This is a genomic window from Neisseria dentiae, assembly GCF_014055005.1.
Classification (GTDB): domain Bacteria; phylum Pseudomonadota; class Gammaproteobacteria; order Burkholderiales; family Neisseriaceae; genus Neisseria; species Neisseria dentiae.
In genome coordinates this window covers 1,785,218-2,246,590 of the sequence record NZ_CP059570.1, presented here as the reverse complement: position 1 = coordinate 2,246,590, position 461,373 = coordinate 1,785,218, and the positions used below count along the sequence as shown (strand labels likewise).

Here is a 461,373-nt window from a genome sequence, read left to right as displayed (position 1 = left end):
CGGCGACGGCCAGAAAATCACCGCCGCCGTGGTGAAATACGCGGCCGACATCAGCAACGCTTCGTTGCAGGCCGAAGATTTCGCCGTGGCCGACCGCAAAGTTACCAAAGTGTATGCCAACGATGCCCCCGTTACCGCCGAGCAGCCCAAAAACGGCCGTTATGTGGTGGTCGAGCTTTCCAAAAACGATGAAGACGCCGTTGCCTTCGGCGTGGAAGGGCGCGACATCATCCGCCGCAAACCCGAGCTGAAAGTTACCCAAACCGGCGACATCGCCGACACCGGCGGCAACACCATCGCCCCCACCGGCAACGAATGGCAGAGCAAAACCGCCGTCAATTTAGTGGTGGACGACTTCAAACAAGCCTCGTTCGCCGACCCGCAAACCGGCGTAACCGTTAACTACAACCTGTTTGTGCCGAAAAACTACAACCCGCAGAAAGCCTATCCGCTGGTGCTGTTTATCCACGATGCGGGCGTAACCGGCAGCGAGGTCAAAACCACCCTCCAGCAGGGTTTGGGCGCGGTGGTTTGGGCTTCGCCCGAATCACAGGCCAAAAACGAAGCATTCGTGTTGGCGCCGCAGTTCAACCATAAAACCGTGAACGATAAATCCGAAGCCACCAACGATGCCGATGCCGTGATCAATCTCATCAAACACCTGCAAACCCAATACAACATCGACCCTGCGCGCCGTTACGCCACCGGCCAGTCGGGCGGCGGCATGATGGAAATGGCGATGAACATCAAACACCCCGATTTCTTCGCCGCTTCCTACATCGTGGCCGCGCAATGGGATGCTGCCAAAGTTGCGCCGCTGGCGAAAAGCAAAATGTGGATTGTGGTTTCGGAAGGCGATGAAAAAGCCTATCCCGGCATGAACGCCGTTACCGCCGCCCTCGAAAAACGCGGTGCCAAAGTGGCGCGTAAAACATGGAGCGGCCTCTCCACGCCCGCCGAGTTCGATGCCGAAGCGCGCGCCATGCGCAGCCAAAACGCCAACATCAACTACACCGTTTTGCAGAAAGGCACGGTGGTGCCCGCCGGCCAAACCGACAACAGCGGTGCCAACCACGCCAACACTTGGCGTATCGCCTACAACATCGAAGGCATCCGCGACTGGCTGTTCGAGCAGCGCAAGCCCTAACGAACCGGCTTGTAGTTAACCAACCTGCAACCTAAGAAAAGTAACGTCATACTCGGGCTTGACCCGAGTATAGTGGATTAAAATAAGAATGCCGAAGTAGGGTAAAACGATTCTTTAGCATATCGCCCAATTGCAAGTTTGAATGCAGTTATTTCATTTCGGAGTTTTTATTTGAATTCACTATATCTTGAGTTTTAGCAAGTTTTGAGATACCCGGGCCAAGCCCGGGTATGACGGAATTACTGATGAGTAAGCGGTTTAACTATAACAAACCCAGGCCGTCTGAAACGTTTCAGACGGCCTGAATTTTTCCACGCATCGCGTGCAGAATAACAACACGCTGTGTTCGGAGCTTGACCCGGCTGTTTTTTGTTTGGGAGGGGCAGGCAAAATCAAAACGGCACCACGGCGAGTGTAAACTTCCGAAGTTTGTTTTAAATTAAACGATTTTTCAAAGAAGAGCCATAGAGGAAGGCTATATCGACAATATTCGAAAACCTTTGTGTTTATATAAAGTTACACTAAGAGTTAACAAACGTTATGCAAATTGTAAAGATGTAAATCTTATTGTTAGTTTGTTTGGTTATAATGATAATTTCATTTGTTTAAATTTAAACATAAACTGGAAAATTATCACACACAGTAACAACAGGATTCCGATATGGCTGAAAACAACAACAAAGCCCGCAAAACCGACGGTATGCCGTCTGAAAACCAAGCCGCCCGGCAGGGCGTTTCTTTAGATAACCCGCTTCATGAAGCGGCGCACACCCAAACCGACAACACTTTTAATCAGGAACCGGTATTGTTTTTGGAAAACTTAGACGATGCCGGCCAAGCAGACACCGGCCAAACGGCGGAAGAGGGCGGTGGAGCGCAAAGTGCCGCAACGGAAAGCGGTGCCGTAGCGCCCGGTGGTAGAAAAGCGAAAAAGAAAGCCAGAAGAGCAGCCAAACGCAAAGAAAAAGCAGCGGAAACGGAGCTGACGCCTATTGCCGAATCGGTGGTGCAGATCGGCACCGCCAAAGGCGTGGAAACCATGTTCCGCAACGCCTTCCGCACCGAAATGGAACTGTTGGCGCTGGCGGCCACCAAGGCCAACATCATGATCTCGCTCAACGGCTTTATCGTGTCGGCTCTGATGATTTCGGGTGCGTTTATCTTCTCTACTTCGCCCGAGTTTCTCGTGCCGGCGGGCATTTTTATGGCCACAGCCGCATCTTCCATCGTGTTTGCCTTGTTGTCGGCCTCGCCCGAACGCATGGGTAAATTGCGCGCAACGGCCGAATGGCTGAAAGACGTATTTAAACGCAAAGCCTCGGTTAAAGATTTCAAAGCCCGCGTGTTTGAGCCTGAAGCACACTATGTCGATGAAACGCCGAACATTCTGATTTATGAAGACCGCGTCAAAATCTCGAAAGAGCGCTATTGGGAAATGATGCAGGACATTATGGCCGACCGCGAGCAGGTGTATAAAAAAATGAGCGACGAGCTTTATTGGCTCGGCCAACTCGCCAACAAGCAGTTCAAATATCTGAATATGTCGTATGCCGCCTTCCGTTGGGGGTTGCTGGTTTCGGTGCTGGCCTTTATCGCCATCAAAACCCTGCCCGGTGTGGTGCCTTCCATGCAGGCAAGCAAAGCCGCCGCCGAGTTGAGCAAGGTGGGCATCAATTCTTTCCAGGGGCTGTATGAGCCTTCCGCCGTCCAACAACTGCCCGACGGCCGCCTGCTGGTGGTTGAAGACGAACATTCGCGTGCCGCCAGCATCGTTTCGTTCAAACCCGACGGCTCGCTCGAAGAAAACGAAACGGCCGACACCCGCATCGTTCGCGGCTTCAAACGCAAACTCAGCGATTTGGAGGGCTTGACCATGGATAACGACGGCTACATCTATGCCATCACCTCGCATTCGCGCAACCGCGAAGGCGTGCGCCGCCCCGACCGCGAACACTTTATCCGCTTCAAAATCCGCGGCAACGACGTGGTGGAACTCAGCTCGTTCGACGGTTTGGTGGATATTTTGGAAAATTCCGAGCAGGTGGAGCAGCTTATCCGCAATAAAATCGGCACCATGCTCGATTTCAAAACCGTTAACATCGAAGGCTTGGCTTACGACCCGGTGAAAAACCGCCTGTTGCTCGGCTTCCGCGATCCCGAGTTCAGCGACAAATCCATGGTGCTGTATATCGATAACCCGAAAGAGATGTTTGCCGAAAGCGCACAGCCCAACTTCACCGACGTGGCATTTTTAGATATCAAAGGCGGCGGTATCCGCTCGCTCAACTACGACCCGGTGCAGAAAGCATTCGTGTTAACCAACGAAGTGAAAGACGAGAAGGGCAAGAAATTCCCGCAGTTTTGGGTTTGGAGCGGCGAACCGAATGCAGCGCCCAAATCCATCGACCTGCCCAATATGAACCTGATGACCAACGTGGAAGCCGTGGATTCGGTGAAAATCAACGGCCAAAACCGCCTGATTTTCATGAGCGACGACGGCGACGCCACCAAAAACATCGGCGGCAAATATATGATTGTCGAATACGAGAAATTTTGATCTGCCCCCCCTCCCCCCTGCTTGGGTAAAGGTACTCCGAAGAAAGTACAAGGTGATGTAGTAGAGGGAATAGTTTAGAAATGTTATTTAAATTAAGTTGATTGGCTAAGGTTTAAACCAGTATCTCAGTATTTAAAAGCGGTACGATTTTTTGCAAAAGCCTCCTCCCTTTTGTTATACAATCCGCTTTTCTTTAAACAACTGCAAACCTTTATGAAAGCCATGATTTTAGCGGCCGGGCGCGGCGAGCGTATGCGCCCGCTCACCGACACCTGCCCGAAGCCCTTGTTGAAAGTAGCGGGCGAACCGCTGATAGGCTGGCATTTGCGCCGCCTGCGTGCCGCCGGTATCGGTGAAATCGTGATCAACCATGCCTGGCTAGGCGCGCAAATCGAAGCGGTCTTAGGCTCGGGCGGGGCTTACGGCGTGAATATCCGCTATTCTCCCGAAGGCGAAACCGGCTTGGAAACCGCCGGCGGCATCGCCACCGCGCTGCCTCTGTTGGGTAGCGAGCCGTTTTTGGTGGTAAACGGTGATGTGTTAACCGATATTGATTTTCAGACGGCCTTTGCAGCGGCCGAAACCTTGCGCCGGCAGCGCAAACTGGCCCATTTGTGGCTTGTGCCCAATCCCGAACACAATCCGAAGGGCGATTTCATTTTGCAGGAGAACGGTGCGGTGGCCTCGGCGGATGCGGCCGGCCGGGCGCTCACGTTCAGCGGCATGGGGGTTTACCACCCCGATTTGTTCCGCAACACGCCACCGCGCCAAGCCGCCAAACTCGCTCCGCTGCTGCGCGAAGCCATGTCTGCGGGCTTGGTTTCCGGCGAAAACCACACCGGTTTGTGGTTGGATGTGGGCACGGCGGAGCGGCTGGCCGAAGCGGATAAATTGGCGCAGGGCTGGGTTGGCAACTTTTGAAGAAATTATGGTTAGAAAATACCCTGTAGCTTTTTTAAAGCTATTGTCATACTTGAAAATTGGCCCGATCTTATTGATATAGCTTATAAAATCGTCGTGTTTGTTTACAATTTTCATTTTTTACATGAAAACCCATTTTGGTATTCTTGAGGATTGTCAAGCATATCCAAAGTCACGCAAAGCCGCGTAGTTTTTGAGAATACTCAAAAATCGCAAAATAATCATTTCAACAAAAATAAAAGCTATGGGTATAAAAGTGTAAGCAAACCAAGCTTTCCAACATTTTCTCAGGCCGTCTGAAAACAAGCGCAATGCGGTTTCAGGCGGCCTTAAAACATTTTAAACGCTATTATAGCGAATTCAAATAAAAACCCCGAAATGAAATAACTGCATTCAAACTTGCAATTGGGCGATATGCTAAAGAATCGTTTTACCCTACTTCGGCATTCTTATTTTAATTCACTATATTTAAACCACGATTTGATTTTTTGGAACAACGACATACTTTGTTTCTCAAAGCCGTCGTCCGGCTGCACGGCGGGCGGCGGGGCTTCGCGGTGTACGGGCAGTGCGCCGAAGCTCTGCGCCACCGGCATGATTTCGATGCTGTTCACATTCATATGGGCGGGGCGCTGGTAGAGCCACAAAGCCGTGTCGGCGATATCCTGCGGGCGGATAAACTGCACGTTTTCATACAGTTTGGCCGCGCGTTCGCCGTCGCCCTTGAAACGCACGTTGGAAAACTCGGTATCGCCGCACAAGCCCGGCTCGATGTTGCTCACGCGCACGCCCGTGCCCGCCAAATCGGCGCGCAGGTTGAGGCTGAACTGGCGCACATAGGCTTTGGTGGCGCCATACACATTGCCGCCCGGGTAGGGATAAGTGCCCGCAATCGAGCCGAGGTTGATGATATAGCCGCTTTTGCGCGCCACCATCTGCGGCAGCACTTGGCGGGTTAAATAGCTCAAGCCGATGATATTGGTTTGGATCATGGTTTCCCAATCGTTGAAATCGGCTTTGTCGGCCCCGTCGAGGCCGAGCGCCAAACCGGCGTTGTTGATCAGGCAGTCGATTTCGGCGAAGTTTTCCGGCAGGCTCTGCAAAGCATGATAGATGGATTCGGTGCGCGTCATATCCATTTCCAGCGGGTGGAAACGTTCGCCCAACTCCGCCTGCAAGGCTTCCAGCTTGTGCAGCCGACGCGCGGCACCGATAACTTTATACCCCGCTGCCACAAAGCTGCGGCACATGGCTTCACCGAAACCGGCCGATGCGCCGGTGATTAAAATCGTCATATCCTTCTCCTCAATAAAATGCAAACGGTTTGATGCACGCCGCTTGCGGAACACCCGCCGCCGCGCGGTTTCGGGTATGATAACGGAACCATAACAACCATAGTATAGTGAATCCACTTACTCCGTTACGGCGTTGCTGCGCCTTGCCGTACTATTTGTACTGTCTGCGGCTTGCTGCCTTGTACCGAAGTAATTGAATCCACTATAGCATAAGGAAACACCAGCATGAAAACCAAACTGACTGCGGCTTGGGCGGCCGCCGCCGCATTTGCCCTCTCTGTCTGCGGCGGTGCGCCCGCCGATGCGGCCAAAGGGCCGATATCCGAAGCGCGCACCACCGCTTTCAAAACGATGATGCCCAATTTCAGCAGCATGGGCAAAATGGTGAAAGGCGACGAAGCTTACGACGTTGAGAAATTCAAAGCCGCCGCCGCCACGTTTGCCGAAGAGAGCAAAAAACCGTTTGAATATTTTCAGAAAGACGAACAGGGCGACGGCGACACGCTGCCGGTAACGTGGGAAAAACCCGATGCCTTTAAAGCCGAACAAGAAAAATTCTACGCCGCCGTGGCCGAATTGAACGCGCAGGCGCAAACCGGCAAGCTCGATGCCATCAAAACCGCTTATGACAAAGTGGGCGCGAGCTGCAAATCCTGCCACGACACCTTCCGCCGGCCGAAGTGATTTTCAAGCATTTGCTTTGTTTGTTTATTTTTCACCATGCTCGGGTCTATCCTGAGCATTTTATTGTTTTTGAAAGAAATAGCAGATACTCGGATCAAGCCCGAGTATGACGGTACATAAATTGAAGCCTTTATAAAATCTGTTCGGGCCGTCTGAAAGGCTTAAATCCTGTCATTCCCGCGCAGGCGGGAATCTAGATGGAAATATTAAAGTATTGATTAAACAATCACTTGAATTCCATACACCATATTGAAAAGGCCGTCTGAAAACTTTTCAGACGGCCTTTGCTGCCAATCGGCTAAGGTGGATAACGCTTATTTCTTCAACCGCCCGTGCAGCTCCTGCACGCTGTACACGCCCAGCGCGTTCATGCTTTTGGCGCCTTCGCTCATGGCTTCGCCGCCGGCGATGGTGGTGTATTGCGGCACGCGCTGGGTGAGTGCGGTGCGGCGGATGCTGTGGCTGTCGGCCACCGACTGCGCATCGCTGCTCACGGTGTTCACCACCACCGCGATTTCGCCGTTTTTAATGGCGTCGACAATATGCGGGCGGCCTTCGAGCACTTTGTTGATCACGGCCACGTCTTCCACGCCGTGCTCTTTCAGGTAGGCCGCAGTGCCGCGCGTGGCGACCAGGCTGTAGCCGAGCTGCTGGAAGTTTTTGGCGGTTTTCACCACCAGCGGTTTGTCTTCGTTGCGCACGGCAAGGAACACTTTGCCGCTTTCGGGCAGGCGCTCGCCCGCGCCCAGCTGCGATTTCAGATAGGCTTCGCTAAAGGTGGCGCCCACACCCATCACTTCGCCGGTGGAGCGCATTTCGGGGCCGAGAATGGTGTCCACGCCGGGGAATTTGATAAACGGGAACACGGCTTCTTTCACGGCATAAAAGTCGGGAATCACTTCTTTTTCAACGCCTTGCTCTTTCAGGCTGATGCCAGCCATCGCGCGCGCGCCCACTTTGGCCAGCGGCACGGAAGTGGCTTTCGACACAAACGGCACGGTGCGCGAGGCGCGCGGGTTCACTTCGAGCACGAACACCACGCCGTCCTGTACGGCAAACTGCACGTTCATCAGGCCGACCACGTTCAGCGCGTAGGCCATCGCTTTGGTTTGGCGGCGGATTTCTTCCTGCACTTCTTCGGAGAGCGAATACGGCGGCAGCGAGCAGCCGGAATCGCCGGAGTGGATGCCGGCCTGCTCAACGTGCTGCATGATGCCGCCGATCACTACGTCTTTGCCGTCTGAAACGCAGTCCACATCCACTTCGATGGCATTGTTCAGGAAGAAATCGAGCAACACGGGGCTGTCTTCCGACACCTGCACCGCTTCGCGCATGTATTTCTGCAATTGCTCGGCCGAATGCACCACCTGCATGGCGCGGCCGCCCAACACATACGACGGGCGCACCACCAGCGGGTAGCCGATTTCTTCGGCCAACACCAGCGCTTCTTCTTCGTTGCGGGCGGTGCGGTTGGGCGGCTGGCGCAGGCCGAGGTCGTGCAGCACTTTTTGGAAGCGTTCGCGGTCTTCGGCGGCGTCGATGCTGTCGGCAGACGTGCCGATGATGTTCACGCCGTTTTCCACCAAGGCATTGGCCAGCTTCAGCGGCGTTTGGCCGCCGTAGTGCACAATCACGCCCCACGGGTTTTCGGTGCGCACGATTTCGAGCACGTCTTCCAGCGTGAGTGGCTCGAAATAGAGGCGGTCGCTGGTATCGAAATCGGTGGACACGGTTTCGGGGTTGCAGTTGACCATAATGGTTTCAAAGCCCGATTCGCGCAGCGCCAAAGCCGCGTGCACGCAGCAATAGTCAAATTCGATGCCCTGGCCGATGCGGTTGGGGCCGCCGCCGAGAATCATCACTTTCTTGTTTTCAGACGGCCTTGCTTCGCACTCTTCTTCATAAGTGGAATAGAGATAGGCGGTGTCGGATTGGAACTCGGCCGCGCAGGTGTCCACGCGTTTGTAAACCGGATGCAGTTTCAGCGCATAGCGGTGTTCGCGTACTTCTTTTTCAGACAGGCCTAACAATTGCGCCAAACGCTTGTCTGAAAAACCTTTGCGTTTCAGGCGGCGCAGGGCGGCGTAATCCAAATCGTTCAGACGGCCGTCTGAAACCTTTTGCTCTTCGGCCACGATGTCTTCGATTTGCGCCAAAAACCACGGGTCAATCGCGCAGATTTCATGGATTTCTTCTTTGCTGAAACCGGCGCGGAACGCATCGGCCACATACAGAATGCGGTCGGGGCCGGGGTTGGCCAGCTCGCGGCGGATTTCGGCCTTGTCGTCGGTTTTCGGGTTGAAGCCGCACAAGCCGGTTTCCAAGCCGCGCAGGGCTTTCTGCATCGATTCCTGAATGGTGCGGCCCATCGCCATTACCTCGCCCACCGATTTCATCTGCGTGGTCAGGCGGTCGTCGGCGGCGGGGAATTTTTCAAAGGCGAAACGCGGGATTTTCGTTACCACATAATCGATGCTCGGCTCGAACGATGCCGGCGTGCGGCCGCCGGTGATGTCGTTGCGCAATTCGTCCAAAGTGAAACCCACCGCCAGCTTGGCCGCCACTTTCGCAATCGGGAAACCGGTGGCCTTGGAAGCCAGCGCCGAAGAACGGCTCACGCGCGGGTTCATCTCGATCACAATCATCTCGCCGTTGGCGGGGTTCACGGCAAACTGCACATTGGAGCCGCCGGTGTCCACGCCGATTTCGCGCAACACCGCCAAGCTGGCATTACGCATAATTTGGTATTCCTTATCGGTGAGCGTTTGCGCGGGCGCAACGGTAATCGAATCACCGGTGTGCACACCCATCGGGTCGAAGTTTTCAATCGAGCAGATGATGATGCAGTTGTCGTTTTTATCGCGCACCACCTCCATTTCATACTCTTTCCAGCCCAACACCGACTGCTCGATCAGCAATTCGTGCGTGGGCGAGGCATCGAAACCGCGCTCGCAAATCGCCATAAATTCGTCTTTATTGTAGGCAATGCCGCCGCCCGAGCCGCCCATGGTGAAAGACGGGCGGATCAGCGTGGGAAAGCCCACCTGCTCCTGCGCCGCCAGCGCCTCGTTCATGGTGTGGCAAACGAATGATTTCGGGCAATGCAGGCCGATTTTTTCCATCGCCTCTTTAAAGCGGCCGCGGTCTTCGGCTTTGTCGATGGCGTCTTCCGTGGCGCCGATTAACTCGACGTTATACTTCGCCAGCACACCGTTGCGCGCCAAATCCAGCGCACAGTTCAACGCCGTTTGGCCGCCCATGGTCGGCAGCACCGCATCGGGGCGCTCCTTGGCGATAATCTTTTCCACGGTCTGCCACATAATCGGCTCGATATAGGTTACATCGGCCATATCGGGGTCGGTCATAATCGTGGCGGGGTTGGAATTGACGAGAATGACTTTATAGCCCTCCTCACGCAAAGCCTTGCACGCTTGCGCGCCGGAATAGTCGAACTCGCAGGCCTGGCCGATCACAATGGGGCCAGCGCCGATAATGAGGATGGATTTTAGGTCGGTACGTTTGGGCATGGTAGAGCCTCTATTGGGATTGTTTAATTTAAATTAAGCGAACTTGTGGCAACGCAATTGTCTTGAGATAAGCATTCCCTTTATCTTGAATTTCACCCATAAGTTTCTCATCTGTGTAATCAATAAGATCTTGCAATTGCTCTATTGATTTAATCTTTATAAATTGTTTGTTGGGTGCAAAATAAACCAAGGAAAATTTATTCTGTTTAAGTAATTCAGCAATATTATTTAATGAGCCAATACTTTTACCATTCCACAAGACAAATCCATAATCTGCTATTTCTGCCATTTTTTTATCTTTTTCAGCATGCAACGCCCTGCCTTTTTGATTGGAAAAGATAAAATTTACCTTCCATCTTCCTATATTATTGCGTGGCTCTGCTCCCGAACAAAAAACTTGTACAGAAAGATAACCATGTTCAGCGAATAGTTTTTGAAATGCTTTATCAGCACCGTTAGCATCGCCAACAATAATATTAAATTCATTTTTAAGAATATTATCAATAATTCGATTACGTATTTCTGTACTCAATTTACTGATACTTCTTGAACCTGAAAAAAATACGGTATTCATAGAATTTAACCTTTGGTCTTAGTCATTGCCAAGACAAACACTTGGTTTGCTCTTTTGGCAAGTAGTTTCTCAGTTGAAATTTCTAGAGTAGCCCCGCTATCGAATAAATCATCTACAATTAGGATGTTTTTATTATTTAAATCAATATCATCTACTAAAATGCATTTTCTCAAAATTTCTAGCTTTTCACTTTTATTTTGAATATTTTTTAAAGGCTCATGAGTATGAGATTTCTTTAAAATAGAATAGCACGGAATATTTAGACGGGAACTCAATTCCTGTGCAATTAATTGAACTGGTTGATTAGCACGCTCTAATGTAAAAGGGGCGGGAACAATCAAATTTAAGGACTCCAACCCTTTAAATTGATTTAGAATAAAATCTACCAGCAAAGCAACATTTTGGATTTTATTTCGGTATTTTAACTGGTAAATCCATTCTCCAACCATACTTCTTTGATTATCAAACTGAGGGTGACCAAGCTCATTGTGCCCCAAAAAAATACTTTGTTGCATATGATTATCCAAAGCAAACCCTTTTGTCCAATTTCCATATAATTCAATTGCCATTTATTAATTCCTTTTGATTAAACTCGTTTATTTGTACTAGCAAGCGTAGCCTGCGTGTAGCACGCGTTGCTATTTTTCTGACAAGACCCAACCGCCGCGTGCGTGCCGATGGCACATTTATGCCCTTTAGGGTACACCCTACCACGTATTTGATATTGCTTGTATCGGCAAACCGTTTCATGCCTGCCTGAAACGGTTGGGCTTGCCGGTGTTTCGGTATTTGTCGGATTCGGAAATCCGACCTGCTTGGTGCGGCGCAAACCACGATCGCCGTAGCAACCGTAGGTCGGGCATTTATGCCCGACTGTTACTTGGGTGCGGATTGTGTCGGGCATTAATGCCCGACCTACCAAAAGCGTAGCCTGCGTGCAGAATGTGCGGCGCAGCCACGCACGCGTTGCTATTTTTCTGACAAGACCCAACCGCCGCGTGCGTGCCGTTGGCACATTTATGCCCTTCTGTAGCCGTAGGTCGGCCATTGAAGCCCAACCTTCTATCATTCGTCTTTCCGCCCCAAAGCATTCATCACCCGTTCACGTTCCCATTCGAGCTGCCGTTTTAATTCTTCTTCGCTGGGCAGGTAGGGCAGGTATTTGGCGGCAAACAGTTGTTTTTGTTCGGCCAATACCGAATAGCGTACTACGGCTTCGCTCTTTTCGCTGCACAAAACCAAGCCGATGGTGGGGTTGTCGTCGGTGCTTTTGTATTGCTCGTCATACAGGCGGATATAGGTGTCCATTTGGCCGATGTCTTGGTGTTTCAGACGGCCTAATTTCAAATCGAGCAGTAAAAAGCATTTGAGTTTGAAGTTGTAAAACACCAGGTCAATGTAAAAATCTTCGTCGTCAAAACGAATGTGCTGCTGGCGTTCGACAAAAGCGAAACCTTTGCCAAGTTCGAGTAAAAACTGCTGCAAGTGGCCGATAATGGTGTTTTCGATATCGCTTTCCTGATAGCTTTTGTCCGACAGGTTCAAAAAATCAAGTATATACGGATCGCGCAGGTAATCGTGGATGCTTTCGGCCTGCTCCTGTATTTTCTGCCCGGCTTCGGCGGCAACAGCGGCTTTGTCGCGGCTGCTGAGCAGGCGTTCGTAATAGGGTACGCCGATTTGGCGGTCTAGCGCGCGAACGCTCCAGTTTTGGCTGACGGCTTCTTGTGCATACCATTCCCGTGCGCGGGGATTTTCTACCCGCAGCAGGCGGCGGTAGTGCGTCCAGCTCAATTCGCGACGCACTGCGTCGCGAATTGGAAACAGTAGATAAAACTGGCGCATATTGCGCAAATTGGTTACGTCAAAGCCTTTGCCAAACTGTGCGGTTAACGCTTCTGAAATACTCTGCAACTGCTGTTTGCCGTAAGCCGCGCGCTTTTCGCCCTGTTGCTCGTGCTCGACGATTAAGCGGCCGATTTCCCAATAGCTCTGCACCATTGCGCTGTTAACCGCCGAGCGCACCTGATTGCGCGCTTGTTGAATCACGTCAGCGATGTGTTGCAGCAGGGCGTGGTGGGCAGGCGTATTCATAATATCTTGTATTTTAACGATATATTTATTTGCTGGATAGTTTGCTTCTTTATGCCTGTCTGAAAATCTTTGTTCCGACAGGCATATCCCTACAACCCCGCCGTCCACATTTTTACGGCGAAACCGATAAACAGCACGCCGACGGCGGCCATGGCGGCGGCGGATATTTTGGTGTGCCGTTTAAACGCGCGGGTGAGTGTGTGGCCGGCGAACACCAGCGTGTTTAAATAAAGCAGGCTCACCAGCTGCAAAATCACGGCCAGCGCGAGAAAACTCAGCGCAAGGTGCGGGTAGGCCGGATCGACGAACTGCACGAAAAACGATAAGAAAAACAGTATCGCTTTCGGGTTGGTTAGGCTCAACAGCAGCGCGCGTTTGAAAATGTGCTGCGGTTCGGGCGGGTTGTTTGCGCCGCTCGCCGCGGCCGTTGCGCCCGGCCGGAAGTGCCATTTTTTGGCGGCACCGCGCAGCAGGTTGCAGCCGATATAGGCCAAGTATAACCCGCCGGCAAGCTTGATGCCGTGAAACAGGGCGGGATAGAGCTTGAGCAGGGTGCCGGCGCCCAATACGGTGGCGAGTATCAGCAGGCTGTCGCCCAGCAAGATGCCCGCCACGGCGCGGTAGGCGGCCTTGGCGCCGTGTTGCCCGGCAACGGTGAGGCAATACATGGAATTGGGGCCGGGCAGCAGGATAACGGCGATGGTGCCGATAATATAGGCGGCAAGGTCGGTTATGCCGAACATTTTCAGACGGCCTCAGGGCGGGTTATCAAGTTAAAGAACGGCGGCCTGCGCGTTAAAAGCTGGTGATAAACGTGATCAGGCCGAGAAAAATGCCGGGCGCGTTGGCCAGCGCCACGGGAATATCGCGGTTTTTTTTAAACAGGGCGTAAATCACCCATAAGGTGCAGTTGATCGCGGCCACCAAAGGTTGCAGCCATGCGCCTTTCTGGCCGGCCAGATTCATTTGTATCTGCGGAATATAGGCTACATACATGCCCACCGCCATCATGGTGGCGACGATGGATAAGATGCGGATTTGTTTGTCGGTAAATGCCATGGTTGTTCTCTGTTTTTGAAGCTTTTTGTTGTTTTTTGTTTTTCAGACGGCCTATGTTGAGTTGAGGCCGTCTGAAAATATAGATTCAAATATAACGGCTGATTTCTAATAAATTGCCGTCGGGGTCGCGCAGGTAAACCGATTCGATCGCCCCCACTGCGCCCGTGCGCGGCACGATGCCGCTCAAAGCCCGAATGCCGTGCGCCTCCAGCTCGGCCAGCACCTGCTCCGGCGGGGTGTCGGTGAGCAGGCATAAATCGGCCGTGCCGCAGCCGGCGTTTTGCGCATTGGGCAACACTTCGGCGCCGCGTTGGTGCAGGTTGATTTTCTGGCGTCCGAACAGTAGCGCCTTGCGGCCTTCGCCGAACGTGATTTCCTGCATCCCCAAAACCTGCGTGTAAAACGCGATGCTTTTTTCGATATCGGCAACGGTCAGCACCAAATGGTCGAGCGCGGTAATGTTCATTTCAAGCAGGCCTTTTCAGACAGGCATTTCAGACGGCCTTGGCCGCTTTCATGCTGTCGATAAATTTATCAAACAGGTAAGCCATGTCGTGCGGGCCGGGGCTGGCTTCGGGGTGGCCTTGGAAGCTGAATGCCGCCTGTCCGGTTAACTCGATGCCTTGCAGCGAACCGTCGAACAACGAGCGGTGGGTGACTTTAACGTTTTCGGGCAGGCTGTCGGCATCCACTTCAAAGCCGTGGTTTTGGCTGGTGATCATCACTTTGCCGCTGGCCAAATCCTGCACGGGGTGGTTGGCGCCGTGGTGGCCGAACGCCATTTTGCGGGTTTTGCCGCCCACCGCCAGCCCCAGCAATTGATGGCCCAAACAAATACCGAACAGCGGTATTTTGCTTTCCAGCAGGGTTTTCACGGCGGCGATGGCATAATCGCAAGGCTCGGGGTCGCCCGGGCCGTTGGAAAGGAACACACCGTCGGGGTTCATCGCCAACACTTCTTTGGCAGGCGTTTGCGCCGGCACCACGGTCAGGCGGCAGCCGCGCTCGGCAAGCATACGCAGAATATTGGTTTTCACGCCGAAATCATAAGCCACCACATGATAAGGCTGTTTTTCGGGGCTGCCGAAGCCTTGGCCGAGCCGCCATTCGCCTTCAACCCACTCATAAGATTCACCGCAAGTTACCTCTTTAGCCAAATCCTTGCCTACCATGCTGCCGAACGCGGCAATCAACTCGCGCGCCTTCTCTTCGGTGGCATCCGCACCGGTGAGAATCGCGCCGGCCTGTGCGCCTTTGTCGCGCAGAATACGGGTGAGGCGGCGGGTGTCGATGTCGGCAATCGCCACGGTTTGGTTGCGCACCAGATAGTCCTGCAAACTTTCGCTGCTGCGGAAATTGCTGTGCAACAGCGGCAGGTCGCGGATAATCAGGCCGGCGGCATATACGGCACGGCTTTCCGTGTCTTCGCCGTTGGCGCCGGTGTTGCCGATGTGCGGATAAGTGAGGGTAACGATTTGTTTGCAGTAAGAAGGGTCGGTGAGGATTTCCTGATAACCGGTCATGGAAGTATTGAACACCACTTCGCCGGAAGTCGTGCCGTTAAAACCCACCGAGGTGCCGTGAAACACGCTGCCGTCGGCGAGCACTAAGATTGCGGGTGTGGTCATGATGGGTATCCTGTGTTGGCTGGGTGTGGAACGGCTTTAGAAGGGTTAAGGCCGTCTGAAAAGAATCCGGCTAAAAAAAAACACGCCGCACGGCTTGCTAAAAAACCGTGTTACGTGCTTTTCGGGGCATAACTCTATGCCGTAGAAGCAAGATATTTTAAGCGAAATAGCGCACAGGCTCAAGCAGAAATCAGGTGTTGATTTACAGAAACTGCAACTACCCTTTAAAAAATCAAGTTTCAGCTCTATTTGTGAAAACTGTTGCATTTTAAGAAAACGCTATCTTTATCTGCCTTAAAAAATACAGAAAACTCAATCAGCATGATAAAATTTGAAAAGCTGATTTTACATAAAAATTACATACAACCCGCGAACTTAAAACTGCCAGCGAACAGTTTGCGTGTTTCAAACCATACGAGAGCGACTTATGAAAACTCCTACTCCTTTCTCACGCCCTAAAATTTTAGCCCGCCTAACCGCTGCGATTTTTTCGCTTTATGCCGTTAATGCAAGTGCGACCTCATTCGAACAAAGCCCGATGTTGGGCATCGGAAGCTCATACCCTCCCAATGTGCTGCTGGGGCTCTCGGTGGAGTTTCCTACCGCGGGGGCTGCCTATCAGAAAGTAGGAGTCGGTGGTACTATAAATAATCATATGGTCTTGACTGATAAAGACTTTCAAGAGAATACTTACTTAGGCTATTTTGACCCTGATAAGTGTTACAGTTATAACGCTGGCGGCGGATATTTTACACCGACACGGCTGGCACCTGCCAACCGCTATTGCACCGGGGAATTCAGTGGCAATGCTCTAAACTGGATGACCATGACTACCATCGACATTTTCCGCCAAGCCATGACTGGAGGAAACCGTGCATTAGGCTTAGCTAATACGCCACAAACTTATCAAAGTGGTGATGTGGAAGGCAAGACCGTTCTACGTCGTGCATTTGTAAACAGGGAACAAAATGGAAAAGATGAATATAATTTATGGTTGCGGGCAGTAGAGAGCAGCCTTGCCTCTAAAATTTTCCCGAGTTCAGTATTGCCTGCAAGCGGTAACCTATTGTTACGCAACGAAGGTTTTCAGGTGGCATTCAACCCTTCTACCGGAAGCCAGAGAGTATACAATGTTCAGGTTGAAGTTTGTAATCCCGACATGCCCGAAAAGAACTGCCGAGCCTATAGCGCAACCAATCTGAAACCGGAAGGTTTGATGCAGGAATATCGGCAAAAAATGCGTTTTAGTGTATTTGGTTATCTGAACAACAGTAACTCACAAGCTGGCAATCAAATAAACGGCGGTGTAATGCGCGCCCGCATGAAATCGCTAGCCGGCGAAACAACTGCCGACGGCATAGTATTAGGCAATGAAATCAACACACAAACAGGGCAGTTTGAAACAAACCCTGATCAACAGGACGCCTCCGCCAGCGGGGTAAGCAATAGCGGTGTAATCAACTATCTGAATAAATTCGGAGACAGCGGACAATATCGCGGTTCGGATCCCGCTGCGGAGCTTTATTATGCAGGTTTGCGGTATTTCAGAAATAAAGGCAGCCTATCTGAATATACAAAAGCAATTAAAACCGGCAACACGGCAGCTAACAATACCGCCAAAGATAACTTTCCGGTGATTGAAAACTGGAACGATCCTTTACTGCGCCAAGGGGAAACCGAAGCCAGCAAAGAGGCGGTTTGCCGTCCTAATTTTCTACTCTATATCGGTGATACCTTCACCCATCACGATAACGATCTGCCTAATGCCTATAAGCCGAATGCTAGTGGCCTTCCAACACCGGCCATTCCCAATGACGATGTTGAAACGGAAAAATATCTGCAAAAAGCTGCCAATGCCGAAAGTGCGTTTATCCTAACTGGCTCCGATGGAAGAAAACAATTCGGTGCGTGGGGTGGATATTCGTACGGCAGTATTGTCGGCTTAGCTTATTGGGCGCGCACCAATGATATCCGCACAACCATGCCGGGCAATCAAACCATCCGTACCATCATGGTAGATGTATTGGAAAGAAATAACTATCGAAGTGAAGGTACCTCTTGGAACGACAACGTTTTCTATTGGGCAGCCAAATATGGCGGCTTCAACGATCAAGAAAATGAAGACAAAGGCTTGCTGCCGGTATTGAAACCCAATTCGGATCCCAAGTCGCGTGCACAATGGACCAGCGACCCTGTAGGCAGCACAAGCCTTCCTGCCTTCAAAGACGGCGTGCCGAATACTTACGGTGCGGCAGCAGACCCGGAGAGTCTGACTAATGTATTGAGAAAATCGTTTAAAAATATCGGAGCAAAATCCGACACCCCCACTCAAACCGCATTGGGATTAGATTTAAATGCGGCTGGCGTGATGGATGTATCGGCCAACACTCTGATTATGCAATCGAGCTACAAACAAAATGAATTCGGCTGGCAGGGTGATGTAATTGCCTACCGCTCTTCGGATGTGTTCGGCAATCTCAGTAATAACCCGCCTACACCGGCATGGAAACTAAGCGACCGTTTGACAAACTACCGTTATAACTGGAACAACCGTAATGTTTGGGCGCGTACCACCGGCGGGGTGTATCAATTTTCCCGCGCCAATGCCACAACATTCGCACCAGCTTTGGCACTGGGCAACCAAGGCCGCCCTATCGATGATCCTGCCAACTTAATTGAATATGTTTTGGGATCGGATCAATATGAAGAGGGTGCCGGCGCATCATTTAGAAAGCGCCCCGATAACGGTTTGCTTGGCACCGTTGTCAATTCTGCTATTGCGGTGGTTAAAGCGCCACAGAGTGAAAGTTTGAAAGAGTGCAAATACACTAATTTCAACACCGTTCAAAACAGAAAAACACTTTATGCGTTTGCCGCGAATGACGGTATGCTGCATATCGCCGATCACGACGGCAATGAGCAATTTGCCTATCTGCCTGCCGATACACTACCCAAGTTGAAACAGTTTGCCGAAACAGGGCAGCCTCACTTCTTTATTAACGACGGTTCGCCCGTGGCTGCGGAAGTATGCTTTGCATCCGGCTCTCTTAAAGAGGCTAAATCGGTTATCGTCGGCACAACAGGCCGTGGCGGTAACAGTGTGTATGCCGTTGATGCAACGAATATGGGCGCAAGCACAACGCCCGGTCAAGCAAACGTTATGTGGGAGTTTAACGCTTCTGATGATTCCGGCCTCGGCCTTACCGTACACAAACCGGTTATCACCAATGTGAAGATTGGCGAACAGTCTGTTCCGGTTGCGGTAGTCAGCAGCGGTTATAACGCGGCAGGCGGTGAAGGTTATATTTATATCTTGAGATTGGATAAGAGCAGCAATAATTGGTCTTTAGGTACGAATTATTGGAAAGTGAAACTCGGAACAACCGGCGTAGGTATGCCGAAAGTGGTAGATACCGATAACGACGGTAACCTAGACCGCATTTATGTGGGCGATGAATCGGGTGTAATGTGGCGTATCGATTATGCCAACGGTGCATGGCAAGCGGCAAAAAAACTGTTTAGCGGCACACAACCGATAACCGGCGCACCCGACGTATTTAAAAATGCAGACAATTACACGGTTGTATTCAGCACCGGCAAATATTTCGATGCAAGCGATGCATCGGCAATACAACAAAACTATGCCTATGGCCTTTTTGATAAAGATGGTTCAACAATAAGTGACAGCCAGTTATTGGCGCAATCGGCCACACTGGCAAACCCTGTTGCATCCCTTAGCAGCGCAGGCAACAGTAAAGTATATTATAGCACCACTCAAAACACCTTGACTGCGGGTACACACAAAGGTTGGAAATTGCAAATGCCCGAGGGTTTTATCAGCATTTCCGATGCTTTGATACGCCGCAACAGAACAGCCCAATTTTCTGCCTTCAAAGTAGGCAGCGGCGGCACAATCGATGCCAATGCAACCGGCAACGTGTGTGTAGCCGATTCGGGTGAATCTGCAACCATTGAAGTTGATGTTCGTACAGGTGCGATGTATAAGGATGCCGTTTTCGATACCAACAACGATAAGAAATTTGTTCTTAAAGATGGTGACATGCTTGCCGGCATGGTGGTAGAAAAAGGCAGGATTGCTTTATTTCCTGCTGTTGCTACGGTTAACATAAACGGCAAACAATACGATGTGGTGCTCAAAATGGGCGACGATGGTAAATTCAGCGTTGAGTTTCTGAACCGGTTTGCCAAAGGCGTGCGCCGCATCAGCTGGCGTGAAATTTTTTAAGGGAGCATCTGTTAAACAGTAAATAAAACTGTTGACAACACAATAGAGTTTTCATATTATGCGCACTCTTTCGGGTCGTTAGCTCAGCTGGTAGAGCAGCGGACTTTTAATCCGTTGGTCGAAGGTTCGAATCCTTCACGACCCACCAAAATTTGAAAAGCCAAGTTTATCCGACTTGGCTTTTTTCTTTAACAGTAAAAGTATTCTTGTCTTTAATAAAAAAGAATGCGAGCCTTGTAAGAGGCTAATTCAAAATTTCTTGTCAAGCCCGAGTATGACGTAAGTGTTTTAAAAACCGGTACGGGTGTTGCCAAAATATCAGGCCGTCTGAAAAAATATTTTCAGACGGCCTTTTATGCGGCATAGCCTTACAGGCCGCTATCAACCGCGCACGGTGAAGATTTGCAGCATATTGGTAGAGCCGGCCTCGCGCATACGCGAGCCGCTGGTGATGATGTATTGGTCGCCGGCTTCGAGCACCTTGCGTTCGACCAGCATGGTTTCCACTTCGTTAATCGCCGTATCGTGGTCGGTGCTGGTGGTGATGATCAACGGGCGCACGCCGCGGTACATCGCCATGCGGCGTTGCGCCGACTGGCTGGGGGTGAGCGCGTAAATCGGCAGCTGGATGCTGTGGCGGCTGATTTCAAACGCGGTGGAACCGCTTTCGGTTAAGGCCACGATGGCTTTGGCGTTCACCGCGCGCGCCACTTGAACGGCGCCGCCGGCGATCGCCAGATTGCTGCTCACAGGCGCTTCGATATGCTCTTCGCTCACGCCGTTGAGCGAATCCTGCTCGGCTTCGGCAGAGGCGCAAATCAGAGCCATATAGCGCACGGTTTCAAACGGATAAGCGCCCACGGCGGTTTCGGCGGAACACATCACCGCATCGGTGCCGTCGAGCACGGCGTTGGCCACATCGCTCACTTCGGCGCGGGTGGGCACGGGGTTGGTGATCATGCTTTCCATCATTTGCGTGGCGGTGATGCTGAAACGGCGCAGCTCGCGGGCGCGGCGTATCATGCGTTTTTGCAGGGCGGGCACGGCGGCGTTGCCCACTTCCACGGCCAAATCGCCGCGGGCAACCATGATGCCGTCTGAAGCCAGAATGATTTCGTCGAGGTTGGTAATCGCTTCCACGCGCTCGATTTTCGCCACCAGGCCGGGGCGGACAGCATTGCTGCCCTGCATTTCGCGTTCGACCAGTTCGCGGGCGGTTTTCATGTCTTCGCCCGATTTGACGAAGCTCACGGCCAAATAGTCGCAACCGATGCTAACGGCGGTTTTCAGGTCGCGGAAGTCTTTTTCGGTGAGCGCGCCTGCCGAAAGGCCGCCGCCTTGTTTGTTGATGCCTTTGTTGCTTTTGAGTGTGTGGCTGTTTTGCACGGTGGTGAGGATTTCGCTGCCGTTAACGCTGTCCACAATCAGGGTGAGCAGGCCGTCGTCGAGCAGCAGCACGTCGCCCGCTTTCACGTCTTTGGGCAGATCGCGGTAGTCCAAGCCTACGCGGTCGCGGTTGCCTTCGCCTTCCAGTGCGGCATCGAGCAGCAGTTTTTCGCCTGCTTCGAGCTTGATGCCGCCGCCTTCGAGTTTGCCCACGCGGATTTTGGGGCCTTGCAAATCGGCCATAATCGCCACTTCGCGGCCGGCCAGTTTGGCGGCTTCGCGCACGATGCGGGCGTTTTCCTGATGGAATTCGGGGGTGCCGTGGCTGAAATTGAAGCGCACAACGTTTAATCCGCCGATGGCAATCATGTCTTTGAGCAAATCGACGTTGTTGCTGCCCGGGCCGAGTGTGGCCACGATTTTGGTGTTATGGCGGATACGGGTTAGGTCGCGTTTGGAAGCACTCATGGAGGATATCCTTTCGGTTTTTTGGATATTAAAGCTGATGCCTTTGCAAAGGCACCAAGGTTATGTTGTTGATTTGAATACTTAGCGTGGGATTGTAACCCGAAAGATATATGCTTGTCGGAAAATTACAGTTTTTTATGATTTAGGCCAAAGATTTTCGGCATAGGCGGATGCCCGGCCGGGCGGCGCGTTTGCCGGCTTTTGAAAAATCCGCCGGCAACTGTCTGTTTTTCGGTTAAAACAAATTGTCGGATAACGCATTTGGCCGTCTGAAAGAATATTTCAGACGGCCGAGGCGGATTGTGCGCAAGCCAGGGGCGGGTTCAAGGCAGCAGGCCGGCCAAATCTTCGAGCCTGTTCAGGCTGCCTTGGGCGCGGTATTCGGCGGGGAAGCGGGATTCGTCGGCAGTGTAGATGGCATCGGGCATGCCGGTGATTCTTAAGGTTTTCCAGCCCAAGCGGTTGGGGGTGACGAAATCTTTGGCGGTGTTGTCGGCGATGTAGAGATACTGTTTGCCGGGCCAGGTTGCTTCGATTTGCAGAAAACGTTTGCCGTCGGGCTTGTCGGCGCCGGTGGCTTCGGAAATCAGCACCAAATCAAAGCGTTCGAGCAGGCCCAATGCGGCGAGTTTCAGGCGTTGGGTGAGGCTGCGGCCGTCTGAAATCAGCGCGGTGGCGCTGAAGCGCGCCATCAGGTTTTTCAGTTGTTCCGACGGCATACAGTTTGCCAAATCGGGGGTGTGCAGGCGGTAGTGCCACAGCAGGGTTTGTTTTTCGGAGTCGTTCAGGCCGCATTCGCTGCACAACCGGTCGAGCCATGGGCCGGATGTGTCGAGGTTTTCAAACAGGGTGTCGGCGTTGTATTGCGGATAGAGGGAGGCGATGGTGCGGCAAACCGAGCGGATGCCGGAGATTTTGTAGCAATGTTCGGGATAAATGGTGTCGTCTAAATCCAATACGAGAACGGTGCGTTCGGGTGTGATACTGCTCATATAACATTCTTTCTGTGCTGCGTACCGTAAAACCCTGCCGTGCAGTCTTTGTTTGCCGGGTTTGCGGTGAATAGAAACTGTCAGGCTGCAACGGTTACAGCATAAGCCTGAAAGCTTAAGGCCGTCTGAAAAGGCGGCTAAAACATTTTTTCGGCGCCAAACTGATTTTGTTTTAACGGCAACCGTCAAGCCAACCCGTATGGCTGTTGATTCTGCGGTGCTTCAGGCTCAAAACGGGTTCCGTGCCGGCGCAACGCAGCATTATACGCCTCATGGCTGCGGTGGCGCACTAGGGCAATGGCGGAAATGCCGAACCCGCTACCGAAAAGTTTAGCCGCCCCGAGGTGCGGGTGGCGGGCTGGTGCAGCCGGATATTTCAGACGGCCTGGGCGGATTTTGCAAAAATTTCAAAAGCATCATGCCGTGCCGCAGAGGGAGGGAAAGTGTGCCGATGATATTCTAGGCGGCGAAATTTAGGCTCGGATTAGCCGGGTATTAACGCATGTAAAGATTCATTATATTGATTAAATTTGTTACTTTGGTGAATATCTGCTATTGAAATCAACGCGCAAAATGATTGAGAGCTTTGCAAAACCGCCATCTGCGGCGTATTTCTGCGTTGTGCGTTTATGCCCTTTAGGTTGCTGCCCGCTTAGCCTTGTGTTTGATATGTCTGCACCCGCTGCGCTGCTGCGTCTTGAACTGTATCCACATTTGGGAGCAAAGGTTTCTGATTTTATATAAAAAAGGCCGTCTGAAATTTTCAGACGGCTTTTTCTGCGGTTGGCTAATGCTTATTGTGCAAGTCCGGCGTTACGGACGCTGTTTGCCGTTGCCGCGTTCGTTTTGTTTTTCCAGCCATTTTTGCTGTTGTTCGGGAGTCAGCACTTGGAACACGGCGTGGCGTTTTTTCAATTGCTGCAATTCAAACTCGGCACGCTGGCGGCGTTGCTCTTCCATGCCTTGTTCGCGCTGGGCGATGAGGTTGCGCGCGGCAGCTTCGTCGAAGGCGGGGTTTTTCAGCAGGTTTTGCTCGGCGGCACGGTAATTTTCGATTTGCCGGCGGTGGGCTTCGCGGCGGTTTTCATCGGGTTGTTGTGTGCGGTTGTCGCGGCCTTCTTCCATGATGGCGCGGATTTTGGTTTTTTGTTCTTCAGTGAGGTTCAAATCTTTGAAACCGCGCTCCATGCCGCCCTTGCGGAATTCTTTGCCGGCATGTCCGCGGCCGTCGCGGTCGTGTTTGGGGCCGCGGTCAGACGAGCAGGCAGCCAGGGAAAGGGCGGAAACGCCGATTAAAACGGCGGTGGTTAATGCGGGGGCTTTTTTCATTTTTTATCCTTCAGTCTTGTGGTCAAGAGTAAGCGTGGAAATCCGGGGTTTTCCGGTGTGCGGCGGAAAGATGCTCTGCCGTACAACCGCCGCCATGATAGCGGTTCGGTTTGTTAATGCGGGTGGCAGTTACGTAAATTACATTTTCCGAATGTTGCCGTTTGGGTGGAAACAGCGGCGGATGCGGTATTTAAAGCGGTTTGCGGTAACGATTGTTGAAAAAAGCGGTGGTTTTGCAAAGGCGGCAGCAACGCTCTCGACAACAGACCCTAGCGTGTGCTTTCCCGGGCTATAGTGAATTCACACTTCAGTACAAGGCAGCAAGCCGAAGGCAGTACAAATAGTACGGAACCGATTCTGTTGCCGCTTCAGCGGCTTACAAAATCGTTCTCTTTGAGCTAAGGCGTAGCAACGCCGTAATGGAGTAAGTAGATTCACTATACACCGTTTTTCAAACAGGCGGCAAAGTGGCTGCCGTTGCCCCTCCATTCGGGTTTGGTTTCCGCACAGGCGGCATCGGCCTGCGGGCAGCGGGTGCGGAACACGCAGCCGGAGGGCGGGTTGATGGGGCTGGGCAGGTCGCCGGGCAGAAGCTGTATGGTTTTGCTGCGCTCGGCTTCGGGGTCGGGCAGGGGCACGGCAGACATCAGGGCTTGCGTGTAGGGGTGGGCGGGGCGGTCATATACTTCGTCGTAGCGGCCGAGTTCTACGGCATTGCCCAGATACATTACCAATACGCGGTCGGATATGTGTTTGACCACGGCCAGATCGTGGGCGATGAAAATCAGCGTCAGCCCCATTTCTTTTTGCAGGCTTTTGAGCAGGTTGACCACTTGCGCCTGAATGGATACGTCGAGCGCCGATACGGGTTCGTCGCAAATCACCAGTTTGGGCTTGAGAATCAGGGCGCGGGCGATGCCGATGCGTTGGCATTGGCCGCCTGAAAATTCGTGCGGGTAGCGGTTGATGAGGTTGGGCAGCAGGCCGACTTTCATCATCATTTCTTTAACCTGCGCTTCGATTTCGCTTTTTTTGAGCTTGGGAAAGTAGGTTTTCAGTGGCTCGGCAATGATTTCGCCTATGGTCATGCGCGGGTTGAGCGAGGCGAGCGGGTCTTGGAAGATCATTTGGATTTCGCGCCGTTTGCCGCGCAGGGCTTTGGCGGAAAGGCCGGCCAGTTCGCCGCCCTGCCATAAGATGCTGCCGCCGCTGGTTTTGACCAAACCGATGATGGCGCGGGCGAGGGTGGATTTGCCGCAGCCCGATTCGCCCACGATGCCCAGCGTTTCGCCTTCGGCCAGATCGAACGAGATGCCGTTAACGGCTTTGAGAACGGCGGGTTTCTGCCAGAAGGCGGCGTTGCCGCGCTTGACGTTGAAGCTGACCTGCACGTTGCGTACAGACAATAAGCTCGTCATGGTTGTGCTCCTTGCAGGGTTTCAGACGGCCTGTGGCAGGCGCGGCGGCGGTTGGGGGCGAAGGTTTCCAGCGGCGGCTCGCTGCGGCAGGCTTCGTCGGCGAGGCGGCAGCGTTCCTGAAACGGACAGCCTTGGGGCAGGTTGCTGAGGTTGGGCGGGTTGCCGGGAATGGTGGGCAGGGTTTCGCGGTTGCCGTCCAATCTGGGCACGGCGCCGAGCAGGCCGACGGTGTAGGGGTGGGCGGGGCGGTAGAAAATATCGTTAACGCTGCCGTATTCCATGGTGCGGCCGGCATACATCACCAAAACGTGGTCGCAGATGCCGGCCACCACGCCCAAATCGTGGGTGATGATGATGATGGTGGTGCCGAAATCGCGCTTTAACTCGTTAAGCAGCGCCATAATCTGCGCCTGCACGGTCACGTCGAGCGCGGTGGTGGGTTCGTCGGCAATCAAGAGTTTGGGGCGGCACAGCAAGGCCATGGCAATCATCACGCGCTGGCGCATCCCGCCGGAAAATTCGTGCGGATACATATTGATGCGCTTTTTGGCTTCGGGGATTTTCACGGCTTCGAGCATACGCACCGATTCTGCCCACGCTTCGGCTTTGCCCATGCCTTTGTGCAGGCGCAGCACTTCGGCAAGCTGGCTGCCCACCCGCATATAGGGGTTGAGCGAGGTCATCGGGTCTTGGAAAATCATGGCGATTTGCTCGGCGCGGATTTTGTTTAACTCTTTTTCGGGCAGCCCCAGAATCTCGCGCCCGTTAAACCGGGCGGAGCCGCGGGCTTCGCCGTTTTTCGCCAACAGCCCCATCACGGCAAACGCGGTTTGCGATTTGCCCGAGCCGGATTCGCCCACGATACCCAGCGTTTCGCCTTCGTGCAGGTCGAAATTGAGTTTGTTGACGGCGGTTACCGTGCCGTCTTCGGTGTTAAAGCGCACTTCGAGGTCGCGCACTTGCAGCAGAGGTGTGGTCATTCGGGTTTCCTTTTCAGACGGCCTTTTATACGGACAGGCCGTCTGAAAACGTTTTTTATTTAATGTTTTATAGTGGAACAACACAAAAGGAGACAAGGCAACGCAACGCCGTATCGTTTTGTGTGGTTTCACGATTATCTGTCTTTCGGGTCGAGCGCGTCGCGCAGGCCGTCGCCGATAAAGTTGAAGCAAAAGAGCGTAACCACCAGAAACACGGCGGGCACGAGAAGCTGCCACGGCGCCACCTGCATGGTGTTGGCGCCGTCTTGCAGCATCGCGCCCCAGCTTGTCATCGGTTCCTGCACGCCGAGGCCGAGAAAGCTCAAAAACGATTCGAACAGAATCATGCCCGGCACCAGCAGCGAGGCATACACCACCACCACGCCCAGCACGTTGGGCACGATGTGGCGGAACACGATGCGGGTGTCGGAAACGCCGCCCACATGTGCCGCTTCGATAAACTCTTTGCGCTTCAGGCTCAAGGTTTGGCCGCGCACGATGCGCGCCACGTCGAGCCACGACACCATGCCGATGGCCACGAAGATAAAGCCTAAATTGCGGCCGAAAAACGTAACCAGCAGAATCACGAAAAACATAAACGGAAAGGCATTGAGAATTTCGAGAAAACGCATCATCAGCATATCGGTTTTGCCGCCGAAAAAGCCCGCCACCGCGCCGTAGGCCACGCCGATAACCACCGCCACCAGCGCGCCCGCCGCGCCCACCGTCAGCGAAATGCGCCCGCCGACGGCCACGCGCGCGAGCAAATCGCGCCCCAGCGAATCGGTACCGAAATAGTGTTTGTTTTCAAACGACGGCGCGGTTTGCATGGCGCCCCAGTCGGTGTGGTCGTAGGCAAACGGCGCCAGCATGGGGGCGAACACCACAAACGCGCAAACGGCGAGCAGAATCAGGCCGCCGGCCAGCGCGGCGCGGTTGCGGCGGAAGCGGCGCCAGGCGTTTTGCCACAGGCTGCGGCCTTTAACGTCGGCGGGGGCGAGGGCTGCGGCCAGCGCCGCCGCCGGTTTTTTATTGATGAGCATAAGGCGTGTCTCTTTGCTTAAAGCGTTTCGCTAGAGCCGGCCAACTTAAGAAAAAGTATATCCGTCATACTCGGGCTTAACCCGGGTATCTTGAGTTTCAGCAGATTTTTGGATATTCGGGTCAAGCCCGAGTATGGCGGAACGGTTACTGAATCGGCAGTTCGGCTGTCAACGTTTTCAGACGGCCTGCAACCTTTGCAGGTTGCGCAGGCCGTCTGAAAACATTTTTGAATTTTATAACGGTTTCCGGCCTGCGTTATCGGATAGGGCGTTTCGGTTAATAGCGTATTTTCGGGTCGATAACCGCATAAAGAATATCCACCACGGCGTTGAACACAATGGTTAGCACGCCCACCAGAATCGTGAGGCTCAGCACCATGCCGTAATCGCGGTTGAGTGCGCCGTTCACAAACAGCTGGCCGATGCCTGGCAGGCCGAAGATGGTTTCGATCACAATCGAGCCGGTGATGATGCCCACGAAAGCGGGGCCGAGGTAGGAAACCACCGGCAACAGCGCGGGGCGCAGCGCGTGCTTCCACACGATGTAGCGGGTGGAAAGCCCTTTGGCGCGGGCGGTGAGGATAAACGGGCTGTTCATGGTTTCGATCATCGAGCCGCGCGTAATTCTGGCGATGCTGGAAACATAAGCCATGGCGAGCGCCGCCACCGGTAGGATCATATTGGCGGCGGCGCCGTTGTTCCAGCCGCCGGCGGGCAGCCATTTGAGCCAGATGGCGAACACCAGCACCAGCAGCGGGGCTTTCACAAAACTCGGCACCACCACGCCGGTCATGGCGGTGCCCATGGTGAGGTAGTCGAGCCAGGTGTTTTGCTTCAGCGCCGCCAGCACGCCCAGCGTTACGCCGAGCAGCAGCGCCGCGGCGAAGGCATACAGGCCGATTTCGAGCGACACGGGAAACGCCTGCGCGAGCAGTTCGTTAACCGTGTAGTCTTTGTATTTGAACGAGGGGCCGAAATCGCCCTGCGCCAGTTGTTTGAGATAGTTGAGATATTGCAGCCAGATCGGGTCGTTAAGGTGGTATTTGGCTTCGATGTTGGCCAATACCGCAGGCGGCAGGTTGCGCTCGCCGGTAAACGGGCTGCCCGGTGCGAGCCGCATCATGAAAAACGACACGGTAATCAGCACAAACAGCGTGGGTATGGCTTCGAGCACGCGGCGGAAAATAAATTTGAGCATGGTAGCCCTTTTGGCGGGTGGGGGTTTTAGGGAGCGTAGCCGATCACGTTGCGGCGGTATTTTTTTCAATAAGACAAACGGGTGTCAAGCTGTTTTTATGTTGTTAAATCGGCAGCAATTCCGCACCGCCGCCCGGCGGAAAATAGGCTTGTGCGGGTAAAACGGGGCTTCGGGCGGGGCGGCGTTCCGAGGCCGTCTGAAAAAGTTATCCGGTATTTTTCAGACGGCCGTTTTTCAGGCGGCCGTTTTTCAGGCGGCCTCGAAACGCGCGTCTTCGCCGAACACCTGCCGCCACAGGCTGCGCACGCTTTGGTAGTGGGCGAGCAGCTCGGGGGTGAGGTTGACTTTGCCGGCGTCGCGCAGTTTGGTGTTGTGCTGCTGCTGGCGGTAGAAGCGGTAGGCGGTGCGGCTTTGCCCGGCCAGGGCTTTATCAATCAGGCCGCAGTCGGCGGCGATGTTCAGCAGGGCGATGTTGCCGTAGTTGTCGAGCAGCCCGGGGTGTCGGTGCGAATGCGCCAGAATCAGATACTGCACGATGAATTCCACATCGACCACGCCGCCGCGGGCGTATTTGACGTCGCTGTCGGCAGGTGGGTGGGTGGGGAACATTTTTTCGCGCATGGCGATGATTTCGCGGGCAAGTTCGGCGGTGTCGCGCGGCTGCGTGAGCACTTGTTGGCGCACGCGGTCGAAAAAGGCGCCGATTGCGCTGCTGCCGCAGATGAAGCGGGCGCGGGTGAGGGATTGGTGTTCCCATGTCCACGCGCTTTCGTGCTGGTATTTTTCAAAGGCGGCGGTGCTGTGGGCGAGAAAACCGGCGTCGCCGTTGGGGCGCAGCCGCAAATCAACGTCGTAAAGCGTGCCTGCGCCGGTGGCGGCGGAAAGCCAGTTGGTGAGGCGGCGCACGAAGCGGCCGTAGATGTCGGGTGCGTCGGGGTGGGGGTCGTCGTAGAGATAGACCAAATCGAGGTCTGAAGAATAACCCAGCTCTTTGCCGCCGAGTTTGCCGTAGCCGATAACGGCGATGTTGGGTGTGCCGGTGTGGGTTTTGGGGGTGTCGGCCCACACGGCGGGCAGGGCGGCGGCGAGTATGGTGTCGGCCAGGGCGGAAAGTTGGTCGGATAAGGCTTCAACCGTCCACAATCCGGCCAAATCCTGCACGGCGAGGCGGAACACTTGGGTGTGTTGGAAGTGGCGCAGAATGTCCATCTGCGCTTCGGTGTCGCCGCCGGCATTGGCCAGGCCGTCTGAAAGTTCGGCGGCAAGCGCGGGCCAGTCGTGTTCGGTTTCCATCAACTGCGCGCTTAGGAGTTCGTCGAGCAGTATCGGGTATTTGCACAGGTAGGCGGCCACCCACGAGCTTTGGCTCATGATGCCGGCCAGTTGCCGCAAAGCCTGCGGGTGTTCGTTGAGAAAGGCCAGATAGGCCGAACGGCGGCTGACGGTTTCGAGAAAGTCGAGCAGCCGCAGCAGGGTGGCGGTGGGGTTGGTTTGGGCGGCGGCGGCTTCCGCCAAGGGCGGCATCACGGCATCGAAACGCGGTTGGGCGTGGGCGGAAAGGTGGCGGTATTTGTGGCTGTGCCGCAGCTGCGCGAGCCGTTCGGCCACGGTATCGGCCTCGAAGCCGTGTTCGGCCAGGCGGCTGCGCAGGGTTTCTTCGTCGCCGTTTTCCTGCCACACCCACTGCCAGCTTTCGGCTTTTTGCTGCGGGGTTTCTTCGGGTTCGGCCAGAATTTCGTTGAAGATGGCGTTAACTTGGCTGCGGTGGCGGTTGAGGCCGTCTGAAAAGGCGGGGTAGTCGGCAAAACCCATGCTTTCGGCCAAGAGCTGCTGTTGTTCGGGGTTTTGCGGCAGGGTTTGGGTTTGCTGGTCGTCCCAATATTGCAGGCGGTGTTCGACATCGCGCAAAAAGCGGTAGGCGTCCAGAAGGGTGTTGGCGGTGCGGTGTTCGAGAATGCCGAGGCGGGCGAGTTCGTGCAGGGTTTCCTGCGTGCCTTTCAGTTGCAGGCTGCGGATGCGGCCGCCGCGTATCATCTGGAAAATCTGGGCGATGAATTCGACTTCGCGGATGCCGCCGGCGCCGAGCTTCACGTTGTCGGCCATGCCTTTGCGGCCCACTTCGCTGCGGATTTGGCGGTGCAGGGCGCGCATGGCTTCGTAGGCGTTGAAATCGAGGTATTTGCGGAACACGAAGGGGCGCACCACCGAGGCGATGCCGTTGGGGTAGGGCGTAACCACGCGGCCTTTGCACCAGGCGTAGCGTTCCCATTCGCGCCCCTGCTGGATTAAATATTGCTCGAGTGCGGTTTCGCTCAATACCAGTGCGCCGGAATCGCCGTCGGGGCGCAGGCGCATATCGACGCGGAACACTTGGCCGTCGGCGGTGATGTCGTTCAAAAGCGCAATCAGCTTCTGGCCGGTTTTGGTGAAGAATTCCTGATTGCCGCGCTCGCGTTTGCCGTCAGTGTCGCCCGCTTCGGGGTAAACGAAAATCAGGTCGATGTCGGAGGATACGTTCAATTCGTAGCCACCCGCCTTGCCCATCGCCACCACGCTCAGGTGCTGCGCCTCGCGCGTGTAGCGGCCGATAGGCGTGCCGTACATATCCTGATAATAGGCATAGGCGAAACCGAGCGCGGTGTTGACGGCAAAATCGGCAAACAGCGTGATGGTGCGGGTAACTTCGGCCAAATCGCTGATGCGGTTGATGTCGCGCACGATAATCTGCGCCATCACATAACGGCGCAGCAGGCGCAACTGGCGCGCCAGCTCTTCTTCGTTTTCGTCGGCGCGGATTTTTTCCCAGTCGGCAAAGGCTTGGAAATCGGCGGTGCCGAGCACTTTATCCAGCATGGGGTGCAGGATTTCGGGCTTGAGGTTGCCATTGTCGAGATGGCGGGCGAGATAGTGGGAATGGCGGCGGGCGTTGGCGATGATGGTTTGCATGGCGGATCGGTTTGTTGCGGGGTTGGCAGTCGGTGGGTTACAGGCCGTCTGAAAAAGATTTCAGACGGCCTGTAAATTTATTGAATCAGTTTGGACACGGTTTTAAACGCCGGATGTTTGGCGTCGCCCAACAATTGGAACAGCACGCTTTCCACGTTCGACACCACCGCACCGGCCGCGCGCATCTGCTCCAGCGCATTGGCCTTATTGGCAGGCGCGCGCGAAGCGGTACACTCGAACGGCACATACACGCCCAAGCCCGCCGCGCGCAAATCAAGCACGGTTTGCAGCATGCACACATGCGCTTCGGCGCCGACCAGAACCACGTTTTCGATATTGCGGCTCTGCAAAAACTGCTGCACTTCGGGTATCAGCGCGGAAAAACGCGTTTTTTCAAACACAGGCGCGCCGCCCAGCAGGCTGCCGACATCGGCAACCGTGTGTCCCAAGCCTTTCGGATACTGCTCGGTGGCCGCAACCGGCACATCTAAAGCCTGCAAGCCTTGCAGCAGCGTGCGGCTGTTTTCCACCATCTCTTCGGCCTGATGGAGAGCGGGGTTGAGGCGTTCCTGAATATCAACCACGATGCAGGCGGTGTTGTCGGGGCGGGGGGAAGTCATCGTATTCTCCTGTTCTTTAAAATTATCGGGTTTTCAGACGGCCTATTATTTACCCGAACGGCGGCAGGGGCAAGGGCGAAGATGATTTAATAAAACGGGATAATTCTTCTTTCATTCATATTAAATAGAGTTATTGCCCGAAACGTAACAGTTTTATAGGTTTAGATAAGGCCGCCCATAGCCTGATTTGACCGCTGGGGCAGCTCTTAAGCCATCTTTACAGAAGTTGATATAAGCTGCATCAAAATTTTAAATTGGGTTGATTGTTACGCCCAAATAAATTCTCTTGCATTACTAAAACGCTCTGTTGCTTCTCATCTAAATAAACAACTGCATCATGCTTCCGGTGCAGAAAACCCCGGAATTTCCGAATCATGAGCCGAATTCACAAACTTTCCGTATGCACGGCTGCCGTTTTTGCGTCCGTGCCGTTTGCCGCCGCCCAAGACATACAGGCCGAACGCGAGCGCTGGGCGCTTCATGCGCGCGGCGGCGAGACGCAGCTTGCCGAATCGGTGGCGCAGCTGGGCAATCTGTATGCGCAAAGCGGCGATGCCAAAGTGCGCGCCGATTTGATTGCGCTGCTGATGCGTCAGGGCAAACCGGAAGAAGCATTGGCCGTGTGCGCCGGCTGCGCGCCTGAAACCTATTCCGCCGACGAATTGGAAAACCTCGCCAAAGCCGCGCGCGATACCAAACAATATCCCCAAGCCGCCGCGCTCTACCGCCAATTGCAGCTTGCCGCACCGCAGCACCAAACCGGTTATCTGGGCAGCGCGCTGGTGGCGGTGGACAGCGAAGACTACGCCGCCGCGCAGCAGCAGATCGAAGCCTACCGCAAGCGTTTCGGCGAAGATAAAGGCATCCGCGAAGCCGAAGCCTATCTGAAACAGCGCACGCAGTCGCTCACCGGCCGGCTGGCCGAGCAGCAGCGCCTGCATGAAGCCGACCCCGCTAACCGCGACCATGTTTTGCAGCTTTACCGCACCGCCGCCCAATTGCAGCTTTTTCCGCAGCAGGAGCGGCTGATGGCGCAATATCCCGACCAATTCAACGGGCAAGACCGTTTGTGGCTGCAAGCCGCCAAATCCGCCGCGTTGCTGCGCGGCGCACGCCAAACTGCCAATCCGGCGCAAATCCGCGCGGCTTATGCCGGTTTGAGCGAAGTGGTGGATAAAACGGAAGCGGGCAGCCCGCTGCACACGCAGGCGCTGCGCGACCGCTTGGCCGCCGCCGTGGCTGCGGGCAACGAAAAACAGGCGCTGCGCGACTACCGCGTGCTGGCCGCACAGGGCGAACAGCCCGATTACGTGCAGGACGAATACGCCAAAGCCCTGCTGATGGCCGGCAGCCCGCACCGGGCGCGCAAAGTGCTGCACGGGCGCATGAACCGCCAGATGGCGGCGCAGGGCAAGCTCGATCCGGAGCTGGTGGAACTGTTGGTTGAAAGCGATACCGACCTGATGGAGTTCACACAAACTCAGGAGAAAATGAAGCATTGGAATCCGAAAAAATACACGCCCGATTTCACCCACACCGTTGAAGTGGAAAACCCGTATTACGACACCCAATATTTCTGGAACGCCCGCATCGAAGCCTGGAACGGCAATGTGAAAGGCGCGCACAAGCTGATGAAAAACTGGCTCGACGAACACCCCGCCGACCCGTGGGCGATGATTCTGGCGGGCGAGCTGTCGCAGATGGACGGCCATGAAGACCGCGCCTTAGCCAGATTCGACGGTGCGCGCGAATATTTGGGCGAACCTAACCAGAAATGGGTGGACGGCAAAGCCGCCGCCGCCCATTTGGCGGCAGGCAACTGGCGGGCGGTAGATGATTTATCCAAAGGTTTGAGCCGCGACGATATCAGCCACAGGGGATTCTGGCAGCTTTACGACGAAGAACGCGCCGCGCGCTTGGAAATCGGTGGCACGGTGATGAAAGCCACATCGCCCGAAGACGGCAGCGAATGGGCGCAAACCGCGAAACTCTACAGCCCGCGCAGCAGCAGCGGCCACCGCGCCTATATTGTGCAGCAGCACAATTATGTGCCCAACCACGGCGAGCCGCTGCGCGCCGGCCGCGTGGGGGCGGGCGCCGAAATCAACCTTTATCCGGTGGTGGTGAATGCCGAAGCGGGGCACGGCACGCAGCTGAACGATAAAGCCTACGGCACGCTGGGCGCCGACTGGCGCGTGAACGACTTCGTGGGCTTTACCGCCCGCGCGGCTTTCAACAGCGCCAACACGCCCGTGAAAGCCCTGTGGCAGGAAGTGTATGCCGACGAATACACCTTGGGCGCGGAATACACCCACTCGGCCGCCACCCGTGCGGGCATAGGCGCGGGCGTGATGAAGTTTGACGACGGCAACACCCGCCAAACCGCCAACGCCTGGCTTTCGCACGATATTTTCCAACACAACCGCTGGAAGCTGGGCGGTTCGCTGTGGGCGGATTACAGCCGCAACAAAGATATCCCGTCTGCCTTCTACTACAACCCCGAAAACAGCAAAACCGTGAGCGGCGAGCTGGCGTTTTCCTACACCCTGCCGTTGGACAATAACGTGAAGCTCGTTCAAACCGCCGGCGGCAGCGTAGGGCGCTACTGGCAGGCCGGCCACCAAGCCGAAAACACTTGGCAGATTAAATACAGGCACGACTGGAGCTTCGGCCGCCGCGCCACGCTGGGCTACGAGTTCGGCCGCCGCCAAGCCATGTATGACGGCGACCTCGAATATCAAAACTTCGGCGCAGCCAATTTGAGCGTGAAGTTTTACTGATTGACAGAATGGTTTTCAGACGGCCTCACGCTGCGGCGGAGAGGCCGTCTGAAAACAGCAGACACTTTAAAAAAATACAAGAATGAATGATAGGCAGAAAAACATGAACTGCAAACGCCTGCTCGCCGGCCTCTTCGCCGGCCTCATGCTGCAAAGCGCTTATGCCGCCGACGTGCGCTACGGCGTGATGTGTTACCACAACGTGATCGACGAAACCGCACCCGTTGTCAAAACCAAAGAAGAACAGGAAATGGCGGGCGCAATCCAGCGCCGTTATTTTCCGCAAACCATCACCGTGCAGCGGCTGGCCGCACATTTCAACTGGCTGCGCGACAACGGCTACACCCCCGTGAGTTTCAAGCAGATTCAAGACGCGCGCACCGGCCGCGCCAAGCTGCCGCCCAAGCCCGTATTGCTCACGTTTGACGACGGCTACATGAGCTTCTACACCAAAATCTACCCGCTGTTGAAAGCCTTCAACTATCCGGCGGTGTACGCATTGGTTACCGGCTGGATGGAAACGCCGCAGGGCGGCCGGATCGCCTACGGCAAACAAATGCTGCCGCGTTCGGCCTTCATTACTTGGGAACAGGTGCGCGAAATGCAGAAAAGCGGCTTGGTGGAAATCGCCTCGCACACCCACGACCTGCACCGCAGCATCACGGGCAACCCCACCGGCTCGCAGTTTGCCGCCGTGTTTCCCGAATATAAAAACGGCCGCTACGAAACCCATGCTGCCTACAAACAGCGCGTACACAACGATTTGAAACGCTCGGTGGACATCATCACCGCGCGCACCGGCGTGCGCCCCAACGTGATTGTGTGGCCTTACGGGCAGTTTAACGAAACCGCCCGCGAAATCGCCGCCGGCGTGGGGCTGGACAACGATTTCACCCTGTTCGACGAAACCCTGAACACCACGGAGCAGCGCAGCGTGGGCCGTGCGCTCATCGATAACGAAACCGGCTACCCGCTGATGAAAGCCTACCTCGACGGGCAGATGTTCACCCCGCCGCACCAACGCGCCGTGCACATCGACTTGGACTACCTGCACGACCCCGACCCCGCGCAGGTGGAGCGCAATTTCGACAAACTCATCGAGCGCATCTACAAAATGGGCATCACCACCGTGTATCTGCAAGCCTTTGCCGACGACGACGGCAACGGCGTGGCGGAGGCCGTGTATTTCCCCAACCGCCATCTGAAAGTGAAGGCCGACCTGTTCAGCCGCGTGGCCTGGCAGCTGATTACGCGTTCCAACGTAAAAGTGTATGCGTGGATGCCGATGATGGCTTTCGATTTGGGCAGCGGTTACGACTACGTTACCGACAGCCGCACCGGCAAACCCAGCGCCAACCACTATCTGCGCCTCTCGCCGTATAGCGCCAAGAGCCGCCGCGCCGTGGCCGAAATTTATGAAGACCTCGCCTTCAACAGCCGCTTCAACGGCCTGATTTTCCACGACGACGGCTTCTTAACCGACTACGAAGGCAACACCGCCGCCGGCGCGCGTAGTGCAGAGCAATACCGCAGCGAAGCCGGGCAGAAGGGCGACGATTTAATCGGCTATTCCGATATGCTGAAACAAGCCTCGTTGAAATACAGCTTCAACGGCAAAAACGAAATGAAAACCGCCCGCAACCTTTATGCCGGCGTGATTACCCGCCCCGAATCGCAGCAGTGGTTCGCCCAAAGCCTGCCCAAGTTTGCCGCCGCCTACGACTACACCGCCATCATGGCCATGCCCTATATGGAAAACGAGCAGCCGTTAAGCCGCAAAGAAGCCGCGCGCTGGATGGGCAAACTGGTGGCCGAAGTCAAGCGCAGCAACGTGCCGCTCGATAAAACCGTGTTCGAGCTGCAAGCGGTGAACTGGCGCACCAAACAGCCGGTGCCCGCCGAAGAAATGACGGACTGGATGACTTTGCTGAAAAAAGAGGGCGTGAAAAACCTGGCCTACTACCCCGATAACTTCCTGCAAGACCAGCCGCCGCTGAAAACCATCAAACCGGCATTTTCGGTGCAGCGCTAACCCCGTTTTCAGACGGCCTCTCCGGAGCAGGCCGTCTGAACAACACCAACCACCAAAACAAACGCTTCAAACACAAACAGCAAGGGCAGCAACCCCAATGGACTGGTATGAATATTTAGCCGTATTCGTGATGCTCTATCCGGGCATCATGGCCGTTTATTGGACGGTTTCGGGCATTTTTTATTTTCTGTTTCTCGAGCGGCGGGCGGGCGAACCCGAGTTTATGTATCAGGGCTACGCACCGATGGTGAGCGTGCTGATTCCCTGCTACAACGAAGCAGACAACCTCGACACATCGATACCGCACCTGCTCAATTTAACCTACCCCAACTACGAGCTGATCTTCATCAACGACGGCAGCACCGACAACACGCTCGAAATCATCGAACGCTGGGCGGAAAAAGCCGAAAAAATCGTGGTGGTCGACCAACCCAACGGCGGCAAAGCCTCCGCCATGAACAACGGCGCCCGCCATGCACTGGGCAAATACATCGTCGGCATCGACGGCGACGCCATCCTCGATTACAGCGCCATCGAATACATGATTCAGAATATGGAAAACAACCCCGATTTGGGCGCCGTAACCGGCAACCCGCGCGTGCGCAACCGCAGCACCGTGTTGGGCAAGCTGCAAGTGGCCGAATTCAGCTCGATTATCGGCCTGATCAAACGCTCGCAAAGCGTGGTGGGCACATTGTTTACCGTGTCCGGCGTGATTATGTGCATACGTAAAGACGTGCTGCTGAAAATCGGCGGCTGGAGCGACAACATGATCACCGACGACATCGACGTGAGCTGGAAAACCCAAATCGCCGGTTACAACATCGCCTACGAACCGCGTGCATTGTGTTGGGTATTGATGCCCGAAACCATACGCGGACTCTACCGCCAGCGGCTGCGCTGGGCACAGGGCGGGGCGGAAGTGATTTTGAAATATTTCAAAGACATCTGGCGGCTGCACCATATCCGCCTGTGGCCGCTTTATGCCGAATATTTCATCACCCTGATTTGGGCGTATTCGCTTTTGGGCGTAACCATTGCAGGTCTGGCGGAGCTGGCGCTCGGCCACCCGCATGATTTCACGCTGTTCAAAGTGGCCAGCCTGATTACCTTCATGATGTTTATTTTGCAGTTTTCCGTGAGCATGTTTATCGACAGCCGCTACGAAAGCAACTTATTCCGGTATTTCATCAGCTGCATCTGGTATCCCTATGCCTTCTGGCTGCTCAACAGCATCACACTGATCCACGGTTTCCCCAAGGCGCTTTTGCGCGACAAACGGCGCAAGGCCACCTGGGTCAGCCCCGACAGGGGCGTGCAGTAGCACAGGGCTGCCGCCGACACGGCGTTTTTTATCACCGCAACGAAAGGAGAGGCTTATGTCTGAACAAGTGCAAGACTTGCGCGAACTGATGGTTATCCATAAAGCGCGGAAACCCAATCCGGTTATCAGCACCAAAAGCATATTGATTTTTGCAGTAACCTGGTCGCTGTGGCTGTTAACGGTTTACCTGATTGTCAACGACCACCGCAACCTTTTCTACAACCCCATCGTCGGCACCTGGACGCTGGCCGATCTGGCCAAAGCCGCCGCCGCCGTCGTGCTGGCGCAGCTGAACCTGCTGCTGGTGTGGTCGATATGTATTTCACGCAAACGCAAACACTAACGCCGGCATTATCAAACAGGCCGTCTGAAACCCTTTCAGACGGCCTTTAAACCAACCGCAATCCTGCCCGAGAACTGCAAAAGAAAGTTCCTATTTACACAAATTTGGTTTATGATTTAAAAACTACGCAGCACTACAATGTGCGGTAAACCCAGAAGAAAAACCACTAAAAGGAACAACGAGATGTTAGAAGCCTATCGCAAAGCCGCCGCAGAGCGCGAAGCTCTGGGCATTCCCGCCCTCCCGCTCACCGCCCAGCAAACCGCCGATCTGGTGGAACTGCTGAAAAACCCGCCCGCAGGCGAAGACGGATTCTTGGTAGATTTGCTCGCCAACCGCGTGCCGCCCGGCGTGGACGACGCATCCAAAGTAAAAGCCTCGTTCTTGGCCGCCGTTGCCGAAGGCAGCGTACAAAGCCCGCTGGTATCGCCCGAATACGCCACCGAACTTCTGGGCACCATGCTCGGCGGTTACAACATCCACCCGCTGATTGAGCTTCTCGACAACGACAAACTGGCGCCGATTGCCGCCGAAGGGTTGAAACACACCCTCTTGATGTTCGACTCTTTCCACGACGTGAAAGAAAAAGCCGACAAAGGCAACCCGCACGCCAAAGCCGTGCTCGAATCGTGGGCCAACGCCGAATGGTTTACCTCGCGCGAAAAAGTGCCCGAAAAAATCACCGTTACCGTATTCAAAGTCGACGGCGAAACCAACACCGACGACCTCTCACCCGCGCCCGACGCCTGGAGCCGCCCCGACATCCCGCTGCATGCGCTGGCCATGCTGAAAAACCCGCGCGACGGCATCAACCCCGACAAACCCGGCGAAGTCGGCCCCATCAAACTGTTGGAAGAATTGAAAGCCAAAGGCCACCCCGTTGCCTATGTGGGCGACGTAGTCGGCACCGGCTCTTCGCGCAAATCCGCCACCAACTCGGTAATCTGGCACACCGGCCTGGATATTCCCTTCGTGCCGAACAAACGCTACGGCGGCGTGTGCCTGGGCGGCAAAATCGCCCCGATTTTCTTCAACACCCAAGAAGATTCTGGTGCCCTGCCGATCGAAGTGGACGTTTCCGCGCTGAAAATGGGCGACGTGGTCGATATTCTGCCGTATGAAGGCAAAATCGTGAAAAACGGCGAAACCGTTGCCGAATTCCAACTGAAATCGCAAGTGTTGCTCGACGAAGTGCAGGCCGGCGGCCGCATCAATCTGATTATCGGCCGCGGCTTAACCGCCAAAGCCCGCGAAGCGCTGGGCTTGCCCGCCTCCACCGAATTCCGCCTGCCGCAGGCGCCTGCCGAAAGCAAAGCAGGCTTCTCGCTGGCGCAGAAAATGGTTGGCCGTGCCTGCGGCTTGCCCGAAGGGCAGGGCGTGCGCCCCGGCACTTACTGCGAACCGCGCATGACCACCGTCGGCTCGCAAGACACCACCGGCCCGATGACCCGCGACGAGCTGAAAGACCTCGCCTGCCTGGGCTTCTCTGCCGACTTGGTGATGCAGTCGTTCTGCCACACCGCCGCCTATCCGAAACCGGTGGACGTGAAAACCCACAAAGAGCTGCCTGAGTTTATCTCCACCCGCGGCGGCGTTTCCCTGCGCCCGGGCGACGGCGTGATCCACTCATGGCTGAACCGCCTGCTGCTGCCCGACACCGTCGGCACCGGCGGCGACTCGCACACCCGTTTCCCGCTGGGCATTTCCTTCCCCGCAGGTTCCGGCTTGGTGGCCTTTGCCGCCGCCACCGGCGTGATGCCGCTCGATATGCCCGAATCCGTGCTGGTGCGCTTCAGCGGCAAACTGCAACCGGGCGTAACCCTGCGCGATCTGGTAAACGCCATTCCGCTGTATGCCATCAAGCAAGGCCTGCTCACCGTGGCCAAAGCCGGCAAGAAAAACATTTTCTCGGGCCGTATTCTGGAAATCGAAGGCCTGCCCGACCTGAAAGTGGAACAGGCGTTCGAATTGAGCGACGCTTCCGCCGAGCGTTCCGCCGCCGGCTGTACCGTGAAGCTCAACAAAGAGCCGATTATCGAATACATGAAGTCCAACATCGTGTTGATGAAAAACATGATTGCCGACGGCTATAAAGACCCGCGCACGCTGGAGCGCCGCATCAAAGCGATGGAAGCCTGGCTGGCCGATCCGCAGCTTTTGGAAGCCGATAAAGATGCCGAATACGCCGCCGTTATCGAAATCAACATGGACGACATCAAAGAGCCGATCGTGGCCTGCCCGAACGACCCCGACGATGTGAAATTCATGTCCGAAGTGTCCGGCACGCCGATCGACGAAGTGTTCATCGGTTCGTGCATGACCAACATCGGCCACTTCCGCGCCGCTTCCAAACTGCTGGAAGGCAAGAGCGACATCCCCGTGCGCCTGTGGATGGCGCCGCCCACCAAAATGGACGCGCAAGAGCTGACCAACGAAGGCCACTACGGCGTGCTCGGCCGTGCCGGCGCGCGCATGGAAATGCCCGGCTGCTCGCTGTGTATGGGCAACCAGGCACAAGTGCGCGAAGGGGCAACCGTGATGTCCACTTCCACCCGCAACTTCCCCAACCGTTTGGGCAAAAACACCAATGTGTTCTTGGGTTCTGCGGAACTGGCGGCCATCTGCTCCAAACTGGGCAAAATCCCCACCGTTGAAGAATACCAAGCCAATATCGGCATCATCAACGAGCAGGGCGATCAGATCTACCGCTACATGAACTTCAACGAAATCGACAGCTACAACGAAGTGGCCGAAAAAGTGAACGTGTAATGGTATAAAACTTTTCAGACGGCCTGAGACCTTTTAAGGCCGTCTGAAAAAATAAAAACGGAACAGTTAATGCTGTTCCGTTTTTTGTTTTTTGTTGGAGGCGGCGTTTGCAAAGCTCTCATTCCGTATCCGGCAATGCGGCCGAACCCATGCGGCGCAGGATGATGTTGGTTTTGTTGCGCAGGCTGCGGTCGCGCGGGTTTTCGGCGTAATACAGCGGCCGCGGCACGCGGGCGGCGAGTTTGGCCGCCTGCTGTTTGGTGAGGTTGGCGGCCGGTTTTTTATAGAAGTGCTGCGAGGCCGCTTCGGCGCCGTAAATGCCGTAGCCCCATTCGATTACGTTGAGATAAAGCTCGAAAATGCGGTCTTTATCGGTGGTGGCTTCCATCATGGCGGTGATGGCGGCTTCTTCGGCCTTGCGCCAATAGCTGCGGCTTTCGTTTAAAAACAGGTTTTTCGCCAGCTGCTGGCTGATGGTGGAGCCGCCGCCGCGGATTTTGCCGCTGCGCTCGTTGCGCTTCATGGCGTTGCGGATGCCGCCCCAGTCGAAACCGCCGTGTGCGGCGAAGTTGGCGTCTTCCGAAGCAATCAGGGCTTTTTTGAGGTTGGTGGAGATGCGATCATAGGGCACCCAGCGGTAATCCAGTTCGACTTCTTTGCCTTTGGCACTAAAATCGCTCATGCGCATACTCATAAACGCGGTTTTGTGCGGCGCCACGGCGCGATAGGTGATGATGTTGCCGTACACGTAGGCATTAAACAGGATAAACGCCGCAAAAGGCAGCGCAAGCAGCCATTTAATCATTTCAGACGGCCTCTTTCATATAACGGATAACGGGTTTGATATCGGGCGAAAAACCGCGCCAAAGCCGGTAGGAAAACGCGGCCTGCCCCACCAGCATACCCAAGCCGTCGGCAGTTTTTTTGGCGCCGCTGCGGCGGGCATAATCCAAAAACGCCTGTGCCGCCGCGCCGTACACCATATCGTAGGCCAGCTCACAGATGCCGAACACTTCGGGTGCAACGGCCGGTATTTCGCCGCCCAAACCGCCCGAGGTGCCGTTGATAATAATATCGAAACGGCCGGCGGGCAGGCCGTTTAGCGGTGCCGACCGAACGCCGAAACGCTCCGCCAGCTCCCGCGCTTTGGTTTCGGTGCGGTTGGCGATGGTGATGTCGGCAGGCTGTTGTTGCAGCAGCACGGGCACCACGCCGCGCACTGCGCCGCCCGCACCCAAAATCAGAATGCGTCGGTTTTTCAGGGCGGTTTCCTGCGCTTCGGTGATGTCGCTCACCAGCCCCACGCCGTCGGTGTTGTCGCCGCGGAAGCGGCCGCCGCCCAGCGGGATAATGGTGTTGACTGCGCCGGCGGCTTCGGCCCGCTCGGAATGCTCGCTCACCCAATCATAGGCATCGGTTTTAAACGGCACGGTAACGTTTGCGCCCAACCCGCCTTCGGCAAAAAAACGTTCGGCGGCTTCGGCAAACGCTCCCGGCTCGGCCAAGATGCGTTCGTATTCGATCCGCACCTTTTCCTGCAAGGCGAATTGCCGGTGGATTTGCGGCGATTTGCTGTGGGCAATCGGGTTGCCGAAAACGGCATAACGGGGAAGTGTGGCGGCCATGCGGCAGGCTCCGTAGCAATGCGGTCGGATTAAGGGGCGCGCAAAGGCACCCGCTTGGGTAACAGCGCATTATATATATCTGCTTAAAAATAAAACAATAGGGCAGGCCGTCTGAAAAATTTCAGACGGCCGCTATTCTTTACACATCGGATTGTTGACAATTTTACAAACAAAAACTATATTGGCTTCCATCACGGCGCGGTTTTTATTTGCGCCCCGCCCCCTTTTTCCGACGGTTGTGGCACAATGTTCCGCTGCCGCCTGCGGTGCAGATTTGGTTGTTTTGAAATCGCTTTCCCCTTCACTATCCTCTCAGGAGCAGATTATGTCAGTAAAAGAAGTAGTCAAACTTATCGAAGAAAACGAAGTGCGCTTCGTTGACCTGCGCTTCACCGATACCAAAGGCAAACAGCAGCACGTTACCGTGCCCACCCATGTGGTGCTGGACGACCCGGAAGAGTGGTTTGAAAACGGCCAGGCGTTCGACGGCTCGTCTATCGGCGGCTGGAAAGGCATTCAGGCTTCCGATATGCAGCTGCGCCCCGATTCAAGCTCCGCCTATATCGACCCGTTTTACGACGACGCCACCGTTGTGATTACCTGCGACGTTATCGACCCCGCCAACGGCCAGGGCTACGACCGCGACCCGCGCTCCATCGCCAAACGCGCCGAAGCCTACCTGAAATCTTCAGGCATCGGCGACACCGCCTATTTCGGCCCCGAACCTGAGTTTTTCGTGTTCGACGGCGTAGAATTCGAAACCAGCATGAGCGGCACCCGCTACAAAATCCACAGCGAAGAAGCCGCGTGGAGCAGCGGCAAATCATACGACGGCCAAAACACCGGCCACCGCCCCTTCGTGAAAGGCGGCTATTTCCCCGTTGCCCCCGTTGATTCCGGCCAAGACCTGCGCTCGGCCATGGTAAACCTGCTCGAAGAAATCGGCATTCCCGTCGAAGTGCACCACCACGAGGTGGCCACCGCCGGCCAAATGGAAATCGGCACCAAATTCAGCACCTTGGTGCGCCGCGCCGACTGGACGCAGGATATGAAATACATCATCCACAACGTTGCCCACAACTTCGGCAAAACCGCCACCTTCATGCCCAAGCCGATTATGGGCGACAACGGCAGCGGCATGCACGTTCACCAATCCATCTGGAAAGACGGCCAAAACCTGTTTGCAGGCGACGGCTACGCCGGCCTCTCCGACACCGCCCTTTACTACATCGGCGGTATCATCAAACACGCCAAAGCCCTGAACGCCATCACCAACCCCTCCACCAATTCCTACAAACGTTTGGTGCCGCACTTCGAAGCGCCGACCAAGCTGGCTTATTCGGCCAAAAACCGTTCGGCTTCCATCCGCATTCCTGCGGTGAACAGCGCCAAAGCCCGCCGCATCGAAGCGCGTTTCCCCGATCCGATGGCCAACCCCTATCTGGCTTTCTCCGCCCTGCTGATGGCCGGTTTGGACGGTATCCAAAACAAAATCCATCCGGGCGACCCCGCCGATAAAAATCTTTACGACCTGCCGCCTGAAGAAGACGCATTGGTGCCCACAGTTTGCGTCTCTTTGGAAGAAGCGCTGGAAGCACTGAAAGCCGACCACGAGTTCTTAACCCGCGGCGGTGTGTTCAGCAAAGATTGGATCGAGAGCTACATCGCCTTCAAAGAAGAAGACGTGAAACGCATCCGCATGGCGCCGCACCCGTTGGAATTCGAAATGTATTATTCGCTGTAACCACGGCAACGGCAAAACACCCCGCACAGCAAAATGCGGGGTGTTTTTTATGCCGGCGCCGCTGTTTGCGCCAATCAACCTGAGAAAAAGCACACTCGTCATATTCCGGCTTGCAAAGCTGATGACGATAATCGGATGTTTCAGACGGCGTGAGACCTTTGCAAAATTCTTTTCGATACCTTAAAACACTTGCGTCATGCTCGGGCTTGGTCCGGGCATCTGTTTGTTTTAGAAGAAAAAGAGATACCCGGGGCAAGCCCGAGCATGACGAAATACAAATAAATTCAGGATTAAAACGGCTTTTTGCAAAGGTTTCGGCCTTAAGGTGTTTTTGCAAAAGCCCCGATCTGCTGTTTTCCTTTACAATGCCGTAACTTCCCGCACAAACCGGTTGATTGCCATGCCCCTGCCCAAACCCGCCGCCACCCTGCTGCTTGCGCTGCTGCCGCTCGGCTTTCTTGCCGTGATGGTGGCCGCCCCCCTGTTTGCGCTGGTGCTTTATGAAAACGGGGGAATGGTTTGGCAGATGCTGCAAGACGAATATATCCGGTGGCGCATCGGCTGGACCACGCTTCAGGCGGCGGTTACCTGCGTGTTGGCGCTGCTGGCGGGCGTGCCGGCGGCTTGGGTGTTGGCGCGGCTGGCGTTTCCCGGGCGGCGTTGGATTCTGCGCCTGTTGATGCTGCCGTTTGTGATGCCCACGCTGGTGGCCGGTATGGGCGTGCTGGCGCTGTTCGGCCCGCACGGTCTGTTGTGGGCGGGTTGGGAAGACACGCCCTATCTGCTGCTTTACGGCAATGTGTTTTTCAACCTGCCCGTGCTGGTGCGCGCGGCGTATCAGGGGTTTCTGCAAGTGCCTGCGGCGCGGCTGCATACGGCGCAGACTTTGGGCGCAAACGCGTGGCAGCGCTTTTGGCACGTCGAACGCCCCGTGTTGCAGCCTTGGCTGGCGGGCGGCGTGTGTTTGGTGTTTTTATATTGTTTTTCGGGTTTCGGGTTGGCGCTGCTGCTCGGCGGCAGCCGTTATGCCACGGTGGAAGTGGAAATCTACCAACTGATTGCGTATGAACTCGATATGGCGCAGGCTTCGGTGCTGGTGTGGCTGGTGCTGGCGATTACCGCGCTGGCGGGCGTGCTGTATGCGCATTGGAGCCGCCGCGCCGCTTCGGGCCGCACCATCCGCCCGCTGCCGCCCGAGCCGCCGCGCACATTTGCCGCCAAAGCACTGTTGGCGGGTTCGCTGCTGCTTTTGGCCGCCTGCTGCGCCCTGCCGCTGCTGGCCGTGTTATGGCAGGCGGCGCAGGCAGGGGATTCTTGGGCGGTGTGGCGGGAAGCCGAAACTTTACACGCCGTTTGGAACACCTTGCGTTTCACTTTTTGGGCGATGCTGCTGGCGTTGCTGCTGGGGGTTTTGCACGCCGCTTTGGCCCGCCGTGCCGCATGGGTGCGCGCGCTGACGTTTCTGCCGTTTATGGTGTCGCCCGTGTGCGTGGCGTTCGGCCTGCTGCTGCTTTACCCCGAATGGACGGCATCACTGCCGCTTTTGGTGTCCACTTACGCGCTGTTGGCCTATCCTTTCATCGCCAAAGACCTGCTCGCCGCCTGGGATGCGCTGCCCGCCAATTATGCCGCCGCCGCCCGCAGTTTGGGCGCCACGCCGTTTCAGACGGCCTTAACCGTTACCGTTCCGCTGCTGCTGCCTGCGTTGAGGCGCGGGCTGACTTTGGCCGCCGCTACCTGCGTGGGCGAATTTGCCGCCACCCTGTTTTTGTCGCGCCCCGAATGGCAAACGCTCACCACCCTGATTTACCGCTATCTCGGCACCGCAGGCGCAGAAAACCACGACAGCGCGATGGTGCTCACTGCGGTGCTGATGCTGCTGGCTTTGCTGGTGTTTTTATTGCTGGATGCCGCCGAGAAGCAGGAAAAGGCCGCCTGAAAACCGCGCGGGTAATTAACTTGGCTTGGTTTGTTGATAATCATTCTTATATCGGCTATAATGTTATATTATAACATTCAAGGAAGGATTGGATATGAAACCGAATCTGCACCCCGAAAATTACCGCACCGTTTTGTTTTTCGACAGCGGCGCCAATGAAGGCTGGCTGATACGCTCTTGTGCCGACACACACGGTAAAACCATGGTTTGGCACGACGGCGTTGAATATCCGGTGTTGATGCTCGACACCTCTTCCGCATCACATCCCGTTTATACCGGCAAACAGCGCGAATACCACAACGAAGGCCGCGCCAGCAAGTTCAACCAGCGCTATCAAGCCATGATGAATACTTTTAGAAAGGATAAATAATGCAGGTATTGTCGTCTTTGAAGTCTGCCAAAAAACGCCACCGCGATTGCCAAATTGTGCGCCGCAAAGGCAAAGTTTATGTGATTTGCAAAAGCAATCCTCGTTTTAAAGCGCGGCAGCGCTGATTTTCCCTCGGCAAAACTCCGGCAAACACTTGGGCCGCCTGCTTGGCGGCTCTTTTTTCGTTTGAAAATACGGCAAAAGCCCGAGGCCGTCTGAAAACTTTTTCAGACGGCCTCGGTGTATTTCAAATGTTGTCTCACGCTGCCCCAAGGGCATTATTGAATCCGCGCCCTTTCGCCGCGCACGGCGGCGGCAACGTCCATGCCGAAGAGGGCGTTGATGTCGGTTTCGTCGAACACATATTCGGCGTTGCAGAAATCGCAGTCGATTTTCACGCTGCCTTGTTCTTCCAACACCGAGCCGACTTCTTCTCCGCCCAGCATCAGCAGCATATCGCTAACCTTGCCGCGCGAGCAGGTGCAGGCAAATTCGATGGGTTCGGCATCAAACACGCGCGGCGGGGTTTCGTGGAACAGCCGGTAGAGCAGGTGGTGCGCGTCGAGCTGCACCAGCTCTTCCGCGCCCACGGTTTGCGCGAGCGTGGCAACGTGTTCCCACGCCTCGGGGGCGGGAGCCGATTCGGGCAGACGCTGTACCAGCAGGCCGCCGCACGCTTCGTCGGAAGCGGCCAGCGTGATGTGGGTGTCGAGCTGCTCCGAGCGTTTCATATAGTTCATCAGCATTTGCGCGATGCTTTCGCCCTCGAGCGGCACCACACCCTGCCACGGTTCGCCGTCTTGCGGTTGCAGGGTAATCGCAAAAATACCGTTGTCGCCCAGCAGGCTGCGCAGGTTTTCATCGTCGCCCACGGCCGCCTGCGTGTCCCAGCGGGCGGTGGCGCGGCAGGTGCCGGCGGAAGTGGCTTCCACCACCAGCATTTTCAAACGGCCTTGCCCCTGCACCTGCACAATCAGCGTGCCTTCGGTTTTCAGGTTGCTCGAAAGCAGCGCACCGGCGGCGAGCAGTTCGCCCAATGCACGGCGGATGGCGGCGGGATACTGTTTCTGGCCGGCGATGTGGCGCCACACTTCTTCCAAGCGCACATGCTGGCCGCGCACGGGCATATCGTCGAAAATAAAACGGGTGCGGCAATCGGCGCTGCGGGCGGTTGCGGCGGGTGTTCGGGTTGTCATTTAAGCGTTTCCTGCTCGGTTTTTCAGATGGCCTCAATATGGTTACAGACCGTCTGAAATCAAGAGCGGCGTTTTAAAATGCTTTTTCACTATGTTAAAATAGCGGCCTTTAAAAATAACCGGCCGCAATCAAACGGTTGCGGAAATTGAAAGGAAAATTATGGCCGGCCACAGCAAATGGGCGAATATCCAACACCGTAAAAGCCGTCAGGACGCCAAACGCGGCAAAATCTTCACACGCTTAATCAAAGAAATCACCGTTGCCGCCAGAATGGGCGGCGGCGATCCCGCATCCAACCCGCGCCTGCGCCTGGCGATGGACAAAGCCACCAGCAACAATATGCCCAAAGACAACATCCAGCGCGCCATCGACAAAGGCACCGGCAATCTGGAAGGCGTGGAATACGTAGAACTGCGCTACGAAGGCTACGGCATCGGCGGCGCCGCGCTGATGGTGGACTGCCTCACCGACAACAAAACCCGCACTGTGGCCGATGTGCGCCACGCCTTCAACAAAAACGGCGGCAACCTCGGCACCGACGGCTGCGTGGCGTTTAACTTCGTGCATCAGGGCTACCTGCTGTTTGCGCCGGGCGTGAGCGAAGACGCGCTGATGGAAGCCGCGCTCGAAGCGGGTGCGGAAGACGTGGTTACCAACGACGACGGCTCCATCGAAGTGATTACCGCCCCCAACGACTGGGCGGGCGTGAAAGCCGCACTCGAAGCCGCAGGCTTTCAGTCGGAAGACGGCGACGTAACCATGCGCGCACAAAACGAAACCGAACTGAGCGGCGAAGACGCCGAAAAAATGCAGAAACTCATCGACGCGCTCGAAGATTTGGACGACGTGCAAGACGTTTACACATCGGCCGTGCTGAATTTCGAATAAGCAGGTTAACGGTAAAACAGTTCAGGCCGTCTGAACCTGAACTGTCCCCCAATACTTGGACAAGTTAAGAATCTTTATCAAACAGCCTTTTCAAGCTGGGTTCTGTAGCCGACAGGACTCAGCTTTTTCAAGTTTAAACTAATCCGTTCATGATTGTAGTAATGTATGTAATCATCTATTACCTCTGTCAACTCCGCCACCGACAGCGCACCTTCCTGATAGAAACTCTCCGTTTTCAGTATACCGAAGAAACTCTCCATCGGCGCATTGTCCCAACAATTGCCTTTGCGCGACATACTTTGCACAATCCCTTTCTCAGCCAATTTCGTTCGATAAGCCTCGGTGCGGTAAAGCACACCTTGGTCGGAATGCAGCAGCGGCGTTTGGCCTTTCAGACGGCCGAATGCTTGGTCCAACATTTGCGCCACCATTTTACTGTTTGCTCTGCGGCCTAAAGAATAGGCCACAATCTCCCGATTAAACACATCCAATATCGGCGATAAGTACAGCTTCCCGTCTGTGCATTTGAACTCCGTCACATCGGTCAGCCATTTGTCTGCCGGTTTGCCGGCGGTAAACTCTCGATTGAGAATATTGTCCGAAGCCTCTCCCACTGTTTGCGGACGGTAGGTTTTTTTACTGCGGACTTTGGCTTTCAGTCCCAACAAACCCATAATGCGCTGTACTTTCTTTTTGTTCCACGACAATACGGCGGCAATCCGCCGGTGGCCGTAACGGCCTTTGTGTCGGCGGTAGACTTCGCTCACTGCGGTTTTGGCCGCCGTATCGGGATCGGTTTTGCCGGTGTGGTAGTAGAAACTGCTTTTGGGAATGCCGGCACTGTGCAGCAGGTATTTCAGCGGGTGCTTTGCCCTCAGCGTTTGGACGGTTTCGCAGCTTTGGCGGCGGCCGCTTCCTTTTCGTTGAGGGTTTTCATGTGCTTTAGGTAGTCGTTCTCCGCCCTCATGTATCGCAATTCTTCAATCAGTTCGGCCTGTGTTTTTTCGTGGTCGGGTTTGTCGGCGGTAAACGGGTTTTTGCGTTTGGTCTTCATGGGGTTAGCCTGCGGGTGCCGGAGTGCGGCGATGCCGCCTTGCCGGTAGGCGGCAATCCAACGGCGCAGGTGGGTGCGTGAGACGTTGAAGTGCTCTGCGGTGCGCTGTTGGCTGTGCACTTGGTGGTAATGGAGTACGGCTCGGTATTTGAAGTGTAGGTTATATTTGGACATAAGAAAACTGCACCTTTTAAAGTTGAAGGGGGTGTCCAACTTTTGGGGTGCAGTTCAATCTTTTTCAGACGGCCTGAGATGTAGGAAATGGTCGGGTTGTTTACACAACAGGTTGAGAAAAGGGGTTTTAGGAAGCAAAATCAGCAAAAATGATGGTAAGCTTCTGATATGCCTATTAAAAACAAGTACCAAAAGTTCAGTAAAATTACCGAATCAAAATTCCGTCAAATCCTGCGCTTTTCGCACTTGATTTGACCGCTTCCGATACCGCCAGACTCACCGGCATCAGTACCCGAAGTGTCAATAATCTGTTTCTCAAACTGCGTTGCCGTATGGCCGCTGAATGTGAACGGCAAACTCCCTTTGCCGGTGTGGTCGAACTGGACGAATCCTACTTTGGTGCCAAACGCATCCGAGGTAAACGCGGGCGGGGAGAGGGAGGCAAAACCATTGTTTTCGGCATCTTAAAACGGGACGACAAAGTCTATACCGAAATCGTGCCGGATACCTCGAAAGTATCATCAATACCGACGGCTGGCGCGGCTATCATGGCTTGGTTGATATGGGCTATGAAAAGCACCTCAGGGTACATCATGGTGCAGACGAGTTCGCCCGGGGTGCGCAACACATTAACGGCATCGAATCGTTTTGGGGTTATGCCAAAAACCGCTTGGTTAAATTTAACGGTGTACCGAAAAAGACTTTTTATTTACACTTAAAGGGAACCGAATTTCGCTTCAATCACAGGCATGATGATCTGTATAAAGTCTTGCTTAAAATACTGCGAAATCGACCCTTGGGCTAATTTTGCTTCCTAAGCCCCTATATAAAAATCCCCGTAACCGAACTCACCAGCGTGATAATGCCCGCCACAAACGGCATCATGATTTTGCCCAACAGCCCCGTTACCAGCAGAATCAGGATAATCCAAGTGCCGTAAGGCTCGATTTTCTGAAACTGCATCGACGCACGGGCGGGCAGAAAACTGTCGACGAAGCGGCCGCCGTCGAGCGGCAAAACCGGCAGCATATTGAGCACGAACAGCACGGCGTTAATCAGCACGCCGTATTTGGCCATTTCGCCCAGCGGGTATTGGAACGACTCGGGCACATGGGGCGCCAGCGCAAACACCAAGCCCCAGCCGAACGCCATCACCAGGTTGGACAGCGGCCCGGCCACCGCCACCATGCGCAGCCCCAGGCGCATATTGCGGAAATTGCGCGGCACGATGGGCACAGGCTTGGCCCAGCCGAATAAAAACGGCGTAAGCAAAAACGTTATTATCGGCACCAAAATCGTGCCGATGGGGTCGATATGCGCCAGCGGGTTGAGCGTGAGCCTGCCGAGCTGCTCGGCGGTGCGGTCGCCCCAATAACGCGCGGCGTAACCGTGGGCGGCTTCATGCACGGTTATCGCCAGCAACACCGGCACCAATGCGAGTAAGAAAATGCCTAAATCGAAGTTTTGAAACATGGTTTTCCTTTTGAATTAAATTAATCCCGGCCGTCTGAAACCGGCCGAGCCGTAAAACCGTTGCAGGTTTTCAGACGGCCTTACAACCCGAACAGGCTTTTATCGCCCCTGCCTTCGCGCACAAGTTCCACGCCGTCGGTCATATCAATAACGGTGGTCGGCTCGGTGCCGCACCAGCCGCCGTCAATCACCAAATCGACGCTGTGCTCCAAGCGGTCGCGGATTTCGTAGGGGTCGGTTAAGGGTTCGCTGTCTTCGGGCAGCATCAGGGTGCAGCTCAACAGCGGCTCGCCCAGTTCCGCCAACAGGGCGAGTGCGATTTTGTTGTCGGGCACGCGCAGGCCGATGGTTTTGCGTTTGGGGTGCAGGGTGCGGTTGGGCACTTCTTTGGTGGCCTGCAAAATAAAGGTGTAGCTGCCCGGGGTGGCGGCCTTGAGCTGGCGGAACTGGCTGTTGTCGACTTTGGCGTAAGTGCCAAGCTCGCTCAAATCGGCGCACATCAGCGTGAGGTGGTGTTTCTGGTCGATTTGGCGGATGCGTAAAATGCGCTCCATCGCTTCTTTGTCGCCCAAGTGGCAGCCGAGCGCGTAGCAGGAATCGGTGGGGTAAACCACGATGCCGCCTTGTTTGATGATTTCCGCCGCCTGTTTGATCAGGCGTTCTTGCGGGTTGTCGGGGTGGATGGCGAAAAATTGTGCCATGCTGTGTTCCTTCGTATTTCATGAAAACAAAGGGCATCGGTTTTACCCGATGCCCCAATCACGCAGGTAGGCAGCTTGTCATCGCTTGATGCCTACCTACGGCTGTTCGTTTTTCAGAACAGTCTCACAAGCCCCTTAAAGGGAACACTTGAAGTTTAGTATAGCTTGAGTGCATTGGCAACCGCTGATTTAATCGCCTGAAAATCCTCATAGCTTATTTGTGGCACGCAACGCTGACCGTTGGCGGGTTTATAGCGATCCAATCTGTTTAAACTAACCGTTGCCACCATGTCACATTTTGCCCAGCACTCAATATGTTGCTTATCAGGCAGCGGATTATTACTCATTTTGTGATGGTAATTATCATATATAGACGGTTCTGTGGAACTCAAGGGCACAATACTAACCAATTGACTGTTATGTTTATGTTTTGCAATAACGACTACCGGTCGTTTTTTAATCATTTCAGGTACTTCATAACCCCGAAAGTCGCATATAACCACGCAACGTTCTTGCGGCTGAAATTTTAAGGCCATTCTTTAAAATATATTGGAATAACGATATCGTTATAATAACTCAAGATATATTTATAAATCAATCAGATAATAATCAGGCCGTCTGAAAAAAATCCCACACGGGTTTGCAGTTGCCGGGCAGTTCGGGGCAGGCGCCCAAAATGCCGCCGCTGTAATCGCCCTGCCGGTGGAAATCGCTGCCGGCGCTGGCCAGAAGGCCGTAGCGTTCGGCCAACAGGGCATAGTTTAAGCGGTCGTTTTTATCGCTGTTGCCGCTGTGCACTTCGATGGCCGCGCCGCCCGCCGCTTTGAATTCTTCAAACAGGTTGCGCTTGGCGGTGGCGGAAAAGCCGTAACGCATGGGGTGGGCGATAACGGCCAAACCGCCCGCGCCGTTGACGGCGGCCACGGCTTCGGCCAAGCCCGCCCATTCGTGCGGCACGGAAGCCGGTTTGCCGTCGCCCAGATATTTGGTGAACGCCTGTTGTTTGTTGCGCACATGGCCTGCGTTAATCAGAAACTCGGCCACATGGGTGCGCGACACCATTTCGGGGTTGGCGGCCAGGGCGAGCGCGCCTTCGTATGCGCCTGAAATACCCCTCTTTTCGAGCTTGGCGGCAATCGCTTCCAGCCGTTTCAGACGGCCTTTGCGCACACCGGCCAGCAGCTTTTGCAAATCTTCGTTGCCGTCGTCGAAATCCAGCCCGACGATATGCACGGTGCGCTTGCGCCAGGTAACGGAAATTTCCACGCCGTTAATCAGGCGGATGCCGCATTTTTGCGCTTCGGCGCGTGCTTCGGCCAGCCCGCCGGTATGGTCGTGGTCGGTGAGCGCGATCAGGGTGCAGCCGTTGGCGTGCGCCAGCCGCACCACTTCGGCGGGGCTTAACAAGCCGTCTGAAATATTGGAATGGCAGTGCAGGTCTATCATCATCGCCTTTCAGACGGCCTTATCCGTGCCGCCCGTTTGTGCGGCGGCTTCTTCGGCAAGCTGCGCCTGCCACTGTTTCTGCTGCGCATCGTAGGCGGCTTTTTCGTTCCAATAAATCGTTTGGATACACGCATCTCCGCAATCGCTGCCGCAGCATTCCCACGCTTCGGGGCGCACGGGTTCGGGGAGCAGATCTTCGGATTTAAGTTTCTTCGGGGTCATAACCGTTTTCGATTTCCAGCACCGCGCCGTTAAACTCAATTATTTCGCCGCCGCGTATTTTGGCGGTTTTGCGGGTTTCGGTTTCGCCGTTACGCAACACCAGCCCGCCGGCAATCGCCGCTTTGGCCTGGCCGCCGCTGCCGGTTAAGCCGGCCAGTTTGAGCAGGTCGCATAAGGCGATGTATTCTTTATCTTCCAAATATACGGTTGCGTGCATGATATTTCTGTTTCTTTACGGGCAATATAGTAACCCACTTACTCCGTTACGGCGTTGCTGTGCCTTGCCGTACTATTTGTACTGTCTTCAGCTTGCTGCCTTGTGCCGAAGCAAGTGGATTCACTATAGACAAATGAAGGTCGTATTTTACGCGAAAACAGACTTTGCCGCCGTTAGTTTAACATTGCCTATTAATAATCAATTATTAATTAAAAATATCTAAAATTAATCGCAATCATAGTTTTACCGGTTGCGGAGTTGGCGTATAGTGCAAACACCGCAGCACAAAAAGGTGGCAAACAAGTCCGCCTACACCCAAATACACACTCAAGACCCGCGCCGTTATAAGCGTTTCAACAAACCACCACCAACTAAAAGGAGCACAACCATGAGCAAATGCCCGGTAACCCACCTCACCATGAGCAACGGCGCGCCCGTTGCCGACAACCAGAACAGCCTCACAGCCGGCCCGCGCGGCCCCCTGCTGGCGCAGGATTTGTGGCTGAACGAAAAACTGGCCGACTTCGCCCGCGAAGTGATCCCCGAGCGCCGTATGCACGCCAAAGGATCCGGCGCGTTCGGCACGTTTACCGTCACCAACGACATCACAAAATACACCCGCGCGTCCATCTTCAGCCAAGTGGGTAAGAAAACCGAAATGTTTGCCCGCTTCACCACCGTGGCCGGCGAGCGCGGCGCGGCCGATGCCGAGCGCGACATCCGCGGCTTTGCGCTGAAATTCTACACCGACGAAGGCAACTGGGATATGGTGGGCAACAACACGCCCGTGTTCTTCCTGCGCGACCCGCGCAAGTTCCCCGATTTGAACAAAGCGGTGAAACGCGATCCGCGCACCAATATGCGCAGCGCCACCAACAACTGGGATTTCTGGACGCTGCTGCCCGAAGCCTTCCACCAAGTAACCATCGTGATGAGCGACCGCGGCATTCCGAAATCCTACCGCCACATGCACGGCTTCGGTTCGCACACTTACAGCTTTTGGAACAAAGACGGCGAGCGCTTCTGGGTGAAATTCCACTTCCGCACCCAGCAAGGCATTGAAAACCTGAGCAACGCCGAAGCCGAAGCGGTAATCGGCAAAGACCGCGAAAGCCACCAGAAAGATTTGTATGAAGCCATCGAGCGCGGCGATTTCCCGAAATGGAAAATGTATGTGCAAATCATGCCCGAAGCAGATGCCGAAAAAGTGCCTTATCATCCGTTCGACCTCACCAAAGTGTGGCCGAAAGGCGATTATCCGCTGATTGAAGTGGGCGAGTTCGAGCTGAACAAAAACCCCGAAAACTTCTTTGCCGACGTGGAGCAATCCGCTTTCGCACCGAGCAACCTCGTGCCCGGCATCGGCGTGTCGCCCGACAAAATGCTGCAAGCGCGCCTGTTTAACTATGCCGACGCGCAACGCTACCGCCTGGGTGTGAACCGCAACCAGATTCCGGTCAACGCACCGCGCTGCCCCGTGCACAGCAACGCCCGCGACGGTTACGGCCGCGTCGACGGCAACTACGGCAGCACCCTGCACTACGAACCCAACAGTTTCGGCCAATGGCAGGAGCAGCCGCAATACGCCGAGCCGCCGCTGAAAATCAACGGCGATGCCGCCCATTGGAACTTCCGCGAAGACGATGATGATTATTTCAGCCAGCCGCGCGCGCTGTTTAAGCTGATGAACGCCGAACAGCAACAAGCCCTGTTCGACAACACCGCCGCCGCCATGGGCGATGCGCCGGACTTCATCAAATACCGCCATATCCGCAACTGCGTGAAATGCGACCCGGCCTACGGCGAAGGCGTGGCCAAAGCCTTGGGCTTAACCGTGGCCGATGCCGAAGCCGCCCGCGCGAGCGACCCTGCGCTGGGCCAGCCGGGGCTGCTGTAATGTGGCTTGAAATCGGCGAATTATTGGCCGAAACCGTTAAGCGTTACCGCAAACGTTAAGGTGGCCGTTCCATCTGAAACAGGCCGTCTGAAAACCATGCTGCATAGGTTTTCAGACGGCCTGAGCCTTTTGTAAAAAAGCCGTTTTAGTCCTGAATTTATTTATATTTCGTCATACTCGGGCTTGACTCGAGTATCTCTTTTCTTCTAAAACAACCAGATGATCGGGGCAAGCCCGAGTATGACGACAGGAAGCAGATAAGCCGATTCTGCTTATTCTTCCGGCAGTTTGGTGATGTTCACCCGCTCGATGCGCTGGCCTTCTTTTTCGGTTACTTCAAACCGCCAGCCGTGGAAATCGATATGGTCGCCCACATCGGGAATACTTTGCAGCTCTTCCATAATCAGCCCGGCCACGGTGTGGTAGTCGGCATCTTCCGCAGGCGGCGGCAGATTGAGTTGCGGAGCCAGCTCCACATATTCGAGCGCGCCGTCCACCGTCAGGCTTTCGTCGGGGTTGGCTTGCAGCATAGGCTCTTCTTCGCGCTCGAAGGCTTCGGGAAATTCGCCGGCAATGGTTTCCATCAAATCTTTCATGGTTACCATGCCGAGCACGGCGCCGAATTCGTCCACCACCAGTGCGTAGTCGGCGCTGCTTTTGCGGAACAGCTCGATGGCGTTGAGCGCGCTGGTGCTGTCGGGCAGAACCAGCGGTTGGCGCAAGGCCGCCTGAACGTTCATTTCCCCGTGCTCCAGCAATTGGGTGAGCAGGTCTTTTTTGTTGATGTAGCCCAGCGGTTCGTCCACTCCGGCCTTGCCCACCACCAGCAGGCGGCTGTAGGGGGTGTTTTGCAGTTGGGCGTGCTGCTCTTCTTTGCTTTGCGAAATATCGAGCCGCTCGATGTCGCGGCGCGGAATCATCACGCCGAGTATCGGGCGTTCGGCCAGCATCAGCACGCTGCGTATCATGGATTTTTCGTTTTCTTCAAAATGGCCGCTGTCGTCGGGACTGCCGCCGGCGGTTGCCAGCACGCTTTCGCGTATGCCCATCATGCCCAGCACGTTATCAGCCGTGCGCTGCCGCCACGAGCGGCTGATGTAGTCGTTTTTGCGCACGTTTTTCTGCGAAATCTGGTTGAATATTTCAATCAGAATCGAGAAGCCGATAGCAGCATAGAGGTAGCCTTTGGGGATGTGGAAGTGGAAGGCTTCGGCAATCAGGCTGAAACCGATCATCAGCAAGAAGCCCAAACACAGCATCACCACGGTGGGGTGTTTATCGACAAATTCGGTGAGCGGTTTGCTGGCCAGAATCATCACCGTCATCGCCACCACCACGGCGGCCATCGCCACGACGATGTGGTCGACCATGGCCACGGCGGTAATCACCGAATCGATGGAAAACACCGCGTCCAATATCAGGATTTGCGCCACCACGCCCCAAAACGGCGAATGTTTTTTGTGGGTGTCGGCAATCGTAATCTGGTTATGCCCTTCCAGGCGCTCGTGCAGTTCGGTGGTGGCTTTGTAAAGCAGGAACAGGCCGCCGGCAAACATGATGAGGTCTTTGCCCGACACGGAAAGGCTGCCCCATTCCAAAAACGGTTTGGTGAGCGTGATGATGTGCGCCATAAAGCCGAGCATCACCACGCGCATCGCCACGGCCAGCGCAAGGCCGGTGATGCGGGCTTTGTCGCGCAGCGAGGGTTTGACTTTGTTGGCCAGAATCGCCACAAACACGAGGTTGTCGATGCCGAGCACCACTTCGAGTATCAACAGCGTTGCAAAGCCTATCCACGTTTGCGGCTCGGCCAACCAACTGAAATCCATAATGGGTTAAATCCTTGTTTTTAGAATACAAACAGGCAGGCCGGATGGTTTCTCGGCCTGCCTGTGGAAACGGCGCATACACGAAGGGCGTCGGTATAACTGCTCTGCTCCGCGTCTTTCATAAAAGTGTATGCCTTAAAATAATATGGAATCAGCAGTTTATCATTTTCATACTTTTTAAGGAAGAGAAAGGACGTCTGAAAACCTGCCGCCGGTTTCAGACGGCCTTTGCAAACCGCCGGCAGCGCCCGACGAAAATCGGATTTCCGCCGCACGGCGGCGGCCGGTATCAAGTTATGCCGCTATACCTGCACGGCCGCGCGTTTTTTCGGTTATCATTCACGCTTTATCTACCCTTCTTGCGGCTTTGCGCCCAATATTGATTATGTCTGATATACAACACAACACGCAGGTAAAACGCCGTTTGAAAACGCGGCACTTATCCATGATTGCCATCGGCGGTTCCATCGGCACCGGCCTGTTTATGGCCAGCGGCACCGCCATCAGCGCGGCGGGGCCGGGCGGTGCGCTTTTGGCTTATGCCGCCATCGGCCTGATGGTGTATTTTTTAATGACTTCTCTGGGCGAAATGGCCACCTACCTGCCCACTTCCGGCTCGTTCAGCACCTATGCCTCGCGCTTCGTCGATCCGTCGCTGGGCTTTGCGCTGGGCTGGAACTATTGGTTCAACTGGGTGATTACGGTGGCTGCCGACGTGGTGATTGCCGCGGTGGTCATCACCTATTGGGAGCCGATGCGGTTTATGGCGCCGTGGGCGTGGAGCCTGCTGTTTTTCGCGATGATTTTCCTGCTCAACACCTTGTCGGTGCGCGCCTACGGCGAATCGGAATATTGGTTTGCGCTGATTAAAGTGATTACCGTGATTGTGTTTCTCGGCGTGGGCCTGCTCACCATTTTCGGCATACTCGGCGGCCAATATGTCGGCCTGAGCAATATGACGATGGGCGATGCGCCGTTTTTGGGCGACGGCATCGGCGGGCAGTTTCTCACCGTGTTGGGGGTGTTTCTGATTGCCGGTTTCTCGTTTCAGGGCACCGAGCTTATCGGCATCACCGCCGGCGAATCGGAAAACCCCGAAGAAAGCATTCCCAAAGCCGTGAAGCAGGTTTTCTGGCGGATTCTGATTTTCTACATTCTCGCCATTCTGGTTATCGGCCTGCTGATTCCCTACACCAGCCCGCAGCTGTTGGGCGCCGATGTGAACGAAATCGCCAAGTCGCCGTTTACGTTGGTGTTCGAGCGCGCCGGTTTGGCTTTCGCCGCCGCCGTGATGAACGCCGTAATCCTCACCTCGATTCTGTCGGCGGGCAATTCGGGCATGTATGCCTCCACCCGTATGCTCTACGCCATGGGCAAAGACGGCCTTGCCTACAAAACCTTCGCCCGCACCAACGCCGCCGGCGTGCCGGTGGTTTCGCTGCTGGCCACCGCTGCCGTGGTGCTGCTGGTGTTCACGCTGCAACTGGTGAGCGACAAAATGTATCAATACATTCTGGCCGCTTCGGGCTTAACCGGTTTTATCGCCTGGCTGGGCATCGCCGTGAGCCACTACCGCTTCCGCCGCGCCTATATCGCGCAGGGCAAAGATTTGAACGCCCTCGTTTACCGCGCCAAATGGTTCCCCTTCGGCTCGCTGCTGGCACTGGCCTTGTGCGTGTTGGTGATTATCGGCCAAGACACGGAGCTGGTGCTCAAAGGCAGCTTCGATTGGGACAGACTGGTGATTACCTATATGGGCCTGCCGGTGTTTTTGGGCTTTTATTTCTACCACAAACTACGCTACAAAACGCGCAAGGTTCCGCTGGAACAGGTGGATTTGAGTCAAGACGCGCATTAACGGCACAACTGTAAATCGATCAGGCCGAGACCTTTGCAAAAAAGCTGTTTTAATCCTGAATCTATGATATTTCGTCATACCCGAGCTTGACCCGGGTATCTCTTTTTCTTCTAAAACAAACAGATGCTCGGGTCAAGCCCGAGCATAACGCAAGTGTTTTAAGGTGTCTAAAAGAATTTTGCAAAAATCTCAGGCCGTCTGAAAATATTTTTTCAGACGGCCTGAGATTTTTTCAAATTCAAAAAAGTTATAGTTAAAATCTTTGCAGCATCATTTATTTTATTTCAAACCACGATACGGCTTCGCCCAATCAATGCTTACAGCCGTCTGAAAACTTTTCAGACGGCCTCTTCCTCCGCATTCATCGCTTTAAGCAGTTTTTCCACCTTTTCAGGGTCTTCGTTGCGCATCAGGCGGGCGGTTTCGTTTTCAAGTTCGAGCGTGTTGCTGTGCAGCACGATGTCTTTTACCGCCAAGAGATTGTTGGGGTTCATCGAAAACCGCCGCAAACCCATGCCCAAGAGCAGGCGGGTGAACTGGGTGTCGCCGGCCATTTCGCCGCACACCGACACGGTTTTGCCCATGCGGTTGGCGGTGCGGATAACGTGCTGTATCAGCTTGAGCACGGCGGGATGGCCGGGCTGGTAGAGGTAGCTGACGGCATCGTCGCCGCGGTCGACCGACAGGGTGTATTGGATTAAATCGTTGGTGCCGATAGAAATAAAATCAATGTGTTTGAGCAGGCTGGCCACGGTGAGCGCGGCCGACGGGATTTCTATCATGCAGCCTGCCGACACTTCGCCGAAAGGTTCGTCGCGTTCGGCGAGCTGACGCTTGGCGGTTTCCAAATGCACCAGGCATTGCTTCAGCTCGGTGATGTCGGTAATCATCGGCCACATCATTTTCACCGGCCCGTGCACGGCGGCGCGCAGGATGGCGCGCATCTGGGTGCGGAACATCACCGGCTCGGCCAGGCACAGGCGGATGCCGGTCAGCCCCAGCGCGGGGTTGAGGCTGCCGTTGGGGGTGGCGTTTTGGCCGAACCAGCGCGGGTTTTTGTCCACGCCCAAATCCACGGTGCGGATAGTGAGGTTTTTGCCTTTGAGTTTTTTCACAAATTGGGCATATACGGCGTATTGCTCGTCTTCAGACGGCATGGTGTCGCGGTTGAGATAGAGAAATTCGCTGCGGAACAAGCCCACGCCGTCGGCACCCATATCGTTCAGGCGTTTGATGTCTTCGGCCGATTCGATGTTGGCGAGCAGTTCGATATTCACGCCGTCTTCGGTGGTGGCGGCGGTTTTTTTGATTTTGTTCAGCTCGCGGGCGCGGGCGCGGTATTCGCGGGCGCGGGCGCGGTATTCGTTGAGCACCAGCTCGTCGGGGTTGATGATCAGCACGCCGTTGATGCCGTCCACAATCACCCATTCGTTTTCGCTGATGAGTTTGCGGGCGTTGTGCAGGCCGATAACCGAGGGAATGTTCAGGCTGCGGCCGAGAATGGCGGTGTGGCTGGTGGGGCCTCCGATGTCGGTAACGAAGGCGGCGATGCGCTGTTCTTTGAAATACACCGTGTCGGCGGGCGAGATGTCGTTGGCCACCAGCACGGTGTCGTCGAGCAGGTTGCCGTCGAGGTTCAGTTCGTTGCCCTGCCCGGCCAGGTTGTTGTGGATGCGCTCGACCACTTGCAGCATATCCTGCTTGCGCTCGCGCAGGTAGGCATCGTCGATTTCGTCGAACTGGGCGGCCAGTTTGTCGGTTTGCAGCTTCAGCGCCCATTCTGCGTTGATGTGCTGCTCTTCGATGATATCGACGGGTTCGCGCGACAGGGTTACGTCGGTTAACAGCATCAGGTGCAGCGAGATAAACGCGCCCAGCTCGGTGGGGGCGTTTTCGGGAATCGCGCTGCGCAGTTGCTCGAGTTCGCGGCGCGTGGCTTTAACGGCGGCTTCGTAGCGGGCGGTTTCGCCTGCAATGCCGGATGCGTCCAAATCATATTGCGGCACTTCGTGCATACCGCGCGTAACCAGATGGGCGCGGCCGATGGCTATGCCTTTGCCTGCGCTCACGCCGTGCAATACGATGCTCATGATTATTCGCCTTCGCCGAAATAGTCGTTAATCAGCGCGGTGAGCGCCTGCATGGCGGCGGCTTCGTCGGCGCCGTCGGTTTCCAGTTCGATAACCGTGCCTTTGGCGGCGGCCAGCATCATCAGCCCCATAATGCTTTTGCCGTTAACGCGCCTGCCGTCGCGGCTGACCCACACTTCGCTTTGGAACTGTGCGGCGGTTTGGGTGAATTTGCTTGATGCGCGTGCGTGCAGGCCGAGTTTGTTGATGATTTCGATGGGTTGTTTCATCATACGGGGCATCCTTCGGGCGGGCTGGTGATGTCGATAATGCCGTTAACGGCGGCTTCTTTAACCAGTTGGGTAAAGGCGGCCAGATTGTCGGCGGCGGGGGCGTAGTTGGCGGCTTTCACCATCATGGGTGCGTTCAAGCCGGTAAGCATGGCGGTTTTGCCGCTTTCCACCAGTTGGCGGGCGGCGTTGCAGGGGGTGGCGCCGAAGATGTCGGTCATAATCAGCACGCCAGCGTCGCAGTTCAAGTCTGCCGTCATTTGGCGCGCGCGGGAGATGATGCTGTCGTGGTCTTCGTGGGTGTCCACGCCGAGAATGCGGATATTCTGCGGTGCATCGCCCAAAAAGAAATGCTGTGCCAGGCTGCGGTAGGCTTCGCCTATGGCTTCGTGGGTGATGATCAATAAGCCTATCATGGTGTGTTCCTCATGAAGATATTTTCAGACGGCCTGTTGCGGTTATGTGATAGCCGACACGCTATATATAGATATGGCTGCGGCTTTATTCAAGGCCGTCTGAAACGATGGTTTACTGCCCGCGCAGGGCGTAAACGGCGGCGAGGTTGCGCCATGCGCCGGCGGCATCCATGCCGTAGCCGAACACATAGCGGTTGGGCACGTTGATGCCTATATAGTCGGCGTTAATCGGTTTTTCTTTACCGGTTAATTTGTTGGCGAATACGGCGGTGGCGCAGGAGGCGGCGCCCAAATCCAGCACCTGCCGTTTGATAGCGGCCATGGTGTGGCCTTCGTCGAGTATGTCGTCGAGCACCAGCACATGGCGGCCGGCCACGCTTTCCTGCGGCGCGCGCAGCCAGTTGAAGTTGCCGCCTTGCAGTTTGTCGCCGTAGCGCGAAACGTGAACGTAGTCGAAGTCGAGCGGAAAATGCAGCAGCGGCAGCAGCTGTCCGGTAAACACCACCGCGCCGCCCATCACGGGCAGAATCAGCGGGTATTTATCACCCAAATCGGCGGTGATTTCACCGGCCAGGCGCAAAAGTTCGCGGCGGCAGGCATCTTCGCCGAACAGCAGTTCGGCATCGTCGAGCATGGCTTGGGTGTGCAGCCGTTTGGTTTCGATATCCATCATGTTTGGGGTTTTCTGCAAAATAAAGTGCCATTATATAGGCAAGCCGCGCGCGAATCATACGGGTTTCGATTCGGCCGTCTGAAAACCGCTGCGGCGGTTCTGCCGATGCCTGCCATATCCCGTATAATCCGCCCCTGTTTCCACTTTTCAGACGGCCTCACCGTGAACACCGCCCCGCACGACCCTTATGCTTTTTTAGAAAACCTGCACAGCGCCGAAACGCAGCGTTTCGCCGCCGAAGCCCATGCCGAAACGCAGGCGCGCTTTACCGCGTCGGAGGCGTTCGGGCAAACCGTTGCCGAGATGGTGAAGCAGCTGCAAAACCCGCGCCAGATTGCGTTTTGCCAGGAACACCGCGCGCGCATGTACCACTTCCACCAAGACGACGACTACCCGAAAGGCGTGTATCAGGTGTGCAGCGCGGCTTCTTACCGTTCGGGCTACCCCGAGTGGGAAACGCTGTTTTCGGTGGCCGACTTCGACAATGTGCTGGGCGACGATGTGTATCTCGACGGCGTATCGCACTATGTCGAACAGCCTGAGCGCGTGTTAATCAGCCTCAACCGCGCGGGCGGCGACGCGGCCTACACGCTCGAATTCGACCTTGCCGCGCAAAAACTGGTGGCAGACGGTTTTCATTTTCCCGCCGGCAAAAACCACATCGCCTGGCGCGACGAAAACAGCGTGTGGGTCTGCCCCGCGTGGCACGAAGAGCAAACCACCGCCGCAGGCTACCCGCGCGAAGTGTGGCTGGTGGAGCGCGGCCAAACCTTTGAGGAGGGCACGCCCGTTTACCGCATGGATTCAGACGGCATGATGGTCAACGCCTGGCGTTATCTCGACGCACAAGGCGCACCCGTAGATTTAATCGAAGCCGCCCGCGGTTTCTACACCAAAACCTATCTGCAAGTGCTGCCGGGCGGCGAAGCCCTGCCCCTCAACCTACCCGAAGACTGCGAAATCTCCGGCTACCTCGCCGGCCACCTGCTGCTGCACCTGCACAGCCCGTGGCAGCGCGCCAACCAAAGCTACCCCGCCGGCAGCCTCGTGGCCGTAAAACTCAACAAAGGCGAAACCGGCGCCGCACAGCTGCTGTTCGCCCCCAACGAAACACAGGCGCTCGAAAGCGTGGAAACCACCAAACGCTTCGTCGTCGCCAGCCTGCTTGATAACGTTTCAGGCCGTCTGAAAGCATGGCGGTTTTCAGACGGCCGCTGGCAAGAAGAAACCCTGCCCAAACTGCCGCAGGGCGCGCTCGAACTGACCGACCAGCCGTGGGGCGGTGATGTGCTGTATATCGCCGCCAGCGACTTCACCACCCCGCTGACCCTGTTCGCACTCGATCTCAACGTGATGGAACTCACGGTGATGCGCCGCCAGCCCGTGCAGTTCGACACCGCCGGCATCACCGTGCAGCAGCTTTATGCCGAATCCGCCGACGGCGAACGCATCCCCTATTACCACGTCGGCAAAAACCACACGCCCGACACCCCCGCAATCGTTTACGTTTACGGCGGCTTCGCCGTGCCCGAACTGCCGCACTACATGGGCAGCATCGGCAAATACTGGCTCGAGCAGGGCAAATCGTTCGTACTCGCCAACGTGCGCGGCGGCGGCGAATTCGGCCCGCGCTGGCACCGCGCCGCACAAGGCATACACAAACACAAAAGTGTGGACGACCTGCTTGCCGTTGTTCGCAACCTGCACGAGCGCGGCCTCAGCAGCCCCGCACACACCGCCATACAAGGCGGCAGCAACGGCGGCCTGATCACCGCATCCGCCTTCGTGCGCGAACCGCAGGCAATCGGCGCATTGGTGTGCGAAATGCCGCTCACCGACATGCTGCGCTACCCCTACCTTTCGGCAGGCGCAAGCTGGACCGACGAATACGGCCACCCCGGTCAGCCCGAATTTGCCGCCGCCCTCGCCGAACTTTCCCCCTACCACCGGCTTTCAGACGGCCAAACCTACCCGCCCGCCCTGATTACCACCAGCCTGAGCGACGACCGCGTCCACCCCGCCCACGCGCTCAAGTTTTACGCCAAACTGCGCCGCAGCAGCCCCCGCACCTGGCTCTACGCCCCCGCAAACGGCGGCCACACCGGCAACACCACCCAAGAAGACTCGGTTACCGAATTCACCTGCATCCTGCAATTTCTCAACGAAAGCCTCGGCGCCGCCCCGGGCGCGCAAAGGCCGTCTGAACATGCCGTTCTGCAACAACACCCATAAACGCACCCGAAACACCGGAAAACCGCCCCAAAAAACGCCCCTTCAACAGAATAAAAAAACCTAACAAATTGAAAATAAAATAAAATAAAAAGCCTATTGTGATTCAAAATAAGCCTATGCTAATATGCCGCCTAACCCCGCGCGGTTTAGGCGGCGCGCCCGCCCCGCATTTTTCGATAGAAAACTCTAAAAGGATTCGGTACAATCCGACCGAGTTTATTTTTTAAAACCCGCCTTTCCCGATAAGGCATTTAAGGACCGACCGATATGTCAAACATTGAACAACAAGTTAAAAAAATTGTTGCCGAACAACTGGGCGTTAACGAAGCCGAAGTAAAAAACGAATCTTCCTTCCAAGACGACCTGGGCGCGGACTCTCTCGACACCGTTGAGCTGGTAATGGCTTTGGAAGAAGCTTTCGGCTGCGAAATCCCCGACGAAGAAGCCGAAAAAATCACCACCGTGCAACTGGCTATCGACTATATCCAATCACACTCCGCCTAAGCGCGCAGTGCCTTAAACCATACCGAATCAGCCTCTGCTGCGGGTCTGCCTGCCGACAGAGGCTTTTTGGCTTGCACACCCTTCACAACAAAACCTTTCAGACGGCCTGCCCGCCGCAGACGCAGGCCGCATAAACCGAAAACAGCGAGAACATTATGAGTCAGCGAAGAGTCGTTATCACAGGTTTGGGTCAGGTATCGCCCGTGGGCAACGATACCGCCACCGCTTGGAACAACCTTTTGGCCGGTAAAAGCGGCATCGGCACCATCACCCGCTTCGACGCCTCCGACATCAACAGCCAAATCGCAGGCGAAGTGAAAGATTTCGACATCGGCGCCTACATCAGCCCCAAAGAAGCCCGCCGCATGGACGCATTCATCCACTACGGCATCGCCGCCTCCCTACAAGCCATCGCCGACGCCGGGTTGGACGAAACCGAAAATCTCGATAAAGACCGCGTGGGCGTCAACATCGGCTCCGGCATCGGCGGCCTGCCCAGCATCGAAGCCACCGGCACCGTGGTGCAGGAAAGCGGCGCGCGCAAAATCAACCCGTTTTTCATTCCCGGCTCGCTGATTAATCTGATTGCCGGCCACGTAACCATACTCAAAGGCTACCGCGGCCCCAGCTACGGCATGGTTTCCGCCTGCACCACAGGCGCGCACTCCATCGGCGACTCCGCCCGCCTGATTAAATACGGCGACGCCGACGTGATGATTGCCGGCGGTGCCGAAGGCGCCATCTGCACCTTGGGTGTCGGCGGATTCGCCGCCATGAAGGCACTTTCCACCCGCAACGACGATCCCGCCACCGCCTCCCGCCCGTGGGACAAAGGCCGCGACGGCTTCGTTATCGGCGAAGGCGCCGGCATTCTGGTGCTGGAAGAGCTGGAACACGCCAAAAAACGCGGCGCCAAAATCTATGCCGAAATCGTCGGCTTCGGCATGAGTTCCGATGCCTACCACATCACCGCGCCCAACGTCGAAGGCCCCGCTATCGCCGTTACCCGCGCCCTCAAAGACGCCGGCCTGAACCCCGGCGATGTGGATTACGTCAACGCACACGGCACTTCCACCCCGTTGGGCGACGCCAACGAAACCAACGCTCTGAAACTGGCGCTGGGCGACCATGCCTACAAAGTCGTGGTCAACTCCACCAAATCAATGACCGGCCACCTGCTCGGCGCCGCCGGCGGCGTGGAAGCCGTGTACAGCGTATTGGCCGTGCACCACCAAAAATCGCCGCCCACCATCAACATCTTCGAGCAAGACATCGAATCCGGCTGCGACTTGGACTACTGCGCCAACGAAGCCCGCGATGTGAAAATCAATGTGGCGATTTCCAACTCGTTCGGCTTCGGCGGCACCAACGGCACTTTGGTGTTTAAGAAATTCGAAGGTTGATTTCTAAATATAGAGGCCGTCTGAAAACCGTTGAACTGCTCCCCAAAGGTTGGACACCTTAACCAACTCAGACAGGAGCAGTTTTTTATGACCAAGCTTCCAGAATACCTTTAAAATCGAAGTCGTTTGCCATTATCTTCATAGTAAGCCCCATAGAAATCAGAGAGTATTTATATAAAGCTGCTAGTCTAGAGCCTAAAGTATAGTGGATTAAAATAAGAATGCCGAAGTAGGGTAAAACGATTCTTTAGCATATCGCCCAATTGCAAGTTTGAATGCAGTTATTTCATTTCGGAGTTTTTATTTGAATTCACTATATAAACAACCCGACTTTTTTCAACAGACACTAAATCTATTTCACTTGGAAACGCCCGCGTTTGATTTGCAGGCCGCCTTGCTGCAACTGCGCGGCCAGGCCGTGGTTGCGCAGGGCGTGGGTGAGGGCGACGGCGAGGCCGTCGGCGGCATCGGCCTGCGGCGTACCCGACAGGGCCAGCATCTGCACCACCATATGCTGCACCTGCTCTTTGGCGGCTTTGCCTTTGCCGACCACGGCTTGTTTGACTTGCAGGGCGGTGTATTCGAACGTGGGCAGGTTGTGCATCACCAGCGCCGCCAGCGCCGCGCCGCGCGCTTGGCCGAGCATCAGCGTGGCGGCGGGGTTGACGTTCACAAACACCTGCTCCACCGCCGCCTGTTGCGGGCGGTAGGCGGCGATGATTTCGTCGATATGTTTCACAATCACGGCGATGCGTTCGGCCAGCGGCGCGTTCGGCGGGGTTTTGATGCAGCCCGATGCCACATAGAAATGCTCGCGCCCGCGCACGTCGATAACGCCGAAGCCGGTAACGCGGCTGCCGGGGTCGATGCCGAGGATGCGGGTGGGGCGGGTGTTCATGTTTTCAGACGGCCTGTGGAAAGATGCGGATTATAGCAGGGATAAACGGCAGGCCGAGGCCTTTGCAAAATTCTTTCCGATACCTTAAAACACTTGCGTCATGCTCGGGCTTGACCCGAGCATCTGTTTGTTTGTGAAGAAAAAGAGATACTCGGGTCAAGCCCGAGTATGACGACAGTCGGGTATTCGGCAGTCGGGTATTTCAGACGGCCTGCGCTTTTTTAAAACAGGCGCGGCGCCTAACTCGAACAGCTCACGCAAATGCCGCCTGCCCATTCCGGCGGCCGTTCGGCGAAGTCGGCAAATTCCCGCCGCGCTTCAAACGGGTTCTGCATACAGCGGTGCAGGCGTTCGATTTCGCGGAAGTCGCCGTTTTTGGCTTGTTCGATGGCCTGTTCGAGCAGGTAGTTTCTCAGCACATACAGCGGGTTGACGGCGTTCATGCGTTCGGCGCGCGTTTCGGGGTTGCTGTTTTCGGCGCGCAGTCTGCCGCGGTAGCGCCCGATCCAGTGGACAAAGGCATCGGCTGGGCCTTGGAACAGGGCGGCCAAATCTTGCGGCAGCGGTTCGCCGTGCGTGTTGCCCACATTGGCCAAGTGCCTGAAAAACAGGGTGAAATCTACTTTGCTGCCTTGCAGGGCGGCAAACATATCGCCGATGAGTTCGCCGTCGGTTTTTTCTTCGGTTTGCAGGCCGATTTTGGCGCGCATTTTGGCGGTATAGGCCGTCTGAAATGCTTCGGGAAAGCGTTCCAGCTCGTCGATTAATGCGCCCTCCGGCACCAGCGGCAGCAGGCACGAGGCGAAGCGGCTCAGGTTCCAATGCGCCACATAGGGTTGTTCGTTGTAGGCGTAGCGCCCGCCGGAATCGGAATGGTTGCAGACGTGGCGGCGGTCGTAATGGTCGAGAAAGCCAAACGGGCCGTAATCTATGGTTAAACCGAGCGCCGACATATTGTCGGTGTTCATCACGCCGTGGCAGAAGCCCACGCTCTGCCAGGCGGCTATCAGTTCGGCGGTGCGCTGCGAAACGGTTTGGAAAAATGCCAGATAAGGGTTGTCGGCTTCGCGGCATTCGGGGAAGTGGTGTTCGATTAAAAAGTCGGCCAACACGGGCAGGTTGTGGTGCTGGCCGGTGTGGTAGAGGTATTCGAAGTGGCCGAAGCGGATAAAGCTCGGGGCGATGCGCGTAACCACGGCGGCGGTTTCGGCTTCTTCGCGGTAAACCGCATCGTTGCTGCCGGTGAGCGCCAACGCGCGAGTGGTGGCGATGCCCAGGCCGTGCATGGCTTCGGAGCAGAGGTATTCGCGTATGCTGGAGCGCAGCACCGCACGGCCGTCGGCAAAGCGCGAATAAGGCGTTTTGCCCGCGCCTTTGAGCTGCCATTCCCGGCGCTGCCCGCCGCCGGTGCTGTCGCCCAGCAAAGCCGCGCGCCCGTCGCCGAGCTGGCGCACATACACGCCGAACTGGTGGCCGCTGTACACGGTGGCTATGGGCACGGGGTCGTAGGCGGGCGCACTGCCGGCGAGATAGAGCAGGTTGTCGGGGTTGTCGAAGATTTCAGACGGCCTCAAGCCCATTTCTGCCGCCAACGCGTGGTTTTGCGCCACCCAATAAGGTTGGGCCAGCGGTTCGGGGCGGATGCGGCTGTAAAAGGTTTCGGGCAGGCTGCAAACAGCGGGCGCGGTTAGGGGGAGTGTGTGCGGCATGGTTTTTCCTTTTTTTATCGTTTGAGGCCGTCTGAAAAATATAATGCGGCGTTTGTGCAGGCTCGGCGCTGCGTTTCAGACGGCCTATCCTGAGACCTTTGCAAACCCCCCATCTGCGGCGCATTTCTTCGTTGTGTGCTGCTCGCTCACTTGCCTATCCACTTGATAGGTCTGCGCTCGCTGCGCTGCTACGCCTTGAACTGCATCCACACCTGGAGGTTTTGCAAAGGTCTCATTCTATATATAGCCTTTGCATCATTTCCGCAACCCTGCCGCCTGCGGGCCGAATTCCTATTGAAAACAAAGGCTCTGTCTTAGCCGTTGTGCTATAATCCGCCGCTGTCTTACTCACATTACGGCAGAAAAATATGATGAAAAAACTGTTTACCCTGTTGATTTTATTGTTTTCTTCTCTAACCTGGGCGCAGCGCGCCGTGCCGGCCGATATGGAAGTGGCGGTGTTGAAGCAGGTGGCTTACCCGCAAATCGTGTTGAGCGACGGCGGCCTATCCTGGCTGAAAATCCTCACGTTGGGCTGGCTCGACGGCAACGCCGCCGCATTTGACACCACGCCCGATTTACGCATCAAAGACGAACGCAACCGTTTCATCGTGCGCGGCAAACTCACCGGCCACACCGGCAAAGCCGTGGCCGTGCGCCGCAACGAAGCCGGCAACATCAGCGAAATCTGGGTGCTCACCGATGCCGAAAAGCAGGCTTTCGAGCAGCGCGCCGCCCGCCAATAAACCATTTATCCGTTTGATATGAAAAAAGTATTTATCCGCACCTTCGGCTGTCAGATGAACGAATACGACAGCGAAAAAATGCTTTCCGTGCTCGCGGAAGGCGATGATTTGGTGCAAGTGAGCGAGGCCGAAGAGGCCGACATCATTCTGTTCAACACCTGCTCCGTGCGCGAAAAAGCGCAGGAAAAAGTGTTTTCGGATTTGGGCCGCATCAAGCCCCTGAAAGCCAAAAACCCCAATCTGATTATCGGCGTGGGCGGCTGCGTGGCCTCGCAGGAAGGCGAAGCCATCGTGAAACGCGCGCCCTATGTGGACGTGGTGTTCGGCCCGCAAACCCTGCACCGCCTGCCGAAAATGATTATGGACAAAGAAACCACCGGCCTCTCGCAGGTGGATATTTCCTTTCCCGAAATCGAAAAATTCGACCACCTGCCGCCCGCGCGCGTGGAAGGCGGCTCGGCGTTCGTGTCGATTATGGAAGGCTGTTCCAAATATTGCAGCTTCTGCGTGGTGCCCTACACCCGCGGCGAAGAGTTTTCGCGCCCCTTAAACGACGTGCTCACCGAAATCGCCAACCTTGCCCAGCAGGGCGTGAAAGAAATCAACCTGTTGGGGCAAAACGTGAACGCCTACCGCGGCGAAATGGACAACGGCGAAATCTGCGACTTCGCCACCCTGTTGCGCATCGTGCACGAAATTCCCGGCATCGAGCGTATGCGTTTCACCACCAGCCACCCGCGCGAATTTTCCGATGCCATCATCGAATGCTACCGCGACCTGCCCAAGCTGGTTTCGCACCTGCACCTGCCGATTCAGAGCGGCTCCGACCGCGTGCTCTCGGCGATGAAACGCGGCTATACCGCGCTGGAATACAAATCCATCATCCGCAAACTGCGCGCCATCCGCCCCGATTTGTGTTTGAGTTCCGACTTTATCGTCGGCTTTCCCGGCGAAACCGAGCGCGAGTTCGAGCAAACCTTGAAGCTCGTGAAAGACATCGCCTTCGATTTGAGCTTCGTATTCATTTACAGCCCGCGCCCCGGCACACCGGCGGCCAACCTGCCCGACGACACGCCGCACGAAGAAAAAGTGCGCCGTTTGGAAGCCTTGAACGAAGTGATCGAAGCCGAAACCGCCCGCATCAACCAAACCATGCTCGGCACGGTGCAGCGCTGCCTGGTGGAGGGCATCTCGAAAAAAGACCCCGACCAGTTGCAGGCGCGCACCGCCAACAACCGCGTGGTAAATTTCACCGGCTCCGCCGATCTGATCAACCAAATGGTCGAGCTGGAAATCACGGAAGCCTACACGTTTTCGCTGCGCGGCGAATTGGTTTGAAACCCTCCGCTTATAAAGGCAACAGGCCGTCTGAAAAGGTTTTCAGACGGCCTGTTGCCTTTATCAAAATACTTAAGATCGAGACTTTTGCAAGTTGTTTCGGTGTTTTAAAGGTTTGAGACCTTTGCAAAAATACCCTGAGTGCCGTCTGAAATGCTTAAATTCCGTCATTCCCGCGTAGGCGGGAATCCAGCCTTTAAACCATCAAGTATTTTATTTCAATAGCTTACAAAAAAACGACTGGATTCCCGCCTACGCGGGAATGACGATAATCTGATGTTTCAGACGGCCTAAATGAATTTTGCAAAGGTCTCGGTTTCTCTGCATTATGCTCGGGCTTGACCCGGGCAGCTCATTGTTTGAAAAGAGAGATACTCGGGGCAAGCCCGAGTATGACGCGGGTGCTTTAGCAACCCGTCGGCGCGCTGTTATTTGTTTGCCGAAAAATCATGCCTTGTTTGCGGCTGCCGGTTCGGTTTCGGCGGATTCGGATGCCGCAACCGCCGCATTTTCCTGCCCCTCGGTTTCCGCCTGCCCTGCTTCAGACGGCGCGGCGGAATCGTCGGCCAGCGGCGGCGGGGTGATCACGGGCGCGTCGCTCACGGGGGTTTGTTCGTCTAAATCAACATCAGCCGGCGCGGTGGCAACGGCATCTATGGTTACGGTGGCAGCGGCTTCGGGGGTATGGTCTGCCGCAGCGGCGGTGCCGGCAGCCAGATAGGCCACGGTAACCGAGGCATTGCCGCGTTTGGTGAGCTGCTCCTGCAAGGTTTCTTTGCCCATCAGGGTGTGCGCGCCGCTGCTCAGGTGTTGGATAACTTTCTGATAGCTACGGTTCAGTTCGTCGACGGCGGCGGCGGTTTCAACGAAATGCTCGTCCACTTTGCGGCGGTATTGGCCGAATTCCTGCATCAGCGTTTCGCGCTCTTTTTTATGCTGGTTGGCTTTCGGGCGCATCAGCAGCCACATCAGCAGCAGGCCGGCGGCAAAGCCGATAACGGCGGCTAAAGCGAGTTGTGCTTCCCAGGGTAGCGTATTCATTTTGTTCTCCTTGTGTTCGGCGGCATAACCGGAAAACTGCCGCCCGTATCTTACCAATGAAACGGGTGCGGGAACAATGGCGGGCAGATAAACACAGGCCTGGACCTTTGCAAAAAGCCGGGTTACTCCTGAAAATATTTGTATCCCGTCATACTCGGGCCTGACCCGAGTGTCTGTGTTATTTCTTTTGAAACAAAAAGATGCCCGGATCAAGCCCGGGCATAACGCAGAGGTTTTAAGATGTTGAAAGGAATTTTGCAAAGGTTTCAGGCCGTCTGAAAAACATTTGTTTTCAGACGGCCTGTGTCGCATGGCATGGGCGCCGTTACAAACCTGCGGCGGCTCTCAGCGCGGCGGCTTTGTCGGTGCGCTCCCAGGTGAATTCCGGCTCTTCGCGGCCGAAGTGGCCGTAGGCGGCGGATTTGCCGTAAATCGGGCGCAACAGGTCGAGCATTTGGATGATGCCTTTTGGGCGCAGGTCGAAGTGTTCGCGCACGAGCTTGATCAGTTCGGCTTCGTTCAATTCGCCGGTGCCGAAGGTGTCGATGGCGATGGAGGTCGGCTCGGCGATGCCGATGGCGTAGGAAACCTGAATCTGGCATTGGCGCGCCAAGCCCGCGGCCACGATGTTTTTGGCAACGTAGCGGCAGGCGTAGGCAGCGGAACGGTCGACTTTGGTGGGGTCTTTGCCTGAAAACGCGCCGCCGCCGTGCGGGGCCGCGCCGCCGTAGGTGTCGACGATGATTTTACGGCCGGTCAGGCCGCAGTCGCCCTGCGGGCCGCCGATAACGAAGTTGCCGGTGGGGTTGATCAGGTATTTGGTTTCTTCGGTGAGCATTTCTTTGGGCAGCACGGGGAAGATGATGTGTTCTTTCACGGCGGCAATCAAATCTTCGCGGCTGATGTCGGGATCGTGCTGGGTGGAGAGCACTACGGTGTCGATGCGTTTCACTTTGCCGGTTTCGCTGTCGTAAACGCAGGTTAGCTGGGCTTTGGCATCGGGGCGCAGCCATGGCAGGAGGCCGCTTTTGCGCACTTCGCTCTGGCGCTGCATCAGGCGGTGGCTGTAGTAGATGGCAAACGGCATCAGCACGGGGGTTTCGTCGCAGGCGTAGCCGAACATCAGGCCCTGGTCGCCCGCGCCCTGATTCAAATCTACGCCTTCGCCCTCGTTCACGCCTTGGGCGATGTCGGGCGACTGCTGGCCGTAGTTCAAAACCAGTTTGCAGGAATCGGCCGAAAAGCCCCATTCGGGGTTGTTGTAGCCGATGCGGGCGATGGTTTCGCGGGCAATCTGTTCGTAATCGACTTTTGCGGTGGTGGTGATTTCGCCGGCCAGCACGCACAAATCGGTGGCAACCAGGGTTTCGGCGGCCACGCGGCCTTTAGGGTCTTGCGCCAGAATGGCGTCTAAAACGGCATCGGAAATCTGGTCGGCAACTTTATCGGGGTGGCCTTCTGACACGGATTCAGAAGTAAACACATATTCGCTCATGGTGGTTCTTTCGTAAAAGAAGCAAACCGGCAGCCTGCCGGTTTGCATGGTAGCTAAACGGTCCAAATTATAGCAGAGATGGCGGGCCGCCCCGGCCATACCTGCATGAATAATTCATCAGGCCGTATGAAAAGGGTTAATGGCTTTTGTGGCTGGTGCCGTAGAGAACTTTGTCGGTGTAGGCCATCGCCAGCGCCGAGGCCAGAAAGCCCAAGTGCAGCAAAAGCTGCCACATCATGGTTTTTTCGGGCAGGTTGGCGGCGTTCACAAAGGTTTGCAGCAGGTGGATGGAGGAAATGCTGATAATCGACATCGACAGCTTCACTTTCAACACCGAAGCGTTCACATGGCTGAGCCATTCGGGTTCGTCGGGGTGGCCTTCGGTGCGCAGTTTCGACACGAAAATTTCATAACCGCCCACAATCACCATTACCAAGAGGTTGGCAATCATCACCACGTCGATCAGGTTGAGCACCGCCAGCATGATGGTGTTGGCGTCCATCTGGTTCAGGTTCACAATCAGGTGCCACAGCGATTTGATGAATTTGTAGGCATAAACCGCCTGCACCACAATCAGGCCGAGGTAAATCGGCAGTTGCAGCCAGCGGCTGGCGAAAATCATCTGGGCAATCCAAGAGGGCGGTTGGCCCAGCGGGGCGGGGGATTGGGGTTGGTGTTCCATAGTATTTCAAACAGAAAGTTGGCAAAAGTGCAGAAATTACCCTGTTTCAGCGCCGAATTCAATATTTTCATCCCGGGCCGGCGGTTTTGCCGGGGTTTCGCCCGGCCACCCGCCGGCGCGGTTTTCCATTACAATGCCGCTTTTACCAACACTTACCGCCACCGCCATGCAAACTCTGGTTTTTCTGCTGTTCCGCCTGTTTGCCGCACTGCCGCTGCGCACGCTGCACGCCATAGGCGATGCGTTGGGCAGCTTGGGTTTTTATCTTGCCCGCAAAGACCGCGAAAGGATACGCCGCAATTTGCAGATTGCCGGCCTGAATGCAGACGATGCCGCCGTTAAAGCCGTGCTGCGGGAAACGGCCAAAGGCGGGTTGGAGCTGCCGGTGGCTTTTTTCAGGCGGCCTGAGCAGGTGGCGGGGCTGTTCAGGGCCGCACACGGTTGGGAGCATATCCGGCAGGCGGTGGAAAACGGCGAAGGTTTGCTGCTGATCACGCCGCACATCGGCAGCTACGACATTGCGGGGCGTTATATCAGCGAGCAGTTGCCGTTTCCGCTCACCGCCATGTATAAACCGCCGAAAATCAAAGCGTTCGACCAAGTGATGCAGGCCGGCCGCGTGCGCGGCAAAGGGCGCACCGCCCCCACCAATATCCAAGGCGTGAAGCAGATTATCAAAGCCCTGCGCGCGGGCGAGGCCACCATCGTGCTGCCCGACCATGTGCCCGACCCGCACGAAGGCGGCGAAGGCGTATGGGCCGGTTTTTTCGGCAAACCTGCCTACACCATGACGCTGGCGGGCAAACTCGCCCAAGTGAAAGGCGTGAAAGCCTTGTTTTTCGTGGGCGAACGTCTGCCCGCAGGGCAGGGGTTCGTACTGCATATCGAGCCGTTACAGGGCGAACTCAACGGCGATAAGGCTCACGATGCGCAGGTGATCAACAGCAATGTGGAATATTGGATCAAACGCTTTCCCCACCAATACCTGTTTGCCTACAACCGCTACAAACACCCCGCCGGCGCACCGGAACCGCCGCTTGAAAGCTGAACAAACTTCACGTTTTAAATAACAAACAAACCGCGCCAAAGGCCGTCTGAAACCATGCCGAACCGTTTCAGACGGCCTTTTCCAACAGCGCGAAGCCTTCCGTTTTATTGCGCGGACGGGCGCCTTCCCACAGCAGATGCCAGCCGTCGGGAATGGCGCTGCCTTTTGGCTGCTGCACTAAACGGTAGGCGCACGAAGCATCGTTCACGCGCAGCTTCAGCGTGCCGTATTGCTGCCACACGATGCGTGCGGTAGCGGCGCCGGCATCCACGCTCACGCAGCTTGCGCCCTCGGCCAGGGCGGTTTTCAGACCGGCGGGCAGCGACGCTTCCATCTGCCGCACCACCGGCGCATGGCTTTTAGCGGCATCGAGCCACGGCAGAAACAGCGTCATCATCAACGCCCACACCAGCGTTACCCCCGCCGCCCAATTGGTAACGGCCTGCCGCCCGCGGATGTGTTTGCGCGTAATCGCCCACAGCCACACGGGCGTGAACGACACGGCCACCAGCATGGGCATGATGTTGATGTCGGGAATGTAATACGGGCTGAAATAATAAGAACGCTCGGCCAGTTTCGCCGGCCAGCCGTAGTTCATGGCAAAAAAGCCCAGCCATAAAAACACCGCAAACAGGCCGAAAGCCATAATGCCGAACCAGTTGATAAACGCCGCCGCGCCGCGCCGCAGGCCGTCGAGCTGCGCCGCGCCGAGCAGCGCCAGCGGCGGCAGCAGCCAAACCAGATGGTCTTGGTAGCGGTGCGGGCTGAACGTGAGCAGCACGGTGGCGGCGGCCAGCCAAACCAGCGCAAGCACGCCCCAGCGTTGGCGGGAAAGCTGCATACGGGTGGCTGTCCAGATTGCCAGCGGCCAGGCGGGAAAGGCAAACCACAACAGGTTTTTCAAATAATAAGGCAGCGAAAAGGCCGTCTGAAAACTCTGCGTGCCGCCGAACGCGCCGAACGCATAATGGTGCAGCCAGACTGCAAAAGCCGCCGCATCGGTTTTAAACAGCGCAAACGGATACACCAGCATCATCGGCAGGGCAAACGCAAACGCGCCCACCAGCGTGAGGTAGTAGCGTTTGAACTGCCATTGCGGATGCGCCAGCAAACCCAGTGCCGCCAGCATCAGCGCGGCGGGCAGCAGCAGCCCGGCCGACACCGACAGCAACGCCCAGCCGCCGCCCAGCATCAGCGCGGCCATAATCACGCGCGTCTGCGCCAGCGAGAAACCATACAAACACATGCCCAGCGCGGCAAACACCACCGACTGCCCGCCGAGAAAGTGCGCCATCGTAATCAGCCCCGTGCAGCCGATTAAAATCAGCGCCACGCTGCGCCCCTGATGGCGGCCCAAAAAGCGGAAACCCGCGCTGCCGCAGCACAGCAGGCCGACGGCGGTAAACAGCACGCTGGCGAAACGGGCGGCGGAATAAGCATCGGCCGCCCACGGCGAGAGCAGCCTCTCGAACAGCGCCGCCACCCACACATATACGGGCGATACGTTGAAATAAGGCTGGTCGAGCACGGTGGGCAGCCATGCGGCGGCACCGTTTAAAAACGCTTCTACGGCCGTGAAAACCGCCGGTTCGGCCGGATTCCACAAATCGCGCGAAAAAATGCCCGGCCACAGCCAAGCAAACGCCAGCAACAGCAGCAGCCAAGGTTTTTCGCGGGTGGGCGCGGGCGAACGGGATTCGGGCGGGGTGTAGGTCAGCATGGGGCGGGAAATGAAAAGTCAAACGGGTTTAAGTGTAACAAATAACGGCGCGGGATAGGGAGGCGTTGCGAAGATAATGACAATAGGCCGGGGCCTTTGTAAAAATATCTTGATGCCGTCTGAAATGCTTAACACCGTCATTAGCTTCGCAAGTTCGCTGCGCTACCCCCGCGTAGGCGGGAATCCAGAGGTAAACATTGAAGTATTGGTTAAACAAAAACTTATATGCCAAGCAACTGGATTCCCGCCTACGCGGGAATGACGGGAATCAGGTTTTCAGGTAGTAATTTGAATTTTGCAAAGGTATCAGGCCGTCTGAAAAAAACTGCTTTATCTTTTGGGAGGATAGTTCGGTTTTTCAGACGGCCTCATGGCGATATACTCTAAACCGTTTTGGAATATTGGGCCGTGGTTTCTTTGTGGCGCAGGTGGTAGTCGAACACCATGGCGATATTGCGGATTAAAAACCGCCCTTTCGGCGTAACCTGCAAGCCGTGCGGTTTGAGCACCAGCAGGCCGAGGCCGGCCAGTTGCCGCAAATCCGCCAGCTCGGTTTGGAAATAGTGTGCGAACGAGATGCCGAACACGCTTTCATACACCCGGAAATCCAATGCGAAACGGCACATCAGGTCTTGGATAATGTTGCGCCGCAGCAGGTCGTCCTGGTTGAGGCGGTAGCCGCGCATCACGGGCAGGCGGCCGGCGTCGATGGCGGCGTAGTAGGCATCGATGTCGCGCTCGTTCTGAACATAGACATTGGCGATTTTGCCGATAGACGACACGCCCAAGGCAATCAGATCACAGTCGGCATAAGTGGAATAGCCTTGGAAATTTCGTTGCAGCCAGCCTTCTTTCAACGCCAGCGAGAGTTCGTCGTCGGGTTTGGCGAAATGATCCATGCCGATAAATACATAGCCGCGGGCGGTGAGCGTTTGCACGGCGTATTGCAGAATATCGAGTTTTTCTTCGCTGCCGGGAACGGCGGCGGTGTCGATGCGGCGCTGCGGTTTGAAAATATGCGGCAGATGGGCGTAGTGGTAAAGCGCCAGGCGGTCGGGGTCGAGCGAAAGCACGGTTTCGAGGGTGGGTTTGATGCTTTCGAGCGATTGGTGCGGCAGGCCGTAAATCAGATCCACGCTCACCGATTTGAACCCCGCTTCGCGTGCGGTCTCAATCACTTCGCGCGTTTCTTCAACAGTTTGCACGCGGTTGACTGCTTCCTGCACTTTCGGGTCGAAGTCCTGAATGCCCACGCTCATGCGGTTGAAGCCCAGCCTGCCCAAATGCAGCACGGTTTCGCGGCTGACCTTGCGCGGGTCGATTTCTATCGAATATTCGCCGCCGGGAATCAAATCGAAATAGCGCCGTATCATCGCAAAAACGCGCTCAAGCTGCCCGTCGCTCAAAAACGTGGGTGTGCCGCCGCCGAAATGCAGCTGCGCCAACTGATGGCGGCCGTCCAGATGTGGGGCGAGCAGCGCCATTTCTTTTTCGAGGTATTCGAGGTAGGCATCGGCGCGGGTTTTGTCTTTCGTGATGATTTTGTTGCAGCCGCAGTAATAGCAGATGGTATTGCAGAAAGGAATATGGATATAAAGCGACAAGGGTTTGTTTAAAGCCCCTGCGTGACGCATATTGAGTGATTCCAAATAGTCGGTTTCGCCAAAACCGCTGTGGAAGCGGTCGGCGGTCGGGTAAGAAGTGTAGCGGGGGCCGTTGGAAGGTAGAGAAGCAATCAGCCCGCGGTCGAATTCAGGCTCAGTGTTGTTGTGTATCTTTATGATTTTCATTAAATAATTTTCTTGATTCGGAATGGATAGGCAAACCAAAGGTAGTTTGATAGAATACCTGCACTATCATAAACAAGCCTTGACTGGAGTCAATAGTCCTTAAGTCGCGGCTTAACTATATAAAAGTTGCTCAGAAGAAAAGGTGCCCGCTATGCCCGCACACACTGCCCAACATCAGATGAAAACGCTGTGTTCAACGTGTTCCTTACGCGAACTGTGCCTGCCCGTTGGGCTGATGCCGACCGAGTTCGCCCAACTGGATGCCGTTATCCGCCAAAGCCGGCGTTTGAAAAAAGGCGAATATCTCTTTCGTGCGGGCGAGCCGTTTACCTCACTGTTTGCCATCCGCACGGGTTTCTTCAAAACCACCATCGCCAGCCAGGACGGGCGCGACCAAGTAACCGGCTTTTTCATGTCGGGCGAACTGATCGGCATGGACGGCATCTGCACACACACCCACAGTTGCGATGCCGTGGCCTTGGAAGACAGCGAAGTGTGCGAGCTGCCGTTTTCGCATATGGAAGAGTTGGGAAAGAATATTCCCAGCCTGCAAACCCACTTTTTCCGCCTGATGAGCCGCGAAATCGTGCGCGACCAAGGCGTGATGCTGCTGTTGGGCAATATGCGCGCCGAAGAGCGGTTGGCGGCTTTTCTGCTCAACTTGTCCAACCGCCTGTATGCCCGCGGTTTTGCCGCCAATGATTTTATTTTGCGGATGTCGCGCGAAGAAATCGGCAGCTATCTGGGGTTGAAACTGGAAACCGTCAGCCGAACCTTGTCGAAATTCCATCACGAAGGGCTGATTTTGGTCGAACACAAACACATCAAAATTTTAGAGCCGCAGGCTTTGAAGAAAATGGTTTCCGGCTGCGAACACGCCGTATAACTATTTGAACCCCAAAAGGCCGTCTGAAAAATATTTTTCAGACGGCCTTTAAATATTTCCGTTTAGGATTTTAGATGGAAAAATCTTCCTCAATCGGTTCATATAACATTTTGTCAATCTGCGTGCGGGTGAGTTTGGGTGCAAACAGATTAATAAAGTCATAAGTATAGCCGCGCAGATAGGTATCCGGCCGCAGTGCGATGTAGGTGTGGGAAGGCTCGAACAAATGCGAAGCATCGATCAGGTGCAGATCACTGTCGGTTTTGACATCGTAAGCCATTTTCGCCATCAAACCCACGCCCAGGCCCAGCCTTACATAGGTTTTCAACACATCGGTGTCGGCCGACGACAACGCCACGGTAGGCAAATCCAAGCGGGCTTTCTGAAACGCACGGGCAATATTATTGTTGTGGTTAAGGGCAAATTCGTAAGTTACCAGCGGAAAAGCCGCCAAGTCTTCGATTGCCAACGGATGGCGGCAGTCTAAAAGCGGATGGTCGTCCGGCACAACCACCGCATGTGTCCACGCTTCGCAGGGCAGTTTGCGCAACTCGCCGTTTTCCTCCAGCGCTTCGGTGGCAATTGCAAAGTCGGCTTCGCCGTTAACCACCATTTGCGCCAGCACGTCGGGGCTGCCCTGCTTGATGCTCAGGCGCACTTTGGGGTAGCGCTGCACAAATTCCGCCACAATGGCCGGCAGCGCATAACGTGCCTGCGTGTGGGTGGTGGCGATGGTTAACGAACCGCTGTCGTGTTCGGTAAACTCGCTGCCGATATTCTTAATATTCTGCACATCGCGCAAAATCCTTTCGGCCAGCTCTAAAACCGCCTTGCCCGGTTGCGAAACCGAGACCACGCGTTTGCCGCTGCGGATAAATATCTGTATTCCCAACTCTTCTTCCAGCAGCCTGATTTGTTTGGAAATGCCCGGTTGGGAAGTAAACAGGGCTTCGGCGGCTTCAGATACATTCAGATTGTGGCGGTAAACTTCGAGCGCGTAACGCAATTGCTGTAATTTCATCTTAAAAAACCAAGCGGCGGGAGTTTATGGGTTTTGTAGATTCTGTACGACAAACGCTTGGCAATGTAGCACACTTTGGCAAAATCTGCCCGATTGTCTCGGTGAAAGGGTTAAAGCTTTTGTTTTTTAATAAACAATCTGTTATTGATATTAACTAGTCATGGCTGGCTGGCGGCGTTAACTGTTGCTTCCGTGCAACGGGATTGCCCCGCAAATGTTGATTTGCTTGCTAATACATGACACGGGCTTGATTTTTCGGCATGATTCAGAAACAGGAAGCGGGTCTTTGCCGTTGTGCACGGGCAGTTGTGTATTGACAGTTTGCCCTCCGTTTCTTTATAGTGCAAACTGATATATCCGATTTGCCGCCGTTTACGACAGTGGCCTGTATATTGGTGATTTGCAGCGGTTACGCTCTGCGCCCGTTGTATAACAATCTTTGATGAGGGAATAAAATGACCAAACAGCTGAAATTAAGCGCCTTGTTTGTTGCCTTGGTTGCTTCAGGTACCGCAATGGCCAGCGAGGCGCATACCAAACACGGTTACACCGTTGACCGCGAACAAACCGTAGTACGCAACAACTACGGCGAGTGCTGGAAAAATACCTATTTTGATAAAGAAACCCAAGGCCGTATCGAGTGTGGCGACGCTACTCCTGTAGCTACCGCTCCCCAATACGCCGATGAAACCGTTTCTCTGTCTGCCAACACTCTGTTCGGTTTCGATAAAGACAACCTGCGCCCCGAAGCCACCGAAACCCTGAACGCTTTGGCACAACGTTTGAGCAACACCAATGTTGAAGCCGTTCGCGTTGAAGGTCACACCGACTTCATGGGTTCCGAGCAATACAACCAAGCCCTGTCTGAGCGTCGCGCTAATGTTGTTGCCAACTACTTGGTTGGCCAAGGCGTTGCTTCCAACAAGATTTCTGCCGTTGGTTTGGGCGAATCTCAAGCGCGCATGACCGCTTCTTGCGAAGCTGAAGTTGCCAACTTGGGCAAAAAAGTTTCTAAAGCTAAGAAACGCGCTGCTCTGATCGCTTGTATCGAACCCGACCGCCGTGTAGATGTTAAGATCCGCACTTTGGTAACCAAACAGGTTGCTCCCGGCCAAGTTGAGGGCGAGCGTCCTGCTACTGAAGAAGGTTGGATTCCCGGCCCCGCTTCCAACTACCACGGTTACACCCGTCCTTAATCAACCTAAGGTTGGAGAGCAAACCCCGCTTCGGCGGGGTTTTGTTTTGAAAGGTGTGGTATAGCTTGTTTGGAAACGGTTTATAATCATTAACCGAACCGGTATTAACGGTTGTGATTTTCGAAGAAATAATCTGTTTTTCAGACGGCCTGATCTTATGAAAGAATTTGATTTTATCCGCCGCTATTTATACCGTGCGCAAACCGATGCAGACGTATTGCTCGGTATAGGCGACGACGCGGCCGTTGTCCGCCCGCGTGCAGGGTATGATTTATGTTTCAGTAGCGATATGTTGCTGAAAAACAGGCATTTCTTTGAAAATGTTGCGCCTGCTGATTTGGCATATAAGGTGCTGGCGGTGAATATTTCGGATATGGCGGCGATGGGTGCGGCTCCGCGCTGGGCGTTGTTGAGTGCCGGGCTGCCGCAATTGCAGGAAAGCTGGTTGGCCGAATTCTGCGACAGTTTGTTTGCGCTGGCGCGGCGTTTCGGCGTAACGCTGATCGGCGGCGACACCACCAAGGGTGATTTGGCATTTAATGTTACAATTGTCGGCGAGCTGCCGCAGGGTAGGGCATTGCGGCGGGATGCCGCACAAATAGGCGATGATGTGTGGGTGTCGGGGCGGTTGGGTTTGGCTGCCGCCGCATTGCACCATCATTGGCAAACGTTTGCTTTGCCCGACTCGGTTTTTGATTTATGCGAACGGGTGAGGCTGAGACCGGAGCCGAGAGTGGCTTTGGGGCAGGCTCTGCTGCCGTTTGCCCGGGCGGCACAAGATATTTCAGACGGCTTGGCGCAAGATTTGGGGCATATTTTGCAGGCCTCGGGTGTGGACGCAGAGATTTTTGCCGAAGAAGTACCCACCTTGCCGCAGTTGCGCGATAACTTGGATAAAACGGCTTTATACGGCTGCGTGTTGGCGGGAGGGGACGATTATGAGCTGGTGTTTACCGCCCCCCAATCGTGCCGCGCTGCCGTGCTTGAAGCCGGCAGGGCAAGCGGTACGCCGGTAACGCGTATCGGCAGAATAACGGAAGGTTGCGGCCGTCTGAATATCTCAGATGCTGCCGGCAGGCCGGTTGTGTTGGCTTCTTTAGGATTCGATCATTTTGAGTGATTTCAAACCTACTTTTTCATGGCTGAAATCGCGGCCGTTGTGTTTGCTCGGTTTCGGTTTCGGCAGCGGTTTGGCTCCGGTGGCTCCGGGCACGTTCGGCACGCTGCCTGCGCTGCCGATGGCGTTTGTTTTGTATTTAATCGGCATCACGGGCTGGTGGTTGGCTGCGTTGTGCGTTATCCTTTTTGTGTGGGGCATACGGATTTGCAGCCATACCGAGCGCGAACTCGGTATTCAGGATTACGGCGGCATTGTGTGGGACGAAATCGTTGCCATGCTGCTGGTGCTTGCATTTGTGCCGTTTCATTGGACGTGGTGGCTGGCTGCGTTTGCCGTGTTCCGCCTATTTGATGCGCTCAAGCCCTGGCCGATAAAGTGGTTGGATAAGCGCGTGCACGGCGGTTTGGGCATTATGCTCGACGATGCGGTTGCCGCCGGTTTTACCTTGGTGGTGCTACATATTGCCGCATGGGTGCGGTAACACAAAAAATATAGGCCGAGACCTTTGCAAAACCGCCATCTGCGGCGCATTTCTGCGTTGTGCGGTTATGCCCTTTAGGGCGCTGCCTGCCCGCTTGCCTAACTTTATGTTATGCCTGCGCTCATTGCGCTGCTACGCCTTAAACTGTATCCGCATCTGCCGGTTTCGCAAAGGTCTCAGGCCGTCTGAACGTAACCATACGGAAAGTTGCATTATGAACGAAATCGAAATTATCGTAGAGCCGAGTTTTTCGGCGGAACAAAGCAATATCGCCAAAGATAAATATGTGTTCAGTTACGACATTACCATCCGCAACAACAGCGATGAAGTGATTACCTTGCGCAACCGCCATTGGCGGATTACCGATGCGCACGGCGAAGTGGAAAAAGTGTCGGGCGTGGGCGTGGTGGGTGAGCAGCCCGTGCTGTATCCCGGCGAAGATTATTATTACAGCAGCGGCGCGCATCTCAACACGCCGTGGGGCTGCATGGAAGGCAGTTATGAGTTTGAAGACAGTTACGGCGAACGGTTTTCGGTGCCGATTCCCAAGTTTGATTTAAGGGCGGACGTGGTGGTGCATTAACCGTTTGCCTGCCTGATACCGTTTGTTTGCATTTGAGGCCGTCTGAATATTTTTCAGACGGCCTCGGTGTAAATGGGGCGTTGAAGCGGTTTAACCCCTGCTTGCAATTCTTTACGCCTTGTGCTGAAATGCCGAACATCAGAACAAAATGTCAACAATCAGGAGTTAACATGGAAGCCTTGCATAATTTTTTCGATACCGTAGGCGGCTGGGTTTGGGGGCCGGTGATGCTGGTGTTCCTCGTCGGCACCGGTGTGCTGCTCACCGTGCTGCTCAAGGGTTTGCAATTCAGTATGTTGGGCTATGCGCTCAAACAGGCTTTTATGCCGCATCATAAAAAAGGTGACGGCAGCGACCACGACGGCGATATTTCGCATTTCGGCGCATTGATGACCGCGCTGTCGGCCACTATCGGCACGGGCAATATCGCCGGCGTGGCCACCGCCGTGGTGGCGGGCGGCCCCGGTGCGGTGTTTTGGATGTGGATTACCGCCATTTTCGGTATGGCCACCAAATACGGCGAGGGCGTGTTGGCGGTGAAATACCGCGTGGTCAACAAAAAAGGCGAAATGTCGGGCGGCCCGATGTATTACATCGAACGCGGCTTGGGCAGCAACTGGAAATGGCTGGCCTATGCGTTTGCCTTATTCGGCACGATAGCCTCGTTTGGCATCGGCAGCTCGGTGCAGTCTAACTCTGTGGCGCAGGCCGTTCATGCCAGCTTCAATATCGACACCGTTTACACCGGCGTGGCACTAACCGTGTTAACGGCCATCGTGGTGTTGGGCGGTATCCGCAGCATCGCCAAAGCCTCTTCGCTGATTGTGCCGCTGATGGCCGTGTTTTATGTGGCGGGCGGTTTGGTGATTATTTTGGCCAACCTTGATTTGGTGGTGCCCGCCTTGAAACTGATTCTCACCGATGCCTTTACCGGCCAAGCGGTTGCGGGCGGTGCAATCGGCAGCGTTATCCGCTACGGCGTGGCGCGCGGCGTATTTTCCAACGAAGCCGGTATGGGTTCTGCACCGATTGCGGCGGCGGCTGCCAAAACCGACCACCCCGTGCGTCAGGCACTGGTGTCGATGACCGGTACTTTCCTCGATACCATCATCGTGTGTTCGATTACCGGCATCGTGTTGGTGATGGGTTTGCTCGGTGCGGGCGGTGAGTTTGTGAAGCCTGAAATCACCGGCGCGGCACTCACTACCGCCACTTTCGACCGCCTGTTGCCCGGCCCCGGCGGTTGGGTGGTAACCATCGGCCTGATGTTCTTTGCTTATTCAACCATTTTGGGTTGGTGCTACTACGGTGAAAAATGCGCGGCTTATGTGTTCGGCGACGGTTTTGCCAATATTTACCGCGTGGTTTATGTGGCCTCTGTAATGCTCGGCACCGTGGTCAGCTTGGATTTGGTATGGCTGGCTGCCGACACCTTCAACGGTTTGATGGCTATTCCGAACTTGATTGCTTTGGTTCTGCTTTCCGGCGTGATTGTGAAAGAAACCAAAGATTTCAAAGCCAAACGCAAGAGCGGCGAGCTGCCTTAAACCGCAGAGTATTTTTCAGACGGCCCGAACATTGGTTCGGGCCGTTTTTATTCTTAATCAAAACGAAATCGGGATCAAAACGAAATCGGGTTGCCGGATTGCTGCCTTGAAACGGGCTTGCCATCACATTCAGGGTTGAATTGGTTTTTTTGCAAAGGTTTCAACTTAAGAAAAAGCATGCGCACCATAATCGGGTTTGGCCCGAGCCTGACGGAACTGTTGCTAAGTAAGCAGTTTGACTATAATCACCTTCCGCAATCAAGCAAAGGCCGTCTGAAACCATGCAGCAGCAAGTTTATTTCGTTACCGGCACCGACACTGAAGCAGGCAAAACATTTTGTACCGCCGCGATGCTGCAAGCCGCAGCACGGGCGGGGCGGCGCAGCATCGGTTTCAAGCCCGTGGCTTCGGGGGAGGATGGTTCCGGCATCAACACCGATGTAGCCGCTTTGCAGGCTGCATCCGCCGTGTGCCTGCCTTATACCCTGCACAATATTTACACCTTTGCCGAAGCCACCGCACCGCATCTGGCCGCCGCCGATAGCGGCACGCTTATTGAAACGGCGGCATTGGGTCGCGGGTTGGCCGAAATCAAAAAACATGGTGATTTCGTGTTGGTGGAAGGCGCGGGCGGCTGGCTGACTCCGTTGTGCGGGCAAACCGATTTTGCCGATTGGGTGGCGGCAGAGCGGCTGGCCGTGATATTGGTGGTGGGTTTGAAGCTCGGTTGCATCAATCACGCCCTGCTAACTGCGCAGGCCGTGCGGCAGGCAGGTTTGCCGCTGGCGGGGTGGGTGGCAAACTGTTTGAGCGCACAACCCCACCGTTTTGCAGACTACCTGGCTGCTTTGCAGGCGCGTATTCCCGCGCCGCTGCTCGGTGTGATGCCGTTTCTGCCGCAGGCGTGTGCGGCAGAAGCCGCTGCTTATGTGGACGTGTCGGCTTTATTGTCGGCACCGGCATATGCGGCGGATGGATTAAACGGGTTTGCCCGGTGAGAGGCCGTCTGAAAATGAACATAACCGTACAACGTATTTACGATTACCAAACCGATGCGGCGGGCACGGAAACGGCGGTGTTGGTTGACCGCCTTTACCCGCGCGGCGTACCCAAAGAAAAAATGGCCGGGGTGCAGTGGTTGAAAACTTTGGCGCCCAGCGCAGAACTGCGCCGCTGGTATCACGAAAATCCCGAACAACGGTTCGACGCATTTGCCGCCCGTTATCAGGAAGAATTGCAGGGCAGCGAACAGCAGCAGGCGGCAGGCCGTCTGAAAGCGTGGGCGCAAGAAGGCGGCGTGGTGCTCTTAACGGCGGTGAAAAATCCCGAACGTTCGCATGTTTCAGTGTTGCTGGATGTTTTGGGTGCACCGTTTGTGCGCGCGTGAAAGATGCGGTGCGCCCGCATACTATAACTTGCCTGAATAACGGCAGAGGCGATAAAATACCAACGTTTTTTCAGGATGTTTTTTAGCGGTTGGTTTCCTGAAAAATCAATAACTTCAATATGATACAAGCTCCGATGCGTATGTTTCAGACGGCCTTCGGCCGGGTGCGGAATATTCGGCGGCATCGGGGCGGAACCGGATACGGGTATAGATGAACACTCCGCAAAACACCGGCGGCGCGCCCAACAAGCGTAAATTGTCGCGCCGTAAGCGTAATCTGACGTTGGTTACGCTGTTTTTTATTGTGGTGGCGCTGGCAACCGCCATGGTTTATTTTTTGGTTTGGCAGCACGAAGAAGAAACCGACGATGCTTATGTGGCCGGCCATTTGGTGCAGATTACGCCGCAGGTGGCCGGCACTGTGCGCAAAGTTTTGGTGGACGACACCGACATCGTGAAAAGGGGCGACGTGCTGGTGTCGCTCGACGACAGCGATTTCCAGCTTGCCTACGACCGCGCCCAAAACGAGCTGATCCAAGCCATACGCCAAAACAAACAGCAAACCGCCGTTTCGTCGCAGGCCAAAGCGCAGGTGTTGATGCGTAAAGCCGATTTGGCCAAAGCACAGGCAGATTTGCGCCGCCGTGAAAGTTTGGCGGGCACCGATGCGGTTTCGGGCGAAGAATTGAGCCACGCCCGCGCCGCCGTGGTGCAGGCGCAGGCCGCGTTGAAGGCGGTGGAAGCCGAAGAAACGTCGGCACAGGCTGCATTGGGTAAGAATATCCCCTTGCGCCAGCAGCCTGCCGTTCAAACGGCCGTCAGCCGTATCAAAGATGCCTGGCTGAATTTGCAGCGCACGCAAATCCGCGCGCCGATGGCGGGGCAGGTGGCCAAGCGCAATGTGCAGGTGGGCCAGCGCATTGCGCCCGGCGCACAGATGATGGCGGTGGTGCCGATGCACAATCTATGGGTGGACGCGAATTTTAAAGAAGTGCAGCTGCGCAAAATGCGCATCGGCCAGCCGGTGGAAATGACCGCCGATTTATACGGCAGCCGCGTGGTTTACCGCGGCAAGGTAATGGGTTTGTCGGCCGGCACCGGCAGCGCGTTTTCATTGTTGCCGCCGCAAAACGCCACCGGCAACTGGATCAAAGTGGTGCAGCGCGTTCCGGTGCGTATCAGTTTAGACCAGCAGCAGGTGCGCGCATATCCTTTGCGCGTGGGTTTGTCGATGTCGGTTAAAGTGGATACGTCCGACACCGACGGCAAAACCATGGCCGAAGCGGGCGACAGAAGCGCGGTGGTGGCCGAAACCGATATCGTGGATTGGGCGGCGGCCGATGCGTTGATCGAACAGATTTTTGAGAAATACGCCAAATAACGGGCGCAACGAACAGGCCGTCTGAAACCCTTATTTCAGACGGCCTCAATATCTTCAAGGCCGGTGCTTTTATAAAATCGGCCGAGACTTAACAAAAACGCCGCATACGACTTGAGGCCGTCTGAAAAACATAACCGCCGCTTAGGCAGCGGGCGGATCGAAACTTATGAACCAAGCAAAAACCTACCCGCCTTTAAAAGGCGCCAGCCTGGTGCTGGTTACGCTGGCGCTGAGCCTCGCCGTGTTTATGGAAGTGCTGGACACCACCATTGCCAATGTGGTGGTGCCGGTGATTGCCGGCGATTTGGGCGCGGCCGCCACGCAGGGCACTTGGGTAATCACCGCGTTTGCCGTGGCCAATGCCGTTTCGGTGCCGTTAACCGGATTCGTGGCGCGCCGTTTCGGCGAAGTGAAAGTGTTTTTGGGCGCGGTTATCGGCTTTGTGATTACCTCGTGGCTGTGCGGCCTCGCGCCGAACTTGCAGATGCTGGTGCTGTTCAGGGTGTTGCAGGGCTTGGTGGCGGGGCCGCTGATTCCGTTGTCGCAAAGCCTGCTGATGGCCTCGTATCCGCTCGAAAAGCGCACGCAGGCGCTGGCGTTATGGGCGATGACGGTAGTGGTGGCGCCGGTTTTGGGGCCGATTTTGGGCGGTTGGATTTCCGACAACTGGCATTGGGGTTGGATTTTCTTTATCAATATCCCCGTCGGCATCGCCGCAGCCTGGATAACGTGGAAACAGCTCGGCCACCGCGAAACCGAAATCAAGAAAACGCCGATAGACTATACCGGCCTAGTGCTGATGGTGTTGGGTGTGGGTGCTTTGCAGATGATGCTTGACCGCGGCAAAGAGTTGGATTGGTTTGCCTCGGGCGAAATCATCGCCTTGGCCGTGGTGGCGGTGGTGTGCCTGACCTATTTTGTGGTGTGGGAGCTGGGCGAAGAACACCCCGTGGTGGATTTGTCGCTGTTTAAAGACCGCAACTTCACCGTGGGTGTGATTACCACATCGCTGGGTTTTATGGTGTATATGGGTTCGCTGGTGCTGCTGCCGCTGGTGTTGCAGTCGAATCTGGGCTACACCGCAACCTGGGCGGGCTTGGTGGCCGCACCGGTGGGCATTCTGCCGATTATTCTGTCGCCGGTTATCGGCAAATTCGGCGGACGCCTCGATATGCGTTGGCTGGTAACCGCCAGTTTTTTGGTTTTTGCCTTCACCTTTCATTGGCGCACCAATTTTTATGCCGGTATGGACATGGCCAACGTGGTTTGGCCGCAATTCTGGCAGGGCTTGGGCGTGGCCATGTTCTTTCTGCCGCTCACTGCCGTTACCCTGTCGCGTATGCAGGGCGCGCAAGTTGCCGCCGCCAGCAGCCTGTCGAATTTTCTGCGCGTATTTATGGGCGGGGTGGGCGTATCGGTGGTAACAACCATGTGGGAACGCAGGGAGGCTCTGCATCATGCCCGGCTTGCCGAAGCGGTTACGCCTTATTCGGCAGCAACCCAGCAGGCCGTACAAAATATGGTGCAGGCAGGCATCCGGCCGGAAGAAGGCTTGGCCAATATCGTCAAAAATATTACCCAGCAAGGCTTTATCATCGGGTCGAACGAGATTTTCTGGGCGGGCAGCCTGCTGTTTATCGTGATGATTGCAGTTATCTGGTTTGCCAAGCCACCCTTCGGTTCTTCGGGCGGAGGCGGGCATTAAGGTTAAGTTTAAAGGCCGTCTGAAATATTTTCAGACGGCCTTTAAAATATCTACAACAGTAGTTTATCGGAAACTGAGCAATAAATCCCGAAACGCATTCGGATCTTTGATAAACGTCATTTCACCTTCTTGCGGAAAGTGAAAGTCCAATAAACGCGAAACCCAAAAACGGATACAGCCCGCACGTTTGGCAATCGGATAATAACTGCGCTCGGCTTCGCTTAACGGGCGTATGTTTTCGTATCCGGCTAAAAAAGCGGTTTCCAACCCCGTATTCAATTTATTGTCGGCGGTGCGCGCCCAATCGTTTACGGCAATAGCCAAGTCATACATAAAATTACCGTTGCAGGCATAGTAAAAATCAATAAATCCCGCAACTTGGTCGCCATCGAGCAACACATTATCTTTAAACAGGTCTGCATGAATAATGCCGGAGGGCAGGTGGTCGCCGCTATTGTTGTCTAAAAAAAGAATTTCGCTTTGAAGCAAATCAGCGTCTTCGCCGTCGAGCACCGGCCGTAATTTGATGCTGGCATCGTGCCACCATTGCGTATAACGCGGATTGTTCATTTTTAAAGGGAAATCCTGTCCGGCCAAATGCATTTTGGCCAGCATGGCTCCAGTATGGAAACATTGGTTTTCAGTCGGCCAGCTGGTGTCCGAACCTTTCAAACAAGTAACCAGACAGGCAGGTTTGCCCACCAATACCGAGTCGAACCTTCCGTCCTTACGGGCAATCGGTGCAGGGCAGGCAACCCCGTTTTTGCTCAAATGCTGTTTGAGCATCAGAAAAAAAGGCAGCTCTTTCTGTTTGAGCACCTCGAACACCGTCAGCACAAAACGCCCGGCAGTAGTGGTGAGGAAATAATTACTGTTGGTGATTCCTTGGGCAATGCCTTGTAAAGAAATAAAATCACCCAAATCGTAATCAGTCAGAAACTGGCGCATTTCATCATCGGAAACACTAGTGTAAACAGACATAGCCGAACCTTATTAAAGCGAACTTACTATCATATCAAACAAATGCGCCATCGGGCAGGCGAAGATAAGAAAGAAACGGCCGCAACCAAACAGTAACAACAAACAGCATCCAAGTTGGTAAAGAAAATTTTCAAATAAAACATCAATATGCAATTTTTTGTAAAAAAATGGAGCTCCAAGAGTTGACTGTTTTGTTGTTGGTTGTGTATAGTTCGCCTTCTTCGCTGCTTCGGCGGCAGGAAACGCTCTTTAACAACACAGATTACCGATAAGTGTGAGTGCCTTAGTGCCTCACACTGCGACAAAAAACAGACAAGATGTAGATATATCTATTCTTTGTCGGTTTCTTTGAAGCAGACCAGAAGTTAAAAGTTAGAGATTGAACATAAGAGTTTGATCCTGGCTCAGATTGAACGCTGGCGGCATGCTTTACACATGCAAGTCGGACGGCAGCACAGAGAAGCTTGCTTCTTGGGTGGCGAGTGGCGAACGGGTGAGTAACGCATCGGAACGTACCGAGTAGTGGGGGATAACTGTCCGAAAGGATGGCTAATACCGCATACGCTTTGAGAAGGAAAGCGGGGGCTCTTCGGACCTCGCGCTATTCGAGCGGCCGATGTCTGATTAGCTGGTTGGTGGGGTAAAGGCCTACCAAGGCGACGATCAGTAGCGGGTCTGAGAGGATGATCCGCCACACTGGGACTGAGACACGGCCCAGACTCCTACGGGAGGCAGCAGTGGGGAATTTTGGACAATGGGGGCAACCCTGATCCAGCCATGCCGCGTGTCTGAAGAAGGCCTTCGGGTTGTAAAGGACTTTTGTCAGGGAAGAAAAGCTTCGGGTTAATACCCCGGGGTGATGACGGTACCTGAAGAATAAGCACCGGCTAACTACGTGCCAGCAGCCGCGGTAATACGTAGGGTGCGAGCGTTAATCGGAATTACTGGGCGTAAAGCGGGCGCAGACGGTTACTTAAGCAGGATGTGAAATCCCCGGGCTTAACCTGGGAACTGCGTTCTGAACTGGGTGACTAGAGTATGTCAGAGGGGGGTAGAATTCCACGTGTAGCAGTGAAATGCGTAGAGATGTGGAGGAATACCGATGGCGAAGGCAGCCCCCTGGGATAATACTGACGTTCATGCCCGAAAGCGTGGGTAGCAAACAGGATTAGATACCCTGGTAGTCCACGCCCTAAACGATGTCAATTAGCTGTTGGGGTACTTGATACCTTAGTAGCGTAGCTAACGCGTGAAATTGACCGCCTGGGGAGTACGGTCGCAAGATTAAAACTCAAAGGAATTGACGGGGACCCGCACAAGCGGTGGATGATGTGGATTAATTCGATGCAACGCGAAGAACCTTACCTGGTCTTGACATGTACGGAACCCTCCAGAGACGGAGGGGTGCCTTCGGGAGCCGTAACACAGGTGCTGCATGGCTGTCGTCAGCTCGTGTCGTGAGATGTTGGGTTAAGTCCCGCAACGAGCGCAACCCTTGTCATTAGTTGCCATCATTTGGTTGGGCACTCTAATGAGACTGCCGGTGACAAGCCGGAGGAAGGTGGGGATGACGTCAAGTCCTCATGGCCCTTATGACCAGGGCTTCACACGTCATACAATGGTCGGTACAGAGGGTAGCCAAGCCGCGAGGCGGAGCCAATCCCAAAAAACCGATCGTAGTCCGGATTGCACTCTGCAACTCGAGTGCATGAAGTCGGAATCGCTAGTAATCGCAGGTCAGCATACTGCGGTGAATACGTTCCCGGGTCTTGTACACACCGCCCGTCACACCATGGGAGTGGGGGATACCAGAAGTAGGTAGGCTAACCGCAAGGAGGCCGCTTACCACGGTATGCTTCATGACTGGGGTGAAGTCGTAACAAGGTAGCCGTAGGGGAACCTGCGGCTGGATCACCTCCTTTCTAGAGAAAAGAAGGGGTGCTTGGGCATTCACACTTATCGGTAAACTGTGAGACGAAGATGCGGGCAAGGGTTTCGGATGGCGGATGGAGACATTTGTTGTTCGAGGCACGACCTGGGTTTGTAGCTCAGCTGGTTAGAGCACACGCTTGATAAGCGTGGGGTCGGAGGTTCAAGTCCTCCCAGACCCACCAAGATTGGGGGCATAGCTCAGTTGGTAGAGCACCTGCTTTGCAAGCAGGGGGTCATCGGTTCGATCCCGTTTGCCTCCACCAAAAAACGCTGCAAATGAAAGCGAATTGAAGAGTTTGCTTTGATTTGCGCCGTTAGGAATAAAGCATTCCGAATAACGCATCGATCTTTAACAAATTGGAAAGCCGAAATCAACAAACAAAGACAATGTTGGTCGGATTGGGAAGCGTCAAAGCGCGGCCCGCAGGCGGTTGAAGCCGTCTGAAAAGAATCCGGCCACAGTATTTGGGTGATGATTGTATCGACCGTATCCTGAAAGACAAAAGGCGGGATACGGTACACAACAAAGCAGTAAGCTTTATCAGATTAGGGAATCTAAGCTAGCCGGCTAGTCAACGGTTGGGTTAGCGAAGTCAGAAGGTTCTTCAAATGATAGAGTCAAGTGAATAAGTGCATCAGGTGGATGCCTTGGCGATGATAGGCGACGAAGGACGTGTAAGCCTGCGAAAAGCGCGGGGGAGCCGGCAATAAAGCAATGATCCCGCGATGTCCGAATGGGGAAACCCACCGTATTCTGTACGGTATCCTTATCTGAATACATAGGATAAGAGAAGCGAACCCGGAGAACTGAACCATCTAAGTACCCGGAGGAAAAGAAATCAACCGAGATTCCGCAAGTAGTGGCGAGCGAACGCGGAGGAGCCTGTATACGATAGCCGTTGGGATAGAAGAACAAGCTGGAAAGCTTGGCCATAGTGGGTGATAGCCCCGTATTCGAAATCCGAATGGTGGTACTAGGTATACGACAAGTAGGGCGGGACACGAGAAATCCTGTCTGAAGATGGGGGGACCATCCTCCAAGGCTAAATACTCATCATCGACCGATAGTGAACCAGTACCGTGAGGGAAAGGCGAAAAGAACCCCGGGAGGGGAGTGAAAGAGAACCTGAAACCTGATGCATACAAACAGTGGGAGCCCTAAGGGGTGACTGCGTACCTTTTGTATAATGGGTCAACGACTTACATTCAGTAGCGAGCTTAACCGGATAGGGGAGGCGTAGGGAAACCGAGTCTTAATAGGGCGACAAGTTGCTGGGTGTAGACCCGAAACCGAGTGATCTATCCATGGCCAGGATGAAGGTGCCGTAACAGGTACTGGAGGTCCGAACCCACGCATGTTGCAAAATGCGGGGATGAGCTGTGGATAGGGGTGAAAGGCTAAACAAACTCGGAGATAGCTGGTTCTCCCCGAAAACTATTTAGGTAGTGCCTCATGTATCACTTCCGGGGGTAAAGCACTGTTATGGCTAGGGGGTCATTGCGACTTACCAACCCATGGCAAACTAAGAATACCGGAAAGTGCAATCATGGGAGACAGACAGCGGGTGCTAACGTCCGTTGTCGAGAGGGAAACAACCCAGACCGCCAGCTAAGGTCCCCAATGACAGATTAAGTGGTAAACGAAGTGGGAAGGCCCAGACAGCCAGGATGTTGGCTTAGAAGCAGCCATCATTTAAAGAAAGCGTAATAGCTCACTGGTCGAGTCGTCCTGCGCGGAAGATGTAACGGGGCTCAAATCTGTAACCGAAGCTGCGGATGCGCTTGGCGCATGGTAGGGGAGCGTTCTGTAGGCCGTAGAAGGTGTGTTGTAAAGCATGCTGGAGGTATCAGAAGTGCGAATGTTGACATGAGTAGCGATAAAGCGGGTGAAAAGCCCGCTCGCCGAAAGCCCAAGGTTTCCTACGCAACGTTCATCGGCGTAGGGTGAGTCGGCCCCTAAGGCGAGGCAGAAATGCGTAGTCGATGGGAAACGGGTTAATATTCCCGTACTTTGATTCAATGCGATGTGGGGACGGAGAAGGTTAGGTTAGCAAACTGTTGGAATAGTTTGTTTAAGCCGGTAGGTGGAGTGTTTAGGCAAATCCGGACGCTCATAACACCGAGAAGTGACGACGAGTATCTACGGATACGAAGTAACCGATACCACGCTTCCAGGAAAAGCCACTAAGCTTCAGTTGGATCAGAACCGTACCGCAAACCGACACAGGTGGGCAGGATGAGAATTCTAAGGCGCTTGAGAGAACTCGGGAGAAGGAACTCGGCAAATTGATACCGTAACTTCGGGAGAAGGTATGCCCTTCGATGTTAAGCCCTTGCGGTGTAAGCATTGGAGGGTCGCAGAGAATCGGTGGCTGCGACTGTTTATTAAAAACACAGCACTCTGCTAACACGAAAGTGGACGTATAGGGTGTGACGCCTGCCCGGTGCTGGAAGGTTAATTGAAGATGTTAGCGCATCGGATCGAAGCCCCAGTAAACGGCGGCCGTAACTATAACGGTCCTAAGGTAGCGAAATTCCTTGTCGGGTAAGTTCCGACCCGCACGAATGGCGTAACGATGGCCACACTGTCTCCTCTCGAGACTCAGCGAAGTTGAAATGGTTGTGAAGATGCAATCTCCCCGCTGCTAGACGGAAAGACCCCGTGAACCTTTACTGTAGCTTTGCATTGGACTTTGAAGGCACTTGTGTAGGATAGGTGGGAGGCTGAGAAGCAGAGACGCTAGTCTTTGCGGAGCCGTCCTTGAAATACCACCCTGGTGTCTTTGAGGTTCTAACCCAGGTCCGTGATCCGGATCGGGGACCGTGCATGGTAGGCAGTTTGACTGGGGCGGTCTCCTCCCAAAGCGTAACGGAGGAGTTCGAAGGTTACCTAGGTCCGGTCGGAAATCGGACTGATAGTGCAATGGCAAAAGGTAGCTTAACTGCGAGACCGACAAGTCGAGCAGGTGCGAAAGCAGGACATAGTGATCCGGTGGTTCTGTATGGAAGGGCCATCGCTCAACGGATAAAAGGTACTCCGGGGATAACAGGCTGATTCCGCCCAAGAGTTCATATCGACGGCGGAGTTTGGCACCTCGATGTCGGCTCATCACATCCTGGGGCTGTAGTCGGTCCCAAGGGTATGGCTGTTCGCCATTTAAAGTGGTACGTGAGCTGGGTTTAAAACGTCGTGAGACAGTTTGGTCCCTATCTGCAGTGGGCGTTGGAAGTTTGACGGGGGCTGCTCCTAGTACGAGAGGACCGGAGTGGACGAACCTCTGGTGTACCGGTTGTGACGCCAGTCGCATCGCCGGGTAGCTAAGTTCGGAAGAGATAAGCGCTGAAAGCATCTAAGCGCGAAACTCGCCTGAAGATGAGACTTCCCTTGCGGTTTAACCGCACTGAAGAGTCGTTCGAGACCAGGACGTTGATAGGTGGGGTGTGGAAGCGCGGTAACGCGTGAAGCTAACCCATACTAATTGCTCGTGAGGCTTGACTCTATCATTTGAAGGACTTTGGACGGAAACGTAAACAAAGCATCAAAGAGAAAGCTTACTGATGAAGATACTTCGTCACCGAAAAGTTGATTAAAGAATAAATAAGCGGAGCAAAAGCTCCGTAACGGCTTACCGATTTGTACAGTTTAAGTCTGGCGGCCATAGCGGGTTGGTCCCACGCCTTCCCATCCCGAACAGGACCGTGAAACGACCCAGCGCCGATGATAGTGTGGATACCCATGTGAAAGTAGGTCACTGCCAGACACCCATTCAGAGCCCCCGGTACGGAAGTATCGGGGGCTTGTTCCATGGGAAGTGTTGCCGGGCGGCGACAACGGTTACCATAGTTATTATAGTGAATTAAAATAAGAATTCCGAACTTTACTCCCCCTTACCAGCAGAAAAAAATGGCCTACCCGATAGAACTCCGACAAAAAGCAATCGAATATTACCGGCAATGCCAAAATGCAAGCCAAGTCTGCCGTGTATATGGTATCAGCGACAAAACGCTGAGCAGTTGGCTGCGACTCTATGAACAAACAGGTTCACTGGCGCATCAAGTCAAAGGTGGTAATGCCACAAAAATAGACAGGCAACAGCTTTCAGACTATCTCGAACAGCATCCTGATGCCTACCTGCACGAAATCGCAGAACATTTAGGGTGCAGCGCCCCAAATGTCAGCTACCTGCTCAAAGTCATGGGCATCACACGAAAAAAAAGACCACCACATACAAAGAACAAAAACCCGAACAAGTAGCCGCTTATCAACAAGCATTGAGCCAATATACTGACTATCAAGCAGTTTTTCTTGATGAAACAGGGTTCGACACCTTTTTTTACCGCCCTTACGCTTACTCGAAAAAAGGCGTACCCGTCAAAGCACAAATCAGCGGCAGAAAATACCAACGTATTTCATTGGTTGCGGCACAAATCCAAGGTAAAGGCAGCCTGATTGCCCCCATGACCTATTGCGGCACCATGGACGGCAGCCTGTTCGAAGCATGGTTTGAGCAAATGCTGCTGCCCGAACTGACGGAGAAATCCGTCATCATTATGGACAATGCCCGTTTCCACCGTATGGCGGTTTTGACTGAAATGGCGCAGAAGCAGGGACATAAAGTATTGCCCCTTGCTCCTTATTCACCCGAGCTTAATCCGATTGAAAAGGTATGGGCGAATATTAAAAAGCATTTACGGAAAGTTTTACCTGCCGTGGGAGATTTTATGACTGCACTGCTACGTAGTTCTTATTTTAATTGACTATAATTGAGGGGGTGGAAGTGTTTGAAAAGCGGCAGTCATCGCTTATGATAGACGGCGTGCCGGAAAAGACCGGCACGGTTTAGAGACATTCATTACGGAGGAAAAGCATGAAACTGAAACATTATCTCTTCGGTGCCCTGGCGGCACTGGCGGCACCGCTGCTGCTGGCGGCGGTGAACATCAACACCGCGACGGCGGAGGAGCTGAAGGCGCTGCCGGGGATAGGGCCGTCGAAGGCGGCGGCGATCGTGGCGTACCGTGAGCAGAACGGGCCGTTCAAGAGCGTGGACGATTTGCAGAACGTGAAGGGGATAGGCGCGGGGATACTGGCGAAGCTGCGTGAGGAGGCGACGGTGGGGGCCGGGGCGGCGAAGAAGGCGCAGCCCGCGGTGAAAAAACCGGCTAAGTAGGCCTCGGCCTGATTGTTTGGCGGGCAAGCAATGTGCTTTAGCGTTTCATCTCTGCCTGAATGGCGCGGATGCTGGCTTCGCGGTCGCGGACTTCCTGCTCGAGACGGCTGGTTTTGGCTTTGTCGCCTTTTTTCTTGGCAACGTTTAGCTGCGCCTTGGTGCGTACCAGTGCGGTTTGTTCGTTGCGGATTTCGTTTTGCAGAATCTGATTGCGCGAAAGCTGCTGTTTGGCAGGGGCGGTGGTGATGTGTGGCACGATAATGGGTTTGCGCGGCGCCTGCTTTTTCGCCTTGTTGGCGTTACGGATTTTCACTTGCAGCGAAGGCGAGGCGGCTTCGGCGGTGTTGGTAACGGTGGTGTCGCGTGAAGAAGGGGCGATTTTAATATCGTTTTGTTCTGCTTCCCAGATTTGTCCTGTGCGGTCTGCTTCTGTAGAAGAGTTTGCCAATTTGGCAGCTGCAACATGTTGTTCATCGCTACTACCGTTCATTTGAGAAAGGCGGCAACTTGAATTGATGCGATCTGACGAAAAAACAGCACGGTCATCACTTTGACAGATATAAGTGGAGGCCTTGGTAGGAAGAGTAACGAAACCTACAATTATAACGATAATGAAAAAAATAGTTTTCATGTGTAGAGTGTTTAATACTTCGGGAGAAAAATTATAACTAAAAATAAGTTTGGGTGTTTAGTAGGGAGAAACTCTTGTTAACCCCAATAAAAAAACGACAGGTGAAGTTTCAGGGTACATATTTTACCTGATATTCACCTTTATTCTCCCTCAAAGCGTTTAATCATTAGTCTCTCGACATGCATCAGTTTCTTTTTATATCCAAAATTGATAAATATTTCGTGACTAGAAGTCGCAAACAGTATAAATATAATTAATAAATTTAACTTAAAATGACATTCCCAAGCAACTCATACACATATCATTCTGAGCTTTCGCTGAAGCGTCTTTATCCTGGCCCATTTTTTTCTATCGGATTCAGGTTGGGACTGCCAAGCAGCAGCCATAAAACGGTATGCCCTTTCCTTTCAGCAACGCTCCAGCCTTACCCTTATACAAACCACCATATTGTCCATTACAACCACACTGATGATTAGAAGCTGAGGTATCAGCATTTGCTCCAACCAAGTATCGAATATCCTGCAGTTGAATGCTACATTCAAATAAACCGACTAAGACCTTTGCCCACATAACCATAAGAGCGGAAGGTGGGGGCCTTGGATTCACTTTCATACAGACAGACAATCGGACGGTCTTTCAGATGGAGACAGTGTTTGGGTTTGATAAACGCTTGCTGAGCCTGGCATCGGTTTTGGGATGTTTCTTGGTTTTTATTTTGGCTGATTCTTTATCTTTTCAATGTCTTGTGGATAGCATTGGCTGAGCAGTCGAAGCGTTTAGCTCGCTCGGTACGATAAGCGTCGGGGTATTGTTCTACATCCTGAAGCAATTCTGAAGCAGTACCTGTTTGCTGATTTTGTGAGGCTTTCTATTTTTGGGGATAGCCTTTAGAAGCGGGGTTCTTTTTTCATTTGAACACCGTATCGGTACTGAGCTACTTTGCAGATGGGGATGCATTGTTCAAGTTTTGCAAAGGCGAGTTTGCGGAAGTCTATTGGATAGGTCATGAGCAGATTGTAATTTAAATTAGGGGCTTAGGAAGCAAAATCAGCAAAAATGATGATAAATTTCTGATATGCCTATTAAAAAGCAGGAGGCAAAACCATTGTTTTCGGCATCTTAAAACGGGACGACAAAGTCTATACCGAAATCGTGCCGGATACCTCGAAAGCTACACTGCAACAGGTTATTCGAGGGCGGGTTGCTGTTGAAAGTGTCATCAATACCGACGGCTGGCGCGGCTATCACGGTTTGGTCGATATGGGCTATGAAAAGCACTTCCGGGTACATCATGGCGCAGACGAGTTCGCTCGGGGTGCGCAACACATTAACGGCATCGAATCGTTTTGGGGTTATGCCAAAAACCGCTTGGTTAAATTTAACGGTGTACCGAAACAGACTTTTTATTTACACTTAAAGGGAACCGAATTTCGCTTCAATCACAGGCATGATGATCTGTATAAAGTCTTGCTTAAAATACTGCGAAATCGACCCTTGGGCTAATTTTGCTTCCTAAGCTGTAGGTAATTCTAGCGTTGTTTATACTTTCCGTTTTTTGCATGCAGACCCATTTTGGGATTTTTGAGGGTTGTCAAGAATGCCGAAAGGCACGGCGAAGCCGCATCGTTCTTGAGAATGCTCAAAAATCACGAAACCATCATTCCAGCAAAAAAAACAAAAGTCGTTTGGCATAAAAAATGTAAACAACCCGACCTTTTCCCACACCACCAGCCCCTCGCAAAAAACTCCTCTAAATTCCCTTAAAGAATTCAGAGGAGTTTTTTGATGAGCTGCTTATTCCACCAACAAGCCCAAATCATGATGGGCAAACATATCGACAGCTATCCATTGCTCGGCCAATGGCGCAGCCTCTCCGATCCGGAATTGGAACGCTGTTTAGCCACCCGTCTGGATTTCTACTTCTTCTGCGGGTTTGATGAGGTCTCCTTACCTGACCACAGCACCCTCTGCCGTTTCCGCAATTGGCTGGCACAGGATGACACCTTAGCCCGGCTTCTCGAACTGATTAACTGCCAGCTGACCCAAAAAGGCTTAAAAATAGAGAAAGCCCCGGCGGCAGTGATTGATGCCACCATCATCCAAACCGCCGGAGGCAAACAGCGTCAGGCTATCGAAACCGATGAAAACGGTGTTACCGCCGAAACCTTGCCCAGCAAAGACAAGGATACGCGCTGGGTGAAGAAAGACGGCAAATTCACCTTGGGCTACAAACAACACACCCGCACCGATTCGGAAGGCTATATCGAGAAACTACACATCACTCCGGCCAGCGTCCACGAGTGCAACCATTTCGAACCGCTATTGGCCGGCCTCGCACCCGAAACAACCGTCTATGCCGATAAGGGGTATGACAGTAAAGCCAACCGGGAACATCTGCAAAGCAAACGGCTATCCGACGGCATTATGCGTAGGGCACACTGGGGCAAACCTTTAACGGAGCAGGAGAAACAGCGCAATACGCAGCTATCGAAAGTGCGTTATGTGGTCGAGTAAACCTTCGGTACGCTGCACCGGAAGTTCGGCTGTAAAAGAGCGCATGTGTTGGTTTACGGAAAGTACGGGCGCAAAGCCATTTGAAAGCGGTGTGCCTGAACCTGCTAAAGGCAGCCAACAGGCTTCGTGTGCCTGCTGCTGCCTGAAAGAAAAGGCAATCAGTACCCCGATATGAGGGTTAATTGGGGGCAATATGGACGAAAAACACGTCTTAAAATGAAAAAACGGTTACTTGATTGTTCAGATAACCGCCCGGATGGGGTAGCTGGTATTTCGAAAAGGTCTCAGGCCGTTTGAAAGCTTTCAGACGGCCTTTGCTTTTCTCGTTTGTTAAAAATAAGCAAGTCAATTTTCATATGGCACGCTAATTGCATGTATAGTGTTTATATTTTATAAGAAATGTTAAAAATCAAATGGTATTTGATAATGATGTTTCGATAAACGGCTGATTTGTATCGCAAACGGCAATAATATCAATTTCAATACTATAAATTAAGATATAGATTGAGTGTACATATTTTGCCACCAAGTGACAATAAACGTCAGTTGTAATTTTGTAGATGGGGTGCTGCTTCGGAATTGGCCGGAGGAGTATTGAATAGTTTGAATCCACAGGAATAAAACTTATGAACAAGAATTACCGCAGTATTTGGAACGAGGCATTGGGCGCATGGGTTGCCGTGTCTGAGATTGAAACCGCCAAAGGCAAACCCGTCGGCAGCAGCGTGAAAGCAGCGGGCGGTATCGCCGCGCGCGCAAAACTGGTATTGCGCGTGATTCCGCTGATGTTGGGCATGGTGTTCGGATTGGGCAGTCAGGCGGTTTATGCGGCAGAAGCAACGGTGCTTGTTCCGGGAATCGCCACAACAGCTCCTATTATTGTTAGCACAGTCTCTACCACAAATAATACTGTTACCTCTGAAACGGCAACCTTAATCGGTGCATCAAGAGTGTCTACTTTGGTAATGAACAATAATCCGGCCAACCCGAGACAAGTCGGCTCCACCGTAACAAATGTATGGAGTCCGGACGGGCAAAGCTTGGCTGGCTTGGTGATTGGCCACTCAGCAACCGCCACCAATCACGGCGGAACCGCAGTAGGTGGTGCCGCGGAGGCAACAGGAGATGGCTCTTCTGCTTTCGGTATTTGGGCTAAGGCAACCGGTGGCTATTCAATGGCACTCGGCCCCGGTGCCTTGGCAAGCGGTTATGCCTCTTTTGCCGCACAACGCCAAGCGGCTGCCACAGCCAATCAAACCATCGCTATGGGCACGGTTTCCCGGGCAACCTCGGCAGGAGCCATAGCGATGGGTCAATCTGCAGCTGCTACCGGCCAACAGTCGATTGCAATCGGTGCTGCAGATAATGCAGCATACTCCGACGAACGATATCCTGTTATGAGTTCACATTATGACGAGAGTACTAACACCGAAGCTTCAGGATTAAAGGCAATTGCTATTGGTAGCAGAAGCATCAGCAGTGGCACTCAATCTACAGCCATTGGTAGTGGAAGCAATAGTAGTGGTGCCCAATCTACAGCAATAGGTGAGAGTGCGTTGTCCTCTGCGTTGAAAAGTACAGCCGTAGGCCAAGGTACACAAGCAACTGCCGATGCTACTTTCGCTGCCGGTTCGTCATCATTGGCTTCAGGAGCTGCTGCTTTGGCCATTGGCGATCGTGCCAAAGCAGTTCGTGCGCAAGGCATTGCCATCGGCCAACTTGCTGAATCTTCTAACTCATGGGATATCTCTATCGGTCGTTTTGCGGGTGCTAATCCTGTTGCTCTTGCCATTGAAGGGCGCAATGTTGCCATTGGCGACGGTGCATTAAGATACGGCAGCAATGCAAATAACAACATCGGTTTAGGTACTGATGCGGGTGCCGGTTTGAACGGTGCAGGCAATGTGATTTTAGGTACTTATGCCAATGCCGCTCAAGCGATTGATTCGGCAGTTAGTGCAGGTTCCACAGAATCCCAAATGGGCGTTCAATCCGTTGCTGTTACCTTACCCGGCACAACCAATACGGCGACAGTAAAGGCAGTTTCCGCAAACCACTCGGTAGCAATCGGTTCCCGTGCAATAGCGATTAATTCAGGCTCGGTGGCGCTTGGCCAAATGGCTAAAGGCTTGGGCGCAACAACAGTTGCGGTCGGCAATAGCAGCCGCAGCTTGGGTAGTAATGCTGTTGCTGTGGGTAATACCGCTAATGCGGGAGCAGCCGGCGCAATCGCTATCGGCCAGCAGGCCAATTATCAGCAGGCAACATCAAGTTATAGAATCACCGGACCCAATTCAATTGCCGTTGGTGTAAAAACAAACAGTTCGGCCACGCGTTCGATTGCTATCGGTACTGAAGCGCTTGTGGAAAAAGCCACTGTTACCGGGGGTAAAATTTATGACAAAGCTGGCACTGAATATAATGCATCCGTTACAGGAAGTCTTTTAACAGGTGAAAACTCAATTGCCATCGGCGCATTTAGTGTGGTACGAGGTACCAATGCGGCGGCTATCGGTCAAGCTTCTGAAGCGGTAGGGCAGAACTCTTTTGCGGGGGGTAATGATGTTCATGCAATTGGAAAATCTTCATTAGCCTTGGGGGATGGTGCACGTTCAGAAAATGACAGCACTATTGCCATTGGCTATGTAGCCCGATCTACGCATCAAAATAGCACGGCTATTGGTAATGATGCCCAATCTTCAGCAACAGGTGCTCTAGCTATCGGTAAAGGAACCAGGGCTACAGGGACTGGTAACGTAGTCTTGGGGGTTGACAGCAAAGGTGAGGCGGCCAGCGTTGTGGCTATCGGCAATACCAGCTTGGCCAATCAAGAAAATAGTGTGGCTATCGGCAATAAAGCGACGGCGCAAGGTACGGGCAATGTCGCTATCGGCACTAACTCAGGTAACGTGGATACCAAAACATATAGCGGTACCGTAGGCAGTAATACAGTATTTGTCGGTGTGGATGCAGGTCGTAATGCAACTGGTAACCAAGGACAAGTAGCGGTTGGTTGGCAGGCTGGGCAAGGTTCTATTGGAACCTTTAACGTGGCGTCCGGTTATCAGGCGGGTCAGTTTATCAATGGCTCGAACAATGTTGCTATTGGCAAGCAAGCTGGACAAGGTACGGGTGTGCCACGTGTGAGCGCAAGCGATACAGTAGCTATCGGTACGGAAACCAAAGCAACTGCTAATAATGCCATTGCTATCGGTAAAGGTGCTCAAGCCACTGGCTTGCAATCTATTTCCATCGGTGTGGGCAATATTGTTTCCGGCGCCAACTCCGGTGCACTGGGTGATCCTTCTCATATCACTGGCATCGGAACCTATGCCATCGGTAACGATAACGGATCGGCAGACAATCCTATTGCCGCCGATAATGCAGGTGTGTTCGGTAATTTGAACCGGATGACAGCTGATGCCGACAATAGCCGTGCAATCGGTAACTACAACCACATCACCACCGACAGCACTTATGTATTGGGTAGTGGCATCAACTCCGATCCCGCCGGCAATACATTGGGCGTCACCGTGGCCAATTCGGTATATTTGGGTAATGACAGCCAAGTTGCCGGCGGTGCAGCAAATGCGGCGGGCACATTGTTTAACACCGATATTCTGAATGCGACCGGCAGCACAACCAGTGCTGGTGCCACAGGCACGGTAAGTTCGGCTACGGTTAACAATATAACCTATGAAGGCTTTGCCGGCCAAACAGCTGTTGGCGCCGTAACGGTGGGTGCGGCAGGATCCGAGCGCCGTATCCAGAATGTGGCCGCAGGCGAAATTTCTGAAACCTCAACCGATGCCATCAACGGTAGTCAGTTATATTTCGTGGTAGAAAAGCTTCAAGATGCCCAAACACATTATTACAGTGTGAATGACGGTGGAAGCCAAGGCGCCAACTACGACAATAAAGGCGCAACCGGAACTAACTCACTGGCGGCCGGTGTAGCAGCACAAGCAGTTGCGCTTAATGCTACGGCGGTCGGTCATTTGGCCAATGCTGCGGCAGACAATGCAACCGTATTGGGTAATGAGGCAACGGCCACAGCTAAGGATACCGTAGCCGTCGGCCAAAGTGCCGATGCAACTGCCGACAGCGCGGTTGCCGTGGGTAAAAATGCCCAAGGTGCGGGCAACTTTGCCGTATCTATCGGTTTGGATTCTCAAGCAACCAACGATGGTGCCGTGGCCATGGGTTCGGGTGCGGCTGCAGACAATACCTATACTGTGGCTATTGGTAATGATGCCAAAGCCCTGCAAGATGGTGCAACGGCACTTGGCCGCCTGGCTAAAGCCGAATCGGAGAAAAGCTTGGCGTTAGGCACTGAAAGCCAGGTTACCAGCCTGAAAGGTATTGCCATCGGTGTTAATGCCAAAGCGTTGGGCGGAACTGCCGGAACCACCAAAACAGGTAATATTGCTATCGGTAATGCGGCTCAAACCGAATCCAATGATTCTGTGGTAATCGGCACCAATGCCCAAGCAACGGTTAGCGCTGAAAATGCTATTGTTATCGGTAAGAATGCAGCAGCAAACAATGGTGGCGGCAATAATTCTGTTGCTATCGGTAAAGACGCCGTGGTTACTGCCGACGGCAGTATCGCCTTGGGTGAAGAAGCAAAAGCAACCGCATTCACTACCACAACAGGAGTGAGCGTGCCCGCAGCCGGTATGATTACCGCCATCGGCTATAAAGCATCGGGCAGCGGTATGGGATCTGTAGCGTTGGGCAGCAATGCTTCCACTACCCAAAACGCTGTTTATAGCGTGGCCATCGGTAACGGAGCGACCGCAGGGTCAACCGATGCATCCGGTGCGGCTCTGCGAGGCGGCCGGTATGGTGTGGCAGTAGGTAATGGCGCAAAAGCAATAGCTGATAACTCGGCTGCTTTCGGCCCGAGCGCTCAAGCTCAAAACACCGGTTCTTTGGCACTCGGCCATTCTGCTATAGCAAGCGTGGATAGCGGGGTTGCATTGGGCGCAAACAGTTTGGCCGATGTAGCCGGCGGAATGGTTGGTGCTGATCCTCTGCTCGCAGCAAGCGATAAAAACAACAGCACTTGGACATCCAGCGCATTATATGGTGCGGTTTCCGTAGGTAGCAGCGCGCATGGCATTACCCGCCAAATTACCAATTTGGCAGCCGGTACACAGGATACCGATGCCGTTAACGTTGCCCAATTGAAAGCGGCAGGCTTTAATTTGGCCACTTCCGCTTCAAGCGGCGAACAGGTTGACAATACTGCCTCCACCGCAGATAAAAAGGTTCAAAACGGCGAAACCGTTACCGTTGATGCGGGCAAAAACATCAAGATCACCCAAAATGCCAACACAATCTCAGTGGCTACCAAAGATGATGTCAGCTTCACCACCGTTACCGCGCAAGATGCACAAGGCAATAGAACCGTGTTGGGCGCCAACGGCGTAACCATTACCCTGGATGGCAGCCAAACGCCGGTAAGCCTGACTTCAAGCGGTTTGAACAACGGCGGCAACGTGATTTCCAACGTGGCTAACGGCTCGGTTGCGAAAGGCAGCACAGAGGCGGTTACCGGCGACCAGCTGTATGCCATTCAACAGCAGTTGAGTAACAGTGTCGGTTCAGTCAATCAAGGTTTGAACTTCACCGGCAACAGCGGCAACTTCAACCGCAAGATGGGTGAAAACACTACCATCAAAGGCACATTGGCGAACGACGTAGCCGCATCGAGCAGCAATATCCGCACTGTGGCCGACAGCAGCGGCAATATCGAAATCATGTTAGCCAACGCGCCGACCTTTACAGGCAAAGTAACGGCCCAGGGCCTGGATGCGGGCGGCCAGAAAATCACCAATGTGCAGGCAGGAAGCGATGGTTTAGATGCGGTTAACGTTCAGCAATTGCAAAGTGCCATGAATAATATATCAGTGGCAACACAAAACGTGATTAATGCCAATTCGCCGTTTTCTTATGTGAACAGCCAAGGCGAAATGCTGCACCGTTCTGTTAATCCGGACGGTAGCGTAACATTTACAAAATCTGCCGATAACACTCCCTATACCGGCTCCGATATCAGCATTGCCGCCTTAAATGCACAAGCTCCGCAGTCAACCATACCGACAACGTTGGGCAACATCAAAGCCGGTACGCAGGCCAACGACGCAGTAAACGTTAGCCAGCTGCAAAACACCGTTGCCGCTCTCGGCGGCGGCGCAGCCATCAATAGTGACGGCACATTCAAAGCTCCGGTTTACAACATCACCGGCACCACCGGTGCGGTTGCTACCGTTAACAGCGTGGGCGATGCGTTAACTGCATTAAACACTGAAGTAACCAAAGCGTTAACCTTCTCGGGTGACAACAGCATCGTAAAAGTTGGGCGCAAACTGGGCGAAGAGCTGGCCGTTAAAGGCGGTGCCGCCGGCAATCTCACCGACGGCAACATCGGCGTTACCGGCAGCACAGCCGACAACAGCCTCTTGATCAAGCTGGCCGAGCAAATCAATCTCGGCGCGGCAGGCAGTTTGCAAACCGGTGGTACTACGGTAAATAACGATGGTATTAAAGTTGAAGAGGCGGGCAAACAAACCGTCAGCCTCACTTCAGACGGCCTCAATAACGGCGGCAACAACATTACCAACGTGGCCGCAGGCAAAGCACCTGCCGATGCTGTTAATGTATCTCAGCTGACCCCGATTGCCCAAGCATTGGGCGTAAGCGTGAACAGCGCAGACGGCACGGTAGCAGCCCCGTCGCTGGTGGTAACCAAGGCCGACGGCAGCAAATACGACGGCTCCACTACCATCCAAGGCGCATTGGACAACATCGGCACCGAAATCCAGAAACCGATCAACTTTGCCGGCAACAGCGGCAGTTTGGCCAAAAAGCTGAGCGAAACCTTTACCATTAAAGGCGGCTTGGCCGACGGCGCGTCAGCTTCAAGCGGTAACATCCGCACCAAAGTGGATAACGGCGAAATGGTAATCGAGCTGGCCGAAAGCCCGAAATTCGGCGGCGTAACCATTAACGATAACGGCAAAATTACCGGTGTAACTTCCGGCAATGTGGCCCAAGACAGCAAAGAGGCCGTTAACGGCGGCCAGCTGTATGCCCAAGGCGAAGGTGTGAAAAACATCATCGGCGGCACGACCGTTTATAACCCCGATACCGGCGCCTACACCAACACCGATATCGGCGGCACCGGCCAAGGCAACATCAACGATGCCATCGCCACAGTTAAATCTATTGCCGATGCAGGTTGGAACCTGACTGCCCAAGGAGCAAACAGCAGCAAGGTTGGCGCAGGCGAAACCGTTGATTTGCGTAATGCAGACAACAACATCACCGTAACCAAAGCCGCTGATGCCGACACCGTTACCTTCGATCTGGCCGATGCCATCACAGTAGACAGCGTAACCGCAGGCGGCACCGTGCTGGACGGCAACGGCCTCAAAGCAGGCAGCTTAACCGTAGGCACTAACGGCAAGATCAGCGGTTTGGAAGCCGGCAGCATTGCCGCCGGCAGCAAAGAAGCCGTTAACGGCGGCCAGCTGTACGGCACGGCCGACAGCGTAGCCAACGCCTTGGGCGGCGGTTCGACAGTGAATGCCGACGGCACCGTCAGCGCACCGTCCTACACCATCATCGACCCGGCCACCGGCAACAGCAGCGTTGCCAACAACGTAGGTGATGCCCTAACCAAGCTGAACGGCGCGGTAAACAGCCCGTTAACCTTTGCAGGCGACAGCGGCAGCAATGTCGAGCGCAAACTCGGCACCACCGTTAACCTCAAAGGCGGCGCCACCGGCAGCTTAACCGACAACAATATCGCGATTGTGGCCGACGGCACCGACACGCTGAACATCAAGCTGGCCAAAAACCTGAGCGGTTTGGGCAGCATCCAAACCGTAGATGCAGACGGCAACAGCACTACCGTTAACGGCAAAGGCATCACCGTAACCCCCGCCGACGGCAGCAGCCCCGTCAGTCTGACTTCAGACGGCATCAATGCCGGCGGTAAAACGGTTGCCGGCGTAGGCGAAGGCAAAGCAGACACCGACGCCGTTAACGTAGCCCAACTGAAAGCCGCAGCAGCAGCTTCGGCCAACAAAGTGGCAGCGGGCGACAACATCGAAGTGGCTGAAAAACAGAACGACGACGGCAGCACCACCTACACCGTGGCAACGGCCAAAAACGTCAGCTTCGACAGCGTAACCGCAGGCGGTACCGTGCTGGACGGCAACGGCCTTAAAGCAGGCAGCTTAACCGTAGGCACGAACGGCAAGATCAGCGGTTTGGAAGCCGGCAGCATTGCCGCCGGCAGCAAAGAAGCCGTTAACGGCGGCCAGCTGTATGCCCAAGGCGAAGGTGTGAAAAACATCATCGGCGGCACGACCGTTTATAACCCCGATACCGGCGCCTACACCAACACCGATATCGGCGGCACCGGCCAAAGCAACATCAACGACGCCATTGCCGCAGTTAAATCTACTGCCGATGCAGGTTGGAACCTGACTGCCCAAGGAGCAAACAGCAGCAAGGTTAGCGCGGGCGAAACCGTTGATTTGCGTAATGCAGACAGCAACATTACCGTAACCAAAGCCGCCGATACCGACACCGTTGTCTTCGACCTGGCCGACGCCATCAGCGTAGACAGCGTAAAAGCAGGTAACACCACCGTAAACAACAGCGGTGTGCAAGTAGGCGACAAGGTTGCGTTGGCTTCAGACGGCCTCAAAGCGGGCGACTTAACCGTAGGCAGCAACGGCAAAATCAGCGGACTGGAAGCCGGTAGCGACGACAAAGACGCCGTCAACGTAGCCCAATTGAAAACCGCAGCAGCAGCGTCGGCCAACAAAGTGGCAGCGGGCGACAATATCGAAGTGGCCGAAACGAAGAATAACGACGGCAGCACCACCTACACCGTGGCAACGGCCAAAAACGTCAATTTCAACAGCGTAACCGCAGGCGATACCGTGCTGAACCAAGACGGCGTCAAAGTCGGCAACGATATAGCCCTGGCTTCAGACGGCCTCAAAGCAGGCAGCTTAACCGTAGGCACGAACGGCAAGATCAGCGGTTTGGAAGCCGGCAGCATTGCCGCCGACAGCAAAGAAGCCGTTAACGGCGGCCAGCTGTACGGCACGGCCAACAGCGTAGCCAACGCCTTAGGCGGCGGTTCGACAGTGAATGCCGACGGCACCGTCAGCGCACCGTCCTACACCATCATCGACCCGGCCACCGGCAACAGCAGCGTTGCCAACAACGTAGGCGATGCCGTAACCAAGTTGAACAGCGCGGTGAACAGTCCGTTAACCTTCGCAGGCGACAGCGGCAGCAATGTCGAGCGCAAGCTCGGCACCACCGTTAACCTCAAAGGCGGCGCCACCGGCGATTTAACCGACAACAACATCGCGGTTGTGGCCGACGGCACCGACACGCTGAACATCAAGCTGGCCAAAGAGCTGAGCGGTTTGGGCAGCATCCAAACCGTAGATGATGCCGGCAACAGCACTACCGTTAACGGCAAAGGCATCACCGTAACCCCCGCCGATGGCAGCAGCCCCGTCAGCCTGACTTCAGACGGCATCAATGCCGGCGGTAAAACGGTTGCCGGCGTAGGCGAAGGCAAAGCGGACACCGATGCCGTCAACGTAGCCCAACTGAAAGCCGCAGCAGCAGCGTCGGCCAACAAAGTGGCAGCGGGCGACAACATCGAAGTGGCTGAAAAACAGAATGACGACGGCAGCACCACCTACACCGTGGCAACGGCCAAAAACGTCAGCTTCGACAGCGTAACCGCAGGCGATACCGTGCTGAACCAAGACGGCGTCAAAGTCGGCAACGATGTAGCCCTGGCTTCAGACGGCCTCAAAGCAGGCAGCTTAACCGTAGGCACGAACGGCAAGATCAGCGGTTTGGAAAACGGCAGCATTGCCGCCGACAGCAAAGAAGCCGTTAACGGCGGCCAGCTGTATGCCCAAGGCAAAGGCGTAGAAACCATTATCGGCGGCGCCACCCAATATGATCCGGCCACCGGCACCTACACCAACGCCGATATCGGCGGCACCGGCAAAGGCAACCTCAACGATGCCATCGCCGCAGTGAAAGCCACTGCCGACAAGGGCTGGAACCTGACTGCCCAAGGAGCAAACAGCAGCAATGTCGGTGCGGGCGAGAGCGTTGATTTGAACAACAGCGACGGCAACATCGTTATCAGCAAAACCGCAGCCGACGATAACGTAACCTTCGATCTGGCCGATGCCATCACAGTAGACAGCGTAACCGCAGGCACGGGCGTCAACCGCGTGGTATTGGATGATGCAGGCGTGAGCGTAGGCGGCAACACCTACATCAGCGGCAACGGCATCAACGCCAACAACCAGAAAGTAACCAATGTGGCTTCGGGCAGCGTAGCCGCAGGCAGCACCGATGCGGTTAACGGCGGCCAGCTGTACAACACCGCTGCTTCCGTAGCCAACGCCTTAGGCGGCGGTTCGACAGTGAATGCCGACGGCACCGTCAGCGCACCGTCCTACACCATCATCGACCCGGCCACCGGCAGCAGCAGCGTTGCCAACAACGTAGGCGATGCCTTAACCAAGCTGAACGGCGCGGTAAACAGCCCGTTAACCTTCGCAGGCGACAGCGGCAGCAATGTCGAGCGCAAACTCGGCACCACCGTTAACCTCAAAGGCGGCGCCACCGGCAACTTAACCGACAACAATATCGCGGTTGTCGCCAACGGCACCGACACCTTGAGCATCAAGCTGGCCGAAACCGTCAACCTGGGCAGCAACGGCAGCGTAACCACCGGCCAAACCGTGTTGAACAACGACGGCGTTAAAGTCGGCAACGATGTAGCGCTGACTTCAGGCGGCCTCAAAGCAGGCGATGTGAATATCACATCGGCAGGCATCGACGCCGGCAACAAACAAATCAGCGGAGTGAAAGCCGGTGAGCAAGACACCGATGCCGCCAACGTAGCCCAACTGAAAGCCGCAGCAGCAGCGTCGGCCAACAAAGTGGCAGCAGGCGACAACATCGAAGTGGCCGAAACGAAGAATAACGACGGCAGCACCACCTACACCGTGGCAACGGCCAAAAACGTCAATTTCGACAGCGTAACCGCAGGCACGGGCGCCAACCGCGTGGTATTGGATGACACAGGCGTGAGCGTAGGCGGCAACACCTACATCAGCGGCAACGGCATCAACGCCAACAACCAGAAAGTAACCAATGTGGCTTCGGGCAGCGTAGCCGCAGGCAGCACCGATGCGGTTAACGGCGGCCAGCTGCACAACACCGCAGCTTCCGTAGCCAACGTGTTCGGCGGCAACGCCACGGTTAACACCGACGGCAGCGTGAGCATGAGCAATATCGGCGGCACGGGCGCAAACAATGTGAACGATGCCATCGCAGCGGTGAACCAGGCGGCGGTTGAAGCCAAAACCACCGTAAGCGCAGGCGACAACATTGTGGTGGCGCAAAGCACCAATGCCGACGGCAGCACCAACTACACCGTTTCAACCGCTAAAGATTTGGCGGTGGACAGCGTGAAAGCCGGCGATGCCGTGCTGAACAACAGCGGCCTGAGCATCGCCAACGGCCCGAGCATTACCGCAAGCGGTTTGGATGCGGGCGGCAAGAAAATCACCAACGTAGCCGACGGTGAGATTTCCGCCACCAGCAAAGACGCCATTAACGGCAGCCAGCTGTATCAGGCTTACCAAGTGCTGGGTGGCAATGCCAACGCCATTAATACCATCACGGCTCCGGCTACCGAAAACGCCGACGGCACCACCACTCCGGCCGGCACCGTAGTAACTGTGGTAACCAACCCCGACGGCACGAAGACGACCACCACCGAAACCAACCAAACCGTGGCGGTTTCAACCGATAAGGGCGGCAACCAATACACGCTGACCACTTATAACGTGGAAGGTCAAAACACTTACGTTACCAACGACGTGATTCAGGCCGTGGGCAAGATGAACGAGCAAGGTATCAAGTTCTTCCACACCAACGATGGTGTAGTGGAGCCCGTGGCACAAGGCCATAACACCGAAGACTCCAGTGCTTCGGGCGCATATGCCACAGCCATCGGTTACCAATCGGTAGCCAGCGGCGAAGGTGCGGTGGCGATGGGTAACACCTATACCGCATCCATTCAGGTTGACGGCGCGCAAGTAACCGAAGTGAAAGATGCCGGCGGCAACGTAACCGGTTACGCACAGAGCACTGTAGCCAGCGGCACCCGTGCCATCGCCATGGGCACAGGCTCGCAAGCACTGGCTGAAGACAGCATCGCCATCGGTACCGGCAACGTGGTAACCGGCAAGCAGTCAGGCGCTATCGGCGACCCGACCGTAGTTACCGGCGACAGCGCTTACTCTATCGGTAACAACAACACGGTTTCCGCCGACAATGCCTACGCATTGGGCAGCAATATCAAGGCTACTTTGGCGAATTCCGTGTACTTGGGCGATAACGCTTCGGCAACCGCCGTACACACCACCGCCGGCGGCGGCAACTACACCTTCGCAGGTGCCAATGATGCCAACGTGGCCGGTGTGCAAGATGCGGTCGGTGTGGTAAGTGTGGGCACCGAAGGCGAAACCCGCCAAATCCAAAATGTGGCCGCAGGCGTGGTGTCCGCCACATCAACCGATGCCATCAACGGCAGCCAGTTGTACTACACCAACGAAGCCATCAACAGCGTGGCCAACTACACGGTGAACATGGGCAACCAGCTCAACCAGCGCATCGACGATGTGGAAAACCGCTCGAACGCAGGCGCAGCCACCGCCATGGCCGTAGCCGGCCTGCCGCAGGCTTATATGCCCGGTAAGAGCATGGTGGCCGTAGCAGGCGGCGTATATCGCGGCGAAAGCGGCTATGCCGTGGGTTACTCCAGCATTTCCGACAACGGCAACTGGGTAATCAAAGGCTCCGCCACCGGCAACTCGCGCGGCCATTACGGTGCCACCGCAGGTGTAGGTTATCAATGGTAACAAGGCTTTCAGACGGCCTGTTGGCGCAGGCCGTCTGAAACAACAAGGAAAACGATATGAAAACAAAAACCATCATTCAGGCGGGCGCGAGCCTGCTGCTGGCGGCGGCTTTGTCGGCCTGCGCCACCAAAAGCAACGTGAGCAGGGACGGCACCACCGACAACCCCGTGTGGCCGAAACTGAGCAAAGTGTCCCCTTCGTTTGCCCATAACCGAGGCACCTTCCCCACCGCCGACGAATTGAGCAAAATCAAAGCAGGCATGACCAAAGACGAGTTCTACAAACTTCTCGGCCGCCCGCACTTTAATGAAGGCATGTTCAACGTGCGCGAATGGGATTATGTGTTCCACTTCCACACCCCGGGGCAGGGCACAAACGACGTAACCACCTGCCAGTTCAAAATCATTTACGACAGCAAAAAATACGCCCGCAGCTTCTATTGGAAAGCCGTCGACCCCGAAACCGCTTCCTGCCCCGTTGCGGAGCCGGAACCCGAACCGCAAATCATTGTGCGCGAAGTAGAAACCTCCAACAAGCGCATCCGCCAGTAACCGGGTAAGGCGTTTGAAACGTTAAAGGCCGTCTGAAAAAAATTTTTCAGACGGCCTTAGTATAGTGTAGCCACAATCCACAAAACATGAGACTATCCTGCTCTCATCACCCTAAACAAGCCTTCCATGAAATAGCCTGCTCATCACCGACACGAACTCACCGATCAATAATGGAGCCTTATTGAAACCCACCTGTCAGGGTGAAAAGGCGGCCGAGGTGATCAGGCGGTGGATAACATGCAATTCATCAATACCGTTTTCTGGATACTGTGAGCCGACGCACCATCGCGCGATCTGCCTCCCGATTGCGACGGCTGGAGCAACCCCCACCGCCATTTCATTCGTTGGCACAACAAAGGCATTTGTACGAAACTGGCGTTCATCCTTTCGGGAGAAAAAATAGATATAGTGGTTGATGCCACCCATATCAAAGTTCATCCCTATGCGATGGGAGCTAAAGGCGACAATGAAGGCATGAGTAGTACAAAAGGAGGGTGAATACCAAGTTGCATTTAGTGGTGGATGCCCACGGGATGCCGGTAAAATTCGTATTAAGCGAAGGCAGTGTGGCAGATTGCCTGTATGCCGAAACACTGATTATAGATATGGCAACCAACAAGCGGTTGGCTGATAAAGCTTGAGACCTTTGCCGCGCCTACATCAGCACGATATCGTATTGTTCCTGCGTATAGGCCGTTTCAACTGCCAGCGAAATCGGTTTGCCGATAAAGTCGATCAGCATGGCCAGTGATTGCGATTCTTCGTCGAGAAACAGGTCGATAACATTCGGCGCGGCGAGAATGCGGAATTCTTTGGCATCGTAACGGCGGGCTTCGCGCACGATTTCACGCTGGATTTCATAACACACGGTTTGCGGGGTTTTCAGACGGCCTCTGCCTTGGCACGAGGGGCAGGGTTCGCACAAAACATGGCTGAGGTTTTCGCGGGTGCGCTTGCGGGTCAGCTCCACCAGACCGAGGCTGGTGAAACCGTTGAGGGTAACGCGGGTGCGGTCGAAGCTCAGGGCTTTGGCCAGCTCTTGCAGCACGGCTTCTCGGTGGGTGTCGTGCGCCATGTCGATAAAGTCGATGATGATGATGCCGCCGAGGTTGCGCAGGCGCAGCTCGCGGGCGATGGTGTGGCAGGCTTCGAGGTTGGTGCGGAAAATGGTTTCGTCGAAATTGCGTGCGCCCACGAAACCGCCGGTGTTCACATCGATGGTGGTCATGGCTTCGGTGGCTTCGATAATCAGGTAGCTGCCGAAGTTGAGGTTGACGCGCGGTTGCAGGGCGCGGTTGATTTCCTGCTCGACGTTATGGCTTTCAAACAGCGGCCGCTCGCCTTTGAACAGGCGGATTTTGCCGGCTGCGCCCGGCACATACAGCTCGGCGAATTCCTGCATGCGTTGGTGGTTTTCTTTGGAATCGACCAGGATTTCGCGGGTGTTGTCGCTGAACATATCGCGCAGTACGCGCAGGCTTAAGGGCAGATCTTGATACAGCAGGGTTTCGGGCGGCCGGGTTTTAGCCTGATGCTGGATGTTTTCCCACACTTTGGTGAGGTAGCCGATATCGGCCTGCAATTCGGCATCGCTGGCGTTTTCGGCGCTGGTGCGGATGATATAGCCTTGCCCCGCGCCGTTTTCGGGCAGCAGGTTTTCCAAGCGGCTGCGCAGGCTGTTGCGCTCTTCTTCGTCTTCGATGCGTTGCGAAATGCCGATATGGTCTTCTTGCGGCAGGTGAACGAGAAAGCGCCCGGCCAGCGAAATCTGGGTGGAAAGGCGCGCGCCTTTGGTATTGATGGGGTCTTTGATCACCTGCACCAATACCGACTGGCCTTCAAACAGCATATGTTCGATACGCTGGGTTTCGTCGGGGTTGCGGCGCTGTTCGAGCACATCGACGATGTGCAGGAAGGCGGCGCGCTCCAAGCCGATGTCGATAAACGCGCTCTGCATACCGGGCAGCACGCGGCGCACCACGCCCAGATAGATGTTGCCTACCAGGCCGTGGCCGCTGTTGCGTTCGATGTGCAGCTCGCAGATATTGTTTTCTTCCAACACCGCCACGCGCGTTTCCTGCGGCGTGATGTTGACCAGCACGGTTTCGGGCGGGCGCACCGTGTCTTTGGGCAGGGGGATACCGTTTAACATAAATCACTCGTTAAATATAAAAATACTTTTGCAATCGGCTCTCGGAAAAAGCCGATTGCAAAAGTGTTTTCGGGTTTTGGGGCAGGTGTGAATGATACGCTAAAGGCATGGTTTAAGCAAAAAATCACAGGCCGTCTGAAATATTTTCAGACGGCCTGAAGCATAATGGCTGCGGTTTACAGGGTGCCGTAAGAGTGCAGGCCGCTCAAAAACATATTCACGCCGATAAAGGCGAAGGCGGTGATAAACAGGCCGATAATCGCCCACCATGCCAGCACTTTGCCGCGCCAGCCAGCCACCAGCCGCATATGCAGCCACACGGCGTAGTTCAGCCACACGATAAACGCCCAGGTTTCTTTAGGGTCCCAGCTCCAATAACGCCCCCAGGCATCGGCCGCCCACAGCGCGCCGAGTATGGTGGCGATGGTGAAAAACAGAAAGCCGACGGCGATGGCTTTATACATCACTTCTTCGATGGTTTGGGAATCGGGCAGCCAAGATTTTTTACCGGCATTTTCACTGCGGATGGCCAGCAGTTCGGCAATACCGAGCATGGCGGAAATACAGAATGCGCCGTAGCCGATAAAGTTGGCGGGCACGTGGATTTTCATCCACCACGATTGCAGCGCGGGAATCAGCGGCTGGATGGCATGCGCTTCGCGCGACAGGCTGTACCACAACACAAACACCACCACGGCGGCCATAAACGAGAGCACGAAGCCACCGAGTTTCTGCACGGCGAATTTGCTTTCGTAATAAAGATACATCAAAGCGGTAATCACCAGAAACAGAATAAACACTTCATAAAGGTTGGAAACGGGGATGTGCCCTGCGTCGGGGCGCAGCAGATAGCTTTCGTGCCAGCGCACCAACAGGCCGGTGAAGCCTGCCAGCGCAGAAACCCAGGTGAGCGCGGTGCCGATGCCCAGCAGCGTGTTGGTGGCGGTTTGCCGCCTGTTGGCTGTGAACGCGCCGGCGATGTAGCAAAACAGGGCCAGAAACACGGTGGCGCACTGCCACATGATTGCCGACTGGCTGCTTAAAAAATATTTCAGCAAAAAGCGGTCGGCGCGGGCGATGTCGCCGCCGTAAAGCTGCACGGCGCCGTAGGCCAGCAGCACCGAAACCACGGTAAACCAGCGCAGGGGTTTGAAAAACCAACCCAGCAAAACGGCTGAAGCGGCGCAAAACCACAAAATCACCACTTCATAAATATCCATGTGGTGGCCGACGTGAAACTGTGCGAACACCGCCGTTACCGCCACGGCCAAAGCAAACAGCCAGTCTAAAACGTTGAGGCGGCGCAGAAACGGTTTGTGGGCCAAGAGGGCGTGTTCGGATAATTTTCCGGTGTTGTTGATGGTTTGGTTCATGGTGTAGGGCCTAAATGTGCGTGATTTTTCAGACGGCCTGTTTATAGTGGGTTTACTTAATCAAATTAAGTGCCGGAGGCCGTCTGAAAAAGCAGCCGTATTAATCGGTTTTCTTTAAATCGGCGGCAAGGGTTTCGAGGGCTGCCGCGTGTTTGGGAAACTCTTTCTGCAAATCGCGTTCACTGCGCGACGACGACATCGAAAAGCGAACGCCGTCTTTATCGAATAACACCCATGCGCGTTTTTCGCGGATGTAAAACATAAACACCGTACCCAAAACCAGCAGCACCGAGCCGAGGTAAACCAGCGATGCGCCGGGGGCGCGGGTCATTTGCAGGCCGGAAGAGCGCACTTCTTTGTAGCCGTTCAGTTGCAGCAGCACGGGCGCGGGATATTCGGTAAGGCCGGTGTAGGCGTCCATGCTGTTGAGCAGGAAGCGGTTGCGCGCTTCGCCGGGCTGCCAATCGGGCAGCCGGTAGGTTTTGATGGTGTCGTCGAGCAAAACGTTCATGGCGCCGTAGAGTATCTGGTAGAAAAAGCCCTGCATTTTTTCTTGCTCGGCGGGCGGAATGTTTTTTTCGAGATAGTCGTTCAGCGCCAGATAGCCGCCTTTGGCGAAAATCGCCAGCGTGTTTTCGGCGGCTTGGTTGAACACCGCGCGTATGTTTTCGGGCGCACCGGCGGCGGAAACCGCAATCACGCGTTTGCGCACTTCGGGGTTGCTCAAATGCTCGCGCAAGGCCATGAAGGTGTCGATGCTGCCGCTGCCGTCCATGGGAATGCGCAGCCAGCGGTATTGCTGCTCCAGCCCCGTGCGCGTGCCGGTGATGTAGAAATAGTCTTCTTCCTGCTTCACCGGCAGCATATAGTTTTTATATTCGACGGCCTGCCCGGCCTTATCGCGGATGCGGTACACAATCGAGGGGCCGATGTTGGTGAATTTTTTATCCTGCCGCACGCTGCGCACATCGTTGATGGCCGTCTGAAAGCTCAGTTTGCCTTTTTCTTGCGGTGCGCTCATGTCTTCCACGTTCATCGCCGTGAATTGGTCGAATTCTAGGCGGTATTGCTCGCTGCCCAGGTTGAGGGGGAAGGCGCTCATCGACACCGCATCCATTTCAGCGGGCGTGCGGCCGGGGTTGCCGAGGTTCCAAACCTTGAATTTCAAGCCGGAGCCGCCGTCGGCAAAGCTGGCCTGATAGATGGTGATGCCGTCGACCGTGAGCGGATGGTTGACGCGTATGGTTTTTTCGGTTTTTCTGCCGCTGGCTTTGTCGGTTACAACCAAATCGCTGGCAAAATCTTTGGGCATGCCGGTGTTGTAGAAGTCGATATGGAATTTTTTCAATTCGACGCTAAACGGCAAGTCCTGCACCAGCATTCCTTTGTCGGCATTTAAAAACACCACGTCGGCGCTTTGGCCTTCGGTGATGTTCACGTTGCCGCGAAACGAAATATTGCCGCTGCCCAAAATGCTTTCGGGTTTGAAATCTTTGGCAAACATCGAATCGTTGTCGGGCACGATTCTGCCGGTGAGCATACCCGCTTTGAGCAGCAGGTTGCTGTCTATCAGGCCGCCCAAACAGATAACGATGATGGCGGCGTGGGCGAAAATATAGCCCCATTTGTTCATCGCCCCTTTTTTCGCCGCCACCAGCACCGAGCCGTCTTCACGCTCGACGGTTTTGCTGCTGAAACCCTGCACGTTTAGATAGCGTGCGGCGATTTCTGGGGAAAGGCCGCCGCCGATAAGCGCGGTGTGTTTCATCGCGGCCAGCGATTTTTTGCCCGCATTCACGCGGAACGACTTCATTTCGCGCACAAACGGCGGGATATTGCGCCACAGGCACAGGCCGGTGGAGAGCACCAGAAAAATCATAATCAGCACGAACCAGGCCGAGGCATACACATCGTAGAGGCCCAAAAATCCGAAGATTTCCGACCAAAACGGGCCGAACTTCACCACATAATCGGTGGGCTGCTGGTTTTGCTGCAATACCGTGCCGATAACCGATGCCACGCCCAATAGGCTGAGCAGGGCGACGGCAAAGCGCATGGAACTTAAAAAAGCGAACCACGGGCGGCGGATTAACGGAACGTGAGCTTGGGGTTTTGCCATAAGGTTTATGATTCGGATGCCGGGTAGAAAAGCCGCTGCCGCAAGGTAATGAATTTGTGCGGGCAGAGGCCGTCTGAAACCAGCGTAAACGGGTTTGCTTAAGAAATTCTGAAGTATAGCCTACAACCGTGAAAAATTCACGGCGGCAGATTTGCGGCGGCGCAGGCAAAAGCAGCCGTTTATTGCAGCCGAAGGCCGTCTGAAAAAATGTTTTCAGACGGCCTTCGGAAAAAAACACAATCAATGCAGGCCTTGGATAAAGTTGGCTACTGCGTTCAATTCTTCGTCAGACATACGGCCCGCTATATCGGCCATAATGGTATTGGTGCGCTGGCCCGATTTATATGCCTGCATCTGCGTAATGATGTAATCTTTGTGCTGGCCGCCCAAACGCGGATAGGCCGTAATATCGGTGCCGCCGCCGGGCATACCCGCACCGTTGGGGCCGTGGCAGGCCATGCAGGCGGGGATTTTTTTATCGGCCAGGCCGCCGCGGAAAATCTTGGCACCCAGCTCGGGGTTGTCTTTCGGGTTGGCTTCGCCCTGTTTCGGTGTTTGTTTGGCATAGAAAGCCGCCACGTCGCGCATATCCTGGTCAGACAAAGCCGCCACCATCGGCGCCATTGCAGCCGAAGCGCCGGTTGTGCGTTTGCCTTCTTTGATGGCCTTGGTTTGCACGAACAGATAATGCGCATTTTGCGCCGACAGTTTCGGATACATGGCAATGCCGCTGTTACCGTCGGCCGCGTGGCAGGCCGCGCAGATATTGGTTGCGATTTCTTTGCCTTTGGCAAGATCGGCCTTCGGCGCCGCCGTTACCGCACCCGCTGCCAAAGCCAGCGCCAACAAGGTCAAACGTTTCATGGAGTGCTCCTGAATAATGGCACGGCGGCCTGCGCCGCCCCTGCCCTTTACGATACTCAACACGGGTGTGCAGCCACCCGACTAAACCGATAAATTCTTAATCGTGGTATTCTATACCAAATTCACACAATTTTACCAGTTATGAACCTATTTCAAAACGCAAAATTCTTCACCACGGTCAATCATCTGAAAGATTTGCCCGACACGCCCGCCGAAATCGCTTTCGTGGGGCGCAGCAATGCCGGCAAATCCAGCGCCATCAACACGCTGACCAACCATGTGCGGCTGGCTTATGTGTCGAAAACCCCCGGCCGCACCCAGCATATCAATTTTTTCGAGCTGTCCAACGGCGGCTTTATGGTGGACTTGCCGGGCTACGGTTATGCCCAAGTGCCCGAAGCCGTGCGCGCGCATTGGGTGAAACTGCTCGGCGATTATCTGCAACAGCGCAGGCAGCTTATCGGCCTGGTGCTGATCATGGATGCCCGCCATCCGCTCAAAGCGCTGGATATCCAAATGTTGGACTTTTTCCACGCCACCGGCCGGCCGGTGCATATTTTGCTTTCGAAAGCCGATAAATTATCTAAAAACGACCAAATCAAAACCTTGAGCGCAGTCAAAAAAATGCTCAAGCCATATATGGCGCGCCAGCAAATCAGCGTGCAGCTTTTTTCGAGCCTGAAAAAGCAGGGTATAGACGAAGTGGACAGGGTGGTGGGCGCATGGTTTGCGAAAGAAGCGCAGGCGGAAGGCGGGCACGAAGAAGGTTGATTGAAGAAGGCTGATTATAGAAGCCGGACAATCAAACAGGCCGTCTGAAACATTTCAGACGGCCTGCGGTTTTATCAGCCCAACGGTGTTTATTCGGCCATTTGCACGGCCTGAATGGCGGTGAGGGCGATGGTGTAAACGATGTCGTCAACCAATGCGCCGCGCGACAGGTCGTTTACGGGTTTGCGCAAACCTTGCAGCATCGGGCCTACGCTCAACACGTTGGCGTTGCGCTGTACGGCTTTGTAGGTGCAGTTGCCGGTGTTGAGATCGGGGAACACCAACACGGTGGCCTGGCCGGCCACTTTGCTGTCGGGCGCTTTGGATTTGGCTACGCTGGGCACGGTGGCGGCATCGTATTGCAGCGGGCCGTCCACATCGATATCGGGGCGTTTTTCGCGCACAAGGGCGGTAGCCTGCGCCACTTTTTCCACGGCGGGGCCTGCGCCCGAAGTGCCGGTGGAGTAGGAAATCATCGCCACTTTCGGCTCGATGCCGAAGGCTTTGGCGGAATCGGCGGATTGGATGGCGATGTCGGCCAATTGTTCGGGCGTGGGTTCGGGGTTAACCGCGCAGTCGCCGTAAACCAGCACTTGGTTGGGCAGCAACATGAAGAATACGCTGGATACGAGGCTGGCGCCGGGCGCGGTTTTAATCAGTTGCAGGGCGGGGCGGATGGTGTTGGCGGTGGTGTGCACGGCGCCGGATACCAAGCCGTCCACATGGTTCAGCGCCATCATCATGGTGCCCAGCACCACGGTGTCTTGCAACTGTTCGCGTGCCTGTTCGGGGGTTAGGCCTTTGCTCTTGCGCAGTTCGCACATCGGCTCGACATATTGCTCGATCAGGGTCGCCGGGTCGATGATTTCCAGCGAATCGGGCAGAGTGATGTGGCGTTCTTTGGCGACTGCTTCCACTTCGGCGCGGGGAGCCAGCAACACGCAGCGGGCAATGCCTTTTTCGTGGCAGATGGCGGCCGCCTGAACGGTGCGCGGTTCGGCGCCTTCGGGCAAGACGATGCGTTTGTTGGCTTTGCGGGCAGATTCCATCATGTTGACGCGGAATTGCGCGGGCGACATACGGCCGGTTTTTTTCAGCAAAAGGTCGGTGTTGCCGATGTTTTGCGACGAGCCGAAATAGGCCAGGCCGGTTTTTTCGGCAACGGCGGCACCCAAGCCCGCGTCGGCATTACCGTCGAGAATGAAACCTGCCAGCACGCCCGGCGCGGTGGCGTAGGCTTGTTTGGCGATGTTCAGTTTGTTGGTGAGGTGTTCGACATCTTCGTTGTCGGTAAACACGGAAAACACCACATTGGCATCGAGCGATTGGGCCAACTCGAGGTTGCGGGTGGAAAGGAACAGTTTTTCCGCATCGGGTTTGATGCCTTTGATAACGATATTTTGGGCGTTTATTTTGGCAACGCGGGATACCAGCATGTCGAGCCAGTCGTCGCATTTGCCGGCGCACAGCATTTTTTCGGCTTCGCCGGTTTCGTCGAGCGCGCGGGATGCGGCGGCATCGGGCAGGGCGGCGGCTACGGCTTGGGTTACTGCCCAGCCGTCTGAACGGGTAGATACGGGAACAATCAATACGGTAGCCATGAATAATCCTTTTGTAAACTAAAACCGGAAGGGGAAATCGGGGTCATTCTATCACTTTGGTCGGGCGGTTTATACCTGTAATTTTTGCGCAGCTTAAACTGGCTGCCGGCTTATTGTTTTAAATCAAGCCGCTGCGGCGGGCGCAAAAAGTATATACGTCATACTCGGGCTTGAGCCGAGTATCTTGGATTGCAGTAAGTTTTGAGATACTCGGGTCAGGCCCGAGTATGACGGAACGGTTGCTGAAACTGTTACTAAGTAAGCGGTTTCAGACGGCCTCAAGGCAGCTTTGCAAAGGTCTCGGCCTTTTAAGGTATTTTTGCAAAGGTTTCGATTTTAACCATATTCGCCGCCGCCGGGCGGTTGCAGGTTTTATAGATAGGGTTGCAGGGTTTCGCGCAGGATTGCCATATCGGTGATTTCGGTGATATTGGCTTCGCCCAAGCGGTTGAGTCCCACAAAGCGCATGGTGCCGCTGTCCACTTTTTTATCGTGCCGCATATGTTCTATCCATTTTTCAAATGTGAAACGGGGCGGGGCTGCGGGCAGGGCGGCCTGCTCCAGCAGGTTGGCGATGCGTTGGGTGTCGGCGGGGTTCAGACGGCCTAAAGTTTCCGACAGGCGGCAGGCCAGCACCATGCCTGCGGCCACGGCTTCGCCGTGCAGCCATACGCCGTAGCCCATTTCGGCTTCGATGGCGTGGCCGAAAGTGTGTCCCAAGTTGAGCCATGCGCGGATGCCTTGTTCGGTTTCGTCTTGGGCGACGATGTCGGCTTTCATTTTGCAGCAGTGGTACACGGCTTCGGCCAGCGGGGCAGGCTCCTGCCGCATCAGCTCGGGCATATGGTTTTCGAGCCAATTCAAGAAATCGAGGTCGCCCAGTGCGCCGTATTTGATCACTTCCGCCATACCTGCGGAAAGCTCGCGCGCAGGCAGGGTGGCCAGCGTGCTTAAATCGGCCAGTACGGCGCGGGGCTGGTAAAACGCACCGATCATGTTTTTACCCAGCGGGTGGTTGATGGCGGTTTTGCCGCCCACCGACGAATCTACCTGGCTTAACAGGGTGGTGGGAACTTGGATAAACGGCACGCCGCGCTGGTAGGTGGCGGCGGCAAAGCCGACGATGTCGCCGATAACGCCGCCACCCAGGGCAATCAGCGTGGTTTTGCGGTCGGCGCGGTTCTGCATCAGACCGTCGAAAATCAGGTTGAGGGTTTGCCAGTTTTTGTGTTGTTCGCCGTCGGGCAGCACGATATCGAAATGTTCGATGCCGAGCTTGTTTAAGGCCGTCTGAACAGCAGGCAGGTATAGGGCGGCAACGGTTTCGTTGGTAACGATGGCTGCTTTTTTGCTCAAATAAGGTTTCAGCAGGGTGTCGGCTTGGGCAATCAGGTTTTTACCGATAAAGATGGGATATTGGTGGGAGGGCGTGGCTACGGTTAGGGTGCGCATGGTGGTGTCCGTTTATATCGGGTGGCGGAAAATACAATAACAGGGTTGCGATTATCATAGGCCGGAACCTTTGTAAAACCGCCTTAAGGCCGTCTGAAAACTTAACGCGAACACACGGTTTCAGGTAACATCAGCCGGCCATTGCCGGGTTTGACCCGATAATCCAGTGCCGGATGATTCTGAAATACCCGCCTTTCGCCTGAATGGCAAATACTGGATTATCGGGTCAAGCCCGATAATGACAAAATCAAATATTTCAGACGGCCTTAAGCGGTTTTACAAAGGTTTCGGCCTAAGCAACTTGAAAAATCTACAGGCCGGGAATCCTACAAAGAATTCATTTCAGAATCTTAAAATATCTTCGTCATACTCGGGCTTGATCCGAGTATCTTCTATTTTTTAACAACAAAAAGATGCTCGGGTCAAGCCTGAGCATGACGGTGGTTGGATGTTTCAGACGGCTTGAACGACTTGCAAAGGTTTTAGAGTTTGAGACCTTTGCAAAAATACCTTAAGGCCGTCTGAAATGCTTGGATTCTGTCATTAGCTTCGCAAGTCCGCTGCGCGGGAATGACGAGACACCAACGCTTTCAAGTTCGAATTGTTTTTTGCAAAGGTCTCAGTTTGCAAAAAACAGTAGGGCAACACGGCTATGCCTGTTTTTGCGCCCAAGCTTGCAACAGGTTTTCGGCGGTTTTGTGGCAGTTTTGCCGGTTGGCTTCGATAACGATATGGGCGGCGGAGCGGTAAACGCTGTCGCGCACATTGTATAGCTCTTGCAGTTTGGCCAATGGGTCTGCCACTTGCAGCAGCGGGCGGTTGGTGTCGCAGCGGGTGCGTTCGAGCAGCACGTCGGGGCAGGCGTGCAGATACACCACAGTGCCGCGTTCGCGCAGCCTGCGGTGGTTTTCCTCACGCATCACCGCGCCGCCGCCGGTGGCCAGCACAATGTTATCCAGCGCGGTCAGCTCGTCTATCATCGCGGCTTCGCGGTCGCGGAACCCCTGCTCGCCTTCCAGCTCGAAAATAGTCGGAATCGACACGCCGGTGCGTTTGCAGATTTCTTGATCGCTATCGTAGAAAGGGCGGTTCAGTATTTGGGCGATATGCTTACCCAGCGTGGTTTTGCCCGCCCCCATCAGTCCGATTAAAAATAAATTGCCTGCTATGTTTTCCATAGCAGGCATTGTAAACGAAAATATACGCAAAGTGTTTAAAGTGTATATTTTCCCAAAAGGTTTTTAGACGGCCTTAGTAGCGCAGGTTGCTGCCCACATGATCCATAATGCGCGGGGTGATGAAAATCAGCAGCTCGCGGCGTTTTTCTGAACGGGTGCGTGATTTGAAGAGGTTGCCCACCACGGGAATATCACCCAGCAGGGGAACTTTGGCCACGGTATTGCCGTTTTCTTCTTCATAAATGCCGCCCACGATCAGTGTGCCGCCGTCTTCCACCATCGCTTGGGTTTGCAGCTGTTTGGTGCTGATACATTTGGTGGTTACGCCGCCGGTGATACAGTCTTGCGGGCTGTCTTTATTGATTTTCACGCTCATAATCACTTGGCCGTCGGGCGTGATGTTGGGGGTAACGGTCAAACCCAATACGGCTTTTTTGAACGTGATGGAAGTGGCGCCGCTGGAGGTTGCCTCTTCATAAGGAATTTCCGAACCCGATTCGATTTTGGCTTCTTTGCGGTCTTGGGTTAACACGCGCGGATTGGAAATAATTTTGCCTTTGCTTTGTTCCTGCATGGCTGCCAGTTCCAAACCCAATGCACCGGAAGAGACTGCACGCACCAGCGCAATGCTGGAAGTAGCGGCGGCAACCGGCAGGCTGATGTTCGGACTCATTTCCAACGGGGTGGTGGTGGGAATGGTTGACGAACCGCTGAGAACGGCATTAGCCAGCGTTACACCGTTGTTATAAGCAGTGCCGGAGTTATTAACTGCATTCGTCCAGTTCGAACCCCAAGTAGAACGGCCGTTTACGCCGGTGTAGCCGAATTTGACACCGATATTGCGTGAAAAACCGTCTTCTGCTTCAACAATACGCGCTTCCACCATTACTTGGCGGGTGGGCACATCCAACTCTTCAATCAGTTTTTGGAATTTCTGAATAACGAGACGGTTGTCGGTAATAATCAAGGTGTTGGTGGCAGGGTCGATGAGGGCGCTGCCGCGTCCGCTCAACAAGGTGTTGCGGTCGCTGCTGTTGCCGCTCTCGTCCAAGCGCAGGATTTTGCGGAACTCTTCCACGTTTTTGTATTTTAATTGGAAGGTTTGCGACAACAGAGGGCCGAGATCGTCGATTTCTTTTTGGGCCTGCAAAGTGGCTTTGTCTTTTGCCAGCAATTCTTCGCGGGGCGCAACGTTGATAATGTTGCCTTGGCGGCGCATATCGAGATTACGCGCCTGCATCACCAAATCCAACGCCTGATCCCACGGCACGTCTTTCAGGGAAAGGGTCATTTTGCCGCTAACGGTGTCGCTGGCAACAATGTTCATGCCGGATTCTTTGGCGAGAATCTGCAAAATGGTGCGCACTTCCACGTCTTGGAAGTCTAAAGAAATTTTGCGGCCGTTAAACGATTTGTTGGGTGTGGCGGACAAACCCTGCGAGGCGATATTGGTTTTCTGGCTGATTTCAAAGCTGAAGCGGCCGTTGGCGGATTGCGTGTTCACATCCCAGCTGCCGTGGTTGCGGATAACCAATTGGGTGTCGTTGCCGATGCGTTTCATCGTAACGTTGCGGACAGGCGTGTTGAAGTCGCTTACATCCAAGCTGCGTTGCGCTTGGGCGGGCAGCGGATGGTTTTTCAGGGTAACGGTGATGCGGTCGCTTTGCTTTTTGATATCCGGTTGGCCGGTAAAGCCGGGTGCGCTCAGCTCAATAATGCCTGAGTTGCGTGCACCTTTGCGGAAGTCGATATTGGCAGATGCGGCCGCCTGCTCGCGGCGGGGCGCGGTAACGGCAGCAGGTGCGGCAGGTGCGGCGGCAACAGCCGTATGGTTGCGCTGCTGCGGCGTGCGGGTGGTTTGGTCAGCCGCTTCGCTCACATATACCCATACTTCGTTGCCTTTGATTTCGGTGTTGTATTGGCTGGCTTTGTTCAGGCCGAGCAGAATACGCGCACGGTTGTCGTTTTGGGCGGCGGTAATCTGATTGATCAACGGGTCGGCATATTCCAAAACGGGTTGCGGCAATTGCACGTTGGTGTTGCTGAAGTCCAAGGCAATGCGCGCAGGGGTGGTGGTGATGAAGCCGCGCGGTGTGGCTACATCTTTATCAAATTTGATTTTGATGATTTTTTGGTTGTTGGGCAAAGACGATACGTTGATATCGGTGATATTGCCTGCAAAGGCCGTCTGAACGGCAAAACCGACGCTGATAGCGGCGAATATTTTTTTAATGTTGCGTGAGTTCATGAGTAAAGCCCCTTGTTATTTGTTGTTTTGAGCGGCGTTGTTGTCGGCGCTGCTCAACGGTAGTTCTGCTTTTCGGTAGGTCCAGTTGCCGTAGGTGTCTTCTACAAGCTCCGTAATCGTAATCAGGTCGGGTGTGATGCTTTGAATCCGACCGTAATTTTGGCCGATGTAGTTGCCCGGTTGTACGGTGTAAACGTGGCCGTCGGCTTCTACATAACCGGTAACCCGGTTTCCTTTACTTAAAGTGCCTACATATTTCAGCGTTTCCAAACTAAAGTTTTCCAGCACTTCTTTCGGGCGGTTGGTGTTTGGTGCGTTGGCCCCCTGTTGTGCTGCATTCAAACGTTTGCTGTCGAAGGCATTCAGGCCGCTGTGGTTGGGTGGTGTGTAGGTTTTGGCCTGGCTGACCGAGGGTGCTTCAAAAGGAATCACTTTAGATTTGGCCTGCTGGCGGGTATCGTTCATCCATTGGTTCAAATCTTCGTGGGCCGGTGTGCAGGCGGATAACGCCAATATGCCTGCGAGCAGTATTTTGTTTTTCATGGTGGTTCTCTCAGGGGTTATTGGGGTTTCTGTGCCTCGCTGGCTGCTTTGGCGGCTTCAAGCTCGGCCGCTACTTCTTCGGCAGGGCGGGCTTTATAGGTGTTGGCCGTAGCACTCAGGGTCAGCAGGTTGTTTTTGTCGTCCTTATTGCTGATTTTCAGCGATTCCAAAGTAATAATCCGTGAAAGCGTGCCGACGTCGCGGGCAAACTGGCTGATTTGGCCGTATTTTCCGGTGATGGCGATTTCATACGGCAAAACCTGAATGGGGCCGTCGTTTACCGGTGCGCTAGGGGTAACGCTATCCATACGCAGTCCGTTGGTTGCGCCGGCCTGATGAAGCTCCTGAATCAGATTGGGAATCTCGGCATCTGTGGGCAACTGTTTGAGCAAAACGTTGAATGACGAACGGATGGCGTCTAATTCGGCTTTCAAGTTATCCAAGTTTGCCGCTTCGATGCTTTTTTTCGTGTAGGTTTCTTTCAGTTCGATCTCCTTGGCGTTGGCGGCATCCAGCGTTTCCAATTGGGAGCGGAACAGGGCGATGTAGCCCAAGCCCAAAACGCCTGCAACCAGCAAACCTGCCAAAGCCAGCTTGGCAGGCATGCCCAACAAGTGGAGGGTTTTAATATCTAGGTTTTTCAGTGTGTTCGCGGCCATGTTTTATTTCCCTTGTGCGGCAGTTGCGGTTTGGGCGGGTGCTTGGCCGTTTGCTGCCGGTAATGTGTAGTAAGCCTGGTTTAAAAGCACTTTCAGTGTAAATTCTTGGGCGTTGTCCACTTTTTTGATGTTTAGCAGTTCCGGTTGCATGAAAATACCCGTGCTGGGAATGGAGCGCATGAACATGGCGATTTTGTTGTCGCTGGTGGCTTTGCCGCTTACGGTGTAAGTGGTGGGGTTTTCGGCGTTAATTGCGGTGAGATAGGTGCCTTCGGGAATCAACACGTTAAGCGTGTCGATGATATAGGCCGCCTGAAACCTTTTTTCCTGCAACTCTTCAACCTTTTGCTTTCTGGCAAGAAAATCTTCTTTTTCTTTTTGCAGCTTGTTGATTTCAAGCAGGTCTTCTTCCAGCTTGGTAATTTGCTGGCTGAGAAACTCGTTGCGTTTTTCTTGGCTGCTGACGGCATTGCCGATACCTAAATAGGCCAGCGCCGACAAGCCGATGCCCACGAGCAAGGCGAACAGCATCAGTGTTTTGAACTGCTGCTTTTTCTTTTGTTGGATCTCTTCCCGATAAGGAAGGAGATTGATTTTGGTTAATTCAATCATGTTACAGTCCCCTTAATGCCAAGCCGAAGGCCAGTGTTAAAGTCGGTGCGTCGATTTGTAGTTGTGAAATATCTATTTTGTTGCTGTTGGTTGCATACAGAATCGGATGGACACATTCGGTGGCGGTGTTGGTGTGCGAAAAAATGGTTTCCGCCAAACCGGGCTGCTGCGACGCGGTGCCGGTGAGCAGAATGTGTTTTACGTTGGAATATTGTTCGCTCGACTGTGTGGCGTAGTAAAACTGCAATACCCGTTGTATTTCCTGAGCCACTTGGATGTTGAAGCGGTCGGCTACGGCGCTTTGGTAGTCGGACGGCTTGGTGGCCGCATTCATCATTTGCGCGGCTTTTTCTTCGGTAACCTGATAAGTGCGCTGGATCAGCTGGTTGAGCTGTTCCGTGCTGACCGGGGTTTCCTGTTTATAAAGAATCTGGCCGTTTTGGGCGATTGCTGCATACATTTGTGTGGCATGAATACCGAAAACGGCGATTTTTTCATGCTCCAGTTCGGGCGCATGCTGGTTGATCCAGAAAGAAAAAGCATTATTCTGCGCAAACAGGTCGATATCCATGGCCGCAAGCGGCAAGTCGGCATTTTCAAAGGCTTCGATGCGCGGTTCGACGTCGTCTTTGCGGGCGGCGGTGAGTAAAACGCGTTGGCCGACGGGCACGACTGAGGTGCCGACGGTTTGATAGTCGAAGTTCATTTCTTCAACGGGGGCGATTTGGGAAACTTCGAATTCTGCGAAGCCGTCTAAATCCAAATCGGTTTCTTTTTCGTTGTACACAACGGTTTCGATGGTGGCCAAACTTTGTGGCAGAGCCGCAACGAAATTCTTAGCGGAAGTGTGAAGTTGCGCATAGGAATGTTGCAGATATGTAACAAGTTGTTCGTAGTCTTGTATTTTATTGCCCTTGATAATATTTTTAGGCAGTTTGGTAATAACGTATTTTTCCAACTGGATTTGGTTTAAACTACGCCCTGACAATTGCACCATCTTGATGGCGTGCTGTCCGATATCGATGCCGACCGCCGAGCGGTTGCTGAGGTTGGATGACGTTTTACTATTTGTATTCTTTTGTTTTTTTGCTAATCGCATGATGTAACGTCCCTGTTATGTGGGGTGAGTAACAGTTTTATATTCCGTAACGGATTCCATCTGGGTTTACAAAAACATAACCTTGTATTGATGAATCTTTACCTATTTTACTTTATTTAATGCTTTTGATGGTAAATTTATTAATTAGTCATGATTAAAAAAATTATAACGACCTGTATCGGTTTGATTTTGGGCTTGGTTCTTTTTGTTGTAGGTTTGGTTGCAATAGCTATTTTGGTTACCTATCCGAAGCTGCCCTCATTGGAAGCCGTGCAACACTACCAACCCAAAATGCCGCTGACGGTTTACTCTTCCGACGGTGAAGTCATCGGCGTTTACGGCGAAGAAAGACGCTCGTTCACCAAAATCGGTGATTTTCCGAAAGTGTTGAAAGATGCCGTGTTGGCTGCCGAAGACAAACGTTTTTACGACCACTGGGGCGTGGACGTTATCGGCGTGATGCGTGCGGCGGTGGGCAATCTGACCGGCGGTGTGCAGTCGGGCGCGAGTACGATTACCCAGCAGGTGGCGCGTAACTTCTATTTGAGCAACGAGCGCACTTTCACCCGTAAATTCAACGAAGCGCTGCTGGCTTATAAAATCGAGCAGTCGTTGAGCAAGGATCAGATTCTCGAGCTTTATTTCAACCAAATTTATCTGGGGCAGCGCGCCTATGGCTTTGCCGCTGCTTCACGGATTTATTTCAATAAAGACGTCAAAGATTTGACTTTGGCCGAGGCCACGATTTTGGCCGGTTTGCCGAAGGCGCCCTCTACATTTAACCCGATTGTGAATCCCGAACGCGCCCAGTTGCGTCAGAAATACATTCTCAACAATATGGTTGAGGAAAAGATGATTACGCCGCAGGAGCGCGACGAGGCGTTGGCGGAAGAGCTTCAATACAAGCGCTATGTGCAGAAAATCAACCAAAGCGCCCTGTATGTGGCGGAAATGGTGCGCCAAGAGCTTTACGATAAATATGGCGAAGAGGCTTATACGCAGGGTTTCAGGGTTTATACCACGGTTCATTCCGCCAACCAGCGTGCGGCAACCGAAGCATTGCGCAAAACCCTGCGCGGTTTCGATCGCGGCAGCAGCTACCGTGGTGCGGAACACTATTTGGATTTGAGCAAAACCGACGATGCCGAAGAAATGGCGGGGCAATATCTTTCAACGCTTTATGCGGTTGACGGCATGATGCCTGCGGTGGTGTTGGATACTTCCAAAAAAGGCGTGAGAATCCAATTGCCCAACGGCAACCAAACCACATTGGACAATGCCGAGCTGGGTTTTGCGGCCAAGGCCGTAAACAACAAAAAGATGGGCGATGCGCAGATACGCCGCGGGGCGGTTATCCGGGTGAAGCAAAACGGCAAACGCTGGTCTGTGGGTCAGGAGCCGCTGCTTCAAGGCGCGCTGGTGTCGCTTGATGCCAAAACCGGCGCGGTTCGCGCGCTGGTGGGCGGTTACGATTTCCACAGCAGAACCTTCAACCGTGCCACACAGGCGCAACGCCAGCCGGGTTCGTCGTTCAAACCTTTCGTTTATTCGGCGGGTTTGGCCAAAGGCATGACCATGGCCACGTCGATCAACGATGCGCCGATTAATCTGCCGGGGCAGGGCAAAAACGGCGCGGTTTGGAGCCCCAAAAATGCAGATGGCCGCTACGCCGGTTTCATTACCCTCCGCCAAGCCTTAACGGCTTCGAAAAATATGGTGTCTATCCGCATTCTGATGTCTATCGGAGTGGGCTATGCACAAGAATATATCCAGCGTTTCGGCTTCAAGCCGTCTGAAATCCCCGCAGGGCTTTCGATGGCGCTGGGCACGGGTGAGACGACGCCGATGAAGATGGCCGAAGGCTATACCGTGTTTGCCAACGGCGGGTATAAAGTGTCTTCTTATGTGATCGACCGCATTTACGACGGTCAGGGCCGTCTGCGTGCGCAGATGCAGCCGCTGGAAGCCGGTAAAAACGCTCCGCAGGTAATCGATCCGCGCAACGCCTATATCATGTATAAAATGATGCAGGATGTCGTGCGTTCGGGCACGGCCACGGGTGCCCGCGCATTGGGCCGTTCGGATATCGCCGGCAAAACCGGTACCACCAACGACAACAAAGACGCATGGTTTGTGGGCTTCAACCCCGATGTCGTTACGGCGGTGTATATCGGTTACGACAAACCGAGAAGCATGGGTAACGCAGGCTACGGCGGCAGAATTGCCCTGCCGGTGTGGGTGGAATACATGCGTTTCGCGCTCAAAGGTGTGCCTTCGACAGGTATGAAAGCCCCCGAAGGCTTGGTTACCCGCGGTAACGACTACTTCTTGAAAGAGCGCCAAACCACCAACCCCGATCTGGCTTTGGATAACCGTTCGAGCCGCCCCGTGCGCAGCGAAGAGCGCGATACCGAAGTGGGTGAGGGCAGCAGGCAGCAAAGACCCTCCGCATCGGAATACCGTGCAATAGAAACGCCGGTTGAGCCGCTGAACGCAGGCCCGGAAGGTGGTGAAAGCGGTGAGCAGCAGGCACCGGCAAGACAGCCGGCGCAGCCTTCGCAGTTGGATAATCTATTCTGACAAGCCGTTATACCGAGGCCGTCTGAAATGTTTTCAGACGGCCTTTTGCTATTTTTCTATTTGGTTGACGCCCTAATCTGCGGCTAACTCTGTTTGTGTAAGATGCTTGCAAAACCAATGCGGAACAGCATGTTCCTGTTTAATAACCTTTGTGAAAGGCAAACCATGACAGCTATAGTGAATTCAAATAAAAACTCCGAAATGAAATAACTGCATTCAAACTTGCAATTGGGCGATATGCTAAAGAATCGTTTTACCCTACTTCGGCATTCTTATTTTAATCCACTATAAAAAGATTATCGCCACAATAACCGCATCCGCCATTCTCGCCCTGATTGCCGGCGTTGCGGTTACCGCCTTTTCTTTCGGCTTGTTCGCACCCGTTTCGGGCAAGCAGGCCGCAGCTGCGGCAACAGCCCAAACCGGCGGCTATGCCGATGATGTAGAGTTTGAATACGATTACCACACCGGCAGCCGCTACGAAGTGGATGTGATTGCCGGCGGCCAAAAACATGAAGTGATTGTGGATGCCAATAACGGCAAGGTGTTGGCGGTAAAAAGCAAATATAAAAAACAATATGATAACGCCCGTGATCCCGCACCCGCAGTTCCCGCCCCGAATAACGGCTAAACTGTGTTCGAACGCGTAAAGCGTGTTGTTTTAAGGCCGTCTGAAACTTTCAGGCGGCCTTAAAAGCGCGTACAATCACGCTATTTTTCCCAACGCATTCAACATCATGATTTACCCCAAAACCTACGACGTGATCGTGGTCGGCGGCGGCCATGCCGGCACCGAAGCCGCGCTGGCCGCCGCACGCATGGGCGCGCAAACGCTTTTGCTTACCCACAACATCGAAACCCTCGGCCAAATGTCGTGCAACCCTTCTATCGGCGGCATCGGCAAAGGCCATTTGGTGCGCGAAGTCGATGCGCTCGGCGGCGCGATGGCGCTGGCCACCGATATGTCGGGTATCCAGTTCCGTCGCCTGAACGCCAGCAAAGGCGCGGCGGTGCGCGCCACCCGCGCGCAGGCCGACCGCATTCTTTATAAGGCCGCCATCCGCGAAATGTTGGAAAATCAGGAAAATCTCGAACTCTTCCAACAGGCGGTGGAAGACATCACGTTGGCAGGCGAGTGCGTGTCGGGCGTGAAAACCGCGATGGGGGTGGAATTCAAAGCCCGCGCCGTGGTGCTGACCGCCGGCACGTTTCTGGCGGGCAAAATCCACATCGGTTTGGAAAACTACGCCGGCGGCCGTGCCGGCGACCCGGCCGCGCAAGGTTTGTCGGGCCATCTGAAAGAATTGAATCTGCCGGTGTCGCGCCTGAAAACCGGCACGCCGCCGCGCATTGACGGCCGCACCATCGACTTTTCGCAGCTCACCGAACAACCCGGCGACACGCCCGTGCCGGTGATGTCCGTGCGCGGCAATGCCGCCATGCACCCGCGCCAGGTTTCCTGCTGGATTACCCACACCAATCTGCACACGCACGAGATTATCCGCTCCGGTTTCGACCGCAGCCCGATGTTTACCGGCAAAATCGAAGGCGTGGGGCCGCGCTATTGCCCGTCGATCGAAGACAAAATCAACCGCTTCGCCGATAAAGACAGCCACCAGATTTTTCTCGAGCCGGAAGGCCTGACCACCCACGAATACTACCCCAACGGCATTTCCACCAGCCTGCCGTTCGATATTCAATTGGCGCTCGTGCGCTCGATGAAAGGCTTGGAAAACGCCCACATCCTGCGCCCCGGCTATGCCATCGAATACGACTATTTCGACCCGCGCAACCTCAAAGCCAGTTTGGAAACCAAAACCATCGCCGGCCTCTTTTTCGCCGGCCAAATCAACGGCACCACCGGCTACGAAGAAGCCGCCGCACAAGGCTTGCTGGCCGGTGCCAACGCCGTGCAATATGTGCGCGAACAAGAGCCGCTTCTGTTGCGCCGCGAGCAGGCTTATTTGGGCGTGTTGGTGGACGATTTGATTACTAAAGGCGTGAACGAACCCTACCGCATGTTTACCAGCCGCGCCGAATACCGCCTGCAATTGCGGGAGGACAACGCCGATATGCGCCTCACCGAAGAGGGCCGCAAAATCGGCTTGGTCGGCGAAGCGCAATGGCGTGCGTTCAACGAAAAACGTGAGGCCATTGAGCGCGAAATCCAGCGCCTGAAAACCACTTGGTACACCCCGCAGAAACTGCCGGAGGGCGAACAAGTGCGCGTGTTCGGCCAAAAACTCTCGCGCGAAGCCAACCTGCACGATTTGCTGCGCCGCCCCAATATCGGTTACGCCGAGCTGATGACGCTGGAAGGCGCCATGCCGTCTGAAAACCTGGCCGATGAGGTAACCGAGCAAGTGGAAATCCAAGTGAAATACCAAGGTTATATCGACCGCCAAAACGACGAAATCGAAAGCCGCCGCGACCTCGAAACGCTGAATCTGCCTGCCGACATTGATTATGGCAAGGTCAAGGGCTTGTCGGCGGAGGTGCAGCAGAAACTCAACCAGCACCGCCCCGAAACAGTCGGCCAGGCCAGCCGTATTTCCGGTGTAACGCCCGCTGCGGTGGCTTTGCTGATGGTGCATCTGAAACGCGGGTTTAAAGACGCGAAGTAGGCAGAGACTTTTGCAAAAATATTTTCAGACGGCCTAAACGAATTTTGCAAAGGCCTCCATTTGCTAAAAAGCCGAATCCCGTCATTCACGCCTGTGCGGAAATGACGGGATTCAAGCATTTCAGACGGCCTTGAGGTATTTTTACAAAGCCCGTGGCCGGCGTGTTTTTTATATGCTGGTGTTTTCAGCGGTTTGGTTCCGTTTTTGCACCCACGCCCTCACCCATACGAAAAACACCGGAACAAACAGCAAACCGAGCACGGTCGAAATCACCGTGCCGCCGAGCACCGCCGTGCCGATGGCAACCCGGCTGGCAGCACCCGCGCCGGTACCCAGTGCCAGCGGCAGCACGCCGAAGCCGAAGGCGAGCGAGGTCATCACAATCGGGCGCAGGCGCAGGCGGGCGGCTTCGACGGCGGCGGCAAAGGCGGTTTTGCCCTGCGCTTGCAGCTGCATGGCGAATTCCACAATCAGAATGGCGTTTTTGGCGGCCAAGCCGACGGTGGTGAGCAGACCCACCTGAAAGAACACGTCGTTGTTCAGGCCGCGCAGCGAGGTGGCGGCGAGTGCGCCGAGTACGCCCAATGCGGCGGCCAGAATCACGGCAAACGGCACGCTCCAGCTTTCATACAGCGCCGCCAGGCAGAGAAACACAAACAGTATCGAAATGGCGTATAACAGCGGCGCTTGGCTGCCGGCACGCTGCTCTTGCAGCGAAGCGCCCGTCCATTCGTAATCAAAGCCGTTCGGTAATTGCGCCATGATGTTTTGCACTTCGCGCATGGCGTCGCCGGAGCTGGCGCCGCTTTTCACGCCGGCCTGCATTTCCATGGCGAGGCTGCCGTTGAAGCGGATTAATTGCGGCGGTGCGATGTCCCAACGGATGGTGCTGACGGCGGAAAGCGGAATCATCTGCCCGGCCGTATTGCGCACTTTCCAGTTGCCGATATCCTGCGGCTGCATACGGAACGGCGCATCGGCCTGCACATACACGTGTTTGATGCGGCCGTTGTGAATGAAGTCGTTCACATAAGTGCCGCCGAGTGCGTTGTTGAGCAGCTGGTTGACGGCCGCCGGTTCGATTTGGTGGGCGGCGGCTTTGAAGTTGTCCAAATCCACCTTCAGCTGGGTGCGGGCGTCTTGGTTGTTGGTGCGCACGCTGTCCAGATAAGGGCTGTTGCGCGCCAGCTCGATGAAGCGGTCTTTGGCGGCCACCAGCGCATCGTAGCCTGCGCCGTTCATGTCTTTGATCATAAAACTCACCCCGCCGGCCGAGCCCAAGCCGCGCACCACCGGCGGCAGGCTCACGAAAATGCGCGCATCGGTGCGTTTGCGCATTTCAGCAGCGATACGGCGCGCCAGTGCGGCGGCAGTGTGTTCCCCGCCCGTTCGCTCGTCCCACGGTTTGAGGCGCAAGGTGATTTGGCCGTAGCCTTGGCTGCCGCGTATGCCGGTGAGGGCGTGAACGGTGGCGACTTCGGGCTGCTGCATAAAGTAGTCGGTTAGCTCGGCCACGATTTTCTGGGTGCGCGCATCGGTGGCGCCGGGCGGCAGCGTGATGCTCACCGAGAGAAAGCCTTGGTCTTCTTCGGGCAGAAACGAGGTGGGCAGCCACACAAACAGGGCGGCACACACCGCCAAAATGCCCGCAAACGCCGCCAGCATGATTTTGCCGCGCTGCAAGAGTTTGCCCGCCGTGGCGCCATACCATGCCGACGCACGCTCAAAACCGCGGTTGAATGCCCGCAAAGGCCGTCTGAACAAACCGCCGCCGGGGTTGTTGTGCGCTTTGGCTTTCAAAAACTGCGCGCACATCGCCGGCGAAAGGGTTAGCGCCACCAGCACCGAAAAACCCATGGCGGCGATAATGGTAACGGCAAACTGGCGGTAAATCACACCGGTGGAGCCGGGAAAAAACGCCATCGGCACAAACACCGCCGACAACACCATGCCGATGCCCACCAGCGCCGATGAGATTTCCTGCATGGATTTTTCGGTGGCGGTTTTCGCGTCCAGCCCTTTTTCGTGCATCACGCGCTCCACGTTTTCCACCACCACAATCGCATCGTCCACCAGCAGGCCGATGGCCAGCACCAGCGCAAACATGGTCAGCATATTGATGGAATAGCCCAACAGCGCCAACACGCCGAGCGTGCCCATCAGCACCACCGGCACGGCCACGGCGGGAATCAGTGTGGCGCGCCAGCTCTGCAAAAACACATACATCACAATCACCACCAACACCACCGCTTCCAGCAGCGTTTTGAGCACTTCTTCCAGCGAGGCTTTCACAAACGGCACGCTGTCTTGGCTGGTTTGCGCTTTCATGCCGTAGGGAAAACCCGGTTCCATGGCACGGATACGCGCTTCCACCGCCGCCGCCACATCCAGCGCATTGGCATTGTCGGCCAGAACCACGCCGAACGCGCCGGCTTCTCGCCCGTTGAGCCGGTTTTGCACGTCGGCGCTTTCTGCGCCCAATTCCACCCGCGCCACGTCTTTCAGCGTAACCGCCGCGCCGCCGGCCGTGCTTTTCAAAATAATGTTTTCAAATTCGGCCACGGTGGAAAATTTGCCGCGCGCCTGTATCGGCACGTTGAGCATTTGGTTTGCCGCCGCCGGCAGCTGGCCGAGCTGCCCGGCCGATACCTGCACATTTTGGCTTTGGATCGCCGCCACCACATCGGAGGGAACCAGTTGGTAAGCCTCGAGCTTATCGGGGTTGAGCCACACGCGCATCGCATAGGGGCTGCCGTAGAGCGTGATTTCCGCCACCCCGTCGATGCGCGCCAACACATCCACCAGATTGCTGGCCAGATAATCGGTGATCATCACCCGCGACACATCGGGATCATCGGTGGTGAACATCCAGGTAACCAGATTGTCCTGTCCGCCTTTGGTCACCGTTACCCCGCGCTCCTGCACTTCGTTGGGCAGCCGCGAAAGGGTTTGCTGCAAGGCATTTTGCACCTGCACCTGCGCCACATCGATATCGGTGCCCGGCTCGAAGGTGAGGGTGGAGCGCGACTGCCCCGAAGAGTCGGCGGTAGAGCTCATATACATCAGGTCGTCCAGCCCCTTCATCTGCTGCTCGATAACCTGCGTAACCGAATCGTTGACCGTTTCGGCCGACGCGCCGGTATAGCGCGCCACCACCGAAATCTGCGGCGGCGCAATATTGGGATACTGTTCCAGCGGTAGCGCCAACAGCGACAAAGCGCCGGCAAAGGTGATGAAAATCGCCAATACCCAGGCAAAAACCGGGCGGCGGATAAAAAAGTGAGCCATGATGGGGACGGATAAATTGTGAATGTATTATGGCTTGCATTCTAACGGATATTGAAACCGGCAGGCGGCAAACGCGGGTTGCCGAAAAGTAAAAGGCCGAGACCTTTGCAAAAAAGTCGTTTTAATCCTGAATGTATGATATTTCGTCATACTCGGGCTTGACCCGAGTATCTCTTTGTCTTCTAAAACAAACAGATACTCGGGCCAAGCCAGAGCATGACGGAAGTGTTTTAGGTGCCTAAAAGAATTTTGCAAAGGTCTCAGGCCGAAATTTTTGTAAAGCGCGAGAGCTTTGCAAAAATACCTTAGAGCTAGAAAAGGTCGAGTTGTTTACATAACAGGCTGGGAATGAAGCCTGTTGTGTAAACAACTCGACCTTTTCCTACAACTTACCCAGGCACAAAGGTAGCTGAGGTGGTTAGGCGGTGGATAACAGGCGATACATCAATGCCGTTTTCTGAATACTGTGCACCGGTGCACCATCGCGTGATCTGCCGCCCTATTACGGCGGCTGGAGCAACACCCACCGTCGCTTCATCTTGTTGGTACAACAAAGGTATTTGGACGAAACTGGTACTCATCCTTTCGGGAGAAAAATATGGAGTGATTGATGCCACCCATATCTAAAGTTCATCTCTATGTGGAGGGAGCCAAAGGCGGCAATGCGGGCATGAGCCGCACAAAAGGGTACTGAATACCAAGCTGCATTTAGTGATGAACGACGGGATGTCGGTAAAATTCGTGTTAAGTGAAGGCAGTGTGGCAGATTTCCTGTCTGTCGAAACACTTAATTGTATAGTGAATTCAAATAAAAACTCCGAAATGAAATAACTGCATTCAAACTTGCAATTGGGCGATATGCTAAAGAATCGTTTTACCCTACTTCGGCATTCTTATTTTAATCCACTATAGATACGGAAGCCAACAAGTTGTTGGCTGATAAAGCCTATGATATTGATACGATCAGGAATTTGGCTGTTTTTTGGGAATGGACGCCGTTATCCCGTCAAAGGTTAACCGCAAGGAGTAGCCGTTTTTTGACCGCTATCTTGTACCGTTACCGTCACTTGGTAGAAAACTGCTTTTGGGGTTTTATAGTGAATTCAAATAAAAACTCCGAAATGAAATAACTGCATTCAAACTTGCAATTGGGCGATATGCTAAAGAATCGTTTTACCCTACTTCGGCATTCTTATTTTAATCCACTATAAACGTTGGTGGGGCATTGCCACGCGTTATGAGAAAAGCTTCATTTGCTGCGGCAATAGAAATCCGGATTATTACAATGTGGTTGAAAATATTGTGACTATACTATTTAGGGTTTTCTATACCTCAACCGTTTGCGCCCGTGTGATACACAAACACTTTCGATTTGCGCCCGCTTTCGTGGTATTCGCTCAGGCGTTCGGGGGGGAGGGCTTCGGATGAGGCCGTTTGAAAGCCGCGTTCGAGAAACCATTCGCCGGTGTGGGTGGAAAGGGCGTAGAGGGTGCGGATGTTGCGGCTGCGGGCCTGCCCGAGCAGATGTTCGAGCAACAGTTCGCCGTAGCCGCTGTCTTGCGCTTCAGGGGAAACCACCAGGCAGGCCAGTTCGCCGATGTCGGGGTCGGCAAAGGTTTTGAGGGCGACGCAGCCGTAAATGCGGCGGTCGTGTTCCAACACGGAAAACTCGCCGATGTGGTTTTCAAGGTATTCGCGGCTGCGGCGCAGTAGGATGCCCTGTTCTTCGAGCGGGCGGATAAGGGCGGTGATGTCGGGAATGTCGCCGGTTTGGGCCTGCCGGATGTTCATAAAGGCGTTGCGCGCCACGGAAGTGCCGACGCCGTGGCGGGTAAACAGTTCGGCAATCAGGCTGCCGTTTTGGCGGCCGCTGAGAATCTGGGTGCGCTGCACGCCGTTTTCCACGGCGTTTACGGCCGATTGCAGCAGCCTTTGCTGGTTGCTCTGCACCCGTCCGCCGGCTAGCAGGGCGCGGGCCTCTTGGCCGGAAAGGTTGGGCAAAACCTGCCCGTGCTCGTTTAAAATGCCTTCCTGTTCAACCAGATAAACCAGTTTTTCGGCCTGAAGGGCAACGGCGGCGGCTTCGGCGATGTCGCCCATGCTGAGGTTGAAGGTTTTGCCGCTGAGCGAATGGCCGAGCGGGCTGATTAACACTAAGGCACCGTCGTTGAGGCGTTGGCGCACGGCTTCGGTGTCGATTTTGCGCACGATGCCGGTGTAGCCCATGTCGATGCCGTCGATGATGCCGAGCGGGCGGGCGGAAACGAAATTACCGCCGGCAATGCTCAGGGGCTTGCCGCGCAGCGGGGTTTGGGAGAGGCCGAACGAAAGGGCGGCTTCGATGTCGCTGCGCACCATGCCGCAGGCCTGTTTGGCGTGGGCGAGGGTGGTTTCGTCGGTGATGCGGCGGCCGTTGTGGTATTGCGGGGTAAGGCCGTGCGCTTCTGCCAGAGTGTTGATTTGTGTACGCGAACCGTGCACCACAACCAGGCGCACGCCGAGGCTGGCGAGCAGGTTTAAATCGGCGGCGAGCGTTTGGAGGGTGGAGCCGGAGAGCAGGCTGCCCGCAATGCCGATTACCAGCGTTTTGCCGCGCAGGTAGTGGATATAGGGGGCGGCTTCCCGGAAGTCGCGGATAAAATCAACAGGGGCGGTCATCTCAAAGCATTAATATCAAATAGAAAAGCTGCATGATCAGCACGGTGAGCGCGGTGAGTGCGGCCAAAGTCCAGTTAAAGCCGTCTTTTGCAGGCTCGGCGGTGCCGGTTGCGGCGGCCTGCGCTTTGGCGGAGGGTTTGTTTTTGCTTTCGGCGGGAATCATGCTGTCGAGCAGGTCGGCGATTTCGTTTTTCGACAAGGCCTTGTGGTTGCGCACGGCGGGGCCGATGGAGCGCACCAGTTTGGTGTCGGTGGCGGCGCCGGGCAGCTGCTCGGGCGAGGCTTTGTGCGGGGTGTTGCTGATGTGGTGCTTGGCTTGGAACAGGCCTTCGCATTTGGTGCAGACCACAAAACCTTGCGCCAGGTTCAGTTGGGTATCTTTAACGGCAAGCCGTGCTTTGCAGTGGGGGCAGACGCAGATGGGCATAATAGTGATTTAAGACGTTTATTATAGAAACCGGTATTTTAAGGTTTTTCAGACGGCATGGGAAGTTTGCGCGGGAGTTCGGCGGTTTTTCGGGTTAAACGGAAACAGGCCGTCTGAAACAAATCTTTTCAGACGGCCTGTATGCTTCGTTGATACAATAGCCGTTTTATTTTTATGCAACCGTGTGTTTGCGGTTTAAGTGCTTGATATGCAGCAGACTTCTTCTAAAAATTGGCTGGCTGCGGCGGCTGCCTACACAGACCGCCGCGCCGTTACGCTGTTTTTTCTCGGCTTTTCGGCAGGTGTGCCGATTTTGCTGATTTTCTCGAGCCTGTCGCTGTGGCTGCGCGAAGCGGGGGTAGACCGCAGCACGGTAACTATGTTCAGTTGGGCGGCACTGGCTTATTCGTTCAAATTCGTGTGGGCGCCGCTGATTGATTCGTTGCCGCTGCCGCTGCTGACCCGCCTGCTGGGCAAACGGCGCGGCTGGCTGTTGTTGTCGCAATTGCTGGTGATTGCGGCGGTGTGCAGTATGGCCATGGTCAACCCCGTCAGCGGCACGGCATTGACTTATATGGCCGCAGGTGCGGTGTTGCTGGGTTTTTCGTCGGCCACGCAAGACGTGGTGATTGATGCCTACCGCATCGAAGCGGCGGCAGACGATGTGGCGATGCAGTCGGTAACGGCCGCCACTTATAACGCCGGCTACCGCGTGGGCATGATTGTGGCGGGCGCGGGCGCGCTGTTTCTAGCGGCGAGGTTGGGTTCGCACGAAAACGCTTATGTGTATGCGGCCTGGCAGCAAACCTATTTCATTATGGCCGCCGTGATGGGCGTGGGGGTGGCGACGACGCTGCTGATGCGCGAGCCTGCCGTGTCGGAACGCCACACGGCAGCGCGCTCCACCGCCGACAACCTGCGCCTGCTGTTGTTGTTTTTGGTGTCGGTGGCGGCGTTTGTGGCGGCGTTTTCGCAACTGGGCAAGGTGTTGCCGCAGGGCGGCGGCCCGCTGGCAGCGTTCGGTTGGGAAGCTGTGCGGTTGCTGCTTTCCGCCTCTGCCGCCTCGGCGGTGGGTGCGCTGACCGTGAAAAGCGGTTTGGTGCCCAAACAGCTGGCCGTGGACACTTGGATACACCCCGTTACCGATTTTTTCGAGCGTTACGGCAAATCGGCGCTGCTGCTGTTGGCCTTAATCGGCGTTTACCGTATTTCCGACATTGTGGCGGGCGTGATTTCCAATGTGTTTTATCAGGACATGGGCTTCAGCAAAGAAGAAATCGCCGCGGCGGTGAAAACCTTCGGCGTGGTGATGGCGGTGGCCGGCGGTTTTCTCGGCGGGCTGCTGTCGCAGAAATTCGCCCTGATGAAAATGATGATGACCGGTGCGGTGCTGGCGGCGCTAACCAACCTGCTGTTTGTGGCGCTGGCCTACCGCGGGCACGATGTGGCGTTTATGTATTTGGCGGTGGGGTTCGACAATCTTGCCGCAGGTTTGGCAGGCGCGGTGTTTATCGCCTTTTTGTCGGCGTTGACCAATATCCGCTTCACCGCCGTGCAATATGCGATTTTCAGCTCGCTGATGACACTGCTGCCCAAAACTTTGGGCGGCTATTCGGGCGCGATGGTGGATAAAATCGGCTATCCGGGTTTCTTTACGCTGACCGCGCTCTTGGGCGTGCCGGTGTTGCTGCTGGTGTATCTGGCCGAGAAAAAGCTGTTCGGCAAAAACGGCGGGGCAGGGTAGGGCTGCTGTTTTGTGCGGACATAAACTTTTCCGCTTTATTGGTTTGTTAAAAATTGAGGCCGTCTGAAAACCTGTTTTTAAAACGGGTTTTCAGACGGCCTGTGGTTTTGCCGACGGAATGTTTTAACCAACCTGAAATCTTTGCAAGTCGGTTTAGGCCGTCTGAAACATCCGATTATCGTTATTCCTGCCTACGCGGGGGGTAGCGCCGGGCTTGCGAAGCCAATAACGGAGCCTGAGCATTTCAGACGGCCTCAAGATGGTTTTGCAGAGGTTTCCTGAAATCGGCGGGCTGTTTCCCGGCAACCCCTGCCGTCAGCCGATTAAATTAACCGGTGCGGATTCGTCGGGCTTGGCCGGTGCCGAAGGTGCGGCGTTATACGCATAAGCTGCGGCGGGGGTGTTTTGCGCAGCGGAAGCGGCGGTTGCGGCACCGTTTGTTTTTTCCAGTGCGGCAGCCAGTTTGGCTTCGGAGATTTTCCCTTCGAGCACGTCGTTGCCGAATGTGCCCGAATCGAAAACGAAGCGGGTAACGGCGGCGCTTTTGCCGGTGTTCTGCCGTTCGATAATCAGTTTGTCGCTGCTGCCGCCGATGCTGATTTCCCAGTTGCTTTCGCCTGAAAACCACGGGTGGGCGGTGCGGGTAACGGTTAGGTCTTCGGGGGCGATGCCTGTGCCGAAACGCACCGTATTGCTGCCTTCGGTGTCGGAAACGGTGTCTTGGCCGCTGCCTTTGGCAAACATAAACGTGTCGTTGCCTGCGCCGCCGTGGAGTTTGTCGTTGCCGCTGCCGCCGTCGAGAATGTCGTTGCCTGCGCTGCCGTGCAGGGTGTCGTTGCCGCCGTGGCCGTTGAGGCGGTCGTTACCCGTCCAGCCGTCGATTAAGTCGTTGCCGCTGCCGCCGTTGACGGTGTTGCCGTTGACGTCGCCGAACAGCATACGGCCGCCGTTGCCGGATGTGTCGTGCAAATCGAATTTGATGGTATGGGTGGCGTCGTCGATGCGGCCGCTGCGTGCGGCGGTGCTGCCGTCGAACTTGAATTCTATGGCAGCTTCGGTGGCGCCGCGGTTGGGGATAAACACCAGGCTTTCGGCGTCGGAATAATGGAACTGGCCTTTTTTCACCCATTCGATAACGTGGCCGTCTGAAGAAAGATAGGCCAAACGCCCGCCGGTTACTTTTTCGATATCGAAACGGTATTCGGCCAGTTCGTTGTCCTGCCCTACGCCGAAATCAGCCCTGCTCATGCGGTAGCCGCTTTGGCTGCCGATGGCGATGGTTTTGCTGTTACCGATGATGCCGATACGGTCGGCCAGCTGCCACGGGCTGAGGGTTTCGTTGGCGAACTCGAAGCGGGTGATGGCGAGGTTGTGGTCTTCGTCGGCACTTTGGTTGTGGATGGTGAGTTTGTCGTTGCTGCCTTTGACGGCGATATGCCAAACGTTTTCGATGTTGCCGCCGGCCTCAACGGCGGCGGTGATGGTTAAGTCTTCGGGGCGGATGCCTGCGCCGAAGCGTACGGTGTTGGTGCCTTCGGGGTCGGAAACGGTTTCTACGCCGGGCGTGCGATAGTCGATGATGGTGTCGTGGCCGTAGCCGCGGGCGAAGAAATAGGTGTCGTCGCCGTTGCCGCCCATTAAGATGTCGTTGCCTGCGCCGCCGTCGAGATAGTCGCCGCCGTCGCCGAAGTCGGGGTAATAGAGTTCGCCCAAGCTGTTTTCAATCAGGCCGACGGCTTTGCCGCCGATTAAGCGGTCGTTTCCTACGCCGCCGTAGAGTTTGTCGCTGTCGTTGCCGCCGGTCAGCAGGTCGTTGCCGCCGTGGCCGAACATCGAGTCGTTGCCGTTGTTGCCGGAAAGATGGTTGTTACCGTGGTTGCCGTGCAGGGTGTTGTCGGCATGGTTGCCGCTGCCGTTGGTGTTGCCGCTGCCGGTGAGCGTGAGGTTTTCTACATAGGCCCGCAGGGTGTAGTTCACGCTGCTGAACACGGTGTCGGTGCCGTGGTTTTGCAGTTCGGTTACCGTGTCGCCGGTGTTATCTACATAATACACGTCGTTTCCGTTGCCGCCGTGCATGGCATCGGCGCCGCTGCCGCCGTCGAGCGTGTCGTTGCCGCCGTAGCCGTAAAGGGTGTCGCTGCCGGCCAAACCGCGCAGTTGGTTGCGGTTGTTGTTGCCCGTGAGCACGTTGTTTTGGGCGTTGCCGGTGGCGTTGATGGCATCTCTACCCACCAGTGTGAGGTTTTCCACATAATCGGGCAGGGCGTAGTTCACGCGGCTGTAGGCCGTGTCTGTTCCCTGGTTGGCTTGCTCGATGATGCGCTCTTGCGGGTGGCTGATGTGGAACACGTTGTCGGAACCGTCGCCGTAAAACACGCCGGGCGTGCCGGTTGCGGCGGTTTCCGCCAATGTTGCCGCATTGGCGGCTCCTCCCGTGGTGCCGGATTGTTGGCTGCTCATGATAGCCTCCTTATTTGAATCGATATTAATGATGATATTCGGGTAAGACGCCGGCATGTGGTTTTGCTTTTGGTTGCCGCAGATGGGAATGTATTACAAAAATTGATTATATACAATATTTTAAACTAAATTATTATTAGTGTAAAAACCATAGTCATATTCGCTGCTTTTATTTGTTTCTATTTGAATGGTTGTTGGGATTCCTGCATGATGGCGGCCGTCTGAAAGCCCCTTGCGGCAAACTCTGTTAGAATATCCGGCCAACTTTGAAGGAGCCGACCATGACCTGCCCTTTGTGCGCCCCCGCCGGCGAAGATGTGCTGCTGCAAACCGCCAACCTGCGCGTGATTGCCGTGCACAACGAAGCCAATGCCCCCGCGTTCTGCCGCGTAATCTGGCAGCACCATGTTGCCGAAATGACCGATCTGCAACCGGCAGAACGCCAAGAGCTGATGGATGCGGTTTACCGCGTGGAAGCCGCCATGCGCGAAGTGTTCAAGCCGGCCAAAATCAACTTGGCCAGTTTGGGCAACGTGGTGCCGCACCTGCATTGGCACGTTATTGCCCGCTTCGATAACGATGCCAACTTTCCCGCCCCCGTTTGGGCGCCGGCCGTGCGCGAACTGCAGGCGGTTTTGCCGGAAAACTGGCCGCAGCAGATAAAAGCATTGTTGTAATACACACAATGCAGGCCGTCTGAAAACCGTTTGCTCCTTTCAGACGGCCTGCATTGTGCAATACCGCGCAACACCTTTAAAATACACGCCTTTATCAGGCCGTCTGAAAAGGCGGCGCATATGAGGAAACTTTATGACCTGGCAACCTTCCCGCCGCAATTTCCTGAAAGCCTCTGCCGCAGCCGCCGGTGCCGGTATGCTCGCCGCCTGCGGCAGCGGCACAACCACCCAGCCCGCCACCCAATCCAGCAAAGCCCAAACCGTGCCACCGAAAACCACCCAACCCAGCCGCAGCGGCGACAATATCCTGCGCGTTGTCGCCCCGTCCGGTTTCGCCGACAGTGCCGCCCGTTCCGAAGCCGGCCTCTCCCGCCTTCATCACGCCGGTTTCGCCGTAACCAACCAGCAGGCCGCTTTCCGCCGCTACCAGCGTTTCGCCGGCACCGACAGCGAACGCATCGCCGACTTCCAAGACGTTGCCACCGGCCGCGTCGCCACCCCGAAAGTGCTGATGGGGCTGCGCGGCGGTTACGGTGCCGTGCGCATTCTGCCGCATATCGACTTTGCCAATCTCGGCGCCCGTATGCGCGAACGCGGCACGCTGTTTTTCGGCTTCAGCGACTTGTGCGCCGTGCAACTCGCCCTGTTGGCCAAAGGCAATATGGCCAGCTTCGCCGGGCCGATGGTGTACAGCGAATTCGGCAAACCCGCTCCCAGCACCTACACCATGGAATCGTTTATACGCGGCGCCACCAATGCCGCCAACACCGTCAGCGTGTATAACGTGCAGCGCCGCAGCGTAAACGCCGAAGGCACGTTTTGGGGCGGCAACCTAAGCGTGCTGGCCTCGCTCGCCGGCAGCCCCTATATGCCCGACATTCAGGGCGGCATCCTGTTTCTCGAAGACGTGGGCGAACAGCCCTACCGCATCGAGCGTATGCTGCAAACCCTGCATTTGGCCGGTATTTTGTCGAAACAGCAGGCCGTGGTGCTCGGCGACTTCCGCATGGGCACCATCCGCGACGTGTACGACAGCAGCTACGACTTCAGCGCCGTGGTCAACAACATCAGCCGCATCGCCAAAGTGCCCGTGCTCACCGGTTTTCCGTTCGGCCACATCACCAACAAAGCCACCTTCCCGCTGGGCGCGCACGCCAAAATCACCGGCGAATCCAACGGCGGCTATTCGGTAACATTCAGCGGCTATCCCACCCTCAACGCCGCCGGCCTGATGCTCGATACCCTGCTGCCTCCGCCCGTTCCCGCCTACCAGCCCGTGAATATCGTGGAAGACCCGATGCAGGAATAAATTAAGGCGGTTTAAACCCCTGTTACAAAGGTCTCAGGCCGCCTGAAAAAATTTCAGACGGCCTAAATGATTGAACTTCCCATAAAAGCCGTTGTCCTAAGCCGGAATCACCAAACAGTCACAGGAGCCTTTAAATATGGAACTTTCATTCGGGCGTTCCCAAAGCCTGAGCCAAGAGCAGCAATTACAGCAGCAGATGGAGCGGCAGCAGCAGCGGGAGCAGGAAATAGAACAAAGCATACCGAAGCTGAAACAGGAAGCGGCAGGGCTGTTTAAAAGCAACGAAGAAGTCCGCAGCGCAGTTTCCCGCTATACGCCCGAACAGCAGGAAGCACTGAGCAGCGCGGTTGGAGAGGCCGCGGCCAGGGCAGGTGCCCGCAATCCCCATATCACCGGCATACGGGTAGACGAAGACAACAACATCGTCGGCAGGGTCAACAAACACTACCCGTTCAAAACCAATATAGACCAAGCCGTTGCCACCGCCCGCAGGACAGATATGCCGGAAGAGGTCGTAGAGCTGCCCAGTATCACCGTTGTAGGCAAACGGCGCACGCCCAAAGAGCAGGAACAAAACATATGGGACCAAGCCGGCAGCTGGCTGGACAAAAACCTTGCCGAGCCGGTAGCCGAAGGCTACCGCAACTATATCAAAGAGCCGCTGGCCGAAGCCGTTAAGATAGAAGAAGACGACTGGGAGATTACCCGCAGCTTCAAACGCGGTGCCACCGCAGTAGGCGGAGCCGCACTGAGCGCAGTCGAATCGGTAGGGGAAGGCATAACCGAAACAGGCAGGCTGGCCAAAGAAGGCGCATCGCTGCTGCACGACAAAGCCGCGCTGGGGCTGGACAGGCATATAGACGTACTCGACGATAACGAAGCCCGGGCGGCACAGGAGCGTACCGACAGCCGCGAGCAGGCCATAGCACAGACATGGGAACACACCAAAACCACCGCCCAAGAATATTGGAACAACCCCGAACAACTGAAAACAGACCTTTCAGACGGCCTCGAAAGCATGAAGGCAGGGGCGGAGCGCTGGCAACAGGCAGTGGATGCTACCGATCTGCACCAAGCGGTGGAAGAGAGCAAGCCGGTAACCGATATAGCGGGGATAGCGCTGGGCGGTCTGGGGGTAGCCAAAGGAGCCGGCGCATTGAGCAGGAAGATGGCGCGGGAAGCAGCGGAAGAGGCGGCGGAAAGGGCACGGGCGGAGCTGCATCGTGATAACCTGAAAGACATAGGGGAATGGGGCAGGGACAAAGGGTTGCCGCAGGAAAGCTTTGTATATAAAAACCTGCCCGACTCGCTGACGCGGGAGAACCTGCAATTCGAAGAATTCAAAACCCTGACGCGCACGCATATGGACGATATGACGGAGGAGCAGGTCAGGCAGATGAAGCGGATACGGGACGACGTTCCGCCGATTACCCGCGATACGGTGGTAACGAAGGTGATGCCTTATGAGTATTTGGAGGGGTATCTGAAAGAGGAGAATCCGTATAATACGATAGGCGGTTTTGTTACGCGCAAAGACGATTACGGCCATCTGATGGGGCAGAATCTTGAAAATACCTATAAGCATTTGGCACTGGATTATTCCGGTTCGCCGTATACCGAGGCGTTGGAAAACGGGCAGGACAGGTATTTGGTGTTTGAAGGAAGGCTGACTAAACCGAAACAGTCGGAAATTCCATATGGAGAAAGGTTCGGCGGTATTCATGATGATGCCTTACCATGTACATTAAACGGCTTTATCGCCTGTAGAAGCAATGAGATTATTCCTGAGTTTTATGTTAAGAGTCAGCCAAAATCTCCACAATATCCTGAACACGGTTCAACGATTTGGGTGGTTGAAGACGGGGTGAAGCATAAGGCAGCGGTGTTTGATGATAATGAAATGAAATTTGTTCCCTATGAAGATGCAAATAAATAAAGGAAGTTAAAATGGCAATCAGAAATAATACTTATACGATTTATCAAGGAAAAGAATGCCGTATTAGCAGACGTGAAGGGTATGCAAGGCTGTTTTCTCATGATGCTATGGATTTGGCAAACGGTTTTACGGAATATAAGCCTGAAAAAAACCTGAATCCGAGGATATTTTTCAAAATGGTTTCTCCGGAAGAAGTGGGTGATGTTTATGATATTGGTACATTTTGCATATACCAAGGATATGAATTTCCAATCATTCATGAAGAAGGTGACGGATGCTATATATTACAGTCAGCGTGCACAATTACTATGCCGTTGAGATTATTAAACCAGCTAGGTTTTTCTCAAGTGGACAAAGGTGTTTTTGAAAAAAAAATCAAAAGAGAAGAAGCTGATTTGATTTACGAAAAGAAAGAGTTGGTAACTGATTTTTTTGATTGATACAAATGCCTGTCTGAAAATTTTCAGACAGGCATTTTCATGTGCAATACCATCGGCGGTTTTGTTGCCCGACAAGCTGACACAGGGCATTTAGCCGGACAGAGTTTAAAGCAAACCATCGATAATTTTGCTCTGGATTATAAAAAATGGGACGGTTCGGATTCTAATTTCGTTCAAGCATTAAATCGTGGTGAAAACCGTTATCTGGTTTTTGAAGGCAGATTGACTGAAGTTGAAGACACTGTTGATATTCCCAGAGGACACCGCTTCGGAGGTAATCATGAAGACGAACTTCCTTGTACGTTAAATGGTTTTATAGCGTGCCGATCTGACGAGATATTACCGGAATACAAAATACTGGAGAAAAAGGAACGGTATCCTGAGAACGGTTCGGTAATTTGGGCTGTTGAAGACGGGGCGAAGCGGAAAGCGGCGGTGTATGATGAAGAAAACGAACGGTTTATTCCATATGTTAACAAATAAGGATAGAAATAATGATTAGGTATAATATTTATACAGTGTATCAAGGTAAAGAATACCGTGTTCGGAATAATAATGGTTTGGCAAAATTAATTTCAAATGATGCTGATGATTTGAAAAAAGGCTTTATAGAAAAAATCCCTGATACTAAGAATTTGAAATATACCCCTGAACAGTTGGCAAAGAAAGTCTATACTTTAAACGTATCCCCGTCTGAAATAGGAGATGTTTATGAAATTGCAACCTTTGCACTCTACCAAGGTTATGAGTTCAGGATAAAATATGAAGAAAATGGAAACTATATTTTAGTTGGTGAATATAGCCCGTTGCTTAAAAAATTGGAGTTTGAACGGGTAGATAAATATGGCTATGAAAAATCAGTAAGAAAAGAAGATGTTGACTTGGTGTATGAGAAAAAAACCTTAAGACCTAATTTTTTCAAATAATTTATAGGCCGTCTGAAAAATAATTTTCAGACGGCCTTTATTTATTATCTTGTTATGGATATTTTTTGAATGGTTTTATCGCTTGCCGTTCGGATGAGATTATTCCGGAATTTAAATTTGAAAGAGAGAATGCGCAAACCCCTGAAGACGGGTCGGTAATTTGGGTAATTGAAAACGGTGAGAAGCGTAAGGCAGCGGTGTTTGACGGTGAGAATAAACGTTTTTTCCCATACAATAATGAATAAGGATATTGAAGATGACCATTAGAAATGATACTTATACCATGTACAAAGGTAAGGAATATCGTATTTTATATCATGATGGAATGGCTAAATTAGTTTCCAAAAATGCTGAGGACTTAGAAAAAGGATTTGTTGAAAAAGTTTATGATGCAAAGCAATTCAAATATACTCCTAAACAATTAGCAGAAAAAATTTATACCTTGATAGTTCCTCCTAATGAAGTGGGAGAAGTTTATTCAATCAAACCATATTGCCTGTATCAAGGTTATGAATTTTTCATTCTTAGGGAAGAAAATGGCCATTATATTTTATCTGAAAGCCACACGGTTACAGGTGGGCCGTTAATCGAAAAATTCGATTTTAAGAGGGTGGGGAAATACGAATATGAAAAAGCAGTGAAAAAAGAAGATGTCGATTTGGTTTATGAGAAAAAGACACTGATGCCTAATTTTTTCAAATAACCCAAAATGCCTGTCTGAAAAATTTTCAGACAGGCATTTTGTTCGGTAGACAGCTTCGGTTATTTCGGAAGGTTTGGGAAACGCCAAAGAAGGTTTCGAACGGTGGCATCAGGCAGTCGAAACCGGTGATTTGAACCGCGCGGTGGAAGAAGGCAAACCCGCCGCCGATATTGCCGCCGCGGCGCTGGGCGGGGCGGGACTGGCCAAAGGCGGTATCAGCCTGAGCCGTAAAATGGCGGAAGAAGCCGCCGAGAGGGCACGGGCGGAGACTTACCGCAACAATCTGCAAGACATAGGCGAATGGGGTCGGGACAAAGACCTTGCACCGGAAAGCTTCGTTTACCAAAACCTGCCCGACTCGCTGACGCGGGAGAACCTGCAATTCGAAGAATTCAAAAACCTGACGCGCACGCATATGGACGATATGACGGAGGAGCAGGTCGGACAGATGAAGCGGATACGGGACGACGTTCCGCCGATCACCCGCGATACGGTGGTAACGAAGGTGATGCCTTATGAGTATCTGGAGGGTTATCTGAAAGCAGATAATCCGTACAATACCATCGGCGGTTTTGTTACGCGCAAAGACGATTACGGCCATCTGATGGGGCAGGGTTTGCAGGATACTTATAAGCATTTGGCACTGGATTATCCGGATTCGGCCTATACCAAGGCGTTGGAAAACGGACAGGACAGGTATTTGGTGTTTGAGGGGAAACTGACAGCCCCTTCACAATCTGAAATTCCATATGGCAAGAAATTTGGTGGGACACGTACTGACCCTTGTACTTTAAACGGTTTTATTTCCTGCCGTTCTGACGAAATCTTGCCGGAATTTTTTATTAAAGAAACCGATAAGGTTAAACAATATCCCGAGCATGGTTCGGTGATTTGGGCTGTGGAAGACGGGGTAAGGCGTAAGGCTGCAGTGTTTGACGATGAAAAAATGAAATTTGTGCCAGCAGATGAGCATGACAGAAGGAATTGAAAAAATGAGGGATAATATTTATACAGTATATAACGGAAAGGAATATCGTGTTGTTAGACGTAATGGGTATGCGCGATTGATTTCGAATGATGCAATAGATTTAAAAAATGGTTTTACTGAAAGAGAGCCGGAAGCAAACTTAAACCCTAGGATATTTTTCAAAATGGTTTCACCGGAAGAAGTAGGAGATGTCTATGGAATTGTTACATATTGCATCTATCAAGGTTATGAATTTCCAATTACTCGCGAAGAAAGTAACAGGTTATATGTATTGCAGTCGGGCTGTACAATTACCATGCCGTTAGAATTATTAAATCGGTTAGGCTTTTCCCAGGTTGAAAAAGGGGTTTTTGAGAAGAAAATCAAAAAAGAAGAAGCAGATTTGGTTTATGAAAAGAAAACGCTAATTACAGATTTTTTTGATTGATGCAGATGCCTGTCTGAAAATTTTCAGACAGGCATTTTCATGTGCAATACCATCGGCGGTTTTGTTGCCCGACAAGCTGACACAGGGCATCTAGCCGGACAGGATTTAAAGCAGACCATCGATAATTTTGCTCTGGATTATAAAAAATGGGACGGTTCGGATTCCGATTTTGTTCAGGCATTAGGCAAAGGGGAAAACCGTTATCTCCTGTTTGAAGGTCGACTGACGGAACCCAAACAATCAGAAATTCCGAGAGGCGAAAAATTCGGCGGAGATTACCATACAGCGCCGCCCTGCACTTTAAACGGATTTATTGCCTGCCGCTCCGATGAAATTCTGCCTGAATTTTTTATTAAAGAAACAGAAGATACTAAGCAGTATCCCGAGCACGGTTCAACGATTTGGGTAGTTGAAGACGGAGTGAAGCGGAAAGCGGCGGTATATGATGAAGAAAATGAGCGGTTTATTCCATATGTTAATAAATAAGGATGGAAATAATGATTAGGTATAATATTTATACGGTGTATCAAGATAAAGAATACCGTGTTCGGAATAATAATGGTTTGGCAAAATTAATTTCAAATGATGCTGATGATTTGAAAAAAGGCTTTATAGAAAAAATCCCTGATACTAAGAATTTGAAATATACCCCTGAACAGTTAGCAAAGAAAGTCTATACTTTAAACGTATCCCCGTCTGAAATAGGAGATGTTTATAAGATTTCAACTCACGCGCTTTATCAAGGATATGAATTTTGGATTGAACACGAAACCAATGACGGCTGCTATATTTTATCGGCAAGTACCACAAGGCAGCCATTATTGGACAAATTGGGCTTTACCGAAGTTGAACGCGGGCTTTTTGAGAAAAAAATCAAGAAAGAAGAAGCAGATTTGGTTTATGAAAAGAAAAGGCTGATTACAGATTTTTTTGATTGATACAAAAGGCCGTCTGAAAAATAATTTTCAGACGGCCTTTATTTATTATCTTGTTATGGGTATTTTGAACGGCTTATTGCGTGCCGTTCAGATGAGATTATTCCAGAATTTAAATTTGAAAGAGAGAATGCACAAACCCCTGAAGACGGGTCGGTCATTTGGGTGATTGAAAACGGAGAGAAGCGTAAGGCGGCTGTATTCGACGATGAGAAAATGAAATTTGTGCCAGCAGATAAGTATGACGGAAGGAATTGAAAAAATGAGAAATAGTATTTATACAACATATAACGGCAAAGAATACCGTGTTGTCCGACGTGACGGATATGCCCGATTGATTTCGAATGACGTAATAGATTTGGAAAATGGTTTTACGGAAAGAGAGCCTGAAGAAAACCTGAATCCGAGGATTTTCTTTAAAATGGTTTCTCCGGAAGAAGTGGGGGATGTTTATTCAATCAAACCATTTTGCCTTTATCAAGGCTATGAATTTTTCATTCTTAGGGAAGAAAATGGCCATTATATTTTATCTGAAAGCCACACAGTTACAGGTGGGCCGTTAATCGAAAAATTCGATTTTAAGAGGGTGGGAAAATACGAATATGAAAAAGCAGTAAAAAAAGAAGATGTCGATTTGGTTTATGAGAAAAAGGAATTAATTCCGAATTATTTCAAGTAGCTCAAAAATACCTGTCTGAAAACTTTTCAGACAGGCATTTTCATGTGCAATACCATCGGTGGTTTTGTTACGCGCAAAGACGATTATGGCCATCTGATGGGGCAGGATTTGCAGGATACCTACAAACATTTGGCACTGGATTACTCCGATTCGCCGTATACCAAGGCGTTGGAAAACGGGCAGGACAGGTATTTGGTGTTTGAGGGGCGGTTGGCTAAACCGAAACAGTCGGAAATTCCATATGGGAATCGTTTCGGAGGAACGCATAATGATGGCTTGCCTTGTACATTAAACGGTTTTATCGCGTGCCGTTCGGATGAAGTTTTACCTGAGTTTTATGTTAAGAGTACGCCGGAGTATCCGCAATATCCCGAACACGGGTCGGTGATTTGGGCTGTTGAAGACGGGGTGAAGCGTAAGGCGGCGGTGTATGAATTTAAAGATAAGAGATTTGTTCCGTATACTGAAGAGTAAGGATATTGATATGGCTATCAGATATGATATATATACTATATATAAAGGTAAAGAGTACCGTATAGGCAGAGTAGACGATCATTATGAGATTGTAGGCTATGACCCGAGTGATTTGGATTTAGGGTTCATTGAATACAAACCTGAGAGGAAGAGTAACCCGAGAATTTTTTTCAAAGAAGTTTCCCCGTCTGAAATAGGAGATGTTTATGCAATTGTAACCGTTGCAATTTATCAGGGATATGAATTTCCAATTATTCATGAAGAAAGTAACGGGATGTATGTATTACGGTCAGGCTGCACAATCACAATGCCGTTGAAGCTGTTAAACCAATTAGGTTTTTCCCAAGTAGATAAAGGGGTTTTTGAGAAAAAATCAAACCGGAGGAAGCGGATTTGATATTTGAGAAAAAAACACTAATGACCGATTTTTTTGATTGATGAAAAAGGCCGTCTGAAAAAGTAATTTTCAGACGGCCTATATTTATTATCTTGATTATGGATATTTTTTGAACGGTTTTATCGCGTGCCGATCGGATGAAATCTTGCCGGAATTTGAAGTTGATAGTAATGAGCAATATCCTACGTAAGGTTCGGTGATTTGAGCTGTTGAAGACGGGGGGCGAAGCGGACGGCGGCAGTTTTTAATGGATATAAAAGCCCCATCGACCGTTTCCAAACTACTTTATAAAATCTTAACAGCCATCTAAAAACTAACTGTTACCGGATATCGGAATAATTTTGTAAAAGCCCCGGCCTGAGCGAATGGTATAAAAATATCCGCCACCCCACCCTATGCCTTGCGGCATCTGAAAATGCTGTGCCCCAACCCCAAGCCGTCGAAGGTTTCGGCTACGGTGAGGCCGGCAGCGGCCACGCAACGGGCCATGTCTTCGGAATGGTAGATTTTACTGTTGCCGTTGGCCATAACCGTAAAATAGAGGCTGGTTTGGGTGAGGCAGTAGGCGGCGGTTTCGTATTGCTGTCTGTCCCAAAACGGTTCCATGATGTAGAGGTCGGTATCTGCGCTCATGGCGGCGGCGGCGCGCCTGAGGATGCCGGTAACCTCGGTTTCGGAAAAGCAGTCGAGAAACTGGCTCATCCAAATCGCATCGAAACCTTGTGGAAAAGGCACGTTATCGTCGAGCAGGTTGGCCGGGTGGCCGTGAATGCGCTCTGCACCCGGGCGCCCTTTCACAGCTTCGCGCATCAGGCCGAGCTGTTGCGGCAAATCCATAATGGTTACTTCAACGCCCGGATTATGGGCAACGCACTGCAAGGCCCAACGGCCGGTGTTGCCGCCCACATCGAGCAGTTTTTTCACGGGGCGGGAGAAAACAACGTTTAATGCCTGAGGGAAGGAGCTGTCGGAATAATAATGGTCGAAAGCCAGCCATTTTTCGCGTGCGCTTTCGGGAAGCTGCGAAAGGCCTTCGTAAATCGTGGGCCAGTTGCCGAACACTTTCAGGCCTTCCGGTTTGCCGCTTAACAGGGTGGCTTCCAAATCAAACAAGCCCTGATAGCAGATTTCCTGCACGAAATCCATGTTAACGCGCGCCATTTTGTCTTTCAGCAGAAACCAACCGGCCTTGCTGATGGTGTAGCGGCCGTTTTGAAACAGCACGGTGCCGATGGAAAGCGAAGATTCGAGCAACACTTGGGCGGCATAGCGGCTCAAACCGGCGGCTTCGGCGGCTTCTTCCAAGGTGGCGCCCTCGGGGGTGTTGTTGAGATATTCGAGTATGCCGGTTTTCACCATCAGCCGCGATACTTGGAAAACGACGGGGCCGAAAGCGATTTCTTGCGCCAGCCGTTGGGCTGCACCCGCTGTCAATTGTTCTTGGGTATAACGTTGTGCCAAATCGGGGAATAGGTTCATGGTGTTTCGGAATTAACGTTTGAAATAGGGGGAATGTTAAACGATGTACCGCTCATCGTCATCATTTATCCGGTATAGCACAGTGCGTGGGATATGCTGCTGTCCCAAATGGCCGGAAACTTTGCTGATGTTGTTTAAATCAGTATCTTGTCCACGATTTCGGCAACGTCTTTCGATAAACCACTTTGTGCCCGAATCCGCTGCAATTGCGCCTGCATCAGGTTTTTGCGGTGTGGTTCGAGTTTGTTGCAGAGGTTGAACGCCTGCACCAGCCGGGAGGCCACTTGCGGGTTGAAGCGGTCGATTTCCATCACTTTGCCGGCGATAAAGGCGTAACCCGCGCCGCTTTCGGCGTGGAAATGCGGCACGTTGTGGCTGAATGCGCCCAAAAGCGCGCGGGCTTTGTTGGGGTTTTCGAGGCTGAACGCGGGGTGGTTTAAGGCCGCTTGGACTTGGGCGGGGGTGTCGCTGCGGCGGCTCAGGGCGATCAGGGTGAAGTATTTGTCCATCACCAGCGCATCGTTGCGGAATTTTTCGGCAAACTGTTCCAGCATTTCGTTGCGTTTGTTGCTTTCGTTGTGGTTGACGGCCGACAAAATGCCCCATTCGTGGGTCATGTTTCGTGCCATTTCGGCATATTTTTCGGCAACGGTGTCGATGTGGGCGGGGTCGGCGCGCAATACGAAGGCGCGGCAGGTGTTGCGCAGGGTGCGCCAGCCTGCTGTTTCGGGGCTGTATTCGTAGCGGGTGGCGGGATCGGCCTGTTGCTCGGCTTGGGCGGCTTTTTGGTTGAGCGCCAGAAATTGCGCTTGGAAGCGGGTGGCGATTAAGTCGAGCAGGGCTTCGCGGGCGCGGTGGACTTGCAGTGGGTCGATGTTGTCGCGCTCTGCCCACAGCTCGGCTTCGGCGGGCACGGCCAGCAGCATGGCTTGGAATTCGGCGTCGATGCCGTCTGCGGCCAGCACGTATGCCACGGCTTCGAGCAGCCCTTGGTGTTCGGGTAGCGGCAGGCCTTGCGCGAGCGCGGTTTCGTTGGCGGCGATGGCGCGGCGGTAGAGGGTTTGGCCGGCTTCCCAGCGGGCGAAGGGGTCGGTGTCGGCAGCCAGCAGCACGGCCAGCTCTGCGTCGGTGTAGGGGTAATTGAGGTGCACGGGTGCGGAAAAGCCGCGCAGCAGCGAGGGTACGGCGTTTCGGTGTACGTTTTCCAGCGTGAAGGTTTGCTCGGCTTCGGTGAGCAGCAGCACGGTTTCGGTGGTTTCTTCGCTGCTGCCCGGCCGTCTGAAAGCAACCGGCCGGCCGTTTTCCGCATCGAACAGGGCAACTTTCAACGGCATGGTCATGGGTTGTTTTTCGGCCATGTCGGGTGTGGGCGGCACGGTTTGTTTGACGGTTAATTCGTAGCCGCCGCTGCCGTTCAGACGGCCTTTCACGTCTAACACGGGCGTGCCGGCCTGGCTGTACCACAGGGCGAAGCGGTCGAGGTTGGTGCCGTTGGCATCGGCCATGGCGGCGCGGAAGTCGTCGCAGGTAACGGCTTGGCCGTCGTGGCGTTCGAAATAGAGCTTCATGCCTTTTTGAAAGCCTGCTTCGCCCAATAGGGTGTGATACATCCGCACTACTTCGGCGCCTTTTTCATACACGGTCATGGTGTAGAAGTTGTTCATTTCTTCGTATGAGGCGGGGCGGACGGGGTGGGCGGTGGGGCCGGCGTCTTCGGGAAACTGGAGCGCGCGCAGCATGGCAACGTTTTCGATGCGGCAGGTGGCGTGGCTGATGCGGTCGGCGGAAAACTCTTGATCGCGGAACACGGTGAGGCCTTCTTTGAGCGAAAGCTGGAACCAGTCGCGGCAGGTTACGCGGTTGCCCGTCCAGTTGTGGAAATATTCGTGGGCAATCACGCTTTCGATGGCGGCGAAGTCGGCGTCGGTGGCGGTGCGGCTGTCGGCCAGCACATATTTGGTGTTGAAAATATTGAGGCCTTTGTTTTCCATCGCGCCCATGTTGAAGTCGCCCACGGCCACAACCATGTAGACATCGAGGTCGTATTCGAGGTTGAAGCGGGTTTCGTCCCATTTCATCGCGTGTTTGAGCGATTGGACGGCAAAACCGACTTTGCCGGCATCTTCGGCGCGGGTGTAAAACTCAATGGCCACTTCGCGCCCGCTCATGGTGGTGAAGCTGTCGCGAGTGAGGCTCAAATCGCCCGCCACCAAGGCAAACAGATAGCTGGGTTTGGCAAACGGATCGGCCCATTTCACCCAATGGCGGCCGTCTGAAAGCGTGCCGCTGCCGACTTTGTTGCCGTTGGAAAGCAGCACGGGATAGCGTTCGGCATCGGCGGTGATGGTGGTGGTGAACACCGACATCACGTCGGGGCGGTCGGGGTAGAAGGTGATTTTGCGGAAGCCCTCCGGCTCGCATTGGGTAAACAGGTTGCCGCCGCTTTCATACAAACCCATCAGCGATTTGTTTTCAGACGGACTGATTAAGGTTTCAACCGTTACCGTAAATGGCTCTGCGGGCACGTTTGCCAACACCAGTTTTTCGTCGGCCAGCGTGTAGTCTGCTACCGCTTGGCCGTTAACGGCAACCGACAATAATTGTGCGGAGCCGTTGAGCACCAGCGGTTCGCCCGCCTGCTGCGGTAATACCGATAAATGCGCTTTTACATGGGTGTGCGCATCTTGGATATCGAAATATAGGTCGGTGGCAGAAACAAGGTAGGCCGGGGCTTGGTAGTCTTTCAGATAATGTATGGTTTTGTTCATTGTGGGTTCTTTCGCGAAAGGGCGGCAAAAGCGGCATTATATAACGGCCGCGTGGTTTTTCAGACGGCCTCAACTGTTGCAAAGCCGGGTTCAGGGCGTGGCCGCCGATGCCGCATTCGCTTTGCGCATCATGGCTTTGAGCGGGGCGGCGGTGTTGCGGCGTATGGTTTCGTTTTTCATTTTGCCCGTGTTTTCGCCCCACACCGCCAGCGCGGCGCCGATGATTCTGCCCGTGTCGGCGGTGGCGTTGCTGCGGTTTTCGCCGTCCCACACGCCCAAGTGCCAGCGTTTTTCGATGTCTTGCGCCGAAAAACCGGCATCGTGGGCGAAATCGCGTTTGCCGTTGGGCACCAAATAAAGGTAATACGAATTGTAGTTCAACACCGAAAAACCTTTGGCGGTCAGCTCGGGCAGCGAGGCGCGCATGGCGCGGCGCGTTTGGGCGGCCTGTTTGTCGGCGGGGTTGCCGTCGTAACTCCAATAGGTGATTTCGATGTCGCGGTTCAGTTTGCCGACCGTGCTGTTGATCAGGCCGTCGTTCCACATGCGGGTTTTCAGCCCTTTGGCCGCCAGATGCGCGGCCAGCGTGTTGGCATAATCGATAAATTCATGATTGCTCTCGGCGCTGTAACCGAATTCGTCGCCGCCGATGTGGAAGTGCTTGCTGCGGTTGAACGTTTCGGCCGTTTCGTCAATCAGCGCCTTCACAAAAGCCACGCTCTCGGGGCGGGTGATGTCGATTTCGTCGTCGGCCATTTTCGATTTCAGCGCGCGCACATAATCTTTGCCGTGTTTGTGGGTTAACAGCGTGAAGATGCCGTTCATATGGTTGGGGCTGCCCACTTCGGGCACGATCTCGATATTTTTAGCGGCGGCGTAGCGGATAATCGTGCGCATCTGCCGGCGGCTCAGAAACGGCTTGCCGGTTTTGGGGTTGGTATAAACACCGCTGCGGCTGCGTTTGGCGGTTTCAACCGTTTGGCCGAGCAGGGCGCTTTCGAGCGCGTAGTTTTCATGGTCGGAAAAATGCAGGTGCAGAAACTGCCCGCCCGAAGCGGCCAGCATGTCGATGAATTTTTTGATTTCGCGCTCGGAATAAAAGCGGCGGGCGGTGTCGAGCATCAGGCCGTTTTGCTTGGCTGCCTGCCGGGGTTGTGCCGCGGCGGGCGCAGATTGCGCTTTTTGCGGCTCGGGTTCCGCGCCGTGGCAGGCGGCGGTGGGGAAGATTAGGGCAAACAGCATCAGGCCGGCAGCCAGCCGGCGGGAGCGTGAAAAGGGCAGTTGCGGAAACATCAGTTATCGCTAAACGTTTGGTATGGGGTGAAACTTATAACGCATATTGTTTTTAAATTATGCTAAATTTGTTAATAATTTAATTAGGTGTACGGCATAAACGGCGGTGCAGGCCGTCTGAAAGCCGGTTATGCCCTTATCCGCTGCTTGCCGCATATCGGGCTGATTTCGATAAAAACAATTTAAAAACATATTGTTATAACGATTTTCTTGGCTCGGTTGGCGCAAATCGGCTATAATCCCGCTTATTTTCGATTCTGTAACACACAGGCCGTCTGAAACCGTTCAGGCGGTTTTCAGCCGGAGCAAAACCATTATGATGACACTCTATTCGGGCATCACCTGCCCGTTCAGCCAACGCTGCCGTTTCGTATTGTTTGAAAAAGGCATGGATTTTGAAATCAAAGATGTCGATATCTTCAACAAACCCGAAGATTTGGCGATCATGAACCCCTATAACCAAGTGCCCGTTTTGGTTGAGCGCGACCTGATTCTGCACGAATCCAACATCATTAACGAATACATCGACGAACGCTTTCCCCACCCGCAGCTGATGCCCGGCGATCCGGTGATGCGCGGCCGCGGCCGTTTGGTGCTGTTCCGCATGGAAAAAGAATTGTTCAGCCACGTGAAAGTGCTCGAATCGCCCGAGGCAGGCAGCAAAGAGCAGGCCAAAGCCCGCGAAGCCATTGCCCAAGGGCTTACCATGCTGGCGCCGTCTTTCGCCAAAACCAAATACATCATGGGCGAAGATTTTTCGATGATTGATGTCGCCCTGTCGCCGCTGCTGTGGCGTTTGGATCACTACGACATCAAGCTGGGCAAATCGGCCGCGCCGATTCTGAAATACGCCGAACGCATTTTCCAGCGCGATGCCTTCATCGAGGCGCTCACCCCCGCCGAAAAAGCTATGCGCCGTTAAACCCCGCAGGGGTTGGCCGTCTGAAGCCGCCTTTATCGAAAGGAATGCCGTCATGACCACTACCACCAGCACCAAACCCTACCTGCTGCGCGCGCTTTACGAATGGTGTTTGGATAACAACCAAACCCCGCACATCGTTGCCTGGGTAAACGAACACACCCGCGTGCCCATGCAATATGTGCGCGACAACGAAATCGTGTTGAACATCGGCACCATCGCCAGCCATGCGCTGACGATAGACAACGAATGGATACACTTTTCCGCCCGCTTCGGCGGCGTAGCGCACGAAATTTGGATTCCCGTCGGCCACGTGATCAGCATTTTCGCCCGCGAAAGCGGCGAAGGCATGGGGTTTGAAGTAGAGCCTTATCAAACGGAAAGCGAGAAAAAAGGCGGCGACGCGCTGCATCTGGTGGAAAAAGAACAGCAGGAAACCGAACCTGCCGATCCGTCCGAAAACGGCGGCGGCAAACCCAAAAAAGGGTTGAAGCTGGTGAAATAGATAGTGTAGTCTCAATCCACAAGGCATGAGATTATCCTGCCATCACTAAACATCCCTCATCCCCATAAAACAACCTGCCCACCGCCGCCACGATCTCATCGACCGCCAATAGCACCTTATTGAAAACCACTTACCCGGGAGCAAAGGTAGTCGGAGCAGTCAGGTAAGCAGATAACAGGCGATTCATCAATGCCGTTTTCTGAATACTGCGCACCAGCGCACCTCGAGCGACCTGCTGCCCAATTACAGCGGTTGGAGCAGCATCATTTCAGCAGGTTTTGAGATACTCGGGTCAAGCCTGAGTATGACGTGTGTGCTTTATCCTTAAGTCGATTCACTAACATAACATCGGCGGCCCTGCTCGCTGCCGCCTCTGATGCCGGCGTTTTACCCGCATGGCTCTACATTGCCTGAAAGCTGCGCATTGCAAGAAACTGTTTGCCGCTTCCGTCGGGCTTGTTCGGGCCGTCTGAAAACATTATTCGCTTTATTGGTAAAGGATTTGATATGTTCGACCACCGCGCCATGCTCAAACTCTATTTTATTGCCGGCACGCAAGACTGCCGCCACCTTGCGGGCCGGCCTGCGCAAAACCTGCTGCACATACTCGAGCAAGCTCTGCAAAGCGGCATCACCTGCTTTCAGTTTCGGGAAAAAGGGCAGGGCGCCTTGCAGGGGGCGGTGCAAATCCGCCAAGCTGCCGCCGACTGCCGCGATTTGTGCCGCCAATACCGTGTGCCTTTTTTTATCAACGACGATATCCGGCTGGCGCTTGAATTGGGTGCGGACGGCGTGCATATCGGGCAGCAAGACACCCCGCCCGGGCAGGCGGCCGCGTTATGCAAAGGCAGATTGATGTTGGGCTTGTCGCACAACACATTGGCCGAGCTGGCGGCCAGCCGGCAGAATGAGGCTATGGATTACGCCGCCGTCGGCCCGATTTTTTCCACGCGCTCGAAAGCCGATGCCGAGCCTGTGGTGGGAACGGATTTTATCCGCCGTATCCGCAGCAGCGGTTTTCTGCGCCCGCTGGTTGCCATCGGCGGCATCACCGAAAACAATGCCGCCGCCGTGCGCGCCGCAGGGGCGGACGGCGTGGCGGTGATTTCGGCCATTACGCAGGCGGCGGATATCGGAGCGGCGGTGGACAAATTGTTGGCGGATTAAGGGCAGCGGGCAGCATATGGCTGAGACCTGACTACATATTTCAGACGGCCTTGTGCGAAGCTAATGACGGTAATCGGATGTTTCAGACGCCTGGGACCTTTGCAAAAATATTTTCAGGCTGTCTGAAATGCTTAAATCCCGTCATTCCCGCCTACGCGGGAATGACGGGATTCAGGTTTTTTCAGATAGTAATTTGAATTTTGCAAAGGTCTCGGTCTAAACGACTTGCAAAGGTCTCAGGCCGTCTGAAATATGCAGCCAGACCTTTGCCCGATTTGTTTTGATACTGTTCCCGCCATATTTGTGCCGGCCCCGAACACCGTACCTTTTTAGGAAAGAAAAATACTCGGGCAGGCCCGAGTATGGCAGCAGTTTTAACAAACTGCCGGGATGTTGTTTTGCCGCCAATTGAGTGTTTTTTATTTCAATTTCTTCAACAGCTCTTTGGCCAAGTCTAAATAAGCCAGCGTGCCTTTGGCTTTGGCATCATAGGCTAGGGCGGGCATGCCGTGGCTGGGTGCTTCGGCCAGGCGCACGTTGCGGGGGATGGTAGTGGTGAAAAGCTGTTTGCCGAAATGCGCCTGCAACTGCTCGGAAACCTCTTGGGAAAGGCGGCTGCGGCTGTCGTATAGCGTGCGCACGATGCCGATAATATCCAATTGCGGGTTGATGGCCTGGCGGATTTTGCGCACGGTGGCCACCAAGTCGGAAATGCCCTCGAGCGCATAATATTCGCACACCATCGGCACAATCACACCGTTGGCCGCCACCAGGCCGTTGAGCGTGAGCAGCGTGAGTGTGGGCGGGCAGTCGATTAACACGAAATCATAATCGCCGGCCACTTCGGCCAGCGCATTTTTCAGGCGCATTTCACGGGCGATTTCCTGCACCAGCTCCACCTCGGCACCCGCCAGCGCACGGTTGGCGGCCAATACGTCGTATGCGCCCGATTCGCTGCGGATCAGCGCATCTTTGATTTCGGCCTCGCCCAGCAGCACTTGGTAAATGCCGCTGTGGATATTGCTTTTATCGATGCCGCTGCCGGTGGTGGCGTTGCCCTGCGGGTCGAGGTCGATAACCAAAACCCGTTTTTTTTGCGCCGCCAGCGAAGCGGCAAGGTTGACCACGGTGGTGGTTTTGCCGACGCCGCCTTTTTGGTTGGCGACGGCGATAATCTGTGTGCCCATGTGTGAAACCTGTGAGATTTTGCGGTTGGCCGAATTGTACCGTTATTTTCGGCACAATGGTATGAAGACGGCTTGTCATTGAAACCGCCTGTGTTTTCAAGCAGAATGGCAGTCTTGCAAAGGTATCGGCATACCTGCCCCCTGTTTTCGGCACGATTATGGAACAACTCGAATTCTTCGCCATCCCCAGCCCCTGTATCGGCGTGTGTGAAGCCAACAGCAAAGGCTTCTGCAAAGGTTGCCTGCGCAGTCGCGACGAGCGCCTGTATTGGCTGCAAATGAGCGATACGCAGAAACACCAAGTGATGCGTTTGATTGCCATGCGCCGCCAGAAACTGCAAAAGCTGGCGTGGGAAAAGCAGCAGGCATCGGCGGAATTGCCCGATCAGATGGGGTTTGAGTTTTGACCGCTGCGGGGCGTGTTTTCAGACGGCCTGTGGTGTATTTGCGATAAAAGTGGAACAAGGTTTTACCGTATGGGCAAATCGGTGGCTTTTACGGTTTCAGCCGAATCTGACCACTTGGCTTTCATCTACCCCCAGCGGCCATTCGCTGCCCGGTTGCAGGTTTAAGTTGCCGTATTTTGCCGGATCGAGATAAAGCCGGATGTCGCCGTGCTGCGGGTGGCGGAGCGTAATCAGGCTGCGGTCGGGCAGGCGGGTGTGCGACACGATTTTGCTGGCCGCACCGTGGGGATGGTTGAAACAGAGCGCCTGTTGCGGAATATAGCGCTCGTTGCTAACGTTTTCTGCGCCGATCAAACGTGCCGCGCGGGCATCGGCAGGGGCGGCAATCAGCGCGTCGGGTGCGGCCAGTTGGATAATTTTTCCGTTGTGCATCAGTGCGATGCGGTCGGCCAGAGCAAATGCTTCTTCGGGGTCGTGCGTAACCATCACGGCAGGGATGTTGCGGCGGCGGATATTGTCGGCCGTCAGCTGCCTGAGCTGGCTGCGCAGGCCGGTGTCGAGACTGGAGAAAGGTTCGTCGAGCAGCATCAGCTGCGGTTCGGTAACCAGCGCACGGGCGAGTGCCACGCGTTGCTGTTCTCCGCCGGACAGGCTTTCGGGGCGGCGTTCCGCTTCGTCGGCCAAACCGACTTCGGCCAGCATGGCTTCGGCGTGCCGCTGCGCTTCGGCTTTGCCAACCCCACGCATTTTCAACCCGAAAGCAACGTTTTGCAGCACATTTAAATGCGGCAGCAGGGCATAGTCTTGGAATACGAGCGAAATATGGCGGCGCTCGGGCGGGACGCGGGTGCGGTTTTCACCGTTTATCCACACTTCGCCGCTGTCGGGTTCCACCAAACCTGCGGCGATTTTCAGCAGAGTGGATTTGCCGCAGCCGGAACGGCCGAGAACCGCCAGCAGCATGCCGTCGTTTACTTCGAGGCTGATGTCGTCGGCCACGGTTTTACCGCCGTAGCGTTTGTTGATGTGTTTGAGTTGCAGCATGTATTTCTTTCAGACGGCCTCGGGTTGCAGATAAGCCATTATGTTGAATAAGCTTGTTTGGGGCAAGAGACCTTTGCAGGTTGCCCCGGCCGTCTGAAAACTTAACGCGAATATGCGGCTTCCTGCAATACCCCGCCATTATCGGGTCAGGCCCGGTAATGAAGGGGAATAAATATTTCAGACGGCCTGAGCGGATTTCGCAAAGTTTCAGGCCGGGAGTTTTGCAAAATTCCTTTCGGCATCTTAAACCTTCTGCGTCATGCCCGGGCTTGATCCGGGCATCTTTTTGTTTCAACAGAAATAACAGATACCCGGGTTGAGCACGGGTGTAACGAAATATAAATAAATTCAGGATTAAAACGTATTTTGAAAAGGTTCTTAGCCGTCTGAAAAACTTGATATGGCGGCTTAAATTTAAACCACTATTAAAGTGGCGCCGCAACAAAATACCCGCCTGTGTGGCGGGTATTTGTTTGGGCTGCCGTTGGGCTTAACCTTTGCGGGCGGGCAGTTTTTCTTTGATGCGGGCTGCTTTGCCGGTGAGGCCGCGCAGGTAGTACAGCTTGGCACGGCGCACATCACCGCGGCGTTTTACTTCGATTTTTTCTACGTTGGGCGAATACAGTTGGAAAGTACGCTCAACGCCTTCGCCGCTGGAAATTTTGCGCACGATGAAGTTGCTGTTCAAACCGCGGTTGCGGCGGGCGATAACCACGCCTTCGTAGGCTTGCAGACGGCTGCGGTTGCCCTCTACCACGCGCACGGAAACCACTACGGTGTCGCCGGGGGCGAATTCGGGGATTTGTTTGTTCAAGCGGGCGATTTCTTCCTGCTCTAATTGTTGGATCAGATTCATGTTTTTTCCTAAGTTATGATTGGCTTTCCCGTTGCTCTTGCAGGATTTCGTTTAAGAGGCGGGATTCCTGTGGGATTAAACTGCGCTTTTCGAGTAAATCGGGTCGGCGCGCCAAGGTGCGTCGCAGCGATTCTTTCAACCGCCACTCGGCTATCAGGCCGTGGTTGCCGGAGCGTAATACTTCGGGAACCGTCATGCCCTGAAATTCTAAGGGTTTGGTGTAGTGGGGGCAGTCGAGCAGGCCGTCTGAAAACGAATCCTGTTCGGCGGACTGCATATCGCCCAATACGCCGGGTATCAGCCGTAAAACGGCGTCCATCAGCATCATGGCGGGCAGTTCGCCGCCGGAAACGACAAAGTCGCCGATGCCGATTTCTTCGTCGACGCTGCTTTGCAGCAGGCGTTCGTCTATGCCTTCGTAGCGGCCGCAGAGCAAAATCAGGTTGTCGAGCTTGGCAAGCTCCGCTGCTTTGTTGTGGGTGAGCGGCGTGCCTTGCGGGCTGAGGTAAATCACTTTGCTGCTGCCGCTGCATTGTGCTTCGGCTTCTTCGATGGCGGCCTTAAGCGGCGGCGCCATCATAATCATCCCGGGGCCGCCGCCGAAAGGGCGGTCGTCGATGTAGCCGAGTTTGTTGTCGGCAAAGCGGCGCGGGTTGATGGCGTTGAAGCGCCACAGGTTTTGTTTGAGCGCCCGCCCGGTTACGCCGTAGCCGGTAATGCTTTGGAACATTTCGGGAAACAGGGTGACGGCCTGAATCAGCATCAGTAGTCCAAGCCCCAGTCGGCGGTGATGGTTTTGTTTTCGGTATCAACGGCCAGGATATATTGCGAAACGAAGGGTATCAGTTTCTGGCCGTATCCGCCTTCCACCACCAATACGTCGTGCGCGCCGGTTTCCATCAGGTTTTTAACCGTGCCCAAGGTGATGCCTTCGGTGTTGGCTACGGTCATGCCCACCAAGTCTGCCCAGTAGTATTCGCCTTCTTCGGCGGGAGCGAAGGCTTCGCGGGGGACTTCTATGGTATAGCCGCGCATGGCGAATGCTTCGTCGCGGTCGTCTATGCCTTCGAGTTTTACCAGCAGCTCGCCGTTGGCGGTTTTTCCTGCTTCGGGGATAACGCTGCGGTATTGGCCGTTTTTGTTGAGCCGCCACTCGGGGTAGTCCAACAGGCTGTCGGCGTATTCGGTGCCGGCGGCGATTTTGAGCCAGCCTTTAACGCCGAATACGCCTTTGATGTAGCCCATGGCTACCCATTGCTGAGTGTCGGTCATGGCAGTCGGTGTAGGGGTTAGGCGGCGGCTTTTTGCTCTTTAACCAGCTTGGCTACGGCTTCGCTGACTTGCGCGCCTTGGGCGATCCAGTGGTTCAGGCGCTCGGCGTTCAGGCGCACGCGCTCTTGTTTTTCGTTGGCAACGGGGTTGTAGAAGCCTACGCGCTCGATGAAGCGGCCGTCGCGGCGGTTGCGCGAGTCGGTTACGATAACGTTGAAAAACGGGCGGTGTTTCGAGCCGCCGCGTGCTAAACGGATAACTACCATGAAGAAATTCCTTTTGTAAAAATCGGATGTATAGAAAACCGCTGATTTTAAGGTAAATTAGGATTTTAGTGCAAGTATTTGTTGTTTTAAATTGCGCTTGATGTTGTTTACGGGCGTGTTTTTCGGTTCGGCCAGGTTTAAAACGGCTTCGGCGAGGGCGCTGTCGTGCGGCGAGGGGGTGAGGGCGAAACCGAGTTTTCCGGCCAGTTTCTGCATGGCGGGGTTGCTTTGCAGGATTTCGGCGCTCATTTCGCGGTAGCCTTGCTGTTTGGCCGTCTGAATGATTTGTTCCATCAGATGCACGGCCAGCCCTTGGCCTTGTGCGGCGGGGGCGACGCTGATGCCGAATTCGCAGCGCCCGGCCGTGTCGGTGGGGCCGAAGCGGGCCACGCCCAGCCAAGTGCCGTCTTCAGCTTCGGCGATGATTGCGCCTTCGCAGGCGTAGTCGAGGTTGCAGGCGCGGGCGAGCATGGCGGGGCTGAGTTCGGCAAGGTGCATCATGTAGCGGGTGTAGCGTTGCTCTTCGGGCAGGCTGCGCACGAAATTTTGTTTGGCTTCGGCATCTTCGGGCAGCAGCGGCCTGATGCGGACGGTTTGGCCGTTTTTCAGGGTGAAGGTGTGTGCGGGTTTGGCGGGATAGGGGGCGAGCACGTTTTCGACGGTTTCGGCCTGCGGGTCGGTTTGGATGTCGGAAGCGGTGCCCGCGCTGCCGGCGGAAACGGTGATTCCGGTGATAAACGGCACGACGGTGGCGGTGTTCAGGCTGTGCAGCAGTTGGTGTATGGTTTTTTGGTGGCGTTTCAAATCGGCTTGGCGGATGAGGTATTCGGCGCCAAGCGTGGTAAAGGGCGGCAGCACGGCCAGCGTGCACGCGGGGGTGCGGGCGTAGAGTACGGCGCCGTAACGGGTGTGGCGTTTGAACGAGAGCACAAACTGCGGGTTGGCTTCGGGTGTTTTGTATTCGGGCAGATATAGGGCTTTGGCCAGCTGCGGCAGGTCGGCGGAGTTTTTTTGTATTTCGCGCACCGAAGGTGTTTTCAGATGGCCGGGCAGGGGTTTGGCGGTTTGGTTCTGCTGCTGTTTCAGGCCGGTGTAAACGTTTTGGCAGCGGAACGCCTGCAAGGCTTGCGCGGGGCGGGTAAATTGCAGCAGGCCGTCTGAAAACGGGCTGCTGATGAAGAGGGGTTTGTCGGTTTGGCGTTGCAGGTTGGCCATCAGCCGGGTGATGTTTTCGGCGGTGTGGTCGGCAGTGGGGGCGACAACGGCCAGCAGGGCTTCGGTTTGGCTGTGTTGCAGGCAGCTTTCCGCCAGTGCGCGGTAGCGTGCGGGGGCGGGGTGGCCGCCGATGTGGCCGTAGGGGTTTTCAGACGGCCTGCCGTCGTCGGGCAGCGGGTGTAGTGTGATGCCGAGTTGGTCGGCTTGGGTTTGCAGGCTGCCGCAGGGTTCGTTGGCGATAATGTGCAGCTTGCGGGCGGATTTGTCGGCGGCGGAAAGGGCGTGGAGGGCGGCGGCGGTTTCGTCGGGCGTGAATGCCGGCACGCAGCCGCAGCGGCGCGAGAGTGCCTGCAACACGGCGCGTTCTTCTTCGTCGGCATAATGGCCGACCGACAACAGCACGGGTTTGCGGCGGGCGGCGCGGCGTATGGCGCTGAAGAGCCGGCGCTGGTTTTCGTGCGGGTTGTGCGATACGGCAATCAGCCGCGTGGCCGGGTCGGCGGCGAGCATATCGATAAAGTCGGCCGAAACGGTGGGGCTGAGCGGGTAATGCAGGCCAATATGGCAGGAAACGCCCAGAGAGGCCTGCGCCATTTGGGCCGACAGGCGCGCGCTTTCCGAGGGGTGGCCGCTGATGATGCCCACGCCGCCTGCGGGCAGGTCGGGATAGATGCCGGTGTTCAAGCCCGAAGCGGGCGCCTGCAAGGCGGCGGGGTGGCATACGGTGATGCGCACGTTGGATTTGCGCGCTTTCCGCAACGCCTCCTGCGCCTGCTCCAGCGCTTCGGGGGTGAGTCCGTCCCAATCCTGCACCAAAACGGCATGGGGGATATTCTGTTTGTGGCAGGCTTTCAGCACGGCTTCGTAGCTTGCGGGCGGGGTGAGCACCAGCGCCATGTCGGCCGCGTCGGGCACGCGGGTCAGGTTGGCGTAGGCCTTCATGCCGCCCACGGTTTTGTGGCGCAGGTTAACCGGCGTTATCTGCCCGCCGAAAGGGGTGCGCAACAGCGCGGTCAGCACGCGCTCGCCCAAGCTGTGCGGGCGTTCGCTGGCGCCGATAACAATCAGATGGCGGGGGGTTAAGGAAACGGGCTGGCTGTGCATGGCGTGGCCTCCTTGCGGGTGGGTGGCGGCGGGGCGGCTGTGTGTTGTTTGGTTTGACTGAAGATATTATGCCGAAATTGTTTTTTTAAACAGCCTGCCGTAACAGGCCGTCTGAAAACGGTTGTATTTTTCAGACGGCCTGTAGGGAGTGTAGTCGGCCGCGTTGCGGCGGTGTTTTTGGTCAAAATCTGCATCTGCGGCGTTTAAAATGCTCGCAAGATGTCCAATCTTGCTGCGCTTTTTGCCTGGCATCTGCGGATTTTTCCTCAAAAAACCGCTTCGCAAGCATTCTGACTACACTCCCTATGGCTTGTGTTGCAGAATTGTGGTTTTTTACGGCTGCGTGCTTGTGCCGGTGCGGGGCGGCAGGGTGTCGCGCAGTTTTTTCAGCTCTTCCCATGCCTGTTTTTTCAGTTGCGGCTGCCGCAGCAGGCGGGCGGGGTGGGGAACGGTGAACGCGGGTATGCCGCCGCACAGTTGCGCGATGGTGTCGGCGTAGTGCGGCTGCGCGAACACCTGCCCCAAAAACAGCACCGCCTGCGCCTGCGACGCGGCAAGCTCGGCCTGCATCTGCGGCAGCGCGGCGGCCACTTGTTCGGGCGGCGGCTCGGGGGTGAACGCGGCGGCGGCTTTTACCCAGCTGGTTTTGTGGGCATCGGCCGCTTGCAGGCCGATGGCGGCGAGCATATTGTCGAGCAGCACGCCCGCGCTGCCGCTGAACAGTTTGCCGGTTGCGCTGTCTTCGGGGGCGGGGCAGATGCTGACCACCATCACGGCGGCGGGCTGTATGGCGGCCAGTGCGGCGGGGTCGGCAGCCGTTCGGGCGGCGGCGTTTGTGTTTTCAGACGGCCTTTCGGCAGGCGCGGGCGGAATATTTTCAGACGGCCTGTTGTGTGCGGAATGGCCGTCTGAAACTTTGGCGGCGGGGTTGACGGCAGCCATCGCTGCCAAGCGCGCGGTTGCGGCGGCAGGCGTGCGGGCTGCGGGTTGCAGCGCGGCAGTGGTTTGCGGCGGCGTTTGGGGCGCGGCTTGCGGGGCGTGCGCGGCGGCGGTTTCGGCAGGCAGCACTTTCGCGCCCCGGTTCAGCCACATCGGCCCCAAACCCAGCGCTTCGTGTAAATGCAGATAACGGCTGCTTAACATGATTTCTCCATTAAAACAGCATCTTCCCTGCCGCCGTCGGGCAGCGGGTAATAGGCTTTGCGGCGGCCGCATTCGGTAAAGCCGTGTTTGCGGTAGAGCGCCTGCGCGGCCAGGTTGGTGGCGCGCACTTCTAAAAATAAGCGTTCGGCGCGCTGTGCCGAGGCCGTCTGAAACCATGCCGCCATCAGTTGCGAAGCCAAACCGGCGCGGCGGCGGGCGGGGGCGGTGGCGATCAGGTGCAGCTCCGATTCGCCGCACAGGGTCTGCCACACGGCAAATCCGCCGATGGTGCCGTCGGCTTCGGCCAAAACGGTTACGCTGTCGAAACGGTTGTTTAAGGCCGTCTGAAACTGTGCGGCCGACCACGGCGACGGGTTGCATTGCGCATCAAGCGCGGCCAGCGCGGGGCAGTCTGCGGGCAGGGCGGGGCGGATAATCACGGCGCACCTTTCCGTTCGGCCTGCTCTTTGGCGGTGAGCGCGATTTTGTTGCGTACATACAGCAAACCCGCATGGGCGGCATCGGTGGCGGGGTAGCGCCCGCCGGCGGCCAAATCCAGATAGTTTGCGGCGGCGGGCATCTGCGCCGTGCCGTTAAACGGCGGTTTGTCGCCGAGCGCAAACGCATTGCCTATGCCCTGCGGTTCGGCACAGCCTGCGGGCGGCACGATATCCGCTGCTTGGCCTACTTGGTAATCGCTCAGGCGGCGGTGGTTTTCGGTGTCGAACCAGGCGTAAAACACCTCGCCCATGCGCGCATCGGTGGCCGCCAGCACGCACGGCGCGCTGATTTGGCAGGCCACCGCGTCCAAACACGGCACGCCGACGAGCGGCAGGTTGAACGGAGCCGCCAAACCCTGCGCCACACCCGCGCCGATGCGCAGGCCGGTAAATGCGCCCGGGCCTTGCGCATACACCACCGCGCCCAAGTCGGCCGCCGTGATGCCCGCTTCGGCCAGCATGGCGCCGATTTGCGGCAGAATCAGGGCGGATTGGCGGTTGCCCGCGTCTTCGTGGAAAGCAAACGTTTGCCCGCTCGCGCGCAGGGCCAGCGACAGAAACGACGTGCTGGTGTCGATGGCTAAAACGGGGCGGGAAAAATCGGCTTGCATGGCGGAAAAATCGGGGTTGGTCGGAAGGGCATTATACCCGAGGAGGGCGAAACTTATCGCGGCCTTTGCACAAGGCCGTCTGAAACGCATTGCGGCAGGAATAGGTAATTTTGATACAGAATAATCTTCGTGTTGATTGTTTTTCAGGTGGTAATGTAAGGGTTGTGTAGGGTTGTGTTAAAATGCCGCAGCATCAAACAAGCGCACAGGCCGTCTGAAAACGCTTTCAGACGGCCTGAATTGACCGCAATACTTTTAAAAACATCATAATGAATACCGACATACAACACGCACTGCAACAGCTCAACACGCTGATTTTGGGGAAAGAAAACGTTTTGCAGCAACTGTTTACCGCCGTGCTCGCCGGCGGCCACGTTTTGCTCGAAGACGTGCCGGGCGTGGGCAAAACCACGCTCTCGCACGGCGTGGCGGCGGTGTTGGGGCTGGATTACCGCCGCGTGCAGTTCACCAACGATATGCTGCCTTCCGACCTGTTGGGCATCAACGTTTACCGCCCCAACGAAGGCCGGTTCGAGTTCCACCCCGGCCCCGTGTTCCACGCCTTCTTATTGGCCGACGAAATCAACCGCGCCTCGCCCAAACTGCAATCCGCGCTGCTCGAAGCGATGGAGGAGCGGCAGGTGTCGGTGGACGGGCAAACCTACGCCCTGCCCGAGCCGTTTATCGTGATGGCCACCCAAAATCCCGCCGAGCAGCTCGGCACCTTCCCCCTTCCCGAATCGCAACTCGACCGCTTTATGATGCGCCTGAGTATGGGCTACCCCGCCGCCGACGCCGAAAAACGGCTGTATGCAGAAGGCGGCGGCCGCCGCAACCTGCCCGCTTTGCAGGCCGTTTGCGACGCCGCAACGCTCGCGCAATGGCAGCGGCAGGCCGCGCAGGTGAAATTTTCGCAGGCCGCCGCCGATTATGTTTACCGGCTCGTGCAGGCCACGCGCCAGCCCGGCCGTTTCGTGCTCGGCTTAAGCCCGCGCGCGGGTTTGGCGGTAGTGGCCGCGGCCAAAGCGCGGGCATTTATGCTGGGCAGGCCGCACGTGCTGCCCGAAGACGTGAAAGCCGTGTGGGTGCCGGTGGCCAACCACCGACTGCAACCCGTGCAGCAGGGCTTGACCAGTACGCAGATTCTGGCGGATATGCTCGACCATGTTGCCGTTGCGTAAACGCCGTCTGAATGCCGCGCAGGGCGAAACCGCTTCTGTGGCCGCCCTGCATTGCCGCCCCACCCGTTTGGGCGTGGGGCTGGCGGTAACGGTGGTGCTGCTGTGGCTGGTGGGGCTGAACTATCAGGTGAATCTGGCTTATGCCGCCGCTTTCTGGCTGGCGGGCTTTTTGCTGGTGTCGGTGCTGCTCAACCTGCGCCAGCTCTCGGCTTTGCAGATAACGGCGGATATGCCTGCAGAAGTGTTTGCCGGCGGCTATGCCGTGCTGGAGCTGGCCGCCGCCGGCAACACCCGCGGCCGCTGGCTGTGGCTGTGCAGCGAAAACGATTTTGCTAACCCGCGCACGCCGCCGGCGAAATTGTGGCGGGCGTGGCATATCGGTTCGGACGGCCTGCCTGTTTTCCAATGGCGTATCCCCGCCGTGATGCGCGGTTATCTGCGCATACCGCCGTTGCGCGCCGCTTCGGTGGCGCCGTTCGGCGTGAGCATGGTGCAGTGCGTGTGGCGCTGGCCGGGCGAAGCGGTGGTGTTTCCTGCGCCCGTTCCCCACGATTTGCCCGATATGCCCGCCCGCAGCGGCGAAACCGACCGGCAACGCCCGCCCGCGCAGGGCGGCGATGATTTGGCTTATTTGCAGGCGCACCGGCAGGGCGCGTCGTTGCAGCACGTTGCCTGGAAAACCTATGCCAAAACCGGCGAAATGCTCGACAAACGCTTTGAAGAGCCGCAACACGCCGCCCGCAACACCGTTATTTCTTATGCAGACTACCCCGCCGGCACCGATAAAGACCGTTTGGCGGGCTTGTTGTGTTTCCGCGTGCTCGAAGCCGAACGCCGCGGCCTGCCGTATTCGCTGGAGCTGCCGCAGCGGCTGATTGCACCGCAGCACGGGCAGCGGGAAATCTGTCTGACGGCGCTGGCATTGTGGTAGCGGCAAGCGGTATGAAACCCTTGCAAAACTCATTGAGGCTGAGACCTTTGCAAAGCTGTCTTCAGGCCGTCTGAAATGTTTGATTTCGTCATTCCCGCGCAGGCGGGAATCCAGATAGAAAATTTTAAGTATTGATTAAACAAATACTTGGATGCCAAGCGTCTGGATTCCCGCCTGCGCGGGGTAGCGCAGCGGACTTGCGAAGCTAATGACGGCAAATAAACTTTTTTGGGTCTTGCAAAGGTTTCAGGCCGTCTGAAAAAACTATTCATCCATAACATTATGCTGATTCCCAATCCTTCTTTCCTGCAACAGCCGCCGCCGCGCACGGTGGCGTTTGCCGTGCTGCTGGCTTTGCTGTGGACGGCGCTGCCGTTGGCCGCATCGCTGCCCGCCGCGGTTACGGCGGTGTTCGGCGGCTTGTGGCTGCTGCGGCTGGCCCTGCTGAAAGCCGGCATCGGCCGCGTGCCGAAAGCCGCGCTGCTGTTGCTGGCGGCGGTGGCGGGGCTGCTGGTGTGGCAGCAGCTCGGCACGGTGTTCGGGCGCGAAGGCGGGGTGGCGTTTCTGCTGTTGCTGGTGATGCTCAAAGCGTTCGAAGGCAACAGCCAGCGTGATTGGCAGGTGCTGCTGCTGGCCATGCTGTTTTTAATCGGGTCGTCGGTGCTGCTCAACCAGAGCCTGTTTATCGGCGTGTGGCTGCTGCTGGCGCTGGCGGCCGTCAGCATATGTTTCGCCGTATTGTGCGGATTGGGCGGCAGGGAAGCCTTCAAACGCAGCGCGCAGGCGCTGCTGCTCACCCTGCCGCTGACGGTGGTGCTGTTCGTGGCGGTGCCGCGCCTGAACGAACCCTTGTGGCGGATTCCGCAGCAGACGCAGCAGGCCAAGACAGGCTTGTCAGACACCATGGAGCCGGGCAGCATCAGCAATCTGGTGCAGAGCGACGAATGGGTGGCCAACATAACTTTTTCAGACGGCCTCAAGCCGCAGCGCAGCGATTTATACTGGCGCGCCATCATCATGGGCGAATTCGACGGCACGCGCTGGCAGGCGTTTAACGGCAACTATATCGACGAAGCCCGCACCGCCGCCGCGCCCGAACGCACCGTTGCCTACCAGATGATTATCCGCGACCAAAACGGCGTTTTACCCGCATTGGACTACCCTGCGGCAGAGCTGCCGGCGGGCGTGGAGAAAAGATTGGGGCAGACCATACGCGCAAGCCGCAGCCGCGAAGGTTTGCGCCGCCTCAGCCTGCAAGCGTCGCTGAGCGACACCCTGCCGCATGCCCTTGATGCCGGCGGGCAAAACTTCTACACCCGCCTGCCAGGCGGCAACCCGCAAACCCGCCGCCTGGCCGAAACGCTGGCGCAGCAGTCGGCCACCCCGCGCCAGTTTGTCGGCAAAGTGCTCGAACACTACCGCCGCCAAAACTTCGCCTACACCCTGCAACCGCCGCGCACGGCCGGGCGCGACGGCATCGACGAATTTATGTTCCGCACCCGCCGCGGCTTCTGCGAACATTACGCCCAGAGCTTCGTGGTGATGATGCGCGCCGCCGGCCTGCCCGCGCGGGTGGTAACCGGCTATCTGGGCGCCGACTATAACGAACAGGCCGGTTTTTGGCAGATTCGCGCCAAAGACGCCCACGCCTGGGCCGAAGTGTGGCTGCCGCAGGAGCAGGTTTGGCTGCGCGTCGACCCCACCGCCGCCGTGTCGGCCGTGCGCGCAGCAAGCGGCATCAGCCAAGCCCTCGCCGCCGACGAGCGCGGCATGGTGGCCGACAGCGGCAGCCTGTTTGCCCGCTGGCGCGATACGGGGCAGTTTTACTGGCAGCAATGGGTGGTGAACTACGACCAAACCAAGCAAAACAGCCTGTTTGCCCGAATCGGCCTCGGCGGTTTCAACTGGCAAACCCTGCTGCTGGTGCTGCCCGCCGCCCTCGCCGCCGCCCTGCTGCCGCTGGCGCACTGGTGGTTCCGCGGCCGCAACCGCGAGCGCGATTTTCTCAACGAAGGCTTTGCGCTGGTTAAAAGCGCGGTTTTGGGTAACGACGATGAAACCGCCGCCGCCGTCAGCGCGGGCGAACTCAACCGTATGCTGCACGAAAACGGCATCGCCGATCCGGCCTTGTCGCGCCTGCTGCAACAATACGAACACTGGCTATATGCCGCCGAAAGGCCGCCGCAGCGCACACAGAAACGCTGGTTTGCCGCCGCACGCAGAACGGCGAAACGCTACGGCACCGGCCGGCGGGGGTGATGCTGCGGGTTGAAGCGAAAGGCCGTCTGAAATACCTTCAACTGTAGAGATCCTAGCATTGTTTACACTTTTCGTTTTTTGCCTGAGGACTCTTTATTGAGATTTTTGAGAGCTCTCAAGAATGCTGAAAGTAATGGTGAAGCCACGTAGTTCTTGAGAATACTTAAAGACCACGAAACAATCATTTCAGCAAAAAAAATAAAACCGTTTGGCATATAGAGCACCCCGCCCCACACCACTACCCAACCCTTCCACACCAACCTTTTCCAACATCTTTTAAGTCGTTTTGCTTTAAGTTTGATGAAAGGTCGTCTGAAAAATAGGCTTAATGGACATTTGGGTTGGTTTTCCAACTCTTTTTATCATTCAAATGTCAAAGAAATTGTCTATAAACAATCATTTAGTCTCTTCATTCATGCCTGCATGGCAGCGTTTTTTGGTCTTCAATTCGCCAAATTTCCCTTCCAGCATATTGGTCGTGTTCGGCATACACAATTCCTTATTTTGTTCAGAAGTAAATAAATACGGCAGGTTGCATTTCAAACTGTTATAGGCGTTTCTTAATTTTTTATGGGTGTACCACTTTTGTGTGCCGTCCTCATTGCAGCTGACTTCATTTAAGTATAGTGGATTAAAATAAGAATGCCGAAGTAGGGTAAAACGATTCTTTAGCATATCGCCCAATTGCAAGTTTGAATGCAGTTATTTCATTTCGGAGTTTTTATTTGAATTCACTATAGTTTTTATGGGTGCCATACCAATCGTTTAACTGTGCTTTAAACTCCGCTTCTTCCAATGTAAAATGCTGTCCGCCAGCTTCTTTAACGTGCGCGCAGTGTCGGATTTCGGTTTGCGGGTCAGGTAACGGCGTATGGTTTGCTGCTGGTGGAATTGGCATAGTTGAAAGGGAATATCGGGAAAGAACTGGGCAATGCCTTTGAAGTCGTCGGCGGTAATGCTTTGAATGTGTATGCCTTTTTTCGGCTTAAGGGACATTTTGGTTGGTAAAAATCGCTGCAAGCATTACCATGCAAGGCTTTCAGCGATTTTTTGCCAATGAACATAAAAAATGCCCGTTTTGTCACCAAAACACCCTAATAAAATACGGCCGCAAAAACGGTCGGCAAAGATATAAATGTTCTGCCTGTCAAAAGTTCCTTCCCACTTCCAAACCACTCGATAACGACAATCTGCTGTACGAATACATCCACCTCAAACAAACCTGTGCACAAATCGCAAAACGCTATCAATGCAGTGCCAAAACCATCCGCCGGCGCATCAAACAAGGCAGCTTAATCACCAACAAACCCCTTAAGCCTGTTGCCAATATCATAATGGACGCCACTTATTTCGGCAGATCATTCGGCGTTATGGTTTTCATAAACCAACTGGACGGCAACATCATCCACAAACAATACGTCATCAAAGAAACAGCCGCTCTTTACGAGGCAAGTTTAACCACCATCATGAAAAAAGGGCTTAATGGATATTTGGGTTGGTTCTCCAATCCTTTTTTATCGCTTAAAAACAAAATAAGTTATATATATATGAACAATCGTTTCATACCCTCATAGCAGTGTTTTTTTGGTCTTTTAATTCGCCAAATTTCTATTAAGCCGATAAACAGGGTTCGCCGATAAACAGGGTTCTTTGTTCCATGATATTCATTTCTTGCCATGGTATCGGCAGGCTCCTATATGGATGATACCGTGTTGTGGATGTAAGCGATGTCTTAAGGTTAGAATGTAAGGGATGTTATCAGGTTGTACCGTGCACAGCATACCCATTACCTTGAGAGAGAGGTGGCACATTCTGCTATTTCAGACGGCTGAGATGAGTAGCTGGATTGGGACAAAGAAGAGACTTTCACGCAGATGCACTGGGCTGTATTGCGTGCTTAAGGTTTGGACGATATGGGCTTTATTTAGCCGTTTCTCCTTTTTCTCTGTATTTTGCTGAGGTACATATTCTATTTCTTGGGAAGGCATTCCTGCACGCAGGTATTCGGGCTTGCGAGCTATTTGTTTAGGCGTTGGGGTTTGCTGTCTGGCCTTCTCTACATGAGAATTTGCCATAAAGGTCGGTGGCGGCGTGCTGTTTGGGTTATCGGTGTAAATGAATGTGTGATACACCCGTTAAGGCAACAGTGACTCTATTGTTTCTTACTGTGGAGATAACGGCGAGCGGCTTCAGTTGAAATTTGGTTGTAAAAAACTGCTCCTGTCGGAGTTGGTTAAGGTGTCCAACTTTTGGGGAGCAGATCAGATTTTCATGTGGCCTGCAGCCTTTACCTTGCAACATAATCCGTTATCAGGCGTAGTGGCGCTCTTCGCCTTTGCCGCCGATATTTTCCGCGCAGCGTTTGCAGATGCCGGGGTGGGCGGCAACGGCGCCGATGTCGTCGGTGTAGTGCCAGCAGCGTTCGCATTTTTCGCCGCCGCTCACTTTGGCGGTTACGGCCAGTTCGCTGCCTTTCGCAACCGTGGCTTTAGACACTAGGAGGGCAAAGCGTAATTCGTCGCCAAGCATTTTCAGGTAGCCTGCCAATTCTTCGGGGGCGGTGATTTCCACTTCGGCCTGCAAAGAAGAGCCTACGGTTTTGTCGGCACGCAAAGGCTCGATGGCGGCGGTAACGGCTTCGCGCACTTGGCGCACGGCCTGCCATTTTTCCATCAGGGCGGCTTCGCTCTTTTCGTTGATGGGCGGGAACTCGTGCCAAGTGTGGAACAGCACGCTGTCTTCTTCGCCGCCGCCGATGATGTCCCACGCTTCTTCGGCGGTGAAACACAGTATCGGCGAAATCAGCAGCACCAGGCTGCGGGTGATGTGGTAGAGCGCGGTTTGGGCGCTGCGGCGGGCGTGGCTGTCGGTTTGGGTGGTGTAGAGGCGGTCTTTCAGAATATCGAGATAAAACGCGCCCAAATCTTCCGAGCAGAAGGCGACGATGTCTTTCACGGCGAAGTGGAAGGCGTAGCGCGGGTAGTAGTCGCCCGCCAAACGTTCTTGCAGGCGGCGCGCCAGCACGAGGGCGTAGCGGTCGATTTCCACCATCTGGTCTTGCGGCACGGCGTGTTCGATGGGGCGGAAGTCGCTCAGGTTGGCGAATAAGAAGCTCAGGGTGTTGCGGATGCGGCGGTAGCTTTCGGTAACGCGCTTGAGGATTTCTTTGGATATCGCCAGCTCGCCGCTGTAATCGGTGGAAGCCGTCCACAGGCGCAGGATGTCGGCGCCGAATTCGTTATACACTTCTTGCGGGGCGACAACGTTGCCCAGCGATTTCGACATTTTTCTGCCGTTTTGGTCGACCACGAAGCCGTGGGTGAGCAGTTGTTTGTAGGGCGCGCGCTCCATCGAGGCGCAGCCGGTGAGCATGGACGATTGGAACCAGCCGCGGTGCTGGTCGCTGCCTTCGAGGTAGAGGTCGGCGGGCCAGGCCAATTCTTCGCGCTGTTTGAGCACGGAAAAGTGGGTGCTGCCCGAATCGAACCATACGTCCATGGTGTCTTTCAGTTTTTCGTATTGTGCAGCTTCTGCGCCCAGCAGTTCGGCGGCATCGAGCGCGAACCAGGCTTCGATGCCTTTTTGCTCGATGCGCTGCGCCACTTCTTCCAGCAATTCGGCGGTGCGCGGGTGCAGCTCGCCGGTTTCTTTGTGCACGAAGAAGGTCATCGGGGTGCCCCAATAACGCTGGCGCGACACTACCCAGTCGGGGCGGCCTTCTATCATGGCCTGCAGGCGGGCGCGGCCCCACGAGGGGAAGAATTCGGTGTCGTCCACCGCTTTGAGGGCGTTGTTGCGCAGGGTTTTGCCGTTGGTGCCGGCTTTGTCCATGCCGATAAACCATTGGCCGGTGGCGCGGTAAATCAGCGGGGTTTTGTGGCGCCAGCAGTGGGCGTAGCTGTGTTCGATTTTGTTGTGCGCCAAGAGTTTGCCTGCTTCTTGCAGCCATTCGACGATCACGGGGTTGGCTTCCCACACGGTCAAACCGGCCACGCGCGGCACTTCTGCGGTGTAGCGGCCTTCGCCGTTCACGGGGTTGTAGAGTTTGATGCCGTATTTGAGGCAGACGAAATAGTCTTCCAAACCGTGTGCGGGCGCGCTGTGCACGAGGCCGGTACCGGCATCGGTGGTAACGTGGTCGCCGTTGAGCATCAGAATGTCGCGCTCAATGAACGGATGGGCAAGGTGCAGGTTTTCGAGCCTGCTGCCGGCGGCTTCGGCCAGCACGGTTGTTTGGCCGTCTGAAAAGCCGTAGCGTTCCAATGCGTCTGCGGCCAGCTCTTTGGCCAGCACCAGCTTGCCTTTGGGTGTATCGATGAGTTGGTAGGCCACGTCTGCGCCGGCGGCGATGGCTTGGCTGGCGGGCAGCGTCCACGGAGTGGTCGTCCAAATCACGGCAAAGGCCGGGCCTTCGATTTGCGGCAGGCCGAAAGCGGCGGCCAGTGCGGCGTTGTCTTTAAACAAATAGGCTACGTCGATGGCATCGGAAATTTTGTCTTTGTATTCCACTTCTGCTTCGGCCAGCGACGAGCCGCAGTCCAAACAGAACTGCACGGGTTTTTCGCCACGGTAGAGATAGCCTGCTTTGTAGATTTCGCCCAGCGTGCGCACGGTGTCGGCTTCGGTTTTGAAGTCCATGGTGAGGTAGGGGTTACCCCAGTCGCCCAGCACGCCCAGGCGGATGAAGTCTTTTTTCTGGCGCGCGATCTGCTCGGCGGCGTATTCGCGGCAGAGTTCGCGGAACTTGGCATCGGGCATGTTTTTGCCGTGCAGTTTTTCCACCATCACTTCAATCGGCAGGCCGTGGCAGTCCCAGCCCGGCACATAGGGGGCGTCGAAACCGGCCAGCGTTTTGCTGCGGATGATGATGTCTTTGAGAATTTTGTTGACCGCATGGCCGATATGGATGTCGCCGTTGGCATAGGGCGGGCCGTCGTGCAGCACGAATTTGGGGCGGCCTTTGGCTTTGGCGCGCAGTTTTTGGTAGCGTTGCTGCTCCTGCCAGCTTTTTACCCAGGCCGGTTCGCGCTTGGCCAGGTTGCCGCGCATGGGAAAGGGCGATTCGTAGAGATTGACGGTTTTGCTGTAATCGGTCATGGTTTTCTCGTGGTTGCGGATTTTTCAGACGGCCTCAGAAGCGTTGTGGCTTCTGAGGCCGTCTGAATAAAAATAGAGATTCTTTAGAAATGCTATTGTAGCCTAATTACGTTGTTTTTATAAGGGTAACGGGCTGTTTGGCCGTCTGAACTCCGTTATAGTGAATCCACTTACTCCGTTACGGCGTTGCTGCGCCTTAGCTCAAAGAGAACGATTTTGTAAGCCGCTAAAGCGGCAACAGAATCGGTTCCGTACTATCTGTACTGTCTGCGGCTTGCTGCCTTGTACCGAAGTAAGTGGATTCACTATGGTTTTTGTGCGGCCAGAAACGCTTCCAACTCGGCCGACACGGGCATACCGCCCTGCGCACCCGCTTTGGTTACCGACAATGCGGCGGCGGCGTTGGCCTTGCGCACGGCTGTTTCCATACCTTCGGCACGGAACACGGCGAAGGCGCCGTTAAACGTGTCGCCCGCACCGGTTGTGTCCACGGGGGTAACTTTGAAGCCGCCCTGCCGGTGCAGCGCGCCCTGCCCGTCGTTATACAGCGCACCTTCGCTGCCGCGCGTCATCAGCACCGGGCAAGGGGCGCGGGCGATTAATTCTTCCGCCGGCGTGTTTTCGGGCAAACCCAAGCTGATGGCCAGCTCGTGGGCGTTGGGCGTGAGCAGCGTAACCAAATCGAGCAGTTCGGCGGGCAGCTTCTGTGCGGGCGCGGGGTTGAGCACGAACGGTTTGCCGTGTTTGTGCGCCAGCTTGGCGGCGGCAATCACACATTCCATGGGGATTTCCAATTGCGCCAGCACCACGTCGGCAGCGGCGATTTGCTTTTCGCAGGCTTCGATATGCCCGGGTGTGATGCCGAAATTGGCGCCGGAAACCACGATGATGTGGTTGTCGCCTTCGGCCACGGTGATGTTGGCCATGCCGGTCGGCGCATCTTCCAACACGCGCACGCCCGCAATATCGATGCCTTCCCGCTTCAGGTTTTCCAGCGCCTCGCTGCCGAACCCGTCGTTGCCCACCGCGCCCACCATGCCGACATCAGCACCCAAACGTGCCGCCGCCACCGCCTGGTTGGCGCCTTTGCCGCCCATAAAACGCCGGAACGATGTGCCCAGCAGGGTTTCGCCCGGCTGCGGAAACCGGGGCGACGATGTAACCAAATCCATATTGATGCTGCCGACTACGGCGATTTTCGGTGTTTGCATGGCGGGTTTCCTTTAACGGGTTGATGCATCGGAATCGGGTTGTTTTTTTCAGACGGCCTACGGTTTGAACGGAAAAGCCGAGGCCTTTGCAAGTCGTTTAGGCCGTCTGAAAAAAACCTAAGGCTGCCGTTTGGCCAACACCGCCGCCGCATAATCGCAGCTGGCGGTTAAGGCAACGTTTTGTTCGGCCGCCTCGGCTGCGGCGGCTTCCACCAACAACCGCGCCAGCCCTTTGCCGCGATAGGCCGGGTTAATAACGGTGTGGTCGATATCCCATGCACCGTTTTCGATGCGGTAGGTGAGATAACCTGCTTCGTCGAAATCTTGCAGCAGGGAGAATTTCTGTTGGTCGGGAAAATATTTAACGGTGCTCATTGTGATGCCTGCCTTTTGAAAATGGCGAACGGTGCGGTTTCATTGTACCAGCAAGCGGCGGCCGGCGGTTTTTCAAACGGTTAACCGCCGTGCAGCAGAAACGGGTTGGCGCCGCCGCGTTCGTAGCCGGCTTCGCCCACGGCGATATCCAAGCCCAGCGTGGCCAAATCGTCGGCAACGGGGTCGGCGTATTGCTGTTTGTCGTGGCGGTAGAGTTTGCGGTAGGTGCGGCAGGCTTCGCAGCTTTCGGCATGGGCGCCGCTGAAAACGGGCGGCAGCCCGGGAGCGGATGCGCCGTCAACCTGCTGGATGCGGATGCCGCCGCTGTCGCCGCAGGTGGTGCATTTGGCGCGCAGGGCGTTCCAGCGGCTGTTGCACAACGGGCAGTGCATATAGCGGAAGCCGCTCAAGTCGCTCTGAATCAGCACGACGCTGCCGACGGCTTCGGTGCCGCAGCAAGGGCAATGCACGCGTTCTTCAACGGGCGGCACATCGTCTTCGGCCAACTGCGCGGCCCATGCCGTCCAAACAATTTGCAGCGCAGCCTGCACCCAGATTTCGGCGGGACGGTCGGCTTCTTCTCCGGTTTGGGCAAGCACGCGCCGCGCCAGCGCCTCGGCTTCGGGTTTGCCCAACGCGGCCAGCCGTTGGGTTTCAGCGGCGGCGGTGTGCGTGATGTTGCCGCGCACTTCGTTTAACAAGTCTTGAAACACTTCATAGAAAGCGGCAGGCACTTCCCCTGCCGCCGCTTCGGGCAACACGGTGGCGCCGCTGTGCTTTTCGGGCAGCGGAAAGGTGTGCCTGAGCGCCACCTTATGCTGGGCGGCGCAAACGGCTGCCAGCAGTTCGAGATAAAGGCGCCATTCGCCCGGCTCGGCCGCCGCCAGCTCTTGAAAGCGCACGCTGCGGTTTTCGAAGGTGTTTTTCTCGGGCGCAAGCCAAAACGGGGTGTGGAACAGGCCTTTTTTAATCGGCTCGGCGGTGGTGTTCATTGTGTTTCCTTGTGTGTGTTTTTTCAGACGGCCTCCAGCCAGTTGCGGTGGCTGTATACCGTGAATTGCTGCGGTTTGGCAAAACCGATTAAGGTGATGCCCGCCTGCTCGGCCAGCCGCACGGCCAGCGCGGTGGGGGCGGATACGGCGGCCACCGCGCCGATGCCGAGCATGGCGGCTTTGGCCACCATTTCGTAGCTGGCGCGGCTGGAAATCAACACGAAGCCCTGCTGCGGGTCGGTTTCCTGCCCGGCCATAAAGCCTAATAGTTTGTCCAGCGCGTTATGGCGGCCGACATCTTCAAACAGGCGCACGATACGGCCGTTTTCCACCCAGGCGGCGCCGTGCACCGAGCCGGTGAGGTTGCGCAGGGTTTGGTGTGCTTCCAGCCCGTTTAAGGCCGTCTGAATATCCGTGCTGCGTATGGCCCGGCTTCTGGCCACGGCGGGCAGGTCGGGCTGCACGGCGGCAAGGCTGTCGATGCCGCACAATCCGCAGCCGCTGCGGCCGCCCATATTGCGGCGGCGTGCTTTGAGCGCATGAAAACGGGCGGCGGCGATTTCCAAATGAACTTCTATGCCGTTGCAGGAAGGCTTGGTTTCGATGCCGTAAAGCTCGCCCGCTTTGGTGAGAATGCCTTCGCTCAGGCTGAAGCCCAACGCCAGCGCTTCCAAATCGGCCGGCGTGGCCATTAAAACAACGTGGGAAATGCCGTTATAAACCAATGCGACTGCGGTTTCTTCGGCCAAAACGTCGGCTGTTTCCGCCGCTTCGGCGGCCGCGCCGCTGCGGATGCGGCAAACCGTGTGTGTGATGTGGGTGTTCATTGAATGGATAATCGTTATTGCGGGGCCGTCTGAAAACAGGCGGTAAAGGCGGTTATTATAAACGTTTTGGCCGCCGCCGGCATACCGTTCGGGTTGGAACTTTCAGACGGCCGCATAGGTCTCAAATAAGATTTCCAACCTTCATCCAATCTTGTTTCTAACGGAAAAAACCATGAAAAAAACCACCCCTGCCCTGATTGCCGCTTCGCTTGCCTTCGGCCTGGCCGCCTGCTCTTCGCCCAAAACCGGCACAGCGCAAAACGGCGATTTGGATTTCGCCAAACAAACGTCCACCAAACAAAGCGCCGAAGTTAACGGCCAAACCGTGCGCTACCGCGCTTTCGAAGGCATCGTTTATGTGAAAAACCCGGCCGATGCCAAATACGAAACCATCAATATTTACGTGCCCGAAGCCTATTATGCGGGCGGCAGCATCGAAGGCTACACCGCCGACACCGCGCCGATTTTCTTCCCCAACCAAATCGGCGGCTATATGCCCGCCGAAGCGGGCAAACCCGGCTTGGACAAGCGCAACAACAACCAGCCCAACGCCATGCTGGTGGCTCTGTCTAAAGGTTATGTGGTTGCCTCGGCCGGCGCGCGCGGCCGCACCGCCGCCAACGGCAAAGCGCCTGCCGCAATTGTTGATTTGAAAGCCGCCGTCCGCTACCTGAAAGCCAACGACCGCGCCATGCCGGGCGATGCCGGTAAAATCATCTCCAACGGCACCAGCGCCGGCGGTGCCTTATCTGCCCTGCTCGGCGCCACCGGCAACAGCAAAGATTACGAAGGCCATCTGAAAGCCTTGGGCGCAGCCGACGCCCCCGACGATATTTTCGCCGTTTCCGCCTATTGCCCGATTACCGACCTCGACCACGCCGACATGGCCTATGAGTGGCAGTTCAACGGCGTGAACGACTACAAAAAAATGAACGTTACCATGCTCGACTACAACGTGAAACGCGAGCTGGTGCCCGGCACGCTTACTGCCGCCGAAATCAAACTTTCCAACCAGCTCAAGCCGCTCTACCCCGCCTACATCAACAGCCTCAAGCTCAAAGACGCGCAAGGCCGCCTGCTCACGCTCGATAAAAACGGTAACGGCAGCTTCAAAAACCATGTGGCAGGCCTCTTGGCCGCATCCGCCCAAAAGCAGCTTGATGCAGGCAAAAACCTCAACGACCGCAACTGGCTGACCATTAAAAACGGCAAAGTAACCGCCGTGGATTTCGATAAATACGCCAAAGCCGCCGGCCGCCAGAAAACCCCGCCCGCCTTTGACGCGGTGGATTTAAGCGCCGGCGAAAACCAGCTTTTCGGCACCGCCACCGTCGATAAACAGCACTTCACCGATTTCAGTATGCAGCACAACACCGCCGAAGGCGCCACCTTGGCCGATGCGCAAACCGTGAAAATCATGAACCCGCTCAACTATATCGGCAGCTCTGAAGCCAAAGCGCCGAAGCACTGGCGCATCCGCGTCGGCACCAACGACCGCGACACATCGTTGGCCGTATCCGCCGTTTTGGCGGCCAAACTGCAAAACCACGGCCACAGCGTCGATTATTTCCTGCCGTGGGACGTACCGCACAGCGGCGATTACGACTTGGACGAACTGTTTGCCTGGATGAAGCAGGTTGCCGCCGCCAAATAACGGCGGGCAAATATTTTGCGGTAAAAAGGCAGCAAGCCGGATACCCCGCGCAGATTGATGCAGCACAAACACAGGCCGTCTGAAAACCGTTTTTTCAAACGACCTGTTTATAATCGAACATCTTATAATCGAACATTCCTACCGAAAGGAAAATCATGGAACATTTCCCGAAAGACATCTATACCGAACCCGATCCCGACACCAACACCCTAGCCAATCTCGGCCCGCTCGCGCCGATGGCCGGTATTTGGCAGGGCTCACGCGGCACCGATGTCAACCCCAAAGCCGACGGCCCTGAAACCGATGCCTATATCGAACATTACGAGCTGCAACCGATAGATGCGCAAACCAACGGCCCGCAACTGTTTTACGGCCTGCGTTACCACACCCGCATCGTTCAGCCCGACGAAGTGGAAACGTTTCACGACCAAGTCGGCTATTGGCTGTGGGAACCGGCCACCGGCAACATTATCCTCACCTTAACCATTCCGCGCGGGCAAACCGTGATGGCCGCAGGCAAAGCCGCTCCCGACAGCAAAACCTTCACACTCAAAGCAGAGCGCGGCTCGACGGTAAACGGCATTTTATCGAACCCTTTTCTCGAACACGCCTTCCGCACCGAAAGCTACACCATTACCGTTACCCTCAACGACGACGGCACATGGTCATACGAACAAAACACCGTGCTGGTGATTCCCGGGCAAAAACACCCCTTCCACCACACCGACCGGAACACGCTGCACAAAATCGGCGAAGCCACGCCCAACCCGACTGCCCGGGCGGCGGCCGAACGGGCAAAACAGGGCTGAACAGGGGCGGATTTCCGGCCGGCAACACCGCCGTTATGCCGAATCTCAACGCAGCTTTTAGCAATACCGCCCGAGACCTTTGCAAGTCGTTTAGGCCGTCTGAAATATTCAACCATCGTCATTAGCTTCGCAAGTCCGCTGCGCTACCCCCGCGTAGGCGGGAATCCAGTCATTTTTTATAAGTTATTGAAATAAAATACTTGATAGTTTTAAGGCTGGATTCCCGCCTGCGCAGGAATGACGGAATCTAAGCATTTCAGACGGCTTCAAGGTATTTTTGCAAAGATCTCCACCCGTTAAATATTCCGCCCGAACCACTCCACCCTACCGATAATGGCCACATCGTCGGTCATATTGTTGAGATTGATTTCAAACGTGGGGTAAGCCTCGTTGGCGGAAATCACGTTCACGATTCCGCCCGGCATCAACTGCAACCGCTTGACCAGTAGGTTTTCGTTCAGGCGCAACACATAAAGGCCGTCGCGCGGGGTGGTTTCGCCGTGATTGATTAAAATCGAATCGCCGTCGTTCAACACCCCCTCCATCGAATCGCCTTTTACCGAAATCACCGAAAGGTTTTTGGTGTCGCGGGTTACATAATTTTCTATCCAATAGCGGCGGAAAGCCATGGTAAACACAGGCGTTTCGTCGCCCACCAAACGGCCGTGCCCCGCCGCCGCCTGAATATCGTAACGGGGCACGAACACAAATTCGTCGATGTCCACAGGGTTGCCCAGCGTATCTTCCGCCGTTGCCGCCGAAGGTGCGGCAGCGTTCGGAAACGGCTCGCCCTCGCCCGTTAGCAGCCAATCGATGCTACAACCTTTCAATTGCTTGATTTTTTTCAGTGTTTCAGCCTTCGGCAAACCGCCTTCGTTCCAAATGCGGCTGAAGCCCGCAATCGTCATATCGATATCCGCCGCGATTTTGGCCTGCCTGGCTTCGTTTTTCCAAAGAAAAGCCAATCTGTCTTTAAACGTGTTCATATATTTTCCTTTTTTCAGGTGTGGTTTTGCATACCATCCTGCAATTTGGCTTTATTTTACTTTAGTTTCGTTCAAAAAGTAAGATAAATTTTAAAAATAAATAAGAAAAAGTATTGCAATTTCAGATTTAGATGAGTAATATTCACCCAGGCTTAGATTTTTCATTATCTTTTTTGCTTCAATAAAATATTATCTTACGATTTAAAACAACTGTTCGGTTTTACTTAGCCGCCTTTAGATTGAGCACTCGGATCGGCTAAATAAAATCTTAGCAAACCGGTTAACTGAGAAAGGAAAGAATCATGCAAAGCAAGCAACGCAAAGGATTGGTGTTATTCAGCACATTGGCTGCAATGGCGGTGGTGTTCTCTTCCGGCTATACCGAAGCCCAATCGGCTGAAATGCCGCTGTCGGAATTGGGCTGCGACAAACTGAATACGCTGCGGATAACGCAAATGAACGGCAAACAACAGGCTTTTGCACGCGAATGCTCCGCCGCAGAAGCCGCCCAAGCGTGGGAACAGTCTTACGGCGCATTGGATTCCGAAAGCCTGATTGCCGGCGTGGTCTATGAATAACGTATAAAACCGCCGCGCCACAAACCGTACCCGGCGGTTTCGGCAATTTTTCAAAAACAAAAACCGATGCCTTCGCAAAACCTTCCGGTCGTGCGCGCCGTTCAAGGCATGGCCGGAGACCTTTGCAAAACCCAGAAAAGTTTAAATACCGCCACTCACGCGCAGGCGGGAATGACGGTATTTAAACTTTTCAGACGGCCTCAAGGCGGTTTTGCAAAGGTCTGATACGGTGCTTCAAATACACGGCTTAATAGCGTTTTTTGCAAAAGCATCCGGCTTAGCAAGCCGCCCGATAGGCAGCGGCGGCTACAGTTTTACAATTTATTTAGCGCCAGCCATTTTTCCAAATCTTCGGCGCTGATACCTTTGTTGTCTTCAAAATCCAGCTTGTTGATCTGGCGGCCTTTTGCATATTTAGCCAACACCGGCGTGCCGCTCAAACCGTATTGCTGTTTGAACGCCGCCCAAGCAGGTTTATCTTGGTGCAAACGGTGCACGTTTACAAAATAAATTTTGCCGCCCAGTTTGTGCGAAGCAATATACCGCTTGAACATCGGCTCGAACGCATTGCAGTCGCCGCAACTCGGCCGGCCGATATAGGCGTAAAACGTATCGCCGCCCGCCACTTTGGCTTTAAAATTTTCAACGGTTAAGCTGTTGAGTTCAAAATAAATATCAGAATAGGTGCTTTCCAAACGCTTGCTGTTTTCGGCAGAAAGCCTCACCGCCGTTTCCGCCTCAGCCAGTTTGTTTTGCAACGCTTGCGTTTCACGGTGCGGGCTGCCGCAAGCTGCCAGCAGGCAGACCAATGCAGCGGAAATCAAAATTTTGGCAGACATCGCAAACTCCTTTATTTTAAAGATTGGCAATAATCGGATTATAAAACCACCCGCCCAAACGAAGCAGCCAACCCGCTCTCTATTTGCTTATGCTCAACTATTTATTTAGAGATTGAGCTGCTTCAGCCTCTTTTGATTTTTCAGCAACAGTAGCTATTTGGTACCGACATGTACCATTTCGCAGGGATAGGGTTTATTTGTAACGTACGGCTTGGTATTTGAAGTAAGGTTATATTTGCCATAAGAAAACAGCACCTTGGTTGGGTTGGGGTTTATTCAATGTTTGGGCCACAGCTCAATGTTTTCAGACGGTTTGGTTATTGTGCCAAATAAAATCAGGAAAACTCTTTCATAAATAAACAATAGCATTTTCGGGCAGCCCGAGAGTCAGGCGGAGCAAACGTAACGCAAGGGAAGTTTTGCGTCGGGTAACAGCAAAAATTTATCCCGGAGTGGATTTTTTGTGCTTGAAACAACAAATATTTTATGCTGAATAAATATTTTATTTAAATAAAATCAAAATTACATAAATGCGGAAGGCTTATGCCATATTGCTCATGGCTTCCCTAAAAATACATTGTCATTTCAATAATTTGCGTAAACTTTTGCTTAAGATAACTTTATAAAGGCAAATCTTTCTACATTTTTTGAAAAAGTATAAGATAGTTTCAACGTTAGAAAGTTAACGTTATCCCTGTGATTAATAATGTTTTAATATTAAGGAGAGAAATCATGGATGCCAATACAGTAATCGTGAACGGCACCCCGAACGACGACGTACTTTTCGGCAGTTTGGGCGGCACCGTTATCTACGGCAACGGCGGTAACGACACCATTTACGGTTTTTCGGGCCTGGATACCATGTATGGCGGAGAAGGCAACGACACATTCCATATCGCGGGAAGCGGCGACACCATTATTGAAGAATCCGGCCAAGGTTCCGACACCGTGCACAGCAGCGTCAGCTACACCGCATCGCGCAATGTGGAAAACCTGGTGTTAACCGGCGATGCCCGTATCAACGGCACCGGCAACAACAGCGACAACACCATCACCGGTAATGACAACTACAACCGCTTAAACGGCGGCCGCGGCAACGATACCATCTACGGTAACGGCGGCGAAGACACCATCGACGGCGGCGAAGGCAACGACAAACTCTACGGTGGCGCCGACCGTGACAACATCTTCGGCGGTGCGGGTAACGACCTGCTCGACGGCGGCACCGGCAAAGACGTGATGCGCGGCCAAACCGGCGATGACGTTTACTACGTTGATAACGTTGACGATACCGTTATCGAAGAAGCGGGCGAAGGCACCGACACCATCCACAGCAGCGTCAGCTACACCGCATCGCGCAATGTGGAAAACCTGGTGTTAACCGGCGATGCCCGTATCAACGGCACCGGCAACAACAGCGACAACACCATCACCGGTAACGACAACTACAACCGCTTAAACGGCGGCCGCGGCAACGATACCATCTACGGTAACGGCGGCGAAGACACCATCGACGGCGGCGAAGGCAACGACAAACTCTACGGTGGCGCCGACCGTGACAACATCTTCGGCGGTGCGGGTAACGACCTGCTCGACGGCGGCACCGGCAAAGACGTGATGCGCGGCCAAACCGGCGATGACGTTTACTACGTTGATAACGTTGACGATACCGTTATCGAAGAAGCGGGCGAAGGCACCGACACCATCCACAGCAGCGTCAGCTACACCGCATCGCGCAATGTGGAAAACCTGGTGTTAACCGGCGATGCCCGTATCAACGGCACCGGCAACAACAGCGACAACACCATCACCGGTAATGACAACTACAACCGCTTAAACGGCGGCCGCGGCAACGATACCATCTACGGTAACGGCGGCGAAGACACCATCGACGGCGGCGAAGGCAACGACAAACTCTACGGTGGCGCCGACCGTGACAACATCTTCGGCGGTGCGGGTAACGACCTGCTCGACGGCGGCACCGGCAAAGACGTGATGCGCGGCCAAACCGGCGATGACGTTTACTACGTTGATAACGTTGACGATACCGTTATCGAAGAAGCGGGCGAAGGCACCGACACCATCCACAGCAGCGTCAGCTACACCGCATCGCGCAATGTGGAAAACCTGGTGTTAACCGGCGATGCCCGTATCAACGGCACCGGCAACAACAGCGACAACACCATCACCGGTAACGACAACTACAACCGCTTAAACGGCGGCCGCGGCAACGATACCATCTACGGTAACGGCGGCGAAGACACCATCGACGGCGGCGAAGGTAACGACAAACTCTACGGCGGCGCCGACCGTGACCATATCTTCGGCGGTACCGGTAACGACTTTATCGACGGCGGCACCGGCAACGATTTGTTGCGCGGCCAAGCCGGTAACGACACCTATTATTTCGCCCAAGGCTACGGCCATGACGTGGTGCGCGATACCGAGGGCAGCAACATCGTCCGTTTCGGCAGCGGCATTACGGTTGACGATATTACCGTTCGCGAAGAGGGTGCCAATTGGGTGATTACGCTGAAAGAAACGGGCGACACCTTAACCCTTGAAAACCAAACCCAAGCCGGTGAAGCCGCAGCGGAGTTTGTGTTTGACAGCGGCAGCGTAAGCAGCGCTGCTTTGGCAGAAACATTCGGCCTTGTGCCCGCTGCTTCAGGGTTGGTGTTGAATGACGATTATCTGTCTGTTACGTTTGATTATAACAATGAAGGATTTGCTTATTTTTCTGTGTTGGATAACGACAGCACCTCTTCGGGAAATGGTTTAACGCTGCTTAATGCAGAAGTGGTTTCCGGTAGCGCCGAGATTTACTTTGATGAGAAAGGTATTGGTTATTGGACTAACTTCGAGCAAGCCGGTGATCACGAGGTGGTGATCGAATACACGGCAACCGACGGCATCGAAACCGGCACGGCAAAAGTGTATTTAAGCGCTTTCAATGATTTTGACAGCTTCTATCATCCTGATTACGGCTATCCCGACGCTTATCTGTACAGCGGTGATTTAGGCTCTACCACCATTTTGTCGGCATCTACCGAAGGCAGCGTGTTAACCGTTCACAGTGCCAACCTGCCTGCTGAGGAAGGCAGCACGGCAGCCGTTTCAGACGGCCTGTTGGAAAGCAACGGCGCACAAGTGCTTGAAAACGGCTTGGCCGCCTTGTCCGACGGTTCGCAAGCCGCTGCGGGTGCGGGTGTCGGCATGGCAGATACAGCCGCCTATGCCGCCAACGAAATGGCTTTCTACACCGAAGATACCGTGCAGAATGCTGCTGTTATTTAAGCAGTAAGATTCTGCCTGTAACAGGTTGAAGCAAAGGCCGCCTGAAAATATTTTTCAGACGGCCTTTGCTTTATCTGTTTTGCGTTTGCAACAGGTTAAACCGCCACCACCACGCGCCCGCGGATTTCGCCGTTAATCAGGCGTTCGGCGGTTTGGGGCACTTCTTCCAAACCGATTTCATGGCAGCCTATCGCTTGCAGCAGGCTTGAGCCGCCGAGCAGGGCGGCCAGTTCGCTCCAGGCGGTCAGGCGGTCGGCGGCGGGGCGCATCACGCTGTCGATACCGGCAAGCGTGATGCCGCGCAGGATAAACGGGGCGACCGTGCCGTCAAAATCCATGCCCTGTGCCAAGCCGCAGGCCGCCACGGTGCCGCCGTAGCGGGTGGCGGCGCAGATGTTGGCCAAGGTGTGGCTGCCCAGCGTATCGACGGCGCCCGCCCAGCGTTCTTTGGCCAGCGGTTTGCCTTTGGCGCGGTATTCGCTGCCATCCATTACGGCGGCGGCGCCTAAAACATCGGTTAAATAGGCGGATTCATGGGTGCGGCGGGTCAGCGCGGTAACGGTGTAGCCGAGTTTGGCGAGCAGGGCGGTGGCGAAGCTGCCCACGCCGCCGTTGGCTCCGCTCACCACGATGTCGCCTTTGTCGGGGGTAACGCCGTTTTTCGCCAGCGCCTGCACGCACAGCATGGCGGTGTAGCCTGCGGTGCCTGCGGCCATGCAGTCTTTCAGGCTGAGTCCGTCGGGTTTGGGGGTGAGGTATTGCGCAGGCACACGGGCGAGTTCGGCCAGCCCGCCCCAATGGTTTTCGCCTACGCCCCAGCCGTTGAGAATCACTTCGTCGCCCGCCCGGTAGGCGCTGCTTTGGCTTTCGATCACTTCGCCGGCGAAATCGATGCCGGGCACCATGGGGAAGTTGCGGATAATCAGCCCCTTGCCGGTGATGGCGAGGGCGTCTTTGTAGTTGAGGGTGGAATATTTCACGCGCACGGTTACATCGCCTGCGGGCAGGTCGCCTTCGGAAATGTTGCTGCTGAACACGGCGCGGTAGTCGGGGTCTTTCAGAATCAGAATGCCTTTCATGGCTGGCTCCTTTCGGGGTAGGTTCCGGCACATTGTAGGCAGACGGGGGAGGACGGGCAATGGTTGGTTGGGGAGGAATTGAGAAAAGTCATGTTCAGGCCGTCTGAAACATCCGATTATCGTCATTCCCGCGCAGGAGGGAATGACGGAATTTAAGCATTTCAGACGGCCTCAAAGAATTTTGCAAAGGTTTCGGCTTATTTTGCCAAGTCCACCGCAAACACACCGCGCAGGGCGTTGCTCAGGCGGATTTCTCCGGCATCGCGCAGCATGGCGCGGGTGATGCGGCTTTCGCGCACGGTTGCCGCACCCAGATAGCGTTCGGGGTCGGCCAGCACGGCTTGGCGCATCACGCCGTTGAGTATGTCCAAATCGAGGGCGGGGGTGTGCCATTCGTTGCCGGTTTTCACAAATACGTTGCTGCGGCCGCCTTCGAGCAGGAAGCCGTCGCGGTTGAAAAACAGGCTGTCGAACGCGCCTTGCCGTTCGGCCTGCCGCCAGCCTGTATCGTAAATTTCGCGGCGGGTGGTTTTGAAGCGGCGCAGATAGTCGTGCGCGGGCAAAACCGTTTCGGCCAGGCACACCTTCGGCAACGGCGGCCCGCCGTCCAGCGGCGCGTGGCTGAAGGTGAGGCCGCTTGAGGCGGTTAATTCGGCTTTCACGCGGAAAGCGCCGTTGTCGGGCAGGGTGTTCAGGTAGGCGCGGATATGCGCTTCGGGGTGATCGGGGCAGGGCAGGTTGAGGGCGGCGGCAGACTGTTTCAGACGGCCTGCATGAAGGTGCAGCAGGGTGCATTGTTTGTGTTGCGCGTGCAGGGTTTCAAAAATGCCGAATTCGGGCTGGAGGCGGTTGAGGAAACGGGCTTTCCATTGGCACTCGGTGTATTCGGCCTGCGCCTCGCTGTCGGCCACGATGCCCGAGCCTACGCCGTAAACGCCGTGGTAGAGGCCGTCTGAAAGCGGGGAGAGTTCCAATGTGCGGATCACCACGTTGAGCGTGCCGCGAAAGCCCAGGCCGCCTTCGCAAGGCTCGAGAAAGCCGATGCTGCCGGTGTAAAGCCCGCGCGGCGCGGTTTCGGTTTGGCCGATAATCTGCATGCTCATGCGTTTGGGTGCGCCGGTAATCGAGCCGCAGGGGAAGGCGGCGCGGAAAATATCGGCGGCGCGGGTTTGCGGCTTGGCTTCGGCTTCTATCAGGCTGGTCATCTGCCACACGCTGCCGAAGCGGCTCACTTTAAACGGCTCGGGTACGCGCACACGGCCGGTTCGGGCGATTTTGCCCAAATCATTGCGCAATAAATCCACAATCATCACGTTTTCGGCGCGGTTTTTCGGGTCGGCCTGCAAGCTGCGGGCGCGTTGGCCGTCGAGGCCGTCGTTCAGAATCGGCGCCGTGCCCTTCATTGGTTCGGTGCGGATGAGGCCGTCTGAAGAAATATCGAGAAACAGCTCGGGTGAAAAACACAATATCCAGCGCGGCTTGCCGTGCACGTCGGGCAGGCAGGCGCAGGCGCCGTAGGGAACGGGCTGGCGCAGGCGGCGGTAGAGTTCGGCGGGGTGGCCGTAGGCCGTGAGGTGCAGGCGTGTGGTGTAGTTGATCTGATAGGTGTCGCCGCGCGCAATCGCCGCCTGTATGTCGTGCACGGCCTGTATATAGGCTGTTTGCGGGGTGTCGCTTTGCGGGGCGGAAATGCCGGCCGGCGCGTTTTGCGGGCAATGTGCCGCCAGCCACGAGGCCGCGTCGGTTTCGCGTTTGTGTTTAAACCAATGCAGGGCGAGGCGGGCATCGGCGCGGCCGGGCAGATCGGCCAGCGGCAGGCCGAATTCGTAGTCGGCGCAGATGAAAACGTGCAGGCCGCGCTGCCAGCCTTCGTGCAGGCAGGCATCGAGCGTGCCGAGTTCGGCGGCGGTGAGAAAACGGCTGTGGGCATAGCCTTCGTAACAAACGGCACGGCCGTTTACGGCATCGTCGAGCAGCGCGGAATAAGGCATGGCGGGCAGGGTTAAAAAACCGCCATTATAGCCGACTGCGGGGCGTTTGGCGGCGGCGGGGCGGAAATCTAGTCGCGTGTAGTTTTTTTGTTCGTTTATGTAAAAAGTAGTAGAATAACCCTATAAAGTTTACAGATTCCGATTAACCCTTTCTATATAAGGAGCACACATGTCCGACCACCAATTAAAACCGTTTGAACAAGTGAATCTCGGTGAAAAAAAAGAAGAGCTGCAAGTGTTTGAAAAAGCCGTTTTGGAACACAAAGGCCGCGTAACCAAAGAAGATTCGGGCACCGCGCCGCTGCCGGAAAGCTACCCCTACCGCACCCGCATGAGCCGCAGCGTTTACGAAAAAGAAAAGAAAAAGCTGCAAATCGAGCTTTTGAAAGTGCAAAGCTGGGTGAAAGATTCCGGCCAGCGCATCGTGTGCCTGTTTGAAGGCCGCGACGCGGCAGGCAAGGGCGGCACCATCAAGCGCTTTATGGAACACTTAAACCCGCGCGGCGCGCGCGTGGTGGCTTTGGAAAAACCCACCGAAACCGAAAAAGGCCAATGGTATTTCCAACGCTATATCCAAAACCTGCCCACGGCCGGCGAAATGGTGTTTTTCGACCGCTCTTGGTATAACCGCGCCGGCGTGGAGCGCGTGATGGGCTTTTGCGAGCCGCACGAATACCTGCTGTTTATGCGCCAGACGCCCGAGTTCGAACGTATGTTGGTGGCCAGCGGCATCCATCTGTTTAAATTCTGGTTTTCGGTGAGCCGCGAAGAGCAGCTGCGCCGCTTTATTTCCCGCCGCGACGATCCCCTGAAACATTGGAAACTCTCGCCCGTCGATATCCAGTCGCTCGACCGCTGGGACGACTACACCGATGCCAAAAACGCCATGTTCTTCCACACCCACACGGGCGATGCGCCGTGGACGATTATCAAATCCGACGATAAAAAACGCGCCCGTTTGAACTGTATCCGCGCGTTTCTGCATTCGCTCGACTACCCGGGCAAAGACGTGAAAGCCATCGGCGCGGCCGACCCGCTGCTGGTAAAAGTGCCCGACACCAAATTCTCCGACAACAACTTCGATGTGATTGCCGACTAACCAGGCAAAAGCCGTTGCACAGGCCGTCTGAAAACCTTTGAATGTTTTCAGACGGCCTGTTTTTTGGCAGCCCTGATTTCTTAAAATATGCAGTTAAGATATAATAGCCGCTCCGATAACATAAAAAGCCGAAACATCATGACACGATACGCCCTCTTACTTACCGCCGCCGCTTTTGTGCTTACCGCCTGCGGCACGCAAAAAGCCGTCCGCCCTAATGCGCCCGCTCCCGCAGTGGCCGAATCGCAGGCACAAACCGTTCACTACAAAACCAAAAAAGGCAAACGCTTAACCGCCGTTTACCGTAATGACCACAGCCCGTTAACCGTCGAGTTAAAGCAGGGCAACAGCGTGGAAAAACTGAAACAGGTTCAGTCGTGGGCAAAAGGCGTGGAATACGCCAACGGCACAACCCGCTGGCATGTTCAGGAAGGCCGCGCCACGCTCAAGCGCAAAGGTGTGATCAGCGTTTATTACGAAACGAACTGATGCCGCTTTGTGCGGGTTAAACATAACACAGGCCGTCTGAACACATATTCAGACGGCCTGTGAGCTTTTGGGTTGGCGGGCAGCCATGCCGTGGCGGAAGTTTGCGGGTTAAGGGTTCATAATCCGAGCAATCAACGCGTTTTCTTTGCCCTGCATATGCGGGATTTTCACCTGAATGCCGTTGCCGGGCGCGGCCTCCACCGCTTCGCCTTTGCGCGTGATGGCTTCCAGCACCAGCGTTTGGTTGCCTTGGGGGTGGATGATTTCCAGCGTGTCGCCCACCGCGAAGCGGTTTTTCACTTCTACCGTGGCCCAGCCTTCGGCGTCGATTTCCAGCACTTGGCCGACAAACTGGCTTTGTTTGGCGAGCGAATGGCCGGCCAGATAGTTTTGGTAGTCCTGCGTTTGGTGGCGCTCCAAAAAGCCGGAGGTGTAGCCGCGGTTGGCCAAGCCTTCCAGTTCGGCCAGCAGGCCGTAGTCAAACGGTTTGCCGGCCACGGCATCGTCAATCGCCTTGCGGTAGGCCTGCGCCACGCGGGCGACGTAGTAAACCGATTTGGTGCGGCCTTCCACTTTGAGGCTGTCCACACCGATTTCGGCAAGCTTGGCCACCTGCTCGATGGCGCGCAGGTCTTTGGAATTCATGATATAGGTGCCGTGTTCGTCTTCCATAATCGGCATGTATTCGCCGGGGCGGTTGGCTTCTTCGATTAAAAACACTTTATCCGCGGCGGGGTGGCGCTGCTGGCCGTTGATGCCTTCGAAGGCGGCATCCGCTTCTTCTTGCGCGCGGTTGAAATCGAAGCCTTGCAACAGCTTGGCATCGCCCGCTTCGTCTTCCGTGCTGCCGTGCACTTTGTAATCCCAGCGGCAGGCGTTGGTGCAGGTGCCCTGGTTGGGGTCGCGGTGGTTGAAATAGCCCGACAGCAGGCAGCGGCCGGAATAGGCGATGCACAAGGCGCCGTGTACGAACACTTCCAATTCGATATCGGGGCATTGCTGGCGGATTTCGGCGATTTCTTCCAAACTCAGTTCGCGCGAGAGAATAATGCGCTCCACGCCGATTTTCTGCCAAAACTGCACGCCCCAATAGTTGGTGGTGTTGGCCTGCACCGATAAATGAACCGGCATATGCGGCCATTTTTCGCGCACCTGCATAATCAGGCCGGGGTCGGCCATAATCAGCGCATCGGGCTTCATGGCGATTAAGGGTTCCATATCGGCCATAAAGGTTTTCAGCTTGGCATTGTGCGGCAGGGTGTTGACGGTTAAAAAGAATTTTTTGCCGCGCGCGTGCGCTTCGGCTATGCCTTGCTCGAGCACGGGCAGTTTGGCGAATTCGTTGTTGCGGGCGCGCAGGGAATAGCGCGGGCTGCCGGCATAGACGGCGTCGGCACCGTAGTCGAAAGCCGCGCGCATACGTTCGAGGCCGCCGGCGGGAAGGAGCAATTCGGGTGATTTCATGATGTGTTTTGTTTTGAAAATAAATATATTTCAAACGTTTAGGCCGTCTGAAAAAAGAAACGGGAAAGGGTTGGGATTATCCGCTTTTTCGCAGGAGCGGTCAATTTGGGCGGCGGCCGGCGTTTTCAGACGGCCCGGGCCGGAAAGGTTTGCCGGTGCCGGCAATGCAGCGGTTCGGCCGTCTGAAATAAATCATCTCAACGAATGTGTTTTCTTGTAAAATAGCCCGCTTCACGCTGCGGCCGCACGCCGTTTTTTTGTTTCTTTTTCTGAAAAGCCAGGCATGAATTTCCGTTTCGACATTATCTACGAATACCGCGAGATGTTTTTCTACGGCGCGCTGACCACGCTGGGGCTGACGGTGGCGGCCACTTTGGGCGGCACGGTTTTGGGCTTGTTCGGCGCGCTGGCGCGTTTGACCCGTTTTGAAAAAGGCAACCCGCTGCTGCGCGCGTTGGCGTGGCTGCTGCGCACCGTTTCGCTGGTGTATGTTACGCTGTTTCGCGGCACGCCGTTATATGTGCAGATTTTCATTTGGTATTTCGTGTGGGCGGTGGCCTTAATCCACCCCACAAACGGCTGGCTGATCAGCGGCGATCTGGCCGTGGAACTGCGCCGCAATTACGGCGCCCTGATTGCCGGCACGCTGGCGTTAACCGTGAATGCGGGCGCCTATATCACCGAGATTTTCCGCGCGGGCATCCAGTCTATCGACCGCGGCCAAATCGAAGCCGCGCGCTCGCTGGGGTTAACTTATCCGCAGGCGATGCGTTATGTGATTCTGCCGCAGGCGCTGCGCCGCATGCTGCCGCCGTTGGCCAACGAATTCATCACGCTGCTGAAAGACAGCTCGCTGCTGTCGGCGATTGCCGTTACCGAGCTGGCTTATGTGCAGGCCACCATTTCGGGGCGGTTTTCGATTTATGACACCCCGCTCTACACCGTGGCGCTGATCTATCTGGTGATGACCATGTGTTTGGGCTGGCTGTTTTCGTGGCTGGAAAAACGCTATAACACGGCAGGGCAGCGTTAGCATAAAGGCCGTCTGAAAAGAAAATATTTTCAGACGGCCTTTCACTTGATTTGATTGATAGGGAAGGCTGTTTTAGACATGAGGGCCGTTATCCAAAAAGTTACCCGCGCCGCCGTGGAAGTGGTGGGCGCAAACGGGCGCGAAACCGCCGGAAGTATCGGACACGGCTTCGTGGTGCTGCTCGGCGTGGGGCGGGGCGACACCGAAGCCGACGCCCGCTATATCGCCGATAAAACCGCCAACCTGCGCATTTTTGAAGACGATGCGGGCAAGCTGAACCTGTCGCTGCAAGACACCGGCGGTGCGGTGCTGCTGGTTTCACAGTTCACACTTTACGCCGACGCCCGCAACGGCAGACGGCCGTCGTTTTCGGAAGCCGCCCCGCCGGAAGAGGCCAACGCACTCTACGAACAGGTTGCCGCCATGCTGCGCGGGCACGGCATCACGGTGGAAACCGGCTGCTTCCAAACCCATATGCAGGTGGACTTGTGCAACGACGGGCCGGTTACGCTGCTGCTGGATTCCCGAAAACAGTTTTAAAGTTCTCTTGCCGATAACAAACTTGAAGGCCGTCTGAAAAGTTTTCAGACGGCCTGTTTTATCGCTTGCAGGCATCAATTGCCCAGCAGGCTTTCGTCTAATGTCAAATCTTCGCTTTTGTTCACGCCCACCTTGCGTTCGATGATGTTGCGGGCGATGCCTTGCGCCTCGGCCAGCGAGTGCATCTGATAAGTGCCGCACTGGTATTCGTTCAGCTCGGGGATTTCGTTTTGGTTTTGCACGTTTAACACATCCTGCATCGAAGCGAGCCACGCATCGGCCACGCGGGCTTCGTCGGGCGTGCCGATCAGGCTCATATAAAAGCCGGTGCGGCAGCCCATCGGCGAAATATCGATGATTTCCACATCGGCGCCGTTCAGGTGGTCGCGCATAAAGCCCGCAAACAGATGCTCCAGCGTGTGTATGCCTTTTTCGGGCAGAATTTCCTGATTCGGCACGCAAAAGCGCAAATCGTAAACAGTGATGTCGTCGCCTTTGGGCGTGCGCATGGTTTTGGCCACCCGCACCGCTGGCGCGTGCATACGGGTGTGGTCTACTTTGAAACTGTCGAGCAGCGGCATGATTGTTCCTTTGAGAAATTGTGGCAAAACCGAATCATAGCATTTTCGGCCGCAGGCCGTCTGAAAACAAAGCTTCTGCTGGGTTATGGCCAGTCAAATTAAAAGTATGCGCGTCATGCCCGGGCTTGCCGGGTATCTCAAAACTCGCTGAAACCCAAGATGCCCGAGTTAAGCCGCGATTATGGGGGGTTGGCTATTAAATAATTGTTTTAAAAAATAAAATTAAATAATAGTTTCTGCAAAACCAGAGCAGGTGCAGTTTCAGACGGCATGGCTGCCGTTTGTTACGGTATAAATGTAAAAATCTAAATCTAATAAAAACTATTATCAATATCTATGTTAAACTGGATAACACTAATTTATTCCAGAGTGTGTAGGCGGAAGGTTTGAGAAGCGGATTTTAACCAAAAATACCGCCACAACGCGGCCGGCTACACGCCCCGGTTCAAACATCTTGTTGGAAACATTCGGAAAAAGGAAGAAGCCTGTGCCCCGCATCATCAGCAATCCCCTGTTTACCGTGGCCGTCCTGCCCTTGTCGCTGGCCGCCGCATTTGCCCACGCAGAAGAGCGGCAGGCCGCCCAAACGGCCGAACTCGACACCGTTTATGTTACTGCCGAACGCCAAGTGCAGCAGCAGCTCGGCGTATCGAAAATTTCGGCGGACGACATCGCCAAGCGCCCCGTTGCCAACGATATTTCCGAGCTGGTGCGCACCATGCCCGGCGTTAACCTCACCGGCAACACCGCTACTGGCCAGCGCGGCAACAAGCGCCAAATCGACATCCGCGGCATGGGCCCCGAAAACACGCTGATTTTAATCGACGGCAAACCCGTTACCTCGCGCAATGCCGAGCGCATCAGTATGCGCGGCGAGCGCAACACGCGCGGCGATTCCAACTGGGTGCCGCCCGAAGCCATCGAATCGATTACCGTGCTGCGCGGCCCGGCGGCGGCGCGCTACGGCTCCGGCGCGATGGGCGGCGTGGTCAACATCACCACCAAGCGCATTACCAACGAATTCGAAGGCTCGGTGAACTACTACACCAATCAGCCGCAAGACAACAAAGAAGGCGCTACAAACCGTGCAGGCTTTTATCTGAGCGGGCCGATTGTGAAAGACAAGTTGTCGTTCCGCCTTTACGGCAGTGCCAATAAAACCGAGGCCGACGCGCGCGACATCAACCAAGCCGCCACCGGCAATCTGGCTTCGGCCGGTGTGGAAGGCGTGCGCAACCGCGACATAGCCGGCCGTCTGCACTGGCGTATCAATCCGGCCAACGGCCTGACCTTCGATTCCAGCTTCAGCCGTCAAGGTAATATCTATAACGGCGACACGCAAAACAGCGTGCTGCACCCGGCCAATGCCGCGCTGATCAATGATTTGGCCGATAACAAAGCGGAAACTGCCCGTATTTACCGCTCCGCCTTCTCGCTGACCCACGACGGAAGCTATGAATGGGGCGACACCAAAAGCTACGTCAGCTACGACCGCACCACCAACAGCCGCTTCCCCGAAGCCTTGGCCGGCGGTCCCGAGGGCAGCTACAACGCCGACACCTATACCGACAGCGACCTGAAAAACCTGCGTTTGAGCAGCGAAGCCTACGTTCCTTTTGAATTAGGCGTGCCGCATGTGTTAACCGTCGGCGCGGAATACAACAGAAGCACACTGGACGATGCCGCTTCCAATTCGCAAGGCTTCACCGACCAAGGCCGCACCGACGTATTCAGCGGCATTTCGTCCACCCGCGACGGCAAAATCTCACAAAGCAACTGGGCGGTTTATGCCGAAGACAACATCTCGCTGACCGACAGAACCAAGCTGATTCCTACGCTGCGTTTCGACCACAACAGCCACAGCGGCAACAACTGGAGCCCCGCACTCAACTTCTCGCACCAAATCGGCCAAAACTGGACAGTCAAAGGCGGCATCGCGCGCGCCTACAAAGCGCCCAACCTGTATCAGGCCAACCCCGATTTCATTCTCTACACGCGCGGCAACGGCTGCCCGCTCAACATCGGTACCACCGTCCGCTGCTACTACATGGGCAATGCCGATTTGAAACCCGAAACCAGCCTCAACAAAGAGCTGGGTGTCGAGTTCAACCGCAACGGCTGGCAGGCATCGGCCACCTATTTCCACAACGCCTACCGCAACAAAATCGTGATCGGCGACACCTTGATCGCCACCAGCAATATCGGCAACCCGATTTACCAATGGTCGAACACGCCCAAAGCCACGATTTCCGGTTTTGAAGGCAATCTGGTTGTGCCGCTGCACGAAAAACTCAAATGGAGCAACAACTTCACCTACATGAAGGAATCGGAAGACTACCAAGGCAACCCGCTGTCGTTGGTGCCGAAACACACCATCAACAGCACGCTGGCTTGGACACCGACCGAAAAATGGGACGCCAACCTCACCTTCACCCACTACGGCCGCCAAAAACCGCGCACCGTCGCCATCAACCGCACGGAAGCCCGCAACGGCTTGAGCAATGACGAAATAGGCAGCTACGGCATTTGGGGCATCAACGCCGGTTATCAGTTCAACAAACAAACCCATGTGCGCGTAGGCGTGAGTAATATCGGTGATAAAAAAATCTACCGCACCGGCAACGGCGCCTACACCTATAACGAACACGGCCGTGCATTTTACGGAAGTTTGAAAGTGGGGTTTTAACCGGCAAAGGCCGTCTGAAAAGATTTCAGACGGCCTTATAAAGCAGTTTTTCCATATTGGAAGAATCTAACCGTTTATTTTGAGAATTAAAAAATGAACAAATCTCTTCGCACACTCACTCTGGCGGTGTTGCTCGGCGGCAGCATCTTCACTGCGCAAGCCGAAGGCTTCGGTCATCTGCAAACCCTGTCGGTGGCAGGCCGTAATCTGCCGCTGACAGATACTTCGGCGCGCATTCTGGGCAACAAAGGGGGGACGGCGCCGCAATTGGTTGACGATATCACCGACGGCTTGGGCAAAAATAAAATCCCGGGTTACAAAATCCAAATCATGAGCCGCGCCTATTCGCTGGCACACCAAACCCGTGCCCCCCGCCAGGGGCAAACCGCATGGAGCGACAACCGCCATATCCACCGTGGCAGCAAGCTGTTGGTCGGAATTCCGGTGAAAGGCGGCCAAATGGATTTGGCCGGCGCCCAACTGCTGGGCATGGCGGTTATCAGCGATGCGGCGGTTCCCGATAACTTTAAAGCCGAAGACAAAATCCGCCCGCGCGGCAAGCAGTTGGCCACGCGTGAGGCCAAAATCAGCTCGGGCAAGCTTAAAATAGAGCGCTTGGTGCTGCCCGATATGGCCAGCGGCGAAAAAAGCGGCGGAGGGGTAAAACTGAGTGCCTCGGTGGTGATTGACGGGCAAACCGCCGTTACCGACGTCAACAGCACCTTTACCGAATTCGATACCGCCAAAGGCGACGCACGCGGTTTTGCGGCGGATAAGCGTTTGTTCCAATGAATAGGCGATATGGTACCATAGCACTGCTGTCGGGCCTGCTTGCCGCCGCACCGTCTGCTTGGGCGGCACCGGATCTGACCCGTCCCGCCGATCTTTCGGTGGTAACGGGGGTTCACCCTGTTTACCGTTTTGAAACGCTGCACTTCCGTTCGGCCGACGGCAGGCGCGGTTACCGCGTGTTTCTCGGCATTCCCAAACAGCCTGTGCCGCCGCAAGGTTTTGCCGCGCTTTATGCCTTAGACGGCAACGCCCTGCCCGAACACTTGCCAACGGAAGATTCAGGCCGTCTGAAACATCCGCCCGTGCTGGTGTTGCTCGGTTACGATACGCCGCTGCGCTTTGCTACGGCCGAACGCGCTTGGGACTACACGCCGCCCGCAGCAGACGGCCGGCCGGCGGCGGATACCTCCGACCCGGCGCGGCTCAACGGCGGTGCTGCCGACTTCCTGCGCTTACTGAACGACACCATACGCCCGGCCGTCGAACGGCGCGTGCGCCTGAATCCGCAGCGGCAAACCCTGTGGGGGCATTCCTACGGCGGTTTGTTTGTGCTGTATGTGTTGGGCGTGCGGCCGCAGGCGTTTACGCATTATGTGGCGGCCGATCCGTCGTTGTGGTGGCAAAACGGCCTGTTTCTCTCGCGCTACGCCCCGCAATGGCGCAAGCAGAATATGGCCGGCAAACAATTGTTGTGGCTGCAAAGCGGCGGTGCCAAGCCTGAAAATGCGCAGGCGGCAAGCGAACGCGTCCGCCGCCACCGCGCGGCAACGGCCGCCGTTTCCGCCGAAACACTGGCCGCATGGCGGGCGCAGTTGGCCGAACGCGGCGACCTGCATTTCGAATACCGCCTGCTGCCGCAGCACAACCACGGCAGCCTGCTGCCTTTTTCGTTTTTATATACATTGGATTTAGAAAGCCGACCATGACCAACCCCGACAACAACGATCCCCACCGCATCCGCCTGATACGGGTGCAAAGCTGGCACGACGTCGGCAAACACCTGCGCCGCATCGTGTTCCACAGCCCCGAATTGGCCGATTATCCGTTCCGCTGCAACGGCGCGCCGTTCAAGCTGCTGCTGCCGCGCGAAGGGCAAAGCGCGCCCGTGCTGCCCGAAAGCTTTGAAAAAGGCCGCCCGCGCTGGGCCGATCCGGCCGACAAGCCTTATTCGCGCACCTACACCGTGCGCGCGTTTAACCGGCAGGCCTGCACGTTTACCGTTGATTTCGTGCTGCACGGCGATAACGGCCCCGCTTCGGCGTTTGCCCATCATGTGCAAACCGGCCAAACCGTGGGCATCACCGCCCCGCGCAACACCCGCGACCCGATGCTGCTGCCCGCCGCCGAATACCTGCTAATCGGCGACTTAACCGCCGTACCCGCCATTCAATCGATGCTGGAAGAGATGGCGCCCGACGCGCGCGGCCATGTGGTTTTATTGCTGCCCGAAGCCGCCGACCTGCCTGCCGATTTCGCCTGCCCGCCGCAGGTGGCGCATAGCGTATTCACCGGCGGCAGCGAGCAATATTCCGCCGTAATCGCCGCCGCCCGCCAAGCGCGCCCGCAAAGTGAAGACTGCTATGTGTGGATTGCCGCCGAAGCCGGGCTGACCGCCCCTTTGCGCGAGCTTGCCCGCAAAGAATGGCAACTGCCGCTTGGCCGTTGCGTGGCCGTGCCTTATTGGCGCCTGGGCGAGGCCGAAGAGGATTATCACGCCAAACGGCATGAATTTATCGACGGCGATGCCGATGAAGGCAGGCCGTCTGAAAACCATTGATTTTGATTACCCGCTTGAGGAGCATTGAACATGAAAAACTTCCGTTTCACCCTGTCTGCTTTGGCCTGCATCGCCGCGCTGGCCGCTTGTTCGCAACAAGAAAACAAAAACGCGGCCGCTTCCGGCGCCGCTTCGCAAACGGCGGCAGCCGCTTCCGCTCCGGCTACCGCCCGTAAAATCGAGGGCGAGAGCGTAACCGTTGCCACTGCGCGCGGCGAAGCCGCCGTGCCGCTCAAACCCGAGCGCATCGCCGTTTACGATTTGGGCATGATCGACACCTTGAGCAGGCTGGGCGTGCCCATCGGCGCATCGATTGACCAATCGCGTTTGGACTATCTGAAAGACGCGATTAAAGACGCCAAAAAAGCCGGCACGCTGTTCGAGCCGAACTACGAAGCGCTCAACGAATACCAGCCGCAGCTCATCATCATCGGCTCGCGCGCCGCCAAAGCGTTTGACCAACTGAACCAACTGGCGCCCACCATCGAGATGACCGCCGACACCAAAAACATGAAAGAAAGCGCGAAACAGCGCATTGATGTGTTTGCCAAAATTTTCGACAAACAGGCCGAGGCCGACAAGCTGAAAGCCGAAATCGACGCCGCGTTTGACGCCGCCAAACAGGCAGCCGCGGGCAAAGGCAAAGGGTTGGTGATTCTGGTGAACGGCGGCAAAATGTCGGCCTTCGGCCCCGATTCCCGCTTGGGCGGCTGGCTGCACCGCGACATCGGCATACCGGCGGTAGATGAAAACATCAAAGAAGGCAGCCACGGCCAGCCCATTTCGTTTGAATACATCAAGCAGCAAAACCCGGATTGGCTGTTTGTGCTCGACCGCAGCGCCGCCATCGGCGAAGAAGGCCAGGCCGCCAAAGACGTGCTGAACAACCCGCTGGTGGCCGAAACCACCGCTTGGAAAAAAGGCCAGGTGGTGTATCTGAAGCCGGAAGCTTATCTGGCGGCCGGCGGCGCGCAGGAATTGCTGAATTCGGCCAATCAGGTGAAAGAAGCGTTTGCGGCCGCGAAGTAAGCCGCGTTTTCAGACGGCCTGAACAGCATGGCGGGCAGGCCGTCTGAAAACATTTATTCGGCGTTATATGGATTCACCGCCATACCCGGGCTTGCCCCGAGTATCTTTCCGTTTCATAAAAAATAACAGATACTCGGGTCAAGCCCGAGTATGACGCAGAGTGTTTCGTATGATGCAGAGGTTTTCAGACAGGCATTTGGGCATCCTACCCTACGCAAACTGCTTGAGTGACGCCTGTCTGAAAATAAGCATCGCAGGGCTGATTGCTGTGTAACCAAACGAACAAACAGGATTTACCATGTATCGAACCGTATTCCGCATTGCCAAAATGGATTGCCCTTCGGAAGAAGCGCTGATCCGCATGAAGCTGGACGGCCTGGACGGCATCCGCTCGCTGGATTTCGATATTGCCAACCGTCGTTTAACGGTGTGGCACCAAGGCGCTTACCAGCCGATTTTGCAGCGGCTCGACAGTTTGAACTTCGATACTTCGCTGCTGGAGAGCACCGAAACGGATTCGGACACCGCTGTTTTGCAACCTGCCGCCGAGCGCAAACTGCTGTGGCAGGTTTTGGCCGTCAATCTGTTTCTCTTCGTGCTGGAAGCGTTGAGCGGCATTTTGTCCGGTTCGATGGGGCTGTTGGCCGACAGTTTGGATATGCTGGCCGACACCTTGGTTTATGCCCTCGCCCTGCTGGCGGTCGGCGGCACGGCGGTGCGCAAGAAACACACGGCCAAAGCGGCGGGCATCTTGCAATTGGTGTTGGCGTTGTGGGGCTTTTTCGAGGTGCTGCAACGTTTTTTCGGTTGGGCATTCCTGCCCGATTTCCGTCTGATGATAGGTATTTCCTTGCTGGCCTTGGCCGGTAACGCGTTGTGTTTGTATCTGCTGCAAAAAAGCAAAAGCCGCGAAGCGCATATGCAGGCGAGCATGATTTTTACCGCCAACGATGTTCTGGTGAATTTGGGTGTGATTGCCGCCGGCGTGCTGACCTGGCTGAGCCATTCGAAATATCCCGATTTGTTGGTCGGCACGTTGGTGTTTTTGCTGGTCGGGCGCGGTGCGCTGAATATTTTGAAATTGTCGAGATGAGTATGGTGTGCCGTATCTATCCGCCGTCATACTCGGGCTTGACCCGAGTATCTGTTGTTTTGTTTTGAAACGGGAAGATACTCAGGCTAAGCCCGAGTATGACGCAGAGTGTTTCGTATGATGCAGAGATTTTCAGACAGGCATTGGGGAATCCTACCCTACGCAAACTGCTTACGGCTTGACGATGATGCCTGTCTGAAAAAATATCCGAACGCCTGATTAACCGTTCAGACGGCCTATTGAAGCAGGCCGTCTGAAAACCATTTTCCTTTTATTAAACCGTGTGATGCCGCAAAAAACCTTACCTTTTCTCGCGCTTAATCTGATCATGCTGATGCTGCTGTTTGCCGCCAGCCTGTCGGTGGGCGTGGCCGATTTCAGTTGGGCGAAGCTGTTTGAGTTTTCCGACGATATGCAGCTGATGCTTACCAGCCGCCTGCCGCGCACGTTTGCCATCGTGCTCACCGGCGCGTCGCTGGGGGTGGCGGGCATGATTATGCAGATTCTGATGCGCAACCGCTTTGTCGAGCCGTCGATGGTGGGGGCGAGCCAGAGCGCGGCTTTGGGGCTGCTCTTGATGGCCTTGTTTTTTCCTGCTGCCGCGCTGATGGTGAAAATGTCGGTAGCGGCGGCGGCGGCGCTTGGCGGTATGCTGGTGTTTATGGCCTTAATCCGCCGCCTGCCGCCCACCGCGCAATTGATGGTGCCGCTGGTGGGGATGATTTTCGGCGGCGTGATCGAATCGGCGGCGGTGTTTATCGCTTATGAAACCGAAATGCTGCAACTGTTGGGCGTGTGGCAGCAGGGCGATTTTTCCGGCGTGCTGCTGGGGCGCTATGAATTATTGTGGCTCACCGGCATTCTGGCGGTGGCGGCCTATCTGATTGCCGACCAGCTCACCATTGTGGGGCTGGGCGAAACGGTGGCGGTAAACCTCGGCCTGAACCGCAACACCATTCTGTGGGCAGGCTTAATCATTGTCGCGCTGATTACCTCGCTGGTGGTGGTAACGGTGGGCAATATCCCGTTTATCGGCTTGGTGGTGCCCAATATCGTTTCGCGCATGATGGGCGACAAGCTGCGCCAAAGCCTGCCGGCGGTGGCCTTGATGGGCGCGGGCATGGTGCTTTTGTGCGATATCATCGGCCGCTTAATCCGCTTTCCGTTTGAGATTCCCGTATCAACGGTGTTCGGTGTAACGGGCACGGTATTGTTTTTGTATCTGCTGTTGAGGAAGCCTGCCCATGCCGTCTGAAAGCAAACGATCTTTGTGGCTGGCCGCCGCTTTGCTGCTGGCTTCCTGCACGCTGTTTCTCACCTTAAACGCCCACGGCAATTGGGATTTCATCCTGCCCTTGCGCGCCGCCAAGCTCGCTTCTCTGCTGCTGGTGGCCTATGCGGTGGGCGTGTCGACGCTGCTGTTCCAAACCATTACCAACAACCCGATCCTCACCCCTTCGATACTCGGTTTCGATGCGCTGTATGTGTTTTTGCAAACGCTGCTGGTGGCGCTGTTGGGCGGCGTGGGCTATACCCATCTGCCGGTGCTGGGCAAATTCGGCTTCGATCTGGCGGCGATGATCGGCGGCTCGCTGCTGCTGTTTCAAATGCTTTTGCGACAAGGCGGGCGCGATCTGGCGCGCATGATTTTAATCGGCGTGATTTTCGGCATTCTGTTCCGCAGCCTTTCCTCTTTGCTGCAACGCTTGATCGACCCGGAAGAATTCGCCGTGGCACAGGCTTATACCTTCGCCTCGTTTAACAGCGTCAACCGCAATCTGCTCGCCATCGCCGCCGTGATTCTGTTTATTAGCGCGTTTTGGATTTGGCGCGAACGCCACCGCCTCGATGTTTACCTGCTCGGCCGCGATCAAGCGATTAATCTGGGCATACCCTATGCCCGCCATACTTTATGGTTGTTATCGTGGGTGGCGGTGTTGGTGGCCACTTCCACCGCACTGGTCGGCCCGGTCAGCTTCTTCGGGCTGCTGGTGGTGGCGCTGGCCAATCACTTCGCCCCCAATATGAAACACAGCGTACGCCTGCCGATGGCGTTTCTCACCGCCGGCGTGTTGCTGGTGGCGGGGCAGACCGTGTTCGAACATGTTTTGGGCATGAAAGCCGTGTTGAGCGTGGTGGTGGAATTCGCCGGCGGGCTGGTGTTTTTATGGCTGGTGTTGAAGAAGCGGCGTAGTTAATCAGCTTAAGTACAGACGTCATACTCGGGCTTGACCCGAGTATCTTGAGTTTCATCAACATGAGATGCCCGGGCCAAGCCCGAGCATGACGGAACAGAGGCCGTCTGAAAGCCATTGAAACCCTATTCAATAAAAACACAACCATTGGATAACCATGATTGAAATACGCAACGTCAACCACGCCATCGGCGGACAAACCATTTTAAACAACGTCAGCCTCGATATTCCGCAAGGCGGCATCACCGCGTTAATCGGCCCCAACGGCGCGGGCAAATCGACGCTGCTGTCGCTGATGGCGCGGCTGCAACCGCTGCACGGCGGCCGCATCGCCTACAACGGCAAAGACGTTTCCCGCACCCCCACCGCCGAGCTGGCGCGGGTGTTGTCGATACTCACGCAGGAAAACAGCATCATCAGCCGCATTTCGGTGCGCGATTTGCTGATGTTCGGCCGCTATCCCTACCATCAGGGCAGGCCGTCTGAAAGCGACAAAGCCATCGTGGAAAACGCGCTGGCCGAATTCCAGCTGTTGCCGCTTGCCCACCGCTACCTCACCGAATTGTCCGGCGGCCAGCGCCAGAGGGCGATGATTGCGATGGTGTTCTGCCAGAGCACCGAATATGTTTTGCTCGACGAACCACTCAACAACCTCGATATGTATTACGCCCGCAGCCTGATGCAGCTGTTGCAGAAACTCACCCGCGAACACAGGCGCACCACCGTGGTGGTGGTGCACGACATCAACCAGGCCGCGGCCTATGCCGATTTCGTGGTGGCGATGAAAAACGGCGAAGTGGCGCTGCAAGGCCACCCCAACGAGGTGTTTACGCCGCAAAACATCAAAACCCTGTTTGATATGGAGGTGGAAGTATTGGACTACGGCGGCAAAAAGCTGGTGGTGCATCATGTTTGAGGCCGTCTGAAAACGTTTTCAGACGGCCTCGAAGAGGGTTTTGCATTAATTTCATTCATCAACTCCATGCAAATTTAGCGTTTGCAATATGGCGTAAAAACATTCAATATGCCAGCCTGACAAATTGTTCCACCGAATATTCCCGTAAAGGATACCTTATGAATACTTTTCACCTGTCCGGCTATCCGCGCATCGGCGCGAAGCGCGAACTGAAATTTGCCGTCGAAGCCTTTTGGAAAGGCGCGAAAACCGAGGCCGAAGTTGAGGCCGTTGCCGCCGAAATCCGCCGTTTGAACTGGGCCGCCCAAAAAGCCGCCGGCGCCGATTTGGTGCCCGTGGGCGATTTTTCTTTTTACGACCATGTGCTCGATTTGCTGTGCACTTTGGGCGCGATTCCGAAACGCTTCGGTTTCGACGCAGCCAAGTTGACCCTGCCCGAATACTTCCAACTGGCGCGCGGCAACGCCACCCAGTTTGCGATGGAAATGACCAAGTGGTTCGACACCAACTACCACTACATCGTGCCCGAATGGCACGCCGACACCGAATTTTCGGTTAACGCCGGCCGCCTGATCGCCCAAATCAAAGAAGCCAAAGCGCAAGGTTACGACATCAAGCCCACTCTGGTCGGCCCCATCACCCTGCTGTGGCTGGGCAAATCGAAAGACGAAGGCTTCAAACGCCTGAGCCTTCTGCCCAAACTGCTGCCCGTTTACGCCCAACTGTTGCGCGAGCTGGCCGCCGAAGGCGTGGATTGGATTCAGATCGACGAGCCGATTCTGGCGGTGGATGCCGACCAAAACTGGCTGAACGCCTTTGCCGACACTTATAAAGAATTGGCCAACACCGGCGTGCGCATCATCATCGGCACTTATTTTGCTTCCGTTGCCGAACACCTGAACCTGCTGAAAAACCTGCCGGTGCACGGCGTGCACATCGACGCGGTGCGCGCTCCCGAGCAGCTGGCCGTATTCGCCGATGCCTGGCCGGAAAACAAAGTGCTTTCCGTCGGCCTGATCGACGGCCGCAACGTATGGCGCGCCAACTTGAGCAAAGTGATTGACACCCTGAAACCCGTTGCCGACAAACTGGGCAACAACCTGTGGATTGCGCCTTCCTGCTCGCTGCTGCACAGCCCGCAAGATTTGGCCGTCGAAGAAAAACTCGATGCCGAAATCAAATCCTGGATGGCCTTTGCCGCGCAAAAACTGGTTGAGCTGGGCGTGGTGAAACAAGCCCTGGCACACGGCAAAGACAGCGTGAAAGAAGCCATCGCCGCTTCCGACGCCGCCGCCGCCGACCGCGCCACCAACAAGAAAATCCACAACGAAGCCGTGCAAAAACGCGTGGCAGATTTGCCCAAAGGCGCCGACCAGCGCAAATCACCGTTTGCCGAGCGCATCAAAGCCCAACAGGCTTGGATGAACCTGCCCGTGCTGCCCACCACCACCATCGGCTCTTTCCCGCAAACCACCGAAATCCGCCAAGCGCGCGCCGCCTTCAAAAAAGGCGAACTCTCCGCCGCCGATTACGATGCCGCGATGAAAAAAGAAATCGCCTACTGCGTACAAGTGCAGGAAAAACTGGAACTCGACGTGCCCGTGCACGGCGAAGCCGAGCGTAACGACATGGTGGAATACTTCGGCGAGCAACTGGCCGGCTACTGCTTCACCCAGTTCGGTTGGGTGCAAAGCTACGGCAGCCGCTGCGTGAAACCGCCCATCATTTTCGGCGACGTTTCCCGCCCCGAGCCGATGACCGTTTACTGGTCTTCTTATGCCCAAACCTTAACCAAACGCCCGATGAAAGGCATGCTCACCGGCCCCGTTACCATGTTCAAATGGTCGTTCGTGCGCGACGACGTGCCCTTGAGCGTAGTGGCCAAACAAATCGCGCTGGCCTTGAACGACGAAGTGCTGGATTTGGAAAAAGCCGGCATCAAAGTGATTCAGATCGACGAGCCGGCCATCCGCGAAGCCATGCCGCTGAAAAAAGCGCAATGGGACGAATACCTGGCCTGGGCCTGCGAATCTTTCCGCCTGTCGTCCACCGGCGCCGAAGACAGCACCCAAATCCACACCCATATGTGCTACTCGGAGTTTAACGACATCCTGCCCGCCATCGCCTCTATGGATGCCGACGTGATCACCATCGAAACTTCGCGTTCCGATATGGAATTGCTGACTGCGTTCGGCGACTTCAAATACCCGAACGACATCGGCCCGGGCGTGTACGACATCCACAGCCCGCGCGTGCCGACCGCCGCCGAAATCGAGCACCTGCTGCGCAAAGCGATGGAAGTGGTGCCGGTTGAGCGCCTGTGGGTCAACCCCGACTGCGGCCTGAAAACCCGCGGCTGGAAAGAAACTGTCGAGCAGTTGGAAGTGATGATGGAAGTAACCAAAAAACTGCGCGCCGAATTGGCCAAATAATGCCGAGTCTTTGAAATAGAGCAACAAAGGCCGTCTGAAAGTTTTCAGACGGCCTTTTAAACATCCGGCCCGCCCGCTCTTTTCGGGATAAAATAGCCGCACCGGATTATTTTCTGAAGAGAAGGCAACCGCCATGGGCAAAATATTTGAAACCGAAGAAACAGGCGTAGGCAAATGCCCCGACTGTACTGTTGAGGTAGGCGCTGTTTTCGATAATGAAAACCGTACCATTGATATTGTGAAGGTGTTTCCTACCGAAACGGAAGCCAAAGACGCTTTGGCGTTTTATACGCAGAAAGCCCGCGAGACCGAAAGCGAACCGTGCGCCATAACCGGCACCGTCAGCGCCGTCGAAGGCGGCTGGCAATTGCGTGCCCGTTTTGATTTTTGCTGCCAGGCCGAAGCGGTTATCTTCCGGTTTTCCGCCCGCTGAACTTTCCGGCAACCCGACACACAATGAAGCAGGCCGTCTGAAGTTTTTCAGACGGCCCAAACGAGTTTTGCAAAGGCATCGGCCTGATTGGGTTTCAAAAGGCCGCAGCCCGATTCGCAATGCCATATCTTTTTGGTATCCCTCTGTAATCAAAACGGTATTTCTCCATTTTTCCACTCCCTCCTATACTGAAACCGTTTCCCGTGTATCTGAATGAGGAGTTGAAAATGTCGCAACAATCCAATCAAGTTCATGATTTGCGCTCTGCCTTGGCGTTTCTGCAAACGCTGCCGGGCGAGCTGGTTTCCACCGATGTTGAAGTCGATCCGACCGCCGAGCTTTCGGGGGTGTACCGTTATGTGGGTGCGGGCGGCACCTGTAAGCGCCCGACCAAGAAAAACGGCCCGGCCATGGTGTTTAACAATGTGAAAGGCTTTCCGGGTATCCGCGTGGCCATCGGCCTCTTGGGTTCGCGCAAACGTGTGGGGCAGTTTTTAAACTGCCCGCCGGAGCGCTTGGGTTTTCTGCTGAAAGATTCCGTGCAAAACCCTATTCCGCCCGTTTTATAGTGGATTAAAATAAGAATGCCGAAGTAGGGTAAAACGATTCTTTAGCATATCGCCCAATTGCAAGTTTGAATGCAGTTATTTCATTTCGGAGTTTTTATTTGAATTCACTATAAAGCAAGGAACACCCGAATGTCAGGAAGTGGTGCATCTGGCCAGCGACCCGGATTTCGACCTGCGCACGCTGCTGCCCGCACCGACCAACACTATCGAAGATGCAGGCCCTTATTTCACCATGGGGTTGTGTTATGCCTCCGACCCTGAAACGGGCGAATCCGACGTAACCATCCACCGCTTGTGCGTACAGGGTAAAGACGAGCTGTCGATGTGGCTGACGCCCGGCCGGCATATCGACGCTTTCCGCCAAAAAGCCGAGGCCATGGGCAAACCGCTGCCGATTTCCATCAGCATCGGCGTGGATCCGGCCGTGGAAATGGCCATCTGTTTCGAGCCGCCCACCACGCCGCTGGGCTACGACGAATTAGGTATCGCCGGCGCCTTGCGCGGCCGTGCGGTCGAAATGGCGAAATGTTTGACCATTAACGAGCGTGCCATCGCGCATGCCGAAGTGGTTATCGAAGGCGAACTGCTGCCCGATGTGCGCGTGCGCGAGGATCAAAATTCCGACACGGGCAAATCTATGCCTGAATTTCCGGGTTACACGGGCGATGCCAAACCTGCCTTGCCGGTTATCAAAGTGAAGGCCGTTACCCACCGCAAAAACCCGATTCTGCGCACCACGATGGGGCCGGGCGAAGAACATGTGAACATGGCCGGTATTCCCACCGAAGCCAGTATTCTCGAGATGGTGGAACGGGCGATGCCGGGCAGGCTGCAAAACGTGTTCGCCCACACATCCGGCGGCGGCAAGCTGCTGGCCGTGATGCAGTTTAAGAAAACCGCACCGGTGGACGAAGGGCGCCAGCGTCAAGCCGCTATTTTGGCGTTTGCCGCCTTCCCCGAACTGAAACATGTGATTTTGGTAGACGAAGATGTGGATATATTCGATACCGACGATGTGTTGTGGGCGATGCAGACCCGTTATCAGGGCGACATCGACACCTTGTTTATCCCCGGCGTGCGCTGCCATCCGCTTGATCCGTCGCAAACGCCCGAATTCAGTTCCCGCCTGATTGCCGAGGGCACTTCGTGCAAAACGATTTTCGACTGCACCGTGCCGTTTAAATTGAAACCCGAATTCGAGCGCTGCAAATTCAAAGAAGTGGATGTCAAACGCTTCCTGCCCGATTTCGAGCCGTAACGGAGGTAAAAAAATGGCTGAACGACGCATCATCATCGGCATCAGCGGTGCCAGCGGTTTTCAATACGGCTACAAAGCCCTGCAACTGCTGCGGCAGCTTCCCGATATCGAAGTGCATTTGGTGGTATCGAAAGGCGCCGAAACAACCAGGGCTTTGGAAACCCCCTACAGCCGGGAAGAAGTCTGCGCGCTGGCCGATGTGGTGCATTCCGCCCAAAATCTGGCCGCCGCGATTTCCAGCGGTTCGTTTAAAACGGCGGGTATGTTGGTGGCACCGTGTTCGATGCGATCTTTGGCGGCGATTGCCCACGGTTTTTCCGACAACCTGCTGACCCGGGCGGCCGACGTGGTGCTGAAAGACCGCCGCCGCTTGGTGCTGATGGTGCGGGAAACCCCTTTGAATCTCGCCCATCTCGACAATATGCGCCGCGTAACGGAAATGGGCGGCATCATTTTCCCGCCCGTGCCGGCTTTGTACCAGCAGCCCGAAAGCGTTGACCAAATCCTTACCCACAGCGTCGGCCGTGCTTTGGATATGTTCGACATTCACCTTCCCGGGCTGCCGCGTTGGAGCGGAGGCAGCAGGGCGCAATAAACCCGTGCCGATTTTCAGGCGGCCTGCCTCCTGCCTGAAGCGCAACCGGTGCAGGCTTAAACGGCACGGCGGTTTTCCGGCCAAGCGGTATTTCAGGCCGTCTGAAAACAGCGACCCGGAAGGCATGACGTTACCGCACCAACACCTTTTCATTGCTATTTTTAGGAGAACGATATGGTTATCGGTCCTTTTGTCAACGGCAGCGCCGTGGTTATCGGCGGGCTGCTGGGTGCATTTGCCGGCGCGAAACTGCCGGAACGGGTGCGCGTGGGCCTCAACCCTTTATTTGGTTTGTGTTCTATGGGGTTGGGCATTATGGTTATCCCCGGCGTGAAATATTTCGCCGCCGTGGTGCTGGCTTCGGTTATCGGTTTGGCTATCGGCGAGTTGTGCTATATCGAAAAAGGTATCAACAAGCTGGCCGGCAGTGCACGCGGCCTGATTGATAAAGTATTCCCGCCCGTCGGCGGCCTGTCGCAGGAAGAATTTTTGGATAAATATGTGGCGATTCTGGTGCTTTTCTGCGCCAGCGGCACCGGTGTGTTCGGCTCCATGCACGAGGGCATGACCGGTGATCCGTCCATTCTCTACATCAAAACTATTTTGGACTTGTTTACCGCCGGCATTTTCGCCATCACGCTGGGCTATGCCGTTGCCGTTATTGCCGTGCCGCAACTGGTTATCCAATTGAGCCTTGCCGCATTGGCTGCTTTTATCGTGCCGATGACCACGCCCGAAATGCGTGCCGACTTTTCGGCGGCCGGCGGCCTGATTATGCTGGCCACTGGTTTGCGGATTTGCGGGATCAAATCGTTCCCCGTCGCCAATATGCTGCCTGCCTTGGTATTGGTGATGCCGATTTCGTATCTGTGGGGAACCTATATCGCTTGATACCGGTTTTCAGACGGCCAGACACCTTGCAGCATTTGCGTTTAGGCCGTCTGAAAACAAGGCAAACAAACAGGAAAGAGAATTTCTATGCAGCCCGTTTCCCGACCCGTTGCCAAATTTATCGCCGATAACCATGTTGTCAGCTTGGCCGTACATGATGCAGACGGCCTTTGGGCGGCAAGCTGTTTTTATGTGTTTGACGAAGAGAAGATGTTGCTGGTGATATTGACCGACACAGGCACCCGCCACGGCCGGGCCATGCTCGAACATCCCGCCGTTGCCGGCACCATTGCCGGCCAGCCCGAACAAATACGCGATATCTGCGGTATCCAGTTTACCGCGCGTGCCGAATGCCTGCCGGAAGGGGCGGCGCACCAAGCGGCACTAGCACGCTACACCCGCTCCCATCCGATGGCCAAATTGGTTCCCGCCGATGTGTGGGCACTGCACTTTGAAAGCATCAAATACACCGACAATAAATATGTTTTCGCCCATAAAATATATTGGCGGCGCAACGGTGCCGACGGGTAAGCACCGCCCGGGCATACAATGAAACGGCTGCTTTATCCGGCAAAGGCCGTCTGAAAAAAAGTATGCCGCATCAGCCGCCGTTTATGCCGATCAACTATTCTCTCCGGTATATCCTTCTTCCAATACGGCCAGAATTTCCCCGATCTCCGGCGTCGCTGCCAACTTGACTAACGTAGGGAAAAACATCAGCACTTCCGGCAACAGGCGGATTATCCGGCAATGGGCCAGTTTTGCCGCACGAACCTCTGATTCCGGCAGCAAAGAGGCCGCTTCCACGCCGCTTTCCAGCCAATCCAAAATCACATTAGGCTGGGAAATGTGCATGATAACGTTTGGGTTCACCCCGTTTTTCCGCAATTTGTCCTGCAAAAATTCAAACGTACCCGTGCCGTTAATCCGCCGCAGCAACACCAGCGGGAACCTGCCTAAATCGTTCAAGTGTATCGAATCCCCGTTAAAGCCCTCCAGCAGACTGTTATGCGCCACCACCACGGTATTGACTGCCGGAAATGAAATACAGTCATACCCTTCCAGATTATAAGGACGCTGAATCAAGGCAATGTCAATCACGCCGTTATGCAGCAACGTTTCCAAATGGCTGGAGTCCGACACCACTACGCCTATTTCCAAGTGCGGGTACTTTTGGTGCAGCTTGATCAGAAGCGGTTGAAAATACCGCTGAAACAGATGGGTCAGCCCGATTTTGAGCGTTCTGGTCTGCCTGCCTGCAAATAGCTGGGTTTCGCGTTCGATGTTTTGGATATTTTTTAAGACTTCCACAGCATGGTTGTAAAGGAAAAAGCCTGTCGGCGTTGGCTCGATTTTTCCACTTTGCCGCAAAAACAGGGGAGCGCCCACCTCTTCCTCCAGCTCCTGCAACCGCTTGCTTAGCGGCGGCTGGGAAATATGCAGCGCCTGCGCCGCCTTGCTGATACTGCCGTGCTCAACCACGGCGCAGAAATATTTCAGTCTTTTCAAATCCACTTTCCGCTCCTTATCTGCTTCTTTTTACTTGCTTACGCTGTGCCAAACTCAGCCCTGCTCATTTTCAGACGGCCTGAAACCATATTGCATGAATGATGCCGGCCTGACAAATTGTTTCAGCGGATATTCCCGTAAAGGATACCTTACGAATACTTCCCGTTTGTCCGGCTATCCGCGCGCCGGCGCAAAGTGCGAACTGAACTTTGCCGTTGAGGCCTTTTGGAAAAGCGCAAGAAACGGAGCCAAGTCCGTCGCAGCCGAAATCCGCCGCGCCAACCGGGCCGCCCAAAAAACTGCATGCCGGGTCGGCCGCCAAATAATGCTGAGTTTTTGAAATAGGGAAACAAAGGCCGAGACCTTTGCAAAAAAACCAATTCAACCCTGAAAAGGTTTGTGCCTCGTCATTCCCGCGTAGGCGGGAATCCAGCCTTTAAACCATTAAGTATTTTATTTCAATAGCTTACAAAAAAACGACTGGATTCCCGCCTACGCGGGAATGACGATGGTTGAATATTTCAGACGGCCTAAATGAATTTTGCAAAGGTCTCAGGCCGTCTGAAAAGTTTTCAGACGGCCTTTTTGTGCGTGTTGCCTTTGTTTGAGGGTTAGGCATCGGCATCGCCCGCCAGCCCGGCGGCGGTTTGGTCGGGGGTGAAGCGGACGGATTGCGGGTAGGGGAAGAAGTCGTCATACAGCCCCTGTTGCAGCCGCTCTTTTTTACCCTGCCAGAATTCGGGGGTGAGCAGGTCTTTGTGGTGTTGCAGGAATACCTGCCGCACGTCGGGTTCGCCGAGCAGGAACGGGCCGAATTCTTCGGGGAAAACGTCGCCTTTGTTGACGGGATACCAAACTTCGCCCGACATTTCGTATTCGGGGTTGGGCGCGGGCGGGATTTTGCGGAAGTTGCAGTCGGTCATGTATTCGATTTCGTCGTAGTCGTAGAAAATCACGCGGCCGAAACGGGTCATGCCGAAGTTTTTATAGAGCATGTCGCCGGGAAAGATGTTGGCCGAGGCCAGCTCTTTGAGCGCGTAGCCGTAGTCGATAACGGCGGCGGCTTTGTCGGCGGGTTTGGCACGCTGCATAAAGAGGTTGAGCGGTTTGAGGCGGTATTCGACGTAAACGTGTTTGATAATCGCCCATTCTTCGTTTTCTTCAAACTGGCTCGGCGCGAGCGTGCGCATTTCGTTGAGAAACTCTTCGTCGCAGCGCGATTTGGGCAGGGCGACGTTGGAAAATTCGAGCGTGTCGGCCATGCGCCCGACGCGGTCGTGTTTTTTCACCAGCAGGTATTTTTGGCGCACGTATTCGCGGTCGAAATCTTTGTTGGGGCCGAATTTGTCTTTAATCACTTTAAACACATAGGGAAACGACGGCAGCGTAAACACGCTCATCACCAGCCCTTTCACGCCGGGGGCGAGGATGAATTTGTCGTGCGAGTATTCGAGGTGTTGGGCAAACTCGCGCCACCAGATGTTTTTGCCTTGTTTTTGCAGGCCGACCATGGTGTAGAGGTCGCCGGGTGCGCGCATCGGCAGCATATCGTGCAGAAAGCGGATGTAGCCGCTGGGCACGGGCATGTCCACCAGAAAATAGGCGCGGGCGAATGAAAACAGCACGGCAATCTGCTGGGCTTCAAACAGGGCGGCATCCACTTTCAGACGGCCTGAGGCTTCGTCGTGCAGCACGGCCAGTGCAAACGGGTGGCGCACGGCGCCGTTGACAATCTGCCCGAAAATGTAGGCGCCTTTGTTGCGGTAAAACGGTGAGTTGAGCACGCGCACGTGCAGGTTCATTTCCTGCGGCGGCCATTCGGCCTGAAAGTGCCGGCGGGCGGCGCGCAGGATATTGCCGATGTCGCGGTTGAGATCGGCAAACGGCACGTTCCAGCCGAAGTGGCGCAGTATGTTGCGCAGGCAGCCGCGCAGCCCTTGCGTTTCGGGATAAAACGAGCGGAACGTGGGCGGATTGGAGTCGATGTATTCGGTGCTGGTGGAGGGTTTGACGAAGATAAACTGGTTGTTGAAATATTCTTTGGCCAAGAGTTTGGTGGAAACCGAGTTGAAAAAGGTTTCCGCCAGCTCGGGTTGTTTGTGGTTGACGAGCAGGGCGATGTATTCGGTTTTGGCCGCCGCCCATACATCGTCGCTTAAGGCGGTGGCGGCGTGTTCGCTGCGCAGGGCATCGACGGCTTCGCGCACACGCTGGTCATACATCTGGATGCGCTCGGCCACCAAATCTTGAATGCCGCGCCAGTTTTTCTGCTCGAAAAGCTCTTTGGCGCGCTCGGTAACTTCTCGGAAAAGGCGGTAGTGTTTGTTGAAACCGGCGAGCATGGTTTCGGCCACTTCCCGCCCAAGTTGCTGGGTGAGTTGTCGGGGCATTTTTATTTTCTTCCTTTGCGGTTGCCGTTATCGTGAACCCAATTACTCCGGTACAAGGCGGCAAGCCGCAGAGAGTGCGAATAGCACGGCAAGGCGCAGCAGCGCGGTAACGGAGTAAGTGGGTTCACCATAGGCGGCTGTTTGTAGTTTGGTGTAACCTTATGATGTTTTAGGCAGCTTGGCAAGTGCGCGGAAACGGTTCGGGCAAAACGGCAGCGGCCGTCTGAAAGTATATTCAGACGGCCGCTGCCGTTTGGCAAAAGGCGGGTTAAGTGCTTTGGTTGTCTTGCAGGATTTTGTCGTACACCGCCACGGGCACATAGCGGCGTATCATGTCGCGCCAGCCGTCGGGGCCGACCATGCCTTTCACCATGGTGGAGGAAACTTCGGCGAATTCGCGCGGCGGCATCAGAAACACCGTGGCGATATTGGGGTGAAGGTCGGAATTGATATAGCGTATGGTGCGCTCGTATTCGTAGTCGGAAGCCGTGCGTATGCCGCGCACGATGAATTTGGCGCCGACGCTGTGGGCATAGTTGACCAGAAACTGGTTTTCAAACGAGGTGATGCGCACGTTGGGAAATTCGCTGGAAATGGCTTCGAGCATGGCTTGCCGTTCCGCCACGGTGTAGGTGCTTTTTTTGTCGGGGTTAACGCCGATGGACACGATTAACTCGTCGAACAGGGCTTGTGCTTCGCGTATCATCCACAAATGGCCGTTGGTCGGCGGATCGAAACTGCCGGCATAAACGGCGCGGCGCAGAACGTGGGTAGTCATATCAAAGAAATCAGGTGGGCGTGCAATGCAGGCAAGATGGTCGGCAGGATAAAGGCTGGCAGGGAGGATGTCAAAGAAAAAGACCGAGACCTTTGCAAAACCCCCATCTGCGGCGCATTTCTGCGTTGTGCGCTGCCCGCTCGCTTGCCTAACTTCATGTTATGTCTGCACTCGCTGCGCTGCTACGCCTTGAACTGCATCCGCATCCGGGGGTTTTGCAAAGGGCTCAGGCCGTCTGAATGCGTTTCAGACGGCCTTTTACGGCTGTTTGTGCGTTAAATCAATCTTCGCCGCCCAAAGAGAGCAGAATGTTCAGCAGGCTGCTGAAAATATTATAGATAGAGATAAAGATGGTTAACGCGGCACTGATGTGGCTGGTTTCGCCGCCGTCGATAACGGTGCGGATCTGCCACATAATCATCAGCGAGCTGAAAATCACGAAAGCGGCAGAAAGGGCGAGTGAAAACGCGGGTATTTGCAGGAACATATTGGCCACCACGCCCACCATCAGCACCACCGCGCCCACCAGCAGGAAGCGGCCGAGGCTGTTCATATCGGCTTTGGTGCGGCGCGCCACGGCGGCCATGGTGAAGAACACGGCTGCGGTCATGGCGGCGGCAAGGCCGACGATTTGCGCGCCGTTGCTGAAGCTGAGGCTGTATTGCAGCAGCGGGCTGATCAGCACGCCCATGCCGAAAGTGAACGCCATCAGCAGTGCCGCGCCGGTGTTGCTGTAGCGGTTTTTCTCGATTAAGAAACACATACCGTAGAAAAAGGCCAGCACCACGCCGAACGCAATCCAGCGGTTGCCGAACATGGCATACAGGTTGATGCCGGCCTGGCTGCTGAGAAACGCACCGATGGCGCAGGGAATGAATGAAATGCCGAGCAGGCCGTAGGTTTTGCGCAATACGGTATTTTTCTGCACCGCGCCGGCGGTTTGGGTGTAGTCGTAAACGTCGTTTTGCATGGCGTTTGTCCTATTGTGGTGTGAAAATGATTAAGGAAACGGATTTTAACAGCAAATCAAAGATTTTTGCTGGAAATTATTACGAACGGTTGGCGTGTGGCCGTTGCCGGGCTGCGCTGTCTGCCAAACAAGGTTGCGCCTAAAGCGGCGCATTCAGCCATAACAGCAATATCCACAGCAAAACCGTGATGCTCCATTGCGGCAGGAGCTTGTCCAACTCGGCAGAAAATTGGGCTTTTTTCAGCAAATACAAGTGGATGGCCGAAGCCGCCAGCAATGCGGCGCATAAAAGAAACAGGCCGCCGCCAAAATGCAGCGGCAGCCACAGCGCCCATGCCGCCGCCGCCACCAGCAGCAGCACGGTATGGTAGATTTTGGCACGCGGCAGCCCCAAGCGTACGGCAACGGTGGTTTTGCCGGCCAGCCGGTCGGAGGCGATGTCGCGCATATTGTTGATATTCAACACCATCGCGCACCACAAACCCAATGCCGTAGCAGGCAGCCACGAGGCGGCGTTCAGACGGCCTGTGTGCAGGTATTCCGTGCCCAGCACGCCCAGCCAGCCGAAAAACACCAACACCGCCAAGTCGCCCAGCCCGATATAGCCGTAGGGCTTTTTGCCGGCGGTGTAGGCAAAAGCGGCGGCCACGGAAGCCGCGCCGAGCAACAGCCACAGCAGCCAGCTTTGCGGTTCGGCGGCCGAAATCGCGGGCAGGGCGGAGCAGAGCAGGGCGATGCCGAGCAGGCACGAAACCGCTGCCGTCAGCTTCACCCCGCGCGCCATAGCCGCCGGGCTGATGCGGCCGGAACTGACCATGCGTGCGGGGCCTTTGCGTGCCAACGTGTCGGCCCCGTTGCAGGCATCGCCGTAATCGTTGGCCAGATTGCTGAGGATTTGCAGCGACAGGGCGGTGAGCAGGCACAGGGCCGACACGGTTAAGTTGCCCCGGTGTTGCAGCGCGGCGGTGAGCATGCCGCACAATACCGAAGCGGCGGCCAGCGGCAGGGTGCGTAAACGGGCTGCGGCCAGCCAGTTGCGTACAGACATAACGGAAAATCAATCAGAAGAAATGATGCGATTATAATTTAGGCCGTCTGAAAAAAGTTGACGTCGGTTCAATAACCTTGGATTACAGTCTGAGCCTTTGCAAAATTCTTTTAGGCACCTTAAAACACTTGCGTCAAGCCCGGGTATGACGAAATACAAATAAATTCAGGGTTAAAACGGCTTTTTTGCAAAGGTCTCAACCTGATTCTTCCGACAGCCGGCGCCAAACGGCAAACAGGCCGTCTGAAACGTTTCAGACGGCCTGTTTGCCATGCAGCCTTTATTCCTGCGGCACATAACCCTGCACTTGGTCGGCACCGTCGCCGAAGAAATAGTTTTCCATCTGCTGCGCCAAATATTCGCGCGCGCGCGGGTCGGCAAGGCTGAGACGGTTTTCGTTGATCAGCATGGTTTGGTGGCGCGTCCAAGCGTCCCACGCCTCTTGCGACACGTTTTCGAAAATACGCTTGCCCAAAGCATTGGGCAGCGGGGCGAATTTCATGCCGGGGGCTTCTTTGCCCAGCTTCACGCAGTGAACCATACGGGTCATGGCGGTTTCCTTATGATGGGGTTTTCAGACGGCTGCAATTCTAACGGAGCAGTGCGGGTTTGTATATAATGCGCCTTTTGCCGCCGGGCGGCGGCTTGTTAAACGGCGGTAAAATGTAGTGCCGTGTAGTCAAAACCGCAAAAATTTCGCACGCCTTTGCTCACCGTCAAAGTTCCGTTTGAAAAAATCCGCACAATAACGCCTTTCACGCAAGGAAAAAGCATGAGCGCACGCCAAACCATACTCGATTGGTGCAATCAAACCCTGCAAACCGACTTATATAAAGATTACGCCCCCAACGGCCTGCAAATCGAAGGCAGGGAAGAAATCCGCAAAATCGTTACCGCCGTTACCGCCAGCCGCGCCGCCGCCGCTTATGCGGTAGAGCAGGGCGCCGATATGCTGCTGGTGCACCACGGGCTGTTTTGGAAAAGCGAGCCGGTTACCATCACCGGCTGGAAAAAAGACCGTATCGCCACCCTGCTGGCCTACGGCATCAACATGGCAGGCTACCACCTGCCGCTGGACGCTCACCCCGTTTTAGGCAACAACGCCCAACTGGCCGCCCGCATGGATTGGACAACCGAATATCGGTTCGGCGAACAAAACCTGCTTAACGCAGGCCGTCTGAAAACCCCGCAAACGCTGGCGCAACTGTGCGCAGGCCTGCAAAACCGCCTCGGCCGCACGCCGGTTGCAGTGGGCGGGGAAGGCCGGGTTATCGAACGCATCGTATGGTGCACCGGCGGGGCGCAGGGCTTTTTTCAGACGGCCATAGACGAAGGCGCCGATGCCTATATCACGGGCGAAATCTCCGAGGCGCAATACCACCTGGCCAACGAAACGGGCGTCGCATTTATCGGCGCCGGCCACCATGCCACCGAGCGTTACGGCATACAGGCGCTGGGCACTGCGCTGGCGCAGGAATTCAATATTGAAACGGTATTTTTTGACGAACAAAACCCCGCATAAAATCAAGAAACACCGTAAAACTTTTACCTTATTTTAAATAATACTTTAAGTATCCCCATAAAATCAGGTAGAATTAAAGAGTTTAATGGCTCGGTATTCCCATATCATTAGGATGACTGAAATAATGGAAAATCAAGAAATCAACCAAAGCCGCCGCCGCTTCTTAACGCTGGCGACAGCCGCTGCGGGCGGTGCCGCCGCCGCAGGCGTTGCCGTGCCGTTTCTGGCGAGCTTTTTCCCGTCGGAAAAGGCTAAAGCCGCAGGTGCGCCCATTGAAGTGGATGTCAGCAAAATCGAAGCAGGCCAACTTGTTACCGCCGAATGGCAGGGCAAACCGATTTGGGTGTTGAACCGCACCGAACAGCAGCAGAAAGACCTGCCCACGCTCAATAACGCCGTGGCCGATCCGAAATCGGAAGTCGATCAGCAGCCCGAGTATGCCAAAAACGAGTTGCGTTCCATCAAACCCAATATTTTCGTGGCCATCGGCATCTGCACCCACTTGGGCTGCTCGCCGACTTTCCGTCCCGACGTCGCCCCCGCCGATCTGGGCGCCGATTGGAAGGGCGGTTTCTTCTGCCCGTGCCACGGTTCCAAATTCGACTTGGCGGGCCGCGTGTTCAAAGGCGTGCCGGCACCGACCAACCTGATTATTCCGCCCTACAAATACCTGAACGACACCACTATCCTGGTGGGCGACGATAAATAAAGGGACTTATCATGGCAAACCAAACCAATAACAAAGCAAAGGCATTGTTAGACTGGGTGGACGCACGGTTCCCTTTGTCTAAAATGATGAAAGAGCACGTAACCGAGTATTACGCGCCGAAAAACTTCAACTTCTGGTATTTCTTCGGTTCGCTGGCCATGCTGGTGCTGGTGATTCAAATCGTCAGCGGTATTTTCCTGACCATGAACTACAAGCCCGACGGCAACCTGAACCAATACAACCTGCCCGCCGCCTTTACCGCCGTGGAATACATCATGCGCGACGTTTCCGGCGGCTGGATTATCCGCTATATGCACTCCACCGGCGCCTCCATGTTTTTCGTGGTGGTGTATCTGCATATGTTCCGCGGCCTGATTTACGGCTCGTTCAAAAAACCGCGCGAACTGGTGTGGGTTTTCGGCTCGCTGATTTTTCTGGCGCTGATGGCCGAAGCCTTTATGGGTTACCTGCTGCCGTGGGGTCAGATGTCGTTTTGGGGTGCGCAGGTGATTATCAACCTGTTCGCCGCGATTCCCGTTATCGGCCCTGATTTGTCCACTTGGATCCGCGGCGACTTCAACGTTTCCGACGTTACTCTCAACCGCTTCTTCGCCCTGCATGTGATTGCCGTGCCGCTGGTGCTGGTCGGTTTGGTTGCGGCGCACTTGATTGCCCTGCACGAAGTGGGCTCCAACAACCCCGACGGCGTGGAAATCAAAAAACTGAAAGACGAAAACGGCATTCCGCTCGACGGCATTCCTTTCCACCCCTACTACACCGTGAAAGACATCTTGGGCGTGGTGGTATTTCTGATCGTGTTCTGCGCCATTATGTTCTTCGCCCCCGAAGGCGGCGGCTACTTCTTGGAAAAACCGAACTTCGATGCCGCCAACCCGCTGGTAACGCCCGCACACATTGCGCCGGTATGGTATTTCACACCGTTCTACGCCATTTTGCGCGCGATTCCCTCGTTCTTCGGCACGCAGGTTTGGGGTGTAATCGGTATGGGTGCGGCCGTGGTGCTGATTGCCCTCCTGCCGTGGCTTGACCGCTCTCCCGTGAAATCCGTCCGTTACCGCGGCCCGATTTTCAAAACCATGCTGGTGCTGTTTATCATTTCCTTCATCGGTTTGGGCATTTTGGGTGCTTTGGTGGCCACCGACACCCGCACCATCGTGGCGCGTATTCTGTCTATCATTTACTTTGCATTCTTCCTGGGTATGCCGTTCTATACCAAAATGGATAAAGACCGCGAAGTGCCTGCCCGTGTAACCATGAGCACCACCAAACAGAAGGTGATGTTCTTCGTTTACACCATCATCACCGTGGTAGGCGCATACCTGTTTGCAATTCTGATTTAATGAGGGCAGCGAAAATGAAACAAACATTGAAAAACTGGTTTGCTGCCTTATTGCTGGCAGCTCCGATGAGTATGGCAGTCGCGGCAGGCGGCGGAAACTATGAGCCGGTTGAAATTGATTTGCGCAACCAAGAGAGCCTGCAGCGCGGTGCGCAGATTTTCACCAACTACTGCTTGTCGTGCCACTCGGCTACCGCCATGCGTTTCAACCGTCTGCAAGACATCGGCCTGACCGAAGACGAAATCAAAAACAACCTGATGTTCACCACCGATAAAGTGGGCGACGTGATGCATGCCGCCATCAACCCTGCGGATGCGAAAAAATGGTTCGGCGCGGCTCCACCCGACCTGTCGCTGATCGCCCGTTCGCGCGGTGCGGACTATCTCTACGCCTATATGCGCGGTTTCTATAAAGACCCGACCCGCCCGACCGGCTGGAACAATACCGTTCTGCCGAATGCCGCCATGCCGCACCCCCTGTGGCAGCAACAAGGCGTACAGGCGGTTGAGCTGGATGCGAAAGGCCAACCCGTGATGGTGAAAGACGCACACGGCAATCTGGTGCCCAAACTCCATTGGGAATCCACCGGCTTGCAAACCCGCCAACTGCCCAACGGCAAAGTGATTACCAAAGAATACGACGATTACGCTCGTGATTTGGTTAACTTTATGGTGTATATGGGCGAGCCTGCACAGCTGCAACGCAAGCGCACGGGTTATATCGTGCTGATTTTCCTGATGGCCGTGATGCTGCCGCTGGCGTATTTCCTGAAAAAAGAATACTGGAAAGACGTTCACTAAGCAGCGGATTATTGAAAAGGCAAAACCGAAAGGTTTTGCCTTTTTGTTTTTTCAACCGGCCGTCTGAAAAATACGGCTGAAAATATATTTCCGGTTCGACCCGGTTTTGCCGTTTAGCGTGCAAAATCGAGTCGGTCGCATTGTTTTTCAGACGGCCTGAGCCCCTGTGTGATTTCGTAAAGATTACGGCTTGAATAAGCTGCCGGCGGCCTTATATTAAAGCCCTATCGAAATAACCAACCGCAAAGGATTCACCCAAATGACCGAACAAAACCAAAACGTAGAAAATAACGAAACCGCAGAAATGCCTCAGGCGGAGCAGGGCGAAGCACAGGAGAAACCTTCTTACGAAGATTTGGAAGCCAAAATCGCCGAACTCGAAGGCATGTTGAAAGACGAACAACTGCGCGGCTTGGCCAACGAGCAAAACCTGCGCCGCCGCCACGCCGAAGAAATCCAGGCCACACACAAATACGCCGGCCAGAAATTTGCCGCCGAAATGCTGCCGGTAAAAGATTATCTGGAAATGGCGCTGCTCGACCAAAGCGGTAATTTCGACGCCTTGAAAATGGGCGTGCAGATGACGCTGAACGAATTGAACAAAGCTTTCGAACACACCCAAATCACCGAAATCAACCCGCAGCCGGGCGACAAACTCGACCCCCACCACCACCAAGCCATGCAGGCTGTGGAAAGCGATCAGGAACCCAATACCGTGGTGAGTGTGTTGAAAAAAGGCTACCAACTGGCCGACCGCGTGCTGCGCCCCGCTATGGTAACCGTGGCACAAGGCGGCGAGGGCGGCAACTGAAAGCACCGCTGCGGCCGTTTCTTTAGAAACAAAATTTTCAGACGGCCTTTTCGCTGCCGCACTAAGGCCGTCTGAAAGCAAAAAACAAAAGTACGGCTTGTGGATAAGTAAATCAAGCACTTGAATTAAAAATGATTATTTTATCAAAAAATTTAAGCGCACATACTTGAAAAGTTAAAAACACACCTTATTTACGAACCCGACAGGGCAGAGGCCCGGATAGAATTTCAGAAATCATTTAAGGAGCAATAACACAATGGCAAAAGTAATCGGTATCGACTTAGGTACAACCAACTCATGCTTGGCTATTTCAGAAAACGGCCAAACCAAAGTGATTGAAAACGCCGAAGGCGCGCGCACCACGCCTTCCATCATCGCCTATTTGGACGGCGGCGAAATCTTGGTCGGCGCACCGGCCAAACGCCAAGCCGTAACCAACGCGAAAAACACCATTTACGCGGTAAAACGCCTGATCGGCCACAAATTCGAAGACAAAGAAGTTCAGAAAGACATCGACCTGATGCCTTTCGACATCGTGAAAGCCGCCAACGGCGACGCTTGGGTGAAAGCGCAAGGCAAAGAGCTGTCGCCCCCGCAGGTTTCCGCTGAAGTGCTGCGCAAAATGAAACAGGCCGCCGAAGCCTATTTGGGCGAGCCGGTAACCGAAGCTGTGATTACCGTTCCGGCCTACTTCAACGACAGCCAGCGCCAAGCCACCAAAGACGCAGGCCGCATCGCCGGTTTGGACGTAAAACGCATCATCAACGAGCCGACCGCAGCCGCCTTGGCTTTCGGCATGGATAAAAACACCAAAGGCGACCGCAAAATCGCCGTGTACGACTTGGGCGGCGGTACCTTCGACATTTCCATCATCGAAATCGCCGACATCGACGGTGAAAAGCAGTTTGAAGTGCTGGCCACCAACGGTGACACCTTCTTGGGCGGCGAAGATTTCGACCAACGCTTGATCGACTACATCATCGCCGAGTTCAAAAAAGAACAAGGCATCGACCTGAAAAACGACGTGATGGCGCTGCAACGCCTGAAAGAAGCCGCCGAAAAAGCCAAAATCGAACTTTCCAGCGGCCAGCAAACCGAAATCAACCTGCCCTACATCACTATGGATGCCGCAGGCCCGAAACACTTGGCGATGAAAATCACCCGTGCCAAATTCGAAAGCCTGGTGGAAGACTTGATCGAGCGTTCCATCGAGCCGTGCAAAGTGGCCGTTAAAGACGCCGGCTTAAGCGTGGGCGATATCGACGACGTGATTCTGGTGGGCGGCCAAACCCGTATGCCCAAAGTGCAGGACGCCGTGAAAGCCTTCTTCGGCAAAGAACCGCGCAAAGACGTCAACCCCGACGAAGCCGTGGCACTCGGCGCCGCGATTCAGGGCGAAGTGTTGGGCGGCGGCCGCAGCGACGTTTTGCTGCTCGACGTAACCCCCTTGTCGCTCGGTATCGAAACCATGGGCGGTGTGATGACCAAACTCATCAACAAAAACACCACCATCCCGACCAAAGCGTCGCAAGTGTTCTCAACCGCCGAAGACAACCAAAGCGCCGTTACCATCCATGTGCTGCAAGGTGAGCGCGAGCGTGCTTCCGCCAACAAATCGCTGGGTAACTTCAATTTGGGCGACATCGCACCGGCACCGCGCGGCATTCCGCAAATCGAAGTAACCTTCGATATCGACGCCAACGGTATCCTGCATGTGTCGGCCAAAGACAAAGGCACCGGCAAAGAGGCTAAAATCACCATCCAGGGTTCTTCAGGTTTGAGCGAAGAAGAAATCGAACGCATGGTGAAAGATGCCGAAGCCAATGCCGAAGAAGACAAAAAACTGACCGAACTGGTGGCTTCGCGCAACCAAGCCGAAGCGCTGATTCACTCCGTGAAAAAATCACTGGGCGAATACGGCGACAAGCTCGATGCCGATGAAAAAGCCAAAATCGAAGACGCTTTGAAAGCCGCCGAAGAAGCCGTGAAAGGCGAAGACAAAGCCGATATCGATGCCAAAGCCGAAGCTTTGGGCACGGCCAGCCAGAAACTAGGCGAGCTGGTTTATGCCCAAGCACAGGCAGAAGCCAACGGCGCGGGTGCGGAACAGGCAGCCGACAGCGGTGCGAAAGGCAGCGACGATGTTGTTGACGCCGAGTTTGAAGAAGTGAAAGACAAGAAAGACTAAATCTTGACGGCAGTAAAAAAGGGCGCTTGGGAAAGCGCCCTTTTCTTGCGTTTAAGCATTTCAGACGGCCTGAGGCCTTTGCAAAATTTGTTTAGGCACCTTAAAACGCTTGCGTCATGCTCGGGCTTGACCCGAGCATCTTTTTGTTTCAAAAGAAATAACAGATACTCGGGTCAAGCCCGAGTATGGCAAGTGGTGTCAAACGGTAAAGCTCATTTTTTCGGTTTCATCACCACCATATGCCGCTCGGCGTTGAGCATGGGCACATGGAGTTTTTCCACTTTCACCACTTCTACCGAAGCGGGCACGTGTTCCAGCTCTTCATAAGGATAAACACCTTTCATGGCCGCCCAATAACCGTTTTCGTTCAAGAGGTGTTTGGTGAGCGAAATAAAGTCGGCCAGCTCGGCAAATGCGCGGCTGGTAACCACGTCCACTTTTTTATCGTGCATCGCTTCCACGCGGCCGGCGGCAACGGTTACGTTGTTCAAGCCCAGCTCGATAACGGCCTGTTGCAGGAACGAAGTTTTTTTAGTGTTGGAATCCAGCAGGGTAATCTGCAAATCGGGGCGGCAGATGGCGGTGGGAATACCCGGCATCCCGCCGCCGGAACCGACGTCCATCAATGTTTTTGCGTCTTGCACAAACGGCAGCAGGGTCAGGCTGTCGAGAATGTGGTGGCTGATAATCGACGCTTCGTCGCGCAGGGCGGTTAAGTTGTAGGTGCTGTTCCATTTGGTGAGCAGGGCAACATATTCAAGCAGCAGCAGTTGTTGCGGTGTGGTGAGCGTGAGGCCGAGTGCCTGCAAGCCTTCTTGCAGTTGTTGTTTGTTATTCACTATGCGTGTTCCTTTGGGGTTGAAGCTGCTCCGGTCAAACTGATGTACAGCCGGACAGATACAGATTCCAAATTTTCGATTGGCCGTAATCTTATCTGAAAACGGGCGTTTGCGTAAATTGTTTGCACGATTCAAGGCCGTCTGAAAAAAGATTTGCGGTGATGCCGAACTGCGTTTTAGCTTCGCAGAAACTTGTTTTCTTTCTGGAACTGCGTTTTCAGACGGCCTTTACCGCCCGAATGTTAAGCAGGCTGGTATGGGCGGCAGGATTATTAATATGCTTAAAATCCTGTTTGGTAACAGTGATTAGTTTTCCGGCATACGGTATGAATCATATCGAATGTGTGCCGGTATGTTTATATCATTGAATAAACTTAAAATTTTTTTACCGCTTAAAATCGCAGCTGTTGCGAACTTTTCTTTTTCTCTGCTTTCTCACCAACACATGTTTCGCAACATGATGTTTTTTATTAACTTCAAAAAAGAGGATATACAGATGAAAAAGTTTATCGTACTCGTATCAGCCGCAATGATGTCTGCTGCCGTGATGGCCGCTCCTGCCGAGAAAGCCGCCAACAAAGTGGAAGACAAAGTGAGCACCAGCAAAACCACCAAATCTTCTAAAACCAAAGCCGCTACCGGCACTGCTGCCACCGGCGCAGCCGCTACCACTCTGGATGCTTCAGGTGTGAAATCAGCCAGCGGTATCAAGTAAGCTTTAGGACGTTTCGGAATATAGTGGATTTAATTAATTTTCGATACAAGGCAGCAAGCCGCAGACAGTACAAGTAGTACGGCAAGGCGCAGCAACGCCGTATCGAAAGTTAAGTGAATCCACTACAACAGCCGTGGCATAATTGTGTGACGGCTATTCTGAAACTTCTTAATCAAGCCTTACGCAACACCCGCCCTTCAATAGGGCGGGTGTTGTTTTAATTACAAACAGGTGCAGATTAATCACCCAAGAAACCGATATTTTTACGCGCAGGCAACGCCTGTTTACATCAAAGCGGTTAAGATGGCGCCGTCAAGCAGAGCAAACCGTAACAACGGTTGATTTGATATTTTGCTTCCATAACGTCTTCTTGAAAGAGAAAGAAAACCAATCATGAAAAAACTGACCAAACTCGCTTCACTGTTGATGGTTTCCGCCGGCTTGATTGCAGCGCCGCTGGCTGCGCAGGCCGCCCCCGCCGGTGCGAACGTAACGCACCAGGCCGAAAAACCGAAAGCGCAAAAACAAAGCGTGAAAAAACAGGCTCCCAAAGCGAAAGCGCCCAAAAAAGCCAAGCAGGCCAAAAAGGCCAAAAAACCGGTGAAAAAAGCCGTGAAAAAGCCCGCCCCGAAAAAACAGCAAGGCCGCTAAACCGGTATGGTTTGGTCAAGCGCCTCCCCTAATACCTTAGTAATTGTTCCCGAAAGGAAAACCGAATGAAAAAATTAGCTTCTTTTGCCGTTTTGGCGATGATGTCCGGCAGCCTGCTGGCTGCCCCGCAACCCCAGAAAGAGGAACCGCGCCGCGAGCCTGTACAGGCCGGCCAACCGCACAAACCGGCCGAACCGCATAAAGCAGAGCCGCGTAAACCCGAACCGCGCAAAGAAAAACGGGCAGAGCAGCCGAAGCCGCCCAAAAAAGCCAAACCGAACAAAAATGTGAAAAAAGCCAAGAAAAAACCGCCCGTGCAGCAGCACAAACCGGCACCGCGCCCCGATGACCGCCGTTAAGGTAGGGGTGTTGTGATGAAAAGGCCGTCTGAATGTTCAGACGGCCTTGATTATTGGCGGTTTGCGGCGGGCCGGAATCTTTGCAATTCAGGCATCGGGCAGCCGCCACATCCACACGGCTACGGCCGAGCAGAACAGCGCGGAAGCGGCGCTCCACCACCATTGTTCGGGAAAGCGGTAAAGCAGCCAGCCGCACGAAAGCGTCATCATCGTAAAGGCCAGGTATTTGGCGCGGCGGGGAACGGCGCGGCGTTCTTCCCAGTCTTTCACCATAGAGCCGAAAACGCGGTGTTGGTGCAGCCAGCGGTGAAAACGCGGCGAGGCGCGCGCCCAGCAGGCGGCGGCGAGGATAACGAACGGTGTGGTGGGCAGCACGGGCAGAAAGATGCCGATAATGCCCAGCAATAAGGCAACGGCGCCAAACAGCCAGAAAATAGAGCGTAATATCATGTTTTCCCTATTTTTATATATAGCAAAACCGCTTATTTAATAAAAGTTTCGTTATACCCGGGCTTGACCCGAGGGCCTCAAAACTTTCTGAAACTCGAGATACCCAGGTCAAGCCCGGGTATGGCGCGAGTATTTGTTATTCATTTGATTCACTGTGATGCGGGCAGCGCGGAATCTGCAAAGCATCCCAACCCTGCTGCCCCATTTCTTCCAGCAGCGCCATATTGCGCCCGAAAATCGCTTCGGCATCGGGAAAGGCTTCGGTGGCTTTGCTGATGCTGCTTTCGCGTATCAGATGCAGGGTGGGGTAGGGCGAGCGGTTGGTGTAGTTGGTGATGTCGTCGGCTTCGGTGCCTTCGAAGCGGAAATCGGGGTGGAACGGCGCGATTTGGATAATGCCTTCCAAACCGTTGTCGGCAACGGCTTGGTCGGCCAAATCAAGCATATCGTTAAACACCAGAAAATCGCCGAACAAATCGGGGTGAACCAGCAGCGTGGTTTCGATTTCTTCGGGCGGTGCGCTGCCGATGAGTTGCAGTTCGCGGTCTAAATCTTCCAAAAAGCCGTCGAGATGCTTGGCGCGGCTAACGCTTATCCGCACCAGCCCTTTCACATAAGGCGCTTTGGCGAAAGGGCACAAATTCAGGCCGATCACGGCTTTTTCGAGCCACAGGCGGGTGTGGGCGGTTACGGTTTCGTTGCTGGCAGACATGGTTGCGGCGCTTTTTAATAATGGTTCGCAATCATAAGGTTTTTTGGCGGCGGTGTGAACAGGAGGGCAGGCAAAACAGGCCGAGACCTTTGCAAAATTCTTTTCGATAGCTTAAAACACTTGCGTCATGCTCGGGCTTGATCCGAGCATCTGTTTGTTTTATAAGAAAAAGAGATACTCGGGTCAAGCCCGAGTATGACGAAATATAAGTAAATTCAGGACTAAAACAGCTTTTTTGCAAAGGATTCAGGCCGTCTGAGCGCTTTCAGACGGCCTGTTTACGGTTGGCGGTTACGGTTTAATCCTGCTGCAAATGCCCCAGCGGCAGCGCGGTGGTGTTTTTGATTTCTTTGAGCACAAAGCTCGATTTCGCATCCTGAACGCCGGGGTGGGAGAGCAGGGTATCGAGCACGAAATGCGAAAACGCATTCATATCGGTGAAGAAGGCGTGCAGCAGATAGTCGGTTTCGCCCGTTAGCGCAAAGCAGCTTAACACTTCGGGCCATTTCTGCACGGCGGCCGAAAAATCGTCGCGGGCTTCCACCGCTTTATCAATCGACACGCGGATAAATGCCTGCAGGCCGAGCTTCACCGACACGGGCGAGAGCAGCGCGGCGTATTGGCGGATGATGCCCGCGTCTTCGAGTTGTTTCAGGCGGCGCAAACAGGGGGAGGGCGACAGGGCTACGCGTTCGGAAAGTTCCACATTGGTTAAACGGCCGTTTTCCTGCAACACCTGTAGAATTTTGAGATCGGTTTTGTCTAAAGTGATTTGTGCCATGTCGTGCCCTTTCTTCTTATCGCGGTTGTTTTATTTTATAGTGGCTTAAATTTAAAAGAGGACAAGGCGGCGAAGCCGCAGACAGTACAGGTAGTACGGCAAGGCGAGACAACGCTGTACTGTTTTAAATTTAAGCCACTATAGTGTTTTTGCTTGAAACACGGCCTTAATATAAGATAATTTAAATTAACGCACAATAGTTTAAAAAACATATTTTTTTAAAATAATCTGTGAGGGTGTTTGCTGTTTTGGGTGGCATTATTGTTTTAGGCCGTCTGAATAAAATCAGGGAGGCGGTTTTACCTACAAAACGTAAAGAATACCCTTGCCCCGGGGAGGGATTAAGGCCATAATCCGAACCGTGTGCAGGAGAGGGCTACATCGGATTATAGTGGCCGCCGAAGGCGCAGACACCCTTAAATCGCTCAGGCAAAAGGACTGTGCACACCATCACAAACATCTGGAGAGCGGCGCAGCTGCGCCCACCGAAGGGGAGAAGGCCGTCTGAAAACCCAAGCCCGAAGCGGCGTCAAAACGGGTTCAGGCACACAAGCCGGTTTCAGACGGCCTGTGTTTCCGTTGCAACCGGAAAAGCCGAAAATCTCAGGTTCAAGGACAGATAGGGTCGCGTGCAAAGCAAACGCCATCCTTAACCTATGGAGAACCGAGACATGACCGCCCTCAAAACCACACCTTTCAACCAAGCCCATAAAGACGCCAACGGCAAATTAATCGACTTCGCCGGTTGGGAGCTGCCGATTCACTACGGCTCGCAAATCCAAGAGCACGAAGCCGTGCGCACCGACGCCGGCATGTTCGACGTATCCCATATGCTGGTAACCGATGTCAGCGGCGACCAAGCCAAAGCCTTTTTCCGCAAACTGATTGCCAACGATGTGGCCAAGCTCGGTTTTGTCGGCAAAGCGCTGTATTCCGCCATGCTCAACGACAACGGCGGCGTCATCGACGACTTAATCGTTTACCGCACCAACGAAGCCGAAACGCAATACCGCATCGTATCCAACGGCGCCACCCGCGAGAAAGATTCCGCCCAGTTCGCCAAAATCGGCGCCGAGTTCGGCATCAAACTGAACCCCCGCTACGACTTGGCCATGCTGGCCGTGCAAGGCCCCAAAGCCGTTGAAAAACTGTTGAAAGTGAAGCCCGAATGGGCCCAAACCGTGAACGGCCTTGCCGTATTCCAAGGCGCCGATTTGGGCAACGACTGGTTCGTCGCCCGCACCGGCTACACCGGCGAAGAAGGCGTGGAAGTGATTCTGCCGGGCAGCGAAGCCAACGCCTTTTTCGCCGCCCTGCGCGAAGCCGGCGTGCAGCCCTGCGGCCTCGGTGCGCGCGACACCCTGCGCATGGAAGCGGGCATGAACCTCTACGGCAACGATATGGACGACGACACCAGCCCGCTCGAAGCCGGCATGGGCTGGACGGTGGATTTGAAAGACGAAAACCGCGATTTCGTCGGCAAAGCCGCACTGGTTGCCCTGAAAGAAAAAGGCGTTGCCTATAAACAGGTCGGCCTCTTGCTCGCCAAAGGCGGCGTGCTGCGCGACGGCATGGAAGTGATTACCGAACAAGGCCAAGGCATCACCACCAGCGGCGTGTTTTCGCCCAGCCTGAAACAATCCATCGCCATCGCCCGCGTTCCGAAAGATTTCAGCGGCGACACCGCCAAAGTGTTGATGCGCGGCAAAGAAGTGGAAGTGCGCGTTTTGAAGCTGCCGTTTGTTCGTAACGGGCAGAAGCAGTTTGATTAAACCGGTTTGATGCCGCAAAGTTTTCAGACGGCCTTCGCTGCAAACAGGCCGTCTGAAAACGGCGCAGGCAATCCTTCATTTGCCTTAATCAAAAGCTGAGAATATGATGAAACAAATTGTTTTTTCTATTGCTGTTTTATCTTTTATCACAGCCTGTTCTTCTGCGCCGCAGCCAAAATCGAAACTTCCCGTTCCTGATAACGGTGATGTTGCCCAATTAAATTGCGAACGTTTGGCTGATGAATTGAGTCTGACGGCAGACATGCTGGACAGGCTGAAAAAAATTCGTAATTTGGAAAATTCGGCTAACGCGGTCAGTGTGGTTGGCGCATTATTGAGTTTTAACCCGTTTTTGTTAACCGATTTAAAAAGCAATCAAGATACGGTGCTTTCAGAACAAGCGTTCAAAGAAAGGCAGATGCTTTTGCAGCGGCAGCATGAAAAATTGTCTTGCCCGTTAAAATAAAGATGACAGTTCATTTTTCAGATGGTCTGCAAACCCGACAGGCAGGCCGTCTGAAAACCTATCCCACAAACCCCATTCCAAGGAGCTTGACCATGAGCAATATCCCAGCAGAACTGAAATACGTTGCCAGCCACGAATGGCTGCGCCAAGAAGAAGACGGCACGGTAACCGTCGGCATTACCCACCACGCCCAAGAATTGCTGGGTGATGTGGTGTTTGTCGAGCTGCCCGAAGTCGGCGCGGTGTTGGCAGCCGACGAGCAGGCGGGCGTGGTGGAATCGGTGAAAGCCGCTTCCGATGTGTACGCACCGATTGCAGGCGAAATCGTGGCCGTGAACGAAGACTTGGCCGGCGCGCCTGAAACCGCCAACAGCGACCCATACGGCGCGGCTTGGTTCTTCCGTATCAAACCGGCCAACCCTGCCGATTTGGACGGTCTGCTGACTGCCGAACAATACGCCGCCGAAATCGGCTGAACCCGCTGCAACGGTAAAGGCTGTCTGAAATGTTTTTCAGACGGCCTTTATGGTTTAAAACACCTGCGTTATATTCGGGATTCGTCCGAATATCTTGGGAGATATTCGGGGCAAGCCCGAACAGGCCGCACAAAAGCGTGCGCCGTTAACCGTATCCCGTTACTTAATATCCGAATATAAGGCCGTCTGAAACATGAAAACCCTCGGCATTATCGGCGGCATGAGTCCCGAAAGCACCGTATCGTATTACCAGATTATCAACCGCGAGGTGAACCGCCGTTTGGGCGGCAACAGCAGCGCCGATATTGTGATGCACAGCGTGAATTTTGAAACCGTCGCCGCCATGCAGCGCGCAGGCGATTGGGCGGGTGCGGGCGGAATGCTGGCGCAAAGTGCGCAGAAGCTGGAACGCATGGGCGCGCAGGCATTGGTGCTGGCCACCAACACCATGCACAAAGTGGCGCCCGCCATCGAAGCGGCGGCGGGCATTTCGCTGATTCATGTGGTGGACGCAACCGCCGCCGCCGTTCAGGCGGCAGGGCTGGAGAAAGTGGCCTTGCTGGGCACGCGCTTCACCATGAGCGACGGTTTCTACACCCGCCGTATGCAGGATTTGGGCGTGGAAACCGTGGTGCCGTCCGAAAGCGTGCAGCACGAAATCCACCGCATTATTTTTGAAGAATTGTGCCGCAACCGCTTTACCGAAGCGGCCAAGCGCGATTATCTGCACGCCATCGGGCAGTTGCAGGCGCAGGGCGCGCAAGGCGTGATTTTCGGCTGCACCGAAATCGGCCTGCTGCTGAAGCCCGAAGACTGCCCGCTGCCGGTGTTCGACAGTGCCGCAATCCACGCCTTGGCGGCGGTGGATTTTGCGTTATCCGATATGTGAAAAGGCCGTCTGAAAATGAATTATTGTGGATTCTGCAACGCGCTGCCCGAAAACAGCGCCAACCCCAACAAGCATTATCATGACCATGACTACGGTTTTCCGATTGAAAACGACAACGAGCTGTTCGGGCGGCTGGTGTTGGAAATCAATCAGGCGGGTTTGAGCTGGACGACGATTTTAAACAAGCAGAAAAATTTTCAGACGGCCTATTCGGGATTCGACATCGCCGCCGTGGCCGCTTACGGCGAGGCAGACCGCGAACGGCTGCTTGCCGATGCGGGCATTATCCGCAACCGCCTGAAAATCGATGCGGCCGTTTATAACGCGCGGCAGATTTTGGTTTTGCAGCGGGAATACGGCTCGTTTAAAAACTGGCTCGATGCGCACCACCCGCTGGATTTGGCGCAATGGGTGAAGCTGTTCAAACGCCATTTCAAATTTGTGGGCGGCGAGATTGTGGGCGAATTTCTGATGAGCTGCGGTTATCTCAAAGGCGCGCACGAAGAAAGCTGCCCGATTTATGCGCAAACGCTGGCAGCGGGGGCGAAGTGGGCAGAGGCCGTCTGAAAACGGCGTTTGAATCAAATCGCATGGACTGTCGGCATGACAAGCCAGCAACCTATGGCCGCCATTAGCTGCGCAAGTCCGCTACGCTACCCCCGCGCAGCTAATGACGAATTAAAGGCGGCTGAATATTTTTAGGTCTTGCAAAGGTCTCAGGCCGTCTGAAAAACAAGCCCTGACCCGATACCAAAAGTGAACCATGAAACCCAACGCCCTTCTCAAAACCGCCATTTTCCTAATCGGCATGTCGGCCTTCTTGCAGGTGTATTCCGTGCAGGCGGTGTTGCCCGTGCTGATGGCCGATTTGCGCGCCAGCGAAGTGCAGGCGGGTTTGGCGGTGGGGGCGACGGTGCTGGGTATTGCGCTGATGTCGCCGTTTATGGGCATGCTCTCCGACGCGTTCGGGCGCAAGAAATTTATTGTCGGCTCCGTTCTTTATCTCACGCTGCCCACCGCGCTCTTGGCCGCCGCGCCGAACATCGAAATGCTCACGCTGCTGCGCTTTCTGCAGGGCTTGGCCGTGCCGGGGATTACGGTGGTGCTGATTGCCTATATCGGCGAAGAATTTGCCAAGCATGAAGTGGTGCGGCTGATGGCGGTGTATGTGTCGGGCACGGTGTTCGGCGGTTTCCTCGGCCGCTTCCTGCTCGGCTATTTGAGCGACTGGTTCGGCTGGCGCGGCGCGTTTGCCGTGATGGCGGTTTTGAGTCTGGCCTGCGCGGCGTTTGCATGGCGGCAGTTGCCCAAATCGCAGAATTTTACGGCCAAACCCGATTTTCAGACGGCCTTGTCCACACTCAAATCGCATTTGCACAATCCTTATCTTCTGGCCGCCTGTGCGCTCGGCGGCTGCGTGCTGTTTTCGCTGGTGGGCTGCTTCACCTACATCAACCTGCATTTGGCCGCCGCGCCTTATGGTTTGGGCAGCAGCGCGCTGGCGGATATTTTTGCCGTGTACTTAATCGGCATGGTGATTACGCCTTTGTCGGCGAAACTGATTAACCGTTTCGGCAGCACCGCCGCCGTGATGCTGGCCGTGGGCGTGTCGGCGGCGGGTGTGCTGCTCACTTTGAGCGCGCCGCTGTGGCTGATTGTGGCGGGTTTGACGCTGATGTCGTCGGGCGTGTTTGTCACCCAAGCGGCCACAATCAACTACATCGCCGCGAATGTGGCCGAAGGCCGCTCGCTCGCTTCGGGTCTGTATTACATGTCTTATTACAGCGGCGGCACCCTCGGCGCGTGGCTGTGCGGGCTGGCTTATGCCGCAGGCGGCTGGACGGGCGTGGTGTGGGTGTTGCTGCTGGTGCAGGCGGCGGCGCTGCTGATTGCGGGCAGGGGCATGACAAAGGCCGTCTGAAAAGGGTTTTAGCTTCGCAGAAACTGCGCTTCGCCTGTTTTCAGACGGCCTGAAGTTTTTAAAAATATAGTGGATTAAAATAAGAATGCCGAAGTAGGGTAAAACGATTCTTTAGCATATCGCCCAATTGCAAGTTTGAATGCAGTTATTTCATTTCGGAGTTTTTATTTGAATTCACTATACCTTACGCCCGATTTTGCAAAAGCCTCACCTTGCAAATATTCTCTCCGGCGCGCTTTTCCGTTTCGGTTTTTTTATTCGGTTTATCACCAGTTTACCCTTACCGCCCGCTCGCCCAGCAGCTCTTCCAGCCCGCCGAACAGCTCCGCGCTCGGCGTTACCGCCCATTTCGGGGCGATGCGCAAATCGCCGGATGCGGCATCGTTGCCGTAGGCCAGGCGCAGCGGGATATGGGCGGTGCCGGGCAGTTTGTGGGCAGAGAGCAGTGCTGCCAATTGCGCGATGTCGTGTTCGGGGCGCAGCATCAGATTCAGGCTGCGGGCGTAGCGTTCACGGGCGCTTTGCAGGGTCATCACCTGATTGGCCATGATGCGCAGGGCGTCGCCGCCGCTGTAGTCGTCGCGGCTGATCTTGCATTCCATAATCAAAACTTGGTCGGCTTTCAGACGGCCTGCGCTTTCTTCCAACACTTGCCCGGTTACCATCACTTCCACTTGCGCGCTTTGGTCTTCGAGCGTTACGAAGGCGATTTTGCCGCGCTTGCCCATCATGGTGCGCACGGCGGTGGCGAAACCGGCCACGCGCACGTTGTCTTGCGGTTTCAGACGGCCTAAGCGGGTGGGGGCGATTTGGCGCACTTCTTCGGCATAGGGGCCGAACGGGTGGCCGGAAAGATAAAAGCCGATAACGGTTTTTTCTTCGGCGAGTTTTTCCGATTCGTTCCAAGCGGGGGCATCGGCCAATTCGATGGCGGAGATGGCGTCTTCCATCGTGTCGAACAATCCGCCTTGGTTGGCGTTGGCGGCTTTTTGGTCGGCATTGTTCATGGCTAAATCGATATTGGCCAGCAGCATGGCGCGGTTGGGTTCGATGCCGTCGAACGCGCCGCCGCGTATCAGGGCTTCGAGGGTGCGGCGGTTCATGTGTTCTTTGCCGACGCGTTCGCAAAAATCGAGCAGGCCTGTGAATCTGCCTCCAAGCCGGCGGGCTTCGATGATGGCGGCCACCGCGCCTTCGCCTGTGCCTTTGATGGCGCCGAGCGCGTAGCGGATTTGTTTTTGGTTGTTTGGCGTAAACAGATAATCGGATTCGTTGATGTCGGGCGGCAGGAAGGTGATGCCGTTGGCGCGGGCATCGTCGTAGAAATGCTTGAGCTGGTCGGTGTTGTCCAGCTCGCTCGACATGGTGGCGGCCATAAATTCGGCGGGGTAATGCGCTTTGAGCCAGGCCGTCTGATACGAAATCAGCGCATAGGCGGCGGCGTGGGATTTGTTGAAGCCGTAGCCGGCGAATTTTTCCATATAATCGAAAATTTCGTCGGCTTTTTTGCGCGGAATGTTTTTTTCTTCTGCGCCTTTGGCGAATATTTCGCGGTGCTTCACCATCTCTTCGGGCTTTTTCTTGCCCATGGCGCGGCGCAGCAGGTCGGCGCCGCCGAGCGAGTAGCCGCCGATAATCTGTGCGGCCTGCATCACTTGCTCCTGATACACCATGATGCCGTAGGTCGGCTCCAGCACGGGCTCCAACAGCGGGTGGATATATTCGAATGCCTGCCCTTTCATACGGGCGACGAAGTCGGGAATATTGTCCATCGGGCCGGGGCGGTAGAGCGACACAAACGCAATCAGCTCTTCAAACTTGGTGGTGTGCGCCGTTTTCAGCATTTTTTTCATGCCGGTCGATTCAAACTGGAATACGGCGGTGGTGTTGGCATCGCGGAAAATCTTGTAAGCCGCTTGGTCGTCGAGCGGAATGGTGTTGACGTCCACGGTTTCGCCAACGGTTTTTTTGATGTTTTCCTGCGCCATTTCGATAATGGTTAAGTTGCGCAGGCCCAGGAAGTCGAACTTCACCAAGCCCACGTCTTCCACGTCGCCCTTGTCGTACATCGACACCGGCGAAGCCGATTCGTCGGCCTGATACACGGGGCTGAAATCGGAAATTTTGCCCGGCGCAATCAGCACGCCGCCCGCGTGCATACCGAGGCCGCGGGTGAGATCTTCCAGCTTTTTCGCCAACCCGATTAACTCGCCCGCATCTTCGTTTTCAATCAACTGTTTGATTTCCGGCTCCATTTCCATGGCCTTATCGAGGCTCACGGGGCGGTTGGCTTCGAGCGGAATCAGTTTCGAGAGGCGGTCGCACAGGCCGAACGGCAGCTCCAGCACGCGACCCACATCGCGGATAACCGCTTTCGACGACATGGTGCCGAAAGTAACAATCTGGCTGACTGCATTCGCACCGTATTTCTCGCGCACATATTCAATCACGCGGCCGCGGTTGCTTTGGCAGAAATCGATATCGAAGTCGGGCATAGACACGCGCTCGGGGTTCAAAAAACGCTCGAACAGCAGCGCGTATTTCAGCGGGTCGAGATCAGTAATTTTCAACGCATAAGCCACCAGCGAACCTGCGCCCGAACCGCGCCCCGGTCCCACCGGGCAGCCGTTGTTTTTTGCCCAGTTGATGAAGTCTTGCACGATGAGAAAATAGCCCGGAAAACCCATCTGGATGATGATTTTCAGCTCGAAATCCAAACGCACCTGATATTCGGGCATTTTTTCGGCACGCTCGGCCTCGTCGGGGTAAAGCTGAACCATACGCTCCTGCAAGCCTTCATTGGAAAGCTGCACGAGATAATCGTCCAACGACATACCGTCGGGTGTGGGAAACAGCGGTAGAAAGTTTTTGCCCAGCGTGAGCGTGAGATTGCACCGCTTGGCAATTTCCACCGTATTTTCAAGCGCTTCAGGCAGGTCGGCAAAACGCTCGGCCATCACCTCGGGCGCTACGAAAAACTGGCTGGGCGAAAAATCGTGCGGGCGCTTTTTATCTGCCAGCACCCAACCGCCCGCAATACACACCCGCGCCTCGTGTGCTTGGAAATCTTCGCTATTCAAAAATTGCACCGGATGGGTTGCAACGAGCGGCAAATCAAGCTCTCCGGCGATTTCCACGCTGCCTGCAACCGAAATTTCCCACTGCGGGCGCTCGGGCAGACGCTGCAATTCCAAATAAAACGCATTCGGAAACCACGCCGCATATTTGCGCGCCGCCGCTCTGGCCGCCTCCGGATGGCCGTTCATCAGATGCGTGCCCACTTCGCCGTAATGTGCGCCGGATAAGCAAATCAAACCGGTGTTATCACCCTCGGCCAACCATGCTTGGCGAAGCTCCGCATGATCCGGATTGCGATCCTCCCCCACATAAGCTGCCGTGAGCAGTTCGCTTAAACGCCGGTATCCCTCATCGTTTTGCGCAATCAAAACCGCCCTGAAAGGCTTATCGGCTGCTTCGGGGTTTTCAACCCACACATCAGCCGCCATCACAGGCTTAATGCCCGCGCCGCGGCAGGCTTTATAGAACTTCACCAAACCAAACGTGTTCATTAAGTCGCTGATTCCCAGTGCGGGAATGCCGATGGCCGCTGCTTTTTTAACAACATCTTTGATGCGCACCGTGCCATCGGTGATGGAAAATTCGGTATGCAGGCGCAAGGGGATATAAATGGGTTTGGTCATGATGATGTAACAACAATTGGAGAAAGAGCTATTGTAACAGCTTTGCCTAAATAGGCAGTTAGCTTGGAAAAAGATAAAGCGGTTCAAAGCGAATAAAGTATATAGCCAATGTTTGGTTTAATAGAAAACAAAAAGAGCCTGCATTTGCAGGCTCTTTTGCACTAATCGCAAGATTAGAATTTGTGACGCAGACCAACCAAACCGGCGGTGTTTTGGATCTTGTTGTCGCCGCGACCGGCTTTCAACCAACCGGCAGATACCATAGCGGTAGTGCGTTTGGAGAAGTCGTAGTCGGCACCTACAACCACTTGGTTGTATTGAGTGCTGTTCAATTTCTCTCCGCCAGTAGTTTTGGCTTTAAAACCGTGAGCATAAGACAGGCGGGGAGTAACATTACCAAAGCGGTAAGCTACAGTTGCAGCCAGCTCGTGAGTTTTAATCGGGTTACTTGTATCATCATTAGCCAAGTTACCATCTTCTTGTTCAGCTTCATACGCATCAAATGCATTTGCAATGCGTGCACGATAGCTGTTTTCTGTATCAAAACCTTTAGTATATTGATAACCCAAGCCTGCAAACAGATTGTTAGCATCGTAACCACCTTCTACGCGATGAACTTGACCATTGCGACCTTCACCACGTTGGTTAGTGTAGCCATTTTTCTGAATTTTTGCACCATATTGGGCAAAGAAACCAGAATTTTCATAGTTCAAGCCAGCATAGTAAGCGTCACGAGAAGCCTCTTCATGAGTATATTTGTCATCGGGATTAGCATTGTCACGCGGCGTATACTGCACATTCGCACTAAAACCACCAAATACGGGGGTATCGTAGCGAGCAGATACGACTTTTTCACCAGTACGGGTAAACACACCCAAACCTAAAGCGTTGTTGTTGTATTCCCACGGATCGATAGTACCCATATCATCAAGTTGGGTAGCGATTTTACCGGCACGGAAAGTACCGAAGTTACCTTCCAAACCAATGTAGGCTTCACGGTTACCCCAGCCCGCATCGCTACCGGCAACAGAAGTTTTTTGCTCAACTTTCCAAATGGCATTCAGGTTGTTGCCCAAGTGCTCGTGGCCTTTGAAACCGATACGTGAACCGAAGTCGGCGATTTCGGTTGCAGTTTTAGAGCGAGCAGCATCATCACCAGAACCTACTTTTACTTTAGAAACTTCAACACCAGCTTTGATTTGGCCGTACAGGGTTACGTCGGCGAAAGCGGCAACAGGCAGGGCAGCCAGGCTCAAGGCAATCAGAGATTTTTTCATTGCTGTATTCCTTTTCTATCGTTTAAGAAAACAAACTCAAATGGGCATGAAACCATCCAAGCTTTGGCATTCATCGCAAGGTTAGCGATTTCATGTCTGCTAATATAATTGCTTCGTTGCAAAAAAACAAACTTTATCGGCTTTAAATGCGCCATCACTTGGCAGAATGTGTGGGGTTTATTCCACACCATGAAGCAAATTCCTTTTAAATCATTGCCATACAAAAAAACCAGCGAGATTTGGCACATTTGCAACAAATTGTCAGTTTGTGTTGTTTTTCGGCACCGTAAGGTTTTATCGGTTTTCAGACGGCTTGAACGGTAACGGTTTCGGCTACATCAAGCCTAAACTTCTTAACGCTACGATGCCTGCGGCGGCGGTAAACATGGCGCCGAACGTGGTGATGCCGGTGATGTTGGCGGCTGCGGTGTCGTTACCGCCCATGGCTTTGGCCATCACATAGGCTGCGGCGGCTACGGGCGTGGCCGTCATCAGGAACAATACGCCGAACGCTACGCCGCTCAGGCCGAAAGCCAAACCTGTGATAACGGCGATAACGGGGGCGGCAAACAATCTTCCGATGCTGGCTTGCAAGGAGATATCCGACATTTTCAGCATGGAACGGATATCGAATGCTGCTCCGGCGCAAATCAGCGCCAGCGGCAATGAGATATTGGCAACATACCCTGCGGTTTTCATAATGGGTTTGGGTACGGGAATATGGAAGTGTTGCAGCAGCAAAGCGGCCACGATGGCGAGAATCAACGGGTTGGTGAAGATTTTTTTGAGAATGTTGCCTGCTTTTTTATGCCATCCGCTGCCTTCTGCCCTGCTGAGGGTGATAACTGCCAAGATGTTGAACAATATGGTTATCACGCCGGTATAAACTGCGCCGGCGGCCACGCCGCTTTCTCCGTAGGCGTTGAATACGAATGCCAGGCCCATAATGCCTAAATTGCCGCGGAATACGCCTTGTACGAACACGCCTTTGTCGCGCGGATCGGCAACGAATTTCCATGCGTAAAGTTCGGCGGCGGCAAAACAAACCAGCACGGATACGGCTCCTGCCGCCAACAGCAGGGCTTGTTCGCCGTAGTTGATGTTGCTTTCGGCAAGATTGGCAAACAGCAGACACGGCAGGCCGTAGAGGTAAACCAGTTTGGAAGCTTGTGCGATAAAGTGTTCGTTGATTTGTGCCGCGCGGCGCAAAAATATGCCGAAGCCAAGCAGCAGGGTGCTGGGCAGGGTTACATTGATGGCGAACAAAACGGCGTCGGTAAAATTCTGCATGGATGGGTGGGAACCGGTTGGTTGGCGGGAGGCAGTGGGTACTCTATATATGATGTTGGTCAGGCGGCTTGGCGGAGGTTTCCGGCCGTCTGAAACATGGTATATTCCGCCTGCCCCGCAAGGGCTTTGCGGCAGGCGTTTTCAGACGGCCTCAACGGTGTTTGCGCCTGCTTCGGCTTTAATCGGATATTGAAACATATATTATATAGTATGAACGACACTCTGCTTTATCTGTTGTTTGCCGCGTTTGCCGGCATCGGTTTGGGCGTTTTGTTTGCCTGGCTGTTTCTGCGCGCCAAGCACCAAGCCCAAGCGCACCGTTTGCACACCGAGCTGGCCGCCGCCGAAACCCGCGCCGCGCAGATCGGGCCGCTGCAAAACGAGCTGGATGAAAGCCGCCGCCGCGAGCAGGAAATCCGTGCCGAGCTGCAAGAAACATCAAGCCGTTTCGCCGCCGCCCGCCAGCATATCGAAAGCCTGCAAGAGCGCGAAAGCGAATTGGGCCGTCTGAAAAACGATTACCGCGATTTACAGCAGGCGCTGGCCGAAAGCCGAATCGGTTACGAGCGTTTGAACACCCAAATCGGGCAGGAGCGCCTCGCCCACGAAGAAAAAATGGCTCTGCTGGCCGAGGCGCGCCAAAGTTTGGCCGACCAGTTTCAAAACCTTGCCAACACGATTCTCGAAGAAAAAACCAAGCGCTTCACCGAACACAACGCCGAGAGCATCAACCGCCTGCTTACCCCGCTCAACGAGCGCATGGGCAAATTCAGCGAACTGGTGCAGAACACTTATGAAAAAGAAGCCAAAGAGCGGCTGACTCTGGAAAACGAACTCAAACGCCTGCAAAGCCTCAACAACCAGCTTCATGCCGATGCCAAAGCGCTCACCGACGCGCTTACCGGCACGCAGAACAAAACGCAGGGCAATTGGGGCGAGATGATTTTGGAAACCGTGTTGGAAAATTCGGGTTTGGTAAAAGGGCGCGAATACTTCGTTCAGACGGCTGCTACGCGCACCGAAGAAGACGGCAGCATCCGCCGCCTGCAACCTGATGTACTTGTGAACCTGCCCGACAACAAACAGATTATCATCGACAGCAAAGTATCGCTCACGGCTTATGTGCGCTACACCCAAGCGCAAACGCCCGAAGCCGCCGAACGCGAACTGGCCGCCCACACCGCCAGCGTGCGTGCCCACATCAAAAGCCTGTCGCTCAAGCAATACAGCGATTTGGAAGGGGTGAACACGCTCGATTTCGTGTTTATGTTTATCCCCGTCGAGCCGGCCTATTTATTGGCCTTGCAGCACGACGACAGCCTGTTTCAAGAATGCTTCGACAAGCGCATTATGCCCGTCGGCCCCAGCACACTGCTGGCAACCCTGCGCACGGTGGCTAATATCTGGCGCAACGAGCAGCAAAACCAAAACGCGCTCGCCATCGCCGAAGAAGGCGGCAAGCTCTACGATAAATTCGTGGGCTTCGTTACCACGCTCGAAGGGGTGGGCAAAAACATCGAGCAGGCGCAAAGCCAATACCAAGCCGCCTACAAACAGCTTTACGAAGGGCGCGGCAATCTGGTCGGCCGCGCCGAAAAACTGCGCAAACTGGGCGTGAAAGCCAGCAAACAGCTCGAAAAAAGCCTGGCGGAAAAAGCGGCCGGCGAAATGCTCGAAGCCCCTGAGGCGGAATCGGAAAACGGGGAAGGGAACGTGTAAATATGGTTCCATTCTATTCGGATTAAGCCGTCGTATGGCGTGTGTACTTTTTCTCAGGTTGGCTGACTGTAGCCCGAAGGGAAAAAGGAAATACGGCAGCATTTGCCGCAGTCTGCCATCGGTGTTTTGTGCGGATTTTGTTTGCTTGGGCTTGAGGTGGTGCCGACTGTTTTTTATATAGCCGCAGGCCGTCTGAAAGATTTCAGACGGCCTGCGGTCTTTGCAATATTCAAAAAATATCACAAAAAGTTTGAGGCCTTTGCAAAAAAACAATTCAAACCTGAAAACGTTTGTGTCTCGTCATTCCCGCGTAGGCGGGAATCCAGCCCTAAAATCATCAAGTATTTTATTTCAATAACTTATGAAAAAGTGGCTAGATTCCCGCCTACGCGGGAATGACAGAAGTTAAGCATTTCAGACGGCCTCAAAATGGTTTTGCAAAGGTCTCAGTTTATTTGCCGCTATTTAGATTCAAGCGCGGCAGGCGGCGAAAATATCTTGTTCTTTGCGGTATTCTGCGGTTTGCACATCGAAAACGCCCAGCAGCGAATGGAACAGGTTGTCGTGCGAATAGCTGCGGCCGGCGTTGCTTTTCAGACAGGCGGCCGACACGCCGCTGCCTTGGTACCAGCCCTGCTTCGCCCAAAAAATCATCGGCACTTGGGTTTGCGTTTTCAGAGCGACGGCGTAAGGCGTGCCGTGCAGGTAGATGCCGTTTTCGCCCAATGATTCGCCGTGGTCGGAAACATACCACAGGGCGCTGTCGGTATCGGTTTGCCGGTCGAGCAGTTTGATGGTGGCGGTCAGCATATGATCGATATAGCGGATGGTGTTGTTATAGGTGTTTTGCAGCGCTGCGGAGCTGCAATCTTGCAGCTGGTTGGTGTCGCAAGTGGGTTGGAAGGTTTTGAATTCGGGCGTGTAGCGCTTGTAATATGCGGGGCCGTGGCTGCCTATGGTGTGCAGCACGATGATGCCGTCGCCTTTCATCGCGCGGATTTCTTCTTCCAAACCGTTGAGCAGAGCCATATCGAGACAGCCGTCGCTGCCGCATTGGCCTGCTTGGGCGATGTCGCCGATATTGATGTGTTTGATGCGGTCGCACACGCCTTTGCAGCCGCCGTCGTTTTCACGCCAAGAGGCGTAGAGGCCGCTGCGTTGCAATACATCCATCACGTTTTCTTGGTGCTTGGCGCGGCTGGCGTTGTAATCGTTGCGGTTCATATTGGAAAACATACACGGCAGCGATACGGCGGTGGCCGTGCCGCAAGAAGATATGTCGGGATAGTTGATCACTCCGGCGGTTTGTTTCAACTCGGGCGTGGTGTCGGGCGCGCCGGGGTTCAACCCCCAGTTTTGCGCGCGGGTGGTTTCGCCCACCACCAACACCAGCAGGCGCTTGCGCCCGTGCGGTGCGGCATGGCGTTTGGCATCATTGGCGATGGTTTCAAACGGGCGGTTGGCATCGTAAGCGCTGTGGGCGGTTTTGATGCCTGCACCAATCAGGTTGGTGGGGGTGATCTGGTGGCTGATTTTGGAATGGTTGCGGAAAAACGAGGCATAGTGCGAATACGATGTTGCCGCCAATGCGCCGATAACGGCCAGCGATGCGACTGCGCTCAAAACGCGCCAGCCCAGTGCTTTATACCATTTGGCCGTATGCCGGATTTTGCCGTAGCGGGCATACAGCACGGCCGGCAACACGCCGGTTAGCGCCACCCACAGTATGAATTTCCACGAAAGCCATGCGCCGGCTTCCGCCGGATTGGTTTGCAGCAGGTTTTGAATCATATCGGCATTGAAAAAAATGTTTTGCGTCATCACCGCAAACGACGCGCCTGCACCGGTAAGCAGCAGCAGGGGGATGGTGAGCCGGTGCACTTTGGGCCAAAACAAAAGCTGCATAATCAGGTTTATGGCAGCCACCAGAAACAGCGGCATGGTGAGTATCAGCAGCCAGTCGCCGGTTTGGAAAACCGACCGCCAATAACCGATATTGAACACGGCGGCAACATAAAGGCTGAACAGGAAAACGGCTCGGTTGGCAGTAAAACGGAAGCGCATGGAAACTCTTGCCTCAGATAGTCGGGTTAATGAGTGCGCGATTGTGCGCCGGCGGCATTAAGGCATTCTTAAGGCATAAAAAAGGTGGGAAATATTTTGATAAGACGGCTTCAACAGAAATTTCTAGCAGCCCGATTGAAAAATATTTTCTAAAAAAATCAATTTATTACTTTTTATTCTCAGGCCGTCTGAAAAAAACGGCGGCTTTAAGGTTTGCTTAAGACGGGTTTGTTTTAATAACACCACAGCAACAGAGACCGAGACCTCGGCAACCCAACCATCTGCGGCGCATTTCTGCGTTGCACGCTGCTCGCTCGCTTGCCTAACCATATGTTATGTCTGCACTCGCTGCGCTGCTGCGCCTTGAGCTGCATCCGCATCCGGCTGGGTTGCCAAGGCCTCATGCTGTTTCATTTTCCCCTTATCAATCATTTTGAATAACCCGTTTCCCCAAGGAGCACACCATGTTGAAACAAACCCTTTTCGGCCTGATGGCCGCCGCATCTTTAACCGCTTTTGCCGAAACCACCTGCACGGCCCACCCGAAAAACGAGCAGATTCCGCCCGCCAAATTCCAAGAGCAGCTCAAGCAGCAGGGCTACCAGATCATGAAATTCAAGCAAACCAAAGGCAATTGCTACGAAATCTACGGCAAAAACAAAGAAGGCAAGAAAGTTGAAATCTATTTCGACACCAAAACCGGCAAACCCGTGAAAAGCGAAATCGACGATTGATTTCAGACGGCTTTCACACCGTTATATACGCAGAACCAAGCAGGCCGTCTGAACAACCTTTTCAGACGGCCTTGAAACACCGAGAAAGGACGTATCATGCAAACCGTTAAAGTATGGGATTTACCCGTTCGCCTGTGCCACTGGGGGCTTGCCGCCTGCGTGCTGGCGAACTTGGCGTTTACCGAAGAGGGCAGCGACATCCACGAATATGTTGGTTATACTGCCGCCGGTATTGTCGCCTTCCGCCTGTTGTGGGGCTTTATCGGCAGCCGTTACGCCCGTTTCAGCAACTTTTTCCCCACCCCCTCGCGCCTGATGGCGCACGGCAGCAACATCATACGCCGCCGACCCGACACCCATCTCGGCCACAACCCTTTCGGTGCACTGATGATGTTTGCCCTGTGGGCGGCGGTTGTCGGCCTGGGCGTGAGCGGCTACCTGATGACGACCGACCGCTTCTGGGGCGACGAAACCGTAGAAGAAATCCACGGTTTTCTGGCCGACAGCCTGATTCCGCTGATTGCCCTGCACGTTACCGCCGCGCTGGCCATGTCGTTTCTGAGCAAAACCAATCTGGTGCGCGCCATGATTACCGGCAAGAAAAACGTGCCCGACGATGCCTTCGGCCAGCCGCAGATTTTTGATAAAGATTAAAGCCTTAACCATTCAGTTAAGCGCCCCCGATAAAGTTTTCAGACGGCCTCACCATCAGGCCGTCTGAAAACACACCACCGAACACACAACCGAACAAGGCTGCCATCATGCGTATCCTCTTAATCGAAGACGACCCCCACATCGGCGACGGCCTCTATCACGGCCTCACCAAACACGGCTTTACCGTCGATTGGCTGAAAAACGGCAAACACGGCCGCGACGCCCTTTCCAACGCACCTTACGATGCCGTGGTGCTCGATCTCGGCCTGCCCGACATCGACGGCATGGACATTCTCGCCGGCTGGCGGCAGCAGCGGCACAACACGCCCGTGCTGATACTCACCGCCCGCGACGCCCTGCCCGACCGCCTGGCCGGCCTCAACGGCGGCGCCGATGATTATCTGTGCAAACCCTTCGCACTCGACGAAGTTACCGCCCGCCTGTCGGCACTGGTGCGCCGCAGCCAAGGCCGCGCCGCTTCGCTGATCGAATACGGCAGGCTGAAGCTCGACACCTCCGCCAAATCCGCCGAGCTGGCCGGCGAGCCGCTCACCCTCACCCAGCGCGAATACGTTCTGCTCGAAATGCTGCTCTCGCAACCCAAACACATCCACAGCCGCGCCCAAATCGAAGACAAACTCTACGGCTGGGACCAAGAAGTCGAAAGCAACGCCGTAGAAGTGCACATCCACAACCTGCGCAAAAAATCGGCAAAGACTTTATCCAAACCCGCCGCGGCTTGGGCTACCAAATCGGAACCGCGCCGTGAAATTCTTTTGGAATATGTATCCCGCCACCAGCCTGCGCTACCGCCTGTTTGTTTATATCAGCGGCGGGCTGCTGGCTTTATGGCTGTTTTCGGTTACCGCCGGCAGCCTCTCCTCGCTGCACGAAATCAACGAAGCCGCCGACAGCCAGATGGCCCAGCTTGCCCAAACCCTGATGCAGGTGTCGCACGACAACGACACCGTGCGCAATATCGTCGATATCGAAACCCTGCTCGCCAGCAACCACGGCGATGCCAAAAGCAACAACCACGGTTTCGCCGTGTGGGATAAAGACGGCACACGGCTGATTGCCGACCGCCACGGCAAAGACATTCCTTTTCAGACGGCCTCGGGCTTCAGCAACAGCGGCCCCGTTTGGCAGAGCGGCTCATGGCGCTATCTCTACCTGCACGATAAAGTCGACGGCCACACCGTGGCCGTGTCGCAACGGCTGAAAGAACGCTTTTCCACCCTGATCAGCGCCTTATGGGCGCAGTTTGCCGTATCGCTGCTGGCACTGCCCGCGCTGTTTTTTCTGATTCACTACGGCATACGCCGCGGCCTGGAACCGCTCGACAAGCTTTCCGCCGAACTGCGCACCCGCGATGCCGACAGCCTGCACGCCGTATCCGAAGATGTGCCCGTCGAAGCCCTGCCCATGGTGCAGTCGCTCAACGGCCTGCTCACGCGCGTGTCGGCCGCCATCGGCCGCGAACGCCGCTTCACCTCCGACGCTGCCCACGAACTGCGCAGCCCGCTGGCCGCCCTCAAAGTGCAGGCCGAAGTGTTCTCCCTGAGTAACGAGCGCGAACAGCCCTACCACTTGGCCAAAATGCACGAAAGCATCGCCCGCGCCCAACGCCTGACCGAGCAGCTCTTGGTGTTGTCGCGCATCGACCCCTTGAGCGAAGTGCCCGATGCCGAACCCGTCAACTGGCAGCAGATTGCCCACCAAGCCCTGAAAAGCGCCAACCTGCAAGCCCGCGAAAAGCGCGTGCGCCTGCAACTGAACAGCCCCTGCGGCATCGAAAACGTCCTGCCCCTGCGCGGCAACGCCGTATTGCTCGAGCTGATGCTGCGCAACCTGCTCGACAACGCCGTGCGTTACAGCCCCGAAAACAGCCGCGTGTCGCTAACCCTCAACCGCGACGGCATCTGCATGTGCGACGAAGGGCCGGGCATCGCCCCCGAACACATGATGCGCATCTGCGAACGCTTCTACCGCCCCGCCGGCCAAACCCAGCAGGGCAGCGGTTTGGGCTTGTCGATTGTAGAAAGCATCGCCGCCCTGCACGGCCTGCGGCTGGATTTGCAAAACCGCCCCGAGGGCGGTTTGTGTGCGGGCTTGGAAAAGGCCGTCTGAAACACCCTGCCGCCGTCATGCCCAGGCTTGACCCGGGTATCTGTTATTTCTTTTGAAAAAAAGATGCTCGGGTCAAGCCCGAGCATGACGTAACGGTTGCCAAGCAAACAGAGACCTTTGCAAAAATACCTTAAGGCCGTCTGAAATGCTTAAATACCGTCATTCCCGCGTAGGCGGGAATCCAGATGGAAATATTGAAGCATTGATTAAACGAATACTTGGATGCCAAGCGTCTGGATTCCCGCCTACGCGGGAATGACGGAGTTCAGATTTTTAGATAGCAATTTGAATTTTGCAAAGGTCTCGGCCTAAATGAATTTTGCAAAGGCCTCAAGTGGTTTTACTATATAAAAAACGGCTGCGTATAAACGCAGCCGTTACCGTATGTTTCACCATACCGGTTGATCAGTTCGAACCCACTTTGATTTTCTGCCACAGGTTGACGGTGAGTTTCTTCGCATCGCCTTCCATCTGCGGCATCACGAAGCCGTTTTTCATGTCTTCCTGAGTCGGGAAGATGGAACGGGTGGCCACCAGTTCTTTCGGCAGTTTCTCGCGTGCAGGCAGGCTGGCCGGAGCGAAGGTTACGGCTTTGGCGTTTTTCGCGGCAATTTCGGGGTCAAGGGTGTAGTTGATGTATTTGTGTGCATTCAGCACGTTTTTCGCATCGGCGGGAATCAGCCACGATTCAATCCAGAAACCCATGCCTTTGGGGGTGAGCACTTCGATGCCGACGTTGTTTTTCACTTCTTCGGAACGCGCTTTGGCCATATTCAGGTCGCCGCCGTTACCGGCCGCCAAACACACATCGCCGCGTGCCAGCTCGTCGATAACCGAGGGGCTGAAGCGTTTCACGTCGGGGCGGACGGCCTGCAACACGCCGGCTGCCGCTTTGATATCTTCGGCATTGCTGCCTTTCGGGTCTTTACCCAAATAGTTCAACACGATAGGGAACATTTCAGACGGCGTGTCCCACAGGGCGATGCCGCATGATTTCAGCTTGTTGGTGTATTCGGGTTTGAACAGCAGATCCCAGCCGTTTTCAGGCAGTTGGCCGCCCAAAATTTCTTTGCCCTTGGCGGTAATGGCCAAAGTGTTCACGCCTGAAAAATAAGGCACGGCGTATTCGTTGCCCGGATCGGCGGTTTCGAGCATTTTCAAAAGCTCGGGATCGATGTTTTTATAGTTGGGGATTAAATCTTTATGGATTTTCTGATAAGCGCCCGCTTGGATTTGGCGGGGAAGGAACGCGATGCCGGGCACCACCAGGTCGTAGCCCGACTTGCCGGTCAGCACTTTGGCTTCCAGCGTTTCGTTGTTTTCATACAGGTCGTAAGTGAGCTTCAAATTGTTGGCTTTTTTGAAGTCTTCAACAGTGCTCTCGTCAACATAGTTCGACCAGTTGTAGATATTGAGCGTATCGGTAGCGGGCAGGCCGTCGGTGGCAGCAGCGGCAGAACCTGCATCTGCTTGAGGTTGGGCGGGTTTTTGCTCGCTTTGGCCGCCGCAGGCTGCCAAAGACAAGGCTGCGATAACGGCTAATACAGATTTTTTCATACGGGTTGGTTTCCTAATGAAAGGGTTGAATAAACGAAAAACCGCTGCCCCATAAAAACCCCGGCGGCGGCGCGGGCTATTGTAAAGGAATGCTTAATAAAAATCAAAGTGATATGCACGATTTCTTCGCATGGCCGCATGAAGCGGGCGAAGGCCGTCTGAAAACGGCAGGCGGCGGCGGGGCTGTCGTTTTTCGGGCAGGCTTCTGCAAACGGAAAGCGGCAGTCGGTGAAAACACTTGCACAGATAAGGCTAAGTATTTAAAATTACGCGTTTACGAAATTAAATTTTGATTTTTATCAGGAGACATTCAATATGGCCAACAGCGCACAAGCCCGCAAGCGTGCCCGCCAGTCGGTTAAACAACGTGCCCACAACGCCAGCCTGCGTACTGCCTTCCGCACTGCGGTTAAGAAAGTATTGAAAGCGGTTGAAGCCGGCGACAAAGCCGCCGCACAAGCGGTTTACCAAGAGTCGGTAAAAGTAATCGACCGTATTGCCGACAAAGGCATTTACCACAAAAACAAAGCAGCCCGCCACAAGAGCCGCCTGTCTGCCAAAATCAAAGCTTTGGCCTAACCCGGTTCCGGCGCAGTGTCTGCATTCCGCCACGGCGGAAAGCGGAACGTTGCTTGAATACAATGCCCCTGAAGAGCGGATATCGAGCCTTTCGGGGCATTTGCTTTTTGTTTGGCGCGGGGGTAAATTAGACCGCCGAACGGCCTTGAAACCGGTGCGAAATTCGTCTTAACTATTTGAGCAGCAATGGTTTCAGACGGCCTGAACATACCCGACACGCCCAAAGGTAACCCGTATGAATTGGAAACATTTCGTTGCAGCCGGCGCCGGCTTGGCGGCCTTTTCTTCCGCCGCATTCGCCGAAAACAGCAATGCCGCGCTGCAATGCACGCTGATACAGGACAATGCCCTGCGGCTGGCCTGTTTCGACAAAATCTATGCCGCCCAATTTCCGCCGCAAACACCGCCGGTGGCCGAAAAGCAGCCGCCCAAGGCGGTGGATTTGGTGAAGTCGGTGGATACGAGTTTGGCCAAAAAAGAGCCTACGGTTGTGTTCAGCCAAAGCGACGCCGGCAGCGAACCCACCGAAGCCCTGCTCGATGCGGCCGATGCCTATACGCCGCTGAGCCTGATGTATGATTTGGACCAAAACGACGTGCGCGGCATTTTGTCGGTGCGCGAACACAATCCCATGTATCTGCTGCCCGCCTGGTATAACAGCAGCCCCAACCGTTATCCCGAAACATCTACGCGCGGCGTAACCGACGATGTCCGCGCCAAAGACCAGAAGCGGCTGGAAGCGAAAATGCAGGTGTCGTTCAAAACCAAACTGCTGGAAGATTTGTTCCGCACCCGCTCCGACGTGTGGTTCGGCTACACCCAAACCGCTCACTGGCAGTTGTGGAACCAGGGCGAAGAGTCTGCCCCGTTCCGCAACAACGATTATTCGCCCGAAGTTTTCATCACCCAGCCCGTGAAGGCCGACCTGCCCGGCGGCGGCAAGCTGCGTATGCTCGGCTTGGGCTTCGTGCACCAGTCCAACGGCCAGAGCCGCCCGATGTCGCGCTCATGGAACCGCTTATACGGCATGGCGGGCATGGAATGGGGCAAGCTGACCGTGATTCCGCGGTTGTGGGTGCGCGCGTTCGACCAAAGCGGCGACAATGACGACAACCCCGATATCACCGATTATATGGGTTACGGCGATTTGAAACTGCAATACCGTTTCAACGACAAACAAACCGTTGCCGCCACCATGCGCTACAACCCCAAAACCGGCAAAGGCGGCGTGCAGGCCGACTACACCTTTCCGCTCAAAGGCAAGCTCAAAGCCTATGTGCAGGGCTACCACGGTTACGGCGAAAGCCTGTTGGACTACAACTACAAGCACAACAGCATAGGCTTCGGCGTAATGCTCAACGATTGGGACGGCTTTTAAACACCCGATTCGCGGCAAACACTCGTTTCTTACTGCCCGAGCGCGTATAATGGCGCGTTCGGGCGGTATTTACCGTTCACCACATATGGAATACCGATATGGCAAAAAATGCGGCTGAAAGCGGCGGCATCTCTAAGGCATTGAAAAAATACCTGATTACGGGCATTTTGGTGTGGCTGCCGATAGCCGTAACGGTATGGGTGATAACCTATATCGTTTCCGCATCCGACCAACTCTTCCAACTTTTGCCCGAAAAATGGCAGCCGGCCAGCCTGATGGGCTTCAACATTCCCGGTTTGGGCGTGATTGTGGCCGTGGTGGTGCTGTTTGTAACCGGCCTGTTCGGCGCCAACGTGCTGGGTAAGCAGATTATTGCCGCGTGGGACAACCTGCTCGGCCGCATTCCCGTGGTGAAGTCGATTTATTCCAGCGTGAAAAAGGTTTCCGAATCGCTGTTGTCCGACAACAGCCGGTCGTTCAAAACCCCCGTTTTGGTGCCGTTTCCGCAGCCGGGCATCTGGACCATCGCTTTCGTGTCGGGCAGTTTGGCGGGCGCGGTGGCGCGCAGCCTCGATAACGGCGAAGAATACCTTTCCGTTTACGTGCCGACCACGCCCAACCCCACCGGCGGCTATTATGTGATGGTGAAAAAAAGCGATGTGCGCGAACTGGACATGAGCGTAGACGACGCGCTCAAATATGTGATTTCGCTGGGCATGGTGGTGCCGGACGAGCTGCCGGTAAAAGCCCTGCCCGATGCGCAGAGGCCGTCTGAAAACCCCGAAGGGCAAGAATAAGCGCAAGGCAATATTTTTATTGCAGGCCGTCTGAAAAAAAACCGCGCAACCGCTGCGTTGCGGCATCTTTTCAGACGGCCTGCCGATACCGTTTAACACATTTGTCAGAAAATCAAACGAAAACAAACCGAAGGCTTTATTTATGCGTACCAATTATTGTGGCTTGATTAACGAGCAATACCTAGACCAAACCGTTACCGTCAAAGGCTGGGTGCACCGCCGGCGCGACCACGGCGGCGTGATTTTCATCGACTTGCGCGACCGCGAAGGCATCGTGCAGGTGGTGGTTGACCCCGACACCCCCGAAGCCTTCCAAACCGCCGATTCCGCCCGCAACGAATACGTTTTGAGCATCACCGGCCGGGTGCGCAACCGCCCCGAAGGCACCACCAACGATAAAATGATTTCCGGCAAAATCGAGATTCTGGCCAAAGAAATCGAAGTGCTGAATGCCGCCGCCACGCCGCCGTTCCAAATCGACGACGAAAACCTGAGCGAAAACGTGCGTTTAACCAACCGCGTTATCGATTTGCGCCGCCCCGCCATGCAGCGCAACCTGCGCCTGCGCTACCAAGTGGCAATGGGCGTGCGCCGCTATCTCGACGCACAAGGCTTTATCGACATCGAAACGCCGATGCTCACCCGCTCCACCCCCGAAGGCGCGCGCGACTATCTTGTGCCCAGCCGCGTACACCCGGGCGAATTTTTTGCGCTGCCGCAATCGCCGCAACTGTTCAAACAGTTGCTGATGGTGGCCGGTTTCGACCGCTACTACCAAATCACCAAATGCTTCCGCGACGAAGACTTGCGCGCCGACCGCCAGCCCGAATTCACCCAGATCGATATCGAAACTTCGTTTTTAAGCGAAAACGAAATCATGGGCATCACCGAAGGCATGGCCAAACAGGTGTTTAAAGATGCCTTGGGCGTAGAATTGGCTGATTTCCCGCGTATGGAATACCGCGAAGCCATGTTCTACTACGGTTCCGACAAACCCGATATGCGCGTGAGCCTGAAATTCACCGAGCTGACCGACTTGATGAAATCGGAAGAATTCAAAGTGTTCCGTGCCGCCGCCGATATGAAAGGCGGCCGCGTAGTTGCCCTGCGCGTACCCGGCGGCGCCAAACTCTCCCGCAAAGACATCGACGAATACACCAAATTCGTCGGCATCTACGGCGCCAAAGGCTTGGCCTACATCAAAGTGAACGATGTAACCAACCTTTCCAACGGCGAAGACAGCGGCCTGCAATCGCCGATTGTGAAATTCCTGTCTGAAAACGCCCTGAAAGAAATCATCGCCCGAACCGGCGCACAAAACGGCGACATCATCTTTTTTGGCGCCGACAAAGCCAAGATTGTCAACGAAGCCATCGGCGCGCTGCGCATCAAAATCGGCCACGAACACGGCGCCGAAAACGGTTATTTCACCGACGAATGGCGCCCGCTGTGGGTGGTCGATTTCCCGATGTTCGAATACGACGAAGAAAACGACCGCTACGCCGCCATGCACCACCCCTTCACCTCGCCCAAACCCGGCCATGAAGACCTGATGGCAAGCGACCCCGAAAACTGCCTCGCCCGCGCCTATGATATGGTGCTCAACGGCTGGGAAATCGGCGGCGGCTCCATCCGTATCCACCGCGCCGAGATTCAGGAAAAAGTATTTGCCGCGCTGAAAATCACCCCCGAAGAGCAGCAAAACAAATTCGGCTTCCTGCTGGACAACCTGAAATACGGCGCACCGCCGCACGGCGGTTTGGCGTTCGGCCTCGACCGCTTGGTTACGCTGATGACCGGTGCCGAATCCATCCGCGACGTCATCGCCTTCCCGAAAACCCAGCGTGCCCAATGCCTGCTCACCAACGCCCCCAATGCGGTGGACGACAAACAACTGCGCGAATTAAGCCTGCGCCTGCGCCAGAAAGCGGCTGAGAGCAAAGAGGCTTAATGGGATAGCCGGTATTTCACCAAGGTCTCAACCTGAGGCTGTTTGCCGCTGGCGGTTTGGATGATTGTGGCATCAATCACTGCCGCCGGGGCTTTCTCTATTTTTAAGCCTTTTTCGGTCAGCTGGCGATTAATCAGTCCGGGATGCCCGGCCAAGGTGTCATCTTGTGCCAGTCAATTGCGGAAACGGCAGAGGGTGCTGTGGTCGGGTAAAGTGATGTCATCGAAACCGCAGAAGAAATAGAAAGCCAGACAGCGTTCCAATTCCGGATCAGAGAGGCTGTGCCATTGGCCGGGCAATACGGCTTTGAGCATGGGCAGTAGCGGATAGGCGGAGTGGCCCCGGTGGTTGCGGATGTAACGGGTCTTCTGCCGGTTGAGCAGTTGTTAGACGGGCTGCCAATCGAGCAGCCGGTTATAGTGAATTAAAATAAGAATTCCGAACTTTACTCCCCCTTACCAGCAGAAAAAAATGGCCTACCCGATAGAACTCCGACAAAAAGCAATCGAATATTACCGGCAATGCCAAAATGCAAGCCAAGTCTGCCGTGTATACGGTATCAGCGACAAAACGCTGAGCAGTTGGCTGCGACTCTATGAACAAACAGGTTCACTGGCGCATCAAGTCAAAGGTGGTAATGCCACAAAAATAGACAGGCAACAGCTTTCAGACTATCTCGAACAGCATCCTGATGCCTACCTGCACGAAATCGCAGAACATTTAGGGTGCAGCGCCCCAAATGTCAGCTACCTGCTCAAAGTCATGGGCATCACACGAAAAAAAAGACCACCACATACAAAGAACAAAAGCCCGAACAAGTAGCCGCTTATCAACAAGCATTGAGCCAATATACTGACTATCAAGCAGTTTTTCTTGATGAAACAGGGTTCGACACCTTTTTTACCGCCCTTACGCTTACTCGAAAAAAGGCGTACCCGTCAAAGCACAAATCAGCGGCAGAAAATACCAACGTATTTCATTGGTTGCGGCACAAATCCAAGGTAAAGGCAGCCTGATTGCACCCATGACCTATTGTGGCACCATGGACGGCAGCCTGTTCGAAGCATGGTTTGAGCAAATGCTGCTGCCCGAACTGACGGAGAGATCCGTCATCATTATGGACAATGCCCGTTTCCACCGTATGGCGGTTTTGACTGAAATGGCGCAGAAGCAGGGACATAAAGTATTGCCCCTTGCTCCTTATTCACCCGAGCTTAATCCGATTGAAAAGGTATGGGCGAATATTAAAAAGCATTTGCGGAAAGTTTTACCTGCCGTGGGAGATTTTATGACTGCACTGCTACGTAGTTCTTATTTTAATTGACTATAATTTTGAGTAACGGGTAGCTGTCGATGTGTTTGCCCATCATGATTTGGGTTTGTTGGTGGAAGAAGCTGCTCATAAAAAAAACTCCTCTGAAATTCTTTGTAAGGGAATTTAGAGGAGTTTTTGGGCTTTTGCAAAGGTCTCGGGTTGTTTTTGCCCACATAACCATAAGAGCGGAAGGTGGAAGCCTCGGATTCACTTTTATACAGACAGACCATCGGGCGGCTTCTATGAGTGGATTGTAAATTAGATTGATTAACTATGGTCTTAAGCCCCCGCCACCGTCATGCTTTCCACCAGCACCGAGCCGATTTTGTTCGGCGAACGCGGCAGCGCGTCGTCCGCCGCGCCGGCAATGTTAAGATACATATCCTGCAAACGTCCGGCAATGGTGATTTCTTCCACCGGATAGGCAATCACGCCGTTTTCCACCCAGAAGCCCGCCGCACCGCGCGAATAGTCGCCGGTGAGCATATTCACGCCCTGCCCCATCAGCTCGGTTACCAGCAGGCCCGTGCCCATGGCTTTGAGCAGGTCGGCCTGCGAAGCGTGGGTGTGGTTCAGATAAAGGTTGTGCGCGCCGCCGGCGTTGGCGGTGGTTTGCATACCGAGTTTGCGCGCGCTGTAGCTGCTTAAAAAATAACCCTGCACCACGCCGTTTTCCAACACGAAGCGCGGTTGTGTCGCCACGCCTTCGGCATCGAAATAAGTGCTGCCGAAGGCGCGCTTGATATGCGGCTCTTCGCGCAAGCTGAGAAAACCGGGCAGAATCTGCTTGCCGAGGCTGTCGGTAAGGAAGCTGCTTTGGCGGTATAGCGCGCCGCCGCTCAGGCCGCCGATTAAATGGCCGATCAGCCCGCCCGCCACGGTGGTATCAAACAATACGGGATAGCTGCCGGTGGGGATGCTGCGCGCGCCCAAACGGCGTACGGTGCGCAAGGCGGCGGTGCGGCCTATGCTTGCGGGCGAATCCAAATCGGCGTGGCGGCAGGAAGCGTCATACCAATAATCGCGCTGCATGCCGTTTGCGCCGGCGGCCACCACGCTGCACGAAATGCTGTGGCGCGTGCCTTGCTGGTGGGCGGAAAAGCCGTGCGAATTGCCGTAAACATATTGGTAATGGCCGGTTTGCACGCCCGCGCCTTCCGAATTGCTGATGCGCTTATCGTAATCAAGTGCGGCCTGCTCGCATTGTTTGGCAAGGTTCACGGCCTCCTCAGCGGGCAAATCCCACTCGTGGTATTTGTCTAAATCGCCGATATGCCGCGCCATCAGGCCGGCGTCGGCCAAGCCCGCGCACTCGTCTTCGGCGGTGTAGCGGGCGATGTCCACGGCGGCACGCACCGTGTCGTGCAGCGCCTGCGGCGAGAAATCGGCGGTGCTGGCGCGGCCTTTGCGCCGGCCCGCATACACGGTGATGTCGAGCGATTTGTCCTGCTGGTATTCAATCTGCTCGATTTCGCCCAAACGCACGCTCACGTTCTGACCCAGCGATTCGCTCAAATCGGCTTCGGCGGCGGTGGCCCCCTGCTGCGCGGCAAGCTGCAAAACCTGTTCGCAAAGCAGCAGCAATTCGTTTTTACTGTGGTTGAACATATATTTGCCTGTTGGAAAATCTGCGGTATTTTAACCGTTTTCAGACGGCCTTAGTTAAATTACACCTATCGCAAAGATAGTGCGGCGGCTTATGCTAAAATGCCCCGATTGTTTCAACGGATTAAAAATAATGAGCAGCAACGAGCAAGAGTGGGTAAGCAAAACCCAGATGAAAAAACAAATGGACAACCTGCAAGACCTCGGTATGCAGTTAACCAAACTTTCCGCCGACACGCTGAAAAAAATCGGTTTGCCGGAAGATTTATACGAAGCCGTGCTGGCCTATAAAAAAATCACTTCCAACGGCGCCACCAAGCGCCAGGCGCAATATATCGGCCGCCTGATGCGCGACACCGACCCCGAACCCATCGAACGCTACCTTGCCAAACTGCGCGGCGACAACGCCGCCCACAACGCCTTTCTGCAACGGGTGGAGCAGGCGCGCGACCGCCTGATTGCGGGCGACGACGCACTCACCGCCTTTATCGCCGACTATCCGCACGCCGATGCGGGCAAGCTGCGCACCTTAATCCGCAATACCCGCAAAGAGCAGGAACTGAACAAGCCGCCGAAAAACTTCCGCGCCCTGTTTCAGGAAATCAAAGCCGTAATGGACGGCGGCACGACTAACTCTGTGTAGGAAATGGTCGGGTTGTTTACACAACAGGTTGGGAATGAAGCCTGTAAAACCTCAAAAAGGGGGGTCGCCTTTCAGGCTCTTGTGGGGCTTGACGGTGTTATAAAAGTTAACAAAACGACATAACTCTTTTTGCCGGAGCGCCGAATCCTTAAACGGATGCTTGTCATGCCACATTTCCATTAAGGTACGGATAACCCGCTCGGCTTTACCATTGGTTTGCGGCCGGGCAACACGGGTGAATTTTTGGCTTATGTTGTTTTGCACACAGGCAATGCCAAACGGGTGCTCCGCATTGCCACGATTTCCACACCGTTGTCGGAATAGGCGCATTCGATGGTATAGGGACAACAATCTATCACATCGCGCAAAAGAAATTTGGCTGCGCTGGCTGCTGTACGGTCCGGCAATATTGCAGCATACAGCTCGCGGGAAAAATCATCAATGGCAACAAACAGATAATCCCGAGGGTCGGTTGCTTTTTGGTTTTGTAGCAAAGGCAGCCGTTTGGTATCGAAATGAACCATTTCGCCGGGATAGGATTGGTTGTAACGCTTTGCCTGTTTTTTGAGTTTCTCTTCGATTTCCCGCTCAACTTTAGCCAGGCGTTTCATGCCGTATTTGGCTTGTTTAAAGCGGTTGTTGGTGCTTTTTTGCGGGGTGAGCAGCCGCAACCGGGCTGCTTTGAGTATGCGGTAAATCGTTACTCTGCTGACACGGTATTGTTGTGCCAACGAAGTTACACTGATTTTGTCTTGTGTATAAGCGCGCCAAATGGCCTGGCGGTTATGCGGGGTTAGCCGGGTATTTTTATGGATGTTCATGCAGTATTGTCTTTCAAATACTGTAAACAACGCTAGCTTTTCCTACATCTCAGGCCGTCCGAAAAAAGTTTTCAGACGGCCTGAACAGATTTGGCAAAGGTTTCGGCTTTTGATTGCCGCTGTATGTCCGAAGTTTCCGTTTACATCACTTCCAGCGTTTCAATCCCCAACAAATCCAAGCCCTGTTTCAGCGTTTCGCCGGTTAGTGCGGCCAGTTGCAGGCGGGTGTTGCGGGTTTGGCCTTCGGCTTTCAGAATCGGGCAGGCTTCGTAGAAACGGGAAAACAGCGTGGCCACTTGGTAAAGATAGGCGGCCAGATAATGCGGGTAGGATGTGTCGGCGGCGTTTTGCAGCACGTCTTCAAACTTCAAAAGCTCCACCGCCAGCTGTTTCTCCAGCGGCTCGCTCAAGATTAAAGCGGCGGTTTTGTCCCATTCGCCCGCTTTGCGGAACACGCTTTGCACGCGGGTGTAGGCGTATTGCAGATAGGGTGCGGTATTGCCTTCGAAGCTGAGCATCACATCCCAGTCGAACACATAATCGCTGGTGCGGTTTTTGCTCAAATCGGCGTATTTCACCGCGCCGATACCAACGGGGCGGCCGATTTTCGCCGCTTCTTCCGCTGCCAATTCACTGTTTTTGCTTTGCACCAAAGCGGTGGCGCGCTCGACCGCTTCGTCCAGCAAATCCACTAATTTCACAGTATCGCCCGAACGGGTTTTGAACGGTTTGCCGTCTTTGCCCATCATGGTGCCGAAGCCGATAAACTCGGCCGACACGTTTTCGGGCAGCCAGCCGGCTTTGCGCGAAACGTTAAACAATTGTTCAAAATGCAGTTTTTGACGGGTATCGACCACATACAGCAGGCGGTCGGCTTTAAGTTTGCCTACGCGGTAACGCACGCAGGCCAAATCGGTGGTGGAATAGAGAAAGCCGCCGCCTTGTTTCTGCACGATAAAGGCGGCTGGGTCGCCGTCTTGGTTTTTGAATTCGTTGAGAAACACCACTTTGGCGCCGTCGTCGTCCACCGCCAGGCCTTTTGCGCTCAATTCGTTGATAACATTGTGCAAATCGTTGTTATAAATAGATTCGCCCGCCACATCATCGGGGGTGAGCAGCAAGCCCAGCGTGTCGTACACGTTTTGCGCGTGGTGCAGGGAAATTTCGACGAACTGTTTCCACAAGGCCAGCACGGCTTCGTCGCCGCCTTGTAGTTTCACCACATATTCGCGGGCGGTGTCGGCAAAGGCGGGGTCTTCGTCGAAGCGTACTTTGGCATTGCGGTAAAACTGTTCCAAATCAGACAGTTGAAATTCGGCATTGTGTTGCTGCTGCTCAACCATATAGGCCACCAGCATGCCGAACTGTGTGCCCCAGTCGCCGACGTGGTTTTGACGGATAACGGTGTGTCCCAAAAAGCCGAGGATGCGGGCGATGCTGTCGCCGATGATGCTGGAGCGCAAATGGCCGACGTGCATTTCTTTGGCAAGGTTGGGGGACGAATAATCAATCACCACGGTTTGTTTGTTGGCCGTTTCCGCCACGCCGCAGCGTGTATCGTTTAAGGCTGCGCGGAGGTGTTCGGCCAAAAAGCCCGCATTCAGGCGCAGGTTGATAAAGCCGGGGCCGGCCACTTCGGCACTGTCGATAACGGCGCTGCCCGCGAGCGCATCGGCCACTTTTTGCGCCAGCTCGCGCGGGTTCTGCTTGGCCTGCTTGGCGGCGCCCATCACGCCGTTGATTTGGAAATCGCCGAAATCGGCGTTTTTGGCGGGCTGCAAAATCACCGGCGCGCCGGCGATACCGGCGGCGGCAAAGGCTTGTTCGGCTTCTTGGGAAACGGTTTGGTGTAGGTTCATTTGGATAATGCTCGGGTCAATCAAATAGGTAAAGGCCGTCTGAAACGGCCTGCGGGTTCGGGCGTTATTTTAAAAGAAATCGGCGCGGGGTTGTAGCTTTTATTTGGCAAACGGCGGCGGTGGAAAGAACGATACCTTTGCAAGCCGCCCCGGCCGTCTGAAATATTTGAATCCCGTCATACTCGGGTCAGGCCCGGGTATCTGGTATTTCTTTTGAAACAAAAAGATGCTCGGGTTAGGCCCGATCATGACGCAAGTGTTTTAAGGTATCGGAAAGAATTTTGCAAAGGTCTCAAGTTGATTGGCTATGGCAAAGGTTTCAGGCCGTCTGAAAACGGGCGGATGGTTTTCAGACGGCCTGGTTTGGTTTCTATCAGGTGGCGGTAAACAGGCGGGTTTGGATAACTTATTTACGCCCGCTCTTTTGATTTTGGTCGCCATTGTCGAACCACTTCAAGCCTTTGCCGTTTTCTTTGCTGCCGTTTTGGCCGGATGATTCACGGCTGATTTCGGCGGCGAACTGCTCTTCGCAAGGAATGCCGTTTTTATCGCCGTCCATTTTCACATTGGGGCAGTGGTTCAGAAAGAATTTGGCTTCTTCGTAAGATTTCATTTGCGAGCAGTATTCTCTGCCGTCGCACTTGAATACGGCGGGGATTTTGCTTTTTTCCGTGGCTTCCACCGCTTCTTTCCACGCGCGGCGTTCGGCCATCATTTTTTCGGCCACTTCATCAACCACAACGGCATTGTTGGTTTGGCTTGCGCGGTAGGTTTGCCAATAATCCAGGCCGTAATAGCCGGCGGCGCCGAGCAGGGGGATGCCGATTAGGGCGGCGGCCATGCCTGCAAGCCAGCGGTTCAGGTTTTTGGGGGCATCTTCGTTTGATTCGGCCGCAACGGCGGCGGGTTTGCGGCGGCGGTTGAGGTATTCGATGTTTTTGGCTTCTTCGGTGCCGCGCTGGTTGCTGACGATTTCAAACGATACGGTTTCGCCGTCGCGCGGCGGCGGATTTTCGGTTTCGAATTCGCCGATGTGGGCGAAGATTTCCGCTTTGGTTTGTTCTTCTTTGATGAAGCCGAAGCCGAGTTCGTAGTCCCAGCGCATGATGGTGCCGTGGTAACGCATATTTTCCCTTTTTGATATTGTTGTTATGCAATTGCGTTATTTTAAAAGAAAGCTGTTCAAAACACATCATTTTTTTTGACCAACCTTAAATATGTAAAACGTTTTTTTCAGACGGCCTTGACAAACCCTTTGAAAAGATTATATATAAAATCACTACACAAAATTACAAAACGCAACACAAGTGGTGATTATGCCTACAATTGAGATTATTCCCATCAGCGAATCCGCGCTGGCCTGCGTGCTGCCGCCGCCTGCCGCGTTGCCGAAACAGCAGCGGTTGTGGGCGTTTGCCGATGCGGTGCAGGCGCTGCCCGAAACGGAAGAGGCGGTAACGGGCATGAACAATTTAACCGTGTTTGTGCGTGCAGGCACCGATTTGCAGGTTTTTTCAGACGGCCTCTTGGCATTGTGGTCGCAAACCGAAGCCGTTAAGCGCAAAGGCAGGTGCGTGCGCATTCCCGTGGTTTACGGCGGCGAGTTCGGCGAAGATTTGGCCGAAGTGGCGGCCTTTCACCAAACCAGCGCCGAAGAGATTGTGCGCCGCCACACCGAGCCTGTTTATACGGTGTTTATGATGGGTTTCCAGCCCGGGTTTCCTTATTTGGGCGGGCTGCCGGAAAACCTGCACACACCGCGCCGGGCGGTTCCGCGCATCAAGGTGCCGGCCGGATCGGTGGGCATAGGCGGCAGCCAAACGGGCGTGTATCCGTTTGCTTCGCCGGGCGGCTGGAAGATTATCGGCCGCACCGAAGCGCCTTTGTTTCAGATAAGCGCCAATCCGCCCACCCTGCTGGCGGCAGGCGACACGGTACAGTTTGTGGCAGAAAGGGTTTGGTTATGATGTATGTGGCCGATATTCAGGCAATGGCCCATATACAAGACTTGGGGCGCTACGGTTTGCGCCGCTACGGCATCGGCCACGCGGGCGCGATGGACACGCTGTCGCTGCGGGCGGGCAACCTGCTGTTGGGCAATCCCGAAGGGGCGGCGGCGGTTGAAATCGCCTTGGGCGGCATGAGCGTATCGTTTGCCCACGACACGCCTTTCTGCATCACGGGGGCGGTTTACGAGGCCCAGCTCGACGGCGAGCCGGTTTATTCCTACTGGCGCTACACCGCCCGCCGCGGGCAAACCCTGAAACTGATACGCGCCGTGCAGGGAATGTATGGTTATTTGTGTGTGTACGGCGGTTTCAACGTGCCGGCGGTGCTCGGCTCGCGCAGCACCGATTTGAGGGCGGGTTTCGGCGGTTTCGAAGGGCGCTGCCTGCGCAAAGGCGACGAAATTCCGCTCAAACACCGCGGTTTCGAAGCCAAGCACGTGGGCATCGCGCCGCCCACGCCGTCGCACCGCATCCATGCGCTGCCTTCTTCGGAATACGGCGCTTTCACGCGGCGCGCCCATTCTGTGTTGTGGCAGAACGCGTGGACGCTGCAAAGCGACAGCAACCGCATGGGCTACCGTTTCGACGGCGAAACGCTCGAATTGGCAACCCCGCTCGAAATGCTTTCGCACGCCGTGCAGTTCGGCACGGTGCAGGTGCCGCCGGGCGGCAAGCCGATTATTTTGATGGCCGACACGCAAACCACCGGCGGCTACCCGAAAATCGCCTGCGTGGCCGCGGCCGATTTGGGGCGGCTGGCGCAAATCCGTTTCGGCGGCAAAATCTTTTTCAAGATGACCACGCCGCAGGGAGCGGCGCAACTGCAACGCCAAAACCAGGTTTATTTGAACCAAATCAGAAGGATAGCCGAAAATGCACGTTGATTTGAATGCCGATTTGGCCGAAGGCTGCGGCAACGACGGCGCGCTGATGCAGCGGGTGTCGTCGGCCAACATCGCCTGCGCCCTGCACGCGGGCAGTGCCGCAGAAATGCAGCGCGCCCTTGCTTGGGCGAAGCAATACGGCGTGCGCGTGGGGGCGCATCCCGGCTACCCCGACCGCGAAAATTTCGGCCGCACCGCTATGGCGTTGCCCGAAGCCGAACTGCGCGCCTACCTGCAATACCAACTCGGCGCCCTGCAAGCCTTGTGTGATGCGGCGGGCGTTCAGACGGCCTATGTGAAACCGCACGGCGCGCTATACAACCAGGCCGCCGCCGATGCCGCGCTGGCGGAAATCGTGGCCGACACGGTGCGCCGCTTCAATCCCGGTTTGAAACTGATGGCAATGTCGGACAGCCTGCTGCTGGAAGCGGGCAGGGCGGCGGGTTTGGAGGTGATTTCGGAAGTGTTCGCCGACCGCCGCTACCTGCCCGACGGCAAACTGGTGCCGCGCAGCCGCCCCGATGCGCAAATAGAAAACGACGAAGAAGCCATCGCCCAAGTGTTGCAGATGGTGCGCGAAGGCAGCGTAACTGCGGTGGACGGCAGCCGCACCGCCGTGCGCGCCGACAGTATCTGCCTGCACGGCGACGGCGCACACGCCCTTGAGTTTGCCGATAAAATCCGCGCGGCTTTGCGTGCGGAAGGCATTGCGGTTAAGGCCGTCTGAAAAAACGGAACCGCATGAAACTAATTGTAGGGCGTGTAGTCAGAAGGCTTGCGAAGCGGGTTTTTGAGGGAAAATCCGCAGGTGCAAGGCAAAAAGCACAGCAAGATTGGACATCTTGCGAGCATTTTAGCTTCGCAAGTCCGCTACGCTACCTAACGCAGCAGATGCGGATTTTAACCAAAAATACCGCCGCAACGCGGTCGACTACACGCCCCAATGATGATGGTCTTGGAAGTTTGATATTTTTGCAGCATTTTGATTTGATTGATTCTGCTGCCGGCGCGCCCCGCCCGAGTTATTAAAATAATTTTCGGGGCGAAACCACCCGGCGGCAACTTTGCACAAGGAGCGTCATATGTCTGCCAGCAACCGCCGCAACGCGCTTATCGGCGCCGCTTTCCTGATGGCCACATCAGCCATCGGCCCGGGTTTTCTCACCCAAACGGCCACGTTCACCCAAAACCTGCTCGCCAGCTTCGGCTTTGTGATTCTGATTTCCATCTTGCTCGACATCGGCGCGCAATTGAATATCTGGCGCATCATCGCCGTATCGGAGCAGCGCGCACAAGACATTGCCAACCGTGTGTTTCCCGGCGCGGGTTATTTTCTCGCCCTGCTGATTGTAATAGGCGGGTTGGCGTTTAATATCGGCAATGTCGGCGGTGCGGGCTTGGGCATCAATATCCTCACCGGCCTGTCGCCTGAAATGGGTGCGATTATCAGCGGCGGTGTGGCCGTGGGCATTTTTCTGTTCCGCGAAGCAGGCAGGGCGATGGACCGGTTTGCACAAGTGATGGGCTTTATCATGATTGCGCTCACGCTTTACGTGGCTTGGCGTGCTTCGCCGCCGCTGGGCGAGGCCGCGCTGCGTACGTTTGTGCCCGAAAAGCTCGATGCCGTTGCCATCGTTACGCTGGTGGGCGGCACGGTGGGCGGCTATATCACCTTTGCCGGTGCGCACCGCTTGCTCGATGCGGGCGTGAAGGGTAAGGAGTCGCTGCCCGAAGTGAACAAAAGCTCGGTTTCGGCCATTCTGATTGCCTCGGTGATGCGGGTGGTGCTGTTTCTGGCCGTGTTGGGCGTGGTGTCGCAAGGAGTGGCGCTCGACCCGCAAAATCCGGCCGCAACGCCTTTCCGGCATGTGGCCGGCCACGCCGGGCTGCTGATTTTCGGCGTGGTGATTTGGGCGGCCTCGATTACGTCGGTGATCGGCGCGGCCTATACCTCGGTGTCGTTTATCGCAGGCTTAAGCCCGGCCATCGAGAAAAACAAAAACAAATGGATTATCGGCTTTATTCTGATTTCCACGCTGGTGCTCGCCATGGTAGGCCGCCCCGCGCAGGTGCTGGTGTTGGTGGGCACGCTCAACGGCCTGATTCTGCCCGTTTCGCTCGGCCTGATTCTGCTGGCCGCCTACCGCGCCGACATCATCGGCGACTACAAACACCCGAAATGGATGACGGTGTGCGGCGTGGTGGTGGTAGCGGCGATGGCCGTGTTGAGCGGTATGACGTTGGTGAAATATATCGGCGGTTTAACGGCCTGACGGGTCGGATATGCTAAAAAGTACAGGCCGTCTGAAAAATATGTTTTCAGACGGCCTTATCGTTTTGAACAAATGAATAAACTGCATTTTCGGCCGGAAACCTTTACAAGCCGTGCCGGTATTTTAAAACCCCTGCGTCAGGCTCGGGCATGATGGCAGCCGGGTATTTTAGACAGCCAGTGCCCCTTGCAAAAAAACAAATACAAACCTGAAAACGTTTGTGTCTCGTCATTCCCGCCTGAGCGGGAATGACGGTAATCGGGTTTCAGACGGCCTAAACGGCTTGCAAAGGTTCCAGACACTTTAAAAAGCGCCCGTTTTCCCCCACAATACGGCTTTCAGCGATTGACTCACCAACAAAGGCAACCACCATGTGCCAACTGCTCGGCATGAACTGCAACACCCCCACCGATATTGTTTTTTCGTTTGAAGGCTTCCGCCGCCGCGGCGGTTTGACCGACCACCATGCCGACGGCTTCGGCATCGGCTTTTTCGAAGGCAGGGGCGTGCGCCTGTTTCACGACGACAAACCCAGCGCCAATTCGCCGGTGGCCGATTTGGTGAAAGCCTACCAAATCAAATCGGAAAACGTGATTGCCCATATCCGCAAAGCCACGCAGGGGCAGACTTCGCTTGCCAACACCCATCCGTTTATGCGCGAAATGTGGGGCGGATACTGGCTGTTTGCCCACAACGGCCATCTGAAAAACTTTTTTCCCAAAGAAGGCGGCTTTTACCGGGCGGTGGGCAACACCGATTCGGAGCGCGCGTTTTGTTATATTTTGGAACAACTGCGCCGCCGCTTTTCCGAACGCCCCGACGAACACGCCCTGTTTGATGCCGTGGCGGAACTGACTGCCGAAATCCGCGAATACGGCCTGTTTAACTTTATGATGTCGAACGGCGAATGCCTGTTTGCCCACGCCAGCACGCTCTTGCACTATATCGTGCGCAAAGCCCCTTTCGGCGAGGCGCATCTGATTGACGACGACGTGAAGGTCGATTTCGCCGCCGTTACCACCCCAAACGACAAAGTGGCGGTGATTGCCACCCTGCCGCTCACCGCCAACGAAACCTGGCTGCAACTGGCCGTTAACGAGCTGGTGATGTTCCGCGAAGGCGACATCGTGCGCCGCCATGCGCCCGAACACCCCGTTTACATGAGCGCGGAAGAGGGTTTGGCCATCGCCCGCGCGGCAGGCGTGAGCGTTTGAATTTGTGCGGTTTGGGGGAAATGCTTGCCGCAACAGGTTTCTAAAACACCGGCGCCAAGTTTGGGTATGACGGAAACCTTTGCAAGCCGATTAGGCCGTCTGAAAGTTTCAGACGGCCTGTATTTTGTTTTACAATCCGCCCGTTCTGTTCCGATAATTTTACAGAGGAGACCCTTATGCCGTCCGCACCGTTCCGCCTTTCCGTTTTAGCCGTTGCCGCCGTGCTGCTTGCCGCCTGCGGCGGGCAGGAAAAAAACACCGCCGCTTCGGCTCCGGCCGCCGACACCGTTACCCGCAACAACGTAACCGAGCCGCAGTCGCTCGACCCGCATCAGATTACCGGTGTGCCCGAAATCAACGTGGTGCGTGATCTGCTGGAAGGTTTGGTGGAAACCGACGAAAAAGGCGCCGTGATTCCCGCCGCCGCCGAATCATGGGAGAGCGGCGACAATAAGGTGTGGACATTCAAACTGCGCGAAGGTTTGAAGTGGAGCAACGGCGAGCCGCTCACCGCCGAAGATTTCGTGTATAGCTGGCGCCGTTTGGTCGATCCGAAAACCGCCTCGCAATACGCCACCTATCTTCAGGCGGCCAAAATCGAGAATATCGACGCCATCTTAAAAGGCGAAAAATCGCCCGACACCCTCGGCGTGAAAGCCGTCGACCCGCAAACGCTGCAAATCACCCTCACCGCCGCCGTGCCTTATTTCCCGCAAATGCTTTATCACGCCGCCACCAAGCCCGTGCATCGCGCCACCGTGGAAAAACACGGCGTGAAGTGGACGCAGCCCGGCAATTTCGTCGGCAACGGCCCTTATGTGATCAAAAACTGGGTGGTCAACGAGCGCATCGAGCTTGAGAAAAACCCGCAATACCGCGATGCGGCCAATGTGAAAATCAATAAAGTGGTGTTTCTGCCCATAGGCTCGCAAACCGACGACGTTGCCCGTTACGAAGCCGGCGAAGTCGATATCACCGATGCGCTGCCGCCCGAAATGTATGCCAAGCTGCAAGAAAAATACCCGCAAGAATTGAAGCGCAGCCCCTATCTTTGCACTTATTATTTTGAAACCAACAACCAAAAGCCCCCGTTTGACGACGTGCGCGTGCGCAAAGCCCTGTCGCTGGCCTTAGACCGCGAAACCATCGCCGCCAAAGTGCTGGGGCGCGGCGAAGAGCCGGCCTACAACCTGACCCGAGCAGGCACCGCAGGTTTCGTGCCTTATGTGCCCGAATGGAGCAAACTCGACCAAGCCGCCCGCGTGGCCGAAGCCAAAAAACTGCTGGCCGAAGCAGGGTATAGCGAAAGCAAACCGCTCACCTTCAATTTTTTATACAACACCTCGGAGCAGCATAAAAAAATCGCCGTGGCCGCCGCTTCGATGTGGCAGCAGGCTTTGGGCTTCGTGAAAGTGAACCTTGAAAACCAAGAGTGGAAAACCTATCTCGACAGCCGCCGCAACGGCAACTACCAAATCGCCCGCGCATCATGGTGCGGCGACTACAACGAACCTTCCACTTTTTTAAACACCCTGCAATCGGCCAACAGCAGCAACCGCGCTTTCTATAAAAACGCCGATTACGACGCGCTGCTGGCCAAAACCCTGCAAGCGGATATCGACGATAAGGAACGCGCCCGCCTCTACACTCAGGCAGAAGCGCAAATCGACAAAGACAGCGCGGTGATTCCCGTTTACGGTTATGTGAATTCGCGGCTGGTGAAACCGCATATCGGCGGCTATTCCACCGAAGACGTGTTAAACGAATTGCCGAGCAAGCGTTTGTTTATTCAGAAATAACCTGTTTTAGGCAGTATTGCGGAGGCCGTCTGAAAATATTTCAGACGGCCTTCGGACATTGCAGCAGTATTCAAACCTCTAAAGTTGATTTTAATTATCATTTACTATTGGTTTGTGACATAATAAAACATCTGCGTTTGTTTAACTTACAAATAGGAGAAACAAAATGACCACCCGCACCGAACACGACACGATGGGCAATGTGGAAGTACCCGCCGATGCTTATTGGGGCGCGCAAACCCAGCGTAGCCGCGACAATTTCAAAATCGGCGGCGAAACCCTGCCAAAACCCTTGATTCACGCCATGGCATTGGTGAAAAAAGCCGCTGCCGCCGCTAATGTCGAGCTTGGCCGCATCAAGCCCGAGCAGGCCGATTTGATTACCCGTGCCGCCGATGATGTGTTGGCAGGCAGGCTCGACGGCCAGTTTCCGTTGGTGGTGTGGCAAACCGGCTCGGGTACGCAGTCGAATATGAATATGAACGAAGTGTTGGCCAACCGCGCCAACGAATTGGCGGGAACAGGCTTGGCGGCCTACCAGCCCGTTCACCCCAACGATCATGTGAACCACGCGCAATCCACCAACGATTCTTTTCCCAGCGCCATTCATGTGGCGGCCGCCATCGAAATCAACTGCCTGCTGATTCCGGCCGTAACCGCCCTGCGCGATACGCTGGCTGCCAAAGCAAAAGCGTTTGAGCCGATTGTGAAAATCGGCCGCACCCACCTGCAAGATGCTACGCCGCTCACCTTGGGTCAGGAGTTTTCAGGCTATGTGTCGCAGCTTGATCATGGCTTGGGCCGTCTGAACGATGCCTTGCAAGGTTTGTATGAGCTGCCTTTGGGAGGTACCGCTGTCGGCACGGGTTTGAACAGCCACCCCGATTATGCGGTAACCGCCGCCGCCAAGCTGGCCGCACTTTCCGGGCTGCCATTCGTTACCGCGCCGAACAAGTTCGAAGCCTTGGCCGGCCGCGATGCCTGTGTGTATGCCTCGGGCGCGTTGAAAACGCTGGCGGCAAGTTTGAACAAAATCGCCAACGATATCCGCTGGCTGGCATCCGGCCCGCGCTGCGGCTTAGGCGAAATCAAAATCCCCGAAAACGAACCCGGTTCGTCCATCATGCCCGGCAAGGTCAACCCGACCCAGTGCGAAGCGATGACCATGGTGTGCTGCCAAGTATTCGGCAATGACGTTACCATCGGCATGGCTGGTGCATCAGGCAATTTCGAGCTGAACGTGTATATGCCCGTGATTGCCTACAACCTTTTGCAGTCCGTGCGCCTGTTGGGCGATGCCTGCAACAGCTTCAACGAACATTGTGCCGTGGGCATCGAACCTGTGCCGGAAAAAATCGATTATTTCCTGCACCATTCGCTGATGCTGGTAACGGCGTTAAACCGCAAGATTGGTTATGAAAATGCCGCCAAAGTGGCGAAAACCGCCTATAAAAACGATAAATCGCTGCGCGAAACCGCCATCGGGCTGGGTTTGTTGAGCAGCGAAGAGTTCGATGAATTGGTGAAACCGGAAGATATGGTGGCGCCACGCTGATTATCGGGATTGTTGAATAAAGGCCGTCTGAAAGTTTTCAGACGGCCTGATTGCATGATGCGGTTGAACAAACGGCGGTTATGCCTCTACCGGAATGATGCCGATTTTTTCCTGCCATTGTTTCGGCGCGATGGCGTGCACAGATTTGCCGCTGGCATCCACGGCCACGGTAACGGGCATATCTTTTACTTCGAATTCGTAAATCGCTTCCATGCCCAATTCGGGGAAGGCCACCACTTTGGCCGCTTTGATGGCTTTGGCCACCAGATAGGCCGAACCGCCCACGGCCATCAGATACACGGCTTGGTTGTCGGCAATCGCTTTGCAGGCTTCAGGGCCGCGTTCGGATTTGCCGATCATGCCCAGCAGGCCGGTTTGTTCGAGCATCTGGCGGGTGAATTTGTCCATACGGGTGGCGGTGGTGGGGCCGGCGGGGCCGACCACTTCGTCGCGCACGGGATCAACCGGGCCGACGTAGTAAATCAGCTTGTTGGTGAAATCCACCGGCAGCTGCTCGCCTTGGTTGAGCATATCGGTCATGCGTTTGTGGGCGGCGTCGCGGCCGGTGTAGATTTTGCCGTTTAAGAGCAGCACGTCGCCCATTTTCCAGGTGGCCACTTCTTCTTTGGTGAGGTTGTTTACATCAACACGCTTGCCGTTGTCGGGGCTGTAGGTGATGTCGGGCCAGTCGTCGAGGCTGGGCGGGTCGAGTTTCACGGGGCCTGTGCCGTCCAACTCGAATTCGACGTGGCGGGTGGCGGCGCAGTTGGGAATCATGGCCACGGGCTTGGAGGCGGCGTGGGTGGGGTAGTCGAGGATTTTCACGTCCAATACGGTGGTGAGGCCGCCCAAACCTTGCGCGCCCACGCCCAGTGCGTTTACTTTTTCATAAAGTTCGAGGCGCAGCGCTTCGGTGGTGGAAAGTTCGGCACCGGATTTAGCTTTTTCTTGCAGCTCTTGGATATCTACATGACCCATCAGGCTTTCTTTAGCCATTAAGGCGGCTTTTTCGGGCGTGCCGCCGATGCCGATGCCCAAGATACCGGGCGGGCACCAGCCGGCGCCCATTTGCGGAATGGTTTTGATTACCCAGTCGACGATGCTGTCGGAGGGGTTGAGCATGGCCATTTTGGTTTTGTTTTCGGAGCCGCCGCCTTTGGCCGCGCAGGTAACTTCGATTTTGTCGCCTTTCACGATTTCCATATGCACCACGGCGGGGGTGTTGTCTTTGGTGTTGGTGCGCTTGCCGGCGGGGTCGGCCAAAACCGATGCGCGCAGGGTGTTGTCGGGGTTGGTGTAGGCGCGGCGCACGCCTTCGTTCACCATTTCCTGCACGCTCAATTCGGCATCCCATTGCACGTTCATGCCCACTTTCAGAAACACGGTGGCGATGCCGGTGTCTTGGCAGATGGGGCGGCGGCCTTCGGCGCACATGCGGCTGTTAACCAGAATCTGCGTCATCGCGTCTTTGGCGGCGGGGTTTTCTTCTTTCTGCCACGCTTTGTATAGGGCTTGAATGTAGTCGACGGGGTGGTAGTAGCTGATGAATTGGAAGGCATCGGCGATGCTTTGGATAAAGTCTTCTTGTTTGATAACGGTCATGGTTGTGTTCCTTTTGGGTTTGTTTTATCGAAACTTTGCCGCACGGCTTTCAGACGGCCGGTTTTATCGGCTAAAGCATACAGGTTTGCAATGTTAATTTGTGTTAGCAGGCAGGGCTTGTCTGTTCCGCTTGATTTAGCGCAGTAAAATCCGGTTGTAAAGTTACAGAAAAATGGTGCGGATTGGGCCGGAAGCAACGGCAAACAGTAGGGCCGTCTGAAAAGACAACATCTGATTACATTGTATTATCGTTATATAAAACAAAATCTTGCTTTGTTTGAGGGCGGGTGCTTACTTGGGATACATTTGATTGTAGTCAAATAACACATTTAAATACCGTTGTGCGGTTTCTGGTTAGAATAAAATTACGCCACCAATAGTTGATTAATAAGAAGAATTTTCAAAATGCTGCAAGCCGCCGCTAAAACCGCATGGTTAATCGGGCTTGGCCGGTAGAAAAAATGAAAATTTATTACAGGAACACAAACATGAGTGAAGAATCTTTGAGCCTGATTATCGACGGGCGCGAAATACAGGCTTCGCCCGAGCATTCCATTATTCAGGCCTATGCCCGTTCGGGCCATGTGTTAACCGCCAACGTGGGCTGCATGGGGCAGGGCGTGTGCGGTTCGTGCCGCTGCATGATACGCAGGGAGGGCGAGCGCGAGGTTACCACCGCATTGGGCTGCGAAACCAAAGTGGAGCAGGGTATGCAGGTGAGTTTTATGGATTATTTCATGCCCGAACACGTCCACTACTACGATATGGAAGACATGGGCGACGGCTGGAGCAGGCTCGACGACACCGCGCGCTTTTTCCCCGAAGCCGCCCATTGCCGCCATTGCGGCGGCTGCAACCGCGCCTGCCCGAAAGGCTTGCAGGTGGAAATCGGTGTGGCGCAAGTGGTGGCGGGCGACTTTTCGGCCGCAACCATCACATTCGACGAATGCGTGATGTGCAACCTGTGCACGCTGGCCTGCCCGGAAAACATCCGCCCCAACCATGTGGGGCTGTTTGCACGCCGGATGCGCGCTGCGCGCACATTGCGTCCGGTTGATCTGATGCGCCGTTTGCAGCAAATCAACAGCGGTGCGATGAAAGTGGATATCCGCGCCGACGGGGAGGTGCAGCCATGAACCCTAACGTAACCGGCATTGCCTACGAACAGGCCCTGCAAGCGCTGCGCGACTCCAAACTGGAAATGCGAAGCGATCTGCCGCCCAAAGAAATGCTGCTCAACGGCTACCACCCCGACTACCGCGCCGATGCGCGGGTGAAACTGCCCGTGGGCGCCAACGCAGGCAGCGACTGCCACCCCGAGTTGGCCAAGCTGCTGCTGAGCCGCCCGCTGATTGATGATTTCGACTTGGCCGGTGCCGAACACCTCGATACCGATGTGTTGGTAATCGGCGGCGGCGGTGCGGGCGCGGCGGCTGCGTTGGCGGCCACCGAAGCGGGCGCACCGGTGATTATCGCCAACAAACTGCGCATCGGCGACAGCAACACCGTGATGGCCGAAGGCGGTATTCAGGCGGCCGTCGGCGAAGAAGACAGCCTGCAACAACACTATGAAGACACCCTCAAAGGCGGCCACCATGCCGGCAACAAAGAGCTGATTGCGCAAATGGTTACAGACGGCCCTTCGGTTATCCGCTGGCTGATCGGCATCGGCATGAACTTCGATATGGTGAAAGACGAAGGCAACAGCAAACGCCTGCAACGCAAACGCGCGGGCGGTACAACGATTCCGCGTATTTTGTGCTACCGCGACTTTACCGGCCTCGAACTGATGCGCGTGCTGCGCGAAGCGGTGGAGCTGGAGCGCAGAATCACCCAGCTCAACCGCTGCCCGGCCGTCGAATTGTTGTCTGACGAACACGGCCATTGCGTCGGCGCGGTGTTATACGATTTGGAACGCCGCAAACTACTGGTGGCGCACGCCAAAGCCGTGATTCTGGCTACCGGCGGCAGCGGCCGCCTGCACTTGCAGGGTTTCGCCACCTCCAACCACTACGGCGCCACCGCCGACGGCTTGGTGATGGCCTACCGCATGGGGGCGAAACTGCGCGATATGGATTCCTTCCAATACCACCCGACCGGCGTGGCCTATCCCGCCCATTTGGTGGGCGTGCTGATTTCCGAAGCCGTGCGCTCGGCAGGCACGCATTTGGTGAACGGTTTGGGCGAACGTTTCGTTGACGAGCTGCAACCGCGCGATGTGGTGGCGGCGGCGATTCTGCGCGAAGTGGCCGAAGGCCGCGGCGTGGTGCGCGGCAAGCAGGTGGGCGTGTTTTTGGACACGCCGCGCCTGATTGCCAAAGACCCCGACGTGCTCAAACGCTTGGTATCGCTCGCGCACGTTGCCCACAAATGCGGTATCGACCCCGCCGTCGAACCCATGCTGATCCACCCGACCCTGCACTACCAAAACGGCGGCATGGAAATCGACGGCAACGGCGCCACTTCCATTCCCGGCCTGTATGGTGCGGGCGAAGTAACCGGCGGCATCCACGGCCGCAACCGCCTGATGGGCAACGCGCTGCTCGACATCATCAGCTTCGGCCGCCGTGCCGGCGAGGCGGCGGCAAAAGGCATCGTCCGCTCCGACCATCCCTTCCAGAAAAAGCGCGGCGGCTTCGCCCATGTGTATAACCTGCAACGCGAATTAACGCGCGCGGGCATCAAAAGCGAAACCAAGGCGCCGGTGCTTTATCCCAACTACGGCACATTCGATTTGCGTGAACACGCAGGACTTCAGGAGGGCGCGAAATGAGCGAAGCCAACACCTTATTGATGCACCCTTCGCGCTCGGTGGGTGCCGACTTGCAGGCGTGGATTAAAGTGGGCGGCGGCGAAGGGCTGCTGGCCGCATTGGCAAACGCAGGCAACATCATCAACACCTTGCGCGATGCCAACCTTGCCGGCATGGGCGGCGCGGGCTTTCCTTCGTGGCGCAAATGGGAGGCCGCCGCAGCGGCTTCCGGCTCCAAGGGCGACAAATACATCGTGTGCAACGGCAACGAAGACGAACCCGGCACTTTCAAAGACCGCTACCTGCTGGCGCACACGCCGCATCAGGTTATCGAAGGCATGCTGATCGCCGCCGCCGCCGTGGGCGCCAACCATGTGGTGCTGTATATCAACCCGCACCAAACCGAATCCATCGCCGCCGTTTCCGCCGCCATCGCGCAATGGCAGGGCAGCGGCCTGATGGGCAAGCTGGAAGCCTTTCTCGGCAAGCCCGTGCATTTGAAGCTGGTGGAAACATCAGGCCGCTATATCGGCGGCGAAGAAACCGCCGTGGTTTCCTGGCTCGACGGCGGCTTTCCGTTTCCGCGCCGCAAGCCGCCTTACCCCGCCGAAAGCGGGGTGGACGGCCAGCCCACGTTAATCAACAACACCGAAACCTTCGCCAACGTGCCGCACATTCTGCGCAACGGCGCCGAGTGGTACCGCAGCCTCGGCGAGGGCGAGGCTTCCGGCACCAAGCTCTATTCGCTCTCGGGCGACGTGCTCAACCCCGGCCTGTATGAGCTGCCGATGGGCACCACCCTGCACGATCTGATTTTCGTGCACGGCGGCGGTATGCTCGAAGGCCGCGCCTTTAAGGCCGTGTTTACCGGCGGCCCTTCCAACACGCTGCTCACCGCCGCCGATTTGGATGTGCCGCTCGACTTCGCTTCGGTGCGCGCGCGCCATTCCAGCTTGGGCACGGGCGCGATGATTGTGATTTCGGAAGGCACGAGCGTGGTGCGCAAAGTGGCCGAATATGTGGAATTTTTCGCCACCAATTCGTGCGGCCAATGCCCGCCGTGCAAAGGCGGCACGTTCCAGCTCGCCCGCCTGCTCAACCGCATCGACAGCGGCGTGAGCACCGAAGACGACCTGCGCGCCCTGCAAAGCCTGTGCCGCCTGCTGCCCGGCAGCGGCCGCTGCGCCCTGATAGACGGCGCGGTAACGGTAACGCAAAGTTCGATGCGCACGTTTCCGCAGGAATACGGCCTAGGGTCTGCCGACAATTAACGCAACGGCGGTATTTTTGGTCAAAATCCCCCGTCTGCGGCGTTAAAAATGCTCGCAAGGTGTTCAACCTTGCTGCGCTTTTTGCCTTGCATACGCGGTTTTTGCCTCAAAAAACCGCTTCGCCGGTCAATTATCGACAGACCCTGGAGGCGCGAAGAAGTGCGGTAACACGTTTTCAGACGGCCTGCTTGCAACTTGAGGCCGTCTGAAAAACAAAAATGTTTCCAAATACCCTTAAACCAAGAGGAGTTTCATTATGGGTTTCAAACCTATCCCCACGCTGGTTGCGCTGGCGCTGGCACTGGTTATCTGGTTCATACCGGTGCCCGAAGGTGTTTCGGCACAGGCTTGGCACCTGCTGGCATTGTTTGTGGGCATTATCGCCGCCATTATCGGCAAAGCCATGCCCATCGGCGCAGTGGCCATTATCGCCATGACGCTGGTGGCGCTCTTGGGCATCACCGTGCCCGAAGTTAATCCCGAAACCGGCAAAGCCATCGCCAACCCCGCCGCACAGGCCGCCAAAGATGCCTTGAGCAGCCTCAACAACACCCTGATCTGGATGATCGGTGTGGCGATTATGATTTCGCGCGGCCTGCTGAAAACCGGCCTCGGCACCCGTTTCGGCTATATGTTTATCGCCATCTGGGGCAAACGCACCCTCGGCGTGGCCTACAGCCTGGTGATTTCCGATTTGGTGCTCGCCCCCGTAACCCCCAGCAACACCGCCCGCGGCGGCGCCATCGTGCACCCCGTGATGCGTGCGATTGCCGCCAGCTTCGGTTCCGACCCCGAAAACGGCACCGAAGGCAAAATCGGCAAATATCTGGCTTTGGTGAATTACCACGCCAATATTATTTCCTGCATGCTGTTCATCACCGCCACCGCCCCCAACCCGCTGGTGGTGAAACTGATTGCCGAGGCCACCCATTCCAATATTTCCATCAGCTGGGGCACTTGGTTTACAGCTATGGTGGTGCCCGGCCTGGTGGCCATGATACTGATGCCGCTGATTCTCTTCTGGCTCTACACGCCCGAAATCAAACAAACCCCCAACGCCACCGAGCTTGCCAAAGAAAAGCTCAAAGAAATGGGGCCGATGACCCGCAACGAATGGATTATGCTCGGCATTTTCGGCTTGCTGCTGGTGTTGTGGGCAGGCATTCCCGCCATGATTTTCGGCAAAGCGGCCGAAGTGGACGCCACCACCACCACCTTTATCGGCCTCAGCCTGCTGCTGCTCACCGGTGTGCTCACTTGGGATGACGTGCTGAAAGAAAAAAGCGCATGGGACACCGTTATCTGGTTTGCCGCATTGGTAATGATGGCCACCTTCCTGAATAAGCTCGGCCTGATCGGTTGGTTTTCGGGTGTGTTGGGAAGCAGCATTTCCGGCCTCGGCTTAAACTGGGTGGCCGGCTGCGGGCTGCTCACGCTGGCCTATATCTATTCGCACTATATGTTTGCCAGCGGCACCGCCCACGTTACCGCCATGCTCGGCGCATTCTACGCCGCCGGCCTTGCCCTCGGCGCACCGCCCATGCTCTATGCGCTGGTGCTGGCGGCTTCCACCAGCATCATGATGTCGCTGACCCACTATGCTTCAGGCTCTTCGCCCGTGATTTACGGCTCGGGCTACGTTACCATGACCGAATGGTGGAAAGCCGGTTTCATTATGAGCGTAGTCGAAATCATCATCTTCGCCACCGTCGGCGTGATGTGGTGGAAGGTGTTGGGTTATTGGTAGGAATAGGGAACCTCTGTTTCGTACCGACACGTTGTCTGAAAAATACCCGGGCTTGTTTCGGGTATTTTTGTTTTCAGGCTGAATCGGAAACGGCCGTCCAATTGGCAAACACCATGAATAAGGCCGTCTGAAAATTTTCAGACGGCCTCGTTGGTATGCCGTGCGCGGTTCGGTTTGACTCTTAACTTTAACTCGGGCATTTCAAACCCAGCCATTTCATCGAGCCGTCGTGGTCGGTTTCTTTTACGGTGAGGATGAAGTCGCCGATGTGGATACGGTCGCCTTCCACCGGCAGGTTGCCCTCGAAACGTTTTTTAAACAGCCCGCGCAGGGTGAGGTTGCGCTCTTCTTCGTTAAGCTGCAAGCCGTAGGCGTCGGCCAAGTCGCCCGCCATGCTCGAAGGGTTGACCACAAACTCGCCGAAGAAGTTGAAATTCATGCGCACGGAGCTGCCGGTTTCGGCAAAGCGTTTGGCGATGGTTTCCACCTGCTCGGGCGGCACGATATACCAGGCGATGTCGCCTGCCTGCAAGCGGGTGTCCAAACCCAGCTCTTCGCGTTTGCCGTTGCGGATTAGGGCGAAACAGCGGGTGGAGAGCAAATCCAAATCCTGCGCCACTTCGTCGGGGTGCATACCTTCGGCGTCGGAGTCGGCCAGCACTTCATAGGCCAAAAGCGGCACCGATTCGCTTTCCGAGAGCCAGATTTCGCGGCTGTCGGTCGGCTCGGGTTTGGGCGGCACGGTAACTTTGAGCCAGCGCGCCACCACGGGAATGGTGGTGCCTTGAATCAGCAGCGACAGTATCACCACGGCAAAAGCCACATCGAATAGCATGAGTGCGTTGGGCACGCCCATCACCAGCGGCATCATGGCCAGTGTAATCGGCACCGCGCCGCGCAGCCCCACCCAGCTGATATAGGCCATTTCGCGGCGGCTGTAGTGAAATTTCCAGATGCCGCTCACCACTGCAATCGGGCGGGCCACCAGCATCAGAAAGGCGGCGATGGCCAGGGCGTCCAAGCCTTGTTCCCATAGGCGGTGGGGCGTAACCAAAAGGCCGAGCACCACAAACATACTGGCTTGCGCCAGCCAGGCCAGGCCGTCCATCACGCGCAAAACGTGTTCGGTGGCGTGGCTGTGGCGGTTGCCGACGATGATGCCCGCCAGATACACGGCCAAGAAGCCGCTGCCGCCGATCAGGTTGGTAAGGCCGAAAATCAGCAGGCCGCCCGAAACAATCATCAGCGCATACAGGCCCTCGGCGAGGTTTAAGCGGCGCGTGAGCCGCGAGAGGATTCTGCCGCCGATAAAGCCTGCGGCCAGGCCGAAGCCGAGTTGGAGCAGCAGCATCCATAAAAAAGACAACACGCCCGACTCTTCTGGAGTGAGTGTGAGCGAAATCAGCGCGGTTACCAAAAAAATCGCCATCGGGTCGTTGGCGCCCGATTCGATTTCGAGGGTGGCCTGCACGCGTTCGTTAAGCCGCACGCCGCTGTTGCGCAGCAGGTTGAATACTGCGCCGGCGTCGGTGGAGCCGACGATGGCCGCCATTAAGATGCCGAAGCGCCAGTCCCAATCCATATACCAGGTGGCGAACACACCCAACAGCGCCACGGTGGCGATTACCCCCCAGCTTGCCAAAACGGCGGCGGGTTTGAGGGCGATGCGGAAGCTGTCGAGCTTGGTGCGCAGGCCGCCGTCGAGCAGAATCACCGCCAAAGCCAGCTGGCCGATGGCGGTGGCGGTGAAAAAGTTGTCGAACTCAATGCCGCCTATGCCTTCTTCGCCCGCCAATACGCCCACGGCCAAAAACATCAAAAGCAGCGGCATACCGAGCCGTGCCGACAGCGTGGTGGAAATCACGCTGAGAAACAGCAGCAGCCCGCAGAGCAAAAATAAACTGTTGAGTCCGTCCATAATTTTTTGTGAATGTGTGTGTTTTATGAAATGAAAGAAACGTACGCATTTTAGCATGAAAACGCTTGTTTCTTAATGAAACGCGGCGGTTTCGCCACATTCTTTCAGACGGCCTTGCCACCTTTCGGGAGGCCGTCTGAAAGAATGAGACCTTTGCAAAACCTCCATCTGCGGCACATTTCTGCGTTGTGCGTTTATGCCCTTTAGGGTACTGCTCGCTCGCTTGCCTATCTGAGACCTTTGCAAAAATATAGTGAATTCAAATAAAAACTCCGAAATGAAATAACTGCATTCAAACTTGCAATTGGGCGATATGCTAAAGAATCGTTTTACCCTACTTCGGCATTCTTATTTTAATCCACTATACCTTAAGGCCGTCTGAAATGCTTAGATTCCGTCATTCCCGCGTAGGCGGGAATCCAGATGGAAATATTGAAGCATTGATTAAACAAATACTTAGATGCCAAGCGTCTGGATTCCCGCCTACGCGGGAATGACGGAGTTCAGATTTTTTAGATAGCAATTTGAATTTTGCAAAGGTCTCTATCTTTATGATATGTCCGCACTCGCTGCGCTGCTACGCCTTGAACTGCATCCACATCCGGGGGTTTTGCAAAGGTCTCAGAATGTGGCGAAATCGGCTATAATGCGCGGTCTGTCCGAAACATTTATAGGAATATTATGGCTTTTGCCTCTCTTTTTACTTTGCTCGACGATATTGCCTCGGTGCTCGACGATGTGGCGGTGATGACCAAAATGGCCGCCAAAAAAACCGCCGGCGTGGTGGGCGACGATCTGGCGCTGAATGCCAACCAGGTAACCGGCGTGAGCGCCGACCGCGAGCTGCCGATTGTGTGGGCGGTGGCGAAAGGCTCGCTGATAAACAAAGTGATACTGGTGCCGTTTTCGCTGCTGCTGTCGGTGTTTCTGCCGTGGCTGATTACGCCGCTGCTGGTGATTGGCGGCGCGTTTCTGTGTTTCGAAGGCGTGGAAAAACTGCTGCACAAATTTTTAAACAAACACAGCGGCGGCGACGGCCATCATGCCGCCAGCGACGAAATCGTCGATGAAAAAACCAAAATCAAAGGCGCCATCCGCACCGATTTCATCTTGTCGGCCGAAATCATCATCATCGCGCTGGGCGTGGTGGGCGCTTACGGCCTGCTCACCAAGTCGCTGGTGATGTCGGCCATCGGCATCGGCATGACCGTGGTTGTGTACGGCCTGGTGGCCGGCATCGTGAAGGCCGACGATTTCGGTATGTGGCTGATGAACAAACCCTCTTCCGCCGCGCGCGCGTTGGGCAAGGGCATTATTTTGTTTATGCCGTGGTTTATGCGCAGCCTGAGCGTGGTGGGTATGCTGGCGATGTTTTTGGTGGGCGGCGGCATTATTGCCCACAACGTTGGCTTCGTGCACGATTTCCTGCACGCCCTGCATTGGGACACCGGCCTGATCGGGCAGCTCGCCACGCTGGTGGTCGGCGTTTTAACCGGCGCGGCCGTGTGCGCGGTGGTGTTGCCGGTGATGAAATTATTCAGCAAGAAAAAAGCGCATTAACACCGTAAGGCCATCTGAAAGCAAACAAATGCTTTTCAGACGGCCTTATCAAACAAACCCGCTTATGAACCCGATTCAAAAATTCGAACAACTCTGGCAGAAACCGCTGTGTTACTGGCCGCTGCTGCTGGCGATTGCCGTCGCAACACCGTTAACGTTTGCGCCGTATTACCATTTCTGGCTGATGCCGCTCTTGTTCGGCGCGTTAATCCGCCTGACCGAGCTGCGCCCGCAGCACGCCGTGAAAAGCGCCTATCTGTTCGGCCTGATCGGTTATGCCGCGCAGTTTTATTGGATACACACCGCGCTGCACACCGTTTCCGGCCTGCCCAACCTTTACGCCGTGCCGCTCACCTTTCTGCTGCCCGCGTTTCTCGCCCTGTATCCCGCCGCCGCTTTCTGGCTGCTGAAAAAATTCAACCTGCCGCGTGCTTGGCGCATCGGCGCGGCGCTGCCGCTGTTGTGGACGCTCACCGAATTCGCCCGCGAACGCCTGCTTACCGGTTTTGCCTGGGGTGCGCTCGGCTATTCGCAAATCGCCGACCACAGCCCGCTGGCCGGTTTCGCCCCGCTGGGCGGTATCCATCTGGTTACGCTCGCCACCGCCTGCATCGGCGCATGGCTGGTGTTGCTGGCGGATAATTCAGGCCGTCTGAAACAGCGCGCGGCGGCTTTGGGCGGCATCGTGCTGCTGGCCGCCGCCGGTTTCGCCGCCAAATACACCGACTTCACCCGCCCCGACGGCAGCACCGCCACCGTGGCATTGGCGCAGGGCAATATCCCGCAAACGCTGAAGTGGACGCCCGAACATTTCGCCCCCACGGTCGAGCGTTATTACGCCCAAGTGGCGGGCAGCCGCGCCGACATCGTGATTCTGCCCGAAACCGCCATCCCGCTGATGCGGCAGGATTTGCCGCAAGGGCTGCTGGCGCAGTTTGCCTGGCAGGCCAAAGAAAACGGCAGCGCGTTGGCCATAGGCATCAGCCAATACACTTCAGACGGCCGCGACTATGAAAACGCCGTTATCAATCTCTCGCATTACAGCGAAGAAGCGCCGGACCGCATTCCGTATTACGCCAAAAACCACCTGGTGCCCTTCGGCGAATACAAACCGCTGCCGTGGCTTACCGAGCCGCTCTACCAAATGATGAATATGCCGCTGGCCGACTTCAAGCGCGGCGGCAGCGCCCAAGCGCCGTTTCAGATGGCCAATCAGAAAGTGGCTTTCAACATCTGTTATGAAGACGGCTTCGGCGACGAATTAATCGCTTCGGCCAAGCAGGCCACGCTGCTGGCCAATGCCAGCAATATGGCGTGGTACGGCAAATCCAACGCCATGTTCCAACACTTGCAGCAGTCGCAGGCGCGCGCGCTGGAGCTGGGGCGTTATATGGTGCGCGCCACCAACACCGGCGCCACCGCCATCGTGGACCCGAAAGGCCGCATCGCCGCGCTGGCCGCCCCCGACACCGCCGCCGTGTTGGAAGGGCGCATCGAAGGCTATACCGGCGAAACCCCGTATATGAAACTCGGCAGCTCATGGCCGCTCGTTATCCTGTTGGGCGTGTTGGCCGCCGGTTTGTTTGCGTGGGGCAGATACCGCCGCTAAGCGGTTTTCAGACGGCCGGGGCGTAAAAATTTCCAGCACTAGGGAGTGTAGTCAGAAGGCTTGCGAAGCGGTTTTTTGAGGGAAAATTCGCAGATGCAAGGCAAAAAGCGCAGCAAGATTGGACATCTTGCGAGCATTTTAGCTTCGCAAGTCCGCTATGCTACCTAACGCCGCAGATGCGGATTTTAGCCAAAAATACCGCCGCAACGCTTTCTGACTACACTCCCTAATAAAGCCTTAAGAATAAAACCACACAATAAACCGAAACTGTGTTTTAATAGGGAACTATTCCCGATAAAAACACTCAAATATTTTAAATCAATCGAAAACTTAAAAATACAAAAGTTTACCTATTGAGTATTGAAACCATACAGAGAAACGAGTTTAATAAGCAAGGCCGGTGCAGCAAACCCGAAACCGGCTCCGCACAATATAAGGAAAGCCAATCAATGACCATGAATAACGCCTTTGCATTACCCGTACCCAGCGGTCACGGCAGCTTGGAGCAGTACATTCATACCGTAAACAACATTCCCATGCTTTCTGCCGAAGAAGAAACCCGGCTGGCAGAACGCCAACAGAAAGGCGACCTCGAGGCCGCCAAGCAACTGATTCTTTCGCACCTGCGCGTTGTCGTATCGATTGCGCGCGGCTACGACGGCTACGGCCTCAACCAAGCCGACCTGATTCAAGAAGGCAATATCGGCCTGATGAAGGCGGTGAAACGTTTCGAGCCTACCCGCGGCGCGCGCCTGTTTTCGTTTGCCGTGCATTGGATTAAGGCCGAAATCCACGAATTCATCCTGCGCAACTGGCGCCTGGTGCGCGTGGCCACCACCAAACCGCAGCGCAAACTGTTTTTCAACCTGCGCAGCATGCGTAAAAACCTCAACGCCTTAAGCCCCAAAGAAGCACAGGAAATCGCCGACGATTTGGGCGTGAAACTTTCAGAAGTGCTCGAGATGGAACAGCGCATGACCGGCCGCGACATCGGCATTATGGCCGACAACAGCGACGATGAAGACAGCTTCGCCCCCATCGACTGGCTGGCCGACAACGATACCGAGCCGACCCGCCAAATCGCCCAAAAAGCCCACTACGCCCTGCAAACCGAAGGCTTGCAAAACGCGTTGGCGCAATTGGACGACCGCAGCCGCCGCATCGTCGAAAGCCGCTGGCTGCAAGACGACGGCGGGCTGACCCTGCACGACTTGGCCGCAGAATACGGCGTATCCGCCGAGCGCATCCGCCAAATCGAAGCCAAAGCCATGCAGAAACTGCGCGGTTTCCTTGCCGAAGAGGCCGAAGCCGTTTAACGCTTGAGGTTTTCTTAACGGCAAATGCCCAAACGATTTCAGGCCGTCTGAATGTTTCAGACGGCCTGAAGTTTTTTATAGTGGATTAAAATAAGAATGCCGAAGTAGGGTAAAACGATTCTTTAGCATATCGCCCAATTGCAAGTTTGAATGCAGTTATTTCATTTCGGAGTTTTTATTTGAATTCACTATATCACGGTTTAAACCCAAACCGCGATCAAACGCCAACGTTATGCCGGGGTTTGACCCGGGCATCTTTTTTTTCAACCGATTCCAACACCTGAGACTTTTGCAAAATCCAAATTATAGTGGATTAAAATAAGAATGCCGAAGTAGGGTAAAACGATTCTTTAGCATATAGCCCAATTGCAAGTTTGAATGCAGTTATTTCATTTCGGAGTTTTATTTGAATTCACTATACCACCTAATAAAAAAACCTGAATTCCGTCATTCCCGCCTGCGCGGGAATGACGGAATTTAAGCATTTCAGACGGTCTTAGAGTATTTTTGCAAAGGTTTCGGCCTAAACACTTGCAAAGGCATCAGCCTGCCGAATCCCCAATCAGATATCCAACTCGTCGCTCAAATAAACCTTTTCGCCTTCGTCGCGCGGCATAATCAGGTTCATCAGCAGCGCCGCCGTGCCGCCCATGCAGATGGGGTTTTGGAACAGCTCTTTCACGGGCAGAAGGGCGAACACTTCAGGTTTGAAGCTCACGCCCAAACCCAAGCCGATAGAAGTGGCGGCAATCACGGCTTCGCGGCGGTTGATGCCGTTGGTCATGATGATGCGTACGCCGGCAATGGCGATCAGGCCGAACATCAGCACCATCGCACCGCCGATAACCGGGCTGGGAATGGTGGTAAACGCGCGGCCCACCACGGGAAACAGCCCCAGCAGCACCAAAATGACGGCGATATACTTGCCGACATGGCGCGAGGCCACGCCGGTCATCTGAATCACACCGTTGTTTTGCGCAAACGTGGTCAAAGGCAGCGACCCCAGCGCGGTGGCAATCACCGACACCAAGCCGTCGGCAAACACGCCGCCGCGCAGGCGTTTTTGAAATTCTTCGCCCTCGTAATCTTCGCCGGACACCATCGCCGTGGCGGTTAAGTCGCCAACCGCTTCAAAAATGCTCAGCAGATATACCAAGCCGGCCACCAGAAACGGAACGAATTGGAAATCGAAACCGTATTTGAACGGCACGGGCACGGTAACCGGCGGCAGGTTGTCCAACACCGAAAAATCCACCATGCCCAGAAACAGCGCCACCACATAGCCCGCAATCATGCCCACGGCAATGCCGCTCATGCGCAAGAGCGGGTTTTTCAGGCTGTTGAAAAACAGCACCACTGCCAACACAAAAGCCGCCAGCGCGATGTTTTGCCAGGCGCCGAACGTGCCGTTGCCCATGGCCGCATAGCCGCCGCCGAATTCGGTAATTGCCACGCTGATCAGGCTCAGGCCGATCATCATCACCACCACGCCGCTCACGGTGGGGGTGATCACTTTTTTCAGATAGGGCAGCAGCCATGCCGAGCCGGCCACCAGAAACGCGCCCACAAACGCCACGCCGAGCAGGGCGGAGAGCATGGCGTGTTCGTCCAACCCCTGTTCTTTCATGCCCAAGCCCAGCGAAATCATCACGCCCACAAACGAAAAGTTAACCGACTGAATCGACAACATGCCCGAACCCACCGGCCCGAAACGGTTAACCTGCAAATAAGTGCCGATGCCCGAAGCCACCATCGCCATCGACACCAGATAGGCCGTCATTTCCGGCGGCAGTTTCAGCGCACCGCCCACAATCAGCGCGGGGGTAATCATCGGCACGAAAATCGCCAAAAGGTGGGTGATTGCGCTCAAAAGCGCGTTGGGGAAAGGCGGTTTGTCTTCGAGGCGGTAAACCAAATCGGGCGTATCGCCCTTGCGGGATAGAGGGGCTGCCATCGTAAATTCCTTATATGTAACCGAACGATAAAATTTGTAAGCGCGGATTGTAAGCAATTCGAGCGTTAACTTCAATTTCAAAGCGGCAGGTTCGGTTTGGAAAACCGCGCCTTTCAGCATAACCGCATAAAAACAGGCCGTCTGAAAAGCCGCTGAAACGCTTTCAGACGGCCTCAAAAACCTTTGCAAACCTTTGCAGGGCGCGTGTAATCAGCATTTCCCATCTATTTCAAAGTAGGCTACAATCGGCCTACTTTACCGAACGTTCGAGAAATAAAGGTTTTACCATGTTAAAAGGCAGTTTGGTTGCCCTGATCACCCCCATGAATGCAGACGGCAGCGTTAATTACGGCGAACTTCGCACCTTGATCGACTGGCATATCGAAAACGGCACCGACGGCATCGTGGCCGTAGGCACCACCGGCGAGAGCGCCACCCTGCCGGCAGAGGAGCATCTGGCCGTGGTGGAAGCCACCGTCAAACATGTTAACAAGCGCGTGCCCGTGATTGCCGGCACCGGCGCCAACAGCACCGCAGAAGCCATCGAGCTTTCCAAAGCCGCCGAGCGTTTGGGCGCCGACTACACCCTGTCGGTGGTTCCCTACTACAACAAACCCTCGCAGGAAGGCATTTACCGCCATTTCAAAGCCATCGCCGAGGCCACCGCCATCCCCATGATTATCTACAACGTGCCCGGCCGCACCGTGGTGGACATGAACAACGAAACCATTCTGCGCCTGGCCGAAATCCCCAATATCGTCGGCGTAAAAGAAGCCAGCGGCGACATCGCCCGCGAAACCGACCTGATCAACCGCGCCCCCGAAGGCTTCGCCGTTTATTCGGGCGACGACCCCACCGGCATGGCGTTTATGCTCTGCGGCGGCGACGGCGTGATTTCGGTGGCCGCCAACGTTGCCCCCAAACTGTTTGCCGATATGTGCCGCGAAGCCATCGCCGGCAATATTCCCGCAGCACGCGAGCTGAACAAAAAGCTCATTCCCGTGTATGACGTGATGTTTTGCGAACCCAGCCCCGCCGCCCCCAAATGGGCGCTTTCCCAACTGGGTCTGTGCCAACCCCATGTGCGCCTGCCGATTATTGAACTTTCTTCAGACGGCCAAGACAAAGTACGCAGCGCGCTGAAAAGCGCCCAACTGATTTAACCGGAGGAATCCCGCTAATGAACCGCATCAAAACGGCAGTATCCCTTATCGCCCTTGCCGGCCTTGCCGCCTGCTCGGGCAGCAAAGAACAGCCCAAGCTCGACTACCAAACCCAAAACCGCAAAGTGGTGAACCTTGAAGTTCCGCCCGATTTGACCAATCCCGACCAAGGCAATATGTATCAGATTCCCGCCGGCTCGGGCGCGGTTCGCGCCAGCGATATGGCACGCCGCAACGGCGCACAGCAGCCTGCCAACCAAGCCGTGCTGCAAGGCGTGAAAGGCGTGCGCCTCGAGCGCGACGGCAGCCAGCGCTGGCTGGTGGTGGAGGGCAAACAGCCCGCCGAAATCTGGCCGCTGCTGAAAGTGTTCTGGCAGGAAAACGGTTTTGAAATCAAATCGGAAGAGCCTGCCATCGGCCAAATGGAAACCGAATGGGCAGAAAACCGCGCCAAAATCGCCGGCGACGGCCTGCGCCGCCTGTTTGAAAAAGTGGGCCTGGGCGGCATTTATTCCACCAGCGAGCGCGATAAATTCATTATCCGCGTAGAGCGCGGCCGCAACGGCACCACCGACGTTTTCTTCGCCCACAAAGGTATGCAGGAAGTGTATGGCGATAAAAACAAAGACACCACCATGTGGCAGCCCCGCCCCAACGACCCCAACCTTGAAGCCGCGTTCCTCGCCCGCTTTATGCAATATTTGGGCGTAGATGCCCAACAGGCCGAAAACGCCTTGGGCAACAGCGTTGCCCCCGCAGCGCGCAGCGGCGGCGATTTGGCCTCTATCAGCGGCAATGCCATTCTGGTGAGCGGCGATTACAACCGCAACTGGCGCCGCACCGCGCTGGCGCTCGACCGCATCGGCCTGACCGTGCTCGGCCAAAATGCCGAACGCCACGCTTTCTTGGTGCAACCCGCCCCGCAGGAAGGCGCGGCCGTTTCCACTAAAAAGCCCGGTTTCTTCAAACGCCTGTTCGGCAAAGGCAAAACCGACACTACCGCTACGGCCGCAGCCCGCCCCGAGCTGATTGTGTATGTGGAGCCGGTAAACAACGGCGCACGCATCCGCCTGCTTAACCGCGACGGCAGCGCCTATCAGGGCAGCGACGCTTCGGCATGGTTGAGCCGCCTGCATACCGAATTGCGCTGATAACCGCGCCTTCCGCCTAAATAGCGAACGGCAAATAATCAGGCCGTCTGAAAAAATATTTTCAGACGTCCTGAAACTTTTGCAAAATTCTTTTAGGCACCTTAAAACACTTGAGTCATACCCGGGCTTGACCAGAGTATCTCCAGGCTTGACCAGAGTATCTCCATTTCTGTTTAGACAAAAAGATACCCGGGTCAAGCCCGGGTATGACGACGGTTGGGTATTTCAGACGGCCTCGATGAGCTTCGAAAAGCCCCGACCTGCCGTTTATGCCAAACACCCTTTTACTTCAGCAACATTTCCTGCAACAGCTTCATCCCCCATTGCCAGCCGTGCAGATGGCCGTTCAGACGGCCTGTTTGCGGGGCGGTCAGCAGGCGTGCGCCCCAAAGCTGCGCCTGCCGTTGCGCCCATTCCTGCGGGCATTCGGGATCGCCGGTGCCGATAACCAGCGCGCCCGGGCAATGGCAGCGCACCCGTTGCAGGGTGTGCACCGCATCATCGGGCAGCGCATCTTGGCGGGGCGACACCAATATCATGTTCCGCACCCGTTTCTGCATATTCACATCGGCCAGATAAAGCCATGCCAGCCAGCCCGAAACGCCTGCGCCGTGGGCGACGGCGGCGATGTTGCGGCTGTGGATGCCGGCCACCGCCGCGCCGACAATCCGCTGCCATTCGGTGATAGGTTGGCCACGCGAAACCGCCGCCGTGCGCACGGTGGGGTAGCTCACCGCCCAGCGGTCTATCCACATTTCGGCCTCGTCGGCATCGCGTATCAGCAGCAGGGTTAAGTCTTCGAGTTCTTGGCTTTGCATGGCTTACCCGCCGCAGGCTTTCAGGTTGAAGCGGGCATGTTGCAGCTCGCGTTCGTAGCTTTCACGATAGACAGGCGGCGCGGTGAAACCGCCGGCCATATGTTCGGCCAAAGGTTGCAGCGTGCGGCGGCAGGCCTCAGGGTTGCCGGCGTTTTTGTGGCTCACGGCCAAATCGTTGCGCGCGCGCATCTGCTCGGTGATGTGCAGGAAGCTGTCGCAGCGGTTCAGATATTGCTGTTTGATTTTAACGGCATCGCCGTATCGTTTGCCGCGGTAGGCCGTCTGAAAGCGGCGCTCGGTTTGTGCGGCGGCCTGTTCGGTGCAGGCGGTGGGGAGTTTGCGGTAGGTTCGCTCGAAAGAGGCGTTGTGGCCGCAATAGGCGGAGCAGGCTTCGCGGGCGTGGTCGGGAACGCTCAAGGTGATGCTGTTTTTGGCCGTTTTGAAATGCACTTCGCAGCCGTTGCCGTCGCGCCAGATATGTTGGCGGACGCGGCCCGAAATCTGGCAGAGGTTGCCGCTCGCGCCCACGGCAGAGGCTTCGAAGCGGGAGCGGTTAAGGGTTAGCTCACCCGAAGTATAAGGATTTTGGCTGCGGTAGGTTTGCGCGCAAACGGGCAGGGCGGCGGCAACGAGCAGCAGGGCGGCAAAAGGTTTGTTCATGGCTTGCTCCTTTGTTTTAACGGGCTTTCAGACGGCCTGAGACCTTTGCAAAAAAGTCGTTTTAGTCCTGAATTTATTTATATTTCGTCATACTCGGGCTTGACCCGAGTATCTCCTTTTCTTCTAAAACAAAAAGATGCCCGGGTCAAGCCCGAGCATGACGAAAGTGTTTTAAGGTATCGAAAAGAATTTTGCAAAGGTCTCGGCCTCTTAATCTTGCGAATCGGGCGGGTTCGGGCTTTAAGCCAAACCCGCGCCAACAGCATTGTTTTCATACAAGGGCGTGTAGTCATATTCCACCACCAACGGCGCGTGGTCGGAAAATTTTTCATCTTTATAAACATGGGCGCGAACGGCTTTGGCGGCCAGACCGGGCGTAACCATATGGTAGTCGATGCGCCACCCCACGTTGTTGGCATAGGCTTGGCCGCGGTTGCTCCACCAAGTGTAGCCCGGCTCTTCGGGGTAGAGCGTGCGCCACATATCCGTCCAGCCCAAATCATTGATAACCTTGCCTATCCATGCCCGCTCTTCGGGCAGAAAGCCCGAATTTTTCTGGTTGCCTTTCCAGTTTTTCAGGTCGATGTTTTGGTGGGCGATGTTCCAGTCGCCGCACACCACAATATCGCGCCCCGCCGCTTTCATCTCCGCCAGCATGGGGTAGAAAGCATCGAGAAAGCGGTATTTCAGCTCCTGCCGCTCCGGCGCGCTGGTGCCCGAAGGCAGATAGAGCGAAATCACGCTCAGGTTGCCAAAATCGGCGCGCACGAAACGGCCTTCGCGGTCGAATTCCTCGATGCCCATACCGATCTGAACATTGTCGGGGCGCTGCCTGCTATATACCGCCACGCCGCTGTAACCGCGCTTTTCGGCGCAATGCCACACGCCGTACATACCGTGCGGGTTTTTCATATCTTCCGACAAATCAGGCTCTTGCGCTTTCAATTCCTGCACGCACACAATATCCGCGCCCGATGCGGCGATATATTCGTAAAAACCCTTTTTATAAGCAGAGCGGATGCCGTTTACATTGGCGGAAATAATTTTCAGCATAAAAATGTGTGATCAAGTGAGAATAACAGAAGCGCGCATTTTACCCGAAATACCGTTATTCCGCAGAAAGCCCGTTTGCCGCCGCCGCAGGTTTGCTATAATCGGCGCAATTTCCAACCCGATTCAAGAAAGCCTTTAAATGTCTGATTTCCGCCAAGATTTCTTAAAATTCGCGCTCGAGCAAAACGTATTGAAGTTCGGCGAATTCACCACCAAAGCCGGCCGCCAATCGCCTTATTTTTTCAACGCCGGGCTGTTTAACGACGGCGCCTCCACCCTTGCGCTGGCGCGTTTCTACGCCCAAGCCATTATCGAAAGCAAAATCCAGTTCGATATGCTGTTCGGCCCCGCTTATAAAGGCATCATTCTCGCCGCCGCCACAGCCATGATGCTGGCCGAAAAAGGCATCAACGTGCCGTTTGCCTACAACCGCAAAGAAGCCAAAGACCACGGCGAAGGCGGCGTGCTGGTGGGCGCACCGCTCAAAGGCCGCGTGCTGATTATCGACGACGTGATTTCCGCCGGCACCTCCGTGCGCGAATCGGTGAAACTGATCGAAGCCGAAGGCGCCGCCCCCGCCGCCGTTGCCATCGCACTCGACCGCATGGAAAAAGGCACGGGCGAAAAATCAGCCGTGCAGGAAGTGGAACAACAATACGGCCTGCCCGTGGTGGCCATCGCCAACCTGCGCGACCTGCTTTCGCTGCTCGAAAACCACGCCGAATTCGGCCGTTATCTCGAACCCGTGCGCGCCTACCGCGAACGCTACGGCGTGGCATGATTGGATTGTTTTCCGATAAAAAGGCCGAGACCTTTGCAAAAATACCTTAAGGCCGTCTGAAATGCTTAGATTCCGTCATTCCCGCGTAGGCGGGAATCCAGATGGAAATATTGAAGCATTGATTAAACAAATACTTAGATGCCAAGCGTCTGGATTCCCGCCTACGCGGGAATGACGGAGTTCAGATTTTTTAGATAGCAATTTGAATTTTGCAAAGGTCTCAGGCCGTCTGAATATTCAGACGGCCTAAATAAATTCAGCAAGCCTCGCGGCTTGCCGCCCTCTCCCTAACCCTCCCCCGCAGGGGGAGGGGACTGCATAGTAGTGGTAGGTTGGGTTGAAAACCCAACATAACCCGTTTTATTGCTTTAAGGTGTTGGGTTTGGCAACCCAACCTACCGCCTTCAGGCCGTCTGAAATATTTCAGACGGCCTTTTCCTTTTTATGCCGGCCAACTGACAAAAAACGGTGCATGACAAAAAAATAACCCTCATGTTCGCAAATACGGCACCCTGCTGCCGAAAATCGTCATGTTAAGTTAAGTTAACAATTTGTTGGAATAATTGCTTTAGCATTAACAAAACAAAGTCATAAAATTAAAATATCATAAAATCAATAAAATATAAAAAATCGAACCGAAATTTTTCATGGTGGCACGGCCTTTGCTTGATACCTTGCAACCGCAGCAGGCCAAGCCGAAGCCCAGGCAGAAAGCAAAACCCAAGCGGCAAGCTGTAAATTCCTTCTTCTTTTGGTTGTAGTAACAAGCAGTACAAAACGTGCCAAGCACATTACGGTTTTTATAACTATTAAATAACTTTATTCACTTTTAAATTTTTAACTGGAGTTTTAAACATGAAAGCTATTCAAAAAGGTTTTACCCTGATCGAGTTGATGATCGTTGTGGCGATTATCGGTATTCTGGCTGCGATTGCGTTGCCGATGTATGGTGATTACACCGCCCGCGCACAAGCCACCGAAGGTTATGATTTGATTGGCGGCATGAAAACACCGCTGATTGAAGCAGTTGCTTCAAGCAGCTTGACTAATGCTTGTAATTCATCCGCAACTCCTAAACCTGCATGGTATGAGGGTGCTGTTAAACAGGGTAAGTATGTAAGTGGTATTACGGCCACTACAAAAGATAGCACTTGTGAAGTGGTTGCCACATTCAAGGCAGCTACAGAAGGTGTTAATGATAAGGTTGCAGGTAAAACTATTACCATGACTTTCACGCCCGCAACCGGCGCATGGGATTGCAATACCAACTTGGATAAAAACGTAGCTCCGGCCGCTTGCCAACCGAAAAGCTAATAATCCTTAAATCCAAACATAATCATGCTGAAGCCCGCGTAAGCGGGCTTTTTCTTAAAAACGGGGGGCAAATGAATTACTATAAAAAAACGGCACAAAGCGGGTTTACGCTTATTGAATTGATGACGGTTGTGGCCATTGTCGGTATTTTGGCTGCTCTGGCTTTACCCATGTACACCAACTATACGGGTAAAGCGCAAGTGGCCGAGGGAATGTCGTTGCTCAAGGGCTTGAAAACCCCTTTGGTGGAATCGGTATCTACCGGCAGCATTGAGCAATGCGTTAATACGGCCGCATGGTTTACGGGTGAGGTTACCGAAGGGAAATATGTGGAAGGTATCGGGGTTTCCTCGGATACTACCAATAAACGCTGCCTGCTTACGGCAACGTTTAAATCTGCGGGTGTGAACGACAATATACAAAATAAAAAAATTACCGTGCGCTATTCTATGAACACGGGCATATGGGAATGCGGAACCGACTTGCATGCAGATTTGGTGCCTGCCGTATGTAATAATCCGCTCTTAACGTTAGAGTAGCCGTAGGTCGGGCATTTATGCCCGACTTTTACTTGGGCGCGGATTGTGTCGGGCATAAATGTCCGACCTACCAAAAGCTTGAGACCTTTGCAAAATTCTTTGAGGCCGTCTGAAACATCCAGTTATCGTCATTCCCGCGTAGGCGGGAATCCAGATGGAAGTATTGAATTATTGATTAAACAAATACTTGAATGTCAAGCGTCTGGATTCCCGCCTACGCGGGAATGACGGAAATCAGGTTTTTCAGGTGGTGTTGAATTTTGCAAAGGTCTCAGCTTGTTTTGAGAGTAGCCGTAGGTCGGGCATTTATGCCCGACTTTTGTTTGGGCGCGGATTGTGTCGGGCATAAATGCCCGACCTACCAAAAGCTTGTTTTGAGAGCCGTAGATTGGGTTGAAAACCCAACATAAACCCGTTTTATTATTGCAAGGTGTCGGGTTTGGTAACCCAAACCACCTTTCCGAAAATATTTTCAGACAGCCAAAGCGGTGCATACAAGCCGCTTTTTATCAATGTTTTCCCGAGCGCCAAATCGACCAGATAATCCACACGCTGTTGGCAAAGGCGAGCAGGTAGCCGAGAAAGCCGATGAATTTGGGGCCGGTTTCTATGCTCATCACGATCGACGAGCCGATGATGAGGGCGGCGGTTACGATGCCCATGGTGAGGCGGTTGGTGGCGCGGTCGAGTTGGTGGCTGAAGTGGTCGAAGTGTTTGAAGTCGATGTTGAGGCCGACTTGGCCTTTTTGCAGGCGGCGGCTTAAGCGGAAGAGGTTTTGCGGCAATTCGTCGAGCGCCTGCACGATGGTTTGGGCGTGCATTTTGCTTTTGCGCAAAATGTGTTCGGGCGATGCGCGTTCGGCATACACTTCGGCCACGATGGGTTTGGCCTGCTCTAAAAGTTCGGTGCTGCCGTCGAGCCGTTTCACCACGCCTTCGAGGGTAATCAGGGTTTTGAACAGCATCACGAGGTCGCCCGGCAGGGTGAGGCCGTGGCGGCGCATGATTTGGGTGATGTCGTTAATCACTTGGCTGATGCGCAGGTCGCGTATGGGGGTGTGTTCGTAGTTGAGCAGCATTTCGAGCACGTCGGCGCCGAGCAGGTTTTCGTCGGGCAATTCGCCCTGCGCCCAGTTAATCAGCACATATTGCATGCTGAATTGGTCGTGGCGGCCAAGGGCGGTAATCAGTTCGATGATTTCGCGGCGGCGGGTGTTGCTGAGGTGGCCGACAAGGCCGAAATCGATCAAGGTGATGCGGCCTTCGCTGTTGAGGAAGATGTTGCCGGGGTGGGGGTCGGCGTGGAAAAAGCCCTGTTTCAGAATCATGGTGAACAGGGTGTCGGTGATGCGGCCGGCCAGAGTGCGGCGGGTGGCGGCGTCGAGGCTTTCAGACGGCATGTCTTTGAGCAGGGTGTCGCTGATGTATTCCTGCACAAGGATGTGGCGGTTGGAATATTCTTGGTAAACTTTGGGGATATGGATAAAGCCGTGTCCGGCAAAGGTGGTTTCAAACCGCTGCATATAGCGCAGCTCCACCGATAAATCGGTTTCTTTGGCAAGGCTTCTGGCGAAATACTGCACCATCTGCACGGGTTGGTAGCGGCGGGTTTCGGGGATTTCTGATTCGATCAGGTTGGCCAGATGGGTTAGAATGCGCAGGTCGGCCTGTATGGTCGGCTCGATGTCGGGGCGTTTGATTTTCACCGCCACGGTTTGGCCGCCGGCAAGCTCGGCGCGGTGCACTTGCGCAATCGAGGCGCTGCCTATGGGCTTGGGGTCGATGTGTTTGAACACGTTTTCCACCGGCTGCCCGAGGTGGGAGGCGATTAAGGCGCGGATGTCGGCGCTGGGTATCGGCGCCACGTTGCTTTGCAGCCGCTCGAATTCTTCTATCCACTCGGCGCTGAAAATATCAACGCGGGTGGAAAGCACTTGGCCGAGCTTCACGAATGTGGGGCCTAACTCTTCAAACGCCATGCGGAAGCGGCGCGGCGTGCTCATATAGCGGCTTTCGGGCGCGGGTTCGGCATCGGTGCTGTGCTGGTATGACAGCTTGATGCGCTGCACAAATTCGCCCAGGCCGTATTTGGTTAAAATGGCGATAATCTCGCGCATACGCGCAAAGTCGCGCATGGCCAGTAGCGTTGGAATCATCATGGTTTTTGCAGTATTTTTCAGGGTTCATGCCTTGCACGAACGGGTTTTTACTGTGAAAATCGGGTCTTGCCGCCTGCGGGCGGCAAAAAACACGCAGCAAACGGCGCATATTCCGCCATGTTTCGATCTGTTTTTCGACAGCATGGCGGCCTTATTATTGGCTGCAAATCTGCGGCGTGGCACACAGAATAACATAATCAGGGCGGCATAGGCCGTCTGAAAACCGATTGCACTCCGGCCGCCTGCGGGCGGGACGGCAAACAACGGAATCACCTATGGCAAATTTCAAACGATTTTTTTCGGCGGCGCTGGCCGCTTTCTGCCTGATGTTGTCGGGCGCGGCGCAGGCCGATGATTTGGAAAACCTTATCCGTTTGCAGGCTCCGCAATATGAGCCTGCGGGCGGTTCGGGCGGCAGCAGGCCCATAAGCCGCAGTGATGCCGACGATTTGATAGGCAGCGCGATGGGGCTGCTCGGCGTGGCTTACCGCTACGGCGGTTCGTCGGCGCGCACGGGTTTCGATTGCAGCGGCTTTATGCAGCATATTTTCAGCCGCAGTATGCAGATCAGCCTGCCGCGCACATCGGCCGAACAGGCCAGAATGGGCGAATATGTGAGCCGAAGCAACCTCCAGCCGGGCGACATGGTGTTTTTCCGCACGATGGGCGGCGGCCGCATTTCGCACGTGGGGCTGTATATCGGCAACGACCGCTTTATCCACGCCCCGAGGGCGGGCAAACGCATCGAAATCACCAGCCTGAACAACAAATATTGGAAAGCCAAATACGCCACTGCCCGCCGCGTGAAGAAAAACGACCCTTCGCGCTTTTTGAATTAAGGCTGTTATGATGAGTATGCCCGAAATGCCGAAATGGTATAGCGACAACGGCGAAATCGTTTCCTGCACCGAAAAAATCAAGGTGATGACGGAAAACATGACCGAGCTTTACCAAGCCGCCCAAGATGCTTTTGAAGACGCGCTGCTGATGGGCTGCGGCGAAGCACAGCTACGCGAATACCTGCACCGCTTGATAGACGGCGTGGAAAACCCTTACCGCAAAAGCTGAAGGCGGCGCAGAATAAAAAACGGAATCCGAAAGGGTTCCGTTTTTTTATTTGCGGAAGGAAAGGTTTCAGGCCTGAACCTTTGCAAAATTCGTTTAGGCCGTTTGGAACATCCGATTATCGTCATTCCCGCGTAGGCGGGAATCCAGCCTTAAAACCATCAAGTATTTTATTTCAATAACTTATGAAAAACGACTGGATTCCCGCCTACGCGGGAATGACGGGATTTAAGCATTTCAGACGGCCTTAAGGTATTTTTGCAAAGGTCTCGAACCGCTAAATCTGAAAACCGCCGCCTGTCTTTTCAGACGGCCTGTGCGGGGGTATGATTCCGATTAATTAATAATTTAAAGAAATACGCTTCGAAGCCTGCCTTATGGTGGCGGCGGCGGTTTCGGCAAGTGCTTCAGGCCGTCTGAAAACCACCGGCGCAATAATAAATAAAACAAAAAGGAGAAACCGAACCATGATTAGAGCGTTGAGCATTATTTTCGGCTTTTTGGCCGTGGGAGAGGCGGCGGTGCATTTCACCGGCATCAAGCTGCCCGGCAGCATTATCGGTATGGGTTTTTTGTTTGCCGCGCTGCATACGGGCTGGGTGAAAACCGCTTGGTTGCAGCAGATGGTGGATGTTTTGATGGGCAACCTGTCGCTGTTTCTGGTGCCGCCGTGCGTGGCGGTGATGAGCTATCTCGACGTGGTGGGGCGTGATTTGCTTTCCATCGCCACCGCCACGCTGGTGAGCACGTTTCTGGTGATGTTCGTTACCGGCAAGGTGCACGAGCTGATGCGGAGGTTTTGGTGATGGAAATGCTCGCGCATCCGGCTTTATTGCTGTTTATCACGGTAACCGTGTATTGGGTGGCCAATGTGCTGCGCGCCCGCACGGGCAGTTTTCTGTGCAACCCCGTGGTGTTGAGTTCGGCCACGGTGATTGTTTATCTGAAAACCGTCGGCATCGACTATGAAACCTATCACGAAGCGGCCGCGTTTATCGATTTCTGGCTGAAACCGGCGGTGGTGTCGCTGGCGGTGCCGCTTTATCTCAACTGGAAAAAAATCAGCAGCCAGTGGCTGCCGATTATTGTGTCGCAGGCGGCGGGCAGCGTAACCGGCATCGTTACCGGCGTGTATATCGCCAAGTGGATGGGCGCGGGGCGCGAAGTGGTGTTGTCGCTGGCGGCCAAATCGGTTACCAACCCGATTGCCATCGAAATCACCCGCGCCATCGGCGGCATTCCCGCCATCACCGCCGCCACCGTGATTCTGGCGGGCATGATGGGGCAGATGGTCGGCTTCAGGCTGATGAGCGCCAGCACCATCAAGCTGCCCACGTCGCAGGGGATGTCGATGGGGGCGGCTTCGCACGCAATGGGTATCGCCGCATCGCTCGACCGCAGCCGCAAGCTCGCCGCCTATGCCAGCCTCGGCCTGATTTTCAACGGCGTGCTTACCGCCGCGTTGGTGCCGCTGCTGGTTCCGCTGATGGGCGTTTGATATAGTGAATCCACTTAAGAAAAAGTACATACGTCATACTCGGGTCAAGCCCGAGTATGACGAACTGTTACTAAACAAGTGGATTCACTATAGCTGCAACAGGCCGTCTGAAAGAATAACCCCCACGCTTGTTATTCTTTCAGACGGCCTGTATATTCCCCGAAATAACTAGCCGCTAACCACAACGCATCATCAACAAAAAGCGTGCGCGGCCATACAATCAACACACCGCACAACCGAGACTGCCATCATGTTAACCGACGCATTCGGCCGCACCGTAGATTATCTGCGCATATCCGTAACCGACCGCTGCGATTTGCGCTGCACCTACTGCCTGCCCAAAGGCTTCAAAGGCTTTGCCGTGCCCAAAGATTGGTTAACGCTCGAAGAACTGGCGCGTGTGGCGGCCGCATTCGCGCGGTTGGGCACCAAGCGTTTCCGCCTCACCGGCGGCGAACCGCTGCTGCGCAAAGGCTTGGCCGGTTTGGCCGCCGAAATCAACCGCCAGCCCGGCGTCGAAGACATTTCCCTCACCACCAACGGCACGCAATTGGGCAAACACGCCCACGAGCTGCGCCAAGCGGGCGTGCGCCGCCTGAACATCAGCCTCGACAGCCTGCGCGGCGACTGCGTGAAAGACATCACCGGCACCGACTGCCTGCCCCAAGTGCTCGACGGCATCAAAACCGCCAAAGAAGCCGGTTTCGAGCGCATCAAAATCAATATGGTGCCGCTCAAAGGCGTGAACGACACCGATTTGGACGATATGGTCGCCTTCTGTATCGAAAACGGCTTTATCCTCAATTTAATCGAAGCCATGCCCATGGGCGCCACCGGCCAGGCGCATGCCAAGGTGAGCCTGCAACCCGTGTTGGCGCAATTGCAGCAGAAATTCAACCTCACGCCGTTCGAAGGCAAAATCGGCGGCGGCCCCGCGCGCTACTGGCAAAGCGGCAGCGGCGATTTCACCCTCGGCCTGATTACCCCGATGAGCCAGCACTTCTGCGCCACCTGCAACCGCGTGCGCCTTTCCGCTACCGGCAACCTGCACCTGTGTTTGGGGCAGGAAGACAAAGTGCCGCTGCGCCCGCTGTTGCGCGAAGGCTGCACCGACGCCGAGCTGGAGCAGGCCATCCGCGATGCCGTGCAGAAAAAGCCCGAAAAGCACGAATTTGTTGAAAATCCGAAAAAAATCATCCGCGTGATGGCATTAACCGGCGGCTGAACGTTGGGGCGGCAGGTTAGGGCTTCGTGCTTGGCAACACTCACCGCAAATTCCAAAACACTTGCGTCATACCCGGGCTTAACCCGGGTATCTTTTTGTTTCAAAAGAAATGGCAGATACCCGGGTTAAGCCCGGGTATGACGCAGGGGTTTGAAAATACCGACGAATTTTGCAAAGGCTTGGAGGCCGTCTGAAAAATCAGGCATAGGTGTTGCCGGTCTGTTCGGGCAAAAAGCAAAGCGGCGCAATGCCCTTATATTTTTTCAGACGGCCTTGTACAATACCGGCATCAACCCGTCTGCTCCGCCCGTTGCCGTATGGAAAACCAACACGCCCGCCCCGCGCCCCATCCGCGCCGCAGCCGCAAACACGCGCCGCCGTTCTGGCAGGCCGACAAACCCTATCTGCACGAACACAACATCAGCGATGCGCGCTTCCGCCTGCTCGGCTATCTGATGGCCATGCTGGGGGGCGCAATCAACGCGGGCGGTTTTTTTGCCGTGGCGCGCTACACCTCGCACGTTACCGGCGAAATGTCGTATGCGGCGGATATGGCATATTTGGGCGAATGGCGGCTGGCGCTGATCGCTTTTGCCGGCATGGTGTTTTTTATTTTGGGCGCAGCGCATTCGAGCTGGGTGATTCTGTGGGCGAAACGGCACCGCTTCCGCGGCGGTTTCGGTTTTTCGATGTGGCTGGAGGCGGTATATCTGCTGCTGTTCGGCGCGGTGGGCGCCATCGTGGCCGACTGGCACAGCGGCAGCCTGCCCGTTGCGGCCATGCTGCTGTTGTGTTTCATCATGGGTATGCACAACACCGTGATGACAGTGTTGTCGGGCGGTGCCATCCGCTCCACCCATATGACAGGCACGGTAACCGATTTGGGCATAGAAATTTCAAAAATGCTGTATTACCACCGCAGCGACAACCCCAAACTGCCGCACATCCACACCAACAAACCCAAAGCCAAGCTGCTGGCGGGGCTGTTGGCTGCCTTTTTGGCGGGCGGGCTGATCGGCGCGTGGGGCTACCACAGCGCCGGCCATTATTTCGCGTTGCCGGTGTCGGTGGTGCTGTTTGTGTTGGGTTCCGGCTCGGTGGGCTACGATGTGAAACTGCGCCTCAAGCTGAAGCTGGTGCGCCGTTTGCAGCAGCACGCGCGCGGCAGATAAGCGCGGCCTGTGTCGCAAAAGATACGCTTTCGGCGTTCAGACGGCCTTTGCGCCGTGCGGAAAGTAATGAACCGCTGCCGCGTGTAATATCAAGTTAAGCAAACTGTTATGCCGTGCCGATGTTCTATATAGTTTGCATCAGGGCAAACCCCGCCGGGGCGTTTGCCGCATATCGAATGATTTTGAAAGGAACCTCATGAAAATGTTGAAACCCTTAACCGTTTTGGCTGCCGCTTCCGCCATGGTATTGGCAGGCTGCGTAACCGATCCCGTTACCGGCCAGCAGAAAGCCAGCAAAACCGCTATGTATGGCTTGGGCGGCGCGGCTGCCTGCGGCATCGTCGGCGCCCTGACCCACGGCGGCAAAGGCGCGCGCAACTCTGCGCTGGCTTGCGGTGCAATAGGCGCGGGTATCGGCGGCTATATGGATTACCAAGAGAAAAAACTGCGCGAGAGCCTGGCCAACACCAATGTTGAAGTGGAACGCCAAGGCAACCAGATCAAACTGGTGATGCCCGAAAGCGTAACTTTCGCCACCAACAGCGCCAGCCTGAGCGGCAATGCGATGGACGCGCTGAACAAAGCGGCCGAAACCCTGGTGCAATACCCCGACACCACCTTAACCGTGGCCGGCCACACCGACAACACCGGCTCCGACGCCATCAACGAGCCGCTGTCGAAACGCCGTGCGCAAGCCGTGGCTTCTTACCTGAACCAACGCGGCGTGGCCACTTCGCGCCTGAGCACCATCGGTTACGGTTCGCGCCAGCCGGTTGCGTCTAACGCCACCGCCGAAGGCCGCGCCAAAAACCGCCGCGTGGAAATCCTGATCAACCCCGACCAAAACGCCGTGCGTGCGGCGCAACAGCAGCAACAGTAAGCATCGGGCAGAGAGATAAAAAGGTTGAGATCTTTGCAAAATAGCTCTTTACTCAACAGCTGAAATCCGAACACAGAATTTCGGCTGTTTTTACTTCAAGTATTCTCTGAGTTCCTCTTCAAGATACCCTGATTATCGGGTATTTGGGCTGTCTTTCAGGCAATAACAGACGCACGTAGCCTGTTGGTTACTTTTAGCAGGTTCAACAAATCGCTTTCGGTTTACTGGGGTCTGTCGACATTCAAGTTTACCTCAATTTCAATACGGCAGCAGCAAGGTAAATATTGGCAGCAAAAGATTGGTCGGTTTTTTCTGCGCGCATCGCAATCTTTTTGAATTCTTTGAGTTTGCAAAAAAGTTCTCAATCAAATGTCGCCAGCAATACATCATCTTGTCGTGTTCCCGCTGCAATTTGCGGTTGTTACGCGGCGGAATAACCACCTTACTCCCCCTTTCGGTCAACTCTTCGACCAGCCAGTCGGCATCAAAGGCTTTATCCGCCAATAAAGCATCAAATTCCTTTTCTTTAATCAGCGGTTCTACGCCGCAAATGTCATTGCGCTGACCAGGCATCAGTTTGAAGTCAATCAGGTTCCCCAAAGCATCCACCATAGCCAAAATCTTGGTCGTCATCCCGCCTTTGGATTGGCCGATGGCCTGATTTCGAGTCCCCCTTTTGCACCCTGACCGTGGCGGTGAACTTTGACGATTGTGCCGTCAATCATGACATACTCCATATCGAGATCACGGTTCAGTTCTTCAAAAATATCATGAAAACGGTCGGCCAAGACCCATCTGCGGTAGCGTTTGTGGATACTTTTCCAATTACCGAACTCTTCGGGCAGATCGCGCCAAGGACTGCCGGTACGGATAATCCATAGTATGGCTTCTATAAATAATCGGTTATCGACAGCGGTTCGGCCGGCATCGCCAACTTTTCCTTGGCATAAAGGCTCAATTTTTGCCCACTGTGCATCGGTAAGAATATATCTGGTCATGAGGATAGGATACACTGAAAACTTGAATGTCGACAGACCCTGGACATTTTGGTTGGTAAAAACTGCTGAAAGCCTTACGATACGTTTATTTCAGTGATTTGTTATCAAGTTGAATGTAAAAAATGTCCGTTTTCCCATCAAAACACCTTCATCAAATATGGCCGTAGAAGTGGCAAACAAAGATACAAATGCTTTGCCTACGCTAAATTTTCCCCGCTGCTAAGAAGCCTGATGAATACATACCTCTCAAGTAAACCTATGCAATGCGCCTAATTCATCTGAGGCAAAGCACCTTAACTGTCCCGCATCGAGCGGCACCCTATTGCTAACATCATCATGGGTGCCACCGATTTTGGCAGAGTTTTTGGCGTGATGGTGTCTATGAACAGCCTCAATGATCGAGTCATTTACACGCAATATGTCAGGCAGAAGAGGACGGTACTTTATGAATTGAGGTTAAAGACAGTGATGAATCAAGGCATACGCATTCCAATTATTACCGCCAGTGGCTTTAAAGAATTGACTAAACTCTTTCTCGGTGTTCCTTTCCAGTTATGCTAACTCCATTAACAACAAACTATCCGCAAATGCCTGACCCACCGCCCCAAATCTGCTGCGGCTAAAGAATTAAAAGCATCGTGAGATAACTTGTTTACAGCCACCCACACAGACTTCGAACGAAAACTGAAGCTGTGGTATATACGGCATAAAAGTTACTTGGACGAGTTCAGTTACAGTGCAGACGGCCGACGGAAATGGTATATTCATAAGAGGCAGGGAAGTGCTTATAGTGGCCTGAAACGCAAGCTGATGTTTATTTACATATGCAGCAGATCGGACTTGAAGTGCAACTTTCCACAACAGAAAAAGCCAGTACGCGGTAGCATATCCGCTTCCCGACAAGAAAGATTACCATGAGCTACACACAACTGAACCAAGATGGAGAATACCACATCCAATACCTCTATCGTCACCACACCATCACCGAAATTACCAAATAGTTTGACCGCCGCAAAAGCACCATCAGCCGCGAAATCAGACAACTTTGTGCCCAAAGGGGTAATACAACGCTGAAAATACCCAACAGCGAAGCCGCCAAAACAAACAGAGCAAACGGAAACTCTATAAGCTCCATTCCTGGCTGATTCGACAAAATCGCCCCCTTATTCTTCACACACACCACCCAATCACGCTCTATCGCAGCACTGTTTACCGCCGTCTGCACCAAGACAAAAGCAATGGCGGAACTCTGTGGCAATATCTCCGAATAGGCAGCAAACCTTACCGTAAAAAGTACGGCAGCAGTATAGAAAAGCCCCCTGGCCATCGTTGAACAAAAAAATTCAGCATTGGTGATTGGGAGGCCGACACCATCGTCGGCAAAGATCAGCAAAACGCACTATTGACCTTGGTTAAGCGGATTATCTGCTACACCATCATCTGCAAATTGAAGAATTTCAAAGCCAAAGACACTGCCAATGCCGTTATAAGGGTATTGAAGGGTACATAAAGCTGGGGAACATACTATCACTGTGGGTAACGGCAAAGAATTCTACAGGCACATCCAAATAGCTAAAGCATTGGTGGCGGAAACTTATTTTGCTGTCCTTACCATTCTTGAGAGAAAGGGCTGATTGAAAACACCAACGGACCCATCCGTCAATATTTTCCCAACAAACGGTTTTCCGCAACATCAGTTCTCGGCAAATACGCTGGGTTCAAGATGAATTGAAACACCAAGTGTTTTATTCTTAAAATCTGTTCCAACCACTACTACCTGAGTGTTGTGCTTGAAACTCATGATGATGATGTAGGAAATTCTAGCGTTGTTTACACTTTCCGTTTTTGCATGCAGACCCATTTTGGGATTTTTGAGGGTTGTCAAGAATACCGAAAGGTACGGCAAAGCCGCATTGTTCTTGAGAATGCTCAAAAATCACGAAACCATCATTCCAGCAAAAAGCAAAAGTCGTTTGGCATAAAAAGTGTAAACAACCCGACCTTTTCCCACATCTAAGAGGGTTGGAAACACAATCGTTTTGCCCATTAGAAGCTAAGTTCTCTAAAAAATCAGCCAAAATATTAATTAAGCGAAAAATTAGATTGATTAACTATGGTCATATTCATTTCAGAAGTCCATTATGACCGCTAATCTACTTCAGTTCTTAAAAAAAGCCCTGAGAAAATCTCAGGGCTTTTTTTAACGGATGGCAATCAGCCTTCAACCTTCACTTCTACACGGCGGCCTGCGGCATTGTTGCCTTGGGCTGCTGTAGTGTTTTCCGGTTTGCGTAATTCGATGTTTTTGGCATCAACGCCTTGTGCCTTTAAGAAAGCTTCTACTGCTTGGGCGCGTGCTTTCGACAGTTTTTCATTGGCGGCTGCATTGCCGGTGCTGTCGGTGTAGCCGCTGACAACCAGTTTTTTGCCTTCTTTGCCGGCTTTAATCAGATCAGTCAGGATAGCGGCTGCGTTGGCGGCCACTTCGCTTTTACCGGTGGCAAAGTAGAAAGTGCCGACAGGTGTGCCGGATTGGGTGTCGTAAGTTACATCGGCCTTGTCGGCGGCAGGCTCTGCAGGAGTAGAAGCGGCTTGGGGGGCGGAAGCTGCCGGTTCGGAAGCCGGAGTTGTGCCGGCAGACGCAGCAGCGGGAGCAGCTTCGGCAGGTTTGGCCGGCGCTTTACCGTCTTTGTTAGACAAGCCCCACACATAGGCGGTCATGATGTGCAGTTTGTCTTTATCCAAGAAACTGTCCCAAGCGGGCATTTGGTTGTGGCGGCCGTTAGTGATGGTTTCGATAATGGCTTTTTGGGTGCCGCCCCACAACCAAACGCTGTCGGTGAGGTTCGGGCCCAAGCCTTGGATACCTTGGCCTTTGTCGCCGTGGCAGGTGAAGCAGTTGGCGGGCGGGCCGTTAAACAGCAGTTTGCCGCGCTCGGCACGGGTTTCGTCGTATTGGTCTTTGCCTTTGGAGAGCGACATCACATAGTTGGCAACGTCTTTTACGCGCTCCTCACCCAAAGCAGGGCCCCAAGCAGCCATGGTGCCGATGCGGCCTTTTTGAATGGTTTCCTGGATTTTGGCAGGTTCGCCACCCCATAACCAGTCGTGATCGGTGAGGTTGGGGAAGCCTTTGGAACCTTTGGCATCGGAGCCGTGGCATTGGATACAGTAGGTATCGAACAGGTTTTTACCGATGCGTTGGGCTTGCGGGTCTTTGGCTACCTGTTCGATCGGCATATTGGCAAACTTGGCATACAGTTTGCCATATTGTTCGTCTGCTTTTTGAACTTCTTTTTCGTATTGGTTGGTGCTGCTCCAGTTCAGGTAGCCTTTGTAGTCACCCAGGCCCGGGTATAAAAACAGATAGGCTGCGCCGAAAATCCAAGTGGCGATATAGAGCCAAAACCACCAGCGGGGCAGGGGGTTGTTGTATTCTTCGATGCCGTCCCATGAGTGGCCCATGGTTTTAACGTCTTCGCCTTTGGGCGGTGCTTTGACTTTGTTTTGCGAAAGCAGAAGCCAAATCAAGCCGATGAAGCTGAGCAATACGATAACGGCAATGTATATGTTCCAGAAATTGCTGGTAAATTGGGAAGTTGTGTTCATTATTTGCTCCGTTGTCACGGGAAACCGGGTTAGTGCCCGCTTTTTTCGTTATCGGGGGTGTCGTTGTCTTCCATGATGCTGTTGGCGGCATCATCGTAATTGCGCTTATTGCGTTTGTGCAGCACGATATACAGAACCAACATGAAGCTAACGAACACCCATACGGTAAAGAGCGAGCGCGCCCAGTTTATATCCATGATGTTACCTTACGTTTTTCAGTGCCAAACCCAAGCCTTGCAGGTAAGCAATCACAGCATCCAATTCTGATTTGTTGGCCAGTTCTTCGGGTGCTTTTGCGATTTCTTCGTCGCTGTAAGGTGTGCCGATTGCGCGCAGTGCTTTCATATGTTGCACGGTTGCTTCGGCATCGACTTTATTACGCGCCAGCCACGGGAAAGCGGGCATGTTGGACTCGGGCACAACGTCGCGCGGATTCAGCAGGTGGAGGCGGTGCCATTCGTCGGAATAGCGGCCGCCCACGCGGGCCAAGTCGGGGCCGGTGCGTTTGGAACCCCATTGGAACGGGCGGTCGTAAACGGATTCGCCGCCTACGGAGTAGTGGCCGTAACGCTCGGTTTCCGCACGGAACGGGCGGATCATTTGGGAGTGGCAGTTGTAGCAGCCTTCGCGAACATAAATATCGCGGCCGGCCACTTGCAGGGCGGAGTAGGGCTTAACGCCTTTAATCGGCTCTGTTACCGACTTGGTAAAGAACAACGGTACAATCTCAATCAAAAGGCCGAAGCTGATCACCACGAAGGTAAAGATAATCAACACGCCGACTTTTTCTTCGACTAATTGTTGTAATTTCATTTTGGTAGCCTGTCTTTCTTTTATCTTAGTGGTGTTGCGCTTGAGAAACGGCAGGAATTTCGGCATCAACGGGCTTGCCGCCGATAACGGTGCGGTAAACGTTGTAGGCCATGATTACCATACCGGTCAGATACAGCAGGCCGCCGGTGAAGCGAATCATATAGAAAGGCATGCTGCGTTTAACCGATTCAACGAAAGAGTAGGTGAGTGTGCCGTCGTCGTTCAACGCGCCCCACATCAGACCCTGCATCACGCCGGAAATCCACATGGAAGCGATGTAGAGCACAACGCCGATGGTGGCAATCCAGAAGTGCGCTTCGATCAGTTTGGTGCTGTACATTTCTTTTTGGCCGAACAGGCGCGGAATCAGGTAGTAAATCGCGCCGATGGTAACGAAGCCTACCCAGCCCAAAGCGCCTGAGTGAACGTGGCCCACGGTCCAGTCGGTGTAGTGGCTCAATGCGTTGACGGTTTTAATCGACATCATCGGGCCTTCGAAAGTGGACATACCATAGAACGAGAGGGAAACCACCAGGAATTTCAAAATCGGGTCGGTGCGCAGTTTGTGCCATGCGCCGGATAAGGTCATGATGCCGTTAATCATGCCGCCCCATGAGGGTGCGAACAGAATCAATGACAACACCATGCCCAAAGATTGGGTCCAGTCGGGCAGTGCGGTGTAGTGCAGGTGGTGGGGGCCTGCCCACATATAGGTGAAAATCAGCGCCCAGAAGTGCACGACAGACAAACGGTAAGAGTAAACCGGGCGGCCGGCTTGTTTGGGTACGAAGTAATACATCATGCCCAAGAAAGCGGCGGTCAGGAAGAAGCCCACGGCATTGTGGCCGTACCACCATTGAACCATGGCGTCGATGGCACCCGAGTAAAGCGGATAAGATTTCATGGCGCCGGCAGGAATGGCCAGGCTGTTAACGATGTGCAGCAATGCCACGGCCAAAATAAATGCGCCGTAGAACCAGTTGGCTACATAGATGTGTTTGATTTTCCGGGTGGCGATGGTGCCGAAGAACACGATGGCGTAGGCAACCCATACCAACGCAATCAGGATATCGATCGGCCATTCCAATTCGGCATATTCCTTACCCTGGGTATAGCCCAGCGGCAGGGTGATGGCGGCCAAAACGATAACCAGCTGCCAGCCCCAGAATGTGAAGGCGGGCAGCCATTTGCCGCCGAACAGGCGCACGTTGCAGGTGCGCTGCACTACATAATATGATGTGGCGAACAAGCCGCAGCCGCCGAAGGCGAAAATCACCGCATTGGTGTGCAGCGGGCGCAGGCGGCCGAAGTGGAACCAAGGTCCGATGTCTGCAAGGTTGAGGGCGGGCAGGAACAGTTGGGCGGCGATAATCACCCCCACCAGCATGCCCACGATACCCCAAACTACAGTCATGATGGCAAATTGGCGCACCACCTTGTAGTTATATGTTTGCGTTTCCATAAGGGTCTCCATTAAACATGGCAATTTACACTTATCGGTTTGCTCCGGCTTGCTGAAACACACCAAAGATACACCCGATTTTTCTTAATTTAACACCGAGTAGTTGCGCGGATAGGCAATTTACGGCAGCTTAACCCGTGCATTCTAAATCAAAACCCGTGCCGTACCAAGCCGAATCGGCATAAAACCGCAATTTTTACCGAGCGGGGCGGGTTGATTTCGGCCATATTTTGTTAGATTATAGATTCACTACATAAAGTTTCTTGACATAAGTCAAATTTACTCAAGCAGCCATACAAACTTTAACCGTGCCGGTAATGCCATGATCCAATACACCCTCACTCCCGAACCAGCCGCCCATCTGTGGCGGGTTTGTTTGAGTTTTTATTCAAAAGATAACCGTCCTTTACAAATCAAGCTGCCCAATTGGGTTCCGGGCAGTTATCTGATTCGCGATTTTTCGCGCCATATCATCTCTATCGAGGCCTGCTGCAATGGTAGGCCGGTTGCATTGGAACAGGTGTCGAAAAACGAATGGACGGCTGAGAACCCGGGCGGAGAGTGGCAAATCCACTACACTGTTTATGCGTTTGACTTATCCGTGCGCGGTTCGTTTTTGAGTGCGGAGCGCGGCTTTTTCGACGGTGCCTGCCTATTGCTCCGGGTGGAAGGATACGAAAACGGGCTACATCAGATTACTTTCCCGCGATTGCCCGAAAACTGGCAGATTGCCACAACGATGCCGGCGGCGGGCGGGCGTACTTTTCAGACGGCCTCTTATGCCGAACTAATCGATTATCCGTTTGAGCTGGGTTTGTTTGAAACGTTGCACTTCGAGGCTTGCGGTATTCCGCACCGTATCGTTTTGAGCGGGCATTACCGTGATTTCGACCGCGGTCGTTTGCTCGGCGACGTGCAGAAAATCTGCGCGGCCGAGTTGGAAATGTTTGCCGGCGCGGCACCGTTTCAAGAATATCTGTTTCTGCTGCATGTGGGCGATAACATTTACGGCGGTTTGGAGCACATCAGCAGCACGGCGCTCTTGGCCGACCGCAACAGCCTGCCTGCGCGCGGCATGGGCGGGCCGGATGATGCCTATATCCAGCTGCTCGGGTTGTTCGGCCACGAGTATTTCCATGCGTGGAACGTAAAATCCATCAAGCCCGCCGCGTTTGAGCCTTACCGCTTGGACAGCGAAAGCTATACCGAGCAGTTATGGGCGTTTGAGGGCATTACGTCTTATTACGACGATCTGTTTTTAGCCCGCAGCGGCGTGATTGCGCCGGAAGCCTATTTGAAACTGCTGGCGCAAGGCATTACCCGCGTGCAGCAGGGCAAAGGCCGTCTGAAACAGACTTTGGCACAATCAAGTTTTACCGCGTGGAACAAGTTTTACAAGCAAGACGAAAACAGCCCCAATGCCATCGTGAGCTATTATCAGAAAGGCGCACTGGCAGCTTTGTGTCTGGATTTGCAGATTCGCGGCAGAAGCGCGGGCAAGCACAGTTTGGATACGGTGATGCACACGCTCTACCGCAATTGGCGCGAAAACGGCAAAGGCATCGAAGAGCGGCAATGGCAGGCATATTGCCAAGAAATCACCGGTTTGGATTTGAGCGGTTTTTTTCAGACGGCCTTATATTCCACCGACGACCTTCCCCTGCAAAGCAGCTTGGAGCTTGCGGGCGTGAAGTTGGAATGGCTGGCCGCGCCGCACAGCCACGGTGGCGGCTTGGGCGGCGGAGAAGTGATGTGGCCGGCAAGCGATTTGGGCGCACGTTTCAAGCAGGATAACGGCGACATTACTTTAACCCATGTGTTCAACGGCGGCAGTGCCGAGCAGGCCGCGCTGTGCCCGAAAGACAAAATCATCGCCCTAAACGGCTTTGCCTGCACAGCCTTCGAGAAGCAGTGGGCGCAGTTCGATATAGGTGAAACTGTGCATATTCACTATTTCCGCCACGGTGTGTTGCATGAAACTGATTTAACCGTGCAGGCGGCGGAGGCCGATACGGCCATCCTGCATATCGCCGACCGCAGTTTGCTGGCGCAATGGTTGGGTGTGTAGCGGTGGAATGGCAAACGGTTTTCAGACGGCCTGAGACCTTTGCAAGTTGTTTAAGCCGTCTGAAAATATAATAGTGGCTTATTGGGCAGACAAAGCAGCGAAGCCGCAGACAGTGCAGGCGGTGGGGAACCGATTCTGTTGCCGCTTCAGCGGTTTGCAAAATCGTTTTTTGATAAAAAACAGATTGAAAAGATTTGGAAAGGAGCAACCGATGAATATCAGAAAACTGGCCGAAGGGCTGTATATCGCCCCCCAACTCACCCAAGCCGATGCGGCCGATGCGGCGGTGTTGGGCATACGCAGCGTTATCTGCAACCGCCCCGACGGCGAGGCCGACGACCAACCCGCTTTTAACCAAGTGCAGCAATGGCTGGCCGAGGCCGGCATTGCGAATACGGTGCACCAGCCCGTGGTTGCGCCCGCAATCAGCGGGCAGGACACCGCCCGTTTTCAAGTTTTGCTGAACCAAGCCGAAAAACCGGTTTTGGCATATTGCCGCACAGGCACGCGCAGCGCTTTGCTGTGGGCTTACCATCAAGTGCAAAACGGTTTGCCGGTGGCGGAAGCCGTTGCCGCAGCCAAACAGGCGGGCGTAGATTTGGCCAACTTCGAGCAGCGTTTGCAGGAAGCCGCAGCAAACGGTTTGCCCGATAAATAACGCTGCGAGCCGTTTTGTTTCTTGGGGCTGCATCATATATAACCAGAGACCTTTGCAAAATTCATTTAGGCCGTCTGAAATATTCGATTATCGTCATTAGCTTCGCAAGTCTGCTAACCGGCAATAAAAAAACCGTGTAACTTCCAAACAGGAGGGTTACACGGCTTTTTTATTGCGGCGGCCGCTTAGAACAAGGCGCGCAGAATCAGGAAGCACACTACCGACAACACGGCGGCGGCGGGCAGGGTGATCACCCAAGCCAGGCCGATGGGTTTCATCAGCGCCCAGTTGGCGTTGCGGTTTACCAGGCCGATACCCAAAACGGCGCCGACCAAAATGTGGGTGCTGGATACGGGCAGACCCATCAGCGAAGCCAGCATCACCACCGAAGCGGCGGCCAGCTCGGCGGCAAAGCCGGAAGAGGGGTGCATTTCGGCCAGGCTGGTGCCCACGGTTTGAATCACTTCCTTACCGATAAACCACAGGCCGACAATCAGGGCGATACCGAAAGTGAGCATGGCAACGGGCGGAACGGGGGCTTGGGTGCCGATGTCGCCGGTGCGCAAAACATCCATAATCGCGGCAAACGGGCCGATGGCGTTGGCAATATCGTTGGCGCCGTGGCTGAAAGCGAAGCCGGCGGCGGTAAACACCTGCATCCAGCTGAACATCAGGAAAGTGGATTTGCCCAAATCTTTGCGTTTGAGGGTTTTGGCGTAGATGAAAGTGGCCATCCAAATGGCGGCGCCTATCATGAAGATGGTGAGGTAGCTGCTCACATTGCTCATGCCCAGGTGCAGGTTTTTCAAGCCTTTGAAAATCAGCATGGCGGCAATCATCATGCCGCCCAAAGAGGCGATCAGCGGCACCCATGAATGCAGGGCTTTGTAGGCATCGATGCCGCTTTTGCGGTGGTCGATATCGTATAATCCTTTATAGTAGGAAGATTCCAGCTCCGACGGGTCTAAATCGGCTTCGCCGTAAATCTGCGCATCACGGGCCATGGCGGTGGCGCATTCGATTTTGGCCGATTCGTCGAGGCTTTCGAAGTGCAGGCGGTGCTGTTCTTTAAAGGCTTTCTTTTCCTGTTTGATGGCTTTCAGGCTTTCTTCGGCCGAGGTGTTGTAGTCTAAAACGTGTTTTTTAATCTGTGAAAACAGAATATAGGAAACCAAGCCGCCGAGCACGGGTGAGAGCACCCACGAAACGACGATTTCACCCAAGTTGCCCCATTGGATGAGCGAGAACGTGTTGCCGTCGCCGCTGATCATGCCCAAGCACAGCGCGCTGCCGACGATGCCGCCGATAATGGCGTGGGTGGTGGACACGGGAAAGCCTTTTTTGGTGGCGAACAGCAGCCACAGGGCGGCGGCCAAGAGCGCCGACATCATGATATACACAAACTGCATCGGCTCGAGGTGCATTTCGTTCAGATCAACAATGCCTTTGCGGATAGTGTCGGTTACTTCGCCGCCGGCAATCACCGCGCCGCTCACCTCGAAAATAGCGGCAATCAGCAACGCCTGCGGAATGGTGAGCGTGCCGGCGCCCACACTGGTGCCGAACGAGTTGGCTACGTCGTTACCGCCGATATTGAAGGCCATAAACACGCCGAACAGCGTGGCCAGCAGAAACAGCATGGTGTGGTTGTGGTTGGTGTAGCCCAAGCCCCAGAAAATAAAATAGCCGACCATGCCGATCAGCAGGGCGGCAAAAGCAAGGTTGATTTTTTGTATGGAAGATGAGTTCATTTCGGTGTGAACCTCGGGTTATCGAAAAGGAATGCAGGACGTTGCGCCGCAGGCGTGCCCGTTGATAAAAAATAACGCCGCGGGGCGGCAACTTATACGTTCTTAACATTTATTATAAAGCTATTGCCGCATTGCGTCATGAAATACTTGATGTGTGTTTTATATCGGTATTTTTATCGGCGGCAGTCAAATAGGTTACAATTGCAGCTTTTCAGACGGCCTCAAAACCATGAACGAACAACTTTATATCGGATTGATGTCCGGCACCAGCATGGACGGCGTGGATGCCGTGCTGGTGCGAATGGCGGGCGGGCGCTGGCTGGCTGCCGAAGCCCATGCATTCCTGCCTTATCCGGGTCGTTTGAAAAGCGAACTGATCGATTTGCAGAACACGGGCTTCAACGAATTGCACCGCAGTATGCTGCTGGCACAAGAACTCGGCGGATTATATGCACAGATTGTTACAGCTTTATTACAAAACGAGCGTCTCTCCCCGCAAGACATCACCGCCGTCGGCTGCCACGGCCAAACCGTCCGCCACGCCCCCGAAAGCGGCTACAGCATACAGCTTGCCGATTTGGCGCGGGTGGCCGAAACGAGCGGCATTCTAACCGTGGGCGACTTCCGCAGCCGCGACTTGGCGGCAGGCGGGCAGGGTGCGCCGCTGGTGCCCGCGTTTCACGAAGCCCTGTTCGGCAGTCCGCACGAAACACGCGTAGTGCTCAACATCGGCGGCATTGCCAATATCAGTGTGTTGCCGCCCGGCGAAGCGGCCTACGGTTTCGACACCGGCCCCGGCAATATGCTGATGGATGCGTGGGTGCACCATATCTGGCGGCAGCCTTACGACGAAAACGGTGCCAAAGCCGCAGAAGGCAAAGTGCTGCCCGATTTGCTCGCACAATGGCTGGCGCACCCCTATCTTGCCCGCCCGTATCCCAAGAGCACCGGCCGCGAGCTGTTTTCCCTGCCGTGGCTGCTGCCGCAGCTTTCAGACGGCCTCAACCCGCACGATGTGCTGAAAACCCTGCTCGAATTTACCGCGCAAAGCATTTACGACGCCATAACCTCAGCCGCGCCCGCCGCCCGCAATATTTATGTGTGCGGCGGCGGCATCCGCAATACGGCACTGATGGAAAGCCTGAGCAAACGCTTTGCCGCCCGCAATACCAACCTGCACAGCACCGCCGCGCTCAATCTCGACCCGCAATGGGTGGAAGCCGCCGCCTTCGGCTGGCTCGCCGCCGCTTGGGTAAACCGCCTGCCCGGCAACCCTTACCGCGCAACCGGCGCACGCGGGCCGCGCGTTTTGGGTGCGGGCTACCCTGCCTGAAAAGCCTTGGCAAAAATCAAAAACGTTATCAGTTATCAAAAGTATCTGCGTCATACTCGGGCTTGACCCGAGTATGACGGTATTTATGTAAGCATTTCAGACGGCCTTGCAGTGTTTTCTCAAAGGTTTCGGCCTGAAATGCGCAAGCCTCAAACTCTTCTGCGCGCAGCCATGTTTTTTCCGGCTTCGGCCAGCGCTTGCGCGGGCAGGTTTCTGCCGGTTTCAAACAAAGGCTCTTCCAAGGCCAGATGGGCATCGTAGCCGGCGCAGAAGCGTTGGAGCACATCGGCTTGCAGGCGGTAGGCGGGGTCGGCCGAGAGTTCGGCGAATTCGCGCGCTACCGCCGCCCAGTTGGCGTGCAGGCTTTCGTGCTGGTGTTGCAGCGCTTCGATGCTGCTGCGGGTGTACGGAAAATGGCGCAGCAGCAGTGGGAACAAATCCTCTTCTTCGTCTTGGTGGTGCAGCGGCGCGGCGGTGTTGAAGTATTGGCTGATCTGCCTCACGGCCTGCAACACCGCATCGTTGCGTCCGTTGGCGGCAATATAGCCGGGCAGCATCTGCACCTGATTGCAGAAGTTGCGCACTTTGCCGTGGCAGGCGTAGAGCATTTCTATGGGGTCGTCGAAAGTAACGCTGCGGGTATTGAATAAATCCATGGCGGTTTCCTGACGGGAGAGGGGCGCATCACAAAAAGTGCGCGTCGGTTTAATCGGGCGGTGCTTCGGCTGCATCATAAACCTTTCGGCGGCAGATGTTGAGAGGCGGCGCACCAGGCCGTCTGAAAAAGATTCCGCCCGCCGCACGGCACGCCGTTTTGCGCTACAATACGCGCTTAAAACCGAGTTGAAGAAACCGTATGAAAGAACACAAGGCCCGCAAACGTTTCGGGCAGAATTTTTTGCAGGACACCCGCATTATCAACGACATCGTCAATGCCGTGCGCCCGCAGCCCGGCGATGTGGTGATTGAAATCGGCCCCGGGCTGGCGGCGATTACCGGGCCGTTGGCAAAAAAGCTCGACAAACTGCATGTGGTCGAAATCGACCGCGATATCGTGAGCCGTCTGAAAACGCTGCCGTTTGCCGACAAACTGGTGATACACGAGGGCGACGTGCTGCAATTCGATTTCAACAGCGTGGCGGGCAAAAAGAAAATCGTCGGCAACCTGCCCTACAATATTTCCACGCCGCTGCTGTTCCGCCTGAGCGAAGTGGCCGACGATGTGGCCGATATGCACTTTATGCTGCAAAAAGAAGTGGTCGAGCGCATGACGGCGCGGCCGAAAACCAACGACTACGGCCGCTTGAGCGTGATGCTGCAATACTTTTTCGAGATGGAAACCTTGATCGACGTGCCACCCGAATCGTTCGACCCCGCGCCGAAAGTGGATTCCGCCGTGGTGCGTATGATTCCGGCGAAACACCGGATCGGCGAGGCGCAAGATTTCGGGCATTTTGCCAAACTGGTCAAACAGGCGTTTGCCCAGCGCCGCAAAACCATACGCAACAATCTGAAAGACATTGCCGCCGATGAAGATTTGCAGGCCGTGGGCATCAACCCGCAAGACAGGGCCGAACATATCGGGCCGGAACTGTATGTGAAACTGAGCAATTATTTGGTGAAACAGGCCGTCTGAAAACAGGATAATAAAAAATGATCAAATTCAAAAACGTACACAAACACTTTAAAGATTTGCACGTGATTAACGGCGTGAATCTGGAAGTGAAGCAGGGTGAAGTGGTGGTGGTGTGCGGCCCTTCGGGCAGCGGCAAATCCACCCTAATCCGCACCGTCAACCAGCTCGAAACCATTGAGAGCGGCGAAATCTGGGTGGACGGCATGAATGTGGCCGATCCGAAAACCGATTTGAACAAAGTGCGCGAAGAGGTGGGCTTTGTGTTTCAGAGTTTCAATCTCTATCCGCATTTGAGCGTGCTTGAGAACATCATTCTTTCGCCGATGAAAGTGAAAAAGCAAAGCCGCGGGCAGGCCGAGAAAAAAGCGATGGAGCTGCTCGAGCGTGTGGGTTTGGCGCATAAAAAAGACGCCATGCCCGGCCAGCTTTCAGGCGGCCAGCAGCAGCGGGTGGCGATTGCCCGCGGCCTGGCGATGGAGCCGCGCGTGATGCTGTTCGACGAACCGACTTCGGCGCTCGACCCCGAAATGGTGGGCGAAGTGCTGCGCGTGATGAAAGACTTGGCCAACAGCGGCATGACCATGATGTGCGTTACCCATGAAATGGGCTTTGCCCGCGAAGTGGCCGACCGCGTGATTTTCGTTGATCACGGCCAAATCATCGAAGAGGGAACGCCCGAGGAATTTTTCACCAACCCGAAGCATGAGCGTGCGAAGCAGTTTTTGCAGCAGGTGATGAAACATTGAGCTGCGGGCGTGTAAGGAAAAGGGGAATGAGGCCGTCTGAAAGGGTGTGTGGTTTCAGATTGGCCTTTCGGAATTCTGCCGGGCCGTCTGAAACACCGATTGCGTCATACTCGGGCATGACGCAGAAATTGTGAGATGTCGGAATATTTTGTAAAGGTTTCAGGCCGTCTGAACAGGTGAAACAATGAAAAAACTGCTTTATTTTCTGGTTGTATTATTTTCTTTATGCGGCGCGGCACACGCGGAAATCGACGCTTCCAAACTGCTGCCGCCCGAACAGGCGTTTGTGCCGCAGGTAAACGCCACCGCAGAAGGCATCAACGTGCAGTTTGCCGTGGCCGACGGTTATTATCTGTATCAATCGAAAATGATGGCCGACACCGACCCGGCCGGTTTGTTGTCGGCGCCGAAATTCAGCAAAGGCGAAGAAAAAGAAGACGAGTTTTTCGGCCGGCAAACGGTTTACCACCGTGCCGCGCAAGTCAACTGGCCGTATGCCAAGCCCGTGCGAAACTATAAATTAACGTTGCGCTATCAGGGCTGCGCCGATGTGGGCGTGTGTTATCCGCCCACCGAAACCACGTTTGAGATTAAAGGCGAAGGGCTGTACCAACCCGCTGCGGCAGCCGGCGGCAACCCTTTTTTGCAGCCCGCACCGTCGCTTTCAGACGGCCCGGCAGCCAAACCGGCCGCGCGCTCGGGCGACGGCGGCTTCAAACTTTCTTGGGATAATTTGAACGCCAACCTGTTGGCGTTTTTTCTCGCGGGCTTGGGCTTGAGTTTTACCGCCTGTATGTATCCGCTGCTGCCGATTGTGTCGGGCATTGTGGTGGGCGATAAAAACACCGGCAAAGGCCGTGCGTTTGTGCTGTCGATGGTGTATGTGCAGGGCTTGGCGCTCACTTATACCGCCGTGGGCGTGGTTGCGGGGCTGACGGGCGCGCTGCTGACCGTGTGGCTGCAACAGCCGTGGGTGGTGCTGGCGGCGGCGGCGGTGATGGTGGCGCTGGCCTTGTCGATGTTCGGCGTATTTACCGTGCAGCTGCCCGCTTCGGTGCAGGGGTATTTCCAAAACCAAAGCAGCAAACTTTCGGGCGGCAAAATCGCTTCGGTGTTTGTGATGGGTATGCTTTCCGCGCTGATTGTCGGCCCCTGCGTGGCGCCGCCGCTGGCGTTCGCGCTGGGCTATATCGGCCAAACCGGCGATGCCGCCCTCGGCGGTTTGGCGCTGTATGCGCTGGCCGTCGGCACGGGTGTGCCGCTGGTTGCCGTGGGCACGTTCGGCGGCCACATCCTGCCGAAAGCGGGCGCGTGGATGAACGGCATCAAGTATGCGTTCGGCTTTATTCTGCTGGCGGTGGCGGTGTATCTGGCCACGCCTTTCCTGCCTTATCCGCTGGTTGCCGCGCTTTACACTTTATTGATGGTGATTCCCGCCGGCCTGCTGCTGGCCAAAGTGCCGAAAACGGCAGGCCGTCTGAAAAGCGTGTGCGTGTTGCTGGGGGCGTTTTTATTGGCGGGCGGTTCGTGGTTCGCCTATCAGAGCGCCAACCGGCAAACCACCGCGCTGCACCATTTTCTCACCCTGATTCCGCCCGCGGCCGGAGAGGAAGGCGCACACGGGCAGGTTTACACCGATACGGCGCAATTGAAAGCCGCGATGCAAAAGGCCTTGCAGCAAAACCCCGCCAAGCCCGTGCTGCTTGATTTTTATGCCGACTGGTGCATTTCGTGCAAAGAAATGGCGGCCTACACGCTCAACCAGCCGCAGGTGCACGAAGCGGTGGATATGGAACGCTTTTTCCAAATCGACGTTACCGCCAACACGCCCGAGCATCAGGCGCTGCTGAAAGAATACGGCTTGTTCGGCCCGCCGGGTGTGTTTGTTGTGCGCGCCGACGGCAGCCGCAGCGAAGCCCTGCTGGGGTTTGTGAAGCCCGACGCGTTTATCGAGTGGTATCGGCAGAACGAGCGTTAGCCGTACGCTTGGCCGGAAATAACAAATAGGCCGTCTGAAACGTTTTCAGACGGCCTTTCAAGCATTCAGCACGATGGGTTTGAGTGTGCATCAGCTGCGGTAGTCGGCATTAATCGACACATATTCGTGCGACAAATCGCAGGTGTAAACGGTGGCGCATTCGCGGCCGCGCTGCAAGTCGATGCGCACGGTGATTTCAGCGCGGTTCATCACGGCCTGGCCCTGTTCTTCGGTGTAGCCATCGGCGCGGCCGCCGTTTTCGGCCACCAAAACATCGTCGAGCCACAGGCGCACTTTGTCGGTGTCGAAGTTTTCCAGCCCCGCATAGCCGATGGCGGCAAGCAGGCGGCCGAGATTGGGGTCGGAAGCGAAAAAGGCGGTTTTCACCAGCGGCGAGTGGGCGACGGCGTAGGCAACTTGGCGGGCTTCGGCGCGGCCGGCGGCGTTTTCCACCCGAATGGTGATGAATTTGGTGGCACCCTCACCGTCGCGCACGATGGCCTGCGCCAGCTCGAGCGCAAGGCCGGCGAGCAGGGCTTTCAGTTGGTCGTAGCGCGGGTCGGCGATATTGTCGATTTCGTTTTGGCCGTTTTTGCCGGTGGCCACTATCACGAAGCTGTCGTTGGTGCTGGTGTCGCCGTCAACGGTGATGGCGTTGAACGATGAATCGGCCACTTCCTGCGTGAGCATCTGCAAAACGGGTTGCGAAACTTTGGCGTCGCACACGATGAAGCCGAGCATGGTGGCCATGTTGGGGCAGATCATGCCGGAGCCTTTGGCGATGCCGGTGGCGCGCACGGTGTGGCTGTTGCCCACCCTGCCTTCGCGGCTGGCGGCTTTGGGTACGGTGTCGGTGGTCATGATGGCGCGGGCGGCGCGGTCCCAGTGTACGGGTTTCACATCGGGCAGGGCGGCGGTGATTTTCTGCGCGGGCAGCGGTTCGAGAATCACGCCGGTGGAGAACGGCAGCACTTGTTCGGGCGTGCAGCCGACTTGCTCTGCGGCGGCGCGGCACACGGCCAGCACGTCTTCGCGGCCTTGCATGCCGGTGCCGGCGTTGGCGTTGCCGGTGTTGATAACCAGCGCGCGGATGCCGTTTTCGTTGGCCAGGTGTTCTTTGGCGATATAAACGGGTGCGGCGCAGAAACGGTTTTGGGTGAACACGGCGCCGACGGTGTTGCTGCGGTTGAGCACAATCAGGGTTAAGTCGTCGTGGCCGGTTTTTTTTACGCCGGCCTGACCGACGAACACTTGCACGCCGTCAACGGTAAGCAATTCTTCCGCATTTTTTTCTTTTAAATTCACTGCCATTTATAAGGTCTCCTTGGAAACAGCCTGTTGGGCGGCGTTTTCTTCCTGAACACGCTGCCGGTAACGCGCGCCTGCCGCATGGTAAAACGGTTTGGGGGAAAACTGGCGCGACACCTGAGATGCAAAAATAGCACCAATCAGCAGCCAAAACAACAGATTCTGTCCGCCTGTCATTTCCATCACCACCACGCTGGCGGTGAGCGGCGATTGGGTGGCGGCGGCCAGAAACGCAGTCATGCAGATCAGCACCAGCACGTTGATGCCGGTTTGCAGGCCGGCGATGTCGGCGATATGCTGGCCCAACATGGCGCCGACGGTGAGCGAGGGGGTGAAGATGCCGCCGGGAATGCCCGCCCAATAAGAAAGCACGGTGGCCGCCCATTTGGCCAATGCCACGCCGGCCGGGGCTTCGTACATGCGCCGCAGTGCGCCGGAGGCTTCGTGATAGCCCGTGCCGAAGGTCTGCCCCTGATAGAGTGTGCCGATGGCGGCCAGCAGCAGACCGATAATGGCGGCCAGCAGCACGGGGTGGCGGCGTATCAGGCCGCGCCACCGCTCGGGCGCAAACGCTGCCGCGCCCTTATAAAGCAGCCGCGCAAACAGGCCGCCCGCCACGCCGCAAATCAAGCCGCACAGCAGCACCCAGGCGAGCATATGGTTGAGCTGCGTGCCGTGAAAGCCTGAAAAATAAGGGTTGTTGCCCTGTATGGCCACTTGGATGAAACCGGCCGCCAGTACGCCGATGAAAATCTGCCGCTCCCAGCGCAGCATCACGCCGCGCCCCAATTCTTCGATGGCAAACACCACGCCTGCCAGCGGCGCGTTGAACGCTGCGGCCAAGCCGCCCGCCGCGCCTGCGGCAATCAAATCGTTTTCCTGCATGCCTTTAAAAGCCAGGTTGTGTTTTTTACACCACGCGCCCCATGCCGCCATCACCGCTGCGCCCACCTGCACCGACGGCCCTTCGCGACCGATAGATGCGCCCGCCAGCATACCCAAAAAGGTAAACGGGATTTTCAGCATGGTCTGCCCCAGCTTGATCAGGCGCAGTTTCTGTGCGCCGTAGGGCAGGGAAAGCGAAGCCAGCACCTGCGGAATGCCGCTGCCTGCCGTGTAGGGCGCGAAACGGCGCGTCAGCCACACAATCAGCGGCAGACCCAGCGGCAGCGCCACCCAGGCGAACCACGGGTATTTTTTAACCAGCAGCGCGTTTTGCTCCAGCGCGAAGTCGGCCATATGGGCAAACAGCAGCGACACCAACGCCACCATCGCCGCGCCCGCCAGCAGAAAGGCGAAGGCAACGGTTTTGCGCGACAGCCGCTGGGTTTGCCGGATTTTGTGAATGGTTTTTCGCTTCAGGATGCGGTAACGGGTGGTGAAATCGGTGTTCATAGCCAAGAGCCTGCCGGTTTGAAGGGGTGTATGGGAGCCTGCCACAATCGCAGGCGTTATTATGAACCGATTGCGCGGGCGCATCAAAGCCTGAAGGCCGTCTGAAAACAACGCTTCAAACGGCCTTCAGGTTCTGCCAAGTAAATTAATCGGTTACTTAATTTATGCCCTCTGCTATACTTTGCGCCTTATTTTTGATACACGGGTTTTTTTATGCCGCAAACCAGCCGTTTCAACACCACCGGCCCCAAAATCGGTCTGAGCGTGCGCCTGGCCGAAAACCGGCAGGAAATCGAAGCCGCGCAACGCTTGCGCTACCAAGTGTTCGCCGGCGAGTTGGGTGCAGATATCCAAAGCAGCAACGGCTTGGATACCGACGAATACGACCAACACTGCCACCACCTGCTCGCTTTCGACGAAGCCACCGGCGAAGTGGTGGGCTGCTACCGCCTGATTACCGAAGAAGCCGCCCGCACCGTCGGCTCATGGTATAGCGAACACGAGTTCGACCTCTCACCGCTGCACGATATTCTGCCGCAAACCGTAGAGCTGGGCCGCGCCTGCATCCACCCCGAATACCGCAACGGCGGCCTGATTATGCTGTTGTGGACGGGCCTTGTGAAATTCATGCACGACGAAAACCTGCGCTTTATGATCGGTTGCGGCAGCATCAGCACCGCCGACGGCGGCCACGAAGCGGCCGGGCTGTATCATGTGTTGAAAGAAAAATACCTTGCGCCCGAGCAATGGCGCGTGCGCCCGCTCAACCCGCTGAAATGGAGCGAACTCACCCCCGCAGCCAACCCCGAATGCCCGTCGCTGATTAAAGGCTACCTTAAAGCCGGCGCCTGGTTTTGCGGCGAACCGTGCGTGGATGAAGCCTTCAACTGCGCCGACGTGCTGATTCTGATGGACATCACCCAACTCAACGACCGCTACCTGCAACGCTTTGCACCTAAAATCTGAAAACAGGCCGTCTGAAAGCCCGAGTCGCGCAACGCAGCTGCTTGCACATGCCGGAAACCTTTCAGACGGCCTCAGTAAAAATACCGCAACACAAATCTGTTTTACTCACACCATGACCACACTGCGCACCGTTTTCCGCCTGCTCTGCATCGGCATCTGCCTGCTCTACGGCATGGCAGAAATGTTTTTTCTTTTTCCCTTTTACAGCAAACAGCGCAAGCTGCGCGCCATCCAGCTATGGTCGCTGCGCGTGCTCGCCTCCTGCGGCCTGAAGCTCGAAACCTACGGCAAACTGCCCGAAGCAGGGCAGGGGCAGATGATGATCAGCAACCACATTTCCTGGCTCGACATCATGGCCGTTAACGGCGCCTTTCCCGGCCGCTTCGTTGCCAAAGACGACGTGGCCAAATGGCCGGTAGTCGGCTATCTGGCCACGCAGGCGCAAACCGTTTACGTTACCCGCAACAAAGGCACCGAAGGCAACAGCGAAAAAATCCGCCACGTTACCGAAGCCCTCAAAAACGGCGACACCGTTACCCTGTTCCCCGAAGGCACCAGCACCGAAGGCCGCGAAATCCTGCCGTTTAAAACCAGCTTTTTTCAGGCGGCCTACGAAGCGGACGTGCCGCTGATACCGGTGCTGTGCCGCTACCCCAACCCCGACGGCAGCAGCCCCAACCCCGCCATGGCCTACTACGGCGACATCAGCCTGATACAGTCTATCCGCATGATTATCAGCCAGCCCGGCGGCGTGGCCGAACTGCATTTTCTCGACCCCGTGCCCTCCGGCCCCGACCGCCAGGCCATCGCCCGCGACATTCACCGCAGGCTGAGCGAAAAGCAGCGTGATTTGGGGTAGGCCGTCTGAAATATCCGGTTTGCCGTAAAATGGTAGTCAAACCGCCATCAATCATTTTCATTAGTGAAAGGCCGTCTGAAAAAATTGTTTCAGACGGCCTTTATTCATACTGCCCTGTTTTTTCATCCGGTTAAACGGCAAACCGGCATCAGAAGCTATAGTGAATTAAAATAAGAATTCCGAACTTTACTCCCCCTTACCAGCAGAAAAAAATGGCCTACCCGATAGAACTCCGACAAAAAGCAATCGAATATTACCGGCAATGCCAAAATGCAAGCCAAGTCTGCCGTGTATACGGTATCAGCGACAAAACGCTGAGCAGTTGGCTGCGACTCTATGAACAAACAGGTTCACTGGCGCATCAAGTCAAAGGTGGTAATGCCACAAAAATAGACAGGCAACAGCTTTCAGACTATCTCGAACAGCATCCTGATGCCTACCTGCACGAAATCGCAGAACATTTAGGGTGCAGCCCCCCAAATGTCAGCTACCTGCTCAAAGTCATGGGCATCACACGAAAAAAAAGACCACCACATACAAAGAACAAAAGCCCGAACAAGTAGCCGCTTATCAACAAGCATTGAGCCAATATACTGACTATCAAGCAGTTTTTCTTGATGAAACAGGGTTCGACACCTTTTTTTACCGCCCTTACGCTTACTCGAAAAAAGGCGTACCCGTCAAAGCACAAATCAGCGGCAGAAAATACCAACGTATTTCATTGGTTGCGGCACAAATCCAAGGTAAAGGCAGCCTGATTGCACCCATGACCTATTGCGGCACCATGGACGGCAGCCTGTTCGAAGCATGGTTTGAGCAAATGCTGCTGCCCGAACTGACGGAGAAATCCGTCATCATTATGGACAATGCCCGTTTCCACCGTATGGCGGTTTTGACTGAAATGGCGCAGAAGCAGGGACATAAAGTATTGCCCCTTGCTCCTTATTCACCCGAGCTTAATCCGATTGAAAAGGTATGGGCGAATATTAAAAAGCATTTGCGGAAAGTTTTACCTGCCGTGGGAGATTTTATGACTGCACTGCTACGTAGTTCTTATTTTAATTGACTATATAATTCACCCGCGCCGTAACGCCGCGCGGATTGCCGGGCATATCGTTGGAGCGCCAGTATTTCTGGTTGAGCAGGTTGTTCACCGCCAGCGTGAAGTTAAAGTTTTTGTGGTTCCAGCCGGCCAGCGCGTCCACGCGGGCGAAGCCGGGGATGTTTTCCACTACACCGGTGCGCTCGTTGGTGTAATAGCGTTTGCCGGTGCCGGTGATGCCCAGCTCGCCGTAGAGTTTTTCGGTGGGCGTGTAGCGTACAAACAGATTGCCGGTGATGTTGCTGCTGTTGTTCAGATGACGGCCGACACGCTCCGGATTTTGCGTGTCTTCCAAAATTTTAGCTTCCATCACGCCGATGGAGCCGCGCAGATACCATTTGGGCGCGATTTGCCCCAAGGCACCGAACTCGATGCCGCGCGAACGCTGCTTGCCGCTTACCGCCCATTCGTAGGGCGAATTTTCAGGGTCGGGGCGGTAGCGGATGTTGTAGCGCTCGAGCTGGTAAACCGCCAGCGTGGTGCTGAGGCGGTCGTCCAGCCAAGAGCTTTTGATACCGGCCTCGTATTGTTTGGAAAACTCGGGCGAAGTGTTGGAGTTGGCCTGCTCATCCGCCGAACTCAAGCCCAGATAAGTGCGCCCGCCCAGCGGCGAGAAGCCTTTGTTGTAACCGGCATAGAGGGTGTGGGCGGGGTTAAGGTTCCACACTGCGCCGAAATTGGGGCTGAAGGTATGGCCGCTGTAGCTGTAATGGCTGTTGTCGATAAAGGTGCTGCTTACCTTATAGCGGTCGAAACGGCCGCCCGCCACCAGTTTGATATCGGGCGTAACCGAGAAAATATTTTGTGCAAACAGGCCGTATGAATCGGCTTCGTGGCGGTTGTCGGTCGCCATCGGCAATAGGCGGCCGGAAGCGGGCCAGCTGCTGCGGTTGTAAGGGTTGATCGACACATAATTGCCGCGGAAAGCCAGCTGCGGATGACGTTTTTCGCGGCTGGCATCGAAGCCGATGGTTAAATGGTTGTCGAAACGGCCGATTTTGAATTTGCCGTTGAGGGTGAGGTTGCTCGAAAGGGTTTTATTGTCGGTTTGCTGCCAGGCATAGCTGCGGCTGAGCAGGCCGGTGTCGGCGTTAAACGTGCCGCCGTAGAAGTGGTCGAAATCCTGCGATGCGCTGCGGTGGGCAAGCTGCCATTGCAGGTGCCAATCGGGGTTGAACGCATATTCGAGATTGGAGCGCCAAACTTGCAGCTTGTCTTTCACAAAATCGTTGGGATGGGCAAAGCCTTGGTTGCGCGAAATGCCCATTTGTTCATAAACCGTGCGGCTTGGGCTGCGGTCGGGCGTGCGCTCTACGCTGTCGTAGGTGTATTGCCCTGTCCACTTCAGGCCGTTATCCAGTTTTACCGTAACACTGGGCGAAATCATGGCGTTTTTGCTGTCGATGCCGGAACGGAACGAATTGGCCTTGCCGATTTCGCCGCTCAAGCGCACGGCCACGTTGTCGTCGATCACTTCGTTAATATCAAGGTTCAGGCTGCGTGCGGCATATGATCCGTAAGAAGCCCCTATGTTGCGGCTTTGTTTGAAGTTGGCGTATTTGCTTACCATGTTGATCACGCCACCGCCGTTGGTGCGGCCATAGAGAATGGAAGAGGGGCCTTTGAGGATTTCCACCCGCTCGATATTGGCGGTGCTGCGCCGCACTTGGCCGCTTTCGCGCACACCGTCGCGGTAAATATCGTTGCCGTCTGCCTGAAAGCCGCGGATAAACAGGCTCTCGCCGCGCATATCGTAAGCGGCATCAATACCGGCATTGCCTTCGAGAATCGAGCTTAAATCATTGGTGCCGTAGTTTTTGTTTTTCTGGATATTGAGAATGTCGATGCTTTGCGGTGTTTCTTTCACCAATTGGCCGTTGCGGGTAACGGCGGCTTCGTCGTAATTCACATAGCCTTTCAGAATATTGGTATCGGCCTGGCCGACCACCTCTACAGTAGGCAATACGGCTGAATAGGTTTTGGTATCCGCCGTGTTGTTTTCGGCAAAAGCAGCGGGCATAAAAGCTGCCGCCAGCAACAGGGGCAGGCGGCGCGGACATGAGGGGTGATTGGTCATAACAGTTTCTCAAAAGCGGTTAACGGGTTTTGAGTAAGCGTTCTATTTTTGCGGGCATTATAAAAATGCGCACATAAAAAGTAAATATTATTAATAATAATTATTATTAAAATAAAATCAGATGGTTTGAAGTTTTATTTGAGGCGGTTCCGGCCAAACGGAAAAATCTTTCAGACGGCCTGCCGGCGTATCCTTTATAATATTCATCCGTTTAATATTCTTTCAGACGGCCTCGAAAGCATAAGGCCGTCTGAAAACCTTTTTACAGAAAACAGCATCATGAAATTTATCGACGAAGCCAAAATCGAAGTGGTGGCAGGCAAAGGCGGCAACGGAGCCGTGAGCTTCCGCCGCGAAAAATTCGTACCGCGCGGTGGCCCCGACGGCGGCGACGGCGGCAAAGGCGGCAGCGTGTTTGCCGTGGCCGACGAAAACGTCAACACACTGGTGGAATACCGTTTCGTCAAACGTTATCAGGCCAGAAACGGCGAAAAGGGCCACGGTTCCGACCGCTACGGCAAAGGCGCCGACGACATCGAACTGCATATGCCCGTGGGCACCCTGATCCGCGACATCGACACCGGCGAGCTGCTGGCCGACCTTACCCACCACGGCCAGCGCGTGTGCGTGGCGCGCGGCGGCAAAGGCGGTTTGGGCAACATCCACTTCAAATCATCGGTCAACCGCGCCCCCAAACAGTCCACACCCGGTGAGGAGGGCGAGGCGCGCACTTTGCAGCTTGAGCTGAAAGTCTTGGCCGACGTGGGTCTGCTCGGTATGCCCAATGCCGGCAAATCCACCCTGATCCGCGCCGTGTCCGCCGCCCGCCCCAAAGTGGCCGACTACCCCTTCACCACCCTGCACCCCAACCTCGGCGTGGTGCGTATGGACGAAAACCACAGCTTCGTGATGGCCGACATTCCCGGCCTAATTGAAGGCGCCGCCGAAGGCGCGGGTTTGGGGCACCGCTTTTTGAAACACCTTTCGCGCACCGGCCTGCTGCTGCATGTGGTGGACTTGGCACCGTTCGACGAAAACGTCAACCCTGCCGCCGAAGCGCTGGCGCTAATTGAAGAATTGCGCAAATACGACGAAGAACTATACGATAAGCCGCGCTGGCTGGTGTTGAACAAACTGGATATGCTCCCGTCCGAAGAAGCCGAAGCGCGCGCCGCCGAGTTTCTGGCGCAAATCGGCTGGAATCATCCGCAGCCCGACGACAGCTTCGGTTTTGATATGCAAACCCCGCGCCTGTTTAAAATCAGCGCACTCACCCACGAAGGCACGCAGGATTTGGTGTATCAGATCAGCACCTACCTCACCGAGAAAAAGCGCCTGGCCGCTGAAGCGCAGGAAGCGGAGCGTGAAGCCGCAGCCGTAACGGCGGAGCAGCCGAAAACCGATACGGCGGTGTTTAAGGCCGAATAAAGGCTTTAGATGCCAACCCGTTCCGCCCGCAAAAACAAACGGGGCAAACCCTGACGGTTCGCCCCGTTTTTGATAAGCCGAGACCTTTGCAAAATTCAAATTACTATCTGAAAAAACCTGAATTCCGTCATTCCCGCGTAGGCGGGAATCCAGACACTTGGCATCCAAGTATTTGTTTAATCAATACTTCAATATTTCCATCTAGATTCCCGCCTACGCGGGAATGACGGGATTTAAGCATTTCAGACGGCCTTAAGGTATTTTTGCAAAGGTCTCAAGCCGGTTTACAGCTTGTCGGCAGCTTCCGACAAATAGGCGGCCACGCCTTGCGCATCGGCTTTCATGCCTTTGTCGCCTTTGTTCCAGCCGGCCGGGCATACTTCGCCGTGTTCTTCGGTAAATTGCAGCGCATCCACCATACGCAGCATTTCGTCGACATTGCGGCCCAAGGGCAGGTTGTTCACCACTTGGTGTTGCACGATGCCGTTTTTGTCGATTAAGAACGAGCCGCGGAAGGCTACGCCGCCTTCGCTTTCAACATCGTAGGCTTTAGCCAGCTCGTGCGCCACATCGGCCACCATGGTGAATTTCACCGGGCCGATGCCGCCCTGGTTCACCGGCGTGTTGCGCCATGCGGCGTGGGTGAACTGGCTGTCAATCGACACGGAAAACACTTCGACGTTGCGTTTTTTAAACTCTTCCACGCGGTGGTCGTGGGCGATGATTTCAGACGGGCACACAAAAGTGAAGTCCAGCGGATAGAAAAACACCACGGCGTATTTGCCTTTGGCGGCTTCGGCAAAGCTGAAGTTGTCCACTACTTCGCCGTTGCCCAAAACGGCAGAGAATTTTTTATCGGCATCATGGAAAAACGGGGCGGGTTTGCTAACTAAAACGGCCATGAGAAGAGCTCCTGTGTTGATGATGTGAAAAACGGGTTTTCTTAAAAATTGCGCGAAAACGCCGCTATTGTAGGCCGAATCCGCCGCAAAGGTAAACCGTTTGCCGCTTGGGATGTTAAAATCCGCCGGGTCAGCCCAAACCTAACAGGAGAGAAAATGTCTGTTGCCGTACGCCTGCTCGCGCCCGAAGATGAGGCCGCCTGGCTGCCGTTGTGGCAGGCTTATCTCGATTTTTACCGTGCCGTATTGAGCCGAGAAACCACCCGCAACACTTGGCAGAGCATCATGCGGTCGGCCGAGATAAAGGGTTTCGGCGCATTTGATGCCGATAACCGGCTGGCGGGGTTTGCGCATATCGTTATCCACCCGAACACTTGGAACATCGGCAAATGCTGCTATCTCGAAGATTTGTTTGTTGACGCGGGCTGCCGCAGGCAGGGTGCGGCGCGCAGCCTGATTGGGGCCGTTTACCGTTTCGCCGAAGCGGAGGGGTTTAACCGCGTATATTGGGTTACCGATAAAAACAACCTGGCTGCGCAGTCGCTCTATAATCAGATAGCGCGCCAAACCGATATGGTGCAATATCGCAAAGACTTTCCCTAACGGATAATGTTAAACTTCAGGCCGTCTGAAAGATTTTCAGACGGCCTGTATATGGCAAAACCACTTGTTTAATAACCGTTCCGCCATACCCGGGTTAAGCACGGGTATGGCGTGTGCACTTTATTATTAAGTTGCTTCGTTATCGGATATAGAAAGTATTGTTGAGAACCAAGCAAGCCAAATCAAGAAAGCCGCACATGAAAAAAATCACGCCCGTCCTGCTTGCCGCCGCACTGGCGGCCTGCACCTCTTCACCGTTTGAAACCGTTCCCGAAACCGGCGGCGGCCGCGACGCGCACGGCTGCATTCCTTCCGCCGGATACAGCTGGTCGGCGTTGAAACAGCAGTGTATCCAACCGTTCGACAATCCCGACATCACATTCGCCGACCTCGATAACGACACGCTGGCGGTGTATGTGCTGCTGTCGGACGACAAATCCCGCGCCGAAGTGTTCGCCTCCGGCGTGCCGGAAAACACTATTTTGGAAAGCGTAAAAGGCGGCTATGCCTCGCGCGACGGCAAAATCCGCCTGCTGCGTGAAGAGAGCGGCTGGCGGTTGGTGAAATAACGCATTGTTGTTTTTCTTTGGTGGCAGTTGTAACGATATTAGGTTTGCTGTTAGACAAACTCGATATGCTAGTGCCTGAAGAAGCAGAAGCGCGTGCTGTTGAGGTTCTAATACAAATCAGCTGAAACCATCCGCAGCTCGGCCACAGTCGATTTTGATATGCAAATACTATAATTATTTAAGATCAGTACGCTTATCCTCAGTCTCGAAGCTGCGCAGCATTTGGTATGAAAAATAGGCATGTGCTTAAGGCGGAGTGAAAGATTTTCAGACGGCCTGATCTATCTATAAGGTAAAGGTTGTCTGAAAACCAAATAACTTAGTTATTTGGGCTGTATTTAAAACATCATTGCTTAACTTAGTGGATTTATAAATTAGATGGCAACCAATCCCAAAATATGGCTTGATTTTAATGAACAACTTAAACTATTACAATCACGCGGGCTTCAAGTCGATGATGAGCAAAAAGCTAAAGAATACCTATCTCGTATAGGATATTATCGCTTAAGCGGTTATTTTTACTCTCTTAGAGAAATAACTGGTGAATTGGTCATTTTAGAAAACTATAAAAAGCCTAAAAAAGTAAAAACTGATAAGTTGATATTAGATACGTTCAAAGAAGGTGCTTGTTTTAAAGATGCAGTTGATTTATATGTGTTCGATAAACAACTGCGATTATTGGTAATGGATGTATTGGAACGTATCGAAGTTGCCCTACGCACCGATATTGCCCACACATTGGGGAGTCTGGATAAATTTGCTTATCTCAAACCGGAGTGTCTGCATGAAAGTTTTGCTGCTCTTGAAAATTTAGATAGCCAAAAAGGTATTACCAAACATCAAGCCTGGCTGGCTAAGCATGCAGCATTAATCACCCGTTCCAAAGAAGATTTTATTTATCACAATAAAACCAAATATGGTTTACCTATACCTATTTGGGTGGTTTGTGAGATATGGGACTTTGGTACTATGTCTACACTTTTCTCTGGCATGCGTATGCGGGAACAAGATGAAATTTCACAAAAATATGGTGTTAGTAATGGGCGCATTTTTGCCAGTTGGTTGCGAAGTTTAAACTACTTACGTAATGTATGCGCCCACCACTGCCGCTTATGGAATAGGAGCATTAAAGACCAACCGAGGTTGCCAGACGTTAATGACAGCCCTCCTGTTTGGATGGGTGCTTTCCCCAAAAAAGAAAATCAGGAGCAGGCAAAAGCACGCTGTTTCTTACTGCTATTCATCTGTAAGCATTTGCTTAGCATCATTAATCCTTCCTCAAGCTGGTGTGAGAGAATGAAAGAACACTTACTGACTTTTCCTGAGCTTAACCATCTAGGTTTAAATTTACAAGGTATGGGGGCACCCACTGATTGGCAAAACTGGTGGAATAAAAAACTCCCCAGCAGCCATACTGTAAAATAGTACAACCGAGGGGAGCCGTGTTGATTTAAATTTTACCCCCAGCTCACAACTCCTGTCAAAAAAAAGAATCTGAGTATCTGAATCATGAAACCAACTATGCTGACTATCTATAACACGCTAACCCGCCAAAAAGAACCCTTTATCCCCCTCAACCCCGAAAACGTGCGTATGTATGTTTGCGGCATGACGGTTTACGACTACTGCCATCTCGGCCATGCCCGCGTGATGGTGGTGTTCGATATGGTGGTGCGCTGGCTGCGCGCGCAGGGCTATCCGCTCACTTATGTGCGCAACATCACCGATATCGACGACAAAATCATCGCCCGCGCCGCCGAAAACGGCGAAACCATCGGTGAGTTGACCGCGCGTTTTATTCAGGCCATGAACGAAGACGCCGATGCGCTGGGCGTGCTGCGGCCCGATGTCGAGCCGAAAGCCACCGAACACGTCGGCCAGATGATTGCCATGATTGAGCGGCTGATTGCCAACGGCAAGGCGTATCCTGCCGAAAATGGCGATGTTTACTACGCCGTGCGCGAATTTGCCGCCTACGGCCAGTTGTCGGGCAAGTCGCTGGACGATTTGCGCGCGGGCGAACGGGTGGAGGTGGGCGGCTTCAAGCGTGATCCGCTTGATTTCGTGTTGTGGAAAGCCGCCAAGCCCAATGAAGCCGATTCTTGGGACAGCCCGTGGGGCAAAGGCCGCCCCGGTTGGCACATCGAATGCTCGGCGATGGGTGAAGAGCTGTTTGGCGACACCTTCGATATCCACGGCGGCGGCGCCGATTTGCAGTTCCCCCACCACGAAAACGAAATCGCCCAAAGCGTGGGCGCACACGGTGCCTGCCTGCACCACGAGGCGCACGGCAAAACCATCGCCAGCCATGTGAAATACTGGCTGCACAACGGTTTTATCCGTGTGGACGGCGAAAAAATGTCGAAATCGCTGGGTAATTTCTTCACCATCCGCGATGTGCTCAAGCAATACGATCCCGAAGTGGTGCGCTTTTTCATTCTGCGCGCCCATTACCGCAGCCCGCTGAATTATTCCGACGCCCATCTCGATGATGCCAAAGGCGCGCTTACCCGCCTCTACACTGCCCTGAAAAACACTCTGCCTGCCGAAGTGGACGTGCGTGAAGACAGCAATGACTACACCCGCCGTTTTTATGCCGCCATGAACGATGATTTCGGCACGGTGGAAGCGATGGCGGTGTTGTTCGAGCTGGCGGGCGAAGTCAACAAAACCAACAGCGCCGAATTGGCCGGTTATTTGAAAGCGCTGGCGGGCATCATCGGCCTGTTGCAGCGCGATCCGCAGGCGTTTTTGCAGGGAAGCGGTGTTTCAGACGGCCTTTCCAACGCAGACATCGACGCTTTAATTGAACAGCGCAAACAGGCGCGCGCGGTAAAAAACTGGGCCGAATCCGACCGCATCCGCGACCTGCTCAACGCCGAAAATATTATTCTGGAAGACGGTGCCGGCGGCACCACTTGGCGGCGCGGGTAGTTTCACCGTTAGCCGCAGCCGTTATCAAACCACAGGCCGTCTGAAAACAGGCAACTTGCCATATTTATTTTCAGACGGTCTGAGACCTTTGCAAAATTCTTTTCGATATCTTAAAACACTTGCGTCATGCTCGGGCTTGACCCGAGCATCTTGTTGTTTCAAAAGAAATAACAGATACCCGGGCCGGGCCCGGGCATGACATGGGTGTTTCGCAAGCCGGGGCGGGCTCGAACCTCCCGGCTTGAAGTTTGTCGGCTTGAAAGCGCCTAGTTACACGATATAGGCAGAAACTTCACTTTGCCATTGTTCTTCGTAGATGTTTACTGATTGTGCGTATTCGGTAACGGTGGCGCCGACAGCCAGCCCCGCGCCGCTTTCCGCGCCCAATACGGCAGACAGATCCAATTCGGTAACGGCAAGCAAATCGTTCAGAGCGGGCAGGCCGTCTGAAAGTTGTTCGGAAAGTTCGGCCGTGCTTTCCGAAGCCGTTGCCGTTTCGGCGGTTTCGGTTTGCTTGTATGCCGCTTGGTTGGTGCCGGTGCCCGATATGGTGTCGCTGCCGATGCCCAAATCCAACACATGGGCGGTTTCGGCGGTTTCAGGCGCATAACCGGCGGCAGGTGTGGAAACGATATGCTGCACTTCCGCCAACTCTTTGCCGTTGTGGGTATTGTTGTCGGCGTAAACATCGACAACGGTATTGCGTTCGATCCAGCTGCGGTAGAGGTTGCCGGTTAAATCGGTGGTGATATCGTTGCCGCTGACAAACAGTTCGGGAATTTCGCTGCCGGCACGGCCGAGCAGACTGATCACGGGTTTGTCCATCGTGCCGTGTATTTCGAAGGTGTTGTCGGTAACGCGGTAGGTTTCGGCGTTGCCGATCATCTGCACACCCTCGATGGTGCCGTCGGACTGTTCGCGTATGGTCAGGCTGTTGCCGGATACGGTTACTTCGCCGCGCAGCTGGCCGCTGTTGTTTTCTTCGATGATGAACACGGGCATGGTACCCTTGGGGATGCGGTCGATATCGATGGTGTTATCCACGACATTAATCGTGCCCGAGCCTTGGCCGTTGGTGCCGAGGGTGGTGTTTTTGGTGTTGTTGATCACGGCGATGGCATATTTGGTGGATGCGCCCTCGATGGTGTTGCCGGTGATATCCAGCGTGTAGTGCATATTCGGCTCGTGGTTGCGGAATTCGATACCGTAGGTTTGGGTGGCGTTTTGATAAACGTCCAGATTTTCGATGGTATTGCCGCTGATTTCAAAATGGCCGGTATCGCTGCTGCGCAAATCGCGCAACTGCGTGTTGGTCTGCATATGGATGCCGGCGTAACCGAAATATTTCAACCCTGCGTTATCGTCTTGCGCCAAGCGGAAATCGGGGTCGGCGATAATGGTGTTGTTGTTGATTTTTACCGTATCCATCGTGAATTGGCGGTTATACACGGCAATGCCGTAGAGGCGGTCGCCGATGGATGTGTTGTTTTCGATAACGATATCGTCACCGTCGTGTACATCCAAACCTTTGCGGTAGTTGTGGTCGGTGGTGTTGTTGGTGTAGGTGATGCCGTAGTTGTAGCTGCCTGCCATGCTGGCGATGCCGTAACCCGTGCCGCCGTCGGCTTCGTGGCCGTTCCACGACATGGTGTTGCCGTCGGCGGTGAAGTCTTTCTGGTAGGCCAGCAATACGCCGGCTACGCGGTTATGGTGCAGATTGCTGTCGACGATGCGGTTGTTTTCGCCCAAAGGCAGGTTTTCGTAGGTTTCATCAACCTCGCCGCGGATCAGGCGGGCTTTGTAAGTGCGGCCGTTGGCGCTGTCGGGGTCTTTTTGCAGGGTTTGGGTGGAGGTGAAAAACACGCCGGCACGGTTGGCACCCGATACTTCTACTTTGCTGATCAAGGTGTTGTCGGCATCGTTTACCAGAATGCCGTTCACTTTGCCGAAATAGCTTTGGCCGGTGCGGTAAAAGTCGGGGTTGGTGTATTTCACCGACAAGTCGGCAATGGTTTTGTTGCTTTGGCCGTCGATCAGAATGCCGGCAAACGCGCGGATATCGTCTTCGTTGGTGTCGGAATTGAACACGCCGGTTTGTGCTTTGTCGAACGAAATAGTGGTTTTGCCCATGCCGTCGCCGAACAGGGCGGTTACGCCCGAGTTGGCTTTGTTTAACACGATTTGGTTGGAAATATACAGGCTGCCGCTCAAATAGACGGCGGCGTTTTCTTTGTGTGCGGCGGCTAAAGCGGCGTTGATGGCGGCCAGACTGTCGGTTTGGCCGCTCGGATCGGTGCCGAATTCGGCGGCATCGATATATTTGCCGTATTGCGGGTGTTCATACACACGATAGCCGTTTTGCGTTGCGGTTTGGCCGTCTGAAACTGCGGCGGGGGTATCTGTTGAAACGGTTTCAGACGGCGTGTTTACAGGTGCGGTCGTGTTGCCGGACGCGGTGTTTTTCGCATCGGATTCGGCACTCTCGGATAAGGTTGCGGAATCGGCCGTTGTTTGTTCGGTTTCTTTGTCGGAAGAGGAAACGGTTTCAGACGGCGTGTTTACAGGTGCGGTCGTGCTGCCGGACGCAGAGTTTTGTGTATCGGCTGCGGTGCTTTCGGATGAGGTTGCGGAATCGGTCGTTGTTTGTTCGGTTTCTTTGTCGGAAGAGGAAACGGTTTCAGACGGCGTGTTTACAGGTGCGGTCGTGCTGCCGGATGCAGTGTTTTGCGTATCGGCTGCGGTGCTCTCGGATGAGGTTGCGGAATCGGCCGCGGCTTCTGTTGCTGCATTTGTTTGCGCTGCGGTGTTTGAAGATGTTGCGATTTTGGCGTTAGCGGCCGTATTGGCAGACGAAGCGGCAGCTTGTGCGGTTGTTGAAGATGTGCTGCTTTGGGTTGCCGCAGCTGCCGGCGCCTGATCGGAACCGCCGCCACCGCCGCCACCGCCGGCCAATGCACCGAGCAGGCCGGCACCGGCCAGGCCGCCTAAGGCCACGGCCAGTTTGTTTACGCCGTTGCCGGAGTTGTTTTGGTGCACGGTTACTTGTTCGGCTGTTAAGGGTTTGGCGGGAATTTCGCCGTCATAGGCAGTCAGCGAACCATCAGCCTGCAAGCCTTTGATATTGCCGGTTGCATGGGCGTAGTAGTTTTCGATAACGATGTCGGGGCGGGCGGAAGCAGAGGCTTTGTCGCGAATGTGCAGGTTGTCGCCCACCCGGGTGAATTCCAGATTTTCAGGGGCAAGGCCGGTGGCGGCATCGGCAAGCTGATAGTCGGCGAGTGCGGCAGCCTGTATGTGTAAGGCTTGGCCGGAACCGGCATTTACATTGAAACGGGCGGCTTGCTCGGTGGCTGATGTGCCTTTCGGCCGGATAACGGTGAGAATAATTTGGTTTGACATTTTGAAGCTCCGTAATGTTGTTGGTAAATTTGTTTTAAAACAATAGCTTGAAAAACTTTCGAAATGACGGCAAAGTTGTTTCTCGATTGTTTTGTTTTGTTAAGAAATACAAACTTATTCAGAATTTATTGATTTAAAATAACCAATAAATCTTTTTTAATTTTTATATGTTTTTAAAATAAACATTTATCTTATTGTTTAACATCAATAAAAATATGAAAATAGAGTTTTCAAAAAATGCTTTTTGATTTTATAAATTCCAATTCCATAATTTACAAATGTAAACTAAATTTATCACTCATGATAAAGTAATGCAAATAATTATTTGCCATTTGCAATAAATTGGTAAATTATGCAACAGTGATGATGGTGATGGACTGGCTTGGGCAGTTGGGCGTGCTTGCGGCTCGGGGGAGGGCGGTTGTGAAGGCCGTCTGAAAAAAACGGTTTTGTAGGAGGGGATGGGCAAATGTGGTAGGCGGGAAATATCGATATATCGGAAATCTCCGCAAAAAAACCGGCTGCGGCGTATTTCTGTGTTGCGTGTTGCACGCTTGCTTGGCTTTATATTTGGATATGTCTGCACCCGCTGAGCTGCCTCACCTTGAGAGGGAGGTCTTTTACAAAGGCCCTGTGCCTGCTTTAGCCCGCTGTTTTTTCGGTGCAATTTGCGTTACAATAACCGGCTTTCAAACTGAAGCGGAAGGCTACAGGGGTTGTTTGGATGGGTTTCAGACGGCCTCGGGGGCTGCGGCAATTCCGTTTGCCGTCAGCCCCTAGTTATTTGCCGCATCCTGCCGTATCGTGCGGGACGAACCACAGAATTCAAACGAATCAATATTATGGAAAATGTAAACCGTATCGCCGCGGAAGGCATTGCCGCAGTGGCCGCCGCCGCCGATTTTCAAGCTTTAGAGTTGGTTAAAGCCCGCTACATGGGCAAAACCGGCGAATTGAACGCCCTGCTGAAACAGCTCGGCAGCCTGCCGCCCGAAGAAAAGAAAACCGTCGGCGCGCACATCAACGAATGTAAAAACCGTTTTCAGACGGCCTATAACGAAAAACGCGATGCGCTTAACGCCGCCAAACTGCAAGCGCAGTTGGCAGCCGAAGCGCTCGATGTTACCCTGCCCGGCCGCGGCCAAAAGAGCGGCGGCCTGCACCCCGTTACCCTGACCCTGCAACGCGTGGTCGAACTCTTTCACGGCATGGGTTTCGACGTGGCCGACGGCCCCGAAATCGAAGACGATTTCCACAACTTCCAAGCGCTCAATATCCCGCAAAACCACCCCGCGCGCGCCATGCAGGATACTTTTTACGTGGAAAACGGCGATGTGCTGCGCACCCACACCTCGCCGATTCAAATCCGCTATATGCTGGATAAAAAGAACCCGCCCATCCGCATCATCGCCCCCGGCCGCGTGTACCGCGTCGATTCCGACGCCACCCACTCGCCGATGTTCCACCAGGCCGAAGGTTTGTGGGTGGAAGAAGGCGTAACGATGGCCGACTTGAAAGCCGTGTTCACCGACTTTATCCGCCGCTTTTTCGAGCGCGACGACTTGCAAGTGCGCTTCCGCCCCTCGTTTTTCCCGTTTACCGAACCTTCCGCCGAAATCGACATCATGGGCGACAATGGGCGGTGGCTGGAAGTGGGTGGTTGCGGCATGGTGCACCCCAATGTGTTGAAAAATGTGAATATCGATCCTGAACGCTACACCGGCTTTGCCTTCGGCATCGGACTGGATCGCTTCGCCATGCTGCGCTATGGTGTGAATGACTTGCGGCTGTTTTTCGATAACGATTTGAATTTTTTGAAACAATTCCGATAAGCTCTTGATGAGGCAAGCTTGGTTGTGGCCGTTTGCGGCGATGATGATTTGTGTTGCATTATTTGGCTATTGCAACCATCAAGCCATGCAACTGGCTGATTTGAAAATAGGAAACGGCGATATCGAAGCGGCTTTAAACTGGAGTCGATATGCGGTTTGGTTTGTTGGGCTGGGTGCAGTTTTCGGTTTGTTGGCCTGCTGTTTGCAACCATATTGCAGGCGTTGGGAAAAATTGGCTCTGATTGTTTGCTTTATTTGCATTTACGGCATATTTTTATTGTATCGGCAGGCTTGCTGATTTAGCCTTTATCAATACAAAAATGTGAATAAAAGCTGTTTCAGACGGCCTGCCTATCAAGGTTAAACAATGATGGATAAACTGAACATTCAACCCTTAAGCAACGCCGTGATGCGTTTGCAGGAAGGCTGGCAGCGTTACCTGCAAGACATCAGCGACACCCAAATCCGCGACGGCCTGATACAGCGGTTTGAGTTTACCTACGAAATCAGCCACAAAACATTGAAACGTTATCTGGAATATGCTTCTGCTAATCCTGCCGAAATTGATTTAATGACATTTCAAGACCTGATCCGCACCGCCAACGAACAAGGTTTGCTGCTTGGCGATTGGTCGGACTGGAGGCAATACCGCGATATGCGCAGCCGCACCAGCCACACTTACGACGAAGCGGTTGCCTTGACAGTGGTGCAAGGCATAGAAAAATTTTTGACCGAAGCGGTATTTTTGCAAAATACATTGCAAGAAAAACTGGCGGAGTAAGCCGATGAAAGGTTTGGACGTTGCGCCTGAATATTTGCACATCATCATGCGGATTCTGCAAAAATATGTTCCGCAATATGCGGTTTGGGCGTTCGGCTCGCGGGTGAAAGGCACGGCCAAACCTTATTCCGATTTGGATTTGGCAATAATCACCAAGGAGAAGGCCTTACCCTTATCCGTACACGCCGCTTTGGCCGAAGCCTTTTCCGAATCCGACTTGCCGTGGAAAGTGGATATTGTCGACTGGCAGCTGGCCAGCCCCGATTTCCGCAGGATAATCGAATCCCATTATATTGTTTTGAAATAACTATTTTCCGGCACAGGCCGTCTGAAAATTTGAAATAACCGGTTTGAATATTATTATCACAAGAGATACCTCATGCAATTTTCCTACAACTGGCTGAAAACCCAAGCCGATGCCAATCTTTCCGCCGACGAATTCGCCCATCTGCTCACCATGTCCGGCCTCGAAGTCGAAGAAGCCGACAAAGCTGCGCCCGAGTTTAGCGGCGTGGTGGTGGCCGAAGTAAAGTCGGTGGAAAAACATCCCGATGCCGACCGCCTGAACGTTACCCAAGTCGATGCCGGCACCGGCGAATTAATTCAAATCGTTTGCGGTGCGCCGAATGTGCGCGCCGGCATCAAAGTGCCGTGCGCCTTGCCGGATGCGGTACTGCCGGGCAATTTCAAAATCAAGCCCACCAAAATGCGCGGGCAGGTTTCCAACGGCATGCTGTGTTCCACCAACGAATTGGGGCTGCCCGACGACGGTGTGGACGGCCTGCACATTCTGCCCGCCGATGCGCCCGTTGGCCAAAACCTGCGCGACTATCTGGATTTGGACGACACCGTTTTCACCCTGAAAATCACGCCCAACCGTGCCGACTGCCTGTCGATTAAAGGCTTGGCGCGCGAAGTGGCGGCCTTGACCCAATGCGCCCACACGCCGGTAGCGGTTCAGACGGCCGCCGTGCAAAGCAGCAAAATCCAGCCGGTGCGCATTGATGCGCCTGCCGATTGCGGCCGCTTTTTAAGCCGCGTGATTGAGAACGTGAACGCCGAAGCGCCCACGCCCGATTGGTTGAAACAGCGTTTGGCGCGCAGTGGCATCCGCAGCATTTCGGCGCTGGTTGATATCGGCAACTATGTGATGCTGGAGCTTGGCCAGCCGATGCACGTGTTTGATGCCGACAAACTTTCCGGCAGCATTATCGTGCGCCGCGCCGCAGAAGGCGAAACGCTGGAATGTTTAAATGAAAAAACCGTATGCCTGTCTGAAAACACTTTGGTGATTGCCGACGAACAAGGTGCGTTGAGCATGGCCGGCATCATGGGCGGCGCAGCGAGCGCGGTTTCAGACGGCACCAAAAACATCGTGCTGGAAGCAGCTTGGTTCGCACCGGAAATCATCGCCGGCAAATCGCGCCAATACGGCTTCGGTTCCGATTCGTCTTTCCGCTTCGAGCGCGGCGTGGACTTTGAATTGCAGCGCGACGCCATCGAGCGCGCCAGCGAATTGGTGTTGCAGATCTGCGGCGGCGCGGCGGGCGAAATAACAGAGGCCGTGGGCAAGCTTCCCGAACGCAAAACCGTAGCCGTGCGTACGGCGCGGGTGGAAAAACTATTGGGTGTGGCGGTGGACGAAGCGCGCATCGAAAGCATTTTGGCTGCGCTGGGCCTGCAACCGAAAAAAGTTTCAGACGGCCTGCAAACCACATCGCCGAGCTTCCGTTACGACATCGAAATCGAAGCCGATTTAATCGAAGAAATCGCCCGCGTTTACGGCTATGAAAACATTCCCGACGATGCCACTTCAGGCCGTCTGAAAATGTTGGCACTGCCCGAAACCCGCCGCAACCGCTTTGTCGTTTACAACCAAATGGCCGCGCGCGGCTATCAGGAAGTGGTGAGCTATGCCTTCGTGGACGAGCAATGGGAGCGCGACTTTGCCGCCAACGAAAACCCCATCCGCCTGCAAAACCCGCTGGCCGCGCAATACAGCGTGATGCGCTCCACCCTGATCGGCGGCTTGGTGGAAATCCTGCAAAACAACCTCAACCGCAAACAAAACCGCGTGCGCGTGTTTGAAATCGCCCGCGTGTTCAGCAAAGGTTCAGACGGCCGTTTCGTGCAAAACGAACGCATCGGCGGCCTAGTGTACGGCTCCGCCGATCCCGAACAATGGGGCGAGAAAACCCGTGCGGCCGATTTTTACGATGTGAAAGGCGATGTCGAAGATTTGCTGGGCGGCAAAAACGTGTCGTTCGTGAAGGCCGAACATCCCGCACTGCACCCCGGCCGCACCGCCGAAATCGTGATGGACGGCCATACCGTCGGCTTTATCGGTGAGCTGCATCCGCAATGGCTGCAAAAATACGACCTGCCGCAAGCCGCGCTGGTGTTTGAAATCGACATGGCCGCCGTGCTCGGCAAAGAAAAAACCGTTTACCGCCCCGTGTCCAAATTCCAGCCCGTGCGCCGCGATTTGGCGTTTGTGTTGCCGGAGAATGTATCGCACGATGCTTTGCTGGGCGCACTGAATAGTGTGAAGAGCAGTTTGGTGCAGGAAATCGCCGTGTTCGACGTTTACCGCGGCGCCGGTTTGCCCGAAGGCATGAAGAGTATCGCGGTGAAAGTTCTGTTGCAGGATGCGGAAGCCACGCTGACCGACGAAGCGGTGGAGCCTTTAATCGAAAAACTGGTGAAATCCGCTGAAAGTGCGGGCGCGCAACTGCGGCGTTAAAATTTTCGATATTCTCTTGAATTCTAAAAAAAAATTAGTGATAATCCACATCTGTTGAAAAAACGAAGGTAATAAAATGACACTAACTAAAGCCGAATTGGCCGATATTTTGGTAGAAAAAGTAAGCAGCGTAACCAAAAACGATGCCAAAGAAATCGTCGAACTCTTTTTTGAAGAAATCCGTTCCACTTTGGAGCGCGGTGAAGAAATCAAAATTTCCGGTTTCGGTAACTTCCAATTGCGCGACAAGCCCCAGCGCCCCGGCCGCAACCCGAAAACCGGTGAAGAAGTGCCGATTTCCGCCCGCCGTGTGGTAACTTTCCACGCCAGCCAAAAACTCAAAGGCATGGTGGAGCACTACTATGACAAACAGCGCTAACCTTCCCAACATCCCTGCCAAACGCTATTTCAGCCTGAACGAAATGTGCGAGCTGGCGCAAATCAGCACCGCCCAATTTGCCCAATGGCAGCACGAAAACGGCGTGGTGGTCGGCTACGGCGGCAATAACTACACCCGCGCAGACGTGCTTAAGGTGCTGAAACTGAAAGATACTTTCGCCCCGTTTATCGACACGTTCAACCACAACGCTTTAGATGCTTCGGGCAATCCGGCGATTCAGGCCGAAGAAATGCGCGAAGAGCTGAAAAAAATGTTGGGTGAAGTTGAAAAAACGCTTGCCAGCTAAGCCGCATGATTCTATAATCCCGTTCTCTTTCGAGTCGGAGTGTGGCGCAGTCTGGTAGCGCACTTGCATGGGGTGCAAGGGGTCGAAGGTTCGAATCCTTTCACTCCGACCAAAAACATATTGAAAAGTCAGCTACGCACTAGCTGGCTTTTTTCTTTGCTGTTTGGCTTGAGGCCGTCTGAAAGGTTTTCAGACGGCCTCAACGGAAAAAATCATGAAACCATCTATTTTAGAAAAACTGCAACAATTGGCCGAACGTTTGGAAGAGGTAACCCACCTGCTCGGCCAGCCCGAAGCCGCCGACGATATGGACAACTACCGCAAGCTCACGCGCGAACACGCGGAGATTACGCCGGTGGTGGAAGTGTTCCGGCAATACCGCTTGGCGCAAAGCGATCTGGCCGATGCGCAGGAAATGCTGGCCGACCCCGAAATGAAAGCCTTTGCCGCCGAAGAAATCGAAACGGCCAAAGCACAAATCGAAACGCTGGAAAACGAGCTGCAAAAACTGCTGCTGCCCAAAGATGCCGACGACGATAAAAACATTTTTATCGAAGTGCGTGCCGGCACCGGCGGCGACGAAGCGGCGCTGTTTGCCGGCGATTTGCTGCGTATGTACAGCCGTTACGCTGAGCGCAACCGCTGGCAGGTGGAAATCGTATCGGCCAACGAGAGCGACTTGGGCGGTTATAAGGAAGTGATCGCCCGCATCGTCGGTTTGGGCGCATACAGCAAGCTGAAATTCGAGTCGGGCGGCCACCGTGTGCAGCGCGTGCCCGCCACCGAAAGCCAGGGGCGCATCCATACCTCGGCCTGCACCGTGGCGGTGATGCCGGAGGCCGACGAGTTGGAAGAAATCCAACTCAACCCCGCCGATTTGCGCATCGACACTTTCCGCGCATCCGGCGCGGGTGGCCAGCACATCAACAAAACCGATTCCGCCGTGCGCATTACCCACCTGCCCACCGGCATGGTGGTCGAATGCCAAGACGGCCGCTCGCAGCACAGCAACAAAGCGCAGGCGATGAAAGTTTTGGCGGCACGGCTGAACGATGCCCAAAAGCGCGAAGCGCAAGCCAAAGAAGCGGCGGAACGCAAATCGCTGATCGGCAGCGGCGACCGCAGCGAGCGCATCCGCACCTACAATTACCCGCAAGGCCGCGTTACCGACCACCGCATCAATCTGACTTTGCACAAGTTGGATTTCGTTATGGACGGTGATTTGGAAGAATTAACGGCTGCGTTGATAGCCGAACATCAGGCCGAATTATTGGCGGAAATGGGTGATTAATATGACGTTTGCAAATAAATATTAACATAAGTTCACAAAATAAGACTATTTTGACAAAGTTTCCAACAATTTAAAGATATTTTGTAAAAAGTTCTTGCGCAATTTGTTTATATTTGTTAATATTCGTTACGTAAACAAGGCAACAGTTTCAGCTGGTTTACATTCCTTTTCATCGATTTTATTTTTTAAGGCCGTCTGAAATTTTTCAGACGGCCTCTTTCTATTCTGTGCCTGCGTATGGGTTGAAACCTTTGCACAACCAACATTATAAAATTGAGATATCGGTGAAGTTCATGGCGGCAGTCTATTAGCCAAACTGTAGCGAATCAACTTAATAAAAAGCACACGCGTCATACTCGGGCTTGACCCGAGTATCTCATGTTGCCGAAACCCAAGATACTTGAGTCAAGCCCGGCAATGACGGACAGGGGCGGAAACCGTGTGTCTGCGTTAAGTTTTCAGACGGCCTTGAGGGTATTTTTGCAAAGGCCTCGGCCATATTTGCGTGCGGCGGTATTTCATAAGACAATACACCCACATCTATCACACTATCAGCAAGGAAATGTTATGACCACCTTCCCAATCGCCCGCGCAGGCGGCAACACGCTTGAAATCCAAGGCAAAATGGCCAACCGCCACGGTTTGATCGCCGGCGCCACGGGCACGGGTAAAACCGTTACCTTGCGCCGTATGGCCGAAGCCTTCAGCGGCGCGGGCATTCCCGTGTTTCTGGCCGACGTGAAAGGCGATTTGTCGGGCATCGCCAATGCCGGCGAAAACAGCGGCAAAGTGGGCGAGCGTATCGCCGAATTCGGTTTGGGCGCCGACTGGCTGCAAAGTTTTCCCGTGCGTTTTTGGGACGTGTTCGGCGAAACCGGCATTCCCGTGCGCGTAACCATTTCCGAAATGGGGCCGATGCTGCTGGCGCGCCTGATGAATCTGAACGACACCCAAGAAGGGCTGCTCAATCTGGTGTTCAAAGTGGCCGACGACAACGGTTGGCACTTAATCGATCTGAAAGACCTGCGCGGCCTGCTCAAACACGTTTCCGACAATGCCGCCGAATACCGTGCCAAATACGGCAACGTATCGCCTGCCAGCGTGGGTGCGGTGCAGCGCCAACTGCTCACGCTCGAAAACGAAGGTGCCGAAAACCTGTTTGGCGAGCCGGCCTTGAACCTCGAAGACTGGATGCAGACCGAAGGCAGCAAAGGCGTAATCAATATTTTGAATTCCGAAAAGCTGATGCGCTCGCCGCGCATGTATAGCGCGTTTTTGCTGTGGATGCTGGCCGAACTGTTTGAAACCCTGCCGGAAGTGGGCGATTTGGAAAAGCCCAAATTCGTGATGTTTTTCGATGAAGCGCACCTGCTGTTCGACAACGCCCCCGCCGCGCTGGTGGAGCAGATTGAGCAGGTGGTGAGGCTGATCCGCTCGAAGGGCGTGGGCGTGTATTTCGTTACCCAAAACCCGCTCGACTTGCCCGACACTATCCTCGGCCAGCTCGGCAACCGCGTGCAGCACGCCTTGCGCGCGTTTACCCCGCGCGACCAGAAAGCGGTGAAAGCCGCTGCCGAAACCTTCCGCACCAACCCCAACGTTAATGTGGCCGAAGCCATTGCCGAATTGGGCGTGGGAGAGGCTCTGGTATCGTTTCTCGACGAAAAAGGCATGCCCGCACCGGTGGAGCGCGCCTTTGTGCTGCCGCCGCAATCCAACCTGACCCCGCTGCCCGCCGCCGAGCGCGATGCCAAATACCAAAGCGATATTTTGTACCGCCACTATAAAGATATGGTGGACAATTATTCGGCCTATGAAGCGCTGGCCGAATTGGAAGCCAAACAGGCAGAAGCCGAAGCTGCGGAAACCGCCGCCAAAGAGCAGGCCAAAGCCGAAAAAACCGCTGCCGCGCAACCGCAGCAAAACGGCGTGGTCGGCGGCTTTTTGGGCGGCCTGTTCGGCAGCCGCAAAAAGGCCAACCAGGGTGTTGCCTACGATTTGGCCGATTCGGTGGGCAACCAAATCAACAAACAGGTTACCCGCGCCATTTCACGCAGCGTGATGGGTGTGATTAAGAATATGTTGAAGTAGCCGGCGGTTAGGCTTGGAAGGGGCTGCATTTTTGCAAGACCCGTTTCGAGTGTTGAAGTGGTTGCAAGATACCCGGGCATGGCCCGGGTATCTTATTGTTTATAAAGAAGCAGCAGACACTCCGGTCAAGCCCGGGCATGACGGCGTTTGGGTATTTCAGACGGCCTGAACGACTTGTAAACGCCTCGGCCTGAGCATAACGGCGGGTTATTCGGCCGCAACGGTAAAGCGTTGGTGCAGGTGCGCTTTTTTCTCGGCATCGTCGGCAATGGCCACGGCCAGATCGGCTACGCTGATGCCGGCGGGCACTTCACTGCTTTCCATCAGCAAATCGTCTTTGCCCAAGCGGTAGCGGCCGGTGCGCTCTTCGCTGAAACCGCCGTCGGCACCCAAACGGGCGGGCGGGGAAACGAAAGCCCAGTTCACGTCGCGGCGCGGCAGCAGTTCGGCCAGAAGATTGCGGGCGGCGTTGGCGCCGTCGTAGATTTCTTTGGGGAAGTCGGGCGTGTCGATAACTTGCAGACCGGGCGCAACATACAGGCTGCCCGCGCCGCCCACCACCAAAAGATACGGCACTTGCGCGGCTTTGGCGGCTTCAACGATGGCATTCGCACCGCGGGTGAAGTCCGCGCCGATATTGGGGTTGCTCCAGCCGGGGTTGAACGCGCTCACCACGGCATCGAAACCTTTCAGACGGCCGGCAAAATCGTCGGCGTTCACATCGGCGGCCACGGCATTAACGTTGGGTGCTTGAAACACTTTGCCGGTGTTGCGGGCGAAAGCGGTTACTTCATGGCCGCGTGCGGCCAGCTCCTGCACCACGGCATTGCCTACATAACCTGTTGCACCGATCACTGCGATTTTCATGATGTTTCCTTTCTTGGATGCTGTTTGTTAAGACAGGTGCAGTATAAGGCCGCTCGAAACGCTTGATAATCCCTGATTTACTGATTATATTTTTAAGCAAAACTAAATAATATCCAATAAACATAAAATATGAGGCCGTCTGAAATGCAAAAACAGCCTGTTGAAACGGCATCTGAAACTTTGGCTCGTTTGCGATCGGCAAGTGCCGACGTTGAATGGGCGCAACAGCTTGCCTGCCCGCCGGAGATGGGCATCCGGCAGCCGTGGTTGAGAAGATGTTTGTTTGTCGGGCTTGCATGGGTTTTATTGGGTATGTATTACAGCCCTGATGCCGGATTGGTGTGGCTTGGGGCGTGGCTTGCTGTCGTGATCACTTTGCCGTATTGGCTGGCCAAAATCCGCCTGAGGCAGATTAGGAAATCGGCGGAGTGTTGGCGGCTGGATAACGGCAGACGGGAGTTGCGGCAATGGTATAAGGGCGCGCTTATCCGCCGCATCGGAATAAAAGACAGCGACAAACTGCTGATACACGGAACGGCGGGGAATGGCAAAGGGCGGCTGGAGCGCAATTTTTATTTAAAATACCACCGCCCATATCCTGCTCCCGAAATCTGCCTGATGGTTTTCGCATTCGGCGGAAACGAAGACAAACAAGCGTTTCGGGAGGCTGCGCAACATTTGACCGCGCTGATGAAAATTCCTTTGGAAGACTATTTGGATTGAAAATGCAAGACATCAAACCGCTGCTGGTGTTTGCCGCCGTGCTCGAACACGGCAGCATGAACGCCGCCGCCGCCGCGCTGGGCATGACGCCTTCCGCAGTCAGCCAGCACATTACCCGTTTGGAAAGCCTGCACGGTGTGAAGCTGCTCAACCGCAGCACCCGCCATCTGGCACCCACCGACGCGGGGCGTGCGCTGGCCGTGCATTGCGGCCGTTTGCGCCGCACGCTTGCCGACACGCAAACCGCACTCGACAACCTGAAAACCGAGGCGGCGGGCGAAGTGCATCTGGCGATTACGTCGGGCATTGCCGACACGCAAATGTTTCAGACGGCCTTAAAGCGTTTACAGCGCGAATATCCGAATATCCGCCCCGTGCTGCACGTGGGCGACCGCTTGCTCGATTTGCAGCAGGGCGGCATCGATATCGCCATACGCGGCGGCGAGCATTCGCTCGACAACCCCGATTTGATTGCCCGCCATTTGGTGGCGTGGCCGTGGCAGATTTGTGCGGCCCCCGATTATCTGGCGCAGCATCCGCCGATAACGCGCCCCGAGCAGCTCCACGGCCACCGCTGGCTGCATTTTCTGCCGGTGCGCATCACGCTCAGGCACGGCACGGAAAGCTATCTGCTCGATATTGCCGACAGTATGCCGTGCAACCAGCTTGCCACCGTGCGTTCGCTCACGGCGGGCGGCGTGGGGCTGTCGCTGCAATTGGAAGGGGAGGTGCGGCAGTATGTGCGGCAGGGGCGTTTGGCCGTGGTGCTGCCGGAATGGTCGCTGCCGGTGGTGAATCTTTACGCCGTAACTTCCTATCGCGTGCAGTCGGCCAAAACCGAGGCGGCGCTTCGGGTGTTGCAGGAAGCGTTTGCGGCGGCATCCAGTGAAACAACTGAATAAAAAGTGCATGCGTAATACTCGGGCTTGGCCCGGGTAGCTTGGGTTTCGGCAACATGAGAGACCCGGGTTAAGCCCGAGTATGACGGAACGGTTGTCAAACAAGCGGTTTTACTATGGTACGGCGGCTGTTTGATATGCGGTTGGGTTAATATGTAAGGCCGTCTGAAAACGTTTTCAGACGGCCTGGTTGCGCTTACAGGGGGAAAGGGATGTTTATGATGCGCGGCAGGTGGTTTCCACTTCGTTGCCGTAGGGGTCGGTGAAGTCGAACATGGCGCTGCCGCCTTTTTCATGCCATTGCGCGCCCGTGCCGAACAGGCCGCGGTTGCTGACGTAGCGCGAACCCGAGCCGGAAGGGGCAATAGTCATAACGGTGCGTTTGTCGTCGAGGCGCAGTTCGATGCGGTCACTGTCGAGTTGGCGGATGGCAACGCTCAAGCCGTTGCGGCATGAATAGCGCGTGCTGCGGGCGGATCTGCCGTAGTCGTCGTAACGGTCTCGGCGGTTGTCGCGGTCGTCGTAACGGCGGTCGTCTTCGATGCGGGGACGGTCGTCGTCGTAATAGTCGTAATCATAGGGCACCACGCAGGCGGAGAGCATCAGCGCGGCCGCCACAGACAAACAGAGTTTGGCTTTCATTGTGTATATTCCTTTTTAAAATGAAATAAACGGGTCTGCATCGGCAGTTCACCCGCAGATTATGCTAATCAAAGCGGCCGTACAGGGCAATGTTGCTTAACGTGAATTTGCCGCTTCGGGGTTGCGGTGTGGCTTTTTATTCATTCTGTGTAAAACCGTGCTAAAAGGCCGTCTGAAAAGTTTCAGACGGCCTTTGGTTTTGTTAGAACGTGTGTGTGTTTGAGCGGCTTATTTCACAATCTGGTTGAGTTCGCCTTTGGCATAGCGGGCGGCCATTTTTTCCAGCGACACCGGTTTGATTTTGCCGGCCTGGCCTTCGCAGCCGAACGCGGTGTAGCGGTCGATACAGATTTGTTTCATGGCTTCTACGGTTTTGGCCAGATATTTGCGCGGGTCGAATTCGGCGGGGTTTTCGGCCATGAATTTGCGGATGGCGCCGGTGGAGGCCAGGCGCAGGTCGGTATCGATATTCACTTTGCGCACGCCGTGTTTGATGCCTTCCACGATTTCTTCCACCGGCACGCCGTAGGTTTCGCCGATGTTGCCGCCGTGTTCGTTGATGATTTTCAGCCATTCCTGCGGCACCGAGCTGGAGCCGTGCATCACGATGTGGGTGTTGGGCAGGGCGGCATGGATTTCTTTGATGCGGTCGATGCGTAGCACGTCGCCGGTGGGCGGGCGGGTGAATTTGTAGGCACCGTGGCTGGTGCCGATGGCAATCGCCAGCGCGTCCACGCCGGTGTCGCGCACGAAGCGGGTGGCGTCTTCCACGCTGGTGAGCATTTGGTCGTGGGAGAGTTTGCCGGCCGCGCCCACGCCGTCTTCTTCGCCTGCTTCGCCGGTTTCCAGATTGCCCAAAACGCCGATTTCGCCTTCTACCGATACGCCGCAGGCATGGGAAAACTCAACCACTTTGCGGGTAACTTCGGCGTTGTATTCGTAGGTGGACGGGGTTTTGCCGTCTTCGAGCAGCGATCCGTCCATCATCACCGAGCTGAAGCCGAGCTGGATGGAACGTTGGCATACGTCGGGCGAGGCGCCGTGGTCTTGGTGCATCACCACGGGAATGTGCGGGAATTCTTCGATGGCCGCCAGAATCAGGTGGCGCAGAAACGGCGCGCCGGCATATTTGCGCGCGCCGGCGCTGGCCTGCACGATAACGGGGGCGTTAACTTGGTCGGCGGCTTCCATAATCGCGCGCATCTGTTCGAGGTTGTTCACGTTGAAAGCGGGCAGGCCGTAGCTGTTTTCGGCGGCATGGTCGAGCAGTTGGCGCATGGATACGAGTGCCATAGAAAATCCTCCAAATCTGGGTGAAATATTGAATAACGGGCAAATTATATCAGTTTCGCCCTGAAAACTACACGCGACAACAAAAATAGGCCGTCTCAATAATCTGCCGCCGAAAGCGGGAAGCTGAGGGAGAGGGGTATTGCGCAGGCCGGCGGGTTTTGTGCAGAATCCGTTACAATAAAATTTCGGGCTGTTGCCGGTTGGCAATGGTTTCAAGCTGTTATTTTTGTTTGGAGGGCTTTTATGCCGCGCATTAATCTGCCTTTGCCTGAAAAGGTTTTGTTCCGCACCGGCCTCACGGTGCAAATCGGCGATATCAATTACGGCAACCATCTGGCCAATGATGCGGTGTTGCGTTTGTGCCATGAGTGCCGTATGCGCTGGCTTGCGCGGCACGGTTTCAGCGAGCTGGACGCGGGTGGGGCGGGCTTGATTATGGCGGATGCGGCGGTTCAGTATTTGGCGCAGGCGCATCACGGCGATGGGTTGGCGGTGGAAATGGGTGCAGACGGCATCGGCCGCAGCGGCTTTGCGCTGCTTTACCACATCAGCCGAGAAAGCGACGGCCGCAGTATTGCCAAAGTGCAAACGGGTATGGTGTGTTTCGATTATGCCGCGCAGAAAGTCTGCCGTTTGCCGGAAGGGCTGGGGAAGATATTGCAGGCCGTCTGATGAAAAACGGGTTCAGACGGCCTGTTTGGCAACGAATGCAAATAAAAAACCAAAGCCCTTGAAATCTTCAAGGGCTTTGGTTTTGTATGGCACGCCCACGGGGAATCGAACCCCGGTTACCGCCGTGAAAGGGCGATGTCCTAACCGCTAGACGATGGGCGCGGATAAAATAATTTGTGGCGCACCCGGAGCGATTCGAACGCCCGACCCTCTGGTTCGTAGCCAGATACTCTATCCAACTGAGCTACGGGTGCGTGAAAGATGCGTATTATAGGAATCACGGTTAATGCTGTCAAGCAGCACCCGGCGAAAAAGTTTAGAATGGCGGCCTGTTATTTGAATTTAATCGGAAATATGATGGCGCAAGCCTCTGATCGTTGGCCGCTGTTGGCGGCGTGTTTCGGCCGTTTGGGCGTGCCGGTGGCCGTGGTGGACATCGAATCGACGGGCGGCAATCTGTTTGAAGACCGCATTACCGAGGTGGCGTTGCTGCGCTTTGAAAACGGCAGGGTAGAGCGGCACGAATGGCTGGTAAACCCGCAGCAGCCGCTTTCGGCGTTTATTACCCGTTTAACCGGCATCAGCAACGAGATGGTGGCCGGTGCGCCGCTGTTTGCCGACCTGGCGGCCGAATTGCTGCCGCTGCTGCGCGGTTCGCTGCTGGTGGCGCACAACAGCCGTTTCGATTATACCTTTCTGCGCCACGAGTTCCGGCGTGCGGGCGTGGATTTCGCCGCGCCGGCTTTGTGCAGCGTGCAATTGTCGCGCCGCCTTTATCCGCAGTTTCACAAGCATAATCTCGACAGCATCATCGAGCGTTTCGGCATTCGGGCAGAAAGCCGCCACCGTGCGATGACCGATGTGTTGGCGTTGGCCGATTTTTTGGAGGCCAGCTTGGCGGAGAAGGGCGGCGAATGGGAAAACCACTGCCGCGCGCTGATGAATCCGAAGCTGCCGCCGGCTTGGTTGGGGGCGGATTTGGCGGAGCAGGTTTATGCGCTGCCCGATACGCCGGGCGTGTCGGTTTGGCTTGACGGCAGGGGGCGTGCGCTGGATATCCGCGTGCATGAAAAGGCGTTTGCCGAAGTGGCGGCGATGCTGCATCTTAAAAAGAACCAGCCGTTTGTGTTGGAAACCGGCAGCCTGCGTTTTATACCGGCGTTGGGGGCGCTTCATGCGCTGTGGCTGAAAGCGCAACTGGCACAACAATACGGCATCAGGCCGTCTGAAAGCGCCAACCGTTATTTAACGGTTCAGTTTGCGCCCGACGAGCAGGCGCGTTTGCAGGCGCGGGTGGTGCCGCTGGCGGAAGGCAGCAGGCGGCAGCCGCCCAACGGTTTGTTTATACACAAAAAAGCCGCCAAACGCGCGCTGGCGGAATGGGCGCAGGCGCACGGGTTGTGCCCGTCGTCGCTCGATATTCTGCCGCAAACCCATGCTAAAGGCGTGCCGTGTCCCGTGCGGGAAGTGGGGCGCTGCGATGGCGGCTGCGCCACGGCAGAGGGCATCGAAGTGCAAAACCGCCGTATCTCTTCGCTGGCGCACAATCTGCCGGTGGCGGACTGGGGCAGGGCACGTAAAATCGAAATCGTGGAAAGTGACAATCTGTCGGGGCGGTCGGTGGTGTTGCATTGCGAAGGCGGTGCGCTGGCGCTGCCCGACGGGCAATGGTATTTCGACGAAACCCTGCCGCCGCTGTTGAAAGCCAAATTCAAGCAGGGTAAGGCGGCGGTGAGGGTGTTGGAGGCCGTCTGAAAAAGGTTGGCCGGTTTTCAGACGGCCTTCAGTTATTTTTGCAAAGGCTCAGCCTTATCCGCACGATTGTTGCCCGATATCAAACGGGTGCGGTGCGCATCGGGGCAAACTGGCGGTTTCCGGCGGTTTGCCGGAACCCATTCAGAAAGAAACGCTATGCAAACTCCCAAAATTATCTTTTTCGACATCGACGACACGCTTTACCGCAAATACACCGACACGCTGCGCCCGTCGGTGTTTGAAGCCATGAAGGCGCTGAAAGCGCGTGGCATTCTCACCGCCATCGCCACTGGCCGCCCGTATGCCGCCATGCCTGCCAAAGTGCGCGCCGTGGTGGAAGAGGCAGGCATGGATCTGCTGCTCACCATCAACGGCCAGTTTATCCGCTACCGCGGCGAAGTGCTGCAAAAACGCCCGCTGGAAACCGTCAAAGTGGATGAAATGTGCGCCTATTTCGACCGCGAGGGTATTCCCTATGCGTTTGTGGCCGACCACACCATCGCCGTTTCCGAGCCTGTGCCTACGGTGGAAGATGCGATGGCGCATATTCTGCCCGACCATCCGGTGGATAAGGAATTTTACCGCCGCAACGAAGTGTTTCAGATGCTTGGTTTTTATGCGGCCGACCGCGAAGCCGAAGTGGCGGCCGAGGCGGCGAAACACGGCTACAAAACCGTGCGCTGGCACGAGTTGGCGGTGGACATGCTCGATGCGCAAGGCTCGAAGGCGCGCGGTATCCGCACGGCGGTGGCCGAGCTGGGCATTGATATGCAGGATGTGATGGCTTTCGGCGACGGTTTGAACGATATCGAGATGATGAAAGCCGTGGGCTTCGGCGTGGCGATGGGCAACGGCCATCCCGATTTGAAAGCGGTGGCGGACTATATCTGCCCGACGGTGGAGGAAGACGGTGTGTATAACGGATTGAAAGCGTTGGGTGTTATCTGATTGTTGTCCCGTTGCGGGTGTTTAAAAACTGCCAAGGGTTTGGCAAAGATAAAGACAAGGCCGTCTGAAACCGTATTTTCAGACGACTTTATTTTTGCCGATATTTGCAAAACTCATTGAGGCCGTCTGAAATGTTTGATTCCGTCATTATCGGGCTTGCCAGGGTATCTGTTATTTCTTTTGCAGCAAAAAGATGCTCGGGTCAAGCCCGAGCATGACGCAGGGGTTTTAAGATGCTGAAAGGAATTTTGTAAATGTCTTTGGCTGTAAGCGGTTGCGGTTCGGTTGGGATATGGGAAAATGTCCGCCATACACAAGCCAAATTAAGGGAAGGGATCATGGATATTCTCTCGCGCCTGCAAAACCTGCCGGTGGGCAGGTTTCACTATAAATTGTTGGTGTTAATCGGTTTGGGCTGGCTGTTTGACGCCATGGATACCGGCATGGTGTCGTTTGTGCTGGCCACTTTGGGCGAAGAGTGGCAACTGTCGCCCGCCGGATTGGGTTGGATTGTCAGCACCGGCTTTATCGGCATGGCGTTAGGAGCGGTGTTGAGCGGCAGGATGGCCGACCGCATCGGGCGCAAAAACGTGTTTGCCGGCACCATGCTGCTCTATAGCGTGGCAACGGGTTTGTGCGCGGTGTCGTGGGATTTGGCCAGCCTGCTGTTTTTCCGCTTTTGGGTGGGCTTCGGCTTGGGCGGGCAGCTTCCCGTGGCGGTGTCGCTGGTGAGTGAATATGCGCCGCCGAAAGTGCGCGGGCGGTTTATCGTGCTGCTTGAGAGTTTTTGGGGGCTGGGCTGGCTGGCGGCGGCACTGGTGTCGTATTTTTTCATTCCGCAATACGGCTGGCACAGCGCGTTTTTAATCGGTGCGCTGCCGGTGTTTTATGCGTTTTATGTGTGGAAAAAACTGCCCGAGTCGGTGCCTTATCTGATTCATAAAGGCAGGGTGCGGGAAGCCCATGAAATCGTGTGCGCCTTAGAGCGCGAAGCGGGGCTGCCGGCGGTTCGGACGGCCGAAGCGGCGGGCGCGGAAACCCGAGAAAACGTGCACTTCGCAGAGCTTTGGCGGCCGCCGTTTGCCCGGCGCACGCTGATGTTGTGGCTGATTTGGTTCGGCATCGTGTTTTCGTATTACGGCATTTTCACCTGGCTGCCCAAACTGTTGGTGGAGCAGGGTTATACGGTGGTGAAAACCTTTGAATATGTGTTGGTGATGATTCTGGCGCAGCTGCCGGGCTATTTCGCCGCCGCCGTGCTGGTGGAAAAAATCGGCCGCAAAGCCACGCTGGCGGGCTTTTTGTTTGCCTGCGCGGTGTGCGCCTATTTCTTCGGCCACAGCACATCGGCGGCGGCGGTGGTTTTTTGGGGCTGCTGGATGTCGTTTTTCAATCTGGGCGCATGGGGTGTGCTTTATACCTACACGCCCGAGCTTTATCCGGTGCGCTTCCGCGCATTCGGCTCGGGCTGGGCGGGTGCGGTGGGGCGCATCGGCGGTATTGCGGCGCCGATGGCGGTGGCGGCGATGATGGGCGGCGAAAACGGTTTCGGGCGGATTTTCGTGATGTTTACCGCCGTGCTGGTGGCGGTGGCGGCGGTGATTGTGCTGCTGGGGGAAGAAACCAAAGGCCGCAGCTTGGAAGACATCAGCGGCTAGGTTTTTCAGACGGCCCCGTTTAACGGAAAACGAATTGTTCCGTTTGTGCGTTATCTGTTAAATTACAGTAAAACAGAGACCTTTGCAAAACCCTCATCTGTGGCGCATTTCTGCGTTGTGCGTTTATGCCCTTTAGGGTACTGCCCGCTCGCTTGCCTATCGTGTGATATGTCTGCGCTCGCTGTGCTGCTACGCCTTGAACTGCATCCACATCTGAGGGTTTTGCAAAGGTCTCAACAATAACAATTAAATTGGTTTTGTTTCACGATACAACCGCTTTGAGGAGAAAAATGATGGGCAAACCTTTAGAGCGCGAACGCAGGTTTTTCGGGCACCCGTGGCAACTTTCCTCGCTGTTTCAGATTGAGCTGTGGGAGCGCTTTTCGTTTTACGGCATGCAGGGCATCCTGCTGATTTATCTGTATTACCAAACCGGCGAAGGCGGCTTGGGCATCGATAAGGCGGTGGCGGGCGGTATCGTCGGCGCTTACGGCGGCAGCGTTTACCTTTCCACCATTTTGGGCGGTTGGCTGGCCGACCGTTTGTGGGGCGCGGAGCGCACGCTGTTTTATTCGGGCATGATGGTGATGGCCGGGCATATCGCACTGGCCGTGATTCCGGGCTTGGCCGGTTTGCTGTGCGGCCTGGTGCTGATTGCGCTGGGCAGCGGCGGCGTGAAGGCTTCGGCCAGCTCGATGGTAGGCTCGCTGTATGAAAGCGAAGAATTGCGACCGCTGCGCGATGCCGGTTTCTCGATTTTTTATATTTCCATCAATATCGGCGGTTTTTTAGGCCCGCTCTTAACCGGCCTGCTGCAAAACCGGTTGGGTTTCCACTACGGCTTCGGTGCGGCGGCAGTGGGCATGGCGTTCGGCCTGTTGCAATATGCGCGCGGACGCACATCGCTGCCGCCCACCCCCGCGCCGTATCCGCTGCCCGCAGGCAAGGGCAAAATAGCGGCTGCGGTTGCGGCTGTTTTGATTGCGTCCTTGGCTGTGGCCGTGGGCGCGGGGCTGATTAATCTGGAGAACTTTTCAAAAGTGTTGCTGGGTGCGGTGATTCTGGCCACTTTGGTTTATTTCGTGCGCCTGCTCGGCGGCTCGGGCGTGGAAGCGCAAAACAAGCGCTACATCACCGCCTATATTCCGCTGTTTGTGGTAATCTGCATTTTTTGGGCGCTGTGGTTTCAGGTGTTTACGTCGGTTACGGTGTATTTCGACGAAACGGCCAACCGCAACATCGGCGGTTTCACCATTCCGGTATCGTGGAAAGATTCGCTGCAAAGCCTGTGGGTGGTGCTGTTTTCCGGCCTGATGGCGGCGATGTGGACGAAAATGGGAGAAAAGCAGCCGAAAACGCCGTTGAAATTCGCATTATCGGTGATGGTGCTGGGCGCATCGTATTGGTGTTTCGTGCCGTTTATCGCATCGGGCGCGGTGATGCCGCTGGCAGTGTTTGCGTTGGTGATTTTGGGTATTACCATTGCCGAGTTGCTGATTTCGCCGATTTCCTTATCGCTGGCCACCAAAATCGCGCCGTCCCACTTCAAAACCCAAATGGTGGCATTGAATTTTTTGGCTCTGTCGCTGGGGTTTACGCTGGGCGGTTTGCTGTTTAAAGAATATTTTGCGGTGGAAACCGCCGCTTCGTTTTACCGTTTGATCGGCACGGCAGGTTTGGCAACGGGCGCGGTGCTGCTGGCATTGGTGCCGGTGCTGAACCGCCTGCTCAAAGGAGTGGATTGATGCGTGCCGCAGATTAATTGTAGAAAATATCATTTCCCGGAGAATTTTAAGTATGAATACGCCTTCCCAACGTTTGGCCGCCTTGTGCCAAGCCATGAGCGCGCAAGGGTTTGATGCGTGGATTATCCCCTCGGCCGACCCGCATTTGTCGGAATACCTGCCGCAGCACTGGCAGGCGCGGGTTTATGTTTCCGGCTTTACCGGCTCGGTCGGCACGCTGGTGGTGAAAAAAGACGGCGCCGATTTGTGGGCGGACAGCCGCTATTGGGAGCAGGCCGCGCAGCAGCTTGAGGGTAGCGGTATTGCCCTGCAAAAGCTCGGCTTCGGCAAAACCCATGTGGAAGATTTGGCCGAAAGCCTGCCTGAAAATGCCCGCGTGGGCGTGGCGCCCGATATGCTGTCGCTGGCGGCCAAGCGCCAGTTGGAAAGTGCGTTTGCGGCCAAAAACATCAGTTTGGCGCACGATGGCGATATTCTCGCCGCCATTTGGGAAAACCGCGCCGCCCTGCCGCAATCGCCGGTTTACCCGCACGATGCCGCCTTTGTGAGCGAAAGCGCGGCGGCAAAACTGGCGCGGGTGCGCGCGGCCATGCAGGAAAAAGGTGCCGATTACCACCTGATTTCTTCGTTGGACGACACCGCCTGGCTCACCAATCTGCGCGGCAGCGACGTGCCGTTCAATCCCGTGTTTTTGTCTTACCTGCTGATCGGGCAAAATCAGGCTACGCTGTTTGCCGCACCCGAAGCCTTAACGCCTGCCGCCCGGGCCGTGTTGGCCGAAGCCGGCATCGGCACCGCCGATTATCATGAAGCGGCGGCCGCTTTGTCGCAGATTGGCGGCAGCCTGCTGCTCGATCCCGCCAAAACGGCGGTCAGCACTTTGGCGCAACTGCCCGACAGCGTGCGGCTGGTGGAAAGCATCAACCCATCAACCCTGTTCAAATCCATCAAATCCGCCGCCGACATTGCCCATATCCGCGAAACCATGCGCCAAGACGGCGCGGCCTTGTGCGGATTTTTCGCCGAATTGGAGCAGAAGCTGGCAAACGGCGAAACCGTTACCGAGCTGGACATCGACACTCTGCTGCTGGCGCACCGCAGCCGCCGCCCGCACTTTATCTCACCCAGCTTCAACACCATCGCAGGCTACAATGCCAACGGCGCGCTGCCGCATTACAGCGCCACGCCCGAAGCCAATGCCGTTATCAGCGGCAACGGCCTTTTGCTGATTGATTCGGGCGGCCAATATCAGGGCGGCACCACCGACATTACCCGCGTGATGCCCGTCGGCACGCCTACCGCCGCGCAAAAACGCGATTTCACGCTGGTGCTCAAAGCCCATATCGCGCTGGCGCAGGCGGTGTTTCCCGAAAATATTCTGTCGCCGATGTTGGATGCCATCTGCCGCGCACCCTTATGGCAGGCGCAATGCGACTACGGCCACGGCACGGGGCACGGCGTGGGCTACTTCCTCAACGTGCACGAAGGGCCGCAGGTGATTTCCTACCATGCCGCCCCCAACCCCAACCACGCCATGAAAGCGGGCATGTTCAGCTCCAACGAACCCGGCCTCTACCGCCCGCAGCAATGGGGCATACGCATCGAAAACCTGGTGGTCAACCAAGCGGTGGAAAACCCCGCCGAAACCGCGTTCGGCCGCTTTTTGTGTTTTGAAACCGTTACCCTGTGCCCGATCGACACCCGCTTGGTGGATACGGCATTGATGACGGCCGCCGAAACCGAGTGGCTGAACCGCTACCACGCCGAAGTGCGCGAAAAACTGCTGCCGTTGGTGGAGGACGCGGCGCGTGTGTGGTTGGAAGAGCGTACCGCTGCGGTTTGAGCCGCTTGTTGAATCTCTGCATAACGTTAAAGGCCGTCTGAAAGCAAGTTGAAGGCTTTCAGACGGCCTGAATGTAGGAAAAGCTAGCGTTGTTTACAGTATTTGAAAGACAATACTGCATGAACATCCATAAAAATACCCGGCTAACCCCGCATAACCGCCAGGCCATTTGGCGCGCTTATACACAAGACAAAATCAGTGTAACTTCGTTGGCACAACAATACCGTGTCAGCAGAGTAACGATTTACCGCATACTCAAAGCAGCCCGGTTGCGGCTGCTCACCCCGCAAAAAAGCACCAACAACCGCTTTAAACAAGCCAAATACGGCATGAAACGCCTGGCTAAAGTTGAGCGGGAAATCGAAGAGAAACTCAAAAAACAGGCAAAGCGTTACAACCAATCCTATCCCGGCGAAATGGTTCATTTCGATACCAAACGGCTGCCTTTGCTACAAAACCAAAAAGCAACCGACCCTCGGGATTATAGTGGATTAAAATAAGAATGCCGAAGTAGGGTAAAACGATTCTTTAGCATATCGCCCAATTGCAAGTTTGAATGCAGTTATTTCATTTCGGAGTTTTTATTTGAATTCACTATATCTGTATTACCGGACCGTACAGCAGCCAGCGCAGCCAAATTTCTTTTGCGCGATGTGATAGATTGTTGTCCCTATACCATCGAATGCGCCTATTCCGACAACGGTGTGGAAATCGTGGCAATGCGGAGCACCCGTTTGGCATTGCCTGTGTGCAAAACAACATAAGCCAAAAATTCACCCGTGTTGCCCGGCCGCAAACCAATGGTAAAGCCGAGCGGGTTATCCGTACCTTAATGGAAATGTGGCATGACAAGCATCCGTTTAAGGATTCGGCGCACCGGCAAAAAGAGTTATGTCGTTTTGTTAACTTTTATAACACCGTCAAGCCCCACAAGAGCCTGAAAGGCGACCCCCCTTTTGAGGTTTTACAGGCTTCATTCCCAACCTGTTGTGTAAACAACCCAACCATTTCCTACAGCTGAGACCTTTGCGCAATACTGGTTACCCCATTCAAACGGTTACCTGAGCAATCAAGGTAATCGTTTTTTCATTTTAAGACGTGTTTCTGGTTCGTATTTACCCTAATTACCCCCTTATCGGAATACTGATTGCCTTCTCTTTTACAGCCGAACTTCCGGTGCAGCGTACCGAAGGTTTGCTCGACCACATAACGCACTTTCGACAGCTGCGTATTGCGCTGTTTCTCATGCTCCGTTAAAGGTTTGCCCCGGTGTGCCTTACGCATAATGCCGTCGGATAGCTGTTTGCTTTGCAGATGTTCCCGGTTGGCTTTACTGTCATACCCTTTATCGGCATAGACGGTTGTTCCGGGTGCGATGCCGTCCAACAGCGGTTCGAAATGGTTGCATTCATGGGCGTTGGCCGGAGTGATGTGCAGTTTCTCGATATAGCCTTCTGAATCGGTGCGGGTGTGTTGTTTGTAGCCCAAGGTGAATTTGCCCTCTTTCTTCACCCAGCGCGCATCCTTGTCTTTGCTGGGCAAGGTTTCGGCGGTGATGCCGTTTTCATCGGTTTCGATAGCCTGACGCTGTTTGCCTCCGGCGGTTTGGATGATGGTGGCATCAATCACTGCCGCCGGGGCTTTCTCTATTTTTAACCTTTTTTGGTCAGCTGGCGGCTAATCAGTTCGAGAAGCCCGGTCAAGGTGCCATCTTGTGCTAGCCAATTCCGGATTGGAGAGGCTGTGTCATTGGCCGAACAATACGGCTTTGAGCATGGGCAGTAGCGGATAGGCGGGTCGGCCGCGGTGGTCGCGGATATTTCAACCTGAATGAGCGGTCCCCTGAATGGAACATCCTCAAAATAACCAATCTGCTTGAGGGTTACTTTGGAGATATGAAACGGCTTTTTACATGCCATTCGAGTATTGAAAAGGATGGTAAGATTAAGTTTATTAAGGATTATTTCGTAGATAACTGATCTTTTGAGAAATTTGCAAAGCCCAGAAAAAGTTTATTTGCCGTCATTCCCGCTTAGCTGGGAATGACAGGATTTAAGCATTTCAGACATTTTAAGGTAGTTTTTTTGCAAAGGTTTCAGCCTGAAGTTTGCCCCTTGGAACCAAAAAGGCCATAAAAAAAGGAAACCGAAGTTTCCTTTTTAAATGCAAATATCGGGCGCTTAGGCCAAAGCGGCTTTGGCTTTTTCTACCAATTGGGCGAAAGCGGCTTTGTCGAACACAGCTAAATCGGCCAAAACTTTGCGGTCGATTTCGATGGCGGCGCGTTTGAGGCCGTTCATGAATTTGCTGTAAGACAGGCCGTTTTCACGGGCGCCTGCGTTGATACGCACAATCCACAGTTGGCGGAACTGGCGTTTGCGTTGGCGGCGGTCGCGGTAGGCATATTGGCCGGCTTTCATTACCGCCTGTTTGGCAACGCGGTAGACGTTTTTACGGCGACCACGGTAGCCTTTGGCTAACGCTAATACTTTTTTGTGACGGGCACGTGCGGTTACACCGCGTTTTACGCGTGGCATATTCTAAACTCCTTTAAGCGTAGGGTAACATTTTGGCAACAGCAGCCAAATCGCGTTCGTGCACCATAGAAGTGCCGCGCAGTTGGCGTTTGTTTTTGGTGGTTTTCTTGGTCAGAATGTGGCGTTTGAACGCATGGGCGCGTTTCACGCCGCCGTTACCCAGTACTTTAAAGCGTTTTTTGGCGCCCGACTTGGTTTTCATTTTAGGCATGGGATACTCCATATCATTTATTAGATAAGGCATAAGGGGCTTTAAAACGCGGTTTTAAACACTTGAAACCCTGATGCCACGGTTTTTGCCGCTGAGTGTGAACCTGCTTCGCACGGCAGCTCGAAGCAAGCCTGAAATTATAGCTTTATTTCTTTTTGGGCGCAATCATCATGACCATCTGGCGGCCTTCCATTTTCGGGAACTGCTCGACGGTGCCCACTTCGGCCAATTCTTCTTTCACGCGCTCCAAAAGCTGCGCGCCCAGCTGTTGGTGCGCCATTTCGCGGCCGCGGAAACGCAGGGTTACTTTCACTTTGTCGCCGTCGGCCAGAAAGCGGTTGATGTTGCGCATTTTGATTTGGTAATCGCCTTCGTCGGTGCCGGGGCGGAATTTGATTTCCTTAATCTGCACCTGTTTCTGGTTTTTCTTGGCTTCGTCGCGCTTTTTGGCCTGTTGGTATTTGTATTTACCGTAGTCCATCAGCTTGCATACGGGCGGTTTGGCGGTGGGGGAGATTTCTACCAAATCCACCTCTTGCTCTTCTGCCATGGCCAGAGCTTCTTTGAGTGATACCACACCGAGCTGTTCGCCGGTTCCACTGAGTAGGCGCACTTCTTTGGCGGTGATTTCGCCGTTGATTCGTGCTTCGCGTTCTTGTGCGATGATGATGTCTCCTATAAGGGTTTTTCGGTGATGCGCGTTTGGCTGCAAGAAGGCGCATCGCGATATTTCGATATTTTAAACGGTTTTCAGACGGCCTGTTTGATTTATAGCGGCTTAAATTGAAAATAGTACAGCGTTACCTCGCCTTAGCTTAAAGAGAACGATTTGGTAAGCCGCTGAAGCGGCAACAAAATCGGTTCCGTACTGCTTGTGCTGTCTGCGGCTTCGCCGCCTTGTCCTATTTTAAATTTAAGCCGCTATAGATTATTGAAAAACGTTTCAAAGGCCGTCTGAAAAAGCCGCATCTGTTTTAAAACTCTGCTTTCAGCTCTTCTTGCAGGCGTTGGATGAATTCTTCCACTTTCATGCTGCCCAAGTCTTCGGCTTTGCGGCGCACGGCCACTTGGCCGTTTTCTTTTTCGTTTTCGCCCACTACGATTTGGTAGGGGTAGCGGTATTGGCTGTTGTCGCGGATTTTGTAGCCGATTTTTTCGTTGCGCAGATCAAGCTCGGCGCGGAAGCCGGCGGCTTTGAGTTTTTCTACCACTTCGCGGCAATAATCGGCCTGTTTTTCGGTGATGTTCATCACCACCATTTGCACGGGGGCGAGCCACAGGGGGAAGGAGCCGGCGTGGTTTTCGATGAGAATGCCGATAAAGCGTTCCATCGAGCCTAAAATGGCGCGGTGCAGCATCACGGGGCGGGCGCGGCCGTTGTCTTCGGTAACGTATTCGGCGCCGAGGCGCTCGGGCAGCACGAAATCGAGCTGGATGGTGCCGCATTGCCACGAGCGACCGATGGCGTCTTTGATGTGGTATTCGACTTTGGGGCCGTAAAAGGCGCCTTCGCCGGGCAGCTCCTGCCATTCGATGCCGCAGGCGGTGAGGGCGTCGCGCAGGCCTTGTTCGGCTTTGTCCCAGGTTTCGTCGCTGCCGGTGCGCTGTTCGGGGCGCAGGGAGAGTTTGATGCTGACGTTTTCGAAGCCGAACTGTTTGTAGATTTTCATGACAAGCTGGTTGAAGGCTTGGGCTTCGGCGGTAATCTGCTCTTCGGTGCAGAAGATGTGGGCGTCGTCTTGAACGAAACCACGCACGCGCATCAGGCCGTGCAGGGCGCCGGAGGGTTCGTTGCGGTGGCAGGAACCGAATTCGGCCAGGCGCATGGGCAGGTCGCGGTAGGAGCGCAGGGCGTGGTTGAAAATCTGCACGTGGCCGGGGCAGTTCATCGGTTTGACGGCGTAGGTGCGTTTTTCCGATTCGGTAACGAACATGTTTTCCTGATAGTTTTCCCAGTGGCCTGATTTTTCCCAGAAGGCTTTGTCCATCATCAGGGGGGTTTTGATTTCCTGGTAGCCTGCGGCTTCGAGTTCGCGGCGCATGTGTTGTTCGATTACCTGCCACAATGTCCAGCCGCGCGGGTGCCAGAACACCATGCCGGGGGCTTCGTCTTGCAGGTGGAACAGATCGAGCTGTTTGCCCAGTTTGCGGTGGTCGCGCTTTTCGGCCTCTTCCATGCGGGTAATGTAGGCTTTCAAATCTTCTTTGCTCGCCCATGCGGTGCCGTAGATGCGTTGCAGCATTTCGTTGTTGCTGTCGCCGCGCCAGTAGGCGCCGGCCAGTTTGGTGAGTTTGAAGTTTTTGAGGAAGCGGGTGTTGGGCACGTGCGGGCCGCGGCACATATCCACATATTCCTGATGGTGGTAGAGGCCCATGGCTTCGACTTCGGGCATGTCTTCAATCAGGCGCAGTTTGTATTCTTCGCCGCGCTCGGCGAAGGTTTTGATGGTTTCGGCGCGCGGGGTCATCACTTTAATGACGTCGTAATCCTGATTAATCAGCTCTTTCATGCGCGCTTCGATGGCGGCCATGTCTTCGGGGGTGAACGGCTTTTCGGTGGCGATGTCGTAATAAAAGCCGTCTTCAATCACGGGGCCGATCACCATTTTGGCATCGGGATAAAGCTGTTTGACCGCATGGCCGACCAAGTGGGCGCACGAGTGGCGGATGATTTCCACGCCCTCTGGGTCTTTGGGGGTGATGATTTGCACGGCGGCATCTTCGTTAATCGGGTCGCCGGCATCGCGCAGCACACCGTTTACCTTGCCGGCCACGGTGGCCTTGGCCAAGCCCGAGCCGATCGAGGCGGCAATCTGCGCCACGGTAACGGGGGCTTCGTATTGACGGACGGAGCCGTCGGGCAAGGTAATATTAATCATCAAAAACACTCCAAAACAGGCAAACCTTTTCAGACGGCCTGCCGCGTAGAAAACAGATGTAAAGAAACAACAAAAGCGGCCCGGGGCGTGCTTTTGTTGTCGGCAATTTTGGTAGGTATGATTGGATTCGAACCAACGACCCCCACCATGTCAAGGTGGTACTCTAACCAACTGAGCTACATACCTGAAAATCGAATTTCGCGAAGCTGTGAATTATATGGGGCTTTGCACGCTTTTACAAGTTTGCGCCCGTTTGCGCGGGGCACAGAGGCCGTCTGAAAACCACACCGCAGCTGCTCCTGTTTTTAATTATCCGCCCGGGCAGGGTGGGGTTCCAACCAGCGAGAAAATATTAGATGAACTTGGATTTATTCGACACGCAGCCTAAGCCCGAGGCCAACCTGCTGCCTTACGACGGCATTGTGAACGATTACGGCGTGATTTTCACCGTGCGCCAAGCCGATGCCTTGCTGGATGCGCTGTTGCGCGATATTCCGTGGCGGCACGACGAAGCCGTGGTTTACGGCCGCCGCATCACCACCGCGCGTAAAGTGGCGTGGTATGGCGACGGCGCGTTTTCCTACACCTATTCGGGCATCACCCGCACCGCCCTGCCGTGGAGCGGCGTGTTGCCGGAAATCAAACGCACGGTAGAAGCGCGGCTGGCCGCCGTCAGCCCTGCCGTGTTCAATTCCTGCCTGCTCAACCTTTATTCAGACGGCCTCGAAGGCATGGCCTGGCACAGCGACGATGAAAAAGAGTTGGGGCGCAACTCCGTGATCGCCTCGGTGAGTTTCGGCGCCACGCGCAAATTTGCGTTCAAACACAAGCGCACGGGCGAAAAGCGCGAACTGATGCTGTCGCACGGGCAGCTGATTGTGATGCGCGGCGAAACGCAAAGCCATTGGCTGCATGCGGTGATGAAGAGCGCGAAAATACATGAACCGCGCATCAATCTGACTTTCCGCACCATATTGCAGGCGGAAATGTAGCGCTGTATATCATCTGCTTGAAACTCGAACTGCTGGTTTTGCGTTATCGGCGAGAACGGTTCGGGTTTGGTTTGCATATGGCAAGTGTTTCGAAAGAAGTAACGGGATACTTGGTTTAGTCTTGAATATAGCGGCAAATAAATGTTTTCAAATAAAAATCGAATTGAGAAAAGACTGCAGGCTGTCTAGAAGCACGTATTCTAAACTGATTTTTAACCTATTTTTACGGTTTCAGGTTTAAATTTATCCCTTCCAAACCATCTTCGGCCGTGATAGCGGTTAAAGTGTCGTGCGGTAACAAACGGTTTCGTTTCGTTACCTGCACTCAAACAATCATAAATAATCATAACGTCTGCTTAAATTAACCCTGCCTGTTGAGGCTGTTTCCAATTCACACAGGAGAATTTATGCACGGTGCACCTGTCAAACCTTCTTCTCCGCCTGCCGGTTTTGCGATTAACAAAACCGTGTTTCTGGCTTCTTCGGTTATTTCTGTTTCGCTGATTCTGTTTACGATTTTATTTCCCGAGTTGGGCGAGGCCGTGCTCGGCAGCTCGCTGCGCTGGGTGTCGGACCATTTCGGCTGGTATTATATGCTGGTGGTGGCGGCTTATTCGGTGTTTGCGGTGTTTGTGGGCTTGTCGCGCTACGGCGACATCAAGCTGGGGAAAGACCAAGACAAACCCGATTTTCCGTTTCTCACTTGGGCGGCGATGTTGTTTTCGGCGGGTATCGGCATTGATTTGCTGTTTTTCGGCGTGTCGGAGCCGCTCACCCATTATCTTTCTCCGGCGCTGGGCATGGGCGGCACGCCCGAAGCGGCGCGTGCGGCTTTGTCGCAAACGTTTCTGCACTGGGGGCTGCACGGCTGGGGCATTTATGCCTTAATCGGCATGGCGTTGGCTTATTTCGCCTACCGCCGCGATATGCCGCTGGCGCTGCGCAGCGCGCTGGTGCCGCTGTTCGGCGAAAAGCGCACCAACGGCCCGTTGGGGCATATTGTGGATACGTTCGGCGTGGTCGGCACGCTGTTGGGGCTGGCCACCAGCCTCGGTATCGGTGTGTTGCAGGCCAATGCGGGGCTGACCCATGTGTTCGGCATCGAAACCAGTAAGGCGGTTCAGACGGCCATTATCGTGGCGGTAACCGCGGCGGCGGCTATGTCGGCGATGTCGGGCGTGGAGCGCGGCGTGCGGCGGCTGTCGGAAATCAATATGCTGGGGGCAACGTTTATTCTGATCGCGCTTTTGGTGATGGGGCCGACGCTGTTTCTGCTCAACGCCTTTACTGAAAACATCGGCCATTATTTTCAAAACATCGTGAATAAAACGTTTCAGGTGTATGCCTACGAGGGTGCGAAAGGCGAGGAATGGAAAGCTTCGTGGACGATTTTCTTCTGGGCCTGGTGGGTGGCGTGGGCGCCGTTTGTGGGGCTGTTTATCGCCCGCATTTCGCGCGGACGCACCTTGCGCGAGTTTGTGTTCGGCGTGATGTTTATTCCGCTGGGCTTTATCTTTGCGTGGTTTTCGGTGTTCGGCAACAGCGCCATCGAGCTGGTTAACGGCGGCGTGGCCGAGCTGGGCAAAACCGCGTTGGAAAACCCGGCGATGGGGATGTTTGTTTTGTTCGAGCATTACCCCGCTCCCGCCTTGTGGTCGACGCTGGGCGTGGTTATCGGCCTGATTTTCTTCGTTACCTCTGCCGATTCGGGCGCGTTGGTTTTGGCCAATTTAAGCTCGAAAAACCTGGCTTCCGACACCGACGCGCCGGTATGGCTGCGCTTTTTCTGGGCGGCGGCCACCGGCTTGGTAACGTTGGGGCTGCTGTTTGCCGGCGGGTTCAGCTCGCTGCAATCGGTGTCGGTGGTGGCGGGTTTGCCGTTTTCGCTGGTGTTGGTGCTGTATATGGTGTCGATGGCCGTTTGTTTGCGGCAGGAGGGCAACAAGCGCAAGGCCGTGCAGATCGATAAGGCGCTGGTGCTCGACAGCGGCCAAAACTGGCGCAACCGCCTCAACCGGCTGGTGAATTTCCCCACCGCCACCGCTGCTTTGCGCTTTATGTTCAAAACCCTGCAACCGGCCATGCTGGAAGTGGCGCACGAATTGCAGGCTAAAGGCTTGGACACGGAGCTTGCCGAAGATAAGGAAAACCGCAAAATCCGGCTGGAAGTGATGCACGGCGACGAGGTGGACTTTTTATACGAAGTGCGGCTGGTCGAAGCGGTTAAACCCGTGTTTGCGCTGGGGCAGGCGGGCAATATCGCCCCGGGCAAAGACCAGGAAAAATACTACCGCGCCGAGGTGTTTTTAAGCGAAGGCAGCCAGGATTACGACATCGTGGGCTACACCAAAGAGCAGGTGATTATCGACATTCTCAACCAATACGAGCGGCATATGCAGTTTCTGCATTTCGAACGCTAAATGCGGCGCAGGCCGTCTGAAAAAAATATTTCAGACGGCCTGATACCTTTGCAAAAACACGTTTTAACCCTGAATTTATTTATGTTTCGTCATACCCGTGCTCAGCCCGGGTATCTGTTATTTCTTTTGAAACAAACAGATGCCCGGGTCAAGCCCGAGCATGACGCAGAAGGTTTAAGATGCCGAAGGGAATTTTGCAAAGGTCTCGGCCTGCTGCCTTTGCGAAATTCATTGAGGCCGTCTGAAACATCCAATTATCGTCATTCCAAACACACCGCCGTTTCCGCTATATAATTCAGGCCGTCTGAAACGCACTCCGCCCCTATCATGTCGCAAACCCTCAACCAATGGCTGCAAGCCTGCCCGCTGCCCAAAAACGAAGCGCGTATGCTGCTGCAATACGCCGGCGGCTACACCCGCGCCCAACTGGTTACGCGCGGGCAGGAAACGCTGCCCGATAACGTGGCCGCCGCCGCCGCCAAGCTGGCCGAACGCCGTATCGGCGGCGAGCCGGTAGCCTATATTCTCGGCACGCGCGAGTTTTACGGCCGCACTTTCCAAGTGAACGGCAGCGTGCTGATTCCCCGCCCCGAAACCGAACACCTGGTCGAAGCCGTGCTCGAACACCTGCCGCCGAACGGCCGGGTGTGGGACTTGGGCACGGGCAGCGGCATTATCGCCATCACTGTTGCGCTCGAACGCCCTGACGCGGCCGTGCGCGCTTCCGACATCAGCCCCCAAGCCCTGCAAACCGCCGCCGCCAACGCCCGCGCACTCGGCGCCAACGTTGAGTTTGCCTGCGGTTCGTGGTTTGAAGCAGCATGGCCGTCTGAAAACCAAGCCTGCGACATCATCGTTTCCAACCCGCCCTATATCGAAGCGGGCGACAGCCATTTGCAGCAGGGCGATCTGCGTTTCGAACCGCAAAACGCGCTCACCGATTTTTCAGACGGCCTAAGCTGTATCCGCACGCTGGCGCAGGAAGCGGGCGGGCGGCTGAAAGCGGGCGGTATGCTGCTGGTGGAACACGGCTTCAACCAAGGCGCGGCGGTGCGGGCGCTGTTTGAGCAAAACGGCTTCGTGCAGGTGGAAACGCGGCAGGATCTGGCGGGATTGGACAGGTTAACGTTGGGCCGTCTGAAAACTTAGTGCTCATACACGGTTTCCGGCAACGCCTGCCCGTCATTGCCGGGTCAAGCCGGATAATAACGGCGGTAAGTTCGGTAGGTCGGGCATTTATGCCCGACTTTTGTTTGGATTCGGGTTATGTCGGGCATAAATGCCCGACCTACGGCTACTGAGACCTTTGCAAACCCCCATCTGCGGCGCATTTCTGCGTTGTGTGCTGCTCGCTCGCTTGCCTAACTCCATGTTATGTCTACGCTCGCTGCGCTGCTACGCCTTGAACTGCATCCGCATCTGAGGGTTTTGCAAAGGTCTCCTACTGTATGGACGGTATTTAAGCCTTTCAGACGGCCTCAATGCTTTTCACAGCCCCGCCAGCAGCCCGGGCAGTTCCGCCAAATCGTCGATAACCGCCAAACAGCCCGCCTGCCGCAATTGTTCCGCCGGATGGGCGCCGGTGGTAATGCCCACGGCGCGGGCGCCGGCGTTGGCGGCCATGTCCAAATCGTAAACGGTGTCGCCCACCACCAGCGCGTCGGCAGGGTTCAGCCCCAGCTCGTCGCACAGCTTGAACACCATGTCGGGCGCGGGTTTGGAGGGCTGCTCGCTGGCGCAGGCGGTGGCCAGCCAAAAGCCGGCGGTGCCGGTTTGGGCGATGGCTTTGTCCAGCCCGCTCCTGCCTTTGCCGGTGGCCACCGCCAGCCAATAGCCTTGCTGCTTGAGGGTTTGCAGGCAGGGGAGGGCGCTGTCGAACAGCTTCATATTGTGGTTGTTGGGGTTGAGATAGTGGTGGGCGTAGGTTTCGGCCAGCTGCTCTTTGGTGTGGATGTCGGCATCGGGCGCAAGGTGGCGGATGATGGTAACAAGGTTGTAGCCGATTAATTTTTTAACGGCGGCGGCTTCGGGGGGGGGCAGGCCGCATTCGGCGAAGGTTTGCCGGAAAGTGTCGATAATCGGGCCGGTGGTGTCGGCCAGCGTGCCGTCCCAGTCGAAAATAATCAGTTTGGGTTTCATGTTTGCTCCGCGTTGCTGTTTGCGGGTTCAATTGTACTTCCGTTTCGGTATGGTGCAACAACACAAAACGAGACAAGGCGCCGCGCCGCAGACAATACAGGTAATACGGCAAGGCGGGGCAACGCCGTATCGTTTGTGTTGTTGCGCCATAAATCTTGGTAAGGCCGTCTGAAAAGGTGTAGAATACGCGCCGTTTCCAACCACCCGCCTGCATGGTTCAGGCACGCATCATGGACCTTCCCAGTTCATCATCCGCCGCACACAACCCCACTGTTTAACCATCCCGCCGGAATACTGCTCCCGCACTTCAGGCGGGCGGAGTATTTATGAGCATCGAAGAAAATACCCCCGAACCGGACAAAACCGAGCGTATGCCGCTCGACATCGAACGCGTACACGCGCTTTCCGAAGCCCTGCTGCCCGTTGCCGAGCAGATTGAAAACAATCTGCCCGTTGAAGACGAAACCCTGAGCGCCAAACTGGTCGAACTGATTGCGGTGCTGCACGAGCTGCACCCCGCCGACGTGGCGGCGGTGCTCGAATCGCTGCCGCCGAAAGAGCGCTCGATGGTGTGGCATCTGGCTTCGCCCGAAGAAGACGGCGAAGTGCTGCTGGAAGTTTCCGACGCGGTGCGCGAAACGCTGATCGAGTCGATGGACAAAGAAGAGCTGCTCGCCGCCGTAGATGATTTGGATGCCGACGAGCTGGCCGAGCTGGCGGGCGACCTGCCGCACCAAGTGGTGTATGAAGCGCTGCAAACCCGCGATGCCGAAGAGCGCGCGCAGGTGCAGGCGGCGATGTCGTATGAAGACGACCAAGTGGGCGCGATTATGGACTTCGAGCTGGTGAGCATCCGCGCCGACGTGGCCTGCGAAGTGGTGCTGCGCTACCTGCGCCGTTTCGAAAGCCTGCCCGACCACACCGATAAAATTTTCGTGGTTGACGAAAACGACGTGTTGCAGGGCGTGCTGCCCATCCGCAAACTGCTGGTGGCCGACCCCGACGAGCTGGTGGAAAACGTGATGGCCACCGACGTGGTGCGCTTCCGCCCCGAAGACAACGTGGAAGAAGCCGCGCAGGCGTTCGAACGTTACGACTTGGTAACCGCGCCCGTAGTCGATGCCGATAAAAAACTCATCGGCCGCATCACCATCGACGAAATGGTCGACGTGATCCGCGAAGAGAGCGAAGCCGATATGTTGAACATGGCCGGTTTGCAGGAAGAAGAAGACCTGTTCGCCCCGATTTGGCATTCGGTGCGAAACCGCTGGGTGTGGCTGGCCGTGAACCTGTGCACCGCCTTTATCGCCAGCCGCGTGATCGGCGCGTTTGAAGGCAGCATCGAAAAAATCGTGGCGCTGGCCGCGCTGATGCCGATTGTGGCGGGCATAGGCGGCAACTCGGGCAACCAAACCATCACCATGATCGTACGCGCGATGGCGATGGGGCAGATTTCCGGCGTGCAGGCGCGGCGGCTGCTCAAAAAAGAAGTGGGCGTGGCGCTGGTGAACGGCCTGATTTGGGGCACGGTGATGGGCGTGGTTTCGTGGCTGCTCTACGGCAGCATCGGTATCGGCCTCGTGATGGTGGCCGCGATGACGCTCAACCTGCTGCTCGCCGCCACCGTGGGCGTGCTGATTCCGGTGATGATGGACAAAGCCGGCCGCGACCCCGCACTGGGCAGCTCGGTGCTGATTACCGCCGTAACCGATTCGGGCGGTTTTCTGATTTTCCTGGGGCTGGCCACGATGTTTTTGTTGTGATACCCGTATTGTGGATGAAAGGCCGTCTGAAACGTTTCAGACGGCCTTTCACACTTTGCCGGATACCGTTTAAAAATCGTTTAAAATAGCCGCTTCTGCCGCTTTCCTCAATGCCATGACCCCCGAACACCAAAAGCTGCTCAAAATCAACGACGCCACGGCCAAGAAGCTCGCGAAGCTCAATCTCAACACGCCGTGGGACGTGGTGCTGCATCTGCCGCTGCGCTATGAAGACGAAACGCACATCATGCCGATTGCCGATGTGCCGATAGGCGTGCCGTGTCAGGTGGAGGGGGAGGTGGTTCATCAGGAAGTGCAGTTCAAGCCGCGCAAACAGTTGGTCGCGCAGATACGCGACGGCTCGGGCAGCGTGCTGCATCTGCGCTTTATCCATTTTTACCCCAGCCATCAAAAGCAGCTCGCGGCGGGCAAACGCATCCGCGCGGTGGGCGAAATCAAGCACGGGTTTTTCGGCGACGAGATGATACACCCGAAAATCCGCGATGCCGAAAGCAGCAGCCTGGCCGAAAGCCTCACCCCCGTGTATCCCACCGTTAACGGCCTCAACCAGCCCACGCTGCGCCGTATCGTTCAGACGGCCTTGGATACAGTACCGTTGCACGATACGCTGCCCGATGATTTATTAGGCCGTCTGAAACTGCCGCACTTGGCCGAAAGCCTGCGCCTGCTGCACGCACCGCCGCCGAGCTTCACCATCCAACAGCTTTCAAACGGCGCTTTGCCCGCGTGGCAGCGGCTGAAGTTCGACGAGTTGCTCGCGCAGCAGCTTTCGATGCGGTTGGTGCGGCAGAAACGCATCAGCGGGCAGGCCAAGCCCTTGCGCGGCACGGGCGAATGGTCGCAAAAACTGCTCTTGGCGCTGCCGTTCGCACTCACCGCCGCCCAACAGCGTGTGCTGGCCGAAATCCGCGCCGATATGCAGCAGCCCCACCCCATGCACCGCCTGCTGCAAGGCGACGTGGGCAGCGGCAAAACCATCGTGGCTGCGCTCTCGGCGCTCACCGCCGTCGAGGCCGGTTGCCAAGTGGCGGTGATGGCGCCCACCGAAATTCTGGCCGAACAGCATTACGCCAAGTTCAAACAATGGTTCGAGCCGCTGGGTTTGAGCGTGGCGTGGCTCTCCGGCAGCCAGCGCAAAAAAGCCAAAGAAACCAATAAAGCCGCCATTTCAGACGGCCTCACCCAAATCGCCGTCGGCACGCACGCCCTGTTTCAAGACGACGTTGAATTTCAAAATCTCGGTTTAGTGATTGTCGACGAACAGCACCGCTTCGGCGTGGCACAGCGTTTGGCCCTAAAAAACAAAGGGCAGGACGTGCACCAACTGATGATGTCGGCCACCCCCATTCCGCGCACGCTGGCCATGAGCTTTTTCGCCGACCTCGACGTTTCGGTGATCGACGAGCTGCCGCCCAACCGCACCCCGATTAAAACCCGCCTCGTCAACAGCGTGCGCCGCGCCGAAGTGGAAGGCTTTGTGTTGAACACCTGCCGCAAAGGGCAGCAGGCCTATTGGGTTTGCCCGCTGATTGAAGAGAGCGAAACCCTGCAACTGCAAACCGCCACCGAAACCCTGCAAACACTTCAGACGGCCTTACCCGAATTGAACATCGGCCTGGTGCACGGGCGCATGAAGAGCGCCGAAAAAGCCGAAGTGATGGCCGAATTTATCGCAGGCCGTCTGAACGTTTTGGTGGCCACCACCGTTATCGAAGTGGGTGTGGACGTGCCCAACGCCAGCCTGATGGTGATCGAGCACGCCGAACGCATGGGTTTGGCGCAGCTGCACCAACTGCGCGGCCGTGTGGGGCGCGGTGCCGCCGCCAGCACCTGCGTACTGCTGTTTTCCGAACCCTTGGGCGAAGTGGCCAAAGCACGCCTGAAAGTGATTTACCAACACACCGACGGCTTTGAAATCGCCCGCCAAGATTTAAACATACGCGGCCCCGGCGAATTTCTCGGCGCCCGCCAAAGCGGCGTACCGATGCTGCGTTTCGCCAACCTGGAAGAAGATTTGCAGCTCTTGGAACAAGCCCGCGAAATCGCACCGAGGCTGATTGAAGAGCGGCCGGATATTGTGGAGAAACATTTGGACAGATGGCTGAGCAGCAGGGAAGGGTATTTGGGGGTGTGAGCGGATTTTGTAGGTTATTCCGACACCTTAAAAAACATTCGCGTCATACTCGGGCTTGGCCGGAGTATGACGCGAATGTTTTTTTAGAAACCGCTATGGGTTTTACCAAAGCATCAGGCCGAGACCTTTGCAAAAAAGTCGTTTTAGTCCTGAATTTATTTAGTGGTTTAGGAAGCAAAATCAGCAAAAATGATGATAAACTTCTGATATGCCTATTAAAAACAAGTACCAAAAGTTCAGTAAAATTACCGAATCAAAATCCCGTCAAATCCTGCACCTTTCCGCACTTGATTTGACCACTTCCGATACCGCCAGACTCACCGGCATCAGTATCCGAAGTATCAATAATCTGTTTCTCAAACTGCGTTGCCGCATGGCCGCTGAATGTGAACGGCAAACTCCTTTTGCCGGGGTGGTCGAACTGGACGAATCCTACTTCGGCGCCAAACGCATCCGAGGTAAACGCGGGCGGGGAGCGGGAGGCAAAACCATTGTTTTCGGCATTTTAAAACGGGATGACAAAGTCTATACCGAAATCGTGCCGGATACCTCGAAAGCTACACTGTAACAGGTTATTCGAGGGCGGATTGCTGTTGAAAGTGTCATCAATACCGACGGCTGGCGCGGCTATCACGGCTTGGTTGATATGGGCTATGAAAAGCACCTCAGGGTACATCATGGTGCAGACGAGTTCGCCCGGGGTGCACAACACATTAACGGCATCGAGTCGTTTTGGGGTTATGCCAAAAACCGCTTGGTTAAATTTAACGGTGTATCGAAACAGACTTTTTATTTACACTTAAAGAAAACCGAATTTCGCTTCAATCACAGACATGATGATCTGTATAAAGTCTTGCTTAAAATACTGCGAAATCGACCCTTGGGCTAATTTTGCTTCCTAAGCCCCTTTATTAAAAATAAAAGCTGTTTGGTATAAAAAATTGTAGGTAACCAAATCTTTAACAGTAATTTTTTAATTTAATAGTTAGTTGAATTTATATTGGTAGTTTGCCAGAACTACTAATCAGCATTAGTTTAACTACTGAACTTCGTCGCAAGAGGAAAACTGTACCCGTCAAACCATAAGTGATAGTTTACATAATATCATATCCAACTTAGGCAATGCATTGACGATTTTCTGCGTTCCCAGGCTTACGGTGATAATGCGTAAAAACAGTTCCAACGGGTAGCGCGGATTGCCCATGGTTTCGATATTTCAGTCGTTGGCATCGTTGGTGATGCCGGATTTTTATCGGTGGTAACGGATTGGCGTTCTATTACCGACTCCAATGCTGGCTTGCCGTTGACGATGTAGAGTGGATTAACTTAACTTTTGCTTGTATGTTGAAACCGATGTACCATAGCAACCAAACAGGTTATCTGCCTCTGTACACGCCCTGGGATTTTTTAACATCCGTATCGTAGCCAAACGAGCAGATAACCAACCATCACCACAACCGAACAGTTGCACGACAACACAACCGAATGCAAGGAAGGTTTATGATGAGTATTCAAAACTATGGCGGCATCGATATAGCCAAAAAACACTTCGTTATCGGCATTACCGGTATGGCCAAAACCAAAACGGAAACCAACAATTCCAAAGGTTTCCAACATACCGTCGAGTATTTGCAAAAGCACCATGTCAGTCTGGTGGTGCTGGAAAGTACCGGCGGATTGGAAATCCCGCTGGCCAAAGCATTGCATCATGCCGGATTGCGGGTGGTTATTGCCAATCCCCGCCAAACCCATTCATACGCCCAATCATTTTCATTGGGGAAAACCGATAGCAAAGATGCCAAAATGCTGGCGGATTATGCGCAGGCAATCGAATTGAAAGGGTTGGCCGCCAATATGCTGTATCAGCCTCCTACTGTAGCAGAGGAAGAGTTGGAAGCTTTGGTAAAGCGCCGCAGCCAGCTGGTGGAAATGCGCACGGCCGAGAAAAACCGTTTGGCACAAATCCACCCCAGCCAACAGCAAAGCGTGGAAGATTTAATTCGGCACTTTAACACCTTGATTGCTGATCTGGACAAACAGATTGCCAAATACAACGACAGCAATTTTGACGGCAAAAACAAAATCATCGGAGAGATAAAAGGCATAGGCGACACCACTTGCGCCACCTTGATGTCGATGTTGCCCGAGCTGGGGCGGCTACCGCACAAAAGCATTGCCTTACTGGTCGGCGTTGTTCCGCCCGCCAAGCAAAGCGGTGAATCGGTTGGTAAAACCGGATGTACCGGCGGCAGAATGGAAGTGCGCAATGCCCTGTATATGGCCACCCTGACCGCCAGCCGTTTTGAGCCGAAAATCAAAGCATTTTACGAACGGCTTATCGGCAAAGGAAAGCCGTTTAAAGTAGCCATCAATGCGTGTATGCACAAACTGCTGAGAATACTGAACGCACGGGTACGCGATTATCTGTGCTTAGACGGCCTGCAATGTGCTTGATTAACCGTGTTTGATGTTGCTGACTGACGAGTTGGTAACACAGTTGCTAAAGCCGCCTGAAAAACTTGTTCGCCGCCATCGCTCTTGTTTCAAGCATGGCGGCGAACAAATTGAGAGATTGCTGCTGGCTATTTAAAGCGGTCGAACCGGTAAGGTGCAGGATCAACCAAGGGGGTGGCGTTCATCACCAAATCGGCAGCCAGTTGCCCGGCGGCCGGCGAAGTGCCGAAACCGTGCCCTGAAAAACCTGTAGCCAATGTCAGTCCGGGCACGCCATCCACCGCGCCGATAACCGGATTGGTATCCGGCGTGATGTCTATCATGCCTGCCCAAGCCTGTTCGATTTTCGCTTGGTTGAATACAGGCCAGGCGGCGCGCAGATTGGTTAGTGCTTCGTTGTTGAGATCGGGATTGGGGGCGGGATCCATCGTGCGGACGCGCTCGAACGGCGATATCCGGTTGTTCCGCCAACGGCGCGGAAGCATTAAATCCTGCCAAAAATATCGGTTTAACCTGATACGCAAAGCATCACGCTGACTGCGCAGGGTCGGCAGGTAGCGCAACCCGATCCGTGTGTGATCGAGCGTGAGCGGCGCATCAAGCGCACCGCGCTGGGTGATGATAAAACCGCCGTCCTGATGCTTACGGAAGGAAAAATCGGGCGCACCGACGGCAATGTCGGTCGGGCCTTCCATCGGCTGTGTCCGCAGCACCGAGCATACCACCGGCAGAGTCGGCAGATTGATGCCCATATTGCCCAAGAAACGGCGGGACCACAAACCTGCCGCCAGCAATACTTGTTCGCAGCGGATTTCCCCTTTTTCGGTTACCACGCCGCACACTTTGCCTGCGGCCAGCGACAAACTGCGCACCGCACAGTTTTCGACAATTACGGCGCCCTTCGCCATTGCAGCTTGGGCAATCGCACTGGAAGCCAAGGTCGGCTCCGCGCGGCCGTCCGACGAGGTAAAAATGCCGCCTGCCCAAACACCCTGCCCGCCGGGCACCTGTTGGGCGATTTCGTTAGGTGTCAGCAAGCGCGATTCGGGCACGTAATCTTTAACCGATTGCTGCCAATTTTCATAAACAGCCATCTGCTCGGCGGTACGCACGATAAACATAATGCCTGCCTGACGGTAGCCGACCGTTTTACCGACACGTTCGGGCATACCCTGCCAAAGGCGGTCGGCCGCCATCGCCAGCGGAACATCCTCGGGCGCACGGTTGGTTTTATAGTGAATTCAAATAAAAACTCCGAAATGAAATAACTGCATTCAAACTTGCAATTGGGCGATATGCTAAAGAATCGTTTTACCCTACTTCGGCATTCTTATTTTAATCCACTATACGTATCCACCCCAAATTGCGGGACGACTGCTCGGCGGCGATACGGCCTTTTTCTAAAACGGTAACGGGTATGCCGCGCTCCGCCAAAGTCAGCGCGGCAGTCAACCCGACAATGCCGCCGCCGACAATCACAACGGTGGTTGACGAAGGCATACCGGAAGAAGTTTGTACGGGTGCGATGGTGGGTCCCATAATGATTCCTCGAATGATCTTCAGACAGGCCTCCGGGCAGCGGATAAATCATCATGCCGGATAAGGCAGAGGCCGTCTGAAAAGTGGCGCGCAAGCGCGGATTAACCGATGCGTATTTCTTTCACCTCGGCCTGTGCCACGCCGCGGTATGCGGTTACTTCTATTTCAACCTCATAAACCGCGGCACCCAGCGGCGGACAGGTTACCGTGGTGGCCGGATTGATGCCGCGGAATTTGCTGCCGATAAAATCCATCACCTGATTAACGTGCTCCGGTTTCTGGATAAACACGCGCGACATCACCACATCCCGCAAAGTCGCGTCCACCGCTTTCAAAGCCTGTTCGATATTGGCGAACACCTGTTCGGTTTGTTCGATAATATCGGACGGAATCTCTTTGGTAACGGGATTGCGGCCGGCCGTGTTGGAAACATAAATCCAATTGTCCGCCATCACCAAGCGCGAATAACTGGCGCGTTCTTCGAAAGGCGATCCGGTTTTCACTTTAACGATTTCAGTCATTTGATTTTCCTGATAAAAACATAATCAACTTAAAGCCGGCGTATCCCACAAATTCAGCTTCACGCCGATATTGCGTTGCACCGCATTGCGGTAAACCGCCGTTCCCCAGGCCACATCTTCCACCGGCATACCGCCGACCGACAACATGATGATTTCGTCGTCGTTCATCCGCCCCGGGGCATCACCGGCAACAATTTTGCCGATGTCTTCCAATTGCGCCTTGTCCATTTTGCCCTCGGCAATCATGTCCATAAAATGTATCCCGATAATGGGAATATGGTTGTGTGTCGGTTTGTGCAGCTCTTCATACCAAGCCTCATAAAGTCTGGTATTGTCCACCACCTTGCGGACATCGCTTTTTTCCAAGCCCTCGTCAATACTGCAATACGCCGGCATCGCCAAAAACGCACCCGGGCTGACCCATTCGCGCTTTATCAAAGGATAGAGCGAAGCATCGCCGGTTACGCCCGAATTACAGTAAGTAACGATATCCGACCCGCGAACCATCTCTTCGATGCTGTCGACAACCCGAATATCGGTTACTTGCGGATAATGCTCTTTTAACCAATCTAAAAACGAATTCAGACTTTTCTGGCCACGGCCTTTGATTTTCACCGTATCGATTCCGGGGCATTCCGCCATAAACGCACTGAACGCGGTTTTCTCCATCACACTCGGCCCCAAAATGCCGACCACCTTAGAATCTTTCCGCGCCAGATAACGTGCACGGACACCGGGAACCGCACCGGTCCGGTAGGCAGACAGTAAGTTGGCTGACATAAAAGCCAAAGGCGCACCGGTATCGGCATCATTCAAAGTAAACATCAGAATCGAACGCGGCAAACCCTTTTCGCGATTGTCGATATTGGAGCCGTACCATTTCACGCCGGAAGTACGGAAACTGCCGCCCAAATACGCAGGCATGGCCATAAAGCGGCGGTCGGCCGTCGGCTTCGGCATATCGGGAAACGGGGAATTTTCAGGAAAAACCACCATCGCACCGTGCGAATCGCCGTTGGAACCGGCCATGCGGTAATCACCGTGGTAAAGCAGGCCGAACATCTCTTCCATCGTGTCGATACAACCTTTCATATCGGTTACACCCGCTTTAATCATGTCCGGCTCGGAAAGATAAATAAAATCAATTTTCGTGTTGTCCATCGGAAAACTCCTTCTTCATCAGTGTAGAGGTGAGGCCATTATTTCACCTGCCCTGAAGCAGAAATAGAAAAAATCGGCAAAACCGTCTGCGAAGCGGAAAATACGTTTCAGACGGCCCATCCCATAAAAAAACGCCCGTATCAGCGGGCGTTTTCGAAACAAAAGCAGGCATTTTTGAAAAATGCCTGAGACCTTTGCAAAAAAACCAAAACTCCTCTAAATTCTCCTAAAGAATTCAGAGGAGTTTTTTATGAACAGCTTTTTCCACCAACAAGCCCAAATAATGATGAGCAAACATATCGACAGCTACCCGTTGCTCAAAATTAACCAGCTACTCGATTGGCAGCCCATCGAACAACTTCTCAACCGGCAAAAGACCCGTTACATCCGCGACCACCGCGGTCGCCCCGCCTATCCGCTACTGCCCATGCTCAAAGCCGTATTGCTCGGCCAATGGCACAGCCTTTCCGATCCGGAATTGGAACGCTGTTTAGCCACCCGTCTGGATTTCTACTTCTTCTGCGGGTTTGATGAGGTCTCCTTACCTGACCACAGCACCCTCTGCCGTTTCCGCAATTGGCTGGCACAGGATGACACCTTAGCCCGGCTTCTCGAACTGATTAACTGCCAGCTGACCCAAAAAGGCTTAAAAATAGAGAAAGCCCCGGCGGCAGTAATTGACGCCACCATCATCCAAACTGCCGGAGGCAAACAGCGTCAGGCTATCGAAACCGATGAAAACGGCATCACCGCCGAAACCTTGCCCAGCAAAGACAAGGATGCGCGCTGGGTGAAGAAAGAGGGCAAATTCACCTTGGGCTACAAACAACACACCCGCACCGATTCAGAAGGCTATATCGAGAAACTGCACATCACTCCGGCCAACGCCCATGAATGCAACCATTTCGAACCGCTGTTGGACGGCATCGCACCCGGAACAACCGTCTATGCCGATAAAGGGTATGACAGTAAAGCCAACCGGGAACATCTGCAAAGCAAACAGCTATCCGACGGCATTATGCGTAAGGCACACCGGGGCAAACCTTTAACGGAGCATGAGAAACAGCGCAATACGCAGCTGTCGAAAGTGCGTTATGTGGTCGAGTAAACCTTCGGTACGCTGCACCGGAAGTTCGGCTGTAAAAGAGCGCGTTATTTTGGCTTACGGAAAGTGCTGGCGCAAAGCCATTTGAAAGCGGTGTGCCTGAACCTGCTAAAGGCAGCCAACAGGCTTCGTGTGCCTGCTGCTGCCTGAAAAGGCAATGGACACCCCGATAAAGGGGCTAATTGAGGGAAATATGGACGAGAAACACGTCTGAAAATGCAAAAACGGTTACCTTGATTGTTCAGGTAACCGTTTGGATGGAGTAGCTGGTATTTCGCAAAGGTCTCTGCCTGTCTGAAAAACTTTTCAGACAGGCATTCAATATCGGTTTAACGCGTTACCGGTTTCGGTTTCGCTCCCTCTTCACCTAAGCGGCGTTTCTTATCGGCTGCACCAACTTTATACAATATCCAATTTAGGCAATGCATTGACGATTTTCTGTGTTTCCAGGCTTACGGTGATAACACGTAAAAACAACTCCAACGGGTAGCGCGGATTGCCCATGGTTTCAATGGCCCAGTCGTTGGCGTCGTTGGTGATGCCGGATTTTTTATCGGTGGTAACGGCTTGACGTTCCATTACCCACTCCAATGCTGGTTTGCCGTTGACGATGTAGTCGTAAGCAGTTTCGGGAATATTTTCCACCGTAATTTTGCCGTTATAGACCACGCGGGTTTTATCGTCTTTTTTGGCAAACTTCATTTTTACCACGCGGAAATCTTCGGCTTCGCCGCCGATAATCTGCTGAGGTGTCAGTTTCAACCCTTTCAGGCTGCCTGAAAATTTCACGCCCTGATACATCGGCACGGTTTCATAATACAGGTGCAGCGCCGCCAAATCCCGACCGGCTTGGGCAAAATCGGCAAAGTCGGCATAATTTTTCATGCGTGGAATGCGCGGTAATTGTTTACTCAAATTATCGGCATAACGCTCTCGGTATTCTTCGCTGTGCAACAAGCCGTAAATGTAATAGAAAATATCTTCTTTACTGATATTTTCTGCATCTTCGGGTGAATAAGGCTGCCTGAAATGTGCCAAAGCGTCATCAGTAATCGCAGAACGACGAACAAGTTTTTTCTGTGCAGGTTGCTTTTCAGACGGCATGCCTTGGGTAAACAAGTCTGACTGGCTCATTATGCTTCCTCCGTTTCGTAAAGAAACATTGGGAAACATTGTGCGTCGCCAATCAAGTGCAAATCGGGCAGTGTGTCCGTCATCAGCACCGAGAAGCCTTTGCTGCCCGTTACTGTCAGGCAAATCGTCAGATTCTCTATGCTGCTGCTCGGTATTGACTGTCGTTGACTGCTGTCGTGTATAATTTGCGTTGCGTTGCGTTGCGTTGCGTTGCGTTGCGTTGCGTTGCGTTGCGTTGCGTCTGCCGTCATTGCGTCTGCGTCTATACCTTGTGTAATCACTCCATTTTCTTCATACAAATTCATTGGGAAACACTGCCCTTTGGAAATCATTTCCAAATCAGGAATTTCGTCCGTTATCAAGGCGGAAAATTCTTTGGTTGCACCGCGTCCTGTGATACTAATAACTTGATTGAAAGCTGTTATATTTGGAAAAATTTGTGGCATTTGTCCAATACGATGATTCATCATTTTGTCATAATAAATAAATTGTTTGGAAAATGGTCTATAAACACCAATTACTATTTTATCGGGATTAAATTTTGCCAAAATTCCTTTTTCTACTTTTGGAACAAGACTACTTGACCAACTGATTTTAGTTTCATCTTTCTCAATGAAATCATTAATATTTAATGATAAACCTCTATCTAATGCTTCTTTAAATCTTTGAACTTCCGAGTTATAACACCCAATCATTGCTTCCATATTTTTCTCTAAATCTTTATGAGAAAAATTGTATACCCAAGCATCTCTATTTGTACCAAGTCCTAAAGAGTAATTGTCAAATACAGTTACAGCATCCTTATCTTTTTTATCTCCTAAACTAATATAGTTATCAAAATTCGGATCGCGTTGATTGAGCCAATCGTTAAATTCATCGGGTTGAATTTCTTGCCAGCCATTCTGTTCAGAAATACCGTTAATGCTGCCGTATTCGCTAATCATGGCCAATTTTTCATCTCGGCTTAAATAGTCGCCAATGTCGTGAAAATAAATTTTGCCTTGTTCGGTGGCATTGGGATTTTTCACTAAAATGGAAATGGCAATTGGTGTACGTGTACCTTGTCCAAAAACATTATCTTTTTCTTTACGACGACGCTCTCCCGATGTGCGGGCATTGCCGCGTAAATGGAAAATATACAAGCTGGAAAATTCATCAACCAAGCATTTGCGCAAGCCATCGGCAGAGCTAGACTCTAAAAATCCACCATTTGTAACGAAACCAATTACGCCTTGTTTGCCGATGCGGTCGCTGGCCCAACGTATTGAGCGAACATAGCTATCCATAAGATTTTTTGTAGATGTTGCATTGGAATATTCGGCATAAGTTTCACGAATGCGGTTATCCAAATGCAGATATTCAATATTGGCATTGTTGTCGTTTGCGCTCTCCTGCCCTGCTGAATAGGGCGGATTGCCGATAATCACGCGAATATCCAATGATTTTTGGCGTTTTCTGCGTGCGCTGTTGTCCACCAGCAATTCATTCAACATATCGCCTTTTTCATACATTTGGAAGGTGTCGGTTAAACAAATGCCGTTGAATGGAACATAATCGCTGCCGTCTGAAACTTTGCCGTTGATATTGTTGTGTAATATGCCGTGATAAGTCGCTTCAATATTAATCGCCGCAATGTAATAAGCCAGCAAAACGATTTCGTTGGCGTGGATTTCGTTTTGATATTTTTCAGGCAGCTTATCGGTAGGAATAATGCCGCTCTGCAACAGGCGCGTGATAAAGGTGCCGGTGCCGGTAAACGGGTCGATGATGTGCACGCCTTGGTCTTTCAGGCTGCTGTGGAATTCGTTTTTCAATACGTCTTCCACGCTGCGGATAATAAAATCCACTACTTCAACAGGCGTATACACAATACCCAATCGTTCCGTCATGCGCGGGAAGGCGTTGCGGAAAAATTTGTCGTATAACTCGACCACGATTTTTTGCTTGCCTTCGGCGGTTTCGATGCCGCTGGCGCGCAGGTGTACGGAATCGTAGAACGATTGCAGGGTATTGCGTTCTTTGTGCAGGTTTTTGGCTTGCAGCAAATCCAATACGTTTTGCATGGCGCGGCTCATGGGGTTGTGCTCGGCAAAGCTGTATTGTTCAAACAGGGCATCGAACACGGGTTTGGTAATCATGTGCTGCGCCAGCATTTCGATGATTTCTGCATCGGTTACGGCGTTGTTCAAATCATCGCGCAATTCGGCGGAGAATTCGGCAAAGGCGTTTTGTTCGGCGGTATTGTCGGGATTTTCAAGAATGGCGGTAATGCTGTCGATATGGGTGCGGGCAATTTTGGCGATGTCGCCTGCCCAGTCTTCCCAATGGTGGCGGTTGCCGCATTTTTTAACGATTTTGGCGTAGAGGGTGCGCTCGATTTCGCCGATTTCAAATTGGATTTCTTTTTGTATCGGCGGTATCGGCGCATCGTTGCTGCCAATGCTATAGCCGGCTTGTGCGTCTCTTAAGGTTTGGTCTTTTTTGCCGGTGCGTTTGACTTTCGGGGTTACTTTATCGGCAATGGCGATCACTTCCATTTTATGGGTGTCTTTGCCGTTGAACTCCAGCTTGTTGATCATGGCGTCAAAACGGTCGTCATGCGCGCGCAGTGCGTTTAATACCTGCCAGACGACTTTGTAGTTTTCGTTTTTGTCCAGTGCATCTTCGGCTTCTACTCCGGCGGGAATGACTACCGGCAAAATCACATAACCTTGCTTTTTGCCTTCGGCACGGCGCATGACGCGACCGACCGACTGCACTACGTCTACTTGCGAATTACGTGGTGTAAGAAACAGCACGGCATCCAATGCGGGCACATCTACACCTTCAGACAGGCAGCGTACGTTAGACAAGATGCGACAGGTGTTGTCGGGTAATTCTGCTTTGAGCCATTGCAGTTTGCTTTCTTTTTCGCCGGCGTTCATGCCGCCGTCAACGTGTGCGGCTTCGCAGATCATGGCTAGTTGTGGAGGTAATTTCAGTTCGGAATTGTGTTCCAGCAGCGCTTTACGTTCGGCTTGCTGGTATTCCTCTATTACGGCTTGAAACATTTCGGCAATCAGCTTGGAGCTGACTTTGTGTTTGCTGCCTTTGTATTCTTTTTCAATCACTTGGCAAAATGCAACGGCGCGACGCATCGGATGATATAAAGAACCTTCTTCTCCTGTCAGGCCGTATTTGGATAGAGCTTTCCAGCAGCCGACAATTTTGGCGGCATCGTCTACTTTCAATTCGTTGTTGCCGTCGGTAAGCAGATTTTGAATGCGGCGCTGGATATGGCTTTCTTCAATAGCCAGTACAATCACTTTATAGTCTACCAATAGTCCGTCTGAAACGGCTTGTGAGAAGGTAAGTACGAAGAATTCTTTGCCGTAATGGGCTTCATTGTCCATCGAATACAAAACCACTCCCTCGGCGGCTTTGGCGGTTTCGCCGTAAATACGCGGGGTTGCGGTCATATACAGCCGCTTGGCGCCTTGGATATAGTCGGCATCATGAATGCGGACAAAGGCAGATTCGTCATCACCGTCGAATGTTGCGCCGGTTGTGCGGTGTGCTTCGTCGCAGATGATTAAATCGAATTCGGGCAGGCCGTATTGTTTTTGTGCTTGGTGTATAACATCGATGGAGTGATAGGTGGAATAGACAACCGTCATATGCTCGGCATCGTGCAGCGCGGTGGCTGCCTGAAACAGGCTTTTGGCATGGGTTGTGGCGGGAAATTCCAAATCGCTGGGACGTAAATGGGTGCGGTCGTCATCGACTTTCTTCTTGCCGACTTCACTGTCCGAACATACGGCGAAATTACGCAGTTTCAGAATGGAATCTTGCGTCCATTCGCGCAAAGTCTGGCTTAACAGGGAAAGGCTGGGAACCAGAAACAGTACACGTTTACCCTTGCCGGCCAGATGCTCGGCAATACGAAGAGAAGTAAAGGTTTTACCCGTGCCGCAGGCCATAATCAGTTTGCCGCGTGTTTCACCGCGGGCAAATCCTTTGTCTACTGCCTGTAACGCTTGCTGCTGATGTTGGCGCAATTGTTTTTGGATTTTGACAGCAGGTTGGTTATCTATATGGTATTTTGACCAGTCGATAACGCTGTTTTCCAATGCATTCAGCGTAATTTTAGAAACCGGTATCTGTTGGTCAGTCAATGCGTCTTCCGCATTTTTTGACCAATGGTCGGTCGTGCTGACAATAATGCGGTTACTGAAATAATGTTTGCCGGAAGCGGTAAAAAAGCTGTCGATGTCTTGCTTTTTAACCGTGTAATCTTCGGCATAGTTCTTACATTGGACGGCATGATGCTCGCCGTTGAAAGTAGTTGCCACCAAATCGATTCCAGCATCGGTTTTACTGCCTAAATCCAAGGTTTCTGCATATTTTTCCACCCATTTTCCATAGGGTTCGACAGTTTGATACAGGTCGCGGTAACAGGGTTCGGTTTGGAAATAATCTGTCATCAGCCGTTCGAAGGCGGTGCCCTGATCACGTACGGATTGGGATTGTTGGCGGAAGTGTGAAAGCAAAGTTTGCAAGGCAGTCATGGTAAGCGTGCTTGGGAAAATTGTGGAGAAAATTGAAATAAATAATCGGCACATTGAATGCCTGCCTGAAAACTGTTCAGACAGGCATTCAATATCAGCTTAACGCGTTACCGGTTTATATCGGATACGTTTCGGTTTCGCGCCCTCTTCACCCAAGCGGCGTTTCTTATCGGCTTCGTATTCCTGATAGTTGCCATCAAAGAATACCCATTTACTGTCGCCTTCGCAGGCCAAAATATGGGTGGCGATGCGGTCGAGGAACCAGCGGTCGTGCGAAATCACCATCACACTGCCGGCAAATTCCAGCAGTGCATCTTCCAGTGCGCGCAGGGTTTCCACGTCCAAATCATTAGACGGCTCATCCAGCAACAACACGTTGCCACCGCTTAACAAGGTTTTTGCCAAATGCAAACGACCGCGCTCACCGCCGGATAAGTTGCCGGCGATTTTGCTTTGGTCGCTGCCTTTGAAATTGAAGCGGCCGAGGTATTGGCGCGCGGGGATTTCAAATTGCCCGACCTGCAGAATATCGCGGCCTTCGGCAATGTTGTCGAACACGGTTTTGTCGTTTTGCAGGCCGTCGCGGCTTTGGTCGATGAGCGACATTTTGACGGTTTGGCCGATTTTCACTTCGCCGCTGTCGGGTTGTTCTTTGCCGGAAATCAGTTTGAACAGGGTCGATTTACCCGCGCCGTTGGGGCCGATGATGCCGACAATCGCGCCCGCAGGCACTTTGAAGCTCAAATCGTCAATCAGCACTTTGTCGCCGAAGGATTTGGAAACGTTCACGAATTCAATCACTTCGTTACCCAAACGCTCGGCCACGGGGATGAAGATTTCCTGCGTTTCGTTGCGTTTTTGGTATTCGTAGTTGCTCATTTCTTCAAAACGCGCCAAGCGGGCTTTGGATTTGGCTTGGCGGCCTTTGGCGTTTTGGCGCACCCATTCCAATTCTTGTTTCATGGCTTTGATGCGGGCGGCTTCGGATTTGGCTTCGTTGGCCAAACGCTGTTCTTTCTGTTCCAGCCAGGAAGAATAATTGCCTTTCCAAGGAATGCCGTGGCCGCGGTCGAGTTCCAAAATCCATTCGGCGGCGTTGTCGAGGAAGTAGCGGTCATGGGTAACGGCCACCACGGTGCCGGGGAAGCGGACGAGGAATTGTTCCAGCCATTCCACGCTTTCTGCGTCCAAGTGGTTGGTCGGCTCGTCGAGCAACAACATATCGGGCTTGCTCAACAAGAGTTTGCACAAGGCCACGCGGCGTTTTTCACCGCCCGAGAGCACGCCGATTTTGGTGTCCCAGTCGGGTAAACGCAGCGCGTCGGCGGCGATTTCCAATTCGTGTTCAGCACCGCCACCCGTGCTGGAACCTGCGGCAATGATGGCTTCCAAGCAGCCTTGTTCTTCGGCCAGCGCGTCGAAATCGGCATCGGGATTGGCGTATTCGGCATACACTTCTTCCAAACGTTTCTGCGCGGCGGCCACTTCGCCCAAACCGCTTTCCACTTCCTCGCGCACGGTTTTTTCGGGATCAAGCTCGGGTTCTTGCGGCAGGTAGCCGATTTTGATGCCGCCCATCGGCACGGCTTCGCCTTCGAACTCTTTGTCCACGCCCGCCATAATGCGCAGCACGGTGGACTTGCCCGCGCCGTTCAAACCCAACAGGCCGATTTTCGCGCCGGGGAAGAACGACAGGGAAATGTCTTTGATGATGGTTTTCTGCGGCGGCACAACTTTGCTCACGCGCAGCATGGAATAAACGTATTGGCTCATAGTAATCTCTTAAATTTAAGTATAATTAATAGAATACGGTTTTAAACAAGTTCAATAGACCGTCTGAAAACTGTGCTGTTAAAAATGAGTGCACATTTTAACCGAATAAATCTTTATTTATTAAGGTCGAATCTACGTTGGCTTTTAATTGCCACACTAAGCCGCTTCCCAATAATCGATATAAAGCTGCAATTCGATATTGTTGCGCCATTCGTTGGCCACGGGGCGGTAAACCGTGCGCACGCGCGCGGGGATTTCTTCGGTGCAGCGCCAAAACATGGCTTCGAATTCGAGGCCGTCTTTTTGCAGCCACACTTTTTTGTGGTTCACGCCCATGGGCTGCTGGCGGACAACGGCGAATTCGTCGGTAAAGCTCGGCGGCGCGAAACCCTGCCCCCACACTTGGCGGGCGAGGTTCTGCGCTTGGGCGAGGGTGAGTTCGGCGGCGGGCAGGCTGCCGTCGGTGATGTAGGTTTGCGATAAGTCGTCTTCGCAAACCAGTTCGCGCACCACGTTTTCAAAGGCCGTCTGAAACGCAGCGAGGTTGTGTTCTCGTATGCTCAAACCGGCCGCCATGGCGTGGCCGCCGAACTTTAAAATCAAATCGGGGTGGCGTTTGCTCACCAAGTCTAAAGCATCGCGCAGGTGTAGGTTGGGAATGGAGCGGCCGGAGCCGCGCACTTCGCCGTTGTCGGCAGGGGCGAACACGATGGTGGGTCGGTAGAAGCGGTCTTTCAAGCGGCTGGCAACAATGCCGATAACGCCTTGGTGGAAATCGCCTCGGTAGGCTACCAGCGTGGTTTGGTTTGCCGGCAGCGATTCGGGAAAGGCATTGAGCGCGTCTTGCAGCATGGATTGTTCGATTTCGCGCCGCTCGATGTTCAAATCGTTTAGGTGTGCGGCGAGGGTTTGCGCTTCGGCGTCGCTGTCGGCCAGCAGGCAGGCGATGCCCACCGACATATCGTCGAGCCTGCCGGCGGCATTGATGCGCGGCCCCAGCGCAAAGCCCATGTCGAAAGGCTGCGCTTTGCGCCAGTCGCGCCGCGCCACGTCAAAGAGGGCGCGGATGCCGGGGCGCATTTTGCCCGAACGCATACGCTTCAAACCCTGCGACACGAGAATGCGGTTGTTGTGGTCGAGCGGCACCACGTCGGCCACCGTACCCAGCGCCACCAAATCGAGCAGTTCGCCCAAATTGGGTTCGGGCAGGCCGTCTGAAACCGGATTGGCGTGTTCAGACGGCCTGAAATGGCCGCGCCCGCGCAATTCGGCACGCAAAGCCATTAAAACGTAAAAAATTACCCCCACGCCCGCCAAGCTTTTGCTGGCAAACGTGCAGCCCGCCTGATTGGGGTTGACGATGATGCAGTTTGGCACGCGCTCGGCGGGCAGGTGGTGGTCGGTAATCAAAACGTCGATGCCCAATTCCTGCGCACGCGCCACGCCGGCGAGGCTGGCGATGCCGTTATCCACCGTAACCAGCAAATCTGTGCCTCGGGCGGCGGCGATTTCGGCCAGCTCGGGCGTGAGGCCGTAGCCGTGTTCGAAACGGTTGGGCACGAGAAAATCCACCGCCGCGCCCATTGCGGCCAAGCCTTTCATGCCGACGGCACAGGCGGTGGCGCCGTCGGCATCATAATCGGCCACAATCAGGATTTTTTCGCGACGCTGCACCGCGTCGGCCAGCCGCACCGCCGCCGCCGTGCAGTTTTTCAGCCCCTGATAGGGCAGCAGCGCGGCCAGTTTGTCTTCGAGTTCGGCAGGGGAGGCCACATCGCGTGCGGCGCACAGGCGCGCCAGCAAAGGGTCGGCGCCGGCTTCGATCAGGCTTTGGCAAACGGTTTGGTTGAACGGGCGGGTTTGGATTTTGGCAGGCATGAAACGGGGGAAGCGGGAAAAACCCTATTGTATAGCAAAACAAAATAAAAACGATACGGCGTTGCCCCGCCTTAAATAGAGTAGTCCCAATTACAACCTTACTGACCATCAATGTAGCCTTATTGAAACCCATCTGCTAGGGCGAAAAAGCAGCCGATGCGGTTAGGCAATAGATAACAGGTGATTAATCAATGCCGTTTTCTGGATACTGCATAACTTGGTAGAAAACTGCTTTTTGGATTTTAAACGTTAGCGGGGTATTGCCACACGTTATGCGAAGAGATTGGACTTCATTTGCGGCGGCAATAAAAATCCGGATTATTGCGATGTGGTTGAAAATATTGTGACTGCACGCCCTAAGCCTTCACCCAGTTTTTCGCCGCATCCATATCTGCCCAAATCTGGTGTTTCAAATCTTCGATATTGTCGAATTTTTTTTCGTCGCGCAGTTTGTGCAGAAAGCGCACGGTCAAACGTTGGCCGTAAAGGTTTCCTTGAAAATCAAAAAGATGCACTTCCAGCTTTTGGCGGCGCGACTTCGATACGCTGGGGTTGAAACCGAAACTGGCCACTCCCCGCCGTTTGCCGAAGCTGCCTTCGGCCTCCACCACAAACACGCCGCCCAAGGGGTAGTGGTGCTGCGGAAGCTGCACGTTGGCGGTGGGGCAGCCTATGGTGCGGCCGAGCTTGGTGCCGTGCTTGACATGGCCGCTGAGCGTGTAGTCGTGGCCGAGCAGTTTGCAGGCGTGTTCCAATTGGCCGTCTGAAAGGGCTTTGCGCACGGCAGTGCTGCTGGCGCGGATGTTTTCCACCAGCACCGAGGGCGTGCGCTCAGTTACCATGCCGGGTTGGTTTTGCAGCAGCTCGAAGCTGCCTTCGCGGCCGGCGCCGAAACGGAAATCGTCGCCGATCAGCAGGTATTTGGTGTTGAGGGTTTCGCGCAAGAGGCTGTCGATAAAGGTTTGCGCACCCATATCGGCAAAGGCTTGGTTGAAGCGCAGCACCCACACCGCATCAACACAGCCGGTTTCCCTTAAAAGTTGCAGTTTGCTGCGCAGGGGCGAAATACGGTAAGGCAGCCCGCGGCCGCTTTTGCGGGCGAAAAATTCTTGCGGCTGCGGCTCGAAAACCACTACCACCACAGGCAGGCCGCGGCTGCGGGCTTCTTGCTTGAGCCGTTGCAGAATATGGCGGTGGCCGAGGTGGACGCCGTCGAAGTTGCCGATGGTAACGGCGCTGCCGTGGGGAAAGTCGGGGCTGATGCGCCGACCGAACCAGATTTTCATAGGGGTTGTTCTGTGCGGTGTGTGTCAAACGGGCGGTATTGTAAGCCGATTCGGCGGCTTGCGGAATATGCGGCGGGAAAACTTGTTCGGGCGCAGCATTGCCCTTCTTGCGGTTTGACAGATTGAGGCCGTCTGAAAAACTTTTTTCAGACGGCCTCGGTGCAAACCGGCCTATATTATCTCGGCAAAACCCGTGCTTTCTGCCGAACGGAATATCCGCGTCATACTTGGAACACTTCCGTTAAGCCAAAGGCTCGAGCAGTTTGGCAAATGCGTCTTCAAACTGTTTCAGGCCGTCTTCCTGCAAGCGCAGGGCGAGGGCTTCGAGATCGATGCCGAGTTTTTCGGTTTCGGCCAAAACGGCAAGCGCTTCGGTTTGGCCTTCGGTGAGCGTGGTTGCCGCGGTGCCGTGGCCGATAAAGGCTTTCAGCGTAGCATCGGGCACGGTGTTGACGGTGTCGGGTCCGATCAGGCTGTCAACATAAAGCGTGTCGGGATAGGCGGGGTTTTTCACGCCGGTGGAAGCCCACAAGAGCTGTACGGGGTTGGCGCCGGCGGCTTTGGCGGCGGCAAATGCTTCGCCGCCGAAAAACTGCTGCCAATCCTGATAAGCGGCTTTGGCCAGCGCAATAGCTACTTTGCCTTGCAAAGGTTGCGGCAGGGTGGTGTCGAGCGCGCCGTCCACGCGCGAAATGAAGAAGCTGGCCACCACGCGGATATGGTTTACATGCATGCCGGCCGCCAAGCGTTTTTCAATGCCTTTCACATAAGCGGCATAGGCTTTGAGGGTTTGTTGGCGCGAAAACAACAGCGTGAGGTTGATGCTGAGGCCGTCTGAAACCAATTGCTCCAATGCGGCCACGCCCTCATCGGTGGTGGGCACTTTAATCATCACGTTGGGGCGGTTGATGGCGGCGTGCAGGCGTTTGGCTTCGGCCACGGTGCCGGTGGTGTCGTGCGACAAATCGGGGGCAACTTCCAAACTCACAAAGCCGATTTTGCCGCCGCTTTTTTCATATTCAGGAAGAAACACATCACAGGCAGCCTGCACATCGGCAATAGCCAGCGTTTCGTAGATGGCTTTCGGGTTGCGGTTTTGCTGTTTCAGCGCAGCGATTTCGCCGGCATACAAAGCATCGCCTGCAAACGCTTTCTGGAAAATGGCGGGGTTGGAAGTAACGCCGCACACGCCCTGCCGCATCATTTCGGCCAGCTCCCCGCTCTGCACCAGCGAGCGCGATAAATTGTCGAGCCAGATTTGTTGGCCTAATGCTTTAACGTCCGATAAAATAGTCATCTCTGAAATCCTTGTTATTTATTGAGAAAGTAATGATGCTAACCCGATTCTCCATATTTGGGTAGCCCTGCGGGAAAACAAGCATGGAAAATTCCGAACAATATCTGAACTGGGCGCGCGAGGTTTTGCGCATCGAAGCCGAAAGCCTGCACGAAATCGCCGCCGAACTCGACGGCAGCTTTACCCGCGCCGCCGACGCCCTGCTGCAATGCCGTGGGCGCGTGGTGATTATGGGCATGGGCAAATCGGGGCATATCGGCCGCAAAATTGCCGCCACCATGGCATCCACCGGCACGCCCGCGTTTTTCGTCCACCCCGCCGAAGCCGCACACGGCGACTTGGGCATGATAGTCGACGGCGACGCGGTTATCGCCATTTCCAACTCGGGCGAGAGCGACGAAATCGCCGCCATTATCCCCGCGCTCAAGCGCAAACACATTACCCTGATTTCGATTACCGCGCGCCCGCAGTCCACCATGGCACGCCATGCCGACATCCACATCACCGCCGCCGTGTCGCACGAAGCCTGTCCGCTGGGGCTGGCGCCCACTTCCAGCACCACCGCCGTGATGGCGCTGGGCGACGCGCTGGCGGTGGTGCTGCTCAAAGCGCGCGAGTTCACGCCCGACGATTTCGCCCTCAGCCACCCCGCCGGCAGCCTCGGCAAACGCCTGCTGCTGCGCGTGGCCGACATCATGCACGGCGGCGAAGGGCTGCCCGCCGTGGTAAGCGGCACCTTATTGAAAGACGCCATCGTTATCATGAGCGAAAAAGGCTTGGGCATGCTGGCCGTTACCGACGGCACAGGCCGTCTGAAAGGCGTGTTTACCGACGGCGACCTGCGCCGGCTGTTCCAACAGCGCGACAACTTCGCCGGGCTGACGGTTGACGAAATCATGCACGCCAACCCCAAAACCATCACCGCCGACAAACTCGCCACCGAAGCCCTGAAACAGATGCAGCAAAACCACATCAACGGCCTCTTGGTGGTGGAAGAAGGCGGTTTGGTTGTAGGCGCGCTGAATATGCACGACCTGCTGAAAGCGCGTATCGTCTGATCGGCGGCACACCGTTTTCAGACGGCCCGAATTCAAGCCTGAGACCTTTGCAAAACCCTCAGATACGGATGCAGTTCAAGGCGTAGCAGCGCAGCGAGCGCAGACATAACATGAAGTCAGGCAAGCGAGCGAGCAGTACCCTAAAGGGCATAAACACACAACGCAGAAATGCGCCGCAGATGGGGTTTTGCAAAGGTCTCAGCCCATCGTTTTTAACCCGCCGGAGTATGGCATGAAACCCCACTGGCTTTTAACCGGCTGTATGCTGGCCGCCGCCGCGCAGGCACAGCCCCTGAACCAACAAACACAGGCGCACTACCAAGCGCAAACGACCGCCATGCAGCCGTATCTGCCGATCAAACTCAACAGGTTTTTAACCATTAAGGCCGTGTCATTCCACAACGGCGGCACGCACGTTTTATATGAAACAGCGGCGGCCGAACCGGGCGCCGAAGTGCAAAATGCGGTGGATACGGTGCGGCAAAACTCGCGGCTGGCATATTATCTGGACGTGTGCGGCAGCCGGCCGCCGCTGCAAATCATCAGCAACAGCTATTGGGTGCAGGATGCCGCCGGCAGGCTGGTGGCGCGCTGGGCAAACACACCCGAAATGTGCGGCAGAAAAGAAGCCCGCGAAAAAAAGCACGCAACAGGGCCGCATGGTCAGAAAAAACGTGCGGCTCGATGAAAGCAGCGTTAAAAACGGCGTGATGACCGCAGCCTACACCCTAACCGACCGCGATTTCAACGACATCGCCACCATGCTGCCGTTTGCAGTCAACGCCATGAAAAAGCAGGTAAGCGCCATCGTGTGCCGCCCCGAAGGCGGCATGCTGTCCGGTTTGCAGGCCGCAAGGTTTATCGTGCGCGACAAACACGGCAAAGCCCTGCCGCCGGTGGATATTTCGCCGATAGACTGCACGCCGCAGCCAGCCGCCCAACCGCAGGAGGGCGAAGACAGACCGCGCCGCAAAGCCAAAGGCTGAGACCTTTGCAAAACCCTCAGATGTGGATGCAGTTCAAGCTGAACCGCGCACCCAGCCCATTTACATTTTCAGACGGCGTTTAAACTTTACGGTGCTAAAATAAACCGCTGTTATTCGCCCAGGCCGTCTGAAAACCGTTTATTTTTTAAAGAACACAACCCGAATGCAAACCCTAACCCCCGAAATCCAGGCGCGCGCCGCCGCCGTCAAGCTGCTGATTATGGACGTGGACGGCGTGCTTACCGACGGCCGCATCTTCATCCGCGACAACGGCGAAGAAATCAAATCGTTCCACACGCTCGACGGCCACGGCCTGAAAATGCTGCAAGCCACCGGCGTGCAAACGGCCATCATCACCGGCCGCGACGCCCCGTCGGTGGGCGTGCGCGTCAGGCAGCTCGGCATCGGCCACTACTATAAAGGCATACACGACAAACGCGTCGCCTATGCGCAGCTGCTCGCCGAAGCGGGGGTGGAAGAACACGAATGCGCCTTTATCGGCGACGATGTGGTCGATTTGCCGGTAATGGTGCGCTGCGGCCTGCCCGTTGCCGTGCCCGAAGCCCACTGGTTTACCCTGCAACACGCCGCCTACGTTACGCAGAAAAGCGCGGGCAACGGCGCGGTGCGCGAATTGTGCGACCTGATTATGCAGGCGCAGGGCACGCTCGAAGCCGCTTTACAGGAGTATGTAAAATGACCAGATGGCGCTACGGCTGGCTGTTTCCGCTGGTTCTGGCGATTTGCCTGGGCGGCCTTTCCGCCTGGCTCGGGCGTATCAGCCAGGTTGACGTGGAAGAAACCGCGCTCAACCCCAACGAACCGCAATATTCGATGACGGGCATCAACGGCAAACGTTTCGACGAACAAGGCCGTCTGAAAGAAAACCTCGGCGCCGAAACCGCCTGGCAGCTGCCCAAAAGCGACGACGTAACCTTTGAAAAACCCGAGCTTGCCATGTATAACGGCGGCCAACTACTCTACACGGTAAAAAGCAACGAAGCGCACTACAACACCGAAAACCGCAAAGTACAGTTTCAAAACAACGTGGTATTAACCAAAAACGCCGACGCACAACGCCCCGCCGGCATCTTGAAAACCAACAGCCTAACCATAGATACGCAAACCGAAACCGCCGAAACCCAAGATGCCGTCGAATACCGATACGGCGATTCCCACGGCACGGCAAACGGTTTGGTGTACGACCACAAAAAAGGTTTTTTAAACCTGCCCTCCCGCGTGAAAGCCATTATTTATGACCCGAAAAATCTATAAAACCGCCCTGCTGGCCGCCTTAACCGCCGTTGCCGCCGCCCCCGCCCTCGCGCTCGAAAGCGACCGGCAGCAGCCGATTCAAATCGAAGCCGACCAAGGCTCGCTCGATCAGGCCAACCAAGTAACCACGTTCAGCGGCAACGTGATTATCAAACAAGGCACGCTCAACATCAGCGCCGGCAGCGTGCGTGTGTCGCGCAACAGCAAAGGCGAGCAGCAGATGAACGCCAGCGGCAGCCCCGTGCGCTTCAGCCAAACGCTCGACGGCGGCAAAGGCACCGTGAAAGGCCAGGCCAACAACATCGATTACTCGTCGGCCACCAACATCGTGAAACTGATCGGCAACGCCAAAGTAGAGCGCGGCGGCGACTTGGCCGAAGGCGCCGTGATTACCTACAACACCCGCACCGAAGTTTATACCGTGCAGGGCAGCAAGGCTTCCGGCGGCAAAAGCGGCAAGCGAGTAACCGTGGTTATCCAGCCTTCCAGCACCCAATCGCAAGGTAAGAAAAAATAACCCACAGGCCGTCTGAAAAACCGGCAATAACGCCGCACCGCTTTTCAGACGGCCTGATACCTTTGCAAAAATGCCGGATGCGGATGCAGTTCAAAGCGCCGCACACATTTGCCACGGTGTGCGCAAACAAGAATCAAGACATACAAATCTTCACAAAGGTTAAAAAAACCTTTCAGACGGCCTAAAAACCGATTACAATAGTAACCATCACCAAAGAGCACGCATATGAGCCAAAGCCGCTTAAACGTACAAAACCTGCAAAAAACCTTCAAAAAGCGCCAAGTGGTGAAAAACTTTTCGCTGGAAATCGAAAGCGGCGAAGTGGTCGGCCTGCTCGGCCCCAACGGCGCCGGCAAAACCACCAGCTTTTATATGATAGTGGGGCTGATTGCCGCCGATGCAGGCAGCGTAGAATTAGACGGCCAAGAAATCCGCCACCTGCCGATACACGAGCGCGCCCGTTTGGGCTTGGGCTACCTGCCGCAGGAAGCGTCGATTTTCCGCAAAATGACGGTGGAGCAGAATATCCGCGCCATTTTGGAAATCCGCCTGAAAAACAAAAGCGAAATCGATGCCGAGCTTGAAAAACTCTTGGCCGATCTGAATATCGAGCGCCTGCGCAACAACCCCGCGCCGTCGCTCTCCGGCGGCGAACGCCGCCGCGTGGAAATCGCCCGCGTGCTGGCCATGCAGCCGCGCTTTATCCTGCTCGACGAACCCTTTGCCGGCGTTGACCCGATTGCCGTTATCGACATTCAGAAAATCATCGGTTTTCTGAAAACCCGCGGCATCGGCGTGCTGATAACCGACCACAACGTGCGCGAAACCCTGCGCATCTGCGACCGCGCCTACATCATCAGCGACGGCACCGTGCTGGCCTCCGGCCACCCCGAAGAGCTGGTTAACAACGAACAGGTGCGCGCGGTGTATTTGGGCGAAAACTTCAACTATTAACAGCCGGCAATTGGGGGTTAATCCGGTCCGGCGCAAACCGCACATTACGCTTTTACTCAAGAAGAAAATAACAACATGAGTCAAAACATAGGATTAAAACTCAGGCAAACCCAACAGCTCAACCAGCGGCTGCAACAGTCGCTGCGCATACTGCAAATGTCGGGGCTGGAACTCGACCGCGAAGTCGACGACTGGCTGCAAGACAACCCGCTTTTGGAGCGCGCCGAATACGACGAAGCGGCAGAAGCCGAATTCGAGCGCATTTCCGCCGCGCAACCCAAAACCAACCAAGTCGGCGGCGACGATGCCGAAGACGTTTGGGCCACCATCGCCGAAGAAGACGACTTCAACGCCTATCTGCACAAACAAGTGTGCGAACACCCCTTAAGCGAAGCCGAAGCCGCGCGGGTGCATATCCTGATTGATTTTCTCGACGAACAAGGCTACTTCACCGACAGCATCACCGATGTGCTCGACCAAACGCCGTTAGAGTGGATGCTGGAAGAAGAAGATATGCAGAACGCGCTCGATCTGCTGCAAACCTTCGACCCCCCGGGCGTGGGTGCCGCCGACCTCACCGAATCGCTGCTGTTGCAACTGATGCGCCTGCCCTCCTCACCCGAGCGCCAGCTTGCCGCCAAAATCGTGCAGCTGCATCTCGACGATTTGAGCCGCAGCCGCCAGCAGAACACCGCCAAATTCCGCAAATATTTTCCCGATGCCGAAGCCGAAACCCTTCAGACGGCCTTAGACCTGATCGCCAAACTCAACCCCTATCCCGCCTACGGTTTCGCTTCCGCCGAACCTACCGCCTATGTACAGCCCGATATTTGGGTGAAAGAAACCAAAAGCGGCTGGTCGGTCAGCAGCAACGAGCGCGTGTGGCCGAAAGTGCAGCTCAACAGCGAATATTGCGAACTGCTCAAACAAGCGGGCGACATCAGCCCCGAATGGAAAGAAAAACTCAGCGAAGCACGCCAGAAAATCGACAGTCTCGAACTGCGCAAAAGCACCGTGATGCGGCTGGCCGAATATATCGTGGAAAAACAGGAAGATTTTTTCGTGTTCGGCGAAATCGGCCTCACCCCCATGCTGGTGAAAGACGCCGCCGCCGCGCTGGGCGTGGCCGAAAGCACCGTGTCGCGCGCCGCCAACCACAAATATTTGGCTTGCCCGCGCGGGGTGTTTGCGTTACGCTATTTCTTCACACAGGCCGTTGCCGCCGAAGACGGCGAAGGCGTGAGCCAGAGCGCGGTGAAAGCCGTTATCGCCCAACTGGTTGAAAGCGAAAACAAACACAAACCTTATTCCGACGATGCGCTAAGCAGGTTGCTGAAACAGCAGGGCATCGACATCGCCCGCCGCACCGTAGCCAAATACCGCGAATCACTGAATATTCCGAACGCACACCAACGCAGGCCGTAACGGCCCGGCCCGAACCAGGCAGGCCGTCTGAAAAATTTAATCTGCATCAGCAAAACCTTTCAGACGGCCTGTTATAGTGAAACCCGAACAGTTTGACTTTTGCGGCAGCCCGAACCGCAGGCAAACCTGTCGATTTCCGCCGTACACCAACGGCACAACCCAACCGAAGGAGTAAGCCATGAATCTGAAAATTACCGGCCTCAATTTCGACGTAACCGAAGCCATCAAAAACCATGTGGCCGCCAAGCTCGAGCGCATCAACCGCCACGCCGCCAACGTGATTTCGGTAGCCATTACCCTCTCGGTGGAAAAGGTCAACAACAAGGCCGAAGCCGATGTGCACTTGGCCGGTAAGGATTTGCACGTAGAAACCGTTGAATCGGATATGTATGCCGCCATCGACGTGCTGATGGACAAACTCGACCGCGCCGTGCTGAAACACAAAGAAAAAAGCAACGACGTGCGCGCCACCCCCAAACCCGCACCGGCCGAAGAATAACCGCTTGCCCGTGCCCCGCAATACCAAACGCCCCGTTTTACGGGGCGTTTTTTATGCGCAACGACGTTCAAATCCGCTTTGGCGAAGCTTTTGCAAAACTCCTTCAGGCCGTCTGAAATGCTTAAATCCCGTCATTCCCGCGTAGGCGGGAATCCAGATGGAAATATTGAAGTATTGATTAAACAAATACTTGGATGCCAAGTGTCTGGATTCCCGCCTACGCGGGAATGACGGAATTCAGGTTTTTTCAGATAGTAATTTGAATTTTGCAAAGGTCTCAACCTTTGCACAAACACTTGACGCCGTCTGAAAAACGGTTATTTTGTTTTCAGACGGCCTTTGCCTCGGGCAACTGCCTTCTGCAATCCGCCGTGCGCGTTCACACCGCCGCATCTGCCGCTTTTTTCGGTGCAGTTTTCTTAAACTTCAACACGGCTTCTTCTTTGGCCGCATCCCAGTCTATGCGCACAAAACCGCCGTCGGCAAGGCGGCCGAACAGCAGCTCGTCGGCCAGCGCCTTGCGGATTTTGTCCTGAATCAGGCGGTTCATCGGGCGGGCACCCATCTGCGGGTCGAAACCTTTTTCAGCCAGATATTTGCGCAGCGCCGGCGTAAACTCGGCCTCCACTTTTTTATCAAGCAGCTGCTGTTCCAGTTGCAGCAGGAATTTATCCACCACTCTGGCAATCACGGCTTCGTTCAACGGCGCAAACGGGATAATGGCATCCAAACGGTTGCGGAATTCCGGCGTAAACAGCTTGTTGATGGCCTGCATTTCGTCGCCGCGCTCACGCTTGCCGGCAAAACCGATGGCAGGCTTGCTCAGGCTTTCGGCACCCGCGTTGGTGGTCATGATGATAACCACATTGCGGAAATCGGCGCTCTTGCCGTTGTTGTCGGTGAGCTTGCCGTGGTCCATCACTTGCAGCAGCACATTGAAAATATCAGGGTGGGCTTTTTCGATTTCGTCGAGCAGCAGCACGCAAAACGGTTGTTTGTTAACCGCTTCGGTCAGCAGCCCGCCCTGCTCGAAGCCCACATAGCCCGGCGGCGCGCCGATCAGGCGCGATACGGCATGGCGTTCCATATATTCCGACATATCGAAGCGTTGCAGCGGCACGCCGAGCGAGAAGGCGAGCTGGCGCGCCACTTCGGTTTTGCCCACGCCGGTGGGGCCGGAAAACAAAAAGCTGCCGATGGGTTTGTCGGGCTGCCCCAAGCCGGAGCGCGCCATTTTCACGGCAGCCACCAAGGCTTCGATGGCGGCATCCTGCCCGAATACCATGTTTTTCAAATCACGGCCCAGATATTGCAGCACTTGTTTGTCGTCGTGCGACACGGTTTTTTCGGGAATGCGCGCCACTTTGGCCACCACCGCTTCGATCTGGGCTTTGCCGATAACCTTTTTCTGCTTGGATTTGGGCAGAATCCGCTGGGCGGCGCCGGCTTCGTCCATCACGTCGATGGCCTTGTCGGGCAGGAAGCGCTCGTTGATGTAGCGGGCGGACAGCTCGGCGGCGGCCTCCAGCGCGCCTGCCGTGTAGCGCACTTGGTGGAAATCTTCAAAGGCGCTTTTCAGGCCTCGCAGAATCTGCACGGTTTCGGCAATACTCGGCTCGACGATGTCGATTTTCTGAAAACGGCGGCTTAAGGCATGGTCTTTATCGAAGATGGTGCGGTATTCGTTGTAGGTGGTGGCGCCGATGCAGCGCAGCTGCCCTTTGGCCAGCGCGGGCTTGAGCAGGTTGGAAGCGTCCATCGTGCCGCCCGACGTGCTGCCCGCGCCGATGATGGTGTGGATTTCGTCCACAAACAGCACGGCATTGGGGATTTTCGCCAGCGCTTTTAAAACGGCTTTGATGCGCGCCTCGAAATCGCCGCGGTATTTGGTGCCGGCCAGTAGTGCGCCCATATCGAGCGAAAACACGGCGGCCCCGCGCAGGGTGTCGGGCACTTCGCCTTTCACAATCAAATGTGCCAAGCCTTCGGCCAGCGCGGTTTTGCCCACGCCAGCTTCGCCCACCAGCAAGGGGTTGTTTTTGCGGCGGCGGCAAAGGGTTTGCACCAAACGCTCCATTTCGTGTTTGCGGCCGATTAGGGGATCGATGCGGCCGGCCAGCACTTCGGCGTTGAGGTTGACGGTGTAGTCGGCCAGCGCATCGCCGCTGCCGGCGGCCCGGTCGCCGTCGTCTTCTTCACGGCTGCTGCCGTTGCTGCCTTCAGGCGTGATGCCGTGGGCGAGGCAGCGCAGCAAATCGTAGCGCGTAACCGATTGCAGTTGCAGGAAATACACCGCATGGCTGTCGGTTTCGCTCATCAGCGCCACCAGCACGTCCACCGGTTTCACTTCTTTTTTGCCGGCCGACTGCGCGTGCACCATCGCCCGCTGCAATACGCGCTGGAAGCCGAGGGTGGGCTGGGTTTCGGTGCTGTCGAACAGGTGCGGCGGCAAGGTCGGGGTGTTGTCGACCATGCTGCTGATCAGCTGTTCGGTGAGCACGCTGCAATCCGCACCGCAACGTGCCAATATGCCGGCTACGTCTTCGCTCTGTTCGATGAGTGCCAAAAGCAAATGCTCCAAGCTGATCAGCTCGTATTTGTGCCTGCGCGCATCGGTGTAGATCTGTTGCAGAATCTGTTCGAGTTCGGCTGAAATCATTTAAACCTCCTCAACAATACATTGCAGCGGGTGGCCTTCCTGCCTTGCGCGCTGCAAAACCTGTTGTTGTTTGGTATCGGCTATATCGCGTGTGTACACGCCGCACAGCCCTTTGCCTTCGTGATGCACCAGAAGCATCACGGCCACCGCCCGCTCTTCGGGCAGCATGAAAATGCCGGTGAGCACTTCCACCACGAAATCCATGGTGGTGTAATCGTCGTTGAGCAGATAAACGCCATACCGTTTGGGCGGAGTGGTTTTGCTGCGGTTCAACAGATCGGTTTCGGCATCGCGGCGGGTTTGGTTTTGACTCATATTAATCTTTAAAATATGGTTTTGGGGCGGTGTTGATGTTGTTTTTTGCTTTATTTTAATAAATTTCGATATTTTTCCCAATCTCCCCTTGACTGGACCATACAACATAGGTAAAAAGCCTTCTTAGCAGAGCTTGGCATCTAAAAAAGCATAATGGTTTGGGAGAAACTCGAAACTTTTGGTTTTTACATGTTGCCTGAATTTTGCTGTTTTTGTTAATTTTTTTAGTATAGGAAGTTCAATGGCAACCGGTATTGTTAAATGGTTTAACGACGCTAAAGGTTTTGGTTTTATCACCCCCGACGAAGGCGGTGAAGATTTGTTCGCTCACTTCTCTGCCATCAATATGGAAGGTTTCAAAACCCTGAAAGAAGGCCAACGTGTTTCTTTCGACGTAACCACCGGCCCCAAAGGCAAACAAGCCGCCAACATTCAGGCTGCTTAATCAAATTGGGCCGGAGTGTTCCGGTTTCAATTCCCAAAGTATGGCGGGTTGCAAAACCTGCCATTTTTGTTTTTTCAGACGGCCTTATGAACACAGTCAAACCCGGCATCTACCGCCACTATAAAGGCAATTTATACGAAGTGCTCGGCACCGCCCGCCACAGCGAAACCGAAGAAACCTTAGTGGTTTACCGCGCCCTCTACGGCGATTACGGCCTGTGGGTGCGCCCCGCCGCCATGTTTGCCGAACGCGTCGGCGGCGTTTTGCGCTTTACCTGCATACGCGAATTTTAAAATGTTGAGACCTTTGCAAAAAAGTCAGATGTGGATGCAGTTCAAGGCGTAGCAGCGCAGCGAGCGCAGACATAACATGGAGTTAGGCAAGCGAGCGAGCAGCGCACAACGCAGAAATGCGCCGCAGATGGCTTTTTTGCAAAGGTCTCACGTTTTCAGACGGCCTTTTGCTACAATAGGCCGTCTGAAAAAAAGCAACCGAACCGAAATATCGAATACCATGAGCATCGCCAACAACCGCAAAGCCTTTCACGACTATTTTATCGAAGACCAAATCGAAGCCGGTTTGGTGCTAGACGGCTGGGAAGTGAAAGCCGTGCGCGCCGGCCGCGTGCAGCTGAAAGAGAGCTATATCCACTGGAAGAAAGACGCGTTTTATCTGGTGGGCTGCCACATCACCGCGCTGCCCACCGCCTCCACCCATGTGAAGCCCGACCCGGTGCGCCAGCGCAAGCTGCTGCTGAAACAGTCGGAAATCAACAAATTAATCGGCAAAACCGAGCGGGCGGGCTACACCATCGTACCGTTAAACCTGCATTACAGCCGCGGCTACATCAAAATGGACATCGGCCTAGCCAAAGGTAAAAAGCAGCACGACAAACGCCAGAGCATGAAAGAAGCCGATTGGAAGCGCGAGAAACAGCGTTTGATGAAAAACGCGGGTTAACGGCCTGAAATTTTTGAAAAAAACCAATTCAACCCTGAAAAGGTTGGTGCCTCGTCATTCCCACGCAGGCGGGAATCCGGCCCCAAAATCATCAAGTATTTTATTTCAATAACTTACGAAAAAACGACTGGATTCCCGCCTGCGCGGGAATGGCGATGGTTGAATATTTCAGACGGCCTAAACGACTTGCAAAGGCCTCGGCCTATATGTTTTTTACAACCGGTTTGCGTAAAAAAGCGCAAGAACCCTTTTCAGACGGCCTGCATAACCCAATAATGCAGGCCGTCTGAACACATTCGCAACCACGGAGTTTGCACCATGCCCCAAGCCTCGCTCGCCCTGCCGCTGTTTCTGATTATCGCCGGCGCCGTGTGGTTTCTCAAAGCCACCGGCATCCTGCCCGCCACCGCCACGCTGATTGCCATCGGCCTGGCCGTTGCCGGTGTGGCCGTGCTGGTGATGGACGGCATCAACAAACAGTCGGTCGTATCCGGCCCGCTCTTGATTTACATCGGCGCGGCGGTTTACCTGAAAAGCCAATACCTGCTGGGCATGTCGCCTTTGGTGGCGCTGGGCATGATGGTGCTGGGCTGTCTGCTGCTGCTTTCGCGCAGCAACATCGTGCCGCACAAACGGGTGAAACTGCCCAACGGCGAATAATCCGCCGCACGCATCAGGCCGTCTGAAAAATGATACAATAGCGCATTTTTCAGACGGCCTTTTTGCCGGCCTGCCGTTTCCCTTTTCCCATCGAAGACCATCATGACCCAAGACAAAATCCTCATCCTCGACTTCGGCTCGCAAGTCACCCAGCTTATCGCCCGCCGCGTGCGCGAAGCCCATGTTTACTGCGAACTGCATTCTTTCGATATGCCTTTGGCCGACATCAAAGCCTTCAACCCCAAAGCGATTATCCTTTCCGGCGGCCCCAACTCGGTTTACAACTCCGATTATCAGGCCGACACCGGCATCTTCGATTTGGGCGTGCCCGTGCTCGGCATCTGCTACGGCATGCAGTTTATGGCACACCATTTGGGCGGCGAAGTGTCGCCGGGCGACCAGCGCGAATTCGGTTATGCGCAAGTGAAAACCATCGATTGCGAATTAACGCGCGGCATTTCAGACGGCCAGGCCAACACGCTCGATGTGTGGATGAGCCACGGCGACAAAGTATCGAAACTGCCCGAAGGCTTCGTGGTGATCGGCGACACGCCGAGCTGCCCGATTGCGATGATGGAACACGCCGAAAAACAATTCTACGGCATCCAGTTCCACCCCGAAGTGACCCACACCAAACAGGGCCGCGCGCTGCTGAACCGCTTCGTGCTGGACATTGCCGGCGCCAAACCGAGCTGGACCATGCCCAACTACATCGATGAAGCCGTCGCCAAAATCCGCGAACAAGTAGGCGGCGACGAAGTGATTTTGGGCCTGTCGGGCGGCGTCGATTCCAGCGTGGCCGCCGCGCTGATCCACCGCGCCATCGGCGACCAACTTACCTGCGTGTTTGTCGATCACGGCCTGCTGCGCCTCAACGAAGGCAAAATGGTGATGGATATGTTTGCACGCAATCTGGGCGTAAACGTGATTCATGTGGACGCTACCGAACAGTTTATGGGCAAACTCGCCGGCGTAACCGACCCCGAGCAAAAGCGCAAAATCATCGGCGGCGAGTTTGTGGAAGTGTTTGATGACGAAGCCAAAAAACGCGTTAACGCCAAATGGCTGGCACAGGGCACGATCTACCCCGACGTTATCGAAAGCGCGGGCGCGAAAACCAAAAAAGCACACGCCATCAAAAGCCACCACAACGTCGGCGGTCTGCCCGAAAACATGAATCTGAAACTGCTCGAGCCTTTGCGCGACCTGTTTAAAGACGAAGTGCGCGAACTGGGCGTGGCGCTCGGCCTGCCGCGCGAAATGGTGTACCGCCACCCCTTCCCCGGCCCGGGCCTGGGCGTGCGCATTTTGGGCGAGGTGAAGAAGAATTATGCCGACCTCTTGCGCCGGGCCGATGATATTTTCATTCAAGAGCTGCGCAACACCTTCGATGAAAACGGCACCTCGTGGTACGACCTCACCAGCCAGGCCTTCGCCGTGTTCCTGCCGGTGAAGTCGGTGGGCGTAATGGGCGACGGCCGCACTTACGAATACGTGGTCGCCCTGCGCGCGGTCATCACCAGCGACTTTATGACCGCCCATTGGGCGGAGCTGCCTTATTCGCTGCTGGGCAAAGTGTCCAACCGCATCATCAACGAAGTGCGCGGCATCAACCGCGTGGTGTATGACGTGAGCGGCAAACCGCCCTCTACGATCGAGTGGGAATAAACCTTTTGGTTTGAAATAAAAAACAGGCCGTCTGAAAAGCTTTCAGACGGCCTGATGCTTTGTAAGTCGCTTCAGCACACTATAGAGAATCCGATTACTTCGGTACAAGGCAGCAAGCCGAAGACAGTACAGATAGTACGGCAAGGTACAGCAACGCCGTAACGGAAATTCAGTGGATTCACTATAAAAGCACCTACGTCATGCTCGGGCTTGCCACGAGCATCTTTTTTGTTTTTCAATAACTTCCAACAAGGCGGGATGCCCGGGTCAGGCCCGAGCATGACGGAGTTGGGTATTTCAAGCTGCCTTAACGACTTGCAAAGACACCGGCTTAAAACAAATTTTGCGATGATTTTCCTGCTTTTGGGCGAATGTTAATGCCCCAACTGCCTGTTCACTTCGCGGATACGTTTTTCTTCGCCATAGGCCACCACCATCAGCAGCACAATGCCGACAAACAAAGCGATATAAAACACAATAAACACGTCAGACCAACCGTGTAACGTGTATCCGAACAGGCTCAAACCGCCGCTTTTCGGATCGGCAATGGCAGCCAGCCCGACCTTCGCTATAGAATCGCCGAATAGATAACCGAAGGTGCCGGTCATGCCGTTGGCTACGCTGATGCCTTTTTTCGGCACAAACCCCACCAAAGAAATACCGATCAGCAGTTGCGGTCCGAAAATCAGTGCGCCAAGCAGAAAAAGAGAAACATTCACCATCATCACGCTGGTGGCGTGCCGATACATCATCACCACGAAAATAATCGCCACCATACAGCCTACCGCCACGGCTGCCCGGCGGCCGTTAAGCAGGTCGGAAATATAACCCCAGCTCATGCTGGCAAGAATCGCGCCCACTTCGAAATAAAAAATCGTGTTGACGGCATCCAGCTTGCCGAAACCCAGCACTTCGGTTACATAAAGCGGCGCCCAGTTGTCTATACCGATGCGAACGATATAAACGAACACATTGGCCACGCACAGCATCCAAATCCAGGGGTTACGCAATACAAACTGCTTGAACGCCTGCCACATGGGCATTTCTTCGGCCTCGGTGTTTTCCGACTCCACCGGCTCGCCGAAAATTTCTTCGCAGCGGTTCCAGCCCAGTTCCTCGGGGTCGTCTTTGCCGACAAAGAAGCTGGCAATGCCGATGGCCAGAGCAATCAGGGCGGGAAAAACAAACATACCGTAAACATTGCCGCCGAAGAACACGTTGGCACCCCACAGCGCCAATATGCCGGCCACCGCACCACCGACATTGTGCGACATATTCCAAAAGCCGAGATAACGCCCGCGTTCCTTACGCGGCGCCCAGCGTGAAATCGTGGAATAGGAAGCCGGCCCGCCTGCGGCCTGAAAAATACCGTTCAAACCCCACAGCACGATAAACAAACCGATTACCGAGCCGTAGGCACTCATCACCAAGCCCATCAACAGCACCGCTATCGACGCGAGAACCAACATCACCGACAAGGATTTTTTGGTGTTTTTATCACTGATGTAATAACCGACGGCGGTTTTGCCCAAACCGTAAGTGATGCTGAAAGCCAAACCGATATAACCGAGCTGTAGCGTGGTCAGCCCGAGTTGCTCTTTCATCATCGGCTGCGCGGCCTTAAAATTATTTCTAATTAAATACATGCACATATAAGTGGTAAACACCACCAAAAAGGCTTTTAAAAACTGCCGCAGCCACATCCTGCGCTGTTCGGCGATGGGAATACCTTTATTCGGTATTTTGTTGATGGCCAAAAATCCGGGCATGGCAACACTCCTTTCACAGAAAAAGTTCGGGCTGATTTAGTGCCGATATTACTCCCGCTTTCAGCCACCCTGCCGCCGGTTGTCTGCGCCAAATCAAACAAACGGCCATTAATTTAGGTAAATTTACCTTTCTCGGCTTTGAAAAATATTCTGTCATATCAAATGCAAAGGCCGTCTGAAAAGTTTTCAGACGGCCTGTTGCCATGCTTTTGACTGTTTAATCAACCACCAGCGCGGGAAACGATTTCACCGTTTCGTCCACCGCTTTCACGCGCAGCAGGAAATCTTCGAGTTTGGCCAGCGGCAACGCGCTGGGGCCGTCGCACTTGGCTTCGTCGGGGTTGGCGTGCGATTCGAGAAACAGGCCGGCCAGGCGGGTGGCCATGCCGGCCAGCGCCAAATCGACCACTTGGCTGCGGCGCCCGCCCGATGTGGCGGCACCGGCTTCGCGCTGTTGCAGCGAGTGGGTAACGTCGAAAATCACCGGCAGGTTGCCGCAGGTTTTTTTCATCACGCCGAAGCCGAGCATATCGACCACCAGATTGTCGTAGCCGAACTGCGCGCCGCGTTCGCACAAAATCACTTGTTCGTTGCCTGCTTCGGCGAATTTTTCAACGATGTTTTTCATTTGCGAAGGGCTTAAAAACTGCGGCTTTTTCACGTTAACCACATTGCCCGTTTTCGCCATCGCCACCACCAAATCGGTTTGGCGCGCGAGAAAGGCGGGCAGTTGGATAACGTCGCACACTTCGGCCACGGGCGCGCATTGGTAAGGCTCGTGCACGTCGGTAATCACGGGCACGCCGAATTCTTTTTTCACGGCGGCGAAGATTTTCAGCCCTTCTTCCAACCCCACGCCGCGAAACGAGCGGATAGACGAGCGGTTGGCCTTGTCGAACGAGGCTTTGAACACATAAGGAATGCCGAGTTTGCCAGTTACTTTCACATAATGTTCGCAGGCTTTGAGGGTGGAATCGAGGTCTTCCAGCACGTTGATGCCGCCGAACAGGGTAAACGGCTGTTCGTTGCCGACCGTGATGTTTTGGATGTTGATGTTCATAATGGCTCTCGCTTTGCAGGGTAAGGCCGTCTGAAAAATGTTTCAGACGGCCTTAAGGGTTTATAAAACGGTGTGCGGCGGTTCGTAGCGGATGATGTCGCGGATTTTGTTACGCTCGTCCACCAGCACCACTTTCGGCTCGTGGGCGGCAATTTCCGGCTCGGAGAGCATCACATAAGACATGATAATCACGATGTCGCCTTTCTGCACCAGCCGCGCGGCGGCGCCGTTGAGGCACACCACGCCGCTGCCGCGTTCGCCGGGAATGGTGTAGGTTTCAAAACGCTCGCCGTTGTTGTTGTTGACGATTTGCACTTTTTCGTTAACACAGATACCCGCCGCGTCGAGCAGGTCTTGGTCGATGGTGATGCTGCCAACGTAGTTCAAATCGGCTTCGGTAACGGTGGCACGGTGGATTTTGCCGCCGAGCATAGTGCGGAACATTAAGGTCTCCATTTCCGGTTAAGCGTTTTTTCAGACGGCCTGCCGCAGCAGGCGCAAACGGCAGGCCGAAACCTTTGCCCCCCAGATGTGGATGCAGTTCAAGGCGTAGCAGCGCAGCGAGTGCAGACATATCAAACAGATAGGCAAGCGAGCAAGCAGCGCACAACGCAGAAATGCACCGCAGATGGGGGTTTTGCAAAGGTCTCAAACCGTCTGAAAAAGGCGCTATTGTACACCTTTTGCCGCGTTGCCAAGCGTTATCCGCCGGTTTTTGCCGAACCTTACCTGCCGGCTACACCCTGCCCAACACCCGGGCAAACGTTTCTACCGTGCGGTCGATATTTTGCAGCTTGTCCAAACCGAACAGGCCGAGGCGGAAGGTTTGGAAATCGCTGCGCTCGCCGCATTGCAGCGGCACGCCGGCAGCAATCTGCATTCCTTGTGCGACAAAGGCTTTGCCGTTTTGGATATCGGGGTTAGCCGTATAGGAAACCACCACTCCGGGGGCTTCGAAACCTGCCGCAGCCACGCTGGGATAGCCCGCACCGGCCAGCAGCGCGCGTATTTTCGCGCCCAACTCGGTTTGCGCCGCCTGCAAACGCCCGAAACCGATGGCTTCGGCCTCTTTCATCACATCGTGCAGCTTCATCAGCGCATCGGTGGGCGGCGTGGCGTGATAGGCATGGCCGCCGTTTTCAAAGGCTTCCATAATTTGCAGCCATTTTTTCAAATCGAGCGCGAAGCTGTCGGATTCGGTTTGCTGCACTTTTTGGTAAGCCGCGTCGTTCAGCATCACCAAACCGCAGCAGGGCGAGCCGCTCCAGCCTTTTTGCGGGGCGGAAACCAACACGTCGATGCCGAGCTTTTCCATATCCAACCAAATGCAGCCCGAAGCGATGCTGTCGATGACCAGCAGGCCGCCGACGGCGTGCACGGCTTCGGCCAGTTGTCGGATATAGCCGTCGGGCAGCATGATGCCCGATGCGGTTTCCACGTGCGGCGCAAACACCACGGCGGGGCGGTAGGCGGCGATTTCGGCGCACACTTCTTCAATCGGCGCAGGCGCAAACGGGGCTTGCGCTTCGTCGGCCTGGCGGGCGGTGAACACTTTGCTGTCGGCGGCGATGGCGCCTTTTTCAAGAATCTGCGTCCAGCGGTAGCTGAAAAAACCGTTGCGTACAATCAGGCATTTCCCGCCCCGCGCAAGCTGGCGCGCCACGGCTTCCATGCCCGACGTGCCGCTGCCGGGAATCACGGCGGCGTGTTGTGCGCCGTAAACTTTTTTCAACGTGGCCGAAATATAGCGCAAGGCCGTCTGGAATTTTTGCGACATATGGTTCAGCGCGCGGTCGGTGTAAACCACCGAATATTCCAGCAGGCCGTCTGAATCGATTTCGGGGCGGGGCAAAGTGCTCATTATGTTTTTCTCCTTTGAATTAAAGCCTTGCAAAGGGCTTGAAAGCGGTTTTTGATGTTAGCATTATCAGCGACGGGTGTAAAAGGTTAGAGGCCGTCTGAAAATGTTTTCAGACGGCCTCTGTAATCAAACCACTTAACTTAGCAGCCATTCTGCCGCACTCTGGCCAAACCCGGGTATCTTGCGTTCCAACAACATAAAACACTCGGATCAAGCCCGAATATTCAGCCTTTCCCGTGCTTTTCCGCCAACCTTTGCAGCGCTTGCGCCAGCTCGGGATGGTGCTGCAACCGCCCGGCGGTGTGCCTGAAGCCCTCCAGCGCGGCATCACTCATTTTCAGGCTGTTAACGCGGGGCGTTTGCGGCGGCTTGGGCAAAACCTTCACGCGCACGCCGGCGATGTCGGGGTGCAGCGCCTGCAAACGCGGCAGCAGGCCCGGGGCAATCATGCGCAGGCGCGAAGAAACCATATTGTTGTCGGCCAGCAAAACCAATACGCCGTTTTCCACACAGGCCGTCTGAAAATGCGCGCACAGGTTGGCGGGCATCATCTGCTTGACTTGGGCATCCAGCCTGCGCCATTGCTGCGAACGCTGCAACAGGGCCAGCAAGTGCCCGTCGCGCCCGCCCAACCGGTTCAAATCCATGATAACCACCTTGAGTGTTGTTTTGGTAAAAGCTGCCGAACATATTCCGCCGCTTTCATTTTTTCAGGCATTTTATGCCATCCGCAGCCGATTAGGAGCATAACACCCGCCCGACCAACCAACAATTTCAGAAAAGTTTGGCAGAAAAAAGCGGCGGCAAAACCGTAACGCGGCATTTTCAAAAACGCCCGCAAAGTAAAGGGAAGTTGAAATTTGGTCAAACTGCCGCTATTTCAGACGGCATTGTAACCCTGCCAAACGGCTTGTGTTAAAATTCGGGTTTGATTTTATGACCCGTCCGTTTCAGCCGGAATGCCGCAAACACATTCCGCCACAGGAAATTTCATGCTTACCAACTTAGCCAAAAAAGTATTTGGCAGCCGCAACGACCGCCTGCTCAAACAATACCGCAAAACCGTCGCCAAAATCAACGAATTAGAGCCGCAGATGCAGGCTTTGAGCGATGAAGAGCTGCAAGCCAAAACCCCCGAATTCAAACAGCGCCTCGCCGAAGGCGCAAGCTTAAACGACATTCTGCCCGAAGCCTTCGCCGTTTGCCGCGAAGCCGGCCGCCGCGTGCTGAATATGCGCCATTTCGACGTCCAACTTATCGGCGGCATGGTATTGCACGACGGCAATATCGCCGAAATGCGTACCGGCGAAGGCAAAACGCTGGTCGCCACCCTGCCTGTTTACCTCAACGCGCTGGCGGGCAAAGGCGTGCATGTGGTTACCGTCAACGACTATCTGGCCGCACGCGATGCAGGCATTATGGAGCCGCTGTATAACTTTCTCGGCCTGACCGTGGGCGTGATCGTGAGCGATATGCAGCCTTTCTACCGCCAAACCGCCTACAGCGCCGACATCACCTACGGCACCAACAACGAATTCGGCTTCGATTATCTGCGCGACAACATGGTAACCGACCAATACGACAAAGTGCAGCGAGATTTGAATTTCGCCGTGGTCGATGAAGTCGATTCGATTCTGATCGACGAAGCGCGCACCCCGCTGATTATTTCCGGCCAGGCCGACGACAACGTGCAGCTCTACCAAGTGATGGACAAAGTGCCCGCACGCCTTATCCGCCAAGAAACCGAAGAAGGCGCGGGCGACTATTGGGTCGACGAAAAAGCCCATCAGGTGATTTTGAGCGAATCCGGCCACGAACACGCCGAAGAAATTCTGGCCGACATGGGTCTGCTGCAAGAAGGCGACTCGCTCTATTCGGCCGCCAACATCATGCTGATGCACCACCTGATGGCCGCGCTGCGCGCCCACACCCTGTTCCACAAAGACCAACACTATGTGATTCAGGAAGGCGAAATCGTGATTGTCGACGAATTCACAGGCCGTCTGATGGCGGGCCGCCGCTGGTCGGAAGGCCTGCACCAGGCCGTAGAAGCCAAAGAAGGCGTCGAAATCAAACGCGAAAACCAAACACTGGCTTCAATCACCTTCCAAAACTACTTCCGCCTGTATAAAAAACTCGCCGGCATGACCGGCACGGCCGATACCGAAGCCTTTGAGTTCCAAAGCATTTACGGCCTGGAAACCGTGATTATCCCCACCAACCGCCCGATGCAGCGCAAAGACTTCAACGACCAAATCTTCCGCACCGCAGAAGAAAAATACGAAGCCGTCGTCAACGACATCCAAGCCTGTTTCGACAAAGGCCAACCCGTTTTGGTGGGCACCACCAGCATCGAAAACTCGGAGCTGGTATCCCGCCTGCTCACCCAAGCCGGCCTGCCCCACAACGTGCTCAATGCCAAAGAACACGAACGCGAAGCCCTGATTGTGGCGCAAGCGGGCAAACCCAGCATGATTACCGTGGCCACCAATATGGCCGGCCGCGGTACCGACATCGTTTTGGGCGGCAACGTCAAACACCAGAGCGATGCCATCCGTGCCGACGAAACCTTGAGCGACGAAGAAAAACAAGACCGCATCTCCAAACTCGAAAACAGCTGGGAAGCCGACCACCAGCGCGTTATCAACGCCGGCGGCCTGCACATTATCGGCACCGAACGCCACGAAAGCCGCCGCATCGACAACCAGTTGCGCGGTCGCGCAGGGCGTCAGGGTGACCCCGGTTCCAGCCGTTTCTACCTCTCGTTTGAAGACCCGCTCCTGCGCCTGTTTGCCCTAGACCGTGCCGCCGCCATTCTCAACCGCCTTGCTCCGGAGCGCGGCGTTGCCATCGAACACGGTATGCTCACCCGCCAAATCGAAGGCGCGCAACGCAAAGTGGAAGGCCGCAACTTCGATATGCGCAAACAGGTTCTCGAATACGACGATGTGGCCAACGACCAGCGTAAAGTGATTTACCACTACCGCAACGAAATCCTCACCAACCAAGACGTGAGCGATTTGGCCAAGAGCATCCGCGAAGAAGTTATCGGCGACTTGGTCGATATCCATATGCCGCCCGACAGCATGGAAGAACAATGGGACCTGCCCGCGCTCGAATCCCAATTGGCGGGAGAATTCCGCGTTCATGCCGATATCCGGGGCTGGCTGAAAGAAAACAACATGCTCGACAACCAAGACGTTAAAGAGCGTTTGATTGCCCAAGTGGAACAAGAATACGCCGACAAAACCGAGCTGGTCGGCAAACAAAACATGACCAACTTCGAACGCAATGTATTGCTGCAAGTTATCGACAACAACTGGCGCGAACACCTCGCCGCGATGGACTACCTGCGCCAAGGCATCCACCTGCGCAGCTACGCCCAGAAAAACCCCAAACAGGAATACAAGCGTGAAGCCTTTATCATGTTCCAGCATCTGTGGAACGGCATCAAACAAAACGTTGCCTCGCTGCTGACTTCGGTGCAAATCGAACAGGCCGACGATATGATTGCAGACAGCGAACCGCAAGAACCCGCCGCCGTGCAAGCCATCCACTCCGGTGCACCTGCCATGGAAGATGTGCTGGGCGAATCGCGCGACGATCTTGCCACCGAAGCCTTCGACCCCACCGGCAACGACTTCAGCCCCGAAACGCTCGCCAAACAAGGCCGGGTCGTACACCGCAACGACCTCTGCCCGTGCGGCAGCGGCCAGAAATACAAACACTGCCACGGCAAATTAAGCTGAACAAAAAAACCTGCTTCTTAAAATGAAGCAGGTTTTTACCATTTGGTGGGTCCGGTGGGGTTCGAACCCACGACCAAGGGATTATGAGTCCCCTGCTCTAACCCCTGAGCTACAGACCCGGGTTATGCAAAGAGCGGTATTGTAAACATATTCCGCCGCCGGCACAAGGCCGCTTGAAAGTGCGGCGGGCAAATAATGGCGGAAAGTTTTGCTATAATCGCCATCATTTCAGCCCGCATCCGGCAGGCCGTCTGAACGCTTTGCAATTTTTCAGACGGCCTCGAAAGAACTTCAATGAAATATAACGACTTACGCGACTTTATTCAAAAGCTTGAACAAGAAAGCAAACTCAAACGCATCGGCATACCGGTTTCACCGCATCTGGAAATGACCGAAATTGCCGACCGCGTGTTGCGCGCTGAAGGGCCGGCCTTGTTGTTTGAAAACGCCGTGCGCGCCGACGGCAGCCGTTATGGTTTTCCGGTGTTGGCCAATTTGTTCGGCACGCCCGAACGGGTGGCGATGGGCATGGGTGCGGAGAGCGTGGCCAAATTGCGAGAAATCGGCCAAACGCTGGCTTATCTCAAAGAACCCGAACCGCCCAAAGGTTTGAAAGATGCGTTTGCCAAACTGCCGTTGCTGAAAGACATTTGGAGTATGGCGCCGAATGTGGTGAAAAAAGCGCCGTGCCAAGAGATTGTTTGGGAGGGCGAAGAAGTCGATTTAAACAAACTGCCGATTCAGCATTGCTGGCCCGAAGATGTCGCGCCTTTGGTAACTTGGGGTTTGACAGTTACGCGCGGCCCGCATAAAAAACGCCAAAACCTCGGTATTTACCGCCAGCAGTTAATCGGCAAAAACAAGCTGATTATGCGTTGGTTGGCGCATCGCGGCGGTGCGTTGGATTTTCAGGCGCATAAAAAAGCGCACCCGGGCGTGCCTTATCCCGTGGCCGTGGTGTTGGGTTGCGACCCGGCCACCATTTTGGGGGCGGTAACACCGGTGCCGGATACTTTGAGCGAATACCAGTTTGCCGGTTTGCTGCGCGGTTCGCGCACCGAATTGGTGAAATGTATCGGCAGCGACTTACAGGTGCCTGCGCGTGCCGAAATCGTGCTGGAAGGGGTGATTTATCCCGACGAAACCGCGCTGGAAGGCCCTTACGGCGACCATACCGGTTATTACAACGAGCAGGATTATTTTCCCGTGTTTACCGTCGAACGCATCACCATGCGCGAAAACCCGATTTACCACAGCACCTACACCGGCAAACCGCCCGACGAGCCGGCCGTGCTCGGCGTGGCCTTGAACGAAGTGTTTGTGCCGCTGTTGCAGAAACAGTTTCCCGAAATCGTTGATTTTTATCTGCCGCCGGAAGGCTGCTCCTACCGCATGGCGGTGGTGAGCATCAAGAAACAATATGCCGGACACGCCAAGCGCGTGATGATGGGTTGCTGGAGTTTCCTGCGCCAGTTTATGTACACCAAATTCATCGTGGTGGTGGACGATGATGTGGACTGCCGCGACTGGAAAGAAGTGATTTGGGCGGTTACCACCCGCATGGATCCGGTGCGCGATACGGTGTTAATTGAAAACACGCCGATTGATTATCTCGACTTCGCCAGCCCTGTTTCCGGCCTCGGCGGCAAAATGGGTTTGGACGCAACCAACAAATGGCCGGGCGAAACCGACCGCGAATGGGGCAGGGTGATTGAGCGCGATGCCGCCACGGTGGCTAAGGTTGACGCTATGTGGCGCGATTTGGGTTTGTGATGTTGGATTGCTTGTTGTGGACGGCTTGATGGTTGTGTTGGAGTTTTTATCCCTCAGGAGTAATCGTCTCGAAAATAGCCTGAAATTTGTCCCTTGAGCCTTGGTTAGATAGTGGAGTCACAATTCACAGGACATGAGACTAGCCTACCATCACTAAACATCCCACGCCACCATCAAACAACCTGTTTACCGCCACCCGACCTACCAACCACCAATGGCGTCTTATCGAAACCCACCTGCCGCCCGATTACGGCAGCTGGAGCAATACCCAGCACCGCTTTATCCGTTGACGTAACAAAGACATTTGGACGAAACTGATGCTCATCCGTTCGGGAGAAAAAGATATGGGGTAGTTGATAAGGGGCTTAGGAAGCAAAATTAGCCCAAGGATCGATTTCGCAGTATTTTAAGCAAGACTTTATACAGATCATCATGCCTGTGATTGAAGTGAAATTCGGTTTCCTTTAAGTGTAAATAGAAAGTCTGTTTCGATACACCGTTAAATTTAACCAAGCGGTTTTTGGCATAACCCCAAAACGACTCGATGCCGTTAATGTGTTGTGCACCCCGGGCGAACTCGTCTGCACCATGATGTACCCTGAGGTGCTTTTCATAGCCCATATCAACCAAGCCGTGATAGCCGCGCCAGCCGTCGGTATTGATGATACTTTCGATGTATCCGGCACGATTTCGGTATAGACTTTGTCGTCCCGTTTTAAGATGCCGAAAACAATGGTTTTGCCTCCCGCTCCCCGCCCGCGTTTACCTCGGATGCGTTTGGCACCAAAGTAGGATTCGTCCAGTTCGACCACACCGGCAAAGGGAGTTTGCCGTTCACATTCAGCGGCCATACGGCAACGCAGTTTGAGAAACAGATTATTGACACTTCGGGTACTGATGCCGGTGAGTCTGGCGGTATCGGAAGCGGTCAAATCAAGTGCGAAAAGCGCAGGATTTGGCGGAATTTTGATTCGGTAATTTTGCTGAACTTTTGGTACTTGTTTTTAATAGGCATATCAGAAGTTTATCATCATTTTTGCTGATTTTGCTTCCTAAGCCCCCTGATAATTGATGCCGCCCATATCTAAAAGTTCATCTCCATGTGGCGGGAGCCAAAGGTGGCAATGAAGGTATGAACCGCACAAAAGGGGGCTGAATATCAAGCTGCATTTAGCGGTGGACGCTCATGGGATGTCGGTAAAATTCGTGTTAAGCGAAGGCAGTGCGACAGATTACCTGTTTGCTAAAGCACTAATTGCAGATGCGGCAGCCGACAAGCTGTTGGCCGATAAGGCCTATGATACTGATGCGATCAGGAGTTTTGGCGGGTTTCTTTGGGAATGTGCGCCGTTATCCCGTCAAAGGCTAACCGTAAGGAGCAACTGCCTTTTGACCGTTATCTGTACTGTTATCGGTCACTTGGTAGAAAACTGCTTTTTGGATTTTAAACGTTAGCGGGGCATTGCCACGCGTTATGCGAAGAGATTGAGCTTCATTTACCGCGGCAATAGAAATCCGGATTATTGCGATGTGGTTGAAAATATTGTGACTACATTGTATTGAGGCCGTCTGAAAAAATCCTGAACCGTTTTACAGCGGTTCAGGATTTTTTATGTTTCAGCGGTTGCCGGCGGATTCTTCCGCCGTTTTCGGCGGCGTGTTCAGCCATTGCCATTGTTCGCGCAGGGTTTCGGCGAGGGCGCGCTGTTTTTCTTCGGGTGTGGCCAGGCCGGACGTTAGGCGGTTGTAGTCGAGCGTTACCGAGGGGTTGGCAACGGGGCCGCTGATTTTGATGGGAACGGGCTTGGCATCGGGGTTGGCATTGTTGCGGATCAACACGTTTTCCGAAACGGTTTGGGTGTTGAGGTCGGTTTGGCCGCTGCTGGTAATGCTGAAGGCATCGGATTCCAGTTCGGTGTGTTCGTGGCGGCCTATGCCTGCGTTGATTTCGCTGTTGAGCGAGAAGCTGCTGAAAGGCGTTTGCACCTGTTCATTGCGGGTTTTGCCGTCGGCGGCGGTGTTGTTGCGCAGGCTGCGCAGAAAATTAGCCAAGTCCACGCCCAGCCATGCGCCGTTGGAAATATTCAGTTGCAGGCTGCCGTTAAGCGTTTGGGTGAGAGCGGCGCGGTCGCTGCCTTTGGCGGTGAGGTCGAGCACGGCATTGCCGCTGCCGCTGATGCCGTGATAGCCGAGCAGGTCTTGCAGCAGCGGGCGTATCTGCACGCCTTGGGCATTTTGCTGCAAATGGTAAACGGGCGGGCTGGTGTTGGCGATGCTGATGCCGCCTTCGGTGCGGCCGCCGTATAGGCCGGCGCTGAAGTTGGTTAGGGCGATACGGCGGCTGTCGGCGTGAAGGGTGGTTTGCAGATCATCGATTTGCAGGCCGGGCAGGGTGAGGCCGCCGATGCGGACGGCGGCTTCGATATTCGGTATCAGGGCGTGGCTGAATAGGGCGGGGAAGGGGTTGCCGCCTTGCGCCTGCAAATCGTTCCAATAGGGGGCGAGTGAAATTTTGCCTGCATCCAGTTCGGCGGTGAGTTTGGCGGGGGCGGCATCGGCTGAGGCGGTATAGCGGGCGGAAAGGGCGGCGTGTTGGCGGTCGAACAGGCCTTTGAGGTCGAGCTGCCAGTTTCGGTCGCTGTTCATGGCGAAACGTCCTTCCATGCGGCTGATCAGGCGCGGGCGCGGGGCGGCCTTAACGTTGTCTTGGTGGGTGGTCAGCACCAGGCGGTCTGATTCGAGCAAGGTGTTTTTTTGCCAGACAAGCGGGCCGGAAAGGCCGAAAGTGGTTTGCCGCGAAGCGTTTTTGTGGCTGCCGTTGAGGTTGAATTCGCCCACGGTGGCCACGCTCGGGCGCAGGCTGACGCGGGAGAGCGAGAGCGAGCCGTCCCAATGGCTGTCGTCGTTGCCGGCGGTAAACACGCTGTTGATTTCGGCGGTGCTGACGTGGTTGCCTTTCCACAAAACCAGCGGGCTGCGGGCGGTTAAGTGGAACTGCCGGTAGGCGCTGTCGGCGCGCAGGCTGAAGTTTTCGGCCCGCAGGGTGTTGTGTTGCGGTTGCCAAACCACGTCGGCATCGGCGGCCAATCGGGCGGTGCTGTTTTGGAAAGGCAGCTCGGCTTCCAAATGCAGGGCAGGCAGCAGCCAGCCGTTGTCCGACGGCGCAGCCGTGCCGTTGCTTTTCCAAGCCAACGGCAGCCCGTTGTTGCGGCGGGTGGTGCCGCTGCTTTGGAAAACGCCGCCTGCTTCGGCGGCACGTTCGATATTCAAATGAAAACGCTCGGTGCGGTAGCTGCCTTCGGGCAGGTTGAGATTGATGCGGCTGTTTTCCACAATCAGGCGGTTAACGCGCCATGTACCGCCGCGCTGCCGCCACAAGTCTTGCAGGCTCCAGCTGCCGTCGGCGCGGCGGGTAAGCTCGGCTTCGGCGTTTTGCAGCACCCATTTTTCAACTTCCGCGCCGTTCCATAAACTGCGCCACGAAAGCCCGATACGCATTTCGCCGATATGCACGGCATCGGCGTTGCTGTTCGGTTTGCTCACGGCCACGTCGCGCAGGGTGAGGGTGGGGCGCGGCAGCCAGCTGCGGCCGATATCGGTGCTGAAGCGCACCGTGCGCCCCGTGCCGCGTACGGCATCGTCGGCCAGCGCCTGAATGCGGCGGCCGTCGAACAGATGGTGCAGCAGGAAATAAAGGCCGAATGCGGCAGCAGCGGCGGCCAATGTGCCGTACACTGCGAAACGCAGCCAGAATTTTCCCGATTGGAGCAAACGTATCATGATAAAGGAATAACAAACAAACGGGAGCAGTATAGCACAGAGGCCGTCTGAAACGGCGCTTGGCCGGCACGTGCGGCAGATTATTGCTAAACAGTGAATCCAATTTCTTTTCGATACAAGGCAGCCGGCCGCAGACAATACAGATACGGAATCGATGCTGTTGCCGCTTCAGTAGCTGACAAAATCGTTGGGCGCAGCAACGCCATAGCGGAAATGAAGTGGATTCACTATACTATGCGGTCAAATGGAATCAGGAGGTTACGATGATTATCGTGATGCAGAAGCAGGCGGCGCCGGAGGCGGTGGAGCGGGTGATCGGGTTTATCCGCAGCAGGGGCTTGCAGGAACATATTTCGCGCGGCGAAGAGCGCACCATTATCGGTGCGGTGGGCGACGAGCGGGTGTTCCACCCCAACGAGCTGGAAAGCCTGCCCGGCGTGGAGCGCGCCATCCGCGTGTTAAACGAGTGGCGCATCATCAGCCGCGAAACACAGCCCGAAAGCAGCGTGATTACCGTGCGCGGTGTGTCGTTCGGCGGCGGCGCGATGCTTGATATAACCGCCAACCCGCAACGTGCAGATAGCGCTAATGCGGTGTTCGCCGACCCGTTCTACCTGCCCGCGCGTCCGTATGCTTCCGGCGGCAGCGGCAACGAAAAAGAACAAATCCGCGCCATGCAGGCGGGGATTGCGCGCTGCCACGAAGCAGGCAAGCCCGCGGTGGTGCGCATACGCGACGTGCGCCAGCTCGCCCCCGCGCTGGAGGCCGAAGCCGATGTGCTTTATCTGGGCGGCGAGCTGATGAGCAACCGCGCCCTGCAAGACGAAGTAGGCCGTCTGAACACGCCCGTGGTGTTGTGCAAAGACAAACACCACCGCGCCGACGAATGGCTGGTGGCGGCCGAACACATTGCCTTGCGCGGCAACCACCATATTATCCTCGGCGAAGCGGGCACGCTCAGTTTCGAGCCGGAACATCCCTACCGTTTGGATGTGGATGCCATCGTGCGCGTGCGCAAAGCCAGCCACCTGCCCGTGATTGCCAACATCACCCGCCTGTGGCACGGCGATATGCCGCAGCAGGTTTTATACAAGCTGGCCGAAGCGGCCGGTGCCGACGGAATTGTGAACAGCCTGTGAAAGTTGCAGGCCGTCTGAAAAGATTGCAGAGATTACGGATATGGACAGTAAAACCCGCCAAGCCGCCCAAAGCCTCCGCCGCCTGAAAAAGCAGCAAACCGATGAAGAACGCCTGCAAGGCTGGCAGCAAACCTGCGCCGGCAAAGGCTTGAGCGGCGAATTCGCCCTGGCGGCCAAAATCGGCGGCGAGGCCTATACCGACGAGCAGGTCAGAATGGTGGCCGAACTGTTCGGGCGCTGAATGCGGCACTAAAGATAACGCAGACACCGGGAAGCGCTTGCCGATACCAAGCGGTAAGCTGCATGGTTTTTAAAGAAAAAACGATAGAAAGGCCGTCTGAAACCGATGTTTCAGACGGCCTGTTATTTTTACGGTAGCAGAACAAAGCGGCCGGTAGGTAATCCCTTAAACGGGCTTGCAGGTCGTCTGAAAGCCGTTGTTATGAAATAAGCATTCCAATCAACGGTTTTCCCGTTTGAAAAATTTTCACGGCCAAGCAATTTCCAATTGGAAAATCTGCTTAAAAAATGTACAATCGCCATTTTCACACCCCACCGTTTCCCTATGCATATCGGCGCTTATTTGATAGACAACCCCGTCGCACTTGCGCCGATGGCCGGCATTACCGACAAACCTTTCCGCCGCCTCTGCCGCGAATACGGCGCGGGTTGGGCGGTGGGCGAAATGCTCAACAGCGACCCGACCCTGCGCCACACCCGCAAAACCCTGCGCCGCAGCGATTTTTCCGGCGAAAGCGGCATAGCGGCGGTGCAGATTGCCGGCAACGACCCCGCGCAGATGGCCGAGGCCGCGCGTTACAACGTTGGGCAGGGCGCGCAGGTTATCGACATCAACATGGGCTGCCCGGCCAAAAAAGTCTGCAACGTTTCGGCAGGCAGCGCGCTGATGCAGAACGAACCGCTGGTGTATGAAATATTAAATGCCGTGGTGAAAGCCGTTAACGTGCCTGTTACCCTGAAAACCCGTTTGGGCTGGCACGACGAACACAAAAACATCTTAACCGTGGCGCGCATGGCCGAAGAAGCGGGCATTGCCGCCATCGCCATTCACGGGCGCACGCGCACGCAGATGTATCAGGGCGAGGCATCATACGATTTGATTGCCGAAGCCAAAAGCCGTCTGAACATACCCGTGTGGGTGAACGGCGACATCACCAGCCCGCAGAAAGCGCAGGCCGTGCTGGCGCAAACCGGTGCCGACGGCATCATGATAGGCCGCGGGGCGCAGGGGCAGCCGTGGCTGTTCCGCGATATAAGCTATTTCGCCGAATACGGCCGCCTGCCCGATCCGTTGAGCGTGGCGCAATGCGGCGAAACCGCCTTGCGGCATATCGGCGCCATGCACGAATTTTACGGCGAGCGCGACGGCGTGCGCATCGCCCGCAAACACATAGGCTGGTATATAGCTGCGCTGCCCGACGGCGAAACCGTCCGCCGCGAAATCAACCGCATGGAAAGCGCGGCGGCACAATACGATGCGCTGGCGGCGTTTTTGGAAAAAGCCCCCGAAACCACCGACCGCTGGCCGTGTGCCTACCGTTAAGCAGCCTTTCAGACGGCCTCTGCGCCCGCAAACCGCCCGAACACATAAATACTAATAAGAGAAACCATGAAAAACACCCCGCCCGACATCGCCCATTGCATCGAACAAAACCTGCAACAATATTTCCGCGACCTCAACGGCGAAGCCGCCTGCGGCGTGTACGATATGGTGCTGGAGCAGGTTGAAAAACCGCTGCTGCGGTGCGTGATGGCCGAATGCGGCGGCAACCAGAGCAAAGCCGCCGCCATGCTGGGGCTGAACCGCAACACCCTGCGCAAGAAACTGGTGCAGTATGGTTTGCTGGATTCATAGTGTAAAAAAGGCCGTCTGAAAGCATTATGTTTTCAGACGGCCTTATGATTATCTTTGAGAATAGTGGTTTGAATTTAAAATGGTACAGCGTTGCTTCGCCTTGCCATACTATCTGTATTGTCTGCGGTTTGGCGCCTTGTTCTATTTTAAATTTAAGCCACTATATAATATATATAATATATCTAATATATATAATATATCTACCGTTGTTTGACTACTCTTTAAAATAAGGAACCGAAATGGCAACCGTAAAACGTGCCCTCATCAGCCTGTCCGACAAAACCGGCGCAGTTGATTTCGCCCGCGCACTCGATAAACTCGGCGTGGAAATCCTCTCTACCGGCGGCACCGCCAAACTACTGGCCGATGCCGGCCTGCCCGTGATTGAAGTGGCCGATTACACCGGCTTCCCCGAAATGCTCGACGGCCGCGTCAAAACACTGCACCCGAAAATCCACGGCGGCATTCTCGGCCGCCGCGATTTGAGCGAGCACGTCGCCAAAATGGAAGAACACGGCATCGGCAACATCGATTTGGTGTGCGTCAACCTTTATCCGTTTGCCGCCACCATCGCCAAACCCGGCTGCACGCTGGAAGACGCGATTGAAAACATCGACATCGGCGGCCCCACTATGGTGCGCTCCGCCGCCAAAAACTGGAAACACGTCGCCATCGTTACCGACAACGGCGATTTCGCCGCAGTTATCGAAGAGTTGCAAAACAACGGCGGCAAACTGGGCGACAAAACCCGCTTCAACCTGTCGCGCAAAGCCTTTTCACACACCGCCCAATACGACGGCATGATTTCCAACTATCTAACCAGCGTGTCAGACGAAAAACTCTCGGGCGAGCCGAAAGTGCGCGAATTCCCCGAGCAGTTCAACCAAAGCTGGGTGAAAGTGCAGGAAATGCGCTACGGCGAAAACCCGCACCAGCAAGCCGCGTTCTACCGCGATTTATACCCCGCCGCCGGTAGCCTGGCCGCCTACAACCAGTTGCAGGGCAAAGAATTGTCTTACAACAACATCGCCGATGCCGACGCGGCTTGGGAAGCGGTCAAAGCATTTGATGCACCCGCCTGTGTGATTGTGAAACACGCCAACCCCTGCGGCGTGGCGGTGGCCGACACCCCGCTCAACGCCTACAAACTGGCGTTTGCCACCGACACCACCAGCGCGTTCGGCGGCATCATCGCCTTTAACCGCGAAGTGGACGCCGAAACCGTAGAGGCCGTTACCGGCCAGTTTCTTGAAGTGCTGATGGCGCCCAAATTCACCGACAAGGCCAAAGAAATCATCGCCGCCAAGAAAAACGTGCGCGTGCTGGAAGTGCCGCTGCTGGCCGGTGCCAACCGCTTCGAACTCAAACGCGTGGGCGGCGGCCTGTTGGTGCAAACGCCCGACATCCATCGCATCCGCCGCGAAGATTTGAAAGTGGTGAGCAAACGCCAACCGACCGATCAGGAATGGGCGGATTTGATGTTTGTATGGAACGTGGCGAAGTTCGTGAAATCCAACGCCATCGTGTTCGGCAAAGGCGGCCAAACCTACGGCATCGGCGCAGGGCAAATGAGCCGCGTCGACTCCACCCGCATCGCTGCACGTAAAGCGCAAGACGGCGACTTTGATCTGAACGGTGCCTGTGCCGCCTCCGACGCCTTCTTCCCGTTCCGCGACGGCATCGACGTGATTGCCGAACAGGGCATCAAAGCCATCATCCACCCCGGCGGCTCGATGCGCGACCAGGAAGTGTTCGATGCGGCCGACGAACACGGCATTGCTATGGTGTTGACCGGCGTGCGCCATTTCAGACATTGATAAGCGGTCAACCTAGAGGCCGTCTGAAACTTTTCAGACGGCCTCTGCAATTCGGTTTGAAAACAACAGAATCCGCCCCGGGAAAACAGAAAAACACCGCCTTTTCAAAAAACAAGCTTGAAACACAAATACTTTTTGTGGTATAAATCGCGTTTTACTATTTTAGAAGTTTGGAGACTAACCATGGCACGAGTTTGCAAAGTGACCGGTAAACGCCCGATGTCTGGCAATAACGTATCACACGCCAACAACAAAACCAAACGTCGTTTTTTGCCCAACTTGCAATCACGTCGTTTCTGGGTAGAAAGTGAAAACCGCTGGGTTCGCCTGCGCGTATCCAACGCTGCGCTGCGCACCATCGACAAAGTAGGCATCGACGTTGTTTTGGCCGAAATGCGCGCCCGCGGCGAAGCTTAATTAACGAATTACAAGGAATACTGTAATGCGCGATAAAATCAAATTAGAATCATCAGCCGGTACCGGTCATTTCTACACCACGACCAAAAACAAGCGTACCATGCCCGGCAAACTGGAGATTAAAAAATTCGATCCGGTTGCCCGCAAGCACGTGATTTACAAAGAAACCAAATTGAAATAAGTCAGTTTGCAATATGCAACCGCGAAGCCCTTGCTGAAAAGTAAGGGCTTTTTCGTTATGGATTGGGCGCAGTTGGTTCGGTTTAAGCGAATTTTGCCAATGCTTCTCTAGCCTACGTCTTGCAAGAATATGGTTTGGTGGCGGCTCTAGCTGGTATGGGATGGAGAATAAATGGCGAAGTCTATTTTTTAGATAATAGTAAACTTGCGTATCAAATCAACGACAATGGAATTGGCAAAGATAAGCCATTATAAACAATAAAGGTTATTCTTTTTAGGTGAACTTTGGATGGCTGTGGCTGTCACATTAAATTGGTAGTGTTACTGAAATAAAGAAATTTATTTGGTATATTGTATCTTGGTTGAATGTGGTTTTAAGGGAAGATGTCAAATTAAAACTGCTTTTGGTCTGGATAAAAACATTTTTGTAAAGTACTGTTTATGACCAATTAAGAAGGGGATGTTATGAGTAATACTCAAACTGTTGCAGAGTTAACGGATGAGCAAAATTCCTCATTAAAGCGTTATCGCGGTATCATTATTTCTATCGCCGTATTTCTGGCCATCGTTTCGGGGCTGATGTATTACGGCTATCTTCTTGCGCAGCAAGCCAATAAAAGCCAGGTTCAAATCGATGCAGCCGGCACCTTGAGTGATACTTTCTATGATTTGTTGGTAACAACCCAATCCTTGCAGTTGGCAAACTTGGAATATGCTGTCGAGCAAGGGCAGGGAGATAAGACGGAGTATGTTGCCAATCAAGTTGAAAATCAAAAACTTTTGGAAGAAACCCGTAGCTATGCGCAAAACTTAATCAACGTCATGGATAAAGGCGGCGCGTATGATGTGGTGGAAGGGGTGGATAGCGTTGAAGCCCTCGGTCAGGGAGCAGTCCGTCAACCGCTCGGCAAGGTTCAAGAAATTTGGAAACAATACCAACCGCTGCTTGATAGTGCAATTAAATACCCGGTAGCTTCAGGGTCGGATCCCGACTTTGCTAAAGCAGTTGCGATATTTGCAGCAGATAACCAAGATACGCTTTATGAAAGCATTGATGAAATTATTGTTTCTTTAAATGAAGATGTTACGGAAAACTCTGCTAAGTTGAGAACGGTGCAGATGGTTGGTATCGGCTTATCGTTGCTGTACTTTCTGTTTTTTGTAAGCTTCTTTATACGCCGTTTGGGCAAGGCCGACCAAGCGGCCGCTCTTGTTCGCCGCGAAAACCGCGAGATTTTGCAAACGGTAAACAGCGGTTTGTTTCTGTTGGATAAAAACTTGAATATCGGTTCCCAATATTCGGATGAGTTGGAGCGTTTGTGGGGTAAGAAAGATTTTGCCGGCCAGAATATGCTTAGCGTATTGTCTGATATGGTATCCAATCCCGTCGATTTGGAAACGGCAGGCAGTTTTGTGCGCCAGCTTTATAATCCGCGCACCAAAGAAAAATTAATTGAAAGCTTGAATCCTTTGGCGCGCAGCCCGATGAATGTGACTAACCAGTCGGGTGTTAAAGAAACACGCTACCTTGATTTCAAATTTAACCGCGTTTACCAAGACGGGGAAATTGCCCGGGTGCTTGTTAGCGTGAGTGACGTAACCAATGCCGTATTGCTGGAAGACAAAATCGCCAAGGAGCGTGAGCAGAATGATTTGCAGATGGAGATGCTGTCGTTCATTTTAAATGCCGATGTGCAACTGTTAACCGATTTCATCGAGTCGGCCAAAAAACGCAATAACAGCATTAACGAAGTATTGAAACAGCCGGTACAGGCGCAGGCGGATTTCTTTAATAAGCTGAGAACCATTTTCCGCGAAGTGCACGGCTTGAAGGGGGATGCCAGCTCGTTGAGTTTGCATGGTTTTGTTTCTATCGCCGAACATTTGGAAGACAGTTTGCGGGATCTGCAAGGCAGGAAAACTTTGAATGGCGAAGACTTCCTGACGCTGGCAGTTTCTTTGGAAGAGTTATTCAACCTGACCCAAACCATCGAAGACTTCAATAACCGCATCAATAACCTGACTACAGATAATAACGGCAAATCCTCCCGTCAGGCGGTTCAGCGGGCTGCCAATTCTGAACCGGTTAAAGGGCAATTATCGAAATATGTTGAAGAGCTTGCGCAACGGAATCACAAAAAAGTGGACTTCAGCTGCGAGGGTATGGATAACCAAGCCGTTAATCTGACTATCAGAAGCCAACTTCGGGAACTGGCGGTGCAACTGCTGCGTAACGCGGTGGTGCATGGTATTGAAACACCTGAAGAACGTATTAAGCAGCACAAACTTGATGCGGGCCATATACGTTTGGTTTTGGAAGATGGCGATGATTTTGTGCGGCTCACCGTTCAAGACGATGGGGTCGGTATCAATCCGGAATTAATCCGGAGCAAACTTGTGGAAAAAGGCGAGTATTCTCATGATGCGGCAGCCAAACTGGATAGCCGTGTATTAATTCAGAAAATATTTACTCCCGGTTTTTCTACGGCTGCAGACAGCGGAGAAGATGCAGGCCGCGGAGTGGGTATGGATATTATTAGTGATCGTATTAAACAGATGAAAGGCAAGGTATCTTTGGCTACGCGCACAGGTGCCTATACACGGATTATTTTGACGGTGCCGAAGAAATTTTAAAAACAAAACTTGAAGCTATATTATCGCACGAAGGTGAAGCAGCCCTTCATTGGGGAATGAGGCTTTCGTATTTTAGGGCGTGTAGTCAGAAGGCTTGTGAAGCGGATTTTTGAGGGAAAATCCGCAGATACCAGGTAAAAAGCGCAGCAAGATTGGGCATCTTGCGAGCATTTTAGCTTCGCAAGTCCGCTACGCTACCTAACGCCGCAGATGCGGATTTTAACCAAAAATACCGCCGCAACGTTTCTGATTGTACGCCTTAGAATGAAGTTGTTTTTAACACGCAATATAGGGAAAAATGATGCTTACAATAATGGTGGTGGACGATTCCAATATTATCCGTAACCGCATTACGCGCGGCTCGGAAAGTATGCGCTTTGACGTGGTGGCGACAGCGGCAAACGGAAGGGATGCCGTGCAATTGTATGATGTTTTGCGCCCTGATATTGTTACTATGGATTTAACTATGCCGGAGATGAATGGCTTGGAGTGCATCCGCAATATTATCAGCCTGAACGAAGAAGCCAATATTTTGGTTGTTTCCGCGCTGGCAGATAAGGCCACAGGCATCAAAGCGCTGGAATATGGCGCAAGAGGATTTCTTTATAAACCGTTTACTGATGAAGAATTATTCGAAGCGCTAAACGAAATGGCAGAAGGATTACAAAAATGAGAGAAGATCAGCTTCAGGTATTTTTAGAAGGGGTTCAAAAGTATTTTACCCAAGTGTCGGGGGAAGAGATTTTTGTCGGCACGCCTTATTTGGTGGAAAACGTGATTCCCGCAGCACAACGTTATTCCGGTGTGATTGCGATTTCCGGAAAGAATAAAGGAATTGTTTATTTTACTTCGCCTGAAAAAATGGCCAAACGGTTGCTTGAGTTGATGGGGGAAAAAGATACTTCCGAAGCAAACTTGATGGATTTGGTCGGAGAGGTTGCCAACACGATTGCCGGTAATGCGCGCAGTGAATTTGGAGAAAAGTTTGAAATTTCCGTGCCCATCGTGATACGCGGCGCACCAGACGAAATCATGTTGCCAAGAGAAGGACGTTCGTTTGTGATTCCTTTGGAATGGAAGCGGTGTCAGGCCGCAATCGTTGTGGCGTTGTATAAAGAGAAAAACAGAAACACCCCTAAAAACGGAGAGTCTGTATAAGCCGGTTTTGGTTACTTGAATAAGTACTGGGGCGGTAATCGGCAGGGTTTCGAATATACCGGTGTTTCTCAAAAGTTATTGTTATAAAGCTCATAAGGGCGGGTTTGCACCCGCCCTGAGTTTTTTGTAAAACAGAAAATAGCTTGCAAAATTTGATTAGTTTCAGGCGGCTAAGATTTTTGCAAAGGTTTCAGGCCGTCTGAAAATGCCTATCCGTTATAACCAGTCAATTTAATAAAAAACATACGTCATGCTCGGGCTTAACCCGGGTATGACAGAACTGTTATGTCAATTGATTGGTTTAATTATAGGGCTGAGACCTTTGCAAAAATACCTTGAAGCCGTCTGAAATGCTTAGATTCCGTCATTCCCGCGCAGGCGGGAATCCAGCCTTAAAACTATCAAGTATTTTATTTCAATAACTTATAAAAAATGACTGGATTCCCGCCTGCGCGGGAATGACGATGGTTGAATATTTCAGACGGCCTAAACAAATTTTGCAAAGGTCTCGGGCTGTACAAATATTCCGGTTTGGCACCAAGCGGTTAATGAATAAAACCGGGCTAACCGGTTAATTGCCGTGTGATCAGTTTTTTCAACGGCGGCAGGTTGTTGCTCACACGCAGCACCAAGCCGCGCAGCAGTTTGGCGGGCGGGGTTTCGTCGGTAAACAGTTTCAGCAGCATATTGGTGCCGTAATACAACGGGCGGGCGTGCAGAGCGTGTTTGCTGTCATAGCGGGAAAGCAGGGTAGGGGAGGCGATATCGCGCCCTTGCTGTGCCGCTTCTTTAACCAAGCCGGCAAGGATATCGGCGCTGGACAAACCTAAATTGAAACCGTGTGCGGTAACGGGGTGCATACCTACTGCCGCATCGCCAATCAGCGCGCTGCGGGTGCCGTAAAACCGTTCGGCCAACATGCCGACCAGCGGATAAGCGTGAATGGTGCTGGCCAATTCCATCTCACCCAAGCGGCCGTTAAGCTGTTGTTTGACGCTTTCCGCCAACTCTTCGGACGAAAGGTTTTGAACAGATGCGGCACGGTCGCTGTCAACCGTAATCACGGTGTTGGTTAAATATTCTTCCAACGGCAATAGGGCGATGGTGCGGCCGTAATGGAAGCACTCGTAAGCAGTATGTTGGTTGGAAACGGTGTGTTTCATACGGCATAGAAACATGGTGCGGCTGTAATCGTGCATATCGGATGCAATGCCGAGCTGTCGGCGGGTTTGCGAGAAACGGCTGTCGGCGGCGATCAGCAGTTTGGCCGTCAGCGTTTCGCCGTTTTCCAAAACCACTTGCGCTTGGTCGGGGCCGGTTTTGACTTCTTTTACGCCCAAAGCGCAGATGAAAGACACGTTTTCCGATTCTGCTGCGGCTTCGTATGCCGCTTTGCGGATGTTGTGGTTGGAAATCAGATAGCCCAAGCAGTCGGCAGGTTCGCCACGCGCTTGGTCGGGCTGTGGAAAGTGCAGTTGGTAGTTGGATTGCCCGTTGAGCACTTTGGCGTCGCGCAAAGGATAGATTTCGTTTTCGGGAATGCGCTGCCATATACCCAGGCGCTGCATGATTTCTTTGGAAAGGTGCGTCAAGGCGATTTCCCTGCCGTCGTAAGGCGGATTTTGCAGGGTTTCCAGCGGGCTTTTTTCGATTAAGGTAACGCTCAGGCCGCTGCCTGCCAAAGAGGCGGCGAAGCTCAATCCTGCAGGGCCTGCGCCGACGACGATAATGTCGCTGGTCGGAGTCATGACGGTTCCTTTGCTATGGCGAATATCAAACAGGCGTAAGCATACCTGAAAAGATGTATCCGATGTGCGGTTTTTATGGCGGGTTTAATATGCGTCAAGGTGGTTTTCAGACGGCCTTAGAGCGCAGACGCTGGCCGTTATCGCCCAAGTGCGCGAACTCTTGGCAAGCGGACAAACCCCGCCGCCGGTGTACGGCAAACGCTGCAAGGCCTGTTCGCTGGTGGAGGTTTGCCAGCCGAAGTTGTTGGAGCGGGATCGGTCAAAAAACTATATCAAAACACTGTTTTTAGAAGTGTAAGTACAGATTAAAAGAGAAATATATGTCGCGAGCTTATTATGGCAAAAGTATTGCTGATTTTATTCAAGAAGATAACTTAAGTATTTTGGGCATACTGACCAAGCATCATGGCTATCAAGCTCTGGAAAAGTTACAACAAAACGCATGGGAAAAGCAAATTGCCATTTTAAAATCACAATTAGCGGGTTTAACTGGTTATATTTATTTTGAATTTTCCATTCCACGGATGGGAAAGCGTGTTGATAATATTGTCATTCTTGGAGATAAGATTTTTTTACTAAAGTTTAAAATTGGCAGCAATCAATATGATAAGCATGCGATTGACCAAGTGATTGACTATGCGCTTGATTTACGAAATTTTCATGAAGGTAGCCATCATGCGAATTTAATACCTGTATTGATTGCGGAGGAAGCGCCAATTATTGAAGATAATGATATACAGGCAGCACAAAATTTAGACTGCGCAATTTTACTGAATGCGCAAAATTTGGGTGAATTTTTCGCGTCTTTTAATTCAAATAGTCTGATGGATGTTGTAGCTTGGGAGCAATCATCATACAAACCAACCCCTACCATTATTGAAGCAGCACAAGCGCTTTATCAAAAGCATGATGTTGCGGAAATCACGCGCTCAGATGCTGGAGCAAAAAATTTGTCAGATACTGCTGGTTGTATTAGCAACATTATTGAGAAAGCTAAACAAGAACATAAAAAAGCCATCTGTTTTGTTACCGGTGTGCCAGGTGCAGGTAAGACATTGGCTGGACTCAATATTGCTAATCAGCGCTTAAAAATAGCAGAAGATGAACATGCTGTTTTCTTATCAGGCAATGGCCCGTTGGTGCAAGTTTTGCAAGAAGCGTTGGCAAGAAACCGCGCCATTAAAAATAAAATCAAAAAAGAAACTGCACTAAAAGAAACTCTGGCGTTCATTCAAAATATTCATCATTTTAGAGACGAATATTTGAAAAATTCACAACCGCCAACTGAAAAAGTTGTGGTATTTGATGAAGCACAACGTGCTTGGAATCAACATCAAACCAGTAAATTTATGAGTCAAAAACGCGGACAGTCAGATTTTAACCAGTCTGAGCCAGAGTTTTTGATTGAGGTGATGAATCGTCATCAAGATTGGTGTGTGATTGTTTGCTTGATTGGTGGCGGGCAAGAAATTAACACGGGCGAGGCAGGCCTAGTTGCCTGGATGCAAGCTTTGCAAGCTTCTTACCCAGATTGGCAGGTGCATTATTCTAATTTAATTATCAATCAAGACAATTATTTGCAAGATACTGCAATAAAAAACTGGTTATCTACAACAGGCGTTGAGCAAGACCATTTACATCTGGCTACTTCAGTGCGCTCATTTCGGTCAGAAAAAGTTTCGGCATGGGTACACGTGTTATTGGATGTGGATGATCAAGCCAAGCTACTGTGGCACGAGATTCAAGAAAACTACCCTATTGTACTCACAAGAGATTTGCAAAAAGCCAAAGCATGGGTGAAAGCTCAAGCTAAAGGAAGTGAGCGTTATGGCTTGGTGGCTTCATCGGGGGCGCGCCGTCTGAAAGCATTGGGTGTAAATGTCAAAAATGAAATCGACGTGGCCAATTGGTTTTTAAATCCTAAAGATGATGTGCGTTCTTCTTATTTTTTAGAAGATGTGGCGACAGAATTTGATGTACAAGGATTGGAACTTGATTGGGTATGCATAGCATGGGGTGAGAACTTTTATTATCAAAATGGCAAATGGTGTTACCAATCTTTTAAAGGGTGTAAGTGGCAAAATATCAACAAAGAAGAGGATAAGCAGTTTACTAAAAATGCCTATCGCGTTTTATTAACCAGAGCGCGTCAAGGTATGGTGATTTGGATTCCTGAAGGTAGCGGTACAGATGCTACACGTCCAAATAAGTTTTATGATGGAACCTATCAATATTTAAAATCTTTAGGGATTACCGAATTGGAATAAAAGCGTGCAGGCCGTCTGAAATCCGTGGAATACAAACGCGGCAAGCCCAAACCCGAACCGTTCGACGAAATCCAACTTTGCGCGCAGGCGCTGTGTTTGGAGGAGATGACCGGCCAAACCATCGCCGAGGGCGCGCTGTGGTATATGCAAACCCGCCACCTGCCGGCTTTTACAAAATTCGTTAATGTCGTCTGAAACATCCAAATGATCGTTACTCCAGCCTACGCTGGCATGACGAGATTTAAACATTGCAGACGACCTTTAAGGTATTTTTGCAAAGGATTCGGCCTAGGGGTTGCATTTGTGGTAAAACGCAATTAATCCGTTGGTTGAGGTGTCGTGTTGAGTGTTTTGGGTGTGGGCAAGCTCGGGTTCGATGTTTTTTGCCAGCACTTTGCCGTATTCCACGCCCCATTGGTCGAAAGAGTTGATGCCCCAAATTGCGCCTTGGGCGAATACTTTGTGTTCGTACATGGCGATCAGCATGCCGAGGTTGAAAGGGTTGAGTTCTTCGATCAGGATGCTGTTGCTGGGCTGGTTGCCGGGGAACTCTTTCTGCGGCGCCAGCTCTTCGCGTTCGGCTTCGGGCAGGGCGGCGAGTTCGGCGCGGGCTTCTTCGAGGGTTTTGCCGCGCATCAGCGCTTCGGTTTGGGCGAAGGCGTTGGCTACGGTGAAGCGGTGCTGGCGGCCGATTTTGTAGGGGGTGCGCATCGGCACGATGAAGTCGGCGGGAATCAGGCGCGTGCCTTGGTGCAGCAGTTGGAAAAAGGCGTGTTGGCAGTTAACGCCTTCTTCGCCGAACACGATGCCGCCGGTGTGGCATTCCACCGTGTCGCCGTGCAGGGTGCGGCGTTTGCCGTTGCTTTCCATGTCGAGTTGCTGCAAATAGCCGGGCAGGCGGCGCAGGTTGTGGCTGTAGGGCACGACGGCTTGGCCGTGCGCGCCGCAGAAATTGCCGTACCATATGCCGATTAAGGCCAACAAAACGGGAATGTTGCGGCGCAGCGGGGTGTTGAAGAAGTGTTCGTCCATGGCGTGCGCGCCGCTTAGAAATTTGCGGAAGTGGGTGCTGCCGACGGCCACCATCACGGGCAGGCCGATGGCCGACCATACGGAATAGCGCCCGCCTACCCAGTCGAACATGGCAAATACGTTGTCGGGCGCGATGCCGAAGTTGCGTGCGGCGGCCACGTCGCTGGAAATGGCGGCGAAATGGCGGGCGATGTCGGCTTCGCGCAGGCCGCTGTCGCGGAACCAGGCGCGGGCGGCGTGGGCGTTGAGCAGGGTTTCGGGGGTGCCGAACGATTTGCTGGCCACGCAGAAAACGGTGGTTTCGGCGTTGAGGGGGGCGAGCACTTGGGCGATGTTGGCATCGTCGGAATTGGAAACGAAGTGGACGTGCACGTTTTTGTGGAAGGGTTGCAGAGCCTGCACGGCCAGTTGGGGGCCTAAATCGGAGCCGCCGATGCCGATGTGCACGAAATCGGTGATGCGTTTGCCGGTGGCGCCGGTGTGCACGCCGTTAATCAGGCTTTCGGCGAAGGCCAGTGCGCGGTCGAGTTCGCGGTGCACGGCGGGAATAACGTTTTCGCCGTCTACCAACACGGGCGCGGCGTCGGCGGGCAGGCGCAGGGCGGTATGCAGCACGGCGCGTTTTTCGCTGATGTTGATTTTGCCGCCGCGGCGCATGGCCTCGGCCTGCTGTTCCAGTCCGGCGGTTTCGGCCAGTTCGCACAATAATTGCAGGGTTTCTTCGCTGATGCGGTTTTTGCTGTAGTCGAACAGCAGGCCGTGCAGGGTTTCGTGCATATTGTCGAAGCGTTGCGGGTCGGCTTCGAACAGCTCGCGCATGCGTATATTGGCGGTGTTGATCTGATGGGCCTGCAGGTTTTGCCAGGCGGCAGACTGGGTGATGTTGTTCATGTTTGATTTCCGATGGGCTTTATCAAAGTGAGGCCGTCTGAAAAGGTTTTGTAGCGGCGTGTAGTATAACCGACACGCCGTTATTTTTACATAAATAAGTATTCGACCCGGAAAAAGGTGAAAAGTACGGCAGGGGAATGAAAAGATAGATTGATTTTGCTCAAGGTTGCGTATAAAAAATGGTATGACACCGATGTCATCTGTGATATGCTTTGCCGCAATTAACCGAAACAAGCAACCGGGCAAAAGGACCCACAGGGAAACGGCAGGTATGGCCACGATTTATGATGTTGCCGAGCGGGCAGGCGTGTCGCCCAAAACCGTCAGCCGCGTTTTGAACCAAGACGCGCCTGTGAGTGCGAAAACCCGCGCCGCAGTAGAAGCGGCGATGGAAGAGCTGGGTTATATCCCGTCGTCTGCCGCACGCATCATGCGTTCCAACCGTTCGGGGCTGGTGGGGCTGATTACCGGTGCGATTTCCCGCCATCACGACCGCCACAGCGGCGGCGGCCTGCCCGATATGTTTTTGGTGCAGGGCATACAGCGCACGATGGCCGAAGCGGGCAAAACGGTGATGATTGCCGACACGGGCAACCATTTCGGGCAGGTGGAAACGCTGATGCGAACCTTTCAGGAACACCGGGCAGAAGGCATTTTATATGTGGCCGAATTTCATCAGGAAGTGAGCCTGCCCGAGCTGAAACCCAATTGCCCGCTGGTGTTGGTGAACTGTTTCGACAGACAGGGCACGCCGGCGGTGCTGCCCGACGACGAACAAGGCCAATACGGCCTGGTGAAGCGGATTATCGCCGGCGGCCACCGCCGCATTGCTTATTTAAGCCTGCAACCGCAGGTGATTGCCAGCAAACTGCGCCGCCGCGGCTACCGCCGTGCGCTGGAAGAGGCGGGCATCGCTTATGACGCGGCTTTGGATTTGGCGGGCTATCCCGATTACACCAACCGCAGCGAATCCCTGTTGGCTGCGGTGGAAAAACTGCTGACGCTGCCCAAACCGCCTACCGTTTTATGCTGCGGTAACGATGAAATGGCGGTGCGGCTTTACGGCATTCTGCGCTCGCGCGGCATCAAGGTGCCGGAAGAAATATCGGTGGCCGGTTACGACGACCACCGCTCGATTGCCGAAACACTGTTTCCGCCGTTAACCACCGCCGATCTGCCCTATACGGCGATGGGCGCACGGGCGGCGCAGATGCTGCTGGATGCGGTGGCGGGCAAAGATTTGCCGCAGCAACCGGTTATCGTCGGCGGCGATACCGTGTGGCGGGAATCGGTAATCGATATAAACCCCGCGAAACAACCATAATATTTCGAGCCTGATCCACAGGCCGTCTGAAAACCGTCTCTCATTAAAACAATAACAACAAACTGTCACCACCATCAAAAACCTGTTTTAAGGCATCGCTTTGCCCGTTTGCCGCTGATGCGCGCGGCGGGCGGGGCGGTTCTTTAGAAGACAACCGGCCGTACCCGATAATCAAAACAAGCCTGAACAATAAGGCTGCGATTTACCTTCACCACACACGCACGGGACAAACTTTCTCAGGTTTTTCAATTACAAGGAGTCTTCAATCATGAGAATAGACCACCGTGTGGCGATGACGCTGCGCCAGATTATGCTGATGAACTTCGGTTTTTTCGGCATCCAATACAGCTTCGGTTTGCAGCAAACCGCCATTAACCCGATTTTCAGCTTTCTGAATGCCGACCCCGGCCAACTGCCGATTCTCAACATGGCCGGCCCCGTAACCGGCCTGCTGGTACAGCCCTTAATCGGTGCTTTGAGCGACCGCACATGGGTAAACGGCCTCGGCCGCCGCCGCCCCTATTTCTTAATCGGCGCCATCGGGTGCAGTATCTGTTTGTTTTTCTATCCGCACGTTACCGCGCTGTGGATGGCTGTGCTGATGCTGTGGCTGCTGGATATCAGCAACAACACCGCCATGGAACCCTACCGTGCGTTTATCGCCGACAAACTGCCCGACAACCAGCAGCCCACCGGCTTTCTGATGCAGTCGGTGTTTACCGGTTTGGGCATCACGCTGGCCAACGTGTCGCTGTATTTCTTCCAGCAGTGGATTGACGGCACTTCCGAATCGGGCATTCCCTACTGGGTATACGGCTCGTTTTATGTGGGCGCGGTGTGTTCCATCGGTTCGGTTTTGATTTCGGTGTTTTCCACGCCCGAAATCCAGCCCAGCGAAGAAGAGCTGGCCGAAATGCGCGCCAAGCCGCGCGGCCTGATTGCCGCCGTGAGCGAAATTGCCTCCGCCATCAAAGACATGCCCAAACCCCTGTGGCAGCTTGCTTTGGTTTACCTGTTCCAATGGTATGCCATGTTTATCTACTGGCAATACGTTACCCTCAGCATCGCCAAATCGGTGTGGAATGCTACCCCTGCCGACAAACACGGCTTCGAACAGGCCGTAGGCTGGACGGGCTTGGTGAACGGCTGGTACAACATCGTTACCTTTATTTCCGCTTTCGGCCTGATGGCATTGGCCAGAAAATACAGTGCCAAACAAGTTCACGCCCTGTGTTTGATTCTGGCGGCTGTTGCCCTGCTGATTTTCCCGCACATCACCAATAAATATATGCTGTTCCTGCCGATGATAGGTTTCGGTATCGCTTGGGCTTCGATTATGGGCGTGCCGTTCCTGATTGCCGTGGCTGAAGTGCCGAAAGAGCGTTACGGCGTGTATATGGGTATCATCAATATGATGATTGTGATTCCGATGCTGATCGAAACTGTTACCTTCGGCCCGATTTTCAATCACGTGTTGGGTGCCAACCCCACCAATGCAATGATGTGTGCCGGCGTGCTGTTGGGTTTGGCAGCGTTCTTTACATTGCGTATCAACACCAAACAACGCCCTGCCGAAGCGTCTATGATTGATTGATTGCGGTAAAGCGGAATGGATTGGAACGGCCGTCTGAAACGTTTTCAGACGGCCTTAAGATATTTTGAAAAGCTTTCTGAATATGAATATTTTCAAGTTGTAATTGTTTTTCACTAGGGAATGTAGTCAGAAGGCTTGTGAAGTGGTTTTTAACCAAAAGTACCACCGCAACGCGGTCGACTTCACTCCCTAAGGCTTCAGGCTTGATAAAATTTTCAGGCCGTCTGAAAAAAGACATGACTGTTTTGGCCATCTTTTTTCGCCTGTCAGTGCAACCGTACACAAAAATACAGGATAGACTCAAAACCAAATTTCGCTGCATGATAATTCTCTGCCAAACCGATTGTTCCCACAACACCGAAGGATCATGATTATGTCTAAACGAAACAAGCTATCCCTGTATTTTTTTGCCACTATGTTCGTGTATGCCCTGATGCTTAGCGTTACCCTCCCCGAGCTGCATTCGTACACGAACGGCATGGCACTTTTTGACGAAAAACCGGTTTTTTATCAGAAAGATACTATCCGTTTATTGGAATATTTGGGTGAAGAAGGCAGATTCTATTATCAATACCGGCAAATTCCATTGGACATGCTTTATATTGCCCTGTTTGCTTTCACATACCATCACATCCTGCGCCATTTTACCTACACTTTAAACCTGCACAAATGGAGATTTGTTATATGGTTGCCGGTTATTGCGGCAATTTTTGATTTTTTAGAAAACGTCTGCATTTTTGGGGTGCTGTATTCATTTCCGCAAATTTCCACACTAATCAGCCTGATTCCCTATTTAACCGCACTGAAAATGATATTCGGAGTGTTCTATCTCGCAGTATTTGTCATTCTAGGAGTAATGGTTTTACTGCGCTGTTTGCGTAGAAAAATATAACATGCAGACTGGGCTGTCTGATGCACAATATAGGTTTCAGCTGATAACTGTTACTTGCCCAACCAAAATTCAGACGGCCTGAAATAAAGCTTTCAGGCCGTCTGAAAAAATATTGCGTTGCCTTGCAGCAGGGCTTTTACAAAACCGTTTTTCCCTGTTTGGCCAATTCGGCCTTGCGGCGTGCGCACGGGGTGTCGCAGTCGCAGACTTTTTCCATGCCGAGGGCGGTAATGCCGCCGCAGCTGCCTTTGATCTCGCGGCGTTTGAAAATGTAGCCCAGCGCCATGCCGAGTATCACCAGCAGAAAAAAGCAGAAGGTGATCAAGAAGATTTTCATGGGGTTATCCTTTCTGATGCCGTTGCCGGGCCGTTGCAGCGGCTATTTTACTATTTCTTTGAAGGCGGAGGACATTTCGGTTTTAAAACCGTCGGCGGTTTTGATAATCAGAAATACCGCCAAGCGGTTTTTTTCGGCGGTGGCCAGCGCTTTTTCTTCGCCCATCACGAAAAGGCCGGTGGCCAGGCCGTCGGCGGTCATGGCGTTGTCGGCCACCACGCTCACGGAAGTTAGGTTATGGCTGATGGGCTGTTTGCTTTGGGGGTCGATGATGTGCGAAAGCCGTTTGCCTGATGCGTCGGTGCGGAAGTTGCGGTAGTCGCCCGAGGTGGCAAGCGAGCGGTTGTTTAGCGGCACCACGATTTGTGCGGCCTGTTTTTGGGCAAACTGAGGTTGCTCGATGCCCACGCTCCAGGCTTCGTTTTTCTGGTTTTTACCTTTGGCGCGCAATTCGCCGCCGATTTCGACCAGATAGTTTTGAACGCCGAGGCTGTCGAGATGCTGCGCCAGTTTGTCGACGCCGAAGCCTTTGGCGATGGCAGACAAGTCTAAATAAACGCCGTCGGCCTGTTTGCCCAGGCGTGCGCCGGTTTCAGACGGCTTGGCTTCCAGCCGGATTTTGTCTATGCCCACCAGTTTTTCGGCGGCGCCGATTTGTGCGGCTGTCGGCGCTTGGCTGATGTTTTTGTCCGGCCCGAATCCCCACAGATTCACCAGCGGGCCGACGGTAACGTCTAACGCGCCTTCGGTAAGGCGGTTCAAACGCACGGCTTCTGCTACCACGGTGGCGAAGTCGGCGGAAACGGCCATACTGCCTTCGCTTGCTTTCATGCGGTTGAAGCGGCTGATTTCTGAATCGGTTTGGTAGGTGGACATCTGCCGGTTGACTTCTTGCAGAATCTTGTCGAAATCAGCTTGGGTTTGTTTCGGATCGGGCAGGGGCGATCCGGGATTGGCAAGGTATTTGACCGTGTAGGTGGTGCCCATGGTTTCGCCGGTAACGGTGGCCGTTTCGGGTGCGCCGCCGCAGGCGGAAAGGGCGGCCGATAAGGCCATCAGGCCGAGCAGCCGGAAGATGAGGTTTTTTGCGTGGTGGAGCATAATGGTTTCTTTGAGAAGAGGGGAGAAACGGCATCAGGCCGTCTGAAAAGGTTTTCAGACGGCCTGATGGGTATGGCTGCGTGGCAACCTTAGCCGCCGAAGTCGTCCAACAAGATGTTTTCGTCTTCAACGCCCAAATCCTTCAACATTTTGATGACCGAGGCGTTCATAATCGGCGGGCCGCACATATAAAATTCGCAGTCTTCCGGCGCTTCGTGGTTTTTGAGGTAGTTTTCGTAAATCACGTTGTGGATAAAGCCGGTATAGCCGTCCCAATCGTCGCCCGGTTGCGGGTCGGAAAGGGCGACGTGCCATTCGAAGTTGTCGTTTTCGGCTTGCAGCGTGTCGAAGTCTTCCACATAAAACATTTCGCGTTTGGAGCGGGCGCCATACCAGAAGCTGATTTTACGCTTGGATTTCAAACGCTTGAGTTGGTCGAAAATATGCGAGCGCATCGGTGCCATGCCCGCGCCGCCGCCGATAAACACCATTTCGGCATCGGTGTCTTTGGCGAAGAATTCGCCGAAGGGGCCGGAAATAATTACTTTGTCGCCGGGTTTGAGCGACCAGATATAAGACGACATCTGGCCGGGCGGCACGTCGGGATTGTTGGGCGGCGGGGTGGCTATCCGCACGTTGAGCATAATGATGCCTTTTTCTTCGGGATAAGAGGCCATCGAGTAGGCACGCACAATCGGCTCGTCCACTTTGGAAACGTAGCGCCACAGGTTGAATTTGTCCCAATCTTCGTGATATTCCTCGGGAATGTCGAAGTCTTTATAGGCCACGGTGTGCGGTTCGGCTTCGATTTGGATGTAGCCGCCGGCACGGAAGGGCACTTCTTCGCCTTCGGGAATCGCCAGCTTCAGCTCTTTGATGAAGGTGGCTTTGTTGTCGTTGGAAATAACGGTGCATTCCCATTTTTTCACGCCGAACACTTCTTCGGGCAGCGCGATGTCCATATCGCTTTTCACGTTGACCTGGCACGACAGGCGGCAGCCTTCTTTGGCTTCGCGCTTGCTGATGTGGGAAAGCTCGGTGGGCAGGATATCGCCGCCGCCGCTTTTTACCACCACTTTGCATTGGCCGCAGGAACCGCCGCCGCCGCAGGCGGACGACACGAAAATGCCTTTGCTCGAGAGTGCGCCCAAGAGTTTGCCGCCGGCGGGCACGGTAATCGTTTTGTCGTCTTCATCGTTGATGGTGATGGTGATGTCGCCGGAGCTGACCAGTTTGGATTTGGCCAGCAGAATCATCACGGCCAAAGCTAAAATGATAACGGTGAACATCACGATGCCTAAAATGATTTCCATGCGCGAGCCTCCTTATAACTGTATGCCGGAAAATGACAGGAAACCCAATGCCATCAGGCCGGCGCTGATGAAGGTGATGCCCAAGCCGCGCAATCCTTTGGGCACGTCGGCGTATTTCAATTTCTCGGTGATGCCCGCCAGCGCCACAATCGCCAGCATCCAGCCCAAGCCCGCGCCGGTGCCGTACACGATGGATTCGGCGAAGTTGTAGTCGCGCTGAACCATAAACGATACGCCGCCGAAAATGGCGCAGTTTACCGTAATCAGGGGCAGGAAAATCCCCAGTGCGTTGTAGAGCGCGGGAAAGTATTTGTCCAGAATCATTTCCAGAATCTGCACGATGGCGGCGATTACGCCGATGAAGGTGATGAAGCGCAGGAAGGATAAGTCAACCCCCGGCATGATGGCGCCGTCTTTAAGCACCAGCGAATAGACCAGTTGGTTGGCCGGCACCGAAATTGCCAATACCACGGTAACGGCCACGCCCAAACCGAAAGCAGTGGAGATTTTTTTGGATACCGCCAGAAACGTACACATCCCCAAGAAGAAGGAGAGCGCCATATTTTCGATAAATATGGATTTCACAAAAATGCTCAGATAGTGTTCCATGGTTATTTCTCCGCTTGCTCGGGTTTCCAGGTGCGCAGGCACCAGATAATGAGGGCGATAATGAAGAATGCGCTGGGTGCCAGCAGAAACAGGCCGTTGGCCTGATACCAGCCGCCGTCTTGAACGGTTTGCATGATGGTGATGCCGAACAGTTTGCCCGAGCCGATCAGCTCGCGGATGGTGGCCACAATCACCAGAATCACGCCGTAGCCGAAGCCGTTGCCCAAGCCGTCGACCAAGCTTTCCAGCGGCGGCTCTTTCATGGCAAACGCTTCGGCGCGGCCCATCACGATACAGTTGGTGATGATGAGGCCGACGAATACCGACAGCTGTTTCGACAATTCGTAGGCGAATGCCTGCAACACCTGGTCAACCAAGGTTACCAGCGAAGCGATAATGGCCATCTGAACGATGATGCGCACGCTGTTGGGGATATAGTTGCGGATTAACGAGATGAAAAAGCTCGAAAAGCCGGTTACCAGCGCCACCGAAATCGCCATCACTACGGCGGTTTCCAGCTTGGTGGTTACCGCCAGTGCGGAACACACGCCGAGAATCTGCAAGGCAATCGGGTTGTTTTTCACAACCGGAGAAAACATTAGTTCTTTCAAACGTTTCGTGTCAGCCATGATTATTCTCCTGCTTTGATTTTAGCCAGATAGGGGCCGAAGCCGTTTTGGCTGAACCAATAATGAAACGAACCCTGCACGCCTTTGGTGGTCATGGTGGCGCCGGAGAGGCCGTCCACGCCGTGCTCTTTGTCGGAGGAAGCGCCTTTGCCGATACGGATGGCGACATCGCCCTGCTCGTTATACAGTTTTTTGCCGACAAAATGTTTCTGCCACAAGGGGTTGGCGATTTCGCCGCCCAAGCCGGCGGTTTCGCCCTGCTCGTAATAAGTGATGCCGTTAACGGTGTTGCCGTCGGGCTTGACCGCCACGAAGCCGTACATCACCGACCACAGGCCGCTGCCGTGCATGGGCAGCACGATTTGGCCGGTTTTGCCGGAATCGTCTTTAATCAAATACACTTCGGCGTATTTGGCGCGGGTTTGGATGCCGGCCAAATCTTCTTCGGGTTTGATTCTCACGTTTTGCTGCGGATCTTTGGCGGCGGCGCGGGCGTCGAAATCTTTCACGCCCTCCACATATTCGCCGGTGGCCAAATCCACAATGCGCGGCTCAACGCGCTCGGCATACACTTTGGGCACATCGGTGCCGTCTGAAAGCAGGCCGGCGGCGCCCAAAATGTTTCGCTGTTTGTCGAGCAGTTTTTTCTCGTTTTGGGCGGGTTTCAAGCCCACTGCCGCGCCGGCCACGATCACCGAACACAGCAGGCTGACGGCCACCACAACGGCCAGCGTGCCGCCGAAGCTGTCTTTATCAAACTTAGCCATTGCGAACCCTCCTGCGTTTGATATTCGCCTGAACAACAAAATAATCCAAAATCGGCGCAAACAGATTGGCAAACAGAATCGCCAGCATCATGCCTTCGGGGTAGGCGGGATTGACCACGCGGATCAGCACGCACATCACGCCGATTAAGGCGCCGTACCACCATTTGCCGACATTGGTAAACGAAGCGGAAACCGGGTCGGTGGCCATAAACAGCATGCCGATGGCAAAGCCGCCCAACACCAGATGCCAATACCACGGCATGGAGAACATGGGGTTGGTGTCGGAACCGATGGCGTTGAACAGCAGCGAAGTGGCCACCATGCCCAGCATCACGCCGGCAATGATGCGCCAGGAAGCGATGCGGGCAAATACAATCAGCGCACCGCCGATTAGCAACGCCAGCGTGGAAACTTCGCCCATCGAGCCGGGCAGGTTGCCGATAAAGGCATCCATCCAAGTAATCGGCTGGCCGGTAACGGTGTGTTTCAAACCGGCCGCACCTTCGACGGCCCATTGCGAAAGCGCGGTTGCGCCCGAGAAACCGTCTACCGCCGTCCAAACGGCATCGCCGGAAATCTGGGCAGGGTAGGCGAAAAACAGAAAGGCACGACCGGCCAGCGCGGGGTTCATAAAGTTTTTACCCGTGCCGCCGAACACTTCTTTCGCCATCACCACGCCGAAAGTGATGCCCAATGCAGCCTGCCACAGCGGCAGGGTAGGGGGCACGATTAAGGCGAACAGAATCGAGGTAACGAAAAAGCCTTCGTTGATTTCGTGTTTGCGGATAACCGAAAACAGCACTTCCCAAAAGCCGCCCACGGCGAATACCACCGCATAAATCGGCAGAAAGAAAACGGCGCCCAGCGACAGCTTGCTGAAAATGCCCGCGTCGGTGCCCAAATTGATGCCCAGCCAGTGCGCCAGCGCATAATGCCAGTCGGCGGTGATGTTTTGTTCCAGCAGCCCCAAGTGGTTGACGGCGGCAATCGATTGCGCACCGACGTTATACATGCCGTAGAACATGGCCGGAAACAGCGCGATCCACACCATAATCATCATGCGTTTGGAATCGAGCGCATCGCGCACGTGCGAAGCCTTGCGCGTTACCGTGCCCGGCGTGTAGAGAAGGGTGGCGACCGCCTCATAGAGCGGATACCATTTTTCACGCTTGCCGCCGGGCAGGAAATCGGGTTCGATTTTTTCAAAAAAATGTTTCAATCCCATATTCAGCCTTCTTTCTCAATCTTGTCCAGCACATTGCGCAGCAGCGCGCCGTATTCGTATTTGCCCGGGCAGACGAAACTGCACAGCGCCAAATCTTCTTCGTCCAGCTCCAGGCAGCCCAACGCCTGTGCGCTGTCGGTATCGCCGACAATCAGATCGCGCAGCAGCAGGGTGGGCAGGATGTCCAGCGGCATCACGCGCTCGTAGGTGCCGATGGGCACCATCGCACGTTCGCCGCCGTTAACGGCCGAAGTGAAGTTGAACAGTTTGCTTTTTAAGAAATGGCCGAGGGTGGTGCGGGTAACCGTGTATTTGTCGGCGCTGGGAAGCACCCAGCCGAACAGCTCTTTGGCACGGCCTTCGGCAATCACCGAGATTTGGTTGTGGTAGCGGCCCAGATAATCGTGCGGGCCGGCGGCCACCGCACCGTTGAGCACCGAACCGGAAATCACGCGGTTTTCGCCGTCTTTCAGTTCGCCCGCCGTCAGTTCGGAAACTTTCGCGCCCAATACCGTGCGCAGCAGGCGCGGCTGTTTGACTTGCGGGCCGGCCAGCGACACCACGCGCGAAACGTCCAATTCGCCGGTGGCAAACAGATGGCCGATGGCGATAACGTCTTGATAGTTGACCGTCCACACCGTTTTGTTGGCGCCGACGGGTTCGATAAAGTGGATGTGCGTGCCCGACAAACCGGCCGGATGCGGGCCGCCGAATTCGTGAACGGCGATATTTTGGCCGTCTGAAACCGGAATATCGGCGCCGGCGGCTTTGCACACATGGATTTTATTGGTGGTTAGGCGGCTCAGAACCAATAAGCCGCGGGCGAAATCGTCGGCACGTTCCCGAACCACCACCTGCGGGTTGGCGGCCAGCGGGTTGGTGTCCATGGCGTTGACGAATATGGCGGCCGGCTCGGCGTCTGCGGCGGGCACTTTGCTGAAAGGGCGGGTGCGGAAGGCCGTCCACAAACCCGAAGCGAGCAGATTTCGGCGGATTTCCTCACCGCTCAAGCGGTTAAGGGCTTCGGGAGCGTAACGCTCGAATGTAATCTGTTCGTTGCCTTCTACGGCGATCACCATCGATTGCAACACCCGTTTTTCGCCGCGGTGGATGGCGGCAACCGTGCCCGAGGCCGGGGCGGTAAACACCACGCCGGGGTTTTTCTTGTCCTCGAACAGCACTTGGCCTTTCTGAACTTTGTCGCCTTCCTGAACCTTCATAGAAGGGCGCATACCCACATATTCTTCGCCGAGCACGGCCACTTCGCCGACGGCGGCGCCCGGGTAGACGGTTTGTTCCGGCTTGCCCGCAATCGGCAGGTCAAGCCCTTTTTTAATTCTAATCATGGTTTTGCACTAACGTCGTATCAGGTTGATGAAACACGGGCTGCGGGTTTGGTGCCGGGCCTGAAGAAGAGTTTGAGGCCGTCTGAAAACAAACCGGCAGCCGCTCGGTAAAACGCAACTGCTGGGGCCGTTTGCTATCTGTCTGCGCCTTTTCTGTATAATCGGCGCCAAACAACATAACGGCGCGGCTTTGGAAATAACGCGCGCAAAGCTGCCGTGTTGCAAACCCCTGCGGGCGGCCGTATGGCGCCGAATGTAAACGGAAAACCGTTTTGATTTTACCTAAATCACACACTTGTTACCACGGTTTTAACCGATAAATTTTATTTTTCTATAATAATCAAATTATTGATTGAAATACTTTACTTTCAGACGGCCTCGATACCATGTTGCTCGAACAGTTTGCCAATCATCAGAATCCCTATTTGAATATGCTGGTGCAGCAGGGGAAGTCGGCGCACACCGTCGCGGCCTACCGCCGCGATTTGGCGCAGCTTCAAAAGCTGATGCCGCAAGGCGCGGGCGGCGAAACCCTGCACCGCCGCCATTTCACCGCCGCTTTGAAAAAACTGTCGCAGCTCGAAGCGCACCAACGCAGCATGGCGCGCAAACTGTCGGCTTGGCGGCAGTATTGCGGCTGGCTGGTTAGGCAGGGCTTGCTGGATGCAGACCCGACCGAAGGTTTGCGCGCCCCCAAGCCGCCGGAGCGTTTGCCCAAGGCACTCGAGCAGGAAACGCTTAACAACCTGCTCGATAACGACACCGATAGCGAACCTTTGAGCGTGCGCGACCATGCCTTATTCGAGCTGATGTACGGCAGCGGCCTGCGCGTGGGCGAAGTGTACGGGCTGGATATTGAAGATGTTTTGCTTGACGAAGGCTGGGTAGGCGTAACCGGCAAGGGCGGCAAACAGCGCCGCGTGCCGCTGGGCAGCAAAAGCATCGAAGCCGTTAAGGCTTACCTGCCGCAGCGGGCGGCGGCAGGGGGCGAAACCGCGCTGTTCACCAGCCGTGTGGGCCGCCGCCTGAGCATACGCCAGATTCAAAACCGCCTGCGCGATTGGGCGCTGCGCCACGGCAGCCCGCAGCATATTTCGCCGCATATGCTGCGCCACAGTTTCGCCAGCCACCTGCTGCAATCGGCGCAGGATATCCGCGCGGTGCAGGAGCTGCTCGGCCACAGCCGGTTATCGACCACGCAGATTTATACCAAGCTTGATTTCGACCATTTGGCAAAGGTTTATGATGATGCGCATCCGCGGGCGAAGCGTAAGAAAGAATGAGACCTTTGCAAAACCCCCATCTGCGGCGCATTTCTGCGTTGTGCGCTGCTCGCTCGCTTGCCTAACTTCATGTTATGTCTGCGCTCGCTGCGCTGCTGCGCCTTGAACTGCATCCACACCCGGGGGTTTTGCAAAGGCCTCAGAATGATGTGCCGGGTTCGGAACTTCGTTTAAGCAATCAAGCAGCAGGCCGTCTGAAAACTTTTCAGACGGCCTGCTGCCTTTGTCGGCCTGCTTCAGTTTGCTTTAAGAAAAGTAAGGTAAGGTGCCCGCACAAACGCCGGTTTTACAAATTTTATCGGCATTATTATTAAAAACAATGGAATGTTAAATTATTGATGCCGCGCAAATAAGGCGGATAACGGCACTTTTATACTGCCCGCAACCATAAACCGCATTATGGTGAAAACGCATAACCAAAATAATTTTCGATAGATAAAGGAACCACCATGAAACACGTTCTCAAAAAAGGCGGTCTGGCATTGGCCGTGTTGCTGGCGCTCGCGGCATGTAAAGGAGAAGGGCAGTCGGGCCAGGCTGCGGCACCGGCATCCGCACCCGCAGCGTCGGAATCTGCTCCGACAGCGGCTTCGGCAGCTTCTTCTGCCGCCGCACCCGACAACAGCAATGCCTCGCCCGAAGACAAAGAACTGTTGAAACAGGCGCAGTCGTTGTTCCAGCCGCTGCCCGACGAAGCGGCCATGCAGAAAGCGCACCCGTTTACCGCAGCGCAGGTTAAGCTCGGCCGCCAGCTTTGGTATGAGCCGCGGTTATCGCGCGGCAACACGGTAAGCTGTAATTCATGCCACAACCTGGCTACGGCGGGTGTGGACAATCTGCCTACCAGCCAGGGCCACAAAGGTGCGTTCGGCGGCCGCAACTCGCCCACGGCTTTGAACGCCGCGCTGCTGGGCAGCCAGTTTTGGGACGGACGTGCCGCCACGGTGGAAGAGCAGGCGGGCGGGCCGCTGCTGAACCCTGTGGAAATGGCCAACACCGACAAAGCTTCGGTTGAGAAAAAAATTGCGGCGATTCCCGAATATCAGGCTATGTTTAAAGAAGCGTATGCCGACAAAGGCGGCGCGGTAACGTTCGACAACATCACCGATGCCATCGCCGCGTTCGAACGCACGCTGCTCACGCCCACCAAGTGGGACGACTATCTCAAAGGCAACATCAGCGCGCTTAACGAAACCGAGCGCAAGGGCGTGCGTTCGTTTATCAACAACGGCTGTATCGCCTGCCACAAAGGCGTTACGCTGGGCGGCGATTCGTTCCAGAAATTCGGTTTGGTCAAAGGCCCTTACTGGCAGTTTACCGGCAGTAAGAAGCACGATGAAGGCCGCTTTGAGGTAACCAAAGCCGAAAACGACAAATTCGTGTTCCGCGTGCCCGGCCTGCGCAATGTGGCCCGCACTTATCCTTATTTCCACGACGGCAGCGTGTGGGAGCTGGATAAAGCGGTCGGCATTATGGGCGAGGCGCAACTGGGCAAACAGATTCCGAAAGAAGATGTGGATGCCATCGTGGCGTTTTTGAACACCTTGTCCGGCTCTGTGCCCGAATCCGCCCGCACCGTGCCCGAACTGCCGGTGCACAGCGCGGCTGACAGCCGGCCGAACAACCAATAAGCAGTATGCGGTATAAAGCAGAAAGGCCGTCTGAAATGTTTTCAGACGGCCTTTGTTTGTTTCAATCAAACGGCAGGTCGGATTAAACCACGCCTTGCGCCAGCATGGCTTCGGCCACTTTTTTGAAGCCCGCGATATTGGCGCCGTTCACATAGTTCACATAGCTGCCTTCGCTGCCGTTGGCCACGCAGTTTTCGTGGATGTTTTCCATGATGCCGAACAGGCGTTGGTCGACTTCTTCGCGCGTCCAAGAAAGGCGGATATGGTTTTGGCTCATTTCCAAACCCGAAGTGGCCACGCCGCCTGCGTTGGAGGCTTTGCCCGGTGCATACAGGATTTTGGCTTTGACAAACGCTTCGACCGCGCCCAGCGTAGAGGGCATGTTCGCACCTTCGGCCACGCAGAAGCAGCCGTTGGCGAGCAGGGTTTTGGCATCGTTTTCGTCAAGCTCGTTTTGGGTGGCGCAGGGCAGGGCCACATCGCAGGGCACGCCCCACGGTTTTTGGTCGGCAAAGTATTCCAAGCCTTGCTCTTTGGCGTAAACCGACAAACGTTCGCGGCGCACTTCTTT

Annotated in this window: 377 protein-coding genes, 8 tRNA genes, 3 rRNA genes, 31 pseudogenes and 1 riboswitch (2 of these 420 only partly in view); of the genes and pseudogenes, 242 read left to right on the top strand and 177 right to left on the bottom strand. The window is 54.7% G+C overall.

The window, feature by feature from the left end; all coding sequences use genetic code 11:
- From H3L92_RS10460 to murU, 3 genes are all read left to right on the top strand, one after another.
- Nucleotides 1–1,147, top strand: the 3' portion of a protein-coding gene (locus H3L92_RS10460; RefSeq protein WP_115336229.1) for a prolyl oligopeptidase family serine peptidase. 224 nt of this gene lie to the left of the window's left edge; only the last 1,147 of its 1,371 coding nucleotides appear in the window; the start codon falls outside the window, past its left edge; the stop codon is at nt 1,145–1,147.
- A 661-nt stretch (nt 1,148–1,808) separates the two neighbouring features.
- Nucleotides 1,809–3,704 carry a Pycsar system effector family protein gene (locus H3L92_RS10455; RefSeq protein WP_245945431.1) on the top strand — a complete coding sequence of 632 codons (1,896 nt, stop codon included), beginning with the start codon at nt 1,809–1,811 and terminating at the stop codon, nt 3,702–3,704.
- 213 nt (nt 3,705–3,917) lie between these two features.
- Nucleotides 3,918–4,625 carry an N-acetylmuramate alpha-1-phosphate uridylyltransferase MurU gene (gene murU, locus H3L92_RS10450; protein WP_085367039.1) on the top strand — a complete coding sequence of 236 codons (708 nt, stop codon included), beginning with the start codon at nt 3,918–3,920 and terminating at the stop codon, nt 4,623–4,625.
- A gap of 449 nt (nt 4,626–5,074) precedes the next feature.
- Here the strand turns inward: murU and H3L92_RS10445 are convergent, their stop codons facing one another.
- Complete coding sequence (locus H3L92_RS10445; protein WP_085367032.1) at nt 5,075–5,920, bottom strand: SDR family oxidoreductase; 846 nt, start codon at nt 5,918–5,920, stop codon at nt 5,075–5,077.
- Between the two features lie 225 nt (nt 5,921–6,145).
- On the opposite strand from H3L92_RS10445, the gene H3L92_RS10440 reads away from it, so the two are divergent.
- On the top strand, nt 6,146–6,604 hold the full coding sequence (locus H3L92_RS10440) for a c-type cytochrome (protein WP_085367031.1): 459 nt from the start codon (nt 6,146–6,148) through the stop codon (nt 6,602–6,604).
- 314 nt (nt 6,605–6,918) lie between these two features.
- Here H3L92_RS10440 and carB read toward each other — a convergent pair whose 3' ends face one another.
- From carB to carA, 8 genes are all read right to left on the bottom strand, one after another.
- Entirely contained in the window at nt 6,919–10,131 is a 3,213-nt protein-coding gene (gene carB / locus H3L92_RS10435; RefSeq protein WP_085367030.1) for a carbamoyl-phosphate synthase large subunit, read from the bottom strand.
- 28 nt (nt 10,132–10,159) lie between these two features.
- The gene (locus tag H3L92_RS10430; RefSeq protein WP_115336228.1) at nt 10,160–10,705 is read right to left on the bottom strand and encodes a hypothetical protein; all 546 of its coding nucleotides are present in this window, start codon (nt 10,703–10,705) and stop codon (nt 10,160–10,162) included.
- A gap of 5 nt (nt 10,706–10,710) precedes the next feature.
- Nucleotides 10,711–11,274 (bottom strand): ComF family protein, encoded by a 564-nt coding sequence (locus tag H3L92_RS10425; RefSeq protein WP_085367082.1) that lies wholly within the window; start codon nt 11,272–11,274, stop codon nt 10,711–10,713.
- A gap of 496 nt (nt 11,275–11,770) precedes the next feature.
- The gene (locus tag H3L92_RS10420) at nt 11,771–12,799 is read right to left on the bottom strand and encodes a PDDEXK nuclease domain-containing protein (RefSeq protein ID WP_085367081.1); all 1,029 of its coding nucleotides are present in this window, start codon (nt 12,797–12,799) and stop codon (nt 11,771–11,773) included.
- Nucleotides 12,800–12,888: 89 nt separating this feature from the next.
- Nucleotides 12,889–13,542, bottom strand: a complete 654-nt coding sequence (leuE, locus tag H3L92_RS10415; protein WP_085367080.1) for a leucine efflux protein LeuE — start codon at nt 13,540–13,542, stop codon at nt 12,889–12,891.
- A gap of 52 nt (nt 13,543–13,594) precedes the next feature.
- Entirely contained in the window at nt 13,595–13,858 is a 264-nt protein-coding gene (locus H3L92_RS10410; RefSeq protein WP_085367079.1) for a SemiSWEET family transporter, read from the bottom strand.
- Between the two features lie 85 nt (nt 13,859–13,943).
- A complete protein-coding gene (locus tag H3L92_RS10405) occupies nt 13,944–14,324 on the bottom strand; it encodes a VOC family protein (RefSeq protein WP_085367078.1) in 381 nt (126 codons plus the stop codon).
- A 28-nt stretch (nt 14,325–14,352) separates the two neighbouring features.
- Nucleotides 14,353–15,486 carry a glutamine-hydrolyzing carbamoyl-phosphate synthase small subunit gene (gene carA, locus H3L92_RS10400; protein WP_085367077.1) on the bottom strand — a complete coding sequence of 378 codons (1,134 nt, stop codon included), beginning with the start codon at nt 15,484–15,486 and terminating at the stop codon, nt 14,353–14,355.
- A 427-nt stretch (nt 15,487–15,913) separates the two neighbouring features.
- On the opposite strand from carA, the gene H3L92_RS10395 reads away from it, so the two are divergent.
- Together H3L92_RS10395 and H3L92_RS10390 are read left to right on the top strand one after the other, a co-directional pair.
- On the top strand, nt 15,914–19,732 hold the full coding sequence (locus H3L92_RS10395; protein ID WP_085367076.1) for a pilus assembly protein: 3,819 nt from the start codon (nt 15,914–15,916) through the stop codon (nt 19,730–19,732).
- A 72-nt stretch (nt 19,733–19,804) separates the two neighbouring features.
- Nucleotides 19,805–19,880, top strand: a tRNA-Lys gene (locus H3L92_RS10390).
- A 233-nt stretch (nt 19,881–20,113) separates the two neighbouring features.
- Here the strand turns inward: H3L92_RS10390 and pyk are convergent.
- From pyk to H3L92_RS10345, 9 genes are all read right to left on the bottom strand, one after another.
- Nucleotides 20,114–21,586, bottom strand: coding sequence for a pyruvate kinase (gene pyk, locus H3L92_RS10385; protein WP_085367075.1), 1,473 nt, complete (start codon nt 21,584–21,586; stop codon nt 20,114–20,116).
- Between the two features lie 323 nt (nt 21,587–21,909).
- Nucleotides 21,910–22,578 (bottom strand): HAD family hydrolase, encoded by a 669-nt coding sequence (locus tag H3L92_RS10380; RefSeq protein WP_085367074.1) that lies wholly within the window; start codon nt 22,576–22,578, stop codon nt 21,910–21,912.
- A gap of 813 nt (nt 22,579–23,391) precedes the next feature.
- On the bottom strand, nt 23,392–23,907 hold the full coding sequence (locus H3L92_RS10375) for a Spy/CpxP family protein refolding chaperone (RefSeq protein WP_085367073.1): 516 nt from the start codon (nt 23,905–23,907) through the stop codon (nt 23,392–23,394).
- Between the two features lie 437 nt (nt 23,908–24,344).
- Complete coding sequence (gene oppF, locus H3L92_RS10370) at nt 24,345–25,325, bottom strand: murein tripeptide/oligopeptide ABC transporter ATP binding protein OppF (protein ID WP_115336227.1); 981 nt, start codon at nt 25,323–25,325, stop codon at nt 24,345–24,347.
- The gene (gene oppD / locus H3L92_RS10365; protein WP_085366717.1) at nt 25,322–26,305 is read right to left on the bottom strand and encodes an oligopeptide ABC transporter ATP-binding protein OppD; all 984 of its coding nucleotides are present in this window, start codon (nt 26,303–26,305) and stop codon (nt 25,322–25,324) included. Before oppD ends, oppF begins: the two co-directional genes overlap by 4 nt.
- A gap of 134 nt (nt 26,306–26,439) precedes the next feature.
- A complete protein-coding gene (oppC, locus tag H3L92_RS10360) occupies nt 26,440–27,348 on the bottom strand; it encodes an oligopeptide ABC transporter permease OppC (RefSeq protein WP_085366718.1) in 909 nt (302 codons plus the stop codon).
- Nucleotides 27,349–27,625: 277 nt separating this feature from the next.
- Nucleotides 27,626–28,546: an oligopeptide ABC transporter permease OppB gene (gene oppB / locus H3L92_RS10355; RefSeq protein WP_085366719.1), complete on the bottom strand. Its 921-nt coding sequence runs from the start codon at nt 28,544–28,546 to the stop codon at nt 27,626–27,628.
- Between the two features lie 249 nt (nt 28,547–28,795).
- Nucleotides 28,796–31,492, bottom strand: coding sequence for a bifunctional [glutamate--ammonia ligase]-adenylyl-L-tyrosine phosphorylase/[glutamate--ammonia-ligase] adenylyltransferase (gene glnE / locus H3L92_RS10350; RefSeq protein ID WP_085366720.1), 2,697 nt, complete (start codon nt 31,490–31,492; stop codon nt 28,796–28,798).
- Between the two features lie 77 nt (nt 31,493–31,569).
- Nucleotides 31,570–32,112 (bottom strand): isochorismatase family protein, encoded by a 543-nt coding sequence (locus H3L92_RS10345; protein ID WP_085366721.1) that lies wholly within the window; start codon nt 32,110–32,112, stop codon nt 31,570–31,572.
- Nucleotides 32,113–32,486: 374 nt separating this feature from the next.
- On the opposite strand from H3L92_RS10345, the gene pgaA reads away from it, so the two are divergent.
- From pgaA to acnB, 5 genes are all read left to right on the top strand, one after another.
- Nucleotides 32,487–34,892: a poly-beta-1,6 N-acetyl-D-glucosamine export porin PgaA gene (gene pgaA, locus H3L92_RS10340; protein WP_085366722.1), complete on the top strand. Its 2,406-nt coding sequence runs from the start codon at nt 32,487–32,489 to the stop codon at nt 34,890–34,892.
- A gap of 103 nt (nt 34,893–34,995) precedes the next feature.
- Complete coding sequence (gene pgaB / locus H3L92_RS10335; protein ID WP_085366723.1) at nt 34,996–36,924, top strand: poly-beta-1,6-N-acetyl-D-glucosamine N-deacetylase PgaB; 1,929 nt, start codon at nt 34,996–34,998, stop codon at nt 36,922–36,924.
- Nucleotides 36,925–37,021: 97 nt separating this feature from the next.
- Nucleotides 37,022–38,248 carry a poly-beta-1,6-N-acetyl-D-glucosamine synthase gene (pgaC, locus tag H3L92_RS10330; RefSeq protein WP_085366724.1) on the top strand — a complete coding sequence of 409 codons (1,227 nt, stop codon included), beginning with the start codon at nt 37,022–37,024 and terminating at the stop codon, nt 38,246–38,248.
- 55 nt (nt 38,249–38,303) lie between these two features.
- Nucleotides 38,304–38,591 (top strand): hypothetical protein, encoded by a 288-nt coding sequence (locus H3L92_RS10325; protein WP_085366725.1) that lies wholly within the window; start codon nt 38,304–38,306, stop codon nt 38,589–38,591.
- Between the two features lie 183 nt (nt 38,592–38,774).
- Entirely contained in the window at nt 38,775–41,360 is a 2,586-nt protein-coding gene (gene acnB / locus H3L92_RS10320) for a bifunctional aconitate hydratase 2/2-methylisocitrate dehydratase (protein ID WP_085366726.1), read from the top strand.
- A gap of 118 nt (nt 41,361–41,478) precedes the next feature.
- Here acnB and mtgA read toward each other — a convergent pair whose 3' ends face one another.
- Together mtgA and aroE are read right to left on the bottom strand one after the other, a co-directional pair.
- The gene (gene mtgA / locus H3L92_RS10315) at nt 41,479–42,165 is read right to left on the bottom strand and encodes a monofunctional biosynthetic peptidoglycan transglycosylase (RefSeq protein WP_085366727.1); all 687 of its coding nucleotides are present in this window, start codon (nt 42,163–42,165) and stop codon (nt 41,479–41,481) included.
- Nucleotide 42,166: 1 nt separating this feature from the next.
- On the bottom strand, nt 42,167–42,985 hold the full coding sequence (aroE, locus tag H3L92_RS10310) for a shikimate dehydrogenase (RefSeq protein WP_085366728.1): 819 nt from the start codon (nt 42,983–42,985) through the stop codon (nt 42,167–42,169).
- Between the two features lie 325 nt (nt 42,986–43,310).
- Between aroE and glnA the strand changes: the two genes are divergently transcribed.
- The 4 genes from glnA to ykgO all read left to right on the top strand — a co-directional run bounded on the left by glnA (nt 43,311) and on the right by ykgO (nt 47,163).
- Nucleotides 43,311–44,729: a type I glutamate--ammonia ligase gene (glnA, locus tag H3L92_RS10305; RefSeq protein ID WP_085366729.1), complete on the top strand. Its 1,419-nt coding sequence runs from the start codon at nt 43,311–43,313 to the stop codon at nt 44,727–44,729.
- Between the two features lie 400 nt (nt 44,730–45,129).
- Entirely contained in the window at nt 45,130–46,668 is a 1,539-nt protein-coding gene (locus H3L92_RS10300) for an ABC transporter permease (protein ID WP_115336226.1), read from the top strand.
- Nucleotides 46,669–46,762: 94 nt separating this feature from the next.
- Nucleotides 46,763–47,038 carry a type B 50S ribosomal protein L31 gene (locus H3L92_RS10295; protein ID WP_085366731.1) on the top strand — a complete coding sequence of 92 codons (276 nt, stop codon included), beginning with the start codon at nt 46,763–46,765 and terminating at the stop codon, nt 47,036–47,038.
- Complete coding sequence (gene ykgO / locus H3L92_RS10290; protein ID WP_004283474.1) at nt 47,038–47,163, top strand: type B 50S ribosomal protein L36; 126 nt, start codon at nt 47,038–47,040, stop codon at nt 47,161–47,163. Before H3L92_RS10295 ends, ykgO begins: the two co-directional genes overlap by 1 nt.
- Before the next feature lie 153 nt (nt 47,164–47,316).
- Here the strand turns inward: ykgO and hslO are convergent, their stop codons facing one another.
- The gene (gene hslO, locus H3L92_RS10285; protein WP_085366732.1) at nt 47,317–48,234 is read right to left on the bottom strand and encodes an Hsp33 family molecular chaperone HslO; all 918 of its coding nucleotides are present in this window, start codon (nt 48,232–48,234) and stop codon (nt 47,317–47,319) included.
- A gap of 160 nt (nt 48,235–48,394) precedes the next feature.
- Between hslO and H3L92_RS10280 the strand changes: the two genes are divergently transcribed.
- The gene (locus H3L92_RS10280; protein WP_085366733.1) at nt 48,395–49,123 is read left to right on the top strand and encodes a YebC/PmpR family DNA-binding transcriptional regulator; all 729 of its coding nucleotides are present in this window, start codon (nt 48,395–48,397) and stop codon (nt 49,121–49,123) included.
- A 77-nt stretch (nt 49,124–49,200) separates the two neighbouring features.
- Here H3L92_RS10280 and H3L92_RS10275 read toward each other — a convergent pair whose 3' ends face one another.
- Together H3L92_RS10275 and H3L92_RS10270 are read right to left on the bottom strand one after the other, a co-directional pair.
- Nucleotides 49,201–49,971, bottom strand: a complete 771-nt coding sequence (locus tag H3L92_RS10275) for an IS3 family transposase (protein ID WP_245945482.1) — start codon at nt 49,969–49,971, stop codon at nt 49,201–49,203.
- Between the two features lie 26 nt (nt 49,972–49,997).
- Nucleotides 49,998–50,351, bottom strand: coding sequence for a helix-turn-helix domain-containing protein (locus H3L92_RS10270; protein ID WP_115336199.1), 354 nt, complete (start codon nt 50,349–50,351; stop codon nt 49,998–50,000).
- A 168-nt stretch (nt 50,352–50,519) separates the two neighbouring features.
- Here H3L92_RS10270 and H3L92_RS10265 point away from each other — a divergent pair.
- A pseudogene (locus H3L92_RS10265) lies at nt 50,520–51,156 on the top strand (IS1595 family transposase).
- 17 nt (nt 51,157–51,173) lie between these two features.
- Here H3L92_RS10265 and H3L92_RS10260 read toward each other — a convergent pair.
- From H3L92_RS10260 to H3L92_RS10235, 6 genes are all read right to left on the bottom strand, one after another.
- Nucleotides 51,174–51,824, bottom strand: coding sequence for a site-2 protease family protein (locus H3L92_RS10260; protein ID WP_085367138.1), 651 nt, complete (start codon nt 51,822–51,824; stop codon nt 51,174–51,176).
- A gap of 80 nt (nt 51,825–51,904) precedes the next feature.
- Nucleotides 51,905–52,525: an L-threonylcarbamoyladenylate synthase gene (locus tag H3L92_RS10255; protein ID WP_085367137.1), complete on the bottom strand. Its 621-nt coding sequence runs from the start codon at nt 52,523–52,525 to the stop codon at nt 51,905–51,907.
- Nucleotides 52,526–52,680: 155 nt separating this feature from the next.
- Nucleotides 52,681–53,061: a type II toxin-antitoxin system PemK/MazF family toxin gene (locus H3L92_RS10250; RefSeq protein ID WP_085367136.1), complete on the bottom strand. Its 381-nt coding sequence runs from the start codon at nt 53,059–53,061 to the stop codon at nt 52,681–52,683.
- 73 nt (nt 53,062–53,134) lie between these two features.
- Nucleotides 53,135–53,971: a PHP domain-containing protein gene (locus H3L92_RS10245; RefSeq protein ID WP_085367139.1), complete on the bottom strand. Its 837-nt coding sequence runs from the start codon at nt 53,969–53,971 to the stop codon at nt 53,135–53,137.
- A gap of 9 nt (nt 53,972–53,980) precedes the next feature.
- Complete coding sequence (locus tag H3L92_RS10240) at nt 53,981–54,193, bottom strand: hypothetical protein (RefSeq protein WP_085367135.1); 213 nt, start codon at nt 54,191–54,193, stop codon at nt 53,981–53,983.
- Complete coding sequence (locus H3L92_RS10235) at nt 54,174–54,410, bottom strand: RNA-binding S4 domain-containing protein (protein WP_085367134.1); 237 nt, start codon at nt 54,408–54,410, stop codon at nt 54,174–54,176. Before H3L92_RS10235 ends, H3L92_RS10240 begins: the two co-directional genes overlap by 20 nt.
- 388 nt (nt 54,411–54,798) lie before the next feature.
- Between H3L92_RS10235 and H3L92_RS10230 the strand changes: the two genes are divergently transcribed.
- The gene (locus H3L92_RS10230; RefSeq protein WP_085367133.1) at nt 54,799–56,307 is read left to right on the top strand and encodes a catalase; all 1,509 of its coding nucleotides are present in this window, start codon (nt 54,799–54,801) and stop codon (nt 56,305–56,307) included.
- Nucleotides 56,308–56,579: 272 nt separating this feature from the next.
- Here the strand turns inward: H3L92_RS10230 and H3L92_RS10225 are convergent, their stop codons facing one another.
- On the bottom strand, nt 56,580–58,136 hold the full coding sequence (locus H3L92_RS10225) for a TerC family protein (protein WP_085367132.1): 1,557 nt from the start codon (nt 58,134–58,136) through the stop codon (nt 56,580–56,582).
- Between the two features lie 385 nt (nt 58,137–58,521).
- On the opposite strand from H3L92_RS10225, the gene H3L92_RS10220 reads away from it, so the two are divergent.
- Nucleotides 58,522–59,994, top strand: a complete 1,473-nt coding sequence (locus H3L92_RS10220) for an amino acid permease (protein ID WP_085367131.1) — start codon at nt 58,522–58,524, stop codon at nt 59,992–59,994.
- 338 nt (nt 59,995–60,332) lie between these two features.
- On the opposite strand, the gene ptsP is transcribed toward H3L92_RS10220, so the two are convergent.
- The 4 genes from ptsP to H3L92_RS10200 all read right to left on the bottom strand — a co-directional run bounded on the left by ptsP (nt 60,333) and on the right by H3L92_RS10200 (nt 63,442).
- Complete coding sequence (gene ptsP, locus H3L92_RS10215) at nt 60,333–62,084, bottom strand: phosphoenolpyruvate--protein phosphotransferase (protein WP_085366491.1); 1,752 nt, start codon at nt 62,082–62,084, stop codon at nt 60,333–60,335.
- A 2-nt stretch (nt 62,085–62,086) separates the two neighbouring features.
- Complete coding sequence (locus H3L92_RS10210; protein WP_085366489.1) at nt 62,087–62,356, bottom strand: HPr family phosphocarrier protein; 270 nt, start codon at nt 62,354–62,356, stop codon at nt 62,087–62,089.
- Nucleotides 62,353–62,769 carry a PTS sugar transporter subunit IIA gene (locus H3L92_RS10205; protein WP_085366487.1) on the bottom strand — a complete coding sequence of 139 codons (417 nt, stop codon included), beginning with the start codon at nt 62,767–62,769 and terminating at the stop codon, nt 62,353–62,355. The genes H3L92_RS10210 and H3L92_RS10205 overlap by 4 nt, the downstream gene beginning before the upstream one ends.
- Nucleotides 62,770–62,881: 112 nt before the next feature.
- Entirely contained in the window at nt 62,882–63,442 is a 561-nt protein-coding gene (locus H3L92_RS10200) for a hypoxanthine-guanine phosphoribosyltransferase (RefSeq protein WP_085366485.1), read from the bottom strand.
- Between the two features lie 105 nt (nt 63,443–63,547).
- Here H3L92_RS10200 and H3L92_RS10195 point away from each other — a divergent pair, with 105 nt between their 5' ends.
- The 3 genes from H3L92_RS10195 (at nt 63,548) to fabF (ending at nt 67,581) form a co-directional block, all read left to right on the top strand.
- Nucleotides 63,548–65,674, top strand: a complete 2,127-nt coding sequence (locus tag H3L92_RS10195; RefSeq protein ID WP_372338531.1) for a prolyl oligopeptidase family serine peptidase — start codon at nt 63,548–63,550, stop codon at nt 65,672–65,674.
- A 267-nt stretch (nt 65,675–65,941) separates the two neighbouring features.
- Nucleotides 65,942–66,178 (top strand): acyl carrier protein, encoded by a 237-nt coding sequence (gene acpP, locus H3L92_RS10190; protein ID WP_054599558.1) that lies wholly within the window; start codon nt 65,942–65,944, stop codon nt 66,176–66,178.
- A 155-nt stretch (nt 66,179–66,333) separates the two neighbouring features.
- Nucleotides 66,334–67,581: a beta-ketoacyl-ACP synthase II gene (fabF, locus tag H3L92_RS10185; RefSeq protein WP_085366483.1), complete on the top strand. Its 1,248-nt coding sequence runs from the start codon at nt 66,334–66,336 to the stop codon at nt 67,579–67,581.
- A gap of 352 nt (nt 67,582–67,933) precedes the next feature.
- On the opposite strand, the gene ruvC is transcribed toward fabF, so the two are convergent.
- Nucleotides 67,934–68,479 (bottom strand): crossover junction endodeoxyribonuclease RuvC, encoded by a 546-nt coding sequence (ruvC, locus tag H3L92_RS10180; protein ID WP_085366482.1) that lies wholly within the window; start codon nt 68,477–68,479, stop codon nt 67,934–67,936.
- A gap of 239 nt (nt 68,480–68,718) precedes the next feature.
- Entirely contained in the window at nt 68,719–70,188 is a 1,470-nt protein-coding gene (locus H3L92_RS10175) for a protein adenylyltransferase SelO (protein WP_085366480.1), read from the bottom strand.
- An 86-nt stretch (nt 70,189–70,274) separates the two neighbouring features.
- Between H3L92_RS10175 and H3L92_RS13405 the strand changes: the two are divergent.
- The 3 genes and pseudogenes from H3L92_RS13405 to miaB form a co-directional block, all read left to right on the top strand.
- A pseudogene (locus tag H3L92_RS13405) lies at nt 70,275–70,421 on the top strand (signal peptidase); the annotation flags it as partial.
- A 135-nt stretch (nt 70,422–70,556) separates the two neighbouring features.
- On the top strand, nt 70,557–70,934 hold the full coding sequence (locus H3L92_RS10170; protein ID WP_085366478.1) for a hypothetical protein: 378 nt from the start codon (nt 70,557–70,559) through the stop codon (nt 70,932–70,934).
- Between the two features lie 18 nt (nt 70,935–70,952).
- Nucleotides 70,953–72,272 carry a tRNA (N6-isopentenyl adenosine(37)-C2)-methylthiotransferase MiaB gene (gene miaB / locus H3L92_RS10165; RefSeq protein ID WP_085366476.1) on the top strand — a complete coding sequence of 440 codons (1,320 nt, stop codon included), beginning with the start codon at nt 70,953–70,955 and terminating at the stop codon, nt 72,270–72,272.
- Nucleotides 72,273–72,719: 447 nt separating this feature from the next.
- Here miaB and H3L92_RS10160 read toward each other — a convergent pair whose 3' ends face one another.
- The 3 genes from H3L92_RS10160 to H3L92_RS10150 all read right to left on the bottom strand — a co-directional run bounded on the left by H3L92_RS10160 (nt 72,720) and on the right by H3L92_RS10150 (nt 75,490).
- Nucleotides 72,720–73,313, bottom strand: coding sequence for a Z-ring associated ZapG family protein (locus H3L92_RS10160; protein ID WP_158088163.1), 594 nt, complete (start codon nt 73,311–73,313; stop codon nt 72,720–72,722).
- Nucleotides 73,314–73,638: 325 nt separating this feature from the next.
- Entirely contained in the window at nt 73,639–74,808 is a 1,170-nt protein-coding gene (gene metK, locus H3L92_RS10155; RefSeq protein WP_085366493.1) for a methionine adenosyltransferase, read from the bottom strand.
- 136 nt (nt 74,809–74,944) lie between these two features.
- Nucleotides 74,945–75,490 carry a TIGR00645 family protein gene (locus tag H3L92_RS10150; RefSeq protein ID WP_085366472.1) on the bottom strand — a complete coding sequence of 182 codons (546 nt, stop codon included), beginning with the start codon at nt 75,488–75,490 and terminating at the stop codon, nt 74,945–74,947.
- A gap of 166 nt (nt 75,491–75,656) precedes the next feature.
- On the opposite strand from H3L92_RS10150, the gene H3L92_RS10145 reads away from it, so the two are divergent.
- Complete coding sequence (locus tag H3L92_RS10145) at nt 75,657–76,538, top strand: lysophospholipid acyltransferase family protein (RefSeq protein ID WP_085366470.1); 882 nt, start codon at nt 75,657–75,659, stop codon at nt 76,536–76,538.
- 67 nt (nt 76,539–76,605) lie between these two features.
- Here the strand turns inward: H3L92_RS10145 and H3L92_RS10140 are convergent, their stop codons facing one another.
- Both H3L92_RS10140 and hemN read right to left on the bottom strand, forming a co-directional pair.
- Nucleotides 76,606–78,258, bottom strand: a complete 1,653-nt coding sequence (locus tag H3L92_RS10140; RefSeq protein ID WP_085366468.1) for a glycosyltransferase family protein — start codon at nt 78,256–78,258, stop codon at nt 76,606–76,608.
- A 383-nt stretch (nt 78,259–78,641) separates the two neighbouring features.
- On the bottom strand, nt 78,642–80,048 hold the full coding sequence (gene hemN, locus H3L92_RS10135; protein WP_085366466.1) for an oxygen-independent coproporphyrinogen III oxidase: 1,407 nt from the start codon (nt 80,046–80,048) through the stop codon (nt 78,642–78,644).
- A 151-nt stretch (nt 80,049–80,199) separates the two neighbouring features.
- Between hemN and fnr the strand changes: the two genes are divergently transcribed.
- Nucleotides 80,200–80,934 carry a fumarate/nitrate reduction transcriptional regulator Fnr gene (gene fnr, locus H3L92_RS10130; protein WP_085366464.1) on the top strand — a complete coding sequence of 245 codons (735 nt, stop codon included), beginning with the start codon at nt 80,200–80,202 and terminating at the stop codon, nt 80,932–80,934.
- Between the two features lie 70 nt (nt 80,935–81,004).
- Here fnr and H3L92_RS10125 read toward each other — a convergent pair whose 3' ends face one another.
- Complete coding sequence (locus tag H3L92_RS10125) at nt 81,005–81,955, bottom strand: CysB family HTH-type transcriptional regulator (RefSeq protein WP_085366462.1); 951 nt, start codon at nt 81,953–81,955, stop codon at nt 81,005–81,007.
- Nucleotides 81,956–82,410: 455 nt separating this feature from the next.
- On the opposite strand from H3L92_RS10125, the gene H3L92_RS10120 reads away from it, so the two are divergent.
- The 9 genes from H3L92_RS10120 to H3L92_RS10080 all read left to right on the top strand — a co-directional run bounded on the left by H3L92_RS10120 (nt 82,411) and on the right by H3L92_RS10080 (nt 91,355).
- Entirely contained in the window at nt 82,411–83,151 is a 741-nt protein-coding gene (locus H3L92_RS10120; protein ID WP_085366460.1) for an OmpA family protein, read from the top strand.
- 157 nt (nt 83,152–83,308) lie between these two features.
- Complete coding sequence (gene thiL / locus H3L92_RS10115; protein ID WP_085366458.1) at nt 83,309–84,271, top strand: thiamine-phosphate kinase; 963 nt, start codon at nt 83,309–83,311, stop codon at nt 84,269–84,271.
- A complete protein-coding gene (locus H3L92_RS10110; protein WP_085366456.1) occupies nt 84,264–84,752 on the top strand; it encodes a phosphatidylglycerophosphatase A family protein in 489 nt (162 codons plus the stop codon). Before thiL ends, H3L92_RS10110 begins: the two co-directional genes overlap by 8 nt.
- A 214-nt stretch (nt 84,753–84,966) precedes the next feature.
- The gene (gene apaG, locus H3L92_RS10105; RefSeq protein ID WP_085366455.1) at nt 84,967–85,335 is read left to right on the top strand and encodes a Co2+/Mg2+ efflux facilitator ApaG/CorD; all 369 of its coding nucleotides are present in this window, start codon (nt 84,967–84,969) and stop codon (nt 85,333–85,335) included.
- A gap of 170 nt (nt 85,336–85,505) precedes the next feature.
- Nucleotides 85,506–86,882, top strand: a complete 1,377-nt coding sequence (locus H3L92_RS10100) for an alanine/glycine:cation symporter family protein (RefSeq protein WP_085366454.1) — start codon at nt 85,506–85,508, stop codon at nt 86,880–86,882.
- Between the two features lie 281 nt (nt 86,883–87,163).
- The gene (gene bioD, locus H3L92_RS10095; RefSeq protein WP_085366452.1) at nt 87,164–87,880 is read left to right on the top strand and encodes a dethiobiotin synthase; all 717 of its coding nucleotides are present in this window, start codon (nt 87,164–87,166) and stop codon (nt 87,878–87,880) included.
- A gap of 14 nt (nt 87,881–87,894) precedes the next feature.
- Nucleotides 87,895–88,269: a DUF488 domain-containing protein gene (locus H3L92_RS10090; protein WP_085366450.1), complete on the top strand. Its 375-nt coding sequence runs from the start codon at nt 87,895–87,897 to the stop codon at nt 88,267–88,269.
- Between the two features lie 211 nt (nt 88,270–88,480).
- A complete protein-coding gene (locus H3L92_RS10085; protein ID WP_085366448.1) occupies nt 88,481–89,650 on the top strand; it encodes an HlyD family secretion protein in 1,170 nt (389 codons plus the stop codon).
- Between the two features lie 166 nt (nt 89,651–89,816).
- A complete protein-coding gene (locus H3L92_RS10080) occupies nt 89,817–91,355 on the top strand; it encodes a DHA2 family efflux MFS transporter permease subunit (RefSeq protein WP_085366446.1) in 1,539 nt (512 codons plus the stop codon).
- Between the two features lie 63 nt (nt 91,356–91,418).
- Here H3L92_RS10080 and thrB read toward each other — a convergent pair whose 3' ends face one another.
- Complete coding sequence (gene thrB / locus H3L92_RS10075; protein ID WP_085366444.1) at nt 91,419–92,336, bottom strand: homoserine kinase; 918 nt, start codon at nt 92,334–92,336, stop codon at nt 91,419–91,421.
- Nucleotides 92,337–92,717: 381 nt separating this feature from the next.
- On the opposite strand from thrB, the gene H3L92_RS10070 reads away from it, so the two are divergent.
- From H3L92_RS10070 to H3L92_RS10040, 7 genes are all read left to right on the top strand, one after another.
- Nucleotides 92,718–94,258 (top strand): 16S ribosomal RNA (locus tag H3L92_RS10070).
- A 115-nt stretch (nt 94,259–94,373) separates the two neighbouring features.
- Nucleotides 94,374–94,450 (top strand) — tRNA-Ile (locus H3L92_RS10065).
- Between the two features lie 5 nt (nt 94,451–94,455).
- Nucleotides 94,456–94,531 (top strand) — tRNA-Ala (locus H3L92_RS10060).
- 353 nt (nt 94,532–94,884) lie between these two features.
- Nucleotides 94,885–97,768, top strand: a 23S ribosomal RNA gene (locus tag H3L92_RS10055).
- A gap of 148 nt (nt 97,769–97,916) precedes the next feature.
- Nucleotides 97,917–98,029, top strand: a 5S ribosomal RNA gene (gene rrf, locus H3L92_RS10050).
- The 16S, 23S and 5S rRNA genes sit together here with 2 tRNA genes alongside, the layout of an rRNA operon.
- Nucleotides 98,030–98,172: 143 nt before the next feature.
- Nucleotides 98,173–99,026 (top strand): IS630 family transposase gene (locus H3L92_RS10045; RefSeq protein WP_115336200.1). Its coding sequence is split into 2 segments (ribosomal slippage): nt 98,173–98,488 and nt 98,488–99,026, totalling 855 coding nucleotides; the frame shifts between segments, so codons are not numbered across the junction.
- A 116-nt stretch (nt 99,027–99,142) separates the two neighbouring features.
- On the top strand, nt 99,143–99,439 hold the full coding sequence (locus H3L92_RS10040; RefSeq protein ID WP_085366140.1) for a ComEA family DNA-binding protein: 297 nt from the start codon (nt 99,143–99,145) through the stop codon (nt 99,437–99,439).
- A gap of 37 nt (nt 99,440–99,476) precedes the next feature.
- Here H3L92_RS10040 and H3L92_RS10035 read toward each other — a convergent pair whose 3' ends face one another.
- Nucleotides 99,477–99,887, bottom strand: a complete 411-nt coding sequence (locus H3L92_RS10035) for a hypothetical protein (protein ID WP_245945429.1) — start codon at nt 99,885–99,887, stop codon at nt 99,477–99,479.
- Nucleotides 99,888–100,797: 910 nt separating this feature from the next.
- Complete coding sequence (locus H3L92_RS13655) at nt 100,798–100,899, bottom strand: hypothetical protein (protein ID WP_115336223.1); 102 nt, start codon at nt 100,897–100,899, stop codon at nt 100,798–100,800.
- Between the two features lie 260 nt (nt 100,900–101,159).
- Here H3L92_RS13655 and H3L92_RS10025 point away from each other — a divergent pair.
- The 7 genes and pseudogenes from H3L92_RS10025 to H3L92_RS10010 form a co-directional block, all read left to right on the top strand.
- A pseudogene (locus H3L92_RS10025) lies at nt 101,160–101,573 on the top strand (IS1595 family transposase); the annotation flags it as partial.
- Nucleotides 101,574–101,855: 282 nt separating this feature from the next.
- Nucleotides 101,856–102,730: pseudogene (locus H3L92_RS10020) on the top strand (IS5 family transposase).
- Nucleotides 102,731–103,210: 480 nt separating this feature from the next.
- A pseudogene (locus H3L92_RS13650) lies at nt 103,211–104,125 on the top strand (ESPR-type extended signal peptide-containing protein); the annotation flags it as partial.
- A 70-nt stretch (nt 104,126–104,195) separates the two neighbouring features.
- Complete coding sequence (locus tag H3L92_RS13395; protein WP_245945428.1) at nt 104,196–104,414, top strand: hypothetical protein; 219 nt, start codon at nt 104,196–104,198, stop codon at nt 104,412–104,414.
- 149 nt (nt 104,415–104,563) lie between these two features.
- Nucleotides 104,564–105,799: pseudogene (locus tag H3L92_RS13645) on the top strand (hypothetical protein); the annotation flags it as partial.
- 21 nt (nt 105,800–105,820) lie between these two features.
- Nucleotides 105,821–115,585 carry a YadA-like family protein gene (locus H3L92_RS10015; protein ID WP_245945427.1) on the top strand — a complete coding sequence of 3,255 codons (9,765 nt, stop codon included), beginning with the start codon at nt 105,821–105,823 and terminating at the stop codon, nt 115,583–115,585.
- Between the two features lie 56 nt (nt 115,586–115,641).
- Entirely contained in the window at nt 115,642–116,136 is a 495-nt protein-coding gene (locus H3L92_RS10010) for an outer membrane protein assembly factor BamE (protein WP_085366136.1), read from the top strand.
- Between the two features lie 195 nt (nt 116,137–116,331).
- Here the strand turns inward: H3L92_RS10010 and H3L92_RS10005 are convergent, their stop codons facing one another.
- From H3L92_RS10005 to H3L92_RS09985, 5 genes are all read right to left on the bottom strand, one after another.
- Nucleotides 116,332–116,562: a hypothetical protein gene (locus H3L92_RS10005; RefSeq protein WP_143824346.1), complete on the bottom strand. Its 231-nt coding sequence runs from the start codon at nt 116,560–116,562 to the stop codon at nt 116,332–116,334.
- Between the two features lie 229 nt (nt 116,563–116,791).
- Complete coding sequence (gene rng / locus H3L92_RS10000) at nt 116,792–118,288, bottom strand: ribonuclease G (protein ID WP_085366135.1); 1,497 nt, start codon at nt 118,286–118,288, stop codon at nt 116,792–116,794.
- Between the two features lie 176 nt (nt 118,289–118,464).
- Nucleotides 118,465–119,661, bottom strand: a complete 1,197-nt coding sequence (gene ccsB, locus H3L92_RS09995) for a c-type cytochrome biogenesis protein CcsB (RefSeq protein ID WP_085366134.1) — start codon at nt 119,659–119,661, stop codon at nt 118,465–118,467.
- Nucleotides 119,662–119,761: 100 nt separating this feature from the next.
- Nucleotides 119,762–121,717, bottom strand: coding sequence for a cytochrome c biogenesis protein ResB (locus H3L92_RS09990; RefSeq protein WP_085366139.1), 1,956 nt, complete (start codon nt 121,715–121,717; stop codon nt 119,762–119,764).
- Nucleotides 121,718–122,020: 303 nt separating this feature from the next.
- Nucleotides 122,021–122,644, bottom strand: a complete 624-nt coding sequence (locus H3L92_RS09985) for a c-type cytochrome (protein WP_085366133.1) — start codon at nt 122,642–122,644, stop codon at nt 122,021–122,023.
- A gap of 141 nt (nt 122,645–122,785) precedes the next feature.
- Between H3L92_RS09985 and yihA the strand changes: the two genes are divergently transcribed.
- Nucleotides 122,786–123,415 (top strand): ribosome biogenesis GTP-binding protein YihA/YsxC, encoded by a 630-nt coding sequence (yihA, locus tag H3L92_RS09980; protein ID WP_085366132.1) that lies wholly within the window; start codon nt 122,786–122,788, stop codon nt 123,413–123,415.
- Nucleotides 123,416–123,504: 89 nt separating this feature from the next.
- Here the strand turns inward: yihA and pta are convergent, their stop codons facing one another.
- The 8 genes from pta to pilM form a co-directional block, all read right to left on the bottom strand.
- Complete coding sequence (gene pta, locus H3L92_RS09975) at nt 123,505–125,016, bottom strand: phosphate acetyltransferase (RefSeq protein ID WP_085366131.1); 1,512 nt, start codon at nt 125,014–125,016, stop codon at nt 123,505–123,507.
- A gap of 372 nt (nt 125,017–125,388) precedes the next feature.
- Nucleotides 125,389–126,468 (bottom strand): 3-dehydroquinate synthase, encoded by a 1,080-nt coding sequence (gene aroB, locus H3L92_RS09970; protein ID WP_085366130.1) that lies wholly within the window; start codon nt 126,466–126,468, stop codon nt 125,389–125,391.
- A 650-nt stretch (nt 126,469–127,118) separates the two neighbouring features.
- Nucleotides 127,119–127,655, bottom strand: a complete 537-nt coding sequence (locus tag H3L92_RS09965; protein ID WP_085366129.1) for a shikimate kinase — start codon at nt 127,653–127,655, stop codon at nt 127,119–127,121.
- Nucleotides 127,656–127,719: 64 nt separating this feature from the next.
- Nucleotides 127,720–129,894: a type IV pilus secretin PilQ gene (locus tag H3L92_RS09960; protein WP_085366128.1), complete on the bottom strand. Its 2,175-nt coding sequence runs from the start codon at nt 129,892–129,894 to the stop codon at nt 127,720–127,722.
- Between the two features lie 15 nt (nt 129,895–129,909).
- On the bottom strand, nt 129,910–130,437 hold the full coding sequence (locus tag H3L92_RS09955; RefSeq protein ID WP_085366127.1) for a pilus assembly protein PilP: 528 nt from the start codon (nt 130,435–130,437) through the stop codon (nt 129,910–129,912).
- Nucleotides 130,438–130,454: 17 nt separating this feature from the next.
- Nucleotides 130,455–131,096 (bottom strand): type IV pilus inner membrane component PilO, encoded by a 642-nt coding sequence (locus H3L92_RS09950; RefSeq protein WP_085366126.1) that lies wholly within the window; start codon nt 131,094–131,096, stop codon nt 130,455–130,457.
- Between the two features lie 3 nt (nt 131,097–131,099).
- Complete coding sequence (locus H3L92_RS09945; RefSeq protein WP_085366125.1) at nt 131,100–131,708, bottom strand: PilN domain-containing protein; 609 nt, start codon at nt 131,706–131,708, stop codon at nt 131,100–131,102.
- Nucleotide 131,709: 1 nt separating this feature from the next.
- The gene (gene pilM / locus H3L92_RS09940; RefSeq protein WP_085366124.1) at nt 131,710–132,807 is read right to left on the bottom strand and encodes a type IV pilus assembly protein PilM; all 1,098 of its coding nucleotides are present in this window, start codon (nt 132,805–132,807) and stop codon (nt 131,710–131,712) included.
- Nucleotides 132,808–132,957: 150 nt separating this feature from the next.
- Here pilM and H3L92_RS09935 point away from each other — a divergent pair, with 150 nt between their 5' ends.
- The 3 genes from H3L92_RS09935 (at nt 132,958) to mnmG (ending at nt 138,011) form a co-directional block, all read left to right on the top strand.
- The gene (locus tag H3L92_RS09935; protein ID WP_085366123.1) at nt 132,958–135,387 is read left to right on the top strand and encodes a penicillin-binding protein 1A; all 2,430 of its coding nucleotides are present in this window, start codon (nt 132,958–132,960) and stop codon (nt 135,385–135,387) included.
- 370 nt (nt 135,388–135,757) lie between these two features.
- The gene (locus H3L92_RS09930) at nt 135,758–136,018 is read left to right on the top strand and encodes a PepSY domain-containing protein (RefSeq protein ID WP_245945426.1); all 261 of its coding nucleotides are present in this window, start codon (nt 135,758–135,760) and stop codon (nt 136,016–136,018) included.
- Nucleotides 136,019–136,124: 106 nt separating this feature from the next.
- Nucleotides 136,125–138,011, top strand: a complete 1,887-nt coding sequence (gene mnmG / locus H3L92_RS09925) for a tRNA uridine-5-carboxymethylaminomethyl(34) synthesis enzyme MnmG (protein WP_085366121.1) — start codon at nt 136,125–136,127, stop codon at nt 138,009–138,011.
- A 168-nt stretch (nt 138,012–138,179) separates the two neighbouring features.
- On the opposite strand, the gene H3L92_RS09920 is transcribed toward mnmG, so the two are convergent.
- Nucleotides 138,180–141,299: a multidrug efflux RND transporter permease subunit gene (locus H3L92_RS09920; RefSeq protein WP_085366120.1), complete on the bottom strand. Its 3,120-nt coding sequence runs from the start codon at nt 141,297–141,299 to the stop codon at nt 138,180–138,182.
- 422 nt (nt 141,300–141,721) lie between these two features.
- Between H3L92_RS09920 and H3L92_RS13640 the strand changes: the two are divergent.
- Both H3L92_RS13640 and H3L92_RS13635 read left to right on the top strand, forming a co-directional pair.
- Nucleotides 141,722–141,841: pseudogene (locus H3L92_RS13640) on the top strand (transposase); the annotation flags it as partial.
- Between the two features lie 61 nt (nt 141,842–141,902).
- Nucleotides 141,903–142,014, top strand: a pseudogene (locus H3L92_RS13635) (IS5/IS1182 family transposase); the annotation flags it as partial.
- 617 nt (nt 142,015–142,631) lie between these two features.
- Here the strand turns inward: H3L92_RS13635 and argA are convergent.
- Together argA and H3L92_RS09910 are read right to left on the bottom strand one after the other, a co-directional pair.
- The gene (argA, locus tag H3L92_RS09915; protein WP_085366119.1) at nt 142,632–143,957 is read right to left on the bottom strand and encodes an amino-acid N-acetyltransferase; all 1,326 of its coding nucleotides are present in this window, start codon (nt 143,955–143,957) and stop codon (nt 142,632–142,634) included.
- A gap of 1 nt (nt 143,958) precedes the next feature.
- Nucleotides 143,959–144,384: an MJ0042-type zinc finger domain-containing protein gene (locus tag H3L92_RS09910; RefSeq protein WP_085366118.1), complete on the bottom strand. Its 426-nt coding sequence runs from the start codon at nt 144,382–144,384 to the stop codon at nt 143,959–143,961.
- 208 nt (nt 144,385–144,592) lie between these two features.
- Here H3L92_RS09910 and H3L92_RS09905 point away from each other — a divergent pair, with 208 nt between their 5' ends.
- Nucleotides 144,593–146,128 (top strand): AmpG family muropeptide MFS transporter, encoded by a 1,536-nt coding sequence (locus H3L92_RS09905; RefSeq protein ID WP_085366117.1) that lies wholly within the window; start codon nt 144,593–144,595, stop codon nt 146,126–146,128.
- A 315-nt stretch (nt 146,129–146,443) separates the two neighbouring features.
- Here H3L92_RS09905 and H3L92_RS09900 read toward each other — a convergent pair whose 3' ends face one another.
- Nucleotides 146,444–148,588 carry a calcium-binding protein gene (locus H3L92_RS09900; protein WP_085366116.1) on the bottom strand — a complete coding sequence of 715 codons (2,145 nt, stop codon included), beginning with the start codon at nt 148,586–148,588 and terminating at the stop codon, nt 146,444–146,446.
- A 281-nt stretch (nt 148,589–148,869) separates the two neighbouring features.
- Between H3L92_RS09900 and H3L92_RS09895 the strand changes: the two genes are divergently transcribed.
- The 15 genes from H3L92_RS09895 to H3L92_RS09825 all read left to right on the top strand — a co-directional run bounded on the left by H3L92_RS09895 (nt 148,870) and on the right by H3L92_RS09825 (nt 158,479).
- Nucleotides 148,870–149,265 (top strand): HIT family protein, encoded by a 396-nt coding sequence (locus H3L92_RS09895; protein WP_085366115.1) that lies wholly within the window; start codon nt 148,870–148,872, stop codon nt 149,263–149,265.
- A gap of 133 nt (nt 149,266–149,398) precedes the next feature.
- Entirely contained in the window at nt 149,399–150,574 is a 1,176-nt protein-coding gene (locus H3L92_RS09890; RefSeq protein WP_085366114.1) for an LD-carboxypeptidase, read from the top strand.
- 136 nt (nt 150,575–150,710) lie between these two features.
- Nucleotides 150,711–152,510, top strand: a complete 1,800-nt coding sequence (locus H3L92_RS09885) for a hypothetical protein (protein ID WP_115336219.1) — start codon at nt 150,711–150,713, stop codon at nt 152,508–152,510.
- A gap of 11 nt (nt 152,511–152,521) precedes the next feature.
- Nucleotides 152,522–152,950: a UCP033725 family protein gene (locus H3L92_RS09880; protein ID WP_085367201.1), complete on the top strand. Its 429-nt coding sequence runs from the start codon at nt 152,522–152,524 to the stop codon at nt 152,948–152,950.
- Nucleotides 152,951–152,989: 39 nt separating this feature from the next.
- On the top strand, nt 152,990–153,433 hold the full coding sequence (locus H3L92_RS09875) for a hypothetical protein (RefSeq protein WP_115336218.1): 444 nt from the start codon (nt 152,990–152,992) through the stop codon (nt 153,431–153,433).
- 11 nt (nt 153,434–153,444) lie between these two features.
- On the top strand, nt 153,445–153,876 hold the full coding sequence (locus tag H3L92_RS09870) for a UCP033725 family protein (protein WP_245945425.1): 432 nt from the start codon (nt 153,445–153,447) through the stop codon (nt 153,874–153,876).
- A gap of 65 nt (nt 153,877–153,941) precedes the next feature.
- Nucleotides 153,942–154,121, top strand: a complete 180-nt coding sequence (locus H3L92_RS09865; RefSeq protein WP_085367198.1) for a hypothetical protein — start codon at nt 153,942–153,944, stop codon at nt 154,119–154,121.
- An 11-nt stretch (nt 154,122–154,132) separates the two neighbouring features.
- Nucleotides 154,133–154,579, top strand: coding sequence for a UCP033725 family protein (locus tag H3L92_RS13380; RefSeq protein ID WP_245945424.1), 447 nt, complete (start codon nt 154,133–154,135; stop codon nt 154,577–154,579).
- A 73-nt stretch (nt 154,580–154,652) separates the two neighbouring features.
- The gene (locus H3L92_RS09855) at nt 154,653–155,567 is read left to right on the top strand and encodes a hypothetical protein (RefSeq protein ID WP_085366857.1); all 915 of its coding nucleotides are present in this window, start codon (nt 154,653–154,655) and stop codon (nt 155,565–155,567) included.
- Nucleotides 155,551–155,994: a UCP033725 family protein gene (locus tag H3L92_RS09850; RefSeq protein ID WP_245945423.1), complete on the top strand. Its 444-nt coding sequence runs from the start codon at nt 155,551–155,553 to the stop codon at nt 155,992–155,994. Before H3L92_RS09855 ends, H3L92_RS09850 begins: the two co-directional genes overlap by 17 nt.
- A gap of 39 nt (nt 155,995–156,033) precedes the next feature.
- Entirely contained in the window at nt 156,034–156,480 is a 447-nt protein-coding gene (locus H3L92_RS09845) for a hypothetical protein (protein ID WP_085366855.1), read from the top strand.
- An 11-nt stretch (nt 156,481–156,491) separates the two neighbouring features.
- Nucleotides 156,492–156,932 carry a UCP033725 family protein gene (locus tag H3L92_RS09840; RefSeq protein ID WP_245945422.1) on the top strand — a complete coding sequence of 147 codons (441 nt, stop codon included), beginning with the start codon at nt 156,492–156,494 and terminating at the stop codon, nt 156,930–156,932.
- Between the two features lie 238 nt (nt 156,933–157,170).
- Nucleotides 157,171–157,608, top strand: a complete 438-nt coding sequence (locus tag H3L92_RS09835) for a UCP033725 family protein (RefSeq protein WP_245945421.1) — start codon at nt 157,171–157,173, stop codon at nt 157,606–157,608.
- Nucleotides 157,609–157,650: 42 nt separating this feature from the next.
- Entirely contained in the window at nt 157,651–158,082 is a 432-nt protein-coding gene (locus tag H3L92_RS09830) for a hypothetical protein (RefSeq protein ID WP_085366853.1), read from the top strand.
- A gap of 10 nt (nt 158,083–158,092) precedes the next feature.
- Complete coding sequence (locus tag H3L92_RS09825) at nt 158,093–158,479, top strand: UCP033725 family protein (RefSeq protein ID WP_085366852.1); 387 nt, start codon at nt 158,093–158,095, stop codon at nt 158,477–158,479.
- A 393-nt stretch (nt 158,480–158,872) separates the two neighbouring features.
- On the opposite strand, the gene H3L92_RS09820 is transcribed toward H3L92_RS09825, so the two are convergent.
- From H3L92_RS09820 to H3L92_RS09810, 3 genes are all read right to left on the bottom strand, one after another.
- Complete coding sequence (locus H3L92_RS09820; RefSeq protein ID WP_085366851.1) at nt 158,873–159,958, bottom strand: FlxJ family methyltransferase; 1,086 nt, start codon at nt 159,956–159,958, stop codon at nt 158,873–158,875.
- Between the two features lie 134 nt (nt 159,959–160,092).
- Nucleotides 160,093–162,726: an aminopeptidase N gene (gene pepN, locus H3L92_RS09815; protein WP_115336217.1), complete on the bottom strand. Its 2,634-nt coding sequence runs from the start codon at nt 162,724–162,726 to the stop codon at nt 160,093–160,095.
- Between the two features lie 90 nt (nt 162,727–162,816).
- Entirely contained in the window at nt 162,817–164,019 is a 1,203-nt protein-coding gene (locus H3L92_RS09810) for a beta-N-acetylhexosaminidase (protein ID WP_211276428.1), read from the bottom strand.
- Between the two features lie 316 nt (nt 164,020–164,335).
- Between H3L92_RS09810 and H3L92_RS09805 the strand changes: the two genes are divergently transcribed.
- From H3L92_RS09805 to thiE, 3 genes are all read left to right on the top strand, one after another.
- Nucleotides 164,336–164,941 (top strand): glutathione S-transferase N-terminal domain-containing protein, encoded by a 606-nt coding sequence (locus H3L92_RS09805; RefSeq protein ID WP_085366849.1) that lies wholly within the window; start codon nt 164,336–164,338, stop codon nt 164,939–164,941.
- Between the two features lie 52 nt (nt 164,942–164,993).
- Nucleotides 164,994–165,443, top strand: a complete 450-nt coding sequence (locus H3L92_RS09800) for a ClpXP protease specificity-enhancing factor (RefSeq protein WP_085366848.1) — start codon at nt 164,994–164,996, stop codon at nt 165,441–165,443.
- Nucleotides 165,444–165,950: 507 nt separating this feature from the next.
- Nucleotides 165,951–166,610, top strand: a complete 660-nt coding sequence (gene thiE, locus H3L92_RS09795) for a thiamine phosphate synthase (RefSeq protein ID WP_085366847.1) — start codon at nt 165,951–165,953, stop codon at nt 166,608–166,610.
- Between the two features lie 419 nt (nt 166,611–167,029).
- Here thiE and H3L92_RS09790 read toward each other — a convergent pair whose 3' ends face one another.
- Entirely contained in the window at nt 167,030–167,797 is a 768-nt protein-coding gene (locus tag H3L92_RS09790; RefSeq protein WP_085366846.1) for a ParA family protein, read from the bottom strand.
- 158 nt (nt 167,798–167,955) lie between these two features.
- On the opposite strand from H3L92_RS09790, the gene H3L92_RS09785 reads away from it, so the two are divergent.
- Entirely contained in the window at nt 167,956–168,204 is a 249-nt protein-coding gene (locus tag H3L92_RS09785; protein WP_085366845.1) for a DUF1289 domain-containing protein, read from the top strand.
- Between the two features lie 96 nt (nt 168,205–168,300).
- Here the strand turns inward: H3L92_RS09785 and H3L92_RS09780 are convergent, their stop codons facing one another.
- The 9 genes from H3L92_RS09780 to tsaB all read right to left on the bottom strand — a co-directional run bounded on the left by H3L92_RS09780 (nt 168,301) and on the right by tsaB (nt 176,215).
- On the bottom strand, nt 168,301–169,248 hold the full coding sequence (locus H3L92_RS09780; RefSeq protein ID WP_085366844.1) for an ABC transporter ATP-binding protein: 948 nt from the start codon (nt 169,246–169,248) through the stop codon (nt 168,301–168,303).
- A 490-nt stretch (nt 169,249–169,738) separates the two neighbouring features.
- On the bottom strand, nt 169,739–170,104 hold the full coding sequence (gene rplS / locus H3L92_RS09775; RefSeq protein ID WP_085366843.1) for a 50S ribosomal protein L19: 366 nt from the start codon (nt 170,102–170,104) through the stop codon (nt 169,739–169,741).
- A gap of 13 nt (nt 170,105–170,117) precedes the next feature.
- Nucleotides 170,118–170,867 carry a tRNA (guanosine(37)-N1)-methyltransferase TrmD gene (trmD, locus tag H3L92_RS09770; RefSeq protein ID WP_085366842.1) on the bottom strand — a complete coding sequence of 250 codons (750 nt, stop codon included), beginning with the start codon at nt 170,865–170,867 and terminating at the stop codon, nt 170,118–170,120.
- A complete protein-coding gene (gene rimM, locus H3L92_RS09765) occupies nt 170,867–171,376 on the bottom strand; it encodes a ribosome maturation factor RimM (protein WP_085366841.1) in 510 nt (169 codons plus the stop codon). The genes trmD and rimM overlap by 1 nt, the downstream gene beginning before the upstream one ends.
- Nucleotides 171,377–171,393: 17 nt before the next feature.
- A complete protein-coding gene (gene rpsP / locus H3L92_RS09760; RefSeq protein ID WP_085366840.1) occupies nt 171,394–171,642 on the bottom strand; it encodes a 30S ribosomal protein S16 in 249 nt (82 codons plus the stop codon).
- Between the two features lie 57 nt (nt 171,643–171,699).
- Nucleotides 171,700–173,961, bottom strand: coding sequence for a bifunctional acetate--CoA ligase family protein/GNAT family N-acetyltransferase (locus H3L92_RS09755; protein WP_085366839.1), 2,262 nt, complete (start codon nt 173,959–173,961; stop codon nt 171,700–171,702).
- 333 nt (nt 173,962–174,294) lie between these two features.
- Nucleotides 174,295–175,104, bottom strand: a complete 810-nt coding sequence (locus H3L92_RS09750) for a uracil-DNA glycosylase family protein (RefSeq protein WP_115336216.1) — start codon at nt 175,102–175,104, stop codon at nt 174,295–174,297.
- A complete protein-coding gene (gene rimI, locus H3L92_RS09745) occupies nt 175,098–175,544 on the bottom strand; it encodes a ribosomal protein S18-alanine N-acetyltransferase (protein ID WP_085366862.1) in 447 nt (148 codons plus the stop codon). Before rimI ends, H3L92_RS09750 begins: the two co-directional genes overlap by 7 nt.
- Complete coding sequence (gene tsaB, locus H3L92_RS09740; RefSeq protein ID WP_085366863.1) at nt 175,541–176,215, bottom strand: tRNA (adenosine(37)-N6)-threonylcarbamoyltransferase complex dimerization subunit type 1 TsaB; 675 nt, start codon at nt 176,213–176,215, stop codon at nt 175,541–175,543. The genes rimI and tsaB overlap by 4 nt, the downstream gene beginning before the upstream one ends.
- Nucleotides 176,216–176,484: 269 nt before the next feature.
- Here tsaB and H3L92_RS09735 point away from each other — a divergent pair, with 269 nt between their 5' ends.
- The 3 genes from H3L92_RS09735 (at nt 176,485) to H3L92_RS09725 (ending at nt 180,586) form a co-directional block, all read left to right on the top strand.
- Entirely contained in the window at nt 176,485–177,396 is a 912-nt protein-coding gene (locus H3L92_RS09735) for an AAA family ATPase (RefSeq protein WP_085366864.1), read from the top strand.
- The gene (locus tag H3L92_RS09730; protein ID WP_115336215.1) at nt 177,380–178,327 is read left to right on the top strand and encodes a DUF58 domain-containing protein; all 948 of its coding nucleotides are present in this window, start codon (nt 177,380–177,382) and stop codon (nt 178,325–178,327) included. Before H3L92_RS09735 ends, H3L92_RS09730 begins: the two co-directional genes overlap by 17 nt.
- Before the next feature lie 228 nt (nt 178,328–178,555).
- Nucleotides 178,556–180,586 (top strand): transglutaminase TgpA family protein, encoded by a 2,031-nt coding sequence (locus H3L92_RS09725; RefSeq protein WP_259345784.1) that lies wholly within the window; start codon nt 178,556–178,558, stop codon nt 180,584–180,586.
- A 765-nt stretch (nt 180,587–181,351) separates the two neighbouring features.
- Here H3L92_RS09725 and H3L92_RS09715 read toward each other — a convergent pair.
- Nucleotides 181,352–181,582, bottom strand: a complete 231-nt coding sequence (locus H3L92_RS09715) for a hypothetical protein (protein WP_085366868.1) — start codon at nt 181,580–181,582, stop codon at nt 181,352–181,354.
- Nucleotides 181,583–181,587: 5 nt separating this feature from the next.
- Between H3L92_RS09715 and H3L92_RS09710 the strand changes: the two genes are divergently transcribed.
- On the top strand, nt 181,588–182,160 hold the full coding sequence (locus H3L92_RS09710) for a transposase-like zinc-binding domain-containing protein (protein WP_115336213.1): 573 nt from the start codon (nt 181,588–181,590) through the stop codon (nt 182,158–182,160).
- Nucleotides 182,161–182,406: 246 nt separating this feature from the next.
- Here H3L92_RS09710 and H3L92_RS09705 read toward each other — a convergent pair whose 3' ends face one another.
- The 6 genes from H3L92_RS09705 to fdhD form a co-directional block, all read right to left on the bottom strand.
- A complete protein-coding gene (locus H3L92_RS09705; protein WP_085366870.1) occupies nt 182,407–182,661 on the bottom strand; it encodes a hypothetical protein in 255 nt (84 codons plus the stop codon).
- Between the two features lie 235 nt (nt 182,662–182,896).
- Nucleotides 182,897–185,683, bottom strand: coding sequence for an isoleucine--tRNA ligase (gene ileS, locus H3L92_RS09700; protein ID WP_085366871.1), 2,787 nt, complete (start codon nt 185,681–185,683; stop codon nt 182,897–182,899).
- Nucleotides 185,684–185,988: 305 nt separating this feature from the next.
- Nucleotides 185,989–186,894: a ribokinase gene (gene rbsK / locus H3L92_RS09695; RefSeq protein ID WP_085366872.1), complete on the bottom strand. Its 906-nt coding sequence runs from the start codon at nt 186,892–186,894 to the stop codon at nt 185,989–185,991.
- A gap of 117 nt (nt 186,895–187,011) precedes the next feature.
- Nucleotides 187,012–187,269 carry a GNAT family N-acetyltransferase gene (locus H3L92_RS09690; RefSeq protein WP_085366873.1) on the bottom strand — a complete coding sequence of 86 codons (258 nt, stop codon included), beginning with the start codon at nt 187,267–187,269 and terminating at the stop codon, nt 187,012–187,014.
- Nucleotides 187,270–187,349: 80 nt separating this feature from the next.
- Entirely contained in the window at nt 187,350–188,261 is a 912-nt protein-coding gene (locus H3L92_RS09685) for a formate dehydrogenase accessory protein FdhE (RefSeq protein ID WP_085366874.1), read from the bottom strand.
- A 23-nt stretch (nt 188,262–188,284) separates the two neighbouring features.
- Nucleotides 188,285–189,088 carry a formate dehydrogenase accessory sulfurtransferase FdhD gene (gene fdhD, locus H3L92_RS09680; protein ID WP_085366875.1) on the bottom strand — a complete coding sequence of 268 codons (804 nt, stop codon included), beginning with the start codon at nt 189,086–189,088 and terminating at the stop codon, nt 188,285–188,287.
- 172 nt (nt 189,089–189,260) lie between these two features.
- Here fdhD and H3L92_RS09675 point away from each other — a divergent pair, with 172 nt between their 5' ends.
- Together H3L92_RS09675 and H3L92_RS09670 are read left to right on the top strand one after the other, a co-directional pair.
- Nucleotides 189,261–190,742 (top strand): subtype B tannase, encoded by a 1,482-nt coding sequence (locus tag H3L92_RS09675; RefSeq protein ID WP_085366876.1) that lies wholly within the window; start codon nt 189,261–189,263, stop codon nt 190,740–190,742.
- A 155-nt stretch (nt 190,743–190,897) separates the two neighbouring features.
- A complete protein-coding gene (locus tag H3L92_RS09670) occupies nt 190,898–191,551 on the top strand; it encodes an FABP family protein (RefSeq protein WP_085366877.1) in 654 nt (217 codons plus the stop codon).
- Between the two features lie 296 nt (nt 191,552–191,847).
- Here the strand turns inward: H3L92_RS09670 and H3L92_RS09665 are convergent, their stop codons facing one another.
- Nucleotides 191,848–192,537, bottom strand: coding sequence for a S24 family peptidase (locus H3L92_RS09665; RefSeq protein ID WP_085366878.1), 690 nt, complete (start codon nt 192,535–192,537; stop codon nt 191,848–191,850).
- Nucleotides 192,538–192,839: 302 nt separating this feature from the next.
- On the opposite strand from H3L92_RS09665, the gene H3L92_RS09660 reads away from it, so the two are divergent.
- Nucleotides 192,840–193,115, top strand: coding sequence for a hypothetical protein (locus H3L92_RS09660; protein WP_115336212.1), 276 nt, complete (start codon nt 192,840–192,842; stop codon nt 193,113–193,115).
- A gap of 314 nt (nt 193,116–193,429) precedes the next feature.
- On the opposite strand, the gene H3L92_RS09655 is transcribed toward H3L92_RS09660, so the two are convergent.
- The gene (locus tag H3L92_RS09655; RefSeq protein WP_085366879.1) at nt 193,430–193,954 is read right to left on the bottom strand and encodes a thioredoxin family protein; all 525 of its coding nucleotides are present in this window, start codon (nt 193,952–193,954) and stop codon (nt 193,430–193,432) included.
- Between the two features lie 732 nt (nt 193,955–194,686).
- Here H3L92_RS09655 and H3L92_RS09650 point away from each other — a divergent pair.
- Nucleotides 194,687–197,251, top strand: coding sequence for a calcium-binding protein (locus tag H3L92_RS09650; protein ID WP_115336211.1), 2,565 nt, complete (start codon nt 194,687–194,689; stop codon nt 197,249–197,251).
- Between the two features lie 95 nt (nt 197,252–197,346).
- On the opposite strand, the gene acuI is transcribed toward H3L92_RS09650, so the two are convergent.
- Together acuI and H3L92_RS09640 are read right to left on the bottom strand one after the other, a co-directional pair.
- On the bottom strand, nt 197,347–198,330 hold the full coding sequence (acuI, locus tag H3L92_RS09645) for an acrylyl-CoA reductase (NADPH) (protein WP_085365623.1): 984 nt from the start codon (nt 198,328–198,330) through the stop codon (nt 197,347–197,349).
- A 197-nt stretch (nt 198,331–198,527) separates the two neighbouring features.
- Nucleotides 198,528–200,321: a bifunctional chorismate-binding protein/class IV aminotransferase gene (locus tag H3L92_RS09640; protein WP_085365622.1), complete on the bottom strand. Its 1,794-nt coding sequence runs from the start codon at nt 200,319–200,321 to the stop codon at nt 198,528–198,530.
- Nucleotides 200,322–200,490: 169 nt separating this feature from the next.
- On the opposite strand from H3L92_RS09640, the gene ppk2 reads away from it, so the two are divergent.
- Nucleotides 200,491–201,420 (top strand): polyphosphate kinase 2, encoded by a 930-nt coding sequence (ppk2, locus tag H3L92_RS09635; protein WP_085365621.1) that lies wholly within the window; start codon nt 200,491–200,493, stop codon nt 201,418–201,420.
- Between the two features lie 138 nt (nt 201,421–201,558).
- Nucleotides 201,559–201,909 carry an MliC family protein gene (locus H3L92_RS09630; RefSeq protein WP_085365620.1) on the top strand — a complete coding sequence of 117 codons (351 nt, stop codon included), beginning with the start codon at nt 201,559–201,561 and terminating at the stop codon, nt 201,907–201,909.
- 108 nt (nt 201,910–202,017) lie between these two features.
- Here H3L92_RS09630 and trhP read toward each other — a convergent pair whose 3' ends face one another.
- Complete coding sequence (trhP, locus tag H3L92_RS09625; RefSeq protein ID WP_085365619.1) at nt 202,018–203,373, bottom strand: prephenate-dependent tRNA uridine(34) hydroxylase TrhP; 1,356 nt, start codon at nt 203,371–203,373, stop codon at nt 202,018–202,020.
- 283 nt (nt 203,374–203,656) lie between these two features.
- Between trhP and H3L92_RS09620 the strand changes: the two genes are divergently transcribed.
- Both H3L92_RS09620 and dtd read left to right on the top strand, forming a co-directional pair.
- Nucleotides 203,657–204,406: an amino acid ABC transporter permease gene (locus H3L92_RS09620; RefSeq protein ID WP_085365618.1), complete on the top strand. Its 750-nt coding sequence runs from the start codon at nt 203,657–203,659 to the stop codon at nt 204,404–204,406.
- Between the two features lie 78 nt (nt 204,407–204,484).
- On the top strand, nt 204,485–204,946 hold the full coding sequence (gene dtd / locus H3L92_RS09615) for a D-aminoacyl-tRNA deacylase (protein ID WP_085365617.1): 462 nt from the start codon (nt 204,485–204,487) through the stop codon (nt 204,944–204,946).
- A 74-nt stretch (nt 204,947–205,020) separates the two neighbouring features.
- On the opposite strand, the gene luxS is transcribed toward dtd, so the two are convergent.
- The gene (luxS, locus tag H3L92_RS09610) at nt 205,021–205,527 is read right to left on the bottom strand and encodes an S-ribosylhomocysteine lyase (RefSeq protein WP_085365616.1); all 507 of its coding nucleotides are present in this window, start codon (nt 205,525–205,527) and stop codon (nt 205,021–205,023) included.
- A gap of 487 nt (nt 205,528–206,014) precedes the next feature.
- On the opposite strand from luxS, the gene H3L92_RS09605 reads away from it, so the two are divergent.
- The 16 genes from H3L92_RS09605 to H3L92_RS09530 all read left to right on the top strand — a co-directional run bounded on the left by H3L92_RS09605 (nt 206,015) and on the right by H3L92_RS09530 (nt 222,724).
- On the top strand, nt 206,015–208,213 hold the full coding sequence (locus tag H3L92_RS09605; protein WP_245945420.1) for a FepA family TonB-dependent siderophore receptor: 2,199 nt from the start codon (nt 206,015–206,017) through the stop codon (nt 208,211–208,213).
- Between the two features lie 93 nt (nt 208,214–208,306).
- A complete protein-coding gene (locus H3L92_RS09600) occupies nt 208,307–209,005 on the top strand; it encodes a hypothetical protein (RefSeq protein ID WP_085365615.1) in 699 nt (232 codons plus the stop codon).
- The gene (locus H3L92_RS09595) at nt 209,002–209,931 is read left to right on the top strand and encodes an alpha/beta hydrolase (RefSeq protein WP_085365614.1); all 930 of its coding nucleotides are present in this window, start codon (nt 209,002–209,004) and stop codon (nt 209,929–209,931) included. Before H3L92_RS09600 ends, H3L92_RS09595 begins: the two co-directional genes overlap by 4 nt.
- Entirely contained in the window at nt 209,928–210,782 is an 855-nt protein-coding gene (locus H3L92_RS09590; protein WP_085365613.1) for a siderophore-interacting protein, read from the top strand. The genes H3L92_RS09595 and H3L92_RS09590 overlap by 4 nt, the downstream gene beginning before the upstream one ends.
- A gap of 30 nt (nt 210,783–210,812) precedes the next feature.
- Nucleotides 210,813–211,811, top strand: a complete 999-nt coding sequence (locus tag H3L92_RS09585; RefSeq protein WP_085365612.1) for a siderophore ABC transporter substrate-binding protein — start codon at nt 210,813–210,815, stop codon at nt 211,809–211,811.
- 298 nt (nt 211,812–212,109) lie between these two features.
- Nucleotides 212,110–212,904 (top strand): cation efflux transmembrane domain-containing protein, encoded by a 795-nt coding sequence (locus H3L92_RS09580; RefSeq protein ID WP_085365611.1) that lies wholly within the window; start codon nt 212,110–212,112, stop codon nt 212,902–212,904.
- Nucleotides 212,905–213,190: 286 nt separating this feature from the next.
- Nucleotides 213,191–214,159, top strand: a complete 969-nt coding sequence (locus H3L92_RS09575; protein ID WP_085365610.1) for an ABC transporter permease — start codon at nt 213,191–213,193, stop codon at nt 214,157–214,159.
- Nucleotides 214,149–215,102, top strand: coding sequence for an iron chelate uptake ABC transporter family permease subunit (locus H3L92_RS09570; protein WP_085365609.1), 954 nt, complete (start codon nt 214,149–214,151; stop codon nt 215,100–215,102). The genes H3L92_RS09575 and H3L92_RS09570 overlap by 11 nt, the downstream gene beginning before the upstream one ends.
- A gap of 154 nt (nt 215,103–215,256) precedes the next feature.
- A complete protein-coding gene (locus tag H3L92_RS09565; protein ID WP_085365608.1) occupies nt 215,257–216,015 on the top strand; it encodes an iron ABC transporter ATP-binding protein in 759 nt (252 codons plus the stop codon).
- Nucleotides 216,016–216,173: 158 nt separating this feature from the next.
- Nucleotides 216,174–218,447 carry a 5-methyltetrahydropteroyltriglutamate--homocysteine S-methyltransferase gene (gene metE, locus H3L92_RS09560; RefSeq protein ID WP_085365607.1) on the top strand — a complete coding sequence of 758 codons (2,274 nt, stop codon included), beginning with the start codon at nt 216,174–216,176 and terminating at the stop codon, nt 218,445–218,447.
- Nucleotides 218,448–218,580: 133 nt separating this feature from the next.
- The gene (locus H3L92_RS09555; RefSeq protein ID WP_085365606.1) at nt 218,581–218,880 is read left to right on the top strand and encodes a YfcZ/YiiS family protein; all 300 of its coding nucleotides are present in this window, start codon (nt 218,581–218,583) and stop codon (nt 218,878–218,880) included.
- A 227-nt stretch (nt 218,881–219,107) separates the two neighbouring features.
- Complete coding sequence (locus tag H3L92_RS09550; RefSeq protein ID WP_211276407.1) at nt 219,108–219,449, top strand: UbiD family decarboxylase; 342 nt, start codon at nt 219,108–219,110, stop codon at nt 219,447–219,449.
- 46 nt (nt 219,450–219,495) lie between these two features.
- A complete protein-coding gene (locus tag H3L92_RS09545) occupies nt 219,496–220,707 on the top strand; it encodes a UbiD family decarboxylase (protein WP_310648961.1) in 1,212 nt (403 codons plus the stop codon).
- Between the two features lie 13 nt (nt 220,708–220,720).
- Nucleotides 220,721–221,302: a UbiX family flavin prenyltransferase gene (locus H3L92_RS09540; RefSeq protein ID WP_085365605.1), complete on the top strand. Its 582-nt coding sequence runs from the start codon at nt 220,721–220,723 to the stop codon at nt 221,300–221,302.
- Nucleotides 221,303–221,476: 174 nt separating this feature from the next.
- Complete coding sequence (locus tag H3L92_RS09535) at nt 221,477–222,193, top strand: DUF554 domain-containing protein (protein WP_085365604.1); 717 nt, start codon at nt 221,477–221,479, stop codon at nt 222,191–222,193.
- An 87-nt stretch (nt 222,194–222,280) separates the two neighbouring features.
- Entirely contained in the window at nt 222,281–222,724 is a 444-nt protein-coding gene (locus H3L92_RS09530) for a pyridoxamine 5'-phosphate oxidase family protein (protein WP_085365603.1), read from the top strand.
- A 90-nt stretch (nt 222,725–222,814) separates the two neighbouring features.
- Here H3L92_RS09530 and H3L92_RS09525 read toward each other — a convergent pair whose 3' ends face one another.
- The 4 genes from H3L92_RS09525 to coaD form a co-directional block, all read right to left on the bottom strand.
- A complete protein-coding gene (locus H3L92_RS09525) occupies nt 222,815–223,708 on the bottom strand; it encodes a LysR family transcriptional regulator (RefSeq protein ID WP_085365602.1) in 894 nt (297 codons plus the stop codon).
- Between the two features lie 64 nt (nt 223,709–223,772).
- Nucleotides 223,773–224,087 (bottom strand): hypothetical protein, encoded by a 315-nt coding sequence (locus tag H3L92_RS09520; RefSeq protein WP_158088144.1) that lies wholly within the window; start codon nt 224,085–224,087, stop codon nt 223,773–223,775.
- 226 nt (nt 224,088–224,313) lie between these two features.
- Nucleotides 224,314–226,092 carry a bifunctional isocitrate dehydrogenase kinase/phosphatase gene (aceK, locus tag H3L92_RS09515; RefSeq protein WP_085365601.1) on the bottom strand — a complete coding sequence of 593 codons (1,779 nt, stop codon included), beginning with the start codon at nt 226,090–226,092 and terminating at the stop codon, nt 224,314–224,316.
- A 268-nt stretch (nt 226,093–226,360) separates the two neighbouring features.
- Nucleotides 226,361–226,870, bottom strand: coding sequence for a pantetheine-phosphate adenylyltransferase (gene coaD / locus H3L92_RS09510; RefSeq protein ID WP_085365600.1), 510 nt, complete (start codon nt 226,868–226,870; stop codon nt 226,361–226,363).
- Between the two features lie 92 nt (nt 226,871–226,962).
- Here coaD and H3L92_RS13375 point away from each other — a divergent pair.
- Nucleotides 226,963–227,109 (top strand): annotated as a pseudogene (locus tag H3L92_RS13375) (lipoprotein signal peptidase).
- A 41-nt stretch (nt 227,110–227,150) separates the two neighbouring features.
- Here the strand turns inward: H3L92_RS13375 and H3L92_RS09505 are convergent.
- The 3 genes from H3L92_RS09505 to H3L92_RS09495 form a co-directional block, all read right to left on the bottom strand.
- Nucleotides 227,151–227,840, bottom strand: a complete 690-nt coding sequence (locus H3L92_RS09505) for a Bax inhibitor-1/YccA family protein (RefSeq protein WP_085365599.1) — start codon at nt 227,838–227,840, stop codon at nt 227,151–227,153.
- A 139-nt stretch (nt 227,841–227,979) separates the two neighbouring features.
- A complete protein-coding gene (gene menA, locus H3L92_RS09500) occupies nt 227,980–228,888 on the bottom strand; it encodes a 1,4-dihydroxy-2-naphthoate octaprenyltransferase (protein ID WP_085365598.1) in 909 nt (302 codons plus the stop codon).
- A 280-nt stretch (nt 228,889–229,168) separates the two neighbouring features.
- The gene (locus H3L92_RS09495) at nt 229,169–229,438 is read right to left on the bottom strand and encodes an oxidative damage protection protein (RefSeq protein WP_085365597.1); all 270 of its coding nucleotides are present in this window, start codon (nt 229,436–229,438) and stop codon (nt 229,169–229,171) included.
- 222 nt (nt 229,439–229,660) lie between these two features.
- Here H3L92_RS09495 and H3L92_RS09490 point away from each other — a divergent pair, with 222 nt between their 5' ends.
- The 6 genes from H3L92_RS09490 (at nt 229,661) to dnaK (ending at nt 236,279) form a co-directional block, all read left to right on the top strand.
- Nucleotides 229,661–230,410: a Nif3-like dinuclear metal center hexameric protein gene (locus tag H3L92_RS09490; RefSeq protein ID WP_085365596.1), complete on the top strand. Its 750-nt coding sequence runs from the start codon at nt 229,661–229,663 to the stop codon at nt 230,408–230,410.
- A gap of 124 nt (nt 230,411–230,534) precedes the next feature.
- Nucleotides 230,535–231,119, top strand: a complete 585-nt coding sequence (gene petA / locus H3L92_RS09485; protein WP_085365595.1) for a ubiquinol-cytochrome c reductase iron-sulfur subunit — start codon at nt 230,535–230,537, stop codon at nt 231,117–231,119.
- An 11-nt stretch (nt 231,120–231,130) separates the two neighbouring features.
- Nucleotides 231,131–232,480 carry a cytochrome b gene (locus H3L92_RS09480; protein ID WP_085365594.1) on the top strand — a complete coding sequence of 450 codons (1,350 nt, stop codon included), beginning with the start codon at nt 231,131–231,133 and terminating at the stop codon, nt 232,478–232,480.
- Between the two features lie 14 nt (nt 232,481–232,494).
- Entirely contained in the window at nt 232,495–233,280 is a 786-nt protein-coding gene (locus tag H3L92_RS09475) for a cytochrome c1 (protein ID WP_174222531.1), read from the top strand.
- A gap of 259 nt (nt 233,281–233,539) precedes the next feature.
- Entirely contained in the window at nt 233,540–234,091 is a 552-nt protein-coding gene (gene grpE / locus H3L92_RS09470) for a nucleotide exchange factor GrpE (protein WP_085365592.1), read from the top strand.
- A 256-nt stretch (nt 234,092–234,347) separates the two neighbouring features.
- Nucleotides 234,348–236,279 (top strand): molecular chaperone DnaK, encoded by a 1,932-nt coding sequence (gene dnaK / locus H3L92_RS09465; protein ID WP_085365591.1) that lies wholly within the window; start codon nt 234,348–234,350, stop codon nt 236,277–236,279.
- A 212-nt stretch (nt 236,280–236,491) separates the two neighbouring features.
- Here dnaK and rsmG read toward each other — a convergent pair whose 3' ends face one another.
- The gene (rsmG, locus tag H3L92_RS09460) at nt 236,492–237,118 is read right to left on the bottom strand and encodes a 16S rRNA (guanine(527)-N(7))-methyltransferase RsmG (RefSeq protein WP_085365590.1); all 627 of its coding nucleotides are present in this window, start codon (nt 237,116–237,118) and stop codon (nt 236,492–236,494) included.
- A 496-nt stretch (nt 237,119–237,614) separates the two neighbouring features.
- On the opposite strand from rsmG, the gene H3L92_RS09455 reads away from it, so the two are divergent.
- The 3 genes from H3L92_RS09455 (at nt 237,615) to H3L92_RS09445 (ending at nt 238,843) form a co-directional block, all read left to right on the top strand.
- Nucleotides 237,615–237,833, top strand: a complete 219-nt coding sequence (locus H3L92_RS09455; RefSeq protein ID WP_143824323.1) for a hypothetical protein — start codon at nt 237,615–237,617, stop codon at nt 237,831–237,833.
- Nucleotides 237,834–238,226: 393 nt separating this feature from the next.
- On the top strand, nt 238,227–238,484 hold the full coding sequence (locus tag H3L92_RS13370; RefSeq protein WP_085365588.1) for a hypothetical protein: 258 nt from the start codon (nt 238,227–238,229) through the stop codon (nt 238,482–238,484).
- Between the two features lie 65 nt (nt 238,485–238,549).
- Nucleotides 238,550–238,843 carry a hypothetical protein gene (locus H3L92_RS09445; RefSeq protein WP_085365587.1) on the top strand — a complete coding sequence of 98 codons (294 nt, stop codon included), beginning with the start codon at nt 238,550–238,552 and terminating at the stop codon, nt 238,841–238,843.
- A gap of 87 nt (nt 238,844–238,930) precedes the next feature.
- Here H3L92_RS09445 and H3L92_RS09440 read toward each other — a convergent pair whose 3' ends face one another.
- The 3 genes from H3L92_RS09440 to H3L92_RS09430 form a co-directional block, all read right to left on the bottom strand.
- Complete coding sequence (locus tag H3L92_RS09440; protein WP_085365586.1) at nt 238,931–239,293, bottom strand: YbaN family protein; 363 nt, start codon at nt 239,291–239,293, stop codon at nt 238,931–238,933.
- Between the two features lie 136 nt (nt 239,294–239,429).
- Nucleotides 239,430–240,005, bottom strand: a complete 576-nt coding sequence (locus H3L92_RS09435) for a DUF1415 domain-containing protein (RefSeq protein ID WP_085365585.1) — start codon at nt 240,003–240,005, stop codon at nt 239,430–239,432.
- Nucleotides 240,006–240,303: 298 nt separating this feature from the next.
- A complete protein-coding gene (locus H3L92_RS09430; protein ID WP_085365584.1) occupies nt 240,304–240,786 on the bottom strand; it encodes an Lrp/AsnC family transcriptional regulator in 483 nt (160 codons plus the stop codon).
- Between the two features lie 356 nt (nt 240,787–241,142).
- Nucleotides 241,143–241,237, top strand: a riboswitch (glycine riboswitch).
- 220 nt (nt 241,238–241,457) lie between these two features.
- Between H3L92_RS09430 and gcvT the strand changes: the two genes are divergently transcribed.
- The 6 genes from gcvT to H3L92_RS09400 all read left to right on the top strand — a co-directional run bounded on the left by gcvT (nt 241,458) and on the right by H3L92_RS09400 (nt 246,310).
- The gene (gene gcvT, locus H3L92_RS09425) at nt 241,458–242,558 is read left to right on the top strand and encodes a glycine cleavage system aminomethyltransferase GcvT (RefSeq protein ID WP_085365583.1); all 1,101 of its coding nucleotides are present in this window, start codon (nt 241,458–241,460) and stop codon (nt 242,556–242,558) included.
- 103 nt (nt 242,559–242,661) lie between these two features.
- Complete coding sequence (locus H3L92_RS09420; protein ID WP_085365582.1) at nt 242,662–243,024, top strand: hypothetical protein; 363 nt, start codon at nt 242,662–242,664, stop codon at nt 243,022–243,024.
- 92 nt (nt 243,025–243,116) lie between these two features.
- Nucleotides 243,117–243,500, top strand: a complete 384-nt coding sequence (gene gcvH / locus H3L92_RS09415) for a glycine cleavage system protein GcvH (RefSeq protein ID WP_085365581.1) — start codon at nt 243,117–243,119, stop codon at nt 243,498–243,500.
- A gap of 193 nt (nt 243,501–243,693) precedes the next feature.
- Nucleotides 243,694–244,389 (top strand): aspartate/glutamate racemase family protein, encoded by a 696-nt coding sequence (locus tag H3L92_RS09410; protein ID WP_085365580.1) that lies wholly within the window; start codon nt 243,694–243,696, stop codon nt 244,387–244,389.
- Between the two features lie 15 nt (nt 244,390–244,404).
- Nucleotides 244,405–244,956, top strand: a complete 552-nt coding sequence (locus H3L92_RS09405) for a DNA-3-methyladenine glycosylase I (RefSeq protein WP_085365579.1) — start codon at nt 244,405–244,407, stop codon at nt 244,954–244,956.
- A gap of 196 nt (nt 244,957–245,152) precedes the next feature.
- On the top strand, nt 245,153–246,310 hold the full coding sequence (locus H3L92_RS09400) for an MFS transporter (RefSeq protein WP_085365578.1): 1,158 nt from the start codon (nt 245,153–245,155) through the stop codon (nt 246,308–246,310).
- 266 nt (nt 246,311–246,576) lie between these two features.
- Here H3L92_RS09400 and dnaE read toward each other — a convergent pair whose 3' ends face one another.
- The 3 genes from dnaE to H3L92_RS09385 all read right to left on the bottom strand — a co-directional run bounded on the left by dnaE (nt 246,577) and on the right by H3L92_RS09385 (nt 252,578).
- Nucleotides 246,577–250,011, bottom strand: a complete 3,435-nt coding sequence (gene dnaE, locus H3L92_RS09395; RefSeq protein ID WP_085365577.1) for a DNA polymerase III subunit alpha — start codon at nt 250,009–250,011, stop codon at nt 246,577–246,579.
- Nucleotides 250,012–250,184: 173 nt separating this feature from the next.
- Complete coding sequence (porB, locus tag H3L92_RS09390; RefSeq protein ID WP_085365576.1) at nt 250,185–251,288, bottom strand: trimeric porin PorB; 1,104 nt, start codon at nt 251,286–251,288, stop codon at nt 250,185–250,187.
- A gap of 333 nt (nt 251,289–251,621) precedes the next feature.
- Nucleotides 251,622–252,578, bottom strand: a complete 957-nt coding sequence (locus tag H3L92_RS09385; protein ID WP_085365574.1) for an AEC family transporter — start codon at nt 252,576–252,578, stop codon at nt 251,622–251,624.
- A gap of 210 nt (nt 252,579–252,788) precedes the next feature.
- Here H3L92_RS09385 and H3L92_RS09380 point away from each other — a divergent pair, with 210 nt between their 5' ends.
- Nucleotides 252,789–254,297, top strand: a complete 1,509-nt coding sequence (locus H3L92_RS09380) for a DNA recombination protein RmuC (protein WP_085365573.1) — start codon at nt 252,789–252,791, stop codon at nt 254,295–254,297.
- A gap of 102 nt (nt 254,298–254,399) precedes the next feature.
- The gene (locus H3L92_RS09375; RefSeq protein ID WP_158088143.1) at nt 254,400–254,696 is read left to right on the top strand and encodes a hypothetical protein; all 297 of its coding nucleotides are present in this window, start codon (nt 254,400–254,402) and stop codon (nt 254,694–254,696) included.
- 72 nt (nt 254,697–254,768) lie between these two features.
- Here the strand turns inward: H3L92_RS09375 and H3L92_RS09370 are convergent, their stop codons facing one another.
- Complete coding sequence (locus H3L92_RS09370; RefSeq protein ID WP_085365572.1) at nt 254,769–256,361, bottom strand: phosphoethanolamine transferase; 1,593 nt, start codon at nt 256,359–256,361, stop codon at nt 254,769–254,771.
- A gap of 29 nt (nt 256,362–256,390) precedes the next feature.
- Between H3L92_RS09370 and H3L92_RS09365 the strand changes: the two genes are divergently transcribed.
- The 5 genes and pseudogenes from H3L92_RS09365 to H3L92_RS09345 all read left to right on the top strand — a co-directional run bounded on the left by H3L92_RS09365 (nt 256,391) and on the right by H3L92_RS09345 (nt 259,879).
- Nucleotides 256,391–256,582: a hypothetical protein gene (locus tag H3L92_RS09365; RefSeq protein ID WP_143824322.1), complete on the top strand. Its 192-nt coding sequence runs from the start codon at nt 256,391–256,393 to the stop codon at nt 256,580–256,582.
- Nucleotides 256,583–256,825: 243 nt separating this feature from the next.
- Entirely contained in the window at nt 256,826–257,095 is a 270-nt protein-coding gene (locus tag H3L92_RS09360; RefSeq protein WP_085365571.1) for a PepSY domain-containing protein, read from the top strand.
- Nucleotides 257,096–257,191: 96 nt separating this feature from the next.
- Nucleotides 257,192–257,749 carry a cytochrome b/b6 domain-containing protein gene (locus H3L92_RS09355; RefSeq protein WP_115336209.1) on the top strand — a complete coding sequence of 186 codons (558 nt, stop codon included), beginning with the start codon at nt 257,192–257,194 and terminating at the stop codon, nt 257,747–257,749.
- Nucleotides 257,750–257,856: 107 nt separating this feature from the next.
- Nucleotides 257,857–258,518, top strand: a pseudogene (locus H3L92_RS09350) (response regulator).
- Nucleotides 258,515–259,879 carry an ATP-binding protein gene (locus H3L92_RS09345; protein ID WP_245945419.1) on the top strand — a complete coding sequence of 455 codons (1,365 nt, stop codon included), beginning with the start codon at nt 258,515–258,517 and terminating at the stop codon, nt 259,877–259,879. Before H3L92_RS09350 ends, H3L92_RS09345 begins: the two are co-directional and overlap by 4 nt.
- 405 nt (nt 259,880–260,284) lie before the next feature.
- Here H3L92_RS09345 and H3L92_RS09340 read toward each other — a convergent pair whose 3' ends face one another.
- The gene (locus H3L92_RS09340) at nt 260,285–261,436 is read right to left on the bottom strand and encodes an ABC transporter substrate-binding protein (RefSeq protein WP_085365568.1); all 1,152 of its coding nucleotides are present in this window, start codon (nt 261,434–261,436) and stop codon (nt 260,285–260,287) included.
- A 315-nt stretch (nt 261,437–261,751) separates the two neighbouring features.
- Here H3L92_RS09340 and rpsT point away from each other — a divergent pair, with 315 nt between their 5' ends.
- From rpsT to aspS, 4 genes are all read left to right on the top strand, one after another.
- Nucleotides 261,752–262,015 (top strand): 30S ribosomal protein S20, encoded by a 264-nt coding sequence (gene rpsT / locus H3L92_RS09335; protein ID WP_085365566.1) that lies wholly within the window; start codon nt 261,752–261,754, stop codon nt 262,013–262,015.
- Nucleotides 262,016–262,250: 235 nt separating this feature from the next.
- Nucleotides 262,251–263,393, top strand: a complete 1,143-nt coding sequence (locus tag H3L92_RS09330; protein ID WP_085365565.1) for a phospholipase A — start codon at nt 262,251–262,253, stop codon at nt 263,391–263,393.
- 98 nt (nt 263,394–263,491) lie between these two features.
- Nucleotides 263,492–264,190, top strand: a complete 699-nt coding sequence (locus tag H3L92_RS09325) for a DUF502 domain-containing protein (protein ID WP_085365564.1) — start codon at nt 263,492–263,494, stop codon at nt 264,188–264,190.
- Between the two features lie 142 nt (nt 264,191–264,332).
- On the top strand, nt 264,333–266,141 hold the full coding sequence (gene aspS, locus H3L92_RS09320; protein ID WP_085365563.1) for an aspartate--tRNA ligase: 1,809 nt from the start codon (nt 264,333–264,335) through the stop codon (nt 266,139–266,141).
- 32 nt (nt 266,142–266,173) lie between these two features.
- Here aspS and H3L92_RS09315 read toward each other — a convergent pair.
- Nucleotides 266,174–266,569, bottom strand: a pseudogene (locus H3L92_RS09315) (transposase); the annotation flags it as partial.
- 43 nt (nt 266,570–266,612) lie between these two features.
- On the opposite strand from H3L92_RS09315, the pseudogene H3L92_RS09310 reads away from it, so the two are divergent.
- Nucleotides 266,613–267,465: pseudogene (locus tag H3L92_RS09310) on the top strand (IS630 family transposase).
- A gap of 270 nt (nt 267,466–267,735) precedes the next feature.
- Here H3L92_RS09310 and pmbA read toward each other — a convergent pair.
- A complete protein-coding gene (gene pmbA, locus H3L92_RS09305; protein WP_085367196.1) occupies nt 267,736–269,064 on the bottom strand; it encodes a metalloprotease PmbA in 1,329 nt (442 codons plus the stop codon).
- Nucleotides 269,065–269,194: 130 nt separating this feature from the next.
- On the opposite strand from pmbA, the gene yjgA reads away from it, so the two are divergent.
- Nucleotides 269,195–269,704: a ribosome biogenesis factor YjgA gene (yjgA, locus tag H3L92_RS09300; protein WP_085367197.1), complete on the top strand. Its 510-nt coding sequence runs from the start codon at nt 269,195–269,197 to the stop codon at nt 269,702–269,704.
- Here yjgA and H3L92_RS09295 read toward each other — a convergent pair.
- The 3 genes and pseudogenes from H3L92_RS09295 to H3L92_RS09285 form a co-directional block, all read right to left on the bottom strand.
- A pseudogene (locus tag H3L92_RS09295) lies at nt 269,656–270,525 on the bottom strand (integrase core domain-containing protein). The gene yjgA and the pseudogene H3L92_RS09295 sit on opposite strands and share 49 nt — an antisense overlap.
- Before the next feature lie 140 nt (nt 270,526–270,665).
- Nucleotides 270,666–272,384, bottom strand: a complete 1,719-nt coding sequence (gene argS / locus H3L92_RS09290) for an arginine--tRNA ligase (protein WP_085366190.1) — start codon at nt 272,382–272,384, stop codon at nt 270,666–270,668.
- 406 nt (nt 272,385–272,790) lie between these two features.
- Nucleotides 272,791–273,510, bottom strand: a complete 720-nt coding sequence (locus tag H3L92_RS09285; protein WP_085366191.1) for a cold shock domain-containing protein — start codon at nt 273,508–273,510, stop codon at nt 272,791–272,793.
- A 190-nt stretch (nt 273,511–273,700) separates the two neighbouring features.
- Between H3L92_RS09285 and pxpB the strand changes: the two genes are divergently transcribed.
- From pxpB to fumC, 8 genes are all read left to right on the top strand, one after another.
- Entirely contained in the window at nt 273,701–274,351 is a 651-nt protein-coding gene (gene pxpB / locus H3L92_RS09280; protein ID WP_085366222.1) for a 5-oxoprolinase subunit PxpB, read from the top strand.
- Entirely contained in the window at nt 274,348–275,277 is a 930-nt protein-coding gene (locus tag H3L92_RS09275) for a 5-oxoprolinase subunit C family protein (protein ID WP_085366192.1), read from the top strand. The genes pxpB and H3L92_RS09275 overlap by 4 nt, the downstream gene beginning before the upstream one ends.
- Nucleotides 275,267–276,004 (top strand): 5-oxoprolinase subunit PxpA, encoded by a 738-nt coding sequence (pxpA, locus tag H3L92_RS09270; protein WP_085366193.1) that lies wholly within the window; start codon nt 275,267–275,269, stop codon nt 276,002–276,004. The genes H3L92_RS09275 and pxpA overlap by 11 nt, the downstream gene beginning before the upstream one ends.
- Nucleotides 276,005–276,018: 14 nt before the next feature.
- Nucleotides 276,019–276,306, top strand: a complete 288-nt coding sequence (locus H3L92_RS09265; RefSeq protein WP_085366194.1) for a hypothetical protein — start codon at nt 276,019–276,021, stop codon at nt 276,304–276,306.
- 53 nt (nt 276,307–276,359) lie between these two features.
- Nucleotides 276,360–277,550, top strand: coding sequence for an NRAMP family divalent metal transporter (locus H3L92_RS09260; protein WP_085366195.1), 1,191 nt, complete (start codon nt 276,360–276,362; stop codon nt 277,548–277,550).
- A gap of 371 nt (nt 277,551–277,921) precedes the next feature.
- A complete protein-coding gene (locus tag H3L92_RS09255; protein WP_085366196.1) occupies nt 277,922–278,764 on the top strand; it encodes a class II glutamine amidotransferase in 843 nt (280 codons plus the stop codon).
- Between the two features lie 176 nt (nt 278,765–278,940).
- Nucleotides 278,941–280,563 carry an ABC transporter substrate-binding protein gene (locus H3L92_RS09250; RefSeq protein WP_085366197.1) on the top strand — a complete coding sequence of 541 codons (1,623 nt, stop codon included), beginning with the start codon at nt 278,941–278,943 and terminating at the stop codon, nt 280,561–280,563.
- A gap of 166 nt (nt 280,564–280,729) precedes the next feature.
- Nucleotides 280,730–282,118 carry a class II fumarate hydratase gene (fumC, locus tag H3L92_RS09245; RefSeq protein ID WP_085366198.1) on the top strand — a complete coding sequence of 463 codons (1,389 nt, stop codon included), beginning with the start codon at nt 280,730–280,732 and terminating at the stop codon, nt 282,116–282,118.
- Between the two features lie 78 nt (nt 282,119–282,196).
- Here the strand turns inward: fumC and H3L92_RS09240 are convergent, their stop codons facing one another.
- Entirely contained in the window at nt 282,197–283,720 is a 1,524-nt protein-coding gene (locus H3L92_RS09240; protein ID WP_085366199.1) for a fumarate hydratase, read from the bottom strand.
- A gap of 488 nt (nt 283,721–284,208) precedes the next feature.
- Between H3L92_RS09240 and H3L92_RS09235 the strand changes: the two genes are divergently transcribed.
- The 4 genes from H3L92_RS09235 to H3L92_RS09220 all read left to right on the top strand — a co-directional run bounded on the left by H3L92_RS09235 (nt 284,209) and on the right by H3L92_RS09220 (nt 289,490).
- The gene (locus H3L92_RS09235) at nt 284,209–284,856 is read left to right on the top strand and encodes a 4Fe-4S dicluster domain-containing protein (RefSeq protein WP_085366200.1); all 648 of its coding nucleotides are present in this window, start codon (nt 284,209–284,211) and stop codon (nt 284,854–284,856) included.
- Entirely contained in the window at nt 284,853–286,493 is a 1,641-nt protein-coding gene (locus tag H3L92_RS09230) for an FAD-binding protein (RefSeq protein WP_085366201.1), read from the top strand. Before H3L92_RS09235 ends, H3L92_RS09230 begins: the two co-directional genes overlap by 4 nt.
- Nucleotides 286,490–287,743: a complex I 51 kDa subunit family protein gene (locus H3L92_RS09225; protein ID WP_085366202.1), complete on the top strand. Its 1,254-nt coding sequence runs from the start codon at nt 286,490–286,492 to the stop codon at nt 287,741–287,743. Before H3L92_RS09230 ends, H3L92_RS09225 begins: the two co-directional genes overlap by 4 nt.
- A 256-nt stretch (nt 287,744–287,999) precedes the next feature.
- Nucleotides 288,000–289,490 carry a DASS family sodium-coupled anion symporter gene (locus H3L92_RS09220; protein ID WP_085366203.1) on the top strand — a complete coding sequence of 497 codons (1,491 nt, stop codon included), beginning with the start codon at nt 288,000–288,002 and terminating at the stop codon, nt 289,488–289,490.
- 187 nt (nt 289,491–289,677) lie between these two features.
- Here the strand turns inward: H3L92_RS09220 and H3L92_RS09215 are convergent, their stop codons facing one another.
- Nucleotides 289,678–291,408: a potassium/proton antiporter gene (locus tag H3L92_RS09215; protein WP_085366223.1), complete on the bottom strand. Its 1,731-nt coding sequence runs from the start codon at nt 291,406–291,408 to the stop codon at nt 289,678–289,680.
- A 544-nt stretch (nt 291,409–291,952) separates the two neighbouring features.
- Between H3L92_RS09215 and H3L92_RS13355 the strand changes: the two are divergent.
- From H3L92_RS13355 to rpoH, 4 genes and pseudogenes are all read left to right on the top strand, one after another.
- Nucleotides 291,953–292,033, top strand: a pseudogene (locus H3L92_RS13355) (lipoprotein signal peptidase); the annotation flags it as partial.
- A 56-nt stretch (nt 292,034–292,089) separates the two neighbouring features.
- Nucleotides 292,090–292,968 carry a DUF808 domain-containing protein gene (locus H3L92_RS09210; protein WP_085366204.1) on the top strand — a complete coding sequence of 293 codons (879 nt, stop codon included), beginning with the start codon at nt 292,090–292,092 and terminating at the stop codon, nt 292,966–292,968.
- A 64-nt stretch (nt 292,969–293,032) separates the two neighbouring features.
- Nucleotides 293,033–294,577: an apolipoprotein N-acyltransferase gene (gene lnt, locus H3L92_RS09205; RefSeq protein WP_085366205.1), complete on the top strand. Its 1,545-nt coding sequence runs from the start codon at nt 293,033–293,035 to the stop codon at nt 294,575–294,577.
- Nucleotides 294,578–295,032: 455 nt separating this feature from the next.
- Entirely contained in the window at nt 295,033–295,893 is an 861-nt protein-coding gene (gene rpoH / locus H3L92_RS09200; protein WP_085366224.1) for an RNA polymerase sigma factor RpoH, read from the top strand.
- Nucleotides 295,894–296,455: 562 nt separating this feature from the next.
- Here the strand turns inward: rpoH and H3L92_RS09195 are convergent.
- Entirely contained in the window at nt 296,456–297,847 is a 1,392-nt protein-coding gene (locus H3L92_RS09195) for a nucleobase:cation symporter-2 family protein (RefSeq protein WP_085366225.1), read from the bottom strand.
- Between the two features lie 287 nt (nt 297,848–298,134).
- On the opposite strand from H3L92_RS09195, the gene dapA reads away from it, so the two are divergent.
- Nucleotides 298,135–299,010 (top strand): 4-hydroxy-tetrahydrodipicolinate synthase, encoded by an 876-nt coding sequence (dapA, locus tag H3L92_RS09190; protein ID WP_085366206.1) that lies wholly within the window; start codon nt 298,135–298,137, stop codon nt 299,008–299,010.
- 17 nt (nt 299,011–299,027) lie between these two features.
- Nucleotides 299,028–300,161 carry an NlpB/DapX family lipoprotein gene (locus H3L92_RS09185; RefSeq protein WP_085366207.1) on the top strand — a complete coding sequence of 378 codons (1,134 nt, stop codon included), beginning with the start codon at nt 299,028–299,030 and terminating at the stop codon, nt 300,159–300,161.
- Between the two features lie 284 nt (nt 300,162–300,445).
- On the opposite strand, the gene H3L92_RS09180 is transcribed toward H3L92_RS09185, so the two are convergent.
- The 3 genes from H3L92_RS09180 to H3L92_RS09170 form a co-directional block, all read right to left on the bottom strand.
- The gene (locus tag H3L92_RS09180) at nt 300,446–300,979 is read right to left on the bottom strand and encodes an alpha/beta hydrolase (protein ID WP_085366208.1); all 534 of its coding nucleotides are present in this window, start codon (nt 300,977–300,979) and stop codon (nt 300,446–300,448) included.
- 3 nt (nt 300,980–300,982) lie between these two features.
- Nucleotides 300,983–301,639, bottom strand: a complete 657-nt coding sequence (locus H3L92_RS09175; protein WP_085366209.1) for a hypothetical protein — start codon at nt 301,637–301,639, stop codon at nt 300,983–300,985.
- Between the two features lie 240 nt (nt 301,640–301,879).
- Entirely contained in the window at nt 301,880–302,692 is an 813-nt protein-coding gene (locus H3L92_RS09170; protein WP_085366210.1) for an exodeoxyribonuclease III, read from the bottom strand.
- A 139-nt stretch (nt 302,693–302,831) separates the two neighbouring features.
- On the opposite strand from H3L92_RS09170, the gene pyrE reads away from it, so the two are divergent.
- The 3 genes from pyrE (at nt 302,832) to H3L92_RS09155 (ending at nt 305,326) form a co-directional block, all read left to right on the top strand.
- Nucleotides 302,832–303,473, top strand: a complete 642-nt coding sequence (pyrE, locus tag H3L92_RS09165) for an orotate phosphoribosyltransferase (protein WP_085366211.1) — start codon at nt 302,832–302,834, stop codon at nt 303,471–303,473.
- Between the two features lie 855 nt (nt 303,474–304,328).
- Complete coding sequence (locus H3L92_RS09160) at nt 304,329–304,787, top strand: pilin (RefSeq protein WP_085366212.1); 459 nt, start codon at nt 304,329–304,331, stop codon at nt 304,785–304,787.
- A gap of 71 nt (nt 304,788–304,858) precedes the next feature.
- A complete protein-coding gene (locus H3L92_RS09155; protein WP_085366213.1) occupies nt 304,859–305,326 on the top strand; it encodes a pilin in 468 nt (155 codons plus the stop codon).
- 509 nt (nt 305,327–305,835) lie between these two features.
- Here the strand turns inward: H3L92_RS09155 and H3L92_RS09150 are convergent.
- Nucleotides 305,836–307,485: an ABC1 kinase family protein gene (locus tag H3L92_RS09150; RefSeq protein WP_085366214.1), complete on the bottom strand. Its 1,650-nt coding sequence runs from the start codon at nt 307,483–307,485 to the stop codon at nt 305,836–305,838.
- 275 nt (nt 307,486–307,760) lie between these two features.
- On the opposite strand from H3L92_RS09150, the gene H3L92_RS09145 reads away from it, so the two are divergent.
- The 7 genes from H3L92_RS09145 (at nt 307,761) to H3L92_RS09115 (ending at nt 313,325) form a co-directional block, all read left to right on the top strand.
- Nucleotides 307,761–308,324, top strand: coding sequence for a C40 family peptidase (locus H3L92_RS09145; RefSeq protein WP_085366215.1), 564 nt, complete (start codon nt 307,761–307,763; stop codon nt 308,322–308,324).
- A 10-nt stretch (nt 308,325–308,334) separates the two neighbouring features.
- Nucleotides 308,335–308,553 (top strand): hypothetical protein, encoded by a 219-nt coding sequence (locus tag H3L92_RS09140; protein ID WP_085366216.1) that lies wholly within the window; start codon nt 308,335–308,337, stop codon nt 308,551–308,553.
- A 464-nt stretch (nt 308,554–309,017) separates the two neighbouring features.
- Complete coding sequence (locus H3L92_RS09135) at nt 309,018–309,356, top strand: CidA/LrgA family protein (RefSeq protein WP_085366217.1); 339 nt, start codon at nt 309,018–309,020, stop codon at nt 309,354–309,356.
- Nucleotides 309,353–310,048 carry an LrgB family protein gene (locus H3L92_RS09130; RefSeq protein ID WP_174222530.1) on the top strand — a complete coding sequence of 232 codons (696 nt, stop codon included), beginning with the start codon at nt 309,353–309,355 and terminating at the stop codon, nt 310,046–310,048. Before H3L92_RS09135 ends, H3L92_RS09130 begins: the two co-directional genes overlap by 4 nt.
- 250 nt (nt 310,049–310,298) lie before the next feature.
- Entirely contained in the window at nt 310,299–311,273 is a 975-nt protein-coding gene (moaA, locus tag H3L92_RS09125) for a GTP 3',8-cyclase MoaA (protein WP_085366219.1), read from the top strand.
- Between the two features lie 317 nt (nt 311,274–311,590).
- Nucleotides 311,591–312,445, top strand: coding sequence for a YoaK family protein (locus H3L92_RS09120; protein WP_085366220.1), 855 nt, complete (start codon nt 311,591–311,593; stop codon nt 312,443–312,445).
- A 196-nt stretch (nt 312,446–312,641) separates the two neighbouring features.
- Nucleotides 312,642–313,325 carry a YiaD family glycine zipper/OmpA-like lipoprotein gene (locus H3L92_RS09115; protein WP_085366221.1) on the top strand — a complete coding sequence of 228 codons (684 nt, stop codon included), beginning with the start codon at nt 312,642–312,644 and terminating at the stop codon, nt 313,323–313,325.
- Between the two features lie 247 nt (nt 313,326–313,572).
- Here H3L92_RS09115 and H3L92_RS09110 read toward each other — a convergent pair.
- Nucleotides 313,573–314,323: pseudogene (locus H3L92_RS09110) on the bottom strand (IS5 family transposase).
- A 336-nt stretch (nt 314,324–314,659) separates the two neighbouring features.
- Between H3L92_RS09110 and H3L92_RS09105 the strand changes: the two are divergent.
- On the top strand, nt 314,660–314,884 hold the full coding sequence (locus H3L92_RS09105) for a hypothetical protein (protein ID WP_085365430.1): 225 nt from the start codon (nt 314,660–314,662) through the stop codon (nt 314,882–314,884).
- A gap of 353 nt (nt 314,885–315,237) precedes the next feature.
- Nucleotides 315,238–316,063: pseudogene (locus H3L92_RS13350) on the top strand (IS30 family transposase); the annotation flags it as partial.
- Between the two features lie 474 nt (nt 316,064–316,537).
- On the opposite strand, the gene ccoP reads toward H3L92_RS13350, so the two are convergent.
- Genes ccoP through ccoN form a run of 4 tightly spaced genes read right to left on the bottom strand, consistent with a single transcriptional unit; the run spans nt 316,538 to nt 320,207 of the window.
- Complete coding sequence (gene ccoP / locus H3L92_RS09095) at nt 316,538–317,932, bottom strand: cytochrome-c oxidase, cbb3-type subunit III (RefSeq protein WP_085365431.1); 1,395 nt, start codon at nt 317,930–317,932, stop codon at nt 316,538–316,540.
- Between the two features lie 29 nt (nt 317,933–317,961).
- On the bottom strand, nt 317,962–318,129 hold the full coding sequence (locus H3L92_RS09090; protein WP_085365432.1) for a cbb3-type cytochrome oxidase subunit 3: 168 nt from the start codon (nt 318,127–318,129) through the stop codon (nt 317,962–317,964).
- Between the two features lie 4 nt (nt 318,130–318,133).
- The gene (gene ccoO / locus H3L92_RS09085) at nt 318,134–318,745 is read right to left on the bottom strand and encodes a cytochrome-c oxidase, cbb3-type subunit II (RefSeq protein WP_085365433.1); all 612 of its coding nucleotides are present in this window, start codon (nt 318,743–318,745) and stop codon (nt 318,134–318,136) included.
- Between the two features lie 25 nt (nt 318,746–318,770).
- A complete protein-coding gene (gene ccoN, locus H3L92_RS09080; RefSeq protein WP_174222529.1) occupies nt 318,771–320,207 on the bottom strand; it encodes a cytochrome-c oxidase, cbb3-type subunit I in 1,437 nt (478 codons plus the stop codon).
- Between the two features lie 322 nt (nt 320,208–320,529).
- Here ccoN and H3L92_RS09075 point away from each other — a divergent pair, with 322 nt between their 5' ends.
- Together H3L92_RS09075 and H3L92_RS09070 are read left to right on the top strand one after the other, a co-directional pair.
- The gene (locus tag H3L92_RS09075; RefSeq protein WP_085365435.1) at nt 320,530–322,275 is read left to right on the top strand and encodes a M61 family metallopeptidase; all 1,746 of its coding nucleotides are present in this window, start codon (nt 320,530–320,532) and stop codon (nt 322,273–322,275) included.
- A 211-nt stretch (nt 322,276–322,486) separates the two neighbouring features.
- Nucleotides 322,487–322,933 carry a TIGR01244 family sulfur transferase gene (locus H3L92_RS09070; RefSeq protein WP_085365436.1) on the top strand — a complete coding sequence of 149 codons (447 nt, stop codon included), beginning with the start codon at nt 322,487–322,489 and terminating at the stop codon, nt 322,931–322,933.
- A gap of 185 nt (nt 322,934–323,118) precedes the next feature.
- Here the strand turns inward: H3L92_RS09070 and H3L92_RS09065 are convergent, their stop codons facing one another.
- A complete protein-coding gene (locus tag H3L92_RS09065) occupies nt 323,119–324,684 on the bottom strand; it encodes an inorganic phosphate transporter (protein WP_085365437.1) in 1,566 nt (521 codons plus the stop codon).
- Nucleotides 324,685–324,913: 229 nt separating this feature from the next.
- On the opposite strand from H3L92_RS09065, the gene H3L92_RS09060 reads away from it, so the two are divergent.
- Entirely contained in the window at nt 324,914–326,017 is a 1,104-nt protein-coding gene (locus tag H3L92_RS09060; protein ID WP_085365495.1) for an anhydro-N-acetylmuramic acid kinase, read from the top strand.
- 149 nt (nt 326,018–326,166) lie between these two features.
- On the opposite strand, the gene H3L92_RS09055 is transcribed toward H3L92_RS09060, so the two are convergent.
- Nucleotides 326,167–326,673 carry a hemerythrin domain-containing protein gene (locus tag H3L92_RS09055; RefSeq protein WP_085365438.1) on the bottom strand — a complete coding sequence of 169 codons (507 nt, stop codon included), beginning with the start codon at nt 326,671–326,673 and terminating at the stop codon, nt 326,167–326,169.
- A gap of 200 nt (nt 326,674–326,873) precedes the next feature.
- Here H3L92_RS09055 and rsmA point away from each other — a divergent pair, with 200 nt between their 5' ends.
- The 3 genes from rsmA (at nt 326,874) to dsbD (ending at nt 330,377) form a co-directional block, all read left to right on the top strand.
- Nucleotides 326,874–327,653: a 16S rRNA (adenine(1518)-N(6)/adenine(1519)-N(6))-dimethyltransferase RsmA gene (gene rsmA / locus H3L92_RS09050; protein WP_085365439.1), complete on the top strand. Its 780-nt coding sequence runs from the start codon at nt 326,874–326,876 to the stop codon at nt 327,651–327,653.
- Nucleotides 327,654–327,670: 17 nt separating this feature from the next.
- The gene (locus H3L92_RS09045) at nt 327,671–328,399 is read left to right on the top strand and encodes an amino acid ABC transporter ATP-binding protein (protein WP_085365440.1); all 729 of its coding nucleotides are present in this window, start codon (nt 327,671–327,673) and stop codon (nt 328,397–328,399) included.
- 184 nt (nt 328,400–328,583) lie between these two features.
- Nucleotides 328,584–330,377, top strand: a complete 1,794-nt coding sequence (gene dsbD / locus H3L92_RS09040) for a protein-disulfide reductase DsbD (RefSeq protein ID WP_085365441.1) — start codon at nt 328,584–328,586, stop codon at nt 330,375–330,377.
- A 90-nt stretch (nt 330,378–330,467) separates the two neighbouring features.
- Here the strand turns inward: dsbD and argJ are convergent, their stop codons facing one another.
- Nucleotides 330,468–331,688, bottom strand: coding sequence for a bifunctional glutamate N-acetyltransferase/amino-acid acetyltransferase ArgJ (gene argJ, locus H3L92_RS09035; RefSeq protein WP_085365442.1), 1,221 nt, complete (start codon nt 331,686–331,688; stop codon nt 330,468–330,470).
- On the bottom strand, nt 331,689–333,080 hold the full coding sequence (locus H3L92_RS09030; RefSeq protein WP_085365443.1) for a chloride channel protein: 1,392 nt from the start codon (nt 333,078–333,080) through the stop codon (nt 331,689–331,691).
- Between the two features lie 213 nt (nt 333,081–333,293).
- Here H3L92_RS09030 and H3L92_RS09025 point away from each other — a divergent pair, with 213 nt between their 5' ends.
- The 3 genes from H3L92_RS09025 (at nt 333,294) to H3L92_RS09015 (ending at nt 335,971) form a co-directional block, all read left to right on the top strand.
- A complete protein-coding gene (locus tag H3L92_RS09025; RefSeq protein WP_085365444.1) occupies nt 333,294–334,046 on the top strand; it encodes a GNAT family N-acetyltransferase in 753 nt (250 codons plus the stop codon).
- Nucleotides 334,047–334,158: 112 nt separating this feature from the next.
- Nucleotides 334,159–334,905, top strand: a complete 747-nt coding sequence (locus tag H3L92_RS09020) for a lysophospholipid acyltransferase family protein (protein ID WP_085365445.1) — start codon at nt 334,159–334,161, stop codon at nt 334,903–334,905.
- 212 nt (nt 334,906–335,117) lie between these two features.
- A protein-coding gene (locus H3L92_RS09015) for an IS630 family transposase (protein WP_115336207.1) occupies nt 335,118–335,971 on the top strand; the annotation gives its coding sequence in 2 pieces (ribosomal slippage) (nt 335,118–335,433 and nt 335,433–335,971; 855 coding nt in all).
- Here the strand turns inward: H3L92_RS09015 and H3L92_RS09010 are convergent.
- A complete protein-coding gene (locus tag H3L92_RS09010) occupies nt 335,964–338,084 on the bottom strand; it encodes a TonB-dependent receptor (RefSeq protein WP_085365446.1) in 2,121 nt (706 codons plus the stop codon). The two genes, H3L92_RS09015 and H3L92_RS09010, sit on opposite strands and share 8 nt — an antisense overlap.
- A 279-nt stretch (nt 338,085–338,363) precedes the next feature.
- Here H3L92_RS09010 and obgE point away from each other — a divergent pair, with 279 nt between their 5' ends.
- Entirely contained in the window at nt 338,364–339,512 is a 1,149-nt protein-coding gene (obgE, locus tag H3L92_RS09005; protein WP_085365447.1) for a GTPase ObgE, read from the top strand.
- A 284-nt stretch (nt 339,513–339,796) separates the two neighbouring features.
- On the opposite strand, the gene H3L92_RS09000 is transcribed toward obgE, so the two are convergent.
- The gene (locus tag H3L92_RS09000) at nt 339,797–340,414 is read right to left on the bottom strand and encodes a peroxiredoxin (RefSeq protein WP_085366109.1); all 618 of its coding nucleotides are present in this window, start codon (nt 340,412–340,414) and stop codon (nt 339,797–339,799) included.
- Nucleotides 340,415–340,570: 156 nt separating this feature from the next.
- Between H3L92_RS09000 and H3L92_RS08995 the strand changes: the two genes are divergently transcribed.
- The 4 genes from H3L92_RS08995 to cysS all read left to right on the top strand — a co-directional run bounded on the left by H3L92_RS08995 (nt 340,571) and on the right by cysS (nt 344,520).
- Nucleotides 340,571–341,017 (top strand): GNAT family N-acetyltransferase, encoded by a 447-nt coding sequence (locus tag H3L92_RS08995; protein WP_085366108.1) that lies wholly within the window; start codon nt 340,571–340,573, stop codon nt 341,015–341,017.
- A gap of 197 nt (nt 341,018–341,214) precedes the next feature.
- Nucleotides 341,215–341,586, top strand: a complete 372-nt coding sequence (locus H3L92_RS08990) for a hypothetical protein (protein ID WP_085366107.1) — start codon at nt 341,215–341,217, stop codon at nt 341,584–341,586.
- Between the two features lie 378 nt (nt 341,587–341,964).
- Nucleotides 341,965–343,011 (top strand): Abi family protein, encoded by a 1,047-nt coding sequence (locus H3L92_RS08985; protein WP_085366106.1) that lies wholly within the window; start codon nt 341,965–341,967, stop codon nt 343,009–343,011.
- A gap of 96 nt (nt 343,012–343,107) precedes the next feature.
- Entirely contained in the window at nt 343,108–344,520 is a 1,413-nt protein-coding gene (gene cysS, locus H3L92_RS08980) for a cysteine--tRNA ligase (RefSeq protein ID WP_085366105.1), read from the top strand.
- 270 nt (nt 344,521–344,790) lie between these two features.
- On the opposite strand, the gene H3L92_RS08975 is transcribed toward cysS, so the two are convergent.
- On the bottom strand, nt 344,791–347,919 hold the full coding sequence (locus tag H3L92_RS08975) for a right-handed parallel beta-helix repeat-containing protein (RefSeq protein WP_085366104.1): 3,129 nt from the start codon (nt 347,917–347,919) through the stop codon (nt 344,791–344,793).
- Nucleotides 347,920–348,761: 842 nt separating this feature from the next.
- Between H3L92_RS08975 and pheS the strand changes: the two genes are divergently transcribed.
- The 10 genes from pheS (at nt 348,762) to H3L92_RS08925 (ending at nt 357,343) form a co-directional block, all read left to right on the top strand.
- The gene (pheS, locus tag H3L92_RS08970; protein ID WP_085366103.1) at nt 348,762–349,751 is read left to right on the top strand and encodes a phenylalanine--tRNA ligase subunit alpha; all 990 of its coding nucleotides are present in this window, start codon (nt 348,762–348,764) and stop codon (nt 349,749–349,751) included.
- A gap of 7 nt (nt 349,752–349,758) precedes the next feature.
- The gene (locus tag H3L92_RS08965; RefSeq protein ID WP_147286728.1) at nt 349,759–350,049 is read left to right on the top strand and encodes a hypothetical protein; all 291 of its coding nucleotides are present in this window, start codon (nt 349,759–349,761) and stop codon (nt 350,047–350,049) included.
- 69 nt (nt 350,050–350,118) lie between these two features.
- Nucleotides 350,119–350,532: a nucleotidyltransferase substrate binding protein gene (locus H3L92_RS08960; protein ID WP_245945416.1), complete on the top strand. Its 414-nt coding sequence runs from the start codon at nt 350,119–350,121 to the stop codon at nt 350,530–350,532.
- 4 nt (nt 350,533–350,536) lie between these two features.
- Nucleotides 350,537–350,839 carry a nucleotidyltransferase family protein gene (locus H3L92_RS08955; RefSeq protein ID WP_085366102.1) on the top strand — a complete coding sequence of 101 codons (303 nt, stop codon included), beginning with the start codon at nt 350,537–350,539 and terminating at the stop codon, nt 350,837–350,839.
- Between the two features lie 72 nt (nt 350,840–350,911).
- Nucleotides 350,912–353,275 carry a phenylalanine--tRNA ligase subunit beta gene (pheT, locus tag H3L92_RS08950; protein ID WP_085366101.1) on the top strand — a complete coding sequence of 788 codons (2,364 nt, stop codon included), beginning with the start codon at nt 350,912–350,914 and terminating at the stop codon, nt 353,273–353,275.
- A gap of 76 nt (nt 353,276–353,351) precedes the next feature.
- Nucleotides 353,352–353,654: an integration host factor subunit alpha gene (locus H3L92_RS08945; RefSeq protein ID WP_085366100.1), complete on the top strand. Its 303-nt coding sequence runs from the start codon at nt 353,352–353,354 to the stop codon at nt 353,652–353,654.
- Entirely contained in the window at nt 353,638–353,961 is a 324-nt protein-coding gene (locus H3L92_RS08940) for a hypothetical protein (protein ID WP_085366099.1), read from the top strand. The genes H3L92_RS08945 and H3L92_RS08940 overlap by 17 nt, the downstream gene beginning before the upstream one ends.
- A gap of 35 nt (nt 353,962–353,996) precedes the next feature.
- Nucleotides 353,997–354,073 (top strand) — tRNA-Pro (locus H3L92_RS08935).
- A 102-nt stretch (nt 354,074–354,175) separates the two neighbouring features.
- The gene (gene prfA / locus H3L92_RS08930) at nt 354,176–355,252 is read left to right on the top strand and encodes a peptide chain release factor 1 (protein ID WP_085366098.1); all 1,077 of its coding nucleotides are present in this window, start codon (nt 354,176–354,178) and stop codon (nt 355,250–355,252) included.
- A gap of 567 nt (nt 355,253–355,819) precedes the next feature.
- A complete protein-coding gene (locus tag H3L92_RS08925) occupies nt 355,820–357,343 on the top strand; it encodes a helicase HerA-like domain-containing protein (RefSeq protein WP_085366097.1) in 1,524 nt (507 codons plus the stop codon).
- A gap of 207 nt (nt 357,344–357,550) precedes the next feature.
- On the opposite strand, the gene H3L92_RS08920 is transcribed toward H3L92_RS08925, so the two are convergent.
- Nucleotides 357,551–358,210 (bottom strand): NAD(P)-dependent oxidoreductase, encoded by a 660-nt coding sequence (locus H3L92_RS08920; protein ID WP_085366096.1) that lies wholly within the window; start codon nt 358,208–358,210, stop codon nt 357,551–357,553.
- Nucleotides 358,211–358,390: 180 nt separating this feature from the next.
- Between H3L92_RS08920 and H3L92_RS08915 the strand changes: the two genes are divergently transcribed.
- The gene (locus H3L92_RS08915) at nt 358,391–358,933 is read left to right on the top strand and encodes a hypothetical protein (RefSeq protein ID WP_143824344.1); all 543 of its coding nucleotides are present in this window, start codon (nt 358,391–358,393) and stop codon (nt 358,931–358,933) included.
- Nucleotides 358,934–358,935: 2 nt separating this feature from the next.
- A complete protein-coding gene (locus tag H3L92_RS08910) occupies nt 358,936–359,835 on the top strand; it encodes a LysR family transcriptional regulator (protein WP_085366112.1) in 900 nt (299 codons plus the stop codon).
- A 213-nt stretch (nt 359,836–360,048) separates the two neighbouring features.
- On the opposite strand, the gene H3L92_RS08905 is transcribed toward H3L92_RS08910, so the two are convergent.
- Together H3L92_RS08905 and fba are read right to left on the bottom strand one after the other, a co-directional pair.
- Nucleotides 360,049–360,474 (bottom strand): MliC family protein, encoded by a 426-nt coding sequence (locus H3L92_RS08905; RefSeq protein ID WP_085366094.1) that lies wholly within the window; start codon nt 360,472–360,474, stop codon nt 360,049–360,051.
- A 228-nt stretch (nt 360,475–360,702) separates the two neighbouring features.
- Nucleotides 360,703–361,767, bottom strand: coding sequence for a class II fructose-bisphosphate aldolase (gene fba, locus H3L92_RS08900; protein WP_085366093.1), 1,065 nt, complete (start codon nt 361,765–361,767; stop codon nt 360,703–360,705).
- Between the two features lie 243 nt (nt 361,768–362,010).
- Between fba and H3L92_RS08895 the strand changes: the two genes are divergently transcribed.
- Nucleotides 362,011–362,439: an acyl-CoA thioesterase gene (locus H3L92_RS08895; protein ID WP_085366092.1), complete on the top strand. Its 429-nt coding sequence runs from the start codon at nt 362,011–362,013 to the stop codon at nt 362,437–362,439.
- 87 nt (nt 362,440–362,526) lie between these two features.
- On the opposite strand, the gene H3L92_RS08890 is transcribed toward H3L92_RS08895, so the two are convergent.
- Together H3L92_RS08890 and H3L92_RS08885 are read right to left on the bottom strand one after the other, a co-directional pair.
- A tRNA-Glu gene (locus H3L92_RS08890) sits at nt 362,527–362,601 on the bottom strand.
- Between the two features lie 15 nt (nt 362,602–362,616).
- Nucleotides 362,617–362,693, bottom strand: a tRNA-Arg gene (locus tag H3L92_RS08885).
- A gap of 103 nt (nt 362,694–362,796) precedes the next feature.
- Between H3L92_RS08885 and H3L92_RS08880 the strand changes: the two genes are divergently transcribed.
- From H3L92_RS08880 to H3L92_RS13625, 8 genes and pseudogenes are all read left to right on the top strand, one after another.
- Entirely contained in the window at nt 362,797–364,194 is a 1,398-nt protein-coding gene (locus H3L92_RS08880; RefSeq protein ID WP_085366111.1) for an exonuclease domain-containing protein, read from the top strand.
- 156 nt (nt 364,195–364,350) lie between these two features.
- Complete coding sequence (locus H3L92_RS08875; protein WP_085366091.1) at nt 364,351–365,142, top strand: Cof-type HAD-IIB family hydrolase; 792 nt, start codon at nt 364,351–364,353, stop codon at nt 365,140–365,142.
- Nucleotides 365,143–365,480: 338 nt separating this feature from the next.
- Nucleotides 365,481–366,800, top strand: coding sequence for an MFS transporter (locus H3L92_RS08870; RefSeq protein ID WP_115336206.1), 1,320 nt, complete (start codon nt 365,481–365,483; stop codon nt 366,798–366,800).
- Between the two features lie 82 nt (nt 366,801–366,882).
- A pseudogene (locus H3L92_RS13345) lies at nt 366,883–367,043 on the top strand (lipoprotein signal peptidase).
- A 47-nt stretch (nt 367,044–367,090) separates the two neighbouring features.
- Nucleotides 367,091–368,545, top strand: a complete 1,455-nt coding sequence (locus H3L92_RS08865) for an oligopeptide:H+ symporter (protein ID WP_085366089.1) — start codon at nt 367,091–367,093, stop codon at nt 368,543–368,545.
- A gap of 52 nt (nt 368,546–368,597) precedes the next feature.
- Nucleotides 368,598–370,388 (top strand): aminopeptidase P family protein, encoded by a 1,791-nt coding sequence (locus H3L92_RS08860; RefSeq protein WP_085366088.1) that lies wholly within the window; start codon nt 368,598–368,600, stop codon nt 370,386–370,388.
- Between the two features lie 119 nt (nt 370,389–370,507).
- Nucleotides 370,508–370,874: pseudogene (locus H3L92_RS13630) on the top strand (IS481 family transposase); the annotation flags it as partial.
- Nucleotides 370,875–370,990: 116 nt separating this feature from the next.
- A pseudogene (locus tag H3L92_RS13625) lies at nt 370,991–371,409 on the top strand (integrase core domain-containing protein); the annotation flags it as partial.
- 146 nt (nt 371,410–371,555) lie between these two features.
- Here the strand turns inward: H3L92_RS13625 and H3L92_RS08850 are convergent.
- The 6 genes and pseudogenes from H3L92_RS08850 to H3L92_RS08825 form a co-directional block, all read right to left on the bottom strand.
- A pseudogene (locus tag H3L92_RS08850) lies at nt 371,556–372,206 on the bottom strand (IS5 family transposase); the annotation flags it as partial.
- A 362-nt stretch (nt 372,207–372,568) separates the two neighbouring features.
- On the bottom strand, nt 372,569–372,925 hold the full coding sequence (gene rplT / locus H3L92_RS08845; RefSeq protein WP_085366087.1) for a 50S ribosomal protein L20: 357 nt from the start codon (nt 372,923–372,925) through the stop codon (nt 372,569–372,571).
- A 13-nt stretch (nt 372,926–372,938) separates the two neighbouring features.
- Nucleotides 372,939–373,136 (bottom strand): 50S ribosomal protein L35, encoded by a 198-nt coding sequence (rpmI, locus tag H3L92_RS08840; protein WP_085366086.1) that lies wholly within the window; start codon nt 373,134–373,136, stop codon nt 372,939–372,941.
- A gap of 145 nt (nt 373,137–373,281) precedes the next feature.
- The gene (infC, locus tag H3L92_RS08835) at nt 373,282–373,803 is read right to left on the bottom strand and encodes a translation initiation factor IF-3 (protein WP_115336341.1); all 522 of its coding nucleotides are present in this window, start codon (nt 373,801–373,803) and stop codon (nt 373,282–373,284) included.
- A 307-nt stretch (nt 373,804–374,110) separates the two neighbouring features.
- Nucleotides 374,111–376,015: a threonine--tRNA ligase gene (gene thrS, locus H3L92_RS08830; RefSeq protein ID WP_085366085.1), complete on the bottom strand. Its 1,905-nt coding sequence runs from the start codon at nt 376,013–376,015 to the stop codon at nt 374,111–374,113.
- Nucleotides 376,016–376,124: 109 nt separating this feature from the next.
- Nucleotides 376,125–376,201: transfer RNA gene (locus tag H3L92_RS08825), tRNA-Val, on the bottom strand.
- Between the two features lie 170 nt (nt 376,202–376,371).
- Here H3L92_RS08825 and H3L92_RS08820 point away from each other — a divergent pair.
- The 4 genes and pseudogenes from H3L92_RS08820 to H3L92_RS13620 all read left to right on the top strand — a co-directional run.
- On the top strand, nt 376,372–377,007 hold the full coding sequence (locus H3L92_RS08820; RefSeq protein WP_085366084.1) for an alpha-ketoglutarate-dependent dioxygenase AlkB family protein: 636 nt from the start codon (nt 376,372–376,374) through the stop codon (nt 377,005–377,007).
- A 407-nt stretch (nt 377,008–377,414) separates the two neighbouring features.
- A complete protein-coding gene (gene betT / locus H3L92_RS08815) occupies nt 377,415–379,427 on the top strand; it encodes a choline BCCT transporter BetT (protein ID WP_085366083.1) in 2,013 nt (670 codons plus the stop codon).
- 327 nt (nt 379,428–379,754) lie between these two features.
- Nucleotides 379,755–380,576, top strand: a complete 822-nt coding sequence (gene prmC / locus H3L92_RS08810) for a peptide chain release factor N(5)-glutamine methyltransferase (protein WP_085366082.1) — start codon at nt 379,755–379,757, stop codon at nt 380,574–380,576.
- A 117-nt stretch (nt 380,577–380,693) separates the two neighbouring features.
- A pseudogene (locus H3L92_RS13620) lies at nt 380,694–380,873 on the top strand (hypothetical protein); the annotation flags it as partial.
- Between the two features lie 42 nt (nt 380,874–380,915).
- On the opposite strand, the gene H3L92_RS08805 reads toward H3L92_RS13620, so the two are convergent.
- A complete protein-coding gene (locus H3L92_RS08805) occupies nt 380,916–381,566 on the bottom strand; it encodes an HAD-IA family hydrolase (RefSeq protein ID WP_085366081.1) in 651 nt (216 codons plus the stop codon).
- 326 nt (nt 381,567–381,892) lie between these two features.
- Here H3L92_RS08805 and mgtE point away from each other — a divergent pair, with 326 nt between their 5' ends.
- From mgtE to H3L92_RS08785, 4 genes and pseudogenes are all read left to right on the top strand, one after another.
- On the top strand, nt 381,893–383,329 hold the full coding sequence (gene mgtE, locus H3L92_RS08800) for a magnesium transporter (protein ID WP_085366080.1): 1,437 nt from the start codon (nt 381,893–381,895) through the stop codon (nt 383,327–383,329).
- A 115-nt stretch (nt 383,330–383,444) separates the two neighbouring features.
- A complete protein-coding gene (gene recG / locus H3L92_RS08795) occupies nt 383,445–385,484 on the top strand; it encodes an ATP-dependent DNA helicase RecG (RefSeq protein WP_085366079.1) in 2,040 nt (679 codons plus the stop codon).
- A gap of 208 nt (nt 385,485–385,692) precedes the next feature.
- Nucleotides 385,693–386,373: pseudogene (locus H3L92_RS08790) on the top strand (IS1595 family transposase).
- A 596-nt stretch (nt 386,374–386,969) separates the two neighbouring features.
- The gene (locus H3L92_RS08785; protein WP_425451620.1) at nt 386,970–387,938 is read left to right on the top strand and encodes an IS110 family RNA-guided transposase; all 969 of its coding nucleotides are present in this window, start codon (nt 386,970–386,972) and stop codon (nt 387,936–387,938) included.
- 128 nt (nt 387,939–388,066) lie between these two features.
- Here H3L92_RS08785 and H3L92_RS08780 read toward each other — a convergent pair whose 3' ends face one another.
- The 4 genes from H3L92_RS08780 to H3L92_RS08765 form a co-directional block, all read right to left on the bottom strand.
- Nucleotides 388,067–389,140 carry an NAD(P)/FAD-dependent oxidoreductase gene (locus H3L92_RS08780; RefSeq protein WP_259345797.1) on the bottom strand — a complete coding sequence of 358 codons (1,074 nt, stop codon included), beginning with the start codon at nt 389,138–389,140 and terminating at the stop codon, nt 388,067–388,069.
- Between the two features lie 133 nt (nt 389,141–389,273).
- Nucleotides 389,274–389,477, bottom strand: a complete 204-nt coding sequence (locus H3L92_RS08775) for an FAD-dependent oxidoreductase (protein WP_085367188.1) — start codon at nt 389,475–389,477, stop codon at nt 389,274–389,276.
- 101 nt (nt 389,478–389,578) lie between these two features.
- The gene (locus H3L92_RS08770) at nt 389,579–389,998 is read right to left on the bottom strand and encodes a Rid family hydrolase (protein ID WP_085367187.1); all 420 of its coding nucleotides are present in this window, start codon (nt 389,996–389,998) and stop codon (nt 389,579–389,581) included.
- Between the two features lie 24 nt (nt 389,999–390,022).
- A complete protein-coding gene (locus H3L92_RS08765; RefSeq protein WP_085367186.1) occupies nt 390,023–391,159 on the bottom strand; it encodes an ornithine cyclodeaminase family protein in 1,137 nt (378 codons plus the stop codon).
- Between the two features lie 250 nt (nt 391,160–391,409).
- On the opposite strand from H3L92_RS08765, the pseudogene H3L92_RS08760 reads away from it, so the two are divergent.
- A pseudogene (locus tag H3L92_RS08760) lies at nt 391,410–392,414 on the top strand (IS5 family transposase).
- Between the two features lie 249 nt (nt 392,415–392,663).
- On the opposite strand, the gene H3L92_RS08755 reads toward H3L92_RS08760, so the two are convergent.
- From H3L92_RS08755 to tal, 6 genes are all read right to left on the bottom strand, one after another.
- Nucleotides 392,664–393,398, bottom strand: a complete 735-nt coding sequence (locus tag H3L92_RS08755; protein ID WP_160149164.1) for a type ISP restriction/modification enzyme — start codon at nt 393,396–393,398, stop codon at nt 392,664–392,666.
- Nucleotides 393,398–397,945 (bottom strand): DEAD/DEAH box helicase, encoded by a 4,548-nt coding sequence (locus H3L92_RS08750; RefSeq protein ID WP_182115347.1) that lies wholly within the window; start codon nt 397,943–397,945, stop codon nt 393,398–393,400. The genes H3L92_RS08755 and H3L92_RS08750 overlap by 1 nt, the downstream gene beginning before the upstream one ends.
- A 99-nt stretch (nt 397,946–398,044) precedes the next feature.
- Nucleotides 398,045–399,718, bottom strand: a complete 1,674-nt coding sequence (gene ettA / locus H3L92_RS08745) for an energy-dependent translational throttle protein EttA (RefSeq protein WP_085365241.1) — start codon at nt 399,716–399,718, stop codon at nt 398,045–398,047.
- Between the two features lie 156 nt (nt 399,719–399,874).
- Nucleotides 399,875–401,596, bottom strand: a complete 1,722-nt coding sequence (gene recJ, locus H3L92_RS08740) for a single-stranded-DNA-specific exonuclease RecJ (protein ID WP_085365240.1) — start codon at nt 401,594–401,596, stop codon at nt 399,875–399,877.
- 356 nt (nt 401,597–401,952) lie between these two features.
- Nucleotides 401,953–402,882 (bottom strand): bifunctional riboflavin kinase/FAD synthetase, encoded by a 930-nt coding sequence (gene ribF / locus H3L92_RS08735; RefSeq protein WP_085365239.1) that lies wholly within the window; start codon nt 402,880–402,882, stop codon nt 401,953–401,955.
- A 241-nt stretch (nt 402,883–403,123) separates the two neighbouring features.
- The gene (tal, locus tag H3L92_RS08730) at nt 403,124–404,179 is read right to left on the bottom strand and encodes a transaldolase (RefSeq protein WP_085365238.1); all 1,056 of its coding nucleotides are present in this window, start codon (nt 404,177–404,179) and stop codon (nt 403,124–403,126) included.
- Nucleotides 404,180–404,262: 83 nt separating this feature from the next.
- Here tal and H3L92_RS08725 point away from each other — a divergent pair, with 83 nt between their 5' ends.
- On the top strand, nt 404,263–405,237 hold the full coding sequence (locus H3L92_RS08725; protein WP_085365237.1) for a KpsF/GutQ family sugar-phosphate isomerase: 975 nt from the start codon (nt 404,263–404,265) through the stop codon (nt 405,235–405,237).
- 32 nt (nt 405,238–405,269) lie between these two features.
- Here H3L92_RS08725 and H3L92_RS13330 read toward each other — a convergent pair.
- Nucleotides 405,270–405,416 (bottom strand): annotated as a pseudogene (locus H3L92_RS13330) (lipoprotein signal peptidase).
- A 53-nt stretch (nt 405,417–405,469) separates the two neighbouring features.
- Here H3L92_RS13330 and H3L92_RS08720 point away from each other — a divergent pair.
- The 8 genes from H3L92_RS08720 to hpf all read left to right on the top strand — a co-directional run bounded on the left by H3L92_RS08720 (nt 405,470) and on the right by hpf (nt 410,893).
- On the top strand, nt 405,470–405,925 hold the full coding sequence (locus H3L92_RS08720; RefSeq protein WP_085365236.1) for a hypothetical protein: 456 nt from the start codon (nt 405,470–405,472) through the stop codon (nt 405,923–405,925).
- Complete coding sequence (locus tag H3L92_RS08715) at nt 405,897–406,223, top strand: hypothetical protein (protein WP_085365235.1); 327 nt, start codon at nt 405,897–405,899, stop codon at nt 406,221–406,223. Before H3L92_RS08720 ends, H3L92_RS08715 begins: the two co-directional genes overlap by 29 nt.
- A 163-nt stretch (nt 406,224–406,386) precedes the next feature.
- Nucleotides 406,387–406,923, top strand: a complete 537-nt coding sequence (locus H3L92_RS08710) for a KdsC family phosphatase (protein WP_085365234.1) — start codon at nt 406,387–406,389, stop codon at nt 406,921–406,923.
- Nucleotides 406,920–407,498 carry an LPS export ABC transporter periplasmic protein LptC gene (gene lptC, locus H3L92_RS08705; RefSeq protein ID WP_085365233.1) on the top strand — a complete coding sequence of 193 codons (579 nt, stop codon included), beginning with the start codon at nt 406,920–406,922 and terminating at the stop codon, nt 407,496–407,498. The genes H3L92_RS08710 and lptC overlap by 4 nt, the downstream gene beginning before the upstream one ends.
- Nucleotides 407,479–408,015, top strand: coding sequence for a lipopolysaccharide transport periplasmic protein LptA (gene lptA, locus H3L92_RS08700; protein ID WP_085365232.1), 537 nt, complete (start codon nt 407,479–407,481; stop codon nt 408,013–408,015). Before lptC ends, lptA begins: the two co-directional genes overlap by 20 nt.
- A 225-nt stretch (nt 408,016–408,240) precedes the next feature.
- Nucleotides 408,241–408,969 (top strand): LPS export ABC transporter ATP-binding protein, encoded by a 729-nt coding sequence (lptB, locus tag H3L92_RS08695; RefSeq protein WP_085365231.1) that lies wholly within the window; start codon nt 408,241–408,243, stop codon nt 408,967–408,969.
- Between the two features lie 75 nt (nt 408,970–409,044).
- The gene (gene rpoN, locus H3L92_RS08690; protein ID WP_085365230.1) at nt 409,045–410,394 is read left to right on the top strand and encodes an RNA polymerase factor sigma-54; all 1,350 of its coding nucleotides are present in this window, start codon (nt 409,045–409,047) and stop codon (nt 410,392–410,394) included.
- A gap of 178 nt (nt 410,395–410,572) precedes the next feature.
- Nucleotides 410,573–410,893 carry a ribosome hibernation-promoting factor, HPF/YfiA family gene (gene hpf / locus H3L92_RS08685; RefSeq protein ID WP_085365229.1) on the top strand — a complete coding sequence of 107 codons (321 nt, stop codon included), beginning with the start codon at nt 410,573–410,575 and terminating at the stop codon, nt 410,891–410,893.
- A 379-nt stretch (nt 410,894–411,272) separates the two neighbouring features.
- Here the strand turns inward: hpf and clpA are convergent, their stop codons facing one another.
- Both clpA and clpS read right to left on the bottom strand, forming a co-directional pair.
- The gene (clpA, locus tag H3L92_RS08680) at nt 411,273–413,552 is read right to left on the bottom strand and encodes an ATP-dependent Clp protease ATP-binding subunit ClpA (protein WP_085365228.1); all 2,280 of its coding nucleotides are present in this window, start codon (nt 413,550–413,552) and stop codon (nt 411,273–411,275) included.
- Entirely contained in the window at nt 413,553–413,867 is a 315-nt protein-coding gene (clpS, locus tag H3L92_RS08675; protein WP_085365227.1) for an ATP-dependent Clp protease adapter ClpS, read from the bottom strand.
- A gap of 241 nt (nt 413,868–414,108) precedes the next feature.
- Between clpS and H3L92_RS08670 the strand changes: the two genes are divergently transcribed.
- Both H3L92_RS08670 and H3L92_RS08665 read left to right on the top strand, forming a co-directional pair.
- Entirely contained in the window at nt 414,109–414,312 is a 204-nt protein-coding gene (locus H3L92_RS08670) for a cold-shock protein (protein ID WP_002217533.1), read from the top strand.
- An 86-nt stretch (nt 414,313–414,398) separates the two neighbouring features.
- Entirely contained in the window at nt 414,399–414,605 is a 207-nt protein-coding gene (locus H3L92_RS08665) for a DUF1653 domain-containing protein (RefSeq protein WP_085365226.1), read from the top strand.
- Here the strand turns inward: H3L92_RS08665 and H3L92_RS13325 are convergent.
- Nucleotides 414,583–414,747: pseudogene (locus H3L92_RS13325) on the bottom strand (lipoprotein signal peptidase). The gene H3L92_RS08665 and the pseudogene H3L92_RS13325 sit on opposite strands and share 23 nt — an antisense overlap.
- Between H3L92_RS13325 and smpB the strand changes: the two are divergent.
- The 3 genes from smpB to guaA all read left to right on the top strand — a co-directional run bounded on the left by smpB (nt 414,733) and on the right by guaA (nt 417,600).
- Complete coding sequence (gene smpB, locus H3L92_RS08660; RefSeq protein WP_257066780.1) at nt 414,733–415,272, top strand: SsrA-binding protein SmpB; 540 nt, start codon at nt 414,733–414,735, stop codon at nt 415,270–415,272. The pseudogene H3L92_RS13325 and the gene smpB overlap by 15 nt on opposite strands.
- A gap of 318 nt (nt 415,273–415,590) precedes the next feature.
- Nucleotides 415,591–415,932, top strand: coding sequence for a hypothetical protein (locus tag H3L92_RS08655; RefSeq protein ID WP_085365224.1), 342 nt, complete (start codon nt 415,591–415,593; stop codon nt 415,930–415,932).
- Nucleotides 415,933–416,034: 102 nt separating this feature from the next.
- Nucleotides 416,035–417,600 carry a glutamine-hydrolyzing GMP synthase gene (guaA, locus tag H3L92_RS08650; protein ID WP_085365223.1) on the top strand — a complete coding sequence of 522 codons (1,566 nt, stop codon included), beginning with the start codon at nt 416,035–416,037 and terminating at the stop codon, nt 417,598–417,600.
- 374 nt (nt 417,601–417,974) lie between these two features.
- Here the strand turns inward: guaA and uhpT are convergent, their stop codons facing one another.
- The 7 genes and pseudogenes from uhpT to H3L92_RS08620 all read right to left on the bottom strand — a co-directional run bounded on the left by uhpT (nt 417,975) and on the right by H3L92_RS08620 (nt 423,158).
- The gene (gene uhpT / locus H3L92_RS08645; protein WP_085365222.1) at nt 417,975–419,369 is read right to left on the bottom strand and encodes a hexose-6-phosphate:phosphate antiporter UhpT; all 1,395 of its coding nucleotides are present in this window, start codon (nt 419,367–419,369) and stop codon (nt 417,975–417,977) included.
- 217 nt (nt 419,370–419,586) lie between these two features.
- Nucleotides 419,587–420,429 (bottom strand): 3-deoxy-8-phosphooctulonate synthase, encoded by an 843-nt coding sequence (gene kdsA, locus H3L92_RS08640; protein WP_085365221.1) that lies wholly within the window; start codon nt 420,427–420,429, stop codon nt 419,587–419,589.
- A 60-nt stretch (nt 420,430–420,489) separates the two neighbouring features.
- Nucleotides 420,490–420,873: an aspartate 1-decarboxylase gene (gene panD / locus H3L92_RS08635; RefSeq protein ID WP_085365220.1), complete on the bottom strand. Its 384-nt coding sequence runs from the start codon at nt 420,871–420,873 to the stop codon at nt 420,490–420,492.
- A gap of 79 nt (nt 420,874–420,952) precedes the next feature.
- A pseudogene (locus H3L92_RS13320) lies at nt 420,953–421,102 on the bottom strand (signal peptidase); the annotation flags it as partial.
- A 63-nt stretch (nt 421,103–421,165) separates the two neighbouring features.
- The gene (locus H3L92_RS08630; protein WP_085365219.1) at nt 421,166–422,290 is read right to left on the bottom strand and encodes an aminotransferase class V-fold PLP-dependent enzyme; all 1,125 of its coding nucleotides are present in this window, start codon (nt 422,288–422,290) and stop codon (nt 421,166–421,168) included.
- A gap of 224 nt (nt 422,291–422,514) precedes the next feature.
- The gene (locus H3L92_RS08625; RefSeq protein ID WP_085365218.1) at nt 422,515–422,937 is read right to left on the bottom strand and encodes a DciA family protein; all 423 of its coding nucleotides are present in this window, start codon (nt 422,935–422,937) and stop codon (nt 422,515–422,517) included.
- Nucleotides 422,928–423,158, bottom strand: a complete 231-nt coding sequence (locus H3L92_RS08620; protein WP_143824308.1) for a hypothetical protein — start codon at nt 423,156–423,158, stop codon at nt 422,928–422,930. Before H3L92_RS08620 ends, H3L92_RS08625 begins: the two co-directional genes overlap by 10 nt.
- Nucleotides 423,159–423,282: 124 nt before the next feature.
- Between H3L92_RS08620 and secA the strand changes: the two genes are divergently transcribed.
- Nucleotides 423,283–426,039: a preprotein translocase subunit SecA gene (gene secA / locus H3L92_RS08615; protein WP_085365217.1), complete on the top strand. Its 2,757-nt coding sequence runs from the start codon at nt 423,283–423,285 to the stop codon at nt 426,037–426,039.
- Between the two features lie 43 nt (nt 426,040–426,082).
- Here secA and H3L92_RS08610 read toward each other — a convergent pair.
- Nucleotides 426,083–426,158, bottom strand: a tRNA-Ile gene (locus tag H3L92_RS08610).
- Nucleotides 426,159–426,333: 175 nt separating this feature from the next.
- Here H3L92_RS08610 and ubiD point away from each other — a divergent pair.
- The gene (ubiD, locus tag H3L92_RS08605; protein ID WP_085365216.1) at nt 426,334–427,812 is read left to right on the top strand and encodes a 4-hydroxy-3-polyprenylbenzoate decarboxylase; all 1,479 of its coding nucleotides are present in this window, start codon (nt 426,334–426,336) and stop codon (nt 427,810–427,812) included.
- A gap of 378 nt (nt 427,813–428,190) precedes the next feature.
- Here ubiD and H3L92_RS08600 read toward each other — a convergent pair.
- A pseudogene (locus H3L92_RS08600) lies at nt 428,191–428,827 on the bottom strand (IS1595 family transposase).
- Nucleotides 428,828–429,429: 602 nt separating this feature from the next.
- Entirely contained in the window at nt 429,430–431,592 is a 2,163-nt protein-coding gene (locus tag H3L92_RS08595; protein WP_085365214.1) for an AsmA family protein, read from the bottom strand.
- A gap of 263 nt (nt 431,593–431,855) precedes the next feature.
- Here H3L92_RS08595 and H3L92_RS08590 point away from each other — a divergent pair, with 263 nt between their 5' ends.
- The 4 genes from H3L92_RS08590 (at nt 431,856) to H3L92_RS08575 (ending at nt 434,607) form a co-directional block, all read left to right on the top strand.
- Entirely contained in the window at nt 431,856–432,731 is an 876-nt protein-coding gene (locus tag H3L92_RS08590; protein ID WP_085365213.1) for a chorismate mutase, read from the top strand.
- Between the two features lie 40 nt (nt 432,732–432,771).
- Entirely contained in the window at nt 432,772–432,972 is a 201-nt protein-coding gene (locus H3L92_RS08585) for a class III extradiol ring-cleavage dioxygenase family protein (protein ID WP_085365212.1), read from the top strand.
- Nucleotides 432,973–433,296: 324 nt separating this feature from the next.
- Entirely contained in the window at nt 433,297–434,295 is a 999-nt protein-coding gene (gene dusB, locus H3L92_RS08580; RefSeq protein WP_085365211.1) for a tRNA dihydrouridine synthase DusB, read from the top strand.
- Between the two features lie 66 nt (nt 434,296–434,361).
- A complete protein-coding gene (locus tag H3L92_RS08575) occupies nt 434,362–434,607 on the top strand; it encodes a Fis family transcriptional regulator (protein ID WP_085365210.1) in 246 nt (81 codons plus the stop codon).
- Nucleotides 434,608–434,665: 58 nt separating this feature from the next.
- Here H3L92_RS08575 and H3L92_RS13615 read toward each other — a convergent pair.
- Nucleotides 434,666–434,772: pseudogene (locus tag H3L92_RS13615) on the bottom strand (IS5/IS1182 family transposase); the annotation flags it as partial.
- A gap of 74 nt (nt 434,773–434,846) precedes the next feature.
- Between H3L92_RS13615 and purH the strand changes: the two are divergent.
- The 6 genes from purH to H3L92_RS08545 all read left to right on the top strand — a co-directional run bounded on the left by purH (nt 434,847) and on the right by H3L92_RS08545 (nt 440,813).
- Entirely contained in the window at nt 434,847–436,424 is a 1,578-nt protein-coding gene (gene purH / locus H3L92_RS08570; protein WP_085365208.1) for a bifunctional phosphoribosylaminoimidazolecarboxamide formyltransferase/IMP cyclohydrolase, read from the top strand.
- Nucleotides 436,425–436,607: 183 nt separating this feature from the next.
- Entirely contained in the window at nt 436,608–436,841 is a 234-nt protein-coding gene (rpmB, locus tag H3L92_RS08565; protein ID WP_085364522.1) for a 50S ribosomal protein L28, read from the top strand.
- A gap of 25 nt (nt 436,842–436,866) precedes the next feature.
- Complete coding sequence (rpmG, locus tag H3L92_RS08560; protein ID WP_003684373.1) at nt 436,867–437,022, top strand: 50S ribosomal protein L33; 156 nt, start codon at nt 436,867–436,869, stop codon at nt 437,020–437,022.
- Between the two features lie 464 nt (nt 437,023–437,486).
- Nucleotides 437,487–439,655 (top strand): ATP-binding protein, encoded by a 2,169-nt coding sequence (locus tag H3L92_RS08555; protein ID WP_085365207.1) that lies wholly within the window; start codon nt 437,487–437,489, stop codon nt 439,653–439,655.
- 298 nt (nt 439,656–439,953) lie between these two features.
- Nucleotides 439,954–440,328, top strand: coding sequence for a response regulator (locus H3L92_RS08550; RefSeq protein WP_174222528.1), 375 nt, complete (start codon nt 439,954–439,956; stop codon nt 440,326–440,328).
- Nucleotides 440,325–440,813, top strand: a complete 489-nt coding sequence (locus H3L92_RS08545; RefSeq protein ID WP_085365206.1) for a chemotaxis protein CheX — start codon at nt 440,325–440,327, stop codon at nt 440,811–440,813. The genes H3L92_RS08550 and H3L92_RS08545 overlap by 4 nt, the downstream gene beginning before the upstream one ends.
- A 563-nt stretch (nt 440,814–441,376) precedes the next feature.
- Here the strand turns inward: H3L92_RS08545 and ubiM are convergent.
- A complete protein-coding gene (gene ubiM / locus H3L92_RS08540; RefSeq protein ID WP_085365205.1) occupies nt 441,377–442,561 on the bottom strand; it encodes a 5-demethoxyubiquinol-8 5-hydroxylase UbiM in 1,185 nt (394 codons plus the stop codon).
- Nucleotides 442,562–442,664: 103 nt separating this feature from the next.
- On the opposite strand from ubiM, the pseudogene H3L92_RS08535 reads away from it, so the two are divergent.
- The 3 genes and pseudogenes from H3L92_RS08535 to H3L92_RS08525 all read left to right on the top strand — a co-directional run.
- Nucleotides 442,665–442,859: pseudogene (locus H3L92_RS08535) on the top strand (CRISPR-associated protein Cas4); the annotation flags it as partial.
- 22 nt (nt 442,860–442,881) lie between these two features.
- Complete coding sequence (locus tag H3L92_RS08530; protein ID WP_085365204.1) at nt 442,882–444,828, top strand: DUF2075 domain-containing protein; 1,947 nt, start codon at nt 442,882–442,884, stop codon at nt 444,826–444,828.
- 3 nt (nt 444,829–444,831) lie between these two features.
- A pseudogene (locus H3L92_RS08525) lies at nt 444,832–444,987 on the top strand (CRISPR-associated protein Cas4); the annotation flags it as partial.
- Nucleotides 444,988–445,116: 129 nt separating this feature from the next.
- Here the strand turns inward: H3L92_RS08525 and pgi are convergent.
- Nucleotides 445,117–446,751: a glucose-6-phosphate isomerase gene (pgi, locus tag H3L92_RS08520; RefSeq protein WP_085365203.1), complete on the bottom strand. Its 1,635-nt coding sequence runs from the start codon at nt 446,749–446,751 to the stop codon at nt 445,117–445,119.
- 271 nt (nt 446,752–447,022) lie between these two features.
- Here pgi and H3L92_RS08515 point away from each other — a divergent pair, with 271 nt between their 5' ends.
- On the top strand, nt 447,023–448,075 hold the full coding sequence (locus tag H3L92_RS08515; RefSeq protein WP_085365202.1) for a LacI family DNA-binding transcriptional regulator: 1,053 nt from the start codon (nt 447,023–447,025) through the stop codon (nt 448,073–448,075).
- A gap of 268 nt (nt 448,076–448,343) precedes the next feature.
- The gene (locus H3L92_RS08510; protein WP_085365201.1) at nt 448,344–449,669 is read left to right on the top strand and encodes an MFS transporter; all 1,326 of its coding nucleotides are present in this window, start codon (nt 448,344–448,346) and stop codon (nt 449,667–449,669) included.
- Here the strand turns inward: H3L92_RS08510 and H3L92_RS08505 are convergent.
- The gene (locus tag H3L92_RS08505) at nt 449,656–449,922 is read right to left on the bottom strand and encodes a hypothetical protein (RefSeq protein ID WP_085365200.1); all 267 of its coding nucleotides are present in this window, start codon (nt 449,920–449,922) and stop codon (nt 449,656–449,658) included. The two genes, H3L92_RS08510 and H3L92_RS08505, sit on opposite strands and share 14 nt — an antisense overlap.
- Nucleotides 449,923–450,042: 120 nt before the next feature.
- Here H3L92_RS08505 and H3L92_RS08500 point away from each other — a divergent pair, with 120 nt between their 5' ends.
- On the top strand, nt 450,043–450,561 hold the full coding sequence (locus H3L92_RS08500; RefSeq protein ID WP_085365199.1) for a hypothetical protein: 519 nt from the start codon (nt 450,043–450,045) through the stop codon (nt 450,559–450,561).
- Between the two features lie 136 nt (nt 450,562–450,697).
- Here the strand turns inward: H3L92_RS08500 and nqrM are convergent, their stop codons facing one another.
- The 8 genes from nqrM to H3L92_RS08460 all read right to left on the bottom strand — a co-directional run bounded on the left by nqrM (nt 450,698) and on the right by H3L92_RS08460 (nt 457,888).
- Nucleotides 450,698–450,898 (bottom strand): (Na+)-NQR maturation NqrM, encoded by a 201-nt coding sequence (gene nqrM, locus H3L92_RS08495; protein WP_085365198.1) that lies wholly within the window; start codon nt 450,896–450,898, stop codon nt 450,698–450,700.
- Nucleotides 450,899–450,940: 42 nt separating this feature from the next.
- On the bottom strand, nt 450,941–451,999 hold the full coding sequence (locus tag H3L92_RS08490) for an FAD:protein FMN transferase (protein ID WP_085365197.1): 1,059 nt from the start codon (nt 451,997–451,999) through the stop codon (nt 450,941–450,943).
- A gap of 89 nt (nt 452,000–452,088) precedes the next feature.
- Nucleotides 452,089–453,312, bottom strand: a complete 1,224-nt coding sequence (gene nqrF / locus H3L92_RS08485) for an NADH:ubiquinone reductase (Na(+)-transporting) subunit F (RefSeq protein ID WP_085365196.1) — start codon at nt 453,310–453,312, stop codon at nt 452,089–452,091.
- 12 nt (nt 453,313–453,324) lie between these two features.
- Entirely contained in the window at nt 453,325–453,921 is a 597-nt protein-coding gene (nqrE, locus tag H3L92_RS08480) for an NADH:ubiquinone reductase (Na(+)-transporting) subunit E (RefSeq protein ID WP_085365195.1), read from the bottom strand.
- Between the two features lie 2 nt (nt 453,922–453,923).
- Entirely contained in the window at nt 453,924–454,550 is a 627-nt protein-coding gene (locus tag H3L92_RS08475; protein WP_085365194.1) for an NADH:ubiquinone reductase (Na(+)-transporting) subunit D, read from the bottom strand.
- A gap of 2 nt (nt 454,551–454,552) precedes the next feature.
- Complete coding sequence (locus H3L92_RS08470; protein ID WP_085365193.1) at nt 454,553–455,317, bottom strand: Na(+)-translocating NADH-quinone reductase subunit C; 765 nt, start codon at nt 455,315–455,317, stop codon at nt 454,553–454,555.
- The gene (locus H3L92_RS08465) at nt 455,310–456,542 is read right to left on the bottom strand and encodes an NADH:ubiquinone reductase (Na(+)-transporting) subunit B (protein ID WP_085365192.1); all 1,233 of its coding nucleotides are present in this window, start codon (nt 456,540–456,542) and stop codon (nt 455,310–455,312) included. The genes H3L92_RS08470 and H3L92_RS08465 overlap by 8 nt, the downstream gene beginning before the upstream one ends.
- 2 nt (nt 456,543–456,544) lie before the next feature.
- Complete coding sequence (locus tag H3L92_RS08460) at nt 456,545–457,888, bottom strand: Na(+)-translocating NADH-quinone reductase subunit A (protein ID WP_085365191.1); 1,344 nt, start codon at nt 457,886–457,888, stop codon at nt 456,545–456,547.
- Nucleotides 457,889–458,274: 386 nt separating this feature from the next.
- Here H3L92_RS08460 and H3L92_RS08455 point away from each other — a divergent pair, with 386 nt between their 5' ends.
- The 3 genes and pseudogenes from H3L92_RS08455 to H3L92_RS08450 all read left to right on the top strand — a co-directional run bounded on the left by H3L92_RS08455 (nt 458,275) and on the right by H3L92_RS08450 (nt 460,802).
- Complete coding sequence (locus H3L92_RS08455) at nt 458,275–459,171, top strand: tyrosine recombinase (protein ID WP_115336204.1); 897 nt, start codon at nt 458,275–458,277, stop codon at nt 459,169–459,171.
- Nucleotides 459,168–459,314 (top strand): annotated as a pseudogene (locus tag H3L92_RS13315) (signal peptidase); the annotation flags it as partial. The gene H3L92_RS08455 and the pseudogene H3L92_RS13315, both read left to right, overlap by 4 nt.
- Nucleotides 459,315–459,620: 306 nt before the next feature.
- Complete coding sequence (locus tag H3L92_RS08450) at nt 459,621–460,802, top strand: cytochrome-c peroxidase (RefSeq protein WP_085365189.1); 1,182 nt, start codon at nt 459,621–459,623, stop codon at nt 460,800–460,802.
- A gap of 82 nt (nt 460,803–460,884) precedes the next feature.
- On the opposite strand, the gene gdhA is transcribed toward H3L92_RS08450, so the two are convergent.
- Nucleotides 460,885–461,373, bottom strand: partial view of an NADP-specific glutamate dehydrogenase gene (gene gdhA / locus H3L92_RS08445; protein WP_085365188.1) — the final stretch only. 852 nt of this gene lie beyond the right edge of the window; 489 of the gene's 1,341 nt are visible here — the last part of the coding sequence; its start codon lies beyond the right edge, outside the window; the stop codon is at nt 460,885–460,887.

Bases quoted from the DNA above. Each gene is read 5' to 3' on its own strand.
- H3L92_RS10455 (WP_245945431.1), top strand. From the start codon at position 1,809: ATGGCTGAAAACAACAACAAAGCCCGCAAAACCGACGGTATGCCGTCT.
- murU (WP_085367039.1), top strand. From the start codon at position 3,918: ATGAAAGCCATGATTTTAGCGGCCGGGCGCGGCGAGCGTATGCGCCCG.
- H3L92_RS10445 (WP_085367032.1), bottom strand. From the start codon at position 5,920: ATGACGATTTTAATCACCGGCGCATCGGCCGGTTTCGGTGAAGCCATG.
- H3L92_RS10440 (WP_085367031.1), top strand. From the start codon at position 6,146: ATGAAAACCAAACTGACTGCGGCTTGGGCGGCCGCCGCCGCATTTGCC.
- carB (WP_085367030.1), bottom strand. From the start codon at position 10,131: ATGCCCAAACGTACCGACCTAAAATCCATCCTCATTATCGGCGCTGGC.
- H3L92_RS10430 (WP_115336228.1), bottom strand. From the start codon at position 10,705: ATGAATACCGTATTTTTTTCAGGTTCAAGAAGTATCAGTAAATTGAGT.
- H3L92_RS10425 (WP_085367082.1), bottom strand. From the start codon at position 11,274: ATGGCAATTGAATTATATGGAAATTGGACAAAAGGGTTTGCTTTGGAT.
- H3L92_RS10420 (WP_085367081.1), bottom strand. From the start codon at position 12,799: ATGAATACGCCTGCCCACCACGCCCTGCTGCAACACATCGCTGACGTG.
- leuE (WP_085367080.1), bottom strand. From the start codon at position 13,542: ATGTTCGGCATAACCGACCTTGCCGCCTATATTATCGGCACCATCGCC.
- H3L92_RS10410 (WP_085367079.1), bottom strand. From the start codon at position 13,858: ATGGCATTTACCGACAAACAAATCCGCATCTTATCCATCGTCGCCACC.
- H3L92_RS10405 (WP_085367078.1), bottom strand. From the start codon at position 14,324: ATGAACATTACCGCGCTCGACCATTTGGTGCTGACCGTTGCCGATATC.
- carA (WP_085367077.1), bottom strand. From the start codon at position 15,486: ATGACCACACCCGCAATCTTAGTGCTCGCCGACGGCAGCGTGTTTCAC.
- H3L92_RS10395 (WP_085367076.1), top strand. From the start codon at position 15,914: ATGAAAACTCCTACTCCTTTCTCACGCCCTAAAATTTTAGCCCGCCTA.
- pyk (WP_085367075.1), bottom strand. From the start codon at position 21,586: ATGAGTGCTTCCAAACGCGACCTAACCCGTATCCGCCATAACACCAAA.
- H3L92_RS10380 (WP_085367074.1), bottom strand. From the start codon at position 22,578: ATGAGCAGTATCACACCCGAACGCACCGTTCTCGTATTGGATTTAGAC.
- H3L92_RS10375 (WP_085367073.1), bottom strand. From the start codon at position 23,907: ATGAAAAAAGCCCCCGCATTAACCACCGCCGTTTTAATCGGCGTTTCC.
- oppF (WP_115336227.1), bottom strand. From the start codon at position 25,325: ATGACGAGCTTATTGTCTGTACGCAACGTGCAGGTCAGCTTCAACGTC.
- oppD (WP_085366717.1), bottom strand. From the start codon at position 26,305: ATGACCACACCTCTGCTGCAAGTGCGCGACCTCGAAGTGCGCTTTAAC.
- oppC (WP_085366718.1), bottom strand. From the start codon at position 27,348: ATGCTCATCAATAAAAAACCGGCGGCGGCGCTGGCCGCAGCCCTCGCC.
- oppB (WP_085366719.1), bottom strand. From the start codon at position 28,546: ATGCTCAAATTTATTTTCCGCCGCGTGCTCGAAGCCATACCCACGCTG.
- glnE (WP_085366720.1), bottom strand. From the start codon at position 31,492: ATGCAAACCATCATCGCCAACGCCCGCCGCCATTCCCACTATCTCGCC.
- H3L92_RS10345 (WP_085366721.1), bottom strand. From the start codon at position 32,112: ATGACTTCCCCCCGCCCCGACAACACCGCCTGCATCGTGGTTGATATT.
- pgaA (WP_085366722.1), top strand. From the start codon at position 32,487: ATGAGCCGAATTCACAAACTTTCCGTATGCACGGCTGCCGTTTTTGCG.
- pgaB (WP_085366723.1), top strand. From the start codon at position 34,996: ATGAACTGCAAACGCCTGCTCGCCGGCCTCTTCGCCGGCCTCATGCTG.
- pgaC (WP_085366724.1), top strand. From the start codon at position 37,022: ATGGACTGGTATGAATATTTAGCCGTATTCGTGATGCTCTATCCGGGC.
- H3L92_RS10325 (WP_085366725.1), top strand. From the start codon at position 38,304: ATGTCTGAACAAGTGCAAGACTTGCGCGAACTGATGGTTATCCATAAA.
- acnB (WP_085366726.1), top strand. From the start codon at position 38,775: ATGTTAGAAGCCTATCGCAAAGCCGCCGCAGAGCGCGAAGCTCTGGGC.
- mtgA (WP_085366727.1), bottom strand. From the start codon at position 42,165: ATGATTAAATGGCTGCTTGCGCTGCCTTTTGCGGCGTTTATCCTGTTT.
- aroE (WP_085366728.1), bottom strand. From the start codon at position 42,985: ATGGCCGCCACACTTCCCCGTTATGCCGTTTTCGGCAACCCGATTGCC.
- glnA (WP_085366729.1), top strand. From the start codon at position 43,311: ATGTCAGTAAAAGAAGTAGTCAAACTTATCGAAGAAAACGAAGTGCGC.
- H3L92_RS10300 (WP_115336226.1), top strand. From the start codon at position 45,130: ATGCCCCTGCCCAAACCCGCCGCCACCCTGCTGCTTGCGCTGCTGCCG.
- H3L92_RS10295 (WP_085366731.1), top strand. From the start codon at position 46,763: ATGAAACCGAATCTGCACCCCGAAAATTACCGCACCGTTTTGTTTTTC.
- ykgO (WP_004283474.1), top strand. From the start codon at position 47,038: ATGCAGGTATTGTCGTCTTTGAAGTCTGCCAAAAAACGCCACCGCGAT.
- hslO (WP_085366732.1), bottom strand. From the start codon at position 48,234: ATGACAACCCGAACACCCGCCGCAACCGCCCGCAGCGCCGATTGCCGC.
- H3L92_RS10280 (WP_085366733.1), top strand. From the start codon at position 48,395: ATGGCCGGCCACAGCAAATGGGCGAATATCCAACACCGTAAAAGCCGT.
- H3L92_RS10270 (WP_115336199.1), bottom strand. From the start codon at position 50,351: ATGTCCAAATATAACCTACACTTCAAATACCGAGCCGTACTCCATTAC.
- H3L92_RS10260 (WP_085367138.1), bottom strand. From the start codon at position 51,824: ATGTTTCAAAACTTCGATTTAGGCATTTTCTTACTCGCATTGGTGCCG.
- H3L92_RS10255 (WP_085367137.1), bottom strand. From the start codon at position 52,525: ATGGCACAATTTTTCGCCATCCACCCCGACAACCCGCAAGAACGCCTG.
- H3L92_RS10250 (WP_085367136.1), bottom strand. From the start codon at position 53,061: ATGGCCTTAAAATTTCAGCCGCAAGAACGTTGCGTGGTTATATGCGAC.
- H3L92_RS10245 (WP_085367139.1), bottom strand. From the start codon at position 53,971: ATGATAGACCTGCACTGCCATTCCAATATTTCAGACGGCTTGTTAAGC.
- H3L92_RS10240 (WP_085367135.1), bottom strand. From the start codon at position 54,193: ATGACCCCGAAGAAACTTAAATCCGAAGATCTGCTCCCCGAACCCGTG.
- H3L92_RS10235 (WP_085367134.1), bottom strand. From the start codon at position 54,410: ATGCACGCAACCGTATATTTGGAAGATAAAGAATACATCGCCTTATGC.
- H3L92_RS10230 (WP_085367133.1), top strand. From the start codon at position 54,799: ATGAGCAAATGCCCGGTAACCCACCTCACCATGAGCAACGGCGCGCCC.
- H3L92_RS10225 (WP_085367132.1), bottom strand. From the start codon at position 58,136: ATGGATTTCAGTTGGTTGGCCGAGCCGCAAACGTGGATAGGCTTTGCA.
- H3L92_RS10220 (WP_085367131.1), top strand. From the start codon at position 58,522: ATGTCTGATATACAACACAACACGCAGGTAAAACGCCGTTTGAAAACG.
- ptsP (WP_085366491.1), bottom strand. From the start codon at position 62,084: ATGAGCATCGTATTGCACGGCGTGAGCGCAGGCAAAGGCATAGCCATC.
- H3L92_RS10210 (WP_085366489.1), bottom strand. From the start codon at position 62,356: ATGATGAAACAACCCATCGAAATCATCAACAAACTCGGCCTGCACGCA.
- H3L92_RS10205 (WP_085366487.1), bottom strand. From the start codon at position 62,769: ATGATAGGCTTATTGATCATCACCCACGAAGCCATAGGCGAAGCCTAC.
- H3L92_RS10200 (WP_085366485.1), bottom strand. From the start codon at position 63,442: ATGATGGATATCGAAACCAAACGGCTGCACACCCAAGCCATGCTCGAC.
- H3L92_RS10195 (WP_372338531.1), top strand. From the start codon at position 63,548: ATGCCTGCCATATCCCGTATAATCCGCCCCTGTTTCCACTTTTCAGAC.
- acpP (WP_054599558.1), top strand. From the start codon at position 65,942: ATGTCAAACATTGAACAACAAGTTAAAAAAATTGTTGCCGAACAACTG.
- fabF (WP_085366483.1), top strand. From the start codon at position 66,334: ATGAGTCAGCGAAGAGTCGTTATCACAGGTTTGGGTCAGGTATCGCCC.
- ruvC (WP_085366482.1), bottom strand. From the start codon at position 68,479: ATGAACACCCGCCCCACCCGCATCCTCGGCATCGACCCCGGCAGCCGC.
- H3L92_RS10175 (WP_085366480.1), bottom strand. From the start codon at position 70,188: ATGCCGCACACACTCCCCCTAACCGCGCCCGCTGTTTGCAGCCTGCCC.
- H3L92_RS10170 (WP_085366478.1), top strand. From the start codon at position 70,557: ATGATGAAAAAACTGTTTACCCTGTTGATTTTATTGTTTTCTTCTCTA.
- miaB (WP_085366476.1), top strand. From the start codon at position 70,953: ATGAAAAAAGTATTTATCCGCACCTTCGGCTGTCAGATGAACGAATAC.
- H3L92_RS10160 (WP_158088163.1), bottom strand. From the start codon at position 73,313: ATGAATACGCTACCCTGGGAAGCACAACTCGCTTTAGCCGCCGTTATC.
- metK (WP_085366493.1), bottom strand. From the start codon at position 74,808: ATGAGCGAATATGTGTTTACTTCTGAATCCGTGTCAGAAGGCCACCCC.
- H3L92_RS10150 (WP_085366472.1), bottom strand. From the start codon at position 75,490: ATGGAACACCAACCCCAATCCCCCGCCCCGCTGGGCCAACCGCCCTCT.
- H3L92_RS10145 (WP_085366470.1), top strand. From the start codon at position 75,657: ATGCAAACTCTGGTTTTTCTGCTGTTCCGCCTGTTTGCCGCACTGCCG.
- H3L92_RS10140 (WP_085366468.1), bottom strand. From the start codon at position 78,258: ATGCTGACCTACACCCCGCCCGAATCCCGTTCGCCCGCGCCCACCCGC.
- hemN (WP_085366466.1), bottom strand. From the start codon at position 80,048: ATGAAAATCATAAAGATACACAACAACACTGAGCCTGAATTCGACCGC.
- fnr (WP_085366464.1), top strand. From the start codon at position 80,200: ATGCCCGCACACACTGCCCAACATCAGATGAAAACGCTGTGTTCAACG.
- H3L92_RS10125 (WP_085366462.1), bottom strand. From the start codon at position 81,955: ATGAAATTACAGCAATTGCGTTACGCGCTCGAAGTTTACCGCCACAAT.
- H3L92_RS10120 (WP_085366460.1), top strand. From the start codon at position 82,411: ATGACCAAACAGCTGAAATTAAGCGCCTTGTTTGTTGCCTTGGTTGCT.
- thiL (WP_085366458.1), top strand. From the start codon at position 83,309: ATGAAAGAATTTGATTTTATCCGCCGCTATTTATACCGTGCGCAAACC.
- apaG (WP_085366455.1), top strand. From the start codon at position 84,967: ATGAACGAAATCGAAATTATCGTAGAGCCGAGTTTTTCGGCGGAACAA.
- H3L92_RS10100 (WP_085366454.1), top strand. From the start codon at position 85,506: ATGGAAGCCTTGCATAATTTTTTCGATACCGTAGGCGGCTGGGTTTGG.
- bioD (WP_085366452.1), top strand. From the start codon at position 87,164: ATGCAGCAGCAAGTTTATTTCGTTACCGGCACCGACACTGAAGCAGGC.
- H3L92_RS10090 (WP_085366450.1), top strand. From the start codon at position 87,895: ATGAACATAACCGTACAACGTATTTACGATTACCAAACCGATGCGGCG.
- H3L92_RS10085 (WP_085366448.1), top strand. From the start codon at position 88,481: ATGAACACTCCGCAAAACACCGGCGGCGCGCCCAACAAGCGTAAATTG.
- H3L92_RS10080 (WP_085366446.1), top strand. From the start codon at position 89,817: ATGAACCAAGCAAAAACCTACCCGCCTTTAAAAGGCGCCAGCCTGGTG.
- thrB (WP_085366444.1), bottom strand. From the start codon at position 92,336: ATGTCTGTTTACACTAGTGTTTCCGATGATGAAATGCGCCAGTTTCTG.
- H3L92_RS13395 (WP_245945428.1), top strand. From the start codon at position 104,196: ATGCTACTTTCGCTGCCGGTTCGTCATCATTGGCTTCAGGAGCTGCTG.
- H3L92_RS10010 (WP_085366136.1), top strand. From the start codon at position 115,642: ATGAAAACAAAAACCATCATTCAGGCGGGCGCGAGCCTGCTGCTGGCG.
- H3L92_RS10005 (WP_143824346.1), bottom strand. From the start codon at position 116,562: ATGGGTGGCATCAACCACTATATCTATTTTTTCTCCCGAAAGGATGAA.
- rng (WP_085366135.1), bottom strand. From the start codon at position 118,288: ATGTTAAACGGTATCCCCCTGCCCAAAGACACGGTGCGCCCGCCCGAA.
- ccsB (WP_085366134.1), bottom strand. From the start codon at position 119,661: ATGAACCAAACCATCAACAACACCGGAAAATTATCCGAACACGCCCTC.
- H3L92_RS09990 (WP_085366139.1), bottom strand. From the start codon at position 121,717: ATGCGCTTTGCCGTCGCCCTGCTCAGCCTATTGGGCGTGGCATCGGTT.
- H3L92_RS09985 (WP_085366133.1), bottom strand. From the start codon at position 122,644: ATGAAACGTTTGACCTTGTTGGCGCTGGCTTTGGCAGCGGGTGCGGTA.
- yihA (WP_085366132.1), top strand. From the start codon at position 122,786: ATGAACCTATTTCAAAACGCAAAATTCTTCACCACGGTCAATCATCTG.
- pta (WP_085366131.1), bottom strand. From the start codon at position 125,016: ATGGCTACCGTATTGATTGTTCCCGTATCTACCCGTTCAGACGGCTGG.
- aroB (WP_085366130.1), bottom strand. From the start codon at position 126,468: ATGCGCACCCTAACCGTAGCCACGCCCTCCCACCAATATCCCATCTTT.
- H3L92_RS09965 (WP_085366129.1), bottom strand. From the start codon at position 127,655: ATGCCTGCTATGGAAAACATAGCAGGCAATTTATTTTTAATCGGACTG.
- H3L92_RS09960 (WP_085366128.1), bottom strand. From the start codon at position 129,894: ATGAACTCACGCAACATTAAAAAAATATTCGCCGCTATCAGCGTCGGT.
- H3L92_RS09955 (WP_085366127.1), bottom strand. From the start codon at position 130,437: ATGAAAAACAAAATACTGCTCGCAGGCATATTGGCGTTATCCGCCTGC.
- H3L92_RS09950 (WP_085366126.1), bottom strand. From the start codon at position 131,096: ATGGCCGCGAACACACTGAAAAACCTAGATATTAAAACCCTCCACTTG.
- H3L92_RS09945 (WP_085366125.1), bottom strand. From the start codon at position 131,708: ATGATTGAATTAACCAAAATCAATCTCCTTCCTTATCGGGAAGAGATC.
- pilM (WP_085366124.1), bottom strand. From the start codon at position 132,807: ATGCGATTAGCAAAAAAACAAAAGAATACAAATAGTAAAACGTCATCC.
- H3L92_RS09935 (WP_085366123.1), top strand. From the start codon at position 132,958: ATGATTAAAAAAATTATAACGACCTGTATCGGTTTGATTTTGGGCTTG.
- mnmG (WP_085366121.1), top strand. From the start codon at position 136,125: ATGATTTACCCCAAAACCTACGACGTGATCGTGGTCGGCGGCGGCCAT.
- H3L92_RS09920 (WP_085366120.1), bottom strand. From the start codon at position 141,299: ATGGCTCACTTTTTTATCCGCCGCCCGGTTTTTGCCTGGGTATTGGCG.
- argA (WP_085366119.1), bottom strand. From the start codon at position 143,957: ATGACCGCCCCTGTTGATTTTATCCGCGACTTCCGGGAAGCCGCCCCC.
- H3L92_RS09910 (WP_085366118.1), bottom strand. From the start codon at position 144,384: ATGCCCATCTGCGTCTGCCCCCACTGCAAAGCACGGCTTGCCGTTAAA.
- H3L92_RS09905 (WP_085366117.1), top strand. From the start codon at position 144,593: ATGCAGCAGACTTCTTCTAAAAATTGGCTGGCTGCGGCGGCTGCCTAC.
- H3L92_RS09900 (WP_085366116.1), bottom strand. From the start codon at position 148,588: ATGAGCAGCCAACAATCCGGCACCACGGGAGGAGCCGCCAATGCGGCA.
- H3L92_RS09895 (WP_085366115.1), top strand. From the start codon at position 148,870: ATGACCTGCCCTTTGTGCGCCCCCGCCGGCGAAGATGTGCTGCTGCAA.
- H3L92_RS09890 (WP_085366114.1), top strand. From the start codon at position 149,399: ATGACCTGGCAACCTTCCCGCCGCAATTTCCTGAAAGCCTCTGCCGCA.
- H3L92_RS09885 (WP_115336219.1), top strand. From the start codon at position 150,711: ATGGAACTTTCATTCGGGCGTTCCCAAAGCCTGAGCCAAGAGCAGCAA.
- H3L92_RS09880 (WP_085367201.1), top strand. From the start codon at position 152,522: ATGGCAATCAGAAATAATACTTATACGATTTATCAAGGAAAAGAATGC.
- H3L92_RS09875 (WP_115336218.1), top strand. From the start codon at position 152,990: ATGTGCAATACCATCGGCGGTTTTGTTGCCCGACAAGCTGACACAGGG.
- H3L92_RS09870 (WP_245945425.1), top strand. From the start codon at position 153,445: ATGATTAGGTATAATATTTATACAGTGTATCAAGGTAAAGAATACCGT.
- H3L92_RS13380 (WP_245945424.1), top strand. From the start codon at position 154,133: ATGACCATTAGAAATGATACTTATACCATGTACAAAGGTAAGGAATAT.
- H3L92_RS09850 (WP_245945423.1), top strand. From the start codon at position 155,551: ATGACAGAAGGAATTGAAAAAATGAGGGATAATATTTATACAGTATAT.
- H3L92_RS09845 (WP_085366855.1), top strand. From the start codon at position 156,034: ATGTGCAATACCATCGGCGGTTTTGTTGCCCGACAAGCTGACACAGGG.
- H3L92_RS09840 (WP_245945422.1), top strand. From the start codon at position 156,492: ATGATTAGGTATAATATTTATACGGTGTATCAAGATAAAGAATACCGT.
- H3L92_RS09835 (WP_245945421.1), top strand. From the start codon at position 157,171: ATGACGGAAGGAATTGAAAAAATGAGAAATAGTATTTATACAACATAT.
- H3L92_RS09830 (WP_085366853.1), top strand. From the start codon at position 157,651: ATGTGCAATACCATCGGTGGTTTTGTTACGCGCAAAGACGATTATGGC.
- H3L92_RS09825 (WP_085366852.1), top strand. From the start codon at position 158,093: ATGGCTATCAGATATGATATATATACTATATATAAAGGTAAAGAGTAC.
- H3L92_RS09820 (WP_085366851.1), bottom strand. From the start codon at position 159,958: ATGAACCTATTCCCCGATTTGGCACAACGTTATACCCAAGAACAATTG.
- pepN (WP_115336217.1), bottom strand. From the start codon at position 162,726: ATGAACAAAACCATACATTATCTGAAAGACTACCAAGCCCCGGCCTAC.
- H3L92_RS09810 (WP_211276428.1), bottom strand. From the start codon at position 164,019: ATGTTTCCGCAACTGCCCTTTTCACGCTCCCGCCGGCTGGCTGCCGGC.
- H3L92_RS09805 (WP_085366849.1), top strand. From the start codon at position 164,336: ATGATGACACTCTATTCGGGCATCACCTGCCCGTTCAGCCAACGCTGC.
- H3L92_RS09800 (WP_085366848.1), top strand. From the start codon at position 164,994: ATGACCACTACCACCAGCACCAAACCCTACCTGCTGCGCGCGCTTTAC.
- thiE (WP_085366847.1), top strand. From the start codon at position 165,951: ATGTTCGACCACCGCGCCATGCTCAAACTCTATTTTATTGCCGGCACG.
- H3L92_RS09790 (WP_085366846.1), bottom strand. From the start codon at position 167,797: ATGGGCACACAGATTATCGCCGTCGCCAACCAAAAAGGCGGCGTCGGC.
- H3L92_RS09785 (WP_085366845.1), top strand. From the start codon at position 167,956: ATGGAACAACTCGAATTCTTCGCCATCCCCAGCCCCTGTATCGGCGTG.
- H3L92_RS09780 (WP_085366844.1), bottom strand. From the start codon at position 169,248: ATGCTGCAACTCAAACACATCAACAAACGCTACGGCGGTAAAACCGTG.
- rplS (WP_085366843.1), bottom strand. From the start codon at position 170,104: ATGAATCTGATCCAACAATTAGAGCAGGAAGAAATCGCCCGCTTGAAC.
- trmD (WP_085366842.1), bottom strand. From the start codon at position 170,867: ATGCTGATTCAGGCCGTCACCCTGTTTCCCGAAATGTTCCAAAGCATT.
- rimM (WP_085366841.1), bottom strand. From the start codon at position 171,376: ATGACCGACACTCAGCAATGGGTAGCCATGGGCTACATCAAAGGCGTA.
- rpsP (WP_085366840.1), bottom strand. From the start codon at position 171,642: ATGGTAGTTATCCGTTTAGCACGCGGCGGCTCGAAACACCGCCCGTTT.
- H3L92_RS09755 (WP_085366839.1), bottom strand. From the start codon at position 173,961: ATGCACAGCCAGCCCGTTTCCTTAACCCCCCGCCATCTGATTGTTATC.
- H3L92_RS09750 (WP_115336216.1), bottom strand. From the start codon at position 175,104: ATGTTAAGCAGCCGTTATCTGCATTTACACGAAGCGCTGGGTTTGGGG.
- tsaB (WP_085366863.1), bottom strand. From the start codon at position 176,215: ATGCAAGCCGATTTTTCCCGCCCCGTTTTAGCCATCGACACCAGCACG.
- H3L92_RS09735 (WP_085366864.1), top strand. From the start codon at position 176,485: ATGAATACCGACATACAACACGCACTGCAACAGCTCAACACGCTGATT.
- H3L92_RS09730 (WP_115336215.1), top strand. From the start codon at position 177,380: ATGTTGCCGTTGCGTAAACGCCGTCTGAATGCCGCGCAGGGCGAAACC.
- H3L92_RS09715 (WP_085366868.1), bottom strand. From the start codon at position 181,582: ATGTCCCTTAAGCCGAAAAAAGGCATACACATTCAAAGCATTACCGCC.
- H3L92_RS09705 (WP_085366870.1), bottom strand. From the start codon at position 182,661: ATGGCAAATTCTCATGTAGAGAAGGCCAGACAGCAAACCCCAACGCCT.
- ileS (WP_085366871.1), bottom strand. From the start codon at position 185,683: ATGACCGATTACAGCAAAACCGTCAATCTCTACGAATCGCCCTTTCCC.
- rbsK (WP_085366872.1), bottom strand. From the start codon at position 186,894: ATGCAAACACCGAAAATCGCCGTAGTCGGCAGCATCAATATGGATTTG.
- H3L92_RS09690 (WP_085366873.1), bottom strand. From the start codon at position 187,269: ATGAGCACCGTTAAATATTTTCCCGACCAACAGAAATTCTCCCTGCTG.
- H3L92_RS09685 (WP_085366874.1), bottom strand. From the start codon at position 188,261: ATGAACACCACCGCCGAGCCGATTAAAAAAGGCCTGTTCCACACCCCG.
- fdhD (WP_085366875.1), bottom strand. From the start codon at position 189,088: ATGAACACCCACATCACACACACGGTTTGCCGCATCCGCAGCGGCGCG.
- H3L92_RS09675 (WP_085366876.1), top strand. From the start codon at position 189,261: ATGAAAAAAACCACCCCTGCCCTGATTGCCGCTTCGCTTGCCTTCGGC.
- H3L92_RS09670 (WP_085366877.1), top strand. From the start codon at position 190,898: ATGGAACATTTCCCGAAAGACATCTATACCGAACCCGATCCCGACACC.
- H3L92_RS09665 (WP_085366878.1), bottom strand. From the start codon at position 192,537: ATGAACACGTTTAAAGACAGATTGGCTTTTCTTTGGAAAAACGAAGCC.
- H3L92_RS09660 (WP_115336212.1), top strand. From the start codon at position 192,840: ATGCAAAGCAAGCAACGCAAAGGATTGGTGTTATTCAGCACATTGGCT.
- H3L92_RS09655 (WP_085366879.1), bottom strand. From the start codon at position 193,954: ATGTCTGCCAAAATTTTGATTTCCGCTGCATTGGTCTGCCTGCTGGCA.
- H3L92_RS09650 (WP_115336211.1), top strand. From the start codon at position 194,687: ATGGATGCCAATACAGTAATCGTGAACGGCACCCCGAACGACGACGTA.
- acuI (WP_085365623.1), bottom strand. From the start codon at position 198,330: ATGAAAGGCATTCTGATTCTGAAAGACCCCGACTACCGCGCCGTGTTC.
- H3L92_RS09640 (WP_085365622.1), bottom strand. From the start codon at position 200,321: ATGCCTTATTCCGCGCTGCTCGACGATGCCGTAAACGGCCGTGCCGTT.
- ppk2 (WP_085365621.1), top strand. From the start codon at position 200,491: ATGTCCGACCACCAATTAAAACCGTTTGAACAAGTGAATCTCGGTGAA.
- H3L92_RS09630 (WP_085365620.1), top strand. From the start codon at position 201,559: ATGACACGATACGCCCTCTTACTTACCGCCGCCGCTTTTGTGCTTACC.
- trhP (WP_085365619.1), bottom strand. From the start codon at position 203,373: ATGAAATCACCCGAATTGCTCCTTCCCGCCGGCGGCCTCGAACGTATG.
- H3L92_RS09620 (WP_085365618.1), top strand. From the start codon at position 203,657: ATGAATTTCCGTTTCGACATTATCTACGAATACCGCGAGATGTTTTTC.
- dtd (WP_085365617.1), top strand. From the start codon at position 204,485: ATGAGGGCCGTTATCCAAAAAGTTACCCGCGCCGCCGTGGAAGTGGTG.
- luxS (WP_085365616.1), bottom strand. From the start codon at position 205,527: ATGCCGCTGCTCGACAGTTTCAAAGTAGACCACACCCGTATGCACGCG.
- H3L92_RS09600 (WP_085365615.1), top strand. From the start codon at position 208,307: ATGAACAAATCTCTTCGCACACTCACTCTGGCGGTGTTGCTCGGCGGC.
- H3L92_RS09595 (WP_085365614.1), top strand. From the start codon at position 209,002: ATGAATAGGCGATATGGTACCATAGCACTGCTGTCGGGCCTGCTTGCC.
- H3L92_RS09590 (WP_085365613.1), top strand. From the start codon at position 209,928: ATGACCAACCCCGACAACAACGATCCCCACCGCATCCGCCTGATACGG.
- H3L92_RS09585 (WP_085365612.1), top strand. From the start codon at position 210,813: ATGAAAAACTTCCGTTTCACCCTGTCTGCTTTGGCCTGCATCGCCGCG.
- H3L92_RS09580 (WP_085365611.1), top strand. From the start codon at position 212,110: ATGTATCGAACCGTATTCCGCATTGCCAAAATGGATTGCCCTTCGGAA.
- H3L92_RS09575 (WP_085365610.1), top strand. From the start codon at position 213,191: ATGCCGCAAAAAACCTTACCTTTTCTCGCGCTTAATCTGATCATGCTG.
- H3L92_RS09570 (WP_085365609.1), top strand. From the start codon at position 214,149: ATGCCGTCTGAAAGCAAACGATCTTTGTGGCTGGCCGCCGCTTTGCTG.
- H3L92_RS09565 (WP_085365608.1), top strand. From the start codon at position 215,257: ATGATTGAAATACGCAACGTCAACCACGCCATCGGCGGACAAACCATT.
- metE (WP_085365607.1), top strand. From the start codon at position 216,174: ATGAATACTTTTCACCTGTCCGGCTATCCGCGCATCGGCGCGAAGCGC.
- H3L92_RS09555 (WP_085365606.1), top strand. From the start codon at position 218,581: ATGGGCAAAATATTTGAAACCGAAGAAACAGGCGTAGGCAAATGCCCC.
- H3L92_RS09550 (WP_211276407.1), top strand. From the start codon at position 219,108: ATGTCGCAACAATCCAATCAAGTTCATGATTTGCGCTCTGCCTTGGCG.
- H3L92_RS09540 (WP_085365605.1), top strand. From the start codon at position 220,721: ATGGCTGAACGACGCATCATCATCGGCATCAGCGGTGCCAGCGGTTTT.
- H3L92_RS09535 (WP_085365604.1), top strand. From the start codon at position 221,477: ATGGTTATCGGTCCTTTTGTCAACGGCAGCGCCGTGGTTATCGGCGGG.
- H3L92_RS09530 (WP_085365603.1), top strand. From the start codon at position 222,281: ATGCAGCCCGTTTCCCGACCCGTTGCCAAATTTATCGCCGATAACCAT.
- aceK (WP_085365601.1), bottom strand. From the start codon at position 226,092: ATGCCCCGACAACTCACCCAGCAACTTGGGCGGGAAGTGGCCGAAACC.
- coaD (WP_085365600.1), bottom strand. From the start codon at position 226,870: ATGACTACCCACGTTCTGCGCCGCGCCGTTTATGCCGGCAGTTTCGAT.
- H3L92_RS09505 (WP_085365599.1), bottom strand. From the start codon at position 227,840: ATGCAAAACGACGTTTACGACTACACCCAAACCGCCGGCGCGGTGCAG.
- menA (WP_085365598.1), bottom strand. From the start codon at position 228,888: ATGTCTGTACGCAACTGGCTGGCCGCAGCCCGTTTACGCACCCTGCCG.
- H3L92_RS09495 (WP_085365597.1), bottom strand. From the start codon at position 229,438: ATGACCCGTATGGTTCACTGCGTGAAGCTGGGCAAAGAAGCCCCCGGC.
- H3L92_RS09490 (WP_085365596.1), top strand. From the start codon at position 229,661: ATGAGCGCACGCCAAACCATACTCGATTGGTGCAATCAAACCCTGCAA.
- petA (WP_085365595.1), top strand. From the start codon at position 230,535: ATGGAAAATCAAGAAATCAACCAAAGCCGCCGCCGCTTCTTAACGCTG.
- H3L92_RS09480 (WP_085365594.1), top strand. From the start codon at position 231,131: ATGGCAAACCAAACCAATAACAAAGCAAAGGCATTGTTAGACTGGGTG.
- H3L92_RS09475 (WP_174222531.1), top strand. From the start codon at position 232,495: ATGAAACAAACATTGAAAAACTGGTTTGCTGCCTTATTGCTGGCAGCT.
- grpE (WP_085365592.1), top strand. From the start codon at position 233,540: ATGACCGAACAAAACCAAAACGTAGAAAATAACGAAACCGCAGAAATG.
- dnaK (WP_085365591.1), top strand. From the start codon at position 234,348: ATGGCAAAAGTAATCGGTATCGACTTAGGTACAACCAACTCATGCTTG.
- H3L92_RS09455 (WP_143824323.1), top strand. From the start codon at position 237,615: ATGAAAAAGTTTATCGTACTCGTATCAGCCGCAATGATGTCTGCTGCC.
- H3L92_RS13370 (WP_085365588.1), top strand. From the start codon at position 238,227: ATGAAAAAACTGACCAAACTCGCTTCACTGTTGATGGTTTCCGCCGGC.
- H3L92_RS09445 (WP_085365587.1), top strand. From the start codon at position 238,550: ATGAAAAAATTAGCTTCTTTTGCCGTTTTGGCGATGATGTCCGGCAGC.
- H3L92_RS09440 (WP_085365586.1), bottom strand. From the start codon at position 239,293: ATGATATTACGCTCTATTTTCTGGCTGTTTGGCGCCGTTGCCTTATTG.
- H3L92_RS09435 (WP_085365585.1), bottom strand. From the start codon at position 240,005: ATGTCTGCCAGCAACGAAACCGTAACCGCCCACACCCGCCTGTGGCTC.
- H3L92_RS09430 (WP_085365584.1), bottom strand. From the start codon at position 240,786: ATGGCACAAATCACTTTAGACAAAACCGATCTCAAAATTCTACAGGTG.
- gcvT (WP_085365583.1), top strand. From the start codon at position 241,458: ATGACCGCCCTCAAAACCACACCTTTCAACCAAGCCCATAAAGACGCC.
- H3L92_RS09420 (WP_085365582.1), top strand. From the start codon at position 242,662: ATGATGAAACAAATTGTTTTTTCTATTGCTGTTTTATCTTTTATCACA.
- gcvH (WP_085365581.1), top strand. From the start codon at position 243,117: ATGAGCAATATCCCAGCAGAACTGAAATACGTTGCCAGCCACGAATGG.
- H3L92_RS09410 (WP_085365580.1), top strand. From the start codon at position 243,694: ATGAAAACCCTCGGCATTATCGGCGGCATGAGTCCCGAAAGCACCGTA.
- H3L92_RS09405 (WP_085365579.1), top strand. From the start codon at position 244,405: ATGAATTATTGTGGATTCTGCAACGCGCTGCCCGAAAACAGCGCCAAC.
- H3L92_RS09400 (WP_085365578.1), top strand. From the start codon at position 245,153: ATGAAACCCAACGCCCTTCTCAAAACCGCCATTTTCCTAATCGGCATG.
- dnaE (WP_085365577.1), bottom strand. From the start codon at position 250,011: ATGACCAAACCCATTTATATCCCCTTGCGCCTGCATACCGAATTTTCC.
- porB (WP_085365576.1), bottom strand. From the start codon at position 251,288: ATGAAAAAATCTCTGATTGCCTTGAGCCTGGCTGCCCTGCCTGTTGCC.
- H3L92_RS09385 (WP_085365574.1), bottom strand. From the start codon at position 252,578: ATGCAGAATTTTACCGACGCCGTTTTGTTCGCCATCAATGTAACCCTG.
- H3L92_RS09380 (WP_085365573.1), top strand. From the start codon at position 252,789: ATGAACGACACTCTGCTTTATCTGTTGTTTGCCGCGTTTGCCGGCATC.
- H3L92_RS09370 (WP_085365572.1), bottom strand. From the start codon at position 256,361: ATGCGCTTCCGTTTTACTGCCAACCGAGCCGTTTTCCTGTTCAGCCTT.
- H3L92_RS09365 (WP_143824322.1), top strand. From the start codon at position 256,391: ATGAGTGCGCGATTGTGCGCCGGCGGCATTAAGGCATTCTTAAGGCAT.
- H3L92_RS09360 (WP_085365571.1), top strand. From the start codon at position 256,826: ATGTTGAAACAAACCCTTTTCGGCCTGATGGCCGCCGCATCTTTAACC.
- H3L92_RS09355 (WP_115336209.1), top strand. From the start codon at position 257,192: ATGCAAACCGTTAAAGTATGGGATTTACCCGTTCGCCTGTGCCACTGG.
- H3L92_RS09340 (WP_085365568.1), bottom strand. From the start codon at position 261,436: ATGAAAAAATCTGTATTAGCCGTTATCGCAGCCTTGTCTTTGGCAGCC.
- rpsT (WP_085365566.1), top strand. From the start codon at position 261,752: ATGGCCAACAGCGCACAAGCCCGCAAGCGTGCCCGCCAGTCGGTTAAA.
- H3L92_RS09330 (WP_085365565.1), top strand. From the start codon at position 262,251: ATGAATTGGAAACATTTCGTTGCAGCCGGCGCCGGCTTGGCGGCCTTT.
- H3L92_RS09325 (WP_085365564.1), top strand. From the start codon at position 263,492: ATGGCAAAAAATGCGGCTGAAAGCGGCGGCATCTCTAAGGCATTGAAA.
- aspS (WP_085365563.1), top strand. From the start codon at position 264,333: ATGCGTACCAATTATTGTGGCTTGATTAACGAGCAATACCTAGACCAA.
- pmbA (WP_085367196.1), bottom strand. From the start codon at position 269,064: ATGTTCAACCACAGTAAAAACGAATTGCTGCTGCTTTGCGAACAGGTT.
- yjgA (WP_085367197.1), top strand. From the start codon at position 269,195: ATGAGCAGCAACGAGCAAGAGTGGGTAAGCAAAACCCAGATGAAAAAA.
- argS (WP_085366190.1), bottom strand. From the start codon at position 272,384: ATGAACCTACACCAAACCGTTTCCCAAGAAGCCGAACAAGCCTTTGCC.
- H3L92_RS09285 (WP_085366191.1), bottom strand. From the start codon at position 273,510: ATGCGTTACCACGGCACCATCATGCGCTGGGACTACGAACTCGGCTTC.
- pxpB (WP_085366222.1), top strand. From the start codon at position 273,701: ATGCCTACAATTGAGATTATTCCCATCAGCGAATCCGCGCTGGCCTGC.
- H3L92_RS09275 (WP_085366192.1), top strand. From the start codon at position 274,348: ATGATGTATGTGGCCGATATTCAGGCAATGGCCCATATACAAGACTTG.
- pxpA (WP_085366193.1), top strand. From the start codon at position 275,267: ATGCACGTTGATTTGAATGCCGATTTGGCCGAAGGCTGCGGCAACGAC.
- H3L92_RS09265 (WP_085366194.1), top strand. From the start codon at position 276,019: ATGAAACTAATTGTAGGGCGTGTAGTCAGAAGGCTTGCGAAGCGGGTT.
- H3L92_RS09260 (WP_085366195.1), top strand. From the start codon at position 276,360: ATGTCTGCCAGCAACCGCCGCAACGCGCTTATCGGCGCCGCTTTCCTG.
- H3L92_RS09255 (WP_085366196.1), top strand. From the start codon at position 277,922: ATGTGCCAACTGCTCGGCATGAACTGCAACACCCCCACCGATATTGTT.
- H3L92_RS09250 (WP_085366197.1), top strand. From the start codon at position 278,941: ATGCCGTCCGCACCGTTCCGCCTTTCCGTTTTAGCCGTTGCCGCCGTG.
- fumC (WP_085366198.1), top strand. From the start codon at position 280,730: ATGACCACCCGCACCGAACACGACACGATGGGCAATGTGGAAGTACCC.
- H3L92_RS09240 (WP_085366199.1), bottom strand. From the start codon at position 283,720: ATGACCGTTATCAAACAAGAAGACTTTATCCAAAGCATCGCCGATGCC.
- H3L92_RS09235 (WP_085366200.1), top strand. From the start codon at position 284,209: ATGAGTGAAGAATCTTTGAGCCTGATTATCGACGGGCGCGAAATACAG.
- H3L92_RS09230 (WP_085366201.1), top strand. From the start codon at position 284,853: ATGAACCCTAACGTAACCGGCATTGCCTACGAACAGGCCCTGCAAGCG.
- H3L92_RS09225 (WP_085366202.1), top strand. From the start codon at position 286,490: ATGAGCGAAGCCAACACCTTATTGATGCACCCTTCGCGCTCGGTGGGT.
- H3L92_RS09220 (WP_085366203.1), top strand. From the start codon at position 288,000: ATGGGTTTCAAACCTATCCCCACGCTGGTTGCGCTGGCGCTGGCACTG.
- H3L92_RS09215 (WP_085366223.1), bottom strand. From the start codon at position 291,408: ATGGACGGACTCAACAGTTTATTTTTGCTCTGCGGGCTGCTGCTGTTT.
- H3L92_RS09210 (WP_085366204.1), top strand. From the start codon at position 292,090: ATGGCTTTTGCCTCTCTTTTTACTTTGCTCGACGATATTGCCTCGGTG.
- lnt (WP_085366205.1), top strand. From the start codon at position 293,033: ATGAACCCGATTCAAAAATTCGAACAACTCTGGCAGAAACCGCTGTGT.
- rpoH (WP_085366224.1), top strand. From the start codon at position 295,033: ATGAATAACGCCTTTGCATTACCCGTACCCAGCGGTCACGGCAGCTTG.
- H3L92_RS09195 (WP_085366225.1), bottom strand. From the start codon at position 297,847: ATGGCAGCCCCTCTATCCCGCAAGGGCGATACGCCCGATTTGGTTTAC.
- dapA (WP_085366206.1), top strand. From the start codon at position 298,135: ATGTTAAAAGGCAGTTTGGTTGCCCTGATCACCCCCATGAATGCAGAC.
- H3L92_RS09185 (WP_085366207.1), top strand. From the start codon at position 299,028: ATGAACCGCATCAAAACGGCAGTATCCCTTATCGCCCTTGCCGGCCTT.
- H3L92_RS09180 (WP_085366208.1), bottom strand. From the start codon at position 300,979: ATGCAAAGCCAAGAACTCGAAGACTTAACCCTGCTGCTGATACGCGAT.
- H3L92_RS09175 (WP_085366209.1), bottom strand. From the start codon at position 301,639: ATGAACAAACCTTTTGCCGCCCTGCTGCTCGTTGCCGCCGCCCTGCCC.
- H3L92_RS09170 (WP_085366210.1), bottom strand. From the start codon at position 302,692: ATGCTGAAAATTATTTCCGCCAATGTAAACGGCATCCGCTCTGCTTAT.
- pyrE (WP_085366211.1), top strand. From the start codon at position 302,832: ATGTCTGATTTCCGCCAAGATTTCTTAAAATTCGCGCTCGAGCAAAAC.
- H3L92_RS09160 (WP_085366212.1), top strand. From the start codon at position 304,329: ATGAAAGCTATTCAAAAAGGTTTTACCCTGATCGAGTTGATGATCGTT.
- H3L92_RS09155 (WP_085366213.1), top strand. From the start codon at position 304,859: ATGAATTACTATAAAAAAACGGCACAAAGCGGGTTTACGCTTATTGAA.
- H3L92_RS09150 (WP_085366214.1), bottom strand. From the start codon at position 307,485: ATGATGATTCCAACGCTACTGGCCATGCGCGACTTTGCGCGTATGCGC.
- H3L92_RS09145 (WP_085366215.1), top strand. From the start codon at position 307,761: ATGGCAAATTTCAAACGATTTTTTTCGGCGGCGCTGGCCGCTTTCTGC.
- H3L92_RS09140 (WP_085366216.1), top strand. From the start codon at position 308,335: ATGAGTATGCCCGAAATGCCGAAATGGTATAGCGACAACGGCGAAATC.
- H3L92_RS09135 (WP_085366217.1), top strand. From the start codon at position 309,018: ATGATTAGAGCGTTGAGCATTATTTTCGGCTTTTTGGCCGTGGGAGAG.
- moaA (WP_085366219.1), top strand. From the start codon at position 310,299: ATGTTAACCGACGCATTCGGCCGCACCGTAGATTATCTGCGCATATCC.
- H3L92_RS09120 (WP_085366220.1), top strand. From the start codon at position 311,591: ATGGAAAACCAACACGCCCGCCCCGCGCCCCATCCGCGCCGCAGCCGC.
- H3L92_RS09115 (WP_085366221.1), top strand. From the start codon at position 312,642: ATGAAAATGTTGAAACCCTTAACCGTTTTGGCTGCCGCTTCCGCCATG.
- H3L92_RS09105 (WP_085365430.1), top strand. From the start codon at position 314,660: ATGGGTGCCACCGATTTTGGCAGAGTTTTTGGCGTGATGGTGTCTATG.
- ccoP (WP_085365431.1), bottom strand. From the start codon at position 317,932: ATGAACACAACTTCCCAATTTACCAGCAATTTCTGGAACATATACATT.
- H3L92_RS09090 (WP_085365432.1), bottom strand. From the start codon at position 318,129: ATGGATATAAACTGGGCGCGCTCGCTCTTTACCGTATGGGTGTTCGTT.
- ccoO (WP_085365433.1), bottom strand. From the start codon at position 318,745: ATGAAATTACAACAATTAGTCGAAGAAAAAGTCGGCGTGTTGATTATC.
- ccoN (WP_174222529.1), bottom strand. From the start codon at position 320,207: ATGGAAACGCAAACATATAACTACAAGGTGGTGCGCCAATTTGCCATC.
- H3L92_RS09075 (WP_085365435.1), top strand. From the start codon at position 320,530: ATGATCCAATACACCCTCACTCCCGAACCAGCCGCCCATCTGTGGCGG.
- H3L92_RS09070 (WP_085365436.1), top strand. From the start codon at position 322,487: ATGAATATCAGAAAACTGGCCGAAGGGCTGTATATCGCCCCCCAACTC.
- H3L92_RS09065 (WP_085365437.1), bottom strand. From the start codon at position 324,684: ATGAACTCATCTTCCATACAAAAAATCAACCTTGCTTTTGCCGCCCTG.
- H3L92_RS09060 (WP_085365495.1), top strand. From the start codon at position 324,914: ATGAACGAACAACTTTATATCGGATTGATGTCCGGCACCAGCATGGAC.
- H3L92_RS09055 (WP_085365438.1), bottom strand. From the start codon at position 326,673: ATGGATTTATTCAATACCCGCAGCGTTACTTTCGACGACCCCATAGAA.
- rsmA (WP_085365439.1), top strand. From the start codon at position 326,874: ATGAAAGAACACAAGGCCCGCAAACGTTTCGGGCAGAATTTTTTGCAG.
- H3L92_RS09045 (WP_085365440.1), top strand. From the start codon at position 327,671: ATGATCAAATTCAAAAACGTACACAAACACTTTAAAGATTTGCACGTG.
- dsbD (WP_085365441.1), top strand. From the start codon at position 328,584: ATGAAAAAACTGCTTTATTTTCTGGTTGTATTATTTTCTTTATGCGGC.
- argJ (WP_085365442.1), bottom strand. From the start codon at position 331,688: ATGGCAGTGAATTTAAAAGAAAAAAATGCGGAAGAATTGCTTACCGTT.
- H3L92_RS09030 (WP_085365443.1), bottom strand. From the start codon at position 333,080: ATGAACACCGATTTCACCACCCGTTACCGCATCCTGAAGCGAAAAACC.
- H3L92_RS09025 (WP_085365444.1), top strand. From the start codon at position 333,294: ATGCCGCAAACCAGCCGTTTCAACACCACCGGCCCCAAAATCGGTCTG.
- H3L92_RS09020 (WP_085365445.1), top strand. From the start codon at position 334,159: ATGACCACACTGCGCACCGTTTTCCGCCTGCTCTGCATCGGCATCTGC.
- H3L92_RS09010 (WP_085365446.1), bottom strand. From the start codon at position 338,084: ATGACCAATCACCCCTCATGTCCGCGCCGCCTGCCCCTGTTGCTGGCG.
- obgE (WP_085365447.1), top strand. From the start codon at position 338,364: ATGAAATTTATCGACGAAGCCAAAATCGAAGTGGTGGCAGGCAAAGGC.
- H3L92_RS09000 (WP_085366109.1), bottom strand. From the start codon at position 340,414: ATGGCCGTTTTAGTTAGCAAACCCGCCCCGTTTTTCCATGATGCCGAT.
- H3L92_RS08995 (WP_085366108.1), top strand. From the start codon at position 340,571: ATGTCTGTTGCCGTACGCCTGCTCGCGCCCGAAGATGAGGCCGCCTGG.
- H3L92_RS08990 (WP_085366107.1), top strand. From the start codon at position 341,215: ATGAAAAAAATCACGCCCGTCCTGCTTGCCGCCGCACTGGCGGCCTGC.
- H3L92_RS08985 (WP_085366106.1), top strand. From the start codon at position 341,965: ATGGCAACCAATCCCAAAATATGGCTTGATTTTAATGAACAACTTAAA.
- cysS (WP_085366105.1), top strand. From the start codon at position 343,108: ATGCTGACTATCTATAACACGCTAACCCGCCAAAAAGAACCCTTTATC.
- H3L92_RS08975 (WP_085366104.1), bottom strand. From the start codon at position 347,919: ATGTCAAACCAAATTATTCTCACCGTTATCCGGCCGAAAGGCACATCA.
- pheS (WP_085366103.1), top strand. From the start codon at position 348,762: ATGGAAAATGTAAACCGTATCGCCGCGGAAGGCATTGCCGCAGTGGCC.
- H3L92_RS08965 (WP_147286728.1), top strand. From the start codon at position 349,759: ATGAGGCAAGCTTGGTTGTGGCCGTTTGCGGCGATGATGATTTGTGTT.
- H3L92_RS08960 (WP_245945416.1), top strand. From the start codon at position 350,119: ATGATGGATAAACTGAACATTCAACCCTTAAGCAACGCCGTGATGCGT.
- H3L92_RS08955 (WP_085366102.1), top strand. From the start codon at position 350,537: ATGAAAGGTTTGGACGTTGCGCCTGAATATTTGCACATCATCATGCGG.
- pheT (WP_085366101.1), top strand. From the start codon at position 350,912: ATGCAATTTTCCTACAACTGGCTGAAAACCCAAGCCGATGCCAATCTT.
- H3L92_RS08945 (WP_085366100.1), top strand. From the start codon at position 353,352: ATGACACTAACTAAAGCCGAATTGGCCGATATTTTGGTAGAAAAAGTA.
- H3L92_RS08940 (WP_085366099.1), top strand. From the start codon at position 353,638: ATGACAAACAGCGCTAACCTTCCCAACATCCCTGCCAAACGCTATTTC.
- prfA (WP_085366098.1), top strand. From the start codon at position 354,176: ATGAAACCATCTATTTTAGAAAAACTGCAACAATTGGCCGAACGTTTG.
- H3L92_RS08925 (WP_085366097.1), top strand. From the start codon at position 355,820: ATGACCACCTTCCCAATCGCCCGCGCAGGCGGCAACACGCTTGAAATC.
- H3L92_RS08920 (WP_085366096.1), bottom strand. From the start codon at position 358,210: ATGAAAATCGCAGTGATCGGTGCAACAGGTTATGTAGGCAATGCCGTG.
- H3L92_RS08910 (WP_085366112.1), top strand. From the start codon at position 358,936: ATGCAAGACATCAAACCGCTGCTGGTGTTTGCCGCCGTGCTCGAACAC.
- H3L92_RS08905 (WP_085366094.1), bottom strand. From the start codon at position 360,474: ATGAAAGCCAAACTCTGTTTGTCTGTGGCGGCCGCGCTGATGCTCTCC.
- fba (WP_085366093.1), bottom strand. From the start codon at position 361,767: ATGGCACTCGTATCCATGCGCCAACTGCTCGACCATGCCGCCGAAAAC.
- H3L92_RS08895 (WP_085366092.1), top strand. From the start codon at position 362,011: ATGCCGCGCATTAATCTGCCTTTGCCTGAAAAGGTTTTGTTCCGCACC.
- H3L92_RS08880 (WP_085366111.1), top strand. From the start codon at position 362,797: ATGGCGCAAGCCTCTGATCGTTGGCCGCTGTTGGCGGCGTGTTTCGGC.
- H3L92_RS08875 (WP_085366091.1), top strand. From the start codon at position 364,351: ATGCAAACTCCCAAAATTATCTTTTTCGACATCGACGACACGCTTTAC.
- H3L92_RS08870 (WP_115336206.1), top strand. From the start codon at position 365,481: ATGGATATTCTCTCGCGCCTGCAAAACCTGCCGGTGGGCAGGTTTCAC.
- H3L92_RS08865 (WP_085366089.1), top strand. From the start codon at position 367,091: ATGATGGGCAAACCTTTAGAGCGCGAACGCAGGTTTTTCGGGCACCCG.
- H3L92_RS08860 (WP_085366088.1), top strand. From the start codon at position 368,598: ATGAATACGCCTTCCCAACGTTTGGCCGCCTTGTGCCAAGCCATGAGC.
- rplT (WP_085366087.1), bottom strand. From the start codon at position 372,925: ATGCCACGCGTAAAACGCGGTGTAACCGCACGTGCCCGTCACAAAAAA.
- rpmI (WP_085366086.1), bottom strand. From the start codon at position 373,136: ATGCCTAAAATGAAAACCAAGTCGGGCGCCAAAAAACGCTTTAAAGTA.
- thrS (WP_085366085.1), bottom strand. From the start codon at position 376,015: ATGATTAATATTACCTTGCCCGACGGCTCCGTCCGTCAATACGAAGCC.
- H3L92_RS08820 (WP_085366084.1), top strand. From the start codon at position 376,372: ATGAACTTGGATTTATTCGACACGCAGCCTAAGCCCGAGGCCAACCTG.
- betT (WP_085366083.1), top strand. From the start codon at position 377,415: ATGCACGGTGCACCTGTCAAACCTTCTTCTCCGCCTGCCGGTTTTGCG.
- prmC (WP_085366082.1), top strand. From the start codon at position 379,755: ATGTCGCAAACCCTCAACCAATGGCTGCAAGCCTGCCCGCTGCCCAAA.
- H3L92_RS08805 (WP_085366081.1), bottom strand. From the start codon at position 381,566: ATGAAACCCAAACTGATTATTTTCGACTGGGACGGCACGCTGGCCGAC.
- mgtE (WP_085366080.1), top strand. From the start codon at position 381,893: ATGAGCATCGAAGAAAATACCCCCGAACCGGACAAAACCGAGCGTATG.
- recG (WP_085366079.1), top strand. From the start codon at position 383,445: ATGACCCCCGAACACCAAAAGCTGCTCAAAATCAACGACGCCACGGCC.
- H3L92_RS08785 (WP_425451620.1), top strand. From the start codon at position 386,970: ATGCAAGGAAGGTTTATGATGAGTATTCAAAACTATGGCGGCATCGAT.
- H3L92_RS08775 (WP_085367188.1), bottom strand. From the start codon at position 389,477: ATGGGACCCACCATCGCACCCGTACAAACTTCTTCCGGTATGCCTTCG.
- H3L92_RS08770 (WP_085367187.1), bottom strand. From the start codon at position 389,998: ATGACTGAAATCGTTAAAGTGAAAACCGGATCGCCTTTCGAAGAACGC.
- H3L92_RS08765 (WP_085367186.1), bottom strand. From the start codon at position 391,159: ATGGACAACACGAAAATTGATTTTATTTATCTTTCCGAGCCGGACATG.
- H3L92_RS08755 (WP_160149164.1), bottom strand. From the start codon at position 393,398: ATGAGCCAGTCAGACTTGTTTACCCAAGGCATGCCGTCTGAAAAGCAA.
- H3L92_RS08750 (WP_182115347.1), bottom strand. From the start codon at position 397,945: ATGACTGCCTTGCAAACTTTGCTTTCACACTTCCGCCAACAATCCCAA.
- ettA (WP_085365241.1), bottom strand. From the start codon at position 399,718: ATGAGCCAATACGTTTATTCCATGCTGCGCGTGAGCAAAGTTGTGCCG.
- recJ (WP_085365240.1), bottom strand. From the start codon at position 401,596: ATGCCTGCCAAAATCCAAACCCGCCCGTTCAACCAAACCGTTTGCCAA.
- ribF (WP_085365239.1), bottom strand. From the start codon at position 402,882: ATGAAAATCTGGTTCGGTCGGCGCATCAGCCCCGACTTTCCCCACGGC.
- tal (WP_085365238.1), bottom strand. From the start codon at position 404,179: ATGACTATTTTATCGGACGTTAAAGCATTAGGCCAACAAATCTGGCTC.
- H3L92_RS08725 (WP_085365237.1), top strand. From the start codon at position 404,263: ATGGAAAATTCCGAACAATATCTGAACTGGGCGCGCGAGGTTTTGCGC.
- H3L92_RS08720 (WP_085365236.1), top strand. From the start codon at position 405,470: ATGAAACCCCACTGGCTTTTAACCGGCTGTATGCTGGCCGCCGCCGCG.
- H3L92_RS08715 (WP_085365235.1), top strand. From the start codon at position 405,897: ATGGTCAGAAAAAACGTGCGGCTCGATGAAAGCAGCGTTAAAAACGGC.
- H3L92_RS08710 (WP_085365234.1), top strand. From the start codon at position 406,387: ATGCAAACCCTAACCCCCGAAATCCAGGCGCGCGCCGCCGCCGTCAAG.
- lptC (WP_085365233.1), top strand. From the start codon at position 406,920: ATGACCAGATGGCGCTACGGCTGGCTGTTTCCGCTGGTTCTGGCGATT.
- lptA (WP_085365232.1), top strand. From the start codon at position 407,479: ATGACCCGAAAAATCTATAAAACCGCCCTGCTGGCCGCCTTAACCGCC.
- lptB (WP_085365231.1), top strand. From the start codon at position 408,241: ATGAGCCAAAGCCGCTTAAACGTACAAAACCTGCAAAAAACCTTCAAA.
- rpoN (WP_085365230.1), top strand. From the start codon at position 409,045: ATGAGTCAAAACATAGGATTAAAACTCAGGCAAACCCAACAGCTCAAC.
- hpf (WP_085365229.1), top strand. From the start codon at position 410,573: ATGAATCTGAAAATTACCGGCCTCAATTTCGACGTAACCGAAGCCATC.
- clpA (WP_085365228.1), bottom strand. From the start codon at position 413,552: ATGATTTCAGCCGAACTCGAACAGATTCTGCAACAGATCTACACCGAT.
- clpS (WP_085365227.1), bottom strand. From the start codon at position 413,867: ATGAGTCAAAACCAAACCCGCCGCGATGCCGAAACCGATCTGTTGAAC.
- H3L92_RS08670 (WP_002217533.1), top strand. From the start codon at position 414,109: ATGGCAACCGGTATTGTTAAATGGTTTAACGACGCTAAAGGTTTTGGT.
- H3L92_RS08665 (WP_085365226.1), top strand. From the start codon at position 414,399: ATGAACACAGTCAAACCCGGCATCTACCGCCACTATAAAGGCAATTTA.
- smpB (WP_257066780.1), top strand. From the start codon at position 414,733: ATGGCTTTTTTGCAAAGGTCTCACGTTTTCAGACGGCCTTTTGCTACA.
- H3L92_RS08655 (WP_085365224.1), top strand. From the start codon at position 415,591: ATGCCCCAAGCCTCGCTCGCCCTGCCGCTGTTTCTGATTATCGCCGGC.
- guaA (WP_085365223.1), top strand. From the start codon at position 416,035: ATGACCCAAGACAAAATCCTCATCCTCGACTTCGGCTCGCAAGTCACC.
- uhpT (WP_085365222.1), bottom strand. From the start codon at position 419,369: ATGCCCGGATTTTTGGCCATCAACAAAATACCGAATAAAGGTATTCCC.
- kdsA (WP_085365221.1), bottom strand. From the start codon at position 420,429: ATGAACATCAACATCCAAAACATCACGGTCGGCAACGAACAGCCGTTT.
- panD (WP_085365220.1), bottom strand. From the start codon at position 420,873: ATGTTCCGCACTATGCTCGGCGGCAAAATCCACCGTGCCACCGTTACC.
- H3L92_RS08630 (WP_085365219.1), bottom strand. From the start codon at position 422,290: ATGAGCACTTTGCCCCGCCCCGAAATCGATTCAGACGGCCTGCTGGAA.
- H3L92_RS08625 (WP_085365218.1), bottom strand. From the start codon at position 422,937: ATGGATTTGAACCGGTTGGGCGGGCGCGACGGGCACTTGCTGGCCCTG.
- secA (WP_085365217.1), top strand. From the start codon at position 423,283: ATGCTTACCAACTTAGCCAAAAAAGTATTTGGCAGCCGCAACGACCGC.
- ubiD (WP_085365216.1), top strand. From the start codon at position 426,334: ATGAAATATAACGACTTACGCGACTTTATTCAAAAGCTTGAACAAGAA.
- H3L92_RS08595 (WP_085365214.1), bottom strand. From the start codon at position 431,592: ATGATACGTTTGCTCCAATCGGGAAAATTCTGGCTGCGTTTCGCAGTG.
- H3L92_RS08590 (WP_085365213.1), top strand. From the start codon at position 431,856: ATGATTATCGTGATGCAGAAGCAGGCGGCGCCGGAGGCGGTGGAGCGG.
- H3L92_RS08585 (WP_085365212.1), top strand. From the start codon at position 432,772: ATGGACAGTAAAACCCGCCAAGCCGCCCAAAGCCTCCGCCGCCTGAAA.
- dusB (WP_085365211.1), top strand. From the start codon at position 433,297: ATGCATATCGGCGCTTATTTGATAGACAACCCCGTCGCACTTGCGCCG.
- H3L92_RS08575 (WP_085365210.1), top strand. From the start codon at position 434,362: ATGAAAAACACCCCGCCCGACATCGCCCATTGCATCGAACAAAACCTG.
- purH (WP_085365208.1), top strand. From the start codon at position 434,847: ATGGCAACCGTAAAACGTGCCCTCATCAGCCTGTCCGACAAAACCGGC.
- rpmB (WP_085364522.1), top strand. From the start codon at position 436,608: ATGGCACGAGTTTGCAAAGTGACCGGTAAACGCCCGATGTCTGGCAAT.
- rpmG (WP_003684373.1), top strand. From the start codon at position 436,867: ATGCGCGATAAAATCAAATTAGAATCATCAGCCGGTACCGGTCATTTC.
- H3L92_RS08555 (WP_085365207.1), top strand. From the start codon at position 437,487: ATGAGTAATACTCAAACTGTTGCAGAGTTAACGGATGAGCAAAATTCC.
- H3L92_RS08550 (WP_174222528.1), top strand. From the start codon at position 439,954: ATGATGCTTACAATAATGGTGGTGGACGATTCCAATATTATCCGTAAC.
- H3L92_RS08545 (WP_085365206.1), top strand. From the start codon at position 440,325: ATGAGAGAAGATCAGCTTCAGGTATTTTTAGAAGGGGTTCAAAAGTAT.
- ubiM (WP_085365205.1), bottom strand. From the start codon at position 442,561: ATGACTCCGACCAGCGACATTATCGTCGTCGGCGCAGGCCCTGCAGGA.
- H3L92_RS08530 (WP_085365204.1), top strand. From the start codon at position 442,882: ATGTCGCGAGCTTATTATGGCAAAAGTATTGCTGATTTTATTCAAGAA.
- pgi (WP_085365203.1), bottom strand. From the start codon at position 446,751: ATGAACAACATCACCCAGTCTGCCGCCTGGCAAAACCTGCAGGCCCAT.
- H3L92_RS08515 (WP_085365202.1), top strand. From the start codon at position 447,023: ATGGCCACGATTTATGATGTTGCCGAGCGGGCAGGCGTGTCGCCCAAA.
- H3L92_RS08510 (WP_085365201.1), top strand. From the start codon at position 448,344: ATGAGAATAGACCACCGTGTGGCGATGACGCTGCGCCAGATTATGCTG.
- H3L92_RS08505 (WP_085365200.1), bottom strand. From the start codon at position 449,922: ATGGCCAAAACAGTCATGTCTTTTTTCAGACGGCCTGAAAATTTTATC.
- H3L92_RS08500 (WP_085365199.1), top strand. From the start codon at position 450,043: ATGTCTAAACGAAACAAGCTATCCCTGTATTTTTTTGCCACTATGTTC.
- nqrM (WP_085365198.1), bottom strand. From the start codon at position 450,898: ATGAAAATCTTCTTGATCACCTTCTGCTTTTTTCTGCTGGTGATACTC.
- H3L92_RS08490 (WP_085365197.1), bottom strand. From the start codon at position 451,999: ATGCTCCACCACGCAAAAAACCTCATCTTCCGGCTGCTCGGCCTGATG.
- nqrF (WP_085365196.1), bottom strand. From the start codon at position 453,312: ATGGAAATCATTTTAGGCATCGTGATGTTCACCGTTATCATTTTAGCT.
- nqrE (WP_085365195.1), bottom strand. From the start codon at position 453,921: ATGGAACACTATCTGAGCATTTTTGTGAAATCCATATTTATCGAAAAT.
- H3L92_RS08475 (WP_085365194.1), bottom strand. From the start codon at position 454,550: ATGGCTGACACGAAACGTTTGAAAGAACTAATGTTTTCTCCGGTTGTG.
- H3L92_RS08470 (WP_085365193.1), bottom strand. From the start codon at position 455,317: ATGGCTAAGTTTGATAAAGACAGCTTCGGCGGCACGCTGGCCGTTGTG.
- H3L92_RS08465 (WP_085365192.1), bottom strand. From the start codon at position 456,542: ATGGGATTGAAACATTTTTTTGAAAAAATCGAACCCGATTTCCTGCCC.
- H3L92_RS08460 (WP_085365191.1), bottom strand. From the start codon at position 457,888: ATGATTAGAATTAAAAAAGGGCTTGACCTGCCGATTGCGGGCAAGCCG.
- H3L92_RS08455 (WP_115336204.1), top strand. From the start codon at position 458,275: ATGTTGCTCGAACAGTTTGCCAATCATCAGAATCCCTATTTGAATATG.
- H3L92_RS08450 (WP_085365189.1), top strand. From the start codon at position 459,621: ATGAAACACGTTCTCAAAAAAGGCGGTCTGGCATTGGCCGTGTTGCTG.